Origin of the sequence: Enterobacter sp. TMH.L2 (assembly GCF_050847315.1) — a bacterium.
Lineage (GTDB): Bacteria > Pseudomonadota > Gammaproteobacteria > Enterobacterales > Enterobacteriaceae > Cedecea.
The window spans coordinates 2,167,493-2,627,147 of record NZ_CP193791.1; the positions used below are offsets into that span (position 1 = coordinate 2,167,493).

The 459,655-nt window shown below is 56.0% G+C and carries 414 protein-coding genes and 11 pseudogenes (2 of these 425 cut by a window edge); 213 read left to right on the forward strand and 212 right to left on the reverse strand.

Going from position 1 to position 459,655, the window contains the following annotated elements:
- The 7 genes from fabI to pspF form a co-directional block, all read right to left on the reverse strand.
- Nucleotides 1-533, reverse strand: the 5' portion of a protein-coding gene (fabI, locus tag ACREYP_RS10485; RefSeq protein WP_039294025.1) for an enoyl-ACP reductase FabI. 259 nt of this gene lie to the left of the window's left edge; 533 of the gene's 792 nt are visible here — the first part of the coding sequence; the start codon lies at nt 531-533; its stop codon lies beyond the left edge, outside the window.
- Nucleotides 534-809: 276 nt separating this feature from the next.
- Nucleotides 810-1,616, reverse strand: a complete 807-nt coding sequence (gene sapF, locus ACREYP_RS10490; protein ID WP_008461344.1) for a putrescine export ABC transporter ATP-binding protein SapF — start codon at nt 1,614-1,616, stop codon at nt 810-812.
- The gene (sapD, locus tag ACREYP_RS10495) at nt 1,616-2,608 is read right to left on the reverse strand and encodes a putrescine export ABC transporter ATP-binding protein SapD (protein WP_166873439.1); all 993 of its coding nucleotides are present in this window, start codon (nt 2,606-2,608) and stop codon (nt 1,616-1,618) included. Before sapD ends, sapF begins: the two co-directional genes overlap by 1 nt.
- Entirely contained in the window at nt 2,608-3,498 is an 891-nt protein-coding gene (gene sapC / locus ACREYP_RS10500) for a putrescine export ABC transporter permease SapC (protein WP_008461347.1), read from the reverse strand. The genes sapD and sapC overlap by 1 nt, the downstream gene beginning before the upstream one ends.
- Entirely contained in the window at nt 3,485-4,450 is a 966-nt protein-coding gene (sapB, locus tag ACREYP_RS10505; RefSeq protein WP_166992116.1) for a putrescine export ABC transporter permease SapB, read from the reverse strand. Before sapB ends, sapC begins: the two co-directional genes overlap by 14 nt.
- On the reverse strand, nt 4,450-6,087 hold the full coding sequence (gene sapA, locus ACREYP_RS10510) for an ABC transporter substrate-binding protein SapA (protein WP_336818200.1): 1,638 nt from the start codon (nt 6,085-6,087) through the stop codon (nt 4,450-4,452). Before sapA ends, sapB begins: the two co-directional genes overlap by 1 nt.
- 114 nt (nt 6,088-6,201) lie before the next feature.
- Nucleotides 6,202-7,200, reverse strand: a complete 999-nt coding sequence (gene pspF, locus ACREYP_RS10515) for a phage shock protein operon transcriptional activator (RefSeq protein WP_008461352.1) — start codon at nt 7,198-7,200, stop codon at nt 6,202-6,204.
- Nucleotides 7,201-7,372: 172 nt separating this feature from the next.
- Here pspF and pspA point away from each other — a divergent pair, with 172 nt between their 5' ends.
- The 7 genes from pspA to tyrR all read left to right on the forward strand — a co-directional run bounded on the left by pspA (nt 7,373) and on the right by tyrR (nt 13,370).
- Complete coding sequence (pspA, locus tag ACREYP_RS10520; RefSeq protein ID WP_008461354.1) at nt 7,373-8,041, forward strand: phage shock protein PspA; 669 nt, start codon at nt 7,373-7,375, stop codon at nt 8,039-8,041.
- A gap of 61 nt (nt 8,042-8,102) precedes the next feature.
- Nucleotides 8,103-8,327: an envelope stress response membrane protein PspB gene (gene pspB / locus ACREYP_RS10525; RefSeq protein WP_008461355.1), complete on the forward strand. Its 225-nt coding sequence runs from the start codon at nt 8,103-8,105 to the stop codon at nt 8,325-8,327.
- The gene (gene pspC / locus ACREYP_RS10530; protein WP_039303566.1) at nt 8,327-8,686 is read left to right on the forward strand and encodes an envelope stress response membrane protein PspC; all 360 of its coding nucleotides are present in this window, start codon (nt 8,327-8,329) and stop codon (nt 8,684-8,686) included. Before pspB ends, pspC begins: the two co-directional genes overlap by 1 nt.
- Before the next feature lie 90 nt (nt 8,687-8,776).
- The gene (gene pspD / locus ACREYP_RS10535; protein WP_008461357.1) at nt 8,777-9,007 is read left to right on the forward strand and encodes a phage shock protein PspD; all 231 of its coding nucleotides are present in this window, start codon (nt 8,777-8,779) and stop codon (nt 9,005-9,007) included.
- Between the two features lie 112 nt (nt 9,008-9,119).
- The gene (locus ACREYP_RS10540; RefSeq protein ID WP_008461358.1) at nt 9,120-10,517 is read left to right on the forward strand and encodes a YcjX family GTP-binding protein; all 1,398 of its coding nucleotides are present in this window, start codon (nt 9,120-9,122) and stop codon (nt 10,515-10,517) included.
- Nucleotides 10,514-11,581, forward strand: a complete 1,068-nt coding sequence (locus tag ACREYP_RS10545; protein ID WP_008461359.1) for a YcjF family protein — start codon at nt 10,514-10,516, stop codon at nt 11,579-11,581. Before ACREYP_RS10540 ends, ACREYP_RS10545 begins: the two co-directional genes overlap by 4 nt.
- Before the next feature lie 226 nt (nt 11,582-11,807).
- The gene (tyrR, locus tag ACREYP_RS10550; RefSeq protein WP_008461360.1) at nt 11,808-13,370 is read left to right on the forward strand and encodes a transcriptional regulator TyrR; all 1,563 of its coding nucleotides are present in this window, start codon (nt 11,808-11,810) and stop codon (nt 13,368-13,370) included.
- Between the two features lie 51 nt (nt 13,371-13,421).
- On the opposite strand, the gene tpx is transcribed toward tyrR, so the two are convergent.
- Nucleotides 13,422-13,928, reverse strand: a complete 507-nt coding sequence (tpx, locus tag ACREYP_RS10555; RefSeq protein ID WP_008461361.1) for a thiol peroxidase — start codon at nt 13,926-13,928, stop codon at nt 13,422-13,424.
- Between the two features lie 138 nt (nt 13,929-14,066).
- Here tpx and ycjG point away from each other — a divergent pair, with 138 nt between their 5' ends.
- A complete protein-coding gene (gene ycjG, locus ACREYP_RS10560) occupies nt 14,067-15,032 on the forward strand; it encodes an L-Ala-D/L-Glu epimerase (RefSeq protein ID WP_336818225.1) in 966 nt (321 codons plus the stop codon).
- A gap of 3 nt (nt 15,033-15,035) precedes the next feature.
- Here ycjG and mpaA read toward each other — a convergent pair whose 3' ends face one another.
- Complete coding sequence (gene mpaA / locus ACREYP_RS10565; protein ID WP_336818201.1) at nt 15,036-15,743, reverse strand: murein tripeptide amidase MpaA; 708 nt, start codon at nt 15,741-15,743, stop codon at nt 15,036-15,038.
- A 168-nt stretch (nt 15,744-15,911) separates the two neighbouring features.
- Here mpaA and ACREYP_RS10570 point away from each other — a divergent pair, with 168 nt between their 5' ends.
- The 4 genes and pseudogenes from ACREYP_RS10570 to ynaL form a co-directional block, all read left to right on the forward strand.
- Entirely contained in the window at nt 15,912-17,531 is a 1,620-nt protein-coding gene (locus tag ACREYP_RS10570; RefSeq protein ID WP_166992131.1) for an ABC transporter substrate-binding protein, read from the forward strand.
- A gap of 72 nt (nt 17,532-17,603) precedes the next feature.
- Complete coding sequence (locus ACREYP_RS10575; RefSeq protein ID WP_008461366.1) at nt 17,604-17,870, forward strand: DksA/TraR family C4-type zinc finger protein; 267 nt, start codon at nt 17,604-17,606, stop codon at nt 17,868-17,870.
- 159 nt (nt 17,871-18,029) lie between these two features.
- Nucleotides 18,030-19,013 carry a zinc transporter ZntB gene (gene zntB, locus ACREYP_RS10580; protein WP_008461367.1) on the forward strand — a complete coding sequence of 328 codons (984 nt, stop codon included), beginning with the start codon at nt 18,030-18,032 and terminating at the stop codon, nt 19,011-19,013.
- A gap of 267 nt (nt 19,014-19,280) precedes the next feature.
- Nucleotides 19,281-19,406 (forward strand): annotated as a pseudogene (ynaL, locus tag ACREYP_RS10585) (proline-rich small protein YnaL); the annotation flags it as partial.
- Between the two features lie 67 nt (nt 19,407-19,473).
- On the opposite strand, the gene ttcA reads toward ynaL, so the two are convergent.
- Nucleotides 19,474-20,409: a tRNA 2-thiocytidine(32) synthetase TtcA gene (ttcA, locus tag ACREYP_RS10590; RefSeq protein ID WP_008461368.1), complete on the reverse strand. Its 936-nt coding sequence runs from the start codon at nt 20,407-20,409 to the stop codon at nt 19,474-19,476.
- 48 nt (nt 20,410-20,457) lie between these two features.
- Nucleotides 20,458-20,667 (reverse strand): annotated as a pseudogene (locus ACREYP_RS10595) (tyrosine-type recombinase/integrase); the annotation flags it as partial.
- Between the two features lie 70 nt (nt 20,668-20,737).
- Between ACREYP_RS10595 and ACREYP_RS10600 the strand changes: the two are divergent.
- A complete protein-coding gene (locus tag ACREYP_RS10600) occupies nt 20,738-21,574 on the forward strand; it encodes an alpha/beta fold hydrolase (RefSeq protein ID WP_336818202.1) in 837 nt (278 codons plus the stop codon).
- 56 nt (nt 21,575-21,630) lie between these two features.
- Here ACREYP_RS10600 and ACREYP_RS10605 read toward each other — a convergent pair whose 3' ends face one another.
- The gene (locus ACREYP_RS10605; RefSeq protein ID WP_008461371.1) at nt 21,631-22,023 is read right to left on the reverse strand and encodes an ACT domain-containing protein; all 393 of its coding nucleotides are present in this window, start codon (nt 22,021-22,023) and stop codon (nt 21,631-21,633) included.
- Nucleotides 22,024-22,154: 131 nt separating this feature from the next.
- Nucleotides 22,155-24,191, reverse strand: coding sequence for a prolyl oligopeptidase family serine peptidase (locus ACREYP_RS10610; protein WP_336818203.1), 2,037 nt, complete (start codon nt 24,189-24,191; stop codon nt 22,155-22,157).
- Between the two features lie 211 nt (nt 24,192-24,402).
- Here ACREYP_RS10610 and umuD point away from each other — a divergent pair, with 211 nt between their 5' ends.
- Both umuD and umuC read left to right on the forward strand, forming a co-directional pair.
- Nucleotides 24,403-24,822, forward strand: a complete 420-nt coding sequence (gene umuD / locus ACREYP_RS10615; RefSeq protein WP_336818204.1) for a translesion error-prone DNA polymerase V autoproteolytic subunit — start codon at nt 24,403-24,405, stop codon at nt 24,820-24,822.
- 2 nt (nt 24,823-24,824) lie between these two features.
- Nucleotides 24,825-26,096, forward strand: coding sequence for a translesion error-prone DNA polymerase V subunit UmuC (gene umuC, locus ACREYP_RS10620; protein WP_166992143.1), 1,272 nt, complete (start codon nt 24,825-24,827; stop codon nt 26,094-26,096).
- An 11-nt stretch (nt 26,097-26,107) separates the two neighbouring features.
- Here umuC and ACREYP_RS10625 read toward each other — a convergent pair whose 3' ends face one another.
- Complete coding sequence (locus tag ACREYP_RS10625; RefSeq protein ID WP_336818205.1) at nt 26,108-26,638, reverse strand: RES family NAD+ phosphorylase; 531 nt, start codon at nt 26,636-26,638, stop codon at nt 26,108-26,110.
- Nucleotides 26,639-26,805: 167 nt separating this feature from the next.
- Here ACREYP_RS10625 and ACREYP_RS10630 point away from each other — a divergent pair, with 167 nt between their 5' ends.
- The gene (locus tag ACREYP_RS10630) at nt 26,806-26,949 is read left to right on the forward strand and encodes a hypothetical protein (RefSeq protein WP_156107034.1); all 144 of its coding nucleotides are present in this window, start codon (nt 26,806-26,808) and stop codon (nt 26,947-26,949) included.
- Nucleotides 26,950-26,988: 39 nt separating this feature from the next.
- On the opposite strand, the gene ACREYP_RS10635 is transcribed toward ACREYP_RS10630, so the two are convergent.
- The gene (locus tag ACREYP_RS10635) at nt 26,989-27,408 is read right to left on the reverse strand and encodes a DUF2000 family protein (RefSeq protein ID WP_008461378.1); all 420 of its coding nucleotides are present in this window, start codon (nt 27,406-27,408) and stop codon (nt 26,989-26,991) included.
- 184 nt (nt 27,409-27,592) lie between these two features.
- Here ACREYP_RS10635 and ACREYP_RS10640 point away from each other — a divergent pair, with 184 nt between their 5' ends.
- From ACREYP_RS10640 to ACREYP_RS10650, 3 genes and pseudogenes are all read left to right on the forward strand, one after another.
- Nucleotides 27,593-28,096, forward strand: a complete 504-nt coding sequence (locus ACREYP_RS10640) for a DUF1543 domain-containing protein (RefSeq protein ID WP_008461379.1) — start codon at nt 27,593-27,595, stop codon at nt 28,094-28,096.
- A gap of 152 nt (nt 28,097-28,248) precedes the next feature.
- A complete protein-coding gene (dbpA, locus tag ACREYP_RS10645) occupies nt 28,249-29,622 on the forward strand; it encodes an ATP-dependent RNA helicase DbpA (protein ID WP_336818207.1) in 1,374 nt (457 codons plus the stop codon).
- Between the two features lie 241 nt (nt 29,623-29,863).
- Nucleotides 29,864-31,005, forward strand: a pseudogene (locus ACREYP_RS10650) (IS481 family transposase).
- Between the two features lie 88 nt (nt 31,006-31,093).
- Here the strand turns inward: ACREYP_RS10650 and nifJ are convergent.
- Nucleotides 31,094-34,621 carry a pyruvate:ferredoxin (flavodoxin) oxidoreductase gene (gene nifJ / locus ACREYP_RS10655; RefSeq protein WP_336818635.1) on the reverse strand — a complete coding sequence of 1,176 codons (3,528 nt, stop codon included), beginning with the start codon at nt 34,619-34,621 and terminating at the stop codon, nt 31,094-31,096.
- Nucleotides 34,622-34,956: 335 nt separating this feature from the next.
- On the opposite strand from nifJ, the gene ACREYP_RS10660 reads away from it, so the two are divergent.
- On the forward strand, nt 34,957-35,223 hold the full coding sequence (locus tag ACREYP_RS10660; RefSeq protein WP_008461385.1) for a putative hemolysin: 267 nt from the start codon (nt 34,957-34,959) through the stop codon (nt 35,221-35,223).
- On the opposite strand, the gene hslJ is transcribed toward ACREYP_RS10660, so the two are convergent.
- Nucleotides 35,224-35,661, reverse strand: coding sequence for a heat shock protein HslJ (gene hslJ / locus ACREYP_RS10665; protein ID WP_008461387.1), 438 nt, complete (start codon nt 35,659-35,661; stop codon nt 35,224-35,226).
- A gap of 120 nt (nt 35,662-35,781) precedes the next feature.
- Complete coding sequence (locus ACREYP_RS10670; protein WP_008461388.1) at nt 35,782-36,771, reverse strand: 2-hydroxyacid dehydrogenase; 990 nt, start codon at nt 36,769-36,771, stop codon at nt 35,782-35,784.
- Between the two features lie 212 nt (nt 36,772-36,983).
- On the opposite strand from ACREYP_RS10670, the gene ACREYP_RS10675 reads away from it, so the two are divergent.
- Genes ACREYP_RS10675 through ACREYP_RS10685 form a run of 3 tightly spaced genes read left to right on the forward strand, consistent with a single transcriptional unit; the run spans nt 36,984 to nt 40,155 of the window.
- The gene (locus ACREYP_RS10675) at nt 36,984-39,629 is read left to right on the forward strand and encodes a YdbH family protein (protein WP_336818636.1); all 2,646 of its coding nucleotides are present in this window, start codon (nt 36,984-36,986) and stop codon (nt 39,627-39,629) included.
- Nucleotides 39,626-39,817: a YnbE family lipoprotein gene (locus ACREYP_RS10680; protein ID WP_008461390.1), complete on the forward strand. Its 192-nt coding sequence runs from the start codon at nt 39,626-39,628 to the stop codon at nt 39,815-39,817. Before ACREYP_RS10675 ends, ACREYP_RS10680 begins: the two co-directional genes overlap by 4 nt.
- A 14-nt stretch (nt 39,818-39,831) precedes the next feature.
- Nucleotides 39,832-40,155 carry a YdbL family probable chaperone protein gene (locus ACREYP_RS10685; protein ID WP_008461392.1) on the forward strand — a complete coding sequence of 108 codons (324 nt, stop codon included), beginning with the start codon at nt 39,832-39,834 and terminating at the stop codon, nt 40,153-40,155.
- 71 nt (nt 40,156-40,226) lie between these two features.
- On the opposite strand, the gene feaR is transcribed toward ACREYP_RS10685, so the two are convergent.
- Nucleotides 40,227-41,141, reverse strand: a complete 915-nt coding sequence (feaR, locus tag ACREYP_RS10690) for a transcriptional regulator FeaR (protein WP_008461394.1) — start codon at nt 41,139-41,141, stop codon at nt 40,227-40,229.
- A gap of 190 nt (nt 41,142-41,331) precedes the next feature.
- On the opposite strand from feaR, the gene ACREYP_RS10695 reads away from it, so the two are divergent.
- The 5 genes from ACREYP_RS10695 (at nt 41,332) to ACREYP_RS10715 (ending at nt 64,885) form a co-directional block, all read left to right on the forward strand.
- The gene (locus ACREYP_RS10695; RefSeq protein ID WP_336818637.1) at nt 41,332-42,834 is read left to right on the forward strand and encodes an aldehyde dehydrogenase family protein; all 1,503 of its coding nucleotides are present in this window, start codon (nt 41,332-41,334) and stop codon (nt 42,832-42,834) included.
- A gap of 845 nt (nt 42,835-43,679) precedes the next feature.
- Nucleotides 43,680-45,023 carry a TolC family outer membrane protein gene (locus tag ACREYP_RS10700; RefSeq protein ID WP_442892460.1) on the forward strand — a complete coding sequence of 448 codons (1,344 nt, stop codon included), beginning with the start codon at nt 43,680-43,682 and terminating at the stop codon, nt 45,021-45,023.
- A gap of 136 nt (nt 45,024-45,159) precedes the next feature.
- Nucleotides 45,160-61,392 carry an Ig-like domain-containing protein gene (locus tag ACREYP_RS10705; RefSeq protein WP_498881335.1) on the forward strand — a complete coding sequence of 5,411 codons (16,233 nt, stop codon included), beginning with the start codon at nt 45,160-45,162 and terminating at the stop codon, nt 61,390-61,392.
- A 140-nt stretch (nt 61,393-61,532) separates the two neighbouring features.
- Nucleotides 61,533-63,713 (forward strand): type I secretion system permease/ATPase, encoded by a 2,181-nt coding sequence (locus ACREYP_RS10710; protein WP_008461397.1) that lies wholly within the window; start codon nt 61,533-61,535, stop codon nt 63,711-63,713.
- Entirely contained in the window at nt 63,710-64,885 is a 1,176-nt protein-coding gene (locus tag ACREYP_RS10715) for an HlyD family type I secretion periplasmic adaptor subunit (RefSeq protein ID WP_008461398.1), read from the forward strand. The genes ACREYP_RS10710 and ACREYP_RS10715 overlap by 4 nt, the downstream gene beginning before the upstream one ends.
- Before the next feature lie 34 nt (nt 64,886-64,919).
- On the opposite strand, the gene ACREYP_RS10720 is transcribed toward ACREYP_RS10715, so the two are convergent.
- Nucleotides 64,920-65,771 (reverse strand): hypothetical protein, encoded by an 852-nt coding sequence (locus tag ACREYP_RS10720; protein WP_498881336.1) that lies wholly within the window; start codon nt 65,769-65,771, stop codon nt 64,920-64,922.
- Nucleotides 65,772-66,335: 564 nt separating this feature from the next.
- Between ACREYP_RS10720 and ACREYP_RS10725 the strand changes: the two genes are divergently transcribed.
- Complete coding sequence (locus ACREYP_RS10725) at nt 66,336-66,953, forward strand: hypothetical protein (protein WP_498881337.1); 618 nt, start codon at nt 66,336-66,338, stop codon at nt 66,951-66,953.
- A 257-nt stretch (nt 66,954-67,210) separates the two neighbouring features.
- Nucleotides 67,211-67,915: a class I SAM-dependent methyltransferase gene (locus ACREYP_RS10730; RefSeq protein WP_498881338.1), complete on the forward strand. Its 705-nt coding sequence runs from the start codon at nt 67,211-67,213 to the stop codon at nt 67,913-67,915.
- A gap of 432 nt (nt 67,916-68,347) precedes the next feature.
- Here ACREYP_RS10730 and tynA read toward each other — a convergent pair whose 3' ends face one another.
- Nucleotides 68,348-70,621: a primary-amine oxidase gene (gene tynA / locus ACREYP_RS10735; protein ID WP_498881339.1), complete on the reverse strand. Its 2,274-nt coding sequence runs from the start codon at nt 70,619-70,621 to the stop codon at nt 68,348-68,350.
- Between the two features lie 325 nt (nt 70,622-70,946).
- Nucleotides 70,947-72,992 (reverse strand): aldehyde dehydrogenase family protein, encoded by a 2,046-nt coding sequence (gene paaZ, locus ACREYP_RS10740; RefSeq protein ID WP_498881340.1) that lies wholly within the window; start codon nt 72,990-72,992, stop codon nt 70,947-70,949.
- A 284-nt stretch (nt 72,993-73,276) separates the two neighbouring features.
- Between paaZ and paaA the strand changes: the two genes are divergently transcribed.
- Genes paaA through paaK form a run of 11 tightly spaced genes read left to right on the forward strand, consistent with a single transcriptional unit; the run spans nt 73,277 to nt 82,791 of the window.
- Nucleotides 73,277-74,206 (forward strand): 1,2-phenylacetyl-CoA epoxidase subunit PaaA, encoded by a 930-nt coding sequence (gene paaA / locus ACREYP_RS10745; RefSeq protein ID WP_166992182.1) that lies wholly within the window; start codon nt 73,277-73,279, stop codon nt 74,204-74,206.
- An 11-nt stretch (nt 74,207-74,217) separates the two neighbouring features.
- Complete coding sequence (gene paaB, locus ACREYP_RS10750) at nt 74,218-74,505, forward strand: 1,2-phenylacetyl-CoA epoxidase subunit PaaB (protein WP_008461407.1); 288 nt, start codon at nt 74,218-74,220, stop codon at nt 74,503-74,505.
- An 8-nt stretch (nt 74,506-74,513) separates the two neighbouring features.
- Nucleotides 74,514-75,269 (forward strand): 1,2-phenylacetyl-CoA epoxidase subunit PaaC, encoded by a 756-nt coding sequence (gene paaC / locus ACREYP_RS10755; RefSeq protein ID WP_008461410.1) that lies wholly within the window; start codon nt 74,514-74,516, stop codon nt 75,267-75,269.
- 10 nt (nt 75,270-75,279) lie between these two features.
- Entirely contained in the window at nt 75,280-75,774 is a 495-nt protein-coding gene (gene paaD, locus ACREYP_RS10760; RefSeq protein ID WP_498881341.1) for a PaaD family protein, read from the forward strand.
- Between the two features lie 7 nt (nt 75,775-75,781).
- On the forward strand, nt 75,782-76,849 hold the full coding sequence (gene paaE, locus ACREYP_RS10765; protein ID WP_498881342.1) for a 1,2-phenylacetyl-CoA epoxidase subunit PaaE: 1,068 nt from the start codon (nt 75,782-75,784) through the stop codon (nt 76,847-76,849).
- Nucleotides 76,849-77,616, forward strand: a complete 768-nt coding sequence (gene paaF / locus ACREYP_RS10770) for a 2,3-dehydroadipyl-CoA hydratase PaaF (RefSeq protein WP_008461413.1) — start codon at nt 76,849-76,851, stop codon at nt 77,614-77,616. The genes paaE and paaF overlap by 1 nt, the downstream gene beginning before the upstream one ends.
- On the forward strand, nt 77,616-78,404 hold the full coding sequence (paaG, locus tag ACREYP_RS10775) for a 2-(1,2-epoxy-1,2-dihydrophenyl)acetyl-CoA isomerase PaaG (protein WP_034810118.1): 789 nt from the start codon (nt 77,616-77,618) through the stop codon (nt 78,402-78,404). The genes paaF and paaG overlap by 1 nt, the downstream gene beginning before the upstream one ends.
- Nucleotides 78,405-78,406: 2 nt before the next feature.
- Nucleotides 78,407-79,831 carry a 3-hydroxyacyl-CoA dehydrogenase gene (locus ACREYP_RS10780; protein WP_498881343.1) on the forward strand — a complete coding sequence of 475 codons (1,425 nt, stop codon included), beginning with the start codon at nt 78,407-78,409 and terminating at the stop codon, nt 79,829-79,831.
- Entirely contained in the window at nt 79,821-80,246 is a 426-nt protein-coding gene (gene paaI, locus ACREYP_RS10785) for a hydroxyphenylacetyl-CoA thioesterase PaaI (protein WP_008461417.1), read from the forward strand. Before ACREYP_RS10780 ends, paaI begins: the two co-directional genes overlap by 11 nt.
- Nucleotides 80,243-81,451: a 3-oxoadipyl-CoA thiolase gene (pcaF, locus tag ACREYP_RS10790; RefSeq protein WP_008461418.1), complete on the forward strand. Its 1,209-nt coding sequence runs from the start codon at nt 80,243-80,245 to the stop codon at nt 81,449-81,451. Before paaI ends, pcaF begins: the two co-directional genes overlap by 4 nt.
- Before the next feature lie 23 nt (nt 81,452-81,474).
- Entirely contained in the window at nt 81,475-82,791 is a 1,317-nt protein-coding gene (gene paaK, locus ACREYP_RS10795; protein ID WP_166863696.1) for a phenylacetate--CoA ligase PaaK, read from the forward strand.
- 69 nt (nt 82,792-82,860) lie between these two features.
- Here paaK and ACREYP_RS10800 read toward each other — a convergent pair whose 3' ends face one another.
- The 9 genes from ACREYP_RS10800 to ACREYP_RS10840 all read right to left on the reverse strand — a co-directional run bounded on the left by ACREYP_RS10800 (nt 82,861) and on the right by ACREYP_RS10840 (nt 91,652).
- The gene (locus tag ACREYP_RS10800; protein WP_008461420.1) at nt 82,861-83,952 is read right to left on the reverse strand and encodes an alkylhydroperoxidase domain protein; all 1,092 of its coding nucleotides are present in this window, start codon (nt 83,950-83,952) and stop codon (nt 82,861-82,863) included.
- Nucleotides 83,949-84,995, reverse strand: coding sequence for an LLM class flavin-dependent oxidoreductase (locus ACREYP_RS10805; RefSeq protein ID WP_498881344.1), 1,047 nt, complete (start codon nt 84,993-84,995; stop codon nt 83,949-83,951). Before ACREYP_RS10805 ends, ACREYP_RS10800 begins: the two co-directional genes overlap by 4 nt.
- Entirely contained in the window at nt 84,992-86,611 is a 1,620-nt protein-coding gene (locus ACREYP_RS10810; protein ID WP_498881345.1) for an ABC transporter ATP-binding protein, read from the reverse strand. Before ACREYP_RS10810 ends, ACREYP_RS10805 begins: the two co-directional genes overlap by 4 nt.
- Complete coding sequence (locus ACREYP_RS10815) at nt 86,608-87,468, reverse strand: ABC transporter permease (RefSeq protein ID WP_498881346.1); 861 nt, start codon at nt 87,466-87,468, stop codon at nt 86,608-86,610. The genes ACREYP_RS10810 and ACREYP_RS10815 overlap by 4 nt, the downstream gene beginning before the upstream one ends.
- Nucleotides 87,465-88,409 carry an ABC transporter permease gene (locus ACREYP_RS10820; protein WP_008461425.1) on the reverse strand — a complete coding sequence of 315 codons (945 nt, stop codon included), beginning with the start codon at nt 88,407-88,409 and terminating at the stop codon, nt 87,465-87,467. Before ACREYP_RS10820 ends, ACREYP_RS10815 begins: the two co-directional genes overlap by 4 nt.
- A gap of 9 nt (nt 88,410-88,418) precedes the next feature.
- On the reverse strand, nt 88,419-90,044 hold the full coding sequence (locus ACREYP_RS10825) for a TIGR04028 family ABC transporter substrate-binding protein (RefSeq protein ID WP_008461426.1): 1,626 nt from the start codon (nt 90,042-90,044) through the stop codon (nt 88,419-88,421).
- A gap of 118 nt (nt 90,045-90,162) precedes the next feature.
- A complete protein-coding gene (locus ACREYP_RS10830; protein WP_039302993.1) occupies nt 90,163-90,402 on the reverse strand; it encodes a DUF2554 family protein in 240 nt (79 codons plus the stop codon).
- A gap of 267 nt (nt 90,403-90,669) precedes the next feature.
- On the reverse strand, nt 90,670-90,993 hold the full coding sequence (locus tag ACREYP_RS10835) for an AzlD domain-containing protein (RefSeq protein WP_008461429.1): 324 nt from the start codon (nt 90,991-90,993) through the stop codon (nt 90,670-90,672).
- Nucleotides 90,993-91,652, reverse strand: a complete 660-nt coding sequence (locus tag ACREYP_RS10840; RefSeq protein WP_008461430.1) for an AzlC family ABC transporter permease — start codon at nt 91,650-91,652, stop codon at nt 90,993-90,995. The genes ACREYP_RS10835 and ACREYP_RS10840 overlap by 1 nt, the downstream gene beginning before the upstream one ends.
- A gap of 106 nt (nt 91,653-91,758) precedes the next feature.
- Between ACREYP_RS10840 and ACREYP_RS10845 the strand changes: the two genes are divergently transcribed.
- Nucleotides 91,759-92,307, forward strand: a complete 549-nt coding sequence (locus tag ACREYP_RS10845) for a helix-turn-helix domain-containing protein (protein ID WP_008461431.1) — start codon at nt 91,759-91,761, stop codon at nt 92,305-92,307.
- A 42-nt stretch (nt 92,308-92,349) separates the two neighbouring features.
- On the opposite strand, the gene ACREYP_RS10850 is transcribed toward ACREYP_RS10845, so the two are convergent.
- Nucleotides 92,350-92,679 (reverse strand): DMT family transporter, encoded by a 330-nt coding sequence (locus ACREYP_RS10850; protein WP_498881347.1) that lies wholly within the window; start codon nt 92,677-92,679, stop codon nt 92,350-92,352.
- A 316-nt stretch (nt 92,680-92,995) separates the two neighbouring features.
- Between ACREYP_RS10850 and nfrB the strand changes: the two genes are divergently transcribed.
- The 3 genes from nfrB to ACREYP_RS10865 are packed head-to-tail and all read left to right on the forward strand — an operon-like array spanning nt 92,996 to nt 98,516.
- Entirely contained in the window at nt 92,996-95,221 is a 2,226-nt protein-coding gene (nfrB, locus tag ACREYP_RS10855; protein ID WP_008461435.1) for a cyclic di-3',5'-guanylate-activated glycosyltransferase NfrB, read from the forward strand.
- Nucleotides 95,218-97,602: an NfrA family protein gene (locus ACREYP_RS10860; RefSeq protein WP_498881348.1), complete on the forward strand. Its 2,385-nt coding sequence runs from the start codon at nt 95,218-95,220 to the stop codon at nt 97,600-97,602. Before nfrB ends, ACREYP_RS10860 begins: the two co-directional genes overlap by 4 nt.
- Complete coding sequence (locus ACREYP_RS10865; RefSeq protein ID WP_498881349.1) at nt 97,602-98,516, forward strand: alpha-amylase family protein; 915 nt, start codon at nt 97,602-97,604, stop codon at nt 98,514-98,516. The genes ACREYP_RS10860 and ACREYP_RS10865 overlap by 1 nt, the downstream gene beginning before the upstream one ends.
- Nucleotides 98,517-98,554: 38 nt before the next feature.
- Here the strand turns inward: ACREYP_RS10865 and ACREYP_RS10870 are convergent, their stop codons facing one another.
- The 8 genes and pseudogenes from ACREYP_RS10870 to ACREYP_RS10905 all read right to left on the reverse strand — a co-directional run bounded on the left by ACREYP_RS10870 (nt 98,555) and on the right by ACREYP_RS10905 (nt 105,264).
- Nucleotides 98,555-98,842: a YdgH/BhsA/McbA family protein gene (locus ACREYP_RS10870; RefSeq protein WP_008461440.1), complete on the reverse strand. Its 288-nt coding sequence runs from the start codon at nt 98,840-98,842 to the stop codon at nt 98,555-98,557.
- Nucleotides 98,843-99,010: 168 nt separating this feature from the next.
- On the reverse strand, nt 99,011-99,133 hold the full coding sequence (locus ACREYP_RS10875; protein WP_008461441.1) for a DUF2474 domain-containing protein: 123 nt from the start codon (nt 99,131-99,133) through the stop codon (nt 99,011-99,013).
- A complete protein-coding gene (cydB, locus tag ACREYP_RS10880) occupies nt 99,133-100,146 on the reverse strand; it encodes a cytochrome d ubiquinol oxidase subunit II (RefSeq protein ID WP_008461443.1) in 1,014 nt (337 codons plus the stop codon). The genes ACREYP_RS10875 and cydB overlap by 1 nt, the downstream gene beginning before the upstream one ends.
- Nucleotides 100,146-101,540, reverse strand: a complete 1,395-nt coding sequence (locus ACREYP_RS10885; protein ID WP_336707221.1) for a cytochrome ubiquinol oxidase subunit I — start codon at nt 101,538-101,540, stop codon at nt 100,146-100,148. The genes cydB and ACREYP_RS10885 overlap by 1 nt, the downstream gene beginning before the upstream one ends.
- A 721-nt stretch (nt 101,541-102,261) precedes the next feature.
- Nucleotides 102,262-102,447, reverse strand: a pseudogene (locus ACREYP_RS10890) (tlde1 domain-containing protein); the annotation flags it as partial.
- 250 nt (nt 102,448-102,697) lie between these two features.
- Nucleotides 102,698-103,468 (reverse strand): inositol monophosphatase family protein, encoded by a 771-nt coding sequence (locus ACREYP_RS10895; RefSeq protein ID WP_498881350.1) that lies wholly within the window; start codon nt 103,466-103,468, stop codon nt 102,698-102,700.
- Between the two features lie 9 nt (nt 103,469-103,477).
- Nucleotides 103,478-104,485, reverse strand: coding sequence for a LacI family DNA-binding transcriptional regulator (locus ACREYP_RS10900; protein WP_498881351.1), 1,008 nt, complete (start codon nt 104,483-104,485; stop codon nt 103,478-103,480).
- Nucleotides 104,486-104,493: 8 nt separating this feature from the next.
- Nucleotides 104,494-105,264, reverse strand: coding sequence for an MBL fold metallo-hydrolase (locus tag ACREYP_RS10905; RefSeq protein ID WP_336707212.1), 771 nt, complete (start codon nt 105,262-105,264; stop codon nt 104,494-104,496).
- A gap of 161 nt (nt 105,265-105,425) precedes the next feature.
- Between ACREYP_RS10905 and ACREYP_RS10910 the strand changes: the two genes are divergently transcribed.
- The 12 genes from ACREYP_RS10910 to ACREYP_RS10965 all read left to right on the forward strand — a co-directional run bounded on the left by ACREYP_RS10910 (nt 105,426) and on the right by ACREYP_RS10965 (nt 116,969).
- Nucleotides 105,426-106,451, forward strand: a complete 1,026-nt coding sequence (locus ACREYP_RS10910; protein WP_498881400.1) for an ABC transporter ATP-binding protein — start codon at nt 105,426-105,428, stop codon at nt 106,449-106,451.
- A gap of 27 nt (nt 106,452-106,478) precedes the next feature.
- On the forward strand, nt 106,479-107,618 hold the full coding sequence (locus ACREYP_RS10915) for an ABC transporter substrate-binding protein (protein WP_498881352.1): 1,140 nt from the start codon (nt 106,479-106,481) through the stop codon (nt 107,616-107,618).
- Between the two features lie 56 nt (nt 107,619-107,674).
- Complete coding sequence (locus tag ACREYP_RS10920; protein ID WP_498881353.1) at nt 107,675-108,508, forward strand: ABC transporter permease; 834 nt, start codon at nt 107,675-107,677, stop codon at nt 108,506-108,508.
- A complete protein-coding gene (locus ACREYP_RS10925) occupies nt 108,505-109,320 on the forward strand; it encodes an ABC transporter permease (protein WP_498881354.1) in 816 nt (271 codons plus the stop codon). The genes ACREYP_RS10920 and ACREYP_RS10925 overlap by 4 nt, the downstream gene beginning before the upstream one ends.
- A 105-nt stretch (nt 109,321-109,425) precedes the next feature.
- Nucleotides 109,426-109,728 (forward strand): hypothetical protein, encoded by a 303-nt coding sequence (locus ACREYP_RS10930; RefSeq protein WP_052045593.1) that lies wholly within the window; start codon nt 109,426-109,428, stop codon nt 109,726-109,728.
- A 182-nt stretch (nt 109,729-109,910) separates the two neighbouring features.
- Nucleotides 109,911-110,786, forward strand: coding sequence for a carbohydrate ABC transporter permease (locus tag ACREYP_RS10935; protein WP_442892178.1), 876 nt, complete (start codon nt 109,911-109,913; stop codon nt 110,784-110,786).
- Nucleotides 110,776-111,663 (forward strand): carbohydrate ABC transporter permease, encoded by an 888-nt coding sequence (locus ACREYP_RS10940; RefSeq protein WP_336707208.1) that lies wholly within the window; start codon nt 110,776-110,778, stop codon nt 111,661-111,663. The genes ACREYP_RS10935 and ACREYP_RS10940 overlap by 11 nt, the downstream gene beginning before the upstream one ends.
- An 11-nt stretch (nt 111,664-111,674) precedes the next feature.
- Nucleotides 111,675-112,499: a phosphodiesterase gene (locus ACREYP_RS10945; protein WP_498881401.1), complete on the forward strand. Its 825-nt coding sequence runs from the start codon at nt 111,675-111,677 to the stop codon at nt 112,497-112,499.
- Between the two features lie 5 nt (nt 112,500-112,504).
- On the forward strand, nt 112,505-113,578 hold the full coding sequence (locus ACREYP_RS10950) for an ATP-binding cassette domain-containing protein (RefSeq protein WP_166992273.1): 1,074 nt from the start codon (nt 112,505-112,507) through the stop codon (nt 113,576-113,578).
- 7 nt (nt 113,579-113,585) lie between these two features.
- A complete protein-coding gene (locus ACREYP_RS10955; protein WP_166874469.1) occupies nt 113,586-114,893 on the forward strand; it encodes an ABC transporter substrate-binding protein in 1,308 nt (435 codons plus the stop codon).
- A gap of 131 nt (nt 114,894-115,024) precedes the next feature.
- On the forward strand, nt 115,025-116,452 hold the full coding sequence (locus ACREYP_RS10960) for an aminotransferase-like domain-containing protein (protein WP_498881355.1): 1,428 nt from the start codon (nt 115,025-115,027) through the stop codon (nt 116,450-116,452).
- Nucleotides 116,439-116,969 carry a GNAT family N-acetyltransferase gene (locus ACREYP_RS10965; RefSeq protein ID WP_498881356.1) on the forward strand — a complete coding sequence of 177 codons (531 nt, stop codon included), beginning with the start codon at nt 116,439-116,441 and terminating at the stop codon, nt 116,967-116,969. The genes ACREYP_RS10960 and ACREYP_RS10965 overlap by 14 nt, the downstream gene beginning before the upstream one ends.
- A 27-nt stretch (nt 116,970-116,996) precedes the next feature.
- Here ACREYP_RS10965 and ACREYP_RS10970 read toward each other — a convergent pair whose 3' ends face one another.
- Nucleotides 116,997-117,869, reverse strand: a complete 873-nt coding sequence (locus ACREYP_RS10970) for an MBL fold metallo-hydrolase (protein WP_498881357.1) — start codon at nt 117,867-117,869, stop codon at nt 116,997-116,999.
- Between the two features lie 144 nt (nt 117,870-118,013).
- On the opposite strand from ACREYP_RS10970, the gene ACREYP_RS10975 reads away from it, so the two are divergent.
- The gene (locus ACREYP_RS10975; protein WP_166992285.1) at nt 118,014-118,805 is read left to right on the forward strand and encodes a polysaccharide lyase family 7 protein; all 792 of its coding nucleotides are present in this window, start codon (nt 118,014-118,016) and stop codon (nt 118,803-118,805) included.
- Between the two features lie 45 nt (nt 118,806-118,850).
- Here the strand turns inward: ACREYP_RS10975 and ACREYP_RS10980 are convergent, their stop codons facing one another.
- On the reverse strand, nt 118,851-119,279 hold the full coding sequence (locus ACREYP_RS10980) for a TOBE domain-containing protein (RefSeq protein WP_498881358.1): 429 nt from the start codon (nt 119,277-119,279) through the stop codon (nt 118,851-118,853).
- Between the two features lie 281 nt (nt 119,280-119,560).
- Between ACREYP_RS10980 and patD the strand changes: the two genes are divergently transcribed.
- The 4 genes from patD to ACREYP_RS11000 all read left to right on the forward strand — a co-directional run bounded on the left by patD (nt 119,561) and on the right by ACREYP_RS11000 (nt 122,615).
- On the forward strand, nt 119,561-120,985 hold the full coding sequence (patD, locus tag ACREYP_RS10985; protein WP_008461490.1) for an aminobutyraldehyde dehydrogenase: 1,425 nt from the start codon (nt 119,561-119,563) through the stop codon (nt 120,983-120,985).
- A 67-nt stretch (nt 120,986-121,052) separates the two neighbouring features.
- Nucleotides 121,053-121,499, forward strand: a complete 447-nt coding sequence (gene lysM / locus ACREYP_RS10990; protein WP_008461492.1) for a peptidoglycan-binding protein LysM — start codon at nt 121,053-121,055, stop codon at nt 121,497-121,499.
- A 131-nt stretch (nt 121,500-121,630) separates the two neighbouring features.
- On the forward strand, nt 121,631-122,359 hold the full coding sequence (locus tag ACREYP_RS10995) for a YnfC family lipoprotein (protein WP_008461494.1): 729 nt from the start codon (nt 121,631-121,633) through the stop codon (nt 122,357-122,359).
- 82 nt (nt 122,360-122,441) lie between these two features.
- Nucleotides 122,442-122,615 (forward strand): GhoT/OrtT family toxin, encoded by a 174-nt coding sequence (locus ACREYP_RS11000; RefSeq protein WP_008461495.1) that lies wholly within the window; start codon nt 122,442-122,444, stop codon nt 122,613-122,615.
- An 11-nt stretch (nt 122,616-122,626) separates the two neighbouring features.
- Here ACREYP_RS11000 and ACREYP_RS11005 read toward each other — a convergent pair whose 3' ends face one another.
- Complete coding sequence (locus ACREYP_RS11005) at nt 122,627-123,610, reverse strand: nickel/cobalt transporter (RefSeq protein WP_498881359.1); 984 nt, start codon at nt 123,608-123,610, stop codon at nt 122,627-122,629.
- 151 nt (nt 123,611-123,761) lie between these two features.
- Between ACREYP_RS11005 and ACREYP_RS11010 the strand changes: the two genes are divergently transcribed.
- Nucleotides 123,762-125,390, forward strand: a complete 1,629-nt coding sequence (locus ACREYP_RS11010; protein ID WP_498881360.1) for an ABC transporter ATP-binding protein — start codon at nt 123,762-123,764, stop codon at nt 125,388-125,390.
- Here ACREYP_RS11010 and ACREYP_RS11015 read toward each other — a convergent pair whose 3' ends face one another.
- Genes ACREYP_RS11015 through ACREYP_RS11045 form a run of 7 tightly spaced genes read right to left on the reverse strand, consistent with a single transcriptional unit; the run spans nt 125,391 to nt 132,824 of the window.
- Nucleotides 125,391-126,206: a sulfurtransferase gene (locus ACREYP_RS11015; protein WP_498881361.1), complete on the reverse strand. Its 816-nt coding sequence runs from the start codon at nt 126,204-126,206 to the stop codon at nt 125,391-125,393. It abuts the gene before it with no gap.
- Entirely contained in the window at nt 126,196-127,191 is a 996-nt protein-coding gene (locus ACREYP_RS11020) for an ornithine cyclodeaminase (protein WP_498881362.1), read from the reverse strand. The genes ACREYP_RS11015 and ACREYP_RS11020 overlap by 11 nt, the downstream gene beginning before the upstream one ends.
- Before the next feature lie 2 nt (nt 127,192-127,193).
- A complete protein-coding gene (locus ACREYP_RS11025; RefSeq protein WP_498881363.1) occupies nt 127,194-128,192 on the reverse strand; it encodes a 1-aminocyclopropane-1-carboxylate deaminase/D-cysteine desulfhydrase in 999 nt (332 codons plus the stop codon).
- A 36-nt stretch (nt 128,193-128,228) separates the two neighbouring features.
- Nucleotides 128,229-129,563, reverse strand: a complete 1,335-nt coding sequence (locus tag ACREYP_RS11030) for a M20 family metallopeptidase (protein ID WP_498881364.1) — start codon at nt 129,561-129,563, stop codon at nt 128,229-128,231.
- Complete coding sequence (locus ACREYP_RS11035; protein WP_008461517.1) at nt 129,560-130,474, reverse strand: ABC transporter permease; 915 nt, start codon at nt 130,472-130,474, stop codon at nt 129,560-129,562. The genes ACREYP_RS11030 and ACREYP_RS11035 overlap by 4 nt, the downstream gene beginning before the upstream one ends.
- Nucleotides 130,474-131,334: an ABC transporter permease gene (locus ACREYP_RS11040; protein WP_166873644.1), complete on the reverse strand. Its 861-nt coding sequence runs from the start codon at nt 131,332-131,334 to the stop codon at nt 130,474-130,476. The genes ACREYP_RS11035 and ACREYP_RS11040 overlap by 1 nt, the downstream gene beginning before the upstream one ends.
- Nucleotides 131,331-132,824 carry an ABC transporter substrate-binding protein gene (locus ACREYP_RS11045; RefSeq protein WP_039293428.1) on the reverse strand — a complete coding sequence of 498 codons (1,494 nt, stop codon included), beginning with the start codon at nt 132,822-132,824 and terminating at the stop codon, nt 131,331-131,333. Before ACREYP_RS11045 ends, ACREYP_RS11040 begins: the two co-directional genes overlap by 4 nt.
- A gap of 184 nt (nt 132,825-133,008) precedes the next feature.
- On the opposite strand from ACREYP_RS11045, the gene ACREYP_RS11050 reads away from it, so the two are divergent.
- The gene (locus ACREYP_RS11050; RefSeq protein ID WP_166863791.1) at nt 133,009-133,665 is read left to right on the forward strand and encodes a GntR family transcriptional regulator; all 657 of its coding nucleotides are present in this window, start codon (nt 133,009-133,011) and stop codon (nt 133,663-133,665) included.
- A gap of 123 nt (nt 133,666-133,788) precedes the next feature.
- Here ACREYP_RS11050 and ACREYP_RS11055 read toward each other — a convergent pair whose 3' ends face one another.
- The 3 genes and pseudogenes from ACREYP_RS11055 to ACREYP_RS11065 all read right to left on the reverse strand — a co-directional run bounded on the left by ACREYP_RS11055 (nt 133,789) and on the right by ACREYP_RS11065 (nt 136,685).
- The gene (locus ACREYP_RS11055; RefSeq protein WP_008458797.1) at nt 133,789-134,931 is read right to left on the reverse strand and encodes a trans-sulfuration enzyme family protein; all 1,143 of its coding nucleotides are present in this window, start codon (nt 134,929-134,931) and stop codon (nt 133,789-133,791) included.
- A gap of 22 nt (nt 134,932-134,953) precedes the next feature.
- Nucleotides 134,954-135,913 (reverse strand): annotated as a pseudogene (locus ACREYP_RS11060) (PLP-dependent cysteine synthase family protein); the annotation flags it as partial.
- A gap of 265 nt (nt 135,914-136,178) precedes the next feature.
- On the reverse strand, nt 136,179-136,685 hold the full coding sequence (locus ACREYP_RS11065; RefSeq protein ID WP_008458799.1) for an RrF2 family transcriptional regulator: 507 nt from the start codon (nt 136,683-136,685) through the stop codon (nt 136,179-136,181).
- 172 nt (nt 136,686-136,857) lie between these two features.
- On the opposite strand from ACREYP_RS11065, the gene ACREYP_RS11070 reads away from it, so the two are divergent.
- The 3 genes from ACREYP_RS11070 to ACREYP_RS11080 all read left to right on the forward strand — a co-directional run bounded on the left by ACREYP_RS11070 (nt 136,858) and on the right by ACREYP_RS11080 (nt 139,906).
- On the forward strand, nt 136,858-138,060 hold the full coding sequence (locus ACREYP_RS11070; protein WP_008458800.1) for an NAD(P)/FAD-dependent oxidoreductase: 1,203 nt from the start codon (nt 136,858-136,860) through the stop codon (nt 138,058-138,060).
- A 39-nt stretch (nt 138,061-138,099) separates the two neighbouring features.
- Nucleotides 138,100-138,411 carry a N(4)-acetylcytidine aminohydrolase gene (yqfB, locus tag ACREYP_RS11075; protein ID WP_008458801.1) on the forward strand — a complete coding sequence of 104 codons (312 nt, stop codon included), beginning with the start codon at nt 138,100-138,102 and terminating at the stop codon, nt 138,409-138,411.
- Nucleotides 138,412-138,517: 106 nt separating this feature from the next.
- Nucleotides 138,518-139,906: a hypothetical protein gene (locus ACREYP_RS11080; protein ID WP_336818640.1), complete on the forward strand. Its 1,389-nt coding sequence runs from the start codon at nt 138,518-138,520 to the stop codon at nt 139,904-139,906.
- 50 nt (nt 139,907-139,956) lie between these two features.
- On the opposite strand, the gene ACREYP_RS11085 is transcribed toward ACREYP_RS11080, so the two are convergent.
- Nucleotides 139,957-140,178: an HP1242/YdcH family protein gene (locus tag ACREYP_RS11085; RefSeq protein ID WP_008458803.1), complete on the reverse strand. Its 222-nt coding sequence runs from the start codon at nt 140,176-140,178 to the stop codon at nt 139,957-139,959.
- A gap of 261 nt (nt 140,179-140,439) precedes the next feature.
- Between ACREYP_RS11085 and ACREYP_RS11090 the strand changes: the two genes are divergently transcribed.
- Together ACREYP_RS11090 and ACREYP_RS11095 are read left to right on the forward strand one after the other, a co-directional pair.
- Nucleotides 140,440-141,204: a siderophore-interacting protein gene (locus ACREYP_RS11090; RefSeq protein WP_336818641.1), complete on the forward strand. Its 765-nt coding sequence runs from the start codon at nt 140,440-140,442 to the stop codon at nt 141,202-141,204.
- 11 nt (nt 141,205-141,215) lie between these two features.
- Nucleotides 141,216-141,791, forward strand: a complete 576-nt coding sequence (locus ACREYP_RS11095; protein ID WP_008458805.1) for a PadR family transcriptional regulator — start codon at nt 141,216-141,218, stop codon at nt 141,789-141,791.
- A 74-nt stretch (nt 141,792-141,865) separates the two neighbouring features.
- Here the strand turns inward: ACREYP_RS11095 and yidZ are convergent, their stop codons facing one another.
- The 3 genes from yidZ to ACREYP_RS11110 all read right to left on the reverse strand — a co-directional run bounded on the left by yidZ (nt 141,866) and on the right by ACREYP_RS11110 (nt 144,716).
- Nucleotides 141,866-142,846: an HTH-type transcriptional regulator YidZ gene (yidZ, locus tag ACREYP_RS11100; protein ID WP_008458807.1), complete on the reverse strand. Its 981-nt coding sequence runs from the start codon at nt 142,844-142,846 to the stop codon at nt 141,866-141,868.
- On the reverse strand, nt 142,815-143,999 hold the full coding sequence (locus tag ACREYP_RS11105) for an MFS transporter (protein ID WP_336818642.1): 1,185 nt from the start codon (nt 143,997-143,999) through the stop codon (nt 142,815-142,817). The genes yidZ and ACREYP_RS11105 overlap by 32 nt, the downstream gene beginning before the upstream one ends.
- 204 nt (nt 144,000-144,203) lie before the next feature.
- Entirely contained in the window at nt 144,204-144,716 is a 513-nt protein-coding gene (locus tag ACREYP_RS11110; protein WP_336818643.1) for an SRPBCC family protein, read from the reverse strand.
- 114 nt (nt 144,717-144,830) lie between these two features.
- On the opposite strand from ACREYP_RS11110, the gene ACREYP_RS11115 reads away from it, so the two are divergent.
- Nucleotides 144,831-145,730: a LysR family transcriptional regulator gene (locus tag ACREYP_RS11115; RefSeq protein ID WP_336818644.1), complete on the forward strand. Its 900-nt coding sequence runs from the start codon at nt 144,831-144,833 to the stop codon at nt 145,728-145,730.
- On the opposite strand, the gene ACREYP_RS11120 is transcribed toward ACREYP_RS11115, so the two are convergent.
- Nucleotides 145,707-146,162 carry a GNAT family N-acetyltransferase gene (locus ACREYP_RS11120; RefSeq protein WP_008458817.1) on the reverse strand — a complete coding sequence of 152 codons (456 nt, stop codon included), beginning with the start codon at nt 146,160-146,162 and terminating at the stop codon, nt 145,707-145,709. The two genes, ACREYP_RS11115 and ACREYP_RS11120, sit on opposite strands and share 24 nt — an antisense overlap.
- Before the next feature lie 47 nt (nt 146,163-146,209).
- Nucleotides 146,210-148,357 (reverse strand): TonB-dependent receptor, encoded by a 2,148-nt coding sequence (pqqU, locus tag ACREYP_RS11125; RefSeq protein ID WP_498881365.1) that lies wholly within the window; start codon nt 148,355-148,357, stop codon nt 146,210-146,212.
- Between the two features lie 227 nt (nt 148,358-148,584).
- On the opposite strand from pqqU, the gene ACREYP_RS11130 reads away from it, so the two are divergent.
- Genes ACREYP_RS11130 through ACREYP_RS11140 form a run of 3 tightly spaced genes read left to right on the forward strand, consistent with a single transcriptional unit; the run spans nt 148,585 to nt 150,399 of the window.
- Nucleotides 148,585-149,145: a fasciclin domain-containing protein gene (locus ACREYP_RS11130; protein ID WP_008458820.1), complete on the forward strand. Its 561-nt coding sequence runs from the start codon at nt 148,585-148,587 to the stop codon at nt 149,143-149,145.
- 43 nt (nt 149,146-149,188) lie between these two features.
- Nucleotides 149,189-149,743: an RNA polymerase sigma factor gene (locus ACREYP_RS11135; RefSeq protein WP_008458822.1), complete on the forward strand. Its 555-nt coding sequence runs from the start codon at nt 149,189-149,191 to the stop codon at nt 149,741-149,743.
- Entirely contained in the window at nt 149,740-150,399 is a 660-nt protein-coding gene (locus ACREYP_RS11140; RefSeq protein ID WP_166992357.1) for an anti-sigma factor domain-containing protein, read from the forward strand. Before ACREYP_RS11135 ends, ACREYP_RS11140 begins: the two co-directional genes overlap by 4 nt.
- A gap of 82 nt (nt 150,400-150,481) precedes the next feature.
- Here the strand turns inward: ACREYP_RS11140 and ansP are convergent, their stop codons facing one another.
- The gene (gene ansP / locus ACREYP_RS11145; protein WP_008458826.1) at nt 150,482-151,930 is read right to left on the reverse strand and encodes an L-asparagine permease; all 1,449 of its coding nucleotides are present in this window, start codon (nt 151,928-151,930) and stop codon (nt 150,482-150,484) included.
- A gap of 210 nt (nt 151,931-152,140) precedes the next feature.
- Here ansP and ACREYP_RS11150 point away from each other — a divergent pair, with 210 nt between their 5' ends.
- The 9 genes from ACREYP_RS11150 (at nt 152,141) to ACREYP_RS11190 (ending at nt 164,573) form a co-directional block, all read left to right on the forward strand.
- Complete coding sequence (locus tag ACREYP_RS11150; protein ID WP_166992363.1) at nt 152,141-153,268, forward strand: efflux RND transporter periplasmic adaptor subunit; 1,128 nt, start codon at nt 152,141-152,143, stop codon at nt 153,266-153,268.
- Nucleotides 153,265-156,321: an efflux RND transporter permease subunit gene (locus ACREYP_RS11155; protein WP_498881366.1), complete on the forward strand. Its 3,057-nt coding sequence runs from the start codon at nt 153,265-153,267 to the stop codon at nt 156,319-156,321. The genes ACREYP_RS11150 and ACREYP_RS11155 overlap by 4 nt, the downstream gene beginning before the upstream one ends.
- 2 nt (nt 156,322-156,323) lie before the next feature.
- Nucleotides 156,324-157,010 carry a heavy metal response regulator transcription factor gene (locus ACREYP_RS11160; protein WP_008458831.1) on the forward strand — a complete coding sequence of 229 codons (687 nt, stop codon included), beginning with the start codon at nt 156,324-156,326 and terminating at the stop codon, nt 157,008-157,010.
- Entirely contained in the window at nt 157,007-158,410 is a 1,404-nt protein-coding gene (locus ACREYP_RS11165; RefSeq protein WP_166992369.1) for a heavy metal sensor histidine kinase, read from the forward strand. Before ACREYP_RS11160 ends, ACREYP_RS11165 begins: the two co-directional genes overlap by 4 nt.
- A gap of 191 nt (nt 158,411-158,601) precedes the next feature.
- Nucleotides 158,602-159,789, forward strand: a complete 1,188-nt coding sequence (gene etsA, locus ACREYP_RS11170; RefSeq protein ID WP_008458833.1) for a macrolide efflux RND transporter periplasmic adaptor subunit EtsA — start codon at nt 158,602-158,604, stop codon at nt 159,787-159,789.
- Nucleotides 159,786-161,726 carry a MacB family efflux pump subunit gene (locus ACREYP_RS11175; RefSeq protein WP_008458834.1) on the forward strand — a complete coding sequence of 647 codons (1,941 nt, stop codon included), beginning with the start codon at nt 159,786-159,788 and terminating at the stop codon, nt 161,724-161,726. Before etsA ends, ACREYP_RS11175 begins: the two co-directional genes overlap by 4 nt.
- 3 nt (nt 161,727-161,729) lie before the next feature.
- Nucleotides 161,730-163,100 carry a macrolide efflux RND transporter outer membrane subunit EtsC gene (gene etsC / locus ACREYP_RS11180; protein WP_498881367.1) on the forward strand — a complete coding sequence of 457 codons (1,371 nt, stop codon included), beginning with the start codon at nt 161,730-161,732 and terminating at the stop codon, nt 163,098-163,100.
- 135 nt (nt 163,101-163,235) lie between these two features.
- A complete protein-coding gene (locus ACREYP_RS11185) occupies nt 163,236-164,138 on the forward strand; it encodes a DMT family transporter (RefSeq protein WP_498881368.1) in 903 nt (300 codons plus the stop codon).
- Between the two features lie 84 nt (nt 164,139-164,222).
- Nucleotides 164,223-164,573 (forward strand): MmcQ/YjbR family DNA-binding protein, encoded by a 351-nt coding sequence (locus ACREYP_RS11190; protein WP_008458837.1) that lies wholly within the window; start codon nt 164,223-164,225, stop codon nt 164,571-164,573.
- A 45-nt stretch (nt 164,574-164,618) separates the two neighbouring features.
- Here ACREYP_RS11190 and ACREYP_RS11195 read toward each other — a convergent pair whose 3' ends face one another.
- The gene (locus tag ACREYP_RS11195; protein ID WP_008458839.1) at nt 164,619-165,089 is read right to left on the reverse strand and encodes a NanQ anomerase/TabA/YiaL family protein; all 471 of its coding nucleotides are present in this window, start codon (nt 165,087-165,089) and stop codon (nt 164,619-164,621) included.
- Nucleotides 165,090-165,396: 307 nt separating this feature from the next.
- Here ACREYP_RS11195 and ACREYP_RS11200 point away from each other — a divergent pair, with 307 nt between their 5' ends.
- The 4 genes from ACREYP_RS11200 (at nt 165,397) to kduD (ending at nt 169,038) form a co-directional block, all read left to right on the forward strand.
- A complete protein-coding gene (locus ACREYP_RS11200; RefSeq protein WP_498881369.1) occupies nt 165,397-166,194 on the forward strand; it encodes an IclR family transcriptional regulator in 798 nt (265 codons plus the stop codon).
- A gap of 112 nt (nt 166,195-166,306) precedes the next feature.
- Nucleotides 166,307-167,299 (forward strand): 2-keto-3-deoxygluconate transporter, encoded by a 993-nt coding sequence (kdgT, locus tag ACREYP_RS11205; RefSeq protein ID WP_336818653.1) that lies wholly within the window; start codon nt 166,307-166,309, stop codon nt 167,297-167,299.
- 113 nt (nt 167,300-167,412) lie between these two features.
- On the forward strand, nt 167,413-168,249 hold the full coding sequence (kduI, locus tag ACREYP_RS11210; protein WP_336818654.1) for a 5-dehydro-4-deoxy-D-glucuronate isomerase: 837 nt from the start codon (nt 167,413-167,415) through the stop codon (nt 168,247-168,249).
- Nucleotides 168,250-168,276: 27 nt separating this feature from the next.
- Nucleotides 168,277-169,038: a 2-dehydro-3-deoxy-D-gluconate 5-dehydrogenase KduD gene (kduD, locus tag ACREYP_RS11215; RefSeq protein ID WP_008458846.1), complete on the forward strand. Its 762-nt coding sequence runs from the start codon at nt 168,277-168,279 to the stop codon at nt 169,036-169,038.
- A gap of 93 nt (nt 169,039-169,131) precedes the next feature.
- On the opposite strand, the gene ACREYP_RS11220 is transcribed toward kduD, so the two are convergent.
- On the reverse strand, nt 169,132-172,203 hold the full coding sequence (locus tag ACREYP_RS11220) for a beta-galactosidase (RefSeq protein WP_336818655.1): 3,072 nt from the start codon (nt 172,201-172,203) through the stop codon (nt 169,132-169,134).
- A 110-nt stretch (nt 172,204-172,313) separates the two neighbouring features.
- Complete coding sequence (locus ACREYP_RS11225) at nt 172,314-173,393, reverse strand: LacI family DNA-binding transcriptional regulator (RefSeq protein WP_498881370.1); 1,080 nt, start codon at nt 173,391-173,393, stop codon at nt 172,314-172,316.
- Nucleotides 173,394-173,464: 71 nt separating this feature from the next.
- Between ACREYP_RS11225 and ACREYP_RS11230 the strand changes: the two genes are divergently transcribed.
- On the forward strand, nt 173,465-174,082 hold the full coding sequence (locus ACREYP_RS11230) for a glutathione S-transferase family protein (RefSeq protein WP_008458853.1): 618 nt from the start codon (nt 173,465-173,467) through the stop codon (nt 174,080-174,082).
- A gap of 75 nt (nt 174,083-174,157) precedes the next feature.
- Nucleotides 174,158-174,970 (forward strand): arylamine N-acetyltransferase family protein, encoded by an 813-nt coding sequence (locus ACREYP_RS11235; protein ID WP_498881371.1) that lies wholly within the window; start codon nt 174,158-174,160, stop codon nt 174,968-174,970.
- A gap of 415 nt (nt 174,971-175,385) precedes the next feature.
- Here the strand turns inward: ACREYP_RS11235 and ACREYP_RS11240 are convergent, their stop codons facing one another.
- Nucleotides 175,386-176,027 (reverse strand): HD domain-containing protein, encoded by a 642-nt coding sequence (locus ACREYP_RS11240; protein WP_166992397.1) that lies wholly within the window; start codon nt 176,025-176,027, stop codon nt 175,386-175,388.
- Nucleotides 176,028-176,140: 113 nt separating this feature from the next.
- Between ACREYP_RS11240 and ACREYP_RS11245 the strand changes: the two genes are divergently transcribed.
- The gene (locus ACREYP_RS11245) at nt 176,141-177,094 is read left to right on the forward strand and encodes a GlxA family transcriptional regulator (RefSeq protein ID WP_498881372.1); all 954 of its coding nucleotides are present in this window, start codon (nt 176,141-176,143) and stop codon (nt 177,092-177,094) included.
- 3 nt (nt 177,095-177,097) lie between these two features.
- Here ACREYP_RS11245 and ACREYP_RS11250 read toward each other — a convergent pair whose 3' ends face one another.
- A complete protein-coding gene (locus ACREYP_RS11250) occupies nt 177,098-179,140 on the reverse strand; it encodes a choline transporter (RefSeq protein ID WP_008458860.1) in 2,043 nt (680 codons plus the stop codon).
- 291 nt (nt 179,141-179,431) lie between these two features.
- Here ACREYP_RS11250 and betI point away from each other — a divergent pair, with 291 nt between their 5' ends.
- From betI to pptA, 4 genes are all read left to right on the forward strand, one after another.
- On the forward strand, nt 179,432-180,025 hold the full coding sequence (betI, locus tag ACREYP_RS11255) for a transcriptional regulator BetI (RefSeq protein ID WP_008458862.1): 594 nt from the start codon (nt 179,432-179,434) through the stop codon (nt 180,023-180,025).
- 17 nt (nt 180,026-180,042) lie between these two features.
- Nucleotides 180,043-181,515, forward strand: coding sequence for a betaine-aldehyde dehydrogenase (gene betB, locus ACREYP_RS11260; RefSeq protein WP_498881373.1), 1,473 nt, complete (start codon nt 180,043-180,045; stop codon nt 181,513-181,515).
- Nucleotides 181,516-181,534: 19 nt separating this feature from the next.
- Nucleotides 181,535-183,220 (forward strand): choline dehydrogenase, encoded by a 1,686-nt coding sequence (gene betA / locus ACREYP_RS11265; protein WP_336818658.1) that lies wholly within the window; start codon nt 181,535-181,537, stop codon nt 183,218-183,220.
- 102 nt (nt 183,221-183,322) lie between these two features.
- Nucleotides 183,323-183,553: a tautomerase PptA gene (gene pptA, locus ACREYP_RS11270; RefSeq protein ID WP_336818659.1), complete on the forward strand. Its 231-nt coding sequence runs from the start codon at nt 183,323-183,325 to the stop codon at nt 183,551-183,553.
- A 27-nt stretch (nt 183,554-183,580) separates the two neighbouring features.
- On the opposite strand, the gene ACREYP_RS11275 is transcribed toward pptA, so the two are convergent.
- The 4 genes from ACREYP_RS11275 to tyrP all read right to left on the reverse strand — a co-directional run bounded on the left by ACREYP_RS11275 (nt 183,581) and on the right by tyrP (nt 188,825).
- Nucleotides 183,581-184,078: a P-loop nucleotide/nucleoside kinase family protein gene (locus ACREYP_RS11275; protein ID WP_336818660.1), complete on the reverse strand. Its 498-nt coding sequence runs from the start codon at nt 184,076-184,078 to the stop codon at nt 183,581-183,583.
- 103 nt (nt 184,079-184,181) lie between these two features.
- On the reverse strand, nt 184,182-185,279 hold the full coding sequence (locus ACREYP_RS11280) for an ABC transporter substrate-binding protein (protein ID WP_166992410.1): 1,098 nt from the start codon (nt 185,277-185,279) through the stop codon (nt 184,182-184,184).
- A gap of 1 nt (nt 185,280) precedes the next feature.
- Nucleotides 185,281-187,422, reverse strand: coding sequence for a TonB-dependent siderophore receptor (locus ACREYP_RS11285; RefSeq protein ID WP_498881374.1), 2,142 nt, complete (start codon nt 187,420-187,422; stop codon nt 185,281-185,283).
- Between the two features lie 191 nt (nt 187,423-187,613).
- Entirely contained in the window at nt 187,614-188,825 is a 1,212-nt protein-coding gene (gene tyrP / locus ACREYP_RS11290; protein WP_498881375.1) for a tyrosine transporter TyrP, read from the reverse strand.
- Between the two features lie 246 nt (nt 188,826-189,071).
- On the opposite strand from tyrP, the gene ACREYP_RS11295 reads away from it, so the two are divergent.
- Nucleotides 189,072-190,181 (forward strand): ABC transporter substrate-binding protein, encoded by a 1,110-nt coding sequence (locus ACREYP_RS11295; RefSeq protein ID WP_336818663.1) that lies wholly within the window; start codon nt 189,072-189,074, stop codon nt 190,179-190,181.
- 97 nt (nt 190,182-190,278) lie between these two features.
- Here the strand turns inward: ACREYP_RS11295 and ACREYP_RS11300 are convergent, their stop codons facing one another.
- Together ACREYP_RS11300 and ACREYP_RS11305 are read right to left on the reverse strand one after the other, a co-directional pair.
- Nucleotides 190,279-190,731, reverse strand: a complete 453-nt coding sequence (locus tag ACREYP_RS11300; RefSeq protein ID WP_008458880.1) for an SgcJ/EcaC family oxidoreductase — start codon at nt 190,729-190,731, stop codon at nt 190,279-190,281.
- A 189-nt stretch (nt 190,732-190,920) separates the two neighbouring features.
- Nucleotides 190,921-191,898: a saccharopine dehydrogenase NADP-binding domain-containing protein gene (locus tag ACREYP_RS11305; RefSeq protein WP_336818664.1), complete on the reverse strand. Its 978-nt coding sequence runs from the start codon at nt 191,896-191,898 to the stop codon at nt 190,921-190,923.
- A 109-nt stretch (nt 191,899-192,007) separates the two neighbouring features.
- Between ACREYP_RS11305 and ACREYP_RS11310 the strand changes: the two genes are divergently transcribed.
- Nucleotides 192,008-192,895, forward strand: a complete 888-nt coding sequence (locus tag ACREYP_RS11310; protein WP_336818665.1) for a LysR family transcriptional regulator — start codon at nt 192,008-192,010, stop codon at nt 192,893-192,895.
- 52 nt (nt 192,896-192,947) lie between these two features.
- Here ACREYP_RS11310 and ACREYP_RS11315 read toward each other — a convergent pair whose 3' ends face one another.
- Nucleotides 192,948-194,645, reverse strand: a complete 1,698-nt coding sequence (locus ACREYP_RS11315) for an NAD-dependent malic enzyme (RefSeq protein ID WP_166863902.1) — start codon at nt 194,643-194,645, stop codon at nt 192,948-192,950.
- Nucleotides 194,646-194,866: 221 nt separating this feature from the next.
- On the opposite strand from ACREYP_RS11315, the gene cscK reads away from it, so the two are divergent.
- From cscK to ACREYP_RS11345, 6 genes are all read left to right on the forward strand, one after another.
- The gene (cscK, locus tag ACREYP_RS11320) at nt 194,867-195,790 is read left to right on the forward strand and encodes a fructokinase (RefSeq protein WP_008458886.1); all 924 of its coding nucleotides are present in this window, start codon (nt 194,867-194,869) and stop codon (nt 195,788-195,790) included.
- A gap of 155 nt (nt 195,791-195,945) precedes the next feature.
- Complete coding sequence (locus tag ACREYP_RS11325; RefSeq protein ID WP_008458889.1) at nt 195,946-197,463, forward strand: carbohydrate porin; 1,518 nt, start codon at nt 195,946-195,948, stop codon at nt 197,461-197,463.
- A gap of 63 nt (nt 197,464-197,526) precedes the next feature.
- On the forward strand, nt 197,527-198,900 hold the full coding sequence (locus ACREYP_RS11330; RefSeq protein ID WP_336818666.1) for a sucrose-specific PTS transporter subunit IIBC: 1,374 nt from the start codon (nt 197,527-197,529) through the stop codon (nt 198,898-198,900).
- Nucleotides 198,897-200,306: a sucrose-6-phosphate hydrolase gene (locus tag ACREYP_RS11335; RefSeq protein ID WP_336818667.1), complete on the forward strand. Its 1,410-nt coding sequence runs from the start codon at nt 198,897-198,899 to the stop codon at nt 200,304-200,306. The genes ACREYP_RS11330 and ACREYP_RS11335 overlap by 4 nt, the downstream gene beginning before the upstream one ends.
- A 30-nt stretch (nt 200,307-200,336) precedes the next feature.
- Complete coding sequence (locus tag ACREYP_RS11340) at nt 200,337-201,344, forward strand: LacI family DNA-binding transcriptional regulator (RefSeq protein ID WP_008458894.1); 1,008 nt, start codon at nt 200,337-200,339, stop codon at nt 201,342-201,344.
- Nucleotides 201,345-201,381: 37 nt separating this feature from the next.
- Nucleotides 201,382-201,990 (forward strand): GNAT family N-acetyltransferase, encoded by a 609-nt coding sequence (locus ACREYP_RS11345; protein WP_498881376.1) that lies wholly within the window; start codon nt 201,382-201,384, stop codon nt 201,988-201,990.
- 9 nt (nt 201,991-201,999) lie between these two features.
- On the opposite strand, the gene ACREYP_RS11350 is transcribed toward ACREYP_RS11345, so the two are convergent.
- The 3 genes from ACREYP_RS11350 to ACREYP_RS11360 form a co-directional block, all read right to left on the reverse strand.
- A complete protein-coding gene (locus ACREYP_RS11350; protein WP_336707139.1) occupies nt 202,000-203,391 on the reverse strand; it encodes a heavy metal sensor histidine kinase in 1,392 nt (463 codons plus the stop codon).
- Nucleotides 203,388-204,065 (reverse strand): heavy metal response regulator transcription factor, encoded by a 678-nt coding sequence (locus tag ACREYP_RS11355; protein WP_008458900.1) that lies wholly within the window; start codon nt 204,063-204,065, stop codon nt 203,388-203,390. Before ACREYP_RS11355 ends, ACREYP_RS11350 begins: the two co-directional genes overlap by 4 nt.
- Before the next feature lie 75 nt (nt 204,066-204,140).
- The gene (locus ACREYP_RS11360) at nt 204,141-204,920 is read right to left on the reverse strand and encodes an alpha/beta fold hydrolase (RefSeq protein WP_336818670.1); all 780 of its coding nucleotides are present in this window, start codon (nt 204,918-204,920) and stop codon (nt 204,141-204,143) included.
- Between the two features lie 160 nt (nt 204,921-205,080).
- Here ACREYP_RS11360 and ACREYP_RS11365 point away from each other — a divergent pair, with 160 nt between their 5' ends.
- Nucleotides 205,081-205,449 carry a VOC family protein gene (locus ACREYP_RS11365; RefSeq protein ID WP_336818671.1) on the forward strand — a complete coding sequence of 123 codons (369 nt, stop codon included), beginning with the start codon at nt 205,081-205,083 and terminating at the stop codon, nt 205,447-205,449.
- Nucleotides 205,450-205,457: 8 nt separating this feature from the next.
- On the opposite strand, the gene ACREYP_RS11370 is transcribed toward ACREYP_RS11365, so the two are convergent.
- Nucleotides 205,458-206,672: an MFS transporter gene (locus ACREYP_RS11370; protein ID WP_336818672.1), complete on the reverse strand. Its 1,215-nt coding sequence runs from the start codon at nt 206,670-206,672 to the stop codon at nt 205,458-205,460.
- A gap of 110 nt (nt 206,673-206,782) precedes the next feature.
- Here ACREYP_RS11370 and ACREYP_RS11375 point away from each other — a divergent pair, with 110 nt between their 5' ends.
- Both ACREYP_RS11375 and ACREYP_RS11380 read left to right on the forward strand, forming a co-directional pair.
- Complete coding sequence (locus ACREYP_RS11375; protein WP_336818673.1) at nt 206,783-207,691, forward strand: LysR family transcriptional regulator; 909 nt, start codon at nt 206,783-206,785, stop codon at nt 207,689-207,691.
- A gap of 145 nt (nt 207,692-207,836) precedes the next feature.
- A complete protein-coding gene (locus ACREYP_RS11380) occupies nt 207,837-208,358 on the forward strand; it encodes a phospholipase D family nuclease (RefSeq protein ID WP_336818674.1) in 522 nt (173 codons plus the stop codon).
- A gap of 102 nt (nt 208,359-208,460) precedes the next feature.
- Here ACREYP_RS11380 and ACREYP_RS11385 read toward each other — a convergent pair whose 3' ends face one another.
- The 3 genes from ACREYP_RS11385 to ACREYP_RS11395 are packed head-to-tail and all read right to left on the reverse strand — an operon-like array spanning nt 208,461 to nt 210,441.
- Nucleotides 208,461-208,721: a hypothetical protein gene (locus ACREYP_RS11385; protein WP_008458909.1), complete on the reverse strand. Its 261-nt coding sequence runs from the start codon at nt 208,719-208,721 to the stop codon at nt 208,461-208,463.
- Nucleotides 208,722-208,781: 60 nt separating this feature from the next.
- Nucleotides 208,782-209,678: an SDR family NAD(P)-dependent oxidoreductase gene (locus ACREYP_RS11390; RefSeq protein ID WP_336818675.1), complete on the reverse strand. Its 897-nt coding sequence runs from the start codon at nt 209,676-209,678 to the stop codon at nt 208,782-208,784.
- 25 nt (nt 209,679-209,703) lie between these two features.
- Complete coding sequence (locus ACREYP_RS11395; RefSeq protein WP_498881377.1) at nt 209,704-210,441, reverse strand: SDR family oxidoreductase; 738 nt, start codon at nt 210,439-210,441, stop codon at nt 209,704-209,706.
- 124 nt (nt 210,442-210,565) lie between these two features.
- Here ACREYP_RS11395 and ACREYP_RS11400 point away from each other — a divergent pair, with 124 nt between their 5' ends.
- The 3 genes from ACREYP_RS11400 (at nt 210,566) to ACREYP_RS11410 (ending at nt 212,940) form a co-directional block, all read left to right on the forward strand.
- Nucleotides 210,566-211,480 (forward strand): LysR family transcriptional regulator, encoded by a 915-nt coding sequence (locus ACREYP_RS11400; protein WP_008458916.1) that lies wholly within the window; start codon nt 210,566-210,568, stop codon nt 211,478-211,480.
- Nucleotides 211,481-211,571: 91 nt separating this feature from the next.
- Entirely contained in the window at nt 211,572-212,141 is a 570-nt protein-coding gene (locus ACREYP_RS11405; protein WP_336818676.1) for a YbhB/YbcL family Raf kinase inhibitor-like protein, read from the forward strand.
- Nucleotides 212,119-212,940 (forward strand): helix-turn-helix transcriptional regulator, encoded by an 822-nt coding sequence (locus ACREYP_RS11410; RefSeq protein ID WP_336818677.1) that lies wholly within the window; start codon nt 212,119-212,121, stop codon nt 212,938-212,940. Before ACREYP_RS11405 ends, ACREYP_RS11410 begins: the two co-directional genes overlap by 23 nt.
- Here ACREYP_RS11410 and ACREYP_RS11415 read toward each other — a convergent pair.
- Genes ACREYP_RS11415 through ACREYP_RS11430 form a run of 4 tightly spaced genes read right to left on the reverse strand, consistent with a single transcriptional unit; the run spans nt 212,933 to nt 215,966 of the window.
- Nucleotides 212,933-213,877 carry a dienelactone hydrolase family protein gene (locus ACREYP_RS11415; RefSeq protein ID WP_336818678.1) on the reverse strand — a complete coding sequence of 315 codons (945 nt, stop codon included), beginning with the start codon at nt 213,875-213,877 and terminating at the stop codon, nt 212,933-212,935. The genes ACREYP_RS11410 and ACREYP_RS11415 overlap by 8 nt on opposite strands.
- Before the next feature lie 33 nt (nt 213,878-213,910).
- Nucleotides 213,911-214,558 carry a helix-turn-helix transcriptional regulator gene (locus ACREYP_RS11420; protein ID WP_008458926.1) on the reverse strand — a complete coding sequence of 216 codons (648 nt, stop codon included), beginning with the start codon at nt 214,556-214,558 and terminating at the stop codon, nt 213,911-213,913.
- Between the two features lie 20 nt (nt 214,559-214,578).
- Nucleotides 214,579-215,553: a threo-3-hydroxy-L-aspartate ammonia-lyase gene (locus ACREYP_RS11425; RefSeq protein WP_336818679.1), complete on the reverse strand. Its 975-nt coding sequence runs from the start codon at nt 215,551-215,553 to the stop codon at nt 214,579-214,581.
- A gap of 23 nt (nt 215,554-215,576) precedes the next feature.
- A complete protein-coding gene (locus tag ACREYP_RS11430; RefSeq protein WP_008458929.1) occupies nt 215,577-215,966 on the reverse strand; it encodes a RidA family protein in 390 nt (129 codons plus the stop codon).
- Between the two features lie 208 nt (nt 215,967-216,174).
- Here ACREYP_RS11430 and ACREYP_RS11435 point away from each other — a divergent pair, with 208 nt between their 5' ends.
- Together ACREYP_RS11435 and ACREYP_RS11440 are read left to right on the forward strand one after the other, a co-directional pair.
- Nucleotides 216,175-216,621 carry a DUF3290 domain-containing protein gene (locus tag ACREYP_RS11435; protein WP_008458932.1) on the forward strand — a complete coding sequence of 149 codons (447 nt, stop codon included), beginning with the start codon at nt 216,175-216,177 and terminating at the stop codon, nt 216,619-216,621.
- Between the two features lie 9 nt (nt 216,622-216,630).
- Nucleotides 216,631-217,266: a DUF421 domain-containing protein gene (locus ACREYP_RS11440; protein ID WP_008458933.1), complete on the forward strand. Its 636-nt coding sequence runs from the start codon at nt 216,631-216,633 to the stop codon at nt 217,264-217,266.
- Between the two features lie 109 nt (nt 217,267-217,375).
- On the opposite strand, the gene ACREYP_RS11445 is transcribed toward ACREYP_RS11440, so the two are convergent.
- Nucleotides 217,376-218,182, reverse strand: a complete 807-nt coding sequence (locus ACREYP_RS11445; protein WP_336818680.1) for a 5'-nucleotidase, lipoprotein e(P4) family — start codon at nt 218,180-218,182, stop codon at nt 217,376-217,378.
- Nucleotides 218,183-218,395: 213 nt separating this feature from the next.
- On the opposite strand from ACREYP_RS11445, the gene ACREYP_RS11450 reads away from it, so the two are divergent.
- Nucleotides 218,396-219,379 (forward strand): Ppx/GppA phosphatase family protein, encoded by a 984-nt coding sequence (locus ACREYP_RS11450; protein WP_336818786.1) that lies wholly within the window; start codon nt 218,396-218,398, stop codon nt 219,377-219,379.
- A gap of 48 nt (nt 219,380-219,427) precedes the next feature.
- Here the strand turns inward: ACREYP_RS11450 and ACREYP_RS11455 are convergent, their stop codons facing one another.
- Entirely contained in the window at nt 219,428-220,639 is a 1,212-nt protein-coding gene (locus ACREYP_RS11455) for an MFS transporter (protein WP_008458940.1), read from the reverse strand.
- A 108-nt stretch (nt 220,640-220,747) separates the two neighbouring features.
- Between ACREYP_RS11455 and ACREYP_RS11460 the strand changes: the two genes are divergently transcribed.
- Both ACREYP_RS11460 and ACREYP_RS11465 read left to right on the forward strand, forming a co-directional pair.
- The gene (locus ACREYP_RS11460; RefSeq protein ID WP_336818681.1) at nt 220,748-223,432 is read left to right on the forward strand and encodes an ATP-binding protein; all 2,685 of its coding nucleotides are present in this window, start codon (nt 220,748-220,750) and stop codon (nt 223,430-223,432) included.
- A 122-nt stretch (nt 223,433-223,554) separates the two neighbouring features.
- The gene (locus tag ACREYP_RS11465) at nt 223,555-224,730 is read left to right on the forward strand and encodes a YbfB/YjiJ family MFS transporter (RefSeq protein ID WP_498881378.1); all 1,176 of its coding nucleotides are present in this window, start codon (nt 223,555-223,557) and stop codon (nt 224,728-224,730) included.
- Here ACREYP_RS11465 and ACREYP_RS11470 read toward each other — a convergent pair.
- On the reverse strand, nt 224,713-225,561 hold the full coding sequence (locus ACREYP_RS11470) for a LysR family transcriptional regulator (RefSeq protein ID WP_336818683.1): 849 nt from the start codon (nt 225,559-225,561) through the stop codon (nt 224,713-224,715). The two genes, ACREYP_RS11465 and ACREYP_RS11470, sit on opposite strands and share 18 nt — an antisense overlap.
- A gap of 91 nt (nt 225,562-225,652) precedes the next feature.
- Here ACREYP_RS11470 and ACREYP_RS11475 point away from each other — a divergent pair, with 91 nt between their 5' ends.
- Nucleotides 225,653-226,708: an NAD(P)H-dependent flavin oxidoreductase gene (locus tag ACREYP_RS11475; RefSeq protein WP_336818684.1), complete on the forward strand. Its 1,056-nt coding sequence runs from the start codon at nt 225,653-225,655 to the stop codon at nt 226,706-226,708.
- Between the two features lie 107 nt (nt 226,709-226,815).
- Here ACREYP_RS11475 and ACREYP_RS11480 read toward each other — a convergent pair whose 3' ends face one another.
- Nucleotides 226,816-227,601, reverse strand: coding sequence for a LysR family transcriptional regulator (locus ACREYP_RS11480; protein ID WP_498881379.1), 786 nt, complete (start codon nt 227,599-227,601; stop codon nt 226,816-226,818).
- An 88-nt stretch (nt 227,602-227,689) separates the two neighbouring features.
- Between ACREYP_RS11480 and ACREYP_RS11485 the strand changes: the two genes are divergently transcribed.
- The 3 genes from ACREYP_RS11485 to ACREYP_RS11495 all read left to right on the forward strand — a co-directional run bounded on the left by ACREYP_RS11485 (nt 227,690) and on the right by ACREYP_RS11495 (nt 229,360).
- Nucleotides 227,690-228,244, forward strand: a complete 555-nt coding sequence (locus ACREYP_RS11485; protein WP_008458953.1) for an NAD(P)H-dependent oxidoreductase — start codon at nt 227,690-227,692, stop codon at nt 228,242-228,244.
- Between the two features lie 79 nt (nt 228,245-228,323).
- Nucleotides 228,324-228,794 carry a hypothetical protein gene (locus ACREYP_RS11490; protein ID WP_336818686.1) on the forward strand — a complete coding sequence of 157 codons (471 nt, stop codon included), beginning with the start codon at nt 228,324-228,326 and terminating at the stop codon, nt 228,792-228,794.
- Between the two features lie 5 nt (nt 228,795-228,799).
- Nucleotides 228,800-229,360 carry an RNA polymerase sigma factor gene (locus ACREYP_RS11495; RefSeq protein WP_336818787.1) on the forward strand — a complete coding sequence of 187 codons (561 nt, stop codon included), beginning with the start codon at nt 228,800-228,802 and terminating at the stop codon, nt 229,358-229,360.
- Nucleotides 229,361-229,410: 50 nt separating this feature from the next.
- On the opposite strand, the gene ACREYP_RS11500 is transcribed toward ACREYP_RS11495, so the two are convergent.
- A complete protein-coding gene (locus ACREYP_RS11500) occupies nt 229,411-230,736 on the reverse strand; it encodes a glycoside hydrolase family 10-like protein (RefSeq protein ID WP_442892463.1) in 1,326 nt (441 codons plus the stop codon).
- A gap of 303 nt (nt 230,737-231,039) precedes the next feature.
- Between ACREYP_RS11500 and leuC the strand changes: the two genes are divergently transcribed.
- The 4 genes from leuC to ACREYP_RS11520 are packed head-to-tail and all read left to right on the forward strand — an operon-like array spanning nt 231,040 to nt 234,964.
- Nucleotides 231,040-232,464, forward strand: a complete 1,425-nt coding sequence (gene leuC / locus ACREYP_RS11505; protein ID WP_498881380.1) for a 3-isopropylmalate dehydratase large subunit — start codon at nt 231,040-231,042, stop codon at nt 232,462-232,464.
- Nucleotides 232,465-233,079, forward strand: coding sequence for a 3-isopropylmalate dehydratase small subunit (leuD, locus tag ACREYP_RS11510; RefSeq protein WP_498881381.1), 615 nt, complete (start codon nt 232,465-232,467; stop codon nt 233,077-233,079). It begins immediately after the preceding gene.
- Nucleotides 233,080-233,085: 6 nt separating this feature from the next.
- Nucleotides 233,086-234,009: an alpha/beta fold hydrolase gene (locus tag ACREYP_RS11515; protein WP_498881382.1), complete on the forward strand. Its 924-nt coding sequence runs from the start codon at nt 233,086-233,088 to the stop codon at nt 234,007-234,009.
- A gap of 19 nt (nt 234,010-234,028) precedes the next feature.
- The gene (locus ACREYP_RS11520) at nt 234,029-234,964 is read left to right on the forward strand and encodes a LysR family transcriptional regulator (RefSeq protein ID WP_498881383.1); all 936 of its coding nucleotides are present in this window, start codon (nt 234,029-234,031) and stop codon (nt 234,962-234,964) included.
- Nucleotides 234,965-235,033: 69 nt separating this feature from the next.
- Here the strand turns inward: ACREYP_RS11520 and ACREYP_RS11525 are convergent, their stop codons facing one another.
- On the reverse strand, nt 235,034-235,312 hold the full coding sequence (locus tag ACREYP_RS11525; protein WP_498881384.1) for a cystatin family protein: 279 nt from the start codon (nt 235,310-235,312) through the stop codon (nt 235,034-235,036).
- Between the two features lie 463 nt (nt 235,313-235,775).
- Here ACREYP_RS11525 and ACREYP_RS11530 point away from each other — a divergent pair, with 463 nt between their 5' ends.
- Nucleotides 235,776-236,498: a CDP-diacylglycerol pyrophosphatase gene (locus ACREYP_RS11530; RefSeq protein ID WP_008458971.1), complete on the forward strand. Its 723-nt coding sequence runs from the start codon at nt 235,776-235,778 to the stop codon at nt 236,496-236,498.
- Nucleotides 236,499-236,965: 467 nt separating this feature from the next.
- Here ACREYP_RS11530 and ACREYP_RS11535 read toward each other — a convergent pair whose 3' ends face one another.
- Nucleotides 236,966-237,529 (reverse strand): winged helix-turn-helix domain-containing protein, encoded by a 564-nt coding sequence (locus tag ACREYP_RS11535; protein ID WP_498881385.1) that lies wholly within the window; start codon nt 237,527-237,529, stop codon nt 236,966-236,968.
- 583 nt (nt 237,530-238,112) lie between these two features.
- On the opposite strand from ACREYP_RS11535, the gene ACREYP_RS11540 reads away from it, so the two are divergent.
- The 3 genes from ACREYP_RS11540 to ACREYP_RS11550 all read left to right on the forward strand — a co-directional run bounded on the left by ACREYP_RS11540 (nt 238,113) and on the right by ACREYP_RS11550 (nt 241,457).
- A complete protein-coding gene (locus ACREYP_RS11540; RefSeq protein ID WP_336818691.1) occupies nt 238,113-238,574 on the forward strand; it encodes a LuxR C-terminal-related transcriptional regulator in 462 nt (153 codons plus the stop codon).
- A 1,016-nt stretch (nt 238,575-239,590) separates the two neighbouring features.
- Nucleotides 239,591-240,442, forward strand: a complete 852-nt coding sequence (locus tag ACREYP_RS11545; RefSeq protein ID WP_008458974.1) for an aldo/keto reductase — start codon at nt 239,591-239,593, stop codon at nt 240,440-240,442.
- A gap of 25 nt (nt 240,443-240,467) precedes the next feature.
- Nucleotides 240,468-241,457 (forward strand): aldo/keto reductase, encoded by a 990-nt coding sequence (locus ACREYP_RS11550; RefSeq protein ID WP_008458976.1) that lies wholly within the window; start codon nt 240,468-240,470, stop codon nt 241,455-241,457.
- 34 nt (nt 241,458-241,491) lie between these two features.
- Here ACREYP_RS11550 and ACREYP_RS11555 read toward each other — a convergent pair whose 3' ends face one another.
- The gene (locus ACREYP_RS11555) at nt 241,492-242,385 is read right to left on the reverse strand and encodes a LysR family transcriptional regulator (RefSeq protein ID WP_008458978.1); all 894 of its coding nucleotides are present in this window, start codon (nt 242,383-242,385) and stop codon (nt 241,492-241,494) included.
- Nucleotides 242,386-242,766: 381 nt separating this feature from the next.
- The gene (locus ACREYP_RS11560) at nt 242,767-243,678 is read right to left on the reverse strand and encodes a LysR family transcriptional regulator (protein WP_008458980.1); all 912 of its coding nucleotides are present in this window, start codon (nt 243,676-243,678) and stop codon (nt 242,767-242,769) included.
- 142 nt (nt 243,679-243,820) lie between these two features.
- On the opposite strand from ACREYP_RS11560, the gene ACREYP_RS11565 reads away from it, so the two are divergent.
- From ACREYP_RS11565 to ACREYP_RS11575, 3 genes are all read left to right on the forward strand, one after another.
- On the forward strand, nt 243,821-245,131 hold the full coding sequence (locus ACREYP_RS11565) for a serine hydrolase domain-containing protein (protein WP_336818694.1): 1,311 nt from the start codon (nt 243,821-243,823) through the stop codon (nt 245,129-245,131).
- A 287-nt stretch (nt 245,132-245,418) separates the two neighbouring features.
- A complete protein-coding gene (locus ACREYP_RS11570) occupies nt 245,419-246,078 on the forward strand; it encodes a DUF1345 domain-containing protein (RefSeq protein WP_008458984.1) in 660 nt (219 codons plus the stop codon).
- Nucleotides 246,079-246,364: 286 nt separating this feature from the next.
- Nucleotides 246,365-247,375 carry a glycosyltransferase family 9 protein gene (locus ACREYP_RS11575; RefSeq protein WP_008458986.1) on the forward strand — a complete coding sequence of 337 codons (1,011 nt, stop codon included), beginning with the start codon at nt 246,365-246,367 and terminating at the stop codon, nt 247,373-247,375.
- A gap of 39 nt (nt 247,376-247,414) precedes the next feature.
- Here the strand turns inward: ACREYP_RS11575 and ACREYP_RS11580 are convergent, their stop codons facing one another.
- The 3 genes from ACREYP_RS11580 to ACREYP_RS11590 all read right to left on the reverse strand — a co-directional run bounded on the left by ACREYP_RS11580 (nt 247,415) and on the right by ACREYP_RS11590 (nt 249,810).
- Nucleotides 247,415-247,864 carry a hypothetical protein gene (locus tag ACREYP_RS11580; protein ID WP_166873950.1) on the reverse strand — a complete coding sequence of 150 codons (450 nt, stop codon included), beginning with the start codon at nt 247,862-247,864 and terminating at the stop codon, nt 247,415-247,417.
- A gap of 447 nt (nt 247,865-248,311) precedes the next feature.
- Nucleotides 248,312-248,698, reverse strand: a complete 387-nt coding sequence (locus ACREYP_RS11585) for a VOC family protein (RefSeq protein WP_052154801.1) — start codon at nt 248,696-248,698, stop codon at nt 248,312-248,314.
- A gap of 170 nt (nt 248,699-248,868) precedes the next feature.
- Nucleotides 248,869-249,810 (reverse strand): LysR family transcriptional regulator, encoded by a 942-nt coding sequence (locus tag ACREYP_RS11590; RefSeq protein WP_008458992.1) that lies wholly within the window; start codon nt 249,808-249,810, stop codon nt 248,869-248,871.
- Nucleotides 249,811-249,950: 140 nt separating this feature from the next.
- Here ACREYP_RS11590 and ACREYP_RS11595 point away from each other — a divergent pair, with 140 nt between their 5' ends.
- On the forward strand, nt 249,951-251,354 hold the full coding sequence (locus ACREYP_RS11595; protein WP_336818695.1) for a DHA2 family efflux MFS transporter permease subunit: 1,404 nt from the start codon (nt 249,951-249,953) through the stop codon (nt 251,352-251,354).
- Between the two features lie 56 nt (nt 251,355-251,410).
- Entirely contained in the window at nt 251,411-251,881 is a 471-nt protein-coding gene (locus tag ACREYP_RS11600; RefSeq protein WP_008458996.1) for an SRPBCC family protein, read from the forward strand.
- A 9-nt stretch (nt 251,882-251,890) separates the two neighbouring features.
- Here ACREYP_RS11600 and ACREYP_RS11605 read toward each other — a convergent pair whose 3' ends face one another.
- The 3 genes from ACREYP_RS11605 to ACREYP_RS11615 are packed head-to-tail and all read right to left on the reverse strand — an operon-like array spanning nt 251,891 to nt 253,479.
- A complete protein-coding gene (locus ACREYP_RS11605) occupies nt 251,891-252,283 on the reverse strand; it encodes a VOC family protein (protein ID WP_034809394.1) in 393 nt (130 codons plus the stop codon).
- Nucleotides 252,284-252,343: 60 nt separating this feature from the next.
- A complete protein-coding gene (locus ACREYP_RS11610) occupies nt 252,344-252,985 on the reverse strand; it encodes an ECs1377 family protein (protein ID WP_008458999.1) in 642 nt (213 codons plus the stop codon).
- 11 nt (nt 252,986-252,996) lie between these two features.
- Nucleotides 252,997-253,479 (reverse strand): GNAT family N-acetyltransferase, encoded by a 483-nt coding sequence (locus ACREYP_RS11615; RefSeq protein ID WP_336818697.1) that lies wholly within the window; start codon nt 253,477-253,479, stop codon nt 252,997-252,999.
- Nucleotides 253,480-253,589: 110 nt separating this feature from the next.
- Here ACREYP_RS11615 and dsbG point away from each other — a divergent pair, with 110 nt between their 5' ends.
- Nucleotides 253,590-254,354 (forward strand): thiol:disulfide interchange protein DsbG, encoded by a 765-nt coding sequence (gene dsbG, locus ACREYP_RS11620; RefSeq protein WP_008459005.1) that lies wholly within the window; start codon nt 253,590-253,592, stop codon nt 254,352-254,354.
- Nucleotides 254,355-254,357: 3 nt separating this feature from the next.
- Here the strand turns inward: dsbG and ACREYP_RS11625 are convergent, their stop codons facing one another.
- The 5 genes from ACREYP_RS11625 to ACREYP_RS11645 form a co-directional block, all read right to left on the reverse strand.
- Nucleotides 254,358-255,293: a zinc-dependent alcohol dehydrogenase family protein gene (locus ACREYP_RS11625; RefSeq protein ID WP_498880867.1), complete on the reverse strand. Its 936-nt coding sequence runs from the start codon at nt 255,291-255,293 to the stop codon at nt 254,358-254,360.
- Between the two features lie 91 nt (nt 255,294-255,384).
- Nucleotides 255,385-255,909: a GNAT family N-acetyltransferase gene (locus ACREYP_RS11630; protein WP_008459009.1), complete on the reverse strand. Its 525-nt coding sequence runs from the start codon at nt 255,907-255,909 to the stop codon at nt 255,385-255,387.
- 257 nt (nt 255,910-256,166) lie between these two features.
- Nucleotides 256,167-256,634: a GGDEF domain-containing protein gene (locus tag ACREYP_RS11635; RefSeq protein WP_498880868.1), complete on the reverse strand. Its 468-nt coding sequence runs from the start codon at nt 256,632-256,634 to the stop codon at nt 256,167-256,169.
- 57 nt (nt 256,635-256,691) lie between these two features.
- Nucleotides 256,692-257,744: a diguanylate cyclase gene (locus tag ACREYP_RS11640; RefSeq protein ID WP_498880869.1), complete on the reverse strand. Its 1,053-nt coding sequence runs from the start codon at nt 257,742-257,744 to the stop codon at nt 256,692-256,694.
- 84 nt (nt 257,745-257,828) lie between these two features.
- Entirely contained in the window at nt 257,829-259,310 is a 1,482-nt protein-coding gene (locus ACREYP_RS11645; RefSeq protein ID WP_498880870.1) for a GGDEF domain-containing protein, read from the reverse strand.
- Nucleotides 259,311-259,626: 316 nt separating this feature from the next.
- On the opposite strand from ACREYP_RS11645, the gene ACREYP_RS11650 reads away from it, so the two are divergent.
- Nucleotides 259,627-259,749 (forward strand): hypothetical protein, encoded by a 123-nt coding sequence (locus ACREYP_RS11650; protein ID WP_254902675.1) that lies wholly within the window; start codon nt 259,627-259,629, stop codon nt 259,747-259,749.
- Between the two features lie 9 nt (nt 259,750-259,758).
- On the opposite strand, the gene glsB is transcribed toward ACREYP_RS11650, so the two are convergent.
- The 3 genes from glsB to sad form a co-directional block, all read right to left on the reverse strand.
- Nucleotides 259,759-260,685: a glutaminase B gene (gene glsB, locus ACREYP_RS11655; RefSeq protein ID WP_008459016.1), complete on the reverse strand. Its 927-nt coding sequence runs from the start codon at nt 260,683-260,685 to the stop codon at nt 259,759-259,761.
- 69 nt (nt 260,686-260,754) lie between these two features.
- Nucleotides 260,755-262,356 (reverse strand): methyl-accepting chemotaxis protein, encoded by a 1,602-nt coding sequence (locus ACREYP_RS11660; RefSeq protein ID WP_008459018.1) that lies wholly within the window; start codon nt 262,354-262,356, stop codon nt 260,755-260,757.
- A 202-nt stretch (nt 262,357-262,558) separates the two neighbouring features.
- Nucleotides 262,559-263,950 carry a succinate-semialdehyde dehydrogenase gene (sad, locus tag ACREYP_RS11665; RefSeq protein WP_008459020.1) on the reverse strand — a complete coding sequence of 464 codons (1,392 nt, stop codon included), beginning with the start codon at nt 263,948-263,950 and terminating at the stop codon, nt 262,559-262,561.
- 101 nt (nt 263,951-264,051) lie between these two features.
- Here sad and ptrR point away from each other — a divergent pair, with 101 nt between their 5' ends.
- Entirely contained in the window at nt 264,052-264,921 is an 870-nt protein-coding gene (ptrR, locus tag ACREYP_RS11670) for a putrescine utilization regulator PtrR (RefSeq protein WP_008459022.1), read from the forward strand.
- On the opposite strand, the gene ACREYP_RS11675 is transcribed toward ptrR, so the two are convergent.
- Entirely contained in the window at nt 264,922-265,758 is an 837-nt protein-coding gene (locus ACREYP_RS11675; protein WP_034809311.1) for an SDR family oxidoreductase, read from the reverse strand.
- A 122-nt stretch (nt 265,759-265,880) separates the two neighbouring features.
- Nucleotides 265,881-266,672 (reverse strand): PhzF family phenazine biosynthesis protein, encoded by a 792-nt coding sequence (locus ACREYP_RS11680; protein ID WP_008459025.1) that lies wholly within the window; start codon nt 266,670-266,672, stop codon nt 265,881-265,883.
- Nucleotides 266,673-266,868: 196 nt separating this feature from the next.
- Between ACREYP_RS11680 and ACREYP_RS11685 the strand changes: the two genes are divergently transcribed.
- The gene (locus tag ACREYP_RS11685; RefSeq protein ID WP_166992588.1) at nt 266,869-268,068 is read left to right on the forward strand and encodes a sugar transporter; all 1,200 of its coding nucleotides are present in this window, start codon (nt 266,869-266,871) and stop codon (nt 268,066-268,068) included.
- 46 nt (nt 268,069-268,114) lie between these two features.
- On the opposite strand, the gene ACREYP_RS11690 is transcribed toward ACREYP_RS11685, so the two are convergent.
- Nucleotides 268,115-268,783, reverse strand: coding sequence for a MarC family NAAT transporter (locus ACREYP_RS11690; protein WP_008459029.1), 669 nt, complete (start codon nt 268,781-268,783; stop codon nt 268,115-268,117).
- Between the two features lie 187 nt (nt 268,784-268,970).
- On the opposite strand from ACREYP_RS11690, the gene marR reads away from it, so the two are divergent.
- The 3 genes from marR to marB are packed head-to-tail and all read left to right on the forward strand — an operon-like array spanning nt 268,971 to nt 270,069.
- Nucleotides 268,971-269,405: a multiple antibiotic resistance transcriptional regulator MarR gene (marR, locus tag ACREYP_RS11695; RefSeq protein WP_008459031.1), complete on the forward strand. Its 435-nt coding sequence runs from the start codon at nt 268,971-268,973 to the stop codon at nt 269,403-269,405.
- 20 nt (nt 269,406-269,425) lie between these two features.
- Nucleotides 269,426-269,818 carry an MDR efflux pump AcrAB transcriptional activator MarA gene (marA, locus tag ACREYP_RS11700; protein WP_008459033.1) on the forward strand — a complete coding sequence of 131 codons (393 nt, stop codon included), beginning with the start codon at nt 269,426-269,428 and terminating at the stop codon, nt 269,816-269,818.
- Between the two features lie 38 nt (nt 269,819-269,856).
- Nucleotides 269,857-270,069, forward strand: coding sequence for a multiple antibiotic resistance regulatory protein MarB (gene marB, locus ACREYP_RS11705; RefSeq protein ID WP_008459034.1), 213 nt, complete (start codon nt 269,857-269,859; stop codon nt 270,067-270,069).
- A 43-nt stretch (nt 270,070-270,112) separates the two neighbouring features.
- Here the strand turns inward: marB and eamA are convergent, their stop codons facing one another.
- Nucleotides 270,113-271,015: an O-acetylserine/cysteine exporter gene (eamA, locus tag ACREYP_RS11710; RefSeq protein ID WP_008459035.1), complete on the reverse strand. Its 903-nt coding sequence runs from the start codon at nt 271,013-271,015 to the stop codon at nt 270,113-270,115.
- Nucleotides 271,016-271,213: 198 nt separating this feature from the next.
- Between eamA and ACREYP_RS11715 the strand changes: the two genes are divergently transcribed.
- Nucleotides 271,214-272,425: an MFS transporter gene (locus ACREYP_RS11715; protein ID WP_498881402.1), complete on the forward strand. Its 1,212-nt coding sequence runs from the start codon at nt 271,214-271,216 to the stop codon at nt 272,423-272,425.
- 14 nt (nt 272,426-272,439) lie between these two features.
- Here the strand turns inward: ACREYP_RS11715 and ACREYP_RS11720 are convergent, their stop codons facing one another.
- The 15 genes and pseudogenes from ACREYP_RS11720 to ACREYP_RS11790 all read right to left on the reverse strand — a co-directional run bounded on the left by ACREYP_RS11720 (nt 272,440) and on the right by ACREYP_RS11790 (nt 290,664).
- Nucleotides 272,440-272,880, reverse strand: coding sequence for a GNAT family N-acetyltransferase (locus ACREYP_RS11720; protein ID WP_442892465.1), 441 nt, complete (start codon nt 272,878-272,880; stop codon nt 272,440-272,442).
- A 39-nt stretch (nt 272,881-272,919) separates the two neighbouring features.
- A pseudogene (locus ACREYP_RS11725) lies at nt 272,920-273,618 on the reverse strand (GNAT family N-acetyltransferase); the annotation flags it as partial.
- 94 nt (nt 273,619-273,712) lie between these two features.
- Nucleotides 273,713-274,411 carry an urea ABC transporter ATP-binding subunit UrtE gene (gene urtE / locus ACREYP_RS11730; protein ID WP_336818705.1) on the reverse strand — a complete coding sequence of 233 codons (699 nt, stop codon included), beginning with the start codon at nt 274,409-274,411 and terminating at the stop codon, nt 273,713-273,715.
- A gap of 9 nt (nt 274,412-274,420) precedes the next feature.
- The gene (gene urtD / locus ACREYP_RS11735; RefSeq protein WP_336818790.1) at nt 274,421-275,218 is read right to left on the reverse strand and encodes an urea ABC transporter ATP-binding protein UrtD; all 798 of its coding nucleotides are present in this window, start codon (nt 275,216-275,218) and stop codon (nt 274,421-274,423) included.
- Nucleotides 275,218-276,291 carry an urea ABC transporter permease subunit UrtC gene (gene urtC / locus ACREYP_RS11740; protein WP_008459046.1) on the reverse strand — a complete coding sequence of 358 codons (1,074 nt, stop codon included), beginning with the start codon at nt 276,289-276,291 and terminating at the stop codon, nt 275,218-275,220. Before urtC ends, urtD begins: the two co-directional genes overlap by 1 nt.
- Nucleotides 276,291-277,862 carry an urea ABC transporter permease subunit UrtB gene (gene urtB / locus ACREYP_RS11745; RefSeq protein WP_008459048.1) on the reverse strand — a complete coding sequence of 524 codons (1,572 nt, stop codon included), beginning with the start codon at nt 277,860-277,862 and terminating at the stop codon, nt 276,291-276,293. Before urtB ends, urtC begins: the two co-directional genes overlap by 1 nt.
- Nucleotides 277,863-278,046: 184 nt before the next feature.
- Nucleotides 278,047-279,318 carry an urea ABC transporter substrate-binding protein gene (gene urtA, locus ACREYP_RS11750; protein WP_008459049.1) on the reverse strand — a complete coding sequence of 424 codons (1,272 nt, stop codon included), beginning with the start codon at nt 279,316-279,318 and terminating at the stop codon, nt 278,047-278,049.
- A gap of 32 nt (nt 279,319-279,350) precedes the next feature.
- Nucleotides 279,351-280,031, reverse strand: a complete 681-nt coding sequence (locus ACREYP_RS11755) for a GntR family transcriptional regulator (RefSeq protein ID WP_008459051.1) — start codon at nt 280,029-280,031, stop codon at nt 279,351-279,353.
- A gap of 4 nt (nt 280,032-280,035) precedes the next feature.
- The gene (gene uca, locus ACREYP_RS11760; RefSeq protein WP_336818706.1) at nt 280,036-283,656 is read right to left on the reverse strand and encodes an urea carboxylase; all 3,621 of its coding nucleotides are present in this window, start codon (nt 283,654-283,656) and stop codon (nt 280,036-280,038) included.
- An 11-nt stretch (nt 283,657-283,667) separates the two neighbouring features.
- A complete protein-coding gene (gene atzF, locus ACREYP_RS11765; protein WP_336818707.1) occupies nt 283,668-285,464 on the reverse strand; it encodes an allophanate hydrolase in 1,797 nt (598 codons plus the stop codon).
- Between the two features lie 209 nt (nt 285,465-285,673).
- Complete coding sequence (locus ACREYP_RS11770) at nt 285,674-286,546, reverse strand: NAD(P)-dependent oxidoreductase (RefSeq protein WP_008459058.1); 873 nt, start codon at nt 286,544-286,546, stop codon at nt 285,674-285,676.
- 12 nt (nt 286,547-286,558) lie between these two features.
- Nucleotides 286,559-286,792: a DUF2526 family protein gene (locus ACREYP_RS11775; RefSeq protein WP_336818708.1), complete on the reverse strand. Its 234-nt coding sequence runs from the start codon at nt 286,790-286,792 to the stop codon at nt 286,559-286,561.
- 129 nt (nt 286,793-286,921) lie between these two features.
- Entirely contained in the window at nt 286,922-288,520 is a 1,599-nt protein-coding gene (locus tag ACREYP_RS11780; RefSeq protein WP_336818709.1) for an ABC transporter substrate-binding protein, read from the reverse strand.
- A 135-nt stretch (nt 288,521-288,655) separates the two neighbouring features.
- Nucleotides 288,656-289,375, reverse strand: a complete 720-nt coding sequence (locus ACREYP_RS11785; protein WP_336818710.1) for a glutamine amidotransferase — start codon at nt 289,373-289,375, stop codon at nt 288,656-288,658.
- Nucleotides 289,376-289,464: 89 nt separating this feature from the next.
- The gene (locus ACREYP_RS11790; protein WP_008459065.1) at nt 289,465-290,664 is read right to left on the reverse strand and encodes an MFS transporter; all 1,200 of its coding nucleotides are present in this window, start codon (nt 290,662-290,664) and stop codon (nt 289,465-289,467) included.
- Nucleotides 290,665-290,754: 90 nt separating this feature from the next.
- Here ACREYP_RS11790 and ACREYP_RS11795 point away from each other — a divergent pair, with 90 nt between their 5' ends.
- Entirely contained in the window at nt 290,755-291,273 is a 519-nt protein-coding gene (locus ACREYP_RS11795) for an Lrp/AsnC family transcriptional regulator (RefSeq protein WP_336818711.1), read from the forward strand.
- Between the two features lie 2 nt (nt 291,274-291,275).
- On the opposite strand, the gene ACREYP_RS11800 is transcribed toward ACREYP_RS11795, so the two are convergent.
- The 4 genes from ACREYP_RS11800 to ACREYP_RS11815 form a co-directional block, all read right to left on the reverse strand.
- Nucleotides 291,276-292,337: a DUF2955 domain-containing protein gene (locus ACREYP_RS11800; RefSeq protein WP_166992624.1), complete on the reverse strand. Its 1,062-nt coding sequence runs from the start codon at nt 292,335-292,337 to the stop codon at nt 291,276-291,278.
- Nucleotides 292,327-293,388, reverse strand: coding sequence for an HlyD family secretion protein (locus tag ACREYP_RS11805; protein ID WP_166874051.1), 1,062 nt, complete (start codon nt 293,386-293,388; stop codon nt 292,327-292,329). The genes ACREYP_RS11800 and ACREYP_RS11805 overlap by 11 nt, the downstream gene beginning before the upstream one ends.
- A gap of 48 nt (nt 293,389-293,436) precedes the next feature.
- Nucleotides 293,437-293,895 carry a MarR family winged helix-turn-helix transcriptional regulator gene (locus ACREYP_RS11810; RefSeq protein ID WP_166992629.1) on the reverse strand — a complete coding sequence of 153 codons (459 nt, stop codon included), beginning with the start codon at nt 293,893-293,895 and terminating at the stop codon, nt 293,437-293,439.
- Between the two features lie 147 nt (nt 293,896-294,042).
- Nucleotides 294,043-294,594 carry a flavodoxin family protein gene (locus ACREYP_RS11815; protein ID WP_008459077.1) on the reverse strand — a complete coding sequence of 184 codons (552 nt, stop codon included), beginning with the start codon at nt 294,592-294,594 and terminating at the stop codon, nt 294,043-294,045.
- 279 nt (nt 294,595-294,873) lie between these two features.
- On the opposite strand from ACREYP_RS11815, the gene ACREYP_RS11820 reads away from it, so the two are divergent.
- The 4 genes from ACREYP_RS11820 (at nt 294,874) to ACREYP_RS11835 (ending at nt 303,536) form a co-directional block, all read left to right on the forward strand.
- Nucleotides 294,874-296,256 carry an SrfA family protein gene (locus ACREYP_RS11820; protein WP_498880871.1) on the forward strand — a complete coding sequence of 461 codons (1,383 nt, stop codon included), beginning with the start codon at nt 294,874-294,876 and terminating at the stop codon, nt 296,254-296,256.
- A 2-nt stretch (nt 296,257-296,258) separates the two neighbouring features.
- Complete coding sequence (locus ACREYP_RS11825) at nt 296,259-299,231, forward strand: virulence factor SrfB (protein WP_498880872.1); 2,973 nt, start codon at nt 296,259-296,261, stop codon at nt 299,229-299,231.
- Nucleotides 299,228-301,369 (forward strand): virulence factor SrfC family protein, encoded by a 2,142-nt coding sequence (locus tag ACREYP_RS11830; protein ID WP_498880873.1) that lies wholly within the window; start codon nt 299,228-299,230, stop codon nt 301,367-301,369. The genes ACREYP_RS11825 and ACREYP_RS11830 overlap by 4 nt, the downstream gene beginning before the upstream one ends.
- A 430-nt stretch (nt 301,370-301,799) precedes the next feature.
- A complete protein-coding gene (locus ACREYP_RS11835) occupies nt 301,800-303,536 on the forward strand; it encodes an ABC-F family ATP-binding cassette domain-containing protein (protein WP_336818717.1) in 1,737 nt (578 codons plus the stop codon).
- A gap of 195 nt (nt 303,537-303,731) precedes the next feature.
- Here ACREYP_RS11835 and ACREYP_RS11840 read toward each other — a convergent pair whose 3' ends face one another.
- The gene (locus tag ACREYP_RS11840; protein WP_336818791.1) at nt 303,732-304,490 is read right to left on the reverse strand and encodes an alpha/beta fold hydrolase; all 759 of its coding nucleotides are present in this window, start codon (nt 304,488-304,490) and stop codon (nt 303,732-303,734) included.
- Nucleotides 304,491-304,634: 144 nt separating this feature from the next.
- On the reverse strand, nt 304,635-305,972 hold the full coding sequence (locus ACREYP_RS11845) for an esterase-like activity of phytase family protein (RefSeq protein WP_498880874.1): 1,338 nt from the start codon (nt 305,970-305,972) through the stop codon (nt 304,635-304,637).
- 194 nt (nt 305,973-306,166) lie between these two features.
- Here ACREYP_RS11845 and ACREYP_RS11850 point away from each other — a divergent pair, with 194 nt between their 5' ends.
- A complete protein-coding gene (locus ACREYP_RS11850; RefSeq protein ID WP_336818719.1) occupies nt 306,167-307,705 on the forward strand; it encodes a methyl-accepting chemotaxis protein in 1,539 nt (512 codons plus the stop codon).
- Between the two features lie 124 nt (nt 307,706-307,829).
- Entirely contained in the window at nt 307,830-308,747 is a 918-nt protein-coding gene (locus ACREYP_RS11855; RefSeq protein ID WP_166874079.1) for a bestrophin family protein, read from the forward strand.
- A 104-nt stretch (nt 308,748-308,851) separates the two neighbouring features.
- On the opposite strand, the gene ACREYP_RS11860 is transcribed toward ACREYP_RS11855, so the two are convergent.
- A complete protein-coding gene (locus ACREYP_RS11860; RefSeq protein ID WP_008459096.1) occupies nt 308,852-309,532 on the reverse strand; it encodes an ArsR/SmtB family transcription factor in 681 nt (226 codons plus the stop codon).
- 75 nt (nt 309,533-309,607) lie between these two features.
- Here ACREYP_RS11860 and ACREYP_RS11865 point away from each other — a divergent pair, with 75 nt between their 5' ends.
- Nucleotides 309,608-309,967, forward strand: coding sequence for an antibiotic biosynthesis monooxygenase family protein (locus ACREYP_RS11865; RefSeq protein WP_336818721.1), 360 nt, complete (start codon nt 309,608-309,610; stop codon nt 309,965-309,967).
- A complete protein-coding gene (locus tag ACREYP_RS11870; RefSeq protein WP_008459100.1) occupies nt 309,960-310,703 on the forward strand; it encodes a sulfite exporter TauE/SafE family protein in 744 nt (247 codons plus the stop codon). Before ACREYP_RS11865 ends, ACREYP_RS11870 begins: the two co-directional genes overlap by 8 nt.
- Here ACREYP_RS11870 and ACREYP_RS11875 read toward each other — a convergent pair.
- On the reverse strand, nt 310,700-311,089 hold the full coding sequence (locus tag ACREYP_RS11875; protein ID WP_008459102.1) for a rhodanese-like domain-containing protein: 390 nt from the start codon (nt 311,087-311,089) through the stop codon (nt 310,700-310,702). The genes ACREYP_RS11870 and ACREYP_RS11875 overlap by 4 nt on opposite strands.
- Before the next feature lie 65 nt (nt 311,090-311,154).
- Here ACREYP_RS11875 and ftrA point away from each other — a divergent pair, with 65 nt between their 5' ends.
- The 3 genes from ftrA to ACREYP_RS11890 all read left to right on the forward strand — a co-directional run bounded on the left by ftrA (nt 311,155) and on the right by ACREYP_RS11890 (nt 312,928).
- Nucleotides 311,155-312,159 (forward strand): transcriptional regulator FtrA, encoded by a 1,005-nt coding sequence (gene ftrA, locus ACREYP_RS11880; protein ID WP_008459105.1) that lies wholly within the window; start codon nt 311,155-311,157, stop codon nt 312,157-312,159.
- A gap of 121 nt (nt 312,160-312,280) precedes the next feature.
- Nucleotides 312,281-312,376 carry a protein MgtS gene (gene mgtS / locus ACREYP_RS11885; protein WP_008459108.1) on the forward strand — a complete coding sequence of 32 codons (96 nt, stop codon included), beginning with the start codon at nt 312,281-312,283 and terminating at the stop codon, nt 312,374-312,376.
- A 192-nt stretch (nt 312,377-312,568) separates the two neighbouring features.
- Nucleotides 312,569-312,928 carry an RcnB family protein gene (locus tag ACREYP_RS11890; RefSeq protein WP_336818722.1) on the forward strand — a complete coding sequence of 120 codons (360 nt, stop codon included), beginning with the start codon at nt 312,569-312,571 and terminating at the stop codon, nt 312,926-312,928.
- Nucleotides 312,929-312,973: 45 nt separating this feature from the next.
- Here ACREYP_RS11890 and ACREYP_RS11895 read toward each other — a convergent pair whose 3' ends face one another.
- Complete coding sequence (locus ACREYP_RS11895; protein ID WP_008459113.1) at nt 312,974-313,231, reverse strand: MafI family immunity protein; 258 nt, start codon at nt 313,229-313,231, stop codon at nt 312,974-312,976.
- Nucleotides 313,232-313,379: 148 nt separating this feature from the next.
- On the reverse strand, nt 313,380-314,282 hold the full coding sequence (locus tag ACREYP_RS11900) for an alpha/beta hydrolase (RefSeq protein ID WP_336818723.1): 903 nt from the start codon (nt 314,280-314,282) through the stop codon (nt 313,380-313,382).
- Nucleotides 314,283-314,552: 270 nt separating this feature from the next.
- On the opposite strand from ACREYP_RS11900, the gene ydfZ reads away from it, so the two are divergent.
- Entirely contained in the window at nt 314,553-314,756 is a 204-nt protein-coding gene (gene ydfZ, locus ACREYP_RS11905; protein ID WP_039296773.1) for a putative selenium delivery protein YdfZ, read from the forward strand.
- A gap of 39 nt (nt 314,757-314,795) precedes the next feature.
- On the opposite strand, the gene ACREYP_RS11910 is transcribed toward ydfZ, so the two are convergent.
- Nucleotides 314,796-315,086 (reverse strand): hypothetical protein, encoded by a 291-nt coding sequence (locus tag ACREYP_RS11910; protein ID WP_336818724.1) that lies wholly within the window; start codon nt 315,084-315,086, stop codon nt 314,796-314,798.
- A gap of 66 nt (nt 315,087-315,152) precedes the next feature.
- Here ACREYP_RS11910 and tam point away from each other — a divergent pair, with 66 nt between their 5' ends.
- The gene (gene tam / locus ACREYP_RS11915) at nt 315,153-315,911 is read left to right on the forward strand and encodes a trans-aconitate 2-methyltransferase (RefSeq protein WP_336818725.1); all 759 of its coding nucleotides are present in this window, start codon (nt 315,153-315,155) and stop codon (nt 315,909-315,911) included.
- Here tam and ACREYP_RS11920 read toward each other — a convergent pair.
- The 3 genes from ACREYP_RS11920 to ACREYP_RS11930 all read right to left on the reverse strand — a co-directional run bounded on the left by ACREYP_RS11920 (nt 315,908) and on the right by ACREYP_RS11930 (nt 318,815).
- Nucleotides 315,908-316,837, reverse strand: a complete 930-nt coding sequence (locus ACREYP_RS11920; RefSeq protein ID WP_336818726.1) for an AraC family transcriptional regulator — start codon at nt 316,835-316,837, stop codon at nt 315,908-315,910. The two genes, tam and ACREYP_RS11920, sit on opposite strands and share 4 nt — an antisense overlap.
- A gap of 1 nt (nt 316,838) precedes the next feature.
- Complete coding sequence (locus ACREYP_RS11925; protein WP_336818727.1) at nt 316,839-318,257, reverse strand: aldehyde dehydrogenase family protein; 1,419 nt, start codon at nt 318,255-318,257, stop codon at nt 316,839-316,841.
- A 102-nt stretch (nt 318,258-318,359) separates the two neighbouring features.
- Complete coding sequence (locus tag ACREYP_RS11930; RefSeq protein WP_336818728.1) at nt 318,360-318,815, reverse strand: multidrug/biocide efflux PACE transporter; 456 nt, start codon at nt 318,813-318,815, stop codon at nt 318,360-318,362.
- Nucleotides 318,816-318,903: 88 nt separating this feature from the next.
- On the opposite strand from ACREYP_RS11930, the gene ACREYP_RS11935 reads away from it, so the two are divergent.
- Nucleotides 318,904-319,767, forward strand: a complete 864-nt coding sequence (locus ACREYP_RS11935; RefSeq protein ID WP_166992682.1) for a LysR substrate-binding domain-containing protein — start codon at nt 318,904-318,906, stop codon at nt 319,765-319,767.
- A gap of 79 nt (nt 319,768-319,846) precedes the next feature.
- Complete coding sequence (locus ACREYP_RS11940) at nt 319,847-320,470, forward strand: LysE family translocator (protein WP_008459129.1); 624 nt, start codon at nt 319,847-319,849, stop codon at nt 320,468-320,470.
- Nucleotides 320,471-320,513: 43 nt separating this feature from the next.
- On the opposite strand, the gene ACREYP_RS11945 is transcribed toward ACREYP_RS11940, so the two are convergent.
- Nucleotides 320,514-320,702, reverse strand: a complete 189-nt coding sequence (locus ACREYP_RS11945; RefSeq protein WP_008459131.1) for a YdiH family protein — start codon at nt 320,700-320,702, stop codon at nt 320,514-320,516.
- Nucleotides 320,703-320,819: 117 nt separating this feature from the next.
- Here ACREYP_RS11945 and ACREYP_RS11950 point away from each other — a divergent pair, with 117 nt between their 5' ends.
- Entirely contained in the window at nt 320,820-321,209 is a 390-nt protein-coding gene (locus ACREYP_RS11950; protein WP_008459134.1) for an acyl-CoA thioesterase, read from the forward strand.
- A 32-nt stretch (nt 321,210-321,241) separates the two neighbouring features.
- On the opposite strand, the gene ACREYP_RS11955 is transcribed toward ACREYP_RS11950, so the two are convergent.
- Nucleotides 321,242-321,793 (reverse strand): AAA family ATPase, encoded by a 552-nt coding sequence (locus ACREYP_RS11955; RefSeq protein ID WP_336818729.1) that lies wholly within the window; start codon nt 321,791-321,793, stop codon nt 321,242-321,244.
- Nucleotides 321,794-321,895: 102 nt separating this feature from the next.
- On the opposite strand from ACREYP_RS11955, the gene ACREYP_RS11960 reads away from it, so the two are divergent.
- Nucleotides 321,896-322,564 carry an epoxyqueuosine reductase QueH gene (locus ACREYP_RS11960; RefSeq protein WP_008459139.1) on the forward strand — a complete coding sequence of 223 codons (669 nt, stop codon included), beginning with the start codon at nt 321,896-321,898 and terminating at the stop codon, nt 322,562-322,564.
- 98 nt (nt 322,565-322,662) lie between these two features.
- Entirely contained in the window at nt 322,663-323,319 is a 657-nt protein-coding gene (locus ACREYP_RS11965) for a methyltransferase (RefSeq protein WP_336818730.1), read from the forward strand.
- Between the two features lie 233 nt (nt 323,320-323,552).
- Here the strand turns inward: ACREYP_RS11965 and dcp are convergent, their stop codons facing one another.
- Nucleotides 323,553-325,601: a peptidyl-dipeptidase Dcp gene (gene dcp, locus ACREYP_RS11970; protein WP_336818731.1), complete on the reverse strand. Its 2,049-nt coding sequence runs from the start codon at nt 325,599-325,601 to the stop codon at nt 323,553-323,555.
- 135 nt (nt 325,602-325,736) lie between these two features.
- Between dcp and ydfG the strand changes: the two genes are divergently transcribed.
- A complete protein-coding gene (gene ydfG / locus ACREYP_RS11975) occupies nt 325,737-326,486 on the forward strand; it encodes a bifunctional NADP-dependent 3-hydroxy acid dehydrogenase/3-hydroxypropionate dehydrogenase YdfG (RefSeq protein ID WP_008459146.1) in 750 nt (249 codons plus the stop codon).
- Nucleotides 326,487-326,564: 78 nt separating this feature from the next.
- On the opposite strand, the gene ACREYP_RS11980 is transcribed toward ydfG, so the two are convergent.
- A complete protein-coding gene (locus tag ACREYP_RS11980) occupies nt 326,565-326,891 on the reverse strand; it encodes a YnfA family protein (protein WP_008459149.1) in 327 nt (108 codons plus the stop codon).
- A gap of 103 nt (nt 326,892-326,994) precedes the next feature.
- On the opposite strand from ACREYP_RS11980, the gene ACREYP_RS11985 reads away from it, so the two are divergent.
- The 3 genes from ACREYP_RS11985 to katG all read left to right on the forward strand — a co-directional run bounded on the left by ACREYP_RS11985 (nt 326,995) and on the right by katG (nt 330,453).
- The gene (locus ACREYP_RS11985) at nt 326,995-327,393 is read left to right on the forward strand and encodes a DUF1283 domain-containing protein (RefSeq protein WP_008459153.1); all 399 of its coding nucleotides are present in this window, start codon (nt 326,995-326,997) and stop codon (nt 327,391-327,393) included.
- A 65-nt stretch (nt 327,394-327,458) separates the two neighbouring features.
- Nucleotides 327,459-328,016: a spermidine N1-acetyltransferase gene (speG, locus tag ACREYP_RS11990; protein WP_008459155.1), complete on the forward strand. Its 558-nt coding sequence runs from the start codon at nt 327,459-327,461 to the stop codon at nt 328,014-328,016.
- Between the two features lie 262 nt (nt 328,017-328,278).
- Nucleotides 328,279-330,453 (forward strand): catalase/peroxidase HPI, encoded by a 2,175-nt coding sequence (gene katG / locus ACREYP_RS11995; protein WP_008459157.1) that lies wholly within the window; start codon nt 328,279-328,281, stop codon nt 330,451-330,453.
- 74 nt (nt 330,454-330,527) lie between these two features.
- On the opposite strand, the gene ACREYP_RS12000 is transcribed toward katG, so the two are convergent.
- Nucleotides 330,528-331,646: an S-(hydroxymethyl)glutathione dehydrogenase/class III alcohol dehydrogenase gene (locus ACREYP_RS12000; protein WP_008459158.1), complete on the reverse strand. Its 1,119-nt coding sequence runs from the start codon at nt 331,644-331,646 to the stop codon at nt 330,528-330,530.
- Nucleotides 331,647-331,674: 28 nt separating this feature from the next.
- A complete protein-coding gene (locus tag ACREYP_RS12005; RefSeq protein WP_008459160.1) occupies nt 331,675-331,950 on the reverse strand; it encodes a metal/formaldehyde-sensitive transcriptional repressor in 276 nt (91 codons plus the stop codon).
- A 190-nt stretch (nt 331,951-332,140) separates the two neighbouring features.
- Here ACREYP_RS12005 and ACREYP_RS12010 point away from each other — a divergent pair, with 190 nt between their 5' ends.
- Entirely contained in the window at nt 332,141-332,353 is a 213-nt protein-coding gene (locus ACREYP_RS12010) for a transposase (RefSeq protein WP_008459162.1), read from the forward strand.
- Nucleotides 332,253-332,489 (forward strand): annotated as a pseudogene (locus ACREYP_RS12015) (integrase core domain-containing protein); the annotation flags it as partial. The gene ACREYP_RS12010 and the pseudogene ACREYP_RS12015, both read left to right, overlap by 101 nt.
- A 47-nt stretch (nt 332,490-332,536) precedes the next feature.
- On the opposite strand, the gene ACREYP_RS12020 reads toward ACREYP_RS12015, so the two are convergent.
- The 4 genes and pseudogenes from ACREYP_RS12020 to ACREYP_RS12035 all read right to left on the reverse strand — a co-directional run bounded on the left by ACREYP_RS12020 (nt 332,537) and on the right by ACREYP_RS12035 (nt 334,852).
- On the reverse strand, nt 332,537-332,869 hold the full coding sequence (locus ACREYP_RS12020) for a hypothetical protein (protein WP_336818733.1): 333 nt from the start codon (nt 332,867-332,869) through the stop codon (nt 332,537-332,539).
- A gap of 142 nt (nt 332,870-333,011) precedes the next feature.
- Nucleotides 333,012-333,203, reverse strand: a pseudogene (locus tag ACREYP_RS12025) (antitermination protein Q); the annotation flags it as partial.
- 81 nt (nt 333,204-333,284) lie between these two features.
- Nucleotides 333,285-333,836: a dihydrofolate reductase family protein gene (locus ACREYP_RS12030; RefSeq protein WP_498880875.1), complete on the reverse strand. Its 552-nt coding sequence runs from the start codon at nt 333,834-333,836 to the stop codon at nt 333,285-333,287.
- A 71-nt stretch (nt 333,837-333,907) separates the two neighbouring features.
- Complete coding sequence (locus ACREYP_RS12035; protein ID WP_498880876.1) at nt 333,908-334,852, reverse strand: GlxA family transcriptional regulator; 945 nt, start codon at nt 334,850-334,852, stop codon at nt 333,908-333,910.
- Between the two features lie 117 nt (nt 334,853-334,969).
- Here ACREYP_RS12035 and ACREYP_RS12040 point away from each other — a divergent pair, with 117 nt between their 5' ends.
- From ACREYP_RS12040 to ACREYP_RS12060, 5 genes are all read left to right on the forward strand, one after another.
- Nucleotides 334,970-335,767 (forward strand): SDR family NAD(P)-dependent oxidoreductase, encoded by a 798-nt coding sequence (locus tag ACREYP_RS12040; protein WP_336818737.1) that lies wholly within the window; start codon nt 334,970-334,972, stop codon nt 335,765-335,767.
- 209 nt (nt 335,768-335,976) lie between these two features.
- Nucleotides 335,977-336,849: a ChaN family lipoprotein gene (locus ACREYP_RS12045; protein ID WP_336818739.1), complete on the forward strand. Its 873-nt coding sequence runs from the start codon at nt 335,977-335,979 to the stop codon at nt 336,847-336,849.
- A 6-nt stretch (nt 336,850-336,855) separates the two neighbouring features.
- Nucleotides 336,856-337,644, forward strand: a complete 789-nt coding sequence (gene tolA / locus ACREYP_RS12050; protein ID WP_498880877.1) for a cell envelope integrity protein TolA — start codon at nt 336,856-336,858, stop codon at nt 337,642-337,644.
- Nucleotides 337,645-337,725: 81 nt separating this feature from the next.
- Nucleotides 337,726-339,834 (forward strand): S9 family peptidase, encoded by a 2,109-nt coding sequence (locus tag ACREYP_RS12055; protein WP_498880878.1) that lies wholly within the window; start codon nt 337,726-337,728, stop codon nt 339,832-339,834.
- 90 nt (nt 339,835-339,924) lie between these two features.
- Complete coding sequence (locus ACREYP_RS12060) at nt 339,925-342,192, forward strand: TonB-dependent receptor domain-containing protein (RefSeq protein ID WP_336818743.1); 2,268 nt, start codon at nt 339,925-339,927, stop codon at nt 342,190-342,192.
- A 41-nt stretch (nt 342,193-342,233) separates the two neighbouring features.
- Here the strand turns inward: ACREYP_RS12060 and ACREYP_RS12065 are convergent, their stop codons facing one another.
- Nucleotides 342,234-343,121, reverse strand: a complete 888-nt coding sequence (locus tag ACREYP_RS12065) for an SDR family oxidoreductase (RefSeq protein ID WP_336818792.1) — start codon at nt 343,119-343,121, stop codon at nt 342,234-342,236.
- 124 nt (nt 343,122-343,245) lie between these two features.
- Between ACREYP_RS12065 and ACREYP_RS12070 the strand changes: the two genes are divergently transcribed.
- On the forward strand, nt 343,246-344,142 hold the full coding sequence (locus ACREYP_RS12070) for an AraC family transcriptional regulator (protein ID WP_336818744.1): 897 nt from the start codon (nt 343,246-343,248) through the stop codon (nt 344,140-344,142).
- 10 nt (nt 344,143-344,152) lie between these two features.
- Here the strand turns inward: ACREYP_RS12070 and cybB are convergent, their stop codons facing one another.
- From cybB to ACREYP_RS12115, 9 genes and pseudogenes are all read right to left on the reverse strand, one after another.
- On the reverse strand, nt 344,153-344,689 hold the full coding sequence (cybB, locus tag ACREYP_RS12075; protein WP_166992723.1) for a cytochrome b561: 537 nt from the start codon (nt 344,687-344,689) through the stop codon (nt 344,153-344,155).
- Between the two features lie 144 nt (nt 344,690-344,833).
- The gene (locus tag ACREYP_RS12080) at nt 344,834-345,628 is read right to left on the reverse strand and encodes a YdcF family protein (RefSeq protein WP_336818745.1); all 795 of its coding nucleotides are present in this window, start codon (nt 345,626-345,628) and stop codon (nt 344,834-344,836) included.
- Between the two features lie 86 nt (nt 345,629-345,714).
- Nucleotides 345,715-346,170 (reverse strand): GNAT family N-acetyltransferase, encoded by a 456-nt coding sequence (locus ACREYP_RS12085; protein WP_336818793.1) that lies wholly within the window; start codon nt 346,168-346,170, stop codon nt 345,715-345,717.
- Nucleotides 346,162-346,560 (reverse strand): annotated as a pseudogene (gene fos, locus ACREYP_RS12090) (fosfomycin resistance glutathione transferase); the annotation flags it as partial. The gene ACREYP_RS12085 and the pseudogene fos, both read right to left, overlap by 9 nt.
- 2 nt (nt 346,561-346,562) lie before the next feature.
- On the reverse strand, nt 346,563-346,841 hold the full coding sequence (locus ACREYP_RS12095) for a VF530 family protein (RefSeq protein WP_008459193.1): 279 nt from the start codon (nt 346,839-346,841) through the stop codon (nt 346,563-346,565).
- A gap of 124 nt (nt 346,842-346,965) precedes the next feature.
- A complete protein-coding gene (locus tag ACREYP_RS12100) occupies nt 346,966-348,660 on the reverse strand; it encodes a methyl-accepting chemotaxis protein (protein ID WP_008459195.1) in 1,695 nt (564 codons plus the stop codon).
- 164 nt (nt 348,661-348,824) lie between these two features.
- The gene (locus tag ACREYP_RS12105) at nt 348,825-350,474 is read right to left on the reverse strand and encodes an EAL domain-containing protein (protein ID WP_166992735.1); all 1,650 of its coding nucleotides are present in this window, start codon (nt 350,472-350,474) and stop codon (nt 348,825-348,827) included.
- Between the two features lie 106 nt (nt 350,475-350,580).
- Complete coding sequence (locus ACREYP_RS12110) at nt 350,581-350,832, reverse strand: HTH domain-containing protein (RefSeq protein ID WP_008459199.1); 252 nt, start codon at nt 350,830-350,832, stop codon at nt 350,581-350,583.
- 397 nt (nt 350,833-351,229) lie between these two features.
- The gene (locus tag ACREYP_RS12115; RefSeq protein ID WP_008459201.1) at nt 351,230-351,772 is read right to left on the reverse strand and encodes a GNAT family N-acetyltransferase; all 543 of its coding nucleotides are present in this window, start codon (nt 351,770-351,772) and stop codon (nt 351,230-351,232) included.
- A 186-nt stretch (nt 351,773-351,958) separates the two neighbouring features.
- On the opposite strand from ACREYP_RS12115, the gene ACREYP_RS12120 reads away from it, so the two are divergent.
- Both ACREYP_RS12120 and ACREYP_RS12125 read left to right on the forward strand, forming a co-directional pair.
- Nucleotides 351,959-354,256, forward strand: a complete 2,298-nt coding sequence (locus ACREYP_RS12120; RefSeq protein ID WP_336818746.1) for an FdhF/YdeP family oxidoreductase — start codon at nt 351,959-351,961, stop codon at nt 354,254-354,256.
- A 66-nt stretch (nt 354,257-354,322) separates the two neighbouring features.
- Nucleotides 354,323-354,979 carry an O-methyltransferase gene (locus ACREYP_RS12125; protein ID WP_336818747.1) on the forward strand — a complete coding sequence of 219 codons (657 nt, stop codon included), beginning with the start codon at nt 354,323-354,325 and terminating at the stop codon, nt 354,977-354,979.
- Nucleotides 354,980-355,012: 33 nt separating this feature from the next.
- Here the strand turns inward: ACREYP_RS12125 and hrpA are convergent, their stop codons facing one another.
- On the reverse strand, nt 355,013-358,912 hold the full coding sequence (gene hrpA / locus ACREYP_RS12130; RefSeq protein WP_498880879.1) for an ATP-dependent RNA helicase: 3,900 nt from the start codon (nt 358,910-358,912) through the stop codon (nt 355,013-355,015).
- 213 nt (nt 358,913-359,125) lie between these two features.
- On the opposite strand from hrpA, the gene azoR reads away from it, so the two are divergent.
- A complete protein-coding gene (gene azoR / locus ACREYP_RS12135; RefSeq protein WP_008459208.1) occupies nt 359,126-359,731 on the forward strand; it encodes an FMN-dependent NADH-azoreductase in 606 nt (201 codons plus the stop codon).
- Between the two features lie 123 nt (nt 359,732-359,854).
- On the opposite strand, the gene paaY is transcribed toward azoR, so the two are convergent.
- The 8 genes from paaY to ACREYP_RS12175 form a co-directional block, all read right to left on the reverse strand.
- Nucleotides 359,855-360,451 carry a phenylacetic acid degradation protein PaaY gene (gene paaY / locus ACREYP_RS12140; protein WP_336818748.1) on the reverse strand — a complete coding sequence of 199 codons (597 nt, stop codon included), beginning with the start codon at nt 360,449-360,451 and terminating at the stop codon, nt 359,855-359,857.
- Nucleotides 360,452-360,465: 14 nt separating this feature from the next.
- Nucleotides 360,466-361,392, reverse strand: a complete 927-nt coding sequence (gene paaX, locus ACREYP_RS12145; RefSeq protein WP_008459212.1) for a phenylacetic acid degradation operon negative regulatory protein PaaX — start codon at nt 361,390-361,392, stop codon at nt 360,466-360,468.
- A gap of 126 nt (nt 361,393-361,518) precedes the next feature.
- Nucleotides 361,519-362,706: a glycoside hydrolase family 5 protein gene (locus ACREYP_RS12150; RefSeq protein WP_336818750.1), complete on the reverse strand. Its 1,188-nt coding sequence runs from the start codon at nt 362,704-362,706 to the stop codon at nt 361,519-361,521.
- A gap of 89 nt (nt 362,707-362,795) precedes the next feature.
- Complete coding sequence (locus ACREYP_RS12155; protein WP_336818751.1) at nt 362,796-363,614, reverse strand: DUF2861 family protein; 819 nt, start codon at nt 363,612-363,614, stop codon at nt 362,796-362,798.
- Nucleotides 363,611-364,273, reverse strand: a complete 663-nt coding sequence (locus ACREYP_RS12160; RefSeq protein WP_336818752.1) for a response regulator transcription factor — start codon at nt 364,271-364,273, stop codon at nt 363,611-363,613. Before ACREYP_RS12160 ends, ACREYP_RS12155 begins: the two co-directional genes overlap by 4 nt.
- On the reverse strand, nt 364,260-365,657 hold the full coding sequence (locus ACREYP_RS12165; RefSeq protein WP_336818753.1) for an ATP-binding protein: 1,398 nt from the start codon (nt 365,655-365,657) through the stop codon (nt 364,260-364,262). The genes ACREYP_RS12160 and ACREYP_RS12165 overlap by 14 nt, the downstream gene beginning before the upstream one ends.
- A 74-nt stretch (nt 365,658-365,731) precedes the next feature.
- The gene (locus tag ACREYP_RS12170) at nt 365,732-366,685 is read right to left on the reverse strand and encodes a sugar kinase (protein ID WP_008459223.1); all 954 of its coding nucleotides are present in this window, start codon (nt 366,683-366,685) and stop codon (nt 365,732-365,734) included.
- A 10-nt stretch (nt 366,686-366,695) separates the two neighbouring features.
- Nucleotides 366,696-367,490, reverse strand: a complete 795-nt coding sequence (locus tag ACREYP_RS12175) for a DeoR/GlpR family DNA-binding transcription regulator (protein ID WP_336818794.1) — start codon at nt 367,488-367,490, stop codon at nt 366,696-366,698.
- A 352-nt stretch (nt 367,491-367,842) separates the two neighbouring features.
- Here ACREYP_RS12175 and ACREYP_RS12180 point away from each other — a divergent pair, with 352 nt between their 5' ends.
- The 4 genes and pseudogenes from ACREYP_RS12180 (at nt 367,843) to ACREYP_RS12195 (ending at nt 371,846) form a co-directional block, all read left to right on the forward strand.
- Entirely contained in the window at nt 367,843-368,697 is an 855-nt protein-coding gene (locus ACREYP_RS12180; RefSeq protein ID WP_008459225.1) for a tagatose bisphosphate family class II aldolase, read from the forward strand.
- Between the two features lie 24 nt (nt 368,698-368,721).
- On the forward strand, nt 368,722-369,636 hold the full coding sequence (gene pfkB, locus ACREYP_RS12185; protein ID WP_336818754.1) for a 1-phosphofructokinase: 915 nt from the start codon (nt 368,722-368,724) through the stop codon (nt 369,634-369,636).
- A 10-nt stretch (nt 369,637-369,646) separates the two neighbouring features.
- Nucleotides 369,647-371,071: a PTS fructose transporter subunit IIC gene (locus tag ACREYP_RS12190; RefSeq protein WP_336818755.1), complete on the forward strand. Its 1,425-nt coding sequence runs from the start codon at nt 369,647-369,649 to the stop codon at nt 371,069-371,071.
- Nucleotides 371,058-371,846, forward strand: a pseudogene (locus ACREYP_RS12195) (HPr family phosphocarrier protein). Before ACREYP_RS12190 ends, ACREYP_RS12195 begins: the two are co-directional and overlap by 14 nt.
- Nucleotides 371,847-371,898: 52 nt before the next feature.
- Here the strand turns inward: ACREYP_RS12195 and ACREYP_RS12200 are convergent.
- A complete protein-coding gene (locus ACREYP_RS12200) occupies nt 371,899-372,609 on the reverse strand; it encodes a YnfC family lipoprotein (protein ID WP_336818757.1) in 711 nt (236 codons plus the stop codon).
- A 106-nt stretch (nt 372,610-372,715) separates the two neighbouring features.
- Between ACREYP_RS12200 and ACREYP_RS12205 the strand changes: the two genes are divergently transcribed.
- The 9 genes from ACREYP_RS12205 to clcB all read left to right on the forward strand — a co-directional run bounded on the left by ACREYP_RS12205 (nt 372,716) and on the right by clcB (nt 381,731).
- Complete coding sequence (locus ACREYP_RS12205; RefSeq protein ID WP_008459230.1) at nt 372,716-372,988, forward strand: DUF1161 domain-containing protein; 273 nt, start codon at nt 372,716-372,718, stop codon at nt 372,986-372,988.
- Nucleotides 372,989-373,194: 206 nt separating this feature from the next.
- Nucleotides 373,195-375,636 (forward strand): selenate/tellurate reductase subunit YnfE, encoded by a 2,442-nt coding sequence (ynfE, locus tag ACREYP_RS12210; RefSeq protein ID WP_336818758.1) that lies wholly within the window; start codon nt 373,195-373,197, stop codon nt 375,634-375,636.
- A 90-nt stretch (nt 375,637-375,726) separates the two neighbouring features.
- Nucleotides 375,727-376,353 (forward strand): Tat proofreading chaperone DmsD, encoded by a 627-nt coding sequence (dmsD, locus tag ACREYP_RS12215; protein WP_166874212.1) that lies wholly within the window; start codon nt 375,727-375,729, stop codon nt 376,351-376,353.
- Nucleotides 376,354-376,665: 312 nt separating this feature from the next.
- The gene (gene osmY, locus ACREYP_RS12220; RefSeq protein ID WP_008459233.1) at nt 376,666-377,382 is read left to right on the forward strand and encodes an osmoprotectant ABC transporter permease OsmY; all 717 of its coding nucleotides are present in this window, start codon (nt 376,666-376,668) and stop codon (nt 377,380-377,382) included.
- Between the two features lie 18 nt (nt 377,383-377,400).
- Complete coding sequence (locus tag ACREYP_RS12225; protein ID WP_008459234.1) at nt 377,401-378,306, forward strand: glycine betaine ABC transporter substrate-binding protein; 906 nt, start codon at nt 377,401-377,403, stop codon at nt 378,304-378,306.
- 9 nt (nt 378,307-378,315) lie between these two features.
- A complete protein-coding gene (gene osmW, locus ACREYP_RS12230) occupies nt 378,316-378,954 on the forward strand; it encodes an osmoprotectant ABC transporter permease OsmW (protein WP_008459235.1) in 639 nt (212 codons plus the stop codon).
- Between the two features lie 11 nt (nt 378,955-378,965).
- Entirely contained in the window at nt 378,966-379,163 is a 198-nt protein-coding gene (locus ACREYP_RS12235; RefSeq protein ID WP_008459237.1) for a hypothetical protein, read from the forward strand.
- A 33-nt stretch (nt 379,164-379,196) separates the two neighbouring features.
- Nucleotides 379,197-380,342 carry an osmoprotectant ABC transporter ATP-binding protein OsmV gene (gene osmV / locus ACREYP_RS12240; protein ID WP_008459239.1) on the forward strand — a complete coding sequence of 382 codons (1,146 nt, stop codon included), beginning with the start codon at nt 379,197-379,199 and terminating at the stop codon, nt 380,340-380,342.
- A 96-nt stretch (nt 380,343-380,438) separates the two neighbouring features.
- Entirely contained in the window at nt 380,439-381,731 is a 1,293-nt protein-coding gene (gene clcB, locus ACREYP_RS12245; protein ID WP_034809342.1) for a voltage-gated ClC-type chloride channel ClcB, read from the forward strand.
- Here the strand turns inward: clcB and bioD are convergent.
- From bioD to ynfL, 3 genes are all read right to left on the reverse strand, one after another.
- Nucleotides 381,684-382,379, reverse strand: a complete 696-nt coding sequence (bioD, locus tag ACREYP_RS12250; RefSeq protein ID WP_008459243.1) for a dethiobiotin synthase — start codon at nt 382,377-382,379, stop codon at nt 381,684-381,686. The two genes, clcB and bioD, sit on opposite strands and share 48 nt — an antisense overlap.
- Nucleotides 382,380-382,502: 123 nt before the next feature.
- Complete coding sequence (gene mlc, locus ACREYP_RS12255) at nt 382,503-383,720, reverse strand: sugar metabolism global transcriptional regulator Mlc (RefSeq protein ID WP_008459245.1); 1,218 nt, start codon at nt 383,718-383,720, stop codon at nt 382,503-382,505.
- A 125-nt stretch (nt 383,721-383,845) separates the two neighbouring features.
- Nucleotides 383,846-384,748 (reverse strand): multidrug efflux transcriptional activator YnfL/SxtR(Kp), encoded by a 903-nt coding sequence (gene ynfL / locus ACREYP_RS12260; protein WP_336818759.1) that lies wholly within the window; start codon nt 384,746-384,748, stop codon nt 383,846-383,848.
- Between the two features lie 99 nt (nt 384,749-384,847).
- Here ynfL and ynfM point away from each other — a divergent pair, with 99 nt between their 5' ends.
- The 5 genes from ynfM to ACREYP_RS12285 all read left to right on the forward strand — a co-directional run bounded on the left by ynfM (nt 384,848) and on the right by ACREYP_RS12285 (nt 389,336).
- Nucleotides 384,848-386,098, forward strand: a complete 1,251-nt coding sequence (ynfM, locus tag ACREYP_RS12265) for a multidrug efflux MFS transporter YnfM/SxtP(Kp) (protein WP_008459250.1) — start codon at nt 384,848-384,850, stop codon at nt 386,096-386,098.
- Between the two features lie 74 nt (nt 386,099-386,172).
- Entirely contained in the window at nt 386,173-387,657 is a 1,485-nt protein-coding gene (locus tag ACREYP_RS12270; RefSeq protein WP_336818760.1) for a carboxypeptidase M32, read from the forward strand.
- Between the two features lie 152 nt (nt 387,658-387,809).
- Nucleotides 387,810-388,235, forward strand: a complete 426-nt coding sequence (asr, locus tag ACREYP_RS12275) for an acid resistance repetitive basic protein Asr (RefSeq protein ID WP_008459254.1) — start codon at nt 387,810-387,812, stop codon at nt 388,233-388,235.
- 115 nt (nt 388,236-388,350) lie between these two features.
- Nucleotides 388,351-388,431, forward strand: a complete 81-nt coding sequence (ydgU, locus tag ACREYP_RS12280; protein ID WP_483862443.1) for a small membrane protein YdgU — start codon at nt 388,351-388,353, stop codon at nt 388,429-388,431.
- A gap of 98 nt (nt 388,432-388,529) precedes the next feature.
- Nucleotides 388,530-389,336 carry a trypsin-like serine peptidase gene (locus tag ACREYP_RS12285; RefSeq protein WP_008459256.1) on the forward strand — a complete coding sequence of 269 codons (807 nt, stop codon included), beginning with the start codon at nt 388,530-388,532 and terminating at the stop codon, nt 389,334-389,336.
- Between the two features lie 51 nt (nt 389,337-389,387).
- Here the strand turns inward: ACREYP_RS12285 and mrdB are convergent, their stop codons facing one another.
- The 6 genes from mrdB to ACREYP_RS12315 form a co-directional block, all read right to left on the reverse strand.
- On the reverse strand, nt 389,388-390,500 hold the full coding sequence (mrdB, locus tag ACREYP_RS12290; RefSeq protein WP_498880880.1) for a rod shape-determining protein RodA: 1,113 nt from the start codon (nt 390,498-390,500) through the stop codon (nt 389,388-389,390).
- Nucleotides 390,501-390,634: 134 nt separating this feature from the next.
- Nucleotides 390,635-391,276, reverse strand: coding sequence for an ATP-dependent Clp protease proteolytic subunit (locus tag ACREYP_RS12295; protein ID WP_008459260.1), 642 nt, complete (start codon nt 391,274-391,276; stop codon nt 390,635-390,637).
- 193 nt (nt 391,277-391,469) lie between these two features.
- On the reverse strand, nt 391,470-393,623 hold the full coding sequence (locus ACREYP_RS12300; RefSeq protein WP_498880881.1) for a bifunctional diguanylate cyclase/phosphodiesterase: 2,154 nt from the start codon (nt 393,621-393,623) through the stop codon (nt 391,470-391,472).
- A gap of 134 nt (nt 393,624-393,757) precedes the next feature.
- The gene (gene mdtI / locus ACREYP_RS12305) at nt 393,758-394,087 is read right to left on the reverse strand and encodes a multidrug/spermidine efflux SMR transporter subunit MdtI (RefSeq protein WP_336818762.1); all 330 of its coding nucleotides are present in this window, start codon (nt 394,085-394,087) and stop codon (nt 393,758-393,760) included.
- Entirely contained in the window at nt 394,074-394,451 is a 378-nt protein-coding gene (gene mdtJ / locus ACREYP_RS12310; protein ID WP_336818795.1) for a multidrug/spermidine efflux SMR transporter subunit MdtJ, read from the reverse strand. The genes mdtI and mdtJ overlap by 14 nt, the downstream gene beginning before the upstream one ends.
- A gap of 106 nt (nt 394,452-394,557) precedes the next feature.
- Nucleotides 394,558-394,656 (reverse strand): protein YdgV, encoded by a 99-nt coding sequence (locus ACREYP_RS12315; RefSeq protein WP_442892170.1) that lies wholly within the window; start codon nt 394,654-394,656, stop codon nt 394,558-394,560.
- Between the two features lie 253 nt (nt 394,657-394,909).
- Between ACREYP_RS12315 and ACREYP_RS12320 the strand changes: the two genes are divergently transcribed.
- Nucleotides 394,910-395,944, forward strand: coding sequence for an AI-2E family transporter (locus tag ACREYP_RS12320; RefSeq protein ID WP_273970900.1), 1,035 nt, complete (start codon nt 394,910-394,912; stop codon nt 395,942-395,944).
- Nucleotides 395,945-396,040: 96 nt separating this feature from the next.
- Here ACREYP_RS12320 and ACREYP_RS12325 read toward each other — a convergent pair whose 3' ends face one another.
- A complete protein-coding gene (locus tag ACREYP_RS12325; protein WP_336818763.1) occupies nt 396,041-396,655 on the reverse strand; it encodes an alpha/beta hydrolase in 615 nt (204 codons plus the stop codon).
- 188 nt (nt 396,656-396,843) lie between these two features.
- Between ACREYP_RS12325 and ACREYP_RS12330 the strand changes: the two genes are divergently transcribed.
- A complete protein-coding gene (locus ACREYP_RS12330) occupies nt 396,844-398,349 on the forward strand; it encodes an MFS transporter (RefSeq protein WP_336818764.1) in 1,506 nt (501 codons plus the stop codon).
- A gap of 41 nt (nt 398,350-398,390) precedes the next feature.
- Complete coding sequence (locus ACREYP_RS12335; RefSeq protein ID WP_008459273.1) at nt 398,391-398,972, forward strand: TetR/AcrR family transcriptional regulator; 582 nt, start codon at nt 398,391-398,393, stop codon at nt 398,970-398,972.
- Here the strand turns inward: ACREYP_RS12335 and ACREYP_RS12340 are convergent.
- From ACREYP_RS12340 to budA, 4 genes are all read right to left on the reverse strand, one after another.
- Nucleotides 398,969-400,861, reverse strand: coding sequence for a potassium transporter Kup (locus tag ACREYP_RS12340; RefSeq protein ID WP_336818765.1), 1,893 nt, complete (start codon nt 400,859-400,861; stop codon nt 398,969-398,971). The two genes, ACREYP_RS12335 and ACREYP_RS12340, sit on opposite strands and share 4 nt — an antisense overlap.
- A 143-nt stretch (nt 400,862-401,004) precedes the next feature.
- Entirely contained in the window at nt 401,005-401,775 is a 771-nt protein-coding gene (locus ACREYP_RS12345; protein ID WP_008459277.1) for a (S)-acetoin forming diacetyl reductase, read from the reverse strand.
- A 19-nt stretch (nt 401,776-401,794) separates the two neighbouring features.
- Nucleotides 401,795-403,474 (reverse strand): acetolactate synthase AlsS, encoded by a 1,680-nt coding sequence (gene alsS, locus ACREYP_RS12350; RefSeq protein WP_336818766.1) that lies wholly within the window; start codon nt 403,472-403,474, stop codon nt 401,795-401,797.
- A 23-nt stretch (nt 403,475-403,497) separates the two neighbouring features.
- Nucleotides 403,498-404,277, reverse strand: a complete 780-nt coding sequence (gene budA, locus ACREYP_RS12355; protein WP_336818767.1) for an acetolactate decarboxylase — start codon at nt 404,275-404,277, stop codon at nt 403,498-403,500.
- 107 nt (nt 404,278-404,384) lie between these two features.
- Between budA and ACREYP_RS12360 the strand changes: the two genes are divergently transcribed.
- The 8 genes from ACREYP_RS12360 to ACREYP_RS12395 all read left to right on the forward strand — a co-directional run bounded on the left by ACREYP_RS12360 (nt 404,385) and on the right by ACREYP_RS12395 (nt 414,515).
- Nucleotides 404,385-405,263, forward strand: coding sequence for a LysR family transcriptional regulator (locus ACREYP_RS12360; RefSeq protein WP_008459283.1), 879 nt, complete (start codon nt 404,385-404,387; stop codon nt 405,261-405,263).
- A gap of 82 nt (nt 405,264-405,345) precedes the next feature.
- Nucleotides 405,346-405,963: a TetR/AcrR family transcriptional regulator gene (locus tag ACREYP_RS12365; protein ID WP_008459285.1), complete on the forward strand. Its 618-nt coding sequence runs from the start codon at nt 405,346-405,348 to the stop codon at nt 405,961-405,963.
- A 78-nt stretch (nt 405,964-406,041) separates the two neighbouring features.
- Entirely contained in the window at nt 406,042-407,154 is a 1,113-nt protein-coding gene (locus ACREYP_RS12370; protein WP_336818768.1) for an efflux RND transporter periplasmic adaptor subunit, read from the forward strand.
- Nucleotides 407,154-410,222: an efflux RND transporter permease subunit gene (locus ACREYP_RS12375; RefSeq protein WP_336818769.1), complete on the forward strand. Its 3,069-nt coding sequence runs from the start codon at nt 407,154-407,156 to the stop codon at nt 410,220-410,222. Before ACREYP_RS12370 ends, ACREYP_RS12375 begins: the two co-directional genes overlap by 1 nt.
- A 243-nt stretch (nt 410,223-410,465) precedes the next feature.
- A complete protein-coding gene (locus ACREYP_RS12380; protein WP_008459291.1) occupies nt 410,466-411,443 on the forward strand; it encodes a DUF1852 domain-containing protein in 978 nt (325 codons plus the stop codon).
- 25 nt (nt 411,444-411,468) lie between these two features.
- Entirely contained in the window at nt 411,469-412,500 is a 1,032-nt protein-coding gene (locus tag ACREYP_RS12385; RefSeq protein WP_008459294.1) for a methionine synthase, read from the forward strand.
- Nucleotides 412,501-413,055: 555 nt separating this feature from the next.
- Nucleotides 413,056-414,231: a hypothetical protein gene (locus ACREYP_RS12390; protein WP_008459295.1), complete on the forward strand. Its 1,176-nt coding sequence runs from the start codon at nt 413,056-413,058 to the stop codon at nt 414,229-414,231.
- A complete protein-coding gene (locus tag ACREYP_RS12395; protein ID WP_498880882.1) occupies nt 414,228-414,515 on the forward strand; it encodes a hypothetical protein in 288 nt (95 codons plus the stop codon). Before ACREYP_RS12390 ends, ACREYP_RS12395 begins: the two co-directional genes overlap by 4 nt.
- A gap of 160 nt (nt 414,516-414,675) precedes the next feature.
- On the opposite strand, the gene ACREYP_RS12400 is transcribed toward ACREYP_RS12395, so the two are convergent.
- The gene (locus ACREYP_RS12400) at nt 414,676-415,158 is read right to left on the reverse strand and encodes a glutathione peroxidase (RefSeq protein ID WP_336818770.1); all 483 of its coding nucleotides are present in this window, start codon (nt 415,156-415,158) and stop codon (nt 414,676-414,678) included.
- A 10-nt stretch (nt 415,159-415,168) separates the two neighbouring features.
- Nucleotides 415,169-416,022 (reverse strand): annotated as a pseudogene (locus tag ACREYP_RS12405) (aminoglycoside phosphotransferase family protein).
- A 452-nt stretch (nt 416,023-416,474) separates the two neighbouring features.
- Here ACREYP_RS12405 and ACREYP_RS12410 point away from each other — a divergent pair.
- The gene (locus ACREYP_RS12410) at nt 416,475-417,035 is read left to right on the forward strand and encodes a dCTP deaminase (RefSeq protein WP_336818772.1); all 561 of its coding nucleotides are present in this window, start codon (nt 416,475-416,477) and stop codon (nt 417,033-417,035) included.
- Between the two features lie 566 nt (nt 417,036-417,601).
- Here ACREYP_RS12410 and ACREYP_RS12415 read toward each other — a convergent pair.
- The 3 genes from ACREYP_RS12415 to ACREYP_RS12425 all read right to left on the reverse strand — a co-directional run bounded on the left by ACREYP_RS12415 (nt 417,602) and on the right by ACREYP_RS12425 (nt 419,945).
- A complete protein-coding gene (locus ACREYP_RS12415) occupies nt 417,602-418,345 on the reverse strand; it encodes an LEM-3-like GIY-YIG domain-containing protein (protein ID WP_336818773.1) in 744 nt (247 codons plus the stop codon).
- 186 nt (nt 418,346-418,531) lie between these two features.
- A complete protein-coding gene (locus ACREYP_RS12420) occupies nt 418,532-418,936 on the reverse strand; it encodes an energy transducer TonB (protein ID WP_498880883.1) in 405 nt (134 codons plus the stop codon).
- A 100-nt stretch (nt 418,937-419,036) separates the two neighbouring features.
- Complete coding sequence (locus tag ACREYP_RS12425; protein ID WP_008459311.1) at nt 419,037-419,945, reverse strand: LysR family transcriptional regulator; 909 nt, start codon at nt 419,943-419,945, stop codon at nt 419,037-419,039.
- A gap of 93 nt (nt 419,946-420,038) precedes the next feature.
- On the opposite strand from ACREYP_RS12425, the gene ACREYP_RS12430 reads away from it, so the two are divergent.
- The 3 genes from ACREYP_RS12430 (at nt 420,039) to ACREYP_RS12440 (ending at nt 422,639) form a co-directional block, all read left to right on the forward strand.
- Nucleotides 420,039-421,178 carry a DSD1 family PLP-dependent enzyme gene (locus ACREYP_RS12430; RefSeq protein ID WP_336818775.1) on the forward strand — a complete coding sequence of 380 codons (1,140 nt, stop codon included), beginning with the start codon at nt 420,039-420,041 and terminating at the stop codon, nt 421,176-421,178.
- A gap of 357 nt (nt 421,179-421,535) precedes the next feature.
- On the forward strand, nt 421,536-422,213 hold the full coding sequence (locus ACREYP_RS12435) for a hypothetical protein (RefSeq protein WP_008459313.1): 678 nt from the start codon (nt 421,536-421,538) through the stop codon (nt 422,211-422,213).
- 105 nt (nt 422,214-422,318) lie between these two features.
- Nucleotides 422,319-422,639: a hypothetical protein gene (locus ACREYP_RS12440; protein ID WP_498880884.1), complete on the forward strand. Its 321-nt coding sequence runs from the start codon at nt 422,319-422,321 to the stop codon at nt 422,637-422,639.
- Between the two features lie 57 nt (nt 422,640-422,696).
- On the opposite strand, the gene ACREYP_RS12445 is transcribed toward ACREYP_RS12440, so the two are convergent.
- Nucleotides 422,697-423,329: a TetR/AcrR family transcriptional regulator gene (locus ACREYP_RS12445; RefSeq protein ID WP_336818777.1), complete on the reverse strand. Its 633-nt coding sequence runs from the start codon at nt 423,327-423,329 to the stop codon at nt 422,697-422,699.
- A 139-nt stretch (nt 423,330-423,468) separates the two neighbouring features.
- Here ACREYP_RS12445 and ACREYP_RS12450 point away from each other — a divergent pair, with 139 nt between their 5' ends.
- Nucleotides 423,469-424,608, forward strand: coding sequence for an AbrB family transcriptional regulator (locus tag ACREYP_RS12450; RefSeq protein ID WP_336818778.1), 1,140 nt, complete (start codon nt 423,469-423,471; stop codon nt 424,606-424,608).
- A 3-nt stretch (nt 424,609-424,611) separates the two neighbouring features.
- Here the strand turns inward: ACREYP_RS12450 and ACREYP_RS12455 are convergent, their stop codons facing one another.
- The 5 genes from ACREYP_RS12455 to pgaA form a co-directional block, all read right to left on the reverse strand.
- Nucleotides 424,612-424,998 (reverse strand): hypothetical protein, encoded by a 387-nt coding sequence (locus tag ACREYP_RS12455; protein ID WP_336818779.1) that lies wholly within the window; start codon nt 424,996-424,998, stop codon nt 424,612-424,614.
- A 169-nt stretch (nt 424,999-425,167) separates the two neighbouring features.
- Complete coding sequence (gene pgaD, locus ACREYP_RS12460; protein ID WP_008459322.1) at nt 425,168-425,602, reverse strand: poly-beta-1,6-N-acetyl-D-glucosamine biosynthesis protein PgaD; 435 nt, start codon at nt 425,600-425,602, stop codon at nt 425,168-425,170.
- Complete coding sequence (gene pgaC, locus ACREYP_RS12465) at nt 425,602-426,930, reverse strand: poly-beta-1,6-N-acetyl-D-glucosamine synthase (protein WP_336818780.1); 1,329 nt, start codon at nt 426,928-426,930, stop codon at nt 425,602-425,604. The genes pgaD and pgaC overlap by 1 nt, the downstream gene beginning before the upstream one ends.
- Complete coding sequence (gene pgaB, locus ACREYP_RS12470) at nt 426,923-428,938, reverse strand: poly-beta-1,6-N-acetyl-D-glucosamine N-deacetylase PgaB (protein ID WP_336818781.1); 2,016 nt, start codon at nt 428,936-428,938, stop codon at nt 426,923-426,925. Before pgaB ends, pgaC begins: the two co-directional genes overlap by 8 nt.
- 8 nt (nt 428,939-428,946) lie before the next feature.
- Nucleotides 428,947-431,388: a poly-beta-1,6 N-acetyl-D-glucosamine export porin PgaA gene (gene pgaA / locus ACREYP_RS12475; RefSeq protein ID WP_498880885.1), complete on the reverse strand. Its 2,442-nt coding sequence runs from the start codon at nt 431,386-431,388 to the stop codon at nt 428,947-428,949.
- 713 nt (nt 431,389-432,101) lie between these two features.
- On the opposite strand from pgaA, the gene ACREYP_RS12480 reads away from it, so the two are divergent.
- Nucleotides 432,102-432,650, forward strand: a complete 549-nt coding sequence (locus tag ACREYP_RS12480; RefSeq protein WP_498880886.1) for a helix-turn-helix transcriptional regulator — start codon at nt 432,102-432,104, stop codon at nt 432,648-432,650.
- A gap of 37 nt (nt 432,651-432,687) precedes the next feature.
- On the opposite strand, the gene cueP is transcribed toward ACREYP_RS12480, so the two are convergent.
- The 5 genes from cueP to ACREYP_RS12505 form a co-directional block, all read right to left on the reverse strand.
- Nucleotides 432,688-433,236 (reverse strand): copper-binding periplasmic metallochaperone CueP, encoded by a 549-nt coding sequence (cueP, locus tag ACREYP_RS12485; RefSeq protein ID WP_498880887.1) that lies wholly within the window; start codon nt 433,234-433,236, stop codon nt 432,688-432,690.
- Nucleotides 433,237-433,389: 153 nt separating this feature from the next.
- Entirely contained in the window at nt 433,390-434,649 is a 1,260-nt protein-coding gene (locus tag ACREYP_RS12490) for a hypothetical protein (RefSeq protein WP_498880888.1), read from the reverse strand.
- Nucleotides 434,649-437,042 (reverse strand): CS1-pili formation C-terminal domain-containing protein, encoded by a 2,394-nt coding sequence (locus ACREYP_RS12495; protein WP_498880889.1) that lies wholly within the window; start codon nt 437,040-437,042, stop codon nt 434,649-434,651. The genes ACREYP_RS12490 and ACREYP_RS12495 overlap by 1 nt, the downstream gene beginning before the upstream one ends.
- A 218-nt stretch (nt 437,043-437,260) precedes the next feature.
- Nucleotides 437,261-437,749 (reverse strand): CS1 type fimbrial major subunit, encoded by a 489-nt coding sequence (locus ACREYP_RS12500; RefSeq protein ID WP_498880890.1) that lies wholly within the window; start codon nt 437,747-437,749, stop codon nt 437,261-437,263.
- A gap of 43 nt (nt 437,750-437,792) precedes the next feature.
- On the reverse strand, nt 437,793-438,461 hold the full coding sequence (locus ACREYP_RS12505) for a hypothetical protein (protein ID WP_498880891.1): 669 nt from the start codon (nt 438,459-438,461) through the stop codon (nt 437,793-437,795).
- A gap of 813 nt (nt 438,462-439,274) precedes the next feature.
- On the opposite strand from ACREYP_RS12505, the gene ACREYP_RS12510 reads away from it, so the two are divergent.
- Genes ACREYP_RS12510 through yjiA form a run of 3 tightly spaced genes read left to right on the forward strand, consistent with a single transcriptional unit; the run spans nt 439,275 to nt 442,667 of the window.
- The gene (locus ACREYP_RS12510; RefSeq protein ID WP_498880892.1) at nt 439,275-441,428 is read left to right on the forward strand and encodes a carbon starvation CstA family protein; all 2,154 of its coding nucleotides are present in this window, start codon (nt 439,275-439,277) and stop codon (nt 441,426-441,428) included.
- A gap of 56 nt (nt 441,429-441,484) precedes the next feature.
- Entirely contained in the window at nt 441,485-441,688 is a 204-nt protein-coding gene (locus ACREYP_RS12515; RefSeq protein WP_008460696.1) for a YbdD/YjiX family protein, read from the forward strand.
- A 13-nt stretch (nt 441,689-441,701) separates the two neighbouring features.
- Nucleotides 441,702-442,667 (forward strand): GTPase, encoded by a 966-nt coding sequence (yjiA, locus tag ACREYP_RS12520; protein ID WP_166994231.1) that lies wholly within the window; start codon nt 441,702-441,704, stop codon nt 442,665-442,667.
- Nucleotides 442,668-442,677: 10 nt separating this feature from the next.
- On the opposite strand, the gene btsR is transcribed toward yjiA, so the two are convergent.
- Together btsR and ACREYP_RS12530 are read right to left on the reverse strand one after the other, a co-directional pair.
- On the reverse strand, nt 442,678-443,397 hold the full coding sequence (btsR, locus tag ACREYP_RS12525; protein WP_008460700.1) for a two-component system response regulator BtsR: 720 nt from the start codon (nt 443,395-443,397) through the stop codon (nt 442,678-442,680).
- Complete coding sequence (locus ACREYP_RS12530) at nt 443,391-445,079, reverse strand: LytS/YhcK type 5TM receptor domain-containing protein (protein WP_498880893.1); 1,689 nt, start codon at nt 445,077-445,079, stop codon at nt 443,391-443,393. The genes btsR and ACREYP_RS12530 overlap by 7 nt, the downstream gene beginning before the upstream one ends.
- A 505-nt stretch (nt 445,080-445,584) precedes the next feature.
- Between ACREYP_RS12530 and ACREYP_RS12535 the strand changes: the two genes are divergently transcribed.
- From ACREYP_RS12535 to ACREYP_RS12545, 3 genes are all read left to right on the forward strand, one after another.
- Nucleotides 445,585-446,607: a methionine ABC transporter ATP-binding protein gene (locus ACREYP_RS12535; RefSeq protein WP_008460704.1), complete on the forward strand. Its 1,023-nt coding sequence runs from the start codon at nt 445,585-445,587 to the stop codon at nt 446,605-446,607.
- Nucleotides 446,600-447,268, forward strand: a complete 669-nt coding sequence (locus ACREYP_RS12540; RefSeq protein WP_166994227.1) for an ABC transporter permease subunit — start codon at nt 446,600-446,602, stop codon at nt 447,266-447,268. Before ACREYP_RS12535 ends, ACREYP_RS12540 begins: the two co-directional genes overlap by 8 nt.
- Before the next feature lie 95 nt (nt 447,269-447,363).
- Nucleotides 447,364-448,179 (forward strand): MetQ/NlpA family ABC transporter substrate-binding protein, encoded by an 816-nt coding sequence (locus ACREYP_RS12545; protein WP_498880894.1) that lies wholly within the window; start codon nt 447,364-447,366, stop codon nt 448,177-448,179.
- A gap of 62 nt (nt 448,180-448,241) precedes the next feature.
- Here ACREYP_RS12545 and ACREYP_RS12550 read toward each other — a convergent pair whose 3' ends face one another.
- From ACREYP_RS12550 to ACREYP_RS12600, 11 genes are all read right to left on the reverse strand, one after another.
- Nucleotides 448,242-448,484 carry a DUF2164 domain-containing protein gene (locus ACREYP_RS12550; RefSeq protein ID WP_336819822.1) on the reverse strand — a complete coding sequence of 81 codons (243 nt, stop codon included), beginning with the start codon at nt 448,482-448,484 and terminating at the stop codon, nt 448,242-448,244.
- Nucleotides 448,481-449,068, reverse strand: a complete 588-nt coding sequence (locus tag ACREYP_RS12555) for a flavin reductase family protein (protein WP_498880895.1) — start codon at nt 449,066-449,068, stop codon at nt 448,481-448,483. The genes ACREYP_RS12550 and ACREYP_RS12555 overlap by 4 nt, the downstream gene beginning before the upstream one ends.
- A 55-nt stretch (nt 449,069-449,123) precedes the next feature.
- Nucleotides 449,124-449,519 (reverse strand): 4-amino-4-deoxy-L-arabinose-phosphoundecaprenol flippase subunit ArnF, encoded by a 396-nt coding sequence (gene arnF, locus ACREYP_RS12560; RefSeq protein ID WP_008460713.1) that lies wholly within the window; start codon nt 449,517-449,519, stop codon nt 449,124-449,126.
- Complete coding sequence (gene arnE / locus ACREYP_RS12565) at nt 449,519-449,842, reverse strand: 4-amino-4-deoxy-L-arabinose-phosphoundecaprenol flippase subunit ArnE (RefSeq protein ID WP_008460715.1); 324 nt, start codon at nt 449,840-449,842, stop codon at nt 449,519-449,521. The genes arnF and arnE overlap by 1 nt, the downstream gene beginning before the upstream one ends.
- Nucleotides 449,839-451,500 (reverse strand): lipid IV(A) 4-amino-4-deoxy-L-arabinosyltransferase, encoded by a 1,662-nt coding sequence (arnT, locus tag ACREYP_RS12570; RefSeq protein WP_008460717.1) that lies wholly within the window; start codon nt 451,498-451,500, stop codon nt 449,839-449,841. The genes arnE and arnT overlap by 4 nt, the downstream gene beginning before the upstream one ends.
- Before the next feature lie 4 nt (nt 451,501-451,504).
- Complete coding sequence (arnD, locus tag ACREYP_RS12575) at nt 451,505-452,401, reverse strand: 4-deoxy-4-formamido-L-arabinose-phosphoundecaprenol deformylase (protein WP_008460720.1); 897 nt, start codon at nt 452,399-452,401, stop codon at nt 451,505-451,507.
- On the reverse strand, nt 452,398-454,380 hold the full coding sequence (arnA, locus tag ACREYP_RS12580) for a bifunctional UDP-4-amino-4-deoxy-L-arabinose formyltransferase/UDP-glucuronic acid oxidase ArnA (RefSeq protein ID WP_008460722.1): 1,983 nt from the start codon (nt 454,378-454,380) through the stop codon (nt 452,398-452,400). Before arnA ends, arnD begins: the two co-directional genes overlap by 4 nt.
- Nucleotides 454,380-455,360, reverse strand: a complete 981-nt coding sequence (gene arnC / locus ACREYP_RS12585; RefSeq protein ID WP_008460725.1) for an undecaprenyl-phosphate 4-deoxy-4-formamido-L-arabinose transferase — start codon at nt 455,358-455,360, stop codon at nt 454,380-454,382. The genes arnA and arnC overlap by 1 nt, the downstream gene beginning before the upstream one ends.
- Nucleotide 455,361: 1 nt before the next feature.
- Nucleotides 455,362-456,501, reverse strand: coding sequence for a UDP-4-amino-4-deoxy-L-arabinose aminotransferase (arnB, locus tag ACREYP_RS12590; protein ID WP_008460726.1), 1,140 nt, complete (start codon nt 456,499-456,501; stop codon nt 455,362-455,364).
- 368 nt (nt 456,502-456,869) lie between these two features.
- Complete coding sequence (locus ACREYP_RS12595; protein ID WP_498880896.1) at nt 456,870-458,834, reverse strand: peptidase U32 family protein; 1,965 nt, start codon at nt 458,832-458,834, stop codon at nt 456,870-456,872.
- A gap of 71 nt (nt 458,835-458,905) precedes the next feature.
- Nucleotides 458,906-459,445: a helix-turn-helix domain-containing protein gene (locus ACREYP_RS12600; protein ID WP_008460728.1), complete on the reverse strand. Its 540-nt coding sequence runs from the start codon at nt 459,443-459,445 to the stop codon at nt 458,906-458,908.
- Nucleotides 459,446-459,539: 94 nt separating this feature from the next.
- Here ACREYP_RS12600 and ACREYP_RS12605 point away from each other — a divergent pair, with 94 nt between their 5' ends.
- Nucleotides 459,540-459,655 carry the 5' end (the start) of a benzoate/H(+) symporter BenE family transporter gene (locus tag ACREYP_RS12605; protein ID WP_336819813.1) on the forward strand. It continues 1,051 nt past the right edge of the window, so only the first 116 of its 1,167 coding nucleotides appear in the window; its start codon is at nt 459,540-459,542; its stop codon lies off the right edge, out of view.

Consider the following 459,655-nt stretch of genomic DNA (forward strand, 5'->3'; position numbering starts at 1 on the left):
CCCATGGCATTAGCCATGTAGCGAACGTTAGCTTCCAGAGACGCTTTGGCCAGGCCCATAACGTTGTAGTTAGGGATTGCACGCTCTGCGCCCAGGTAGGACAGGGTCAGCAGGGCGGAACCTGGGTTCAGCATTTCACGGCAAACTTTCGCCATGGCAACGAAGCTGTATGCGCTGATGTCGTGGGCAATTTTAAAGCCTTCACGGGTAACGGCGTTCACGTAGTCGCCATCCAGCTGATCGCCAGGGGCGAAGCCAATGGAGTGAACGAAACCGTCAAATTTCGGCCAGCTTTTCGCCAGTTCGGTAAACAGCGCTTCGATGCTCTCATCTTCAGCCACATCGCAAGGCAGCACGATGCTTGAACCCAGCTCGGCAGCAAAACCTTCCACACGGCCTTTCAGCTTCTCGTTCTGGTAGGTGAATGCCAGCTCGGCGCCTTCGCGGTGCATCGCCTGTGCAATACCGTAGGCAATGGAGAGTTTACTGGCGACGCCAGTGATCAGAATGCGTTTACCGGTAAGAAAACCCATAGCTTTAATCCTTAATAGTCATTGTTGTTGCGGCCAGCAGGTGAAAAAACAGGCAGGCCGACGTTAAGACCGGGCGATTCTAACATGACTCCCGCGTAAGCGTTAATCCGACCACTTTTCCACGTCATAATTTGAGCCGCAGGGATGTTGGTTGCACGCCCATTTCTCAGTCACTTACTTCAGTAAGCTCATGAAAACTGCTCCCTTGCCGCCTACCCGCAACTCAAATTATCTAGTGGAAGTTGGGGTAGAATGATCGTGGCGAAGTAGTCTAAATTAACGATCCCTACGCCAGGCGTCAGCGGTTAAGGCCTCGCCGAAGTGGCTGTTAATCAGCCGTTTAGTCAATTCATGCAGCGGGGAGGCGAGCACGTCGGCCGTGCTGCCGCGCTCCACCACTTCGCCTTCGTGCATCACCATCACCTGGTCGCTGATGTGCTTCATCATGCCAATGTGCTGGGTCACGTAAATATAAGAAATGCCTTGTTTTTCCTGCAGTTCAAGCATCAGGTTAATCAGCTGCGAGCGCATGGACATATCCAGCGAGGCCAGCGCTTCATCGGCGATAATGACCTTGGGCCGGAGGATCAACGCGCGGGCCAGGCCCAGACGCTGTTTTTGCCCCGGCGCCAGCATATGCGGGTAATAGCTGGCGTGGTCCGGCAGCAGACCAACCATGCGTAAGGTGTCCAGAATGCGTTTTTGCCGCAGCTCTGGCTCCAGCTCGGTATTCAACCGCAGCGGGAAGTCCAGAATCTGCGAGATGCGCTGGCGTGGGTTCAGGGAAGTACTGGGATCCTGGAATATCATGCGGATCCGCTGGCTGCGCCAGGAGTAATCGCCGAAGTGGAGAGGGTGATCGTCAATCACTAACTCGCCGGTGGTCGGCTCAATCATTCCCGCCAGCATTTTTGCCAGCGTAGATTTACCCGAGCCATTTTCCCCGATAATCGCCAGCGTCTGCTTCTCGCGCAGCGTAAAGTTGAGCGGCTTCACTGCTTCTACGTGCTGGCGGTGAAACAAACCTGTACGGTAGCGAAACGTCTTACTTAAATTGCGGACTTCCAGCAGCGTTTCGACCATTACTGACTCTCCATATTCAGCGGGAAATGACAGGCGTAGAGGTGATTTTTCGCCCCTTCAAGTCTTGGCGCTTCAATGCATTTGCGCTGGGCATAAGGACAGCGAGGCCCCAGACGGCAGCCCATCGGCAATTGCTCCAGCAGCGGAATCGCGCCCGGCATGGTGTTTAACCGGCTCTTGTGCGGCATCGGGCTACCAAAGTCAGGGATCGCGCGGATCAGCGCCTGAGTATACGGGTGGTGTGGCGTGGCAACCAGCTCTTCGCTCGTCGCGCTTTCCACGGTTTGCCCGCAGTACATCACGTTAATTTTATCCGCCCACTGGCTCAGCATCTGCAGGTCGTGGCTAATCAGCAGAATGGTGGTGTTGTTGTTCTGATTGAGCCGCGTTAACAGACGGAAGATCTGCGACTGCGTGGTCGGCTCCATGGCGTTGGTGGGCTCATCCGCAATCAGCAGGCGAGGCTGGTTTGCCAGCGCGATGGCGATCATCACCTTCTGGCATTCGCCTTCGGTCAGCTCGTACGGATAGCTGCTCATGGCGTCTCTGTGATCTTTAATCCCCACGCGGTGCAGCAGTTCGATGGCGCGGCGCTTACGCCAGCCAAAACGTTGCCACCAGCGGCCTTTATAAGTCCAGCCGGGAATATTTTGGGTCAACTGACGGCCAATTCTTTCCGACGGATCCAGGCAGGATTGTGGCTCCTGGAAAATCATCGACACGTTGTGGCCCACCAGACGGCGGCGCTCACGCGGCGAGAGCCGCAGCAGGTCGATATCGTCAAAGCGCATACGGTCGGCGGTAACCCGCCAGTTATCTTTGGTGACGCCACAGATAGCTTTCGCGATGAGACTTTTCCCTGAGCCGGATTCGCCGACCAGGCCGCGAATTTCCCCTTCGCCCAGCGTCATGCTCACGCGATCGACGGCTTTTACCCAACCTTCGGAGGTCATAAATTCGATGGTCAGATTGCGGATATCAAGTAGCGGCATTATTGCACCCCCGCGTTAATCGCGCGGCGCAGGCCGTCGCCAAGCAGGTTAACCAGCAGGACGCTTATCATGATGGCCGCCCCCGGCAGCATCACCGTCCAGGGCGCAACGTAAATCAGCTCCAGCGCATCACCGAGCATTGCACCCCATTCCGGGGAAGGGAGCTGCGCGCCAAGATCGAGAAAACCGAGTGCGGCAATGTCCAGAATCGCCATAGACAGCGCTCGTGTGATTTCTGTTACCAGCGTGGCGGTGATATTGGGCATGACGGCAAACCAGAGAATATTTAGTGTGGAAGCGCCATCCAGACGGGCGGCGACCACGTACTCTTTCTCCAGTTCATCGTGCACCGCGCTGTAGACCGAACGTACCATTCGCGGCAGCAGCGCCAGCCAGACGGCAAACATCGCATGGCTGAGATGGGGGCCAGCAAAGGCGACCACAATAATCGCCAGCAGCAGGGAAGGAATCGACAGCAGCGTATCGAGAATGTGGTTCAGCACCGCGGAGCGCAGACCGTGGGTCGACCCCGCTATCACGCCGAGCACGATGCCGCAGATTGTTGCCGCAAGCGTGACGACAAACGCGCCGCCCACCGTCGGAGCTGCGCCGCTCAGCAGGCGGCTTAGCACGTCACGGCCAAGATCGTCGGTACCGAGGAAGAACGAAACTTCCCCATAGCGGGACCATGACGGCGGCAAAAGCTGATAGCCCAGAAACTGTTGGTCAATTTGATACGGGGCAAAAAGACCGCCAAACAGGCACAGAATAGCCAGGCCGCCGCAGCCGTAGAGGCCAATCATCGCGGTGGTATCGCCATAGAATTTACGCCACGTCAGACGCAGCGTGCTTGGCGGTCGCTTTTCGCGGTAGACGCTATCGTAAGGCATACCATTCCTTATGCTTCAGTGGGTTGGCCATAGCGCCCAAAATATCGGAAATCACGTTAACAACAATCACCAGCGAGCCAATCACCATCACCCCGGCGGAAATCGCCATGTAATCCTGCTGGCGAATGGCGTTAATCAGCCAGCGGCCCAGGCCTGGCCAGCTAAAGACCACTTCGGTGATCATCGCCAGCGTCAGCATGGTTGAAAACTGCAGGCCCAGGCGAGGGATCACCGGCGGCAGCGCGTTGTGCAGCACGTGGCGATGCAAAATAGTGAAGCGGGAAAGCCCGCGCGTGGCGGCGGCTTTGACGTAGTTCTGATCGAACACCTCGATGGTGCTGATCCGCATCAGGCGAATCACCTCGGTGGTCGGGGCGACGGCCAGGGCGGCGACCGGCAGCACCATGTGGCGCAGGGCGCTGACGATCATTTCGCTGCGATAAGGCGAGTCCGAGAGCCACGCATCCACCAGCGCAAAGCCGGTGACGGACTTAACCTCATAAAGCAGGTCAAAACGCCCTGAAACCGGGAACCAGCCCAGCGTCAGCGAGAAGAACAGCGTCAGCAGCAGCGCCAGCCAGAACACAGGAATAGAAAAACCGACCAGTGCCAGGGCGCTGATCAGCCTGTCCTGCCACTTATTGCGCATGATGCCCGCCAGCATCCCCACAGGAATACCAATCAGCAGCGCCAGGCCGAAGGCCAGAATGCACAGTTCCATGGTGGCCGGGAAAACGTCGCGTAATTGCTCGTTAATCGACTGGCCGTTAATGCTGGAGACGCCAAAATCCCAGTGCAGCAGACTCTCAAACCAGAACACCCAGGCGTTCCACAGCGAAGCCCCCTGCAGCGGCGCGTGGGGCGTAAAATAGTTGAGGCTAAAGCCGACCACCGCCAGAAACAGCAGAGTGATCAGCAGCAGCAATAATCGCCTTAGCGTGAAAATGATCATTATTTTTTCGCCTCTTCATTTTCCCTGGACACGCCTGCAAACGAGGCGTTGCCGAACGGGCTGAGCACCAGGCCTTTCATGTCGTAGCGGTAGGCCTGCAGCCTTAACGAAGAGGCCAGCGGCAGCACCGGCAGCTCTGCGGAAAGAATATCCTGCGCTTCGTTGTAGGCTTCAATACGGGCGGAAAGCTGCTGGGAAGAGAGCGCTTTTTGCAGCACGCTGTCGAAATGCGGGTTACACCAGCGGGCATAGTTAGTTTGCGAGCCGATGGCCGCGCAGCTCAGCATCGGGCGGAAGAAGCTGTCCGGGTCGTTACTGTCCGTTGCCCAGCCGGCAAGCGTCAGATCGTGGTTCATGTCCATCAGTCTGGCTTCCTGGAAGCGGCCCTCCATCGGCACGATAATCACCTTCACGCCAATCTGTGCCATATCCGCCTGAATCAGCTCGGCGGTTTTGAGTGGGCTTGGGTTCCAGGCCTGGGAGCTGGTCGGCACCCACAGGCGGAGTTCCAGTTTATCCACGCCCAGGGCCTGTAACTGCTCACGGGCTTTCGCCGGGTTGTATTCGGTAATTTTTGCGTCGTTATCGTAGGCCCAGGAGGCGCGAGGCAAAATGGATGCGGCCGTTTCTGCCGTGCCGTAATAAATAGACTGCATCAGGCGCTGATTATTAATGGCAAGGGACAGCGCGTGGCGAACGGCCGGGTTATTCAGCGGCGGTTTGTTGGTGTTAAACGCCAGGTACGCGATATTCATGCCCGGGCGCAGCGTCAGGCGCAGACGCGGATCGTCACGCAGAATAGTCAACTGACTTGCCGCAGGCCAGGCCAGCACGTCGCATTCGCCGGTGAGCAGTTTGGAAAGACGGCCGGTGCCGCCGGAACCGAGATCGACCACCACCTGCGGCATCAGCGGTACGCCGCGCCAGAAGTGCTGGTTGCGCGCCAGGCGAATGTACTGCCCGGCGCGGTATTCGCTGAGCAGGAAAGGTCCGGTGCCGACCGGCTGCCTGTCCATCAATTCCTGGTGGTCAGCTTTGGTCAACTGCGCGGCGTATTCGGCGGACATCACCGACGCGTAATGCGTAGCTAAATGCCAGAGGAAGGAGGCGTCCGGCTTATTGAGGCGGAATTCAACGGTATTGTCATCCAGTTTACGAACGCTTTTCACCGTTTCCGGGAACTGCAGACTGTCGAAATAGGGGTAGCTGCCGCCGTTAACATTATGCCACGGATGGTTGCGGTCGAAGATACGCTCAAAGGTAAACACCACATCATCGGCGTTTAGCGCGCGGGTGGGTTTAAACCAGGTGGTAGTCTGGAACTGGACATTGTGGCGCAGGTGGAAACGGTAAGTCGCGCCGTTATCCAGCACTTCCCAGCTTTCCGCCAGTTCAGGCACCAGGCGATAGGTATAGGGGTCAACGTCCAGCAGGCGGTCATAAAGCTGCGCCGCCAGCGTGTCGACGGTCAGGCCGCCGCTGGTCATTTGCGGGTTAAAGGTGTTGACCTGCCCGTTGACGCAATAAACAAAGCCACTGCGGCGAATATCTGCCGGTTTTTCAGCGGGCGCAGCGGCACGCGCCGCGCCGCTCAGGCAGCATAAACCCAGTAACAGGGAGGAGAGCATTCCGCGCATAAGTTTTTGAGTTATCTCAAGTGATGGGCAAAGTGTATCGCACTCTTGCCTTCTCCCCAAAATTACTGGTGACGATCGGCAATTTTCTGCGCAGGACGATGAAAAAAACGCCGCTCAGTCCGGCGTCAGGCTGCTTAATTGGTGTTTTTTCAGCATCGCTCGTAGCTGATGATAACTCACGCCCAGCAGTTCTGCAGCCCGGCGCTGGTTAAAAGTTGCCTGCTTCAGGCTTTGTTCCAGCAGGTTTTTCTCCTGTTCGTTTTGCCAGCTTCGCAGATCGAGCGGCAGGCCGGGCAGGTGCGCCGGAGCCTCTTGTCTGGCCTGATGGAGCGGGGCAGGTTTATGAGTGAAAGGGTTAAGGATAATGTTGTCCAGCGCCTCATCGCTTGAGCCGTGGCGGTACACCGAGCGCTCAACCACGTTTTTCAGCTCGCGGATATTGCCCGGCCAGCCATAGTTAAGCAGCGTCTCGCAGGCCCTTCCGGTAAAACCGGGGAACAGCGGCAAATTAAGTTCCCGGCACATTTGAATCGCAAAGTGATCGGCCAGCAGCAGGATATCCGATCGCCGCTCGCGCAGGGGCGGGAGCATCACCACGTCAAACGCCAGCCTGTCGAGCAAATCGGCGCGGAATTTCCCTTGTTCGGCCAGCTCCGGCAAATCGGCATTGGTGGCGCAGACCAGGCGAGTATTCACCTGTAGCGGCTGGCTGCCGCCCACGCGCTCAAGTTCGCCGTATTCCACCACCCGCAGCAGCTTCTCCTGCACCAGCATTGGGGCCGTGGCCAGCTCATCAAGAAACAGCGTGCCGCCTTCAGCTCGTTCAAAACGACCCTGATGGCGCTTCTGCGCGCCGGTAAACGCGCCGGCTTCGTGGCCAAACAGCTCGCTGTCGAGCAGGTTTTCGTTCAGTGCCGCACAGTTGAGGGAGATAAAAGGCCCTTGCCAGCGCTGGGAGAGGAAATGCAGGCGGTTGGCGATGAGTTCCTTCCCGGTGCCGCGTTCGCCGATGACCAGCACCGGTTTATTCAGCGGGGCCAGGCGGGAAACTTGTTCCATGACCTCCAGAAAGCTATTAGCTTCTCCAATGAGGCTGTCCTTGTTTTCAGGCATGGTTAAATTCCCTAATAGTTAGTTAATTTAACCACTATAGCGGCTTTTATGGGATCGTCAAATTTACATTAATTCTTATTAATCAATGAAGTAAAAAGTTGGCACGGATGCTGCATTATCCTGTCAGAGCAGAGTGCCTGGCACCTGAGATAATGACTAAGAGGATTGAATTATGGGTATTTTTTCTCGTTTTGCCGACATCGTGAATGCGAACATCAACTCCCTGCTGGAGAAAGCGGAAGATCCGCAGAAGCTGGTGCGCCTGATGATTCAGGAAATGGAAGATACGCTGGTAGAAGTGCGTTCCACTTCAGCCCGCGCGCTGGCCGAAAAGAAACAGCTGAGCCGCCGTGTGGAACAAGCTACCGCGCAGCAGGCCGAATGGCAGGAAAAAGCCGAGCTGGCGCTGCGTAAAGAGAAAGAAGATCTGGCGCGTGCCGCGCTGATTGAAAAACAGAAGCTGACCGACCTGATCGTCACGCTGGAAAATGAAGTTGTGCACGTGGATGAAACTCTGGCGCGCATGAAGAAAGAAATCGGCGAGCTGGAAAACAAGCTGAGCGAAACTCGCGCTCGCCAGCAGGCGCTGACCCTGCGTCATCAGGCTGCCTCTTCTTCACGCGATGTTCGCCGCCAGTTGGATAGCGGTAAACTGGATGAAGCGATGGCCCGGTTCGAATCTTTCGAGCGCCGCATCGACCAGATGGAATCCGAGGCGGAAAGCCACGCCTTTGGCAAACAGAAGTCTCTGGACGCGCAGTTTGCCGAGCTAAAAGCCGATGATGAAATCAGCGCCCAGATAGCTGCGCTGAAAGCAAAAATGAACCAGGATCGTCAATAATAATCCAGGCCGCGATGCGCCCGGCGCATCGCGACTCAAGCCTGACCCGTAAGGAGTACACATGACTGCGCTTTTTCTTGCTATCCCGCTGACCATTTTTGTGCTGTTCGTGGCGCCGATTTGGCTGTGGCTTCACTACAGCAATCGTCCTGATGCAGGGCAGCTTTCACAGAGTGAGCAGCAGCGGCTTGCCCAGTTGACCGATGAGGCGCGACAGATGCGGGAGCGCATTCAGTCTCTGGAACAGATCCTTGATGCCGAACACCCGAACTGGAGAAACAACTAATGGTGAATTCATTTTCCGGTCGTAAGCTGTGGCGTATCCCTGAGAAAGGGATGGTAAAAGGAGTTTGCGCGGGTATTGCGCAATACCTTGATGTGCCGGTCAAACTGGTCCGCGCCATTGCAATTTTATCGATATTCTTTGGCCTGTCGTTCTTTGTGCTGGTGGCCTACATCGTGATGACATTTGTGCTGGACCCGATGCCCTACGGCGCAGATGAAAAAGATACGCAACCGACCAACCGCGATCTGCTGAACGCGGTGGATGCGGAACTGGCCGCCGGTGAGCAACGTTTACGCTCGATGGAGCGTTACATTACGTCTGACACTTTCACGCTGCGCAGCCGTTTTCGCCAGCTGTAAAACAACCCTCTCCTGGGGGAGAGGCCCGGGGTGAGGGCGCCCAGGCTCAATGCTAACCACCCACCGCAATTAACCGCTTTTGGAGAGACAATGACTACATTCCATTCCGTCAGCCAGAAAGCTAAACCAGGCCTGAAACTTGCCGGGAAGCTTGCTTTACTTGCCGCGCTGCGGTTCGGCCCGGCGGGTTTTGCGGCGTGGGCGATCAAATCGGTAGCCCGCCGCCCGCTGAAAATGATACTGGCCGTGGTGCTGGAGCCGTTACTGACCCGCATCCTGCGCAACGTCTCTGACCGTTACGATCGCCGCATGGCAAAATAACCCTCATCGCGGCGGCGAAATCTTCCGCTTAACGTTTTGATTCTTGGTAATCAGCCCCATTTGATATTATCAATAAAGGTATTTTCTGCAGCGGAAGGCAATCAGGACGCTTATGAACCGACTCAAAAACGAATTTAACGCCCTGGTAAACCGGGGCGTTGATCGTCATTTACGCCTCGCGGTAACCGGGCTGAGCCGCAGCGGTAAAACCGCATTTATCACCGCGATGGTCAACCAGTTGCTGGGCATTCACACCGGCGCACGGCTGCCAATGCTTAGCGCCGCTCGTGAAGAGCGTTTGCTCGGCGTTAAGCGCGTGCCGCAGCGCGATCTGGGCATTCAGCGTTTCACCTATGATGAAGGCATGGCGCAGCTTTTCGGCACGCCACCGGCCTGGCCGACGCCGACTCGTGGCGTAAGCGAAATGCGCCTTGCGTTACGCTACCGCTCCAACGATTCGCTGCTGCGCCACTTCAAAGACACGTCCACGCTTTACCTGGAGATTGTTGATTATCCGGGGGAGTGGCTGCTTGACCTGCCCATGCTGGCGCAGGATTACCTGAGCTGGTCGCGCCAGATGACAGGCCTGCTGCAGGGCCAGCGTGCCGAGTGGTCGGCGGAATGGCGTCACCTTTGCGAGGGTTTAGATCCTCTCGCTCCCGCCGATGAAAACCGCCTGGCGGCGGTTGCCGAAGCGTGGACTGACTACCTGCTGCGCTGCAAGAAAGAAGGGCTGCATTTTATTCAGCCGGGGCGCTTTGTCCTGCCCGGAGATATGGCGGGCGCGCCCGCGCTGCAGTTTTTCCCATGGCCGGATGTGGATGCTTTTGGTGAGTCGAAGCTGGCCCAGGCGGATAAGGGCAGCAACATCGGCATGCTGCGCGCGCGTTTTGATTACTACTGTGAAAAGGTGGTGAAAGGGTTCTATAAGAATCACTTCCTGCGCTTCGACAGACAGATTGTGCTGGTGGATTGCCTGCAGCCGCTCAACAGCGGGCCCCAGGCGTTCAACGATATGCGCCTGGCGTTAACCCAGCTGATGCAAAGCTTCCACTACGGGCAGCGCACGCTGTTCCGTCGCCTGTTTTCCCCGGTGATCGATAAGCTGCTGTTTGCCGCCACCAAAGCCGACCATGTCACGGTAGACCAGCACGCTAACATGGTTTCTCTCCTGCAACAGCTGGTGCAGGACGCCTGGCAAAACGCGGCCTTCGAAGGCATCAGCATGGACTGCATGGGGCTGGCCTCCGTGCAGGCAACGCAAAGCGGCATCGTAGACGTGCAGGGGGAGCAAATCCCGGCGCTGCGCGGCAATCGCCTGAACGACGGTGCGCCGCTGACGGTGTATCCGGGGGAGGTGCCTTCGCGCCTGCCCGGCAATGCTTTCTGGCAAAATCAGGGCTTTCAGTTCGAACAGTTCCGGCCGCAGGTGATGGACGTTGACCGTCCGCTGCCGCACATCAGGCTGGACGCGGCGCTGGAATTCTTAATTGGAGATAAATTGCGATGAGCGATCCTATTAAACCGCGCATCGATTTTGCGCAGCCGCTGGAGGCGGAAAAAGAGCAGGACTGGAAAGCGGCACACGCGTTTAGTGAACCGGAAGCGCAAAAGTTTACCCCGGTCACCACCAGCGTTGAAATGCTTGCCGACGAAGAAGGGCAGGCCGAGGCTGTTATTGAAGCTGCTTTAAGACCGAAACGCAGCCTGTGGCGCAAAATGGTGACAGCCGGACTGGCGCTGTTTGGCGTCAGCGTTGTGGCCCAGGGCGTACAGTGGACCCACAACGCTTTTGTGGCTCAGGACTGGATCGCGCTTGGCGGCGGCGTTGCCGGGGGGCTTATCGTCGCGGCTGGCGTCGGCTCGATTGCCAGCGAATGGCGGCGGTTATGGCGTTTGCGCCAGCGTGCCGAAGAGCGTGACGAGGCACGAGAACTGCTCGCCAGTCACAGCACGGGCAGAGGGCGGGCGTTCTGCGAAAAACTGGCCAGCCAGGCCGGGCTGGATAAAGGCCATCCGGCGCTGCAGCGCTGGTATGCCTCGATCCATGAAACCCACAACGACCGGGAAGTCGTGGCGCTTTATGCCCAGCTTGTTCAGCCGGTGCTGGACGCTCAGGCCCGGCGTGAAATTAGCCGTTCTGCTGCCGAATCCACGCTGATGATCGCCGTCAGCCCGCTGGCGCTGGTGGATATGGCTTTTATTGCCTGGCGTAACCTGCGCCTGATCAACCGCATCGCCACGCTGTACGGTATCGAACTGGGCTATTTCAGCCGTATTCGCCTGTTCCGCCTGGTGCTGCTGAATATTGCTTTCGCCGGGGCGAGCGAGCTGGTGCGTGAAGTCGGCATGGACTGGATGTCGCAGGACATTGCCGCCAGACTTTCGGCTCGCGCCGCGCAGGGGATTGGGGCCGGGCTGTTAACTGCCCGCCTGGGCATTAAGGCGATGGAGCTCTGCCGTCCGCTGCCGTGGCTGGAGGGTGACAAGCCCCGGCTGGGGGATTTCCGCAAACAGCTTCTGGTTCAGCTGAAAGAGACGCTGGCCTCCGGGAAAAACAAACCTACCAACTGAATTTGTATCATTGACCTGGAGGGCGGCTTCGGCTGCCCTTTGTTGTTTACAGCACACGTATAAATTTCGTGCTTGTTGACCAGTGGTTTGTCTTTTAGTGTCAACATTTCATGACAGGCATCTTCTTGCCAACGGCTAACTGCGTTATTATCCCTGCAACTCTATGAGGTCCTTCAGCCCGGCTGAAGGTCGTATAGGCCGTTTTCCGTAACATAAGGTCACCTGCATGCGTCTGGAAGTCTTTTGTCAGGACCGCCTTGGTCTCACTCGTGAACTGCTCGATCTTTTAGTGCTGCGCGGTATTGATTTGCGCGGTATCGAAATTGACCCGATCGGGCGTATTTACCTTAATTTCTCCTCCCTTGATTTTGAATCTTTCAGCAGCCTGATGGCGGAAATTCGCCGCATCCCAGACGTTACCGACGTGCGTAAAGTACCGTGGATGCCTTCCGAGCGTGAACATCGCGCCCTGAGTGCGCTACTTGAGGCGCTGCCGGAGCCGGTGCTGTCGCTGGATATGCGCAGCAAAGTTGAACTGGCCAACCCGGCAAGCTGCGCGCTGTTCGGGCAGAGCGAAGATCGTCTGCGTAACCATAATGCGGGCACGTTGATCAGCGGGTTTAACTTTACCCGCTGGCTGGAGAGCGAACCACACGACTCCCACACCGAACATGTTGTGATCCACGGGCAAAACTTCCTGCTGGAGATCACCCCGGTTCATCTCGATGGCGAAGATAATCAGCCGCTGCTGGTGGGCGCGGTGGTGATGCTGCGCTCTACCGTGCGCATGGGGCGCCAGCTGCAAAACCTCTCCAGCAGCGATTTCAGCGCCTTTGACCAGATTGTCGCCGTCAGCCAGAAAATGCGTCATGTGGTTGAGCAGGCGCGCAAACTGTCGCTGTTGAATGCCCCGTTGCTGATTGTGGGCGATACCGGTACGGGCAAAGATCTTCTGGCCAATGCCTGCCACCTGAGCAGCCCGCGAGCGCAAAAACCTTATCTGGCGCTGAACTGCGGCTCTATTCCTGACGACGTGATCGAAAGCGAACTGTTTGGTCACGCGGCCGGGGCTTATGCCAACGCCGTCGAAGGGAAAAAAGGCTTCTTTGAGCAGGCCAACGGTGGCTCTGTGCTGCTGGACGAAATCGGTGAAATGTCGCCGCGTATGCAGACCAAACTGCTGCGCTTCCTGAACGACGGCACGTTCCGTCGCGTCGGCGAAGAGCATGAGGTGCATGTTGATGTCCGCGTGATTTGCGCGACACAAAAAAATCTGGTGGAGCTAGTGCAGAAAGGCGAGTTCCGCGAGGATCTCTATTATCGCCTCAACGTCCTGACCCTGAACCTGCCGCCGCTGCGCGATCGCCCGCAGGACATCATGCCGCTGACGGAGCTGTTTGTGGCGCGCTTTGCCGACGAGCAGGGCGTACCGCGGCCTAAGCTGTCTCACGATTTAAGCAGCGTGCTGACCCGCTACGGCTGGCCGGGCAATGTGCGTCAGCTGAAAAATGCCATTTACCGCGCGCTAACTCAGTTGGAAGGCTACGAGCTGCGCCCTCAGGACATCCTGTTGCCGGACTTCGACTCGGCCAGCCTGGCCGTGGGGGAAGAGGCGATGGAAGGCTCGCTGGACGATATTACCAGCCGTTTTGAGCGTTCCGTGTTAACACAGCTGTACCGCAGTTATCCAAGTACGCGTAAGCTGGCAAAACGGCTGGGTGTTTCCCATACCGCGATCGCCAACAAGCTGCGTGAGTACGGACTGAGCCAGAAGAAGGGCGAAGAGTAAAAACAAAAAACCCCGGAAATCCGGGGTTTTCTTTTCATACAGGTCTGAGGCTTAAGCCTTCAGCACGTCCAGTGCCGCAGCGTAATCCGGCTCGGTGGTGATTTCATTCACCAGCTCGCTGAAGATCACTTCATCGTTTTCATTGATAACCACTACCGCACGTGCGGTCAGGCCTTTCAGCGCGCCTTCGGCAATGCTGACGCCGTAAGTCTGCTGGAACTCAGGGTTACGCAGGGTGGAAAGGGTGACAACGTTGTTCAGGCCTTCAGCGCCGCAGAAACGGGACTGAGCGAACGGCAGGTCGGCAGAAATACACAGCACAACGGTGTTATCCAGCTCGGTAGCCAACTGGTTGAATTTGCGCACGGACGCGGCACACACGCCGGTGTCGATGCTTGGGAAAATATTCAGCACTTTACGTTTGCCGGCAAACTGGCTCAGCGCAACGTCAGAAAGATCTTTCGCGACCAGAGAGAAGGCGGCGGCTTTGCTGCCTTTCTGTGGGATCTGACCTGCAACCTTGACCGGGTTGCCCTGGAAATGAACGGTTTGTGACATGTTTAATCTTCCTTTTACATAAAATTAACGCCGGGAACAGTGTATTCCAGGAAATCCGTGATGAACATAAAAAACTGAAAGTACATGCAAAAGCTCGGGCTCGCTATACTCAGGCGATAACCCCAAGGGAGACTGATGATGAGAACAGTGAAAGTTTACCAGGAAGCCTGGCCGCTCCATACGCCATTTGTAATCTCGCGTGGAACCCGCAGCGAGGCGGTTGTTGTGGTGGTGGAAATCGAACAAGGCGGCATAAAAGGCGTCGGCGAATGCACGCCGTATCCACGCTATGGCGAAAGCGATGCTTCGGTGCTGGCCCAGGTCACCACGGTACTTTCACAGCTTGAGCGCGGCATGACGCGCGCTGAATTACAGCAGGCTCTTCTGCCAGGGGCGGCGCGGAACGCCATTGACAGCGCGCTTTGGGACCTGGAAGCCCGCCAGAAACACACCACGATATCGGCCCTGAACGCCGTCGAATTGCCGGAAATGGTGACCACGGCGCAAACCGTTACGATTGCCGCCCCGGAACAAATGGCTGCCTCAGCGGCTTTGCTTTGGCAGAAGGGCGCCCGACTGCTCAAGGTGAAACTCGACGATCGCCTCATCACCGAACGGATGGTGGCTATCAGGGCGGCGGTGCCGGAAGCCATTTTGATTGTGGATGCCAACGAGTCCTGGCGGAGTGATGGCCTGGCCGCCCGCTGCCAGCTGCTGGCCGATCTCAACGTGGCGATGCTGGAACAGCCGCTGCCGGCGGGGGATGATGATGCGCTGGCGAATTTTATTCACCCATTGCCGATTTGCGCCGACGAAAGCTGCCACACCCGTAGTAGCCTGCCAGCGCTTGCCGGGCGCTACGACATGGTGAACGTTAAGCTCGATAAAACCGGGGGCTTAACTGAGGCATTATTGCTGGCTCAGGCCGCGCGAGAACAGGGTTTTGATGTCATGCTCGGCTGTATGCTCTGCACATCCCGCGCCATTGCCGCCGCTTTACCGCTGGCGGCTAAGGTGCGCTTTGCCGATCTCGATGGCCCCACCTGGCTTGCCGTCGACGTGGAGCCCTCGCTGCATTTTGAAACGGGAAAACTTTATCCCTAATGCTTACCTGTGCCAGTGCAAAAGGTCAGTCATCGCCCGCAGGTAGCGCTCGCTGGCCTCATCGGCTGAAATCGGTGGGAATTCAGCCGTAATGCACGGCAGGCCTAAATCGGCACACCAGCTGCCGAACGACCCCGGCGTTTCGTAGCCAACGCTGGTCACCAGCGGGAGCGCAAAGGCTTCAGCCAGCCAGTGCCCCAGCGCCGAGCTGTGCGGATCTTCAATACAGCCCAGCGGATCGTGAAAAGAGACTACCCAGGCGGGCTGCAGCTGATGAATAAGCTGGCACAACGCGGTGGTTTCTGGTTCGGAGCCCGGCGTTTGCCCGGTATACAGCACCACGTCACGCTTGTCCGCGCTACTGTTCCAACGGTAAACGGTATCGCCAGCCTTCCAGTTGGCCGCCGGGAAGTTGCGGTTCAAATCGACGCCGTGCGCGTTGGCGCGCAGGCCAAGCTGGCAGCCGTCCGGGTTAACCGCCAGCACCACGTGGTGCCGCCTGAACTGCGGCTCAAGCGTTCTTAAGGCGCAGGAAAGCGCCACCATCGCGGCGTTTTCATCCCCGTGAGTACCGGCAATGATAAGCCCGCTGCGTTCTTCCGTTTGAGTGGCGGGGAAATAGAGCAACGGCGCACCTAGTACCGATTTGCCGTAGCGTTCACAGCCCGGCGGCAGGTGGCCGCGCTGGGGGCGAGGGCGGGTCGTGGGCATGATATTCCTCTCACTGAATAAAGCGGCTATTAACGTCATTAATAGCAATGTTTTAGGGAAAACTCACCTTAATCCGCAGATGTGAGCTTTTTCCTGGAATCAAAAGAATAAATTACGCTACAGTAACTTACACCAATCTCCTGAATGCAAAAACACGGAAGGAAAGCGATGAAAAAAAGCCTCAGTTTTAGCTGTTGTGCGTTGGCCGTGGCCGCCATGCTGCAAAGCGCCTGGGCGGCGGATGTTCCTGCGGGAACGAAGCTGGCGAGCAGTCAGGAGTTAGTCAGACATATTAAAGATGAACCTGCGAGCCTGGACCCAATCAAAGCGGTTGGTCTGCCGGAAATTCAGGTTATTCGCGATTTATTTGAAGGCCTGGTTAACCAAAACGAAAAGGGTGAACTGGTGCCGGGTGTTGCCACCAAATGGCAAAGCAACGACAACCGCATCTGGACGTTTACGCTTCGCGACAACGCCCGCTGGTCCGATGGAACGCCTGTCACCGCGCAGGATTTTGTTTACAGTTGGCAGCGCTTGGTTGACCCTAAAAATACCTCTTCGTTTGCCTGGTTTGCCGCGCTGGCGGGTATCACCAACGCCCAGGCGATTATCGACGGGAAAATGCCGGCTGATAAGCTCGGCGTTACCGCCGTAGATGCTAAAACGCTTCGCGTACAGCTTGATAAACCCGTACCGTTCTTCCCAAGCCTGGCGGCAAACTTTGCCTTCTATCCCACGCCTAAAGCGGTTGTTGAAAAATTGGGTAATGAATGGACGAAACCCGGCAATCTCGTGGGCAACGGCGCATTTACGCTGCAGGACCGCGTGGTGAACGAGAAGCTGGTTGTGGTGCCGAATAAAAATTACTGGGACAACGGGAAAACGGTGCTGACCAAAGTGACCTTTATTCCTATTAACCAGGAGTCGGCGGCCACCAAGCGTTACCTGGCCGGCGATATTGACATCACCGAATCTTTCCCGAAAAATCTCTATCAGAAACTGCTGAAGGACATTCCGGGGCAGGTTTACACGCCGCCGCAGCTTGGCACTTATTATTATGCGTTTAACACGCAAAAAGGACCGACGGCGGATGCTCGCGTTCGTCTCGCCCTGAGTATGACCATCGACCGCCGCCTGATGGCTGAAAAAGTGTTGGGCACGGGAGAGAAACCGGCCTGGCGCTTTACGCCTGACGTTACCGCGGGCTTTAAGCCAGACCGCTCTCCGTTCGAAGACATGAGCCAGCAGGAGCTGAACGCCCAGGCGAAAATGCTGCTGCGTGCCGCCGGCTATGGCGATGCCAAACCGCTTAAACTGACGCTGCTGTACAACACTTCTGAAAACCACCAGAAGATAGCGATTGCCGTTGCGTCGATGTGGAAGAAAAATCTGGGCGTTGACGTGAAGCTGCAAAATCAGGAGTGGAAAACCTACATCGATAGCCGCAACACCGGCAATTTCGACGTTATTCGTGCGTCATGGGTCGGGGATTACAATGAACCTTCTACTTTCCTGTCGCTGCTAACGTCCACCCACAGCGGGAATATTTCACGCTTCAATTCCCCGGAATACGACAAGCTGCTGTCCCAGGCCGCGCAGGAAACTACCGACAAAGCGCGGAATGCGGATTACAACGCCGCCGAAAAAATCATTCAGGAAAAAGCGCCTATCGCGCCAATCTACCAGTACACCAACGGTCGCCTGATCAAACCGTGGCTGAAGGGCTACCCGATCAACAACCCGGAAGACGTGGCCTACAGCCGCACGATGTATATTATCAAACACTAAGTATGGCTAAAGTTTAGTCAGAAAAAGTGCTATGATCGTCACCTCAGGCATAGCGATTGCGGAGGTGACGAGATGGCATCAGGTTGGGCCAATGACGGCGCCGTTCAGGAGCAAATCGACAGTACCGTGGACGACGCCGTGGCCAGAGCGCGCAGCGAGCTACCGAAGGGCGAAAGCCTCGAATACTGCGAAGAATGCGGCGAATGCATTCCGGAAGCACGGCGCAAAGCGATTCAGGGCGTGCGGTTGTGTATTCGCTGCCAGCAGGCGGAAGATGCGCGCCGGGCCACATTCTCAGGCTATAACCGCCGTGGCTCGAAAGACAGCCAGTTACGCTAGTAAGAACCGGGCCATCGCCCGGTTTTTTTATGTCTCCGGTTAAGCTTTATTTACTCTTTTCTCTGCAAATTCAGCGCGTTTGATAACCTCAGGTGGTTGCCTTCGTTTCAGAGATGGCTAGACTGACAGAAAGAACTGATTCAGCTTGAGGATTGCGCAGTGGATGTAATTAAAGGCAGCGAGCTGCACGTGCCGGACGCGGTGTTTGCCTGGCAACTGGATGGCAGGGGCGGCGTCAGGCCTCTCGACAACAATGAAATTATCGACAGCGAGCATCCCTGCTGGCTACACCTGAATTACACCAACGCCGACAGCGCCGACTGGCTGGCCAACACGCCGCTGTTGCCGAACTATGTCAGGGAGGCGTTAGCCGGTGAAAGCATGCGTCCCCGCGTTTCTCGCGTGGGTGACGGCACGCTAATCACTCTGCGTTGCATCAACGGCAATACCGATGAACGCCCGGACCAGCTGGTAGCCGTGCGGCTCTACATTGACGAACGGCTGATTGTCTCAACCCGCAGGCGGCAGGTTCTTGCGCTGGATGATGTGGTGAACGACCTGAATGAAGGCACCGGCCCAACCGACTGCGGCAGCTGGCTGGTGGATGCCTGCGATGCGCTGACCGACCACGCCAGCGAATTTATCGAGCAAATGCACGATAAAATCATCGACCTTGAAGACAATTTGCTCGACCAGCAGGTGCCGCCTCGTGGGGCGCTGGCGTTGTTGCGTAAACAGCTGATTGTCATGCGGCGCTATATGTCTCCGCAGCGTGACGTCTATGCGCGCCTCGCCAGCGAGCGGCTAAGCTGGATGAACGACGACCAGCGCCGCCGCATGCAGGATATTGCCGACAGGCTGGGCAGGGGGCTGGATGAAATCGACGCCTGCATCGCCCGCACCGGCGTGATGACCGATGAAATCTCCCAGGTTATGCAGGAATCCTTAAACCGCAGAACCTACACCATGTCTCTGATGGCGATGGTATTTTTACCCAGCACGTTTTTAACCGGGCTGTTTGGCGTGAACCTCGGCGGTATTCCCGGCGGAGGCTGGGCCTTCGGCTTTGCGCTGTTCTGCATCATGTTGGTGGTTATGATTGGTGGTGTTGCCTGGTGGTTACATCGCAGTAAATGGCTGTAAAGTTGCGGGATTTGGAACGAGTTTGTGGGCGAAAACGGCGCTGTTATTGAGCAAAATCAAGAAACCGAAAGCCTTGCCGCGGCAAACTCTCTCTTGCAGGTGAATGCAACGTCAAGCGATGGGCGTTGCGCTCCATATTGTCTTACTTCCTTTTTTAGAATTACTGCATAGCACAATTGATTCATACCATGCCGACTTTCAAAGTCGGCTTTTTTTTGCCTGCAATTTGTGGACTATGCTTTAAAGGGCGATTCACCCACCCAGGAGATGACGATGCTGTATCGCAACAGCCTGATGATGAGCGACCCGGCTTTCCCCACCGAACCCGTGCCGGTACCCGACCCGCTTCCGCGGCCACAGCCCATACCCGATCCGCCGACCGACCCGGATCCAAGGCCGATAATCGACCCACCGACACACCATTGAAGTTTTCCCTCTCCGGGCGGAGAGGGAATGGGGATTATTTAATTTCCAGAATATCCAGGCGCTGCAGCGGGGCGTCAGCGCTGTCTTCTTCCGGCTGCCAGCCGACGGGCTGCATAGGGATCTCTTCGCGATCGAACGCCAGGTCGCCCCCGTTCACCACTTCTGCACCGTGGGTAATGCCTGCAAAATCAAACAGCTCGGTATCGCAGAGATGTGATGGCACCACGTTCTGCATCGCGCTGAACATCGTCTCAATGCGGCCCGGATAGCGTTTATCCCAGTCGCGCAGCATGTCGGCAATCACCTGGCGCTGCAGGTTTGGCTGCGAGCCGCACAGGTTGCACGGAATAATTGGGTATTCGCGGGCGATGGCAAAACGCTCAATGTCTTTCTCGCGGCAGTAGGCCAGCGGGCGGATAACAATATGTTTTCCGTCGTCGCTCATCAGCTTCGGTGGCATGCCCTTCATCTTGCCGCCATAGAACATGTTCAGGAACAGCGTTTGCAGAATATCGTCGCGATGGTGGCCCAGGGCGATTTTGGTACAGCCCAGCTCGGTGGCGGTGCGGTAAAGAATGCCGCGACGCAGGCGCGAACACAGAGAACAGGTGGTTTTGCCTTCCGGGATCTTTTCTTTCACGATGCCGTAGGTGTTCTCTTCCACAATCTTGTATTCAACGCCGATGCTTTCCAGGTAGGCAGGCAGCACGTGCTCAGGGAACCCCGGCTGTTTCTGGTCGAGATTTACCGCCACGAGACTAAAGCTGATTGGCGCGCTTTGCTGCAGGTTACGCAGGATTTCCAGCATGGTGTAGCTGTCTTTGCCGCCGGAAAGGCAAACCATGATGCGGTCGCCGTCTTCAATCATGTTGTAATCGGCAATCGCTTCACCCACGTTGCGGCGCAGGCGCTTCTGTAACTTGTTCAGGTTGTACTGTTCTTTTTTTGTAGCTTCTTGATTCAATTGCATTATTTACTGTCTCTGAAACCAAAAGGGGCATATAAGGGGCAAACTTTTTCAAAGCGCCAGCTTACTGTGAAGCCTATTCACCTGGTTGCCGCTCAGTTCTTCAATCCATGCAGCATAGACTTCATAAACCATCTGCGCGTTTTCATGCCCCATCTGACTTGCAATAAAAGAGGGGTTCGCAACGGCTGGTCACAGCCAGGATGCGTAAGTGTGGCGTGTATGGTACGGATTGCAGCGGCGAATGCCAGCAGGATTTACGGTCACGCCACGTCCATCGACTATGCTTTACCAGGTTACCGAACATTCATAGCAACAAGGAGTGAGGTTTATGACATTCGTAAAGACGAAAGATGGCGTCAATATCTTTTATAAAGACTGGGGGCCGAAAACGGCGCAACCGATTGTTTTTCATCACGGCTGGCCGCTCAGCGCCGATGACTGGGATAACCAGATGCTGTTTTTCTTAGGCGAAGGCTTCCGGGTTATCGCGTTCGACAGACGCGGGCATGGCCGTTCTGACCAGGTCAGCGATGGGCACGATATGGATCATTATGCGGCAGATGCCTCGGCGGTGGTGGAACATCTGGATCTTAAAAATGCCGTGCACGTCGGCCACTCAACCGGCGGTGGGCAAGTGGCTCGCTATGTCGCCCAATACGGGCAGCCTCAGGGGCGCGTTGCGAAAGCCGTTTTAGTCAGTGCCGTGCCGCCGCTGATGGTGAAAACGGCGAGTAATCCGGGCGGAACGCCGCTCGAGGTGTTTGACGGCTTCCGTAAGGCGCTGGCGGCAAATCGTTCGCAGTTTTACCTTGATGTTGCCTCAGGCCCGTTCTACGGCTTTAACCGCCAGGGCGCCGATGTTTCTGAGGGGAGTGTTCGGAACTGGTGGCGGCAGGGCATGGCCGGCAGCGCGAAGGCCCACTATGAAGGGATCAAAGCGTTTTCAGAAACCGACCAGACCGACGATCTGAAAGCCATCACCGTGCCGGTTCTGGTTCTGCAGGGCGATGACGACCAGGTTGTGCCGTACAAAAATGCGGCTATTCTGCAGGATAAACTGCTCAGCAACAGCACGCTGCACATCTACCCCGGCTATCCTCACGGGATGCATACCACGCATGCCGATACCATCAATGCGGATATCCTGAAATTTATCCGCAGCTGATAGCGCTGTTATCGGGGGAGGCCGAAAGCTTCCCCTTCTTATTTCCCCGCTTATGCCTAGGATGTCAAAGATGACAAGGCCGCCATCGCCGACTCGGTATCTTTATGGGCCACGAAAATATGGTCGTGATAATACCCAGCCACCACGTTACAGCTGATACCTTTTTTCGCCAGCACGCGTGAAAATGCGGCGGTAAGGCCAACGGCGGCGAGGGATGAGTGAATCTTCAGGGTGATCCAACTGGCGACGTAGTCATAGCTTACGGCATGTTTATCCGCCAGATCCTGAGGCAGGACCAGCGTGACGCCTTCAGCCTCGCGGACGGTCACAATGGCGGCATCTTTTAATTCCGCAGAAGGTGAGGCTAAAGTGCAAAAAACATATTTACCCGGGTTAAGCTCCGGGGCAGCATTACTCAGTAGTATTGCCAGGTTATTCTCGCCAGCCATTTATCCGTCTCCTTTTCATTGAGTGAGGACGAATTAAATAGCGTTTGAGTGATAAATAAAAATTAAAAAATATGCTGTTGCATTAGGTGCGCTAATGATGAGGCGGCGCGCCTTTGACGCACCGCCCGCGCTTATTTCCCGGTCAGCATCTGCCAGAGAAACTCTTCAATCATGGCCTGGTGTGCCGCCGTCTGGCTATTTTCCGGCGCGCTGCCGTGGCCGGCATCCGTTTCCTCATACAGCCAGACGTTCTCGTGCCCTTGTTGCTGCATCCGCGCCACCATCCGACGCGCGTGGGCCGGGCTAACCCTGTCATCCTGGGTGCCGGTGGTGAACAGCGTGGGGGGATAATCCACATCGGCGGACACTTTGTCGAACGGAGAATAACGCTGCAGCCACTCTCGTTCTTCGGCAATGTCCGGGTCGCCATACTCGGCAATCCAGGAGGCTCCCGCGAGCCAGCGGGGATAATTCAGCATATCCAGCAGCGGGACTTCGCACACCAGCGCGCCAAATAATTCTGGGTAGTCGGTGAGCATATTACCGATCAACAGGCCGCCGTTGCTCCCACCCTGAGCGGCAAGCTTCGCGTCACAGGTCACTTTCCGCGCCGCCAGATCGCTTGCGACAGCGGTAAAATCTTCCCAGGCACGATGACGATGCTGTTTGAGCGCAGCCTGGTGCCATGCAGGGCCATATTCACCGCCGCCGCGAATATTCGCGACGACGTAAACCCCGCCTTTTTGCAGCCACGTCACGCCTTTTGAGTCCAGGTAATGAGGTGTTAAAGAAACCTCAAATCCGCCGTAACCGTACAGCAGCGTCGGGTTATCACCGGACAGCGCCAGCGCTTTGGCGGCCACCTGGAAGTAGGGGACGCGGGTGCCATCCAGCGAAAGGGCAAAGTGCTGGGTCACGCTAAATTCTCCCGCGTCAAAGCAGGCTGGATCCTGTTTCACGAGGCTTAGCGTGTCGTCGTCCAGATCGCCATAGCTGAGGCTGTGGGGCTGCAGGAAACCGTGGCTGACCAGCCGGTAGCGGTTACTTTCATCGTCGATGCCGCCGGCGGAAACGTTGGTGAAATCGGGCAGCTCAAGCGTTTTTATGCAGTGCCGCTGGCCGCCGTCGATTTTCACAACTTCGACCTTCTCAACGGCGTCCTGGCTCAGGTTCAGCAGAAGGTAATCGCGGGTTGAGCTGTAGCCTTGCAGCGTCGTGCGCGAATTTGGCGTGAAGAGCGAAATGAAATTGCGCTCACCTCGCTGAAAATCAGCTAAATCAATAGCCAGCAGAGCGCCTGCAGGCCAGGTTGTCTCAGCGATTGTCCAGTCGGAATTAAGCGTCACCAGCAGCCAGTCTTTGAAAAATCCGCAGGAGGCATCTTCCGGAATGGCGATAAGCGTCAGGGTATTCTGGCCGGTCAAAAGCCAGGTTTGCCCGTGGTAAAAGTCTTTGCTGCAGTGCACCACATCCCGCTCAAAACCGGGGGTATCATCATGCCAGGCGGAAACGGCCATATCCGTTGCTTCACCTGCGTAGATCAGCGGTGCATCCTGCGGTGATGTCCCTCGAGTCCAGCGATAGACGCGGCGTGGATAGCCGGAGGTGGTGAGCGTATCATCCCCTGCATCGAGCGCCAGCAGCAGCGTGTTTTCATCCAGCCAACTGACCGAACTTTTGCTTTCCGGCAGGAAAAAGCCCTCGGGGATAAACGTTTTATTTACCAGATCAAATTCACGAATTTCACAGGCATCGCCGCCGCTGGATAAAAAGATCAGCGCCCGGGAATAGTCCGGGTGGAGGAGATCGGCGCCGTGATAGCTCCAGTTCGCGCCTTCCTCTTCGTTCAGGCGATCGACATCCAGCACCGTTTCCCATTCTGGTGCAGCGGTAAAGTAAGAGCTTTCAGTGGTGCGGCGCCAGATGCCGCGTGGGTGTTCGTCATCCTGCCAGAAGTTATACACCTCGTTGCGGTAGTGGCTCCCCCAGGGAATGTTGGTTTTATCGTCCAGCGACTGCAGGATCGCGCCCCGCATCTGCTGGAAGCGCTCTCCCGTGGCAAACCTGTCCGTGGTGCGCTTATTTTGTTTTTCCACCCAGCTTAGCGCCGCGGCATCTTCCGGGGTTTCGAGCTGGCTAAGCAAATCCTGACTCACTGGCTGTGTCATCACGCGTCCTTTTGTTGGGTAACGGGCCTGCAATCGACCATATCATTATGCTTATGCCCATTACACCTGAAGGCTTTTGTGGTTTCTGCCAGCATGCTCGAATTTTTTCGTTTGCAAAACGAAGGGCTTAGCAAAAGTACGTGTTTTCTTACTTGAAGTGTCTTTTTTACCTGATACTGTATATTTAAACAGTATCTGTATTGGCGGTATCATGAATCTTCTCAAACCTGCGGCCTGTTGCCCGGACGCTTCCTTTCCTCTCTTTGCTGACCTGGTGCAATGCGGCTTTCCGTCACCGGCTCAGGACTATGTTGAGCAACGTATCGATCTTAATAAGCTGCTGGTGCGCAATCCCGGCGCGACCTATTTCGTAAAGGCGGCGGGGGATTCGATGGTAGAAGGGGGAATTGGCGAAGGGGATTTGCTGATTGTGGACTGCTCAAGAACCGCGTCACAGGGCGATATTGTGATTGCGGCGATTGACGGGGCGTTCACCGTGAAGCGCCTGCAGCTTCGCCCCACGGTGATGCTACTGCCGATGAACAGCGCCTGGGCACCGATTCCCGTCCCCGATGAGGCCGAACTCGATATTTTTGGCATCGTCACTTTTATCATTAAAGCGGCGGGCTAAGCATGTTTGCGCTGGTGGACGTCAACAGCTTCTACGCCTCCTGCGAAACGGCTTTCCGCCCGGATTTAGCCGGAAAGCCGGTGGTGGTTTTATCCAATAATGACGGCTGCGTCATCGCCCGCTCTGCGGAAGCCCGGCCCTTTGTCAAAATGGGGGCGCCTTTTTTTAAACAGAAAGAGGCGCTCAGGCGGCATGGAGTGCTGACGTTTAGCAGCAACTACGAGCTGTATGCCGACATGAGCGAGCGGGTGATGGGCGTGCTTGAAGAGCTGCTGCCCAGGGTCGAGATTTACTCCATCGACGAGGCATTTTGTGACTTAACGGGCGTGAGCAATTGCTACAACCTGAAGGCCTTTGGTCAGACGATCCGCTCGACCATTCGCCAGCGCACCCGCCTGACGGTGGGCGTGGGCATCGCGCCGACAAAAACGCTGGCTAAACTGGCAAACCTGGCGGCAAAAACGTGGCAAGAACGAACCGGTGGCGTGGTTGATTTATCCCGCCCGAAGCACCAGCGCTGGCTTATGGCACAGCTGCCCGTGGGCGAAGTCTGGGGCGTGGGGCGGCGGCTGTCGAAAAAACTCGACGACATGGGCATCAGAACGGTTTTACAGCTTGCCGACGCGGATATTCGTTTTATTCGACGGCATTTCAGCGTGGTGCTGGAAAGAACCGTGCGCGAATTGCGCGGGGAATCATGCCTTGAAATGGATGAGTTCTCCGCCGCCAAACAGGAGATCATCTGCAGCCGCTCGTTCGGAGAACGCATTACCGAGTATGAGGCTATGCGCCAGGCGATCGGCAGCTACGCCAGCCGGGCGGCGGAAAAGCTGCGGGCTGAGCACCAATATTGCCGGGTGATCTCTGCCTTTGTGAAAAGCAGTCCGTTTGCCGTGAACGAACCCTATTACGGCAACTGCTCGTCCGTCTCGCTGCTCATCCCCACACAGGACAGCCGGGATATTATCCAGGCCGCGTTGCAGAGCCTGGACGCTATCTGGCAGGCGGGGCATCGCTACCAGAAAGCCGGCGTGATGCTGGGGGATTTTTTTAGTCAGGGCGTGGCGCAATTCGATTTATTCGACAACCATGTTCCACGCCCTAACGGCGAAAAACTGATGACCGTGCTGGACTTCCTGAATAAAAAGCAGGGCAAAGGCACGCTCTATTTTGCCGGGCAGGGCATACAGCAGCCGTGGGCGATGAAGCGCGACATGCTGTCGCCGCGCTATACCACTCGCTATGCCGATCTACCGCAGGCGTGGGTGTGCTGAATGTGCTGCCGTTACACATTTACATTTTCGGGAAGCGGAACAGCGATCGGTTCCCCGCACACCGTGACGCGTGGGCCGCCAAGTTCGTTCCAGCGGAATAAATTCAGGTGCCAGCCATCGGGAATACTTCGGGAACGGTCGATAATGCCATCGGCATTGGAGAAGCGAGCCCGGTCAGCATTTTGCCACGAAGGCGGGTCGACATTTTGCTGCAGAGCGCTGAGCCAGCAGTGATTAGACAGATCGCGGTTGATGCTTAAAGCCAGGCATGAATATTCATCTCGCTGGTCCAGCACCCGCGCGTCTTCGACATACAGTGGGACGAGAAGCCGCGGCTTGCCGTCTTTTTGCATATGGGCGGCAACCGCCAGCCTTGCCCACTCAGGTACCGGGCTCATATAAAGAATTGTTTGCCCTGGCCGATGGTAACGCCCTGGGGAATCGGGCCGGGTGCGCGACAGCACGCTACTGAGGAACTCCGCCGGAACGGCGCGAAAAAAGAAACCGCTGACGTTTTTGAAATGAAGGTGGTTATCGGACACAATGGCACCTGGTTTGCTCAGAAAATTAGCAACCCTAGTTTAACCAGAACGTTGTGACAGAATTGCCATCGCAAAGACCGAAGCGTCTGTGATGATCGTGCTATGGCCAGAATAGTTTCGCCGCTGAACTTTTTTTCAACCAGCCTGTCAATATCACAGCAAGCATCATGGGAGAGCGTTTCGAAGTGAAAGGATTGTTGACAGCATTAATACTCATTGCCAGTTTTCTGATTGGCTGTGCGATGTATTACAAAGTGGGCTGCTGGTTTGAAGATGACATCATCAATTTTTACGCCGGAGACGAAGGGTAAGGGGTGGGTAACTGCGCGAGGCATCATTACCCGGAATGTTTAACCTTTAAAGACGGAAAACTTTTTGGTCAGCGGTTTGAGTTTTTCCGTTTCGCCGTACAGCGCGATGCCAACAAAATCGAGCTCAGCGAAAGGCGTGTCGCGCGTATCTTTGATCTGCTGCTCAGAAGAGTGCGACAGCATGGTGGTGGTAAAGAAGTTATACAGCACGCCTTCTTCCCTGCATTTCTCCAGCGTCGTCCCCAACTGGCTGCTGTTTTTAGACTGAAGTACAACCACCGGATAATGGTTCATCCAGGCGCTTAAGCCGCTATCCTGGTTGGGATAGTCATGAAATACAGGTTCCTCGACTTTAAGCATAATACCGCCGCAGAGGTGGCCCACGGCATTCATTTGCACGCTGACGTCGGCAGTGCGGTTCACGATGACATACAGCTTATAGTCATTATCTTCGAACATTCTGGCTCCTTGTCTGTTTAAGCTTCTGCGTTGGCTGCTGATTTAGCTTAGGGCGAAAAGCTCAAGCATAGTAATCGTTTTTTTATCCGTCTTCCTGCTTGCGATCAATCTTCCCGCCACATGAAAGTCATTCAAATATCAATCGTTATATATTATTTTATATAGCGATTAATAAGGAGAACAAATGGAACTTTACGTCTTTTATGTGGGCGGCAATGCCGGAAAATCCAATATCGAAGTGCATGACGTCCAGTTTGTGGCTGCAGAGAAGCCAGAGGACGCGTGGCCCGCGCTGCGGGCGGCCTGGTTTGGTGACAAAGATAAAATCCATATCGACGGGTACGGCAAGCTGCGTTGGGCCGACGGCTACCGCATTAGTCTTTCCGATAAACCCGTAGAGCAAACGCCAAAGCTCTTTTTTGTGAACGTCGGCGGCTACAGCCCGAAAACGCTGGCAGAGCTGCATGACTTTGATTTCTTCGTGGCTGAAAATCCGGCCCAGGCAAAGGAGAAGGCGATTGCGAACCTGCTGGTCGAAAGCTACCAGCAGCACAAAGACAACCTGAAAGATGTCGATGACTGCCTGCTGTTAGAAAGCGTGGGGGATTATTTTATCCATCTGGAAAAAGCGGAGCAGGGCGAACGCTTCAGGCCAGAATGGCAGGGCTATTTGCCGATTAGCGAATAGCGCTATTATTCCCAATGGAAAACGGTGCTTTAGCGAAAGGCACCGTTTTTACTGTATCACTCGCTAACGCAGAAAAATTGATAAACTCACGCCTGAACTACGCGAATCTGCTAGCATACGCGCCTGCCCGTTATTATTAAGAGATGACCATTGTGACCGCTTTTTCCGTACTGAACGCTTTACCTGAAGCACAACTCGCCAACCTTAGCGAACTGGGGTATCACGAAATGACGCCCGTTCAGGAAGCGGCCTTGCCCGCCATTCTGGCCGGAAAAGACGTCCGTGTTCAGGCCAAAACCGGCAGCGGCAAAACCGCAGCTTTTGGCCTTGGCCTGCTGCAGCACATTGATGCCAGCCAGTTTTTAACCCAGTCGCTGGTACTGTGCCCAACCCGCGAACTGGCCGACCAGGTCGCTAAAGAGCTGCGTCGCCTGGCGCGCTACATGCCAAATATTAAAATTTTAACCCTGTGTGGTGGCCAGCCGTTTGGCGTACAGCGCGACTCGTTACAGCATGCACCGCACATTATCGTGGCCACGCCGGGCCGCCTGTTAGATCACCTGAAAAAAGAAACGGTGAAGCTGGAGGCTCTGCAAACGCTGGTGCTGGACGAAGCCGACCGTATGCTGGACATGGGCTTCGCCGACGCCATCGATGAAGTTATTGCCCATGCGCCGGCCAAACGCCAGACGCTGCTTTTCTCCGCCACCTGGCCTACCGCCATTGCCGCTATCAGCGGGCGAATTCAGCGCGACCCGCAGACTATCGAAATTGATACCGTTGATGAGCTGCCGTCCGTTGAACAGCAGTTCTATGAAATCTCCCGCGGGGGCAAAATCGGCCTGCTGCTGGCGCTGCTCAGCAAGCATCAGCCGGCGTCCTGCGTGGTGTTCTGCAACACCAAAAAAGATTGCCAGGCCGTGTGCGATGCGCTGAACGAGCGACATCAAAGTGCGTTAGCGCTGCACGGCGACATGGAACAGCGCGACCGCGACCAGACGCTGGTGCGTTTTGCCAACGGCAGCAGCCGCGTGCTGGTGGCAACAGACGTTGCGGCGCGTGGGCTGGATATCAAAGCGCTGGAAATGGTGATTAACTACGAACTGTCGTGGGACCCGGAAGTGCACGTTCACCGCATTGGCCGTACCGCGCGAGCCGGGCAAAGCGGGCTGGCTATCAGCTTCTGCGCCCCGGAAGAAGCGCAGCGCGCGAGCGTGCTGGCTGAAATGCTGAATCTTTCGCTGAAATGGCAGCAGGTGCCGACCGGCGTTTCCGTGAAGCCGCTGGAAGCGGAAATGGCGACGCTGTGCATTGACGGCGGCAAGAAAGCCAAAATGCGTCCGGGCGATATTTTGGGGGCGTTAACCGGCGATATGGGGCTGGAAGGTGCGGACATCGGCAAAATCGACGTCCACCCAATCCATGTTTACGTTGCGGTGCGCCAGTCCGTGGCGCGTCACGCGTGGAAACAGCTGCAGCAGGGCAAAATCAAAGGTAAATCAGTGAAGGTTCGCCTGCTGAAGTAAACGCGTTTTCTCCTCAGCCTGACCTTCTCCCCCCAGGGGCGAAGGTATCTGAAATGGGGTGGGCGTTTTTTCCCCTCACCCTAACCCTCTCCCCATGGGGGAGAGGGGATAAAAGAACGCCAATTTATGTTTTCCCCCTCTCCCTTCCAGGGTGTACGGTCCGGGGACATCGTGAACACTTGTTCGGGGACATGGTAGACACTTACAACTAAGGCATAAGAACCCGTTTATGGAGCCGCTTATGCCGTGGGATGCGAGAGATACCATGTCATTACGTTCTGAGTTTGTTCTGCTCGCCTCGCAGGACGGGGCGAACATTCGTCTTCTGTGCCGTCGCTATGGCATTTCTCCTGCCACTGGCTACAAGTGGCTTCATCGCTGGTTACAGGACGGCACTGCCGGTCTTGCTGACCGTTCACGTGCACCACACTTTTCCCCCGCAAGAACCGACGACAGCATTACCGACCTGCTGCGGATGGCACATGCCACACATCCACGCTGGGGTGCCCGCAAGATTAAGGGCTGGCTGAAGACCACGGGCATCAGTTGCCCGCCTTCAGTACCGTTCATAAGCTGATGGCCCGTCACGGTCTGCTGCCCGGTGTTCCTCCCGGCATCCCGGCTACCGGCCGCTATGAACACAGTGCGCCTAACCAGCTCTGGCAGATGGATTTTAAGGGCCACTTTTCCTTTGCCGGTGGCCGCAGCCATCCGCTGACGCTGCTGGACGACCATTCCCGCTTTTCACTCTGTCTGGCTCACTGTACCGATGAACGCCGTGTCACCGTGCAGACCCAACTGATTAATGTCTTTGAACGTTATGGCCTGCCGGAGAGGATGACGATGGATAACGGTGCGCCGTGGGGAGATACCACCGGGACCTGGACAGCACTGGAACTGTGGCTGATGCGCCAGAGTATCCGGGTGAGCCATTCCCGGCCTTACCACCCACAGACGCAGGGCAAGCTGGAGCGTTTTCACCGCAGTCTGAAGGCGGAAGTGCTGCAGGGCCAGTGGTTTACGGACAGCCAGCAGTTGCAACGGGCCTTCGACCACTGGCGGACGGTGTATAACCTGGAGCGGCCCCACGAGGCCCTCGCGATGAAGGCACCGGCTTCGCGATATCAGCCATCGTCCCGGCAGTACAGTGCAGACGTTAAGCCACCGGAATACGATGAGGGAGTGGAGGTACGGAAGGTAGATATCAGCGGAAAGCTGAGCTTCAGGGGCAGCAGTCTGAAGGCAGGTAAAGCGTTCAGAGGAGAATATGTGGGACTGAAAGAGACGATGAAAGACGGATGTTATGAAGTGTGGTGGTACAGCACGAAAGTGGGGGTGATCGACCTGAAGAATAAGTCGATCACCATGGGTAAAGGATGTTAAAAAGTGTTCACCATGTCTGCGAACACCTGTCTACCATGTCCCCGGACTGTACACAGGGAGAGGGCCGGGGTGAGGGGCATTCCCCCGATTACTCGCTAACCTTCTCCGCTTTACCCGCCAGCTGCGCCAGGAAGTCGTATCGCTTCTGCAAATCGGCGGCGGCATCTTTCCACAGCTGCTCGGCGACTTCCGGCTGCTGGGCGTTGAGGCGGCGGAAACGCTGCTCCTTCATTAACGTATCGGCCAGCGCATCGGACGGCGGACGGGAATCCAGCGCCAGCGGCACCTTGCCTTCATCAGCCCTACGCGGGTCGAAGCGATAAAGCGGCCAGAAGCCGGTGGCGGTCAGCTGGCGCATCTGATCGTGGCTCAGCGCCAGATCGTAGCCGTGCTCTTCGCAAGGGCTGTAGGCGATGATCAGCGATGGACCAGGATAAGCCTCCGCCTCCTGAATGGCCTTCATCGTCTGGTTCAGCTGTGCCCCCAGCGAAATCTGCGCGACGTACACATGGCCGTACATCATCATGCTGACGCCCAGATCTTTACGTGCTTTACGCTTGCCGTGCTCGCCAAACTTGGTGACGGCGCCCAGCGGCGTGGCTTTAGACGCCTGGCCGCCGGTGTTGGAGTAACACTGCGTATCCAGCACCAGAATGTTGACGTTTTCGGTCAGGCTCAGCACGTGGTCGAGGCCACCGAAACCGATGTCATAGGCCCAGCCGTCACCGCCAATCAGCCAGATAGATTTCTCCACCAGCGCGTCGGCATCGGTGACCAGCTGACGGGCATCAGCATCGTCAATGTTCGCCAGATGTTTACGCAGCTCGGCGACCTGTTCACGGCGGACTTCCGGTGTCGCTTCCGCGTGAAGCTGCTCATTAAGCTCGGCCGGAAGTTTATCGGCAAACTGGCCCAGTAAACGCATGACGCGGGCGCGGTGCTGATCCACCGTCAGGCGGAAGCCCAGCCCAAATTCGGCGTTATCCTCAAACAGCGAGTTAGCCCAGGCTGGCCCGCGGCCGTTTGCGTCGGTGGTGTACGGCGTGGATGGTAGATTGCCGCCGTAAATAGACGAACAGCCGGTGGCGTTAGCGATCAGCATACGGTCGCCGAACAGCTGGGTCAGAATTTTAATGTACGGCGTTTCGCCGCAGCCTGAGCAGGCCCCGGAGTATTCAAACAGCGGCGTTAACAGCTGCGAGGTACGGATATCGATGCGCTCCAGGCTGGTGCGATCGATTTCCGGCAGCGCGAGGAAGAAGTCATAGTTCTCTTTCTCTTCTTCAACGTGTTCAAGGCGAGACAGCATATTAATCGCCTTGATTTCCGGGTTCTGGCGATCTTTGGCCGGGCAAACTTCTACGCAAAGGTTACAGCCGGTGCAATCTTCCGGCGCTACCTGCAGCACGTATTTCTGGCCGCGCATATCCCGGGACTTCACGTCCAGCGACTGCAGTGCTTCCGGGGCGCCTTCCATTGCCTCAGGCTGAACCACTTTGGCACGAATAGCCGAATGCGGGCAGGCGGCGACGCAGTGGTTGCACTGGGTACAAATATCCGGCTTCCAGATAGGAATCTCTTCGGCGATGTTGCGTTTTTCCCAGCGGGTCGTGCCCATCGGCCAGGTCCCGTCCGGCGGCAGGGCGGAAACCGGCAGGGCATCGCCGAGACCGGCGAGCATCGCGGCGGTAACGGTTTTCACAAAATCAGGTGCGGCGTCGGAGACGACCGGCGGACGCATCGCGCTTGCCGGGTTAACGTCCTGCAGAGGCACTTCGGCGAGGGAGTCACGAGCCAGCGCCAGCGCCTGCCAGTTACGCTCGACGATTTCCGTCCCTTTACTGCTGTAGCTTTTGGCAATCGCGCCCTGCAGCTCTGCCAACGCGGTGTCGCCAGGCAGGATCTGCGTCAGGTGGAAGAATGCCATCTGCATTACGGTGTTGATACGGGCACCAAGATGACACTCGCGGGCGATCTTCGCCGCGTTAATGACGTACAGGCGAGCCTGCTTCTGATTGAGCACCGCCTGAACTTCCTGCGGCAGGCGACTCCACACCTCATCGGCGGCGTAAGGTGTGTTCAGCAGGAAAATACCGCCGGGCTTCAGGCGCTCGGCCATCTGGTACTTGTCGATAAACTGCAGCTGGTGGCAGCCAACGAAATCGGCTTTCTCAATCAGGTAGGTGGAGTTGATCGGCTGCTCGCTCACGCGCAGGTGAGAAACCGTCAGCCCCCCGGCCTTTTTGGAGTCATAAACGAAATAACCCTGGGTAAACCACGGCGTGGAGTTACCGATAATTTTGATATTGTTTTTGGTGGCAGACACGCTGCCGTCGCTGCCCAGGCCATAAAACAGCGCTTCGAGTTTAGCGCGGTTCGGCAGGGTATTTTCCGGCAACGGCAGCGACAGGTTGGTCACATCGTCGTAAATGCCCACGGTAAAGCGCGGGCGCGGTTTGGCTTCGCGAAGTTCATTGAAAATAGCCAGGACGCATTCCGGACCGAACTCTTTGGATGACAGCCCGTAGCGGCCCCCAATCACGCGAGGCAGCGTTTCGCGCTCGCCACGGCTTACCGCCTCGGCAAGCGCGGTCATCACGTCGAGATACAGCGGCTCAGCAAGGGCCCCCGGCTCTTTAGTACGGTCAAGCACCGCCACCTGACGCGCGGTTTGCGGCAGAACTTCCAGCAAATGTTCGGCGGAGAAGGGGCGGTACAGGCGCACTTTCAGCACGCCGACTTTTTCGCCCCTGGTCAGCAATTCATCGACAACTTCTTCACAGGTGCCGACGGCGGAGCCCATCACGATAATCACGCGCTCCGCTTCCGGGTGGCCGTAATACTCAAACGGACGATAGCTACGGCCGGTGATGGCGGCAAAGTCGTTCATCGCCTGTTCAACGTGCGCGTAAACCGCGTTGTACCACGGGTTGGTCGCTTCGCGGGACTGGAAGTACGTATCCGGGTTGGCCGACGTCCCTCGAATCACCGGATGCTCCGGGTTCAGGGCGCGGGCGCGATGTTCATCGATCTCTTTTTGCGGCAGCAGGCCGCGAAGGGTATCGTCCGCCAGCGGCACAATTTTGTTGATTTCGTGCGAGGTGCGGAAGCCGTCGAAGAAGTGAATAAACGGCACGCGGCTTTTCAGGGTCGCAATATGGGAAATCAGTGCGAAGTCCTGTGCTTCCTGGACGCTGCTGGCGCACAGCATGGCGCAGCCGGTCTGGCGCACGGCCATCACGTCAGAATGATCGCCAAAAATGGAAAGCGCGTGGGTGGCCACGGTGCGCGCGGCAACGTGGAGAACAAATGGCGTCAGCTGGCCCGCAAGCTTGTACAGCGTCGGGATCATCAGCAGTAAGCCTTGCGATGACGTAAACGAAGTGGAAAGCGCCCCGGTTTGTAGCGCCCCGTGCACCGCGCCAATTGCGCCTGCTTCAGACTGCATCTCGACTACGCGAGGGACATCGCCCCACACGTTCTTCCTGCCGTCACCCGCCCAGGCATCCGCCTGTTCCGCCATTGTCGAGCTGGGAGTAATCGGGTAGATGGCAATTACTTCGCTGGCACGAAACGCCACGGAGGCGACTGCGCCGTTGCCGTCGATAGTGATCATAAGACACCCTTACATTGCGCAAAATAAAGGGACTCGCCTGAAAGCCTGGAGCCCCGTTGTAATTCCTCAATTATAGTGTGTCCACCCTGGCCATTAGAAGTTATGGGCCTGCCGAGTGCACAAATTGATCCACGATTAACAGTGAAATAACCTGGGGACGTACTGCGCTGAATCATAAAAGGAATGAAGGATGCTCAGAAAACTCTGATGTTTTGGCTTGAAAGGTGATCTTTGCCACAAAAATCAACACATTTTATTGCCTTATGCTCTCGACGCAGCGGGAACCATGCGCCATTATGCAAAGGTTTTGCATATTCAGACGGGAGAGAGAAGCCATGCGCGCTGCGTTTTTAGCCGGTTGTGCCGCACTGTTATTATCGGCATGCAGTAATGAACCCCCTCAACAGGCCACTGCGGCCCACGTTCCTCCGGGCCTCAGGGCGGCAATGTCCAGCCAGGGCGAAGCGAACTGTGCGATGATTGGCGGTACGATGAGCGTTGCGCGTCAGCTGGACGGCAGCGCGATTGGCATGTGTGCCATGCCGAACGGCAAGCGCTGTAACGAAAACTCGCTTGCCGCTGGCACCTGTGGAAGCTACTGATTAATTAACGAGATCGGCCAGTTTGTACGTCAGCGTATGCTGGCCGCTCTTCAGCACCAGCTGCTGGTTAGCCAGAGAAACTTTGGCCCCGCTGGTCAGCATGTCATTGATACGGTGATCCAGATCGTTCAACAGCGGGTCGCTGCAAAGCATCATGGTCATGCCCACGCCTTTCGCCTTCAGCGTGTTGTGTTCCAGGGTTGCCTGGCCCATAAAGCGGTTACACATCTGACCATAAATCTGCATGTTTTCACCGAAGCTAAGCTCAGGCGCGCGTTTGCTGTTTTTCACGTCCAGAGGCTTACCGTCTACGCTCTCCAGCACAAAGCGATGGTGCTGCAAATCTTGTGCGGTCACGGCACCTTTATCGGAATCTGACGGCTGGGCGCAACCTGCCAGCACTACGCTTGCCAGCATCAGTGAAGCGAACTTTTTCATTTCTTCTCCCTAAGTTTTATCAGTCATCAATGAAAGCGCGCCACTTTCGCAGGATGTGGCGCATGAATCAGTAAGGATACTCTTAAAATTAACCGCCTCCTGCGAGAGGCGGACGGAAAATCAATTCAACTGGTTCGGGCAAGGCTCGCCTTTTTCCAACTGACGCAGGTTTTCAAGCGTAGTTTCGGAAATGCTGGTCAGCGCCTCCGCCGTCAAAAATGCCTGGTGGCCGGTAAACAACACGTTGTGGCAGGCGGAAAGGCGGCGGAACACGTCGTCCTGAATCACGTCGTTAGACTTATCTTCAAAGAAAAGATCGCGTTCGTTCTCGTACACATCCATACCCAGCGCGCCGATTTTCTGGTGCTTGAGCGCGTCGATGGCGGCCTGGGAATCAATCAGCCCGCCGCGGCTGGTGTTTATCACCATCACGCCGTCTTTCATTTGATCAAAGGCGGAGTGGTTGAGCAGGTGATAGTTTTCCGGCGTCAACGGGCAGTGCAGGGAAATAATGTCGGACTGCGCAAACAGCGTTTCGAGATCGACATATTCCACGCCTAAATCCAGCGCCGCTGCGCTCGGATAAGGATCAAACGCCAGCAGGCGCAGGCCAAACCCTTTCAGGATCCGCAGCGCGGCAACGCCGATTTTCCCGGTGCCGATCACGCCTGCCGTTTTGCCGTGCATGGTAAAACCGGTTAAGCCTTCGAGCGAAAAGTTGGCGTCACGTGTGCGCTGGTAGGCGCGATGAATGCGACGATTAAGGCACATCATCATCCCGATAGCGTGTTCAGCCACGGCTTCCGGCGAGTAGGCAGGGACGCGAACCACGGGCATACCAAGCTCTTTCGCCGCGTCTAAATCGACGTTGTTAAAGCCGGCACAGCGCAGCGCGATAAACTTAACGCCGTGTTTTTTTAGCTCTTCCAGCACCGGGCGACTACCATCATCATTAACGAAAATACACACGCCGTCGCAGCCGTTGGCCGTTTTGGCGGTTTTTTCGCTCAACAGGAAGTCAAAAAATTCAAGATCAAAGCCATATTCCTGGTTAACCTGCTCCAGATACTTTTTGTCGTACTGTTTTGTGCTATAAACCGCAAGTTTCATAAGACTTATCTCCAGAAAGGGTTGGTTCCAAAACTATCATGCTTAAAATAATCATACAATTTATAAACTGAAATTTTAACGGCAGGTGACTATTTCACTTCCCGGGCAGACTATGCTTACTATTGCCGCCGCCTTCACGCCCGGCCTGAATCGTGCCAGAATAATGACATATTTCGGCTTAAATTGTCGCTGAATCAGGATATTAACCACCCATGAAGGGTAAATATAAAGCCGCGCTTGCGCTGATACTTGCATTGATTCTGCTGCCGCTGTCGCTGCTGCTCACGGTGGCGTACTGGCTGCCGACGCTCGCCGGGATCTGGCTGCCACAGGGCACCCGTATTGCGCTGGAGGCCAGCCCACGCCTGCACAACGGGGCGATTATTATCCCCGATCTTCGTTATCTGGCCGGGGAGTGCGAGCTTGCCAGCCTCAAAGATGCAAGCCTCAGCCATCCGAGCCGCTGGCGGCTTCACCTCGCGGAACTGAATCTCAATCCAGACTGCATCAGCAAGATCCCCGCCGATGATGTGGCTCCCGCCGCACCGCGCACCCTTGAAGAATGGCAGAAAATGCTGCCGAACACCTGGCTGACTATCGACCAGCTTAACGTCACGCCGTGGCTGCAGTATGCGGGGGCGCTGCATCTCTCTTTGACCCCGCAGCAGCAACAGCTGGATTATCAGGGGAAATTGCTCACGCTTTCCGCCACTCTTAAAGGGCAAAACCTGAAAATTAGCGATCTAAAAGTCGGGGCATTCGAAGGGCTTCCGCCGCTTGAGCTGGTGGGTGACTTAACGCTCCCGCCGGTGCCGGATGGCCTGCCGACGGATGGGCAAGTGGCCACGCAGGTACAAATTCCGCAGGAGCCGGACAGGCTGCACGTGGCCCTGAACTGGCACACTAACGCCGGCAACCTGACGGTGAAAAAATTATCAGGCGACGAGGCCCCGCTGCTGAGCATTCCCTGGCGCCTGAGCGAAAACGCCCTTGAGATTAACGCCGGGCAGTGGCGCTGGCCTTATGAAGGTTTCCCGCTGGGCGGCGGAGTGTCGCTGAAGGTGGATAACTGGCAGGCCGGGCTGGATAACGCCATTTTCACCGGGCGGCTGAATGTGTTGACTCAGGGCGACGCCGGGAAAGGGAACGCCGTGCTTAACTTCGGCCCAGGGAAACTCAGCCTGACCGACAGCGCCTTGCCGCTGCAGCTCACCGGAGAGGCGAAGCAGGACCAGCTGATTTTCTATGCCGCGTTGCCCGGTGAACTGACGGGCGCATTGACCGACCCGTCGCTGCTGTTCCATCCGGGCGCCTTGCTGCGTTCCCGTGGCCGCCTGATTGAAACGCTGAATATTGACGATGTGCGCTGGCCGCTGGCGGGCGTGCGAGTCTCCAGTAAAGGCATCGACGGCAGGCTACAGGCTATCTTACGCGCCCACGACAATGAAATGGGCGCCGTGGAACTGCATCTGGACGGGAAAGCCAATGACTTCCTGCCGGACGCCGGACTGTGGCAATGGCGCTACTGGGGCAAAGGCAGCTTTACGCCGATGCAGGCAAAATGGGACGTTCGCGGCGTGGGCGAATGGCGTGACAGCGCCATTGAATTGAGTTCGCTGTCCACCGGTTTCGACAAGCTGCAGTACGGCTCAATGCTGATGTCGAAGCCTCGTCTTAGCCTGGACAACCCGCTGCGCTGGGAGCGGAACGAAGAAAAAGAGATCTTCACCGGCGATTTCTCTCTGGACGCGGGGGCGACCACCTTTAGCGGCGGCAGCACCTTGCCGCCATCGACGCTTAAATTCAGCGTGGACGGGCAAAACCCGACTGCTTTCCTGTTCAAAGGCAATTTACACGCCGGGAAAATTGGCCCGGTGCGTGTGGTCGGACGCTGGGACGGGGAGCGCCTGAGAGGCAACGCGTGGTGGCCAAAACAGACGCTCACCGTGTTCCAGCCGCTGCTGCCCGCCGACTGGAAAATGGATTTGAAAGGGGGCGATCTCTACGCCCAGGTGGCCTTCTCCGCGGCGGCCGGGCAGGGCTTTGAAGCCGGGGGCCACGGCGTGGTCAAAAGCGGCAGCGTGTGGATGCCGGATAACCAGATTAACGGCGTCGATTTTGTGCTGCCGTTCCGCTTTAGCGATTCAACCTGGCACTTTGGCAGGCATAGGCCGGTCACGCTGCGCATTGCTGAAATTCGCAACCAGATAGCGGCACAAAACATCACCGCCGATCTGGAAGGCTGGTATCCATGGAGCGAACAGCAGCCGCTGCTGCTGACCAACGTCAATGCGGATGTGCTGGGCGGCAAGATCTCAATGCAGCAATTGCGCATGCCCCAGCGGGACGCGGCGCTTTTACGGCTGCAAGGGCTCTCCTCCAGCCAGCTCGTCACCGCCATCAACCCTAAACAGTTCAGTATGTCCGGGCGCTTCAACGGCGCGCTGCCGCTGTGGCTCAATCACCCGCAGTGGATTATCAAAGACGGCTGGCTGACCAACCCTGGCCCAATGACCTTCCGCATGGACAAAGACATGGCGGATGCCATCGTGGACAACAACATGGCGGCTGGCGCGGCAATCAACTGGCTGCGCTACATGGAGATCTCGCGATCATGGACACAAATCGACCTCGACAACCTCGGCGTGGTCAGGATGCGTTCCAGCGTGACCGGCATCAGCCACGTGGAGGGAAAAACTAACACCGTCAATCTCAACTATACCCATCAGGAAAACCTGTTTACCCTGTGGCGCAGTTTGCGCTTTGGCGATAATTTACAAACCTGGCTGGAAGAGAACGCCGCGCTGCCAACGGCTCGCTGCACCCAGTCCGGTGAAGCCTGTGAGGAACCCAAATGAACTATTTTACCCCTGTGCTGCTGGCATCGGCGGCGCTGATGCTGACAGGCTGCACGCCGCGCATTGAAGTGGCCGCCCCTAAAGAGCCGATCACCATCAATATGAACGTCAAAATCGAACACGAAATCCACATCAAAGTGGATAAAGACGTTGAAAGCCTGCTTAAAAACCGTAGCGATCTGTTCTGAGAAGGGGAACGGCGATGAACTCTATGATTAAAAGCGTGCTGCTGGCTGGCCTGTTGTTCAGCACATCCGTGATGGCGCTGACCCTAAACGAAGCGCGTGAGCAGGGGCGGGTGGGCGAAACGCTAAGCGGCTATATTGCGCCCATCAAGCAGGATCCGGAGACGCTGGCACTGGTACAAAGCATCAATGAAGGTCGCGCCCAGCACTATCAGCAGCTGGCGGACACCAACAATGTCTCGCTCAATGAGGTTGCTCGCCTGGCTGGTCAGAAGCTGGTGGACAGGGCTCCTGCCGGAGAATACGTCCGCGGGCTGAACGGGCAGTGGATGAAGAAGTAGCTTTATGCCTATTCCCCCTCATTTGTCTTCCCTCTCTCCCTTTGGGAGAGAGCCGGGGTGAGGGTTGCCTTTCAGGCTGATTGAAAACGCTTGCGATACTCCCCCGGCGACACGCCAAACCTGCCCTTAAACGCCGTTGAAAAATGGCTGTGATCGGCAAATCCCCAGCTGTAGCCAATCCCCGCCAGTTTTTCACTGTGGCTGGCCGTGCGCAGCGCCTGGGCGCAGAGATCCAGTCGGCGATTCTTAATGTATTGCGCCACAACCAGGCCTTTATCGGCAAACAGTCGGTAAAGGCTGCGCACCGACATCCCCGACTCGGCGGCGATCCACTCCGGGCGCAGCGTTTCGGACTGAATATGGTCATCAATCAGCGACATGACTTTCTGCAGGTGGCGGTCGCGCTTTGAGCCCGGCAGGCTGTGCTGAATCAGCGCCGGCGCGAGCAGGCAGGCAATCGCTTCGAGCGTGGCTTCACTTTCTCCGCCACTGAGCCCCTCGCTACCCATACTTTCACGCAGCAAGCTGTGACTCAGGCGCACAACAGGCATCTCTGCGGAGAGTCTTTGTGCGCAGGGGACTTCGCCCTGGCGAAGGTGCTGTTCCAGCAGATGGCGCGGCAGTAAAAGCGAAACCTGCTTCGCCCCGTCGGTATAGGTAAAACAGCTGGGGCGGCCAGCATCAATCAGCGTAATATCACCCTGAGTAAGCACGGCCTGGCGATCGCCTTGCTCCATGACGGCTTCGCCCTCCAGCTGAAAAACGGTATAAAACCAGGCGTCGTTGCTATGGGTAACTTCCTGCTTTGTACGCAGCAGGCGTGCCTGGTTAATTTCCACCACGCTAAGTTTAATGGCATGGGCAAGGTGTTCGCTCAGGCTGCCGTGAAACCCGCTCTCCAGCGCCGCACCTGAAAAACGACCACATGCGCGATTCACCTGGTCAAGCCATTTTTCGAATCGCTCGTTGCACTGTTTTTCTGCCATATATCCTCACTGATTGCCGCCAGAAGCCAATAACTATAGGTAAACGTGATTCAAAAAAAGAATCATCATCAACATTTGTGTAGCGTGTCACAGCCAGCAAAGCGAATGTCAGCCGGAGAAAACCCTAACCTCAACATAGCGCCTAGAATGAAGGTGGGCTACACGATAATGACCTTGATAAGGAGATGCTATGACCGAGCCAGAAACGGTAAGCGTGCTGGGCTGTGTGCGCCAGTTTCTTCAGCGTTCACATGGGCTGTACATTGACGGCCGCTGGCAGGCGTCAGACAGCGAAGGGCGCCTGCCGGTCTTTAACCCGGCGGACGGGCTGCAAATTTCCAGCAGTGCCGACGCCAGCGCCTCGGATGTCGACCGCGCGGTAACGTCTGCCTGGCGTGCCTTCAGCAGCGGCGTATGGGCCAACATGCTGCCTGCCGGGCGGGAGCGGATCCTGCTGCGGTTTGCCGACCTGCTTGAGCAAAACACGGAAGAACTGGCGCAGCTTGAAACGCTGGAGCAGGGCAAGTCCATTAACATCTCTCGCGCATTTGAAGTGGGCTGCACGCTGAACTGGATGCGCTATACCGCAGGCCTGACAACGAAAATCAGCGGCCAGACGCTGGATGTTTCTATCCCGATGCCGGAAGGGGCGCGCTATCAGGCCTGGACGCGCAAAGAACCCGTGGGGGTCGTGGCCGGGATCGTGCCGTGGAACTTCCCGCTGCTCATTGGCATGTGGAAAGTGATGCCGGCGCTGGCGGCAGGCTGCTCGATTGTCGTCAAACCATCAGAAACTACGCCGCTAACGCTGCTGCGTATGGCCGAACTGGCTACAGAAGCAGGCGTGCCGGACGGCGTATTTAACGTCGTCACCGGCAGCGGCTCCGGCTGCGGTAAAGCCCTGACCGAACATCCGCTGATTGCCAAAGTCAGCTTCACCGGTTCGACGGCGACAGGCAAAGGCATTGCCAAATCAGCAGCGAACAGGCTAACGCGCGTCACGCTGGAGCTGGGGGGGAAAAACCCGGCAATCGTATTGAAAGATGCCGACCCGGCGATGGTGATTGCAGGCTTAATGGCGGGCAGCTTCCTTAACCAGGGGCAGGTGTGCGCCGCCAGTTCGCGGATCTATATCGAAGCCCCGCTGTTCGACACGCTGGTGAGCGGCTTTGAGCAAGCGGTGAAATCGCTGCAGGTGGGGGCGGGCATGAACCCAGCGGCCCACATCAACCCGCTGGTATCGAAAGTGCAACAGGAAAAAGTGGCCGAATATATGGCACAGGCGCAAGAGCAGCGCGCGGAGCTAATCTCCGGGAATTCAGGCCCGCAGGGCAGCGGCTACTATATTGCCCCAACGCTGGTAGTGAATCCTGCCGCCTCTCTGCGCCTTGCCAGAGAAGAGGTCTTTGGCCCGGTGGTTAACCTCGTGCGCGTGGCGGATGCGGAAGAAGCCTTGCGACAGGCCAACGACAGCGACTACGGCCTGACGGCAAGTCTGTGGACCAACAACCTGCAGGCGGCAATGCAGTACACTGGCCGTATACAGGCGGGCACTGTCTGGGTGAACAGCCATACGCTAATAGACGCGAATATGCCGTTTGGCGGCATGAAGCAGTCGGGCTACGGGCGTGATTTTGGCCCGGACTGGCTTGACGCCTATACCGAAACCAAAACCGTATGCGTGCGTTACTGAACGTTGGCACATTTCGGTACTTATCACGTCCCGGAATAAGTTGCCGCTGGTAATCTGCAGGTCCCCTCCCGCGAGGGAAGATCGTTGTCCGATCTTGACCATTAATCTTGATAAGAAATGTTGCTACCTTCAGACCGGGTTTCCCCCCGGTCTTTTTTTTGCATTTTTTTGTCAAGAAGACGTTATTTTAGTCATGAAATGATTTTTTTCCGTGACGATCGCCCCGGGTTAACATCTGCCCAACGCCCTTATTTTGCGTAGAACTTGCGACAATGTAACATTTATGGAAAAACAACCAAAAATGAGCAGCACGGATTTATTGAAGAACTTCGCTGGAATGTAAAATTGATGTAAATCAATGCTTATGCCATAAGCTTATGAATTATAACTATTAGCTATTTATCACGATGTCTCTATTCACGAGATCAATCGATCTGTTTTTTCAGAGCACCTCCTTTTGAGTAACATACTATTAACAATAAATCATTGGTGAGGTTAATTTTTATTTGGTAGGATTTTTCTTAAGGATGATTCGGAAAAAGGATCTAAGTGATTTGCTCCGCAGGACTAAATAAGTCATATTGCGTAACGCCTTTATATAAAGAGGCAGCGTGAAATCATGACCTTCATTTATTAAGAAGACATGAAAGCGGTCGACAGCTTTCTACCTCTTTATAGTCACAACGTCTCGCTCCAGAAATAAACGGGGCGCCATAATGTGGGCGTTTTAATTCAACCATTACAGTCGTTTAAATACATCAGCTACTCATCCGTGCCTGTTTATTCCCAATGCAGGAAGGAGCAACATCATCCTGATTATTTAATGGATAAGGATATTGCCGTTTATGCTTCAGTCTTATTCCCTGCCGGTCGCGATGCTTGCCGTTATTTTTTTCGGCAGCGGCATGCGGGTGAATGCCGCACCAGCGCCGGCCTGGGCCACAGCACCCGGCATCGCGCAAACGGCAACCCTCACGCTGAACGAAAGTATTCTGTTCGCTCTTGACCGCGATCCTGCCGTTTCTCAGCAGGCAGCTCAGTTCGGGATTGGTCAGGCGCAGATTGATCAAGCCCGAAGCGCCTGGATGCCGCAGGTCTCCCTCAGCGGCAGCACCGGGCATTCGCGTACCACGGACTCCAGCGGTTCCCTCAAGAACTCGGCTGCCTACGGGCTTAGCCTGACGCAGCTGGTGTATGACTTTGGGAAAACCAGCAGCAACATTAGTCAGCAGGAGAGCCAGCGTGAGAGCTATCGCTACCAGCTTATGGCGACGTTGACCGGTGTGGCAGAAAAAACGGCGCAGGCCTATGTCGATGTGAAGCGTAACCAGGCGCTGATCGCGGCAACGACAGAGAGTATTGCCGCGCTGCAAAACGTCAACACCATGGCAAAGCTGCGGGCGGATGCCGGGCTGAGCTCGAGTTCGGACGTGCTGCAAACCCAGACTCGCATTGCCGGTATGCGCTCAACGCTTGAACAATATCAGGCGGCACTCCAAAGCGCGAAAGCGAGACTGGCGGTATTAACCGGAATCAACGCCGCGCAATATCAGGCCATGCCGGTACGTCTGGCGCTTGAACAGGAACCGCTCGACAACATTGATTACTCGCTGATCCCGAGCGTGCTGGCGGCGGAGGCCATGCGTGAGTCTTCAGGGTATGCCGTAGAGAAAGCGAAATCGGGCCACTGGCCCACGTTGAGCCTGAAAGGCGGACGCACTCGTTACCAGTCCAACAACAGCGCGTACTGGGACGATCAGATTCAGCTGAGCGTGGACGCGCCTATCTATCAGGGCGGGGCGGTCTCCGCCCAGGTCGAGCAGGCTCAGGGAGCCAGACGTATTGCGGCTTCTCAGGTTGAGCAGGCGAAATTCGACGTGCTGCAAAAAGCGTCCGTGGCAATGGCTGACTGGAACGGGGCCAGAGGCCGTGAAACGGCGGGAAAACTCCAGCTGGAAAATGCCCGACGCGCGCGGGAAGTTTATAAAAATGAATATAAATTAAGCAAACGCAGTCTCAACGACTTATTAAGCGTGGAGCAGGATGTGTTCCAGGCGGCCTATGCACAAATTAATGCGGACTTCGACGGCTGGCAGGCGGCAGTAAATTACGCTGCCGCCGTTGATAATCTATTGCCCCTGACAGGCGTCGAGAAAAATGCCGCCTCGAAATTACCGGATTTGAAATAAATGGTGTGAAAGTAGTGGCTTAGCCCCGCCACATAAAAATAAGTTGATGTGAAATGAGATCCGGAATTCTCAGGGGTTTCCACATCCAAAAATTAATACCGTATGCCTCGTTCCGGCATATATAAGGAGAAGTGCTATGAGTAAGATTCTTGAAGTTATTTCCCGCAAGGACGCAGAGAAAACCCTGGTAACAGGCGATGGGAATCTCTCTGTGTCGCTTTCATCCCCCTCTGTCATTCAGATTCACGGCAGCGCTAAAGATGTGGCGCACTATCTGCGTCAGGGCAACGATCTGCTGGTATACATGAAAGACGGCAGCGTTATTCGCTGCAATGGCTATTTTGTGGAGGAAGAAGGGCGGTCTGGGCACCATTCAGAACTGGTGTTTGATGACGGCAAGGCACTGACGCATATCACTTTCGACGAAGCGGGCGCCGCGGTTGGCACCCAGGGCACGGCTTTAACGGCAACCTCCGTCCCCATTGAATCCATTGCACCATTCATGGACGGCTCTGCGCTCGGCGATGTGCCGTGGGGCTGGGTTGCTGGTGCCGTGGCCGGGGGCGCGGGTATCGGGGCGCTGCTGGCACACGGCGGCGGGAAGTCACACACCACCGTTATCGACAATACCAAAGAGGTCGAAAGCGCCCGGCCAACGTTCACGGTTACCGACAACAAAGGCGACAGCAAAGGGCTGCTGAGCAGCAACGCGGTGACCGATGACGCAACGCCAACCTTCAGCGGCTCCGGACAGCCGGGAGCCACTATTCAGGTCAAAGACAGCAACGGCAACACCATTGCCAGCACCATGGTCGACAGCAACGGCAACTGGAAAGTGCTGCTGAGCGAGCAGCCGGACGGGACGCACACCTACAGCGTGGTGCAAATCGACGGCAATAAAGTCACCTCTGCCGGGGATATTACCCTCAATGTTGTTACCGCTCAGGCTTCACTGACCGTCGCGACGACGGCAGGCGACAATATGATCAACGCGGCGGAGCAGGCAAATGACGTTATCATCAGCGGCAGTTCGCAGGCGCTGGCCAGCGGCACGGCGTTAACCCTCACCCTGAACGGGAAAACTTACAGCACAACCGTAGGTAGCGACGGCAGCTGGAGCGTAACCGTGCCTGCAGCCGACGCCAAAAACCTGGCGGACGGGAGCTGGACGGTAGCCGTGAGCGGGAAAGACGCCGCAGGCAACAATGTCACTGCCAGTGAAACGCTGGTGGTGGACACGAAAGCGCCTGGGCTAACGGTAAATGCCATCGCCGACGACAACATCATTAATGCGGTTGAACACGGCGCGGCGGTGATCATCGGCGGTAAAACTGACGCCGAAGCCGGGCAGGTGGTCACGCTTAAGCTTAACGGCAAAACCTATACCGCAACGGTAAGCGCAGACGGCAGCTGGAGCATGACCGTGCCGGCGGGTGATGTGCAGACTATGGCGGACAATAGCTACACGCTGAACTTCAGCGTCAGCGATAAAGCGGGCAACACCACCACCACTAACGCGTCCCTGCTGGTAGACACCACGCCGCCGGAAGCCAGCGTCAATACCGTGGCCGGGGATGATATTCTCAGCGTCAGCGAACAGGGTCAGGCACAGATCATTTCTGGCACCAGCCGTGGCGCAGCCCCTGGAGACAAGGTCACCGTTTCTATTGGAGGAGAAACCTTCCAAACCAGCGTGCAGCAGGACGGCAGCTGGAGCGTGGGCGTACCCAAAGAAATTATTTCATCGCTGCCGGAAGGCACAAATACCGTTACCGTAACCATCACCGATGCGGCGGGAAACAGTGGCCGAGTAGACCATGACATCACCGTCAGCTCTACGCCGCCAGCGGTTGCCTTCCATCCGATAAGCCAGGACAACGTGCTGAACGCCATTGAGGCGACTCAGCCGTTAACGCTGAGCGGCACCAGCAATTTACCGGACGGCAGCACCGTCACCGTCAGGCTGAATAACGTCAATTATACCGCGGACGTTCAGGGCGGTGTCTGGCAGGTTCAGGTACCCGTTGATGATGTCGTCAAGCTGGGCGATACCACTTACACGCTGAGCGTCAGCGGCACGGACAGTACGGGAAATACGGGGACGGCGAATGCGACGCTGCTGGTTGATACGGCACTGCCTACGGTAGTGGTGTCGACCTTCGCGGGCGACAACCGCATCAACAACAGCGAAATCGCTAACGACCAGACGCTGAGCGGGCGAGTCACCGGCGCGCGTGAAGGCGACACGGTTACCCTTAACGTAGGTGGAAAAAACTACACCACCAAAGTACAAAGCGATTTGACCTGGAGCATCACTGTTTCTGCGGGCGACCTGCAGGCGCTGGGCGATGGCGATGTCTCCGTGGTTGCGTCCGTGACCAACGGTCACGGCAATACAGGCCGGGGCGACAGCAGCTTTAATATCAACGCTCAGCTCCCGGGGCTGCGCATCAATACCGTGTCCGGGGATGACGTGATTAACGCCATCGAGCAGCATCAGGATTTGACGGTGAGCGGCACCAGCTCACACCTCAACGCCGGGACAATTATTACCGTACGCGTGAATGGCGTGGATTACCCGGCGGCTGTAAGCGCCACCGGCATCTGGCAAATAGGGATCCCGGCAAGCGATCTGGCCAGCTGGCCGAACGGTAAGCTGGACATTAGCGCCAGTTCTGCCGATGAATGGGGCAACCCGGTTGCGGCCTCCCGCCCGGTGGACGTTGACCTGAACTCCGTCGCTATCTCCATCAACAGCGTGACCAGCGATGACATGCTGAATGCGGTTGAGAAGGCCGCAGATCTTACCCTGGGCGGGAAAACTCAGGGCGTAGAAACCGGGCAAACTGTAGTCATTAAATTTGCCGGGCACACCTACACCACAACCGTTAACGAAAACGGTGACTGGACGTATACCGTGCCAGCGGCGGATATGCGCGACATGATTGATGGCCGCGCAGAAGTGTCCGTGAGCGTTACCAATGCCAGCGGTAATAGCGCCAGCGGCGCAAGGGAAGTGCTGGTCGATACCCAGCCACCGTCAATCACGCTCCACAGCGTCACGGCTGACAATATTCTTAATCATGCCGAAGCGGCACAAGACCTGGTCATCACCGGTACCAGCACCGCACAGCCGGGGCAAACGGTCACCGTGAACCTCAATAACCAAAGCTACACCGGGCAGGTGCTGGCCGATGGCACCTGGAGCATCACCGTGCCGGTTGCAGACCTGGCTAATCTAACCGACGGTAACTGGTCTATCAGCGCCAGCGTCAGCGACATAGCAGGCAACCCGGCCAGTACCAACCACGGCATGCTGGTCGATACCACCGTGCCGGTGGTCACCATCAATGTTTTCGCTGGCGATAACATCGTTAACCGCACCGAACATTCCCAGGCGCAGATCTTGTCCGGTAAAGCCACCGGCGCGGCCGCGGGCGACAGCGTTAAAGTCACCGTTAACGGCGTCGAGTATTCTACGGTGCTGGACGCCGGTGGAAACTGGAGCATTGGCCTGCCTGCAGAGGTGATAGGCGGTCTGGCAGACGGCAAATATACCGCAACGGTCGCGGTGACGGATAAAGCAGGCAACGTCGGCGGCAGCTCGCTGGCGTTTGATGTTGCTACCGGACTGCCGCAAATCACCATCAATGTCATCGCGCAGGATGACGTGATTAACGCGGCAGAAAAGAGCGCAGAAGTTACCATTAGCGGGACCAGCAACCAGCCGGACGGGACACAAATCACCGTGAATCTGAACGGCGTTGACTATGCTGCCGTCGTCAACGGCAGTGCCTGGAGCGTTAAGATCCCGGCGCTGGACGTCGCAAAATTGGGTGAAGCTAACTATACCGTTAACGCATCGGTCACGGATGCCAGCGGTAACAGCAATTCTGCCAGTCACAGCGTGCTGGTCGACAGCTCGCTGCCTGTCATCACTATTAATACCGTCGCGGGCGACAACATCATCAACCTGGCGGAGGTTAACGCCGGACAGGTGCTCAGCGGCAGCGCGTTCAACGCGGCGGCAGGAGATGAAGTTACCGTCATTCTTGGCGGTAAAAGCTATACGGTTACCGTCCAGAGCGACCTGAGCTGGAGTTTGCCGCTGAGCAAAGAGATGCTCACCGCGCTGGGCGATGGTGAGCTTACCGTTCACGCCTCCGTCACCAACGGGCGCGGTAACACCGGCAGCACGGATCATGACATCACGATCGCAGCCCAGCTGCCGGGCCTGCGTATTAATACTATCGCGGGCGATGACGTGATCAACCTCGCGGAGCATAGCCAGGATCTCATTGTCAGCGGCACCAGCATTGGCCTCAACGCGGGTAGCGTGGTGACCGTGACGCTAAACGGCAAAGACTATCTGGCGACGGTAAACGCCGACGGCACCTGGAGCGCCGCCGTACCGGGAAGCGACGTTAGCCGCTGGCCTGACGGCGTGCTGACGGTAACCGCAAAAGCAGAGGATGGCGCCCAAAATCCGGTCAGCATCGACGGTATCGTGGATGTCGATTTAGCGCCGGTGTCCATCAGCGTGAATAGCGTCACGGCCGATAACGTGCTGAACGCGGCAGAAAAAGGCAGCGATCTGGTGCTCTCCGGCTTGACCACTAACGTTGAGCCGGGCCAGACCGTCAGCATTACCTTCGCCGGGCATCGCTATACCACCGTCGTGAATGACGACGGGAGCTGGCGCTATACCGTACCAGCCGCCGACATGGCAAAACTGAAAGACGGTGATGCCCAGGTGACCGTCAGCGTCAGCAACGTGAACGGTAACCCGGCAAACGCCGCCCAGGAATACAGCGTGGACGCCAGCGCGCCAACGCTACTTATCGATCCGCTGAGCGGGGATAACCTGCTTAACGCCGCAGAAGCGAAGCAGCCGCTGATTGTCAGCGGCAGCAGCAGCGCAGAGCCGGGGCAGGACGTTACGGTGACGCTGAATAACGTCAACTATACCGCGACCGTTGGCGCCGATGGCCGCTGGAGCGTCAGCGTTCCGGCCAATGATTTAGCCGCGCTCAAGGACGGCATCATCACCGTCAGCGCCTCCGTGGCTGACAAAGCAGGTAACCCTGCAAACGCCGATCGCGGCATGCTGGTTGATATTACCGAGCCGAAGCTGACTATCGATACCGTGGCAGGCGATGACATCATTAATGCCAGCGAGCATAACCAGGCCCACACCGTGAGCGGCACCAGCACCGGAGCTGCTGCGGGGGATGTGGTTACCGTCGTGGTGACCAACGGGCAGGGAACGTCGTTCACCTTCACCACAACGCTTGATGCCGGGGGTAACTGGAATGTCGGCATCCCGGCGTCGGTCATTAATGGCCTGGCGGACGGCAGCTACACCATCACCGCCAGCGTCACCGATGCGGCTGGCAACAGCGGCAGCGCCGATCGCGGCCTGAGCGTGAATACCGCGCTGCCGGCGATCTCGATTGCCGCCATTGCGGTGGATGACGTCATTAACGCGACGGAAAAGGGGCAGGACCTTGTGCTTTCCGGGACCAGCAACCAGCCCGCTGGCACCCTCATCACCGTCACCCTGAACGGGATTACTTACCAGGCCGTGGCCGGAACCGACGGCAGCTGGAGCACAACGATTCCGGCTTCTGCCGTCAGCAAGCTGGGTGAGGCTAATTACACGGTGACCGCGGCGGTAACCGATGCCCACGGTAATAGCAATAGCGACAGCCACAGCGTGCAGGTCGATAGCGCCTTGCCAACCGTTACTATCAACAACGTCACCAGCGACAATATTCTCAATATCACGGAAATCGCCAGCGGCCAGACGCTCAGCGGCCTCGTCACCGGGGCGGTAAAAGGTGACGTTGTCACTATTAATCTCGGCGGCAAGCTGTATCAGGCGACCGTCCAGGACGATTTGAGCTGGAGCCTGTTGGTTTCCAAAGAGATCCTCACCGCGCTGGGCAACGGCGAGCTGACCATTACTGCTTCTGTGACCAACGGACACGGCAACACCGGCAGCGGCAGTCGCGATATTGTTATCGACGCGAACCTGCCGGGGCTGCGCGTGGGCACCGTCGCGGGCGATGACGTGATTAACGCCATCGAGCATAACCAGAACCTGATTATCAACGGCACCAGCACCGGCCTCAGCGCGGGCAGCGCGGTAACCGTAACGATTAACGGTAAAGACTACGCGGCAACCGTTCGCGCGGACGGCAGCTGGCAGGCCGCCGTACCGGGAGAAGATGTCGCTCGCTGGGCAGAAGGTGCCGTCACCATTGAGGTGAAGGGCAGCAGCGGCGCGGGAAATGATGTGGCTATCCAGCATCAGGTTACCGTCGATCTCAGCGAAGTGGTGATCGGAATTAACGCCATAACCGGCGATAATGTATTGAACGCCGCCGAAAAGAGCGCCAACCTCGAACTCTCCGGCACGACGCAAAACGTAGAGCCGGGGCAAACCGTCAGCATTACCTTTGCCGGGCACACCTACACCGCCACGGTTCAGGCGGACGGCAGCTGGAAGTACACCGTCCCGGCGGCGGATATGGTGAACCTGAAAGAGGGTGACACCACCGTTCAGGTGAGCGTGACCAACAAAAATGGCAACAGCACAGAAGCGGCGCAAAACGTCAGCGTCGACAGCCTTGCTCCGACCCTGACCGTGGATCCTGTCAGCCAGGATAACCTGCTGAATGCCGCAGAGGCTAAGCAGGATCTGATTATCAGCGGAACCAGTACCGCAGAGGCGGGCCAGACCGTGACCGTGCAGCTGAACGGCGAAAGCTATCAGGCAACGGTAAAGGCAGACGGAAACTGGAGCCTGACCGTACCTGCATCGGACGTCGGCAAACTGGTTGAGGGTAACGTCACCGTCACCGCAAGCGTGGAAGACCGCGCGGGTAACCCGGGCAGCGCCAGCCGCGACGTGCTGGTTGATAAAACCGTGCCTGAAGTGACCATCGGCACCGTCGCTACTGACGACGTGATTAACCAGACCGAACACGGCCAGGCGCAGGTGATCTCCGGTACCAGCACCGGCGCGCAGGCTGGCGATATTGTTACCGTTACGCTAGGCGGTAAAAGCTACACCGGCGTAGTGGACGCGAGCGGGAACTGGAGCGTCGGCATCCCGCGGGCGGATATCAGCGCGCTGGGCGATAACACCTACACCGTGACGGCCTCCATTACCGACAAAGCGGGAAATACCGGCGATGCGATTCATAGCGTCAAGGTCGATACCGCGGCACCAACCCTGACCATCGACATTATTGCGGGGGACAACATCCTCAATGCCGATGAGAAAACCGGGGATGTCATCATCAGCGGTTCCTCTACCGGGCTGGCGAGCGGGAGCGCCGTCACCGTACATCTGAACGGTAAAAACTATGCCGCTACCGTGGGCGACGACGGCAAATGGTCCACCACCGTACCAGCAGGCGACGTGGGCAAACTTGGCGAGGCCTTCTATGAGGTTTCCGTCAGCGCCAGCAACGGCGTGGGCAACGCTGGCAGCCAGAGCAGCACGCTGGAAGTCGCCTCTACGCTGCCGGGCGTTATTATCAATGCCGTGGCGATCGACGACATTATCAATGCCTCCGAGCTGGCCGCTGGCCAGACGATCACCGGGCGCGTGACCGGCGTGCAGGCCGGCGCAGACGTGACCATTAACATCGGCGGCGTCAACTATACCGCGAAGGTGCAAAGCGATCTCACCTGGAGCCTGGCCCTTAGCCAGGATGTGCTGACCGCACTGGGCGACGGCTCGCTTAAAATTAATGCTTCCGTGACGGACGGCGCGGGTAACACCGGTACCGGCTCTCGCGAAGTCACTATCGACGCGGCCCTGCCGGGCATCCGGATTAATACCATTGCGGGCGATGACGTTATCAACGCCATTGAACATGGCCTGAACCTGGTCATCAACGGCACCAGCCGCGGCCTGAGCGAAGGCAGTGCGGTAACCGTGACCATCAACGGTAAAGACTATGCCGCGACGGTACGCGCCGACGGCAGTTGGCAGACTGTGGTGCCAGGAAACGAAGTCAGCCAGTGGCAGGCCGGAGATATTACCGTTTCGGCAGGCGGAACCAGCAGCTCAGGCAACCCGGTGTCCATCGATCACACCGTCAATGTTGATCTCAGCGCGGTGGCGATAACCATCGGCCAGATTGCCGGGGACGACGTGCTGAACGCTGCCGAGAAGGGCGCTGATTTATTGCTGTCCGGAGCAACACAGAATGTGGAGGCCGGGCAGACCATCACCATTACCTTTGCCGGGCACACCTACACTACTCAGGTAGCAAGCGACGGTAGCTGGACATTCACCGTACCGGCTAATGATATGAAAGGGTTGAAAGACGGCGAGACTTCTGTGGAAGTTAGCGTCGCTAACGTGAGCGGTAACGGAGCATCGGCCGGGCGTGAAATCAGCGTGGATACCGCAGCCCCGACCCTGCAAATCAACACTATCGCCGGGGATGACGTGCTCAATGCAGCCGAGGCCGGGCAGCCGCTGGTCATCAACGGTACCAGCAATGCGGAGCCGGGCCAGACCGTGACCGTGAAGCTGAATAATGAAACTTATACCGGTACCGTGCAGGCTGACGGAACGTGGAGCATAACCGTTCCGGCGGAGAAAGCTTCTGCGCTTGGTGACGGCGTCTATTCCGTTGCAGCCAGCGTCAGCGATGCCGCAGGCAACCACACCTCCGCAAACCATAACTTCAGCGTGGACGTCACCGTGCCGACCATCTCCTTTGGTGTGGTTGCGGGCGACGATGTGATTAACCTCGCCGAGCACGGGCAGGCACAAATTATCTCCGGTTCCAGCAGCGGCGCTGCGGCAGGGGACAAAATTACCGTGACCATTGGCTCCAACAGCTGGACCACCACCGTGGACGCTGCGGGCAACTGGAGCATTGGCGTCCCGGCCAGCGTCGTCAGCCAGCTGGCGGACGGCACCGTCACTATTCACGCCAGCCTGACGGATGCAGCAGGTAATACGGGGATCGGTAGCCATGACGTTGTGGTCAATACCGGTTTACCGTCGCTCAGCTTCAATCCGTTAAGCGGTGACAACGTGCTTAACGCCAGTGAAAAAGGGGAAACATTAACCCTGAGCGGGACCAGCGCTAATCTGGCCCCGGGCACTGCGGTTATTGTCACGCTGAACGGTAAAAATTATACCGCCACCACCGACGCCAGCGGTAACTGGAGTGTTGACGTTCAGCCGGGCGATCTGGTCGGGCTGGGCGAAGCCAACTATACGCTGACCGCTACCGCAACAAGCGCTATCGGTAACAGTGCCAGCACTCACGCCAGTTTGTTGGTCGACACCGCCGCGCCGGGCGTCACGATTAATCCAGTGACCGCAGACAACGTCCTTAACGCGTCTGAAATCGCAGCAGGCCAGACTCTGAGCGGAAAAGTCAGCAATGCGGCAGCCGGCGACACAGTCACGATCAATCTGGGGGGGAAAACCTACACCGCGACGGTGCAGAGCGATCTGAGCTGGAGCCTCGACCTGCCTGCTAGCGTGCTTACCGCCCTGGGGAACGGAAAACTCACCGCCACGGCCTCGGTCACTAACGGGCACGGCAACAGCGGCACGGCAGAACGTGAATTTACCATTGATGCCAGCCTGCCGGGTCTTCGGATCCACACCGTGGCGGGGGACGATGTGATCAACGCCATTGAACACAATCAGAACCTGATTGTTAGCGGAAGCGCTAGCGGTATGAGCGCAGGCAGTACCGTGACCGTCACCATCAACGGCAAAGGCTACCTGGCAACGGTGAGCGCCAGCGGAACCTGGTCGGCCGCCGTACCTGCGGAAGATGTCAGCCAGTGGGCGGCAGGCAATGTCACTGTTACCGCCGCGGGCAGCAGTAGCGCGGGGAACCCGATCTCTATCGATCGCATGGTGAATGTCGACCTCAGTCCGGTTGCGGTCAGCGTTGACGCTATCACAGCAGATAACGTGCTTAACGCGGCTGAGAAAGGGGCCGATCTGGTTCTTTCAGGTAAGACCCAGAACGTTGAGGCCGGGCAAAACGTCACCATTCTTTTCGGCGGGCACACCTATACGGCGCAGGTTGCGGCCGACGGGAGCTGGAGTTACACCGTGCCAGCAGGCGATATGGCTGGGCTGAAGGATGGCGATGCGTCAGTAAAAGCTACCGTGACTAACGTGAACGGCAACGGAGCCAGCGCAGAGCGTGAGTTCAGCGTGGATGCCACGCCGCCGGGGCTTGCCATTGACCCCATTGCCACGGACAACGTTATCAATGCCGCAGAAGCAGGCGCGGGCGTCGTCGTCACCGGAACGTCAAACGCGGAAGCCGGACAGACGGTCACGCTGACCCTGGACGGAAAAACCTATACTGGCGTAGTGAAAGCGGACGGCACCTGGAGCGTAACGCTTGATGCTACAGCCCTGGGGAGCCTGGCAGATAACAACTATCAGATTAGTGCGAGCGTCAGCGATGCGGCGGGTAACGGATCAACCAGCAGCAAAACGATAACGCTAGACACCACCGCGCCGACGATCGGCTTTAACGTCGTGGCGGGTGACGACATCATCAACTTTGAAGAGCACGCTCAGGCGCAGATTATCTCTGGCTCCAGCAGCGGCGCAGCGGCAGGGAATAAAATTGTTATTACCCTCAACGGCACTCAGTATGTCACCCAGATAGATGCCAACGGCAACTGGAGCATAGGCGTCCCGGCTTCGGCGATTTCATCGCTGAAAAACGGCACGGCAACGATTACCGCCACGCTCACCGACGGCGCCGGCAACGAGGGCACTAACACCCATACGGTTGAGGTTAACGCCGTCCGTGTCGGGCTAACCATCGGGACTATTAGCGATGACGACGTGATTAACGCCGCAGAATCTCAGCAGGATTTGGTTATCGGCGGAGGTAGCGCTGAACTGGCCGTGGGCACTCAGGTGACCGTTACGCTGAACGGCGTACAGTACCACACCACTGTTCAACAAGGCGGCGGCTGGAGCGTTACCGTGCCGGCGAATCAGGTACAAAACCTGGTGCATGGTAACGGCTACACGGTCGTGGCATCGGCGACGGACGGCGCAAATAACGCCACTTCGGCAAGCCATAACATCACCATAGACACCGCAGCGCCGGTCATCACCCTCGCCGATATCTCCGGTGACAACGTGATCAACGCGGCGGAACAGCAGCTGCCGTTAACCATTCGCGGTACCAGCAGCGCGGAAGCCGGGCAAAAAGTGACCGTTAAGCTGGGAAGCGGGAGCTACGAAGCTACGGTGCAGACGGACGGCTCCTGGAGCGTGACCGTTGCCGCGGACGACCTGGCGAAGCTTACCGACGGTGACTTCAACGTTAGCGCCTCCGTTCAGGATAAGGCAGGAAACCCGGGCAGCGCGGATCGTACTTTGACGGTGGACACTACCCCGCCAACCATCACCTTTAACAAGGTGGCGGGGGACGACATCATCAACAGCGCCGAGCAGCAGGCAGGCCAGGTCATTAGCGGCACCACTGACGCTCATCCTGGGCAGACGGTAACCATCACCTTCAATAATCACTCTTATAAGGCGGTGGTGAGCGACACCGGAACATGGTCTGTGACCGTCCCGGCACAGGACTTCCTGGGCGCGACAGACGGCAGTTACCAGATTTCCGCCAGCGTTAGCGATAAAGCCGGGAACAGCAGCAGTGCGAATAAGCAGGTGACCCTGAACGGCGAGGTGCCGACCATCAGCGTCAATGACTTCGCGCAGGACAACATTGTCAGCGCCGCAGAACACGGCACTCCGCTGGTGATAAGCGGCGTGACCAACGCGCCTGCGGGCCAGACGGTGACTATCACCCTGAATAATCAGAGCTATACCACCACGGTCAACGGCGACGGCACCTGGAGCTACACCCTCGGCAGCGGTGCGGTTTCCGCGCTGGTCGATGGCGGCTCGTATGTGATTCATGCCAGCGTCAGCAACAGCATCGGTAACAGTGCGGGAGCAGATCGCACCGTCACGGTGGACACCACACCGCCGCAGATGACCATTACCATTGACGCTCTGCAAAACGACACCGGGCTGAGCAAGACTGACTTTATTACCGCCGATAACAAGGTGGTGGTGAAAGGTTCCCTGAGCGCGGCACTCGGCAATAACGAAAAGGCGCAGATAAGCCTCGACGGGGGATCCAGCTGGATTGACCTTGTGGTTAACGGCAAATCCTGGAGCTATGCCGACGGGCGCACGCTGCCGGACGGTATCGTGACCTATAACGTACGCGTCATCGACAATGCCGGCAACGTGGGCTCGACGGCAACGCAAAACGTAACTATTGATACTGTTGCGCCGGATGCCAGTAAAACCATTACCGTTGAGGCCATTACCCAGGATACGGGTCTCGATGCGCACGACTTTATTACCAGTGACAATACGCTGACCATTAGCGGCAAGTTAGGGGGAACGCTGGCGGCCGGTGAACATGCCCAGATCAGTATTGATGGCGGAAAAACCTGGGTTGACGTGAGTATCAGCGGCACCACATGGAGCTACATCGATAGCCGCACGCTGGCCGACGGGGATTATCTCTATCAACTGCGCGTGATTGATGATGCGGGCAATATCGGAGCAACCACCAGCCAGTTGGTCACCGTTGATACCGTGGCACCGGATGCGAGCAAATCCGTAACCATTGACCGCATTGCCGACGATACAGGGCTGAGTAATAGCGACTTTGTCACCAGCGACACCTCGCTGACTATCCACGGTTCTCTGGGCGCTTCACTGCTGGACGGCGAATATGTGCAGATAAGCATGGACGGAGGCCTCACCTGGAAAACGGTCACCACGGTAGGCACAACCTGGTACTTTACCGACGGGCGAACGTTAACTGACGGCACGTATCAATACTATGTTCGCGTGGTCGACGCTGCGGGTAATGTCGGGCAGAGCGCTTCTCAGACGGTAACGGTAGACACCACGCCGCCGGATGCGGCTATCACCGTTACCGTGGACAGCATCACCACCGACAGCGGCTTCAGCAACAGCGACTTTATCACCAACGATAACACGCTGACGCTGAACGGCTCACTTGGCGCGGTGCTTGGCAAAAATGAATATGTTCAGGTGAGCTTCGACGGCGGAGCCAACTGGGTTAACGCCACGTCCGTCAACGGGACAAGCTGGAGCTATACCGATGGCCGCCAGCTTGCGGACGGTAACCACACCTGGCAGGTTCGCGTTGTCGACCTTGCTGGAAACGTGGGAGCAACCACCAGCCAGACGGTAACGGTAGATACCGTCGCGCCAACCTACGGCATCACCATCGACAGTATTTCGGATGATACCGGGCAGAGCGCCAGCGACTTTATCACTATGGATACCACGCTCACGCTGAACGGCACCCTGGGCCACGCCCTTGCCAGCGACGAGCGTGTGCAAATCAGCCTGGACGGCGGTCAGAGCTGGGTGGATGCCGTGGTGAACGGCACGGCGTGGCATTACGTGGATGGACGTACATTGCCGGACGGCGACCATCTTTATCAGGTGCGGATTATCGATCAGGCCGGAAACGTGGGTTCAACCGCAGCCCAGGTTGTCACCGTTGATACCGTAGCGCCGGATACCGTCGGCACTATCGTCAGCTATACGGATAATGACGGCGAGCGTACCGGTAATTTCGACAGCAGCTACTCCACCGACGATACCTCGCCGGTGCTGAACGGTACGCTGAACCATGCGCTGGCCGACGGTGAAATTGCCCAGATCTTCCGCGATGGCGTGCTGGTAGGCAAGGTGACCATTACCGGCGGTACAAGCTGGACCTTTGCGGATTCTGGCCTGCTGGACGGAAATTACCACTATGTTCTGCGCGTGACGGACAAAGCGGGGAACTACACCGAGTCGAACGACTTCACGCTGACGGTCGATACCTCGGTGCCGACGACAATTGCCCACGTAGATGCGGTATCGACTTCAGATACCACGCCGATTCTCACCGGGGATGTCAGTGCCCAACTGATGAATGGTGAATTCGTGGTCGTGACCGTGAATGGCAAAACGTACAGCTCCGAGCGCGGAGGTCCGGTGGTGGTCGATCCTTCATCCAACCGCTGGTATCTGCAAATTCCTGACAGCGACCTGCTGGGGCTGAACAGCTACAACGTCACCGCCCAAGTGAAGAGCAGCGCGGGTAACGGCAACAACACAGGGATCCAGACAGGATCGCTGGTCGTGCATGCCGAAACGGCCAATGACACCAGCTGGGCGAACACGGCGGGCAATGCGAACAACAGCGCCAGCACGTTAATGCTCAACAATAACGGCCTGTGGACGCTGGTGACCAATACCTCAGTATACAACGGCACGGATCTGAACAGTTACACCCAGACGTCGCTGCCTAATACGCGTGCGAATACCGTCAGCTACACCGCGCTGGACTTTGACCGTAACGGCACCGTTGATATATACGGCACGGAAACCACTTACGGCAACGCGGTACAGACCATGTGGATCGCCAACGCCAATGGCACTTATACCACCAGTACCCAGGCCAACGGCACCACGATCTGGTACGGCGGCGTTATCGCCTATGACAAAAACGGCGATGGTTATGTCGACCTGGCCTACGGTGACGCCGGGGGCGACTCCAGAACCTACCTGATTAACAACAAGGGTAGCATGGTGGCCGACGGGACCAATGGCAACGGCGGCTTGACCGGCGTCAGCTACCGCGAACTGTCCGGCGTGGACATCAACAATGACGGTAACATCGATATTGTTCAGCATACCAACAGCAACGGGACCAGTGCGCTGAGCGTGATTTCTAACAACGGCAGCAAGCTGACGACCCTGCAGTCTATTGCCAACGTGTTTGTCGATAACGCGGCGAACACGACGACCGCTGCCTCCATGACGTGGGCCGACTTCAACGGCGATGGCTACCTGGATCTCTATATCGCCACCGGTCGGAGCGTGACCTCTGCGACGGTGAATTACAGCGGGAAGATTTTCTACAACGATGGCAATGGTCAGTTGAACAGCAACTACACCAGCGTGGAGTCTACGTCGACCGCGGCTAACGCAGGCTATATGTCCGTGGCCGTGGACTGGGACGGTGATGGCGACATGGATATTGTTAAGTTTTCCACCTACGGCACCAGTCAGACAGCGCGTCTGTTTAGCAACGACGGCACCGGCAAGAACTGGACCGAAAGCCAGCTGGCAAAAGGACTGGTTAACGTCACGGGCGTTGCGGTGGCGGACTACGACTGGAACGGTACTCAGGATCTGCTGGTGTCTCAGCAAAACGGGAAAGTGGTGTTGGTGGCCAACACCAACACCATCGCCCCGGGTACCGCGATGCACCTGCGCATTGTCGACAGTGAAGGGATCAACGTCTTCTACGGCAATACCGTCCGGCTGTATGACTCTGCCGGGAAGCTGGTTTCGACGCAGATTATCAACGCCCAGTCGGGCATTGGGGCGAACGACGCGTCGGCGCTGGTGAGCTTCTACGGCCTCAACCCGAATGAAACCTACCATGCCGAGCTGGTCAGAGCGATTAACGGCGTCACCAGCAATGTGACCTGGAATGGGCTAACCGCCGGAGACGGGAAAGAAAGCTATGCCCTGACGGCGGAGGCCGCCACCGGCGTTCACGGCGGCACGCTGAACGGCACTGGCTATAACGATACCTTTATCGCCGAGCAGGGAACCTACGTCTATAACGGCGGCGGCGGCTGGGAAACTTCATCCGATCACCAGACCTGGAGCGCGACGGGCGGGATGGATGTGGTTGACTTCCGTAACTCCGGGGTAGGCATCACCGTTGATCTGGGCAAAACCGGGGCGCAAAACACCGGCTTTAACACGGCAACCTTCACCAACATCGAAGGGATCGTCGGCTCCAGCCATGACGACGTGATCACCGGCAATAGCGGGAACAACACCTTCGAAGGCGGCGGCGGCAATGACACCTTCAACATCGGCAGCGGCGGCCACGATACGTTGCTCTACAAGCTGTTGAACAGTTCGGATGCCACCGGCGGCAACGGCCATGATGTGGTGAACGGCTTCAGCGTGGGAACCTGGGAAGGTACGGCGGACAGCGACCGTATTGACCTTCGTGAGCTGCTGCAGGGCAGCGGCTACGCCGGGGACGCATCGGCGCATTACATCAATGGCGTTGCGCAGCTGGGGGCCGGGGCGGGCAATATCGGGGACTACATCAAAGTGGTGCAGAACGGCAGCAGCACTGAGATTCAAATTGACCGCGACGGTAAGGGCGGCGTCTTTGACCCGACCACGGTAGTCACGCTCAACGGGGTACAAACCGATCTCGCCACGCTGCTGGCTAACCACCAACTGTTAGTTATCTAGCCCTTATTCCGCCGGGCCTTAAGTCCGGCGGAATATCAGCAGCTTAACTTTTATTACCCGGTATAAAACATGTTTATGAAACAAGCCGCGGAAAGGACGACACAGGCGTTTTTTGGCATTTTCGCAGGATGTGAAACATCATGACTTCAACGAATACAAGCTATGAACCCTGGCTGCAGGCCATGCTGGCCGTCGCGCGCCACTATCGGCTGGATTTCTCGGAAGAGCACGTCCGCGTGGTGGTTAACCAGGAAAACCAAAGCCCGCAGCAGCTGGTGCTGGAAGATATGGCCCGCCAGCTTGGTTTAGCGATGCGTCGCGCCCCGGCGGACGTCTCGCTTATCGATCCGTGGCGCTTGCCGCTGGTGGCCGAGCTTGAGGGGGGCCAAATCGCGGTGGTTACCCATATGGATAATCACGGGCAACTAAGCCTGCAGCTTAGCGGCGATGGCGGTCTGGAGACGGTGATCGCTCGGGATGTGCTGGCCAAAAGGCTAAAGAGCCTGGTTGTGCTGCGCCCGCTGAATTCAATTCCCGATGCACGCGTCGATGATTACGTGAAGCCCTATCAGAAAAACTGGTTCTGGACGCTGGCGCTGAAAGACTGGAAACGCTACGGCGATATCATGCTGGTGGCGATGGCGGCCAACGTGCTGGCGCTGGCCGGGATGATCTTTTCCATGCAGGTGTATGACCGCGTGGTGCCCTCGCAGTCGGTGCCCACTTTGTGGGTGCTGTTTGGCGGCGTCATGCTGGCTATCCTCTTTGAATTCACCATGCGTATGCTGCGCGTGCATATTGCCGATGTGGTCGGCAAACGGGCCGACCTGCGTATCTCCGACAGGGTTTTTGCCAGGGCGTTACGCATCAAAAACAGCGCCCGGCCAAAATCTACTGGCTCCTTTATCTCGCAAATTCGCGAGCTGGAGTCGGTGCGCGAGCTGATTACCTCCACCACCATCAGCACCGTATCGGATATCCCGTTCTTCCTGCTGTTTGTTTTTATTCTCTGGCTAATAGGCGGCCCGCTGGTGTTCGTTGTGCTGCTGGCGATCCCGCTGCTGCTGATCCCCGGTTTACTGGTGCAGCGCCCGCTGGCGCACCTTTCGAATGAGGGGATGCGCGAGTCGGCCATTCGCAATGCCACGCTGGTAGAAGCCGTGCAGTCCATCGAAGACATTAAACTGCTGCGCGCCGAACAGCGGTTCCAGAACCAGTGGAACAACACCAACGACGTTGCCGCGGCGGTCGGGATGAAACAGCGCTGGCTGACCAGCCTGCTCATGACCTGGACGCAGGAAGTGCAGTCCATTGTTTATGCCGTGGTGCTGCTCGTCGGCTGTTACCTGGTGATTAACGGCGACATGACCACCGGCGCCCTGGTGGGGACTTCCATTCTGGCCTCACGCACCATCGCGCCGCTGGCGCAGATTTCCGGCGTGCTTTCGCGCTGGCAGCAGGCGAAGGTGGCGCGCAAAGGGCTGGACGACCTGATGCAGCGCCCGCTGGACGATCCTGAACAGGGCAAGAAAGTGCATAAAGCCCACCTGCAGGGGAACTACCAGCTCAACTACGCGGCGTTTTATTACGACGAAGAAGAGAAGGTCAACGATTTGGACATTGCCAGCCTGACGATCCGCGCCGGGGAAAAAATTGCGGTGCTCGGGCGAAACGGTTCGGGTAAAAGCACGCTACTTCAGCTTTTGGCGGGGATGCAAACGCCTCAGCACGGCCAGATTTTGCTGGACGACACCAGTCTCGGGCAAATCGACACTGCCGATTTGAGACGCGACATGAATCTGCTCAGCCAGCAGGCGCGGCTCTTCTTCGGCTCAATACGTGACAACCTCACCATGGGGCGCCCGTTAGCCACGGACGAAGAAATCCACCGGGCGCTGGCGCTAAGCGGGGCGCTGGAATTTGTGCAAAAACAGAAAAATGGCCTCAACTACACGATCAGCGAAGGCGGTAGTGGGCTATCGGGCGGCCAGCGGCAGGCACTTTTGCTGGCCAGAACGCTGATCCTGCAGCCGCAAATCTTATTACTGGATGAACCTACAGCGTGGCTGGATGAAGTCAGCGAGCAGCAGCTTATCCAGCAGCTTGGCCCGTGGCTCGGCAACCGCACGCTGGTGGTGGCCACGCATCGTATCCCAATTTTGCAGTTGGTTAACCGCATCATCGTGCTGGATAACGGCCGCATCGTAATGGACGGCCCAAGGGACCAAATCTTGCAGCAGCACGGTCTTATGGAAAAAAAAGCTGCCCCTCGCAGAACCGCGACCTTAAAACCGACAGGTGACACGGAGGTTCGGGCATGAACGACATCACGCGTTATAACAGCCGACTGAAAGAGCCGGCGCTTCCACGAGCAAGCCTGGTGGCGTGGGCACTTGGACTGATGCTGCTCGCATTTGTGTTGTGGGCAAACTTTTTCTCTCTGGACGAAGTGACCACCGGGTCTGGCAAAGTCGTGCCGTCCTCTCGCGAGCAGGTTATTCAGTCCCTGGAAGGCGGCATCCTCTACAAACTGGACGTTCGGGAGGGGGATATTGTAGAGAAGGGCCAGGTTCTCGCGCAGCTCGATCGCACCAAAACCGAGTCCGGCGTGCAGGAAAGTGAATCCAGGCTACATGCCGCGATGGCTACCGCCGCACGACTGAAGGCTGAAGTGAGCGGCACGCCGTTGGTTTTTCCCGAGATGCTCCCCGGAGAGAGCGAACTTGTTCGCCAGGAAACCGCGCTTTATAACTCGCGCCGGAGCAGTCTTGAAAAAGGGGTTGCCGGATTGCGGGAAGCCATTTCGCTGGTTCAGCGCGAGCTGGCGATGACGCAGCCGCTGGTTAAACAGGGGGCGGCCAGCAGCGTGGAGGTCCTGCGCCTGCAGAGACAAAAAAACGAGCTGGAAAACAAAATTACCGAAATGCAGAACCAGTATTACGTGCGCGCGCGCGAAGAGCTGGCGAAAACTAACGAAGAAATTGAAACCCAGCGCTCGGTGATGCGCGGGCGGGAGGATTCGTTAACCCGGCTCAAATTTACCGCGCCGGTCAGGGCGATAGTGAAGGGCATCGAGGTCACAACGGTGGGCGGCGTCATCCCGCCAAACGGAAAGCTCATGACGTTGGTTCCGCTCGACGATCAAATGCTGATTGAGGCAAAAATTTCACCTCGTGACGTGGCGTTTATTCATCCCGGCCAAAAGGCACTGGTGAAAATCACCGCCTATGACTACTCGATTTATGGCGGATTAAAGGGCGTGGTGACCACTATTTCACCGGATACGATTCAGGATGAGGTCAAACGTGATGTTTACTACTATCGGGTTTACATCCGCACCGATGTCAGCCAACTGACAAACAGGGACGGCAAAACGTTTCCGATATTTCCGGGGATGATTGCCACCGTGGATATCAAAACCGGTAGCAAATCGGTACTCGATTACCTGCTGAAACCGCTGAACAAAGCAAAGGAAGCGCTCAGAGAACGATAATCAAAAAAGCCGGCGAAAGCCGGCTTGATGTTGTTCAAAATATCGTCGGGTCGATATCCAGACCGTACATGATAAAGGAAAAATAATATCCAAAATAAGACTCAGCCGTCTCCATGAAGGCACGGTGTATTTCGAGCTTGCCCTCACTGTCTTCACTGAATAATCCGGCCATAATGCCGCAATTAACAATGCGTCTCAGATGCATTCTCGAGACAAAAAGATCTTTGGACGTTTTATTATAATTAGGCTTTAGCCACCAGCGGCCATCATCATCCTGTTTTGCCCTCAGGTATATTCTCAACATAATGATATGCCCGGCATCTTTGTCAACAAACATGGCGCTGTTGGGTACCAGTCGACTTAAAATGACTTCGTCAAAAAGAAGGTTGGCGCTGCGCCGGAAAAAATTCGCAAATGTGTTTTCATCCTCCAGAGCGTGAAACGACAGAGCATTTTCCGGTAGCAAAAATTTCAATGAAGGGATGGATATTTGCATATAGCTGCGGGTTTCATTGAGACCCTTTACGCTCGGGGAATACAACAGGACCCGGCGGTCATCCTCACTTTTTTCAAGCGTCATTCTGCCGGTGATGCGCAGGAGCGTGACCAGAGAATTCACTGTGTTCAGGCTGGTCAACCCCATTTTTACGCAAAACTCTTTGATGTCTGCGAGCACCGCCTGGCGGTCACCGTAGTGAAAACAGAGCAGGGCCAGAACCACATGAAAGCGCGAGCTTTGCAGAATGGTTTTATAAAAAAGAGGTTGTTTTTTATAGGTGATTAACAGGTGATCATAATGATGCTGTATGGCTTCTCGAAAAAGAGGATGTTTTTTAACTTGTTGGCTGTATTTATCGATGGTGTCTTGAAGTTTGTGTCGTGTCATATTGTTTTTTCTCGGTATTCAGCTATGGCGCAAATGCTCCATAAAACGACTGCTAAAGGCAGAGATAAAATGCACGTTATACGTGATTTTTATTTAGTGATTGCAAGTTGATATCGATTTTGAGTATATCACTGTTTATTTTAAAGTTAAAAATATGATTCTGTTTTTTCTTATTTTTATTTTTATTAACCAAAAATGCTTATCGTTCTCATTTTTTTGATTTTGAAATTATGTGGAAATAATATCTCCGGGCAGAGGAAAACAGTGTGAGGTCATGTACAAAAAACATGCAGCGAGCGTTACGCCTGGATTGCTGTCTTTTCCGTCAGGTTTGCAGCCGATGTAGCAGTTAAAGTTGCGGCGACTTCGGTAAAATGTTTAAGGATTATGCCAACGAAGTACTCACTTTTGTTTCTGCTTCATCTTTAATTTTCTATTTTTTTTAGGGTTTAAAATGCTCTCCGTTCAGAGCGGGGGATAATACCTTAATTAAGATTTTGTTCATGGTGCTTCTCGCCATTTTATTATAATGTCCTATGCCTTATTTATGATATGGATATTGCTATGACTATTTGTAAAAGCATTAATCAATTTTTATTTGAACGAAAAAAGAGAAATTTAAGCATTGATTTTAATCCTGCTGATGCAAAGCCAATTGCTTATTATAAAGCGATTGAAATAGGTGAGAAAAAGAATGGGAAAGCTACCCGACTCCGTCTGGGATACGTCAGTGATTATTTGGGTACAGGAGAGCCGGGTCTTATGGTGCATGGTTCTCAAAGCGGTAAGTTATACATCATGGGGGATGGACCTGATCCTGTTTATCAGACATTTACACCGGAAGATCTTCACCGTTATCTTATTTTTCGCCATTCACTTGATCTCTCGAGAGATAAAAGACCGCTACATCTTTTAAGCTGTTATTCTGGCGAGGCAAAAGAAAATTCTGAAGAGCTTAGCGTGGCGCAGAGGTTAGCTAATGTATTGCAGAGAAGAATATATGTATATGGTGGATATGAACGTTTATCTTATAAATCGGAATATCAAGGGGTTTTAGGTCTTTTAAATAATCAGGGGGCTATTTTTAAGGAGCGAAATCCTTTTGATAATAATCCGAGATTACCCCTTGTCGGGAAATTGATTACTCCAGCTTCACCCTTTAACTCGTTAAGAAATCGGTGATTTTTAGCCAGCGGCGAACAACATCGAAATAAATGAAGGGCAGGGCTTGCCCTTTACATAGCGTTGTGAAAAGAAAACGGCGATTATTATATTTGCTACAAAAACAGGCTTCGGCAGGCGTCAGAAAAGCAAGATACAAAGTCTTTCTATACCCATCTTTCATGTGATATCGTAAGTTACATGATATTTCAGAGGTCATTTGACCTTTTATCCATGATGGTGATGTTTAGCCGCAGTGCACCGCCGGAGGTGAAGTGATGAACGACACAAATGATATCTTTAACGCGGAATTTTCCCGCCAGTACGATGCCAGCAGCGAACGTCTGAAAGACATCTCTAACAACCTGCACGCCTTGCTGTCATTGCTTCTCAGGGATCTTCCATCTGAGGCTGAAGTGCTTTGCGTGGGCGTAGGGACCGGCACCGAAATCGTCCGGCTGGCAAAACAGCATCCTGACTGGCATTTTACCGGGGTCGATCCTTCCCCCGATATGCTGGCCGTCTGTGCAGAAAAGCTTGAACGGGAGGGGCTGAGCGGCCGCTGTGAGCTGATTGTAGGCCACGTCAAAGACGTCCCGGAACAGGATAAATTTGATGCTGCGCTGTGCTTACGGGTGGCGCATTTTATTCAACATCCGCAGCGGGGCGGGATCTATCAGCACATCGGCGACAGGCTAAAACCCGTGGGACAGCTGATTGCCGCAGAAATAGCGGGAGATATGGCGGATCCCGATTTTGACGGGCAATTAAGAAACTGGGTTGCGCTGCAGCAGGCCTATACCCAACGCCAGCGCGATATTGCTGAGGTAAAAGCTGAGCTCAACCAGCGGTTGCTCTTGTTGCCGCCTCGCCAGACCGAAGCTCTGCTGCGCGAAGCCGGGTTCGCCAGCGTAACACCGTTCTTCCAGTCGCTGCTGATTCACGGCTGGCAGGCGGTAAAATCTTCAGGCGGGCGGGAATAGCACGCCGCACAACTGAGAGTTCATCGTTTTTTTCTTCTTAATGACCAACTATAACGCCTTAATTAAGGTGTTATAGTTGGTTTGTTATTTCATCTATTATCTGGTTGGCCGCTATTCCGGCGCGGCAAAAGAGAACTCAGAGGAGCTAAGCATTGCGCAGCAATTGGCGAATGTTTTACATAGAAAAATAGGGTCATATGGTGGTCATGAGTAAGCCTATTATTATGGTAAATACCAAGAATTAATCGGTGTGGTAAATAATGTGGGGGGTATTTACACCCATAATGAAATAAAATTAAAAAGACTAAATCAATGCTGGCTACGCCACATTTTTATTATTCATGACAAACCAAAATGACTACCTAAGCCAGGTCGAATATTTCGTCCTGGCGTTAAATAAACGGCGCGCTGTAATAGTGCGCCGCAAACTCTTTATTTACTGGTCGTTTCCTCTGATTTCACAAGCGTCGGCGTTTCGTTAAAGAAATTCCACGGCTTCAGCAGGGCATGTACCCACTCGGTCGGCATGATGGGCCACTCTTCGGCGCGGGCGATATGCGTGGTGCCGGTGGTTAGCCAGACCACATTATCCGTGTTCTCAAGTGACTGATTGTCTTTGCTGTAAGCCCCTAAACCGGTGTCGTGCGCAGAGCGGTTCGGGTATTTCCCTTCAGAATAGCGCTCATCCGGGTTGTAGCGGGTCACCCACAGCTGCTTATCCATAAAGCTCAGGCGATGATAAATCCACTCGTCCGGGGCAAACTTCGCGCCGGTGGCGACCGGGTGAGTCCCGCCCGCGTAGGGGATCAGTTGGTAGGACACCGGGTTGCCCATGCGGTTTTCTTTGTTCGGATTGCTCAGCAGGCGGACAGTGCCAGGGTCAAATTTCTGCGCGGCGTCCTGCTCGTTTTTAATCGCATACTCATTGGTTTGCATGGTACTTGTGCGCGGGCCACCGCTGGTGTTTGGCTTCACCACCGGGTCAATCGCGGTCAGGCTGTTGTTTTCGCCGTCCACGTCCAGGTCCAGACGGAAGTTGTAGATGTGCTGATGCGTTGTGCCGACAATATTATGGTCGATCAGCGTCCCGTACCGGGTATCTTCTTTGGCGGTGGCATCATGCATGGTTTTGGCCTTCACGCCTTTGACCGCCTCAATGCCGGTCGCGCCTGCATCAATGCCAATGGTGCCGTTCTGATGGAAGACCCAGTCAAAGATGTAGTCGTAGTTGCCGACGGTGCTTATCCAGCGGATCACCAGTTCACGGCGTTCGCTGCTAACGTTCGGCTGGCCCATTTCCTGATGTTTGTATTCCGGCCCGGCGTAGCGCTCGAAAATGGCAATTGCTCGAGGAATGGTGGTGGGTTTACCGGTGTAATCGGCCAGGGTTTCGTCCAGCAGGACCGCGTTAGCCGGCGCATCTTTGCCGCGCACGATAGGGGACGTGAGCGTGCCCATGCCGTAATCCCCGGCGTCCAGATACGCTTTAAAATACCAGCCGATGTCCGGGTCGCCATACGGCACAATCATCCCGCCGAGCGACCCTTCATACATGATCTTCCGTTTAGTGCCGTTGTCGTTGTAGGTCACGGTGGAAATCATCGGGCCAACGCGGGAATTCAGGCGCAGGTGCAAATCCCAGTTTTGCCAGTGAATCGTGTCGCCGGTAATGGTGTAGTTTTTTCCTTCCGGCTCAATGATATCCAGCGGCTTGAGGTTGGCAGCCTGCCGGTCGCGGCCATCATAAGGGCGGGGCGTCATCGGCACAGGAATGACCGGGCCTTCCTCAATTTTGATGATTTTTTTCTGCTCGAGATCCACCACCGCGACCAGGTTTTCAATCGGATGCGCCCAGTAGTTGCCGTCGCCCACGTCAAGGTAGCTCACCACTTTCAGCAGGCGCTGATCCTGCTTCAGGCCGTCTTTACCGTCGAAATAGCCGACCGTCAACGGCGTTGTGACGACCTTCGACGGATCGCTGATACCGCGTTTTTTCACCGCTTCCGCGAATTCTTTGCTGTTGTTGATGATTGACTGCACGCTGGCAAAATCGTCCAGCAGCACCATGCCCTGTGCGCCTTCGATAGGCTTCCAGCTCTTAACTATCCCGGCGGCCAGATCCACCGTGGCTTCAATAATATGGCGGCCATCCAGCATGATGACGTCCGCCTCGCGTGGTTGGCTGACGCTGGTGCCGTCCATCACAAACTTCCAGACTTGTTCTTTAGGCGGCTCGCGTAGTGAGATTTCGGTAAAGCGAATAGTCGGCTTGTAGTTAGCCGCGTCTTTGATTATCTCCACCGTTTTATTAATTTCGTCGGCGCTCAGAGAGTTCAGCGGGTGCGGCTTTTTCTCGACGGCAAAGGTTTGATCCAGCCCGGACTGGAAGACTTCATTGATAAACCCTTCGGAGATAAACGCCGTTTTGCCTTTAAAGATCACCGGCACTTCAAGCTTCAGCGTTTTGCCGTTAACGATGGCGGAGGTGGCATTAGGCTTAACCTTCACATAGGCACCGTCTTTCACGAGGGTGAACATCTGCGCGTAATCGTCCCACTGGACGTCGGCGCCAAAATCCGTCAGCGTTTTTTGCATCGGCACCATATGTGCCTCGCCGCCGTGGGCAAATGCGGGGGCGTTAATCCCCGCCGAAGTCAGGAGCGCAATAGCCAGCGCCAGCGCTTTTTTTCCAGTTTTCATTGTCATCGCTTTTTCACCTTAAAAGTGCGTTGTGTTGTTATGTGCGTGCTGGATAAAGACTGTCGGATTCAACATAACAACTTCCGCCAGGGCTTCCCTTGCGCTCCCTGCCAAGTGTTTTGCTGTGGTTGCCAGAATGTGGGATTGGGGAGGATTGTGACTCCGGGTCGATGAGCGTCGGGCTAAATCCAGCCCTCACCCCGGCTTCTCCCAGAGGGAGAGGGGGAAGGCAACCTGCGGGGGATTTGTTTCTTCCCTCTCCCTGGCAGGGAGAGGGTTAGGGTGAGGGTAAAAACCAGGCGCGATGCCAGGCCGAACTAACGTTTAAGGCCTAACAGGCAACATCACCGTGCAGGCGGGCAACCAGCGTCAGGATTGAGTAGAGCGCAACAATCTGCTGATGCTGGTTGGTGACATCCACCGCCCATTCCACCACGCCAACCGGCTTATCTTCCGCCGTCTTCTGCGGCTTGGCGGTTTTGCGTTTGCAGGTCAGGCGCACCTGAATGGTATCGTCGATTTTTACCGGCTCGATAAAGCGCAGATTTTCCATGCCGTAGTTGGCAATCACCGGCCCGACGCCTGGGTCAACAAACAGCCCGGCGGCGGCAGACACCACGAAGTAACCGTGCGCCACGCGCTCGCCGAAGAACGACTCCGCCGCGCCAATTTTGTCGGTATGGGCGTAGAACCGGTCGCCGCTCAGGTTGGCGAAGTTGGTGATATCAGCTTCGGTGACGGTGCGGCGGGCAGTCAGAATACTTTCCCCGATGCGCAGCTCCTCAAAATGTTTGCGGAATGGATGCAAGGCGTCCTCGTGAACTTTTGCGCCGTAGTTCCATTGCCCGCTAACGGCGGCCAGCATCGTCGGGCTGCCCTGAATGGCGGTGCGCTGCATATAGTGCTTCACCGCCCGCAGGCCGCCGAGTTCTTCCCCGCCGCCCGCGCGACCTGGGCCGCCGTGCACCAGCATCGGCAGCGGAGAACCGTGCCCGGTGGATTCCACTGCAGACTCCTGGTTCAGCACCTGAATGCGCCCGTGAGCGCGGGCCGCGCCGAGGATAAAGTGACGTGCCGTTTGCTCATCGGCGGTCACCAGCGTCCCCGCCAGGCTGCCCTGACCGGCGCGAGCCAGCGCCATGGCATGTTCGACATCCCGGTATGGCATCACGGTCGCTACCGGGCCGAAGGCCTCAAGCTCATGCACCGCAGGCGTTTCGTCAGGCTGTTGGCAAAGCAGCAGGGTTGGCGGGAAGAACGCGCCCGGCTGTGCAGTATCGGCCTTGCCGCCCAGCAGGACATCACAGCCGGCGCCAACCAGTTGGTCGACTTTCCGCTGCACGTCATCCCGCTGCGCAAGGCTGACCAGCGCCCCCATGCGCACGCCTTCCAGTGCCGGGTCGCCGGGCTGTATTTTTTCCAGTTTCACTTTCAGCGCTTCAATCACCGAACCCAGCCGATTTTGCGGCACGATAATCCGGCGAATGGCGGTGCATTTTTGCCCGGCTTTGGCGGTCATCTCGCGCACGACTTCCCGCACGAACAGCGCAAATTCAGGTTGTTCAGGCGTGACATCTTCCGCCAGTACGCAGCAGTTCAGCGAGTCGGCTTCCATGGTGAAGGGAATTGAACGGGCAACGATATTTGAGTGACAACGTAACTTCTGGCCGGTGCTGGCCGAGCCGGTGAACGTCACCACGTCCTGCTCATCCAGGTGCTCAAACAGATCGCCCACGCCGCCGCAGATCAGGCTTATCGCCCCGTCAGGCACCAGCCCTGATTCCACAATCGCTTTCACCATCACCTGAGTTAGCTGCGCGCTCGCCGTGCCGGGCTTGATAATCGCGGGCATCCCGGCCAGCCAGGTTGGGGCCAGTTTCTCAAGCATTCCCCAGCAGGGGAAGTTGAAGGCGTTGATGTGCAGCGCTACGCCTGACTTCGAAGTGAGTACGTGGCGGGCCGCGAATCCCCCCTGTTTGGACAGCGGCATCAATTCGTCTTCCGGCCACAGCGTGTCGTCCGGCAGCTCGCGGTTGCCCATTCCGGCGTAGGCATACAGCGTACTGATGCCGCCTTCTATGTCTACCCAGCTGTCGGCGCGGGTGGCACCGGTCTGGTAAGAGACCTGGTAAAACGCTTCTTTCTGCGCCAGCAGGTGCTTAGCCACCGCTTTTAACATCGCGGCACGCTGAATAAACGTCATCGCCTGCAGCGCTTTGCCACCTTGCGCAATGGCGAAGCGCTTTGCCGCCGCCATATCCGCCCCTTCGCTGGTCACCTGCCACAGCGGTTCGCCGCTAACGGCATGAAAAATAGTTCTTTCTTTTCCCTGGCCGCTAAACCACGTCCCGGACAGATAGCTGGTTAACTGTTGCATCTCACCCTCCATTACATGCTGCATTTAATCATTACAATGTTTGTTTTATGAATCATAAAAATCAAGCTGTAATTTAATGAATTGTTAACATTGTGATGGCTTGTGTTTTTTGTTATTGATTTATCTCAATGATAAGTCTGGTTTTTAAGATATTTAGCGTGATAGACCTCACAAACGTGCGGTGTAATCTTTGCGATCTCCGTTAACTTATCTGTAACTTTTAATCATGAAGTGATTCGCAATATCGCAGATTGTTGAGTTAAATTGAATCATAAGGTGATGCCGTGACAGAACAAGAACGCTTTGATGAGCGCATCCAGCAGGAAACCGCCATCGAACCACAGGACTGGATGCCGGAGGCTTACCGCAAAACGCTGATCCGCCAGATAGGCCAGCATGCGCACTCGGAAATCGTTGGCATGCTGCCGGAAGGTAACTGGATAACTCGCGCCCCCAGCCTGCGCCGCAAGGCCATTCTGCTGGCCAAAGTGCAGGATGAAGCCGGGCATGGGTTGTACCTCTACAGCGCGGCGGAAACCCTGGGCTGCGCCCGGGAAGATATCTACCAGAAGATGCTCGACGGCAAGATGAAATACTCCTCCATCTTTAACTACCCGACGCTCAACTGGGCCGACATCGGCGTGATTGGCTGGCTGGTGGACGGGGCAGCCATAGTCAACCAGGTCGCGCTGTGCCGGACCTCGTATGGCCCGTACGCCCGGGCGATGGTGAAAATCTGCAAAGAAGAAAGCTTCCACCAGCGGCAGGGATTTGAAGCCTGCACCGTGCTGGCGAACGGCAGCCCCGAACAGCGCCAGATGCTGCAGGACGCCATTAACCGCTTCTGGTGGCCGGCGCTGATGATGTTCGGACCCAACGACGACAACTCGCCGAACAGCGCCCAAAGCCTCGCCTGGAAAATCAAACGCTTCGGCAATGACGAGCTGCGTCAGCGCTTTGTCGACAATACCGTGCCGCAGGTTGAGCTGCTGGGCATGACCGTGCCGGATCCCGATCTGTATCGCGATGAGGTCACGGGCCATTACCGCTTTGGCGACATCGACTGGCAGGAATTCAACGACGTGGTGGCCGGGCGCGGCTTATGCAACGAAGAGCGCCTCGCCGCCAAGCGCAAAGCCTGGGAAGAGGGGGCATGGGTGCGCGAAGCCGCCCTTGCGTATGCCGAAAAACAACAGGCCCGCACCGCCGCCTGAAGGAGTAAGAGATGAGCAAAATTTACTGGCCGCTGTATGAAGTCTTTATTCGCAATAAAAAAGGGCTGTCCCATCGCCACGTTGGCAGCCTGCACGCCGCCGACGACCAGATGGCGCTGGAAAACGCGCGCGACGCCTACACCCGCCGCAGCGAAGGCTGCTCCATCTGGGTCGTGAAAGCGAGCGAAATCGTCGCCTCCCAGCCGGAAGAGCGCCCGGAATTTTTCGACCCGGCAGACAGCAAAGTCTACCGCCACCCAACGTTTTACACGCTGCCTGACGGCATCGAGCACATGTGAGGCCGCCAATGACACTCGATCCTGTAGCGACCTACAGCCTGCACCTCGGCGACACCTGCCTCGTGCTGGCCCAACGCCTGAGCGCGTGGTGCGGCCATGCGCCGGAGCTGGAGATTGATCTGGCGCTAGCCAACATTGGCCTCGACCTGCTCGGCCAGGCGCGCAACTTCCTGACCTACGCCGCCGAGCGCGAAGGCGAGCACCTCGACGAAGACAGGCTGGCCTTTGGCCGCGACGAGCGCGAGTACCGCAATCTGCTGCTGGCGGAACAGCCCAACGGTGATTTCGCCGAAACGCTGGTGCGTCAGTACCTGCTGGACGCGTGGCACGTCTCGCTGTTCAGCCGCCTGGTAGAAAGCAAAGATCCGCAGCTGGCGGCCATCGCAGCCAAAGCCATTAAAGAAGTGCGCTATCACCTGCGCTTCAGCCGTGGCTGGCTGGTTCGCCTGGGCAACGGCACTGAGCTTTCGCAGGCGAAAACGCAAAGTGCTTTAAACAAACTATGGCGCTTCAGCGGCGAAATGTTCGTTGTCGATGAGCTGGAAACCATGCTGGCGGAGCAGGGCATCGCCGTCGACCCGCGTAGCCTCAAGGCCGAATGGCTGCAAGAAGTGACCGCCGGACTGAGCGATGCCTCGCTGCAGGCCCCGGCAGAGCAGCCATACCGCACCGGCGGTAAGCAAGGCTTACACACCGAACACCTCGGCCCGCTGCTGGCTGAAATGCAGTACCTGCAGCGCGCTTACCCGAACCAGCAGTGGTAAGGAGGAGAGGATGCAAACCGCCACGCTTCAGCCCGCTGCCGTCCGCGACGTCTGGCGTCTGCTGAGTGAGATCAGTGACCCGGAAATCCCGGTGCTGACCATCACCGACCTCGGGATGGTGCGCAGCGTCGAGCACCGCCCGGACGGCTGGCATATCGGTTTTACGCCAACCTATTCCGGCTGCCCGGCCACTGAATTTTTGCTGGCCGCCATCCGGGAAGCCCTGGAAGGCGCAAAGCTGAGTCCGGTGCACATCAGGCAGGTTTTGCATCCCGCCTGGACGACGGACTGGATGTCGCCGGAGGCTAAAACCCGGCTGCGCGAATACGGCATCAGCCCGCCGCAGGGACATGCCTGCCACGCGGCGGTCGCCGCCCAGGTGACTTGCCCACGCTGCGGGAGCGAACACACGTCGCTCATCAGTGAATTCGGCTCCACGGCCTGTAAAGCGCTTTACCGCTGCGACAGCTGCCGGGAACCCTTTGATTACTTTAAATGTATTTGAGGATGCCATGACAACGTTTCACTCCCTGAAAGTGGCACGCATCGAACCCGAAACCGCAGAGGCGGTAGCGATTACCTTTGCGGTGCCGGACGCGCTGCGCGGGCAGTACCGCTTTCGTCCAGGGCAGCATTTGACGCTGAAAGCCCGGCTGGGCGGGGAAGAGCTGCGCCGCTGCTACTCTATTTGCCGCTCTGAGGATCCCGGCGAAATCTGCGTGGCGGTAAAAGCCATTGAAGGCGGCCGTTTTTCACAATATGCGGTCAGCGATTTAACCGCCGGGATGTCGCTCGAGGTGATGGTGCCGCAGGGAACGTTTGGCTACCAGCCGGAAGCGGAAACTCGCGGCAACTATCTGGCACTCGCCGTCGGCTCCGGCATCACGCCGATGCTGGCCATTATCGGCGCCACGCTCGCCACCGAGCCAGAAAGCAGCGTGACCCTGGTTTACGGCAACCGCAGCAGCGCCAGCATGATGTTCCGCCAGGCGCTGGCCGACCTGAAAGATCGCTACCCGCAGCGCCTGCAGCTGATTTACCTGTTCAGTCAGGAGAGGTCGGACAGCGACCTGCTCAGCGGCCGGCTGGACGGCGAAAAACTGAAGCAGCTTGGCGACCACCTATTGGACGTCAAAGGCTTTGACCGCACGTTTATCTGCGGCCCGCAAAGCATGATGCAGGCCACCGAAACCGCGCTGAAAGAGATGGGCGTCGCACCTGAGGATATCTATCTCGAACATTTCAACACGCCGGGCATTGCGCCGGGTGCCCGTTCCCGCGCTCAGGCGGCGGGTAAAACCGTCACCCTGCGCCAGGACGGCGTAGATCGCCAGATTACCCTGACCGCCGGGGACGAAAGCATTCTCGACGCGGCCCTGCGCCAGGGCGCGGATCTGCCGTATGCCTGCAAAGGCGGCGTCTGCGCCACCTGCCGCTGCAAGGTGCTGCAGGGCGAAGTGGAAATGGGCGTCAACTACAGCCTGGAGCCGGATCAGCTGGCCGCAGGCTACGTCCTGAGCTGCCAGGCGCTGCCGAAGGGCGACGACGTGGTGCTCGACTTTGACGCGCAGGGGGTGTGATGAGCGAACTTCTTAGCCAGCAAAACGGCCGGGTGTTAACCCTGACGCTGAACCGCCCGCAGGCGCGGAACGCGCTCAACAACGCGCTGCTGACGTTGATTGCCGAAGCGCTCGAAGCTGCGCAGCAGGACGCCGCCATTGGTGCCGTCGTCATTACCGGCAGCGAACGTTTTTTTGCTGCCGGAGCCGATCTCAAAGAGATGGCCAGCCGGGATATGCCCGCCACGCTCAACGACCCCCGGCCACAGCTTTGGGCTCGTCTCGAGCGTTTCCCTAAACCCCTGATCGCTGCCGTGAACGGCTATGCGCTCGGGGCTGGCTGCGAGCTGGCGCTGCTGAGCGACATCATCGTGGCCGGGGATAACGCGCGCTTCGGCCTGCCGGAAATCACTCTGGGGATTATGCCCGGCGCGGGCGGCACGCAGCGGCTTATTCGTAGCGTAGGCAAAGCGCTGGCTTACCGCATGGTGCTGAGCGGCGAAGCTATCGACGCGGACCGGGCTTTACGTGCCGGGCTGGTCGCCGAAGTGCATCCCGCAGCCCTAACGCTGGAATACGCCCAGAAGCTTGCCGCCGGTATTGCCCGTCATGCGCCGCTGGCGCTGCAGGCTGCCAAAAATGCGCTTCAACAGGCACAGAACACGGGCCTGAGCCAGGGGCTGCTGCAGGAACGCCAGCTGTTTACGCTGCTCGCCGCCACCGAAGATCGTCGGGAAGGCCTCGCCGCTTTCCTGGAAAAACGACCTGCTGAATTCAAAGGACGTTAATCATGAGTTTTATTGTCAGCGATGTGCAAAACGGGGTGATGACCCTGACCCTCAACCGCCCGGAGCGGCTGAACAGCTTCAACGACGAAATGCATCGCCAACTGGCGGAAGTTCTCACCCAGGCCGAGCGGGACGAAACCATCCGCTGCCTGCTAATCACTGGCGCAGGGCGCGGCTTCTGTGCCGGGCAGGATCTCAACGACCGCAACGTTGACCCAAGCGGTGACGCCCCGGACCTCGGTTACTCGGTTGAAACGTTTTATAACCCTCTGCTGCGCCGCCTGGCGAAATTGCCAAAGCCGGTGATTGCGGCGGTTAACGGCGTGGCGGCGGGAGCCGGGGCTACGCTGGCGCTGGGCTGCGACATGGTTATCGCCGCGCGTTCAGCAAAATTTATTATGTCTTTCAGCAAGCTGGGGCTGGTGCCCGACTGCGGCGGCACCTGGTTCTTGCCTCGCCTGACCGGGCGGGCGCGTGCCATGGGGCTGGCGTTACTTGGCGACACGCTAACCGCCGAGCAGGCGCACGACTGGGGCATGATTTGGCAGGTCGTGAACGACGAACAGCTCAGCGATACCGCCCGCCAGCTGGCCCAGCACTTTGCCACCCAGCCGACCTTTGGCCTGGGGCTTATCAAGCAGGCGCTTTACGCCTCGGAAACCAACACCCTGGACGCCCAGCTCGACCTGGAGCGTGACTATCAGCGCCTGGCTGGCCGCAGCGAAGATTACCGCGAAGGCGTGTCTGCTTTTCTGGCGAAGCGCCCGGCCACCTTTAAGGGGAAATAAGTATGTTAACTCCTGAGGCCGTGATTGCGGTGATTGGCAGCGGCACCATGGGCGCAGGTATTGCCCAGGTGGCGGCCAGCGCGGGTCATCCGGTGTGGCTGTACGATATTCAGCCCGGCGCAGCAAAGCGTGCGATAGACGGCATTGATACCGTACTCAGCGCCCGCGTAGCCAAAGGCAAACTTGACGAGGCGCTCCGTCAGTCAACGTTTGCCCGGCTGCATCCGGCGGAAACGCTGGCTGATTTGGCTCAGGCCGCGCTGGTGATTGAGGCCGCCGCCGAACAAATTGACGTCAAGCAGGCCATCTTCCGCGATTTAGCGGCGGTCTGCGGGGCTGATACCGTCTTAGCCAGCAATACCTCATCCATTTCTATCACCGCCATCGCCAGCGGCATCAGCCACCCGGCGCGCGTGGTCGGACTGCATTTCTTTAACCCTGCGCCGGTGATGAAACTGGTCGAAGTGGTCAGCGGCCTGGAAACCTCGTCGGAGATTGCCGAGCGGCTTTGCGAGCTGGCTCTGCGCTGGGGTAAACAGCCGGTGCGCTGCCATTCCACGCCGGGCTTTATCGTTAACCGCGTGGCTCGGCCTTTTTATGCTGAAGCCTGGCGCGCGCTGGAGGAGCAGGTTGCCCCGGCGGCGGCTATTGATGCCGCGTTACGCGACGGGGCGGGCTTCCCGATGGGGCCGCTGGCGTTAACGGATCTGATAGGTCAGGACGTCAACTTCGCCGTCACCTGCTCGGTGTTTAACGCCTTTTGGCAGGAGCGTCGTTTCCTGCCTTCTCTCGCCCAGCAGGAACTGGTGCTTGGCAAGCGGCTGGGCAAGAAAACCGGGCAGGGCGTCTACCGCTGGCCGCTTGAGGCGAAACCGGCATATCAGCCTCAAGTGCCTGCCGAACTGGCGGCTAAACAGGTCACGCAGGTCGGCAAAACTCTTGAAATCGACGGCATCGCCGTTGCCATAACCAGCGGTATTACGGCCACTGCCATGTCGGCCGAGCTGAAACGCCCGGTAGTGCTGCGGGACAGACTCGCCGAGTCTTCGCTGGAAGTGTTAGCGCCGTCGGCTTCGGTCACGCCTCAGCAGTTGGCGCAGGTCACCCATTACTTCCAGCAGCAGGGTAAACAGGTGCTGGTGATCGGTGACTACCCCGGCATGCTGGCCTGGCGCACCGTGGCGATGCTCGCCAACGAAGCGCTGGATGCGCTGCAGAAAGGCGTGGCTGCGGAAGCCGACATCGATACCGCCATGCAGCTCGGCGTGAACTATCCGCACGGGCCGCTGGCCTGGGGAGCCCGCCTGGGCTGGCAAAACATTCTGACGCTGCTGGAGAATCTGCAGCGCCATTACGGCGAAGAACGCTACCGCCCGACCTCTTTACTGCGCCAGCGCGCGCTGCTGGAGAACCAACATGAGCACTAACGCCTGGGATAACGCCCGCGTGATGTACGCGCGGGACAACTGCGCCAGACAGATGGGCATTGAAGTGGTTGAGATGGGCGACGGTTTTGCGCTGCTCACCATGACCATCACTGAGGCCATGCTTAACGGGCACCAGACCTGCCACGGCGGGCAATTGTTTACGCTCGCCGACACCGCTTTTGCCTACGCCTGCAACAGCCAGGGGCTGGCGGCGGTGGCCTCCGGCTGCAGCATTGAATTTCTGCGTCCCGGCAAGGCCGGGGACCGGCTTAAAGCGGTGGCTAGGGTGCGCCAGCAGGGGCGGCAGACGGGCGTCTACGACATCGAGATCATTAATCAGGACGAGAAGACGCTGGCGCTGTTTCGCGGCCGCGCACATCGCATCGGGACGACGGTTTCAGGAGAAAAATTATGAGTCAGGCTTTTATTTGCGATGGGGTACGCACCCCGATTGGCCGCTACGGCGGCGCGCTTGCGAGCGTGCGCGCGGATGACCTGGCCGCGCTGCCGCTAAAAGCGCTATTGGCACGCTATCCCACTCTCCACTGGAGCGCCGTAGACGACGTGATTTTTGGCTGCGCGAACCAGGCCGGGGAGGATAACCGCGACGTGGCACGCATGGCGACGCTGCTGGCCGGTTTACCACAGACTGTGCCGGGCACCACGATCAACCGCCTGTGCGGCTCCGGGCTGGATGCCGTGGGCTTTGCGGCTCGCGCCATCAAAGCCGGTGACGCTCAGCTCATGCTGGCAGGTGGGGTGGAATCCATGTCTCGGGCACCGTTTGTGATGGGCAAAGCCAGCTCGCCGTTCCAGCGTCAGGCCGAGATGTTTGACACCACCCTTGGCTGGCGTTTTGTGAACCCGCTCATGGCAGCGCAATTTGGTACTGACAGCATGCCGGAAACGGCAGAGAATGTAGCGGAATTGTTAAAAATAAGCCGTGAAGACCAGGACCGGTTTGCGTTTCGCAGCCAGCAGCGTACCGCTCTCGCGCAGCAGACAGGCATTCTGGCTGAAGAGATTGTGCCGGTCACGCTAAGCGGTCGCAAAGGCGCGGTGACGGAAGTAAGGGAAGACGAGCACCCGCGTGCGGAAACCACGCTTGAACAGCTGGCGGCGCTAAAAACGCCGTTCCGCGCGAACGGCGTCGTGACGGCGGGCAATGCTTCCGGCGTGAACGACGGGGCGGCAGCGCTGCTTATCGCCAGCGAAGCTGCCGCGCTGCAGCACGGCCTGGCGCCTAAGGCGCGCATAGTCGCGATGGCGACGGCGGGCGTGGAGCCTCGCCTGATGGGGCTGGGGCCGGTGCCTGCGGTACGTAAAGTGCTGGAGATGACCGGATTAAGCATCCACGACATGGATCTGATTGAACTCAATGAAGCCTTCGCCGCGCAGGCGCTCGGCGTGCTTCGCCAACTGGGGCTTCCGGATGATGCCCCGCATGTGAATCCTAACGGCGGCGCGATTGCCCTGGGACACCCGCTGGGGATGAGCGGTGCCAGACTGGCGTTAACGGCCAGCCTGGAGCTGCACCGGCGCGGCGGGCGGTATGCCCTTTGCACCATGTGTATCGGTGTGGGTCAGGGCATTGCCCTGGTCCTTGAGCGTGTGAGCTAGTCAAACCTGCGAGTACCCTAATAATGATAACCTCTGAAACTAAGCTGGAATCGATTGAAACCGCATCGCTGGATGAGCTTCAGGCCCTGCAGACGCAGCGCCTGAAATGGACGCTGAATCACGCCTACAGCAACGTCCCGATGTATAAGCGCAAATTTGACGCCGTGGGCGTGCACCCTGACGATTTTAAAGAGCTGAAAGACATTCGCCTGTTCCCGTGCACCACCAAGCAGGATCTGCGCGATAACTATCCTTTTGACACGTTCGCCGTGCCGATGGAGCAGGTCGTTCGCATTCATGCCTCCTCCGGCACCACGGGCAAACCTACCGTTGTGGGCTACACCCAAAACGACATTGATACCTGGGCTAACCTTGTGGCGCGTTCGCTGCGTGCCGCAGGCGGAACGCCAAAAGATAAAATTCACGTCTCCTACGGCTACGGGTTGTTTACCGGCGGGCTGGGGGCGCACTACGGCGCAGAGCGCCTCGGGGCGACAGTGATCCCGATGTCCGGCGGCCAGACGGAAAAACAGGCGCAGCTGATCCGTGATTTTAAACCGGACATGATCATGGTCACGCCGTCCTGGTGCCTGAACCTGATTGAAGAGCTGGAACGGCAGATGGGCGGCGACGCCAGCGGCTGCTCGCTCCGCGTCGGGGTCTTTGGTGCGGAGCCGTGGACCAAAGCGATGCGGGCGGAAATTGAACGTCGCTTGGGCATTACCGCGCTGGATATCTACGGCCTGTCGGAAGTGATGGGGCCGGGCGTGGCAATGGAATGCCTGGAATCCCGGGATGGCCCGACGATTTGGGAAGACCATTTCTACCCGGAAATCGTTGACCCGCAGAGCGGTGTCCCGCTGGACGACGGCGAGCACGGCGAACTGCTGTTCACCACGCTGACCAAAGAGGCGCTGCCGGTGATCCGCTACCGTACCCGCGATTTAACGCGCCTGCTGCCGGGCAGCGCTCGTACCATGCGCCGAATGGATCAGATAACCGGCCGTTCAGACGATATGCTGATTATCCGGGGCGTGAATGTGTTCCCGTCCCAGTTGGAAGAGGAGATCCTGAAATTCCAGCACCTGGCACCGCATTATCAGCTGGAGGTGCATCGTCGCGGGCACCTGGATACCCTGGCGATCAAGGTGGAACTGAAGGAAAGCAGCCTGTATCTCAGCCACGAACAGCGCTGCGCGGTTTGCCATGAGCTGCGCCACCGCATTAAGTCGATGGTGGGGATTTCAACGGATATCACCATTGTGAACTGCGGCAGCCTGCCGCGTTCAGAAGGAAAAGCTATCCGGGTGTGCGATCTTCGTCAGGCGGCGAATCATTAATCATCCGTGACGGTTTCACTTAAGCGTGCCGGTGGATCATAATTCCCCGGCACGTTTGCCTGCCTGCAATCAGTTAAACGGCTCGCCCAGGGTCAGCATCAGACGGTTGGCCCATGCGAAAAAGGCCGTGGACTGCACCAAATCCAACAACTCAAGCTCGCTTAATCCCAGTTCCCTCAGGGCATGTATCTGTTGCGCATTGGCGCTTGCCGGAGTGGCGGATAATGCCGCCGAAAAGTTAATTTCCGCCTGCCAGCGAGGGGATTGCCCGTCGCTCAGCGTCCCGCCAGGTTCGATGGTCAGTAGACGTTCAATCGCTTCGTTATGTTTTGACAGCTGGCTGGCCTTGCGGGCGTGCACGGAGGCGCAGTAAATGCAGCCGTTGATCTTGCTGGCAACCGTGGCGGCAAGTTCGCGCTCGGCGCGGGGCAAACCGCCCGGCGTATAGAAAATGCCTTTATCGGTGAGCGTGCGCTGTTCCAGTACCGGCAGATTGCGGCCCAGCAGGCGGAAATAATCCGAGTCCTGGTGCCCAAAACGTTTCAGGGTTTCCTGCTCTTCCGGGGCGAATTCCGCGTAAGGCAGGGCGGCTATCCAGGGTTCCCAGTTAAGCTCGGCCTGGGTAAACGTCACCGGAGCGGATTTGCCGCTGGCGGTTAACGGCTGGCGGTGCCACTCGCCGGCGGCAGGAATGCGAACCTGTTCGCCGTTTGCCTGTTGGCCGCCAATCAGGCGCAGGCCGCGCAGCAGTCGGCTCTGGAAGGCCACAAAGCCAATAATTTGTGACAGTGTCACCACTTCTTCTTCGCTAAAGCCCGCCTGAATCAGCGTCTGGACGTCCTGCGGGCCTGCCTGCACCGGCTGGAAACTCAGTCTTTCGGCATGATCGAGCCAGGCGCTAAAGCGTTCGCTGGCGGGTTGGCCAGCCAGACGCTGGGCGTAATGGTCCGTGAGCCGGGCATCGTCGTGCCAGTCCGCCACTCGCCTCGCGAGATGCAGCCTTTCTGGCAGGCTCAGGCCACTTGAACTGGCCTCACCGAAAAGCGCCTCATAGCTGCCCTGCGCGTGGGCTGTGGCAGCGTCGCGGATTTCCCGCGCTTCCGCAAGCGCGGTGCCGGGAATAACGCCCGCCAGATGATTGAGCAAATCCGAATGACTCATAATGACTCCTTAGACAATGACGAGGTAGAGGTTGGGCGGGCGCTGCTGCGAACCCAGCCGAGCGCCGGGGCAACCTGCTGCGCTAGCAGTTCAATAGACCGCAAAATGTAGGCATGCGGCGGATCGATGGAGTGCACCTGGAACGAAAGGTCGGTCACGCGCTGGAGCGTGCTGTCGCGTGTCAGCGAGGCAATGACCTGCTGCGGCGTCCCCAGATGAACGTCAAACGAGGCAATATGGCTATCCAGCGTCTCGCCCAATACCGGATGCCCCTGCGCCCGGTGCTGCTCTGCCTGCTGGCGCAGCCCTTTGGCCGCTAGCTGCCTTGCCAGCTCGCCGTCGTCGGTGACAAACCCGGTTCTGGAGCCAAGGATGCGAGGCTCAACGCCCTCGGGCAAGGCGTCCAGATAGGCATCGATGATCGGGTTTTGTATCTCATCCAGCGGGGTATCCAGCGCGTCAGCCGGGCGAGGCTGAGTGCGGGAAAGCATCAGCCCGTCGCCCGCTTTTCCTGCCCGCGCGCCGCCGTCAACGGAAAAAGTCGCCTGCCAGATGCGGTTTTTTAGCTGCGGGGAGGCCGGGTAAAGATGGTTATCCGTGCCCACCAGCGGCTCGTCGTTCAGGGCTGAGCGCAGCAATGAGAGGTTGTCGGCGTAAATTTTGCCCCTTTCCGCGCTTTGTAACCCAAATGCCGGAAAGGAGCCCGGTGTGCCGCCGGAGCCGACGCCAAGTTCAAAGCGCCCGCCGCTCAGCAGATCCAGGACAACCGCGTCTTCGGCCACGCGCAGCGCGGATTCCATCGGCAGGGTAATAATCCCTGTGCCAAGGCGGATGCGCCGGGTATGGGCCGCCACGTGGCTGAGAAACACCAGCGGGGCGGGAAGGCCGCCTTCGGCTTCGTGGAAGTGGTGCTGCGCCACCCAGGCGGCATCAAAACCGTGCCATTCGGCGTGAATAATTTGTTCCGTTGCCAGCCGGTAGCGTTCGGCTGCCGGGGCATGGTCAAGCAGGCGGGTAAAAAAGCCCAGTCGTTTAATGGTCATGCAACGTCCTTATGGCCAAAGCCAATATCGGGAATAGCGTTCAGCAACTGCCAGGTGTAATCGCTGGCCGGGGCGTTAAATACGTCGGCAATCGGGCCGTTATCCACCAGTTCTCCGGCGCGCAGCACCGAAACGCTGTGGGCCAGCTGGCGCACGGTGGCGAGGTCGTGGGAGATAAACAGGTAAGTCAGGCCGAGCTGCTGCTGCAGGTCGTCGAGCAGGCGCAGAATTTGTGCCTGTACCGTGACATCCAGCGCAGAGGTGGCCTCATCCAGCACCAGAATTTGTGGCTCAAGAATCAGCGCGCGGGCTATAGCCACGCGCTGCCGCTGCCCGCCGGAAAGCTCACGAGGTTTGCGGGTCAACGCCTCCAGCGGGAGCGCCACGCGTTCGGTAATCGCCTCTACTTTGGCGCGCCGCTCGGCCTTCGACAGCTTGCCGAAGTTAAGCAGCGGCTCCTCGATGATACGAAAGAGCGTCTGGCTCGGGTCGAGTGAGGCAAAGGGGTTCTGGTACACCAGCTGAATTTTCTGCCGGAGCTGACGGCGCGCTTCCGGGCTGAGATCGGTGGTGTCGATGTCGTCGATCAGCACTTGCCCGCTGTCCGGCTTCTGGAAGCCAAGCAGAATGCGCGCCAGCGTGGATTTACCTGAGCCTGACTCGCCAACCAGCGCGTGGGTGGTGCCTTTGGCTACGGTAAATGACACGTTGTCCAGAGCCCGGAGCGTCTGGTCACTGCCTTTCCCCAGGGAGAAGTGCTGGCTTAGGTTACGGATTTCGATGGCCGCCGTTTGCGGGGCGCGTAAAGGCCAGGCTCGCAGCGTGCGCGACAGCCCTGGCGCATCGGCAAACAGCTGGCGCGTATAGGGGTTTTTAGGCTGTCGAACGACGTCATTCGTGGGGCCCGCCTCCTGGATTCGCCCGTCGCGGAACACCAGAATACGGTCGGAACGCTGGGCGGCCAGCGCCAGGTCGTGGGTGACGAATAGCACCGCCGTACCGGACTCGCGCCGCAGAGTATCCAACAAATCAAGAATGCGTTTCTGCACCGTAACGTCCAGCGCGCTGGTCGGCTCATCAGCGATAATCAGCGCGGGTTTCAGGGCGATAGCCATGGCGATCAGCACCCGCTGCTTCATCCCGCCGGAAAGCTGGTGCGGATATTGCCCCGCGCGCTGCGCCGAGTGACTCAAGCCCACTTTTTCTAGCAGGGCCACAACCTGGCTTTCCCGCTCGGCTTTAGGCAACCGCGTGTGAAGTTTCAGTACCTCTGCCACCTGTTCGCCGATGGTTTTTACCGGATTCAGGGAACTGCCCGGATCCTGCGGGATCAGGCTGATGCTGGCTCCGCGCAGGGCATCGAGCTGGCGTTCAGACCAGCGGCTGATAGCTTCCCCGTTGAGCTGAATTTCACCGGATTCAATTACGCCGTTGTCGCCCAGCAGCCCAATAATCGACTGGGCGAGGGTGGTTTTCCCTGAGCCGGATTCGCCCACAATCGCCAGCACCTCGCCAGCGTTCAGGCTAAAGGAGGCGTTATGCACCACGCGTTTGTTACCGCCGCGCTGGCGCCAGGCGATGCTGAGGTCGGTGATTTTTAGCAGCGGTGTATTCATGACGATCTCCGGGCAAAAGGGTGGCTAAGACGATTGACGGCAAGCACGACGGCCACGACAACCACGCCGGGGAAGGTGGAAAGCCACCAGGCCGTTGCCAGATAGTTCCTACCTTCGGCAATCAACAGGCCCCATTCCGGCGTCGGCGGTGGCGTGCCATAACCCAGAAAACTCAGCGTAGACAGCGCCAGAATAGCGGAGCCGAACTGCAGCGCGGCAAAGGCGAACACGGAGGTCAAAGCATTCGGCAAAATATGGCGCCACAGCACCTGCAGGAAGGTGCCGCCGCTGCCGACCGCAGCCTCGACGTAATCGCTGTGGCGAATACGAATCACTTCCGCGCGGGCGAGGCGGGTAAAGTTCGCAATAGACGTCACGCCCACGGCAATAGCGGCGTTTACGGTGCCGAAACCAAGCAGAATAATCACACTGAGCGACAGCAGCAGACCGGGGATCGCCAGCAGCACATCCACGCCTCGCATGAGCGCGTGTTCCGTTTTGCCGCCGGTTGCCCCGGCCAGGACGCCAAGTGCAGTACCGACCACCAGCCCAAGCGCTACCGCGACCAGCGCGCCGGAGAGCGAATGCGATGCGCCCCAGACGATTCGCGCGTAGAGATCGCGGCCAAGCTGATCGGTGCCCAGCCAGTGTCCGGCCTGAGGTGCAAGACGCTGCGCGCCCGGGACGCCTTCGGTTGGGCTCCACTGGGTGAATAGCGCCGGGAACAGCGCCCAAAGTGTGACAATAATCAGCGTTAACCAGGCTAGCCAAAGACCGGGCTGAATGTTAGCGCGCAGGCCCGAAAAGCGGCTTACCGCACGGCGCGGCAGCGGAGTATTAATATCAACGGTCGTCATGCGGTGACTCCCCGAATAGATTTAAGGCGCGGATCGAGCAGGGGATAAAGCACATCCACCAGCAGATTAATGACCACGAAGCTCAGGGCGGAGATCATCACCACCGCCTGCAGCACGGCGACATCCTGATTATTCACCGCCCGCTGCGTCAGCTGGCCCAGGCCGTTAAGGCCAAAGACGGTTTCGGTGATCAGCGCCCCGGCAATCAGCTCGCCCAGCAGCAAACCGGCCACGGTCAGCACCGGCAACAGGGCGTTGCGGGCCACGTGCCGCCACAGTACCCCGGCGCGGCTGCCGCCTTTTGCCCTGGCAACGGCGACATACGGCTGGGTCAGCACCTGGTCGATATTTCGCATCAGCAGCTGGGCCAGCGGGGCGCTAATGGGCACCGCAAGCGTGGCGACCGGCAAAATCAGCCCCTGCCAGAAACCGGGATTGATCACCGGAATCAGCCGCCACTGGAAGGAAAACAGCTGAATGAGCGCAATGCCGAGCCAAAACGTCGGGACGGCAATGAACAGCGCCGGAAGGTTGGCAAAGAGCGTTCTCAGCCAGCGAAGCGGGGCCAGCGTAGAGGCCGCTGAAATGCCCACGGCAAGAATAATCGCGGCGGCAAAACCCAGCCCGGCTAGCCGCAGCGTCGAAGGAAGGTTGGCGGCAATCAGCTGGCTGACGGACACTCCAGCCTCGATGGAGTAGCCAAACTCACCGCGCAGCATATGGCCGAGCGTCGTCAAATATTGCTGCCAGAGCGGGGTGCTTTCGCCATAGATCACCCGCATCTCCTGAATTTGCTCGGCGCTCAGGCCGAGATCCGGGTTCTGGAATTTGATCAGGACGGCATCGCCCGGCAAGAGCTGCAGAAGAATGAACGACACGCTATAGGCCGCCCACAGTACCAGTAACGCCTGGGCTATGCGCCCGGCCAGATAACGTGTCATGGTTGCCCCTTAGTGCTTTTCAAGCCAGGCGGCGTAGAACGACGGGCGTCCGACCGCTTCAAACGCCACGCCTTTCAGCCACGGTGCACCGGCAAAGACCTGTGGCTCTTCAAAGATCGGGATGACGTAGGCCTGGTCGATAAGGTAGCGCTGGGCATCGCCCGCCAGCGCCAGGCGCTTCTGCGGATCCACTTCGGAAGAGATCCCCACCAGCAGGGCGTTCAGCTTGTCGTCGGTAAACTGGGAGGCGGCGCTGAGGCCGCCTTTTTGCAGCAGGGCATCGCGGTTGGCCGGATGGAACTGGCTTTTGATCACGTCCGGGTCAGCGCGACCTACTTCGATGACGTTAACCCCGGTTTTATGCGGATCGTTGGTATCCAGCACCCGGCTACCGGCATCCCCGGCGCGCACGCTCAGGCCCACGCCGATTTGCTTCCACTGCTGGGCAACCAGCTGTAGCACTTCTTTGTTCTGCGGCTGCGGCAGGGATTCGTAAATGGTCAGCGCCAGCGGCTTGCCGTCTTTCTGGCGAACGCCGTTGCTGCCTTTTTTCCATCCGGCTTCATCAAGCAGTTTGTTTGCCAGCGCCGGGTCATATTTCAGCTTGTCGCGCAGGTCAACATAGCCCGCTGCGGTGCTGGCGATCACCGACGTAGCAACCGGATAGTTGGCGGAAAACAGGGTGTCGACAACCTGCTGAGCGTTGGTGCCGTGCAGCAGCGCCTGGCGAACTTTGACGTCAGCGACCAGCGGGTTATCCGGGCGCAGCGCTATGCCGTCGTTCACGCCTCGAGTCGGGGCGGCGTAAAGGGGGAACTTCTGATCTGTGGCCTGTTTTTCGTCATAGGCCTGCACCTGGCGAATAAAGTCCGCCTGGCCCGCCAGCAGCGCGCCGATGCGCACGCTGTCCTCCGGCGTTACCAGAATCTTAATGCCGTCGAGGTTAGCTGGCCCTTGCTGCGGGCTGTTTTTCGGCCCCCACTGGTAGTCTTTCCGCGCGACCAGATCGACTTCCCGGCCCAGGGTTTCGTTTTGCACCACGAACGGGCCGGAACCGATGATATTGCGGGCATCGCCCAGTTCGTCAAAGGTGCGCGACAGCGTTTTCAGGGAAACCAGGCCGGAGCCGATGGTTGCCGTGCCCTGTAAAAATCCCGGTGACGGCTTTTTGAAGAAAAATTTGACGGTCAGCGGGTCAACAACCTCGCTATGGTCGTAGTTGTTGATCACCTCAGATACCGGCAGGCGCAGGGCTTTGTTGCCGAGGCCGTAGGTATCAAAGTTTTTGGCCACGGCATTGGCATCCAGAGGGCTGCCGTCGGAGAAAGTCACGCCAGGGCGCAGCTTGAAGGTGTATTCGGTTTTGTCGGCATTGCTGGTCCAGGATTCGGCGATCCACGGTTCCACTTCCAGCGTTTTGGGGTTTTGCCAGGTCAGTTTGTCGGTAATTTGGTTCAGGATGCCGCCGTTCGGGTAAAAGCCCCCGGCCGGAGGATAAAGGTTAGTGTGAGCCTGTTGTTCCAGGTAGACCAATTCCCCGCCTTTTACCGGGGCGGCGCTGGGGCTGAAAGCAGCAAAGGCTGCTGCTAATGCCAGACCGCGAGCGATCGTATTCTGGCGAGGCGATGATGGCATGGTGTTATCCTTTATTGTCTGATTGTTAGCGGCGCACGCAGCGCCTTGAAACCCATAACAACTCAGGCAATAAAGGATGAGAACGAAGAAAATTTACTAACGATTGTTGAAAATCGACTTAACGTAAATAGGTGGCTGGCCGTCTGTGGGTGACCGCATGATGGTGTTCGCGAAAATCATCAGCGGAATCTTCTGCCGCCTGGCGCAGTTCGTCGCTGTCTGCCTGGTGGCTAAGCTGAATGTCCATATCTTTCACCACGAAGTATTCATGTCCGTGACGTTCAGCCATGGTCTGGCCGGAGAAGAGTGCGGTAACAATTAATAACAGGATAATGTTGAGCGGTTGTTTTATTGCCATCTTGCCACGCCTCGTGGTTTTTTTTCTTGAGCCATTGTTGTTTGCGCCCCTCACCCTAACCCTCTCCCTTTTGGGGATAAGGCCGGGATGAGGGGCAGCGTTAGCACGCAACCTGGCTACTCTAGCGATAATCCCCGCGCGAAACTATTCGGTGAATCAAAAGTGATTTAAAGGTTTGTCAGCAAGGTAAAAACGGGCAAGGAAGGCGTTTTGTTGCGCTGCGGTTAAGGCGGAATATGCGAAGGGCCGCGCAAAAGCGGCAGCCCATCAGTGAAGACCGGCGAGGCGCAGGAGCGCGGTAACCAGCGCCGCGGCGATAATGACAAAAATCAATGGCACTTTGCGCCAGGCAAGGAATACGGCCACGGCAACGCCTGCAAACCTGGCGTATCCGGCGAAGTGCGCGCCTTCAAAAAAGGTGGTTGCCAGCGCCACCGAAAACAGCAGGGTCGTTGCCCCGTCGTTAAGCAGCTTTTGCGAGCGTTCGGAAAGCGCCAGCTTGCTGCCGAGCTTTGCGCCACTGAAGCGCATCAGCCATGTTCCTGCGGAAAGCACTGCCAGGCCGGCAAGCACGGTGAATGTATTGGTCATTATTTTTTCCTCGCCAGCAGGCCCAGCATTGAAAGCAGTACCGGCAGGCCAACGGGGGCGAAAGGCGTGGCGGCAAGTGAAATGGCGGCCCCGGTCGAGGCGCGAACCAGGGTGGTACGGCTTTTAAACGCCGGGATCACCAGCGCCAGCAGGATAGCCGGGAATACAGCATCCAGCCCGATAACCTCAGGCGAGGGAAGCAGGCTGCCTACGCCTGCGCCAAGCAGCGTTCCTGCGGGCCAGAAGATCGCGACGCCAGCCCCGCAGAGCCAGTAGGCGGCTTTGCGTTTTTCAGGCGTGGCCTGGGACAGCCCGAACACCACGCTTTCGTCGTTCATGATATGGCAGCCCAACAGGCTTAGCAGGCGTGTGCCCACCAGTTCCCGCACGGCGACGCCAAACGGAATATGTCTGGCGTTGACCAACAGACCGGCCATCGCGGCGGCAAAAGGATTCCCGCCGCTGGCAATAATACCGATAAACATAAATTCGGATGCCCCCGCCAGCACAACAAAAGAGGCCAGAACCGGCAGCCAGAGTGGGAACCCGTAGGCCATCGCCAGCGAGCCGTAGGAGACGCCCACGACGCCGACGGCCAGGCAGACCAGAAATATCGCTTTTTTGGTGTCTCCAGGCAGGGTACGGAGATGTTCTCGCATCATCTTATGTTTTCCATATCGAACGAAATCGCCATTATAATGACCGCAATCTGTTACCATATCAAGCGAACGAATCGTTCATTTTAACGAACAGTGGGGGAGTTTTATGACCCAGCCAATAGACACCATCGCAAAAAGTTTGGTGCGTGAACGTGGGCGGACGGGGCTGTCGCTGGCGGAAGTCGCCCGCAGGGCCGGGATTGCGAAATCCACGCTTTCACAGCTGGAAGCCGGGAACGGTAATCCTAGCCTGGAGACGCTCTGGGCGCTGTGCGTGGCGTTAAATATTCCGTTCGCCACGCTGCTGGAGCCGCAAAGCGCCCGGACGCAGATTATTCGCCGGGGTGAGGGCAGCCGCATTGCCGCCGAACAGGCTAATTATGTCGCTATTTTGCTGGCAACCTGTCCGCCAGGCGTGCGTCGGGATATCTATCTGGTCGAAGCGCAGCCCGGCACGCCAAGGCTTTCAGAGCCGCATCCACCGGGTTCGGTGGAGCATATGATTGTGACGCAGGGGCGGGCTCTGGTCGGCCTGACGGAGTCTGCCGCAGAGCTGGGTGTCGGGGACTATATTTGCTACCCGGCAGATCAGCCGCATATTTTCCGGGCGCTGGAGCCGGACACGATGGCCATTATGGTGGCCGAGCAAAATTAACAGACCCGGGCTGCCGTGATAAGACAGCCCGGACGGCGCTCGTTAATGTGCAACGGATTTAGAAAAGAGGTTAATAACCAGCACACCGAGTATAATCAGCGCCATCCCTGCCAGGGCAGGCCAGTCGAGTTTTTGCCCGAGGAAAAGCCAGCCAATCATACCAATGAGCACGATGCCGGCGCCGGACCAGATGGCATAAATGATCCCGGTTGGAATAGTGCGCATGGTAATAGATAGCGCGTAAAATGCGACAGCATAAAAAATAATCGTGACGACGCTTGGCCACAGGCGGCTGAAACCATCGGAAAGTTTTAACGCGGTGGTAGCAATCACTTCGGCAACGATTGCGAGAATAAGCCAGCTGTAGGTCATGTCGGTGTATCCAGTGAGAGACGGCGGTTGCGGAGCGCTATTCTGACCTGGTGCCGTATTTTTCGAAAGACGGCCAGGTAAAAAGGCGAACGCATCCTGATGAATGTTTATGAACTGTTTAATTTGTTAATTAAAGAATCTTGAGCTGGTTATATGGTTAATGAGCAGTGCCTTTAATGTTGAGGAAAGAAAATAGCAAAATATTATCCTTTGTAAGATTTTTCTGATCAACTATGATACCGGTAACATTTGAGGCTGACCGTATGCCTGCGATGTCGTGTAGTGTCGTTAACGATAAATAACCTCGGGGTGAGGCATGGACTGGTTAGTAGACTATTTTTCTACTTATCTGTATGGGTTGAAGGTCATAGCGATCGGGTTGGCGATTCTGATGCTTATCAGCGGAATCGACGATCTGTTTATTGATATTGTGTTCTGGCTCCGCCGCTTTTGGCGCGCCTGTACCGTTTATCGTCGTCATAATCATTTAGGCTATAAGCAGCTGTATGAACCGCAGGAAAAGCCGCTTGCTATCATGGTGCCGGCCTGGAATGAAACCGGCGTTATAGGCAATATGGCGAGCCTAGCGGCAAGCACGCTTGACTACGAGAATTACCATATTTTTGTCGGTACCTACCCCAACGATCCTGACACGCAGCGCGACGTCGATGAGGTGTGTGCCCGTTTCCCTAACGTGCACAAAGTGGTTTGCGCCCGCCCAGGCCCAACCAGTAAAGCCGACTGCCTGAATAATATCCTTGATGCGATTTTGCAGTTTGAGCGTAACGCCCGGTTCTCCTTTTCAGGGTTTATTCTGCACGATGCAGAGGATGTTATCTCCCCGATGGAGCTGCGGCTGTTCAACTACCTCGTTGACCGTAAAGATCTGATTCAGATCCCGGTTTACCCCTTCGAGCGCCGCTGGACCCATTTCACCAGCCTGAGCTATCTCGACGAGTTCTCCGAGCTCCACGGCAAGGATGTCCCGGTGCGTGAGGCGCTGGCAGGCCAGGTGCCAAGCGCTGGCGTCGGCACCTGCTTCAGCCGCCGCGCGGTGCTGGCGCTGCTTGCCGATGGTGACGGTATCGCCTTTGATGTGCAAAGTCTGACCGAAGACTATGACATCGGTTTCCGCCTGCGGCAAAAAGGGATGGAGGAGATATTCTGTCGCTTCCCGGTGGTGGATGACACCGATCGTTCCGCAAGGCCGTTCGGCCAGCGTAAACGCACCGCAAAAGTAATCTGCGTGCGCGAATATTTCCCGGATACGTATACGACTGCGGTGCGCCAAAAGTCCCGCTGGATTATTGGTATCGTTTTTCAGGGATTTAAGACGCATCGCTGGAGCAATAACTGGGTACTTAACTACTTCCTGTGGCGCGACCGGAAAGGCGCCGTGGCTAACTTTCTGAGTTTTGCCGCCATGCTGGTGATGCTGCAGCTGGTGGCGCTGTTAATTTATCAGCGCAGCGTAGAAGGCGCCTGGCAGTTCCTGTCGATCTTTGTCGGTGGCGCATGGCTCAGCACTCTGCTGTGGATAAACTTTTTCCTGATGGCCAACCGAATTTTACAGCGAATTATCTTCGTCACCGGTTACTACGGCTTAGGGCAGGGACTGATGTCCATTCCACGCCTGTTCTGGGGCAACTTAATCAACTTTATGGCCAACTGGCGTGCAATTCGTCAGGTGATCCAGCATGGTGATCCGAGGCGCGTTGCCTGGGATAAAACAACCCATGACTTCCCGACAGTCAATACCCGCAACCGTGCTCTTCGTCCGCTGGGTGAAATTCTGGTCAGCCAGGGCGTTATTAGCGAAGAGCAACTGATGGAAGCGCTGCAAAACAGAGTACCTGGCCTCAAACTTGGGGGGAGCCTCGTTAATCGCGGGGTGATTACGGCCCAACAGCTAGCGAATGCTCTGGCGGAACAGGCAAGCGTGCCGATGGAAATCATCGACAGCCGTCGTTTAGATGAGGCGCTGGTTAAATCGGTGCCGGCAAATGTGGCGCTGCACTACGCGGTGCTTCCGCTACGCGAGGAGCAGGGAACGCTGATTTTTGCCAGCGAAAGTGCCATTGATCCCGTCTCTCTTGCTGCGCTGGGGCGCAAAGTTCAGCGTCCAGTAAGTTACGTTATCGTGCCGCGAGGTGAAGTTGTGGTGGGGCTACGTCGCTGGTATCTCCAGTCTGAAAACGACCCGTCGGAACTGCTCTCCAGAGCGGTCAATGCGGAAATGTTAACTTCGGATCAGGCAGAGGCTATCTGGCAGGAATATGTCTCCGGGCAAATATTGTTTGCCGAAGTGTTGATTACGGAAAGTCACCTGGATGAGGCTGTACTGAAAGCGGTACTGCTGCGCTATGAGCGCAGTGAAATGCAGTTTGGTGATTTCCTGGTGCAGGAACAAGTTGTCGACCAACACGCGGTCGATCGTGCGCTGGAACAGCAAAAAATACTCCAGCCTTCTTTAAATGGGCTGATGCATAAAGCCGGGTTGAGCAGCCTGCAAATCTCCAGCCTTGCAGGAGAAATAGCATGAAGTTCAGCCTTAAACCGTTAGCTATTTTGACATGCGGCCTGATGATCGCCGGGTATTCCCTGGCGGCCACCGAAGGTTCGAAAGAGGATCTGGGGTTAAGCGATTACCGCTACTTCAAGGTGTATCCACACATTGAGCGCGCGCAAAAGGCGCTGAAAGCCAACGATGAGCAGCGTGCCATCAGCAGTTTTCAGCACGCCCGCGAGCTGGCCCCGGATAGCGTCCGACTGACGCTCTGGCTTGCCGAAGCGTATCGCCATTTTCACCATGACGATAAAGCGGCTGCGCTGCTGAATGAGCAACTACGCAAAACGCCCGACAACGCGCAGGTCCGTCGGGCGCGGGACGCTATTCCCCTTCCAGCTAAAAATGTGACAACGCGTGAGCAACTGCTGGCGTTTAACGACGAATGCAACGCTTCTCCTTCCGTGGTATGCCGCGCCGAAGTGGGTAACTTTGCCGTTAAGCTTGGGGCGTTGGATATCGCGCTGCAGCAGTTTAACGACGATGCGTTTCGCACCTCGCCTGCGGGGCACACGTTGATTAACAACCTGACTCAGCGCGCTATTTATCTGCAGGAGTGGCAAACAGCCGATCGCGGCTTTGCCCTGCAGGACAGGCTGGCGACGCTGAGTGAAGAGCAGTATCAGCAGTGGTTTGCCATCCTGCTTCATCTTGGGCGCGATCGCCGTATTCTGGATCTCCAGCAGCAGGGCGTCATGAACACGCCGGGTATGCAGCTGGCCTACGCGCAGTCCCTGGCGGAGCGCAAGAAACATCCCGAACTGGAAAATTACCTGTCCAGCCACAAGCCTGCCTTTGATACGGACAGTGAGAAACATAACTGGCGCTATCTGATGGTGACGTGGGGCGGGCTGAAGCTACCAGAGGCAACGCTGCCGGTTGTGAAGCCAAAACCGCTTTCCGCCGCTGAAATTCGTATGGCTCAGGCGCGCGTGCTTAAAGACCAGTGCGATAAAGTTATCACCATCCTGGGCGACATGTCGCCGCAGTACGATGCTCAGAGCTGGTCGCACCTCGCGGAATGCTACCAGCAAACCTCGCCGGGAATGGCGCTGTATGCCGCCCAGCAGGCTCAATCCCGCGATGCTAATCCTTACTACGCGCGGCAGGTGGCTTATCTGGCGTTTGCCGTAGAAGACTACGCGCTGGCGCAAAGTAGCCTGCGGAGCGTGCCGGTTAAAACGCTTAGCGATGAAGACATCCGAGCCGCAGCGCGTAGCGCCTGGCTGGCGAAAGACAGCGCCGCGCTTGACTACTGGCGACAGGTGGCCTGGCAGCGAGCCATGCCGGAGCTGAACTTTGAGACCCCGCCGGAGCAGGATCACGCCACGCGCGGTTTTGCGCTGTTTAAAGCGGGAGATATGCCCGGCGCGCGCAGCGAGCTGGAGCAAGCGTTGCAAACCATGCCTGACTCGCCGGAAATCCTGCGACAGATGGTTTATATCAACCAGCGGCTGGATGACAAGCCTCAAACCAAACGCTACAGCGAACGCGTTGTGGATGATATCGACAACACGCTGACCCCGTCCAAAGGCTTAACCGACGCGCAGCAAAAAGAGCGCTTCGCCTTCCGCCGCGTGCACGAAGATAGCCAGCGGCGCTGGACGTTCTCCTTTGACAGTTCGCTGGGCCTGACTTCCGCCTCTAAAAATGAAGCGGGCGCAGGCGGCGGCGTCTCACGAGATAAAAGCAACCGTAGTTATGGCCAGGCTGAAGCTGAATACCGCATTGGTCAGAATCAAATTCTGGATGGCGATCAGCTTTCGGTTTATACCCGACTGTTTGGCGGCAGCGCAGGGCACAGCAATATCGCGCCTGTCTATCAGCCGATGGTGGGAATGGGCGTTCGCTGGAAGCCATTGCGTGAGCAGGTTATTTATCTGGCGGTGGAGCAGCAGCTTCCTCTCGATAAGGCGGACGATGCCCGGACGGATATGATGCTGCGAGCCAGCGCTTCGTTCCTGAACGGCGGGGAGTACAGCGATGACTGGCACCCGCTGGGTAAAGGCTGGTTTGCGCAGAACCTCTATCTGGACGCGGCGCATTTCGTGAAATACGACTATCAGCTGTACACGGCCGATTACCGCCAAAGCTGGCACCACAAGGTTTCGGAGCGGCACACGATCGAACCTTACTGGCATGTGCAGTACAACAACCAGACGCGGCATTCACGCAGTACGGATAACAGGCTCGGCGGCGTAGGCGTTCGCTATAACACCTGGTTTGGCGAAACACATTATGATGCTTATCCCCACAAGGCGAGCGTGGGGCTGGAATACCAGCGGGTATTCGACGGCCGTAACCGCGATATAGATTCCAAAAACAGTCTGTTCCTTACCATAGGAGTGCGTTGGTAATGAAATTTACTCCGGCATTAACGCTGGCGGCCGCGCTGTTTTGCCCGGCGACTGCCTTTGCCATTAACGCGGTAATGTATCAGCCCCAGCTGCGTGATATGTCGATGACCGACCAGCAATGGACCACGATGCTGGCGCAGCTGAAGCAACAGGGCATTGATACTCTGCTCTTTCAGTGGAGCCGCTATGGGGACGCCTTCGCCGGCGGGGAACCGCAAAACTGGCTGGAGGGCAAGGCTCGCCTGGTAAAAAACAGCGGGCTGAAGCTGGTGCTGGGCCTGGCCGCGGACGATAAATTCTTCGAACGGCAAAATCAGCCGCTCACTGCGCTGGAAAGTTACTTTAACCTGCTGCGCGCCCGGGACGTGGCGGTTGCCACGCGCTGGACGCAGGTGCTCGGGGCTGAAAACATTGCGGGCTGGTACATCAGCAGCGAGCTGGACGACCGCCGCTGGCGAAGCCCGGATATGCAGCAGGCCGCGCTGGCATGGCTGACAAAAACCCATGAGTCTCTCGCCTTGCTGGCCGATAAACCGGTTGCCGTCAGCAGCTTCTTTGCCGGCAATATGTCGCCGGATGGCTACCAAAAATGGGTGACCACCCTGAGCCACAGCGGGGTGAAAATCTGGGTGCAGGACGGGGCCGGGACGGGAGTGTTAACGCCAGCTGCGCGAGCGCTGTACCGGCAAACGCAAAGCAGCGGTGAGGTGATCGAACTCTTCCGTCAGGATAAAAATACCGCTCACTTTAGCGCCGAGCCTGTTTCTACTGCCGAGCAGAAGCGCTTAATGTCTGTCAAACCCGCAGCGGGGCAGGACAGAGTGTATTTTTCGCTGCGTTATTTAGAGGTTGCCGCTGGAATATTACAATATCGTAATGTGCCGCAGGCCAGCGTGAAAACAGAAGTGAAATAAAAATGAATGACGGCCCTGTTTTAGGGCCGTCTGGTTATTTATTTCTTAAAGACTTCGATATTAATATTTTTATGATTAGACTCGTCGCCGGTGGCAGCGATTATCACATAAAAGCAGTCGGCAGGCTTCACGTTGGACGCTTCACACTTTTGATTTACCTCTTTGGATAAATCCTTGTGTCCGACGGTCGGGGTCCCGTCTTGTTCCAGGGAAAGATCGCCAACTTTTGTATAACCAGATGATTCTTCATGAGTAATTTGTTTTGCCGCAAAAACAGGTGATGAAACTAACAGCGTTAAAGCCAGTGCGGGTAGCATATATTTCATCTTTGTCATCCTCTGAATGTTTCATTGAAATGGTTAACTGTTTTTCCTCATTAACGCATTAAAGAATTAGCACAGTTTTAAAGAAAATCAATTTCTTCACCATAGATTCAGAATGAGTTAGCGGGAAGGACTGAACATATTCCTTCCCACGACGCACGGCTCAGCGAATTAAGATTTAAAGCCTGCGGCGGTCATCAGCAGGCGAAATCCCATCCCCACTGCGGCCAGCGCAAATACGCTGACGCTCCATAGAATAACCATCCACATGACACGTTTAGCGGTCTCTTTCATCAGTGGTAGCCCTCGCCAGGCTGCACCTTCCCGCGGAATACGTAATAGCTCCAGAAGGTGTAAACCAGGATTATCGGAATAATAAACAGCGCGCCAACCAGCATAAAGCCCTGGCTTTGCGGTGGCGCAGCGGCCTGCCACAGCGTGATGTCCGGCGGAATGATGTTTGGCCAGATGCTGATGCCCAGCCCGCTAAAGCCCAGAAAAACCAGCCCCAGCGTCAGCACAAACGGTGTGGCGTGCAGGCTGTCGGTTGCCCGCACGCTGCGCCAGAGCCACAGGCTGAAGAGCACGACAAGCAGCGGGACCGGCAGCAGGAACAGCAGATTTGGCAGGGAGAACCAGCGCTCGGCAATATTCGCGTGGCGAAGCGGCGTCCAGAGGCTGATCGCCGCTATCACGGCCAAAAGCGCCAGCAGCAATGCTGGGGTCAGGCTCCGCATTCTTCTTTGCAGCGGATCTTCGCTTTTCATCACCAGCCAGGTGGCACCCAGTAAAGCGTAGGCTATGACCAGACCCAGGCCGCAGAACAGGTTGAATGGCGTCAACCAGTCAAGCTGACTACCGGCAAAATGCCGCCCGCTGACTGAAAAGCCTGAGATAACGGCGCCGACGGCGATACCCTGGCAAAAAGTCGCCAGAATCGATCCCCCCAGGAACGCTTTGTCCCAGAAGGGGCGATGCGCCGGCGTGGCCTTAAAGCGGAACTCGAAGGCGACGCCGCGAAAAATCAGCCCCACCAGCATCAGCGTGAGCGGAATAGTCAGGGCATCGACGATAACCGCATACGCCAGCGGGAAGGCACCAAACAGGGCAGCCCCGCCCAGCACCAGCCAGGTTTCGTTCCCATCCCAGACCGGTGCCACGCTGTTGACCATCACATCGCGGTCTTCAGCATCGCGAATAAACGGAAACAGAATACCAATCCCCAGATCGAAACCGTCCATCACGATATACATCAGGGTGGAGAAGACGATAATCACAAACCAAATAACAGATAAATCGATGCCCATTAGCGCGTCTCCTCAAGTGATTCAGCGACCGCGGACAGCGGGCGGGATGGGGTGCCTTGTGCCGGATGGTCGTCGAACGGCTGCGGGCCTTTTTTGATGAGCCGAATCATGTAGCCGTAGCCGACGCCAAACACCGACATGTACACCACAAAGAAAGCGGCCAGGCTGAGGCTCATTTGCAGCGTACCGTGGGCAGACACGGCATCTTTGGTGCGCAGCAGGCCATAAACAACCCAGGGCTGGCGGCCAACCTCCGTCGTAATCCACCCGGCGAGAATGGCAATCAGCCCCGAGGGCCCCATCCACAGCGCAAAGTGCAGGAACGGGCGGCTCTCAAACAGCCGGTCGCGGTAGCGAAGCCACAGGCTGGCGACGCCGAGCAGGATCATCAGCATGCCTAAGCCCGCCATCACGCGGAACGACCAAAAGACAATCGGCGAGTTAGGGCGGTCCTCTTTCGGGAACTCTTTCAGGGCAGGCACCTGTTTTTCCAGACTGTGGGTGAGGATCAGGCTGCCGAGCGCCGGGATTTCCAGGCCAAAGCGAGTGCGCTCCTGGTCCATATCCGGCAGTCCGAACAGCAGCAGCGGCGTCGGCTCGCCGGGACGGTTTTCCCAGTGTCCCTCAATGGCGGCGATTTTAGCCGGCTGATGCTGGAGCGTATTCAGGCCGTGCATGTCGCCGATCATTGCCTGAAGGGGGGCGACAATCACCGCCATCCACAGGGCCATTGAAAACATGGTGCGAATGGCTGGCGCGTTATTGCCGCGCAGCAGGTGCCAGGCGGCGGAGGCCCCAACAAAGAAGGCGCTGCTGAGGAACGCCGCCACGGACATATGCAGCAGGCGATAAGGGAATGATGGGTTAAAGACCACCGCCAGCCAGTCCACCGGGACGACTTGTCCGTTGTGGATCTCAAAGCCCTGAGGGGTTTGCATCCAGCTGTTTGAGGCGAGGATCCAGAAAGTGGAAATGATTGTCCCGAGCGCCACCATGCAGGTGGCGAAGAAGTGCAGACCCGGGCCAACGCGGTTCCAGCCGAACAGCATCACGCCCAGAAAACCGGCTTCAAGGAAGAAAGCGGTCAGCACTTCGTAGGTCAGCAGCGGGCCGGTGATGCTGCCGGCAAACTGCGAGAACCCGCTCCAGTTGGTGCCGAACTGGTAGGCCATGACCAGCCCGGAGACCACGCCCATGCCAAAGTTAACGGCAAAAATCTTCGACCAGAAGTGGTACAGCGAGCGGTAAACCGGGTTTTTAGACTTAAGCCAGAGCCCCTCAAGTACCGCGAGGTAGCTGGCAAGCCCGATGGTGATGGCCGGGAAAATAATGTGGAAGGAGACAGTGAAAGCAAACTGGATCCTCGCCAGGTGAAAAGCGTCTAAACCGAACATGCAGAACTCCGCATAGCAAATTATTCGGCTCGATTGTAGGTCGCGCCACGTCTGGGTTGTATGAACAGAGCGACTGCAAAAATGGATAACAGTTTCTAGCCCTCAATAACGCTTCCCCAAAACTCCTCCAAAACCATTCCCCAAATTCCTCCAAAACTATTCCCCAATCCGCCGCGGACTGGAACTATCTCCGGTTGACGCTACATACCGATGGAGACGTTGCCAGCCGCGGAGTAAGCAAGGCTGCTGATAATTTCGAGTCACAACGGCGATTCGTTTTCTGTATTGAAAATCAAAATAGTAATAGCTTAATTGATCTGTTTTTTTCTAAGTAAATGCCGGATAGTCTCCAGCATTATTTTTTATTTATGATTTAGCAGCTTAAACGATAAATAAGTGAGTATGCACGATCCGAGGGTTGATATTGCCAGGCTTAAATCAGCAATAAGATTGTAAACACTCTCATCCCCCGAAACTCCCAGCATCTTTGCAAACTGATATCCACGTTGAATTGTGAAAATTTCAGCCCATAAAATACTGATCACTAAAAAATAAATTGCACACAGAACAATCGCTGCCAGGATTTTAGTGATTACCATACCGTTATTGTGCCGTAGGCTTTAAAGATAGATTCGTTGTGGTTGTGCTTCTCCATGTCCACGTTTTTAACGTTGTACATTACCGGAGTGATACCGACGATTTTCACGTTCATCGATTTTAGCCCCTCTGGGCGGTCAACAATCCTGTATTTACCTGCGGGTATTGGTCCTTTTGTCGGTATCATTGCGCATGCATCCCGGTTGAGATACGCACCATTACCTGAAAAGGCGAAAAATGTACCCACGCCGGGAAAACTAAGAGGGGCGTAATCGGCATCGCTGATAACAAATTTTCCATATAAAGCCACAAATGATTCATGTCCATATTTTGGGAATGGATAGGGTATATGCTGTTTATCACGCTTTCTATTTTTTTTGTTTTTTTTAAGTCAATAAAAAATGATTTGACGCAATTTTGGTTTTCATCGGATGGTTAATTATTGATGGAGTTTATAGATTGAGTATAATAAACATTATTAAATAATAACTGTCGGTATCATTTGAAATAAAACAATCAGGTCGCCACCGGAATTAAAGTGGCGACTATTAAATCCTTAATTAATCGACGGCCCCTTCCAGCAGCGCCATTAACCTTTCCTGCACGCTGGTGCAGCCGGCCAGTACCAGATTACCTTGCAACAGGCCGCCGTTGGCGAGAAATGCAGTGCTGCTGCCGCCCGCCTCGGTGATCAGTAGCAGCCCGGCCAGCGCGTCCCAGCTGTTCATATGCTCCTCGTAGTAGGCGTGGACCTGGCCCGCGGCAACGTGCGCCAGCATCAGCGCGCCTGCGCCAAAACGCCGGTACTCCATGCCGTCGTTCAGCACATCTTCTATAGTGCGCGCATAAAGTGGAACCGGCGCGCGGCTGGAACGGCCCAGGCCGATGACCACGCCATCCGGGGACGGATCGTGAAGCTTGAGCGGTTTACCGTTCAGGAATGCGCCCGCGCCGTGGCGGGCAAAAAAGAACTCATCTCGGTCGGGAGCATAGATAATTCCCAGCTCAATCACGTTCTGCCTGACGTAAGCGAGGGAGACGCACCAATAGTCCATGCCAAGAATAAAGTTAGTGGTGCCATCAACCGGATCGAGCACCCAGACGCCGCGTTCGCCTTCCTCCAGGCCGCTTTCTTCCCCCAGAAAGCCGTCCTGCGGGCAATGCGTCCGCAGCCAGCTTTTAATCTCTTGCTCAACCAGAATGTCCGCCTGTGAGACGAAATCCTGGCGACCTTTTTTTTCCACGCTTAAGCCTGCATCGCGCAGCGCCTGGGCGCGGGCGCCGGCTTCGCGGATTAACGTGCATAACGCCTGTAGCTGTTGTTCGGTCATGTTTTGCTCTTAAGTAAGGGAGATTGACGTGTGTCGGTGAACCAGGTTGACCTTCACCCAACTGGTGCGTGAAGGCTGTGCAGGCGTTCGGGCGCGCTCCAGCAGGTGAGCCAGCGCCAACCGGGAGATTTCCGCCACATCCTGGTTGAGGGTGGTGAGTCGGTAGCTGTACTGCGCCGTTTGTGGCGTGTTGTCGAAGCCGATCAGCTGAAAATCCTGTGGCGCATATTTGCCGCGCTGGCGCATCCCGTCGAGAAAGCCACATGCCAGCTGAGCATTGGCGCAGAAAATACCGTCGGGGATCTGCGTTGCAGCCTCTGCAGCCTGCCAGCCGCCTTCATAGCCTTCCTCTTCACAAAGCAGCGAAGCAAGGTTTTGCTCAACGTTTACACCACGTTCGATCAGCGCCTGGCGGAACGCTTCGCCGCGCATTCTGCCGGCCCAGGTAGAAGAGTGATTGTTGAGCCAGCCAAAATGTTTGCACCCGCTGTTGACCAGCTGTTCGGCGGCCAGCACTGCCCCGGCGGCGTTATCCGAACAGACGTAATCCACGCCGGGAATGTCGGGCTGGCGGTTGATGCCAACCACCGGAATATGCTGCTGCACGCACTCGTTCACCAGCGCTTCGGGAGGCTTGCCGGAGGTGACGATGACGCCGGAGACGCGAAACTGAGTGAAGTGGCGCAGCGTTTCCGCCAGCTCCTGCTCAGAGCGGATCTCTGTCACCAGAGCCTGAAAGCCGTTGCGCTGAATTTCGCCTAGAAGGCCGTCAAGCAGGCTGCTGCGAAACGGATCGTTGATGCGCGACACGATGACGCCAATCAGATGGCTGCGGCGGCGGTTAAGGCCCTGGGCAAGAAAATTGACCTGATAACCAAGCTCTTCGGCTACCTGCAGCACGCGTTCCCGTGTGGCAGGGGAAATACTGCCGTTGTTGCTCAGCGCCCGGGAAACCACGGCGCGCGAAACGCCCGCCCGGCGGGCCACATCTTCGGCGGTCACGCTTTGTTTATGCATCGACGAACTCAAGGCAAATAATCCTCAGTGTAAAACCGCTGCTGATGGAAGTCGTACTGCAGCCCGTCCTGGCTGACGAACAGCCCGGCGTGGGGGCGGCAGGCCAGCTTTAGCGCGGGCAAAATGGCATCGTTACAGTGGTACAACCCCAGCGACGGCAGCCCCAGAGAAGTAAAAAGCTTCAGGCAACCGGGGAAGTCGCCGTGGGAAGCGTCCTCCGCCAGTTCAGACAGCGAGGCGCACTCCTGAAACGCCAGGTCCACGCCGGCCATCAGCCCGATAGAAGCTTCGGTGGGCCGCCCGTCGCCGCTATAGAACAAAGCATATTCCCGGATATCCACGCGCAGCGCCAGATTGGCCATTTCATGGCGGGTTGGGGCGGTGCGAATCCGCCAGTGATGCCAGTGAAAATCAGCTTCGCTGTCGCGCCATTCGATGGGGAAGCAGAGCGAAGGTTCTGGCCAGTTGGCGAGCGAGGCCAGCTGCATCAACACTTCGCGCTGTGCCGGCTGGCTGTAGATCACCAGCGGCTTTTGGCGGGCAAAACTCTTCCAGTGATTGAGCAGCGCCGTTAACCCTGTGCAGTGGTCGGGATGCACGTGGGTGAAAAACAGCACGTCGATGTCGTTGATGCCGCCGCCGCGCTGCCACAGCGCACGAGGAATGGTGGGGCCGCAGTCGATAAGCCATTGCCGGTTTTCGTCATCAACAATCCGCAGCGCGGAAGTATTTTGCCAGCGGGAGAAAGCGCTGCCGCAGCCAAGCACGTCGATTTTCATTGCCCCTCGCTAAAAATTTATCGCGGTTAATTAAAGTGTCACAAAGACACGCCACAGTAGGCTCACATCATCTCTGAGCGGCGTTTCATTTTTTTTACAGCGAAATGAACACGTGTTCATTCAGAGCAAAAAAGACGTAAACAAACATGTCGGATACCGTTATGAGCTACCTGGAAATGGCGCACCTGCAAATTAGTTACGGCGAAAAGGTGGTGCTAAAAGAAATTAATCTTGCCGTGAAGAAAGGTGAGATGATTGCATTGCTGGGCCCGTCCGGCTGCGGGAAAACAACGTTATTGAACGCGTTGTGTGGGTTTATTCCTGTTAAGCAGGGCCACATTGTTGTGGCCGGGAATAATATTACCCAAAGCCCGCCTGAGCAGCGAAATATCACCATGGTATTTCAAAGCTATGCGCTGTGGCCGCATTTAACGGTGGAACAAAATATTGGTTATGGCCTGAAGCTACGCAAGTGGCGGCGGGACGCGATTCAGGCCAGAGTGTTTGAGCTATTACAGATGGTGAATCTGACCGGTCTGGCCGGGGCTAAAATCACCGAACTTTCCGGCGGGCAGCGGCAGCGCGTGGCCCTGGCGCGCGCGCTGGCCATTGAGCCAGACGTACTGGTGCTGGATGAGCCGCTGTCGAATCTGGATGCCAAAGTCCGGCTGAACGTGCGCCACGAAATCAAGCAACTGCAGAAAAAGCTGGGTTTCACTTCGGTGATCGTCACCCACGACCAGCAGGAAGCGCTGGTGATGGCCGACCGCATTGTGGTGCTGAATAATGGCCAAATCGAGCAAACCGGCACCCCGGAAGAGATTTATCAAAAGCCCGCCACGCCCTTTGTGGCTGATTTTATGGGAGCCGATAACCGTATTACGGCGGAAGAAATAAATACCCTGGGCCTGGCCTCGATAAATAATAGCGGTGACCAGGAAATCTATTTCAGAAGTTCGGATGCAGCGCTTTCATCATTAAATAAATCTTTCCCGGAGGGTGGATTAACGCTTGAAGGGGTGGTTGAGCAAAATGCTTTTATTGGCCACAACTATCGTTACGCCATTCGCTATCGGCAGCGTCTTTTCCATGCCGACTCCGTTGATAATTTGCCGTTGAATACAAAAGTCAGGCTGCATGTGCCTGAGTCAGCCCTGCATATTTTTAGTTCGTCCCACACAGCTTGAACCAGTCTATTTTTCTGAGGGGTAATTATGTTTACTAAAACCAGACTTGCCGCCGTCACGGCGCTGTTTTTAAGTTATGGCGTACAGGCGGAAACCGTTTTAAACGTGGCCACCGCCGGTGACCAGAATATGGTGGATTACGTCAAAACCTGGCTGGGGCCAAAGTTTGAGGCCGCGCATCCGGGGGTGAAAGTGCGCGTGGTCGGCACCGGACCGGGGGACGCAGGCTCGAATAAAATCATCGAAAAACTGAGCGCTCAGCAGCAGAGCGGGGCCAAAACCTGGGATATCGACGTGGCGGTGGTTCACCAGAAAGCGGGCGGCGAACTGGTGGAAAAAGGGCTGCTGGAAAAATACCGGCAGCACATCAAAACGGGCGAAATGGTCTCCGCGGATAACGCGAAAAATGCGCTGGGCGTGAACGTGGACGGCTATGTGATGCCGATGTTCCTGAGCCAGACGGCTATCGCCTGGAACAGTGAAACCATGACAGCGCCACCGACCTCTTATGACGAGCTGGTTGAGTGGGCGGCGAAACACCCGCAGGCGTTCGGCTACAACGGCATTAAAAACGGCATGTCCGGCGTCAGTTTTGTCGTTGGCTGGATCTACGCCTACGGCACCGACGCCCAGCGTTTATCCGCCTTGCCTTACGATAAGAGCGTAGAGAAAAACTGGTCGCAGGCTTTTGAGAAGCTGAAAGCGTTTAATAAGAACGTGACCTTTACGCCGGGCAACGCCGGTACGCTGGATATGCTGACCCGTGGGGAAATCGCCATGGGACCGGTCTGGGTGGATATGTTCTACACCTGGAAAGATCAGGGCAAGCTGCCGCCGTCCATCAAGCTCGCTTTGCTTTCACCGGGCATGCCGGGGCAGCCGATGTACTACGTCACGCCGGCCAAAGCGGCACAGCCTGAACTGGCGCGCGAGTTCATTGCGCTGGCAACCAGCCCGGAAGTGCAGGCCGACGGGATCGTGAAGCAGTTCAACTGGTATCCGGGCATTGACGCTAAGTACGTTAAACCGAAGCTGGATGACGCAACCTGGAGCAAACTGTTTGCCGAGATTTCCCCGAAAGCGCTCGCCGATTACGGCAAAAGCTTCCCGATAGCGCCTTACTTTGACGACATCAAAGAAGGGTACGAAAGCCAGGTGTCTAACTAATCCTTTCCCGGCGCCCGGTTCAGGTCGGGCGCCACGCTCAAGTTCAAAGGTTTGCTATGCGCGTTTCGTTAAACTATCTGCTGCTGGTGAGCCCCGCCGCGCTGATGATTGTGGTGCTGTTTCTGTACCCGCTGGGATTTTCTCTGGTGGCTGCCTTTACTTCGGACGCCGGGGCGCTGACGTTACAGCACTTTGCCAAAGTCCTGGCGCTGTACTCCAACGATATCCTGTTCACGGTGTTTATCGTGCTGGTGTCGGTTGCGCTGCTGGCCGCGTTATCGATAACGATCTCGGCGGTGATCACGCTTTCTGCCTGCCGCCCTGTTGTTCGGCTACTGGGCATGCTTTACCGCCTGCCGCTGTTTATTCCGTTCATCGTTGCCGCGCAGATGATGCGCACGTTTCTCGCCAAAAACGGCCTGATGAATAACATGCTGGTCGCCAGCGATCTGGTACAGCCGCTGGACACGATTTCCTGGCTCGGCTGGAAAGGGATCATCATTACCTTTGTCTGGAAGCAGCTGGCGTTTGCCACCTTGCTGATTTGTGGGGCGATGGCGGCACTGGAGCCTGCGCAGGTGCTGGCTGCCAGAAACCTGGGGGCTTCGCGAGTTCGCATTCTGTTCGACATTATTTTACCGCAGGTGTTACCGGCTATTGGCGTCGCGCTGGTGCTTTCCACGGTGACCATGATGTCCGTGCTGTCCGTGCCGCTGATGATTGGCACCGGAACGCCAACGATGCTGACCGTCGACATGGCATTCCGCGTTAACTCCTACAGCGATTATGCGGTGGCTAACGCGCTGGGCGTGATCTCCCTGCTGATTTGCGGGGCGCTGTCCTGGTTTTATCTGCGCTACAGCCTGCGCCAGAAAGGAGGGGAAGCATGAGCCTGATGAAGGGACGATTCGGCCTGCCGCTGCAGGTACTGCTGCTGGCCTTTATGCTGTTTGCGATGTTCGGCCCATTGCTGAACCTGCTGATCTGGACGGTGGCGGAAAGCTGGTTTTATCCGCATACCTTGCCGAGCCAGTGGGGATTAAAGTACTGGTATCAGGTGTTTAGCCCGTACAGCGATGTGTCCGGTTCGCTGCTGACCAGCGTGTTTATTGCCGTGCTATCGGTGCTGGTTTGCCTGCTGATTTCCGTTCCCGCCGGCTACGCGCTTTCCCGGCGCGCGATGCCGTTCCGGGTGGTGTTTATGCTGCTGTTTTTGATCCCTCAGGCGTTTCCAAACCTGACGGTGTATATGAACATCGCGCGGCTTTTCTATCAGTGGGGGCTGAACGGCACGGTAGCTGGCGTGGTGCTGGTGCACAGCGTACATGGCCTGATGTATTCAGTCTGGATTTGCGTAGCCGCGTTTTCGGCTGTTGACCCGCTGCAGGCGCGGGCGTCCCGTAATTTAGGGGCAGGGCCGCTGTTTACCTTCTGGCACATTGTGCTGCCTCAAGCTTTACCGGGGATCATGGCCGCCGGGATTTTCGTGTTCCTGGAATCGCTGGATGAGTTTACCGGCACCTTTTTCGTCGGCGCGCCGGATATCACCACGCTGCCGCTGCTGCTTTACAACGCCAGCATGTCCGGGAATTACCAGGTATCGTCGATTACCGCGCTGATTTTGCTGGTACCGTCGCTGCTGTTTATGCTGGTCATCCATAAGTTTATGCGGCCTGAGATGCTGTCGAAGCTGGGCAAGTGATACAGGCATTGGCTATACAATACAGATAATTCCGGGCGGATAATGTTTTAGATTATCCGCCTGAGGGGAGTGAAAGCCCGTTATCCGTTTGTTTTCGAGGTGTCCATGAAGAAGCGATATGCTCTCGCCGCAATTCCGGTTTTATTGACGACCTTTAGCAGCCTGGCTTCCTCGGAAGCGGCCTGGCAGCAGTTGGACAAAGACGTGCAAAAAAGCTGTCTCGCCATCAGCGCCCTGCAGGAGAAAAAGATAGAAGGGAAGCGCACTGATTTCAGCGACGAGGTCGGTTACTCGGCGGTGGTGATTTCAGGCAACTACAAATTTAAGAACAGCCAGCCGGTGCCTGGCAAAGAACTGTGTCTTTATAACCGCAAAACGAAAAAGGCCAGTCTGGAACAGATGCAGTAGCATTTTTGCACGGTTAAAGAATATATCCCTGCAAAGACAATCTCTTTGAACGACAGGCAGTTATCCCTCAGCCGGGACGCTGCCTGTTTTATCTGGCGCAAAACTGCCATTTCCCCGTCACGTTTCTGCCATAAACCCCTCCCATACTGACTGACTTCTGACCCCTGACAGGTTTGCAGACAATGGCAAAACGTCCCTGGCTTCCGTGGCTGATCCTCACGCCATCTTTGATCTTTTTACTGCTCTTTACCTGGTTCCCGCTGATCCGCTCGGTGTACGACAGCCTGTTTGATACGCGTCTGGCGGGCGAGGCCGGCGCGTATGTGGGCGCAGGTAACTATGTTCGCCTTTTTGCCGACGCGGTTTTCTGGAAATCGCTGATGAATAATCTGTTCTATATCGTGCTGACCGTGATCCCCGGCGTGGCGCTCGCGCTGCTGCTGGCGGTTGCGCTGTGGGAAAATCATCGCGTTAACCGCTGGCTGCGGACGGCGTTTTTCTTCCCGATGATCATTCCCATGGTCAGCGCTGCGGCGCTGTGGTTGTTCATTTTTATGCCGGGCATGGGGATGCTGGATTACTACCTGGCGAAGCTGTTCGGGCCGATGAATAACAACTGGCTCGGCCGCAGCAACAGCGCGCTGTACGCCCTGGCGCTGATTGGTGTCTGGAAGTTCGCGGGCTATTACATGCTGTTCTTCCTCGCCGGCTTACAAAGCCTGCCAGCCTCGGCGCGTGAAGCGGCGATCATGGAAGGGGCAACCTCCACGCAGGTATTCTTCAAAGTCACTTTACCGCTGCTTCGCCCGACGCTGAGCTTTGTGGTAACCACGGCGCTTATCTACTCGATTACGCAGATTGACCACGTGGCGGTGATGACGCGCGGCGGGCCGGATAACGCCACCACCGTGCTGCTGTACTACATCCAGAGTCTCGCCTGGGACACCCATGATTTAGGCAAAGCTTCTGCCGCCACCTTCCTGACGCTGGCCGGGCTGTTTGTCTTCTCGTTCGTTAACCTCAAACTGCTGGAAAGGGGCGCCCACCATGAGCGTTGAGTTTTCTGGATCCGTTGTCAACGCGCGTAGCGTACCGCAGCCGCTGTGGTTGCGCCTGCGAAAATCAAAGGGCGTGACGCTCACCGTGCTGATGTGCTGCCTGGCGCTGCTGTGGGTTAGTCCGTTTATCTGGATGCTTTCATCGGCTTTTAGCGCCAGCACCTTCGGGGAAGGCATGGCCTCAATATTGCCGCGTTTTCCGCTCACGCTGGATAACTTCCGTGATGCGTGGCAGAGCGCCGACTGGCTCAGCTTGTACGCCAATACCCTGATTTTCAGCTTCGGTACTTTCTTCGTGCAGCTCATCACCATCACCACCGCCGGGTACGTTTTTGCCTGCCATGAGTTTCGCGGCAAGCAAATGCTGTTCCTGCTGTTTCTGGTGCAGCTGATGATCATGCCCGTCGTGATGATGGTGCCGAACATGATGACGCTCAAAGCGCTGGGCCTGCTCAATACGCTGACCGGCGTGATGATGCCGTATTTCACCTCCGCGTTCGGCGTGTTCCTGATGCGTCAGGCCTTTCTCGCCATCCCGAAAGAGCTGGAGGAGGCCGCGCTGATGGAGGGCTGCCGCTGGTGGCAGGTACTTTACCGCGTGCTGCTGCCGATGTGCTGGCCGTCGGTGCTGGCTTTCGCCACCGTGAGTATTACCTACCACTGGAACGAGTACCTGTGGCCGCTAATGATGCTCAACGATCCGGACAAGCAGGTGCTGACGGTCGGGCTCGTTTCGTTTGCTATGGGCGCCGAATCCGGTGGCCAGTGGGGCACCATCAGCGCCGGGACCATTATGGTTTGCCTGCCGCTGATGCTCGCCTTTATCGCCTTCCAGAAGCAGTTTCTGCGAAGTTTTGGTTTTTCAGGTATCAAGTAAGGAGTTGAGTGATGTTATTGGCCCATATTTCCGACACCCATTTCCGCAGTCAGAACCAGAAACTGTACGGCTTTATCGACATCAACGCGGGCAATGCCGACGTGGCCTCGCAGCTGAACGCGCTGCGTGAGCGCCCGGATGCGGTCATCGTCAGCGGGGATATCGTCAACTGCGGGCGCCCTTCAGAGTACGAGGTCGCGCGCCAGGTGCTCGGCACCATCAAGTCGCCGCTTTATTTGATCCCCGGCAACCACGACGATAAATCGCATTTTCTGGAATACCTGCGCCCGATTTGCCCGCCGTTGGGGGACGACCCGGAAAACATCCGCTATGCGGTGGACGACTTCGCTACCCGGCTGCTGTTTATCGACTCCAGCCTCGCCGGGCACTCTAAGGGCTGGTTGACCGACAATACCGTGTCCTGGCTTGAAGCGCAGTTAACCACGAGCGGCGACAAGCCCACGGCGGTCTTTATGCACCATCCGCCGCTGCCGCTGGGCAACGCGCAAATGGACAAAATCGCCTGCGAAAACGGGCACCTGCTGCTTGATTTGGTCGCCCGTTTCCCGGCGCTGGTGCGTATTTTCTGCGGCCACAACCACAGCCTGACAATGACCCAATACCGCCAGGCAACGATAGCGACGATTCCCGGCACGGTTCACCAGGTTCCGTATCACTTTGAGGACAGCCGCCCGTATTACGATCTGTCGCCGCCGTCTTGCCTGATGCACCGCCAGGTGGGCGACCAGTGGGTCAGCTATCAGCATTCTCTGGCGCATTATGCTGGCCCGTGGCTGTATGACGCGGCGATCAGTTGCCCGACGGATGAGTATTAATCGCTATGTTAAGACTGAATCAGGTAAGCAAGCAGTTTGAAGGCAAAGCGGCGCTGAACGCGCTGTCGCTCAGCATCGACGAAGGCGAGTTTGTGGTTCTGGTCGGGCCGTCCGGCTGCGGCAAAAGTACGCTGTTGCGGATGCTGGCGGGGCTGGAAGAGGTTAGCGGCGGCGAGATTTGGCTCGGCGGCGAGAACATTACTGCGATGTCGCCGCGTGAGCGCAACTTCGCGATGATCTTCCAGAACTATGCGCTGTTTCCGCACCTGACGGTACGGGACAACATCACCTTTGGCATGAAGATCCGTAAAGAAGATAAAGCCAGCTGGCAGCCGCGCCTCGAGCAGGTGGCCACGATGCTGCAGCTGGGTGAAATGCTCGACCGTAAACCGGCCAAACTGTCCGGCGGGCAGCGCCAGCGTGTGGCAATGGCGAGAGCCATTGTGCGCAATCCGCGTCTGTTCCTGATGGATGAACCGCTCTCTAACCTGGATGCCCGCCTGCGCACCGAGGTGCGCGACAGCATCATGGCGCTGCATCATCAGCTTAAAACCACCACCATCTACGTCACCCACGATCAGACGGAAGCCATGTCGATGGCGGATCGCATAGTGGTGATGAACGGCGGCGTGGTGCAGCAGGTGGGCGAGCCGGAGCACCTTTATGCCCATCCAGCCAACCTGTTTGTTGCCGGTTTTATTGGCTCCCCGGCCATGAATTTGGTTTCTCTGCCTTGTGAAAAGGGCCGCGTTTTGCCTGCCACGCTGAATTTGCCTCTGCCGCCTGCTGCGGAAAAAGCGCAAAGCGTCTGGTTCGGGATCCGCCCCGAGCACCTCACCGACAGGCCAGAAAACGGGCACCTGACGCTAACGGCGACGGTGCTGCAACGAGAACTGATGGGCGCAGATTATCTGCTCCATGTCAGTACCCCCCTGGGAACGTTACGCTACACCCGTCGCCACCGCGGCGAGGTACCAGAAAAAGGCGATACGCTTACCCTCGGTTTTTCTTCATCGGATATACACCTTTTCCACACAGACCTTCACCACAACTTACACCAGGAGATTGACCATGTTTAACCCCCTGATGCATAAATGGCGGGCGCTTGCCGTTTGCTGTTCGCTGGCCGTGAGCGGCGCAGCGCTGGCAAAAGAGAAAATTGATTTTATGTTCCCGGCGCCGGTCGACGGCAAGCTGACAATGGAGATGACCCGCGTCATCAAGGCGTTTAACGATTCGCAGCAGGACGTCGAAGTCCGCGGTATTTTTACCGGCAGCTACGACACCACCAAAATTAAAGCGGAATCCGCCCAGAAAGCCGGGCAGCCGCCAGCGCTGGTCATTATGTCGGCCAACTTCACCACCGACCTTGCGCTAAAAGACGAAATCCTGCCGATGGACGAGCTGTTTAAATACGGCAACCGCAAGGCGGGCGATTTCCTGATGAACGATTTCTGGCCAGCAATGCACAAGAATGCCCAGGTAATGGGCGTGACGTACGCGATTCCGTTCCATAACTCCACGCCAATCCTGTACTACAACAAAACCATGTTCGATCAGGCAGGCATCAAGCAGCCGCCGCAGACCTGGGCCGAAATGCTGGCCGATGCGAAGAAGCTGACCGACGCCAGCAAAGGGCAGTGGGGCATCATGCTGCCGTCCACCAACGACGATTACGGCGGCTGGATCTTCTCCTCGCTGGTTCGAGCCAATGGCGGTAACTACTTCAACGAAAACTATCCGGGCGAAGTGTATTACGACTCGCCGACCACCATTGGCGCGCTGCGCTTCTGGCAGAACATGGTTTACCGCGACAAAGTGATGCCGTCCGGCGTGCTTAACTCCAAGCAGATCAGCGCTGCGTTCTTCAGCGGTAAACTGGGCATGGCGATGCTGAGCACCGGCGCGCTGGGCTTTATGCGCGAAAACAGCAAAGATTTTGATATGGAAGTGGCGATGATGCCCGCCAAAGAACAGCGGGCGGTGCCTATCGGCGGCGCGAGCCTGGTCAGCTTCAAGGGCATTTCCGACGCGCAGAAAAAGGCGGCTTATCAGTTCCTGACGTATCTGGTTAGCCCGCAGGTTAACGGCGCGTGGAGCCGTTTCACCGGGTATTTCTCCCCGCTGAAGGCCTCCTACGACACGCCGGAAATGAAAGAATACCTGCAGAAAGATCCGCGGGCGCAAATCGCGCTGGATCAGCTGAAATATGCCCATCCCTGGTATTCGACTTATGAAACGGTTGCCGTTCGTCAGGCGATGGAAAACCAGCTGGCGGCGGTGGTGAACGATCAAAAGGTGACCCCGGAAGCGGCAGCGAAATCTGCCCAGCAAACGGCAGACAGCCTGATGAAACCGTATGTTGAGAAAACCGCGCTGGCCGATGTGAAGTAAAATCCCCACGTTTACCTTTTCACGGGCGGTTTTACCGCCCGCTATCTTCGTGTTAAAAACTCACTTTCTGACTATAACAGTTGTACAAAACAGCGTATTTTTAGCGCTGTGATATAGACAGGGAGCAGCGCATGAAAAAGTACCAGCAGCTGGCACAGCAGATCCTCGACCAGATTGCCCTCGGCGTCTGGCAGCCAGGGGATCGTTTGCCGTCGCTGCGCGAGCAGGTCGGCCACAGCGGCATGAGCTTTATGACCGTCGGCCACGCCTATCAGATGCTGGAAAGCCAGGGGGCGATTGTGGCCAGGCCGCAGTCCGGCTACTACGTTGCGCCCCGACCGGTGGCACGCACCGCGCCGCCTGCGGTGCAGGTCACTCGCGCGGAAACCGTCGATATCAATACCTATATTTTTGATGTGCTGCAGGCAAGCACGGATGCTTCCGTGGTGCCGTTTGGCTCTGCGTTCCCGGATCCTCGCCTGTTTCCGCTCCAGGCGCTCCACCGTTCAATGGCGGCGGTCAGCAAAACGGCGACCGCCATCAGCGTGATTGAAAGCCTGCCGCCGGGCAACGAAGCGCTGCGCCACGCCATCGCCCAGCGCTACGCCCAGCAGGGGATGCATGTTTCACCGGACGAAATTGTTATCACCGCCGGCGCGCTTGAGGCGCTCAACCTCAGTCTGCAGGCGGTGACCGAGCCGGGTGACTGGGTAATTGTCGAAAACCCTTGCTTCTACGGCGCGCTGCAGGCGCTGGAGCGTCTGAGGCTGAAAGCGCTCTCGGTCGCCACTGACCCGGTAAGCGGGATCGATCTCGATGCCCTGGCGCAGGCTCTGGCCGAATACCCGGTCAAAGCCTGTTGGCTAATGACCAACAGCCAGAACCCGCTAGGCGTGACGCTGCCGCCGGAGAAAAAAGCGCGGCTGGTGCAACTGTTGCGGGCACATAACGTCACGCTGATTGAGGATGACGTGTACAGCGAGCTTTATTACGGGCGGGAAAGGCCGCTGCCTGCCCGGGCGTATGATGCCCACGATATGACTCTGCATTGCTCCTCGTTTTCAAAATGCCTGGTGGCCGGATTTCGCATCGGCTGGGTCGCCGCCGGGAAGCACGCCCGCCGCATTCAGCAGTTGCAGCTGATGAGCACCTTGTCCACCAGTTCGCCGATGCAGCTGGCGCTGGTCGATTTTCTGGCTACCCGCCGCTATGACACACACCTGCGCCGCCTCCGGCGGCAGCTGGCAGAACGCAAGCAGCAGGCCTGGCAAACGCTAAGTGAGCTTTTCCCTCCTGAAGTCAAAATCCACCGCAGCGAAAGCGGCTATTTCCTGTGGATTGAACTGCCGGAGGGGCTGGATACCAGCCTGCTTAACGAGCGGGCGCTGGCGCATAAGATAAGCATCGCCCCGGGGAAAATGTTCACCACCGGCAGGGCATGGGATAACTATTTCCGCTTCAACGCCTCGTGGAACTGGGGCGAAAGAGAACGCCAGGCCGTGGTGACGTTGTCACGTTTAATCAAGGAATTGATTGAGGAACACCATGTACAGGACTGAAAGATTGCTGCTGAGAGCGTGGCGAGACGAGGACTTGGTTCCGTTTGCCGAAATGAACGCTGACCCGGAGGTGATGCGCTATTTCTTGCAGCCCCTGACGTCGGAAGAGAGCCAGCGTTACCTCGAGACATTCCGTCAGCGTATGGCTGAATACGGCTTTGGCTTCTGGGCGGTGGAAGAGCAACGCAGCAGTGAGCTGGTCGGGTTTGTGGGCCTGAATCGCCCCGGCTACTCGCTGCCGTTTGGCCCCTGTGTCGAGGTCGGCTGGCGGCTTCGAAAAGCGTTTTGGGGCAAAGGGTACGCGCCTGAGGCCGCGAGGGAAGCGCTGCGCATTGGTTTCGACGAATACGATCTGGACAGCATTGTGGCTTTTACCGCGCTGCCAAATTTGCCGTCTCAGCGGGTGATGGAGAAGCTGGGCATGCGCCGAAGCGGAGAGTTTGACCATCCCATGGTGCCGGAGCAGCATCCGCTGCTCCGGCATGTCTGGTATCAGATTCACCGGCAGGAGGTTTAAAAGCCGGCGAACCGGCTTGTGTCACCGCTATTCTGTCGGTTGAAAAACGTAATGGTCGCCTTTAGCCACAATATGCCCGACGCCCGGGAACGGGAAGTGCGGGGCAAAAATCAGTTCACGATCGGCGGCCAGTCTGGCCAGCAGCGCTTTGCGGTTGGCTATGCCTTCCTGGCGATCGTTGTCATAGGCAATCGCCCATTCGGGCTTCGTCAGCGACACAATCGAGCTGTGCGCCGAGTCGCCAATGTCTAAAAGTCGCTGCTTGCCGGAGACAATCTGGTAGCCAACGTGCCCCGGCGTGTGGCCCGGCAGCGGCACAGAGGTAATCCCCGGCAGCACCTGGTCGCCTGGCTTAAAGGTTTTCACCTGCGGCTGGATGGCCTCAGCCAGCGCCTTCATCTTCGGCAGCGTTTGCAGCCATGCCCAGTCCGGGGCGGAGATTTGCACCGTGGCGTGGGGGAATGCCTGCTTGCCGTCCGCCGTCAGCAGCCCGCCAACATGGTCGCCGTGAACGTGGGTGATCAGCACATCGGTTACCTGCTCTGGCTTATAACCCGCCTTTGCGAGGCTCTCAACCAGCTGGCCCTGAGCGTTGGAGCCAAGCCCGGTATCCAGCAGAATGACTTTACTGCCGTCTTTCACCAGCAGGGCATCGACGCTGAGCTTAATCTTGTCCGTCGGCGCGCCCGCCGCAGACAGCACTTCGGCCACCGATTTTTCTCCCACGTCGACGCCAATCACTTTGCCATCGTTGGGCAGGGTGTTGTTTTTATCGTGCAGCGCGGTTAGCTCAAGCTTGCCGAGCGGAAAAGTTTTAAACGCTGCGCCTGCGTTATCCGCCAGCGCGAAGGCGGAGTAGCTGGCCGCAAACAGAACTGAAACGAGCAGTTTTTTGATCATGACTGTTCCCTATATGCATCAGGTTAATTACCGGAAACCCATTGTTACTACTGACATGTTACCGCAACAGATTTTAAGTAAAGCATCTACGCTGATTAGTGGTTAGCTGCTTGGGCGGGTTTACATTTTGCATTGGGGTTAAAGATGAAGCGTAAAACACTAAGTTACGGGCTGCCTGTCAGCCTTTTTTTGGCGGCGCTGAGCGGTAGCGCATGGGCCGAGAGCGGCCAGACTGCTCCGGGTGAAAACTACCCGGTGCTGACAAAGGACTATCTGCTGCAATCCTTTGATGGCAGTGAAAAACCGAATGAAGTGAAGATCACGTCGGGGCTGCATAACCGCTATTTCTACAGCAACTGCGGCGGGGACAAAAGCTGTGATTCTGCCATTCCGGCGGGGGCGATGGTGTTTAAAGCCCCGTCCGGGTTTGGATCTACGCCGCACAGTGAATTTCCTCGCGTCGAGCTGAGAGCCACGCACAATTTTGTTAACGGCAGCGAGTTTGACAATGAGCAGCGCGGGTCGGTGTATATCGTCAAAAATCCGTCCACGCGCTCAATTATTTTTGCTCAAATTCACGGCGACAAACCCGGCGGCTCAGAGATGCTGAAACTGCGCTGGGAAGACGGCGCGATAGTGGCGGGCGTGAAAGAAAACTACGGCGACCCGGAAAAACGCACCACGCTGCTTTCGGGCGTCGGGCTGAAAGACAAAATTGATTACAGCATCAAAGCCAAAGGCACGGCGAGCGGCATGAAGGTGACGGTGGAGGCCAGCGCCGGAGGCAAAAAGGCCAGCCAAACCTTTGACTATCCGAAGCAGGGCTGGGAAGGGATCCAGCTATACTTCAAGGCGGGCAACTATAACCAGGACAAAAACAAGGATGGTTCTGAATCGGTGGTGGCCTACAGCAAGCTTGACGTACGCTACAAGTAAGCGAGTTAAAACCGGCAGCCGGAGTGGCTGCCGGACGTTATGGCGTTATTTTTTTACCGCAATCAGCACGGATGAGGCTTTCACCAGTGCCAGCAGGCGAGACCCTACCTTCAGCGCCATTTCATCAGCGGCTTCGTTAGTCACCACGGCGGTTAATGCAAAACCCGCGTCCGTTTGAATATGCACGGTGGTGTTCACCGCGCCTTCCGCGATGGCTTTCACCGCGCCTGGGAACTGGTTCCGGGCGGAGAAGTGATAGCCGCAGTCTTCGCTGGCCAGCACCACCCACGGGGCTTTGATCAGGGCCAACGCTTCTTTGCCGTTAACCAGGCCTAAGGCTTCCTTGCTGCTGCGGGTCACCACAGCGACCAGCTTGCCGCCGCCGTTCAGGGTGAATTCTATTTCGTCGTTAACGGCGCCGGCCGTGACGTTGCTGATGGTGCCGGTTAACTGATTGCGGGCGGAAATACTCATGGTGCCTCCTGGCGGTGAACTAAGAAAAAGACTGCCTAAAGCATAGGGGGATCCCGCCTTCTTTTCATATTAATTTTCAATAGATACCTCATTTGCGCCGCGGCCTGTTATACCAAAGGGGAGCGCCGGGACAGGCTTACTGCGCAGTGCATCACAACCTGGTGAAAATCACCGCCCGGCACCGCTGCCGCCGTCAAGCCGACGCTATGCTTTTTACTTCAGTCCTTTTAAGCCAGAACGCCGCTGGGGCCATGATTATCAGAACGGGAAAGGAGATAGGGATGCAAAGTCAGTTATTGATTAACGGCCTGCTTGTGGCTGGCCTTGGAGATAAGCTGCCTGTCTACAACCCGGCCACGGGGCAGGTGCTGCTGGAGGTGGCGGAAGCCACGGCTCAGCAAGTTAACGATGCGGTCCTGGCGGCGGATAAAGCTTTTGCCGCATGGGGGCAGACGACGCCGAAAGAACGTGGCGAACATCTTCTGGCGCTAGCGGACGCCATCGAGCAACACGCGGAAGCCTTCGCCAGGCTGGAGTCGCAGAACTGCGGCAAACCTTTCCACTGCGTGCTTAACGATGAGATCCCGGCGGTGGTGGATGTCTTTCGCTTTTTTGCCGGGGCGAGTCGCTGCCTGGGCGGTCTGGCCGCCGGAGAATATCTGAGTGGGCACACCTCGATGATCCGCCGCGATCCGGTCGGCGTGGTGGCGTCTATTGCTCCCTGGAACTATCCGCTGATGATGGCGGCCTGGAAACTGGCTCCGGCGCTGGCCGCCGGGAACTGCGTGGTGATCAAACCGTCCGAAATTACGCCGCTGACCGCGTTTAAGCTAGCCGAACTGGCGAAGGATATCTTCCCGGCGGGCGTGATTAACGTGCTGTTTGGGCGCGGGCAAACCGTCGGCGATGCGCTGACCGGGCATGAAAAAGTGCGCATGGTGTCGCTCACCGGGTCTATCGCCACCGGGGAACACATTATTAGCCACACCGCCCCGTCAATTAAGCGCACGCACATGGAGCTGGGCGGCAAAGCGCCGGTTATCGTGTTCGACGATGCGGATTTACAGGCGGTGGTCGAAGGCGTGCGCACCTTTGGCTATTACAACGCCGGGCAGGACTGCACCGCCGCCTGCCGGATTTACGCTCAAAGCGGGATTTACGACCGGCTGGTTGAGCAGCTTGGGGAAGCCGTGGCCAGTCTCAAATATGGGCCTCCTGAGGACGAAAGCACCGAGCTGGGGCCGCTGAGTTCAGAGGCACATCTTGAGCGAGTCAGCCAGGCCGTGGAAGACGCCAAAGCGCTGCCGCATATCCAGGTGATTACCGGCGGCAGTAAAGTCGCAGGCGACGGCTATTACTACCAGCCTACGCTGCTGGCCGGGGCTAAGCAGGGCGATGCCATTGTGCAAAAAGAGGTGTTTGGCCCGGTCGTCAGCGTCACAAAATTTGACGATGAGCAGCAGGTGCTGGCGTGGGCCAACGACTCCAGCTACGGCCTGGCCTCTTCGGTATGGACGCAGGACGTGGGCCGGGCGCATCGCCTGAGTGCCCGATTGCAGTATGGCTGCACCTGGGTGAACACGCACTTTATGCTGGTGAGCGAGATGCCACACGGCGGGCAAAAACTGTCCGGCTACGGCAAAGATATGTCGCTTTACGGGCTGGAGGATTACACCGTTATTCGGCATGTGATGATTAAGCACTGAGCTTGCGACTGGCGGTTTTGGCTTCTTTTGCCAGGCTTACAGGGACCAGTAAACAGGAGAAAAGACCATGGGATTATTTGATTTTGTCAAAGACGCGGGCGCCAAACTGTGGGACTCGCTGAAGGGGAACGAAGGCGAGCAGGGCAGCAAGCTTGAGGAGCATTTGAAAAACAGCGGCATTCCGGGCGCTGACAAAGTGAATGTTACCGTAGAAAACGGCAAAGCGGTGATCTCCGGGGGAGACGGGCTGACTCAGGCGCTGAAAGAAAAAATTCAGGTGGCGGTAGGTAACGTGGCCGGTATCAGCAGCGTTGAAAATAATATTCAGGCGACGGATGCTGCGCAGGAAGCCACTTACTATACGGTGAAATCAGGCGACACGCTGAGCGCCATTTCTAAACATGTCTATGGCGATGCCAACAAGTACAACACCATCTTTGAAGCGAATAAACCGATGCTAAGCCACCCGGATAAAATTTACCCCGGACAGGTACTGATTATTCCTAAGCTGTAAGTGCCCTAAAAACCCACTTCGGTGGGTTTTGTTTGGTGGATCGCGTAAAGTGTCACGTTAAACCTCAGAATTAATCTGTTTATTTTCTGCTATTTGCCGACGAGGTGTTGGCCTGCTTTCAAGGATGATGTATGACGTTGAAAAGAGCCATTCTGCTGGCAATCCCACTTGTTTTCTGTTCTTTCGCTTATGCCCAAACGGCAAGAAACCCGGTTATCGCCAACCTGGCGACAATGTTTGATTTCAATGCCCCGGCAGGCAACGTGCGCGAAATGCATACCGTCATGAAGCATCCGTCAGGGGAAGTCAACTATGAGAACCGACTAAAGGTAGACCGTACCGGGTGTGTTACCAGCCTTGATATCAGAGACTCGGCGCAAAAAATGGTGCTACAGCTTCACCGCGAAGGCAGCGCGCTAACGGGGACCCAAAACGGCAAACCGTTAACCCTCAAGCTTGATGAACAGTGTCTGGTGAAAAAGAGAAAAGATGAGCTGGGCGAAGTGAAATATGCCTACTGGCCTGGCGGGCTGCTGAAGGATATTTTTTTCATGCCGGGCGGGCAGCGCATCGCTCACCATGAATACGATGTTAACGGCCTCCCTCGTCAGATCGATTTTTACCTCAATGACAAAGTGGCTTCGCAAACCAAAGTCAGCTACGAGAATGCGGAGCGCCGTCCGTTTGACTACAAACTGGTGACTGAAACGATGAGAACGCCGTTCCTGACGATGGAAAGCCACTGCCGCTACGACGAGCACTTGTCACCCATCGCCTGCGATATCACGCTGGTGACCGGCATCGGGAAAACGCAGCAGACCCAGCGGCAGCAGGTGACGACGGAAGTCAGCTATTACTGAGTAAATAAAGTTTCTAAACTTGATCTGCGTCATAAAAAAGAGCATATTCTGCAAAAAATTTTAACAAGTAGTAATGTCTTGTATGACGCTTTATCAACACATGCTGGTTTTTTACGCCGTAATGGCGTTAATCTGCGCCGGGATCACCTGGCTGCTCGCCAAAGACTCTAAACGCATTAAGCTGCTTTGTTCAGTGCTGATTGGCGCCACCTGGCCGATGAGTTTCCCGGTCGCGCTGCTGTTCTCTCTGTTCTAACCCGTTCTGAACTAACAGCCTGCCGCGATAAAGTCGCCGTTGGCGCTAACGGGAATCGTGGTGATAAATAGCACCGCGGCAAAAAGCACGATCAGCAAGCCGCCAAGCACTTTCAGCCCGGTGGTGATAATGCGAACCTGAGTAGGAGTGCGCGAAAGCCAGAGTTTGCTCACCGAGTCGCGGGTGCGGGTGACCAACACGGACAGCCCTAAAATCGACAGGGCTGTACCGAAAGCCATAGTCATCACCGCGGCAATGCCCCAGCTAATAAATCCCAACGCATTCGAAAACACCAAAATCATGATGGCCCCGCTGCAAGGCCGAGCGCCAATCGCCAGAATGACGCCCAGGTGCGTGAGCCAGTTGCCGCCCCGGGCATCGTAGCCAACGCCGTGGTTGTGCCCGCAGCCGCACCGATCATCGTGTGAATGATGATTCAGCGTTGGTGCATCACTGCTTATCGGCGTGAAGGATTTCATCCTGAGCGGCGCTTGCTGTCGCAGCGCTTTCAGCACAATATAAATCCCGAAACAGCCAATCATCACCGCGCTTATTTTTTCCACATACCAGCGACTTTCGCTGAGATCGCCGCTGGACAAATTAAGCGCAATCGCCAGCACAAAGACAAATACGATGGCGCTCACGCCCTGCATCAGGCTGCCGAGAAACGGCACCACTCGTCCGGCGAGAGGCGTTTCCTGGTTGGTACTGAGGTAGGTTGTGACGATAAATTTACCGTGCCCAGGGCCGATGGCGTGGAGTACGCCGTAAAAGAAGCTGCCGACCAGCAGCCAGACGCCGCCGATGTACTGGTGGTTGTTGATTTGCAGTAAATAGAAGACCAGGTAGCGGTGCAGGCTGATCTGCATACTCAGGCACCATTGAATAAAAGCGCTCCAGTGATGGCTGATAAACACCAGCGCCAGGGTAGTTATCAGCAAGGCCAATAAGCCCGCAGGCAGCGCCCAACGGCGGGGAAAAGTTTGAGTTGTCATGGCGGCAATCACATCAGGTCAGCATGACTAAAGTATAAATAATGCCGGAGAGTAAGACCAAATGAATAAGCTATCAGCAAATCATCTTGTCGCACTGGGGCAGATATTATAGTCTCAAAAATCACGCTGTTAGCACCCGTCTGGAACCCGTATGACCGATCAAACCCCGCTGTTAACCGTTAATTCGCTTTGTATCAGTACGCTGGAAGGTAAACCTCTGGTGAAGGACGCTTCATTCAGCGTTGCACGCCGGGAGATTGTTGCTCTGGTAGGCGAATCAGGCTCAGGGAAAACCTTAACCTCGCTGGCGGTTATGGGTTTGCTTCCGGGGGGCGTGCGGCAAACGGGCGGTGACGTAACGTTTAACGGACAGGTTGTATCGGCTGTGGGGAAAACCTATCCGCGCGAGCTTCGCGGGCAGCAAATCGCCACGATTTTTCAGGAGCCGATGAGCAGCATGAACCCGGTGCTGAAAGTGGGGGAGCAAATTGCGGAAGTGCTGGTGCGCCACCAAAAGCTCAGCTGGAAGCAGGCGCACCGTGAGGCGGTCGCATTGTTGGACAGGGTCGGGATTGTGAACCCTGAGCAGCGGGCAAAACAGTATATTCATCAGCTTTCCGGCGGCATGCGCCAGCGCGTGATGATTGCCAGCGCCATTAGCTGCAAACCTGCGCTTCTGATTGCCGACGAACCCACCACCGCGCTGGACGTCACCATTCAGGCGCAAATCCTGACTTTGTTACAGGAACTGCAGCAGGAAATGGCGATGGGCATTCTGTTCATCACCCACGATTTAAGCGTGGTGGCTCGCTATGCAGACCGTGCCTGCGTGCTGTATCAGGGCAATATTGTTGAGCAGGGCGATGTGCCAACGCTGCTGACCGCGCCGCAGGCCGACTACACCCGTCGGCTGATTGCCGCTTCTCAGCCGGAGCCTCAGCCCGCCAGGCGCAAAAACGTTACCCGTTCGCCGCTGGTGCAGCTGTCGCAGCTCACCAAAAGCTACCCGCAGGCGCATACGCTGCCGTTTTTCCCGGACAGCCGCCAGACCGTGCTCAAGCCAACCAGTCTCGAAATCGAACGAGGCGAGATCGTCGGGCTGATCGGCGAGTCCGGTTCGGGTAAAACGACGCTCGGCAGGGCGGCTATAGGTTTAATTCCGGCCGACAGCGGCACCATTATTTTTGATGGTCTGGACGTTCGTCGCGCCAGCCGTGAGCAGCAGCGGGGGATGCGCCGCCGGGCGCAGATTATTTTCCAGGATCCCTACGCCAGCCTCGATCCCAAAATGCCGGTGGGTGAGCAAATTGCCGAACCGCTGCGCGTGCATAAATTGAGACCCGCGGGGGAAGTTCAAAGCCGCGTTCGCGAATTACTGGAGCTGGTCGGGCTGGATGCTGCGGCGGCGAATCGTCTGCCGTCGGCTTTCTCCGGCGGGCAGCGGCAGCGCATTGCCATTGCGCGCGCGCTGGCGCTTGAACCCGAACTGTTGGTGGCCGATGAAGCCGTTTCGGCGTTGGATCTTTCGGTGCGAGGGCAGATCCTCGCCTTGCTCGCCGATCTGCGTGACCGCCTGAGTCTGACCGTGCTGTTTATCAGCCACGACCTTGGCGCCGTACGTCAGGCGTGTGACAGAGTGGTGGTGCTGTATCGCGGTGAAATTGTGGAGACGGGGGCCACAAAGCAGGTGCTGGACAAGCCACAGCATGAATACACGCGGCAGCTGATTGCCGCCGCGCCGGATATTCAGCAGGCGCTGAAGCTGCGGAAGGTGGGGTGATTATTCCCCACTAAGCAGCGGTAATTCCTGGTGACTCGCCCATTCATGCCAGGAGCCGACGTAAACGGCCACGTCCTGGTAACCTGCAAGTTTGAGAGCCACCAGAACCGTGGCGGCGCGAGCGCCACGGTGGCACCAGGCAATCACTCTTTTTGACGGCGTAAATCCGGCTTCGGCGGCAAGGCTTGCCAGCGCTGCAGCGGATTTGAACCGGCCATGCTCGACTGCATCTTCCCAGAAAAGCAGTTTTGAGCCAGGAATACGTCCCGCTCGCGCGCAGCATTCATGCACAAAGCTGCCGTTATATTCCGTTGGCCTGCGGGCGTCCAGCAGTAAGGTTGATGCCGGATCGGCGTCGATCGTTTCGGCGCGGGTGGCGGCCAGCTGAGGCATGGCCGGTTGACATTCAGGGGCTCCGGCGCCAGAAACAATCGCAGCTGAACCTTTCCCCGGCGTTAATTTCCCCCCGGCGTCTCCCCAGGCTTCTACACCGCCGTCCAGAATCAGTCCTTCTGCACCCAGAGCAAACCACAAAAACCATAATCCACGCGGAGATCGCATGCCCACGGTTTGCTCGAAGAATACCGGCGTAGCCCCGCTCGCGATACCGAGCTGTTGCCAGGCATGAACAAATGCCCCGGCCATCGCGGCGTAACCTTCCGGGGTCGAGTCAGACACAAAATAGTCGTAGACGTTAAGATTCAGCGCGCCCGGTAGGGAGGCCGTTTGCCAGGCTTCTCGTTCACGGACATCGATCAGCGCGAATATCTCGCCGTTCTCGATTCGTTTTACCAGATCCGGCGCGTTAATCAGCATCGGTGGTCTCCCAGCCAAAAGGCAGATTGCTGCCCTTGCCCTGTTCGGCAGCAGTGCTTAGAACGCGGGCGGCGAGGGCGATATCAAACACGTTGAGGCCGAAAGAAGAGAAATAAACCTTGTCCGTTTCCGCAGGCCGCCAGCCATCGACCAGTAAATTTGTTAAATCTGCAGAGACGTTTTGCTCATCAAAAAGCCCGGCCCGGTACATTTGAAACAGGCTTTTGGCGCTGGTCAGCTTGAAGTCTCCCCAAAGGTCGACCACTACCTTGTCGGCGGCGGCAATCGTCTCAAAGGCCACTTCGTGATAGCCGATTTGCAGCACCAGGGTGCCGGCCCGCCAGATGCCAGGGCGTAAAAACGGCTCGCTGGCGCTGGTGCAGGTAATCAGCGCGTCCCAGTGCTGGCGCAGCGCATCGTTTAGTGTTTCAAACTGGGTGACAGGCCAGGGGAGTTTGTCGGCATGGCTGAGCATGTCGGCGAGAGGCTCCGGCGTTTTGTTCCAGCAATAGACCATGTCCAGATCGGGAAAATGTGCAGCCAGCATCTCGAGATGAGCGCGGGCCTGCACGCCAGCGCCGAGCAATAAAACACGTGAAGGGCGGCGGGGAGCCGCCAGCTTCAAGGCGAGGGCCGACACGGCGGCGGTTCGGGTCGCGGTCAGGCTGCCACTTTCGACCATGCCTATCGGCAAACCGTTGTCTGCGCGATTAACCAGCGTGGTGGCCATCGCCTGTGGATAGCCGTCGTTGGCGCGAGGTCGATGCGCCGTCCATTTTACGCCCGTCGCATTGAACCGCCCGCCGACCCTGGCCGGGAGGGCATAAACCTTCCCCAGCGGCGTATCGAGGTTGACGTGGGTTTCGGCGGGCATCGCTGCCTCGCCGCGCCTCATCAACCGCACGGTGTCCTCGATGTCCTGCAGAGCCTGTACCGGATCATTCCCCCCAAGGTCGGCCACCTGCTGACGGTTCACTATCTGCATGATCAGTGCTCCAGAAGTTTTTGAGCGAACGGGTAAAGCGCCGGAGAGCCCCCGCAGTGCATAAACACTACGCTGCTGCCGGCGGCAATACGGCCTTCTTTCGCGAGGGTGATTAAACCGTGCATCGCTTTACCAGTGTAAACCGGATCCAGCAGCACGCCTTCCTGCTGCGCGACCTGATAAATCGCTTCAATGCCGCCGTCAGAAGGCACGCCGTAGGCACTGCCAACAAATCCGTCTTCGATCAGGATATCCTGCGGCTGCCAGGTTTGATCCCAGTCGAGCAGGCGAGCGCAGTCCTCGGCCATGGCGGAGATTCGGGTCTGGAACCAGTCGGCTTTGGCGCTGACGCTGACGCCGATAATCTTCGTTTTCGGCCAGTAACGGCGAGCGCCGACATACAGCCCGGCCAGCGTGCCGCCGGAGCCGGTGGGGGCGATAATCACGTCCGGGGCAGATTCGCCTGCGGCGCGAAGCTGGGCATCCATCTCTTCAACGGCGCTAACATAGCCCAGCGCACCTAGCGCCGTGGCCCCCCCCAGCGGAATGATCATCGGCTTTTCGCCGCGAGCCGTGGCCGCATCGGCATGGGCCTGCATCGCGCCTTCAATCTGGGTGAAATAACCTTCCGGGTCGAGGAACTGCAGCTCTGCCCCAAACAGTTTGTCCAGCAGGAGATTACCCTGATAAGTCTGTGGCTCATCGCCGCGTAAAACCAGTACCGGCTTCATGCCAAATTTACGGGCGGCCGCCGCGACCATGCGCGCGTGGTTAGACTGGTGACCGCCGGTGGTTATCACCACTTTCACCCCTTTGCGGCAGGCTTCGGCCATCAGGTACTCCAGCTTGCGGACTTTGTTGCCGCCGCCGCCAAAACCGCTGTAGTCGTCGCGCTTAATTTTTATGTTAACGCCTAGCGTTTCGCTCAGACGAGGTAAAGATTCCAGCGGCGTGGGGAAGAATCCGAGCGTAACACGTTCAAAATCATTGACGTTTTTCATGCATTATCCTGTCTGGTTCCCGGGTGCTGGCCGTATTTAAAAGGCAAGTAGCCAGTCATTAAGCGATTGTTGGTAGCGTTGTAAGCCCTTGAGCGTGACGAATTCGTTCACGCCGTGGGCGTTGCCGCCGTAGCCCAGGCCGCCGATCAGGAAGGCTGGTGCCACAGGGGCGAAGGCGTAGGCCGGGGCGCAGCCTGGCGCCCAGGGCCAGATTTGCGGTTTTGCCTGCTGCTGGTGATAGCTCGCCATCAGCTCAAGCACGCCGACGTCATCAATGCTGAAGCGGTAGCCGGGGTAGCTGTCCCCCGGCTCGAGCACCGCTCCGGCAAGTGCCGGGCTGGCAAGCTGTTCTTTTATGCGCCGCATCAGGCGTTCGCCATCGACGACGGGCGGTGTTCTTAACACCACATCGGCGAAGGCTTCCGGAGGGATCACGCCCTGAGCACCGCGCGGCAGGCTGGCTATCTCCGACACGCTTAGCACCGCGCTGCCCAGCAGGTATGCCAGGTTGCTGAAACTATCGCCAGTGATGGCGTATTTTTCGCTGCGGCGGAAGGTCAGTTCGTCCGCCAAATTAAATTCCCGCGCGAGGTCGTCCAGAATGGAGCTGGCTTCTTCGTCCAGCTCGCCCGTTTCGAGCACGCCGTTGGCGTGAGGCGGGGCAAGAGTGCTTAACGCCTGCACCAGCCGCCAGACCGGGCTATCGATCCATGCGGCGTTACTGGCGTGAATCGCCGCTTTCGGGCCGCCCCAGCTGCCGCCTTTGACTACCAGACGGCCACCGCTGCGGCCGGTGAAGCCGAGGTAAATGCGCGGTGCGCCGCCACCGTATTCGCACAGGGAAGGGAAAAGCACTGCTTCTGCCGGGGCAACCGGGCAAGGCTGCCGGGCGAGGTAGCGGCGCAGGTTGCCGCTGCCAATCTCTTCTTCGCCTTCCAGCAGGATTTCAACGTTGGTATGCAGGCGGCCCGAGTGATAGAGATCGCGCACCACCCTCAGCATGCCTGCCAGCGGGCCTTTGTTGTTCTCCGCCCCGCGAGAAATAAACACATCGCCTTTATCCGACCAGTGTTTGAGGCCGCCCACGAACGGGTCGACCTCCCAGCCGTCTTCTTCGGCGGGCATCACGTCGTACATGTTGTACAGCACGAGGGTTCGTGGCGAGCCGATATTAATTCGCACGTGTACCAGCGGCGGTGCGTCGTCCTGAAGCTGCTGGCTGACCGGGTACAGCACTTCAGCGTCAGTTTCTTCAATTAACCAACGCTCAAGCCACTGCGCCAGGTCGCGCTGCTGGTCGATATTGCCCGCCACGCTTCGGAAAGGCGTCAGCTGGTGCAGGAGATCCAGCGTTGCATCGAGTGACTTCATAGCCGGATCCTCGGGTTCAGTACCACGTACAGCAAATCAATGATTAGGTTCACCACCACAAACACCAGCGCGGCCAGCAGGACAATAGCCTGCACCAGCGGGAAGTCACGGTTTTGAATGGCCTGCACCGCAAGGCGGCCAATGCCGGGCCAGGCAAAAATAATTTCGGTGACCAGCGCGCCGCCCAGCAGGGAAGCGAAATACATTCCCTGCACGGTGACGACCGGGATCAGCGCATTGCGCAGGCCGTGGCGAATCAGGATCCGCCACGAACTTAGCCCCTTGGCCTGCGCCGTGCGGATGTAGTCCTGAGCCAGCACGTCGATCAGGCTGGCACGTACCAGGCGCGCAATGGCGCTCATGTAATAGGCCCCAAGACTGATGGCGGGCATGATCAGATGGCTGAAGGTGCCGTAGCCGCTGGAGGGCAGCCAGCGTAGATGCAGGCTGAACCAGATGATCATCAACAGACCCAGCCAGAATACCGGCACGGCCTGGCCGCTGAAGGCAAACAGGCGGGCGAGTAAGTCCCAAACGCTGTTGCGCCAGACCGCGCTCACCAGGCCAAGCAGCAGGCCAACCAGGGTGCTCCACGCCAGGGCAGAAACGGCCAGCAGCAGCGTGGCAGGCACGCGCTGGGCGATAAGTTCGGTCACCGGCTGATCATAGCGGAGCGACAGGCCAAGGTCGCCGTGCAGCAGGCCGGTCAGGTAATGGCCGTATTGCCAGAGCAGCGGACGGTCAAAACCCATTGCGTGGCGGAAGTTGTCTATTTCTTGCTGGGAAGAACCGGGCGGCATCATCACCGCGGCAGGATCGCCGGTCAGGTGCAGGCTGTAAAAGATCAGCAGTGAGACGCCAAACATCACCAGCACGGCCTGCGCGAAGCGGGAAAGAATGTAGCGCAGCATCAGTCGAGCCTCGTGTGGGTTTTACGCAGCAGGCTGTCGCCGAGCAGGTTACAGCCGACCACCAGCGCTGCGATAATCAGCCCCGGCCACAGCACCAGCCATTCCGCCAGCAGCATGTAGGAACGCCCCTCACCAATCAGGTTGCCGAGCGTAGGCGTTGGCGGCTGGATCCCCATCCCGAGAAAGCCAATGGAGGCTTCGAGGACAATCAGCCTTGGAATATCCAGCGTCAGCAGAACAACCAGCGGCGTGGCGAGGTTAGGCAGAATATGTCGCAGCAGAATACGCGGCGTGGAAAAGCCCATGGCGCGAACGGCTTCGATGTATTCCAGTTCGCGTAACTCGAGCGTTTTGGCGCGCGCCACGCGGGCGTAAATCGCCCAACTGGTCACGCCCATGATCAGAATAATGTTTTCCAGTGAAGTGCCGAACAGCGCCATCACCAGCAAAATTAGCAGAATAAACGGCACCGCCAGCTGGATGTCCATCAGGCGCATGATAACGGCATCCAGCCAGCCGCCAACATAGCCTGCCAGCATGCCCAGCAGGGTACCGATAACGGCGGCAATAGCCGCCGCCAGTAACACCACCGTCAGGGATAGGCGGGTACCCGCCAGGATCCTTGCCAGCAAATCGCGCCCGAGCTGATCGGTGCCGAGCCAGTGCATCCCGCTTGCCGTTTCGCTGCCCGGCGGCAGGAAGGTATCCGCCAGGTTGTTGGTTAACGGGTCGGGCAAGGGCAGCCACGGGGCCACCAGTGCCAGCAGGATCACGATGCCAAGCAATAAGCCCCCCAGCGCCCCGTCACCTGAGATCAGGCGGCGAGGGCGACGGGTCAGGGCGCGTCCGGGAAAAATCATTTCAGCCTCAAATCATACAGCGGGATGCGGGCGTCGGCGCGACCGGTAAAGTTCAGGCTGTCGCTGTTGGCATACAGAGAATCCTCGCGGTACAGCGGGATCAGCGGCTGCTCTTTGGCGACAACTTTCTGGATATCCTGCAGGATAACTTCACGCTTCTTAGCATCTACCGTTGAGCGGCTGGCGTTCAGCAGTTTATCCAGTTCAGGGTTGCTGACCGTGGAGTAAGGCTCGCCGGAGTGCAGGATAGGGTACAGCGCGGCATCGGCATCCAGGGTTTGGGTTGAGCCCCACGCCAGCATGTACATTTCCGCCTGTTTACCGGAAGCCACCTGCTGGGTATAGACGGACCACTCAGGCACCTCAAGCTGCGCCTTCACGCCGATGGCGGCCAAGTCCTGCACAATCGCCTGAGCCACTTCGGCGCTGGCGATATAGCGACGTGGCGCCTGGAACTTCAGCGTGAAGCCGTCCGGGTAACCCGCTTCCTTAAGCAAGGCTTTAGCTTTGGCGATGTCCTGCTCAGGGGCCGGAACATTGAGGTAACCAAAGTCCTTGGCGCCAGCCATGGTACCGGTTGGCGTACCAAAACCGTGCAGCAGCTGGGTGGTATAGGCTTGACGATTCAGCGCCAGCGATAGCGCCTGGCGAACGCGGGCATCACTTAAAGGTTTCTCACCATTCTTCAGGCCGAGGTAAATAGTCAATCCGCCGCCTTTCACCTGCTCAAGATGAATGCCCGGTTTATTTTTCAGCGTAGAAACGAGGTCAGCAGGGACGCTGTCAACCAGCTGTACTTCTCCTGTTAACAGGGCGGTAATGCGGGCAGTCGCTTCCGGGATTGGGCGCCATGTCACCTGGTCAATTGTAGGTTTTCCACGCCAATAATGTGGATTAGCCTGCATAACGACACGTTCATCTGGTATAAATTCTTTTAATGTATATGCTCCACTACCAATAGGTTTTCGTGCAAATTCCGCAGCACCGACTTTACTTACATAGGCAGGCGGCACGATGTAGGTCGGATAACGGCTCATACGGGTTGGCAGCAGCGGGTCAGGGCCGTCAGTGTGAATGCGAACCTGATAGTCGCCAGTGACTTCTACCGACTTGATGGTGCGGATGTAAGAGATGGTTGGCGCGTGGTTGGCCGGGTCCAGAATGCGGTCAATAGAGAATTTCACTGCCGCCGCGTTAACGGGTTCACCGTTGGTGAAAGTAACGCCGGGGCGCAGGTCGAATTGCCAGGTCGTGTCATCCAGCGCTTTCCAGGAGGTGGCAAGACCGGGCTGGAGCTGCATGTTTTTATCGCGCAGGACCAGCGTATCGAAAATATTGTCCACCAGGGTGGCGGCTTCTTTAAGAAAACCGGGATCCATCGCGGTGGCGGAAGCCGGTTGGGCTATAACTAATTCACTTGCGTAGCTAAAGGGGGTTACCAGGCTAATTAATACAGCCAGAGTTGCGAGCTTACGGCCAGATGCTTTCATTGTAGTCAATCCCTATACGTTACCGTCTAAATTATTGACGGATATCGAATGTTTCGTCAGGTTAATTCGCATGGTGGTATAAATTTGTGGTAAGAGTACATGATATATCCTATATACTCCATTGATGACAAGCCAGTTATTAAACTGCAAATACAAAGTAGTTATTTTGCTATAGGAAATAAACATGCTTGACTTAGAAAAAGCGCAAAGAATGAGTTTAACCATGCAAGTCGAGGGCAGGTTAAAGAGTGCGTTGATCGTGGGAACCTTAAAACCCGGCGCAAGATTAGTGACCAAAGAGATTGCAGAGCAGCTTGGCACCAGCATTACGCCGGTGCGTGAAGCGCTGTTGCGTCTTGTTTCTTCTGGCGCACTGGACGCGACGCCGGCGCAGGCTTTTTTGGTGCCTGAAATTTCTCTGGGGCGCTACCACGAAATTACAACCATCCGTAAAAATCTGGAGGGTATGGCGGTAGAGCAGGCGGCGCGTTACATGGATAAAACCAAACTCGCCCGTTTGCAGCAGCTTTGCGATGCGTTTCTTGAAGCGAAACATATCAGCGTTGAGGCGGCGCTGCAGGCCAATCGGGAGTTTCGTTTCCAGCTGTTTGAGTACGCCGAGATGCCAACGCTTACCGTATTAATTGAGCAGCTTTGGGTGCGCATTGGACCATGTTTTAATTATCTGTACCCGCAGTCGGAAGAAATGACTCAGGGGCATCATAATTACGACGATCTGCTGGAAGCCCTGGCCGAAAAAGATGAAAAGCGCAGCGTGAAAGCAATTCATAAAGCGATAGACGACGGGGCAGATATTTTACGCCGACAGTACTTTGGTTAAAGACTAAACGTCTTTAATTTATTAACGCACAGCAAATAAATGGCCTTTTGTATTACTCTGGATGTGCTCAGTGCCAGCAAAAGGCCATCATTTATATTTATGGCAGCATTAATTGGCGTTCGGCTAACTCAGCGCCTGTGCGAGATCGGCCTGCAAATCTCCGGCATCTTCAATCCCCACTGACAATCTAATTAGCTGCGGCACAATGCCGTTACTTAAACGCTGTTCGAGCGGGATAGAAGCATGGGTCATGCTGAAGGGCTGGCTGACCAGGCTTTCCACGCCGCCCAGGCTTTCGGCGAGCGTAAACAGCTTCAGCCTGCGGATCACTTCCTCGGCCCGCTTTTCATTCCCGCGAACCACAATAGAAATCATGCCGCCAGGCTGCGACATTTGCTGGCGTGCAAGCTGATGCTGCGGGTGAGTCTCCAGCCATGGGAAATAGACTTTTTCTACCTCAGGATGCGTCTGGAGCCACTCTGCCAGCTGGAGCGCGTTGCTGCTGTGGCGTTCCATGCGCAGCGCCAGAGTCCGAATGCCCCGCAGCGTCAGGAAACTGCTGAACGGGTCGAGCACGCCGCCGACCGCATTTTGCAAATAACCAAGCTGCTGCGCCAGGTCGTCATTAGCGCCGACCACCGCCAGCCCGGCGACTACATCAGAATGGCCGTTCAGGTATTTGGTGGCCGAGTGCACCACGATATCGAACCCGGACTCCAGCGGGCGCTGAAGCGCAGGCGAAGCGAAGGTGTTGTCGGCCACGCTTATCAGGCGATGGCGTTTGGCGATATCCGCAATCGCCGCCAGGTCTGCCAGCTTAAGCAGCGGGTTGGTGGGGGTTTCCACCCAAATCATGCGCGTTTCAGGCCGAATGGCCGCCTGCAGCCCGTCGAGATCGTCAGGCTTTACCCAGCTTACCTGGAGCGCGGCGCTGCGTTTGCGCACGTTTTCAATCAGTCGCCAGGTGCCGCCGTACACGTCGTCAACGGCGATAATATGGCTGCCGCTGTCCAGCAGCTCGAGCACGGTTGAGATAGCCGCGAGGCCAGAAGCAAACGCGTAACCCCGCTGGCCGCCTTCGAGTTCGGCAATCGCCGTTTCCAGCGCCTGGCGGGTGGGGTTGCCGCTGCGCGAGTATTCAAAACCGGTATGCTGGCCAGGTGCCGGTTGGGCAAAAGTCGATGTGGCATAAATCGGTGGCATCACCGCGCCGTGTGCATCCTCGAAAGTACCGCTGTGCACGCTCTGGGTAGCAAATTTATTCATGAATTTTCCTTAATAGTTACGCCAGGTTTTGCTGGCTGAGCCATTGATCGTTAAACATTTTTGATAAATATTTGTTACCGCTATCGCAGGCGAAGGTGACCACGCGTTTCGGCGTGTTCTGTGCCTGGCAATAGCGCAAGGCGGCGGCGAGCAGGGTGCCAGTTGAAGAACCCGCCAGGATGCCTTCGTGGGTTAGCAATTCACGGGCCGTGGAAAACGCTTCGCGGTCGCTGATCCGGTATGCGTGCTGGACGCGCTCAAAGTCGGCAAGCGATGGCACAAAGTCTTCACCGATGCCTTCCACCAGCCAGCTGCCCACTTCGCCATATCTACCGTGCTCAACCACATCGGCAAGAATGGAGCCGCAGGGATCGGCCAGCACAAACTCGGTTTGCGGGGAATGCTGGTGGAAAAACTGCTGCAGGCCGCCCAGCGTGCCGCCGGAGCCGACGCCTACGACGATGGCGTCAATGTGGCCCCCGGTTTGCTCCCAAAGCTCAACGGCCGTGCCGCTGGTGTGGGCCAGCGGGTTTGCGGCGTTAGAGAATTGATCGATGTAATAACTGCCCGGGATATCTGCCGCCAGCCGCAGGGCGTAATCCTGGTAATATTCCGGGTGGCCTTTAGTGACGTCCGAGCGGGTCAGGCGCACGTCCACGCCCAGTGCTCGCAGGTGGAAAATCTTTTCCTGGCTCATTTTGTCCGGCACCACCAGAATCAGCGGGTAGCCTTTTTGCGTGGCAATCAGCGCCAGCCCCAGCCCGGTGTTGCCCGCTGTGGCTTCAATAATCGTGCCCCCCGGCTGCAGCTTACCGCTTCGCTCGGCATGTTCGATCATCGACAGGGCAACGCGGTCTTTAATTGAACCGCCGGGGTTTTGGTTTTCCAGCTTAAGCAGCAGCTCGCAGCGGCCGGTATCAAGGTGATTGAGCCGCAGCAGCGGGGTGTGGCCTATCAGGTCCAGGACGGAATCGGCAATCATCGTTCTCTCAACATGAAAAGTGTTCATGTATGGAATGATAGGGCGGCGAATTGACGCTTCTAAAGAACATAAACCCGTGGTTTAGATCGGAAAGTAATATAATGTGCTGCTCTGGCGGTAGGGAAGGAAAGCCGTTCGGATGTCCGGAATGGGGGATGGCTAAACGAGCCGTCTTTTGCCGGTTTAAGCCTGTTTTTTACACAAAAAAGCCAGCGGCTTATGCGCTGGCTGGCTTTGAATTTGCGAAATTGTACTAAGCGAAAGGCTAATTGCTCCGCCGGTCGCGGATCCAGTCCTGGACTTCGATAACAAATTCATCCGGTGCCTTACGGTACATGCGGCGGGCCAGATCCAGTACGGTATGCTGGGCTAGCGCTTCTTCCATACGCTGCTGGGCAATGTTCATTACCGCGCGCACGCCGCAAATCCCTTCGCAGGCCCATTCGGGCGGCGTTGCTTCAAAGACGGCCAGCCGCTGGCGAATCTCTTTGCAGTCGAAAATACTTTTCTCACCGTCGATGGCTGCCACAATGTCCAGCACGCTGATTTGGTCCGGCGGGCGAGAAAGGATAAACCCCCCGCCTTTACCTTCGCTGCTGATGACGAGCCCCGCCCTGGAAAGTTTGGTGAAAATTTTACCGAGGTAGTCATAGGGCACGCCCTGCAGTTCGGCGATTTCGCGCACGTTCATTTCGCGGCCTTCGCCTTTGCCATCCACCATGCATATCAGGCTATGAATGCCGTACTCCACGCCCGAACTGTAAAACGCCATGCTGCCTCCGACTCATTTAATCCAGGTAATGTAGGGATTTTACTCACGCGATGCAATCTGTAACCCCGAAAACAGAGGATTAAAAATAAACTCCGAAAGATCTTGTCGTAGTTAACTACGACAAGTATAGTCGCAGTCGTTGGCCACTGAGGGCCTTTACCGGAGTAGAACCATGCAACAGAAGATCCTGATCCTTGGCGCCGGCTTTGCCGGTATGTGGGCGGCCCTGAGCGCGGCCAGACTGGTGGCAATGCATAACCGTGACGACATTGAGATCGCCGTGCTGGCTCCCCAGCCTGAGCTGCGCGTTCGCCCACGTTTTTACGAAACCGAGGTGGCTTCGCTGGTCGCTCCTCTTCAGCCGCTGTTCGACGTCACCGGCGTGACTTTTGTGAAAGGCGAGGCGCAGCGTATCGACAGCGTCAATCAGTGCGTCTGGTACCGTGACCAGCAGGGCAACAGCACACCGCGACAGTACGATCGGCTTGTTCTGGCTACCGGCAGCAACCTCAAACGCGATCTGATCGACGGCGCGGCAGAGCATGCTTTCGACCTCGACCAGCTCGAGAGCGCCCTGCGCCTGGAGCAGCACATTTCAGACTTAGCGCAGCAGCCGGAAAGCGAAGCCCGCAACACGGTCATTGTCTGTGGCGGCGGCTTTACAGGCATTGAAATGGCGACCGAACTGCCGGGCAGATTGCGCGCGGTACTGGGCAAAGAAACAAATGCTCGCGTTATTGTGGTGGAACGGGGCGATAAAATCGGCGGTCGCTACAGCCGCGAACTGCGGGATGTGATTGCTACCGCCAGCGAAGAGCTGGGCGTGGAGTGGCGACTGAATACCGACGTCCGCGAAATTGATGCGAACGGCATTGTACTGGCCGACGGCGAACGCATCGCCTCCAGCACGGTAATTCTGACCGCAGGCGTGCAGGCCAGCCCGCTAACCGCGCAGATTAATGCCCCGCGTGATAAGCAAGGCCGTCTGCACGTGGATGCTTTTTTACGGGTGGAAGGGCAGCCAGCTATTTTTGCGACGGGGGATGTGGCGCGTGCCGAGACGGATGAACAGGGCAACCTCGCGCTAATGACCTGCCAGCACGCCATCATGCTAGGCCGCTTTGTGGGCTATAACGTGGCGGCAAGTCTGCTGGACGTCACGCCACTGCCATACCGCCAGATTAACTATGTCACCTGTCTCGATCTCGGCGGCTGGGGCGCGGTGTTTACCGAAGGCTGGGAGCAAAAAGTGACGCACGTGCGCGAGGAAGCGAAGAAAATTAAGTTGTCGATTACTCAGGAACTCATTTACCCGCCGGTGGCAGACAGAAAAATCGCCTTTGAAACGGCGGATCCGTTAGCGCCGTTCGTCTAAGGGATTTATCATGCTGCCGAATGTTTATCAGGAGGTAGCATGGCTAACGATATCACTTTTTTCCGCCGCTTTGAGCACGACATTATCGCCGGGCTAAAAACGATTACGCTGCGCGACAGCAGCGAATCTCATTTTCAGCCCGGCCAGCGTTTGCGCGTGGGCCGCTACGAAGATGACGTCTATTTCTGTACGATCGACGTGATCGGCGTGACGCCGGTGCTGCTTGATGATTTGGACGAGGAGCACGCCCGCCAGGAGAACATGACGCTGGCAGAGCTTAAACAGGTGATTGGTGAAATCTATCCGGGATTGAATGCGTTGTACGAGATTTCGTTCCGGCTGGTGAAGTGATCCTTCGCCCGAGATTAGCATGATGGAAGGGGGGTAATCGTGCGTTTGCTTGTATTGGTGACTGGTAGTATCAGCGATACTTCTTGCGCGAATACAACAAGACATTATGCAAAATGACTTTTTAAAACAGCTCCAGCATTTTCTGAGGGACATAGAAAAAGCTGAGCAGGCGGCTCAGGTTCCTCAGAGGCTCGCCGATTATCTTTTCTCAAACCAGGCGTGCCTGGATGAAAGCAATATTACGCTCGATTTGATTAATGCCCTGAGTGACTGGCTGGAAGGTAAACAGCAAAACCTGAATCAACTCTACCTGTCACTCTATCTTTTCTGGCTGAGCGCGCTGGCGCGCAACGGTATCGATATTTTTTATTTTGGCGAGCTGAACAAGCTGCAAATGCTCGGATCGCGCTTCAGAGATTCGGCCATCAATAACCTCTATTACCTCAGTTATGAAGAGACAAATCAGCAGGAAATCACCGCTTTTCATAACAAAATTGCCGCCAGCACGGCCCCTTTTATTCTCTACGATCCGCAGGGACTAAAGCTGGCCTTTGCGGTTGAACATCCTCAGGCCATAGGCTGTATTTCGTTGTACGATTTGCTGATTGATAATTTCATTCCCTTAAGCACAACAGCTACTCAGTACACGCATTTGCTGGCGCAGCAATATGCCGCGCTGGCTAATCCAAACGTCAGAACAGTCATTATAGGTAACTCCTACAGTTTTTATGGCTTCCCTGACGCGCTGTTTGAACACAGCATAAATCTTTCTACCCACAGCCTGGGGCTGAAGCAGGCCCAGCAATTAACGGCGCATATTATTGAGCGTTATCCGCACGTGCAAAACTTTGTGTATTGCCTGGGCTTCTTTGATCTGTACAGCGACCTGTTAAAAACAAAAGATGACTTTAACCAGCAAATCATCCACGCCTGGAGCCAGCTCAATAGCCATTACAGGATAAAGCCGGAAGAAGGGATAACCGCCGACGGCATGCAGGCGTTTAGCCGGCTGGTGATGCCGACGCCGGTGCAAGGGCAAGCGATAAATGGACTCGAGGATAATAATGCCAGGGCGCAAATTTGTGAGTCCGCACGCCTTGTTTTTGCCCGCAGCGACTCACTCCCTGCCATGCAGCAGAAAGAGGAAGCCCAGAAGCGGGGGAGCTCTCACTCGAAATCAGTGAAGCACCAGACAACGCTTGCAGAGAATAAACCCCGCGTGGCTGAGATGAGCGTTCAGTTGGCGACAAAAGGCAAAAAGGTTATCTGGCTAACGCCGTCTTTCCCGTCAGACTACGTGGACAATCTTGATGCTGAGATGAAACAGACGCATCGCCAATATTTTGCAGACCTTGAAGGGGCGCATTCGCGTTTTATCGATCTCTCAGAACATCCCGCTTTTGCACGCGAAGATTTCCGCGACGGTGATCACCTGAACTATTTGGGGGCTGGGAAAATGATTGGCATACTGCGGGCGCTGGGTGTGGCGCTGTAACCTCTGGAGACAACAAGGGAAGGGCAAACCCTTCCCCGGTTTCAATGCTATCAGGCCGGTTGGCTGGCCTGTTTCAACATCTGATAAAGCTCTTGTTTTACCCTCAGTTTTTCTTTCTTCATCTGCACAACTTCATCGTTGTATCCCGTCCCTTGCGGCCCCTCCTTGCGCAAAATCTCGCTATCAAGACGGTTGTGTTTGTTAAACAGGCTGAGAAAGCGGGGGTTTTCGGACTTCAGGTGGGTAATCAAATCACGGTACTCAGGAAACATGTCAGGCCTCCCTGGTCAGTAGGTTGGTGAGTGGATTAACAACTGGCTGATGCCAACTTCAGTTTAGAACCGAATTTGCGATAAGGGAAAGTACAAAAAAGCATCGTTTTGTCAATTTGCGATCCCGGCAGCACCTTGCCGGAATGGATGTCATTCTCATTGTTTAAACCTGGTGATAACGCCGCAAAATGATAAAGACAGCCGCTGTGTCGTGCTCTAAGATATGTCTATGATATATCTTACACACCTAAAAGGTACGCTATGACAACGCAAAATAACGCTAAAAAAGTGCCGGTTCGGGTTCGTAACGAACTGAAGTTTCGTGAATTAACGGTTAAAGCGAAAACGCTGATTGCCAATACGTTTTACCGTCTGGTCTTCACCAGCCCGCAGCTGGCGGATTTCTCTTCCCAGGGATTTGACGACCACATCAAAGTCTTCTTCCCGGCTGAAAATGGCGAATTCACTCCGCCGCAGGTCAACAGCGAGGGCATTGTCTGGGGAGCGGGGGCTCGCCCACAGTCGCGTGACTATACGCCGCTGGATTTCAATGCCGAACGCGGTGAATTAACCCTGGATTTCTATTTGCACGACGGCGGCGTAGCCAGCAGCTGGGCGAAATATGCGCAGCCGGGTGACAAGCTGTTCATCGGTGGCCCACGGGGCTCTCTGGTCACCCCAACGGATTATCACTGGCAGCTGTACGTGACCGATGAAAGCGGGCTGCCTGCGGTGCGCCGCCGTCTGCAGTCGCTGAGTCAGGATGTTCAGGTCGAAGTCCTGGTTAACTGCCACCATTCCGACAGCCTGGGCTATCTGAACGAATTCCCTGCGGTAAATGTGCGGGCGTTAACTCACGCGGAGATCGCCGGGTACCTGAAGCAGATTGAGATCCCTGCCGACGACTATTACATCTGGATTGTTGGCGAAGGCAAAGAGGCTAAAGCGCTGGGAGATTACCTGCTGGAAGTCCGCGCCCTGGACGCCGACCTGGTACGCGCCGTCGCCTACTGGCATGACAAATAAGGTCCCAAACTATGCGTATTCATCATCTGAGACAGCACAAATGCGAGCGCCACGAACAGCATCGCGGCAGGGGCGGTCATGGCCGCCATGAGCAAAGCCACCCGGAGGGGCGCGCTCGCCATCGCCGCGAACGTCTGTTTGACGCCAACGATATCCGCCTGCTGATCCTGCATCTGCTGGCAAATGGCCCGGCCCACGGCTACGAACTGATCAAATCCATCGAAGGGATGGCGAAAGGGGAATATGTGCCGAGCCCCGGTATTATTTACCCGAACCTGACGCTGATGGAGGAGATGGGCTTTATTACGGTGGGCGAAGGGCAAAGTGGGAAAAAATCCTTCACGCTGACGGCGGAAGGACAAACCTCGCTTGAAGAGCAGCAGCTCGAACTGGAAGCGGTGACCACTCGACTCGCTACCCTTGGCGTTCTCGGCGACAACCGCCGTTTGCCCGAAGTGCAGCGGGCTATTCATAATTTTAAAACGGCGCTGCACGCCAAACTGGGCAGCGCCGAGCTGTCGAAAGAGACGCTGTATAAGATTATCGACACGCTGGATCAGGCGGCAAAAGACATCGAACGCAGCTAGAGCCTGCCCTGGCGCGGGGGAAGAAACATTCACTCGCGCCGGGATTCTATCGGCCTTGCTTAGCTGGAAAACGTTTAGACGTTGGCTGTTTTACCGGCGATAACGAGATCGGCATAAAGCGCCTTAATCGCCTGCCTGAGCCAGATAATTTTCGGGTTATGGCGGTTACGTTTGTGCCAGATCATCATATAGGGTGCCCGGAATTTTTGCAGAAGCCCGGCATCAAACGGCAGCGGGCGGGAGACCAGCGGCAGGTGGTGAAGCTGGCCGTAATGCCGGCAGTAGCCCGGAGCGGTCGTCAGCAGAGAGTGCCCGGGCTGAGCGGCCATAAACAGAGACTGCTCGAATCCCGGCAGGCTCAACGCAATATCCCGCTTGCGCCCCATTTCTCTCAGGATATCATCCAGCGCCCAGGTATCGCTTTGTTCCCAGTAAATGCTGATATGGGGATAGCGCAAAAAAGTGTCCAGGTTCCACTCTTCCTGGAGAGCCGGATGATCTTCCCTCAGCCAGACACAGGGAGAGTCATAAAAGAGCACTTCACAGTCGATAGACAACGGCAGATTCAGCTGCCCTTGAGAACGCGGATAGCTCTCACGACCGGTGAAACCAACATCCACACTTCCACTCGTAATGGCGTCCAGCGCGTCGTAATCCCAGTGATGCAGCCTGATAGTCGCCTGAGGATAGCGCTGATAAATCTGCTGCGACAGGGCATTGAACATGATCATCATCAGCGGTAATTCAACCACAAGCTCAAACTTCAGTCCGCTCGGCGTCTCATGGTGAGCGTTATCCAGCAGTTGATGGCTCATTTGCATCCAGTCCGCCAGTTCCTGCGCCATGCTTACCATCAGTGGCGTAGGGACGAGTCCCTGAGGAGTATTTACAAATAATGAATCATCAAACCACGCCCGCAGTTTTGCCAGCGATTTGCTGATCGCCGAAGGCGTGACGCTCAGCCGTTTTGCCGTGCGGGTGACGCTGCGCTCCTGCATCAGCAACTGCAGGCAGAGCAGCAAATTAAGATCGAGGCTGTTGATTGTTTTCTTCATACTCAACTACGGCTCTGGGAGAGGCGACAAGGAAAATCAGTAAAAGGCTGACAATGCTACAGCCAATCAGAATTCCGATCAGCATATTCAGCGCATCGATACGCAAAATGGCGGCCAGCCATATCCACAATGATGAACCACACACCTGTGCCACTCCGAGCGTTGAGCTGGCTACCCCTGCCCGAAGTGAAAATGGCCCCAGCGCCTGGCTCATGGCCACGCCAAATCCGACGGAGAAACCTGCGCACACAAGCGTGAGTCCGACCAGCGTGAGCAAGTTTGAATCGGCCATGCTCAGGAGCAGACCCGCCGCCAGAAACAGCGTCTGAGACGTTATCATCATTGTGCGGGGCTGAAATATGCTCAGGGCAAACGGAGTAGAGAATGAAACGCTCATGCTGACGACGGCCGTTAACGCCATTGTGGTGGCGTATTCCCCGCGAGCTAAGCCCAGCCCCTCCATCAATAACACGGGGGAGGTGTTAACGAAGGTGAGGATGTCCGTTACGCTAAGGGTTGTTATGGCCAGCCGACTGAGGAAGAAACGGTTAATCAACGACTCGGCTTTCGGCAAAGAAACCAATGAGCTGGCACCGTTGGCTGCTGGCCTCGTCTCTTTCAGTACCAGCAGGGAAAGCAGCAATACCGCGAGCCCCATTCCGGTCAGGGTATAGAACAAACTTTGCCACGGGAAAATAAGCATAATCAGATGCCCCAGCACCGGCGCCATCACCGGCACGATGCAGGTGATTCCGTTCATTAACGAGAGCACTTTGGTTCTGCGTCGCTCATCCAGGGCATCCCGCAGAATTGCAAAAGCGACCACGTAGCAGGCTCCCGCCCCGATCCCCTGACCCAGCCGGCCCGCCAGAAACAGCGTGCTGTGCTGCGCCGAGGCGCATATCAGGGAGGCGGCAATAAAAATTACCGAACCGAATATTGCCACCGGCTTACGCCCCGAGCGGTCCGCCACGCGGCCGGCAAAAAGCATGGAACAGGCCATTCCGGCAAGATAAACGGAGAAGGCAATATGAAGCTGCGCCTCGCTGGCGTTAAGATCGGCCGCAATACGCGGTAAACCGACCAGATACATATCAATGCCCGCAGGGTAGAGCAAAATCAGGGCAAAACTGCAGATTAGAAAGCGTGTCATGGCGTCCTCAGTGTAATAGCGACGCTCAGCATAAGGGGAGAATCCTGCAGATACGAATTGCCATCTGGACAACACTCTTTTCCTGTGAGGAAATCAACACGCGATACGGTCGGGGAGAGCGCTGGCCGATGAGGAACAGCGCTACATGGTGGGTATTTTATAACGCTGGCAGACGGCACAGACGGCGGGGCAAAAACCTTAACGCTATTTCTTCTGGCTCAGCGCATAATTTGCCAGGCCGCAAATCCACTCCTGATGTGCGTTTAGCATAGGGTTAGGCAACGTCCTCGCCAGGTCACGCGCGGGCTGCCCGTTTTGCGTTTCCTGAGTCAAGATGCGTACCCGGCCAGACGATAGATTCTCAATCAGCCAGGCGTGATGCACGTCCAGCTCTGGGGACGCTTCGCTGCCAACCCAGCCGTGCCAGGCGAGACGGCCTGGGATTTCCCCCTGCGGGGCGACAAACTCCACCACTTCGGCTTCAACCGGGAAACTAAAGGTCGTAAAGCGGAAGCGCGACCCTGCCGTTAACGTCGGCCCGCTGGCATCATGAAACACAATATCGGACACGTTGCTGTAATAGCGTTCCCAGGCCGAGGTTTGCGTCAGCCAGCGCCAGACTTCGCTGGCGTCCAGCCCGATCATAATGATTTCGTTAGAAGCGAAGTTGTCGCTAAAACCGGGGATAAAGCCCTGCGGCCAATGAATTGAATGCATGTTGGATTCCTCACGTTTCGTTGCTGTGAGGCGAGAATATCGACACGCTGGATATAAAACCAATCGTCAAATTTAATCTCAGATATAATGTAATTTTATATCTGGAGGCAAGCGATGCGCGATTTACGCAGTCTGGATCTTAACTTACTGAAAACCTTCGATGCGTTGCTGCAGGAGCGCAGCGTAACTCGCGCCGCCTCGCGCCTGTCTCTGACGCAGCCTGCCGTCAGCGGGATGTTGACGCGGCTGCGCGAAAGCTTCGACGATCCGCTGTTTATCCGCAGCCAGCGGGGCATCGTGCCAACGGAGCGAGCGTTACAGCTCGAGCAGCAAGTGAAACGCATCCTGCACGAAGTTGAACTGCTGCTGCGCCCGGCTGAGTTCGACCCTAAAACGTCTACGCTGACGTTTACCCTCGCGGCCACGGACTATGCGCTGCAGGCCATCGTGCTGCCTTTTATTAATGCACTCCGGCGTGAAGCGCCGAATATGCGCGTCTCGGTGCGCCCGCCGGTTGACGGCCAGCTTCAGCCGATGCTGGAAAGCGGCGAGCTGGACCTTTCCATCATGACGACTTTTTCGCTGTCGGCTGACCTCCACGTTCACACGCTGTATGAGGAGCATTACGTTTGTGCGATGGGGCAGCAGCATAGCCTGGCCCGGCAGCGGACGATCACCCTGGATCAGTTTTGTGCCTGCGATCATGCGCTGGTGTCGTGGAGCGGTGGGGAGTTTAGCGGCGTGACCGACAGCGCTTTGCAAAAAATAAAGCGTTCGAGGCGGGTTAGCCTGTCGGTGCAGAGCTTCTTATTTTTAACCGAGATTTTAAAAACCAGCGATCTGATGGCCGTGGTACCCGCGAGGCTTATTGCCGGACAAGCGAGTATCGTCAGCCATCAGCCGCCGCTGGCGATCCCTGGTTTTACCAAAGTCGCCGCATGGCATGAGCGCACGCATCACGACAGCGCGCACCGATGGGTAAGGGAGTTGTTATTTCGCAGCTGCGGGGCGTGATTTTTCGAAGCGAATATCTTCCCCACCTTGCTCACCCACGGCCAGCCAGCCGTGGCGCTGATAAAACGCAGCGGCGCGGCTGGCTGCCGCCGTTTCAAGCCAGATAGTGGGCTGCTGAGCAAAGAGAAACGCCTCGGCTTTTTCCAGCAGCAGTCTGCCGACGCCCTGGCCTTCAAACTGAGGCAGAACGAACATGGCAAACAGGCAGGCTTCTTCGGCAATCGCCATCGAGAAACCGGCCGGCTCACCCTCCACGTCTGCCAGCCAGATACACGGCGATTCGGCAATAATATCGGCAATAGTCTGTGGTGTGATGCCCATTTCGGCCATTTCTTCGCGCGACAGATGATTCTCTTTGACGCTGGTGCGGATGGTGAAAATAGTCTCGATGTCCGCCAGGGTGGCATCCCGAAGGGTGAGATTAGGTGACATAAAATTCCTTTTTAATCTCCCCCGACAAAAGCCGGAGGGGAAAAAGCTTACTGGAAGCTGTAGCTGACGTTGACGCCCACGCCATAGTTACGCCCTGGCGCTGGCTCGAAATAGCGGCCATTGCCTTCATTGACAATCACCGACCCGACGTAATCGCGGTCGAACAGATTATCAACTCGTCCCCAGATGTCCAGCAGCCAGTTTTGCCGCACGTGAAGCTTGTAGCCGGTATTCAATCCCACGGTGGTCCAGGTCGGGGCTTTGGCGCTATTCTGGTCATTCGCCTGGATATCGCTCATGTAGTGAACATCCGCGCCCGCATACCAGCCATCTTCAGGCGCGTAGCCAAACGACGCGTAACCCATGTTGCGGGCGATGCCCGGCATTCGGTTACCGCGGCAGTCATTTGCCCCGCATACGTTGGTGCGGTAGGTCGCCTCCAGGTACGTCCAGGCCATTTTCAGTCGCCAGTCGGCGGCAAACTGCTGATCGAGAGAAAGTTCCAGCCCACGGCGGCGAGTTTCGCCGGCATTTTTATAGGTGGTACGCCCGCCACTGCTTTGATCAACCACGATCTCATTATCGGTGTCGGTCTGGAACAGGGCGGCGGTAAACAGGCCATTGCCAACGCGGTTTTTGCTGCCTACTTCTACCGTTGTGCTGGTGGACGGCTGCAGAGCAAAGTTAAGCCCGGCCGCGCCGTTGTCGCGGTAAGAAAGCTCGTTAATGGTCGGCGTTTCAAACCCACGGCCAGCGGAAGTGTAAATATTCCAGCCGTCGGTGACGGCATATTTCAGCGACGCCGCAGGCAGCCACTTGTGATAGCTGGCGCTGCCGCTGTCGTCGCCGTTTGTCCCGACGATGTAATAATCGTTGGAATCAAAATAGACCGAGCTGTAGCGCATGCCCGCATCCAGGCTGAGTTTGTCGGTAAGCTGCCACGTGGTTTGCAGGTACGGGTCGAGGTTCCACATCAGGTTGCGTTCGTTGCGGCGCAGATTGCCCTGTTCGCCGAGCACCGTGGCGCCGTTCACCGTCACGAAATTCTCGTAGCCTTTGCGCTTCTCGGTCATCGTCTCGTAGTCCAGCCCGGTGGTGAAGCTGACCGGCACGCTGCCGAGTTCGCCGTTGTGCGTCCAGCGGGTATCAATGCCCTGGTAATGCCTTGCCAGTTGGATCACGCCGCCTGGATGGTTTGCGTTTTTTTGCGCTGACACAGGAATGGACTGATACTGCGTTGTTTCGCGCACGCCCGCGTACATCATCACGCTCAGGTCATCGTGTTCGCTGAGCTGACGGTCGTAGCGCAGGCCGCCCTGGGTTTGCTTCGTTGTTTTCCTCGTATTGTACTGATCGGCGCGGGGTGCCTGCGTTGGGTTATCGCGCCACTCTTGCTCGGTCAGGCCGCCGGGATCGTTGGCGTCAATATCCACGCTGTTGAACAGCAATGTCAGCTTGCTGACATCGTTCAGGCGGACGCCGAGTTTCGCATTCCCAAGATTCTTCTGCGCGCTGCTGTGGTCACGGTAGCCGTGCGTGGTAAAGCGCGAGGCAGAAATTGCATAGTCCACATCCCCGGCCTGCGTGCCGTCGCCGGTTGAGCCGGTGGCCTTCACGCTGTTGCGCCAGCTGCCAAAGCTGCCGTAGTAACTACTGGCCTCAACGGTTGGCGGCTGTCGGCCTGTTTCCGTTTTGACATTAACCACGCCGCCGGAAGAGTTACCGTAGAGCGCGGAGAACGGGCCGCGAAGCACTTCCACGCTGTCCACGCTGTTCAAATCAATATTGGACGTTTGCCCCTGGCCATCGGGCATCGTGGCAGGAATGCCATCCACATACATGCGCACGCCGCGCACGCCGTACGTCGAGCGTGAACCAAAACCACGCACGGAAAGCTGCAAATCCTGAGCATAGTTTTGGCGGTTTTGAATTTGCAGGCCCGGTACGCTGCCGAGGTTTTCCGACAGGTTTATCCGGGGAGCAGCCTGGCGCAAATCATCGCCATACACCACGCTGACCGCGGCTGGCGTATCGAGCTCAGAAACGGTTGTCGGTTTAGCGGTGACCAGCAGCGTAGATTCGTCTTTGGGCTGTGTGTCAGCGGCTTGCGTAAAACCGGGAGTGAAAGCCGGGATCAGGAGAAGGGAAAGGGCGGTTTTATGCGTGTGGAGCGTTTTTTTCTGGGGTTTCTTCATCGGGGAGTGTTTTACGGTATGCGCAATTGTCAGAATTGTGAACTGTATATGTTAGTTCCTGTGTGTAAGTTTTGAAAATTATTAGCGCACGTAACGTTAACAATAAGTTATGACTGATGAAATTAACGGCGAAATATTTTTAATTTTTTCTGCATCCAGCGGCGCACCCTCAATCGTATATCAGACTGTGAGCAACTCTCTTGCTCCCTACAATTGAGGAATTCAACATGAACAAGTATTTTACCTCCGCCGTGTGCGCCTCTGCTTTCTTCAGTACGCTGAGCATTGCCTCAATGACGAACGATTCCGTAATGGTCGGCGGGGCTGCGATGTACCCGTCAAAAAATATTGTTGAGAACGCCGTGAATTCTAAAGATCACACCACGCTGGTTGCGGCGGTGAAGGCCGCAGGTTTAGTGGATACGCTGGAGAGCAAAGGGCCGTTTACCGTCTTTGCCCCAACTGATGCCGCGTTTGCCAAACTGCCGGCGGGCACGGTCAGCAACCTGGTGAAACCAGAAAATAAAGCCACGTTGACCAGCATCCTGACGTACCACGTGGTGGCAGGGAAATACGACATGAAAGCGCTGGAGAAAAAAATCCAGCAGGGTGGCGGCAGCGCAGAATTAAAAACGGTGAACGGCCAGCCGCTGTGGATCATGAACAATGGCCCGCACAATATTCAGATTAAAGACGGGAAAGGCAACATCGCCAATATCAGCACCTATGACGTGAACCAGAAAAATGGCGTGATAGACGTGATTGATACCGTACTGATGCCGAAGTGAGTGTCTATACTCGATCCAGGCCCGTCGCCTGGTCGAGAAAATTATGGATAAAACTCTGGTAGAACAGCAGGTAAAACTGATGCGGGCGGTTGCTGAAGGCGACCGCCGCGCATTTGAACAACTCTATCGCCTGACGTCCCCCCATTTGTTTGCCGTGGCGCTGCGTACCGTGCAGCGCCGGGCGTTGGCCGAAGAGATTCTGCACGATGCTTTTCTCACGGTATGGAATAAAGCCTCAGGCTACGATCCGGCCATCAGCGCCCCCGTGACCTGGCTGACCCACATCGTTCGCAACCGTTGTATCGACTGGCTGCGCAGCGGCCAGTCCCGCGCGGCAAATCAGGAAGACGAACTCAGCGACAATGCTGCGGAAATAGAAAGTGAAGGGGACAACGGCTGGGGCGATGAACAGCAGGCAGGCCGCCTGCGCGGTTGCCTGGACAATTTGACCAGCGAGCAGCGGCAGAGCGTGGTGCTGGCCTACTACCAGGGGATGTCCCACGGCGATATCGCCGACTGGCTACAGCAGCCCCTAGGCACGGTGAAAAGTTGGATTCGGCGGGCGCTGGATCACCTTAAGGATTGCGTCGGACTATGAACAGCAGCCAAGAAATAGATAACGCCCTGGCCTCTGAATACGCGCTGGGCACGCTGCGCGGGAGTGCCCGGTTGCGCTTCGAAAAACGTCTCCATGCCGAGCCGGATCTCGCCGCGCTCGTGGGCCGCTGGCAAACCCTGCTTGGTGGCCTGGACAGCCAGACCCAGCCGCAGCTTCCGCCGGAAACGGTGTGGAAGAAAATTCAGCTTAGCCTGCCGCCCGAGCGGAATGCCGTCGTGCGCTCGCGTTGGAACTGGAACTATCTTGGCTGGGCGCTCGCCGCCGGGCTTGCTGCAGTTGCGCTGGTGCCATACTTCAGTAGCAAAGCACCGGAGCTGGCACCGCTTATGGTGCTTAACGGTGCCAGCCAGCAGGGGCAGTGGCTGGTGAGCGCCGACAGCGACCGTAAAACGCTGCGCCTGACGCCGCTGCAGCTGGCCTCCGTCTCCGCCAGCAATAGCCTGCAGCTGTGGGCTATCCCGGTTGGCGCGAAGCCCGTCTCGCTTGGGCTTTTGGACAGTAAATCGGTGACCCAGGTGAGTAACGGAAACGTGACATTGTCACGAGGTGTGACGATCGCCATCAGCCTGGAGCCGCAGGGCGGTTCGCCAACCGGGCAGCCGACGGGGCCGGTAGTGTATAGCGGGGTGTTGTGAATAAGTTTACTGCGAATGTGATGGCGATGGAGGGGATACGTGTCCCCTCTCCCCGGTGGGGAGAGGGTTAGGGTGAGGGGCACTACTCGTGGTGATCGTGGACCTGCTGAGCCACTTCATGCACGCGCTTGCGAGCGCCAAACCAGCCCAGCGTCAGCAGAATCGCCAGCACCGGAATAGAAGCAATCGTGAACGTCCCGTTCGGGTAATCCATCGCCATCAAGACCAGCACGCCAAGCAGGAACAGCAGCGTCAGCCAGGAAGTAAACGGCGCGCCCGGCAGCTTGAAGCTCACGTCGTCCGCTTTCCCTTCTTTAATCGCCTTGCGCAGGCGAATCTGGCACAGCACGATAAACGCCCAGGAGGTGATGATGCCCAGAGACGCCATATTCAGCACGATCTCAAACACCTGCGAAGGCACCAGATAGTTGAGGAACACGCCAAGCACGTACACGCCGCTGGTGACCAGAATCCCGGCATACGGCACCTGATTCTTGCTCATTTTCGACATGAACTGTGGCGCGGAACCGCCCATCGACATCGAACGCAGAATACGCCCGGTGCAGTACAGGCCGGAGTTCAGGCTGGAGAGCGCGGCGGTTAACACCACGATATTCATCACGTCGCCGATGTAAGGCACGCCGAGCTTCGAGAAGAAGGTCACGAACGGGCTTTGTCCCGCCTGATAGGCGTTCCACGGCAGCAGCAGAACCAGCAGCACCACGGAGCCAACATAGAACAGGCCGATACGCCAGATAACGCTGTTAATGGCCTTCGGCACCATGGTTTTCGGGTCTTTACATTCCCCAGCGGCGGTACCCACTAATTCGATAGAGGCGAAGGCGAACACTACGCCCTGAATCAGTACCAGCGCAGGCAGCAGACCGTGGGGGAAGAGACCGCCGTTATCGGTTATCAGATGGAACCCGGTGCTGTTACCGTCAATCGGTTTCCCGGTGCCGAGGAAAATGGTGCCGACGATCAGGAAGGCGACGATAGCCAACACTTTGACCAGCGCAAACCAGAACTCCATCTCGGCGAACCATTTCACGCCAATCATGTTCATCGCCGCAACCACGGCGAGCGCGCCGAGGGCGAAGACCCACTGCGGCACATCGCCGAACGCGCCCCAGTAATGCATGTAGAGCGCCACGGCGGTGATGTCCACGATACCGGTCATCGCCCAGTTGACGAAATACATCCAGCCGCAAACGTAGGCGGCTTTTTCACCGAGGAATTCACGGGTGTAGGAGACGAAACTGCCGCTGGACGGGCGATGGATAACCAGCTCGCCCAAAGCGCGGAGGATGAAGAAAGAGAAAATGCCGCAAACCAGATAAATTAACGCCAGCGCGGGCCCTGCTGCCTGCAGGCGCGCACCAGCGCCGAGGAACAGGCCGGTACCGATGGCACCGCCGATAGCAATCATCTGCACGTGGCGATTGCCCATCGCCTGGTGATACCCCGAATCCTGAGAATTCAACCAGCGCCGTTTGGCGGCGCGGTGTTCCGCTTCAGTCTTTGTTTTCATTGAGATTCCTGTCTGCCTTTGAGTTAAAAAGCGCCGTCCTTTTCCGCCCGTTAATTCTGGCTGCGGAGGCCGTGAAAAAGAGGGCGAGGAATCCTGGCAGAAAATTGAATGAGAAGCAAAATTACAAACTTGTCATTTTAGTGGCGGCGTTCTGTTGGTGTGACGGGCGTAACATTCCTGCTATACCGGGACTCAGAGAAGCGCTGCATCATGAACATAAAATGGTCAAAAAAAGGGCTGGCGATGGCCTGCGTGCTGGCAGGGGTGGCAGGACTTTGGCTGTACTCCCAGGCTTCATCGCCGGCAACGCAAAAGAAAACGGCGCTGCCGAAAGTTAGCCTGATAGCCGCGGCCAGCCAAACGCTGCCGCTAACGTTCTCCACCCAGGGGCATCTCGTGTCGCTCAATGAGGTGGATATTCGCGCGCAAATCACCAGCCCGGTAAGCCAGGTTGCCTTCCACGAAGGGGATTTTGTTAAGCAAGGGCAGCTGTTGTTTGTGCTGGATGATGCCGAAGAGCAGGCCGCGCTGGGTCACGCCCAGGCCCAGTTGGGGGTCATTAAAGCCGAGCTGGATAAAGCCGCTCGCGACCTCAGCCGTGGCCAGCCGCTGCTGAAAACTCACTACATTTCGTCTTCAGACTGGGATGCGCTGGTCAGCGCGCAACAGCAGGCGGCGGCGCAGTACAAGTCCGCCCAGGATGATATACACACCGCCCAGGCGCAGCTCGCCTATACCCGCATTTACGCGCCTGTTAGCGGCAAAACAGGCGCATTGAACGTGCATATCGGCAGCCTTGCGCAGCCGGGCAGCACGCTACCGATGGTCAGTATTAATCAGTTTGACCCGATTGGCGCAGAATTTACCCTGCCGGAGCAGGATCTCAACGCGGTGGTCGCCGCGCAGCATCAGGGGCCGGTGGAGGTGCAAGTGACCGACGCCAGCGGAAAACCGGTGACCGGCACGCTCAGTTTCATTGATAACACCGTCAGCCAGGACAGCGGCACGGTGAACTTTAAAGCCCGCTTTGCGAACGGTGAAAACCAGCTCTGGCCGGGGGCCTATCAGAACATTACGGTCAGCGCGGGCAGCACGCCGAATGTCGTTGTTTTACCGCCTCAGGCCGTGCAGGACGGCCCCGACGGGCATTTTGTCTACGTTATCGACGCCCAAATGCACGCCACAACGCAACCGGTCACATTGTTGCGCATCCAGCAGCAAATGGCGGTGGTGAGCGGCATTCAGCCCGGCATGAAAGTGGTGCTGGAAGGGGCCAACGCCCTGCGTCCGGGAATGGCCGTGAAGGTGGTTAACGCGCCAGCGGGGTCTGCATCATGACATTTGCCGAACAATGCCTGAAACGGCCAATTGCCGTGATGCTGCTTTGGCTGGCGGTGATGGTCGCCGGCGCGGTGTGCTGGTTTAAACTGCCCATTGCCGCGCTGCCCAACTACGACACGCCGACGATTCAGGTCAGCGCTTCGCTTTCCGGAGCCAGCCCTGAAACCATGGCTTCGTCGGTGGCGACGCCGCTGGAGAAAAAGCTGTCGACCATTCCCGGCGTGGTGAACATGACCTCCAACAGCCTCGAGGGCGCCACGACTATCGTCATTGAGTTCGATCCGTCCCGGGATATTGATTCGGCGGCGGTGGACGTGCAGTCCGCGCTGTACCAGGCGTTAAAGCAGCTGCCGTCGCAGATGACCACGCCGCCGTCATTCCGCAAAATTAACCCGGCGGATGCGCCGATCATTCAAATTGGCATCGATTCCCCTTCGATGGCGCTGTCTGACCTGAACCGCTTCTCGGATGACCTGATCTCACCGGCGCTTTCCACCCTGAACGGCGTGGCGCAGGTGACGGTGCTGGGGCAGAAACGCTATGCCGTGCGCGTGGAGGTCAACCCGGACAAGCTGGCGGCGACAAATCTGACGCTGGAAGATGTACATACCGCGCTCGCGGCCGCCAACGACAACTCACCGATAGGCGAACTGGACGGTAAACGCCAGATGGTGATGCTGCAAACCAGCGGCGATTTGCGCAACGCTGCAGACTTCGCCAAAGTCATTGTCGCCACGCGAAACGGCCAGCCGGTCAGGCTATCAGATGTGGCCACCGTGCAGGACAGCATTGAAAATACGCTGAGCTACAGCGCTGTGAACGGTAACCGCGCGATTGTACTCAGCGTGCAGCGTCAGCCCGGCGCGAACATTGTTTCCACCATCGATGCCATTCGCCAACTGATGCCTAAACTGCAGGCGCAGATGCCGTCGTCGGTGAGCGTGAAGTTTCTGAACGACCGTTCGCTGTCGATCCGTGCGGCGATTCATGACGTGACGTTAACTCTGCTGTTGACTATCGCCCTTGTGGTGATGGTGATCCTGATGTTCCTGCGCCATATTCGGGCGACGATCATTCCTGCGCTCAGCCTGCCCATTTCTCTGCTCGGCGCCTTCGGCCTGATGTACGCCTTTGGCCTGAGCCTGGACAATATCTCGCTGATGGGGTTGACCATTGCCGTAGGCCTGGTGGTGGACGACGCGATTGTGGTGCTGGAGAACATCATGCGCTACATGGAAGAAGGGGAAACGCCGTATCGCGCCGCGCTGAAAGGGGTGAAAGAGGTAGCGTTCACTGTTATCTCCATTTCGCTTTCCCTGGTCGCGGTGTTTATTCCGATCTTCTTTATGCCGGGGACGATTGGCTTGCTGTTCCACGAGTTTGCCTATGTGGTGTCGCTGACGATTCTGGTTTCGGCTGCGGCATCGTTGACCATTATTCCTTTGCTGGTCCCTAAACTTATCCGCGAGCACACGCCGGAAGACAAACCTGAACCGCGCTGGAGCCAGGTCTTTGAGCGTGGGTTCGAAGCGCTGCGCCGCCAGTACGGGAACGGGCTGGAATGGGCCGTGTCTCATCGCGTGATTATGATCGGCGTCGCGCTCAGCACGATTGCGCTGACCATCGGCCTGTACTGGTTTTCACCGAAAGGCTTCTTCCCGCAGGAAGATATCGGGCAGATCACCGCCAGCATTGATGCGCCGCAGGATATGTCCTATCTCGGTCGGCTGGGCGTGGCGCAGCAGCTGGGTAAAACGCTGATGAAAGATCCGAGCGTCAGCGACGTACTGACCCGCGTTGACCACGACACCACGCAGCTAAGCCTGACGCTAAAAGATCAAGGCCAGCGCCCGCCGTTGGACGCGGTACTGAAACAATTGCGTTCGGAAACCGGCTATTTGCCGGGCATTAAAGTTTACTTTAGCCCGGTGCAAAACCTGCGCGTGGGCGGCCGCAGTGCGAAAAGCAGCTACCAGTACACTCTGCAGGCGGTCAGCAGCGGCGATACCAGCCTCAACGACTGGGCCAACCGGCTGATGGCAGAAATGCAAAAAAGCGGGGTGTTTGTCGGCCTGAATACCGACGCCCAGCTCAACGGGCTACAGGCGCAGTTGGTCATCGACAGAAACAAAGCTTCGCTGATGGGCGTGGATATTCAGCAGATTCGCGACACGCTGTATGACGCCTTCGGGACTTACCAGGTGTCGACAATTTATGCCCCGGAAGACAGCTATGAAGTGATCATGGAAGTGCAGGAGCCGTTCCGACAGGACGAAAGTGATTTGTCGAAAATCTATGTCCGGTCATCAAGTGGGGCGCTACTGCCCATCACCACCTTTACAACGATTTCGCGCACCCAGGGCGTGACGGCGGTCAACCACCAGGGGCAGTTGCCGGCGATTACGCTTTCGTTCGACCTTGCGCCGGGGAAATCGCTGTCGGATGCGACGGCGGCCATTGCCCAGGCCCAGCAGGCGATTCATCTGCCGTCTTCGGTGTTTGGCACCTACGCCGGGCAGGCGGCGCTGTTTCAGCAGTCCCAGAGCAGCCAGATCTGGCTGATTGTGCTGGCGCTGGCGGTGATTTACGTGATTCTCGGCGTGCTGTATGAAAGCTGGATCCACCCGCTGACCATTCTGCTTGGTCTGCCGTCGGCGGCAGTGGGCGCGCTGCTCGCGCTCAGGCTGTTTAATCTCGATCTTACGTTTATCGCGATGATTGGTATTCTGCTGCTGATAGGTATTGTCAAAAAGAACGCTATCATGATGATAGATTTCGCGTTAGTGGCGCAGCGTGAACACGGCATGACGCCGCATGATGCGATTATGCAGGCCTGCTTGCAGCGGTTCCGCCCGATTATGATGACCACGCTTTGCGCCATCATGGGGGCGATCCCCATTGCGCTTGGCCTGGGGGCCGGGGCCGAGCTGCGCCAGCCGATGGGCGTGGCGATTGTCGGGGGGCTGCTGTTCTCGCAGCTGATCACCTTGTTTATTACGCCGGTTCTGTTCCTGCTGTTTGACGGCAACCCACAAGGAACGAAGGAGTGACGATGAAAATTCTGCTGGTGGAAGATCAGAAAATGGCCTCGGAGTACATTGCCAAAGGGCTGCGCGAGAACGACTTCGTGGTCGACGTCGCCGGGAACGGTATCGACGGCCTGCATTATCTCCTGACCACTGACTATGACCTGGCGATCCTCGACGTGATGCTGCCCGGTATTGACGGCTGGAAGATCATTGAAATGGCGCGGCAGGCCGGAAAACAGACGCCCATCATGTTTCTGACCGCGCGGGATGATGTGGAGGACAGAGTCCATGGCCTCGAACTCGGCGCGGAAGATTATCTGATCAAGCCCTTTTCCTTTAGCGAGCTGTTGGCGCGTGCGCGGGTGATTCTGCGCCGCTCCGCGCCACCCACCGCCATTCTTGAAGAAAATCTGCTGCAGGTGGGCGATCTGAAGCTCGATTTTCTGCGGCACAAAGTGTCCCGCGCCGGGGTGCGAATAGAGCTGACGCAAAAAGAATTTTTGCTGCTAAGCCTGCTGATGCGCCGCTCGGGTGAAGTGCTCTCCCGCACGGTGATTGCCGAGCAGGTGTGGGACATGAATTTTGATCCGGAAACGAACGTCATAGACGTCGCCATCCGCCGTTTGCGCAACAAAATTGATGACGGTTTTGAGGATAAATTACTCCACACCCTGCGCGGCGCGGGGTACGTGCTGGAATTACGCGGATGATAAAACTGTCGCATTTGTCGATCACGGCGCGCCTGACGCTCTACTTCTCCGTCACGATGGCCATCGTGCTTTACAGCGTGTCCGGCGTGCTTTATTCGACCATGCGCCAGCAGCTCAACCATAAAGATGAGCTGGAGCTGCAAAGTTCTATCCAGTTCCAGCAGGAAATTGCCACGGCGATTGGCGAGCGCCAGGACAACGGAGAAGAGTGGCAAACCGAGCTGCTGGAGTCCGTGGTGCGGCAGGAGCGCCTGTCGCTGCGCATCTTCAGCCCGGAAGGTAAGGTGTACGCGCAATCCAACAATATGGTTATCCCGGAGCAGGACTTTCCGCTGCCGGGCCCCGGGTTTAGCTACCGGGAATGGCATTATCGCGCAGAGAATATCCGGCAAAAATACTTAATTACCTCCACGCTGTTCACCCTCAAAAATAACCAGAAATGGCTGGTGCAGGCGGCGCTCAACGTCTCCGGCAACAACGAAATTATCAACACCTATTACAAGCGAATGCAGTTTTTCGCCGCGTTGGCGATTCTGCTGTTTGCCGCCTTTGGCTGGTGGCTTGCCCGAAGGGGATTAGCGCCGCTGCGCACGATCACCACTGAAATTGAGAAAATTCACGCCAACGATCTGCATACCCGGATCCTGGATCAGCGCTGGCCGCCGGAGCTGAACGCGCTGGCGGCGTCGTTTGACCGCATGATGATGCGCCTTGAAGCCTCGTTCCATCAGCTAAATCGCTTTTCCTCGGACATTGCCCACGAGCTGCGCGGGCCGATAAATAACCTGATCTCGGCCGCCAGCGTCATTCAGACCAAAGATCGCAGCGCCGAAGAGTATCAGGACACGCTGGCGGCAATCATTGAAGAGGGCGAACGTCTGTCGCGCATGATCTCCTCTATGCTGTTCCTTGCCAGGGCGGACAACAGCCGCGAAGTGCTGAATGCCGAATGGCTCAGCAGCGCCCATGAATTCGAAAAACTGATTGGTTTCTACGACATTCTGGCAGAAGAAAAAGAGATCACCCTCGAAAGCCGGGGAGACGTTTCATTCTATGCTGACCCGCAGCTTATCCAGCGCGCGCTTTCCAATCTGCTCTCTAATGCGCTGCGCCACACGCCAGAAAAGGGACATATCACGCTCAGCGCAAAAATTGCCGATGAACGGGTGGTATTGAGCGTGAGTGATAATGGCGAAGGCATCAAACCCGAACATCTGCCGCTGATTTTTGATCGCTTTTTCCGGGGAGAAGCCTCCCGCAGCGCCACGGAAAACACCGGACTGGGGCTGGCGATTGTGAAAACCATTGCGGAACTGCATGGCGGCAAAATCAGCGTGGTCAGTGAGCCTGGGCGCGGCAGCACGTTTACGCTGTCATTGCCGCTGCACGACAAAGCCTGAGTACCGCAGAATAATCTCTTCTGGCAGGAACAATATTACGCGGCATGAGTCTCAGTGACTTAACAGGTAGCCTTTTGTGCCGACCTGACTAAAATCCAAACAGATGAAACGTGTTTAGCTCCAGTAGAGACTGGGGCGTTCACTATGAGTTTCTGGGATCATCGCTTTTATTGTTATGGAAAACCTGCCCAATGCTATTGAAACACTTTTCTCGCCGTGCCATTGCCGTGGCCGTGGCGCTGATAATTGCCCTCACCATCGCTCTGTTCTTCTTCCTCAGAAGCCCCGATACGCCTGATTATGTCACGGCTCCCGTACGCAAAGGCGATATCGAAAACTCTGTCCTGGCAACCGGGCGAATCGATGCTATCGAACGCGTTAACGTCGGGGCACAGGTTTCAGGCCAGGTCAAGTCGCTCAAAGTGAAGCTGGGCGACCATGTCACCAAAGGGCAGTCCATTGCCGACATTGATGATGTGCCCCAGCGTAACGACCTGCGTAACGCCGAAGCCGCACTCAATGTGGTCAAAGCCGAACTGCAGGCTAAGCAAGCGCTCCTGAAACAGTCTGAATTGCGGTTCAAACGCCAGCGGCAAATGCTGAGCGAGGACGCCAGTTCGCGCGAGGATTTTGAGTCTGCGGAGGCTACGCTCGCCACTACACGGGCGGAATTACTCTCACTGAATGCCAGGCTTGTCCAGGCGCAAATCGAAGTAGATAAGAAAACCGTCGATCTGGGTTATACCCGAGTCGTTGCGCCAATGGACGGCGTAGTTATTGCCGTGGTCACGCAGCAGGGGCAGACGGTGAACTCCAGCCAGAGTGCGCCGACGATTATCAAGCTGGCTCGTCTCGATGTGATGACCATCAAAGCACAGATCTCTGAGGCCGATATCACCCGTATTTCTCCGGGACAAAAGGCCCGTTTCACGATTTTCTCTGAGCCGGACAAGCACTATGACGCGACGCTGCGCACCGTTGAACTGGCGCCAGAGTCGGTAATGAAAGATGACTCTCTTGCCGGGAGCAGTTCGGCATCAGGGTCTGGCACCTCAAATGCTTCCGTTTACTATAACGCGCTGCTCGACGTGCCTAACCCAGACAATCGCCTGCGTATCGCGATGACGGCACAGGTCACGCTGCTGGCCGGTGAAGCCAAAGATGCGCTGCTGGTCCCGATTCAGGCCGTGCGTAAAGCTGAAGGGAATAAGCAGGAGGTGCAGGTGCTGCTGGCTGACGGCAGGCTGGAAGCCCGAGAAGTGAAAACCGGGATCACCAACAGCGTCGATATTCAGATCCTCGAAGGGCTAAAAGTCGGGGAAAATGTCGTGCTGTCACAGCCGGGTGAGAAAGCGCCTGGGGAAGGGTTTGTGCTGTGAGTAACATCATCGAGCTGAAGGGCATTAGCCGGACCTACGGTAACGGCGGTCAGGCGCTGACCGTGCTGAAAAATATCAATTTGACCATTGCCGCCGGGGAAATGGTGGCGATCATCGGTGCATCAGGATCGGGTAAGTCGACCCTGATGAATATCATGGGCTGTCTCGACGTGCCCGACAGCGGCGATTATTACATTGGCGGGCAAAATGCCGCCCAGCTTTCGCCGGATGAACTGGCCCGGGTTCGGCGGGAGCATATCGGCTTTATCTTCCAGCGCTACCATCTGATGCCCGACCTTAGCGCGCTGGGCAACGTCGAGATCCCCGCTATTTATGCCAACACCGAGCGTGACAAGCGCCGACTGCGTGCCGCCGCACTGCTGGGCAGACTGGGCCTGGAAGGCCGTGAGCATCATAAACCCGGCGAGCTTTCTGGCGGCCAGCAGCAGCGCGTCAGTATTGCCCGCTCGTTGATCAATGGCGGGGAAATTATTCTGGCCGATGAGCCAACCGGCGCGCTGGATTCTCAGTCAGGCCAGGAGGTCTTAGCCATCCTGAGCGAACTTAACCAGCGCGGTCATACGGTCGTGATGGTGACCCACGACATGAAGGTGGCCCAGCACGCTCAGCGCATTATCGAACTGCGAGACGGTGAAATTATCGCCGATAGCGGCAGCAAGGTCACCGCCACGCAAACTTTGCCGCCGCCTAACCGTACCCGCCAAAGCCGCTGGCAAAGTATGCTCGACCGCACGCGTGAATCGCTGCAAATGGCGCTCAAAGCGATGAACGCGCATCGTTTACGCACCACGCTCACCATGACCGGGATCATTTTTGGTATTGCCGCCGTTGTGACCGTCGTGGCACTGGGCGAGGGCGCGAAGCAAAAGACGCTGGAGAATATTAAAGATCTGGGCACCAACGTGGTGAGTATCTATCCCGGGCGAGATTTCTTTGATGACAGTATTGAGGGCATCCGTACTCTGGTGCCGGCTGACGCCGAGGCGCTGGCAAAACAGGGATTTGTCGATAGCGTAAGCCCGGAGGTAAGTGCCTCAGACAACATTCGTTTTCTGGGTAAGTCTGCAACCGCGTCTATCAACGGCGTAGGGCGAGATCACTTCCGCGTTAATGGCATTCAGCTTCTGGAAGGAACCACCTTCAGGGACGACCGTACCGCCCTGCAGGAGGTCATTATTGATGAAAATGCCCGCAAAGCGCTGTTCGACGCCGCCGGATTACAGGCGCTGGGGCAAATTGTTTTTCTTGGTTCTGTGCCGGCACGGGTGGTAGGCATTGCCCAAAGCAATAACCGGAGCTACGCGCCAAACCGCATTACCGTGTGGATGCCCTACAGCACGGTGATGTACCGCATGGTAGGCAAGCCAGTGCTGACCAGCATCAGCGTTCGGCTGAAAGACAATGTGGCAAACGAAGCGGCGGTGAGCGCTATCTCCCAGCTACTTACTCAGCGCCACGGCGTAAAAGATTTCCAGCTCTATAACTTCGAACAGATCAGAAAATCTATCGAGCGTACCTCGATGACCTTCAGCATTTTAATTCTGATGGTTGCCTGCATCTCGCTGATGATCGGCAGTATCGGCGTGATGAACATCATGCTGGTGTCGGTCACCGAACGAACCCATGAAATCGGCGTACGAATGGCGGTAGGCGCCAGGCGGAGCGACATCATGCAGCAGTTTATGATTGAGGCCGTATTGGTCTGCCTGATTGGCGGCGCGTTAGGTATTGCGCTGTCGTATGCCGCCGGAGCGCTATTTACCGCCCTGGCCGGCGGGATGTTCACGGCTATTTATTCGTGGCAGGCCGCCGCCGCCGCGTTTTTCTGTTCAACATTAATCGGCATGATCTTCGGTTATCTCCCCGCCCGCAAGGCGGCAAGGATGGACCCGGTCGTTTCACTGGCCAGCGAGTAACCTATGAAATTTTTATCACCTTTGGCTTTGTGCCTGGCTGCCGCGCTGAGCGCAGGCTGCGTAAATACGCTTAAAAGCGACTATCACGCTCCGGAAGTACGCTATCCCGCCAGCTGGGACAAGAGCGATGCTACCCGCGACCTGGCCCCGTTTGACTGGCAGGCGTTTAACGATCCCCACCTGGATAACTGGCTGCGCCAGGTTATGGCCAGCAATAACGATGTCGCGATTGCCGTACTGCGGGTGTATCGGGCGAGACTCGACGCGGAAAGAGTCGGTATCACCAACGATCCCGGGCTCAGAGGTTCACTGGGCGTAGACGGGAAAAATCAGCTCAATAACTCGTCAGGCTGGACAAAAAGCAGCGCCGCGAGTCTCAGTACCAGCTATGAGCTTGATCTCTGGGGCAAAATAGCCCGCCAGCGCGATGCGGCGGAGTGGGCAACTCATGCCAGCGAAGAAGATTTACGCGCCGCACGCCTGACGCTGCTTTCAGAGGCCAGCAATAATTACTGGCGCATTGGCTTTGTGAACCAACAAATCAATGTCCTCCTGCAGAGCATCGGCTATGCAAAAGAAACGCTTCGCCTTGCCGGGGCTCGTTATCGTGCAGGAGGTGCTTCCGCGCTGGATGTTGTGGACGCGCAGCAAAGTTTACTCGCGCAGGAAAATCGGCTCACTGGATTGCAGCGAGAGCGCCTGCAGGTTCTGAATCAGCAGGCCGTTTTGCTGGGTACCGCTCCGGGCAGCTCAGTGGTTGAGCCTACAAAACTGCCCGACGGCCCTCTGCCGCAGGTTAACGCGAACATTCCTGCCAGCGTACTGATGCATCGGCCCGATATCAGCGCGCAAGAGTGGCGGGTGCGTGAAGCCCTGGCCAATGTTGATATACGGCGCACCGAATACTATCCCGCATTCACCCTGACGGGATCGCTTGGTACCGGCAGTAGCTCGCTGCTAAACGTGCTGCATAATCCCCTCGCTTCCGTTGGCGCAAGTCTGACGCTGCCGTTCCTGGAATGGCGGCAGCGGGGCGTGGAGGTGAAAATTGCCCTTAACGATTACGAGCAGCGGGTGCTGGCGTTTAAACAGTCGCTTTATAAAGCGATGAGCAGCCTTGAAGACGAACTCTCCCTGCGCGATCAGCTTCTGGCTCAGGAGATAAGACTCCGGGAGGGGCTGGATCTTGCGCGTAAGTCTGAGCGCTTGAATGAGGTACGTTACCGCCAGGGCGCCGCGCGTATCTCATTCTGGCTAGATGCCCAAGAGAAACGCCGCCAGGCAGAGCTATTGCTGGATGAAAATCGCTTCAACCAGTTCCAGAATCTGGCAAAAATTTATCTCGAGTTTGGCGGGTCGTCTGCTTTCCCCTAAATCTTGCTAACTAATTCTCCCCAAACAGAAAACGGTTTTTCTTTCGCGGATGCTCGTTTAAAGTTTTGCTGGCTGAACGGGGTTCAGCCAGCAAAATAATAAACAACCGTTTATTTTATGGGGAAGGGTGAAGGCATGCGTGTGTCAGATTATTTCCGGCTATTATTTCTTGCCGCGGTGTGGGGAGCCAGCTTCCTTTTTATGAAAATAGCGGCACCAGAGTTCGGGGCGGTAAATACGGCCTTTTTAAGGGTGTTTTTTGGCTTTACAGGGCTGGCGGTGATTCTTTTCACCCTGAGATCATCCTTCCGCTTTGAGGGGAAATTCCGTTCGGCGCTTATTCTGGGCGCAATTAACTCCGGGCTGCCCTTTTTTATGTATTGTCTCGCCGCAAAATGGTTACCTGCCGGATACTCCGCCATTTTAAACGCTACCACGCCGCTTATGGGCGCCATTATTGGCTTCTCCTTCTTTAGTGAGAAATTAACGGCGCGAAAATGGCTGGGCGTAGTGCTGGGCCTGGCAGGGATAATGGTGATTACTTCGGTCGGGGATGCGCACTCCAGCGGGGAGAAGATCGCCGGAATTATCGCCTGCCTGGTGGCCACGAGTTGCTACGGTGTGGCAGGCTTTTTAACCCGCCGCTGGATCTCCAATAAAGGCGGGCTTGACCCTAAAATCGTCGCCTTCGGCAGCCAAATCGGGGCCACGCTTTTCCTGTTACCGTTCTTTGCCTGGAGCGTGGCGACCGGTCCGGCAATAAACTGGCTGCAGGGCGATGTCTGGCTCAGCGTGCTGGGTCTGGGGATCCTCTGTACCGCCGTGGCCTATATTTTTTACTTCCGCTTAATTGCCGATATCGGGCCGTTACGCAGCCTCACGGTGACTTTTCTCATTCCCCCGTTCGGCGTGTTGTGGGGCTACCTCATTTTGCATGAAACCATTAGCGAAGCGTTTATCATCGGGGCTGTCATTGTTTGTTTCTCCGTCTGGCTGGTGATAAGCCCGGACAAGAAAACGCTCACCGCAAAAAGTTAACCCTGGCACCGGTTGCGAATAATTGTGGTTATACTAGCCGCGAGCCCGGATAAGGTTTCCGGGCTACGCCGTGAAGGAAAAACAATGCAACGAGAAGCGCTGTTCACTGTGGTATTTGACCGGTATCAGGTTGAGCCCGACTACCCGTGGGACAAGTTTAAGGACTACGCCGTGCTGCGCCATCGCTACAAGCGGAAATGGTTTGGCGTGGTGCTGAGTATTTCCGCCGCAAAGCTGGGGCTGGAAAGCGATGAAGTCGTCGATATTCTCAACGTCAAAGTGATGCCTGGCGCCGTGGGCTCGCTGAGAATGCAGCCGGGAATTTTACCGGCATATCACATGAACAAAGAGCATTGGGTCACGGTATTAATTGACAAGGTACCAGATGAATTAATCCTGGCCCTTATTGACGAAAGCTTTAGCCTGACGCGTTAATTTCATTCCCCCGGACATTGCATGGAACAGAATGTCCGGGGCATATTACAAATAATTTTTCGCTATTTTAATGACCGCTTTTTTGACTGCAGCGGCATTGCCATTAAGCATGCAGAGTGGCTTGTGTACTTCGCCGGGATAGAAAATAATAAAGTCCCCGGCATTCATAGTAATCATAGTTTCATCATCCGGCGTTCTAATAAAAGCAATATCACTCCCCGCCAGTTTATCTTCCATGACTTCCGTATGCGGCGGTTTGAGGCTAAACGCCATACCTTCCTGTCCGGCCAAAACAATTTGCACGTCAAGGTATTTCTCATGATATTCCGGGAGGGCTTCAGCGGCTAACCGGGTATTCCCTTCCATGACCATCACCCACACGTTCTCTCCCGCAACATTGTATTTCCCTGCATGAGACTCAGCGTTGATGTTCTGCAAAACATAATCCAATGCCTCGGTTATTTTCGGCGGCAGCCACGGATTCAAACCTAATTCATTAATATTTCCAACAATCATATAACATCCTTTATTCAATGCGGGAGGAAACGTCTTTTTTATTAAATAGCCACCCTCGGGAGACAAAGACATCAGTAAAATAACGAACTGTGATCCGCTTCACGCATTTAAGTTATAAATAACAGGCAAGAATAATAAGTTGCATCACATAACGTTTTTTAGGCTAATTTTTGTATATCGTTTCACATATGAATCTCTAGGTTCTATATATGAAACAAAAGCAGCGTAAAACACGTTATGAAATAGGTTCGATATATAAAACAAAAAGCGTTCTATATATAAAACGAATCGCTGAATGGAAATAAATATGCATATTCCCGAGAATTTAAAAGAGAGTAAAGCGCCGGCAGCCGTCAGACTGGTGGCTATTCTTGATTTTATTGCGGAAAAAGGCAGCGCCAGTTTTAGCGAAATCAGTACCCAACTGGCTATCCCGAAAAGCAGCACCCACCATTTGCTGGAGGTGCTGTCCGCCACGCACCTGCTCCGTCTGCGCGTCGACGGGCGTTACGCTCTCGGGCTGCATCTGTTTGAGCTGGGGGGCCTGGCGGCAAGCGGGCTGGATATTCGTCTCGAGGCCATTCCTTACCTGCACGAGCTGGTCGAACTCACCGGGCTGACCTGCCACCAGGGCATTATGGAAGGTGATGAAGCCTTTTTCCTCAGCAAAATTCAGTCGCCGCAGGCGATTATTTTAACCTCCTGGGAAGGAAAGCGCATTCGGCTGCACAGTACCTCATTGGGGAAAATCCTGCTGGCCTGGCGGCCCATCGAGCAGGTTGAACAGATTCTGGCGAAGGCCACTTTCGTGAAGAAAACAGAGTCTACCATCACCGATAAGTCGCTTTTTATCGAGCATCTCGCCTTGGTGAAACAGCAGGGCTGGGCCTACGACGATGGCGAAAATATCAATGAAATTCGCTGTATTTCCGCCCCGGTATTTGACGTCAAAGGCAATGTACTTTGCGCCATCGGGTTAACGGGCATGGTTTCACAATTCACCAATGGTAAAAAAGAAGAGTATTTAAGTCATTTACTGGCCACCACTGAGAGAATATCAAATGCATTAAACTTTGGCCTGAAGTCCAGCCCCATAACTAAATAGTAAACCTGTATTAACCAGGTCGTAAATTATCCGAGGATTATTCTCGGAGGTTTACGTCTGGGGTTTTGCAATAAAAAATCCATTGATTAACTCTTTCATCGAGGAAACAGATATGCAAATTAAGAAGGCAATAGATAAAATCCCCGGGGGATTAATGCTGGTGCCGCTATTTTTAGGTGCCCTGTGTAACACCTTTGCTCCCGGCACCGGCAAATACCTTGGCTCATTTACCAACGGGTTGATTACCGGCACGGTGCCGATCCTTGCCGTTTGGTTCTTTTGTATGGGGGCGTCGATTGAGCTCAAAGCCACGGGGACGATGCTGAAAAAATCCGGCGTACTGGTGGTGACCAAGATTGCTACCGCCTGGGTTGTCGCCATGGCCGTCGGGTCGTTTCTGCCGCTGAGCGGCGTTGAAGCCGGCCTCTTTGCAGGTATCTCCACCTTGGCGCTGGTGGCCGCGATGGACATGACCAACGGCGGGCTATATGCCGCGCTGATGAATCAGTACGGCTCCAAAGAAGAGGCCGGAGCCTTTGTCCTGATGTCTCTGGAGTCCGGGCCGCTGATGACAATGGTGATACTGGGCACCGCCGGGATTGCGTCCTTCGAGCCGCAGCTGTTTGTCGGGGCCGTGCTGCCTTTCCTGGTAGGATTTGTGCTGGGTAACCTTGATCCCGCTCTGCGTAAAATGTTCGGTGGCGCGGTACAAACGCTGATTCCGTTCTTCGCCTTTGCGCTCGGCAATACCATTAAGCTACAGGTCATTTTTGAAACCGGCCTTGCCGGGATCCTGCTGGGTCTCGTGGTTATTGTGGTCACCGGGATCCCACTGATTCTTGCGGATAAATTCATCGGCGGCGGCGATGGCACGGCGGGCATAGCGGCCTCAAGCACGGCGGGTGCCGCCGTGGCTACGCCGGTATTAATTGCTCAGATGGTGCCAGAATTTGCGCCAGCGGCACCGGCAGCTACCGCCCTGGTGGCCACCAGCGTGATTGTCACTTCTCTCCTGGTCCCGATTCTGACCGCGCTTTGGGCAAAGCAGGCTAAAAAAGGCAAGACCAGCCAGGAGGTTGTTGTCGCCAGACAACCCGCACCTTAATTGTTTAGCTAAATATATACCTGAGATTCAGATTAAATAACTTATTCCCTTTATGGCATATACCCGCCAGGGACTTACTCGCGTTAAATTCAATATAGACTAAGGAGTCATGTATGGATATCAGACAAAGTATTCACAGCGATCACGCTAAAACGCTGGACACCGCCGGGATTAGAAAAGAGTTTTTAGTTGAAAAGATTTTCGAAGCCGATAAATACACGATGGTCTACAGCCATATTGATCGCATCGTGATTGGCGGCATTATGCCGGTAAATAAAAGCGTTTCAATTGGCGAAGAAGTTGGTAAGCAGTTTGGCGTGAACTATTTTCTCGAACGCCGTGAGCTGGGGCTGATTAATGTAGGCGGGGCCGCCGTGATTACCGTCGATGGCACCGAATACCGCGTAGAAAAAGAAGAAGCGATGTATATCGGGAAAGGCGCCAGGCATGTGGCGTTCGCAAGCGTCGACAGCGCAACGCCCGCCAAACTCTACTACAACAGCGCGCCAGCCCACCACGCGTATCCAACAAGAACCATTACCGCCGCAGATACGGTGGCCGCGCCGTTAGGCAGCCTGGAAAGCTGCAATAAGCGCACCATTCGCAAGTATCTGGTGCCGGAGATACTCGACACCTGCCAGCTCAGCATGGGCATGACCCGGCTTGAAGAGGGCAGTAACTGGAATTCAATGCCCAGCCACACCCATGAACGCCGCATGGAAGTCTACTTCTACTTCGACATGGACGAAGACACCATCATCTTCCACATGATGGGCAAACCCCAGGAAACTCGACACGTCGTCCTGCACAACGAGCAGGCGGTGATCTCGCCGAGCTGGTCCATTCACTCGGGCGTCGGAACCAAACGCTACACCTTTATTTGGGGCATGATCGGCGAAAATTTAACCTTCGACGACATGGACCACATTGCCATGAAAGATATCCGCTGAATCGCTAGCGCTCACAAGGAGAACACAATGGTTTTAGAACAGTTTGCATTAACAGGAAAAGTGGCGCTGGTGACCGGCTGTAATACCGGGCTGGGGCAGGGCATGGCGGTTGGCCTGGCGCAGGCGGGCTGCGATATTATTGGCGTTAACATTGCAGAACCGGCGGAAACCCGCCAGCAAATTGAAGCGCTGGGGCGGCGTTTTGTGAATATCTCCGCCGACCTGAGTCGCTATGAGAATCTGCAAAACGTGGCCGATGACGCCGCCGCCGTTTTTGGGCGGATAGATATTCTGGTGAACAATGCCGGGATTATTCGCCGCCAGGATGCCCTTGCGTTTTCGGAGCAGGACTGGGACGACGTGATGAACGTGAACCTCAAAACGGTTTTCTTCCTTTCTCAGGCGGTGGCGAAGCAGTTTATTAAGCAGAAAAGCGGGGGGAAAATCATCAATATTGCGTCGATGCTCTCTTTCCAGGGTGGGATCCGCGTGCCTTCTTATACCGCGTCCAAAAGCGGCGTCATGGGCGTCACCCGCCTGATGGCGAACGAATGGGCGAAACACAATATCAACGTCAATGCGATTGCGCCGGGCTATATGTCCACCAACAACACCGCGCAGTTAAGAGCGGATGCGGATCGCAGTAGTGAGATTCTGGATCGCATCCCGGCCGGGCGCTGGGGGCTCCCATCGGATCTGATGGGGCCGGTTGTGTTCCTGGCGTCACCGGCGTCAGACTACGTGAACGGCTACACCGTTGCCGTCGACGGCGGCTGGCTGGCACGTTAACGTTGCTGACGAAGAGGGGAAAAGCGTGGTTTTTCCCTCTTCGTGGTTATGTGAACGTGTAAAGACCGCCTGTACAACAGGCGGCCTTTTCGACTACTTTTTTTGCCAGCTAACCGCGTAGTGATAATGCGACCCGGAGAGCAGAAACTCCAGCGAGACGCTCGGGCTCCAGGAATCGTCCCCGCCCACGCCCATATGATAGCCGTCTATATTCAGCCAACTGCCTTCTTCTTCTTTCAATAAATGCCGGTGCGTGGCTTCCTGCAGCTGTTTCTGGCCGTAGCGGCTGAGATTGAAGTGAAACGCCCCACGCCAGCGGTGGCTGCCGTATTCAAGCGACGAGGTATCGCAGCGCAGGCCATTTTCACTCGGGAAAACGTAGGGCGTGTACATGTCCGCCAGCGGCAGCGTCCAACGGTCCATCAGCGCTGAGCTTTTGCGGTCGGGATAGTTCTCGTGCGGGCCGCGGCCAAACCAGTTCACCTCAGATTCAATATCCGCGAGCTGACAGCAAAGGCCAATGCGCGCCGGGGCTGGCGTGCCGAAGGCAATGTCCACATCCACCGTAATATGCAGCACGCCCTCGCTGTCGATGAGATAGCTTTTGCGGCTGATAAACAGCGTTTTACCGTTGCCCTGCCAGCTGTGGACGGTGCGAACCAGCACCGCGTTGCCCAGCCTGTCAACGTCGAAACTCAGCAGTTCCGGCGTCAGGTCGTACATGCCTGCGGCCTTCCAGCGCTCCACCCAGGCATTAGGGTCGATATGCGCGGCCTCGCTGATGCCGATGTCATTATCCAGCGGTGCCCGTGTGAAATTATCCTGTAGCGGCCGGAGGAGCGTAGGCTGCTGATGGCTAAACCACTGGCAAAGCAGGCCGCTTCTACGCTCAAAGCGCCAGTGCTGATCGCCGTGGAATACATCGGCGTGCCTGTCGTCCATTTGCAGCAACGGCGCTGAACCGCCGGGGAGAGTTGTGGGCCGGACTAACGTGGACGGCAACTGCCACTGCGCCCGAGCGCAACAATGCCCGGCCTCACTCCATGAGGTGGCTTGTACCTGCCGTACGTCGACATTGAGCCAGACAGCACCGGGGCGCGTAATCTCCGGCAGCGGAAGCTGAAGCACGCGGGTTTGTTCTGGGGCCAGGTCCAGCGCCAGTTCACCGCTGGCGAGCACTTCACCCTCGAGTTTCAGCGTCCAGACCAGCCGTTCGTTATCACTATGGCGGAACAGGTACTCGCTGGTAACTTCCAGTCCGTTGTCCGCCAACAGGCGGAACTGGAAGAACTGCTGCGCATGTTTCGCTTCATGTAATGCCGGATGCGGGGTGCGATCGGCAAAAATCAGGCCGTTCATGCAGAACTGCCGATCGTTTGGCGTGTCGCCAAAATCACCGCCGTAGGCGGCCCAGGGCTGGCCGCTTTCATCATGTTTCATCAGCGACTGATCGACCCAGTCCCAGACAAAACCGCCCTGCAGCCTGGGGTGCTGGCGAAATGCCTCCCAGTACTTACTGAACCCGCCCAGGCTGTTGCCCATCGCGTGGGCGTATTCGCACAGAATCAGCGGGCGGCTTTCTTCAGGCAGCCCCAGCCATTTCTTTATTGACCACTTTGGCACCTGCGGGAAGGGCTGATCCTGATCCACCCGGGCATACATCGGGCAGATAATGTCGGTGGCCGCCGTGTCCGCGCCGCCGCCTTCATACTGCACTGGCCGCGTGGGATCGTTGGATTTTATCCAGCGGTAGAGGGCATCGTGATTGCTGCCGTGCCCGGACTCGTTGCCGAGCGACCAAATGATAATGGACGGATGATTGCGATCGCGCTGCACCATGCGCGTCACGCGCTCGACCATTGCTGGCAGCCACGTCGGATCGTCGCTCAGGCGGTTCATCGGCACCATGCCGTGGGTTTCAATATTGGCTTCATCCACAACATAAAGGCCGTAAAAGTCGCACAACCTGTACCACAGCGGGTGATTGGGATAATGCGAGCAGCGCACGGCGTTGAAGTTATTCTGCTTCATCAGCAGGATATCGCGCCGCATTGTTTCTTCCTCCATCACCTGGCCGTTGACCGGGTGATGCTCGTGCCGGTTAGTGCCGCGCAAAAGCAGCGGTTTGCCGTTGAGCTTCAGCAGCCCGCCGGTAATCTCCACTTTACGGAAGCCAACGTCATAGCTTTCGGCTTCGATAAGCGCATTGCCTTGCTGCAGGACAACCACGGCGCGATAGAGATTCGGCACTTCCGCACTCCACAACAGCGGCTGTTCAACCGGCAGATGCAGGGTAGTGCGGTCGTGATAAGCCCCGCGTTCGTCAATAATCTCACTGCCGATAGCCTGCTGTTTCGCCGCCAGCAATGTCTCGCCGCGCCAGAGCTGTACCAGCACTTCGCAGGCGCTGATGTTCTGACCTTCAAGTTTGACTAACGCCCGCAGCTCGCCGCGTGAAAAATCTTCGTTAATATCGGTCTGCAACTGCACGTCGGCAAGGCGAGTTTCCGGCTTATGCAGCAGCGAAACATCGCGGAAAATACCGCTCATGCGCCACATATCCTGATCTTCCAGATACGTGCCGTCGCTCCAGCGAAGCACCATCACCGCAATACGGTTGCAGCCGGGTTTTAGCCCGGCGCTGAGATCAAATTCGGAGGGCAGACGGCTGTCCTGGGCGTAGCCGATCCAGATGCCGTTGCACCACAGATGAAAGGCGGAGTTTACGCCATCAAAAATAATCCTCGTTTGCCCGCTCGTCAGCCAGGTTTCATCGACTTCAAATGTGAGCGAGTAACAACCGGTGGGGTTCTCTTGCGGTACAAAAGGCGGGTTGACCGGAATCGGGTAGGTGATATTGGTATAAACAGGCGCATCGTAGCCCAGCATTTGCCAGTTCGACGGGACGAGAATAGCGTCGGCTTCAGGAAGGTCTTCGCTGAGCCAGCTCTCCGGCACCGCTTCGGGGCGAGGGAAATAGCTAAACGCCCATTCACCGTTAAGGGATCGCCGCGACGGTGAGCACTTATCATCCCTGGCATCTTCCAGCGAACGCCAACTGGAAAACGGGGGATGAGCCGCCAGCGAGTTAAGCTGGGTCACGCCGGGGGATTCCCAGTCGCGGCGGGCCAGCGTGGCATGGAGCGAAGGTGAAATATTAGTCATAGTAATGCACCTGCGAGGTGATTGTTATTCGCTCACAATTTAGCGTGAGTTGTTCAGGAGTAAAGCCATCACGCCGTATTCGGTGATGGGCCTCACAAAGAACCCCGGTTTTATTTCAGGCGCGAAATCTGCTGCGCGAGGCGGGAAAGCTCGTCGGCCAGCTGTGCCGCCGTGGGCTGCATCAGGCTACCCGGTGCGGCTGTCGTTTTGCGTTCTACGAGGCTGACAGGCTGCAGCGCCGCTAATTCACCTCCCTGATGAATAAGCGCCACCATGCCGTTCACGCTGGCTTCGCCTAGCAGCCGGAAGTCCTGCCGGATGGTCGTCAGCGGGGGAAGAAAACAGGCGCTATCTTCGGTGTCATCAAAACCAATAACGGAAATGTCCTGCGGCACCACGAACCCGGCTTCGTGAATGGCACGCAGGGTGCCCAGCGCCATTTGATCGTTAGCCACAAGAATTGCCGTCGGCTTCTGCCCGTCGCGTAAAAGCTGGCTAACCTGCTGGTAGCCTGACAGAGAACTCCAGTCCCCACGCAGAAAGGCCGCAGGCGCAAGCTGATGCTCCGCTAGCGTTCGCTGCCAGCCTTCAAGCCGCAGCCGGGCTGAGACCGAGTTTTCAGGGCCAGCAAGCAAGGCAATATGGCGATGCCCCAGTGTGACCAGATGTTCCACAGCAAGATCGGCGCCTGAATCGGCGTCGGTAACAATATGATTAGCCGAAACCTCCGGCGAAACATCAAGGAACAACACGGGAACATCGCCGCAGGCCGCCTGCACGGCTGCCACCTCCGCCGCTTCCAGCGGAATGTTCACAATCAGCCCGTCAACGCGCTGGGCAAGCAGGCTATTCACGGCGGCGCAGGCCGCGTCCACACCGGGCTGTTCAACCATCGAAATCATTACGTTGAACTGCAGCTCACCGGCTTTGGATTTTATCGCCGCCGCAATCTGCGAAGGGGCATGCAGGGAAAGGGTGGTGGTCGCCAGGCCAAGCGTCTGGCTGAGTTTCCCCGCCAGCTGCTGCGCCACGCGATTAGGCACATAGTTCAGTGCTTTCATCGCGGCTTCAACTTTTTGCCGCGTTTTCGCCGAAACGTGCGAAGCCTGATTGATCACTCGCGAAACGGTTTGATACGACACGCCTGCCAGCTCGGCAACATCGTACAGTGTCACAGATTTCGCTTTCATTGCAGGCTTCCTTCTCACAGACGCTGGTAGGGCGGCTATTCTACACATAACGCGAAAGCCGGGAGAAACTTATGTACAAACTGTATGGCGTGTCGAGTTTTGGGTCGGCCATTACTGAATTGATGCTAACGCTGGTTGAGGAACCTTACAAATTCATCGACGTTGATGGGTTTGATACAGCGGGGCCAATGCGGGATCGGCTGCTGGAGATTAATCCGCTGGCGCAGGTGCCAACCCTTGTGCTGGAAAACGGAGAGGTGCTGACCGAAAGCGCGGCCATCGCGCTCTGGATCCTCGATCGTCACCCGCAGTATGCCCCGCCCATTGGCACGCCTGAGCGGCAGCAGTTTTACCGCCTGCTTATCTGGATTGTGGCCAACGTTTATCCCACCTTCACCTACGGCGATTACGGTGAACGCTGGGTAGAAGAAGAGGCCACGGTCCTCACCGAAAACCTTTACCGCTACCGCGAGTCGCTGTGGCTGTGGTTTGAAACGCAGCTCGGTGCTGGCCCCTATATTTTTGGCGAACGGCTGACGCTGCTGGATTTGTATCTGCCGGCGATGACCCGCTGGCGGCCCCGGCAGGCCTGGTTTGACCAACACACGCCTAAGCTTGCCGCCGTGGCGAATCAGGTTCGTGCGCTGCCGCAGCTCAATAAAGTGTTGGGCAGAAACGGCATGCTTTAAAGCACGAACGATCATCTGCCTGCCGGCCTCCGCATTTATAGTGAGGCCATTCATTCGCAGCAGGGAATCAGCAAAATGGCATTAGATTTGGGGCTTTATTTCGACCGTATTAACTATCACGGGCCGCGCAGCGCCACCGTAGAAACGTTACGTGCGCTGCATCTGGCGCACGCCTGCACTATTCCGTTTGAGAATCTGGACGTTTTGCTCGGCAGAACGCTCCATATCGACAACGAAAGCGTCTTTGAAAAGCTGGTCGTGGCCGGGCGCGGCGGCTGGTGTTTTGAGCAAAATGGCCTGTTTCGCAATGTTCTCGCCGAGCTTGGCTTTGAGGTGGAGAACTTAGCGGCCCGCGTGCTGCTGGCCAACCCGCCGCAGATGCCCGCGAGGACGCATCGCCTCACGAAAGTGACCGTCGACGGCCAGGACTGGATCGCTGACGTCGGCTTCGGCGGTAAAACGCTGCCTGAACCGGTTCGTCTGGTGGCCGGTGAAATGCAGCAGACGACGCATGGCGTGTACAGTTTCGAACGTGTTGACCATGACTGGCTGCTGAAATTCCATGGTGCCGACAAGGTGATTAACCTGTATCGTTTTAGCCTCGAACCGCAGTACGACTCTGATTACGAAGCCGGGAACCACTACGTGGCAACGTGGCCGCAGTCGCACTTCCGTCACTGCCTGACGCTGAGTTTGTACAAGGCCAATGGCGAAAAAAATACGCTCTACAGCGCCGGGGAAAACGCACCGGTCTTTACCCGTGCACAAGACGTTTATGACCTGCTGCAGAAAAACTTCAATTTGCGCTTCGACCATCCGCGCCATGGCATCAGTCTCGAAGAGTTTTCGGCGATGCTGGTACGGATTGGCGTGATAAAACCAGCCTGACCTTTCCACTTTGACGCCGCAGTTCGTGCCAGCGCGCTGCGGCGATCCGCCTGGATCGTAAAGTTACACCCCAAAACTCAAAATAAAATAGCAACGGTACGCGCGTAGATAGCGGATATATCTTGTTTCAAAACCAAGGCAAGGGTAAAAGGCCGAATAATATGAGGAATATTCAAAAATTGACGTTACTTTGAAAATTTCCTTTATCAATTTGAGCCTTTTTCTTTTAGCATATCGGCGGTTCTCATCAGGCGGCTCAGCGGTTAATACAGGTTATGAAAAACATCTTTCTGGCAATTATCCTTTCTCTTATGGTTATTGGCGCTTTTGCTCACGATCCGCAGCCTGGCACCGGGCTTGATTCGCTTGCCGCCGTGCAGGGTAGGTGACCGCTAAGCCACCCGCCTGACGTTGCTTAACCCGCCCAGCGGGAAGCGCGAATAATACTGCAGAAGTTCAGCGGCTCGAACGCAGGCTCTTTATCCCGAATGACATCGGCCTTCACGTTACCAAACGTGGTGGCTGGTTTGTTTTTAATCCCGTCGTAAAATGCCTGAATAATTTCTTCCTTGAATGCCGCAGGGCGAGGATGTAGTTTCACCACCTGCTCGCGATGTTCCGCGCTGAATTTGTCGTAATCAATCCCAAGCACATCCATTTCCACGCCAGCCGTGACCAGCGCAATTTCCGGCGCCATAAACTCAGGAATACCCGGTGTCGTGTGCAGAGCAATCGCCGTCCACACTTTGTCGATATCCGCCTGGCTAACGCCGTACTGACGCATAAAATCCTGCGCGGCAAACGCGCCGTCCACTTCAAAACGCCTGTCGCAGCTGCAGTGTTCGTGGGTCAGCCCCATATCGTGGAACATACAGCCGATGTACAGCAGCTCATGATCAACCTTAAGTTCACGTCGCTGCCCGGCCAGCGCCGCCCAGTAGTAAACCCGGCTGGAGTGGTGGAAAAGTAAATCTGATTCGGTGTCGCGGACCAGTTGGGTAGCTTCACGCGCCATTTTGGTGTCAGGCATGGCGATGCCGTTAATTTTTAAGCTCATCTCTTTCTCCTCATGTTGGTGTTGGAGTAGCATAGGCCTCCGTTGAAATGTCTTGAATAGTCGCATAACGACGATTTAAGACTTATGCCGCAGTTCGCGACGTGGAGAAGACAATGGCGCATCAAATCCTGATCCTGGCGGTGCCGGGCGTTCAACTGTTGGATGTTTCCGGGCCGCTGGACGTGTTTGCCGAAGCAAACCGCGTGCTGTGCCGCGAGGTTTATCACTCACGAATTGTTGCGCTGGAAGCCCCGACAATTGTCGCTTCATCCGGGGTTAAACTGCTGGCTGACGATGTGCTGGAAAGCGCGGCGGGCGGGCGGGAAACCACATTTCTGGTCGCCGGTGCGCCGGATGCGGCAGACAGAACGCTTAGCGCCGAACAGGGCAAAAAAATCATCGCGCTTTGTACCCAGAGCCGCCGCTTTGGCTCCGTCTGTACCGGCGCACTTTTATTGGCACAAACGGGCTTATTAAAAGGCAGGAAAGTCACTACCCACTGGTCAGCTGCATCGCTTTTAGCCGCCCGTTACCCCGAAACGGAAGTCAGCGCCGACGCGCTGTACATCATGGATGGGGCGTTACGCACGGCGGCAGGCGTGACATCCGGGCTGGATCTCGCGTTAAGGCTGGTGGAAGAGGATCTGGGCCGGGAAGTCGCGCAGGACGTAGCGGCTAATCTGGTGATGTTCTTCAAGCGGCCAGTAAACCAGAACCACTTCATCCGCGAGCAAAAGACCTCGCTCAGCGGCCGCAGCGCGCTGCAGGATCTCCAGCGCTGGACCCTCGCCAACATAGCGGAGGTGACCACGGTCCAGCAGATGGCGGCACATATTCACCTCAGCGTGCGGCATTTAACGCGCCTGTTTCATCAGGAAATACAGATCACGCCGGGCGAGTGGCTGGAGGCCGAAAAAGTGGCAAAGGCGAGGCAGCTGCTGGAGTCCGGCGAGCTGCCGGTAAAAGCGATACCCGCCGCCAGCGGGTTTTCCGGAGTGGATACGCTGCGGCGGGCCTTCGTGCGTCGAATGGGCATTACGCCCGCCGCGTATAAGAAGATGTGCTAACCGCTACACGTTCGGGAACGTAATGCTGTTCCCCGGCGCCTCGCGGTGCAGGTGGATAAAGTTCAGGTGGCGTTCGTACTGATCGAGAATGTCGATGATCACCTGTTCTTTGCTGTAGTCCATCAGGTCATTGCCCTGGCTGCCTTCCAGCAGGAAAGTTTCCAGCCTGTAATAGGTCGACTTCCCGCTGCGGGCGCGGTAGGTAAAGCCCGGCACCGAATACTTCTGCGGCCAAATCTGGTAGACAAAGTTTTGTTCGTCGCCCATATGCACCCGCAGTTCAAGGTGCCCCAGCTTCTCATCCGGTAGAGGTGGCTCAACGGAAAGTTCGACCTTCGCGCCGCGCAGTTCCAGTTCCTGAGAAACCTCTTCCATCGCCGGGTAGCAAACGGTATCCATCATCTTCTGCGTATAACGCGTGCCGGGGTAGTTCATCAGCCGGGAGAGGCGTTTTTTCCAGCCAAGACGATCCTGCGCGGTCATCATATACGGCGCGGTGTCGCGACTGGCGCTAACGCGGCGGTAATCTTCAATTTTTAGCGATTTATACAGCCCAGCCATCACGAAGAAGATCACGAAGCTGAAGGGCAGGCCCATAATCACCGTCATGTTCTGCAGCGCGGAAATGCCGTTGGTCATCAGCATCCCCATTGTCAGCAGGCCAATCGCAATGGACCAGAAGATACGCAGCCAGTTGGGCGCATCGCTGTTAATGTCCTTCAGCTTAGAGGTGAAGTTCCCCAGCACCAGCGCGCCGGAATCCGCCGACGTGACGTAGAACAACAGGCCGGTGATCGTCGCCACCGAAGCGCTAAAGGTGAAGCCGGGATACTGCGCCAGCAGGCTGTAGAAGCCGCGCTCTGGGTGCGCCATCGCTTCCTGGGCAAAGGTGCCGTCGCCGTGAATGATTTCGTACAGCGCGCTGTTGCCGAACACCGAAAGCCACAGCAGCGTAAAGGTAAACGGAATAATCAGCGTGCCTAACACGAACTCACGAATGGTACGGCCACGTGAAATACGCGCCAGGAACAGGCCGACAAACGGCGACCACGCCACCCACCAGGCCCAGAAGAACAGGGTCCAGTTGTTCATCCATTCCACCGGGCGGTCGAACGCAAAGCTGTTTAGCGTCATGCCCATAAAGCGATTGATGTAATCGCCCACGTTCAGCACCAGCGCGTTGAGCAGAAATTCGGTATTGCCCATAAACAGCACGAACAGGATTAGGCCCAGCGCCAGCGCCACGTTCAGTTCGGAAAGCACGCGAATACCTTTATCCACGCCGGAGGTGACCGAAATAGTGGCGATAATCACCGACAGAACGATCAATGCCGCTTTAGCCCCCAGGCTGTCCGGGATGTCAAACAGCACGCTCAGCCCGTAGTTCAGCTGCACAACGCCGATCCCCAGCGTGGTGGCAATACCGAAAATCGTGCCGATCACCGCCGCGATATCCACCGTGTGCCCAATCGGGCCGTTAATTTTCTTGCCGAAGATCGGGTACAGCGCCGAGCGAATCGTCAGCGGCAGATTATAGCGGTAGCTGAAATAGCCCAGCGCGATGCCCATCAGCGCATACATCGACCAGCCGGTCAGGCCGTAGTGGAACAGCGTCCAGACCATCGCCTGGCGCGCCGCCTCAATGGTTTGTCCGGCACCTTCCGGCGGCTGCATATATTGCGTCACCGGCTCGGCAACGGAGAAGAACATCAGGTCGATGCCTATGCCGGCGGCAAACAGCATCGCCGCCCAGCTCAGCACGCTGAATTCGGGCTTGGACTGTTCCGGCCCGAGCTTTATAGAACCGAAGCGCGAGCAGGCGATAAACACCACAAACACGATGTAGAGCGTGGCGGCAAGCAGGTAGTACCAGCCGAAGCGGGAGGAGACCCAGCTTAGCGTGTGGCTAATCAGATTCGCAGAGAAATCGCTATAAAAAATGGTCATCAGGGAAAAGCACAAAATCAGCCCGGCGGACGTGTAGAACACCACCGGGTTGATTTTGTCTTTTTCACTGGTAGCAGGAGCAGTAACGGGACTCGTCATCGATTACCTCAGGTTAAGTAACGGTGACTACTCAGATGAGCAGTTAAGTTTTTCTTGTGAATGCAGGTGAGATTGCTTTTTAACAATTCCATAATCAATTTATGGTCTTACATTGATGATTAAATTTAATTCATTGAATTTATTCAAATAAAATCCTCGTTTTTATTGTCTGGAACGCGAGTGCTTCTCTGTTTTCACGCCATTGCGTAACAATTAATACACATTTTATATTGAACGTTCAATCAATAAACGCTTAAATAGATAACAATTATTGATGAATGGAGCGGGGCGATGCCAAAAAAAGGTATGCAGCCGATAAGGCGAAGACAGCTGATCGACGCCACATTAAACGCCATAAATGAGGTCGGCATGCATGATGCCACGGTGGCGCAAATTGCCCGCCGGGCCGGGGTCTCGACCGGCATCATCAGCCACTACTTCCAGGATAAAAACGGCCTGCTGGAGGCCACCATGCGGGACGTCACCGCCCAGCTCCGCGATGCGGTGGTGGGGCGACTGAAAGCTTTACCTGGCGCTTCTGCCGAACGGCGGCTGTGCGCCATCGTGGACGGAAATTTTGACGAGACACAAACGCACAGCGCGGCGATGAAAGCCTGGCTGGCATTTTGGGCCAGCAGCATGCACCAGCCGATGCTCTACCGGTTACAGCAGGTGAGCAGCCGCCGCCTGTTATCCACGCTCACCGCCGAGTTCAGGCGCGAGCTGCCGCAGGAGGAAGCCCGGCTGGCGGGCTATGGCCTCGCGGCGCTGATAGACGGCCTTTGGCTGCGGGCGGCCCTAAGCGGCAAACCGTTTGACCGCAAAGCGGCGAGCGTACTGACCACGCAATTCATCAACCAGCATCTTATTGCGGTGAAAAGCTAATTTAGCGAGGAAAAATCATGTCCCGATTGGGTGAACAAAAGCTCTATATCGACGGCGCTTACGTGAATGCGCTCAGCGGTAAAACGTTCGAAACCATCAACCCGGCTAACGGCGAAGTGCTGGCGGTCGTTCAGGCTGCTGGCCGGGAAGACGTTGACCGCGCCGTGGCTGCGGCGAAGAAAGGGCAGAAAATATGGGCAGCAAAAACGCCCGTTGAGCGTGCACGCATTTTGCGCCGCGCGGTCGACATTCTGCGCGAGCGTAACGATGAGTTGGCCGAACTGGAAACGCTAGACACTGGCAAAGCCTTCAGCGAAACCTCCGCCGTCGATATCGTCACTGGTGCAGACGTGCTGGAATATTATGCCGGGCTGACAACCACCCTGGAAGGCCAGCAGATCCCGCTGCGGGATACCTCATTCGTCTACACCCGCCGGGAGCCGTTGGGCGTTGTGGCCGGGATCGGCGCATGGAATTACCCGATTCAGATTGCGCTTTGGAAGTCTGCCCCTGCGCTGGCGGCTGGCAACGCGATGATCTTCAAACCAAGCGAAGTGACGCCGCTTACCGCACTTAAGCTGGCAGAAATTTATACCGAAGCCGGGCTGCCGGACGGCGTCTTTTGCGTGCTACCAGGCGTTGGCGCAGAAACGGGCCAACTGCTGACGGAACACCCTGGCATTGCCAAAGTTTCCTTCACCGGCGGCGTAGCCAGCGGCAAAAAGGTGATGGCGAATGCCGCCGGTACCACGCTGAAACAGGTCACGATGGAGCTGGGCGGTAAATCTCCGCTGGTTATCTTTGATGACGCCGATCTCAACCTGGCGGCGGACATCGCGATGATGGCCAACTTCTACAGCTCCGGCCAGGTCTGTACCAACGGTACTCGCGTTTTCATCCCTGCGGCGCTGAAAGCCGAGTTTGAGCAGAAAATTGTGGCGCGCGTGGGCCGCATTCGTGCCGGTGACGTAATGGACCCGCACACCAACTTTGGGCCGCTGGTCAGCTTCCCGCACCGCGAAAACGTCCTGCGCTACATCGAATCCGGCCGTGAAGAAGGCGCGACGCTGCTGTGCGGTGGCGACAAGCTGCGCGGAGAAAGGTTTGATAACGGTGCCTGGGTTGCGCCCACGGTATTCACCGACTGCCGGGATGAGATGACTATCGTCCGCGAAGAAATCTTCGGGCCGGTAATGTCGATCCTTAGCTACGAATCAGAAGAGGAAGTGATTCGCCGCGCTAACGACACGGATTATGGCCTGGCGGCGGGCGTAGTCACGAACGACCTCACTCGTGCGCACCGCGTAATTCACCAGCTTGAGGCCGGGATTTGCTGGATTAATACCTGGGGAGAGTCGGCGGCGGAAATGCCGGTGGGCGGCTACAAGCATTCCGGCATTGGTCGCGAAAATGGCCTGATGACGCTGCAAAGCTATACGCAAGTTAAGTCAATCCAACTGGAGATGGGCACCTATCACTCAATCTTTTAACCCCACCTGAGGAGGATGAATGGAATTTGATTACATCATTATTGGAGCGGGTTCCGCAGGTAATGTTTTAGCTGCACGTTTAACGGAAGATCCCGATACCACCGTCCTGCTGCTTGAGGCAGGCGGCCCGGACTACCGCTTTGATTTCCGCACCCAAATGCCCGCGGCACTGGCGTTCCCGCTGCAGGGCAAGCGCTACAACTGGGCCTATGAAACCGACCCCGAGCCGTATATGAACAACCGCCGTATGGAGTGCGGGCGAGGCAAAGGGCTCGGCGGCTCATCCCTGATCAACGGCATGTGTTACATCCGTGGAAACGCGATGGATCTCGACAACTGGGCATCGATGCCGGGCCTGGAGAACTGGAGCTATCTGGACTGCCTGCCGTACTACCGCAAAGCGGAAACCCGCGATATCGGCCCCAACGATTATCACGGCGGCGAAGGCCCAGTGTCCGTTACGACGCCGAAGCAGGGCAACAACCCGCTGTTTCACGCGATGATCGAAGCGGGCGTTGAGGCGGGCTATCCGCGAACGGACGATCTGAACGGCTATCAGCAGGAAGGCTTTGGCCCGATGGACCGTACCGTAACGCCGAAAGGCCGCCGCGCCAGTACTGCCCGTGGTTATCTAGATGAAGCAAAGCGCCGGGAAAACCTGACCATCGTGACCCATGCAACCACTGACCGCATTATCTTTGATAATTTGCGTGCGGTAGGCGTGGAATACCTGGTGAACGATAGCCCGGTGCATTCCGTGGCCAAAGCGCGCAAAGAAGTTTTGTTGAGCGCCGGCGCGATTGCTTCGCCACAAATTCTGCAGCGCTCTGGGGTGGGCGATGCAGAATTCCTGGCAAGCCTTGAGATCCCTGTTGTTCATGACCTGCCTGGCGTGGGCGAAAACCTGCAGGATCATCTGGAAATGTACCTGCAATACGAATGCAAAGAACCGGTGTCGCTTTACCCGGCGCTGCAATGGTACAACCAGCCAAAAATCGGTGCAGAGTGGCTGTTCAACGGCACCGGCGTAGGCGCGAGCAACCAGTTTGAAGCGGGGGGCTTTATCCGCAGCCGCGAAGAATTTAGCTGGCCTAATATTCAGTATCACTTCCTGCCGGTGGCGATTAACTACAACGGCTCAAACGCGGTGAAAGAGCACGGTTTCCAGTGCCACGTCGGCTCTATGCGTTCTCCAAGCCGGGGCCGCGTGAAGCTGAAATCGCGCGACCCTCACGAGCACCCGAGTATTCTGTTCAACTATATGTCTCACGAACAGGACTGGCAGGAGTTCCGCGACGCGATTCGTATTACTCGTGAGATCATGCAGCAGCCCGCCCTGGATAAATACCGTGGCCGCGAAATCAGCCCCGGCGTTGACTGCCAGACGGACGAACAGCTGGATGAGTTTGTGCGTAACCATGCGGAAACCGCTTTTCACCCGTGCGGCAGCTGTAAAATGGGGCACGATGAAATGTCCGTGGTGGACGAGCAGGGCCGGGTTCACGGCCTGCAGGGGCTGCGCGTGGTGGATGCTTCCATCATGCCGCAGATCATTACCGGCAACCTGAACGCCACCACCATTATGATCGGTGAAAAAATTGCCGATGCGATTCGCGGCAAAGCGCCGCTGCCGCGCAGCACCGCCAGCTATTACAAAGCGGAACAGTCGCCGGTCAGAAAAGCGCCGGCGCGAAAAATCCAGTAACCCTTCAAGGCCAGTGAAACTGGCCTTTCTTTTACCCGCCGCTTGCCCGATCCCCCTGTGAAGCAGTAAAACTAGTGTTCAACAACAAAAAGGAGAATCACCGTGCCGCATATCGAAATCAAATGTTTCCCTCGTGAGCTGACCGAAGAGCAAAAACAGGCCGTGGCCAGCGAAATGTGTGATGTGCTGAAAAAGTACTTCGGCTCGAAGGACGAGTCGCTGTCCGTGGCGCTGAAAATGATCGATCAGGCGAACTGGAAAGCCGAAGTGTGGGATACGCAGATTGCGCCGGAGATGGATTCGCTGCTGAAAAAACCGGGTTACAGCCTTTAGTCAATTTTAAAAGGTGACAATGTCACCTTATGGGTAGCGGATTATCGTCAACCCTTCGCGTTCATCGGGCGCAACGAAGTAGCGGGTAATCAAATCAAACTGCGCGTCCGTAGCGGCAAAATCATGAGTTCCGCTGCTGTTGCGGGCGCGTAATCTCTCCCGGCAAACGTCATCGGGCACGTCCAGATAGTGCAGGCGATTATCTGCCCCGGCTTCATCCGCAATCGACTTCATCCACTGGCGGTTCGCCAGCGTATTCGCCGGGAAATCGAGCACCACCGAAAGCCCGTTCCTCAGCAGGGAAACAAGATGCGGCGTTAGCGCTTTTTTCAGTTTGCCTGAGCAGGCGACATAATCCGCCACGCTTTGCATTTGCTCGCCGTAAAGCGCCGCGAGCCAGCTGTCTTCGCTGACCAGAATAGTATCGGGCGTTTCCATCAGCTTTGCGCTCAGGGTGGATTTACCGGCAGCAATTTTGCCGCAGAGAAGATGAAGCGTGGGCTTAGCGGGGGACGAGTCTGACATTGACACCTCATGGAAAGAAACAGATTTTCACTACTGTCTACCAGAGGAATGAAAGATACAACTAGTAAAATTGGCGGGTCAGAGCGCCTGACCCGCACACAGATTACTTCAGTTTCGTCCAGTAAGTGCCTGTTTCTTTCACCACCAGGAACTGCTGGTTCATCTCATCCAGCGTTTGCTGCGGATCCATATCCGCAAACAGCTGCGGGTGGAAGGTTTTGGCAAAGAACTCAACGTCCAGTAAATGCCACGGCGAGAGGTAGAAGTTATGCCAGACCGCCCAGGCTTTGTCGTTCTGGATAGCGTTCAGGTTAGAAATCACTTTCTGCTGGCTAAGCACCTGCGTAAAGCTTTGCTGCGCCTGAACGGCTGTGACTTCCGACCCCAATTTCAACCGGTCTGTTTGATCCGGCCCGGCGCTGCCGGTGGCGATGTAAATATCCGGGTTCACCGTCAGCAGCGCTTCCGGGGAAATCTTGCCATACACGCCGGGAAAGCGGCTCACGGCAATGTTATCCCCACCGGCAAAGGCCAGCAGATCCGCCAGGTTGCCGCGCCCGACGGTGGTGCAGCAGTCGCTTTTATCCCCTAAATGCAGCTGCAACATTACCGTCGGCTTCACGGGTTTAGCCTCAGCCAGGCGTTGGGCAATTTTCGCCATGTGCTGCTGATAGAAGGCGATAAACTTTTCCGTTTTCGGCTGGTCGTTTAGCGCTTCGCCCAGAATACGCAGGCTGGGAACGGTGTTATTCAGCTGATCGACGCGGAAATCAACGTAAATGACCGGAATATGCGCCTGCGTCAGCTGGGTAAGAAAGCTGTCGTGATTGCTCTCTTTTTTGGCGTAGATCGGCAGAATCACCAGGTCTGGATGCAGGGCGATAACCTTCTCCACGCTTATCTGCGAGAAGTTATTGTTGCCGATAGTCGGGATGTCTTTGATAGCCGGGAACGCTTCGGTGTAGCGGTTCCAGGTCTGCGGATCCAGACGCTGCAGATCCGCAGGCCAGCCGACGACGCGCTTCGCCGGGTTACCGTCCTCCACCAAAGCGAGGGTGTAAATCATCCGGCTTTCGCCGACGACCAGGCGCTGCGGGTTATCCGGCACCTCAACTTTACGCTGCAGAATATCGGTTATCGTTTTGGCCTGACTGCCGGCGCTAAGCGCCAGCAGGGCCGCGAGCAACAGCGACTTTTTCATCTCAGAAGTCCACGCTGGCGGAGAGATAAGCGGTGCGCGGTTCACCTTCGATAACGCGCAGGTTACCGGCGCTGGATTCATAGTACTCGCGGTTGAACAGGTTTTTGACGTTCAGCTTCAGCTCGGTATTTTTGCCCAGCAGCTTGCTGTCCCAGGCCACAAACGCATCAGCCACGGTGTAAGCCGGCATGGTGAAGCTGTTTTCCGGGTCACCCGCGCGGCTGCCGACGTAACGCCCGCCGCCGCCCAGGCGTAATTCACCCGGCAGCCAGGAGAAACGCAGGGTGTGGCTGAGGTAAAGTCCGCCCATGGTCGTCGGGGCATTTACCAGGCGGTTGCCGACGTTCACCGGATTGACGTTATCTTCCACGATCTCAGTTTTGTCATAGCTGTAGTTCGCCGTCAGGTTCCAGTCCTGTGCAATTTCGCCGTTAAGCTCCAGTTCCGCGCCTGTAGAACGCGCTTTCGGGATGTTGCGGGTCACGCCGTTGATAAAGACCGACATGTCTTTTTCATCAATGCGGTAGAGCGCCAGGCTGCTGGTCAGGCGAGGTGCCATCTGCCATTTCGCGCCCACTTCCCATGTCGTCCCTTTTTCGGTGGACGCTACGTTGCCGTTGTCGTCCGTTTGCGTGGAAGGGGTGAACGACTTGCTGTAGCTGCCGTACAGCGACACGTCAGGCACGATTTTGTACACCAGGCCCAGCTGCGGCAGGAAGGCATTGCCCCGGTCCTCCAGCGTGGTTTGCGGGTTTACCCAACCGGCGCTGGAGGTCTGGGTATAGCGCTGCAGGCGGCCACCCAATACGGCAATCCACTGGTCAGTCAGATGAATGCTGTCTTTCGCAAACAGGGAGCGGCTGTAGAGATTAGTGCGCAGGTTGCTGTTGGAATCGCTGTAGGTGCTGCCGTTGGTGACCGGCGAGACGCCGTACACCGGGTTATACATATTGAAGGTTTTCGTCACCTTCCCACGGTACGAATACTTCTTGTAGGTTTCGTTTTGCTCGTAATCCGCGCCCAGCGTGATGTCGTGGGTCATGCCCAGTAGTTCAGGGCTGCCGCTGATGTCCCAGGACGCGTAATCCGTCTGGTGGTTAAAGCCACGGTTAGCATCCGCGCGACGGGAAACCAGGCCGCTGTTAGGATCGACCGCCGTGGCACGCACTTCGTTACTGTCGTAGCGGCGCTGCATCCAGGCGTAGTTCAGGTTCGTTTCCCAGGTGTCATCCAGCTTGTACGAGTAGTTGGTCGTCAGGCGTTTGTTTTTGCCCCAGGCATGGTTGGCGTAATCGTCAATGCGGCGGTCGTAAGGAATGTTGAGCGGTTTGCCGTTGATAAACGCCGTGCCGCGGTCATACGGAATATCAAACTTATATTCTACGTAGCTGATATTGAAAGAGGCTTTGTCACCGTACCAGCTGAGCGACGGGGCAATCAGCGTGTGTTCGTCGGTGCCGAAATTCCGCCAGTAATCCTCATGCTGGCGTTCGGCGACCAGGCGGAAGGCGAAGCCGTTGCCGAGCGGGCCGGTGACGTCAACCATGCCGGACCCGCCGCCGTTGCTGCTGCTGGTGCCGCTGACGTGGGTGTTCCAGCTGTACTGCGGTTCCTTGCTGACGAGGTTAATCACGCCGCCAGGGTTCAGGATGCCATAGAGCAGGGAGGCCGAGCCTTTCAGCACCTCAACATGGTCGATGCTGGAATCCATCGCCAGGCCCTGGTTGCTGCGCACCCCGTCAATAAACACGGAGCCGTCGCTGTTCGAGCCGAACCCGCGTTTGACAAAACCGTCCTCGATGCCGCCGAGAGTATTACTCTGGGTGACGCCGCTGACGAACTTCATCGCGTCATTGACCGAGGTCACAGCGTAGTCGTCAATCACCTGCGGCGTGACCACGCTAACGGACTGCGGGATTTCGCTGCGCGGCGTTTTGCTGCGGGAGGCGATGGAGGAGTCATCCTGGGTATAGCTGGTTGGTGAGCCGTCCGGGTTAGCGGTAGCGACCACGGTTAAGGTGTCTTCCTTCGGTTTGTCGGCGGCGAAAGCCGGAGCCCCAACAATGAAGGTTGAAATGATTAATAATTTTGAATTAACAAGTGCCTGGCGAACGAAAGTAGAACCAAAAGGAATGCGATTCATGATGTTGTTTATCTGAACTGAAGCGATTTTATAATGGGAATTGAGATGATAATAACAATAATTAGCATTTACAATATTAACTCTGCTTACATAATTACTGGTTTTATGTCCAAAATCCTGATGATTTAGCGGGGAATTAGCAGAAAAAATGAAGAACGCGGGACGAATGCCCCGCGTGAATATCGAGAGCGTTAACCGACTTCCGGCAGCAGGCCGACGGTAATCAGGAACTGAATAACAATCACCGCGATCCCGCAGGCAAAGACCAGCCCCAGAAGCGGCTTACCGCCCGCCACGCGCCACGTCGCCTCCGCATGCTGTTTGCGGCTTTGCCACACCAGCATCGACGGCACCAGCAGGGCAAGCACCGCCAGCGCAACGCCCGCATAGCCCAGCGCCATCACAAACCCCTGCGGGTAGAACAGGGCAAACACCAGCGGCGGCAGGAACGTCATCAGGCCGGTTTGCAGGCGGCCAGAGGCTTTCCGGCTGCGGGCAAAAAGATCGCCGAGGTAGTCGAACAGGCCCAGGGAAACGCCGAGGAACGAGGTGGCCAGCGCGAAGTCGGCGAACAGATGAATCGCCAGCTCAACGTGAGGGGTGGCCACCACCTGACGAACAACCTGCAGGAAGCCGTTCAGCCCGGAATGCTCCGCCATCAGCCCGGTAAAGGTTGGCGAGTCAATGGCGCCGAGGGTGGCGAGCTGCCAGAAGATATAGGCCACCAGTGGAATGGCGCTGCCGACGATAAACACCCAGCGCAGCTTGCGAATATTGCCGTTCATGTAGCTGACAATGCTCGGCACGCTGCCGTGGAAGCCAAACGAGGTAAAGATGACCGGGATGGCGGAAAGCGCGAGGCCTTTCTCAATCGGCAGCGTGAGCAGGTTGGTGTGGTGGATATGCGGCATCATCAGGGCGAGCATTACCACCAGCAGAATGATTTTGGCGCTGAACAGCACGCGGTTAAACATATCGACCATGTGAGTGCCGATGCAGACAATCCCGCCCGCCACAACGGTAAACAACAGCACGCCAGAAGTGGCGGAGATAGAAGTGGACAGCCACTGGCTAAGGCTTGCCGCCAGCAGTTCCCCGGCGCCGCTAATGTAAGCCGCCGTCAGGGCATACATCAGGAACAGCATACTGAACCCCGTTAACCACTGCCCGGGGCGGCCAAGGTAGCGCCGGGCGAGGGTGCCCAGACCGGTGTCCGCCGGAACGTGCTGATAAACCTCTACCAGCATGAGTGCGGTGTAGCACATTAATCCCCAAAGGCCGACGAGCATCAGCAGCGTGACGCTAAACCCTACGCCAGCAGACGCCAGCGGCATCGCCAGCATGCCTGCGCCAATGGTGGTTCCCGCCACGATAAAAACACTGCCAAGAGTCCTGTTCTTCACGCTTTCCTCTGCATTTACGAAGAGCTGTATACATTTATGCCGCGCAGGGTAAGGGAAAAGCGTAGATGCGTCAAATGAGGGTTACGGGAGGTGTATTTATATGTTTACGATTTTAATTAAGTTTTTGTGACATTGTCACGTAATAAAATTAAACCAATCAGTGCTTGCCATACCGTGGGAAATTAAGGCTTTATTAATATAAATAGTAATAATAACTAATCTCTTTCTCATGGAGAGCATCAATCAATGAAAGCAAATTTGGTCCTGACAGGGTTACTGCTCGCTTCGGCGGGGTGCGGCGCCACCACTTACCCGATCACGGTTACCGACATGGATAACCAGCGTATTACTATCGAAAAAGAACCGCAGCATGTGATCCTGCAGGATGGGCGAGACATTTTGTCGCTTGCGCTGCTCGACCGTGAAGATCCGTTCAAACGCGTTGTAGCCTGGAATAACCTGCCGAAAAAACAGGACACCCAAACCTGGGATGTGCTGAAGGGCAAATGGCCTGAAGCCACCAAAATTATTGATATGGGCTTTAGCGATCAGGGCGAAGTCAACCTTGAGAGCGTGCTCGCGCAGCAGCCGGACATCATGATTGCGCAACTGCGGGCCAAGCCTGCGCTGGAGCAAACTGGTGTTATTAAGTCCCTTAAAAAACTCAATATCCCGGTGGTGTTCGTTGACTATGAGCTGCACCCGGTAGAGAACACCGCCAACAGCGTGAAGCTGCTGGGCACCGTGCTTAATCAGGAGAAACGCGCCAAAGAGTACACTGACTATTACCAGCAGCACCTGGCCCGCATTCAGCAGGTGGCGGCCGATGTTAAAAACAAACCTACGGTGTTTATTGAGCCGATCGCCGGTAACACCGAGAACTGCTGCTTCACCCACGGGCACAACGGCTGGGGCGCGCTGGTGGAAGCGGTAGGCGGGAAGAATATTGGTTCTAAGCTGCTGCCTGGCAGCGCCGGGTTTGTCTCTATGGAGCAGATCATCGCCATGAAGCCTGACGTCTATATTATGTCCGGCTCTAAACGCCCGAATCCGAGCGTATTGCCGTTTGGCTACGGCGGTACGCCGCAGGAAGTGAACGCCACCTTCAGTAAACTGCTGGCCCGTAACACGTTCCAGAACATCGAGCCGGTGAAAGAAGGCAAGGTCTACGGCGTGTATCACCACTTCTATAATCACCCGTACAACATTATCGGGATGGAAATCTTAGCCAAAGACCTGTACCCGCAGAAACTGCAGGATCTTGACCCAACGGCGGACTACCACCAGATAATCACGCAGTTCACGCAGATCCCTGACGATCCTATTCTGCTGAGTTACGCCTACAAAAAGCCATAATCGCTTTTTAAGAAACGAAACGCGCACGATTAAAGTAGCCCTGTTGGTATTCAGACAAGCCAATAAAGGCGGTGACAAACGTCACCGCCTTTATTAATTAAACTTCAGGCATCGCGGAAGAGTGGTGTGAAGAGATTTTCCAGTCGCTGCCATCCCAGGCGTAGGTGAAAGTGTATCGTGCAGAAACCGTCGTTTTATCCTCAAAGGTAAAGGTATAGGTCCCTACATCAATCGCTTTATTGCAGCCAATTCTAACCGTTCTGCTGTCAATTTTACCCACCGGCTTTTTCGCCAGAAAATGTTCAAAATAATCCACACGTTCGGCGTCCGTCAGACGTACCTGGTTTGACACAGTAGGCAATAACACCGCATCGGTAAGATACGTATCAGCGACTTTTTTAGCATCTCCAGTCTTTAGCGAGTCATTCCAGCGGTCGAACAAGCCTTCAATCGCGGCTTTGTCCACTTTCACACAATCCTTAGCGGGCGCGGCCCATGTGGAACCAGAAACCAGCAGTAATGAACCGATAAAAGCTGACACTTTCCTCATAATATTTCCCTTTTTTGAGTGTGGTTAAACTGCCGGGAAAGTATCAATAATTCCAATTCGCAACAATGATCATTGTATATAGTTACATATATTTACTTATATTGATGCCTACGGCCTGAATCGTTTTATAGGTGAGTCTTTCTTCATTAACGTGATGAATATAATGCAGGACCCTGCATTGATATTTTCTTATTCGCGGGAAATGGCGATCCCGGTGTCTTTCATTTGCTGCAGCGCCGCAGCCATATCCAGCAGCATTTCAGCGGCAACCAGGCCTCCTTTTTCACTGTCTAGCATCGCCTTAATCACCGTCAGTACGCCAAAAGCGGTCATATGCGCCTGCCCGTGTGGGTCAGAGGCAATCACGCGCTTTCTGACGTGCTCGCCAGCATAATCCGTGCCGGCAATATCAACGTACAGGTCAATAGACGGCTTGCCATGCTGATGCATACCCATTGACGTACCCGCCGCGATATCCAGCCTGACCGAATTCGCGCTGGTTATAGCGGCCACCGCGGTGGTATCGAGTATGCTGAACGGCACGCCCTGAACCACTTCACCATTCTGGAGAGCGATATCCCGGGGAGTGGATGAATGCGTCCAGCTTCCTGACTCCCGAATCAGAGCCGAAGCAAGTTCATTGCCTAATTCGCTGCTGGAAAGTTCTCCCAACGGATCCGCCGGGTCATGAAGCGCGGAAAGCTGCACATGATCAACAACGCTAAAATCAGCGGCAAGCAGGCTAACCAACGGTAAAAACAGGCCCGCTTCGTAATAGCCCAGCGGCACGACGGGCTGAGTCAGCTGATAGCGCTGAGTTAAATTCAGCAGCGGCAAAATGGCGTCACCCGTTGCCTGGGTAATATTTATGAAGGCGATGTTATTTTTGATAGCAAACTCCGCCAGCAGGTTCTTAGGGTCCGGCGCGGCGGCAATAATAAGCTGCGCGTTAGCGGCATGCTCAGGCACTTCCGCTCCGGTGAGGTCGATAAACGCCGGGTGCGCGAACCCCAGTTGCTCGATTAACTTCGCGCCTTTTGCCGGACTGCGACCAGCAATCACCAGTTCAACCGCAGGAAAATGCTCACGAATCTGGCGGGCAATAGCTGACCCAATCATGCCGTAGCCACCGGCGATGAAGACTTTTTCTAATTTAATGTTTTTCATCTTAAAACCTCGTTATCAGGGATATCTATTGCGATAGCGAGACTTTATCCCCCGTCTGGTGTGTAATAAAGATCATGAATTTTCTTGGGGAAGTGAGGAATATTCACTAATGAGCATCAAGCTGGTGGATTTCAGCTATTTCGTGATCGTGGCGAAGTACCGCAGTTTTCGTCAGGCGGCGGAAGAGGTTGGGCTAACGCCCTCGGCCGTAAGCCATTCCATTCGCCAACTGGAGGAGCGGCTTAAAGTCAGGCTGTTCAACCGGACGACGCGCAGCGTGTCGCTCACCGAGGCGGGAAGAAAACTGTATGAGAAGGTTGCCCCGGCTTTTGATGACATCAGCCTCACGCTCGACGAACTCAACCTTTATCGCGATACGCCGATGGGCATTATTCGGCTCAATGTTGTGCGCCAGGGTGGCAGGCTTCAGCTTGCGCCGCTGATTGCCGACTTTACCCGGCAGTACCCTGATATTCAGGTTGAAGTGCAGATGGATGACCGGCTGGTCGATATCGTGAAGGCGCAGCTTGATGCAGGCGTGAGGCTGAACCGGGTCATAGAGAAGGATATGAAAGCTATTCCTGTCGGTCCGCCGGTACGCTACGCGGTTGTCGCCACGCCGGCATATTTTGCTCAGCATGGGATCCCGGCAGAGCCACAGCGGTTAACTGAACACAAATGCATTCAATTCCGTTACCCCAGCGGGAAAGCTTTTGGCTGGTATTTTGAACAAGCTGAAAGCCGTGAGGAGGTCGTTGTGAGTGGGCCCGTGGTTGTGGACGACCTGGATATTGCTCTCGACATGGCGCTTAACGGCGTGGGCCTGGCCTATGTGCTGCGGGAGATGGCCGAACCACACCTTCAGAGCGGGAAACTGATTTCCGTCCTGGATGACTGGCTGCCGGAGCTGCCGGGTTTTCACCTCTATTTCCCGAATCGCAAGCATCCGTCCGCCGCTTTCCGCGCTTTTCTGGACTTTCTTAAGGCGCGAAACTGAAAATAAAAAACCCGCCGAAAGGCGGGTTTGAACATGTACCACAATAGCTTCGTTAGATGGAAGTCCGGCGATAGTCGCGGTATTCCGGCAGCCAGAAGTTGTCGTCGATGGCCTGCTTCAGGGCTTCAGCGGAGGTCACTACCGCTACGCCTTGCTGCTGGGCAATCTTCGCCACGGCAAAGGCGATAGCGCGGGACACTTTCTGAATGTCCTTCAGCTCTGGCAGCACCATGCCTTCTCCATTGTTCAGCAGCGGAGAATGCTGAGCCAGCGACTCGCTCGCCGCCATCAGCATTTCGTCGGTAATGCGCGACGCGCCGGAGGCAATCACCCCGAGGCCAATGCCAGGGAAAATATAGGCGTTGTTGCACTGGGCGATAGGGTACGTTTTATCTTTCCAGGTCACCGGATCAAACGGACTGCCGGTGGCCACCAGCGCGGCGCCATCGGTCCAGGTGATGATGTCCTGCGGCGTGGCTTCCACGCGGGAAGTCGGGTTAGACAGCGGCATCACAATTGGGCGAGCGCAGTGCTTGTGCATTTCGCGAATGATCTCTTCGGTGAACAGGCCGGTCTGGCCGGAAACGCCGATAAGAATGTTTGGCTTCGCGTTACGCACCACGTCCAGCAGGGAAATCGCTTCGTTTTCCAGATCCCACTCCGCCAGGCTTTCGCGGCTCTGCACCAGTTTGGTCTGGAAGGAGAGCAGGTTAGGCATGTTGTCGGTGAGCAGGCCAAAACGGTCAACCATGAACACGTTGCCACGGGCGGCTTCTTCGCTCAGCCCTTCGCGCTGCATCTGGGCAATGATCTGCTCGGCGATGCCGCAGCCCGCGGAGCCTGCGCCCAGGAAGACGATTTTCTGCTGGTTGAGCTGGCTGCCTGCCGCGCGGCTGGCGGCGATCAGCGTCCCGACGGTCACAGCGGCGGTGCCCTGAATGTCATCGTTAAACGAGCAGATCTCGTCGCGGTAACGGGTCAGCAGCGGCATGGCGTTTTTCTGCGCGAAGTCTTCGAACTGCAGCAGCACGTCCGGCCAGCGGTGGCGCACGGCCTGGATAAACTCGTCCACAAACTCGTAGTAGTCGTCGCCGGTAATGCGCGGATGACGAGAACCCATATACAGCGGGTCGTTCAGCAGCTGCTGGTTGTTGGTGCCGACGTCCAGCACTACCGGCAGGGTGTAAGCCGGGCTGATGCCGCCACAGGCGGTGTACAGCGACAGCTTCCCGATAGGAATGCCCATCCCGCCGATGCCCTGGTCGCCCAGGCCGAGAATACGTTCGCCGTCGGTCACCACGATCACTTTGATATTGTGGTTCGGCACGTTCTGCAGAATATCGTCCATGTGGTGACGATTTTCGTAGTTGATGAACACCCCGCGAGAGCGGCGGTAGATTTCTGAGAAGCGCTCACAGGCGGCCCCCACGGTGGGGGTGTAAATCACCGGCATCATCTCTTCCAGATGATTTTCAACCAGGCGGTAGAACAGCGTTTCGTTGGTGTCCTGGATGTTGCGCAGGTAGATGTGCTTGTCGATTTCGGTTTTGAAGCCCTGGTACTGAATCCAGGCGCGTTCCGCCTGCTCTTCGATGGTTTCAACCACTTCCGGCAGCAGGCCGAGCAGGTTGAAATTGCGGCGCTCTTCGATGCTGAAAGCGCTGCCTTTATTTAACAGGGGGAATTCAAGTAAAACGGGTCCGGCGTAAGGGATGTAAAGCGAGCGATGTTTTTTTGGTTTGATGTCCATGTGCATACTCTTTTTTCGACGTAACGTCTTGCCAGTAAGGCTCATTCGGTAAGTTTTCGCGCAATATTATGGCACAGCGATTTTGCATCCGACACCGCCAGGCCAAGAACTTTGGTTACACAAGTCCTCAAATCGGCAGGAATTTTGTTTCAGCGCGTTCCGTGAGTGTGTTTAAATAGCTAAACCAGTTTAGCAAAATTTAGCTTACGAATGGAGACACCATGAGCGTACAAGTTTGGGTTCTGGGCGATGCCGTCGTCGATCTGCTTCCGGACGGCAATGGCCGGTTACTGCAATGCCCCGGCGGGGCACCGGCCAATGTTGCCGTCGGGATTGCGCGCCTCGGCGGCAGCAGCGGATTTATTGGCCGCGTGGGGGACGATCCCTTTGGTCGCTTTATGCGACGCACGCTGCAGGAAGAAAGAGTAAACACCGAATTTATGCGGCTGGATGCCAACCAGAGAACCTCCACGGTGGTGGTAGATCTGGATGAACACGGCGAACGCACGTTCACCTTTATGGTTCGCCCCAGTGCGGATTTATTCCTTGAATACGATGATATTCCGTCCTTCAGCCACGGTCAGTGGCTGCATGTCTGCTCGATAGCCTTAAGCGCGGAACCCAGCCGGAGCACGACGTTCTCCGCCATGGAGCAGATAAAAAAAGCCGGGGGCCAGGTCAGCTTTGACCCTAATATCCGTCCCGATCTTTGGCATGACGTCGCAGAGCTGCAGGCTTGCCTGACGAGGGCGCTGCTGCTGGCCGATGTGGTGAAACTCTCCGTCGAAGAGCTGATTTTTATCAGCGGGAAAACCCATCTCCATGAGGGCATTAAAAAGCTGGTCAGCCGCTTTGCTCTGCGACTTCTGCTGGTCACTCAGGGCAAGGAAGGCGTGCTGGTGTATTACCACGGTCAGATCTACCACTTTGATGCCCGGCCCGTGGTCTGTGTGGATACCACCGGGGCAGGCGATGCTTTTGTTGCCGGGCTGCTCAGCGGCCTGGCGACCCGGGGCTTACCCGACAGCGAAGAAGCCCTGGCCGGGATTATCGCTCAGGCGCAGCTTTGCGGGGCGCTGGCGACAACGGCGAAAGGCGCGATGACCGCGCTGCCTCACCGGGAAGAGGTCGAGCAATCGCTGTAATACGGTAAAAATATATTCTGATTGTCGTGCCTGTCACATTTACTAAATCGGTTTAGCAAAATTCGTTGCCTTCGGTATTTCGCCCTGGTTACCCTTTTTCAACTAAACCGGTTTAGCTAAACAAATGACATTAGCCTCTCAGGGATACGACGAACATGTATAAGAAAAAGAAACTGGCAGTGATGATAGCCTTGCTGATTGGCACGGCGTCCGCGCAGGCCGCCACGGATTTAAACAGCATAGAATCACGCCTTGCCGCGATGGAGCAGCGCTTACAGGATGCAGAAAGCAGGGCGAAGGCCGCAGAACAACGCGCCAGCGCCGCCGAAAGCAAAGCGCAACTGCTCGCCACTCAACAACAGCAAACTCAGGCAACCACTCAGGCGGTGGCCGACCGTACCGCCCGACTGGAATCAAAAGCAGATAAGCAAACTGGTTTTGAATTCCACGGCTACGCGCGTTCCGGCCTGTTAATGAATGATTCTGCATCCAGCAGTAAAAGCGGCCCTTACTTAACGCCCGCCGGGGAAACCGGGGGGGCAGTAGGGCGACTGGGTAACGAGGCCGATACCTACGTTGAGCTGAATCTGGAGCACCGCCAGACGCTGGACAATGGCACCACTACCCGCTTTAAAGCTATGCTCGCGGACGGGCAAAAGACCTACAACGACTGGTCGGCGGACAGCAGCGACCTGAATATTCGCCAGGCCTTCGCCGAACTGGGGAATCTCCCCGGCTTTGAGGGCCCGCTGAAAGGCAGTACCTGGTGGGCAGGCAAGCGCTTCGATCGTGACAATTTCGACATTCACTGGCTGGACTCCGACGTGGTGTTTCTCGCCGGCACCGGCGGCGGCGTGTATGACGTGAAATGGAACGACGGGCTGCGCAGCAACTTTGCGGTCTATGGCCGCAATTTTGGCAACCTCGAAGACACCGGCAACACCGTCCAGAACTATATGCTGACCATGAATCACTTTGCCGGGCCGTTCCAGCTGATGGTCACCGGGCTTCGGGCAAAGGATAACGACGACCGAAAAGATGCCAATGGCGATTTGATTCAAAAAGAAGCCGCCAATACCGGCGTGCATACTCTGGTAGGGCTGCATAACGACAGCTTCTACGGCCTGCGCGAAGGCAGCGCTAAAACCGCGCTGCTCTACGGCCACGGTCTTGGCGCTGAAGTAAAAGGGATCGGGTCGGACGGTGCGCTGCTGTCGGAGGCGAATACCTGGCGCTTTGCCAGCTTTGGCGTGACGCCGATTGGCGGCGGCTGGCATATTGCTCCGGCGCTGCTGGCGCAAAGCAGTAAAGATCGCTACGTGAAGGGAGACAGCTATGAATGGGCCACGGTCAACGCGCGGCTTATCAAAGAAGTCACCCAGAACTTTGCTCTGGCGTTCGAGGGCAGCTATCAGTACATGGATCTGCGGCCAGAAGGTTACAAAGACCGTAATGCGGTCAACGGCAGCTTCTACAAGCTGACCTTTGCCCCAACGCTGAAGGCCGGCAGCATCGGCGACTTCTTTAGCCGCCCGGAACTGCGCCTGTTTGCTACCTGGATGGACTGGAGCAGCAAACTGGACAAATACGCGAGCAATGACGCCTTCGGCAGCAGCGGCTTTAACGCCGGTGGGGAATGGAACTTTGGCGTTCAGATGGAAACCTGGTTTTAACGAACTGGCCTCCCGCTGCGGCGGGAGTGCCACGACATAACAAGAAAGCGTTTAGAGGTGACTATGGATTTCAATCACATTGCCAGAGAGCTGATTCCTCTGCTGGGCGGCAAAGACAATATCGCCAGCGCGGCCCACTGCGCAACGAGGCTGCGGTTGGTTCTGGTGGATGATGCGCTGGCAGACCAACAGGCGATTGGCAAAGTCGACGGAGTGAAAGGGTGTTTTCGCAACGCAGGGCAGATGCAAATCATCTTTGGCACCGGCGTAGTGAATAAAGTGTATGCTGCCTTTATTCAGGCCGCAGGCATTGCAGAGTCAAGCAAGTCCGAAGCCGCAGATCTTGCGGCGAAAAAGCTGAATCCGTTCCAGCGCATTGCCCGTCTGCTGTCGAACATCTTTGTGCCAATCATTCCTGCCATTGTGGCCTCAGGTTTGCTGATGGGGCTGCTCGGGATGGTGAAAACCTACGGCTGGGTCAGCCCGGATAACGCACTCTATATCATGCTGGATATGTGCAGCTCGGCGGCGTTTATTATTCTGCCTATCCTGATTGGTTTCACCGCCGCCCGTGAGTTCGGCGGCAACCCCTACCTGGGCGCGACGTTGGGCGGAATTTTAACCCATCCGGCGTTAACCAACGCCTGGGGCGTGGCGGCCGGGTTCCACACCATGAACTTCTTTGGGCTGGAAGTGGCGATGATTGGCTACCAGGGGACGGTTTTCCCGGTGCTGCTGGCGGTGTGGTTTATGAGTCTGGTGGAGAAACAGCTGCGCCGGGTGATCCCGGATGCGCTGGATCTTATCCTGACGCCGTTCCTGACGGTCATCATTTCCGGCTTTATCGCGCTGCTGATTATCGGCCCGGCGGGGCGCGCGCTGGGAGACGGCATCTCATTCGTGCTCAGCACGCTTATTGCCCACGCGGGCTGGCTCGCCGGGCTGCTTTTTGGCGGGCTGTATTCCGTCATTGTGATCACGGGTATTCACCACAGCTTCCACGCTATTGAGGCCGGGCTGCTTGGCAATCCGGCCATCGGCGTTAATTTCCTGCTGCCTATCTGGGCAATGGCAAACGTCGCGCAGGGCGGAGCCTGCCTGGCGGTATGGTTTAAAACCCGGGATGCGAAAATCAAAGCCATTACGCTGCCTTCGGCGTTTTCTGCCATGCTGGGCATTACCGAAGCGGCGATTTTCGGGATCAACCTCAGGTTTGTTAAACCCTTTATTGCGGCGCTAGTGGGCGGCGCAGCGGGTGGGGCCTGGGTGGTTTCCGTGCATGTGTACATGACGGCGGTCGGCTTAACCGCGCTGCCGGGCATGGCTATTGTGCAGGCCAGTTCGCTGATGAACTACATCATCGGGATGGTTATCGCTTTTGGCGTGGCGTTCATCCTCTCCCTGTTACTGAAATACAAAGCGGAGTCTGAAGCATGACGCTTGCTTCCCGTTTACCGGCCATTTTGCAGGCCGTGATGACAGGCCAGCCCAAGGCCCTGCAGGATAAACACTATCCGCAGTGGCATCACGCCCCGGTGACCGGGTTGATGAACGATCCGAACGGATTTACCTGGTTTGCCGGGCGCTGGCACCTGTTTTATCAGTGGAACCCGCTGGCGGCGGACCATAAATACAAGTGCTGGGGCCACTGGAGTTCGGCTGATTTAGTGCAGTGGCGACACGAGCCGCTGGCGCTGATGCCGGATGAAGAATACGACCGCAGCGGCTGCTACTCCGGCAGCGCCGTTGACCTCGAAGGCAGACTGACGCTGTGCTACACCGGCAACGTTAAGTCTGACGACGGCAGCCGCACGGCCTGGCAATGCCTTGCGGTGGAAAACAGCGTCGGTGGCTTTGACAAAATGGGGCCAGTTTTACCGCTGCCTGCGGGCTACACCGGGCATGTGCGGGACCCGAAGGTCTGGCAGCACGAGGGCGTCTGGTACATGGTGCTGGGCGCGCAGGATCTTCACAAGCGGGGCAAGGTATTGCTGTTTTCTTCGCCAAATATGCGCGACTGGGAAAACAGAGGCGAAATTGCCGGGAACGGCGTCCACGGGCTGGCTGACGCAGGCTATATGTGGGAATGCCCCGATCTTTTCCCTCTTGACGGTAAACATGTGCTGCTCTGCTGCCCGCAGGGGCAGGCCCGTCAAAATGAACGCTTTCTGAACGTTTACCCTGCGGCGTATCTGGTTGGCGACTTTGATTACGCCACGGCGACATTCAGCCACGGCGACTTGAACGAACTGGATGCAGGCTTTGAATTCTATGCCCCGCAAACGGCGCTGGCACCGGACGGGCGGCGTTTGCTCGTCGGCTGGATGGGCGTGCCGGACGGCGAGGAGATGCTGCAGCCAACCCGTGAACAGGGCTGGATCCACCAGATGACCTGCCTGCGGGAGCTTACGCTTAGCAACGGCAAGCTTTATCAAAACCCGATAGCGGAACTGGCTCTGCTGCGTGAAGAAGAACAGCGCTGGCAAGGGCCAGCCAGCCTGGCTCCGGCGCTGGATGCAACGCGCCTGGAACTCCAGATAGAGGCCACGGGTCGCTTCAGTCTCCGCTTTGGCGGCGGCCTGACGCTGGACGTTACCGGGCAGGGCATTACGCTTCAGCGTCCGAGCCTGGCGACGGGCGAGCCGCTTCACCGTTACTGGCATGGCGCGGTTGCCTCGCTGCAGATCCTCTGCGACAGCTCAAGCGTTGAGATCTTCATCAATCAGGGGGAAGGCGTGATGAGCAGCCGCTATTTCCCGCATCCTTCGGAGCGGCTCTCTTTCAACGGCGAGTCGGCGGTCACGTTGCGCTACTGGCCGCTGCGTTCCTGCATGATACAATGAGGGTTTTCGACTCATTGCCACGGTTGCTCTGTGAAAAAAACCAAACGCGTCACGATTAAAGATATTGCCGAACTGGCGGGCGTCTCAAAGGCGACCGCCAGCCTGGTCCTCAATGGCCGGGGCAAAGAGCTGAGGGTAGCCCAGTCCACCCGCGAACGCATCATGACGATTGCGCAACAGCAGCACTACCAGCCGAGCATTCACGCTCGCTCGCTGCGGGATGACCGCAGCCATACCATTGGGCTTGTTGTCCCGGAAATCACCAACTACGGGTTCGCCGTTTTCTCCCACGAACTGGAAATGCTCTGCCGTGAAGCGGGCGTTCAGCTACTTATCTCCTGCACCGACGAAAATCCGGGCCAGGAAAACATGGTGGTCAGCAACATGATTGCGCGCCAGGTTGACGGCCTGATTGTCGCCTCCAGCATGCTGACAGCTGTGGATTACCACAAACTGAGTGAGCAACTGCCGGTGGTGCTGTTTGACCGGCACATGAACGACACCGCGCTGCCGCTGGTTGCCACCGACTCCGTGCAGCCTACCGCCGAACTGATCGCCCCGATTGCCCGCCAGCATGCGGATGAATTCTACTTTTTGGGCGGCCAGCCGAGGCTTTCCCCCACGCGGGATCGGCTGGAAGGGTTTACCCAGGGCCTGGCTCAGGCGGGCGTCACGCTGCGCCCGGAGTGGATCATTCACGGCAACTATCATCCGAGCTCGGGCTATGAGTCCTTTGCTGCACTGTGCGCGCAGCTTGGACGTCCGCCCAAAGCGCTGTTTACCGCCGCCTGCGGCCTGCTTGAGGGCGTGCTGCGCTACATGAGCCAGCACAACCTGCTGGAGAGCGACATTCACCTGGCCAGCTTTGACGACCACTACCTGTATGACTCGCTGTCGGTGCGCATCGACACCATTCAGCAGGATAACCGCCAGCTAGCTTTTCATTGCTATGACCTGATCAGCAAGCTGATTGACGGGCAGTCGCCCACGCCGATGCAGCGCTATCTTCCGGCCAAAATATTACGTCGGCATTCATAAAAACAGCCTGCCACCATCGCTATAGGGAAATAACGTTATGCAAACTTTTTGCTACCCGGCCGGAACGCTTCTTGCTGATAAAGAGCAGGCTGAACACGCCTCGCCGTTCAAGGTAATGATTGAAACTCCGCGCCTGATACTTTCGCCACCCTCACCGGAAGATGCCCCGGCACTGCTCGGCATTTTTTCCGATCCACAGGTGATGAAATACTGGAACACCGCGCCCTGGTGCTCCCTTGACGATGCTCTGCGTTTTATCGACCGCAGAACGGCAGAGATGCAGGACCGTTCTGCGCTGACGCTGTGCATCCGGGATAAACAGTCGGGCCAGCTGGCGGGAAAATGTATGCTTTTCAGCTTTGACTTTCATTCCCGCCGCGCCGAGATTGGGTTTGGTCTGGGGCGCGAGCACTGGGGGAAGGGACTGGTTAACGAAGCCGCCGAGGCGCTGATTAGCTATGCCTTTAAGGTGCTTCATCTGCGTCGCATCGAAGCTGAAATTGATCCTGGCAACCAGGCTTCTGCAGCCGCCCTGCAAAAGCTGGGCTTTGCTCAGGAAGGGCTGCTGCGGCAGCGTTGGGAAATCAACGGCGTGATTTCTGACTCAGCGCTTTTTGGACTGTTGGCCGCAGACAAAAAAGCCTGAGGCGTTTGGCTAGTTTCGGTCAGGGAACCATAAACCAAAGCGGGTCACCCCGGCCTGGCTTTCCACCCAACAGCGCCCCTTATGCAACTGCATGATGGAATGCACGATGGATAAGCCAAGTCCGCTGGAGTGCGCCGAGTCGTTGCGGGAAGGGTCGGCCCGGTAGAACCGGTCGAAAAGCCTTTCCTGGTGCGCCGGAGAAATGGTCTCCCCACGGTTCATCACCACGATGGACATACCTTCCGCTTCAGGCCTGGCAGCAATCTCAATCTCACTGCCGGGCTCGGCATAGCGCACCGCGTTAGACAGCAGGTTCGCCAGCGCCCGGCGCAGCAACAGGGCATCCGCATTGACCGTGCCGCTGGCGTGCGTTTGAATCGTCACCTCACGCTCGGCGGCCAGATCCTCAAAATACTCACCGAGGCGGTGAGTCTCTTCAACAATGTCAATATCACGCCGCTGGATCTCCTGGTCAGGCTGTTCCGCCTGGGCCAGAAACAGCATGTTGTCTATCATCCGCGACATACGCTGCAGCTCTTCAAAGTTTGAGCCCAACAGTCGCTGGTAATAGGCGTTGTCCCTCGCCGCGCCGAGGCCAACTTCTGTCTGGCCGAGCAGGGTGGTTATCGGCGTGCGCAGGTCATGGGCCATATCGGCACTGACCTGTTTTAACTGCTGGAACCCGCGTTCCAGCCGCTCGAGCATCGCGTTGATTTGGTCAATCAGCGCATCAAGCTCCATCGGCACATCCTGCTTATCCAGCCTCGACGAGAGCGTTTGGGTGCCAATAGTCGCCGTGCGATCGGCCAGACGACGCAAAGGCGAAATGCCACGTCGGGCAAAGATCACCGCCAGCACGACCGAGATGGCCGCCATCATCGAGGCAAAGAGAATAATCTTGTTGCGATACTCTTCGAGAATATGGGTTCTGTCGCTCAGCACCCGCGCCGACACAATCTCCAGCGGCGGTAAATTATTGGCCGAGGGGCTAATTGCCGCCATGTAAACCATCGGCGTGCCGTCCGCATTATTGGCGTGATGTACGGCCTCAAGCGTCAGCCGCTGATTGGCGGCAACCGGCGTCACGGTGGGAAGCGCGCGCTGCATGGGGTTAACTTCCAGCAATGTGGCACCGCCCACATAGCGGATCACCAGCAGGGATTCCGTATTGCCCAGCATATTGGCAAACAAATGGGGCTTTTCGCGGATCAACTGCCGCGCATCCAGATCCCGCAGCAGCGTACTGATCTGGTCCACGCGGGAAACCAGCGCCGCGTCATCACGGATAGAAAGCTGCTGGCGCAGGGCGTAATAGAGCGCGCTGCCCATGACGGTAAACGCTACAAAGGAAAAGGCGGCCAGCAACACGGCAAGGCGGAAGGTTAGCGAAGTACGCTTCATGACTCTGGCTCGCAGCGGTAGCCCACGCCATGCACGGTATGGATTAACCGCACCGGGAAGGGGTCGTCCACTTTTTGCCGCAGCCTGCGCACCGCGACGTCCACCACGTTAGTGTCGCTGTCGAAATTCATGTCCCACACGCGGGAAGCCAGAAACGTTCGCGACAGAACTTGCCCCGGATGCTGGAGAAAGCACACCAGCAGCTTGAACTCTTTATTGGTCAGCGTGATGCGCTTGCCTTCGCGCTCGCAGCGAAACTTGGCGACATCCACCAGCAGATCGGCCATCGTCAGCACTTCTTCGGCTTCGGCCTGCGGCTGGCCACGGCGTAAAATAATGCGGATCCTTGCCAACAATTCGGCAAAGGAGAAAGGCTTGACGAGGTATTCATCGGCCCCCAGGCCAAGCCCGCGTAAACGGTCCTCCAGCGTGCCGCGCGCGCTCAGAAACAGCACCGGCGTCTGGCTATGAGCGCGTAAACGCTCCATTACCGTCCAGCCGTTCATTTCCGGCAGCATGACGTCCAGCAGAATCAGGTCATAATTTTCTTCCCGGGCCAGATGCAGGCCGTCAATGCCGTTAGCCGCCCAGTCTGCGGTATAGCCCGCTTCGTTCAGTCCGCTCACCAGGTAGGCGGCGGTTTTCGCTTCGTCTTCAATAATGAGGATTTTCAAGCAGCGGATCCCGTCGAAAAGAGAGAAAAGGGCGTGGAGACCGCCCCAGTCTCGTCATTATAAGAGGCGTGAACCTCAGTAGCCAGGCACGTGCGCCGCTTTCATGATCAGATTAGCCACCGCTTCAGGCTGGGAAATCAGCGAAACGTGGCTGGATTTTAGCTCGATGGTTTGCGCGTGCATGCGCTTCGCCATAAACCGCTCCAGATCCGGGTTGATCGTGCGATCTTCGGTCGATACCGCGTACCAGGTCGGCTTGTCATGCCAGGCGGCAACCGTGGTTTTCGCCATGGTGATGGCTTTGCCCATTGGCTGCTGCACCGCGTAATAGGCTTTGGCCTCGCTTTCCGGCAGGTCGCCGGCGAAATCGTGGATAAATGCCGACTCGCTCAGCGCGCCGTAGCCGTCGTCGTTCCATTTAAGGCCAGCGGAAGCCGGTGCCGCCGGGTATTTTTTGGTGAGCGCCGGGTAATCTTCACCCGCTTCCGGGGCGCGGGCGGCGATATACACCAGGCCTTTGACTTCTGGCTCATCGCCCGCCTGGCTAATCACCATCCCGCCGTAGGAGTGTGCCACCAGAATCACCGGGCCGTTTTGCTGCGCCAGCGCGCGTTTTACCGCGGCAACATCGTTATCTAAAGAGGTCGTCGGGTTCTGTACCGCCGTGACGTGCAGACCTTTGGCCTGCAGCAGGGGAATAACTTTGCCCCAGCTCGATCCATCGGCAAACAGGCCGTGCACCAGCACGATATTTTTCACTTCCTGTGTAGCAGGTGCGGTGTCGGCATAGGCCGCCGTGGTACCAAGAGACGCCAGCACAAGGGTGGCGAGAGTAGAGAGATGGCGTAATTTCATGATCTATCCTCAGGATTCAACAAGGGGGTCAGGACCAATGTAGTTCCCGGGCGCCAACAAAGTGCTGACGTACAAATGACAAAAAAATGACAAACGGGGCATTCTTGCGGTTCATGATGAAGGGCTCTACACTGAATTTTTCAGCCTGAAGAGATTGTAAATGACTAATAATATTACGCCTTTTGCCTTTGTGCTGGCGGTAAACAACCTTGATGACACTGCAGGTTATTTCCGCGATACGTTAGGCTTTACCCTTGAATGGCCTGGCACGAACGGCTGGCAATTAGCGGTGCGAGGGACAGTGAAGGTGATGCTGGGCCATTGCCCGCAGGCGCTGGCCCCAGCTTCCCTTGGGGATCACAGTTATTTCGGCTATCTGCATGTTAATGACGTGGATGCACTCTACGCCGAGTTTACCCGGCGTGGTGCCATCATTTTACAACCACCGGCCAGCCGTCCACACGGGATGCGCGAATTTCTCGTCGCGACGCCAGAAGGCCATAAAATCATGATTGGCCAGGTGTTGTAAAAAGGCCATCAGCCACCACGGGATTTGCTTTCACGGGTCACTATCACCGCCAGCAGACCGGCCAGCGCAAAAGCGGCGGCCACGTAGGGAATAGGGCGAGGCCCGGTCAGGTTTATCAGCACGCCGCCGACCAGTGAGCCGAAGCCAATTGCCGCGTTAAACACCGACACGTTGACCGAGGTTGCCGCATCCGGGCCGCCTTCAAGCGTGGATGCCTCTTTGAACACCAGGGTTTGCAGCAACACCGGCAGAGCCCCATAAGCTGCGCCCCACAGGGCGATAGCGATAAAAATTGTGGTATGGCTGACGGTCGCCGCATTAAGAAAAGCGAGGCTGGCGGTAAACAGCGCGGCCACCACGCCCAGACTGGTTCGCGGCGCCCGGGCGGCAAAAGGCCCCACCGCAAAGTTGGTGACAACGCCTGCCGCACCGTAAACCAGCAACAACATACTGATTTGCGAGCTGCTCTGGCGGGCCATTTGCTCAAGGAATGGCGTAATGTAGGTATAGGCCAGGAAGTTGCCGGTCACCACCAGCGCGGTGATGCCAAGAATAGCCAGCAATGCTCTGTTTTTAAACACCGCGGAAATAGCGCCGCGTCTGGCGGATTTAGCGATTCGTACCGCGGGAACGGACCAGGCGATAAGCGTGAAAACCACCAGGCACAAGAGGCACAGAGCGGCAAATACCGCCCGCCAGCCGTAAAAATCGCCCAGCATCGTGCCCGCCGGGACCCCGAGCACCGTTGCCAGCGAAACGCCCCCAAAAACAATGGACGTTGCCCGCACGGCGTTGCGTGCTGCCACCAGATGCACGGCGGTCACCACCGCCGTCGACCAAAATACGCCGATAGCCGCGGCCACCAGAATACGCCCCACAAAGACAACAAAATAATCAGACGCCAGCCAGGTAATCAGGTTGCCGGCAAAGCAGGCCGCCAGCAGCCCAGCCATCAGCGTTTTGCGGTTAATATGCCCCAGTAACCCGGTTAGCGGCGCGGCGGTGAGGGCCACCATGAAGGCAAAGATTGTGACCAGATAACCTGCCACGCCGAGGGAAACGTTTAGCCCGGCAGCCATGCCCGGCAGCACTCCCACCGGCATCAGTTCGGTACTGACAAAAGTGAAACAGCCCAGGCTCAGCGCCAGCACCGCCGCGATGCTGCGGGCCCGGGAAACGTGTGCGCCCTGCGGCGCAGCGATATTTGTACTGCTTGAATGCATAAAACCATCCTGAAAATGTGAACAGGTCGAGATGACGAGCAAATTGTGGCGTCGTACAGGTCAGAATGCGATAGCATGAAAGGCATATCACCTATGACTGAGAATCAATAATGAGAGCATTTAGTTCGCAACTGTTGGAAGGCGTGGACGTGATGGCGGCGGTAGTGGATACGCTAAGCTTTGGCGCTGCCGCCGAAATGCTCGATATGTCGCAGTCGGGTGTCAGCCGGGCGATTGCACGCCTGGAAAAGCGGCTCGGTATTCGCGTGTTTGACCGCACCACGCGTTCAGTGCGGCTGACCGATGAGGGGCGGGAGTTCTACGAGCAGGTTATGCCGCTGATTGGCGCCCTGGCCGAAGTCACCGGCGGCGCGGCAGGGGACGGGCAGAGCATTCGTGGCAGACTGAGGGTGAATGTTGATCCGCTGTTTGCCAGCCAGGTTTTAGGGCCACGCCTCGGCGCGTTTATGGATAAACACCCTGAGCTTGAAATCGAGCTGCGCAGCCGGGACGAACTGGGGGACCTTATTTCTGACGGCTTCGATCTGGCGCTGCGCTTTGGTCACCCTCAGTCCTCATCGCTGATAGCCAGAAAGCTGTTCGACACGCGAGTATTTGCCATGGCCTCGCCTGAATACGTGCAGCGTTTTGGGCGGCCTGAAACACCGCAGGAACTGGAGCAGGAGCCGCACCGCTGCGTATTGTTCCGCGAGCCGCTGACGGGGAAGCCTTTCAGCTGGGAATTTCATCAGGGGAAAAAGAAACTGATGATCCAGCCGCGCGGCCTGTTAACGGTGAATGATGCGGAAACCGCATTCAGTACCTGTCTTGCGGGGCTGGGCGTTGTGCAAATATTCGAGCTGGGCAGTGAGGAATACATCGCTTCTGGGCGGCTGGTGCCGCTGTTTCCCGAATGGTCAGATCATCGATTCCCGCTCTATGCGTATTACCCCTCCCGGCATCATGTGCCGGCGAAAACCCGGGCATTTCTGGACTTTGTTAGCGGGCTGGTGGGTTGACGTTCTCAGGCAAAACCGAGCAAGGCTGTCCGCTCCGTGCCAAATGCGGACGTCAGGAGTATTATCGATGTCCTCATTCCTGCAGCAGTAGACCCGGTAATGAGGACTCCTGAACGTTATCGAAGACTCATTGGGAACAGCCGCTATGAAACAATTGGCCCTTTTACTGCTCATTATTACTGGTTCAGCTTCTGCAGCCCCTTCAATAGAGGTGGGATTTTCTCCGGAAGGTAGCGCACAACAGCTCGTGCTAAATACCATCAATTCAGCGCACTCCTCTATCGAAATGGTTGCATATGCATTTCAGGCCCACGATATTGCTGCTGCACTAGATGCAGCCCAACAGCGAGGCGTTAGAGTACAAGTCGTTATCGATAAACGTCGAAATAGAGGCAGTACATCACTGGCGGCAATGCGCGACATTACTCGCCATGGAGTGGAGCTGCGCATTGATGGGCATTACCATATTCAGCACGATAAGATGATGATTGTTGATGGTTCAACTGTAGAAACAGGTTCATTTAATTATGCAAAATCAGCAGAGTACGATAACAGCGAGAATGTCATCGTTATTAAAAATATGCCTCACACCGTGTCTCAGTATCAGGAACATTTTGCTTCCCGGTGGGCAATATCTGAACCCTTCGAACTTAAAACACAGGGTTAGCCACTCTTCACTTTAGCGGCCTTTAACGTCAGCATCTCGCTCAAAGCAGCCGGGCAATTTTTGCCTAAACAATAGGCTTAACGAGGGATGGAACGCCCCCTATTAGTGCTCAACAATCCACAAAAGCGCCACCACCGGCAGGGTGAAGATCGCCGCAAAAATGGCCAGCTCTTCGCCCCAGCCGTAGCCTGCTTTAATTACGCCGATTAGCATATTTGCCGCTGCAATCAGGCACCACAGTACCGCAAAGCCTCGGGCGATAATTGCCTGAGCCGGCGGGTAGTCCGGGCTAAACAGGCGGATAAGCAGGTAACAGCCGCTGGCGAGCAAAAACCCGCTCAGCAGAAATAACAACGTTCGCATAAAACACTCCAGGAAATGGCCTGCGGCTTAACTTTGCGAGATAAGCCGCAGGCCGGGGATTTACTGCCGGGGAGTCAGCAGGTCGCCTAAACCAATACGCTGCAAAAACTCCTTGCGGATACGGTCGGCCACGGCGTTGACCACTTCGGCCCCGTCATCAGAGGGATCAACGTGCACGCGGAACGGGCGTTTGCCATACGGCGCATTCACAATATCCACCATCGCCGCCGCGACATCGGCAACATCGGCATCCTCTGGCTCACAGGCCGCCAGGCCTTTCAGCGCTTCATCTTCCAGTCCAGCGGTTGGGCCAGTTTGGGTCCAGGCCAGCTCACGTTCGCTGTCCGCAGGCTTGCCGGAATGCAGGAAGTGATTGGTGCCTTTGGTAAAAGCCCCCGGCACCAGAATCGAGCTTTCAATGCCCCAGCGGCTCAGTTCGGCGGCATAGCTGACGGCCACGGCGTCCATTGCGGCTTTGGCGGCAAAATAGGGCGCCAGATAAGGCGGAGTGCCGCCCCGAGTGCTGCTGCTGCCGACCCACAGCACCAGGCCTTTTCTCTGCTGACGCAGATAAGGCAGCGCCGCCCGGTTAACCCGCTGGGTGCCCAGCACGTTAATGTCGAATAGCTGGCTGAACTGCTCCGGCAGAAATGCCTCGGCAGGGCCGAAGGACATATGCCCGGCATTGTGTACTACGACGTCCAGCCGGCCTTGCTCCGCGATGATATGCGCGACTGCCGCCTCCGCAGAAGCCTCGGACTGCACGTCCAGCTCGATGGCGCGAAGATCCACGCCGTGTTGCCGCGAATACTCTCGCAGGCTTTCAGCCTGGGGAGCATTGCGAGCTGAAATATCGCGCATACTGGCGTAAACGGTGTGCCCGGCATGGGCGAGGGCGCGGGCGGATAAGGCACCAAAGCCGCTGGATGCGCCGGTTATCAGTATAATTTGCTGCATGTTTGTCTCCTGTTGGTCGCCAGTCTTATGCAAAGCCGCCGTTAACGCGGATCACCTGAGAATTCACCCAGCTGCCGTCCGGGCCAGCCAATGTCGCCACAATACTGGCGATTTCCTCTGGCGTGCCGATGCGCCCCAGCGGGGCGAGGCTGGCGATGGCCTGAATTTGCTCTTCGGTTTTACCGTTCAGGAACAGATCGGTGCCGGTTGGCCCCGGTGCCACGGCGTTGACGGTGATATTACGGCCACGCAGTTCGTTGGCGAGGACGTGCACCAGGCCTTCAACCCCGGCTTTGGAGGCGATGTAGGGGCCATAGGCCGGGAATGATTTGGCAATAACGCTGGTTGAAAGGGCGATAATGCGGCCGCCATCCTGCATAGACTCTGCGGCGTTGGCCAGCACCATAAACGCGCCCCGCAGATTTGTATTGATGATTTTGTCGAACTCGGCCAGGCCTGCCGGAGTAATTTTCACCATCGGCATAATGCCCGCGCTGTGCACCACCACATCCAGCTGGTTGTGGAGAGCTTTCGCTTCAGCAAACAGACGGGTGACATCGCTTTCAGATGAGACATCGGCCTGAATCGCCACGGCGTTCCCGCCGTTGTTTTTAATCGCCTGGACCGTTTCATCGGCGCTGGCTTTATTTCCGGCGTAGTTCACGACGACGGTGAAGCCGTCGCGGGCCAGTCTTTCGGCAATTGCCCGGCCAATTCCACGGGAGGCGCCGGTCACCAGGGCAGTTTTCTTTGCAGTCGTCATGTTGTTCTCCAGATGCGGTGAGTGAATCGCCCCGAGTGGGCGTGGGTGTATTGTTAATGTTTTTGATTTCGGGATAAATGGTGCTAATTTGATTAGATAATTCCGTTTTGGTTAACAATAGCAGATGGATAAATTTGACACTTTGCAGCTGTTCACCCGCATTGTTGAGCTGGGCAGTTTCAGCCAGGCCGCCGACCAGCTTGGTATCCCGAGGGCCACGGCAAGCAATGCGATTAAAGAGCTGGAGAGCCAACTGGGCTGCCGCTTGCTGGAGCGCACCACCCGGCATGTGCGAGCCTCTCAGGATGGGAAAGCGTACTACCAGCGCTGTGTGTACATTCTTGCGGAGCTGAATGATGCCGAAGCCGCGCTGCGCCCGGTTGTGGCCCGGCCTCGCGGTATCCTGCGTATTGACCTGCAGGGAACGCATGCCTCGCACATCGTTCTGCCGCGCCTGGACGAGTTTCATCGCCGTTATCCGGATATCGAACTGATTATAAGCAGCGGCGACAGGCTGGTGGATTTAATCCGCGAGGGGATAGATTGCGTGGTGCGCGCCGGTAAGTTACAGGACTCTTCGCTGGTCGCCCGTCATCTGGCGGATCTCCCGCAGGTGGTATGCGCCAGCCCGGATTATCTGGCGGCGTTTGGCGTGCCTGCGCACCCGGACGATCTTGACCAGCACCAGTGCGTGAACTTTTTCTCGACGACAGGCGGCCTGAATTACCCATTTGAATTCATTATCGATAACGAGCGCCGGGCTTATTCGCCGAAAGGGTGGGTGACGGTCAACGAAGCTGAGAATTACGTGATCTGTGCGCTACGAGGCTGCGGGCTGGTTCAGCTCCCGCGCTACCACGTTGAACAGGCACTGAGCGAAGGTCGGCTGGTAGAAGTGATGCCTGACTGGCAAAGCCCGGCCATCGCGGTATCCGCGGTGTACACGCAAAACCGGCAACTTTCGCCGCGGGTGAGGGTGTTTATCGACTGGCTGAAGGAGATTTACAGCTCGCGTTTCCCGCCGGAGAACAGAGCATGACATTTTCTGCACAAACATTGAATTTTGCCGCACATCGTTGCCGCGCTGCCGGGGCTATGCTTCATCTCCTCAACACATCAGGAGAACGGTTATGTTCAAATGTCTTAGCACTTCACTTATCGTTAGCACGCTCTTATTTACCGCCCAGTCACAGGCCAGCGACTTTCGTCTGCTGAGCCATACCATTGCTGACGGCGAGATGCTGAAACCGGCGCAGGTTTTTAACGCATTTGGCTGCCACGGGAACAACGTTTCCCCCGATCTTTCCTGGCAAGGCGCACCTAAAGGTACCCGCAGCTTCGCCATTACGGTTTACGATCCCTCTGCGCCGTCAGTCAGCGGCTGGTGGCACTGGACGCTGGTCAACATTCCAGCCAACGTTCACGAGCTGAAAACAGATGCCGGGAATGTGTCGGGCCAGAATCTGCCTGCCGGGGCCGTACAGGGACGCAACGACTACGGTTCAGCCAGTTTCGGCGGGGCTTGCCCACCGCCAGGCTTTAAGTCACACCCGTATTTGTTTACTCTCTGGGCTCTGGATACTCCGACGTTACCCGTGACTGCCGAAAGCAGTGGGGCTCTGGTCGGCTATCAGCTTAATGCCCATGTATTAGCCAAAACGGAGCTACGTCCGGTGTATGGTACTCCCGGTAAAAAATAAGCCACAAGACAAGGGCATAGAGCTGACTCGCTACCATGCCCATCAACGTCACGCGCTGCGAAATATGACTTTCTTGCGCCCCGGTTTTTGCCTGGTGCTCCGGGGCACAAAGATCATGGATCTGCCCGGCGGGAAATGCAGTGCGGGCAGCAACAGCCTGATCTTTTATGCCCCGCATGAGCACATTCCCATGCAGCACATTCCGGATGATTCAGGTTACGAGGCGCTTGTTATCTCGTTTTCCGCTTCGGCACTGGCTGAGTTTAACGCCCGCTACAGGGATGTCACTGCGGCCTGTAGACTAATAACCACCACTGCTCCAGTGCCGCTTAGTCCAGACATCCACGAAGCATGGCAGCGGCTGATCCGCGCCGCGTCCGCCGGAGAGCCCGCCCCGCTGTTGAATTATCATTTAGAAGGGGTACTGCTGCGCCTGGCGTTAGCCGGCTATAGCGTTGCAGCCAAAGCGCCGTTATCCACACTCAGCCAGCAGATAACGGCCCACATCGCCGAAGATCCCGCCGTGCCCCATACTCTGGAACACTTTGCCCAGCGGCTTGGCCTGAGTCTTTCAACGCTAAACCGGCGAATCAAAGCGGAGGGGCAGAGCTTTCGTCAGCTCCAGGAGGACGTCCGGCTTTCCCTTGCTATGGAATATGTGCAAACCACCGATACGCCCCTGGGGAGAATAGCGGAACAGGTCGGCTACGCCTCGCTGTCCCGTTTTATCAGTCGGTTTCGTCTTCGCTATAGCTTAACGCCCGGCGCGCTAAGAAAAGCGATTCACGGCCCTAAATAGAGACAGGCTGGAACGGTAGCCCCAGAGACTCGACAAAGGCTTTAACCTGCGGATACCAGAGCTTGACGCCCGCTTTGCTGTCGGCAAAGTCGTGGGAGTTTTTGCCGAAGGTGCCGATATCGATCATTCGGGCATGCCCGGCGTCGCCCTCCGCGTTGCGGGTGTAGGCATTAAACATTTGCTCCGGCATCGGCTGCGGCCAGAGCTGGTCATTATCGCCATAGAACCAAACCGACGGGTAGCGAGCCTGTTTGCCTATCGCGCCATAGGTGCGTACCAGATTTTGCTGCCAGCCTTCACATTTTGGCTGGCGCAGACCGCCCGAGAAATTAATCACACCCAGCACGCCGGGGAGTGGATGCGTACTCAGCGCCATAGTCACCAGCCCGCCGTCAGACTGGCCGGCAATCACAATGCGTGAACGGTCAACGTAGGGCAGTTTGACCAGTTCCTTGAGGGCGGCAGCCACGCCATCTGCTTCATCAAACGCGTGACGACGCACATCGCATCCGTCTTTCGGGTAGTCGCCGCCGGAGGCCGCAAAACCTTCCCGCATCGGAATCGCGACCGCAAATCCCCGATGAACAAATACTGAGGCAATCTCCAGGTGACGGGAACGCGGCTGCGTGCGCGCATTGCCCGGATTTTTACCGTGGTTCATCAACAGCAGGGGAAAAGGCCCATTACCCGGAGGCTTATACAGCGTGGTTTCCAGCTCAACGGTTTTACCCTCTATTTGCACGGGCAACATCACAATCTGATCATTGAGCTGGCGATCCAGCTTCAGGGAAGATGAAGTGTTATTACTGGCGGAACTGCAGCCGCTGACGCTGAGAAGAAGTGCCGCAACCGGCAGCCCGGTGAAGAGATGAAACAAAGAACCGGAGCGCTGTGGCTCCTGAAATAGAGGTGCTATCAGCCACTTCAAAGAACCCATCTGTTTACCCTGACAAAAAATACTGCGGTTAAATTATGCCGTGTCGTCAACGGACGGCTGTTGTTTTGCATACAAATAAACCGATGCCCGGGAAACGCCCAGATGCTGCGCCACGGTCTCCATCGACTTACGGATATCCAGTAATCCTTCTTTTTTCAGCGTCTGCAACAGCTCAATTCTTTCTGAAGTTTTCAGCGCGCGCGGCGTGGTGGCTATGCCAGCCGCATAACGATCGATTCTCAGCCGGATGGCTTCGGAACCTGCGGGTTCAATATGTTCTTCCACCGGGCCGGGACTGGTGTCGGTGAAGCGAGCGAGTGCGCTTTGCATCCCTCTGAACAAGGTCATATCCAGGTTGAGGCAAAGGGCGGCGACATAGTTCCCGGCATCATCTTTCAGCCCAATCGAGGTGCTTTTCACCGGGCGTCCGTCGGCAAACTGGTTGGCATAATTGGCGATCACCGCCGGGAAATCAGGGGAGGCGATGCGCGCCAGCCCCATTTCCGTGGCGCCCTGGCCAACCTCGCGGCCAGACAGGTTGTTGTGGATGGAGAGAATAGAGTGCTCGGGCTGCGTCAGGTCGTGCACCACCACTTCGCAAAAAGGCGCGAAGGTTTCACTCAACCCCTGGGCGATGTTTTCGAGCTGGTCGAGCAGGGCACTGTTTTCTGATTTTGACACTCTATTTCTCCTGTTAATAATTAACGCGGGCCGATGAGGTACTCGGCGTAGCGGCTGATATCGACGTTGCCGCCGCTGATGATAATCCCGATTCGCTTCCCGCGCAGGCTCTCTTTCATTCCGCGCGCGGCGGCAAAGCCAAGGCAGCCCGTCGGCTCGACCACCATTTTCATCCGCTCGGCGAAAAACTTCATCGAATCGATCAGCTCTTCATCAGTGGCGGTGAAAATGTCGTCCACGTTCTGGCAAATCATCTGGAAGGTATAGTCCCCGAGGAAGGTGGTTTGTGCGCCGTCGGCGATAGTTTTGGGCGTATCAATCCGCACAATTTGTCGATGCCGGAGTGACTGCTGGGCATCGTTCCCGGCTTCCGGCTCCACGCCGTAGACTTTGCAGTTGGGGGAAAGGTGGCGCGCCGCCAGCGAACAGCCGGAAATCAACCCGCCGCCGCCCAGGCAGACAAACAGTGCGTCCAGCTCGCCAACTTCGTCGAACAGCTCTTTCGCCGCGGTGCCCTGGCCGGCAATGACGTGCGGGTGATCGTAAGGCGGGATCAGCGTCAGGCCATATTTGTCAGCCAGATCTTTGCCGATTTGCTGGCGGTCTTCGGTGTAGCGGTTATAGAGAATGACTTTGCCGCCGTATTCGCGCGTGGCGGCAATTTTAGCCGCCGGGGCATCTTCCGGCATCACGATGGTGGCCGGGATCCCCAGCAGCCTTGCGGAGAGCGCAATCGCCTGGGCGTGGTTCCCGGAGGAGAAGGCCACCACGCCAGCTTTTTTTTGCTCCGGCGTAAACTGAGCGAGAGCGTTCATGGCCCCACGGAACTTAAACGCCCCCATTCGCTGGTAGTTTTCGCACTTGAAAAAGACTTCGGCACCAAACTCTTCATTCACGGTACGGGACGTCATGACCGGGGTGCGGTTGGCATGGCCTGCAATGCGCTGAGCCGCCGCGACCACATCTTCATAAACAGGGAGAACTAATTCACTCATTTTGCCACCTTTAAACGGTTGTCTTATTCAGAGAGCGCCACGGCTTCAATTTCGAGCGCCGCGCCGTAATGGAGTTGTGCCACGCCGGCCACCGCGCGAGAAGGGCGATGCTGACCGATCCACGCCGCATAAATGCTGTTAAACAGCGGCCAGAGGTTGATATCAGTGATGTACACCCGTACGGAGACAAGATGTTGTTTTGTCACGCCCGCGCAGGCCAGGCAAGATTCAATATTCTGCAGCACCAGTTGAGCCTGTTCTTCGAAGGGCGCTTCGCAGCGAGGCGTGCCGTCCGCCGCCACGGGAAGCTGACCGGAAATAAACACCAAACCGCCTGCAGTGGCGGTATGGGAATAGTGCCCCACGGGGGCAGGAACCTGTTCGATATTGCGCAGCGTAATGTTCGGGGCCATGTATCCTCTCAAGCGCGGTCAGATTTAGACAAACAATCTATATCTGGACTAAATGTCGATCAAGAGGTTTTCAACATGGAAAGCAGCAAGGGGGATAGGGGTGAACTGGCAGGGAGGAGAAAGCCCGGATCGCGGCCGTTAGGGCGGGAAATGCCAATGTGTTACTATAATAAAAAACGGGGTCTTAAGGGTTAGGGATTATAACTATATGAGATTTTATGGCATTGAATATCTACAAACGCAGTCTAATATTAATGATTATTTAAAATACATCATTATATTTAGTACTTTATTTATCCTGATCGTTTTTTTTAGCCTGTACATGCGTCATCGCTTACAAACTAAATATCGAGATCTAACAATTATAGTATTTTTATTTTTACTCTTCATTTCGGGTGTTCAGTATGCAGATTATACTGACAGTCAAAATATACACTCTCAATCATCACAAATGGTGAGTTTTGTTAAATTGCTATCAAAAGAAAAAGAAGTGGGTATGGATTCTATATTTTCAAACTCAGTTCAGCTCTCGGATGGCATCATCATTAAAATTAATGATCTTTACTATCGCGTCAATTTAAGCCCGGATCAAAAAACATATAGTTTAGTTGAGGTGTCGTTAGTAAACCCAGGCATAGAAATCATAAAAAACTGAGGAACAGAAATGATAATTTATACGCCGATCATGATAAAATTGGGCTTGGGAATACTGTGTCTGATTATTCAAATAAATCTCATGGGGAAGGGCAATCTGGCGCCTTCATCCGCAATGGATCAGGTTCAAAACTATGTGCTCGGGGGGATTATCGGTGGCGTAATTTATAATGAATCGATAACAGTACTGCAGTTTGTTTTGGTGTTAATTATATGGACCTTCCTCGTCTTTGTCCTTAAGTTTTTAAAAGAGAATAATCGACTAGTTAAAAGAATTATTGATGGCAAACCAATCACCCTGGTACATAATGGCAGTGTCAATGTTAGGGAGTGTTTACGCAATGGTGTTTCTGCGAATGATTTGATGTTCAAGTTAAGGGCGAATGGTATTTATGAAATAGAACAATTGAAGCGAGTAGTTCTCGAGCAGAATGGGCAATTAACCATTATACAAAGTGGTGATGAGAATATACGCTACCCAATTATAGTTGATGGTTTAGCTAACCATGATTTGCTCGAAATCCTTAACAAGGACAACGCCTGGTTAGAAAATGAAGTTATCAAGCAAGGCTTTAATAAAATTAGCGAAGTCTATTTGGGCGAGTATCTCTCGGGCAGGATTAATTTATACGGATATGAAAAGTAGTCGCCAAAATCAAGCTCTTTACCTACTGGATTATAGATAAAGTAAATGTGTTTCATCCTTTAACTATCACTCTAAAAACCCCACCGCATGGGTGGGGTTGCCAGAAAACTTATTTCCCGGACCAGGTACGCAGTGCGTTTTCGCGCGCTTCGGCCTGCTGGGCAGTATTCAGCTTGTAGTAATTTGGCGCTAAAGCACCTTCCCAGTCGCCGTACATTGGGTTCGGCAGCACAATGAACTGGGTGCCAAACTTGCCGCGGTTATCGCTGGCAAACTGCTGACGCTGGGACTGATCCTTGTGGTAAGTCGCTTTGCCAAAGTCATTCAGGTTGTCGCCGATGTACATCACTACGTCATAGCCTTCGGCTTTGATCGCATCGAAACGGGCCTGCTTGTTGGAGCTGTCGGTTTTCAGGCGCACGGTTTTGTCGCTCACGCCGGTAAAGCCCAGAGCTTTCATGTTGGCGACGGTGGCGTCAAAGTCTTTGCTGTCGCGGTTGGACACATAGAACATCGTGCCGCCGTGGCTGTTCACGTAGTTAGCAAAATCCACCGCGCCCGGGACGGCCAGCGCCTGGCGAGCCTGAGTCCACTGGGACCAGGTTTTGTCGTCAAACGCTTTGTTGTTTTTGGCCTGCCACGCGCTGTAGGCGCTATTGTCGAGCATGGTTTCATCCAGATCGACGATAACGGCCCGCTTAGCGTTACCCTGTTTAGCGGATTGATCCCACGCGGCGCGAGCGCTGTTAAACGACTGGTACGCCAGCGCGCGGTATTCGCCGGATTGCTGGAACCAGTCCACCGCCATCACTGTCTGGCTCGCCAGTTTTTGATCCGCCGCCTGCTGCTGATTTGCACAACCAGTCAGGCTGACCAGCACCAGCGCTACCGCGCCACCCAATAAACTTTTCTTCATTTTTATGTCCTTAGCCTTGCTTTTATCATTAACGCCATTGATACCTGCCGGCCTCTGCACTGAACAATGCAGTGACTTTTTCTAACAAAATCAGCAGGTATTGTTAAAAAGTGTTTTACCGAATATTAAAGCTACGTTATCAATAGCTTTTTAATGGATCGACAGTGGATACTCAATATGACAAAAATATTTCGACGCAATTTTTTTTCCCTGATGGTGGTAGCGGCATTACCGGGCGTGAGCGTTGCTGCCCACGCAGCTGGCTGTGAAGAGACCAGGGCGGGCATCGACATGGGCTCCGGCACCACCAAGCTGGTGGTCGCCAAAGTGGATACCTGCCAGCAGCGCATCAACAAAGTGTTGTTCGAGGATCAGCGTCCAATCGGTTTTAACGAAGATTTATCCAAATCTGCAGATAACACTCTCAGCCCAGCGATTCAACAGCAGGGGCAGACGGCGCTGCGCGAGCTAGCTGCAGAGGCCGCCCGCTATCATCCTGCTCGTTTTAACGGCGTGGCTACCGCTGTTTTTCGCAGCGCGTCTAACGCCCAGCAGACGATCGATGCCTTCAACCGTGCTGCTCCGGTGAATCTAAAAATTATTACTCAGGAACAAGAGGCCGAGCTGGGCTTCCTGTCCGCCAAAGCCTCGATGCCCGTGCCGCTGCCAGACGATCAGATGGTGGTCTGGGACATTGGCGGCGGGTCGATGCAAATGACGACCTGGCTGCAAAAACACGACAAATGGCAGCCGGAGATTTACCAGGGCAAGCTGGCCTCCGTCACGCTGAAGAACTACATCATCGACGTGGTGAAAAACAAAGATTTGCATGATGCCAGCTCGCCAAATCCGATTGGTTCCCTGCGTGACGGCGTGCTGCGTTTTGTTCGCTTCTATGCCACCACCCACGTCAGCCCGGAGATGAAACAGGCGCTGGCTAAGCGTACCGTCGTGGGTATCGGTGGGGTGCATGACTTCTCCGTCAGCAAGCAGCTCAATGAAAAGGTTTACACCCTCGCCGATCTACAAAAATCTTCCGCCAGCCAGGTCTGGAAAGGGGATTCAGAGCTGCGCGGGGATTACCGGGCCACGGACGTCAGCAACCTGCTACTGGTTCAGGGCTATATGGAAGCCCTGAAAATCCCTCAGGTAACCGTGGTGAAGGCCAACCTCGTTCAGGGCGTGCTGATTCAGTAACGTCTCATGCTTCAGGCGACGGCGATTTTCGTGCCGCCGCCTGGGGCACTAACCGCGTTTTTGCTGCCCGATCAGATGAATGATTAGCCCGATAAGGCTAAGCCCACCGCCCAGCATCGAAGCCAGTTCCCAGCCGCCGAGTCGCCACATCAGGCTCGCGCCCCAGGATCCCAGCGCGCCGCCGATAAACATGCCGCTCATAAAGACCGTATTGATACGGCTGCGGGCTTCCGGCCTCAGGGCATAGATCACGTGCTGGTTAGAGATCAGCGCCGACTGCTCGCCCAGATCCATCAGGATGATGCCAATCACCAGCCCGGTGAGCGAAGTCCACAGCCCCAGCACCGCAAACGAGATAACCATCACCAGCGCCCCAAGCCCGATGACGGTATACGGTCCCCGGCGGTCGGCAATTCGCCCGGCAAGCGGCGCAACCAGGATGCCTACGGCACCCACAATGCCCATCAGACCGGCGACGTCTGCGCCAAGATGAAACGCGGCATGGAGCTGCAAGGCCAGAATGGTCCACAGGCCGATGAACGAGCCAAACAGCGCGGCCTGAATCCAGGTCGCCCGACGCAGCAGCGGTTCTTCCCGCCACAGAGAAACCAGCGAGCGCATCAGGGTCATGTAGCTCTGTTTATTACCGGACGTGTGGTGCGGCAGGGTAAAGAACAGCATCAGCCAGCCGAAAGCAGTTGCCACAGCACCGAGCCAGAAGGTCGCTCGCCAGCCCCAGTGATCGCCGCTAAAACCGCCCACGGCCCGGCCAAGCAGTATGCCGCACAACACGCCGCTCATTACCGTGCCGACCACCTGTCCACGGCGTTCCGGTTTAGCCAGCTCGGCGGCGAACGGCACTATTTGCTGGGCCACGGAGCCGGTTACGCCCACCGCAGCGGAGGCAATAATAATTGTGACAACATTGGGCGCTAAGGCCAGGCACGCCAGCGCTACCGCCAGCCCCGCAGACTGGCAAAGGATCAGCGTGCGGCGGTTAATCTTGTCGCCCAGCGGTACAAGCAAGAACAAACCAAAGGCAAACCCAAGCTGCGTTGCCGTCGGCGCAAGGCTGACCAGCGCAAGCTGCCCCGGAAACGCCTGCTGAAGCAGTTCCAGCAGCGGCTGGTTGTAGTAGACATTGGCAACGAAAACCCCGCAGGCCAGCGCCATGATCAGCAGCAGACTGGAGGTTAAAGGCGAATTCTTTTCCGCCTCGGGCGGACGATTCAGGGTGATGCTCAGGGGATTCTCCGACATGATTTTTCTCTCTGGGAATGACGAGTCCTGATGCTGAATGATTGTCCGCCCGCAATCTTTGCCCTAGAATTTCAGACTTCTGAAATCACCTGAAAAGCGACCGTTCTTATGCCTGCCGACGAGCCCCAACTCCGCTCAGAAAGAGATGACGACATGGTGGTCTTTGGCCGCTATCAGCTGTTTCCCGATTTGGGATTGCTGCTCAGGGACGGCGTTCGGCTGGAGCCGGGCGAGCGGGCAATGGCCGTGCTCCGGCTGCTGGTCAGCGAAGCGGGGCAGGTGGTGACCAAAGAGACGCTGCTGGCCACCGTCTGGCCAAAAGAGATCGTCGAAGAGAATAATCTGCAGGCGCAAATCTCCGCTTTGCGCAAAATTTTTGGTCCCGACCGCAATTTGATTACCACGGTGTTTGGCCGGGGCTACTGCTTTACCGCCACGGTGAATAAACTGCAGGCGGCCACGTCGGCTCTGCCTGTCATCACCTCTTCAACGGCATTACCTCGTCCCCGTTCGCCGCTGATAGGGCGTGAAAGGGAGCTGGGTGAAATCAGAAAACGGCTGATCGAGCATACTATTTGCACGCTGGCGGGCCCGGCGGGCATCGGCAAAACCCGGCTATTGCTGGAAGTTGCTCGCGAATCCGCCAGTCTTTATCCCGATGGCGTCTTTTTTGCCGACCTGTCCAGCCTGAACGCCGGATCAGATCCAGCCCCAGTTTTGCGGGCGGCACTGGCCGGTATTCGTGGCGCGGGGCCGTCGCAGCCACGCCCCGCGCTGCTGGTGATTGATAACTGTGAGCATCTGTCGGACGCCTGCGCCAGGGAAATTGAGCATCTACTACAGCGAAACGAATTACTGAGCATTTTGCTCACCAGCCAGTCTCCGCTGGGGATTGAAGGGGAGCAGGTTTACCGCGTTGGGCCGCTGACTTTGCCGCCAGCGCAACTGGCCGCCAGCGAGGCGCAAAGTTTTAGCGCGGTTGAGTTTCTGGTACAGCGCATTCAAGCGGTGGATTACGCGTTCCGCCTGAGCGAAGAGAATATCGGGCCGATCCTGGCGCTCTGCCGGTTGCTGGATGCCGTACCGCTGGCGCTGGAAATTGTGGCTGCTCGCGTTGCCAACCTGGGACCGGATGCCGTGCTGGCCGACCTGAGCGGGCGGGAGACGTTACCGGAAACGCCGGGAGTGACGGCTTCCCGGCACAGAACGCTGGCCGAGGCGCTGGACTGGAGTTATCGATTACTTACGGCTGAAGAACAGCGAGTGTTTCATGCCCTGGCGGTGTTTCCCGGTGAATTTGACCTTGCCGCCGCGAAAGGATTGTTAGATCAGCAAGAGGTCAGCGACGTGGTGGCCAGCATGGTGGCGAAATCCCTGCTGGTTTTGCAGGCGGGCACGCGCCCGGCCAGGTATCGCTATCTCAACATTGTGCGCACCTACGCTCGCCGGACGCTGGCCCCAAATAGCACCCCGTATTTTCTTCGCCATGCACAACTTGTGGCCGACAGCATGGTGCGGGCAAAAGTTGCCTGGGCCGAAGAGTCCAGTCCGCAGTGGCGCCGTCAGTATGGCTATTTAATTGACGATCTCCGTGCGGCGGCAGACTGGTGTTTTGGTGTGGGTCAAAACGCTCCGCTGGGACGCAGTATTCTCGCTAACGCCACGCCGTTCTGGATCCAGCTTTCGCTCCACGGCGAGTGCCGCCAGCGGATTACCGCCGCAATTAACGATTCGCACAATGGTCAGGCCACGCCGCGCGAAGAGATGCTAATGCAGGCCGCGCTGGGCTCGGCGCTGGGCTGGGCGCAGGGGCCCATTGAAGAAAACGGCCAGGCCTGGCGGCGAACCGGGGAGATTGCCAGCACGCTTGGCGATGTGGAAATGCAATTACAGTCCGAGTACGGGCTGTGGCTGTATCACCTGCGCAGTGGCCGTTACGCCGATGCCGCAGAGAACGGCAAAAAAATGGCTGAACTGGCGACACAAACCGGTGATTACGGCGCGCTATTAACCGCCCGTCGCCTGGCAGGCACCGCGCTGCATTTTTCCGGCGAGCAACAGGCCGCGCTCAGCGAAATTCAGGCTTTGCTGGATCGCACCGTGGATGATGACAGCCAGAGAGCGCCTTTCCGCTTTGGGCTGGATCAGCGCGTGGCGGGCTGGGCTTTCCTGGTGCGGGCCCTGTGGGTGACTGGCGATGTGGCGAAAGCCAGAAGAGCGGCGCAGCTGGCGGTGGAAGAAGCCCGGGCGCTGGATCATGCCTGTTCGCTGTGTGCGGCCCTCGCGGAAGGCACCTGCACGCTGGCGGCCTTCACCGGAGATACCGCTGGCGTGCTACAGGTAGCCTCGCAGGTTGAGGCCATCGCCCTGGAACACGGCCTGGGCTTCTGGCGGCTTTATGCGGCCGCTTTTACCTTTTGGGGCAGGCTTCGCCAGCAGCCTGAAACGGTACTTCCCCAGCAGATCCTCGCCATGCTTACCCGGCTGCGGGATAACGGTTTTGATCCCGCTTATTCACTTTTTCTGTCTGATTTCGCCGCCGCGCTGGCGCAAAAAGGCCAGCCAGAGGTAGCCGAAGCGATGATCGCCGAGCGGCTGTCCGCGCTTGACGTCAACCAGTCACTCTGGAACCTGCCCGAGCTGATGCGGGTTCAGGCGCACATTCGTTACGGCGGCCAACCAGAATATGGCCTGGAACTCAGCATGGCGCTGCAATCTGCGCTGCTGCTGGCACAAACCCAGACGGCCAAAGGCTGGATCCAGCGCATAGAAACCGATCTGCGTCAGCTGTGATCTTTCGATGAAATGCAAAGCGGCAGAAAAGCCGCTTGCTTGTTGCTCTTACCGACATTAATCTCAAAATAAGATTTAAATAAAAATAACATTCATATTTAGAGATTTAAAAGGTGAGGGTTATGACAATGCATTTCAGGCCGGAAATTCGTGCGCTACAGCTGGCGCTTGCGGGTGCAGTGGTGCTGGCGATAGGTATGGGCTACGGGCGTTTTTCCTATACCGGCATTCTGCCAGTGATGCTGAAAGAAGGGCTGCTGTCGCTGCATCAGGGCAACCTCGCCGCATCGGCTAACTACGCAGGTTATCTTATTGGTGCCTTACTGCTGGCGAAAGCTAAGCCTGCCGACGCGCGGCGGTTAAACATGGCCTCCGTCGGGTTAACCATTGGCTGCCTGCTTCTGCTGGCATGGACGAAATCGCCGTGGGCGGTGGTAGCGGTTCGGGGGATTGCCGGCCTACTGAGCGCCGTGTCGCTGATTGCGGCTTCACTGTGGCTTCTGCAGCACATGAAACACCATACCGGCGCGCCGGTGCTGTATGCCGGGGTTGGGCTGGGGATCTTCTTATCTGCGGAATTTATCGCGCTTGGTAAAGCTTATGGCTACACCAGTCAGCAAATCTGGCTGCTGTGCGGGATCGCTGCGCTGCTATTGTTTATGCTGGTTTATAAACTGCTGCTTAGCCCACCGGATTATCTGATCGACTACCAAAGGCAGGCTTCCAGTCAGCTTCAGGCGGCGGCAGAGAATGCTAAAGCGGCGTGGAAACTGCTGGCTATCTACGGCCTGGCGGGCTTCGGGTATATCATTACGGCCACCTATTTACCGCTTTTTCTTTCCGGGTCACTTAGTACGCTGGATCCGGTGCAGCTTTGGGCTATCTTTGGCCTGGCCGCGATACCGTCCTGTTTTGTCTGGCATCAAATCGTCTTGAAGTATGGTTATCGCCGCGCTTTTGCCGCCAATCTTCTGGTTCAGGCCGCGGGCGTAGTGCTTCCGGCCTTTAGCCACTCGCTGCTTTTTTGCCTGTTAAGCGCCGTGCTGGTGGGCTTTACGTTCACCGGCACGGTGACGATAGCCTTACCGGAAGCCAGGAGGCTGGCGCATCTGGTACGCTTCAATATGATCGCGGCGATGACCGCTATTTACGGCATCGGGCAGATTGTTGGGCCGTTGGTTGCCGGGGAGCTGTACGGCTTAACGGGCAGTTTTAACGGATCGTTAGCCGCCGCCACCGGCGCATTGCTGCTGGCCGGCGGGCTGGTGCTAGCGGGGCGTTCAAAGGTTGCTGGCTGAGGCGAGAATCTGCTTCATCGCCTCAAGCGCGGTGGAGCCGTAGCCCTTACGCCAGACTAGCTGAGTGAGGGCTTCGGCCACAAACTGTTGTCGCGTTCCTTCCGGCAAAGCCAGCGTCGCCGCGACGCTTTCCGGGAGCACGCCGCTGCAGCGTCCTGCGGCAACGGAAGCGATCATCGAGTGATAAGAGCTGACGTCCTGCACTTCCACCAGAGTTTGTGCGTTGAGCAAAGCCTCACCGCGCGCCCGATAGGAACATCCGCGCGGAAAAGCGGCAAGGCGAGGATGATTGCCGCTGGCGGTTTCAGGCACGAGCAACACCAGGCGTTCGGTGAACACGTCCATGGACTCAAGATCTACGGGGCAGTGAACCTGTCCCCCGGCTTCCGGTAACAGGCTCACCAGCGCGCAGTCCAGTGAAGCGTGGCGAACCTGGTCCAGCAGCTGCTGCGTCGGCTGGGTGGTTAAGGTGAGGGCGACATCAGGATACCGGTGGTGAAACTGCTGGAACACCGGCATCAGGCGGCTGACTGCGGTGGCTTCCATCGAGCCCATATTCAGTGCCCCTGCAGGCTTACCCGGATGCAGCGCCTGTCGGGCCTCTTCCGCCAGGCTAAGTATTTTTTTGGTGTAGGACAGAAAACTTTCGCCTTCCGGCGACAGGATCATTTTCTTGCTGTCGCGCACGAACAACGCGACGCCAAGATCTTCTTCCAGTTGCTGAATGCGGGTGGTGATGTTCGACTGCACGCGGCCGAGCCTTTGGGCTGCTTTCGTCACGCTTTGTTCTTCGGCAACGATTTTGAACATCTGCAGTGTGGTGTGGTTCATGTTTTTCATTCTCAATATGATAATGATCTTGATCCTAACATCTTCAAATAAGATGTTAAGCCCTCAATCTCTCATTTCCTGAGGTAGCGCCATGTTTCGTAGCCTTTCCCAACTGCTCGCGATAGACCATCCCATCATACAGGCCCCTATGGCGGGCGTCTCCACCCCGGAACTGGCGGCGGCGGTCAGCAATGCCGGTGGCCTTGGTTCGCTGGGTATTGGCGCGAGCGACGTCGTGCAGGCCAGGACAGCCATCCTGAAAACGCAGGCCTTAACCTCGCGCCCGTTCAGCGTGAATCTGTTTTGCCATCAGCCTGCCAAACGGGATGAGGCGCTGGAACGCGCATGGATTGAAAGCCTGCGCCCGCTGTTCGCTGAGTTTGGCGGCAGGCCGCCGGAAGTGCTCAGCGAAATTTATCAAAGCTTTATTGGCCACGAAGCGATGCTGGAGATGCTGCTGGAGACGGCTCCGGCCGCGGTCAGCTTCCATTTTGGCGTGCCCGATCGCGACGTTGTTCAGGCCTTCCGTGACAAAGGAATTGTGACGCTTGCCACCGCCACCCGGCCCGAAGAGGCTTTGCTGATCCAGGCGAACGGCGTGGATGTCATTGTGGCGCAGGGCTTTGAAGCGGGCGGGCATCGCGGGATGTTCGACGATAAAGCTCACGATACGCAGCTCAGCACCTTTGCGCTTGTGCAACTGCTGAAAAAACAGGTGGATTTGCCGGTTGTTGCCGCCGGCGGAATTATGGACGGAGCCGGTATTCACGCCATGCTAAGCGTGGGGGCGGACGCGGTACAGCTGGGGACCGCGTTTCTGCTTTGCCCAGAGTCCGCCGCCGATGATGGCTACCGGCAGCGGCTGAAATCCAGCCGATTACACCAGACGGAAATGACCCACGCTATCTCAGGCAGGGCAGCCAGAAGCCTGGAGAACGATTACTGCCACCACGGGCGAATCGTCGGCCAGCATGCCGTCCCGGCTTATCCGGTGGCCTACGATATTGGTAAAGCGCTTGCCGGCCTTGCAAAAAGCCACGGTCACCAGGGCTACAGCGCGCACTGGGCCGGACAGGGCGTGAACCTGATCCGCGAAATGCCCGCCGCTGAATTACTGCAAACGCTGGTGCGCGAAGCCGGGTTGTGAAACAGGTTACTTCAACAACGCCATTAAAATCGCGGCCACGTGCTGCAGGGCCACATCCTGGCTTCGGCGTTTGTGCCAGGCCAGGTGCAGTGAAAATCCCGGCAGTTCTACGGGGCAGAGAAGGCGACGAGCCCTTCAGTAAAAGGTATGACCCGGGAAGGCAGCAGGGCCAGCATATCCGAGGCCGCCAGCAACTGCGGCACCATCTGGAAATTCGGCAATACCAGCCCGACGCGGCGGCGTAATCCCAACCTTGAGAGTTCCACATCCACCGGTGTGACGCTTTCCCCTTTCCCGGAGGTGATAATGTGCGGCCAGGCGAGCCAGCGCTCAAGGCTAACCCCGGATGCGGCAGGATGTCCCTCACGCATCGCCACGACATAGTGCTCGTCCATCAACAGTTCGCTGTGAATGTCCGCGGCAGGCTGAGGAAAGACCGAAATAGCGATATCCGTGGTGCCGTTAAGCAACTCTGTTTCAGCCTGTTCCGCGCCAGCCCAGCCCTGAACGATGGGGTCAATCCCCGGGGCCGACTGCTGAAGTTTTTGCATCAACGGCACCAGCACGAACAGCGCCGGGAAATCCGCCATGGTTATCCGCAGTTGCTGCTTAATTTGATGCAGGGGAATCACCGGCGGGTCGATAAGTTCAGTAATGCCGCCCAGCACGGATTTCAGCGGGGCACGAAGAGACTGAGCAAGGGGCGTCAGCCGCATGGTGCCTCTACCACGCTCCAGCAGTTCGTCGTGAAAAAGATCGCGACAGCGGGCGAGGGCTGCAGAGGTGGCAGATTGCGACAGGCAAAGTCTGTCGGCGGCACGGGTGACGTGCGCCTCGTCGAGCAGGGCGTCCAGCACCACCAGAAGGTTGAGATCAAGCGTTCTTAAATTCATACAACAGATAATAGATTATCTTGATTATCTGTTGGAGTAATTTTCTGGGCCTCGCCATTATCGTCTCATCAACCCAAGGAGACGCCCCGTGAACAAAACCCTGATTTTACTTTTCCATCCGGATTTGTCCCGTTCCAGCGCCAACGCCGCGCTGGCGCAAGAAGTTGCAAAACTTGAACACGTTGAAGTGGTCGATGTCCAGGCGCTTTATCCTGACGGGATCGACATTTACCGCGACGGCGAGCGCGAAGCGGCCCGGCTACTTGCCGCCGACCGCATTGTGCTGCAGTTCCCGATCCACTGGTACTCCATGCCAGCCATTATGCGCCAGTGGCAGGACGCGGTGCTGACCCGGATGTTCTACCTGCATTACGAGGAGGAGGGGCGAAAGCTGGAAGGAACGCCGCTGTATGTGGCGGTCACCGCCGGTAACGTGGAGGAAGCTTATCGTCCCGGAGGCCGTAATCTTTTTACCCTCGAATCTCTGTTAGCCCCCCTTCGGGCCACGGCAAATCGCTGCGGCCTGACCTGGCATACCCCGTTTGTGGTCTACACTGCCGATAAGCTCGATGCTGCGGGGCTGAAAACGAAGGCAGAAGCGTATGCGCAGGCGCTTACCCGGTGGCGTGAAAATAAATTTTGAATTTTTTAGCAATATTTCTCGCGCTGATTCGTCTACCTCATCACAAGTGATTAGCCGTGACTTTACTGAGGTAAACATAATGAGAGATTTTGATATGCACCGACATGAACACCGCCGCCGTGGATTCTGTGGCCACCGCATGGGTAAGCCGATTTTGCTCTGCGTGGCATTGTTTGTCGCACTCGGCCTGATCGTGATGACGCTGTGGAATGCGGTGCTGCCTGGCCTGCTGGGCGTGAAAGAGATTGGCTTCTGGCAATCTTTAGGCCTGCTGGTGTTGTGCCGCATTCTGTTCGGCGGCCTGGGCTTCCGCCCGGGCATGTTTGGCAAAGCCCGTCGCCGCATGCACGAACGCTGGATGCAAATGACGCCGGAGCAGCGCGAAGAGTTTATGCAGCATCGCCGCGAGAAATTTGGCTTTGGTCACCGCGACCGCTGCGGCTGGCATTCCCGCTGGGATGAGAAAATGGATCCACATCCTCAGCCTCAGCCGCCGGTGCAGCCAGTCCAGCCAGATGAAAACAGCGCTAAAAAACCGGACGCTGAGTGACGACGATGAAAGCCGGAATAGTGGGGGAATCTCTGCTGATGGCAGCGCTGGCCGGCTGCCGCACCCGACTGAAAGCGTTTATTCGCGGGAGAACCGCCGGGCGTGAAGACGCCGACGATATTCTGCAGGAAGTCAGCTACCAGCTTATGAAGGTTGAACAGCCGGTGGAGAACGTCGCCGCCTGGCTGTTCCGCGCCGCCCGAAATGAAATGACCGACCGGGCAAGGAAAAAACGCGAGCTGCCTTTGGCGAGCTGGTTTGGCGGAGATGAAGAGGAAGATTACCCGGAAGATGAGCTGGCCGAAACGCTGTTCGGGATCCCGCAAACGCCGGAGGACGAGTACCTGAAGCAACTGCTGTGGGAGGAGCTGGAGACGGCCCTGTCGGAGCTGCCAGCGTCGCAGCGTGAGGTGTTTATCAAAACCGAGCTGCAAGACTATAGCGTGAAGGAACTGGCGGCAGAGAGCGGCGACACCGTGCAGGCGCTACTCTCCCGCAAACACAAAGCCGTTCTGTATCTGCGCACCCGGCTGCGCAATGTGTATGACGACCTGGCTGGTCAGTAAGACAGCCCCCGGATCTGCCCAGGGAAGGGCGATCCGGTTTTTTTAGCCTATCATTCCCCCCAACGCTCCTTGATGTAATTCACCGCCTGCTGGGTTTGGGGCTGGTTAAGATAATTTTCCCGGAACAAAATGGTGCCGTTAATTTGCGGCACGGCGTCGTTCAAATCGAGCTGCTTTTTCAGCTCCGGCACGCCGCCGCTCACCGTCCAGTCTGGCTCATTCTTCGAAGGTTCCCCGACTTTATACAGCGCAATCCCAATATAAAGACGCGTGTGAGTGGGCTTCACTACGTTAGCCCACCAGTTTGCCAGCACGTCGTAGCGGGCGGCACTGCGGGAGAAAGGCCAATAAATCTGCGGGGCAATATAGTCCAGCAGGCCTTTTTGTACCCAGAGACGCGTGTCGGCATAGGACTCGTCATAGGCTGCTGCGCCGCGCGTTTCAGACCCGGCCGGATCGTGGGAGATGTTGCGCCAGACGCCCGCCGGACTCACGCCAAACTCAACGCCGGGCTTAAGCTGTTTGATGGTGCGTGCGACTTGCTCGATAAGTTGCTCAGTATTGTGCCGCCGCCAGTCGGCTTTGGACGCGTAGCCCTGGCCGTAGGTTCTGTAAGTCTGGCTGTCGTTGAGCGTAGAGCCCGGTGATTCGGTATAGAAGTAATCATCAAACTGCACGCCGTCGATGGCGTAGTTTGAAACAACTTCGGCGACGATGCTGGTTATCCAGTCGCGCACTTCCGGGATGCCGGGATCAAGCACGAAGCGGTCGCCGGACGTTTTTATCCAGTCGCGATGTAACACATAAACGCTGGCGGGCTGCAGAGAAAGCGTGCGGTTCAGGGCGGCAACTGTGCCTGGCGTGATGTTGGTAGAAACCCGGTAGGGGTTAAACCAGGCGTGTACCTTCATGCCGCGTTTATGCGCCTCATCGAGCATAAACTGCAGCGGATCGTAGCCAGGATCTTCGCCAATTGTTCCCGTCAGCATATCTGACCACGGCAAAATCTTCGAAGGCCACAGGGCGGTGGCGTCGGGTTTCACCTGGAAAAATACCGTGTTGATGCCCAATGACTTCAGCTTATCCAGCTTGTCTTTTAACGCCTGCTGCTGCTGGCTGATGCGCACGGCGGCGCTGCTGCCGTTAACGGATGAAACCGGCGGCCAGTCCAGACGGGAAACCGTTGCCAGCCAGACGCCACGCATCGGCTCATGATCTTGTGAAGGGGTCGTCACATTCGGCTTAGTGCCCGGCAAGGGCGTGACGAGAGAAACCGGCGGTTTAGAGGCGCAGCTCGCCAGAAGCAGCGCGGCGGCAAGTATCGCGCCAGGTTTTTTGCCCCTGGCGGCAGAGAAGAAGCGGCTTGAAGTGGCGATGATGTGCTCCAGATTTTGCCAGTCGGTGAACAACAAGCATTTTCATACTATTCGACATCAAGTCAATCTCTAACGCCGTGAAGTAAAGCAGATGCGGACTAACCTTGCTTACGATCAAAATCCTTATTTATCATCACAATAAATAAAACACATTTCGTGTTTTATCCTATTACGCTTGTGCATCATGCCTTTACTGACAGCCTAATCACCCGGTTGCTACTATCCCTGTAGAAATTGTTCATTTTTTATCTGCGTGCCAGCACGCCGTTATTTTATGCTGTGAGAGCAACAAGGTGACCCGTCATGAAGCCTAAAACGCTGTACGATAAAATCATCGATAGCCACGTCATCCGCCCTCTGGACGACCAGGGCAATGTCCTGCTGTATATCGACCGTTCCATCCTCAACGAATACACCAGCCCGCAGGCATTTAGCGGCCTGCGTGACGCCAACCGCAAGGTCTGGCAGCCAAACAGTATCCTGCTCAACGTGGACCACGTTAACCCGACCCGGCCAGAGCGTACGCCAGAAATGACCGATCCGGGCGGCGAGCTGCAGGTTCGCTACTTTGAGTCCAACAGCCGTGATTTTGGCCTTGAGCTGTTCGACGTAATGGATCCACGCCAGGGCATTGAACACGTCGTCGCCCATGAACAGGGGATCGTGCTGCCGGGCATGGTGATTGCCGCAGGGGATAGCCATACCACCACTTACGGCGCGTTTGGCGCGTTTGGATTCGGCATCGGTACCTCTGAAATTGAGCATATGCTGGCGACGCAGACGTTAGCTTATAAAAAGCTAAAAACGCTGCGCGTGACGGTTAACGGTGAGCTGCCGTTTGCCGCGACGGCAAAAGATATTGTCATGCTGCTGATCGCTGAAATTGGTGCCGACGGTGCGACCGGTTTTGCTATCGAGTTCTGCGGCAGCGCCATTGATGCGCTTAGCGTGGAAGGGCGGATGACCATCTGTAATATGGCGGTCGAAGCCGGAGCACGGGGTGCTTTTATGGCACCTGATGAAAAAGTTTATGCCTACATCAAACCGGCACCGCGTGTACCTAAAGGCGAGATGTGGGAACAGGCGCTGAAATACTGGCGAACGCTCTACAGCGATGCTGACGCGGTGTTTGATAAAGAAGTTGTGCTCGACTGCGCCAACTTAACGCCTCGTGTGACGTGGGGTACCAGCCCGGACCAGGGCGGCGGCATCACTGAATATGTGCCCGATCCTGCCAGTGAATCTAATGCGGCCAAACGTCGTGACATTGAAAATGCGCTGAGATACATGGGACTCACGCCAGGCACGCCGCTGAGCCAGATTCCGATTACCCATGCATTTATTGGCTCCTGCACCAACGGGCGAATTGAAGATCTCAGGGCGGTTGCCGAGGTGCTGCGAGACAGAAAAATTGCGCCGGGCGTGAGGGGAATTATTGTGCCGGGCTCAACGCAGGTTCGCGCCCGTGCCGAGCAAGAAGGTTTAGCTCAAATCTTTATCGCCGCCGGGTTTGAATGGCGGCAGTCAGGCTGCTCCATGTGCCTGGCGATGAACGAAGATGTGCTGCAGCCGGGTGACCGCTGCGCCTCCAGCACCAACCGTAATTTCGCTGGCCGCCAGGGGGCCGGGGCCAGAACGCATTTAATGAGTCCAGCCATGGTCGCGGCGGCGGCAGTAGCTGGCCACCTCACCGATGTCCGTCCGTATTTACAGCAGGGGGAGGCGTAAATGGAACCCTTTAACCGCGTCACCGGCGTGGCTGCAACGATGATGGCAGCCAACATTGATACCGATGTGATCATGCCGAAGCAGTTTTTGAAAGGTATCGATCGTAACAATCTGGACCGAGGCGTTTTCTTCGATCAGCGTTTTCTGACCGACGGCTCACCGAATCCTGAGTTTATCCTCAACAAGCCCGCATGGCGGGACGCGCAGTTTCTTATCGTTGGCCCTAACTTTGGCTGCGGCTCCAGCCGTGAACACGCGGTTTGGGGGTTACGTCAACTTGGCATACGGGCGCTGATCGGTACCAGCTTCGCCGGGATATTCAACGACAACTGCCAGCGTAACGGCGTGCTGACCCTGACGCTGCCAGCGGAGGATATCGAGCGGCTGGCGCAGGCGGCAAACAATCCTGAAGCTAACCGCATTACTGTCGATCTCGCCCGGCAGCAGATCGGCGTGGAGGGCAAAGATATTGCCTTTACGGTCGATGAGCTGAAAAAGCATATGCTGCTTGAGGGCCACGATGCCATCAGCTACACGCTGCAGTTTCAGCAGGAGATTCGCGAGTTTGAACAGCGCCATTTTGCTGCGCATCCGTGGCTACTGACTCAGGATTAATTTTCAATGATGAAAGAGAACGCTGACTTTATTTGCGACAGGGGCGAATCACCCTTTATCCCGGGTTTCCAGCTCATGGACGTGGCGCTGGAAAACGGGATTACCCTGCACGCCGCCGTGGGAGGACAGGGTGAACCGTTAGTTTTACTGCATGGCCACCCGCAAAACCACGTGACCTGGCGTAAAATCGCGCCGGTTCTGGCACAGCATTTCACCGTCATCATGCCGGACATCCGCGGCTATGGCGACAGCGCTAAGCCCGCCAGCGACGAAGTTCACCGCCGCTATTCCAAACGAGAGATGGCGAAAGATATTGTCCTGCTGGTGGCGCGGCTCGGTTTCCAGGACGGTTTTGCTTTTATGGGGCACGATCGCGGGGCGCGTGTCGGGCATCGCCTGGCGCTGGATTACCCGGCGCAGGTTAAGCGCAGCATTTTTATTGATATCGCCCCGACGGCAACCATGTATGCGCTGACGGACAAAACTTTTGCTACCCGCTATTTCTGGTGGTTTTTCCTGATCCAGCCTTCGCCTGTGCCGGAAAAAATGATCGCCGCAGATCCGGCGTTTTTCCTGCGTAAACATATTGATGGCCAGCTTAAAACTCCAGGCGCAACGGAACCTGCAGTGTTTGCCGAGTACCTGCGCTGTTACCAGAATCCCGATACGCTGCGGGCCATCTGCGAAGATTATCGCGCCTCGGCTACTATCGACCTTGAGGATGACGAAGCCGACAAGCATCTGCGCATTACCAGCCCTTTGCTGGTGTTATGGGGGGAGAAAGGCACCGTGGGCCAGCTGTATGATGTCCCCACGACCTGGCAGGACAAAGCGCTGGACGTTCGTGGGCGGGCCATGCCCTGCGGGCACAGTCCGCAAGAGGAGTGTCCTGATATGCTGCTGAGCGCTATTATGCCTTTCTTAACCTGACGCAGAAGAAGGCATACCGATGAGCCCCAACGAAACCCCACGCGCCGCCTGGCCGCTTGTTGAAGATTTGAATGTCTTTGTCACCGTGGTGCGCAAAGAAAGCTTTGCCAACGCGGCGGCGGAGCTGGGGCTGTCTCCGTCTTATGTCAGCAAACGCATCGCGCTGCTGGAGAAAAGCCTGGGGATGCGGCTGTTCCACCGCAGTGCCCGCGCGATTCATTTAACGGCCGACGGTCATAAGGCGCTGAGCGGTGCGCTTTCGGTGCTGGAGAGCATGGGCGATTTTGTCTCAGGGCTTGCCGCCTGGCGGGACACGCTGGAAGGCAATATTCAGATGAGCTGCTCGTTTGGTTTTGGCTCAACGTATATGCCGGATGCGCTTTCGGCGCTGGCGGATCGCTATTCGGCGCTAAATATCAAGCTAACGCTGACGGACAGAGTCGTTGATTTGATAGAAGAGGGCGTCGATATAGAAATTCGCGTGGGTGACGATATCAAAGACCTGTATATCACCCGGCAGCTCTCCACCAACAACCGCATACTCTGCGCCGCCCCGGATTACCTGGTAAAACACGGGATGCCAGAAAACATAGCCGATCTTAAAGCCCATAAATGCCTTGTCATTCAGGAGCGTAGCGCGCAGTTCGGTGTGTGGCCGTTAACCAACGGCGAGGAAAGCGTGCAGGCTCACGTCAGCAGCCAGCTTTCCTCCAACAACGGCAGCGTGGTATTAAGCTGGGCGCTGAAGGGTCACGGCATTATTTTGCGTTCCCAATGGGAAGTGCAGGGCTATATTGCCCGCGGTGAGCTGGTGCAGATTTTGCCCGACTGGCACCAGCCCGCCAATATTTGGGCGGTTTATTCCAACCGCACCAGCGGCTCTGCGAAGTTAAAGGTCTGCATTGATTTTCTGGTGGATTATTTCCAGCGCTTTCCACCGGTGAAACTAGCGTGAAATTATTCAACATCAACCTGCCAGTAAACAGGTTGATGTTGTCAGGCTGAGTGTAGAGAAAGCGAGAAACTAAATTCTGATAATTTGAGTAATATGCGGGACGCCCTGTCCCGGTAATGGCGCATAAATTTCCACTATCGCTTCCCAGACGGCCGTAGACGGCGGGACCGAAGCCTCACAAAGGAAGCGGTAGTTTGTTCCGGCCACGACCTGGGTTTTTACCTTTTGTGGCTCGTAATCCACGCCCAGATGCCCGTTGAGCGCCTCTTCGAACACTTTTCGGTCCTGAGCAGTCAGCGGATGATAAGCCGTCCAGCCGCCAGGCAGCAGCGTTTGTTGTTCCGACATAGTGATACCTCAACAGTGAAATATTTCCTACTCGTTTGGCTTTTCGGATGTCGCCCCATATATTTTATATTGGTTTCTGGAATCCATTTGATCCTGTTAATCTATGGCTGCCTGATGCCTTTCCTGCAAGTTATATTGCCATTATGCAATTTAATATCTTCCTCCCTTAAATTGACGAAGTAGTTAACTAAAAATAAAAAACACTCAGCATTAAAGTTTTTTAATATTTTCACTGGCGGCCTGGCTAATAAATATATGCAGGCATTATTTAATACATAATATAAAAAATATAATAGCTGTTTATTTTCATATTGAGCTGTTTTCATTGCAATAAAACGTTATGATTCCCCGCCGGCGGCGAGTTGTGGCCGTGCATAGCGGGGCAGAGATGATGCAAATGAATGGAATAGCCGCGAAGGTTAATGTCGGTTTCCTCCGGGGGGCAATCCTGACAGGGATCTTTATGCTGGTGGGCTGCGCGCGTTCGGACGCGCTGTGGGGCGTGGTCGATAAGGTTTGCATGACTAACTATCAGCATACTAGCAACCCGGCGCCGTGCCAGCAGATCTATATGCCTGAAGGGAAGGCCCAGGGTTTTAGCGTTATCCAGAACCCGCGCTACCTCTACCATTTTATTCTTGTCCCCACAGCAAAGATGACCGGCATTGAAAGCCCGGCGCTGGCAGCAGCGGGGCGCACGGACTATTTCGGCTATGCCTGGCTTATGCGTCGTCTTTTAGACTGGCAGTATGGCGGCCCAATTCCCGACGATAAACTTGGCCTGGCGCTTAACTCGGCTTATGGCCGCAGCCAAAACCAGCTTCATATTCATCTGACCTGTCTGCGGGAAGACGTCAGGCGTCAGATGCTGGCAGAACGTCCCTTTATCACGGAAGAATGGCGCCCCTTGCCCGATAAACTCCTGCGCTACACCTGGTATGCGAGACGGGTGATGCAGCCGACGGTGATGGGAATTGACCCTGTTCACAGCGTCGCCAGCTATTTTCATTTATCGCCGGAACAGCTGGCAGAGTGGGGCGTGGCCGTCATTCCAACCGCTTACGGCGATCAAAAAGGGTTTATTTTGCTCACCACGAAGCGAGGCTGGGATCGCAATAACCGGGCCTCGGTGGAAGCGCTACTGGATAAAGAGTGTGCCATTTTACCGCCCATATCTTCCCGCTGATGTGCCATATGAGTAATGTCGGGATCGGACAACCTGAATGTTGTAAGGCATAAGCATTAATGGGATCATGATAATTAGATCCCATTAGAAAGAGCACGTCTGCGCCGCGATGTCTATCGAGTAAACAGGTGGGTGCCAACGGACAAGCATCCGGTAAGTGCAAAAATAGATGAATATACCATCAGGGTAATTAACGATTTCATAGTCTCTCTGGCACTTAAAAAAGGGATACGCAGCCGCTTAGCGCAGCTATAGAACATAATACTAATACCCAAAACATCAATTTTCGATACATCAGCACGTCTCCCACCTCATATGAATTTTTCTTAGCATGTCAGAGATACATCAAGAAAATGTCAATGAATAATGGAGCAATAGTCAAGGCCCCATGCACGAGGGGAGAACATCGCATGTCATCCTGGGCAGGCAATATAACGCCGTTATAAGTTGGAAAGCCGACAAGAAGCTTATGGCCAGTAAATAAAGGCAAGCATACACAATGCAATAATCAGTACAACACTCAAATACACCCATAAATATAAACTGTTATTAGCTTGCATATTGCTATTTACGTTACTTATATTCACAGGTTTTTTCGGTGCTTTCTCTGCCGGTACATCGCTCCTCTTCAGTGGAGACTCAAGCGTTTTTTCTTTAATATCTTCAATGCCCGCAATGGGTTTTCGTTTTTTTTCAATACTAACGTCAACGGTTTCAGGCACACACCACCCACGCCGTGTCAGAGTTTCAATAATATTTTTATCACCGCCCACACCGATCAATGCCTTTCTTATAATAGAAATATTCTGATAGATCGTATTATTGGAAACAATTGTTTTGTTCTTTCCCCAAACTAACGTGTGAAGCTGTTTAATGGTGATAACCTGGCCATGTTGTGACAGCAATAGGTGTAGACAACGTGCTGTTGATGCCGGCAGAGTAACAAATTTTTTTGGGGCGCTTAACGATGAAAGCGTGTGGTTGCCAGGATCAAATTTCACCTGATGATTGACTAAAATAACCTCAGACATTCCATATCCTCCAGAAAATTCAATCGCTTTAAGTTTTACTTTTTTTAAGATCTCGTTATCAACATGTAACCAAGAGGCAACCTCGTAGTTAATAATGCATGATTATCATTACGTTATATATTAATTGATGTCATTATAAACACACAGAATCTTAACAAAATTTAATAAATATAAAGTGTGCCACGCTAAGATAGAAAATTCCACCGCTCTCTCGTAAGATAATTCCCAGGCAAAAAAAACCATAAAGAGAAAATGAATGAAGATACAAGTTAAAGTAAGTGGATTAACTTAGGCGTTGCCATAACCATTCCATCTACATGTAATAAAAATACCAACCATCGACATTCAAGTCACAAGCAAAATTAATTTACAGATTAATAAGAGCATTACAATGCATAGAGTTTGTGTAATATCAGATGATTTTTACTATCTCGTGGGACTAGAGGAAATCACATTCAATGACGTTGACACCATATTCTTTACAGATATTAAAACATGCTTGAAAGAAATTCTGGGTAGAGCGTACACGCTTTACATAATATCCATTCGCTCTTTAGCTATGAGCAGAGAACTTGTATGTTGGATGTCAGAAAAAAAACCAGCTATAACGCTCGTATATGATATTCCAGTGGAAAAGCTTTACTCTCACTCTCGTTGTCTGTCCAAACGAGATAGCATAGAAAGCATTAATCGTTTTTTGTCTGATAGCGCGCAGGGGAGAAAAAAAGAAAAGAACAACATCACACCGAGGCAAATGGTAATTGTCAAGCGGTTAGCATCCGGTGATACAGTAAAATCAATTGCACGAGAAGACAATCGATCCATAAAAACCGTGTCCGCCATAAAGAATAGTATTTTGGTAAAAATAGGTCTAAAGCCGATGAATGATTTGTCGCTATTGATTGTTGATATGATTATTTGCTCTGCAGGCTTTAAAAAAAATCATATGATCAAAACAATCCAACAAAATGAGAATGTTACCAGCGATTTTGATGGGGTGCCTTCGATTTACATCGCGCAGCTGCCGGAGAGCTACAAACAGTAACGTTCACAGGATGCTCCCGTTATTATGCAGTCGGGATGGCTGCACCTGAGATCATACTGCGATTAGCAAAAAACGCGCACTGATTTTTTCAGCGGCTGAATGTGGACTCAAAGTCGCAGCATCTCCGAATTCTGACCAGGACGTAGGCTGTGATCGATGACAAGAAGGATTTCCAGGTAGGTATGATTTCCCTTAGTGAATTTCTGTCGCTTACTGTGGTTTCCCACGGTTTGCTCTAATCTTACTCACTGGATTTGGTTGTGTGAATTAGATGATTAACAATATCAGTCCAGGTGATCGCACGGCCAGCGCTATGGCTGGCATCAATCGCCAGCCGTTCGAGTTTAAGCGCATTGCATAACCGCAGAGCTTATCCGTCCTATAGCATTTGTAACTGGTGAGGAAACAGTACGACGATCCGTTTTACATAATTGCTCACGACTGAATAAGGATAATAGGACAGAAGTTATTGTGGCTGCGAACACTTTGGCATTCATGTTTTTAACGGTAACGTCGGGCAGTGACAAAACTTGTTATGGTGCTGACCGGGGTTGGCCAAGCCGCGCAGTCATGATGACAGGTTTGGAGCTAATCCGGCGAGGCAGCTTCACCAGAGTCGTTCTGGTGGGCCGAGATCTGATGGCCGGGTTTTCCTGTGCCAGAATGCTGGATTTTCTCTAACGGCTTAATGATGCGCATAATGTATATTATGTTAAATTCAATTCATTACTCATTGAGTTCATAACCGGCCACAGACCACGACTAATCATACACTTACCTATCCCCCATCTTCTACTTACCGGACGTTATGCTTCCCGCTTCTGATCTGTCGTCAGTACTTTCGGCCCAAAGCCACCTGTAGCGCCTCTTTACCAGCATGGCTTCGGCGAGTAGCTTCTTGAGGCGATCGTTCTCTTTAATGAACACATCTAATAAACCCTAGCTGATTATCCCATCTAATCGAATAAATCAGTTTGCGTTATGCTTTTCCAACACAACAGCTGAAGGATTACGTCATGCAAACGGTAAAACTGAACAACGGGATTGAAATGCCCCTGGTTGGCTTTGGTGTGTTTCAGATGTCTGATGCCGCTGAATGCGAAAGAGCCGTTATTGATGCTATCGATACGGGATACCGCCTGATCGATACCGCCGCGTCATACCAGAATGAAACCCAGGTCGGGAACGCTCTGAAGCAAACTGGAATCTCCCGTAGCGAACTGTTTGTCACAACCAAACTCTGGCTACATGATACGAATTACGAAGGCGCTAAAGCCCAATTCGAACGCTCCCTGAATCGACTGCAGCTGGATTACGTTGACCTGTACCTGATTCACCAGCCTTACGGCGATGTCCATGGAGCCTGGCGTGCTATGGAAGAACTGCAGCAGGCAGGCAAAATTCGCGCTATCGGTGTCAGCAACTTCCATCCTGACCGACTGGCCGATCTTATCGCCTTCAACAAAGTTATCCCTGCGGTGAACCAGATTGAAGTTAACCCCTTCAACCAGCAGCTGCATGCCGTTCCATGGAATCAAAGCCGTGGCATTCAGCCGGAAGCCTGGGCCCCGTTTGCTGAGGGTAAAAATGGTCTGTTCCAGCATCCCGTTCTAACGGCAATTGGGCAGAAGTACGGCAAAAGCGTGGGCCAGGTTGTGCTGCGTTGGATCTTCCAGAGAAGCATCATTTCACTGGCGAAGTCTGTGCGCAAAGAACGTATGGAAGAGAACATCAACATTCTCGATTTTGAACTCAGCGCTGAAGATATGCTGCAAATTTCCGCCCTCGACACCGCAACCAGCGCCTTCTTCTCTCACCGTGACCCGGCAATGGTGGAATGGCTGACTGGCCGCCAACTTGATGTTTAAGCCGCGATAAAGAGGTATTCATTCAATGCAAAAACGTTATCTGGGTCAATCCCGACTCGAAGTCTCCGCACTTGGGCTTGGTTGCATGGGCTTAAGCCACGGCTACGGCCCGGCGACCGATACCCGACAGGCTATCGAGCTCATTCGCGCTGCGGTTGAACGTGGCGTCACCTTCTTCGATACCGCTGAAGTGTATGGCCCTTTCCTTAATGAAGAGGTTGTCGGTGAAGCCTTAAAACCGTTTCGTAACCGCGTGGTTATCGCCACCAAGTTTGGTTTTAGTTTTGGCGAAGACAACAAGCAACAGATTTTAAACAGCCGACCGGAGCATATCCGTGAAGCTGTGGAAGGATCGTTACGCCGTCTCAAGACTGATGTTATTGATCTGCTATATCAGCATCGTGTCGATCCGGATGTCCCAATTGAAGATGTTGCAGGTACCGTAAAAGACCTGATCGCTGAAGGCAAAGTTAAACATTTCGGCCTGTCCGAAGCCGGTGCGCAAACCATTCGTCGTGCATATGCCGTACAACCTGTCACTGCCCTACAAAGCGAATACTCAATGTGGTGGCGCGAGCCTGAGCAGGAGATCCTGCCATTACTGGAAGAACTGGGCATTGGTTTCGTTCCCTTCAGCCCATTAGGCAAAGGCTTCCTGACGGGATCAATTAAGCCAGGAATCACTTTTGCTAAGGATGATTACCGCAGCACCGTGCCGCGTTTCGCCGGGCAGGCGATTGAAGCCAATGAAAAGCTGGTCTTATTGCTGGGTGAGCTGGCGGCAGAGAAAGGCGTGACGTCCGCGCAAATCGCGCTGGCATGGCTGCTGGCACAAAAGTCGTGGATTGTTCCTATCCCTGGTACCACCAAACTGCACCGGCTGGAGGAAAACCTGGGGGCTGCCGACATCATTCTTTCGCAGGATGACTCACGTCAGATAACGCAGGCGCTTGAAACCATTAAAATCGTCGGCGAACGATACTCCCCTGAACATCAGGCTCGAGTGGGCCGTTAATACCCGGACGGGGCCGCTGAAATTGGCGGCCCCGTTATTCCTGGTAGCGAAGTGCATCAATCATCAGCGCAAAAGCGGGCGGATGCTGCTTACGGCTCGGGTAGTAGAGGTAATATCCGGGGAAAGATGGACACCAGTCCTGCAGAACCTGAATAAGCTCTCCTGCCTTTATATACTCCTGCACTCTGTCTTCAGGTATACAGGCGATACCAAAACCGGATAACGCCGCATCAATTCGTTCCGCCTGCAGATTAAAGGTTACCTGCCCTTCTACTCTGACCCGTAACGGTTTCCCTTCCTTCTCAAACTCCCAGTGGTAAAGCCCACCGGCTGTCGGCAGACGCATATTGATGCACCGATGATTTTGTAGCTCGTGCGGCGTTTCAGGTGCAGGATTTTCAGCGAAATAAGACGGCGCCCCTACCACAGCCATTCTCATATCCGGCCCAATTCTTACCGCAATCATGTCCTTATCCACGCTTTCACCCAGGCGTATCCCGGCATCAAAACGCCCCTCAACAATATTGACAAAGCCGTTATCAACCACCAGTTCGAGATTAATTTCTGGATATTCCCTGAGGAAGGGTTTTAGCTTCGGCCATACCACACTTCGCGCGGCATGCTCCCCGGCAGATAAACGGATATTGCCGGAGGCGGTGCCGTTCAACTGAACCAGTGATTCCAGTTCCTGCTCCAGATCGGCAATGCGGGGTTCAAGGCAGGCAATAATTCTCTCCCCGGCTTCTGTGGGAGCAACGCTTCGGGTCGTGCGGGTCAGAAGGCGGATATTCAGCCTTTCCTCCAGGACCTTTATCGCGTGGCTGAGTGCAGACTGAGAAACCCCCAGTTTACCCGCTGCTTTGGTAAAACTTCGCTCCCTTGCCACCACAAGAAAGATTTGCAGTTCGTTGAAGTTTTCTTTTAGCATCGACGATTTCCTTATGGAGGCATTCCCTTCATCGCACCCTCATGAAGGGTGTTCATAGACACAATTATTTTAGCCCTTATTGCCACAACTACTAGTTTTCGGAGGGTCTCTTCCGTCGATACCTGAGCTGAAGGTCCGCTGCGAGCGATAAGCAGACCTAAAGAAAAGCGTGACATTTATCATGAAATTAGAAAGTCAAGTTCATGAACCGACAGTCGCAAAATAGTTAAATTCAATCCATGGGTCTATTACTTGGTGGTTCTGTGGAGCCGGCACGACAATCAGCATATTGTGATTTTTGAGATACCTCCCTTTTCTTACGTTAGGTACTGCTTTACCGTTAAGCGCTGAGCCTGGCTCAGATGCCGGAACTATTCAAAGTTACACGTCGCACTCCTTGTGCGTGCTCACCTCTCGCCACAGCGCAGATAACCAGGTCAGCGAATCATCGATCAGCATCCGCTTTTCGCTCCCAGGCCGCCAAATCGTCACCATAGTCTGGCTAATACCTTCATTGCCCACCACCGTGGGAATAGCCATAACATTTTTCCAACGCACCGCCTCAAAATGAGTCGGTAAAAATCCCCATCCACACCCGGCTTCCATCAGGCTACGCAGCATTTCAAGCTCATTGGCCACAATGATATTCCCGGAGATTTGCAGCCGCCGCGCCATTGGTACGTCGCTTGTGGAGTGCATCACCACCTGTGGCGTCAAAGAAAGGTCAAGCAGTGAACACGGACGTTTGGCCTCTTCAAACAGCGGCTCTGCGGCGTAAAAATCCATGTCGATGGCCCCGAGCGCACGCCACTCCATGTCGCTGCCGACGCTGTGATTGTTGGCCTGAAAGAAGCCCAGATCGACCTCCCCGCTCGCCAGCGCTTTTTCGCCTTCCGCGCGCGAGGTGCATCTCAGACTCAGACGGATCCCCCGCGTCGCCATCCGCGTAATTAATGCCTTCAAAAAACGGCGGGGTGTAAAGGGGTCGTAGGCGACGCCCAGCTCCTGAACCTCCGTTGACGGCACCTGACGGGCAAACTGATCGAATGCTCTTGCCTGACGCAACAGCAGGTGCGCCTGGCGATGAAGCTGTTCGCCTTCTGCTGTCAGCTGCAGCGATCGCCCCTGGCGGGCAAACAGCGGGTAGCCAAAGCTATCTTCCAGCAGATCGATAAGATCGCGCAGCGTGGTGCGATCTTTCTCCAGCTTCATCGCAGCTTTCATCAGACTGCCGTGTTCCGCAACGGCAGTGAAGGCTTCAAGTTGAGAAAAAGAGTAAGACAATGACGGCACGTTGGGCTCCTTTTGCCGTGTTTATGGGGGATTATCCCCCATTACGCGTTTTTTATTATAGTGCCGTCATTTTTATACTGCATCCATCCCGTCATCCCGCCGGGACAACATGTCTATGGGTTTAACTTAAATAGAGAACGCTATGATTAATAAACATAAATCCTTGCCTGCAAAGTACTGCCTTCTGGCAGGTCTGGTGGCTGGTGCATTCCTCTCCTCTCCCGTAATGGCGGCTTGTGAAGGCACCGAACTCACCGCCTGCCCGGCCCCTTTTGATGCAAAACTTCCCGATACCAAAACGATGCTGAGCTGGGATCAAGCCGAGCGTGTTATCGGTTTTCGTAACGATTACCGTAATTATCAGGGCGATGTTTTCCACCACGGCAAATCCGTGCCGTTAGCGATGGCTGAAAAACCACTGACGCAGGCTCGCTATCAGGTCAACGGCAAACTGTGGACGCTACAGGATTATATTAAACGCCAGAACGTCAGCGGTATGCTGGTACTGAAGGACGGTAAAGTTGCCTGGAAATATCTTGGTGAAGGTAATACCGACACCACACTCTGGACCTCTCGTTCTGTAGGGAAATCGGTGGTGTCTACACTCGTGGGTGTGGCCTTAAAAGAGGGAAAAATCCACTCAATGGACGATCTGGTCACGCAGTATGAACCTGATTTGAAAGGCACCGCCTGGAACGGCGTGACGCTGAAACAGTTGATTCAACACACCTCTGGCGTGGCGTGGAATGAAGATTACGCCAATCCGCAGTCTGACTTCGCCAAACTCACGCAGTGTGAAGCGCACGCGGGTACCTATGACTGCGTCCGCTCGCTGGTTTCTGGTCTGAAACGCGCCCACCCAGCGGGTGAAGTGTGGTCTTACTCCTCCGGCGGTGCATGGCTGCTGGGCGATGTGCTGGAGCGCGCAACGGGTATGACGCTTGCTACCTACCTTGAGAACAATATCTGGCGGCCGTACGGTATGGCGAACGATGGTGTATGGCATGCCTATACCAAAAACCAGCATGATGTTGGCGCACACGGCTTTAACGCCACGCTGGAAGATTGGGGACGTTTCGGCGAATTCGTACTGAACAATGGCCGCCTGCCGAACGGTAAGCAGGTTCTGCCGGAGAACTGGGTTGCCCAGTCGGCCGACTGGAACAGAGCGAAAAACTCCGTCTCTGCGGCGCATCCACAGGGGCTGTATGGCTATCAGTGGTGGAATAACGAAGTGCCTGCCAACGCTAAAAACGTGGAACCAACACCGCAGGATTCGCTGAAAGGCTCCATGTGGGCGCTGGGGATTTATGGGCAGATGATCATGGTCAACCGTGCGGAAAATCTGGTGATCGTCCAGTGGTCAACCTGGCCGCAGGCGGAACCGTCGTTCAGCGCCCAGCCGCTGGAAGCTTCGCTGATGTTCAGCGCTATTGCGAAGGCATTGCATTAATCATCGGAGATAACCACGCCAGAAATGCACCTTAAGCTCTGGCGTTTTCAGTGAGGGATAAGGGTATCCTCTGGAGGGAAAGGATACCGCCCAACATCTTTTCAGTTGGCGAAGTGAAGATTGTCTAAGCCGTATTCCTTTTTTGACAGCATCCCAGTGCATCTGAATTCACGCAGGTAATGCAAATGGATGGTCAAGAAATCGCTACTTATCAGCCCTTGCAGACCATCATGGCTTTAGCCTCGTCTACAGTTAACTTATCTAATTCTCATCGAATAAATCACCCCATGAGCTTTTCGTTAAGGACTCACCTGTTCGCCCGCCTTCGGTTATTGATTTCAGTGGCTGCCGGCGTCGTTTGTTACTTCGCCCTTCCCGCTCAGCTTGGCACGCTGCAGCGGCTGTTGATCGGCTGGAATGTTTTGGCCTGGCTTTACCTGATTTTTATCTGGTTCCGCATGCTGCGAACGGAAGTCTGCGACATCCCGAGAATAGCCAGGGTACAGGATCAAAGCGCCGCGCTTGTGTTGAGCCTGCTTATCTTTGCCTGCATGGCCAGCCTCGTGGCGATTATGAGCGAACTTCCGTCGCTGCGTTCTTTGTCCGGAACCCCGCTTGTGCTGCATATTTTACTGACGGCAATGACGCTGGTCGTCTCCTGGACGTTGCTGCCCAGCGTTTTCGCGATGCACTATGCGCATCAACATTATTTGCATCGCAGCAAAGAGATAACCCCGATGATCTTTCCTGATAAACCGAAAGATCCGGATTACTGGGATTTCCTTTATTACTCTTTCACCATCGCCGTGGCCGCACAAACAGCTGATGTGGCAACCGGCACAACCGGCATGCGTAAAATAACCCTGCTGCAGTCAGTTATCTCTTTTATCTTCAACCTGGCGATTCTGGGACTTTCCGTCAACGTGGGCGCCGGGTTGCTGAGTTAATACCTGGGACTGGCTGTCATCTCGTGAATAGCACACAAAACAGGCTATAATTTAACCAGTGACGCTCTGTGTAAAGGTGAAACACAATGCCTAATCCCTTTGATGCCTGCATGTCTATCGCGCTGATTCTGGGTGCATTACATGAAATGGGACTGATTCCCTGGTAATGCGCTTTATATGCCGGTGGTTTGCTGCAAAAAACGATGGCAGGAAATTGACAGCTGGTTGAATCTCATTAAGGTGAGAGGGATATTTTACGCCGTGCTGGCCAGATCCCAGGAACCCCATGAACCCTTCGCTTCAAACTTTTGTCGGAAGTTTGCTCCAGGATGATAAAACGCTAGTTGCCTCTTACGATCTTGAGTCTTTGCCTTTTGAGCTGAAGCGCAGTCTTCATCTTCAGGCTTTACGGCAGCCCGGCATTTTTAACTATGCTTTACGTCCCTTTTCTCTCGACTATAGCCAGATCCAGCGACTCTGTATTATCAACGGCATGGGCGTCACGCTCGGCGATTCGCTGATCGGGATTGCGGCGCTGCACGCTATTAAAGCCATAAATCCCAAACTTCATCTGACGGTGCTGCGCCCTCACACCTGCCAGTCTTATGTGGAAGAGATTTATCGGCTTGCGGGGAACATGATCGATGAGCTGCATTTCATGCCTCAGGAACTGGCTTCCCTGGAGGGATATGATGCGCTGATTGACGCGGGGAACCAGCTTTTCCGGGAGGATTTCGCCACTCAGGAAATGCACGATTTCTTCTTACGCCACCTGGGGATTGCCCCTGAGACTGTACCCGAAGAGATAAAAGCTAACCGCTGGCTACGCGACGGAATGCCAAAGCAAACTTCCCCCCTGCAAGGTCGTTACGTCCTGTTCAATCACCGCGCCAGCACGCCGCTTCGCGATATCCCGGCTGACGTGCTGGTTGATTTAGTCGAGCATATCTATCGGCAGCACGGTCTGCCCGTGGCAGGCTTTGGAAAAATAGATCACCCGCAGTGCATCGATCTTTCTTCTCATTCCCGGACAACGTCTGACTACATCGCCATTATTCGTCACGCCAGTAAAGTCTATACCTGTGATTCGTCGGCCCTGCATATTGCCGCCGCCTTTGAGGTGCCTACGACGGCTTATTTTAACGCCATCAAACCGTCGCTGCGGGCCGCGTATTACCCGCAGTGTGAAAGCGTTGATCTGGGTACTGAGCGCTCGGCGCTCCTCCACCAGAGCGAAGATAGCGAGTTGCTAAAAGCGATAGAGGATAACTACCGGCGTTATCTGGCTGCCTTGTAATGTCTGATAAGCTGGCCGTGAATGACGGCCTGCCCCACGCTATTTATTGATGCCAATAACCAGCACGGTTGATTTCTTACATTGATTATCCTGGCAAATACCGGAGAACCAAATCTGCCCTTTGCCGATCGCCAGCCCCTGATAATTCGCAAAAAGATCCTGATATTTCTGCGCGTTAACCACCGCCACCAGATCCGGCGTAAAAATGGCGTCATAGTTTTTAATGAACTGCTGCGGCGTTTTGATCTGCACTTTTTTACCCGCCAGCGCGATCTTTATCGGATAGGAAATTAGCTTTGCCACTTCCGCTTTATTCTGCGCGGCAATCTGCGTTTTAAAATTATCAAAAAACGCATGATAGTTTTCATGCGAGCTGAATAACTTATCTAAATTCGCGTCCATTGCCTGCTCGGTGGCGGCCCACAGAGTGCCAGACCAGATCAGGGAGGAAGCCAGACACAGCCTGGCGAGTAGCGACGTAAACCTCATATAAACCACCTCTTGCCTTAAATATCATTGAATTATCGTATTTATAGAATTTTAACTTTTCAGTCTGAAACACGCTTTAAGTGTTAATAAAGCGGCAGGCGTTCCCTCGACGGCATCATATATGATATAATTTTGACCAATCCATTGATTTTAATTAAAAGTAAACAAATTGTATTAATATGAAACAACTTCTCCTGGCGCTGTGCCTTTTCACTCCCTTCAAAATGTCTCTGGCGTCCGTCAGCGGAAATTTCGACGTGAGAATGACTATACTTCCTAATCCGATGCCACCTAAAGTAACTAAAGTAAAACTTTCAGCAGATACGGTGATGATCGTTAATGAATGGTAGGATTTCATTCATCAAGTCGTGTCCGGGATGCACATCCGCTCCCATAAAAAAGCCGCTCACGGTCTCCCGCAGCGGCTTTTTTTATGACTGATTCAGGCTATTCTCCCGGACCTGGCTTATCGACTCTCTGCCCGACGTCTATCCGGTTCCCGTCCGGGTCGGCAAACACAAACGTCCGCAGGCCGTACTCTTTATCCTGAAGCCCCTTCACGATCCTGGCCCCTGCCTGCTGACAGAGAGCAAACAGCGCCCCGATGTCATCAACCAGAAGATGGGCCACCGGAAAATGTGCGGCCTTATGCTGAGGCTGGAGCGTCAGATGCAGCTCACTTGCCCCCTGCTGGAGGATAACAAACCCAACGGGTTCGCCGTTCTCGAAACGCTTCGTGAAACCTAAAACGCCCACGTAAAACGCCAGTGCGGCAGGCATATTTTTGACTGGCAACGTCGCTGCAATGCGGCCAAATCCAACTGCTGAAGGCATAATCATCCTTATATTTAAGAAACGAGCCCATCGCGCAGACGGTGCCGCAGCCATGCGTTTCTTTGTTGATGCCGGACGGTGCCAGAGTGGCCCTTATCATAAACGCCAGCCTCACCCTGCACCAGCGTTCGCTAATGAGAATAATGTCGCAGACAAACGCGGCGTTCCCCCTATGAAGACAGATCGCCTGCCCTTTGTCGGCAGATGTTTAGTACCAGCTGCCGAAGCCAGCGGTGCGCGAGGTCTGCCTCTGAACGCGGGTGCCACATTTGGGACACAGTAATGGCTCTCGTCTTCACCGGCAGCTCAAACATTGCCAGCCTCGCGTTCTCTCCCTCAACCGCCAAAACCGGCTGATTCAGCAGGAAAGAAGCAGGCACCAGCGCAATGAGATCGGACGCCTGCGCGACCTTTAGCGACGCAGGAAATGACGGCACTATGGCGGCAATTTTGCGCGTCAGCCCTCTTTCATCGAGGGCATCGTCTACTGGCCCGCGAGTTGAACGGAGACGCCGGGAGGCTACCACGTGCCCGTACGAAAGATACTGCTCGACGGTAACCTCAGGCAGAGCGGCCAGAGGATGACCGACGCGCACCACGCCAACAAACCGATCGCGGAATAGCGCCTGGAGCCGTATCTCTGGCCCCATTTCACCCACGACGCCGATTTCGAGATCGACCAGGCCCTCACGCAGATGCCGGGGACCTTTTTCAGGTTTGGAGATGAAGCACAGCTGCACCCGAGGCGCTACAGCCGCCGCCGCAGTGATAAGCGCAGGCGCAAAGGCTTCGATAAAACCATCGTTGGCCCGGAGGATAAACGTGCATTCCAGGGTTGAAAGCGTTAGCTCTGCCGTGGACGGGCTCAGCAAAGCCCGAGCCTCCAGCGCCGCGTTTCTCGCCCGCTCGCGAATCGCTTCGGCATAGGGCGTCAGCACCATATTTCTGCCCGCTCTGACCAGGAGCGGATCGCCGATTGCAGCCCGCAGGCGGCTCAGCGTGCGGCTCATCGCCGACGCGCTGAGTCCGAGGCGTCGCGCGGCGCCGGCCACGCTGCCTTCCGCCAGAAACGTATCCAGCGCCAACAGCAAATTCAGATCGGGGTCATTCATTCAGGCATCCTGTAAAGAGATATGGCGTCTGGTACAACTATTATCTGCATATGATGCGTCTTCCGCCTCTCTTTAAGTATCACTATATTTGCAGCACTGACAACCTGAGACTGATGACCGCGCAGCGGGAAGGAACAACGATGGAATTATTTTCAAACCAACCGGGGGATGAGGGCCTGCCGGGCCGCCCGCGTATGATGGCGATGCTTGCCGTGATGACGACGGTCACGATGGCGGTGTTCGATGGCTCAATGGTGAACATCGCGCTGCCAAATATCGCTCGCGCGCTCGACGTTTCCGCCAGCGACGCGGTTTGGGTCGCCAATGGCTATCTGTTGGCCGCCGCCATGACGCTGGCGATTTTTGCCGCGCTGGCGACCCGGCTGGGATTCAGGCAAATTTTCGTCTTTGGGCTGAGCCTGTTTACGCTGGCATCCGCGGGCTGTGCGCTTTCCACCTCGCTCGAGATGTTGGTTTTGATGCGGATATTGCAGGGCATCGGCGGCGCGGCGGTACTGAGCATTTCCCCGGCAATCCTGCGTTCGGTTTTCCCCACCCGCCTGCTGGGCAGGATCCTCGGTCTGAACGCCTTCTTAATCGCTACCAGTACGGCCATAGCGCCGCTCCTTGGGGGAACGCTTCTTTCGACCTTAGGCTGGGAATGGCTTTTTGCGGTTAATTTACCGTTAGGCATTGTGGCGCTTTGGCTCAGCCTCCGCGTCCTGCCGGGGGAAAAGGCCACCCATCCCAAGCCCTTTGACTACGCCGGTGCGTTTCTGTCTGCTCTGCTGCTGGGCGCGCTGATCGTGGCCGCCGACAGCTTTACTAAAAGCGGAGGGATTGCCCAGGCGGTGGCTTATAGCCTGACGGCATTGTTGGCGGGCGCGGCATTTATCTGGCGAGAACGCCGCGCCGCTCAGCCCCTGCTGCCGCTGACGCTGTTCGCCTCCGCGCGATTTTCGCTGGCGGCCCTGACGTCTCTGATTTCGTTTATCGGGCAAGGGATCACATTTGTCGCCCTGCCGTTTTTATTCCAGAACGTTTATGGCTACAGCGCCTTTGCATCGGCCCTGCTCTTTACGCCCTGGCCTGTGGGAATAATGCTCGCAGCCCCCCGGGCCGGACGACTGGCCGACAAATATTCGCCGGCGCTTATCGCCACCACAGGTTTAGGCGTGTTTGCGGCTGGCCTGATACTTTTAGCCCTGTTGCCCGCCCACGCTCAGGCATGGGACATCGGTTTACGGAGCCTGGTATGCGGCATTGGCTTCGGTATTTTCCAGAGCCCCAACAACCGGGAAATGATGGCTAACGCCTCACGAGAAAATAGCGGCTACGCCTCAGGCATACTGGCCATTATGCGAACTTTCGGCCAGTGTCTCGGGGCGGCCATCGTCGGTATTGTGCTGGCGATTTACGGAAATGCCGCCTCGTTTGAGTCGCAGGCCATTACCCTCAATCTTTGGCTGGCCGCCGGAACGACATTACTGGCTGTAGGCTTAAGCGGCCTGCGTACCCGGCAGCTACAACAGCAAAATAGTTAGCCGTAGAAAGGATCCTCAGCCAGGCTATACGGGTACCCACTCGCCGAGGAAATACTATGAATCTGGATGCTGAAACCGATTTAAAACTAGAGCGCATTATTGACGTTCCCAGGCGGCTTGTCTGGGAGTGCTGGACCCAGCCGCAGCATATCAGGCAGTTCTTTGTGCCCCGGCCTCATAGCGTAACGGCCTGTGACATAGATCTTCGGGTTGGCGGACGTTTCAATACGGTGTTTAACGTCGACGGGAATGAAATGCGTAATAACGGTGTCTGGCTGGATATTGTGGACGGTAAAAAGCTGGTGTTTACCGATGCCTACGGCGAAGACTGGAAGCCTGCTGAAAATCCGTTCATGACGGCGATCCTGCTTCTGGAAGATGCGGACAACGACAAAACGCGCTACACGGCTATCGCCCGCCACCGTACACCAGAAGCCCGACAGGAACATGAGAAAATGGGTTTCTTCATCGGCTGGAATATCGTTGTCGATCAGCTTGTCGAGTACGCCAAAGGCCTGAGGCGTTGATACCGCTGACTAAAGTGACCAGTCGCTCTTCTGCAAAACCACCCGATAACCATCGGGATCGATAAAAGTAGCCCCCTTCACGTCCCAATAAGGGTTGAATGCATCCAGCCGGGTAAAACCGGCTGCGACCATTCTGGCGCAGAAGGCCTCCCATTCGACACGATCGGGCACATAAAGCACCAGTAAGTCATCTTCGGTAGGTCGTGGGGTAATGAGATGATGCTGGCAGACCGTAAATTCCAGATGCCAGCCCAGCGACGGACCTCCCAGCATCACGCCGCTGAAACCGTCGTGATCGCTAAATTGCGCTATTTGCTGAAGACCAAGTCCCTCGCAGTACAGCTCCCGGCTTCTTTCAAGACTGCTCACCGGACGGGCAATACGCATATGGCTGAAGTTCATCATTTTTTCCTGTTCTGATGTTCGCTCAACCTTAAAGCTATTCCTTTGCCATCATTTTCCTCACCGTGCGATTTCAGGCGATAAACTGTAGGCAGGAATTGGGCGGGTTGTTCCCGTCAGGCTGTCGAAGACCGTGCGTTCTGTCGTGATAATCGGCATCCCGGACTGCCTCAGCACTGAGATATCGGCGGCAATGCGCTGCAGCCCAAACCAAAACAAACCATCGAGGGCGTTGACCTGAAGCCCGCCTTCCAGGGCGATTTTCAGCCGCTCTCTCGGGTTTCTGACCTGCAGCGCAATCTGCTGATAGCCCGTCGCGGGCGTACCGCCCGGTTCGATTCTACGTATGCGATTCGAAAAACGATAGCGGAAGGCATCCGGCACGGCGCTGAGATCGTCTTTGATGCTGTAGACTTCCCCGCGCTTATTGTCATTGATCGTCACGCTCTTCTGGTTAAGCTGCAGCTCAGCGCGCAGTTTATCGATCAGCTGCGGCGCCCGCAGAAGCAGCAGCCGAAAAGGCAGTTCGAAGCTGGTCACGTAGTCCACGTTCAGCAACGCCAGGCGCAGGCGCTGCTCCGCATCCTGAGGCTCTCTCTGGAACTCCTCCTGGACTTCCTCCCACTGGCGGCTGAGGCGCGGCGACGCTTCTGTTTCGGTGAAACTGTACTTTTCAATCTGGTAATCGATGCGATCGTTCATTCAGGCACCTTTCACATGTCAGGATCCAGCTCGCAAACCATCTCGTAGCAGCGCAGCAGTGTGCCGCTGCGCGACATAGGATAAAGCCCCTCTTTCACCACGCGAAATCCCTGCGTCAGGTAAAAGTCGCGGGCGTTGGGCGTGGAAGAAAGCGTCAGTCGGCTCATTCCCCTCGATCTGGCTTCTTGCTTGATGGCCTGAAGAATCTGTTTGGCCAGCCCCCGGCCAGTCCATGCCGGTAGGGTAAAAATGGCTTCAACCGAGCCGTTTTTCAGATCCAAAAATCCCGTAGCCACCGGCTCGCCGTTTTCATTATCCGCGACAAAAAAGGGATTATTGATAATTTCATTTCGGTAACCCTCGGGCATCTCATCTGGCGTCCATGCGGCCAGCACATCTTCTGGATAAGTTTCCCGACAGCCAAAGCGAATGGCCTCGTTTCTTATTGTCCACAGCGCCTGAGCTTCATTGAGCGTGGCTCGTCTGACCGTCATTCTCTGACCTCCGAAATGCTCCGTTACGTAAAGGAAAATGAGTCTGATGACTTAACGCAAAAAGGAATGTTACCCTTTGAAGAAAATAGCATTTAATTAAGGACCGCTCGATGAAAAAAATATCTGCCCTGTCCGTTTCGCTGGCCCTGCTTTTTAACGCTTCGGCCTTTGCCGCTGATGCTAAACTGCCTGCGCCAATAGCCGCCCTGGAAAAACAAGGCTTCGAACTGAAAGGGGAATTTAAAGCACCGGGCGACCTGCAGGGGTACGCGATGCAGTATCAGGGGCAAGGCACAATCGTATACCTGACGCCGGATAAACAGCACGCCATTATGGGCAACATGGTCGATGCCGAAGGGAAAAACCTGAGCGACGCGGAAGTGGAGAAATTTGTCTATGCGCCAATGGCCAAAGCCATGTGGCAAAACCTGGAGAAACACCGCTGGATCGCCGCCGGGAGTGAAAAAGCCCTGCGTATTGTCTACGTATTTGCCGATCCGTACTGCCCGTACTGCACCCAGTTCTGGGAGCAGGCTCAGCCCTGGATAAAATCGGGTAAAGTTCAGCTCCGCGTGCTGCTCGTCGGGATGCTGCGCCCGGACAGCAGTCAAAAAGCGGCGGCAATTCTGATGTCGAAAGATCCGGCCAAAACGCTCGCCGACTATGAGAACAGCAAAGGTAAGCTGGCGCTGCAAAAACCGGAGAAAATAGATCCGGTTATCGGGGAAGCCCTAAAAGATAACCTGACGCTGATGGACGATCTCGGCGGCAATGCCACGCCCTCAATATACTACCTGAATGCCGAAGGCCGCCTGCAACAGCATCAGGGCATGCCGGATGCCGAAACGCTGAATACCATCCTCGGCGATAAATAACGCTTATAGCTTCAGCAGCGGTTTGCGCTGGCGGCCAGGTTCACGGAACAGCGCCAGCGCCTGCCGCCACTCCTCCAGCGCATACACCGCCGCATCGGGCTGCTGCGTTTGTAGCAACAGTTCCCAGAGTGAGATAAACCAGCCCTGCCATTCTGCAACCAGCGTGACCGCCAGCGTATCGCGCAGATGAAATCGCTGCGCGGTAATGTTCTTCCCGCGCGGAGAGAACGCCTTCCCGCTCAGTAAACCGTAAGAAACCAACTCGGCATTCGGATTAAGGTGATCGAGCATCAATGTGGCTAACTCACCGCCCACGGCGTCAAACACAACGTCAACTTTACCAGCAGCTTCGGCAATGTGATGCTCGTCATCCCCGCTCAGCGGGATAATGCCGGATTCAAGCAACGCCGGAAGACGCTGTGCCGAGCGGTAAACACCATAGACTTCCGTTGCACCCTGCCTTTTGGCCCACTGCGCCAGTAAACCAGCACACGTTGACCCTGCCGCCGTGACCAGCACATTTTTTCCCGTCACGGGCCACTTTTTCAGCATTAACCAGGCCGCCAGAGGATTGATATACCCGCGCGCCGCAAGCTCATCCGGCACGCTGTCAGGCACGGGCACGGCCCACTGAATCGGGCAGTCAACCCATCGCTGCCAGGTGCCTTCCCCGCGCAGAGGCAGCACACGCCTGCCAATCCACTCCGGAGAATCCGCCTGCGCAACAATGCCGACGCCTTCGTACCCGGCAATACGCGGCGGAAATACCCGGTGGCGATAAGCCCCGGTAACGGGAATAAGATCTGAGGGATTAACAGGCGCATAGTGCATGCGCACCCGGAGCGTGCCGGAGATAAACGGCGCCAGCGGCGTTTGTTCGAGGGTTAAGACCTGTTCAGGTTCGCCAAACTGCCGGAACCAGAGGGCTGCGTTTTCCATACTGAATGCCTGCAACTGCCATATTGCAGGCACTATATCACGGCTGAGTCAGCATAAACGCATCGAATAAGTGACATTGTCACCTATTGCCTCATAAATTACGGTAGTAAAACGTCGTGGAGCACGGGCTGCCGTCCGGCATTAACGCATAATGCGGGAGATCCCCCACGCGCTGCCAGCCCATACCCTGGTAGAATATCTCCGCATCGCTGCCGGTGGCGGTGTCCAGTACCAGCACTGATTTTCCCTGCGTGGTGGCAACGGCTTCCAGATAAGCCATCAGGCGCTGGGCAATGCCTTTCCGCCGCGCCACGCGATGAACCAGAAGTTTGGCCACATCGGCCCGGTGCGGCTGATTTTCCGGCTGGCTGGTGATCAGCTGCACGGTGCCCACAATGCGCCCCTGCCCATCTTCCGCCACGATCAGCGTACGCTCTCCCCGCGCCACGCTCTGGCCAACCTCCCCCCAAAACGCCGCGGCCTTTTCCGGCGCCAAAGGATGTAAAAAGCTGACCGAAGCCCCACCAGCCACACAATCAATCAGTACATCCGTTAATGATGCGGTTGCGGCAGAAAATTCACAGGCCTTCAGGGAACGAATACGATACTCGGGCACAGCGACTCCTGAACAGTGGTTAAGAGTTATGTCGGAATATTACCGGACATAAGAATAGTCCAGCTTACCCGGTAACTCAGGAACCCACTATTCAGAAAAGATATGGATGGGCGGTTTGGGGGGATGCGGTTTTCGTTCCAGAATAAAATCTCCCCCTTGCTGCAGCCAATAAAAGCGCATCAGGAGAGATATCCACTCAGGGTGTTAATTCCCTTCCACCATAAGGAATTATGATTGCACCGATCGTCTGTAGCTTTTCATAATTTTATCCGAGCCTGGCTGGCTTCAGCTATCACATCCTCAAGGCTGAGATGTCGCCGGGGGTCGTACTCCGCGCTTCCCCAGCGAAAGAAGAGCATCCAGCGATTATCTGCTCGCTGATTAAAATCGGTCACTTTGCCCTGCAGGTGCTGCATGGCGATAAATGCCCCTTCTTCATTCGTCCCGTTAAAAAGCAGAACAAACTCATCGCCGCCCGGCCTGGCGATCAGATCCGTTTCACGGAAAGAAGAACGCATAAGTTCTGAGAAAGCGACCAGCGCACGATCGCCCTGCTCATGGCCCAAACTGTCGTTAATCTGCGCCATCCCGTCAAGGTGGATAAATACCAGAGAAAGCGGCTCAGCCCGGCGGTTAGCGCTCCCCGTGGCGTATTGCCCCAAAAACATAAGGCCTTGACGGTTCAGCAGGCCCGTCAGCTCGTCGGTCAGGGTGGTATCGAGCATCTCATCCTCCGGTGCAGACTCATCATGGGGTCTGCTTACAGTTTAGATGATCATTACTCAGGCGGCGTAAATGCGGTTTTTCCCGGCACGTTTAGCGTTGTAGAGTGCATCATCTGCCGCTTTTAACCATTCGGCGGCATCCGGCATCTGTTTTGTCGCACAGGCAATCCCGATACTCAGGGTACAGAACGCATTTTTTTCAGGCAGGACTCGAACATTAATGGACTCCAGCAGGATCCGCTGGGCAATACCTTCGGCTTCCTCCAGGGATGTATTCGGCATCAGGACCACAAACTCGTCCCCGCCAAGGCGCGCCGGCGTGTCGCTGGAGCGGGTGACAATCCGCAGCACGTCGGACACCGCCATCAGAATGGCGTCCCCCACTTTATGCCCGAAACGGTCATTCACTTCTTTGAAATTGTCTATGTCGATAAACATCAGCGCTGAACTGCCGCAGGCAATGCGCAACCGCGCCAGCTCATTACTGATTTTTCGTTCAAGCAGGCGGCGATTGGCAATCCCCAGCAGGGGATCCATCATGGCAATGTTTTCCAGCTCGCGGCTCTTTTCCCGCAGCTGCAGCGCTATCGAAGCCGTCAGCATACTGAGCGCGATAGTGTAAACGGCAATCAGCGGCAGCGTGGCGTACATTGTCCGGGCAGAAACCGCCGGACTAAACGGCATCCCGTGGCTTATCCAGGTCAGCAAAAACGCAAGCAAGATTGCCAACATCGCCCGCTTCATCAGCGGTTTTCCCCCGGCGGCCAGCCGGTCGGAAACCAGAATGGTGATAATCACTACCGACGGCAGCGCGCTGAGCGATATCATCGCAATCCAGAAGCCCCCGGCTGCCGCGTCGATCACCAGGTTTTGTTTTTCACTCTTGACCGGAGAAGCAGAAAAGCGCGCTTTTAACAGCGCCACGTGCGGCCAGACAAAAGCGTTAACGACCAACAGCGCCATAACCGGCACAGAGGACTGCTGCTCATTCAGTACCGAAAAGAGGGGCAAGAAGCACAGAAACGTCCCCAGCATACGCATGATATACATGCGATTAACGAAGCGAGAGCCGTGAGTTCTGGCATTTTTGTGAGGATCGGGTGTACGCATAACTATCTCAGGCAAACGAACCAGCCACGACAAACTGCACGGGCATACTACGCGATAATAAAGGATCCGAAGTGAACATGGCTATTAAGAATCACGCATGTGCGAGGCCGGAAACACTTCAGCGTGGACGTTACTCGCGCTGGTTTTATTGCGCCCATGCCGCTTCGATAAATACAAATACTTATCCGCTTCGGGAATAAGCTGATTAAAGGTTGCTTCCAGCGTGTTATTACCCAACGCCGCCTCAGCCAGGCCAATACTGACGGTGATAAACAGCGATTGTTCTTCGTAGTGAAAAGTACTGACTTCAATCGTTTTGCGGATCTGCTCGGCAATCTCAAAACCCTGCTGGTTATCCCGAACCCGGCACACCACCACAAACTCTTCCCCGCCGATGCGCGCCACCATTCCTCGCTCACCTACGGTGTCCAGCACTCTGCTGGCGAAAGAGGCCAGCACGGTATCCCCGCATTCGTGGCCCCAGCTGTCATTGATTCGTTTGAAAAAATCAATATCCAGCAGCATCACGCACAGCAGCGGCTCTTGCGGGATTGGTTGATGCCGCCCGCTGCGCTTGAGTGCTTCAAACAGCCCGGAGCGGGAATAAACGCCCGTCAGGTAATCATAGTCGGCACGCCGCGAAGTCTGCTTAATCAGCTGATTAATGGCATCCACGCTGATGGAAACAATCAGGGGGCAAATCGCGATAGTGGCAATGCCCAGGCGCGCCGAGAACATCTGATCGACCAGCAGCAGCGGCTGTTCGGAATGGAGATTAATTGCCGCGTGGGCCACCAGCACAATTTCCACCCCGCCGGTAATCAGCGTCAGCAGCGCAGTAACCGGGAGGGGGTAGCGAATGGCGCACCAGATAAGCGCAGGGAGCGGAAACGCCAGGCTGCCCGCCCCGCCGATAATCATCGCCGTGCAGACTGCAATCACCACGGAAAAAAACGGATACATGTCTGACGGCACGATACCGGTCAGTTTCCGCCAGGAAGGCCAGCTGGCGGTCAGCAAACAGGGCAGCATCAGGACGCCGGTTGAAAACTGCTCGCTCACCCAGTCAGCATAGAGCGGCATAAACTTTTCATGGTAATCGCCGCTTATCCCCAGCGATCCTACCGCGCCAAATAATGAAGATAATATGGCGGCAATCAGCGAAAAGTTAAAAATATTAAACGCATTTAGCGCCCAGTTACTCTCATCCATATTGCGCGAATAGCGCAGCAATAAACGGGCGGCGGTGACAATAAACACCATATTTGAAAAGTTGATGATCGTCGACTGCCAGCCCCACTGGGTGGTAAAGGCGTCATAAACCAGCATTGCCGCATAGCAAATAAAATAATAAATGGCTTTGTTCAGCCACGGATTACGCACAAAGATGGCGGCCAGCACCGCATTCAGCGGCCAGAATAGCGAAAGATCGTTAACCAGCCGAAGCGAAGCGCCAAAGAAGTAAAATAGCGTGGTAAGCGCAAAAACACTGATCGCATTTAACAGCATTTTATCGGGGGAAAAGAATGAAAACTTAGGTCGATTAACCATGCTATCCTGGTTCATATCTATTCATCACCGCTGAAAATAAATAGCGCCATCAGGTGATTGCGAAAATAAGCATTAGCTTAGCATGTTTATCCCGCTAACAATCCAGGGCATTGAGAGAAAGAAGAAAATTCACTCAACTCGCCAGCGTTCCGCATGAACTATTAGCCATAAGTTAAATTTTTGCCACCTTCTCCCCCGCCTTTTGTCAACGGCAGGCTTTGTGGCTAAAAATTCAGACTTATTGCCGGGGAATAATTAGCAGCCTCAGGTTTAACCGATGTTTAACGTCGCTGCCTTATAGTCCATAAACGTAGGATTTCCCGGAGCTGAAATGCGTAAAACACCCTGGGCGGAACGACTCATCATTACCGCCATAATGCTGGCCGTGCTGGCCACCGTTAGCCTGGTTGGCGTGCTATGGTTGCGCATACCGGGATTATTATTACTGCAATAACTGCGTCGGTTAAAAAATAGAGCGCCCGATGCGCTGAGAGAGAATTTCCAGCGCGGCCGTCCCGGCCAGTGAGTTACCGGAAGCATCCAGCTCCGGGCACCACACGGCAATAGACATTTCATTCGGTACGTTGGCGATAATCCCGCCACCCACGCCCGATTTCCCCGGTAACCCCACGCGATAGGCAAATTCTCCCGCGCCGTCATACATGCCGCTGGTGATCATCAGCGCATTAATCTGCCGAGCGTGTTGAGCAGAGATCACCGGTTCAGCAATGTGCAGAGCCCGCCCCTGATTGGCCAGAAATAAAAACGTTTTGGCTAACTCCAGACAACTCATTTCCAGCGCACAGTAATGGAAATAGGTTTGCAGCACCGTAATGACATCATTCTCAAAATTACCAAATGACTTCATCAGCCAGGCAATCGCGGCATTGCGTGCCGAATGCTCAAATTCAGACCGCGCGACGCGTGTGTTATAGACTAAATCGTCAGCACCGGAGAGCGCCCGCACGACTTCCAGCATCCGCTGTTTGGGCGCGCTGAGGCGGGTTTGCAGCATGTCACATACCACCAGCGCACCGGCATTAATAAACGGATTGCGGGGTTTGCCCTGCTCAAGCTCAAGCTGTAACAGAGAGTTAAACGGCTGGCCGGACGGCTCTTTGCCTACGCGCTGCCAGATTTCAGCTTCATCGTAGCGACCCATCGCCAGCGTCAGGCTCAGCACTTTAGAAATCGACTGGATAGAAAAACGCTCTGACGCATCCCCGGCGCTGAAGAACTCTCCGTCCACGGTACAAATAGCAATCCCGAGCTTATTGCCGGAAACCTCTTCCAGCGCCGGAATATAATTCGCGACCTTTCCTTGACCCAGCAAAGGGCGAACCTGGTCGAGGATCTCTTCCAGTAACTGATTGTTTAATTGAACCGGCACCGTGCGCTCCTGAGGCATATGTTAAGCGGCGAAAGTATACCAGAGCCACGGGCCGATAATAAGACGAACTCAGGCGGTCATTTGAAAGCGAGCGACAGCTTTTTCAAGGCGTTGGGACTCATCCAGCAAACGTTTTGAGGTATTAGCCGAGGCCTTAATCAGCAGCCCGGTCTGGCTCACCGCCTGATTAAGCGTGGTGATCCGCGCCGTGACGTGATGCACGCTGGCGCCCTGGTCAACGGAGGCGCTGGAAATTTCATTCAGCAGCCCGCTCAGGCGGGTCACCTGGGCAATCACATTTTTCAACTGCGCCTCCAGCTCTGAGACGGCTTCGCTGCCTTGCTCAATACCTTGCAGCGAGTTATTGATCAACGACTGAATATTTCTGGTCGACTGACTACTCTGTTTCGCCAGCAGGCCAACTTCACGTGCCACCACCGCAAAACCTCGCCCCTGGTTGCCCGCATGAGCCGCCTCAATGGCGGCGTTTAGCGCCAGGATATTGGTCTGGAAAGCAACGTTATCAATCATCGCCACAATGCCGCGCATCTCAGAGGAACGGGTCACAATATCCTGCATTGACGTATTCACCGTGTGCATCATCTGGTCGCCACCGGCCACCATCTCACGCGCTTCGTCCGCGCGCTGGTTCGCCTGAATAGCGTACTGGCTGTTTTCCTGTACGCGGGATTCCAGCTCGGTGATATGCAGAGTGACTTTCTCCAGCTCCTGCTCCTGCTGTGAAGAGTGGGTAGACAGCTCGTTATTCCCTTCCGCAAGCTGGCCAATATTGCTTAACAGAATGGCCGAGGATTCCCGCACCTCTTGCACCAGTTGCTGAATGCCCTGCTGCATTTCCAGTACGCTGCCGTGCAGCTGCTTCACCTCGCGGTTAACCAGTCTTCGCTCAGCGGGGAGCCGCGACAGATCGCCGGCGGCCAGAATATGTAAATGTTCGATAAGGCTGCGCAGCGGGCGAATCACCCAGCGAGCCACGCCCAGCCAGACGGCAATCGCCACGACCAGTAATATACCCAGCGCGATAATAAACAGCGTTTGCGCCTGACTCAGGCTGTCCAGCAATGTGTGGCTGGCCGCAGCTGTTTGCTTCTCGCCTTCGGTCTGATAGCGCGCGTACTGCTCGTTGAAATCGGACTGGAAAGCCTGAATCGGCACTTCAAAGAACGCATCGATGGAGGCCTTCTTTTGCATCCCTTCCAGCTGTTCTTTCAATCCGCCGAAGAACAGCTGATAGCTGTTGGCCAGGCTCTCGCTGCCCGCCGGGTGAAGTTGCTGCCAGGCGGCAAAATTCTGCTGCGAAACTTTCAGGGCGGCGTCGGCCTCATCCACCAGGCTGTTCCAGCTGCCGACCGACCCGGTCTCTTTGTCCTGCATAAAGTAAACGCCCGCCCGGTTCAGCAGGTCACTGGTCATCAGCAGCGAGGTTCTCGCCTTCTCCATGACCACCTGCTGCTGATGAAGCTGGTTATTTTCGAGGACGCTCTGGCGGGTTTCGTGCAGGATGTTGGACAGGGACACGGTGGAGAGAACTTGTAGCACGGAAAAGAGTGCGATAACGCCAACCACCCCGCTCAGCAGCCCGAATTCACGAGGGCGACGGGCAAGCAGCCTGAAGGGATTTAAACGGCGAAAAATTTGACTTATGTTCATGATTTTCTTCAGTAACACAACGATGCCGCGAGTGTACTGAGCGAAAATGACAGAATTATTTCATTCTCATGACAAACAAGACCACCTTCAAGGCGGCCTTACTTTTTACTGATTGCGCGGGCATAAACCAGCATAACGTCTGCCCTTACCGGAGAAAACAAGCATTATTCCTCCCCGGCAAACCGACGCCAGGCGGGCTAAGCTAGCGCCTGTCTTTCCACACGGTCTGAATATTACAGAACTCATGCAGCCCGAAATGGGAAAGCTCGCGGCCAAACCCGCTCTTTTTCACCCCGCCAAACGCCACGCGCGGATCGCTGGCGCTATAGCCATTGATAAACACCCCGCCGCATTCGAGGCGTGCCGCCATCTCCAGCGCCAGCTGTTCATTCGCGGTATAAACCGTTGCGGACAGGCCATAATCGCTGTCGTTTGCCAGCTCAAGGGCATGTTCGCTGTCGCGGGCGACGGTAATCGCGGCCACCGGGCCAAACAGCTCCTGGCGGAACGCGGTCATCTCTGGCGTGACATTAGTGAGCACGGTCGGCGCATAGTAGTTGCCCTCGCCAGGCAGTTTATCCCCGCCGATCAGCAGTTTTGCGCCCTGCTTAAGTGACATTGTCACTTGCTCATGCAGTTCATCACGCAGATCGTAGCGTGCCATCGGCCCAATGCGATTAGCTTCTTCCTGCGGCGTACCAACCTCATAGTTTTTCAGCTCGGCAATAAAGCGGTCGGTAAAGGCGGCGGCAATTCCCTCTTCAACGATAAAGCGTTTCGCGGCGGCACAAACCTGCCCGGTGTTCTGGAAGCGCCCTGCCACGGCGGCCTTCACGGCTTCGTCGAGATCGGCATCATTCAGCACGATAAACGGATCGGACCCGCCCAGCTCCAGCACGCATTTTTTCAGCGCGGCACCTGCCTGGGCACCAATCGCGGCACCTGCTCTACCGCTACCGGTCACGGTGACGGCGGCCACACGCGGGTCGTTAATCGCCTGGCTGACCCCTTCCGGCGTCACGTTAAGCAGTTCGAACAGCGAAGGCACAAAGCCCGCGTCAACAAACATCTGGCGAATGAGTTCGGCGCAGCCCATCACGTTTGGCGCATGTTTCAGAATATAGCTGTTACCGGCCAGCAGAATCGGCACCGCCCCACGCAGCACCTGCCACAGCGGGAAGTTCCACGGCATTACCGCCAGGATCGGCCCCAGCGGACGGTATTCAATCACCGCCTTATTGTGTTCAACCTGAGTCGCTTCCGCCCCCAGCATGGCCGGGCCGTGCTCGGCATACCAGTCGCAAAGGTTAGCGGACTTCGCCACTTCAGCGCGCGCCTGCAAAATAGGCTTGCCCATCTCGGCGGTAATCATTTGTGCCATTGCTTCGCCGTGTTTACGCACCGCCGCGCCCAAATCACGCAGCTTTTGCGCACGTTCGTTAAGCGGGGTAACGCGCCAGGCGTTAAAAGCCTGCTGGTTACGGGCCAGCGCGGCATCAATCCGGGCGGCGTTCTCAAAAGGATAAACCGCAATCCGCTCACCGGTAGCGGGATTGCGTGAAATGGCGTGGGTTTGCCCGGTTACTGATTGCATGGTGGTGCCTCGACAGGTGAATGAGATGTTAACAGTAGCCTTGAGGCACAAAGTTTAAAAATGAATAATACTAAGCAAACCCTTCACGATTTGAGAAAGCCATGGACCTCACTCAACTGGAAATGTTTAACGCCGTCGCTGAAACCGGCAGCATCAGCGCCGCCGCGCAGCAGGTACACCGCGTCCCGTCGAACCTCACGACCCGCATCAAGCAGCTGGAGGCTGATTTAGGCGTGGCGCTGTTTATTCGCGAGAACCAGCGCCTGAAGCTCTCCCCGTCCGGCCACAGCTTCCTGGCCTACAGCAAGCGCATTCTGGCGCTGGTGGATGAAGCACGCATGGTGGTGTCCGGCGATGAACCTCAGGGCCCGCTGGCGCTGGGTTCGTTAGAAAGTACGGCGGCGGTGCGCATTCCTGGCGTACTGGCAAACTTTAACCAGCGTTACCCGAAAATCCACCTTTCTCTCACCACCGGGCCTTCCGGCGACCAGATTGACGGCGTGCTCGAAGGCCGCCTCGCCGCCGCCTTTGTTGACGGCCCGGTGCTGCATCCGTCCCTTGAGGGCCTGGCGGTGTATCGCGAAGAGATGACCGTCGTCGCGCCCGCCGATCATGCCCCTATTCTCAGCGGGGCCGACGTGAACGGCGAGAGTATTTACGCTTTCCGGGCCAACTGCTCCTATCGCCGTCACTTTGAGAGCTGGTTTCACGACAGCCAGGCTATGCCGGGCAAGATCCACGAAATGGAGTCTTATCACGGGATGCTGGCCTGCGTGATTGCCGGCGCGGGGCTGGCGCTGATGCCACGGAGTATGCTGGAGAGTATGCCGGGCAGCCATCAGGTGAGCACCTGGCCGCTGCCGGAGGATAAGCGCTATCTTGATACCTGGCTGCTGTGGCGCAGAGACGCCAAAACCCGCCAGCTGGATGCTTTTATTTCGCTGCTGGAATTGCCTTCGCAGGTGCCTTAACTAAGCCTTGAGATCCCCATACTTATAAGCGGCGGTCACCCCGCCGTCGATCAGGATATCGCTCCCGCTGATATAGGAGCCGTTCGGGCCAAAGAGAAACTCAGCCAGGGCGCCAATTTCGTCCGGCGTGCCGCCTCTTCCCGCCGGGGATTTCGCCAGCATGTTTCGGTAGAACTCCCCGCGTTCGACACTGTTCAGCTCGTCATAGGCCAATGGGGTATACACGATCCCGGCACTGATGCAGTTGATTCTCGCGCCTCGCCGCCCCCATTTTACCGCCTCGGCCATCACCCGCAGCGCATTGCCCCGTTTTGACACCTGGTAGGCATACAGGCTGTCGTCAATGGCTTTGACTCGCGGTAATTCCAGCAGCTTTTCCGGCGGCAGCGTTGCCAGCTCGTCGGCCTCGGCCTGCGTCAGCGCGTCCACATCCAGCCGGTGGCTGGACTGCGAGCCAATCACCACCCCGGAACCTCCCGCGCCAATAACCTTCCCAAACGCCTCAAACACCACTGCCGTCCCGTAAAGATCGACCCGGAGAATATCCTGAGCGGCAGCCTGGGAAGGTGAAAGCCCGGCGGTGTGGATCACGCCCTTCACTTCTCCGTGGCCACAAGCCAGACTCACGAGATTTTGAATCGATTCCCGCGAGCGAACATCAACCACGGTGGTGCTGACCCGGAAACCCGCCTGCTGCAACGTTTGCTGCGCGGTCTGGCTATTTTCCGGCGTGATATCGGCCAGCAAAATATGTTTGCCGGTGCCGACGCGGCGGGCAATCGCCTGAGCAATCGATCCGCTGCCGATAACAACGATAACGTCCTGGGAAGAAAGCATGTTTTTCTCCTGAATAGTGGAATGCAATAAGGCTAGCACGGCCGGATTCATCAATAATCGCCTCCGACGTGCTAGCCTTTATGAACTGCATTCATTAATCCCGGGGAATTTTGCCCGGCAAGTTAACGCAGCAGCACTTTCCCCACCAGATAGGTCACGGCCTTGCCGCCAATCAACACCCGGTCGCCCTTGTACTGGCAGCGCAGATCCCCGCCGCGGTAAGAGACCTGCCGTGCCAGCAGATGGGTTTTATTCAGCTTATCCGCCCAGTAAGGGATCAGCATGCTGTGAGCGGAGCCGGTGACGGGATCTTCCGGCACCGATTCTCCCGGGCAAAAGAAGCGGCTGACAAAGTCATACTCGCTTTCGCCTGCGGCGGTAATACAGACCATTTTCTCCAGCGGGATCATGGCGCTGATATCGGGCTGAATCGCCTCAACCTGCGCCTGACTTTCCAGCACCACCATATAATCACGCCCGACGCGCATCTCTTTACACTCGCTAATACCCAGCGTGGCCAGCAGCTCGGGCAGCGGCGTAATCGGCTGCGTTTCCCAGGCCGGGAAATCCAGCGTCAGCCACTCACCGCTACGCGTCACGGTCAGCGGGCCAACAAAACGCGTGCTGAAACGGATCGTCGCCTCCGGGTAATCCAGATGCTCGAAAATAACGTGGGAGGCCGCCAGCGTAGCGTGCCCGCAAAGGTTGATCTCCCCCTGGGTGGTGAACCAACGCAGCTCAAAGCCCTCATCCGTGGTCACAAAAAAAGCCGTTTCCGACTGATTATGCTGCTGCGACATTTTCAGCAGCGTTTCATCCGGCAGCCATTCGCTGAGCGGGCAAACCGCCGCCGCGTTGCCGCCAAACGTTGCGTCTGCGAAGGCGTCTACCATATAAAAGTCAATTGCTTGCATTGGCGTTACTCCTGCTTTTCATTGTTATTTTCTTCACCTCTACCATGACATACTCGCCCGAACTGTGCTGTTTTTTTTCTACCGTACCCAGGCGCTAGCCCCAAATGAGACATAAATCACAAAATGGGTTGTGTCGCCGATCTGATGGTTTTATGATCGCCCCATTCCTACCCCTTATTTACCTGCATATTCCCTTATGACAATTGCTACCGTTTCGCGCAAAACGGCGTGGCTGCGGGTCGTCACTCTCGCCGTCGCCGCCTTTATTTTTAACACCACCGAATTTGTGCCCGTCGGCCTGCTGTCCGACATTGCGCAAAGCTTTGGCATGGAAACCGCGCAGGTCGGGATCATGCTGACTATCTACGCCTGGGTGGTGGCCCTGATGTCGCTGCCCTTTATGCTGATGACCAGCCAGGTTGAACGTCGCCGCCTGCTGATTAGCATTTTCCTGCTGTTTATTGCCAGCCACGTGCTGTCGTTCCTCGCCTGGAACTTTACCGTGCTGGTCATCAGCCGCATTGGGATTGCTTTCGCCCACGCCATTTTCTGGTCGATTACCGCTTCCCTGGCCATTCGTATGGCTCCGGCGGGCAAAAAAGCGCAGGCGTTAAGCCTGCTCGCCACCGGCACGGCGCTGGCAATGGTGCTGGGCTTGCCGATCGGGCGTATCGTCGGGCAATATTTCGGCTGGCGTACCACCTTCTTCGTCATTGGCGTCGTGGCGGCCATCACGCTGTTTTGCCTGATGAAACTGCTGCCCAAACTGCCGAGCGAGCATTCTGGCTCGCTGTCGAGCGTGCCCAAACTGTTCCGCCGCCCGGCGCTGGTCAATATCTATGCCTTAATCGCGGTGGTGGTCACCGCGCATTACACCGCCTACAGCTATATCGAACCTTTCGTCCAGCAAATTGCCGGGCTTAGCGCTAACTTTGCCACCCTGCTTTTACTGCTGTTTGGCGGCGCGGGCATCATCGGCAGCGTGCTGTTTGGCAAATGGGGGAATAAATACGCTTCGGGGCTGGTGTCCGGCGCGATTGCGCTGATGGCCGCTTGCCTGGTCCTTCTGTTGCCCGCCGCGCAAAGCGAACTCACCCTTGCCGGGCTCAGCCTGTTCTGGGGCATTTCAATTATGATCGTGGCCCTGGGGATGCAGGTTAAAGTCCTGGCCCTGGCGCCGGATGCCACCGACGTGGCGATGTCGCTGTTCTCCGGGATCTTTAATATCGGCATTGGCGCGGGCGCGCTGGTGGGGAACCAGGTCAGCCTGCATATTTCCATGTCAGATATCGGCTTTATCGGCGCGATTCCGGCGCTTATCGCGCTGGTCTGGTCCATTCTGGTGTTCCGCCGCTGGCCGGTGGCGCTGGAAGAGCGGCCCCAGCCTACGCAGTAACAAAAATGCCCTCATCACGAGGGCATTTTTTTCCATCACGCTCAAATCAGGCGGGATAAGTTTTAATAATTTCCAGCACGCCGTTAATAATAAACTGCACGCCCATACATACCAGCAGGAAGCCCATCAGGCGGGAAATCGCTTCAATGCCGCTTTTACCCACCAGACGCATAATCGCACCGGAGCTTCGCAGGCTGGCCCAAAGAATCACGCCCACGGCCAGGAAAATCAGCGGTGGCGCAACGGTAATGACCCAGCTCGGGAAGTCAGAGCCCGCCCGCACCGTAGACGCGGAGCTGATAATCATCGCGATGGTGCCCGGCCCTGCCGTGCTCGGCATCGCCAGCGGCACAAAAGCGATATTGGCTTCCGGCTCTTCGCTTAACTCTTCCGACTTGCTTCTCGCCTCCGGGGATTCATGTGCTTTCTGCTGCGGGAACAGCATACGGAAGCCGATAAAGGCGACGATCAAGCCCCCGGCAATACGCAGCCCGGGAATCGAAATCCCGAAGGTGTTCATCACCACCTGCCCGGCGTAATACGCCACCATCATGATGGCGAACACATTCACCGAAGCTATGAGCGCCGTGCGATTGCGCTGCCGGCTGTTCATGTCCCCGGAAAGCCCAAGGAACAGTGCCACGGTGGTGAGCGGGTTCGCCAGCGGCAGCAGTACCACAAGGCCAAGGCCGATAGCCCTGAGTAAATCCATCATATTTTTATCCTTTTTTTGTCCTTTATTGAACAGCTATAGCGCAGGTTAGACTATAGCAGCCCGCAGTTTACTGACCGCTGTTGAAGCGTTTTAGCTTTTCGTGGCATCGGCTGAATCATCACGTTGACTTATACTTGCCTCGGCAATAGTATCTGCCGTGACTAATCTACTTGCCTGGGCAAACATAGTGAAAAGCACCTGTGATCTGTTTAACGAAATGATCCCCCTCGGGCGATTGATCCACATGGTGAATCAGCATAAAGATCGCCTGTTAAACGATTCGCTCTCCCCGCTGGATATCACCGCGACCCAGTTTAAGGTGCTGTGCTCCATTCACTATGAAGTGTGTATTACCCCAGTCGAGCTGAAAAAAGTGCTTTCCGTTGACCTCGGTGCGTTAACCCGAATGCTGGACCGCCTGCTGTGCAAAGGCTGGGTCGAGCGTTTGCCGAACCCCAACGATAAGCGCGGCGTTCTGATCAGGCTGACGCCGGAAGGCGTGGCGCTGTGTGAAGAATGCCGAAACCTGGTGGGGCTTAGCCTCCATAAAGAACTCACTAAAAACCTTACGGACGACGAAGTCGATACGCTTTATCGCCTGTTGAAAAAGGTATTGCCGTAAACCTGCAAAGAGGTGAAACGATGTCCAGACGCAACAATGATGCGGTCACAATTCAAAGCATTTTGGGGTGGATTGAAGAGAACCTGGAAACCCCGCTCTCGCTGGAGAAGGTTTCTCAGCGCTCAGGCTACTCCAAGTGGCATCTGCAGCGGATGTTTAAAAAAGAAACCGGCCACTCAATGGGCCAGTACATCCGCAACCGTAAGCTGACCGAAATCGCCCTGAAGCTTAAAGAGAGCAACGAACCGATCCTTTATCTGGCCGAGCGCTACGGTTTTGAATCGCAGCAGACGTTAACCCGCACCTTCAAGAACTACTTCTCGGTGCCGCCGCACAAGTACCGCGTAACCCGTCTCGCTGGCGAAGGCAAGTATCTGCACCCGTACAACCAGTATTGCAGTTTGTGTAACTAACGCATCACCGTCCGATTTACAGACGTAACCGAGGAAATATGAAAGTCATCTCCGCAGCCGCGCTCCTTCTGGCGCTGGCATCAACCAACGCTCTTGCGGAGCAGTCCGGCAGCTTCAACGCCACCCAGGCCAACTACGGCAACATGATCACCTGCTCCGGCAGTCAACTGTCTAAAGGCCCGCAGCAAACGGCAGCTGAACGTTCAGAAGAGCTGGGCTCCCCGTACTACCACGGTCATTCACGTTCGTAAGATAAAGGCTGACCCGCCCGATGCTGGGCGGGTGCCGCGAATATCAGGATGAGGCCCGCTTCACCGACCGGCCAAAACGCAGACCAAAAACGTTGATATACAGCCCGCCCATAATCAGCATCGCGCCCAGCAACTGCATTACCGTCAGCTTTTCACCGAGCAGCAACGCCGCGCTGGCCATACCCACCACAGGCACCAGCAGCGACAGTGGAGCTACGCGCCAGGTTTCATAGCGCCCCAGCAGCGTGCCCCAGATCCCGTAGCCCACAATGGTAGAGATAAACGCCAGGTAGATCAGCGACAGAATGGTCGTTGTATCGATGTTCACCAGGCTTTGCCGCATCGTTGCCGGGCCATCCAGCAGCCAGCTTGCCGCAAAAAACGGCAGCACCGGGATCAGCGCACTCCAGACAATCAGCGACATGATCGCCGGGCGCTGTTCATGCTGCATGATCATCTTGTTAAAGATATTGCCGAACGCCCAGCTCATGCCCGCCGCCAGCGTCAGCATAAAGCCGAGCAGCGCGACGTGCTGGCCTTCGAAACTGCCCTTAATCAGCACCAGCACGCCGAAGACCGCCAGGGTGATCCCGGCCAGCTGCTTAGCCTGCAGCCGCTCGCCAAAGAAAAACGTTCCCAGAATAATGGTGAAAAACGCCTGAGACTGCAGCACCAGTGAAGCCAGCCCGGCGGGCATGCCAAACTTGATCGCGGTAAACAGGAAGGCAAACTGCCCGAAGCTGATGGTCAGCGCATAGCCCGCCAGCAGCCGGAACGGCAGCTTTGGCCGGGCCACAAACAGCAGCGCCGGAAACGCCACCAGCAAAAAGCGCAGCCCCGCCAGCATCAGCGGCGGCATATTGTGCAGCCCCAGCTTAATCACCACAAAATTCACGCCCCAAATCACCACCACCAGCAATGCCAGCAATCCATCTTTACGCGTCATTGTCCCGCCCTGTATTTATTATCGATTTGTAAAAAAATAAACCTTATCCCCCTGAGTAAATAGATACAGATCCCACTTTTTGTCAGGAGTACAGATGTGATGTATCGTGCTTATGTCAGACTTGGTTGCTATACCAGGCTGATTTTTCGTGATAAATCTTTCTTGTTCTCTTACCTCACGATGACTAAACAGGCCGCCATGACCGCCCTCAGAAATCTGTTTGCAGGCAAACAACTTGCAACAACTGCGTTACTTATTTCTTCGCTGCTGCTGACTATCGGGCGAGGTCTGACGCTGCCATTTATGACCATTTATCTTTCGCGCGAATACCAGATGGCGCTGACGGATATCGGCCTGGCGATTACCGTCGCACTGGTGGCCGGGGTGATCTTCAGCCTGTGGTTTGGCATCCTTGCGGATAAATTTGATAAGAAAAAAGCGATGCTGCTGGCTATCGTCATCTTCCTCGGCGGTTTTGCGGTTATCCCGCTGGTGCACAACGCCGGGCTGGTGGTGCTGTTTTACTCGATTATCAACTGCTCTTACACCGTGTTCTCCGTGGTGGTGAAAGCCTGGTTTTCCGAAACGCTGGACATCAGCCTGAAGCCCAAAATCTTCTCCCTCAACTACACCTTCGTCAACGTTGGCTGGACGGTTGGCCCGCCGATAGGCACCTTCGTGGTGATGTACAGCACCAATCTGCCGTTCTGGCTCTCCGCCATGACCGCTTTGCTGCCGATTCTGATGATTGCCCGTTACGTACAAAGCCAGCCGGTGAGCAGCCGCGCTACGGAAGTGGAAGACAAGGTGCTGCCGTCGCCGCGTATGATGCTGCGCGACAAACAGCTGATGTGGTTCACGACCTCGGCATTTTTAGGCTCGATGGTTTACGGCGCGTTCGCCGGCTGCCTGTCGCAATATGCGATTGTTATCGGCGATACCGGGCTGGCGGAAAAGGTGGTCAGCGTCGTGCTGTCGGTCAACGCCATTGTGGTTGTCGCTTTCCAGTACTTCCTGGGTAAAAACATTCGTCCCGATAACATCAAAAAGATGATGTTCTACGGCACATTGTTTTTCGTCTGCGGCCTCGGCGGCTTTATGATTTCTGGCACTAATCTGTGGCTGTGGGGCTTGTCTTCGCTGGTGTTTACCATTGGGGAGCTGATCTACGCGCCCGGGGAATACATGCTTGTCGACAACATCGCGCCGTCGGGGCTGAAATCAAGCTACTTTGCCGCCCAGCAGCTCGGCTGGCTTGGTGGAGCCTGCAACCCGCTGGTCACCGGGCTGTTATTGAGCTGGCTGCCGCCTTACATGCTGTTCGTGGTACTGATGGCGACAATTGTACTGGCTTACTACGCCATCGTGATCGGCATGAATACGCCGCCTCGCCAGCCCATAACGGCCTGACGAGGCGCTCGTGATTACACGTCTTTTTCGTATTTGATAAAGCCGGATTTCTTCGCCACTTTGTCATACAGCGTCTGCGCAGTGGCGTTGGTTTCATGGGTATGCCAGTACAGGCGCGAACTGTTGTTGGCTCCAGCATGCTGACGTACCGCTTCAATCAGCGCCCGACCAACGCCTTTGCCCCTCGCCTGCGGCGTCGCAAACAGATCTTCCAGGTAGCAGTAGTTGGTTGCTGACCATGTACTGCGGTGATAGAGAAAGTGAGTGAAACCAAGCATAGTTCCCTGGTCATCAAAAGCCCCGAATCCCCACAGCGGCTCCTGCGCATCCAGCATACGTTCCCAGGTCAAATCGGTGACACTGTCACTGATTTGGGCATCATAAAAGGTCAGATAGCCCTGCCAGAGCGCCTGCCACTGCGCCCGGTCGCCCGCCGTTAGCAGGCGGACATTCACCTGCCGAGCGGGTTCACTTTTCTGGCGGCTAAGTGCGTCGCGAATAGCCGCCAACCCAACACGCTGTACGCCGTGAGGCATATTGTCCGCGGCAAGCCAGCGTTCAAACGCGCTTTTCACCAGCGGCCACTCGCCATCGGTGATAGAGAACCACGCCGTATCGCGGGTACGCCCTTTGTAGATGCCCATCTGGCGGAACACGCCTTCAAAACGGAAGCCCAGACGCAGCGCCGCGCGGCGAGATGGCCCGTTCAGGCTGTCGCACTTCCACTCATAGCGGCGGTAGCCCAGCGTTTCAAACGCATACTTCATCAGCAAAAAGTGGGCTTCCGTGGCCAGAGCGGTACGCTGCAGCAACGGCGAAAACACCACAAAGCCGACTTCAATACTGCCGTTCGCCGGGTCAAGGCGCATCAGCGACAGCGTGCCCAGCGCCTGGCCGCTGGCGGTATCCACCACGGCAAAATGAAAAGGATCGGCGCTTGTTTCTGCCCCGGCAATGTACTGCATAAAGTCGGCTTCGGTATCGAACGGTCCAACGCTGAGATAAGTCCAGCCTCGCGCATCTTCAGCCTGCCCCCAGGCCTGCCAAAGCTGCGCCCCGTGCCGAGCCGCACTTAATGGCTCGAGGCGGCAAAACTGTCCGTTTAACGTGACGCGCTCCGGCAGCGGGCGGCGCTGCCAGTCAGGAAGAGATAAGCCAATCGGCTGCTGGAAACTGTTGACGGTAAAAGACATGCTAACCTCTGGAATTCGATGGTGAATGTCGAAAACTATAGGCGCACAGAGGTTCAGCTAAAAGTACCACAATCGGTATTTTTTGGCAGACCACTTATATCGCCACCAGCCCCCGGACGCCTTCCTGTTCCATGGCGCTGCCGTGCCCGCGCTGGACTATCTCCCCGCGAGACATCACCAGATACTGGTCCGCAAGCTCTGCGGCAAAATCGTAAAACTGTTCCACCAGCAGAATTGCCATATCCCCGCGCCCGGCGAGGTGGCGAATCACCTGGCCGATCTCTTTGATGATCGACGGCTGGATCCCTTCCGTCGGCTCATCCAGAATCAGCAGCTGTGGCTTACAGGCCAGGGCGCGGCCAATCGCCAGCTGTTGCTGCTGCCCGCCGGAGAGATCGCCGCCCCGCCTGAGCTTCATCTCTTTTAGTACCGGAAAGAGCTGGTAAATCTCGTCCGGGACGGCCTTTGCCTCGCGCCCGGAAAAGCGCGACAGCCCCATCAGCAGGTTTTCTTCCACCGTCAGCCGCGGAAAGATTTCCCGCCCCTGCGGCACGTAGGCAATACCGGCCTGAACACGCTGGTGTGGTTTGCGCTGGGTGATGGTTTTCCCCTGCCAGCTAACGCTGCCGCTTTTCACCGGCACCAGCCCCATCAGGCTTTTCAGCAGCGTGGTTTTCCCCACGCCGTTACGCCCGAGCAGGCAGGCCACTTCCCCCACGCGTACCTCAAAACTGACGCCGCGCAGAATATGGCTGCCGCCGTAATACTGGTTAAGCTCATTCACCTGCAGCATATTTGCTCCTTAACGGCCAAGGTAGACCTCAATAACCTGCTCATTCGCCTGCACTTCGCGCAGGGAACCTTCCGCCAGCACCTGCCCCTGATGCAGCACGGTAACGTGGTCGGCAATGGTTTCCACAAAACCCATATCGTGCTCAACCACCATCAGCGAATGTTTCCCCGCCAGGCTGCGAAACAGCTCCGCCGTGTATTCGGTTTCGGCATCGGTCATGCCCGCCGCAGGCTCGTCCAGCAGCAGCAAATGCGGATCCTGGACCAGTAACATGCCGATTTCGAGGAACTGCTTTTGCCCGTGGGACAACAGCCCGGCCCGGCGATGGCGCTCCCCGGTCAGCCGCAGCGTCACCAGCATGTCATCAATGCGGTCGCGCTGTTCGCCGCTGAGTTTTGCCCGCAGGCTTGCCCATACCGACTTCTCGTTTTTCTGGGCGATCTCCAGGTTCTCGAAGACCGTCAGCGCCTCGAATACCGTGGGCTTTTGAAATTTACGGCCAATGCCCCGCCGGGCGATTTCAATGGGTTCCAACCGCATCAGGTCGATGGACTGATCGTAAAAGGCCTTGCCGCTTTGGGGTTTGGTCTTGCCGGTGATCACGTCCATCAGCGTGGTTTTCCCCGCACCGTTCGGCCCAATCACGCAGCGCAGCTCCCCCACGCCGATGTTCAGCGACAGGTTGGTTAACGCCTGAAACCCATCGAAGTTAACGTTGATATTTTCCAGCGCCAGCACCGGGTCGGTCTGTTCGCGAAAGCGATCCGTGGCGTACTGGCGGGTAAACAGAGATTCGGCAGGCTGCATCATTTCTCTCCTTTGCGCAGCAGGCCAATCACCCCGCGCGGTAAAAACAGCGTCACCAGAATAAAAATCAGGCCAAGGAACAGCTGCCAGTACTCCGGCACCGCCATGGTGAAGTAGCTTTTCGCCCCGTTCACCAGCCCCGCGCCCAGCACCGGGCCAATCAGCGTGCCGCGCCCGCCCAGCGCCACCCAGATAGCGGCCTCAATAGAGTTGGTCGGCGACATTTCGCCCGGGTTAATGATGCCCACCTGCGGCACGTACAGCGCCCCGGCCAGGCCGCACAGCACCGCAGAAAGCGTCCACACCAGCAGCTTGAAGCCCCGGGGATCATACCCGCAGTACGTCAGGCGGTTTTCCGCATCGCGCACCGCCGTCAGAATGCGACCAAACTTGCTGCGCGCCAGCCAGAAGCCGAGGCCAATGCTCGCCACTAAAAGCAGCACGGTAGCGATAAACAGCCCGATACGCGTCCCGACCGCTGTAACGGGCATCCCCAGCAGAGTGGTGAAGCCGGTAAACCCGTTATTGCCGCCAAAGCCGGTTTCATTGCGGAAAAACAGCAGCATCCCCGCATAGGTCAACGCCTGCGTCATGATCGAGAAGTACACGCCCTTAATCTTTGAGCGAAAGGCGAAATAGCCGAACACAAACGCCAGCAGCCCCGGGGCCGCCATCGCCAGCAGCAGCGCCCAGGCGAAGTACTGTGTGCCGGACCAGTACCACGGCAGCTCGTTCCAGGAGAGAAACGACATAAAGCCGGGCAGCCCGTCACCGGCGGCCTGGCGCATCAGGTACATGCCCATGGCGTAGCCGCCGAGAGCGAAAAACAGACCGTGCCCGAGGGAAAGCAACCCGGCATAGCCCCAGACCAGATCCAGTGCCACCGCGACGATGGCATAACAAAGGATTTTGCCGATCAGCGTCAGGGTGTAGGTCGACAGGCTGAACGGATTACTGGCAGGCAACAGCGCCAGAAACGGCAGCGTCAGCAGCAAAACCACCAGCAGCATCCCCAACACCAAAGTCAGGCGCGGGGCTTTACGTCCGAGCGTTAAAGTCAGCGGCATACTCATCAGTCAATGACCCTCCCTTTGAGCGCAAACAGCCCCTGTGGCCGCTTCTGAATGAACAGTACAATCAGCACCAGAATCAAAATTTTGCCCAGCACCGCGCCGATTTGCGGTTCGAGGATCTTGTTGAAGATGCCCAACCCGAACGCCGCCGCCACGCTCCCGGCAAGCTGCCCGACGCCGCCCAGCACCACCACCAGGAAGGAGTCGATGATATAGCCCTGGCCGAGCTCGGGGCCGACGTTACCCAGCTGAGAAAGCGCCACGCCCCCCAACCCGGCAATGCCGGAGCCAAGCCCGAACGCGAGCATATCCACGCGCCCGGTCGAAACGCCGCAGCAGGCCGCCATCGCGCGGTTTTGCGTCACGGCTCGCACGTTCATGCCCAGCCGCGTTTTATTCAGCAGCAGCCAGGTAAACAGCAGCACCAGTAGCACAAAGCCCAGCACCACCAGGCGGTTCCACGGTAGGATCAGGTTCGGCAGCACCTGCAGCCCACCGGACAGCCAGGCCGGGTTAGCCACTTCCACGTTCTGCGCCCCAAACAGCATGCGCACGATCTGAATCAGCATCAGGCTGATACCCCATGTCGCCAGCAGCGTTTCCAGCGGGCGGCCATACAAATGGCGGATAATCGTGCGTTCAAGCGCCATGCCAATCCCGGCGGTGATCGCAAAAGCCACCGGCAGCGCAACCAGGGGATAAAGCGCCAGCCATGCCGGGGCAAACTGCTGGAAAGCAGCCTGAACGCCCCACGCCGAGTACGCGCCCAGCATCAGCATTTCGCCGTGCGCCATATTGATCACGCCCAGCAGGCCATAGGTGATCGCCAGCCCCAGCGCGGCCAGCAGCAAAATCGACCCCAGAGAAAGCCCCATAAACGCCTGGCCGAGAATATCCCCCAGCATCTGCCGGCGTTCGATTTGATGCAGCCCGTCAGCGGCGGCCTGGCGCACGCTGGCATCCGTCTCTGCGCCAGCATCGGTTAAAGGTTTGAGTAACGCTTCGGTATCCGGGTCGCTGGACTTGCCGAGCAGCTTAACCGCCTCCAGGCGCACGGCGGCCTGCGGGCTGGCTAGCTCAAGGCGGGCGGCGGCCAGCGTCAGCGCATCACGTACGCTTTGCTCTTTTTCTGCGCTCATCCGCTTCTGTAAAACGGGCAGCAGCTCCGGCGGCGCCTCTTTCTGCAAAGCTTTCGCGGCGTTTAAACGAGCGGTGACGTTGTCACTTATCAATTGATGGCTGGCCAGCGCTCCGGCGACCAAAACGCGCAGCCGGTTGGTCAGTCGGAGTTTTTTGGTTTCGCCCTGCGGTTGGGCTTCGTCGCCCAACGGCGTCAGCACGGCTCCGGTCTGGTTGAAAGCCGAATGCCCGTCGGTGACCAGCGTTTCCTGCTGCAGCGCATTGAGCAGCGGTAAACGAGCGGGATCGGGCGCCAGCGTCCAGCTTTGCAGCAGGTCAGCCTGCGCCGTGCGGTTTGCCGCCGCAAACGTTTCTGCATCCCCGGCGGCGGCTAGTCCCGGCAATATTGCGGCCACAACCAGCAGCAGCCGGGCCAGTGTTGCTAATGTCATGGCGTTCTCCTGAATGGTTTTACCCTGATGCCCCTCGGCCAGCCCCTCACCCTAACCCTTTCCCCAAAGGGGAGAGGGAATAAAAGATTTCCCCAGCTCCTTTTCAGAGAGGGCTTTCCCTCTTTCTCCCTCTCCCTTCCAGGGAGAGGGCCGGGGTGAGGGTTAATGCGCCGAAGGTCGAACATCAGTTGCTGGCAGTCTTCACCGGCAGATCCGATTTCTTATCATTCCCGGGAATAAACGGGCTCCACGGCTGGGCGCGCACCGGCTTATCCGTCTGCCACACCACGTTGAACTGGCCGTTGCTTTCGATCTCGCCGATCATCACCGGCTTGTGCAGATGGTGGTTGGTGGCGTCCATCGTCAGGGTAAAACCGGACGGCGCTTTAAAGGTCTGTCCGGCCATCGCCGCGCGGACTTTATCCACGTCAGTCGTCCCCGCTTTCTCTACGGCCTGCGCCCACATATGAATGCCGACGTAAGTCGCTTCCATCGGATCGTTAGTGACCACGGTATTGGCGTTCGGCAGGTTGTGGGCTTTGGCGTAGGCCTTCCACTCGCTGACAAACTGTTTGTTGGTCGGGTTATCGACGGACTCGAAGTAGTTCCAGGCCGCGAGGTTACCCACCAGCGGTTTAGTGTCGATGCCGCGCAGCTCTTCCTCACCCACGGAGAAAGCCACCACCGGCACGTCGGTCGCCTTCAGGCCCTGGTTCGCCAGCTCTTTGTAGAACGGTACGTTGGAGTCGCCGTTGATGGTGGAGATCACCGCCGTTTTACCGCCAGCGGAGAATTTTTTGATATTGGCCACGATGGTCTGGTAGTCGCTATGGCCAAACGGCGTGTAGACCTCTTCGATATCTTTGTCCTGGATGCCCTTAGAGTGCAGGAAGGCGCGCAGGATCTTGTTGGTAGTGCGCGGATAAACGTAGTCCGTGCCCAGCAGGAAGAAGCGTTTAGCCGCCCCGCCGTCTTCGCTCATCAGGTATTCCACCGCCGGGATCGCCTGCTGGTTAGGTGCCGCCCCTGTATAAAACACGTTCGGCGACATCTCTTCCCCTTCGTACTGCACAGGGTAGAACAGCAGGCCGTTCAACTCCTCAAAGACCGGCAGCACGGATTTACGCGACACGGACGTCCAGCAGCCAAAAACCACGGCCACTTTGTCCTGGCTCAGCAACTGGCGGGCTTTTTCAGCGAACAGCGGCCAGTTAGACGCCGGATCAACCACCACCGGCTCAAGTTTTTTCCCCAGCACGCCGCCCTTCGCATTAATGTCGTCGATGGTCATTAACGCCACGTCTTTCAGCGGCGTTTCTGAGATAGCCATGGTGCCCGACAGCGAGTGCATGATCCCGACTTTGATGGTGTCCGCCGCCTGGGCGGCGAAGGCCCACCCGAAGCTGACAAACGAAGCGGAAAGCGCGAAAGCTTTAACAAAGGTACGACGTTGCATAAGTCTGACTCCCCTGAAGAAACAATAAGTGATTAGCTCAGCTTGAATTGCCGGGCCTGGTGCAGCATATGAAGCGTTATCTGACGAACCTCTTTCTGACTGGCGGCGATATGGTCGTGTAGTCGGGTTTGGGCCTCCTCAAGGTTACGGTCCCGGACGGCGAGCAGGATCTGCCCATGCTCGGCATACGTCGCGCTGACGCGCGGCTGGCGAGTAAAGTCCAACCTGCGCACAATGCGAATTTTTTCGGTGATCTCCCGGTGAACCCTCGCCATTTCAGGATTGCCCGCCGCAGAGACCAGCGTCATATGAAAAGCCTCGTCGTGCGGCGCGACGTTCATTCCCTCAGCCAGCGGTGGTTCATCCAGCCAGAACTGTTTCAGCGCCTGCAGCGACAGCGGGAAAACGGAGTCTGCCCGCAGGCAAAGGCGCTTCACCGCCTCTAGCTCCAGAACGATACGCAGATCGTAAAGCGCTTCGAGATGATCGAAATCCACGGCGCGGATCTGCCAGCCGCTGCGGGGCTGTACATCGACATAGCCTTCCTGCTGCAGGGCATAAAGCGCCTGGCGAACCGGCGTGCGGCTGGCGCTCATGCGCTCCGCAATTTCGTTTTCGCTAAAGCGGTCCCCCGGCAGCAGCAGGAAGTCGAAAATTTCCTTTTTAAGCTGCTGGTAGATGCGCTCGGCTACGGCTTCTGGTCGCTTTGGCATAGTGCTACACCGCCTCCAGCCACAGCAGCGCATCCCCAGGCCCCACCGGTCGGCCCTGCTGGCACTGGATCCGCACCACCTTGCCGTCGCACGGGGCGCTAACCAGCAGCTCCATCTTCATCGCCTCAACGACGAGCAGCGGCTCGCCCTGCTTCACGCTTTGCCCCGGCTCAACCAGGATCTTCCAGATATTGCCGTTCAGGTCGGCGCTGACGAGCTGCCCGGCCTGCTCCTCCTCCGGCAGATCCGCCGCCATCAGCGCGCTCTCCACCGCCGCGCTTTCCTGCTCTTTCCAGTGCGCCACTTCGCTCAGGAAAGCCGCCTGCTGGCGGCTGCGGAAATTGGCAATATCGTCGGCGTTGTCCGCAAGAAAACGGCTATATTCTGCAAAATCGAACTCAACTTCTTCGATCTCAACCTGCGCACGCCCTTCCCGGAACGCCGTGCGGAACGCAGTTAACGCTTCCTCGCTTACCGGGTAGAAACGCACCTGATCGAAGAACTTGAGCAGCCACGGCTCGTCGCCAAACTGGTCGTTTTTGAGAAATTTGTTCCAGATCGGCAGCGTGCGGCCCACCAGTTGATAGCCCCCCGGCGAATCCATGCCGTAGATGCACATATACATCCCGCCGATCCCTACCGTGCCTTCTGCCGTCCACGTCCGCGCCGGGTTGTACTTCGAACTCAACAGCCGGTGACGCGGGTCGAGCGGCACGGCGCAAGGTGCGCCGAGATACACGTCTCCCAGGCCGAGCACCAGATAGCTGGCGTCAAACAGGATCTGCTTCACCTCGTCGCGGCTTTGCAGCCCGTTGGTGCGCTGAATAAAGTCCACGTTGTTCGGCAGCCACGGCGCGTCTTCCCGCACCGTTTGCTGATAACGCTCCACCGCCGCCAGCGTGGCGCTGTCTTCGAAGGCCAGCGGTAAATGCACGATGCGTGAAGGAATTTTCAGCTGGGTCACATCGCCCAGCTGTTGTTCAATGCCCAGTAGCAGCGTGAGCAGCTGGCTCTGGGAAATACGCTGGCTGTCATAGCGGATCTGCAGCGAACGCACGCCGGGGGAAAGCTCCTCAATGCCAGCCTGCGCCGCCTGGGTAATCGCCTTCATCAGCAGATAAATGCGCAGCCGCAGCGCCAGGTCGAGCACGTTATCGCCGTATTCAATCAGCACATAGTTGTCGCCTGCCTGACGGTAAACCACAGCCGGAAGCTCAGCCTGAGCGGGGATTTCCGCCAGAATCGCCGCACTTGTCGTCGCGCCTGGCGTAATAGAAGGATGCAGATCCGGCAGGCTTGTGCCGGCACACAGATTGGTCACCGCCACCTGCTGGGCAATCTCCAGCGACTGCGCGTGCTCAAAGCTGATGGCGTGAAAGCGAATCCGGTCGCCCGGCTTCACCTGCCCGACTTTCCACAGTTCGGCTTTGGCAATCGTCACCGGGCAGACAAATCCCCCGAGGCTTGGGCCATCGCGCGTCAGGATCACCGGGAAGTCACCGGTAAAGTTCACCGCACCGATAGCATATTCGCAGTCGTGCACGTTGGAAGGATGCAGCCCCGCTTCGCCGCCGTCGGCCCTGGTCCACTCCGGCTTCGGCCCGACAAGGCGCACGCCGAGGCGGTTAGAGTTGTAGTGAACCTGCCACTCGGCGTTGAAAAAGGTGTCCATCGACTCCGGCGTGAAGAAGTCTGGTGCGCCGTGCGGCCCGTACAGCACGCCTATCTCCCACAGCTCGCCATAGTGCGGGATCAGCGCCGGTTCCGGGGCCTGCGGCAGGCTAATCGGCGCCGGCGTCGTGCAGGCCGGCAGGCAAGGCTGAGAAATAGCCAGCACATCGGCCACCCGCAGCGTGCGCCCGGCGTGGCCGCCAAACTGACCAAGGGCAAAAGTGGAACGACTGCCGAGATACACCGGCACGTCAAAACCGTTACGCACCGCCAGATAGGTACGACACCCGCTGGTCGCCCTGCCCAGCGTCAGGATCTGCCCGGCTTTCACTACTGTGGGCTGCCAGAAAGTCACCGGCTGATCATCCAGCGTGGCCGGACAAGGAGCCCCGGTCAGCGCGATGGTGGCCTCGCTGTGGAAGCGCAGCGTCGGCCCCTGCAGGGTAAATTCCAGCCCGGCGGCCGACGGATGGTTGCCGACAATACGGTTCGCCAGACGGAAGGCAAAATCATCCATCGGCCCGGACGGCGGCACGCCGATATCCCAATATCCAAGGCGGCCAGGGCTGTCCTGAATGCTGCTCCAGGTGCCCGGCTCCAGCACTTCCACGGCCTGCGCCCGATAGCTCACGCTATCCAGCAGCCGCGTCCACATTACGCCAGCTTTGAACTCCGGCAGGCGGACGATCTGGCGCAGATAATCCAGATTGGTGGCGATCCCGTGCAGGCGGGTAGCGGCCAGCGCCTCGTTCAGTTTACTTAACGCCTGCAGGCGGTCATCGCCGTGAACGATGATCTTGGCGATCATCGGATCGTAGAACGCGCTGACTTCGCTGCCGGTGCTGACCCAGCCGTCAACCCGCACGCCCTCAGGAAAATAAACATCGGTTAATACGCCCGGCGAAGGCTGGAAGTTTTTCAGCGCGTCCTCGGCATAAATGCGGACTTCAATCGCCGCCCCCTGAGGCGCTTCGGCCATTTTTTGCCAGTCCGGCGACGCGCCTGCCGCAACCCGCACCATGCATTCGATCAGATCCAACCCCGTGACGCATTCGGTTACCGGGTGTTCAACCTGCAGGCGCGTGTTCACCTCCAGGAAGTAAAATGCATCCCGCGCTGCGTCGTAGATAAACTCCACGGTTCCCGCACTGCGGTAATCAACGGATTCACCCAGCGCCACGGCGGCACGGTGCAGCGCTTCACGCGTGCTCTGCGGCAGATTTGGAGCGGGCGTTTCCTCGACCACTTTTTGGTTGCGGCGCTGCAGAGAGCAATCACGCTCCCCCAAGGCAACCACCTTGCCTCTGCCATCGCCAAAGATCTGCACTTCCAGGTGCCGGGCTTTGTCGACAAAACGTTCGATAAACACGCCGTCGTCGCTGAAAAACTGCGCGCCCATACGCTTCACGCTTTCCCAGGCCTCAAGCAGCGCCGGTTCGCTGTCGCAGCGGGTCAGGCCGATCCCGCCCCCGCCCGCCGTGGTTTTGAGCATCACCGGATAGCCGATTTTCGCTGCCGCCAGCTGCGCCTCAGCAAGGGATGTCAGCAGCCCGGTGCCCGGCGTCATCGGCACATCTACGCCGGAGGCCAGCTCGCGGGCGCGGTGTTTCAGGCCAAAATCGCTGATTTGCTGCGCCGTTGGCCCGATAAAAACAACGCCTGCCGCTTCACAAGCCTCGGCAAATTCCGCGCGTTCGGAAAGGAATCCGTAACCGGGGAAAATCGCCTCCGCGCCGCTCTCTTTTGCCGCCGCCAGTATTTTTTCGATATTCAGATAAGTGTCGCTGGCTTTATCTCCGCCGAGCGCTATCGCCTCATCGGCATCAATCACGTGCTGCGCGCTGGCATCCGCATCGGAATAAACGGCCACGCTGGTGATGTGCATTTTCTTCAGCGTGCGAATGGCGCGGCAGGCAATTTCACCGCGGTTGGCAATCAAAACCTTGCTAAACATAATCCTTCTCCTCAAGCGCCAGGTTGACGAGCAAGCCAGGCTTTCCAGCCGCCCCATGGGGTAATGTCCGTGGCGCCTTCTGTCGCGCACGGTTCACAAATGAAGCCCTTCACGCTGCGCCCGTCCTGCAGGGTCAACGTGCCGATCCCCAACGGGGCGGGAATTTCGGCAACAAACTCGCCAAAGCGCGCGAGCGGGATATCCCACAGCTCAACGGCGATTGGCTGCCCTTCGGCGGCGCGCACCAGGCCCGGCTTCGGCGGCTTAGTATTCGCCAGGGCGTAAAGGCGATAGGTTTCTGCCGTGTGGGTTGCTTCTACGAAAACGGCGTTACGGCCGGTTAGCTGGTGGTTAAGCGGCATCCCGCGCAGATGAGCCCCCACAACAGCGACGCGCACGAAGCTGCTGGCAGGTGCCATGGTCTGTTGGTCGGGCACTTTCTGGGACGTTGCTCCGGCGGGCAGGTCAAGTCGCGCCTGCCACTGAGCACCAAAATGGCTGAGCGCGGCATCATGCCAGGCGGGTGCGATCAGCGTTATTCCTGCTGGCAGACCATCGGCCCGGAAATCCGCCGGAAGCGCCAGCGCGCTCAGGTCAGCCAGGTTGGTGAAGTTGGTGTAGGTGCCAAACTGCGAGTTATAGGCCACCGGCTCGTCGCGCATTTCAGCCAGCGTGTGAATCGTCGGCGACGTCGGCACCACAAGGGCATCAAATGCGGCAAGCTGCCGCTGAATACGGCGGGCAAGCTCGGCGCGGGTATATTCCGCCTGCCAGGCATCGCAGGCCATGAAGCTCAGCCCGCTGGCGACGATCCCACGTACGGTAAGATCCATGGCGTCAGGATGTTTTTCGAGGGTCTCTCTCACCGCAACGGTGCGCTCGGCCACCCACGCGCCGTTATACAGCTGCTCGGCCAGCCGGGTGAAATCACTGAAATCTATCGCCACCAGATCCGCACCCATCGCCATTAACCTGTCCAGCGCCAGCTGAAAGGCCTCTTCGCTGAGTTTGTCGCCGAAGAAGGTCAGGCGGTCTGGAATGGCAAAGCGCAAGCGCGGGCTAAAGCGAGCCGGGGCGGTGTGAGGGTTGCTTCGGGAGTAGGGATCGAGCGGATCGTACCCACCTGCTACGTTGGCGACGAGGGCCGCATCCGCCGCCGAGTGGGCGAAGACAGAAACGCAGTCGTTGAGGCGGCAGGCCGGAACTACGCCCGTCGTCGATAGCCAGCCTTTGGTCGGTTTTAAGCCAACGATGTTATTGAACCCGGCGGGTACGCGCCCGGAGCCTGCGGTGTCCGTTCCCAGTGAGAAGCCAACCAAACCGCGCGCCACCACCGATGCGGAGCCTGAACTCGAGCCCCCGCTCACGTAGTCCGGGTTGAAGCTATTCACCACCGCGCCATACGGCGAGCGGGTGCCAACCAGGCCGGTCGCAAACTGATCGAGGTTAGTTTTGCCCACCACAATGGCTCCGGCGGCGCGAAGGCGTGCAATCACCGTGGCATCATCAGCGGGATGATAAGTAAACACCGGGCAGGCGGCGCTGGTTGGCATCCCGGCCACGTCTATATTGTCTTTGACCGCAAACGGCACGCCAAATAAGGGGAAATCCGCCGGCGTTTTGTCTCCGGCCTTAATGACCTGCAATAAAGCCTTTATTTGCTCATTAATTTGCTGTTCGCTGGCGATATAAATCCACGCATTATCCTGGCGTGAAATATTGGCCATTAATTGCTGATAAGCGTCTGACAACCTTTCCGGCTGAGGCTGGTAATCGGCTACCCACTGCGACAATAAAGCGACTGACATAAGCTGGCATCCCACCTGGTATACAAGATGGAATAGATAAAGCAATTACGATGCCAGATTATATTACTTGTTTATTATCAATGGCTTTATATTAAGAGATAAGATTTTATTATATTTAAAGCACCGCGACGGGGCGTTATTTTAGTGCGGGTGAATATTTAGAGGGATATATCTGGCGACGAAAGTAATATCCTCGCCGCCAGATAAGGTTATTTCCCGCTGCGGCGCGCGGAAACGGTGGCTAATGCCGCCCAGTCAAGATGTTCATCGCCGTGGGCCAGCGCATCGAGGTAGTTATCCCGCAACACGCCCGCAAAGCCCATTGGCACATTTTTATTTTCCGCCGCCTGCTGCGCCAGGCGCACGTCTTTCAGCCCCAGCTTCATGGTAAACCCGGCCGGGCTGTAGCGTGATTCGGCGATCATCGCGCCATAGTTTTTATACGCTGGCGCGGCAAACAGCGTGCTGGTCAGCATACCGAGGAAATCCCCGGCGGCCACATCATAGGCCCCCACCAACGCAGAAGATTCCCCCATCGCTTCGATGGCGCTGGCGAGCATAAAGTTAGCCGCCAGCTTCACCGCCGCAGCCTGCTCTGGCCTGTCGCCAAAGCGCCAGGTTTTTTGCCCCAGCACATCGAAGATCGGCTGCACGCCGTCCAGCAGCTCCGCTGGCCCGGCGGTAAGAATGTTGAGATTGCCTGCGGCGGCAACATCCACACGCCCCAGTACCGGCGCGGCAATATACCGATGCCCGGTTGCGCTGGCTTTTTCCGCCATCTCATTGGTAAAAGCGACGGAAACCGTGGCCATGTTGATCCAGATTGAGCCCTGCGGCAGTGCTTCCAGCGCGCCCTGCTCAATTACCACGCGGCGGCTGGTGTCGTCGTCGGCCAGCATAGTGATCAACACTTCGCTGTCGGTGAAAGCGGCTGGCGTGGCGTGTATCGTCGCCCCTTTCGCTTTTATGGCTTCAGCCGGTGCCGGAGAGCGGTTCCAGACGGCAACCTGATGCCCGGCTTTCAGTAGGTTTTCGGCCATTGGCTGGCCCATACCGCCCAGCCCGATAAATCCAATACGCATAATAACTCCCGGCTAGAGAATGGTGCCGCTGCGGGTCAACTGCTCGCGGCGTTCTTCGGCTTCTTCTGTGTGGTGATTGCCTTTGTGGGCAATGGCGATACGCAGCCGCTGCTGCTGGGCGTAGCGGTCTTCCCGCGTGAGCGCTGCGTCGTCGCTGAGTTCAATCAGTAGTTCGTTCATCGGAATGATGATGTCTTTGGCAATGGCGTCGTCTACGCGGCCGATAACGTCTGCGAGATGGGTCATGGCATGTTCCTTATCATGTGTTGCCCCTCACCCTAACCCTCTCCCCAGCGGGGAGAGGGGATAAAAACACTGACGTCCGCATTCCCCCCTCCCTTCCAGGGAGAGGGCCGGGGTGAGGGTTAATAAAATTTAATCCAGCTTCGCTTTGGAGAAATCACTCCCGGCGAGGCTAACGGTATAACCGCTCACGTTGCTACGGGTCGCGTAGAATGTTTTACCGTTCGCCAGCGCAATCCACGGCGCCTGCTGATAGTAAATTTCCTGCGCCTGGACGTAGAGCTTCGCGCGGGCGGCCGGGTCGCTGGTCAGCTTCGCTTTCTGTACCAGTGAATCGTAGCTTTTGTCACACCAGCGGGCGACGTTCGAGCCGCTGGCAACGCTGCCGCAGCCCAGCAGGGTATCGGCAAAGTTATCCGGGTCGCCGTTGTCGGACATCCAGCCAAACAGCGCCGAGGAGTGTTCCCCTTTCCGCATCCCGGACAGGTATTCGCCCCATTCGAAGGTGACTATTTTGGCTTTCACGCCCACTTTCGCCCAGTCACTCTGGATCATCTCCGCAATGCGCCGCGAGTTCGGGTTGTACGGCCGCTGCACCGGCATAGACCACAGATCGGTATCAAAGCCCTTCTCCAGCCCGGCCTGCTTCAGCAAGGCTTTGGCTTTTTCTGGGTCGTACCCGTAGTCTTTCAGATCCTTGTCGTAGCCCAGCATGGTTGGCGGGATCGGCGATTTAGCTACCGAGCCGGATCCCATAAAGATGGCGTTGACGATGGCTTTTTTGTCCACCGCATAGTTCAGCGCCTGGCGCACCAGCGCGTTATCGAACGGCTTCTTGCTGGTGTTGAACGCCAGGTAACCGACGTTCAGGCCATCAATGCTGTGCAGCGCCAGGTTTTTGTCCGCTTTAATGGCGTCGAACTGTACCGGGCTTGGTGCAGGGATAATCTGGCATTCATTTTTCTGCAGCTTCGCCAGCCGGGTTTGTACGTTCGGGGTGATGGAGAAGATCAGGTGTTTGGTCGGGACTTCGCCTTTCCAGTAATTCGGGTTGGCGACGTAGCGAATCACGGAATCCACTTTGTAGTCCTGCAGCGCGTAAGGCCCGGTGCCGATCGGGTTGTTGTCCACCCGCTCCGGCGTACCGGCTTTCAGCATCGCATCCGCATACTCCGCAGACAAAATAGAGGCAAAGTCCATGCCCCAGTCGGCGAGAAACGCCGCATTCGGCTCGCTCAGGGTGAACTGGACGTGATAGTCATCCAGCTTTTTAACGTCCACGATGAGCTTGTCGAGGCCGACGTCGTTGAAGTATTCGTAGTTCGCCTGCGACACCTTGTGATACGGGTTATTGGCGTCTTTCTGGCGCATGACCGAGAACACCACGTCGTCGGCGTTGAAGTCGCGCGTTGGCTTAAAGAATTTGTTGCTGTTGAACTTCACGCCCTTGCGCAGGGTGAAGGTATAGGTTTTACCGTCGGGACTGATTTTCCATTCCGTCGCCAGCGACGGCACCGGCGTGTTGTCGGTCAGGCTGAAATCAATCAGGCGGTTGTAGAGGGTTTGCGAGCTGGCAACAAAGCTTGGGCCAGAGCTGGCAATTTGTGGGTTAAAGGATTCAGGAGAGGCTTCGGAGCAGTAAACCAGCGTGCTGTTGGCTGCCGCCATCGCGCTTCCTGCCGGGAGGAGCGCACTCAGCAGCAGGCCGAGCAGTGTTTTCCCTTTAGACATAGTGTTTGCCTTTTATTTGCTTGCCAAATGGTTGAGCTACTTATTATTTCTCACAGTAATAACAGCACAGCCCTTAGCGACAAGCAAATGACAAACCCTTCCTTTCTATACAATTGTGGCGGTTAAGGCGGGCGTTCAGACCGAAGGCAAAACAAAACGCTGCAAAATTGCTCTGGCCCCGGGCGTAGCGCTGACATCGTTCGACAATGTCTGTTTATTTTCTTGCCGTAACGATGCCTGCTCGCTGCGGCTGGCGAGAATTTTGTTCATCACCGTGGCGGTGAATTCCGGGTGAAACTGCACCGACAGCGCATTGGGCGTGTAGCGGATGATTTGGTGAGGATCGTGGGCCGACGACGCAAGACAAACGGCCCCGGGCGGCAGCGCCAGGACGCTCTGCGCATGGCTTAAAAAGACCGGGAACGACTCAGGCAGATGACTCAGCGCCGGATCGTCTCGCCCTGCCTCTGTCAGTGCCACCGGCAGTTGCCCGACCTCACTGCCCTGCGGGTGATAATCCACTTTCCCGCCGAGCGCGTAAGCCATCAATTGATGCCCGTAGCACACGCCAAATAGCGGCGTACCGGCGGCAACAACGGTTTTAACCCATTCCGCCGTGCGCTCGCTCCACGCTTCATGCTCCGTCACCATCGACCATGAACCCGAAATCACCGCCGCCTGAAAGCTTTTTGGCGCGGGCAAAGGCTCGCCCAGAAACGGCCTGACGATGTTAAGTTCGACATCCGGATGCTTTAGCGCCTGCGCAAACCAGGCCGGCTGATCCCCTACGGCTTGCTGAATTTCCTCGGGGGGCCGCCCCATTTGCACCACCAAAACCAGCAATCTTTGACTCATATTTCGGACCTCTGCAGCCATATAATGGCTTCAGAATTAGCACAGGCAACCCGGCTTGTCTCAGATAAAAAAGCGATAACGTAGAAGCTTTAGCCCACAGCCTTCACGCCCTGCCCGGCAAAATCACGCCACAGGCAGGTCAGCACCGCAATGACCATCAGCGCCAGGGAAAGCAGGGAAATCGTAGTAAAGCCGTGCTCGGTATAAAGCGGCCCGTAGCTACTGCTGCCGGCAAACACAGCCAGGTAAGTCACGGCGCTGTTCAATCCCATCAATGTGCCGCGCCTGGCCGGGTCGATGGCCGTCAGTCGCTGAATCAGTAAGTTCACCCCCAGGTGGTTCACCAGGCCAAGCACAAACAGCAGGCAGATAACCCCCACCAGCGAACCACCGAGCATCGCCAGGCCCAGGTAAACAAAGGCTGCCACCAAAAGCACCATCGGCATCAGGCGTTTAGGGCCAAACCGATCCACCATCCCGCTGAGCAAAGCGGCACAGCCGAATCCCGCCCCATAGGCAATCGCCACCCCGCCGTTGGCCGTCACCGGCAGGCCGAGATCCTGATGAAGATGGTCGCCCAAATAAGCATAAATCCCGTAAAACGCCGTCATAAACGCCCCGCACACCACCAGCAACGACTTGATGCCTGGCAGCCCCAGGGCAGACAGCGGTGAAGGCGCAATCCCCGCCGCCGGGCGATCCTGCATGTTCAACCTGACGAGCGCGATCAGCGCCAGGGCCGCCAGACAGCTCACGGACACATACACCGCGCGCCAGCTGAACAACTCGGTCAGCACCACGGAAAACGACACGCCGGCGATCATGCTCAGCGTCCAGCCGGTCAGCACCTTGCCGATGGTCCGGCTTTCACGCCCCGGCTCCGCAATGGCGGCCGCGCTGGCGTAAATCGCGGGCAGCGCGATACCGGAAGCCATCCCGGCAATCAGCTGAGCAGCAATAAATACCGCCACGGAAGGCGAAGCCGCGCAAAGCAGCAGCGCCGCGCCCAGCAGCAGCATGGTGAATTTGAGCATCCGCGCCGAGCCGACTAAGTCGATCAAACGAGCCAGAAAAAGTGCGCTCGCCGCCGTGCCCAGGCCAAAAGCCGCCGCGGCCATCATCACCGTCGGCACTCCCGCGCCTATAGACGATGCCACTGCCGGCGCAATAGGCCCCAGCACCATTGAGTTGGCACCGATAACGCCGACGCAGCCGGTCAGCACATACACGGCTTTGGCGGGAGACAGAGACGGCTCTGGATGAAGTTCCAGACACTGGCTGTTTTTCATTTTTCTTCCTGACAAGGATTAAACTTGACTTACATTCGATAAAAACCAATTTTATCCGAATGAAATTCAGCGTCATTACTCAGGGGCAATATGAAAAAAGAAACAGACAGTATTAAGCAGAACGGTGCGGCAGAGCGAACTCTCGATGCCGCCGACCGAAGAATATTAGGCGCGCTGGTGGAGGATGCGACCATCAGCTACGCCGAACTCGGCGAAAAGGTCGCGCTTTCCGCCCCGGCGGTACACGAAAGAGTCAAACGCCTGAAGCGCTCCGGGGTGATCCAGCATACGGCGGCCTTGCTCGACCCAAAGGCCATCAGCAAATCCCTGCTGGCCTTCGTGCACATTGATACCAAAGGCTGGGGAAAAACGCCGGATCTGCTGCGAATTTCCGCCTACCCGGAAGTGGAAGAGATCCATTCCGTCGCCGGGGACACGTCTATGCTGTTGAAGGTCCGCACCGAGGATTCAAGGGCGCTTGAGGCCCTGCTGGCGCATCTGTATGAGATCAACGGCGTGGTGGCGACCAGGACGTATATCGTGTTGTCCACCTATCTTGAGCGCCCTGTCCAGCCGGGTATTACCCGCGACTGGCCGGAACAGGACTAACGTCATTTCACGATATAGCGCGTTGAGGCAAAGTTATTCAGTATCTTATGGATAATAAAGGTCACGGCCAGGGTGCCGACAATCGCCACCGACACCGATGAAATACGGTACAGCGCGCTAAAAACGATATCCTGATTAGGGTGCATGTATTGCCCGAACATCAGCGCCAGCGTGGTCAGAATAGAAAAGCCCACGCCCGGCCCGACCTTCTCAAACACGTGAATTCGCGCGGCCAGCAGCAGACCGAGGCTAATCAGCGGCATCAGCAGGATCAGGTGACGACTGAAATCATAGATCACCAGCTGCACCAGAATCGCGTAAAGACATCCGGCAATCACCCCGACAATGCGCCACCAGGACGAAAGGATCGCCCCGCGAAAATGCATGGGGAACAGGGCAAAAATGCCCGCCATCAGCGCGGCCAGGGAGTCATTCAGCGTATAGACCTGGAACACGGTGAATAAGAGAGTCGCCGTTAAAGAGGCGAGCAGTGTTTCATGCATCACCCGTGGCCCGTCCTTTTGAATCGCAGGCGGCGGCTTGCGCGGCTCTACGTCCGGCAGCAAATAACAGCTAAGCGCCGACAGCCCCACCGCCAAAAGGCTGCCAATGATGTTAGAAAACATCAGATCGCTCATGTCGGTGGTCGGGTAGCTCAGGAAATTAGCCATCACGCTTAAACAGACCACGCCCATCGAGCCAAACAGAAAGAGCGGCCCCCGGCTCATCAGGTAGAAGCGCGTCATGTACATCAGGAACACAATCAGCGTCATTGGCAGCGGGTAATTCGCCAGCACCGCAAACAGCAGCGTCATTTCCACACAGTTCAGCAGCGCGTTAGCGATCATCTGCCGGGCAATATGGCCGTTAAAAATGGGCACCAGCCCGGTGAGCATGATGGGGTAAACCACGTAGAACACCCCGTACTGCGTGTTAACCCAGCTGTAGACAAACATCCCCACGCAACCCGCCATGACGATGCGCAGCATATGGCGGAAATCATTGCCGCTGAACGGCGTCGGTGCATTGCGCTTCAGCGGGCCAAGAATAAATTTAATAAACATAATGCAGGTAGCTCACCAGCCTGATTTGCATCCCGCCAATAAACGACGCGAAAGCGGAAGGCGAATTGTAGAGCTGCACCGTGGCCCGTGCGCCAGCCGGCAGATCTGGCGTTTTCCCGTCTTCAAGCAGCAAATGAATACGCATGCGCTGCGCGTCCCTCACCCAGCGGTTTGAGGTTTCCGGCGCGGAAAGCTGCCCGTTGATAGCCTGCTGCCCCGGCAAAACGCCCGCATCTTTGCTGGTGACTCTGGCTTTAAAAACCTGCCCTGGCAGCCCGTCGAATACTATATCCGCCGTTGTTTCTGGGCGGGTTTTACTCAGGCTTTTCTCACGGAAGTCGGCCACGATATCGAGCTTGTCGTTAACCAGCGCCAGCGCGGGGGAGCCCGCCCCGGCATACCAGCCCTCTTTCAGCTGTAAATTGCTGATAATGCCGTCGCTGCTGGCAACCACGCGGGTGTAATCCAGATTGAGCCGGGCGTCGTTCAGCAGGTTACGGTATTTTTGCAGCGTGACGTTTTGATCCCCGCGTTCCCCGCGCGAAATCACCAGCTGTGCCAGCGCGGCCTGGAGGTTGTTGACGTTTTGCACCGCGCTTTGCCAGCGCGTAAAAGCCCCGTCCAGATCCTGTTTAGAAATCAGGTTACCGCTGCTAAGTCCGTTAAACCGGTGATAGCTGCGCCCGGCGTTGTCGGCATCCAGCTGGGCGGCTTTAATTTTTGCCCGCGCGGCACTGATTTGGGCGTCAATTTGCTGGTTGTCGAGAATCGCCTGCTGATAAGCAATTTCCGCGCGTTCGAGCTGATTCTGGTAAGGCTTATTGTCGATGTCGAACAGCACATCCCCTTTCTTCACCACGCTGTTGTTGCTGACGTAGATATGCGTCACGTAGCCCGATACGCGTGATGAAACCGGGGTCACCACGCGCATCACGGTGGAGTCCGGGGTTTGCGGCACCCAGATGTCGGCGGCCAGAAAATAGCAAAACATCGCGGCAAACAGCGCCAGCGTGACTTTTACCCAGCGGGTAAATCGTTGTTCAGGGGTCATAACTACTCGCTAAATGAGAAACACGCCGGGAGACCAGGCGTGAAAGAACTATCGAATTTTGATCATGTTGGCGGCCAGCAGGTTTACCGTCTGGCTGAACTGTTCTATTTGCTGCGCCGGAATGCCCTGTGCAACCTGGGCCTGGCACCGCTCCACCGTTTCACTTACCGCTTTAATCGCTTTCTGGCCCGCAGGCGTTAGGGAGATAAATTTCACCCGTCTGTCTTTTTCGTCCGGCGTGCGGGTGACATAGCCCTCTTTTTCCAGCTGTGCCAGCGTGCGCGTCAGGGGCGGCAGATCGATGCCCTGCGCCCGGGCCAGATCCGTGACGGTGATTTTTTCCCCCGCCACGCTGAGCTGCATCAGCGTCGTCCAGCTGCTTTGGGTCAGGCCGGTAAACGCTACGGCGTCATCCACGATGCCACGCCACAGGCGCACCAGCATCGCCAGGCGCATCCCCAGCGGGCGATCGGGAAAATCGACAATGTCGTATTTATCGTCATGCATCGGGTAATCCCCATGTAAATAGTCACTATGATAATTATCATGATAAGTATTTATTTGGTGAATACAACTGACAATAACCAGGGGTAATTACTGAGGAAGTGGCAAAGACAAAAGCGCCCGCAGGCGCTTTAGAAAAGAAAGGATTTTTTAGCTCAGGCGGGCAGCAATATCCGCCACGCGTGCGCCGTATTTGACGGCGGTGTCCAGGTCGCCCTGGGCAATTTGTTCGGCGCCTGCGTCAGACGGAGACTGCACCAGCAGCCCGACCGAGCCGCCCAGGTTGTTCGCGTCTTCGCGGGTTGCCGCCAGGGTATTCGAAGGCAACTGGCCCAGGCTCACCCAAATGCCGCCGTGCTGAGAGGCCAGCGTTTGCATCCACTGCAGGCTCACCTGCTTGTCGCCGTTCAGGCTGGCGCTATTGGTGAAACCGCCGAACACTTTGTCCTGCCAGCCACGGGTGAACCACACTTTGGAGGAAGCATCGGCAAACTTTTTGAACTGCCACGGCACGTTGCCCATGTAGGTCGGCGCCCCAAAGATGATCCCTTTGGCGTCGTTCAGTTTTTGCCAGTCTGCTTCCTGAATATCGCCATTGCTGTCCACGGCGACGAGGTCGGCGTTTGCCCCTTGTGCAACATGCTCTGCCACACGTTTGGTGTGACCGTATCCGGAAAAGTAAATAACAACGATTTTAGCCATAATTTTTCTCGACATGGTTAGAGGGAAAGCCCCGGCCAGAAGGCCGCAAAATCGGGGTTCATCGTGTCTGTCTTTTTCTTTCTGGTCAAGAAGTTACCTGCCAGTAAGTGACTTACTTCCGGGTAAGTATCACCGGCTTCACACCGCCCCATTTTGTCTAATAGCCAGATAATTTACCCATTTTGCCGTCTCTTCTGCCGTTTGACTTAGGGCCGCTTCGTTAAACTGTAAAGCGTGAAGATGGCTCTCGGGTGAGCCGTTAACAGCAGGATTGATGACGTGGCAAAAACATTATTGCGCAGCGGATGCCTGGATGACTTTCTCGCGCTGGGCGAAAACGGTCAGGCAGTGTTTGATTCCGCGTTTCAAATACGCGAAACATTACGCCTTCGTAAACAGCAGGCCGTCGCCGACGCGCTGGCCATTCCCCAGCCCAACGACGAAGGCGACCGCGTCGACTGGTATGCGCCTCAGGAAGGCAGCGTCACCAGCTGGGCCGCCGCCAGCGACGAAGAACGCCGCACCGCCCTTCGCTATCTGGATAATTGCTTATCCAACGTAGCCTCGCTCAGCGCGCGCTGCCAGCAGGCGGAGAAAACCTCGATTCGCCTCTTTGGCGCACTGCTGGAAAAAGCTCTTCAGTTCCCCGGAAGCCAGCACGTCTACCTGGTGAACGGCAAGCCGGTGATCACCTTCTGGGGGTTCGTGAATCTTAACCAGGGCGCACGGGACGATGTGCTGGAGTGCCTGCGGGTGGTGGAATCGCGCGAGCCTGAAATTGCGTATATCCCTGAAGAAACGATGCCGGAGCCAGAGCCACTGCCGGTAGAAATTAGCGAGCCAGAAAAGCCACTGCTTGAAGCCCCGATGGCGGTTCAGGTGGATGATGATTCTCCGGTTTATAGCCTCACCGCAGTGAAAAAAGCCGCAGCCGAAGAAGAAAAACCGGCCCCGAGCCCTGAACCTGTCGCCGTAGCCGTAGCCGTGAAACAGCGTCGCCGCTGGCTGCTGCCGGTCGCCGCCGTGATTGCCGTCGCCATTGCGGCCCCGGTGGGTTATCTGCTGCTTAGCGGGAGCCAGACCGCGCCGGTGGCAACCGCCCAGGCCGAAGTCCCGCCTAAACCTATTGCGCCAGCGCCAATACAGGCCGTCGATGTGGCCAAAACTACCCTGCCGCTGACGCCAGCCGAAGTTGTGGTGCCGCCTAAGCCTGAGCCAGCGCCGGTTGCCGCGCCGGAAGAAAATCCTGAGCCAATTACCGTTGCCGCAGACGTGCCGAAAAATGCGTTAATTCTACCGGCAGAAGCCGTGAGAATTGGCTCCACTAAATTCCTCAACGGCACCTGGCGAGCACAGATCGATTTCAGTGACCCGATCACCGGTAAAGCGCCAAGCCTGCGCTACCAGATAGCCAACAACAAAGGCACGGTGCGCCTGGTGCACGGCGATAACATTGTCTGTAAAGCCGAGGTGTTTTCCGGCCTGCATCAAAATGGCGCGCTGATGATTAAAACCCGCGGCAGCGCGCGCTGCGGTGACGGCAGCCGCTACCCGATGCCGGAAGTGACCTGTAAAACCGGCAGCAACGGCGCCGCCGTTTGCACCGGCCGCTATGAAGGCGACAAAGTCATACCGATCACCTTCCGAAAAGTGAGTAACTGATCATGCTGGCGACCCTTTTTCACTACAAGCCGAGCGTCACGCTCATCAAAGACAGCGGCATTCAGTTCCTGGACTTTGGCCTTGCGCCGCAGACTAACGCCGCCCACGCCGGGCGCTTTGTGCGCCAGACGGCCAACGGCCCGCTGTTACGCCTTGATTACGATGTTGTGCCCGGGAAATTTACCCTACCGGGCGAAAACGGCACCGCGCCAGAAGTGGTGAAACCCGAAAGCACCATTACGCTTGGCCACTCCCTGCGGGTGATGGACAAAACCTGGCTGCCGCTGCCGTTCCTGCGCTTTAACCCGCCGCGCACCTTTGTGGGTGGACCGGATAACTGGGCCCGCGTGCAGGTGCGTGTTCTGGAGACGCCCGATTCCGCCGGGAATACGGTGCGTATCAGCCTCGCGCTGGACAGCAAAATTTACGCGGACGATCACCCCGCCGCGCATCTGGCACCGACGGAAAACGACGTCCGCAACGGTGCCCGTTTTGCGCTGGCCTGGCACAACCACGAGATCAAAGATTTTCTCGACCAGACCTGGGTGGACGGCTGGCTGCGCGAAACCTTCACCCAGTTTGCCACCCGCGTGGAAGAGCGCACCGAGCGTGAGCTCGCCGCCGCTATGAAAGCCTTTGAATATCAGGCTCACTATCTGAATATTCTGGAGCTTATCGGCAACCAGCTCGCCGTGCCGGAAGTGAAGATCGTCACCGCCACGCTGCAATCCCCGCCGATTGACGTAGATTTGGTGCTGGATGTGGGGAACACCCACACCTGCGGCGTCCTGATCGAAGATCACGGCGAAGAAAACGACGGTCTGCGCCAGACTGCCGAGCTGCAGATCCGCTCCCTGAGCGAACCACAGTTGATCAACGACGCAATGTTTACCAGCCGCCTGGAGTTCAGCGAGGCAAAATTTGGCAAGCAGCATTTCTCCGTTGAAAGCGGGCGCGACGACGCCTTTGTCTGGCCTTCTATTGCCCGCGTGGGCGACGAAGCTCGCCGTATGGCCTGCGCTCGCCTGGGTACCGAAGGCGCCAGCGGGATCTCCAGCCCGCGCCGCTACCTGTGGGACGTCACGCCAGCCAGCCAGGACTGGCGCTTCAGCCAGATGGGCGTGAAAACCCAGCGTGAGCCGCTGGCGACCGCTTTCCCGCTGATGAACCTGATGAACGACGACGGCCAGCCGCTGTACGCCCTGCCGATGGACGAACGCCTGCCGGTGTTTTCACCGCAGTACAGCCGCAGCTCGCTGATGACTCTGATGCTGTGCGAGCTGCTCTCCCAGGCGCTGATGCAAATCAACAGTATTGGCTCCCGCCAGAGCATGGGGCACCCGACCTCGCCTCGCCAGCTGCGCAACCTGATTCTGACTTTACCTTCCGCTATGCCAAAACCGGAACGCGAGCTGTTCCGCCAGCGTATGCAGGAGGCGGTCGGCCTGGTGTGGAAAGCGATGGACTGGCACCCGACCGACGAAGGTTTCACCCTCGAGCGCGACAAAAAGAAAAGTATCGTGCCGGTGCCGGAAGTGCAGATGGAGTGGGACGAAGCCACCTGCGGCCAGCTGGTCTGGCTGTATAACGAGGCGCTGGTGAACTACGCCGGGCAAACCGGGCGCTTCTTTGAAAGCCTCGCCCGCCCTGACCGCGCCCTGACGCCGGACGAACCCGTTGGCAAAACCCTGCGCGTGGCGTCGATTGACATCGGCGGCGGCACAACCGATATGGCGATCACCCAGTATCAACTGGACGACGGCGTGGGCAGCAACGTGAAAATCGCGCCGCGCCTGCTGTTCCGTGAAGGTTTTAAAGTCGCCGGGGACGATATTTTGCTGGACGTGATTCAGCGCTGCGTCCTGCCTGCGTTGCAGGCCCACATCCACAAAGCGGGCGTAGCTGACGCGCCAGGCCTGATGACCACGCTGTTTGGGGAATCCGGCCGCATGGACACCCGCGCCACGCTACGCCAGCAAACTGCGCTCCAGCTGTTTATTCCGCTCGGCCATGCGGTGCTTTCTTTCTGGGAAGAGAGCGACCCGGAAGAGCCGGACTCGGTGCTGGAAGCAACCTTCGGCGAGCTACTGACCCAGCAGCCAACCCGCAACGTGATCAACTACGTTCAGCAGGCCGTGCAGCACGAGCTGCCAGCCGACGCGCCGCAGTTTGACATCATGAGCGTGCCGCTGCAGGCGGAAATTGCCGCGCTGCAGGATGCGCTGCTGGCGGGCCAGTTTACCCTCACCGCGCCGCTGCAGGCGCTGTGCGAAGTGATCAACCATTATTGCTGCGACGTGCTGTTAGTCACCGGTCGCCCTGGCTGTCTGCCTGGCGTGCAGGCGCTTCTGCGTCACCTGCAGCCGGTACCGGTTAACCGCATTGTCTGGCTCGATAACTACCAGACCCACGAGTGGTATCCGTTCAGCCAGCAAGGGCGCATCGGTAACCCGAAATCTACCGCCGCGGTGGGCGCAATGCTGTGCAGCCTGGCGATGGATCTGCGTCTGCCGAGCTTTAACTTTAAAGCCGCCGATATTCAGGCCTATTCCACCGTGCGCTACCTGGGCATGCTGGACGGCAACGACCGGCTGCTGGAAGACAACGTCTGGTACCGGGATATCGATCTCGACAGCCCGCAGGCGAACCTGGACACCCGAGTCCACTTCCCGCTGCGCGGCAACGCCTGCCTGGGCTTCCGTCAGTTGGATAACGCTCGCTGGCCAGCCACGCCGCTCTACACGCTGGCAATCAACTCGCCGCAGCTGGCGAAATCAATTGCCGGAGACGGCGTGCTGAACGTGCGCCTGAAGCAGACCCGCGAGGCCGAGTCATTCAGCCTTGCCGAAGCCTGGCTGTCAGACGGCAGCAAAGTCCCCCTCGAACAACTGAGTTTTAAACTGAATACCCTCGCCGGCAGCTACAGCGGGGCGACGCATTACTGGATAGACAGCGGGAGCGTATACCAAAAATGAAGCAGCTAACTACCACGCTCAGCCATCTGGTGAACTGGGTTCAGATGACCCGCACTTTCTCCCCGCTGCTCGACAATGAAGCGGACAGTCTTTTGGCGCGCCTCCAACAGCTAAGCGAACGCCACCGTCGCATCAGCGCGCTGGAGGACGCTCCGCTGACGCTAGGCATTTATGGCCACGCCCTGGACGGCAAAAATCATCTGCTGAATACCCTGCAGGGCAGCCCGAATAGCCGCATTGATATTCAGCTCGGTGATAAACGGCTGGACTACCTGACGCACATCAACCCAGGCCATACGCCAGCGGCGATGGCGGTGCGCTTCAGCGCCCAACGGCCCCCTGAAGTAGAGAATTACCCGCTGCTGCTGACGCTGTTTAGCGAAGCCGAACTGGCGCAGCAGTTTATCAACAGGTATCACGCCTCTGACGCGCCCCGTCTGGCAACGTCCAGCGCGGTTGCCCTGCGGCTGACCGAACTGGAGTCCCGCCGTCTGTCTGCCGCTGCACCAGGATTAACCCGTGAGCAAACGGCCGATCTGCTGTACGGCTACCACCGCCTCCAGCGCCGTCAGCATCACCTGGATGAGCGCCTGGTTTACCGCATGGCCGAGCTTGCACCTTACCTTTCGACAGAAGATCGCGCCTTGCTGTTCGCCCTGCTGTGGGGCGAAGATAGCGCCCTGACGGAAACCTGGCTGCGGCTGGCGCAGGCCTTGCAGCATTTGGGCTGCGTGGAACAGGTTCTGGCTCCGGCAAGCCTCGTGGTGGACAGTTTCCTGCTGCCTGCCGAAGGTTTTCTCATTCCTTCCGGCCCGGAAGACGCACCGGAACAGGCGGATGTGATGGTTTGCCCACTGCTGGGAAATCAGCCTGGTTCTCACCTCAGCCTGCCGCAGAACGACCTGGCGCTGCTGTGCGCCGAGGTTATTTTCACCCTCAGCCAGCCGACTGCGCTGAGCAACGTGGATTTACTGGATATCCCGGCGAATCAGCTTAGCTGGTACACCACCCGGCTTCAGCCGGACACGCTGCTGGTGTGTAACGCCGTCAGCGAACGCAGTGAAGTTCAGGCGACGGGGAAAGCGCTGGCATGGTGGGTAGACAGCACCCAAAGCCCGGGGCACAGCTCGCTGCCGGGCCTGGTCTGGGCCATCACGCCGTTTGACGCCCGGTTTACGCTCGGTGCCAGCCTTGACGACGGCGTTCAGCGTCTGATTGGTAACCCGGGCAAGCGCTGGGGCACGCTGCAGGCGCTGGACAGCAGAAACATGTATCGCCTGCTGGAATGGCTGACCGATGCGCTAAATCCCACCCGCCGTGAACAGCGCCTCGCTGCCCTGCGCGGTGAGCTGGAAACGCAAACCGTCGAACTGTTCCAGCGCTTTATTGACGCGCAGCAGGCCACCCCACAGCAGGCTCGCCAGCAGGCAGAAGATCTGGTGCGTGCTCTGCAGGCCCGGGCGACCCAGCACGGTGACTTGCTGGCAAGCCTGGTGCCATCCCGGGATGCTCTGCAGCAGATCTGGCTGCAGCACCAACAGCAGCATCAGCCTAAACCGGAAGGCTTTGCGCTGGAGATAGACTTGTTTGCCGACGCGGCCGAGCATGTTGCCCCTCAGACTAAAGGCATCAGCTACGCCCGCGCCGTGCATCAGCTTTGGGTTAACCACCTGCGCCTGCTGGGCCAGCGTCGGGAAGCCGCACACCAGTTTGGCCTGGACAGCGTTCAGCTTCAGGCGCTGTGCAACACGCTGATCGTCGCCAGCTACCGGCTGGATGTGCCGATGAGGCTGGAACGCAGCATGCAAAACGGCGACTCCGGGCTTGAGCTGGATATTTCCCGTGCCAGCACGGTGCTGGGTGATTTTATTGCCTGGCTGGGCTACGCCAGCATGCCGGTTGCCGATCGCCCGGCAAGCCGCGTCAATAAAGGCCAGGCCGTGTTTGCCCCCCCTGCCCAGGCGGATATCAGCCGTCGACTGACAAAACTGGGCGAGCAGCCAACGCGCGGCAACGCCAGCTACGTGTACGACTGGCTGGTCGCGCTATATACCCGGGCCACGGAGAATATCGGCTATCAAAACCCGCTGGATATTAATGAGAAGCAGCGGCAGACGCTGGTGAAGCTGCTGGGATGAATTTGGGGGCGTCAGCCCCTCACCCCGGCCCTCTCCCCAAGGGGCGTGGGAGAAACAGCAGGTCAAAACAGTAGGTCATCTATTCCCTCTCCCTTCCAGGGAGAGGGTTAGGGTGAGGGTAAGCAGCGACGTCGCCGTCGAATGCATTCGTAACAAATTCTGGCAGGTGGCAACCCATTAACTTTCCCGCTACAATCCGCCCACCTATTCACTCAATATATATAAGGAGGATCCCCATGATGTCTTGTGAGCGCTTTAACCGTTCGCATACTTTTGGCGATCGTCTCTGCTCAAGCGTTATCGGTTCCGTGCTGCGATAACTTCGGCTTGAGCGAAGAAACTTACTGAATCCCTTCTCTCGGGCTTACCGGGTTATCGTCAGCGTTATACGACGAGGCGTTTGCACGCCATAACTCTTGAGTAAGCACATATGAGCACTTTATTAACCGCCCAATCTCTGCACCTCGACACCGCTTTCGGTTCGCTGCTGGAGTCCATCACTTTTACCCTGAAAAAAGGCGACCGTATTGGCCTGATCGGTCATAACGGCTGTGGCAAAAGCACCCTGCTGAAACTGCTGGACGGCACTCTTTCGCCCACCAGCGGCTCGGTGACTCAGGCGGCTAGCTGCCTGATGGCAAGGGTTGAACAGCATCTGCCGGAAAGCCTCAATACGATGACCATGCTCGATGCTGTGCTGGAGAAAATTGAGGAAAACCAGCGAGATAGCGAATGCTGGCGGGCAGAAGCTTTGCTGGCAAGTATGGGCTTTAGCGAAACGGACTGGCGGCTGACTTCCGGCACGCTGAGCGGCGGGCAGCATACTCGCCTGCTGCTGGCGCGAGCGCTAATTAGTGAGCCAGATTTGCTGCTGCTGGATGAACCCAGTAACCACCTGGACTTGCCCACGCTGCTATGGCTGGAACAGTTCCTGCGCGGCTGGAGCGGCAGCTTCGTGCTGGTTTCGCACGACCGCAGCCTGCTGGATAACGTCACCAACGGCAGTTGGATTTTGCGCGATCGTTCGCTGCATTTCTTTGCGCTACCGTGTTCTCAGGCGCGCAGTGCGCTGGAGGAACGGGACAGAACCGATGCCCACCGCCATCAGGCGGAGCAAAAGGAAATCGACCGCATTACCGCCAGCGCCAAACGGCTGGCAATTTGGGGCCGGGTCTACGACAACGAAGACCTTTCCCGAAAAGCCAAGCAGATGGAAAAGCGCATTGATCGGCTGAAGGACGAGCAAACTGAGCTCACGGCGGGCAGCCAGTGGCAGCTTAAGCTGAAAGGTGAAGCGCTGATTGCCGACAGGCTGCTGGAGCTGGAAGCGCTTCACGTTCGGCCTGCGCCGGAGTGTGAACCTCTATTCACTCTGCCGTTGCAGCGAGTGAAAAGCGGCGACCGCGTGGCGGTGATAGGCCGGAACGGCTGCGGCAAGTCGTCTCTGCTGCGCCTGCTTTGGCAGCAGTACCAGCAGTCAGAGCGTGAGGACGCTATTCGCCTGCATCCTCGGGTGCATCTGGGGTATTACGACCAGACGCTGCACCAGCTTAACGACGGAGATTCGCTGCTGGAGGCGCTGGAGCCGTTTGCCCCGCTCAGCGAACAGGACAGGAAAATGGCGTTAATCAGCGCCGGATTTCCGTGGCTGCGACACCAGCAAGCCGTCAGTACGCTGAGCGGTGGAGAGCGTTCGCGTCTGCTGTTCGTTGGCCTGACGCTGGCCCGCTACTCCCTGCTGATGCTGGATGAACCGACCAACCACCTGGACATGGAAGGCAAAGAGGCGCTGGCGGAAACGCTGCAAACCTTTGAAGGTGGCGTGCTGTTAGTGACCCACGACCGCGAGCTGATAGCCAAAGGCTGCAACCGCTTCTGGCTGGTGAACAACGGCGTGCTGAGCGAATGGCACGACCTGGACGCGCTGTACGCCCTGCTGACAGCAGAGGAAAGCGGGCTGCCGCTGACCGAAGTGAAATCCCAGCCAGAGCAAGTCATCCAGCAAGCACCGCACTATAGAGAAAGCGATGCGCTGCTGGAACGGCTTATCGAGCTGGAGGAAAAGCTGGCGGAGGACGTGACGCGCAAGGAAAAGCACCAGAAACCGGCGCTGCAAAAACAGTGGCGGGAAGAAATTGAGGCGTTAAATAAAAAGTTAGCGATTTAAAGCCAAAGCCATCCTTCGGGATGGCTTTCAGGCCGCTGACAAACCTCTATCAATAGAAGAAATACCAGACGATCCGTCAAAAGAAACAGGAAAATCAATTCATTGATTTTCGGCTGATAACCACGAAGAGGAAAAAACCACGCTTTTTTCCTCTTCGTCTGTCACCAAAAGCCATCCTTCGGGATGGCTTTTTTATTACGCCCTGCACTGCTCGGCGAGCACCCTGGCTAGCCCGGCGGGGTTTTCCCAGGACATAGCGTGCCCGGCGCTCGGTACGATGGTGGTCGTCACCCCGGCCTGCTGGAATGCGGTAAAATCTTCATCCGGCAGCGAAAGCTCACCGAAAATAAGCGTTTTGGGGATTTTTAGCTGAGCAAAAAGCTGATACCAGTCCGGTTCGATGCCGCTTACCAGACTAACGGCGGCGCGCCATACAGCACTGGGATCGCTATTTTGCAAGCTGCCGGACCACGGATTTTCCGCGTTAGCCGCGATTGCTTTTTGGTAACCATGAGCCACGAATTCGTCTTCGGTCTGCGCGGCAATCATGCGGCTATACATCCCGCCGCCGGCGCGGAAATTGGGCTCCGACACCATCAACCCTGCGATTTTCCCCGGCATCGACGCCGCCACTTCAATGGCGATGCTGCCGCCCATGCTGTGCCCGTAAAGAAAAAAGCGATTTAACCCTAAATGTTCCACCAGTTCGCCCACGACACTTGCCTGTTCACGGGTGCTGTAGCCGTAAGACTGCGGCCTGTCGCTGTACCCGCTGCCGGGGAGATCGATGAGAATGCTACGCCGGGAACTCCATGCCGGATCGCTGACCACGCGGGGATAGTCATAAGAGGAAGCGCAGCCAAGACCATGAATGAACAGGAGCGGCACACCCCCGCCGGGTAAATCCAGATAGCGCACCCGACATTGCGCCGTGGCGGAGAAGAAGTTTTGCATCAGCATTCCCTTTTCTTACAATAACTGTGTTTATATACAGTATACCGTATTTTCCTGCCACTCCTTTCTCTAAAATGCGCCTGGCCCGCCTGGCATCATTGGCTTGCTCCTCTGCCGCAGGCGACAAAGGAGCAAGGGCAAAAATTACTTCAGGGGTTCGGGCAGCTTAATCACCCAGAAATCGTTTTGTGATTCTGGTTTTTCCAGCGGCTTCAGCTCAATTTTGGTCGCCACTTCCGCGCCGTCTTTCAGCAGGTGACCTTTGCCGTCCACCTGGTAGTCATCGGCGTTCGCCAGCACGGCCTGCAGGCCAAAATCGTTGTCGTTGATCACGGCAATCGTCTGATTATCAATCAGCGCCATGCCTTCGGCTTTTTCCTGCTGCCAGCCCAGCTTGCGCAGGTCGACAACCTCTTTTTTGCTCGCCAGCTTGATGCCGCGCGCCTTCAGTTGCTCAGCATCATCAAACTCCGGGGCTTTTTCTTTATCGAACCCGGCCAGATCGGACGCGCCGTTCAGGTCAACCACGTAGACCAGGTTGCGCATCTGTTTGTTTTTGTCACCGCCTTGCTCAATCAGCAGCAGGCGGTGGTTGTCCAGCGCCACGATATCGCCAATTTTGGCATCTTTGGCTTTTTTATAGACGTCCACGTCGATCGGGTAGCCGTACATTTCGGTTTTACCGGTCGCCGGGTCGAGGCTGACCAGACGCGTGAACTGCGCGCTGTTTTTGGTTTTGCCGTCAATATCCAACGTGCTCTGCACCGCCGCAATAATCCGGCCATCCGGCATGCGGGTGATGCCTTCGAACCCACGGTTAGGCTGGCGCCATTTGACAATATTCGGCAATCCGCCCGCCACGCCCTGTTCACCGTGCTCAGCCTGCGGGCCATATTTTTTCAGGATTTTGCCGTCAGCATCCACATGGATAACGAACGGGCCGTACTCGTCGCACAGCCAGTAACCGCCCTTGCCGTCCGGCGTGATGCCTTCTGTGTCCAGCCCGCGCTGGTCACTCTTCAACTTCTGGAGCGTATCGCTCAGGGCAATTTCATTGGTTGCGCCAATCAGCCCTTCCGGCAGCGGCAGCCCGCTAATCGGCCCCTGCGCATCATGCAGCGGCTTCGCGTCGATAGCTTCGGCTTTACCGTTGCTCACGCGGATGGTCATCAGCAGCGGCGTGAAGTCAGGATTTGCAAAAATCTTGGATTCTTTTTTCCCGGCTTTCGGCGAGTCAGCATTGGGCCCGCGATCCGTCACGGTAGTAAAGATCAGGTCGTCGCCCTGCTTGCCCATAAAGGTCAGGCCCGAGCCAACGCCTACCGGCAGTCCGTGCGGGAAGTTAGCGGCGTATTCACCTGTGTAGGCCACGCTGTCCCCTTGCGGGAACGTGACAACGTAACGGTCAACCTGCGCATCCGCAGCGTGACCAGCCAGAGGGAATACGGTACTGCAAAGTAAGGCAAGTTTTTTTAATTTCATGGTTTTTATATATATCGGTGGTTGAGGTACCGGAGTTATAAAATAGCCAGATGACAGTAAGATTACACTTTGTGCTCTAAATTTCCCGCCCGGTAAATATCCCCTTTCAGCTGCCGATAACCCTACAGCCAGCAGTGTTGAATGCTCTTCAGCGCGGCTGGGATAAGAATATTTCACCGACTTAAGGATTTAGTATGTCAGTCAGGCGTTTTTCGATTTTGGTTTTCAGCACGCTGTTGCTTATTTTTCTCGCCAGCACGGCGTCCAATATTTGGTCCCTTACCCGCAGCAACCATGCCCTCAATGACGTCAACAGCGAAATACGCGTAGTGTTATCCGTCATTGACCCCATTAACCACAGCCGCACGATGCGCGTTCGCGCCATGCAGGCCATTCAGGAGATGGAATCCGGCAACGCCGAGCAGGCTAGCCAGAGCCTGGCTGGGGCAAAAGAAGCGCTGGGTAAAGCAGATACCAGCTTTAAGGCTTACCTTGAAGCGACGAAGCAGTCCGGGGAACAAGCGCTCGCCGATGACTATAAAGCCGCCTGGCTCGCCTATCGTGACGGAGGGCTGCTGCCTCTGTTAGAGGCCGCCCAGGCCAATGACAAAGCCCGCAGCGCGGAACTGGTCACGGGCACCATCCCGGCGCTCGATCGGGGGTTCGAAATTACGCTGGATAAGCTGCTGGCATTCCGGGAGCAACACGCACACCAGCTCAACGCCGACGCACAGGCAGGTTTTCAGTCGAGTTTTGTCGCCATCGGCCTGTTTGCCGCGCTGTTTATCGCGATTCTTGCCGCCGTGTTTGTTTTGCTGAAAGTTCGCGTCCTCAAAGAGCTGGACACCGCGAAGGCACACTGCGCTGAAATTGCCAACGGCCTGCTGCACCGTTCCATTGATATCAAATCCAATGATGAAATCGGCCAGATGATGCACAGCCTCGAGCAAATGCGCCTGTCGCTCACCGAAATCATCAGCCAGGTACGCGAGTCCAGCACCACCGTCGGCTATGCATCAGAAGAGATTGCGGCGGGCAATACCGACCTGTCCGCTCGCACCGAAGAGCAGGCGGCGTCGCTGGGTGAAACGGCGGCCAGCATGGAACAGTTGACCGTCACGGTTAAACGGACGTCAGAAAGCTCGCATCAGGCCAATACGCTGGCTAACGGTATGCGCGCGGCGGCCAGCGAAGGTCAGCAAATCGTCGACCAGGTCATCGGATCTATGCGCAATATCGAAACCAGTTCCGGCAAAATCGACAGCATTATTTCCATCATCGAAGACATCGCCTTCCAGACCAATATTCTTGCCCTTAACGCGGCGGTTGAAGCCGCACGAGCCGGGGAACAAGGTCGCGGTTTCGCGGTGGTCGCAGCGGAGGTACGCAATCTCGCCCAACGTTCTTCCGTGGCGGCAAAAGAAATTAAAGAGCTGATAGAGCTGTCCGGCCAGCAGGTCACCAACGGCAGCGAGCTGGTCAACCGGGCCGGGGAAAGCATGAAACGTATCTCTACGTCGATTACCCAGGTCACCACGCTGATGGCTGAGATTGCCGTTTCTACCGATGAGCAGAGCCGCGGTATTGAGCAGATTAATCAGGCCGTGCTGCAAATGGACGTGGTCACCCAGCAAAATGCCGCGCTGGTTGAGCAGGCCTCTGCCGCCGCGCATTCCCTAAAAGATCAGTCGCAGCGGCTCAATGAGTCGGTTTCAGTGTTTAAACTCGCCTGATAACCCTGGGGCTACCTCAACGCGCTTTGAGGTAGCCTTTGTTAAGTTTCTGTAGCGATAAAGATTGATCTGCGTCACAGTCTGCCGTTAAATACAGTCTCTTGTTACTAGTCTGTTACTCATCATGATCGTTCGCCCGCATCAACACTGGTTGGCTCGCCTCTTCGTCTGGCACGGCTCAGTGCTGGAAAAGATTTATTCCCGCCTGCTGCTGAATCTGCTGCTTTCTATTAGCGTTATTTTTTTCCTGCCGTGGTACGAAACCCTCGGAATCAAGCTCACCATCGCGCCATTCAGCATTCTCGGCGTGGCTATCGCCATTTTTCTCGGGTTCCGCAACAGCGCCTGCTACGCACGCTTCAACGAAGCGCGTCTGCTGTGGGGCCAGTTGGCCATCACGTCGCGCTCTTTGTTACGCGAGGTGAAAACGCTGGCGGGGGATCAGCCCGAAACGGTGCAGCGGTTTGTGAATTTACAGGTCGCCTTTTGCAACAGCCTGCGCATGACGTTGCGCAAAAAGCCGCAGCAGGAAACGCTTAGTCGTTACCTTAGCCCGCAGGATCTGGCCTGGGTCAGCGCAAGTCATGCGCCGTGTAACCGTATTTTGATGCTGATGGGCAGTTGGCTGAACCAGCAGCGCGAGCAAGGCGTGATTTCAGACGTGCTATGGCGCAGCCTGGACAATCATCTGAACGAACTGTCGGCGGTGTCCGGCGGCTGCGAACGCATTATTACTACGCCGATGCCCTTCGCCTATAGCCTGATTCAGCACCGCACGGTGTATATCTTCTGCATCATGCTGCCGTTTGCTCTGGTGACCGACCTCCACTACATGACGCCGTTTGTTTCCGTGTTTGTGTCGTATACCTTTATTTCCCTCGACTCGCTGGCCGAAGAGCTGGAAGATCCGTTTGGTACCGAGGACAACGACCTGCCGCTGGATGCTATTTGCGTGGCGATTGAGCGTGATTTACGGGATATGAACGATGAGGCGGAGAAGCCAGAGGCGCTGCAGCCGAACAGGCATTATCGGCTGAGCTGATTTTACCCTCAGCCTAACCCTCTCCCTCAAAGGGAGAGGGGATCACTCATGCTCCCCGTCGGCTATTTTCTCCCTTTTCCCATTGGAGAGAGGTGAAAACTCTGTCAAAACGCCACCCCAAACAATCCTGCCAGCTTACGCTTCCCGCTCTCGGACACGTGCAGCTCACGACTGACCAGATCCCGCCGCATCCACCCTTTTTGTTCGCAGGTGTGCAGCAACGCTTTGCCTAGCTGTCCTCCCAGATGTTCGCGTCTTTCACTCCAGTCCAGACAGCCGCAGGCGTAGCGCCGGCGCGAGGCCCCGCTTTCCACGTTTACGCCCAGAAGCAGCAATTGTTCTTCCCCCCTGGCGGTGACCACATACTCTTCCCCCTCCAGCCAGCGAAGGCGAAATAATGCGTCATGGAGTGCCACGGCGATCTCTCCCGCCATATGGTCATAGCAGGTTCTGGCGTAGCGAAGATTGCCGGGGGTTTTGGTGCGCATAGTCGCGTCATCGCGGCCAACCAGCCCCATTAATCCTTCCAGCGCTCCGGCAATTTGGCTGCTGTGAAGCCGGTAGTAACGATGTCGCCCCTGCTGCACGCAGGCAATCAGCGATTGCTCCATTAACTTTGCCAGATGGCTGCTGGCCGTGGACGGTGCCACATTAGCCATGATGCTCAGTTCAGTTGCCGTCCAGGCCCGGCCATCCATTAACGCGCACAGCATGCTGGCCCGTGTTTTGTCCGCAATGGCGGCGGCAACGGCGGCAAGCCGGGTTTCGAGAAAATCTGTTTCCATATTTCGATGCTCAGCGAAGCGTCCTGTCTGACGATGGATTAGGGTTAGCAGGAGATAACAATAAGGAGCAACCTGATGATCGCCGTAATCTTTGAAGTCCTGCCTGCAGGAGGACACTATAGCCGCTATCTTGAACTGGCGGCAGAGCTAAAACCCCTGCTTGCCGATATTGATGGGTTTATTTCCATTGAACGTTTTCAAAGCCTTAGCGAACCTGGAAAAATCCTGTCGCTTTCGTTCTGGCGCGATGAGGCCGCCGTGCTGCAATGGCGCAATCAGGAATTACACCGCAGCGTTCAGCGCCAGGGCCGCCACTCGGTCTTTAGCGATTACCGGCTCAGGGTGGCGGACGTGATCCGCGATTACGGCATGTTTGAACGCGAACAGGCTCCGCAGGATAGCCGCAACGCACATAAGGAAAACACGAATGAATGATCTCAGCCTGAGCCTTGCCATTGCTGCTACTTTTGTTCTCGCTGGCACCGTCAAAGGCGTCACGGGGATGGGGTTACCTACCGTCGCCATGGGGATTCTGGGGTCATTGATTTCCCCGGTGGCGGCGGCGGGCATGCTGCTTTTACCCTCTTTCCTGACCAATATTTTCCAGCTTTATGAAGGGGGCAACCTGGCGGCATTGCTCCAACGCCTGTGGCCGATGATGCTAACCATTGTGCTGGGTACCCTTGGCAGCAGCAGTTTATTGGCCTCGGGCAGTAGTCATGCAACCACCGTGGCGCTGGGCATTGCCCTGATCGTCTATGCCTTATGGACGTTGTTTGCCAGGCCGCTGCACCTTCCCGCCCGCCACGAGCGCTGGCTCTCGCCGCTGATCGGCCTCCTCACCGGTTTATTGACCGGTGGCACGGGCGTGTTTGTGATCCCCGCCGTGCCCTATATTCAGTCGCTTGGGCTTGAGCGCGATGAACTGGTGCAGGCGCTCGGGCTGTCCTTTACCTTTTCAACCCTTGCACTGGCCGCCGGGCTTTGGTGGCACGGCGCGCTGCAGGAAATAGCCATTAGCACGTCCGTCATGGCGGTTGTCGCCGCGCTTATCGGCCTGTTTGCAGGCCAGCGTATCCGCAGGCGCATCAGCCCATTAGCCTTCAAGCGCGGCTTCCTGATCTGCCTCGTTCTGCTTGGCGGTGATATGGTGCTCCGCGCGCTGATTTAGGCGAAAGGCAAACCTTCATCTTCCCAGCCGGTGATGCCGCCGGGCATCACCTTCACTAGCCTGCCGAGCTGTGCCAGTTTCAGGGCCGCCCGGTCGGCACCGTTGCAGTGCGGCCCGGCGCAGTACACCACAAACAGCGTGTCCTCGGGCCATTCGGCCATGCGGGATTCGGTGATCAGCCGATGGGGTAAATGAATAGCCCCCGGCAGGTACCGTCGGGCAAATGTTTCATCAGAACCCACCACGTGCAGCAGCACAAAATCTGGATCGCCGCTCTGGATCGCCGCGTTGACGTCGGCACAGTCGGTTTCAAGCGACAGTTTGTGCAGGTAATGCGCGGCGACGGTTTCTGAGGCTGCCGCAGGGTGGTCAGTCACGTAGCTCATGTTTATCTCCTTTTGGTTTGAGCTTTGATTCTGACGCCGCGACGGAGGCTTGACAGCTGGCACGAATGACGATTAGCGTAAATATCATGACAAAATTAGCCCCCTTGCCTAAAAACCCTCTTGTCGTCACGCTGGCTTACGACGGCCTTTGCACGTTCGAATTCGGCGTTGCCGTAGAAATTTTTGGCCTGCCGCGCCCCGAGCTGGGTGAGAATTGGTATCGCTTTGCCGTCGCCGGCATTGAGCCCGGCGAACTGCGGGCGATGGGCGGTATTCGCCTGGCGGTTGATGGCGGGCTGGATTTGCTGGCTGAAGCCAGTTTGATCGTGGTTCCTGGCTGGCGCGGGATCGATCAATCCGTGCCAGAGTCACTTATTGCGGCATTGCGGGCGGCACATGCGCGCGGTGCACGCCTGATGTCCATTTGCTCCGGCGTGTTTGTGCTGGCGGCAACTGGTCTGCTTGATGGCCAGCGGGCAACCACCCACTGGCGCTACACGGAAGCGCTGCAGGCGCGTTACCCGGCGATCGAAGTGATCCCGGACGTGCTTTATCTGGATAACGGGGATGTTTTGACCTCGGCGGGCAGCGCGGCGGGCATCGATCTTGCCCTGCATCTGGTGCGCCGGGATTTTGGTGCCGCAGCGGCCAACAGCGTTGCCCGGCGCTTAGTCGTGCAGCCTCATCGCGAGGGCGGCCAGGCGCAGTTTATCGAACAAGCAGTCCCCGTAGAGTACGAAGGTGAGCGGTTTGCGCCGCTGTTTGATCACCTGCAGCGCCATTTAAGCGAGCGGCACTCCGTGGCAAGCCTGGCCGCCTATGTCGGCATGAGCACGAGAACTTTTTTACGCCGCTTCGAAGCCGCGACGGGCCTCACGCCCGCCGCCTGGCTGCTGCAAACCCGCCTTAAACGCTGCCGGGAGCTGCTGGAAAACAGCACGCTGCCGATAGAGCATATTGCCGAACAGACGGGATTTGGCTCAGCGGCGACGCTGCGTCATCATTTCCGGAAACATCTTCGAACGTCTCCCGCCACATACAGAAACGCATTTACTTCACAAAACGAATAATTTACCTGCGGTTAGGGATTGTTTAAGTTGTGTACGGTATGATAGCTCCACTCATCTGAGTAAACCCTTTTTTATCACGCGAGGTATTTCTATAGAAATGCAGTAATCTGGAGGATTAACTATGTTAGGGAACATGAACGTATTTATGGCAGTACTGGGATTCATCTTATTTTCCGGTTTTCTTGCTGCCTGGTTTAGCCACAAATGGGATGACTAATGAACGGTGACCTTCCCCCACCTACGACGCCTCTCGCGAAATAAACTTTCCGGGAGGCGTTTTCATTTCTGCTCCATTGCGGTGGAGGATTTGCTAACAAAAAAATACAGCGCGTAATGAGTAAATCGGCACAATTTGTTGTCTTCCTATACGGAATCAACAAAAGCAGACTGGATTCACTCTGGAGAATTTATGCGCAAGTCAACAAAAGTAGCGGTATTAACAGCGGTATGGCTCGCGGGCGCGCTGCCCTCTCTGGCCTTTGCCTATTCAGGTGATAAGCAGCTAAAGGCGACGGCACCGGGCACGTCGGCACAGTCCTATGAACTGAAAGAATTCTCCTCAGATTTCAAAATGTACAAGATCGGCGACATTGCGCCCGACATCTACCGGACCGAACCCTATAACATCAAAAGCTGGCAGCTTCGCCATCTCCCTGCGCCACAGGTCGGTAGCCACTGGACCTACATGGGCGGCAATTATGTCTTAATTACCGACGCCGAAGGAAAGATCCTTCAGGCAATGGCTGGCGATATATTTTATCAGCACTAAGGATAATCCAACCCTGAGGCTGGATATCCTTAACAGCGAAAGGGTTTAATTTAATAAATTTCTCAGGGGATCGATTTCAGTATATTGATTGTCGATCTCCAGTAACCCCGCAATATCCAGTACCTGCCTGTACTCATCAGGGCTAATACGCACCTGATAATTTGCGATATGTCCACACAGCGTTTCAAAAGCCAGTACATTTTCTGAGAAGTCGATATATTCCAGCGCGAAGTCAATGAGTGACGAATCGAGCCGGTTTTTAAGAGCCTCACCAAAGGTTTTGATTTTTTCGTTGATATCCATATTGACCACGTAAAGTTAATTGTTATTTGCGTGCCATCATTGGGAATGGGAAACGGCATCCTGCCGAAATACATCCCTATGGATATCGGATTGCGGGGAAATTTCTTGAGGGGCGTGCGTAATACTTATTTCAGATAACGATCCGACACTAACTTTTCGCCAACCATTTCGCGTAATGATCGGGCCATTTCACGGTCGGTGTGCCAGGTTTGCCCATGCCGAAACCGTGGCCGCCGCTGCTGTAGCGGTGCATTTCTACCGGCACATGCTGCTGCTCACAGGCCGCGGCCATAATTAACGTATTCTGCGGGTCGGAAATTGGGTCGTCTTCGGCCTGGACCAGGAAAAACGGCGGCGAATGCGGGGTGACATAATTCTGCACGGACCAGGCGGCGTTCTCGGCTGATGAAGCATCTTTGCCGACCAGAATTTTATGCGTAGAGGTGTGCTCATAAGGTTTTTCCAGCGTAATGACCGGATAAATTAACGCCGCACGGTCGGCAAAGGCAGGTTTCTCGTCTAAACGATCCTGCTTTGGATACGAGCGGTAATCGGGTCGCGTGGCGGCCAGGCCAAGCAGATGCCCACCGGCGGAAAAGCCCAGCACGCTGACGTTATGTTCACGATCGCGCACGATTCTTAACGCGCGCTGCGCGTCCTGCAAGGCAACCAGATTGCCATCAGTCCATCCTTCCGACGGCAAACGGTAGCTCAGCACATACGCGGTATATCCCCGCGCCACCAGCCATTCCGCCGCGGGCCAGGCTTCTGACCCCATTTCAATGCGCTTATAGCCCCCGCCCGCCGCCACCAGCACGGCCTGGCCATTAGGTGATTCGGGTTCAATCACGGTCAGAATCGGGAGCGCAATATTGCTCTGCGCCCCGCGCGCCGACGTCTGAATACTCCCTGTCGGCCCACCACCGCCCGGTGGCGTGCCTTTCCACAGCGGAATAGCCGAACGCTTCACGCCTGATGCAGCAAACGAGACGCCCGCTTTAGCCGCGAGCAATCCGGCGGTAACACAGGTAATAAAATGGCGACGATCCATAGTAAACTCCTGACAATACAGGTTAATCACTATGCCAAAAGAGTGTGTCTAAAGTCATATTCTAAACCAGCAATACGTAACCAGCCGTTTCGCTTGAGTTAATTATGGAGAAAAACCGCCTGGTGGAAATCATTCTGTCCACTTTACGCATCGCAAAATAACAATCAATTCATCATACAATTTGATTTTGATTAATGAATCCTGCCGCGTATCGGCCTTAAATAGGCTCCGGTCAAACTGTTTCATTCGTTAAGAGGAGTGCTCAACATGATGATGACCTGGGACCGCAACAGGAATGCCATTACCACCGGCAGCCGCGTTTTGATTAACGGCACAGGCAAAACCGGGCTAATTAAAGCCATTCACGGTGAAGGTAAAAATGCCGAGCAAATTCGCCGCAGCAAATGCGTGGAAGTGGAAGGTTGTGAAGGGCAATTTGAACCGACGGAATTATTCCGCCTGGGCCTACACTGATGGCTAAAAGTTACCCGGCCTGCCGCCGGGTAACGGATGCTATTTACGCAGTGCCCTGACCTGCGAAAAACCGTGCTCAAACACGCTGTCAGCGGCACAGATGATCACGATAACGTCGCCACCGGATGCGTCCTCCAGCAAACGCGCCAGCTCGGCGTCCAGCTCCCGGTTCATTTTCGGCATCGCCAGGTGCATTTCCCCCGGATAATCCTCATCCTCGTCAGGCGGCATGTCTTCGATGCGGCTGCCCTTCACCACATAAATCAGCAGATCATTGTCGTTATGGGTGAGCTCTAGTCTCAAATATTTGCCAACCGGATGTTTAGCCATGCGTTACCTTCAATAGCGTATAAAATAATTTGTCGGCAATGTTAGCAAAGCAACGAGGATAAAACGATGCAGGACTGGAACCCCGCGCTCTATTTGCAGTTTGAAGCTGAACGTACCCGCCCGGCCGCTGAGTTGGTTGCCCGAATTAACCACCCTGGCGCAAACACCTTTACCGATTTGGGCTGCGGCCCCGGCAACTCCACGGCGCTGCTGCGTAATCTGGCGCCAGAAGCTTCGATTACCGGGCTGGATAACTCTCCCGCGATGCTCGCCAAAGCCGGTGCCGCACTGCCAGACTGCCGCTTTGAAGAGGCGGATATCTCCACCTGGCAGCCCGCCGTGAAACAGGATGTGATTTTCGCCAACGCTTCGCTGCAGTGGATAGCCAACCATAAGCAGGTCTTCCCACACCTGGCGGCACAGCTGGCAGACGGCGGCGTGCTGGCGGTGCAAATGCCCGATAACTGGCAGGAGCCCACGCATACATTAATGCGCCAGGTTGCCGACGAACTGGGGATCTCGCGCTCGAGCCGCGAAGCCTTGCTAACGGCTCAGGAATATTACGATCTGCTGGCCGAAAGCGGCTGCACGGTGGATATCTGGCGCACGACGTATTTCCACGTTATGCCTTCTGCCCGCGCCATCATTGAATGGTTAAGCTCGACGGGCCTGCGCCCTTACCTGCACGGGCTGGACGCCATGCAGCAGGAAGCGTTTCTTGAGCGCTATCACCAGTTGCTGCAGCGCGCCTACCGCAAGCAGCATGACGGCAACGTGCTGATGCCGTTCCCCCGCCTGTTTATTGTGGCGCGGAAAACGGCCTAGAATGAAGTGCCCTGTTGACGCAGGGCATCAATGTCCTGCAGCGGCGACGCGCCAAATGCCCGGCGATACTCACGGTTAAACTGGGAGGGGGAATCATAGCCCACCTTCCAGGCGACGCTTGCTACATCGCCTTCGCAGCTCAATAAACGCCGGCGGGCCTCCAGCAGGCGAAGCTGTTTTTGGTACTGCAGTGGGCTCATGATCGTCAGAGCTTTGAAGCGGTGATGCAGGCTGGAAGCGCTCATGCCGACGCGCTTCGCCAGCTCATCAATGACCAGCGGCTCGGCATAATTCTGTTTGATCCAGTTAATGGCTTCCCCCACGCCTTTGCCCTGCGCCCAGCCCAGCGCCTGTTTCCAGAATGAAGCCCCGGCGGGAGCGATGACCAGCCGGTAGAGAATTTCTTGCTTGATGAGCGGCGCGAGGGCATGCAGATGCTGCGGGCTGTCCAGCAGTGTGACCAGGCGCAGAAAAGCGCCCTGGAGCTCTTCTTCCGCGGCGGCGACCCAGGCCCCGGTTTTCTCCCCGTTGCCGTCCGGCAGCACCACGTTCATGTTCATGATCAGGTCGGCAATTTCTTTCCCGTCAAGGTCGATGCGCACGCCGTAGTAAGGCTCGGCTTCGCTGGCGCGAGTCACCTGCCCGGACACCGGCATATCCACGGCTGCCAGCGAATAGCTGCCGGGACCGTACTCCGTGACGTTGTCACCGATAAGCATTTTTTTGCTGCCCTGCAGCACCATGCACATGGACGGAGAAAGCATCCCGCGATTGAGCAGCGTCGGCTGTTCGATGCGAATAAAGCTGAGCCACGGCAGCGCGCAGCTCAGCTCCTTCACCCCGCCGCCGCCCGCCGGGTAACGACGGGCGACACGCTGGTGCAGTTCGTCAATAATGCGGCCCGAAGGCTGCTCGGTTGGTTGCATATTACTGCCCCATGATGGCTTTGGGTTCAAGATACGCTTCCAGCCCGTAAGTGCCAAATTCGCGGCCAAGACCGGACTGTTTAAAACCGCCGAACGGCGCGAGCGGTTCGTCATAAACGCCGTTGACGAACACGCGCCCCGCGATAAGCTGCCGGGCAACGGCCGCCGTGCGCACAGTATCTTTCCCGCTAACGTAGGCCTGCAGGCCATAAACCGTATCATTGGCGATCTGCACAGCTTCGGCGTCATCGCGGTAGGTAATCACCGACAGCACCGGGCCAAAAATTTCCTGTTGGGCGATGGTCATGTCGTTGCGAACGTTCACAAACACCGTCGGTTTCACAAAGTAACCGCTGGCCAGCCCCTCGGGACGCCCTTCTCCGCCGCAAAGCAGCTCCGCCCCTTCGGCAATCCCGCTACGAATATACTCCTGCACGCGCTGGTACTGCCGGGCGGTCACGGCGGCCCCGATGTTGGTTTTCGGATCCCGCGGGTTGCCTGGTACCAGAATAGCCAGATGTTTGAGAATTTGCGCTTTGACCTCGGCCAGCCTGCTTTCTGGCACCAGCAGGCGAGTCCCTGCGATACAGGCCTGGCCGCTGTTCCAGCTCATGACCTGCAGCGCCAGCGGAATAGCGGTATCGAGATCGGCATCGTCCAGCAGCACGTTGGCAGACTTGCCGCCCAGTTCAAGGGTGACGCGCTTCATGGTTGCCGCCCCGTCACGGGCAATCGTTTTGCCCACCGCCGTTGAGCCAGTGAACGAGATTTTAGCCACGTCCGGGTGGCGCGTGATTTCCGCCCCAACCACATTGCCCAGGCCGGTGACGATATTAATCACGCCGTCGGGCAGCCCGGCGGCATGCAGGCATTCCGTGATGATCTCCGTTTGACGGGCGCTGAGCTCGCTGGGCTTGATAACCGCTGTGCTGCCGGAGGCAATCACCATCGACAGTTTGCCCGCGATAAAGCCGTAGTTAGCGTTCCAGGGGGTAATGAGCCCCACCACGCCCAGCGGCTCCATGACCACTTTCGCCATCCCCGCCAGAGATTCAAAAGAGTAGTCTTTCAGCAGATCGATTGCCTGGAGGAAGCTGTTGTACGAGCGAGCCACGGTGCTTTGGGCAAAAGCTATCGGGCAGCCGTATTCATCCACCATAGTTTCCACCAGCTCGTCTTCACGCGCTTTCACGGCGTCGTGCAGCAGCTGCAGCCAAATCATTCTTTGTTCGCGGCTGGAAAGGCGCATTTGCGGAAATGCGGCTTTTGCCGCAGCAATGGCGAGGCGGGTGTCTTCTTCGTCTGCCAGGCGAACCTGAGCGACAGGTTGTTCGCTGACGGGATGAATTAAGGTCAGCACCTCAGCGCCGTGGGGCGTGACGTGCTGACCGTTAATATAGAGGGTGTCGATGGTTTTCATTTATTGCGCTCCAGGGGGTTGTGTCTGACGACTTAAAGTGTCGTCGAACGCGGCCGTTTTCCTGTAGCGCAATCCTGTTTGATGCTTGCACAATCCTGCAAATCAGGACTGCTTTTTCATCTCTCTGCTGGCCACGCTCTGAAAGCGTCTGGCGCGCAGCCAGTCGTAGCACCAGTTATAAGCCACGGTGTACGGCAGGAAGAACAGGAAGAAACCAATCTCTACCATCAGCGCCTGCAGCAGCGTGACATTCAGCATCCAGGCGGCAAGCGGCAGGCCAATCAGAATAAAGCCCCCTTCGAAGCCCAGCGCGTGCGCAACGCGCAAGCCCATACCACGCTTGAGTGACGGCGGGTAAAATTTATCAAACCCGGCGTTGTAAATAATGTTCCAGACCATCGCGACGGTGGACAGCATGATAGCCAGCGCACCCATCTGGAAAAGCGGTTTGTTCATTAGCCAGGCGGCGGTTGGCGCACAGATACCGATGGCGATAGCCTCGAAGCCGACGGCATGCACAATGCGCTCAGACAGGCTTCTGTTGTTTTGCGATTTCATTTTGATGACTCCTTTTTCACAAGGTCGCCATTATCATCGCAATTATTGATATAATATAGCTAACAGCCATCGATAAAAGCGATAGTTTATGCGTTACTCCCCGGAATCACTGGAAGCCTTTTTACAGGCCGTTGAAACGGGTTCTTTTTCCGCCGCCGCACGCAAGCTGAAAAAGAGCCAGTCCACCATCAGCAGCGCTATTGCCAACCTGGAAGCTGACCTTGGCGTGACGCTGTTCGATCGCCACGCCAGGCAGCCCACGCTTACCCCGCACGGGCAGCGCGTTTTGCCCTATGTACAGGCTATTTTTGCCGCCAGCGAGCGGCTGGATGAAGTTTCCGTCAGGCTGGCGGACAACGTCGAGCCGCGCCTGACGTTTGTGCTTTCCGACATGTGGCAAACCGCCCACCACGAATCCATCCTGCAGCAGTTTTCCGAGCGTTACCCGGACATCGAATTTGAATGCATTATTGCTGAGGATGAAGACGTGATTGATAGTCTGCAGATTGGCCGCGCCCACGTCGGCGTCCTGCGGGTTCAGGAGAGTTACCCGCCGGATATCACCGTTGCCCGCCTTCAAGTTGGTGCAGAAATGACCATTTTTATTCATCGCGATCACCCGCTGGCGAAGCAGACAGAGGTGCGGATGGATGAGCTACATACCGTGCGGCAACTGGTGCTTAAAACCTTTGTGCGCCCCGGTAAGGTCGCCGCACGCGGCCCTATCTGGTCGTCCCCATCTTTACTGCTGCTGCTTGAGATGGCGGAACAGGGTTTTGGCTGGGGAATTTTGCCGAGCTGGCTGGTTAACCAGTTTGGGCACGGCGTGCTTAAGCCGCTGAAGGTGGAAGGCTGGCCGCAAAATCTTGAGGTGGATGTCGCCTGGTCGAACAAAACGCCGCCCGGCCCGGCTGGCCGCTGGTTGATCGACCGACTACGCGAGCGGCGGTAATAACTCGGCACACACTTGCGGTTGTCACCCGCACGGCTTTCAGGTTAAAAAACGTTATTCCACCAACAGGATCCCGTAAATGAGCGTTATCACTCCCCTTTTTGCTATTACCGCCACCATCGCGCTGGGCGCCATGAGCCCCGGCCCAAGCTTTGTTTATGTCGCTCAAAATGCCGTAGCGCGTTCACGCGCGCATGGGCTGGTGACCGCGCTGGGAACCGGCGTCGGGGCGGCGGCATTTTCGCTGATGGCGCTGCTGGGTTTACAGGCTTTTCTGCTGGCGGTGCCGGTGGCCTATACCGGGATCAAGATAGCCGGCGGGCTTTATCTGCTGTGGCTGGCTTATAAGATAATCAAACACTCTCGCGAGCCGCTGCACGTGGGCGCCGTGGGAAAAAGCGATAAAAGCATGATAGCTACCTTCCGTGACGGGCTGTTCACCCAGTTGAGCAACCCGAAAACCGCCGTCGTGTTTGCCAGTATTTTTACCGCGCTGCTGCCGCGCGAGATCCCGGCATTCTACTACGTCGTGCTGCCGGTGCTGTGCTTTGTGATTGATGCGGGATGGTATTCAATTGTCACGCTGGTGCTCTCTTCCGAGAAACCGCGCAATGCCTACCTGCGTTTTAAAACTGTGATTGACCGCTTAGCGGGCGGCGTGATGGGGATTTTGGGGCTGAAGCTGATTTTCTTCTCACGCTAAAAAACAGAAAGCCACCGCAAGCGGTGGCTCAGACAGAGTGGGATCAGTGAATCCCCAACCGGTGCGCATGGAAAATCTCTTCACGCAGTTCGAGGTGGGTTAAACCCAGCAGATCGGCAAACTCCAGCTTGAGCTGCTGCAGGCGGATCAGGAATTGCGCGGGGGTTAACTGCTCTTGTTCACGACGAAGGAATTCAAACGCTAAGGTGGTTGGGGTTATCTCGGTGTCCATGGTAATCCTCTGTTGGGTTGTGAAATCGACAGTATTGTACCACCAACGCGCTGTTCAAAAAACAGCCAGAGCAGGATTTCTGGCGCTTAACTTTTATAACAACATCAGGACTGAAACATGTTTTCTAAGCATTATGAAGTGGATGAAAGCCATATTGATTTTCAGGGCGTAGTCGACGGCCTGTACTATCCGTTTTACATGGAGTGGACGCGCCACGCCTACATGCGCGAGGCGCTCGGTATTGATATCGAGGAAGAGTTCCGCCAGGGCAAGCTCTACATGGTGCTGGAGTACTCCCTGCGCTTTCGTAAGAGCCTGCAGAAAGGCGACAACGTTGAGGTCACCTGCCAGCTTGAGCGCAACGAAAAACGCAACCGCGTGAACTTCGCGCAGCAGATCAAAGTTGATGGCGTGGTTTATGCCGAAGCGACGTTTGTCGCCACCTGCCTGGCCAATGGCCGCCCTTCCATGCCGGAAGCCGTACTGAACGCACTGGAACAGCTTTAACATCGATTAGCGAAGGGCAACCGTGCTCTTCGCTAGCCTTCCTTCAGCGCCTGGAGGATGTAATCTGTTCTCCACTCCACGCTCTCCTCCGGCAACACGATTATCCGATACCCCAGCTTGCCGTATGTGTCAGCCATGATTGCAGCCGTCTGCACCGCCTCTTCCCAGCTCTGCTTTCTTTCTGCATCCCCGGCATAAATAGCCTTCCAGGGCGGTGCCAGGAAAATATCAGAATGGTAGGGAAACCGTCTAACGGCTTCCAACAGATGATCGGGAATGGGCAACTGCATCAGGGTGAGATAACCCAGGATGTCCGGCACGCCGCGATCGTAAAAACAATAAGTCTGTTTTTCGTCTGCGCCATACCAGGAGCGCATTTCCCACCCAAGCATCTGCTCAGCAAATGCCGCAGGATCCTGCCAGGGTAAGGCGTGCCCGCCAATTTGCTGCTGGTGCTGAATAATGCTCCTCCCGGCCTCCGGCTGACAATCAAAACCCCGGCGTTTGAGCTCATTAATGAGGGTACTTTTCCCGGAACCTGGCCCGCCGGTAAGCACCACACGTTTCACCTGAATATTGTTCATAAACCTCCCAAACATTATTTTCTTTACTGATTTATGGTGATTCCACGCCCTCGTTCCTGCTACCCTCTGGCAAAAAAGTGAATAAGACTTAGGATCACCCGCATGCAAGAATTTATCCGGCCGGTTTTGAATCTGCCTAACAACGAGAAGAAACTGCTGCTGCACTCCTGCTGCGCCCCCTGCTCGGGTGAAGTCATGGAGGCCATACACGCGTCCGGTATCGAATACACCGTGTTCTTCTACAACCCAAACATTCACCCGCAGAAAGAGTATTTACTGCGCAAGGATGAAAACATTCGCTTTGCGGAACAGCACGGCGTGCCGTTTGTGGATGCGGATTACGATACCGATAATTGGTTTGAGCGTGCGAAAGGGATGGAGTGGGAGCCGGAGCGTGGAGTGAGATGCACCATGTGCTTTGATATGCGTTTCGAGCGTACCGCACTTTACGCCCATGAGCACGGATTTAATGTCATCAGCAGTTCGCTGGGGATTTCCCGCTGGAAAAACATGCAGCAGATTAACGACTGCGGGCACCGCGCCGCCGCGCCTTATGAAGGCATGAGCTATTGGGATTACAACTGGCGCAAACAGGGTGGCTCCGCTCGCATGATTGAAATCAGCAAGCGCGAACAGTTCTACCAGCAGGAATACTGCGGCTGCGTCTATTCCCTGCGCGACACCAACCTGCACCGGAAAGCCAATAACCGGCCGATGATTAAAATCGGCAAGCTGTTCTACGGCAAGGACGACGAGTCATCTCAGGCTTAACCCACTGAATGGTTGACACATTTTTGCATTAATTAACGGTTGCCCGTAGTAAGGGCAGCTGTTTTAATTTCCTCTTTAAATTATTACCAGAGGGAACTATGCAAAATAATACTCACGCTGGCGTCAGGGCTTACAACCCTATCACTCTAAAACTTTACGACTGGTGGGTGTTAAAGATCTCAAATCAGTACGCCTGGCGTTGCCCGACAGACACCGTTTTGCTCCCCCATTTCAAGGCCCACACCGGCGAAAATCATCTGGATATCGGCGTGGGAACGGGCTATTACCTGCCTCACCTGCCTGCCACCGTTGAACTTTCCCTGATGGATTTGAACACCAGCAGCCTGCAGGCGGCCTCGGCGAAAGCGGGCCACAGTATCAAAGACCATCTGCAGCATGACGTTTTTAACCCCCTGCCGCAGAGCTGGCACGATCGTTTTGACTCCATCTCACTTTTCTATTTACTGCATTGCCTGCCCGGCTCGCTAAACGACAAAGCGCTGGCGATAGATAACATTGCCCGTGCACTTAAAACAGAAGGCACGCTCTTTGGCGCGACGATTCTGGGTGAAGGCGTGGCGCACAATGCTTTTGGCCGCAAGCTAATGAACGTTTATAACAAGAAAGGGATCTTTTCTAATCGGCAGGATTCAGCAGGACTGCTCAGGGATGTTTTGACCGCGAGATTCGAACGGGTCGACGTAAAAATTGAAGGTACAGTCGCGTTATTTACCGCCAGCGGACGCCGCGATTAAGAGGGAAAATCCGGGAGCCTGCCGACATCGATCAGGCCCCGTAATCGTTCAAAGTAACCCAGAAGTACCCTGCATTTTCCCGAGCAGGTTTGAAATTTATAGCCAGCAACCCTGGACATTGCACGGATATATTCTGTTTGATTTTTAAGGCACTTAACGCAAATCAGGGCTTTGCAGTTTGCGTTAAGTGCGATTTCACTGCGGCTACACTAGTGAGAGCGCTTTCTTTGCCATTATTGCTCCGCCAGCCCGCGGTTTTTCAGCATCGGTTCGCTGTGCGGATCGTGCCCTCGCCAGTCGCGGTACAACGCTTCCAGATCGCTGCTGTTACCTCTTGAGAGAATCGCTTCCCGGAAGCGCTGGCCGTTTGCGGCGCTGAGCCCGCCCTGCTCCACAAACCACTGATAGCCGTCGTCCGCTAACATTTGCGTCCAGATATAGGCGTAGTAACCCGCCGCGTAGCCGCCGCCAAAAATATGGGCAAAATAGCTACTGCGGTAGCGAGGCGGCACCTCGGCCAGCTTGATGTGCTCTTTTTCCAGCGCTTCAGCTTCGAAGCGCGCCACATCATCAATAGCCGTGTCTGGCGCCAGGCTGTGCCAGTTCATGTCCAGCAGCGCCGCCGCCAGCAGCTCGGTCATGTCATAGCCTTTGTTAAACTGCGCGGCGCGGAACAGTTTGCTGCGGAGCGACTCCGGCATTGGCTCACCGGTCTGGTAATGCCGGGCATAATTGGCAAAGACCTCGGGATGGCTCGCCCAGTGCTCGTTAATTTGCGAAGGGAACTCCACAAAATCTCGCGGCGTGTTGGTCCCCGAAAGGCTCGCATAGCGCTGGGTAGCAAACAGGCCGTGCAGCGTATGGCCGAACTCGTGAAACAGCGTTATGACATCGTCCCATGAAATCAGGGCAGCCTCGCCGCTGGCCGGTTTGGTGTAGTTGCATACGTTGTAGATCACCGGCATGGCGTCAAACAGCGTGGATTGCTCGACAAAGTTCCCCATCCACGCCCCGCCGCCTTTGCTGTCTCGGGCGAAGAAATCACCGTAGAACAGCGCCATGCCGCGCCCATCGTTATCAAAAATCTCCCAGGTGCGCACATCCGGGTGGTAAGTCGGGATATCAAAACGTTCCACGAAACGCAGCCCGAAGAGCTGGCTGGCGGCCCAGAATACGCCGTTAGTCAGCACACCGTTGAGTTCAAAATACGGTTTAATCTGCCCTTCATCGAGATCGTACTTCGCACTACGCACCTGCTCGGCGTAAAACTGCCAGTCCCATGCCGTGGCCTGGAATCCCCCGTTCTGGGCATCAATAACGTCCTGAATGTCTTTCAGTTCGCGGCGCGCCCGCCCGGTGGCCGCAGGGACGATGTTCCGCATAAAGCGCAGCGCCGCATCGGGGATTTTGGCCATCTGGTCGGCCATTTTCCAGGCCGCGTAGTTTTCAAAGCCCAAAAGCTGAGCTTGTGCAGCCCGCAGCGTAGCCAGGCGAGCGACGATGGCGCGAGTATCGTTCGCATCGTTGCGCTGGGCACGCGTCCAGCCAGCCTCAAAGAGCGCTTCTCGCGTGGCGCGGTCGCTCAGGCTTTGTAAAGCCGGCTGCTGGGTAAAATTCAGCAGCGGAAGCAGCCATTTACCCGGCAGGCCTTTGTCAGCCGCAGCCTGCGCCGCAGCCGCAATTTCCGCACTGGTCAGGCCGTTAAGCGCCTCAGCGTGGTCAACCACCAGACCACCGGCTTTATCCGCCGCATGAAGACGATTATTGAACTGGCTTGTGAGCTGGGCGCTCTCTTTGTTCAGCGCTTTCAGCTGCGTTTTATCCTGCTGGCTTAACGTGGCGCCCGCCAGCTTGAACGACTGCCAGGTCACCTCCACCAGCCGCAGGGATTCCGCATCCAGATTGAGGTCGTGGCGCTGCTGATAAACGCGATTCAGCCGGGCGAATAAGGTATCGTTCAGGCGAATTTCATCGGCAAGCTCAGCCAGTTCGGTGGAGAACTCTTCATCAAGCTGCTGCAGGAAATCGCTGGTGTGCGCCGACGTCATGGCGTAGAACACGGTAGTCACGCGGCCCAGCATCGCACCGGTTTTCTCCAGCGCCAGGTAAGTATTTTCAAACGTAGGCTCAGCCGGATCACCGGCAATGGCGGCGACTTCTGCACGCTTGATGCGCTTACCTTCATCGAAAGCCGGTCGGTAATGGTCGTTAGTTATCTCGTCGAAATGCGGGGCCTGATAAGGCAATAAACTCGGCTGGAAAAACGGGTTGCTCTGCAACATCCTCTACTCCCGGTGACCTGAAATGTGGGTTAGTTATAGCGCATTTAGCTTCGTTTCTTAAAAGAAAAACTAAGATTACCGTGGCCCGTTAGCGTGCTAAGGTAGTGCCGGACAAAAGCGTTGAGGAACAGAGAGATGATTGTACTGGTTACGGGTGCTACCGCGGGCTTTGGTGAAAGCATTACCCGCCGTTTCGTTAAGAATGGCCATAAGGTTATTGCCACCGGCCGCCGTCAGGAACGCCTGCTCGAGCTTAAAGAAGAGCTGGGTGACAACCTGTTTACGCTGCAGCTGGATGTGCGCAATCGCGCGGCAATAGAAGAAGCGCTGGCTTCCCTGCCGGCCGACTGGCAACAGATTGATATCCTTGTCAACAACGCCGGGCTGGCGCTGGGCATGGAGCCTGCGCATAAAGCCAACGTCGATGACTGGGAAAACATGATCGACACCAACAACAAAGGCCTGGTTTATATGACCCGCGCCGTGCTGCCGGGCATGGTCGAGCGCAATCGCGGCCACATTATTAACATCGGTTCCACCGCGGGCAGCTGGCCTTACGCCGGGGGCAACGTCTACGGGGCGACCAAAGCCTTCGTGCGCCAGTTCAGCCTGAACCTGCGCACCGACCTGCATAAAACGGCCGTTCGCGTGACCGACATCGAACCGGGCATGGTGGGCGGCACCGAGTTTTCCAACGTGCGCTTTAAGGGCGACGATGACAAAGCCGGCAAAACCTACGAAAACGCCAACGCGCTGACGCCGGAAGACGTTACCGAAGCCGTCTGGTGGGTGGCGACGTTACCGAAACACGTCAACATCAACACCCTGGAAATGATGCCGGTCAGCCAGACGTTTGCCGGTCTGAGTGTCCATCGCGAAGGGTAACTCTGGCGAAAGTCATAGTGAAACGGGGCCTTTGCAGCCCCGTTTTTTCATCTTACGGCACGCTAAAATGCGGAGCGATCAGGCCCGGCCCCAGCCAGCAACGATGATCAGCATCCCACAGAAAGCAATGGCCGCTCCGGTCCAGTCGTAAACGCTGAGCTTCACGCCGTCGACCACGCGCAGCCAGAGCAACGCCGTCACCACATAAACCCCGCCGTAGGCCGCATAGACGCGCCCGCTGGCCGCCGGATGCAGCGTCAAAAGCCAGACAAAAATCGCCAGCGACAGCGCCGCTGGCAGCAATAACAACGGAGAGCCGTTGCGTTTAAGCCATAGCCAGGGCAGAAAACAACCAATAATCTCCGCCAAAGCGGTGGCAAAAAATAGCAACGTTGTTTTGATCATATTGTCTTTTCTTCAGTAATAATGATGCCCACTAACTCTGACATTAGGCGCGAATCAGCCTCAATGATATGATTAGTTTTATTAAACTAAAAAGGAAATCGCAATGAACTCAATCCTTCGTAAGTCTTTGTCATGGATGCCGTTAGCCTTGCTGGGAGCTGCATTCATGGTTTCTATGCCAACCCAGGCCGATACTAACGTAATCGTTGTTCCGGGCGGAACGAACGGCGTCGGTGGTCAGGAGAACTCCCTGACCCGCCAGCGCGCAGCGGAAGAAAAAGAGCAGTGGAATGACACCCGTACCCTGCGCCAGAAGATCAACCGCCATAACGAAAAAGTGTTCGACCGTGAGTCGGCGCGCGGGGACAAAGACTGGGCCAAACAAGATGCCGCCCAGGATACCTTCGACAAATGCCAGCAGAGCGCCAACGTGAACGCCTACTGGGAGCCGAACACCCTGCGCTGCCTGGATCGCCGCACCGGCCGCGCGATCAATCCATAATAGTCCCCCTCTCAAACGAGGCTTCTGCTTAAGAAGCCTCACCATCATCAGCGCAAGGATTTGCTATGAGTAACGAACTGCCTATTCGTCTTCGCCCGCTTGAGCGCGAAGATCTCCGCTTCGTCCACCAGCTGGACAATAACGCCAGCGTCATGCGCTACTGGTTTGAAGAGCCTTACGAAGCCTTCGTGGAGCTGTCTGACCTGTATGACAAACATATTCACGATCAGAGCGAGCGCCGCTTTGTCATCGACTGCAACGGCGTGAATGCCGGGCTGGTTGAGCTGGTCGAAATCGACCACATCCACCGCCGGGCGGAGTTTCAGATAATTATCACGCCGGAGTTCCAGGGCAAAGGGCTCGCCTCGCGCGCGGCCAAACTCGCCATGGAGTACGGTTTTACCGTGCTCAATCTCTATAAGCTCTACCTGATTGTCGATAAAGAGAATGAAAAAGCGGTACATATTTATAAAAAACTGGGCTTTATCGTGGAAGGCGAGCTGATCCACGAGTTCTTCATTAACGGCCAGTACCGCGATGCCATTCGGATGTGCATCTTCCAGCAGCAGTTCCTGGCGCAGAAAACCCCGGAAAAAACCCTGCTGAAGCCGACGGCTCAGTAACCGCTTTTCACAGATGAATGCCGCCCTGCGTGAGCATTCATCTGTCCTTCCCTGTTTCTCCCGCCAGCCTTCTTGCGCTTCGTCTATTTTCCAGACAATCAGACGGGTTTTTCCTGCAAACCACTCAATCAGAACTAAAATAATAGGGCTGTAAAATTTTGCGTTTAAAAGGCAACGGCTATCAAATTCGTAGGCCCATCCAGATATTAATTATTGATCGTACAGATTATCGTTATCGGGCATACATATAACGGAGAGCAAAATGAGCAATTCTACTGACTTACACAATGCTTCCTCAGCGAGCGCAGGAAAGTGCCCATTTAACCACGGCCAGAGCACGGACATTGCCGGCGAGGGAACCAGCAACCAGGACTGGTGGCCGCACCAGTTGCGCGTCGACCTGTTGAATCAACACTCCAATCGCTCCAACCCGCTGGATGAAAACTTCAGCTACCGCAAAGAATTTAGCAAACTCGATTATTACGCCCTGAAAGGCGACATCAAAGCGCTGTTAACGGATTCTCAATCCTGGTGGCCTGCCGACTGGGGCAGCTATATCGGTCTCTTTATCCGTATGGCGTGGCACAGTGCAGGAACCTATCGCTCCCGCGACGGTCGCGGTGGCTCCGGACGCGGTCAACAGCGTTTTGCGCCTCTTAACTCCTGGCCGGATAACGTCAGCCTCGATAAATCCCGTCGCCTGCTTTGGCCCATTAAACAAAAATATGGTCAGCAAATTTCCTGGGCAGACCTGATTATTCTCGCCGGTAACGTGGCGCTGGAAAATGCGGGCTTCCGCACCTTCGGCTTTGGTGCCGGGCGCGAAGATGTCTGGGAACCAGATCTCGACGTTAACTGGGGGGCAGAGAAAGAGTGGCTTGAGCACCGCCACCCGGAATCTCTGGCACAGGCTCCGCTCGGTGCGACCGAAATGGGTCTGATTTACGTCAACCCGGAAGGCCCTGAGCACAGCGGCGACCCGCTTTCCGCAGCGCCTGCTATTCGCGCCACCTTCGGCAACATGGGGATGGACGACGAAGAGATTGTCGCCCTGATTGCCGGGGGCCATACGCTCGGTAAAACCCACGGCTCTGCAGCCGCCACCCACGTTGGCGCAGACCCGGAAGATGCTCCGCTTGAGGCGCAGGGGCTTGGCTGGGCAAACAGCTACAATAGCGGCGTCGGCGCGGATGCCATAACCTCCGGCCTCGAAGTGGTCTGGACGCAAACACCAACCCAGTGGAGCAACTACTTCTTCGAAAACCTGTTCGGCTACGACTGGGTACAAACCCGCAGCCCGGCAGGCGCCATTCAGTTTGAGGCGACCAACGGCCCGGATATCATCCCCGATCCGTTTGATCCGTCCAAAAAACGCAAACCAACGATGCTGGTAACTGACCTGACACTGCGCTTCGATCCAGAGTTCGAGAAAATTTCTCGCCGCTTCCTGAACGATCCGCAGGCCTTCAACGAAGCCTTCGCCCGCGCCTGGTATAAACTGACGCACCGCGATATGGGGCCAAAAGCGCGCTACATCGGCCCGGAAGTGCCAAAAGAAGATCTGATTTGGCAGGATCCGTTGCCGAAAGCTACCCACGCGCCGTCCAGCGCCGATATCGACGCGCTGAAAAAAGCGATTGCGGATTCCGGTCTGTCCGTCAGCGAACTGGTTTCGGTGGCCTGGGCATCTGCCTCAACCTTCCGCGGCGGGGACAAACGCGGCGGTGCCAACGGGGCGCGGCTGGCACTTGCTCCGCAGCGCGGCTGGGAAGTGAACGCCGTGGCGGCCCGTGCTTTACCTGTGCTTGAAGCAATTCAAAAGGCATCCGGCAAAGCGTCGCTGGCGGACATCATCGTGCTGGCCGGTGTGGTAGGCATTGAGAAGGCCAGCCACAGCAAAGTACCGTTCACGCCGGGGCGCGTGGACGCCACTCAGGAGCAGACCGACATCGAGTCCTTCGAGCTGCTGAAACCGGCCGCTGACGGCTTCCGAAACTATCGCCGCATTGCGAATGCCACCTCAACCGAAGCGCTGCTGATCGACAAGGCGCAGCAGCTGACGCTGACGGCTCCTGAGCTGACAGTCTTAATCGGCGGTTTGCGCGCGCTGGGCGTTAACTACGATGAAAGCCAGCACGGCGTGCTGACTTCTCGCCCGGGTGAGCTGACGAATGATTTCTTCGTCAATCTGCTGGATATGCGTACCGAGTGGAAAGCCGCCGATGCGGACTCCGAAGTGTTTGAGGGCCGCGATCGCCTTAGCAGAGAAGTAAAATACACCGGCACCCGCGCCGATCTGGTCTTTGGCTCTAACGCCGTGCTGCGCTCCCTGGCGGAAGTGTATGCCAGCCAGGATGCCAAAGAGAAGTTCGTCAAAGACTTTATCGCCGCATGGACAAAGGTAATGAATCTCGACCGTTTCGACCTGCAGCAGTAAAACGAAAGGGAGGCTTTTGGCCTCCCCAGGTTTCACGCTATATGGGAAGGCATTTCGCCTTCCCTTTTTACTGCTTACTCTTCGCCGAAGTGGATCACGGTGCGAATCGATTTGCCTTCATGCATCAGGTCAAACGCTTCGTTGATCTTGTTCAGCGGCATGCGGTGAGTAATGAACGGATCCAAATTGATTTTGCCCGCCATTGCATCTTCTACCATGCCCGGAAGTTGAGTGCGGCCTTTAACGCCCCCGAACGCTGAGCCACGCCAGACGCGGCCAGTCACCAGCTGGAATGGGCGGGTTTTAATTTCCTGCCCCGCCCCGGCTACGCCGATAATCACGCTCTCGCCCCAGCCTTTGTGGCAGCATTCCAGCGCGGAACGCATCACGTTCACGTTGCCGATACATTCGAAGCTGTAATCCACGCCGCCGTCGGTCAGCTCAACGATCACATCCTGAATCGGCTTCTCGTGATCTTTCGGGTTAATGCAGTCGGTGGCGCCCATTTCACGCGCGAGGGTGAATTTCTCCGGATTGGTATCAACGGCAATGATTCGCCCGGCCTTAGCCTGCACCGCGCCCTGAATCACCGCCAGGCCGATCCCGCCGAGGCCAAATACCGCCACGGTATCGCCCTCTTTCACTTTTGCCGTGTTGTGCACCGCGCCGATGCCGGTGGTCACGCCGCAGCCAAGCAGACACACTTTATCCAGCGGCGCCTGAGGATTAACCTTAGCCAGAGAGATCTCAGCCACTACGGTGTATTCGCTGAAAGTGCTGGTACCCATGTAGTGATAAATTGGCTCGCCGTTGTAGGAGAAGCGGGTGGTGCCATCCGGCATCAGGCCTTTGCCCTGCGTGGCGCGAACGGCCTGGCAGAGGTTAGTTTTGCCGGATTTACAGAACTTACACTCGCGGCATTCTGCGGTATAGAGCGGAATAACGTGGTCGCCCGGCTTCAGGCTGGTCACGCCCTCGCCCACTTCCACCACGATGCCGCCGCCTTCGTGGCCCAGCACCGCTGGGAATACGCCTTCCGGATCGTCGCCGGACAGCGTGAAAGCATCGGTATGGCAAACGCCAGTGTGGGTGATTTTCACCAGCACCTCACCTTTTTGCGGGGGCGCAACGTCGATTTCCACAATTTCCAAAGGTTTACCCGGCCCAAAGGCCACCGCAGCACGTGATTTCATTGTTTTGTTCCTTTTGGTGGGGGTGTTTTTATTTTAGATAAGAGCGCAGCAAATTCCCGACTTCCGCCATCCGCAGCGCGCGCTGCTCTTCGGAGGTGTCGCCGGTGACCAGCTCGTCTTTAAGGTGAATTTCCATCATTTCGCCCATCAGGCCGTTGGCTGCCCCGCGAACGGCCGCGATCTGCTGCAAAATGGCGAGGCACGGATCGCCGTTTTCCAGCGCGCGCTCAAGCGCCTCGGCCTGGCCGCGAATGCGCCTGACGCGGGTCAAAATACGTTTTTTGTCTTCCGGAGAGTGTGGCATAACCGCCTCTTTTATACTGTAGGGGGGTATAGTAACGTAATTTTTAACTTATTGACAATTTTAAATATTATTTAAATTTCAATGAATTAAGGACTCACATTAAAAGACATATGGAGGCATCCCGGCAAACCGGACCATTCACATTTAGAGATCTTCCGGGATACCGATTATGTCCCCGGAGGAGATCGCCATGCGCAAAGCCCGATTCACCGAACACCAGATCATCGCCGTTCTGAAGTCCATCGAAGCCGGGCGCACCGTTAAGGATATCTGCCGCGAGGCCGGGATCTCTGAAGCCTCGGATTACAACTGGCAAGCCCACGCAGAATGCCTTTATCGAACGGTTCAACCGCACGTACAGGACAGAAATACTGGATTTTTATCTGTTCAGAACGCTGAATGAAGGACGGGAAATTACAGAACGCTGGCTGGCTGAATATAACAGTGAGCGCCCTCATTAATCCCTGAATAACCTGACGCCGGAAGAAAACCGGCTGATAACTGAAAACCCGGAAATCTCAAAAAGTGCGAGGAACTAAAACGGGCCTATTTACAATGGAGTTGCACTCAAATCAATTGCGGATAGCTATAAATCTAACTGATTTATAATTTTATTATAATTTAAAAAAATCTTCGCCCCTACCTTAAAAGGGGCGAAAATCTCAAGAACAAAAAATGAAAAGACACCAACAAAAATAATCCCATAGAACGAATCGACACCATCATTGATGTAACTAACAACACAGAAGGCTAAAATTAAAAGCCTCAAGAAAACGCCCCCCAAAAATGCTCTTCTTAACTGCCTCAATATAACAATATAAGATACGCCCTCCTTTTCTATCCAATGCGCTATAAATGCACTTTCCTTTTTGGTAAAGCCACGCGAGAATAAAACAGTTCGAATTTCTTCTTTGTCCATGACAGCTATATCCCTTTATAAAATAACACTATATAGTAACGTGTTATTATAATGAAATGTAGCGTTTTTGACTGCAACTTAATCAGCAAAAAACCTCCGTAATGCGGCAGGGTTCCATTCTTCGCAGCATCAGAAAGCAAATTCAGAATTCTGATCGCGCCACAACCCTAAAAGCGGTCTCGGCCTTTTCCTTTTCTACACAACAGACATTCACCAGCCCCTCATAAAACCGCTTCCAGTTACGCGACCATGAAGACTGGTGAAGATCCGGCAGGCGTTTCAGTATTGCCCGGTGAACGGTAGCTGACGATACGACGCTGACCCCGTTTCCCGCACCTAAAGGCGTATCATCTCCGACGGCGTATTCTGTCCCGCCAACCTAATGGCCGGCTCTATCGAAAAAAAAGCCCTTCGACTAGATGGCTTCCGATACTATTTTCACGTCAGCAATAAACTCGATGGCCCCGCTCTTTAGCACGCGCTGATTCACTGTAGAAAAACTCAACGCCTGGCTCACCGGCAGCAGTGGGATCCCCGCCCCGATAACGACCGGGATCTGGGTGACAAACAGGCGCTGCAGCTCTCCGGCTTCGGCGAACCAGGCGGCAGTTTTACCTCCGCCTACCAGCCAGACATCTTTGCCTTTGGCGGCTTCGCGGGCTTGCGCGGCAATGTCGACGGCTTCGCCCTGTACCCGCGAGATATTTTGCCCTTCAGGCACCGATAGCGAACGATGCGTGACGATAAATGCCGGGACATCGGCATAGGGCCAGGCCTCTGGCGAGTTTTCCAGAATCCAGCTGTAGGTTTCCGCCCCCATGATCACCGCCCCAACGGTCTGATAGAACTCATCGTATGGCGTGGCGTCATCCCCCAGCGGGAAGTTCATTAGCCAGTCCAGCTGATGCTGCTGGTCGGCAATGTAACCATCCAGCGTCGCGGCGACGTAATAGACTAAATTGGCCATACTTTTCTCTCTCTGTCAGACAATTATCCGCCTGATAATACAGAGATAAACACACATCGCCACTGCCAAATTTAGGCTTGCGATTCTTCATCTCCTCGCGCCTGGCGGCGTATTACCTGTGGCGGCTGGCCGTAGGCGCGAAGAAACGCCCGGCGCATTCTGTCCCGCTCGCCAAACCCGGTTTGCCGGGCCACTTCGTCGATGGAGCGGGCGCTGGTTTCAAGCAGCATACGGGCGGACTCCAGGCGCAAATGTTCGATCGCGCGAGCGGGCGACTGGCCGGTTTCAGCCTGAAAGCTGCGGCTAAACTGGCGGGGAGATAAATTCGCCACCGCCGCCAGCTCTTCCACGCTCAACGCATTTTCCAGGTGCGCGCGGGCGTATGTCATCACTTTCTGGATGCGGTCCGATTTAGGCTCCAGCTCGAGCAGGGAGGAAAACTGCGACTGGCCACCGGAACGGCGGTGATAGAGCACCAGCTTCCGGGCGATGGTGCGCGCGATATCTGCCCCAAGATCGTCTTCAATCAGCGCCAGCGCAAGATCGATGGCCGCCGTCATCCCCGCAGAGGTCCAGTAAGGCCCGTCGCAAATAAAAATCTTATCTTCTTCCACGCTGATGCCCGGAAAACGCTGCTGCAGATCTCGCGCATACATCCAGTGCGTGGTGGCCCGCCGGCCCTCCAGCAACCCGGCTTCGGCCAATAAAAAGGTCCCGAGGCAGGCGGCGGCCAGGCGGCGCGCATAGACCGCCGCCTGGCGAACAAAATCAATCGTCGCGGGGGAAGCCTGTTCCATCGTGGCGCCGAACAGCAGGAGATCGTACTGCGTATCCGCCATTGACTCAGTCATCACCTCAAACCCTGCCGACGTAGGCACCCCGCCGCCCTGCTCAGACAGCAAATGCAGCTCATACACCGGCTCGCTCGCCATCAGGTTAGCCACTTCAAATGCCGTAATGACGGCGAATCCCATGGTGGAATACCCGGGGGTAACAACAAAACCGACCTTTTGCATGTGGCAGACCGCCGTGATTGATGGTGTCATAAAAAGACGGTTATATGACATTTGAGACACAAAAAGCCAGTGTTAATGTTGCTTTCGTCAATTAACCCCCTTTTCAGGAGCTACACAATGAGCAACACATCTACAGGCACAGCCCTCGTCACCGGGGCATCCGGCGGGATCGGCGCCGTCTACGCGGCCCGCCTGGCTAAACGCGGTTATAACCTGATTCTGGTGGCTCGCAACACGGACCGTCTGAACCAGGTCGCCCGGCGCATTCGTGAAGAAAGCGGGCAATCGGTGGAGGTTGTTCCCGCCGATCTGGGTAACGCGACAGAGCTGCTGCAGATCGAAACGCGGCTAAAAAACGACGAGTCTATTACGCTGCTGGTGAATAACGCGGGCTTTGGCTCAAAAGAAAGCGTGCTGGAAGCCAGAGTGGATGAAATGACTGCGATGATAGACCTCAACGTGACTGCGTTAACTCGCCTTACCTATGCGGCGGCCCCGGCAATGGCTGCCCGCCGGCACGGCACCATTATTAACATTGCTTCGGTCGTCGCTATTGCCCCTGAATTGCTGAACGGTGTTTACGGGGCCAGTAAAGCGTTCGTGCTGGCATTGAGTCACTCTTTGCAGCAGGAGCTGGCGGAGTCCGGCGTGCGCATTCAGGCCGTGCTGCCTGGCGCCACGGCCACGGATTTCTGGAATATTGCCGGCGTGGGCGGGCACGAAAATCTGCCGCAAAGCTGGGTGATGAGTACCGAAGATATGGTGGATGCCGCGCTGGTCGGCCTTGATGCCGGTGAAAAGGTGACCATTCCTTCGTTGCAGGATGGCCGCGAATGGGATAACTGGGAGGCTGAACGCCGGGTGATTAGCTCGCATCTGAGCGCTTCTCAACCAGCGCCGCGTTACACTCGCTAAGCAATCACGCTATTTTGCTCTACAGATGCCGCCCTCAGGCGGCATTTTTGCTGTTATCAACGCCAACTGTCGCTCAAATCACCTGCCTGTAATAATATTTAAATGATAATGAGTATCATTTAAATATTTTATTTGTTAACATCCTGCCCGCGGTAAATTGATCGACATCAAGACTAACAGCCAGTGAAGGCTACCTCCGGGCAAAAGATATGCATAAAAAATTGATCCTTACGTCTTTGATAGCGTTAGCCAGCCTGGGCCTCAGCGCCTGCAGCCAAACCTCTCCCTCGCCTCAAGCGGCAAGCCATGTCGCCGTCACGCATGGGCAAATCATTGATTTACAAAGTGGCAAAACGCTGACAGAACGACAGCTGCTGGCCAAACTCGCCAGCGCTCAGCGGCTTATCGTCGGCGAAAAGCACGATAACGCCGAACATCACCAGATTGAGCTTTGGCTGCTGCAGAATCTGCCAAAAGAGCGTCCTCAGGGCAGCGTCTTGCTGGAGATGCTAACCGCCAGCCAACAGCCGCGCGTCACCCAGGTGAAGGCCTGGCTCAAAGAGGAGCCGCAGGTGCGGGACAGCCGCATTCAGGAGCTGCTTCACTGGCAGAAAGGCTGGCCGTGGGAGATGTATGGCGGCGTCGTGACCGAAGCCCTGCGCGCGCCCTCACCTTTACTCAACGCCAATATCAACCGCGATGAGATAATGCGTCTTTATAAAGACCCGCGCTTCCCGGAAGGGAAAAAATCAACCGCGCCCGCCGTACAGGCCGCGCTGAAAGAAACGATTATTGCCATGCACGGGGGCAGCATCGAAGGCCAACAGCTGACGTCAATGCTGGCGATTCAGCAGCAGCGCGATCGCTATATGGCCCAACAGTTGCTGAGCGCCCCAACGCCCGCTTTACTGATTGCGGGCGGATATCATGCGTCCAGGAGCATCGGCGTGCCGCTGCATATGGAGGACTTGTCTCCCGCCTCGAAGCCGGTAGTGCTGATGCTGGCGGAAAAAGGCATGAATATCACGGCAGATCAGGCTGATTATGTATGGTTTGTTGCGCCTGCTCCGGCAAAACGGTAACCGTCGATGACAGACACGTTGACTCCTTCTCTGGCGGGCAGAAGCGGCACGGGTTTTACGCTGTCTCTGCTCCTCCACGGAGGCCTTTTTTTAGCGCTAATCTGGCAGGTGTCTGACACGCCCTCTGCCCTGGAGCCTGCGCCCGCCGTGATGCTGCAATGGGCCGACGATATCGAAGCCCCGCCGACGCCAGTCCCGCTTCCGGTGGGCATTGCCCAGCAGGAGTCAGCGGCAGCAGAAGAAAAGCAGCAGGCTGAAGACAAGCAACAGCAGCCTTTGCCGATAGCCAAAGATGCGGTGATTGAAGTCACTCGTCGGAAAAAAGCTGCCGAAGGTGAAATGAAAAAACCTCGCCCACCGCGCAACGTCAGGGAGCAAACCAGCGACAGCAGCCAGGCGGCCATCTCGACCAATGCCGCTCCTCAGCCCAGCGTGGTGTCCTCGCGTATTGCCGCGCCTTACCACAGTGATGCGGAGAAACAAAACAGCCAGCAGGATAGCTGGGAGAGCCGGGTCAAAGGCCATCTCAACCGCTTCAAACGCTACCCTGGCGACGCCCGTCAGCGTGCCAGAACGGGCATCGCAGTGGTGACGTTTACCGTGGATGCTGCGGGCAAAGTTGTTGCCAGTTCTCTAACCGGTTCATCGGGAACGCGCTCGCTTGATCGGGAAGCCGTGGCCGTTTTAGACCGTGCCCAGCCGCTGCCGAAACCGCCCGTCGAGCGCTTAAAGGGAGGCGTGTATAACGTCACAATGCCAATCAATTTCGACCTGACGGAACTTAGCCGAAGCTAGCGCTAAGCCCCACAACCTGAACGTTAACTTTATGCTGAATATTCGGCAGGGTGCCCCATCGCCCGACATTAAGGACGCCTCATGGAAAAACTATGGAAAGCCACCCCGCTACTCCTCGTCTGTTCGCTATCTGCCCGTTGGGCAATCGCCGACGCGCCGCAGCCCCCGGCTACGCCCAAAATTCCCCACCAGCTTATTGAGCATGGTGATGTTCGCGTGGATAACTATTTTTGGCTCAGGGATGACAGCCGCAGCGACGCGAAAGTGCTGCGTCATCTTGAGGAGGAGAATAATTACGCCCGCGAGGTACTGAAGCCGTCCGCAGCGTTAACGGACACGCTGTATCGGGAAATGGTGGCGCGAATGAGCCAGGAAAACCGCTCTGTGCCCTTCCAGCGCAACGGTTATCGCTATCAGGATGTTTATCTGGCCGGGCAAGAATACGCCGTCAGCCAGCGGCAGCTCGTCGGGGGCGAAGGTGACTGGCAAACGCTGGTGGACGGCAACCTGCGTGCCAAAGGCCAGGCCTATTACCAGCTAAATGGCCTGGTCGTCAGTCAGGACAATCAGATGATGGCGATTGCCGAGGACACGACGGGCCGCCGCCAGTATCGCCTCTCGCTGCGCGATTTGAACAGCGGAAAATGGCTCCCGGATGCGATCGAAAACACCTCCGGGAATATGGTCTGGTCTAATGACGGGCGCTACCTGTTTTATATCCGCAATAATCCACAAACCCTGGTGCCCTCGCAGGTCTGGCGGCATCGTCCCGGCACGCCTGTTGCCGAGGACGTGCTGGTCTATCAAGAGGCTGACGGCGGCTATTATCTTGGGCTTTCCCGTTCGGCTTCGGACCGCTATTTAATCATCAAGCTCAGTGCCAGCACCTCATCAGAAGCCCGCCTGATCGATGCGGATAAACCCGAAACACCCCCGGTACTTTTCGTCACCCGCAGGCCGGGGATTGAATATTATCTCGACCATTTTGAGGGGGAGTTCTACCTGCGTGCAAACCAGGAAAGCGCCAATTTTGGGCTGTATAAAAGCCACGCACCCGGCGACAAATGGCAGGCAGTGGTTGCGCCCCAACCCAATAAAATGGTGGAAGGATTCACCCTGTTTAAAGACTGGCTGGTGGTGGCTGAACGCCGGGACGGGCTGAGCCAGATACGCAAGATTAACTGGCTGAACCACAGTGAGCAGACGCTACAGTTTGATGACGCCAGCTATATGGCCTGGCTCGGCTATAACCCGGAGCCACAGGCCGGCAAGCTGCGCTATGGCTACTCTTCGATGACCACGCCCACCAGCGCTTATGAATGGGATCTGGCCAGCGGCGAACGTACCCTGCTAAAACGCCAGGAGGTCAATAACACCTCGCCGGAGAATTACCACAGCGAGCGGATCTGGATCGCCGCCCGCGACGACGTGAAGGTGCCCGTCTCGCTGGTGTATAACAAAAAAATGTTCAAACCGGCCCACAGCCCGCTGCTGGTTTACGGCTATGGTGCCTACGGAATGAGCATGGATCCGGCCTTCAGCGCCAACAGACTCAGCCTTCTGGACCGCGGTTTTGTGTTCGCTATTGTGCACGTTCGCGGCGGGGGTGAGCTTGGCCAGCATTGGTATCAGCAAGGGAAGCTGGAAAACAAGCCCAACAGCTTTAATGATTTTCTCGATGCGACCCACGGCCTGGTTAAGTTGGGCTTCGGGCAGGCTGGCAGACTTTACGCCATGGGCGGAAGCGCTGGCGGCTTGCTGATGGGCAACGTGATTAATCAGCAGCCCACACTCTTCAATGCCGTGGTGGCGCAGGTGCCGTTTGTGGACGTGGTGACAACCATGCTGGACGAATCCCTGCCGCTCACGGTGGGAGAATATGACGAATGGGGCAACCCACACCGTAAGACGGACTATCTGCGGCTCAAATCCTGGAGTCCTTACGACAACGTTAAGCCTTCGCACTACCCAAATCTGCTGGTGACCAGCGGCCTCAACGACTCGCAGGTGCAATACTGGGAGCCAGCAAAGTGGGTCGCGAAGCTGCGTGAAAACCAGCGGGGCTCCGGCAAAATCCTTCTGATGACCGAGATGCAGGCCGGGCACGGCGGTAAATCAGGCCGAATAAAACGCCTGGAGAATACCGCCCTCGAATACAGTTTTATTCTGGAGGCAGATAAACAGCACTAACCTGGAAGCCTTCCCTTAATGGGAAGGCCTACTCAGGCAACATAATAATAAAAATAACTTTTATTTTATTACAATACTTCAAGGACACGTATGAACGTTAATAAACTGGCCGTAACTCTCGGCTCGGGCATGTTATTGCTCAGCGCCAGCGGATTGGCAAAAAATAGTGATGAAATAACTAACGGGGACAAAAAAGGCTCGGCGGTATTTAGCCCACTTAATGTTTCCGCCGGAAATATTACCCGCGAACAAGAGGCGCTGGAAAAACCTGGCGCAACCAGCTCCCGCGCCACGGATAAAAACCTGCAATCTCTGGATGCCACGCTCCGCAGTATGCCTGGCACCTATACCCAAATCGATCCTGGCCAGGGGACGGTGAGCGTGAACATTCGCGGGATGAGCGGTTTTGGCCGGGTTAACACGATGGTGGACGGCATTACCCAAAGCTTTTACGGCACCACAACGTCCGGCACTACCGTTCACGGCTCCACTAACAACCAGGCCGGGGTGCTTATCGACCCGAATTTCCTGGTCGGCGTGGACGTTACGCGTGGGGACAGCAGTGGTTCCGCGGGAATCAACGCCCTTGCCGGCAGCGCAAACATGCGCACCCTCGGCGTCGATGACGTGATTTTTAAGGGGAATGATTACGGGTTGCGGTCGCGCTTCTCGGTGGGCAGCAACGGGATCGGGCGCAGCGGGATGATTGCGACGGCCGGAAGAACAGACGCCTTTAGCGATACCGGGAGCTTTGGCGCAATGGCCGCCATCAGCGGCAGTTCTATTTATTCTAATTTCTCGAACGGCTCAGGCATTAATAGTGAAGAGTTTGGTTACGATAAATTTATGAAGCAGAACCCGAAATCCCAGCTTTATAAAATGGATATTAAGCCCAACGAATTTAATAGTGTCGAACTGTCGGCGAGAACCTATGAAAATAGATTCTCCCGCCGGGACATCACCAGCGACGATTATTATATTAAATATCACTATGCCCCGTTCTCTGAGCTAATTGATTTTAACGTCACGGCCAGCACCAGCCGCGGCGATCAGAAATACCGGGATGATTCGTTGTTTACTTTTTACAGCACCTCCGCGCAAAACCGTTCCGATGCGCTGGATATAAACAATACCAGCCGTTTTAGCCTGGGCGATAACGATCTGGCGTTTACGCTGGGCAGCAAGCTAATGCGCACCCGTTACACCAGGCTTATTAATGCCGCCGCAGGGGATGAGAAAACCAACCAGGAGGCTATAGAAAACAATCCATTCGCACCTTCCGGGCGGCAGGATATTTCGGCGTTATACACCGGACTGCAGGTGACGCGCGGTATCTGGCAGGCAGATCTTAACCTCAACTACACGCGCAACCGAATTACCGGGCATAAGCCGCCCTGTGACGAACGCGTTGTCTGCGTCCCCCAGGGAAGTTACGACGTTGACCAACGAGAAAGCGGTTTTAACCCATCGGTCCAGCTGTCGGCCCAGGCTACGCCGTGGCTTCAGCCATTTGTCGGCTACAGTAAATCGATGCGTGCGCCAAATATTCAGGAGATGTTTTTCTCCAACTCCGGCGGCGCATCCATGAACCCGTTCTTAAAACCTGAACGCGCGGAAACCTGGCAGGCCGGATTTAATATCGACACCAAAGATCTGCTCGTTCAGCAGGACTCGCTGCGCTTTAAGGCGCTGGCCTACCGCAGCAGGATCCAGAACTATATCTTCAGCGAATCTTATCAGGTTTGCACCGGCGGTAGAAAATGCAATATGACCGAGGTGCTGGGCAATGACTGGGCGGACATCAGCGACGAGTACAGCGACAATATGTACATTTACGTGAACTCGGCCACCGGCGTCACCGCTCACGGCGTGGAACTGGAGATGGACTACGACGCAGGCTTCGCCTTTAGTCGCCTCTCCTTCAGCCAGCAGCAGACCGACCAGCCCACGTCTATCGCCAGCACCTACTTTGGCGCGGGGGATATTACCGAGCTGCCACGGAAATACATGACGCTGGATGCCGGCGTGCGCTTCTTCGATAAGGCTCTGACCCTCGGGACGATAGTGAAGTACACCGGTAAAGCACGGCGGCTGTCGCCTGATTTCGAAACCGATGAGCGTACCGGGGCCATCGTTAAAGAGGATTTACCGCAGATCCCGACGATTATCGACCTCTACGGCACTTATGAGGTGAACCGCAATCTGATGCTGAAACTCACGGTACAAAACCTGATGAACCGGGATTACTCCGAGGCGCTGAACAAGCTCAATATGATGCCCGGGCCTGGAGATGACGCCAGCCGGGCGAATACCGCCCGCGGCAGAACCTGGATTTTTGGTGGCGAAGTTCGCTTCTGATTGTCAGCCCATCGCCCGGTTTTAGGCCGGGCGATGGGTAATTAGCGGTATTTCATCTTCTGCAAGTCTTCAATCAGACCGGGTCCCGATGGCCGCCAGCCTGTTTTCTGCTGCGTGATGGCGCTGGAGGCCGACATGTCGTGGGCGGCAAAATTTCCCAGCCAGCCAAAATGATCGCTGGCTTTGTCGGCGGCAATGCTGCGTACCGGCACACCAAGCCCCTGCCCGATCGTTTCGGCGATCGTTTTAGTCGCGATCCCTTCTTCCCCCACGGCGTTGTAGCGCTCCCCGGCCACGCCTCTCTCCACCGCCTGAACATACAGCCGGGCAGCATCGCTCAGATGCACCGCCGACCAGCGGTTTTTGCCTTCGTCAACATATGCCGCCACGCCTTTGTCGCGAGCCAGCTCAATAAGCGGCGTAATTAGCCCCTGCCTGAAGGTGTCATGCACCTGTGGCAGCCGCACAAACGAGGCGTTAACGCCCCGCTCAAGCAGGCTGGCACCGGCAATTTCCGTGGCCTTGCGTGGGTTTGGCGTCTGAAGGTTATACCCCGCTTCCGTCGCCGGTTGGCCCGGTTCAGTGGCGCCCATTGCCACAAAGGAGGTGATCACCATCGGGCGAACCGAGCCCACCAGCGCGTCCCCCATGGCAGTAATCACTTTCCCGTCCGCCTCGCAGTTGGCGACAAAGTTAGAAAAATCATGATTAAACGCAGTGTGAATCACGGCGTCAGCAAGATCTGCCCCGTGCTGCAGGCTGGCGAGATCATCCAGATCGCCATAATGTGCTTTTGCGCCCCAGGCTGATAAAGCCTCGGCTCCGCGCTGAGAACGCGTTAACCCCAGTACCTGATGCCCGGCGGCGAGCAGCCGTTGCACGATGGCCGAGCCAAGAAAACCGGTCGCACCGGTGACAAAAATACGCATAGTCATTACCCCAAACCGTCACTGAGGACTGAGTTGCCGTCCGACGGGATTTACTGTAAACAGGGGGAGAAAGACGAACAATGTTCAAAAGTCGCCATTTTTGGTCTCATCGTCCGGAGTTGCTATGGATCCGCTGTCTGAACTGCTTTCTCTGCTGAAACCCCAAAGCTATGCCTCCGGCGGCGTGGCGCTGCATGAAGATATGGCCATTCAGTGGCCTGAGCATGCCGGCATCAAGTGTTACGCCGTGGTGTCAGGCCGCTGCTGGCTTTCGGTTGAGGGTATGAACGAGCCGCTGCTGCTGCAGGCGGGGGACTGTTATCTCCTGCCGCCGGGGCCGCCTTTTTGCCTCGCGACCGGACTTGATGCCGCACCTGTAGATTTCTACACGCTGCGCCAGGCGGGCAAGCTGGGGCCTGACGTTATCCCCGGCCAGCAGGAAAGCTGTTTCCTGGTCGGCGGCCATTTTGTGCTGAGCGGGGAAGCGGCCGATCTGCTGCTGAGTTCTTTGCCGCCGGTGGTCTGCATTCAGAAACCTGAAAGTAAGGCCGCCATGCGCTGGGCGCTGGATCAAATGTCCGATGAAATCCGCCAGCCTCGCCCCGGTAGCGCGCTTATTATTCAGCAGCTTGCGTGGATGCTGTTGATTCAGGCTTTGAGGCTGCACTTAGCTCAGCAACCCGCCGTGGGCTGGCTGTATGCGCTGGCGGATAAACAGCTTAGTCTGGCCCTGACCTGCATGCATAAAGAGCCCGCTTTCAACTGGACGCTGGAAAAACTGGCTGAGCGCGTGGGAATGTCGCGGTCGGCGTTTGCCGCCCGGTTCAAAGCGGTGACGGGCGCATCCGCTATCGATTACCTGACGCGCTGGCGCATGATGCTGGCCTGCGACAGACTGCGCCAGTCTGGTAATTCCCTGGCGCGTATTGCGGTGGCATTGGGGTATGAATCTGAAAGCGCGTTCGGTAAAGCTTTTAAGCGGGTGATGGGCTGCTCACCCCGGCAGTATTCAAAAGGCTAGCGGCTGGCGCTCAGGGCCGCTGGCGCTTGCCGGGCATCATCCGCAGCAGCGTATTGTCTTTCCAGACGTAATGGTGAAACAGCGCGCCGAAGGCGTGGATGCCAATCACGAAATAGCCGGTGTTGGCGAGGAGTTCATGCCAGGACTTGAGACTAAACTCCATGTCTTCGTCCGGCACCGCCGCCACCGGCATGTTTAACCCAAAGGCCACCCAGTCACTGCCGCGATAGTACATTGCCAGGAAGCCCAGCACCGGCAGCGCAATAAACATCAGATAGACAATCGTGTGGACCAGATGAGAGATGCCGATCACCGCCGGATGCGGCTTTGGCACAATGGCCGGGGCGCGGTATTTGATGCGCACCAGCAGACGGGCAACCATCAACCCCAGCACGGAAATGCCGCAGGTGAAATGAATGGCGTTGATCAGTGGCCGGTAGCTGCGCGGGGCAAAGCCACGCAGCTCCATGGCGCAATAAGCCCCCACGACCAGCAGAAAAACCAGCCAGTGGATCGAAATCTGTACCGAGGTATATTTAGTCCGCATGAGAGACCCTGCCCTGAAATTACGTTGAATGCCAGGATAACGAAGAAACATTAAAAGAGTATTAACATCAACATATTATGGGCGTTAATTTGTTTCAGCGTGTGATTTTTTAGCCATAACGTTTATCAGGGCAAGATCGAGGGATTACAGCCCCCGCTGGCGAATCAATGCGCTTAGCGCCATGTCCTGCTGGAGCGCATGCCAGGCGGCCATCACCTGCGGGGGAATATCGACGTGAACGATAAAGTCCCGCCCCTGCGGGCCATAGCCGGTTGCATCGTCACGTAAGCGAGGGATTTCACCCAGCGCCAGCGAAACGTAGCGCTCAATCGGCCATAAACCTTCAGCTTCTCCGGCAAAAACAGTGCCCTGTTCTCCCTCGACTAATTCAGGAGCCACACCGGGCCAGCTTAGCCATTCCGGCGCCTGCGCGTCGCCTTGCCAAACCCGAGCAAAAGTCGCCACGGTGCGGCGCTGCATGGTCGGATCCTGAATAATCAGCACACGCTCGGGGCTCAGGCCATGTTCGGCCATTTTCTCCACGCTAAACCGCGCGTTTTCCCCACAGTTGGTCGATTTCTCTTCGGTGATAATTTTCTCGTTCGGGACTTTCCAGAACTGGTGGGCAATGTCCTGGATGATCGCCGCTTCGGCACGACCGGTGGTTGGAATCGTGTTGTAGCGCGGGTGGCGAGCAATTTCCGCGTAGAGGTATGTTGTGGAATGGCCTATACCGCCGGCAATGAGCAGCGGTTTTTCACTGTTGGCGGCAAACTCACACGCGGCCTCGAGGGTTGGGATCACGGCGTTACCGGCCAGGATAATCAGATCGGCATCCTGTGCCTGCGGCGCGACTGTAAAATCGCTTTGTGCCAGCCACTGGCCGAGCGTATTAACGGCCTGAATTGTCGGCTGACTCAAGGTTGGAGATGTCATCATGAGCGGGATCCTCCTGGTTAAAAACCAGCGTGTAGCCTAGCCCGGTCAAGGCTATACGCCAATCAGATGCGACTGAAAGGGCTGTTTCAGGCTGCCAGCGACTTGCGCAGCAGCAGGCGGTAATCGTCCGGGTCGCCCTTCGGCTCAATCTCAATAAGCTGATAGCCGTTTTTAAGCAGCATCATTAGCATGCCGCGAAATTTGTTGCGAGTTTTCACGGTCAGCGTGCGGAAGCCCTGTTCCATCGCCCATTTTTCCTGCTCGACCAGTAAAGCCTGAGCGACGCCGTCCCGCCTGAACTCAGGTAAAACACCGCCGAGCCAGCTGTAAAATGCCGTCTCACCGAGCGCGTAACCGAGCTTAAACCCGGCGGGAACGCCGTTGACACAGGCGATAAGCTGGCTGGTTTGGTTCGTTGCGAGACGAGTCTGAAGATCCGCCACGCTTCTACAATCATCAAATTCGGGCAGGCGGTGGTAAAGCGCGAGGATCTCCTCCAGCGAGGCATGCCGCACCGTCAGGCCAACGCCCTGAAAAGTCATACCCTGATAAGGTTTTGCCCGGCAGGCCGCAAGCCGACTGGCTAAATCCCCGACGTGCAGCTCAAGCTGGTGGTTGTCCGGGTCAAGAAAGTAGAAGGAATGCCCTTCGCTGCGGTTGTCTTTCCAGACCCGCGCGCCTTGCTGTTCCAGCGCCTTAACCGTTCGGGGAAAGGCCTCTGCGCTCACGCTGAACGCGTAGTGGGTATAATGCGCGGGCCGCTCACCGGCCTTTGCGTCCAGAGCAAGACACAGCCATAAGTCACCGCAGGAAAGATAAGCCCCGGCCTCCCAGCGCACATGCAGCCTGATGCCCGGCAGGCTTTGATAAAACGCCAGACTCCGCGCCAGGTCTCGCACCGCAAGCGTCAAGTGATTCAGGCCAGTTAGCATGGCTATTCCTTATTTTTGGCCTGCCAGTTGGCCCAGGGGCTGTCCGCCGGTGCGTCATTTCTGGTCTCTGGCTCATCCAGAGAAGCGATGTACATCTCTTCCACTTCTTTGCGCGCCCAGGGCGTACGGCGCAGGAACTTCAGGCTGGACTTAATGGTGGGATCGCTTTTAAAGCAGTTGATATTTACCTGCCGCGCCATTTCGGCCCAGCCGTAACGTTCGACCAGAGCGTTAAGCAACGCTTCAAGCGTCACGCCGTGCAGCGGATCTTTTGAACTCATGTTTTTTCCGGCTATTTCGTCAATTTGCGCACACCTTACTGATTCTAAAGGCATGGCGCAACAGCGTGCGGAGCGAAACTAAAAGAAGTGAGAGGCGGCCCATTGCTGAGCCGCGAGAGGTAAATCAGAAGGTTTCCCAGTTATCGGCAGACGCCGTCGCCGGGCGCGGCGGGGCAGATGTTGGGGAAGAAATAACGGGATGTTTTTGCGGCGCAGCGGCGTAGCTTGTCGTCAGCCGGAAGGTACCGACCGCCTCAGTCAGGCGAGCGGCCTGCTCTTCCAGAGAAACGGCGGCGGCTGACGCCTCCTCCACCAGTGAGGCATTTTGCTGCGTGACGTTATCCATTTCGTGTATCGCCTGCCCAACCTGCTGAATGCCTCGGCTTTGCTCATCCGAAGCGGCGGCAATTTCCAGCATAATATCGGTCACGCGGCGGACGGCCTCCACAATTCCGGTCACCGTGGTGCCAGCCTGCGCCACCTGGCGGGAGCCGCTGTCAATCAGCGACACGGATTCGCTGATAAGCCCCTCGATCTCTTTTGCCGCCTGGGCGCTACGCTGTGCCAGCGTTCTCACCTCGCTTGCCACCACGGCGAAACCTCGCCCCTGCTCCCCCGCCCTTGCCGCTTCCACAGCGGCGTTCAGCGCCAGAATGTTGGTCTGGAAAGCGATGCTGTTAATCACCGCGGTGATCTCAGAGATTTTCTTCGAACTGGCTGAAATGTTGTCCATGGTGCTGACCACGCCCGACACAATACGCCCGCCGTCGCTGGCTTTCTGGGAGGCATCTTCCGCAAGCTTTGTCGCGTGGTGGGCGTTGTCGGCGTTTTGTTTCACCGTGGCGGTCAACTGCTCCATGCTGGCGGCAGTCTGTTCAATGGCCGCCGCCTGCTGCTCGGTGCGGGAAGAGAGATCGGTATTGCCGGCGGAAATTTCACTCGAGCCCTGATAGATAGCCTCGGCACCTTCGCGCACCGTGCTGACTGTGCTGACCAGTTGCTGCTGCATATGCTGCAGGTGCTGGCTGAGTTTGCCAATTTCGCTGTTGCCGGTCGCCTCTGCTGGCAGGGTCAAATCACCCCCGGAGATGTGCTCGATGCGCTTCGCGGCGCGCTGCAGCGGGCCAATCACCACGCGACGTAGCATGATGAAGGTGAACACGGTCATAAACAGCGCAATCGCAAAGGCCCCGGCCATCAACGCCACGCTGGTGCGGGTGCGGCTGTCGGCCTGTTCTCTCAGGGCGTTTGCGCGGTCGGTGCGAATATTGACGGCCTGCTGCAGTTTGGCATCGTAATCGCCGTCCAGCTTGCGCACCACTTCGCTTTCATGGGTGATGATCGCCTCAAACATGCCGTTTTTGGCGAACTTCAGCATTGGCTTCATCCCTTTTTCAAGGTAGGCGGCAAAGTCATCCTGCAGCACTTTGTCCAGTGCCTGGTCTGCCTGCGTTTTTACCTTGCGGGCCATATAGGCGCTGAAGCCAGCCTGCGCCTGTTTGATAAGCCCTTCGGCATTGGCCACGTTCTGCTTAACCTGATCCATATCCGCCACGCGGCTTGCGGCTCCGGCGTTGATCAGATTGATACGTGCCGTACGCAGGTGGTTGGCGCTGTCCGCCAGCCCCATTCGCACCTGGATTTCTTCGGTGACGTCCTGAAGCGCACGGTCACTCTGAATGAGAAAATAGCTGGCGAAACCGATGCATAGCGCAAACAGCAGCAGAATGCCGCCGAGGATAGAGGAAAACAGCGGCACCAGCCGGATGTGATGCCAGAAGCGCACGCCGTTTTGTGGGGTCAGAGTTTTTATCGACATGTCCGTGACTCTCTTTGTATGGGGAATTCCCTTCAAAGGTCATCGGCCCCGGCGCAGAAAAACATTACGCGCCACGTCACAGATTTGCGTTAATGAAGCTCACAGAAGTCCCGGAGAGTTAAGTGGATCACAGGTTTGTGCCAGCCGCTATTCTGCCCGCCCTTTCAGCGATGAATATTTTTGATATCAACCGGCTGTCCAAACAGGAAGCCCTGAATTTCGGTACACCCTTCTTCCTCCAGAATACGTAGCTGCTCGTTGGTTTCCACTCCTTCGGCGATTAGCGGCGTATTGATGGAGTTGCCGAGCGAAATGATCGCCCGAACGAAGGAACGCGCCTGGAAGTTACTTTCAACGTTCGTCAGGAAGCTACGATCCAGTTTAATAACGTCAAAATGGAACTCCCGCAGCGTGCTCAAAGAAGAATATCCGGTACCAAAATCATCCAGCGCAATGCTGATCCCCATTTTCTGGAACTGATGCAGGATATTAAACGTCAGCTTTTTATTAATGATGAACGCCGTCTCCGTCACCTCAAACTCAAGCAGCGTTATTGGCCACGCCGTTCGCATGAGAATGTCACGGACATTGTCGATAAAGCTGAGATTACGCAGCTGCACTGGAGAAATATTGATCGAGATTTTTTTGTCCAGCTTGTTGGCAAGCGACTCTTTACATACCGTTTCAATCACCCAATAGCCCAGCGGAACAATGGCCCCGCTTTCCTCGGCAATAGGGATAAATTCATCAGGTGGAATCAGTCCTTGCTCCGGGTGATTCCAGCGCAGCAGCGCTTCATAGCCGGTAATCGCCTTATCTTTCAGCGAGCGTTTCTCCTGGTAATGAATGAAGAACTGCCCTTCTTTGATCCCACGGCGAATATCCGCGGCCATCAGGTTACGCAGCCGCGTTTTTTCGTCCATGTCTTTTTCATACCAGCAGATCTTGTTATCCAGATTAGCTTTGGCACGGTACATCGCCAGATCTGAATTGCTGATAAGCGTATTGATGTCCGTGGCGTCATCCGGGTAAACCGCCACGCCGATACTGGCGCTAACGGTAATTTCGCTGTGGGCAAAAATCTGTTTGCCGACAAAACAGCTGTGCAAGCGCTCGGTGAAATTACGCAGTTCGTCGTCGTGGTTGTAAGGCTTCGCGGCGACAAATTCGTCGCCACCAAAGCGGGCAACTATCTCATCTTTTTCCATCGCTTTAAGCACTGAGGACGAAACCCGCTGCAAAAGCTGGTCACCCACCAGATGCCCTTCGGTATCGTTGATCTCTTTGAATTTATCGAGATCAACAGTGCAAATAGCAATGTGGTTATAGTCAGACTCAGCGAACAGTTTCTCCACAAAACTGAAGAATTCGACTCGGTTAGGGAGCCCGGTCAGCGCATCGTAGCGAGCAAGCCACGAGATTTTGTCGATCACGACCTTCTGCTCGCTAATATCCCGCGTAATTTTGGCATAGCCCAACAACGTGTGATGCTCATCATAGATGGCATCAATCACCACATGAGCCCAAAACCGGCTGCCATCCTTGCGATAGCGCCAGCCTTCCCCTTCAAATTTTCCATTTTTAAGTGCGATATTCAGATTACGCTCGGGCAGCCCGTTTTTTTGCTCCGCATCGCTGTAGAAAACGCCAAAAAACTGCCCCACAATCTCCTCGCGCAGATATCCCTTCGCTCGCAGCGCCCCCTCGTTCCAGGTGGCTACGGTGCCATCAACGTTCAGCATGTAGATAGCGTAGTCTTTTACGCTCTCCACAAAGTGACGATAGGCGATATCAGTTAAGCTTTCAGTACGCATCTTACCCTTGAGTTAATTGTGGTTATTTTGTTAATAAAAAGAATAATTTATCGCATTATCGGCGGCGGAGCCATGAAGCTTTAAGCCCGTTATCGCCTGTAGCCGATCATTTTTCCCGCTTCACTCGTTGCAGATAGTTTTCCAGTTGCTGGGTGACTTCCAGGCTGAGGGCATACTGATCGTCCCCCACATGATAAACATAGTTGCTTAGCCGCCGGAGATCCCGGTATATCGTCCGTTCGCTTACGCCAAATTTACTGGCCAGTTGATGACGGGACACGCGCTCACAGCTCAGCATTTCACAAAAAATACCGGCAATTCTGTTGGCAAGCTGCGTGCTTTTTTCGGGGGGGGTCATGAGTGTTTCTCCTGCAAGTCGGTGTCAGGAATGTTAGCGCGAACAAATGACAGGTCGTGTCAGCCATTGACAGAATATATCGCGCGTCTGCTGGGTAATTATTACGCAACATTATGACAAGACTAGATTTTTTTGAACGAAAATTAACACCCGTGGAGATCGGACAACATATTGACGGCTTTGCAGGGTATAATCGCGCCTCACAATAAGTAGGCAGACTATGACCGTGAGTAAACATCGGGTAACAAGGCCAGATGAAATTGAGATGAAACAACGGGCCTGGCGTCAGGCACGACGGGCCATCCTGAGCGGCAGACCCGATGTCGCGCCGCTGACGCCTCCCTCGACGCTGTACGAAGAATTGGCCATCGGCTACCACATCCGCCAGCTCACGCGGCTACAAAAATGGTTTACCGACCGGGGGCTTCCCCTCCCCGAGTAAATACCGCATTGCGCAACGGGGTAAAATCATCAGGCCTTCTTCGCGCTGGTGCGCAAGGCAGCAAGCAAGCGCCGGCGTTAACTCCGCATCATTTATAACGACAAAACCGTGGCGTACATACCAGGGGCCATTCCAGCTCACATCTCTGTAAGTTGTCAGCGTGATTTGGCTTACGCCAAGCGCCTGCCCCATGCGTTTGACCTCAGCCAGCAGCATAGCCCCTACGCCCTGACGCTGAAAATCCGGGTGGGTAGATATCTCCGCCAGATAAAGCGAATCCTCGTGCCGCTCGCAGTAGCAAAAACCCTGGATCCTGCCGTCGCTCCCGACGACCTTCCAGGCGAGCTTATTTTCGATGGCAGAGGCGTGAGTCTGCTTGCTCGTTACCCCAGCGGAGGCTAAAAAAGCCAGTTCAGGCACGGCAAGAAAGCGGTGCGCAGCGGCTGTCTCAACGCGCTGCAGCTCTTCAATATCCCTAATATCACTGGCATACAACATCAGTATTCCCTTCATTGATTGGCATTAATGCCAGGTATTTTAACAGCCTGCTGCCGTGAATCCTGGCCGTTTCGTTGATGGCCGATTGACGTTAGCGCTTCCACAAATGTTAATCAGGAGTAAACTAAAGGTAAGCAACTCATCTGTGTTATTGCGCAATCAACCATAACAAGTGACACCTGCCATATGAAATTCAAATCGGCGATTAAGCCTTACCAGGCCGCAGCGGGCGGCTGGGGTTCTCTCGAAGCGACCACCCGCTTCGTCATCGACAGCAAACATGCCCTGAAAAACCTGCGCAACCTGATGCGCATGAACAAAGCCAAAGGCTTTGATTGCCCGGGCTGCGCCTGGGGGGATGATAACAAAAGCACCTTTAGCTTCTGCGAAAATGGCGCCAAAGCCGTCACCTGGGAAGCGACTCGCCGCTTTATCGACAGCGACTTTTTTGCCCAGCACAGCGTCAGCAAACTCTATCAGCAAAGCGACTACTTCCTTGAATATCAGGGCCGCCTGACTGAACCGCTCAGCTACAATCCACAAACCGATCGCTACGAGCCTATCAGTTGGGCCAGCGCGCTGAGCCTGATTGCGCAACATATTCAGGCGATGAATAACCCCAACCAGATTGAACTTTACACCTCCGGCCGCGCCAGCAATGAGGCCTCTTATCTTTATCAACTTTTTGGCCGCATGCTGGGTACAAACAATTTCCCGGATTGCTCAAACATGTGCCATGAAGCCAGCGGCAGCGGGCTAAAACGCAGTATCGGCGTCGGGAAAGGCACTATTCGGCTGGATGATTTCGACAAAGCCGATGCCATTTTTGTGTTTGGTCAGAATCCCGGCACCAACCACCCGCGAATGCTGCACAGCCTGCGCCATGCGGCAGAAAACGGGGCGCAAATAGTCACCTTCAATACGCTGCGCGAGCGCGGCCTGGAACGCTTCGCCGATCCGCAAAAACCGCTGGAAGTGATCACCCCGCTGGCGGGCACCATCAGCACCAACTACTACCAGCCAAATCTGGGCGGCGACATGGCGGCGGTACGCGGCATGGCAAAAGCCCTGCTGGAAACCCATCGTCGCCTCATCACCGAAGGTGAAGACGGCGTGTTTGACCTGGCGTTTATCGATGCCCATACCCACGGCGTTGAAGCCTGGTTTACCGCCATCGATGAAACCAGCTGGGAGAAAATTACCCGGCAGTCCGGCCTGAGCGAACTCCAGCTTCGCGACGCCGCGGCTATCTGGCAGCATTCAAAGCGGGTGATTTTCACCTGGGCTATGGGCATCACCCAGCACAAACACTCGCTGAATACCGTGCGGGAAATCGTTAACCTGCAGCTGCTGGGCGGCCATTTAGGCCGTCCGGGTGCGGGCCTTTGCCCCGTGCGCGGCCACAGTAACGTGCAGGGTAACCGCACGATGGGGATCGATGAAAAGCCGCCGGTAAGCCTGCTCGATAACCTGGCCAAACACTTTGATTTTACGCCTCCGCGCGAACATGGCCACAATACCGTTGAAGCCCTGGCTGCGATGCTGCGCGACGAAATCAAAGTGCTGATTGCGCTTGGCGGCAACCTCGCCGCTGCGGCGCCAGACAGCCCGCGCACGGAAGAAGCCATCAGCCGCTGCGGCCTGACCGTGTTCATCAGCACCAAGCTGAACCGCAGCCATCTGGTGCCGGGTCAAGCCTCGCTGATCCTGCCGACGCTTGGCCGTACCGAAGAAGACATGCAGGTTTCTGGCCGCCAGTTTGTCACCGTCGAAGACTCCTTTAGCATGGTTCACGCCTCCGAAGGCATCGGCAAGCCGATTGCGGACACCCAGCGCTCTGAAACCGCGATTGTGGCCAGCATCGCTGATGCCGTTCTGGGCAGAAGCAAACTGGACTGGCTGGCGCTGGCCGACGACTACAACCTGATTCGCGATCACATCGCCGCCACATTACCTGGCTTTAAAGATTTCAATCAGCGCTGCGAAGAACCTGGGGGATTCTACCTGGGCAACGCGGCGGCAGAACTGCGCTTTAATACGCCAAGCGGCAAGGCTGAGTTCAGCAATGCCCCGCTGCCGGATTCGCTGTGGCAAGGTGTGGAAGCCCCGTTCACGCTGCAAACGATGCGCTCTCACGACCAGTACAACACCACGATTTACGGCCTCGACGATCGTTATCGCGGCGTGTACGGCCAGCGTGAAATCCTGTTTATTCACCCTGATGATATGGGTGAACTCGGTCTGAACGATGGCGATAAGGTCGATATAGAAACCATCTGGCATGACGGTATCACCCGTAAAGTTAGCGGCTTTAAGCTGGTGGCCTATGATATCCCGCGCGGTAATCTCGCGGCCTATTACCCGGAAACCAACCCGCTGGTGCCGCTCGGCAGCGTCGGGGACGGGACGGGCACGCCGACGTCAAAATCCGTGCCGGTGAAAATCACCCGCAGCGAAGCGGAGCATACGCAGCGTATTGCCTGATCGGATATCCCATTCCCTCTCCCGCAAAGCGAGAGGGAAACGTTATCTCTAAACATGGAGTAAGCGATGCAGAAAAAATGGTCCGATGTTGATGAGTACCTCGTTCATTCCCTGATCCCTTCCGATGCTGTTTTCCAGCAAATTCTGGCCAATAATCATGCCGCCGGGCTGCCTGCCCACGATGTGGCCCCGAACCAGGGGAAATTCCTGCAATTGCTGGTGGAGATGGCCGGCGCGAGAAAGATTCTGGAAATTGGGACGCTGGGCGCGTACAGCTCCGTCTGGATGGCAAGAGCATTGCCCGCTGACGGGAAGCTAATCACCCTTGAAGCCGACCCTCATCATGCCGAAGTTGCGCAAAGGAACATTCAGCTTGCCGGGCTGGAAAAACAGATTGACCTGCATGTTGGCCCAGCGGCAGAAACGCTGGCCGGTTTAGGCCACGACGCACCGTTCGATGTGATTTTTATTGATGCCGATAAGCCGAACAACCCGGTTTATCTGGAGTGGGCATTGAAATATTCGCGTCCCGGGACGTTAATCATCGGTGATAACGTGGTCCGCGACGGCGAGGTTGCCAACCCCGAAAGCACTGATGACCGCGTCCAGGGTGTACGCACCTTTATTGAACTGATGGGCAACAACCCGCGCCTTTCTGCCACCGCACTCCAAACGGTCGGCAGTAAAGGCTGGGATGGTTTTACGCTGGCAAGAGTGAAATAGCGGCAGGCCCTTTCCTGAGGAAAGGGCCTGGGTTCAAAGTGCGACCTGCTCCATGGCCTGCAAAATACGCTTATCGGAAATCGGGTACGGGGTCCCAAGTTGCTGAGCAAAATAACTGACGCGCAGCTCCTCGATCATCCAGCGGACCTCCTGCACCTCTTCGTTTTCGCGGCTGGCCGGCGGCAGCTTGTTCAGCCACTGCTGCCAGGCCTGCTGCACGCTTTCCACCTTGAGCATCTGCGCGCGATCGCGGTGCGGATCGATAGCCATTTTTTCCAGCCGTTTTTCGATTGCCTGCAGATAGCGCAGCGTATCGCCGAGGCGTTTATAGCCGTTGCCGGTGACAAAACCACGATAAACTAGGCCGCTCATCTGCGCCTTAACATCCGACAGGCCAAGCGCCATGGTCATGTCCACGCGCCCTTTCAGCCGTTTGTTGATGTTAAACACCGCCGTGAGGATCTGCTCCACCTGCTTAGCAATCTCAACCACCGTGTCGTTCAGCTCGGCGCGCACTTTCTCGTGTAGTGCGGCAAAGCCTTCTTCACTCCAGACCGGCCCGCCGTTTTGCGCAATCAGCTTATCAATACCGCAGGAAATGCAGTCGTCGATAAGCTCAAGTACCTTGCCGTACGGGTTAAAATAAAGACCCAGCTTGGCTTTGTTCGGCAGCTTTTCGTGCAGATATTTCACCGGCGACGGGATATTCAGCAACAGCAGACGGCGCAGCCCGCGCCACATCGCCTGCTGCTGCTCGAGCGGGTTATCAAACAGCTTAATCGCCACGCTCTCTTTTTCATCCACCAGCGCCGGGAAGGCTTTCATCCGGTAATTGCCGCGTTTCTGCTCATAGCTTTCAGGCAGCGAGCCGAAGCTCCAGATGTGCAGCCCGCTCTGCTCGATGCCGTCATCCGCCACGGCGGACAGCGTCTGCTGCACTTTATCCTTCAGGCCGCCTTTCAGCTCGCTGAGGTTTTTGCCCTCTTTGAGCTTCTTATTGTGCTCGTCCACCACGCGGAAGGTCATTTTTAGGTGATCGGGTACCTGATCCCAGTGCCAGTCTTCCCGGTCTATGGTGACGCCCGCCATGCGGCGGAATTCGCGCTCCAGGCTGTCCAGCAGCGGCAGTTCCAGCGGCGTAGCCCGGCCTAAAAACGCCTCCGCATAGTTCGGGGCCGGCACAAAATTGCGGCGCACCGGCTTCGGCAGCGATTTGATCAGGGCAATAATCAGCTCCCGGCGCACGCCAGGGATTTGCCACTCAAAACCTGACTCTTCAACCTGGTTCAGCAGCGGCAGCGGGATATGCACCGTCACGCCGTCGGCGTCCGCACCTGGCTCAAACTGGTAAGTCAGCCGCAGCTTGAGGTTGCCCTGATGCCAGAAGTTCGGATAGTCCAGCTTGCTGACCTGCTCCGCGCCTTCCCTGATCAGCATATTTTTTTCAAAGTTCAGCAGATCCGGCGTTTCGCGGCTGGTCTTTTTCCACCAGCTGTCGAAGTGGCGTGCGGAAATTACATCATGGGCGATGCGCTGGTCATAAAACTCAAACAGCGTTTCGTCATCCACCAGGATGTCGCGGCGGCGGGATTTATGCTCCAGATCTTCGATTTCTGCCCGCAGCTTGAGGTTATCGCGGAAGAACGCGTGACGGGTTTGCCAGTCGCCTTCAACCAGCGCATGACGTATAAACAGCTCACGGCACAGCGCCGGATCGATATCGCTGTAATTCACTTTCCGCGCCGCCACAATCGGCAGGCCATACAGAGTCACTTTTTCCTGCGCCATTACCGCGCCCTGGGCTTTCTCCCAGTGCGGTTCGCTGTAGGAGCGCTTAATCAGATGCTGTGCCAGCGGCTCAATCCACTCCGGGTCTATCCGGGCGGCAATGCGCCCCCACAGGCGGCTGGTTTCCACCAGCTCGGCTACCATCGTCCACTTCGGCGGCTTTTTAAATAAGCCCGAGCCAGGGAAGATGGAAAATCTGGCGTTGCGCGCCCCTGTGTATTCCTGCTTTTCCGTGTCCTTTTGCCCGATGTGGGACAATAGCCCCGTCAGCAGCGCCGAGTGCACCGAGCGGAAGTCCCCCGGCTCGCTGTTCACCGGCAGGCCAAGCTCTTTCACCACCTGGCGCAGCTGGGTGTAAATATCCTGCCATTCGCGGACGCGCAGGTAGTTGAGGAAGTCCAGCTTGCACTGGCGGCGGAACTGGTTCGAAGAGAGTGCTTTTTGCTGCTCGCCGAGGTAATTCCACAGATTCACGTAGGCCAGGAAATCAGACTCTTTGTCGTGGAAGCGGCGATGTTTCTCGTCAGATGCCTGCTGTTTATCCATCGGCCGCTCGCGCGGATCCTGAATCGACAGCGCGGAAGTAATGATCATCACCTCACGCACGCAGCCAAATTTCTGCGCTTCCAGCACCATTTTAGCGAGGCGCGGATCGACAGGCAGCTGCGAAAGCTGGCGGCCAGAGGCCGTCAGTTTGTAAACGCTATGGTCTTCATCGCTGGTAATGGCGCCCAGCTCTTCAAGCAGGCGCACGCCGTCCTGAATGTTGCGCTTGTCCGGCGCCTCTACGAACGGAAACGCCTGAATATCCCCCAGGCCCAGCGCCGTCATTTGCAGAATGACCGACGCCAGGTTGGTGCGCAGAATTTCCGGGTCGGTAAATTCCGGGCGCGACAGGAAATCATCTTCGGAATAAAGACGAATACAGATCCCTTCCGATACGCGGCCACAGCGGCCTTTACGCTGGTTGGCCGAAGCCTGAGACACCGGCTCAATCGGCAGGCGCTGAACCTTAGTGCGGTAGCTGTAGCGGCTAATACGTGCCGTACCTGGGTCGATAACGTATTTAATCCCCGGCACCGTCAGCGAGGTTTCCGCGACGTTGGTCGCCAGCACAATGCGCCGCCCGACGTGCGCCTGGAAAACGCGGTTCTGCTCGCTGTTGGACAGACGTGCATAGAGCGGCAGAATTTCCGTATGCGGCAGGTTGAGCTTAGTTAGCGCATCAGCGGTGTCGCGAATTTCACGCTCGCCGCTCATAAAGATCAGGATATCGCCCGAACTTTCGTGGCCCAGCTCATCCACCGCGTCGAAAATCGCCTGCAGCTGATCGCGATCGACATCGTCATTGTCTTCCACCATCGGGCGGTAGCGCACTTCTACCGGGTAAGTACGGCCTGACACTTCGATAATTGGCGCGTTATTGAAGTGGCGCGAGAAACGCTCCGGATCGATAGTCGCCGAGGTAATAATGATTTTAAGATCGGGCCGCTTCGGCAGCAGTTCACGCAGGTAACCCAGCAGGAAGTCGATATTCAGGCTGCGTTCGTGCGCTTCATCGATGATGATGGTGTCGTACTGCATCAACAGCCTGTCCTGCTGAATTTCCGCCAGCAGGATCCCGTCCGTCATCAGTTTGACCATCGTGTTGTCGCCGACGTGGTCGGAGAAACGCACTTTATAACCTACGCAGCCGCCGGGTTCGGTTTGCAGCTCTTCCGCAATACGGTTAGCCACGGTACGCGCCGCCAGACGGCGAGGCTGAGTGTGGCCGATCAGCCCTTTAACACCGCGCCCCAGCTCCATACAAATTTTTGGCAGCTGAGTGGTTTTGCCGGAGCCAGTTTCACCCGCCACGATCACCACCTGGTGGTCGCGCACGGCGTTCAGAATGTCCTGTTTCTTCTGGCTGACCGGAAGATTTTCAGGGTAGGTAATCGCCGGGCGCGCGGCTTCACGCAGCTGTACTTTGCCCGCTGCGGCGTCAATTTCTGCGGCCAGAGTGTCGAATAAGGCCTGCTGAGCGTCAGCATTTTTAATTTTCTTCGCGCCGTGCAGGCGGCGAGAAAAGCGTTGTCTGTCGCGGAGCATCAGCCCGTCAAGACGGGCGAACAAAGAGGACAGCGAGGGTTTTGTCATTTCCATTTTATCTATCGTTATTTCGCTACCGGGCACAACCGGATAAGTCACGGCGTCAATTTCCGCTATTTTACCACACCCCGATTTCGAGCGCCTTGTTCAATAAATTCGAATATAGGGTTCGATATATTGCGCTATCTCTGTCATCGGATTGTGAATACAGTAAGTCCTAACGAACGGGCACACTGTCCGACTGACCAAACACTAAGGAATCACCCCATGAGCAAAGTATTAGTTCTGAAATCCAGCATCCTGGCAGGTTACTCTCAGTCCAACCAACTGTCCGACTATTTTGTTGAACAATGGCGTGAAAAACACAGCGCTGACGAAATCACCGTTCGTGACCTGGCAGCAAACCCAATTCCAGTGCTGGATGGTGAACTGGTCGGTGCTCTGCGCCCTTCCGATGCCGCGCTGACCCCACGTCAGCAGGAAGCTCTGGCGCTGTCTGATGAACTGATTGCCGAACTGAAAGCGCACGACGTGATTGTCTTCAACGCGCCAATGTATAACTTCAACATCCCTACCCAGCTGAAAAACTATTTCGACCTGGTGGCTCGCGCTGGCGTGACCTTCCGCTACACCGAGAAAGGCCCTGAAGGCCTGGTAACCGGTAAACGTGCTCTGGTTGTGACCAGCCGCGGCGGGATCCACAAAGACACCCCAACCGATCTGCTGGTGCCTTACCTGAACGTGTTCCTGGGTTTCATCGGGATCACCGACGTGAATTACGTGTTTGCTGAAGGCTTTGGCTATGGCCCGGAAGTAGCGGCTAAAGCACAGACTGACGCGAAAGCGGCTATCGACAGCATCGTTGCTGCGTAAGATTTGCTCTGGGTGACTGACCCTCACCCTTCCCCTCTCCCTAAAAGGGAGAGGGGAAAAACACTATTCTCCAGGTCCGCTTTCTCCCTCGCCCCTTTGGGGAGAGGGCCGGGGTGAGGGGAATTAACAGCTTTTCTTAGGCTGATGCAAATCCTCAAACACCAGACGCTTCCGCCCCGCCTCAACCTCCCGCAGCGGCTCCACCTGATGCATCGTTTGCTGGCAGCGAATCACTAAATCCTGGTACTCCTTCGTGCCCTGTTTCTTCCAGGCCAGCTCTTCAGGCCGTAATTCACGTATCGCTTTCGCCGGGCTGCCGATAATCATCGTATTCGCCGGAAATTCCGCCTTGCCTTTAACAAAAGCCGCGGCGCCGACAATCGAATTCTCACCAATTTGTGCCCCATCCAGAATCACCGCGTTCATGCCCACCAGCGCATTTTTGCCAATGCGGCAGCCGTGTAGGATGGCGCCGTGCCCGATGTGGCCGTCCTGTTCAACAATGGTGTCCTGTTCAGGAAAACCGTGCATCACGCAGTTGTCCTGCACATTCGCTCCGTCTTCGACGATAATCCGCCCAAAATCACCGCGCAGGCTAGCATTGGGGCCAATGTAAACGCGGTGCCCGAGAATAACGTCGCCGATCAGCACCGCCGTCGGGTGAACATAGCTGTCTTCCGGGACGACAGGCGTCAGACCATCAATCTGATAAATGGACATACGGGCTCCTTATTTTAGGGGTTGAGTCCACCGAATCGCTTCTGGTAACCGCCCACCGGGGCGGGCAAGTCGCCCACCGAGGTTTCGCCCAGCTCGCTGACGTAGGTAAGCGCGCCGGCGGCGACCCGCTGATAGATATTGATGCACAGCTGGCGGGCATTCTGCCCCAGCCAGTGCGGCGGCAGCAGTTCATCCGGCAACAGCGGATCTTTCAGCACGACACGGCGGTAGAAGTGGATCAGCAGCAGCTGAATGTGAAAACAGCGCTGCGGCGTTAGCTCATCGTTTCCCGCCTCACGCAGCAGCGGTAAAAGCGGGCGAAAAGAGTTGATAAATTCAGCGTAACGTTCGTTTTTGTCGGTCAGCAACCAGCACTCTTCCACGCGGGATCTCAGCGCTGCGCGGGACGTTTGCAGCGGGGATTCAGCCTCAAAACAGATGACCTGCTCAGCCACGCCCGCCTCATGGAGCAGGCTTTGGATATCCGCGAGGTTTTGCGAGGGCGAAGCCATCAGGTTCGGCGCGAGCGCCCCAAAACCCTGCCAGATGAGCTGTTTTTTCACCTGTTGCAGCGTGGTTTTTTCCAACCCTTCGGAAAGCAGCAGCAGCCACTTTCCATCCCAGGCAGGCTGTCCGGCGCGATAAATTTTCGACTCAGCGCGGCGGGTCATTCTTTGGCCCATATCGGTCAGGCGATAAAAACTGCGGCGCCCCACTCGCTCCACGTCCAGCCAGCCCTCTTTATTGAGGCGAAAAAGCGACGTGCGAACAAAACGCTCACCGAATCCCAAAGGCTCCAGCATCGCCGCGAGGCTACCCAGCCAGATTTCGCCGCCTCGATGAGCCAGCGCATCGCCGTACAAAGAGACAATCAGCGACGTGCCGCTGATGGGCACGGCGCTGACGGCCTGCTGAATAAAAGTGTCGAGTTTGCTGCTCATCCTGCCTCATTGCCGCTATGGGAATTTCAGAGAAAAAACATAGCATAATAAAGCGGACGACCCACATTGAATTAGGTGTTATGATTCAAAAAATCTCAAATCACTCATCTTAACGTAACGCATAACTTAACGCGTCGACGGCCCCAGTCGGCGGCTAATCGGCTCAAACTCAGGCGTGGCATGGCGCGGTAAAGTGTCCGGCTTATGTTCATCCATTGCCTGCCAGTAAGACCAAGGCACTTTCCTTTTTCCCAGCTCATAATCCATGCCGTCCCAGGCATCTTCGCGAAAGCTGTAGAATGCCCAGTGCGCCTGTGTTTTATCCAGCGCGCTGAGGACATCCTCAAGATACTGGCGACACCCGGCCAACTGGCGCATACAGCCAAACTCCCCCGCCACCATACGATTCTGCGCCACCCCTCGCTGCTTAGCCCACCAGAATGGCTGCTGCAGATACCCGGCCACGCGCTCTCCGTTCCATTTTTCCTGTTTACCGCCAAAAGGAACAACGCCCGGATAGACATACGGCTTCAGGCGTTTGAGGTTTGGCGCGCTGGTCGCGTCGTAGGGTTCGTACATATGAAAACTGTAAAGCACGCGATCGTCACTCAGGGCGGAAGGCCAGTAGCTAAAGCTGTCGGCGGCGGCGTACCAGCCGCTATCCACCATGATGGGCGTCGTCTTATCCACTTCGCGAATCGCGTTGATCACGGTTTGATAGAACTCTGGCAAGTCTCTGGCCGTGCCCTGGTGCGCTTTGTACCAGGCCTTCATTTCCTCCAGCGAGGCGTGTTCGGGGAGACCAGCCCGCTTCTCCGGCGCAGGCTCATTGATCAGGTTGTAGGCGGCAATCGCCGGGTTATCTTTTAGCTGCCCGGCAAGGTCACGCCAGAACTGCGCGCTTTGCTGCCAGTAACGTTTATCCTGCCACAGCCGGTCGTCAAAACGGCCATCATTGTTTTGCGCCCAGCGCATACCGGGCAGCGACAGCGGCGTAATCACCACTTTAAGTCCGGCGGCGTGAGCACGCGCCAGCGTCTCTTTGAGGATGCGGAGATCCTGCGTCATCAGCCCCCGATAGTTGTCGGCATTACCCAGCAAAAAATCACGTTGTTCCGGTCGCCATTTGTCCCACGAAAGCCGTACCCAACTGGCACCGTAGCCTTTGAGAGCGGTGAAATAGGCTTGATCGGGCGGCAGACGGTTAAAGCTGTTGCCGCCGTGCTGCGGCGAGTTCCAGAAGGCGATGCTGTCCATGGCAAAGGCGGAACCAGAGAGCAGCGCCAGCCCTGCCCAAAGTGCTTTGAGTTTCATGACAAATACCTCAGTAACGAAAGAGGCTGCAGTATTGCCGGTTAGCGGGCGTCGATTGTCAGAGGAATGTCAGGATAGCGGTATAGGCCTTAGTTTTTCATCGTTGCCAGCGGACCGGCGAGGCGGTGTTCGGTTCTTACCGCCACGCTGCCCCGATTTTCCGCACTGACCACGGCCACCGTGGCCCATACGCTTTCGGCAGGCTTCGCAGGCCAGGGCATCAGCGTCAGCTGGTCGCTTTTTGCCCACCAAATCTGGCTATAGTCGCTGCGATTAAGCAACGTTTGCTCAAGCCAGGGTTTGGGGCAGGCAGGAGACACCTGCGGCGTAGTGAGCGTAATGGCGCGATCGTGAAGCTGGATCTGCGTTAACCCGTCAAGGCCTTGTAACGCCAGAGGCTGCTGCCATTGCTGCCCGCCGCTCGATACGGTCAGCAGATAAACCCCTTCGCTCAGCGGCTGAGTAAACTCTTCGCTTTCGACCCGAAACTCACCTGCCGCTTCATACTGCACCGGCATTGCGGCGAGCGCTTTTTTGCCATCGGGCAGCATCAGGGCAACGTTAATATCCTGGCGGGGGCTCTTTCCACTCAAAGTTATGCGATAAATTCGGTTAAGCGGCATATCACGCTGCATCAACGTGAGCGTTAAGACGTCCAGCCACTCAGGAACCGCCGGAGTAAGATCTTTGCCGCATTGCCGACTGACCACGGCATTAAGCGCCTCTTTCCAGGCCAGCCGCTGTGCCGCGCTATTCAGCCGCGGCCAGACATCAATCAACTGGCTGTTAGCAAGGTCGCCTCGCTGGTTAAACAGCTGATGATATACGGGCTCCAGCGGCGTTTGGGGCAACGTTGCACCGACGCTGAACGAGAAGACGATCAGCAGAGCTGACAGGAGAAGTTTCATTCCGCTAGCTCCAGCCGATAGCCAATCCCGCGCACGCTCGCAATCGGCAGGCCCGGCAGTTTTTGCCGTAACTGTAAAACATGCGTATCCACCGTTCTGGTTGACGGAAAGCTTTGATAGCCCCAAACCTGATTGAGCAATTCATCCCGGGTAAACACGCGTCCCGCCATCTGCATCAGCATCGCCAGCAGCGCAAACTCGGTTGCCGTCAGCGCGGCCTCTTTACCCTGCCAGGTAGCAATTTGCCGCGCCGGAAGTAAGCTGAGTTCACCGCAGACCAGCAACCCGTCGCCTAAAGGGCGAAGCTGAGCCCGGATGCGAGCCAGCAGTTCAACGTGGGCAAACGGCTTGCTCAGATAGTCACGCGCGCCCGCCTCCAGCCCCGCCACCCGCTCTTCAATGCTCACTTTTGCCGTCAGCACGATCACCGGCAGGGCTTTTTTTGCCAGCCACTGAGGCAAAAGCCGAAGACTGTCGCCTTCGGGAAGCTGGCGGTCGAGAATCGCCAAATCCGTCTGATACCAATGGTCGAGAACATGTTCACTGCTGCGCAGCCAGCGGCAGCTGAACCCCTCCTGCTGCAAAAATGTCGCCAGCCCTTCGCCCAGCGCGATATCATCCTCAATTAACAATAAAGTAAGCGCTTTAGTCGGGATCATACGGCAACTCCAGGGTAAACGTGGTTGGCGCGGGGCTGAACGTCAACTTTCCGTTGAGGCGACGAGCAACCCGCTGAACAATGGTCAATCCAAGACCCAGACTGCTGCTTGACCAGCGTAAACGGCGGCTGTTCAGCAGCGGGTTTTGAGTGATGTTTCCGCTATCGCTAACCTGAAAAATAAGGTGCGTTCTACTTTTATGCACCGTCAGGTGCACGGGAGGCTTTCCGTGACGGAACGCATTATCCAGTAAATTCGTCAGACACAGGCTGCCCCAGTAGAGCGACACGCCCACGATCATGTTTTCTTCCAGGCAGTACGTCAGCCCGTCCCGATCCGCACAAAGATGATCGAGCCAGTCGCTGAGCCGGACCTGAGTGGGCGTTTCCAGCGCCTCCCGCTGATGCTCCGCTATCAGGTAGTGTTTGCTGGTATCGGCCATCTGCCGCATCCGTTGCAGCGTGTCGGCCAGAGCCACAAAATTAAGCTGGGCACCTTCCGGCAACTGGTCGAAGTCACGGCGAAAATGTTCGACCACGTTGCTCAGTTGGGCAATGGGCGTACGCAGCTCATGGGTCAGCATTTGCGTAATAAAGCGCTGACGCTCACGCAGTTGCCTCCGCTGCCAGGCCATCCATATCAACCCCGACGCGGTAAACAGCGCCAGCAGGCCAAAAAGCCAGCGCCAGACATCGCGATAACCTTCCCGAGCATTGACGCACAGCGCCCCTGCCCACATATCGCAGCGCCCCCCGGCATTAACCAGTTCGATATCGGACTGTCGGGCTAGAGGCTGCCAGACCGTTGCCTCATAACGCTGCCATTGCTGCTGGCTGAATCGCCAGAGTTGGCCGTTTTGCAGCAGCCAGCGCTGGCCCCCAAGCAATGCCTCAAGATTGTCATCGGACAGTCTGCCAATGCCCGCCAGGTCGTCAGGTCTTTCCCGCACATGCAGCGAGTTTCTTAGCACCGCTGCCGCGCCCGGATGACGCAAGATGTACTGCCAGGCACTGCTTCCCCCAAGCGGATAGAGCGGATTCGCGGCGAACCAGGATGCAGGCGGAATGTCCGGCTGGCATAAGGCGGCAAGAAATGATTTCACCGAGGGTGATAGCTCGTCCCCGCTGGCACAGCGCTTGTCCAGGTGGTAAAACGCCGTGAGGTCCGGCAGCGACCAGGCCTGAAACTGAGGATACATGGATTCGGGCTTGAGCAACGTAGCATCAAGCTGCTGAAGGGTTTGCAGCGAGACTTGCGCCGCCGGAGTTGCCTGGCTTAACGCCGCGCTAAAGCGGGCCAGATCCTCGTCAAGTTCCGCCGCACGAGTCGAACCAGCATGCAGCCAAAGGGCAGCACACAGCCAGAGTATCGCGTAACGAAACAACGGGACAAATCTCCGGGTCACGAGAAAGGCCTTAATTTATCAGGGGGTGGAAAGCTGCCTGGCTGGCAGCATGTTTATCTCGCCGATTGCGCCGCAAGAAAGGCTTCAATTTGCGAGCGGGTGGAGGTGCCTTCCATCGGACCACGCTGCGAAATTGCCAGCGAGCCGCTGGCATTGGCCCAGGTCAACGCTTCCTGTGGCTGAACGCCGGACAAAAACAGGCTGACAAACGTGGCACCAAAGCAGTCACCTGCCCCGGTAGGGTCAACCACCGACACGTTAAAGCCGGGTATATGCCAGGTCTGCCGATCGCTGAAGTAGCTCGCCCCTCGCGGCCCTCGTTTGATCACCACGTGTTTCACTCCGCGCTTGAGCAGATTGTCCACCAGCCGTTGCTCATCCTCCCCCTGATGCCGCCCGAAGTAATCTAACTCCCCGTCGCTCGGCAGGAAAATATCGGTGTAATCAAGGATATATTCAAACGCCTGTGACATTTCCGGGATGTTAAGCATCTCTTTCCGGATGTTAGGATCGAAGGAGACGGTGCCGCCGCGTGACTTCACGTTTTCAATCGCCTTTCGCATGGCATCGATAATGCGAAACGAAAACAGCGACGAGCCCATAATATGAAAATGATTGCACTGGTTAAGCAAGGTGTCGTCGATATGGTCGGCAGTAAGCGAGCCGCAGGCGCTGTTCGGCAGATTAAAAATAAAATCACGCTGCGACTGGGTGCGGTAACTGACAAAGGCGCTGCCAGTTGTGGCTTTTGGCAGGACGGTAATGCCGTTCACGTCGACCCCATCTTTTTCCAGCCGGGCAATATTCATCTCCCCAAAGGCATCGCTGCCGACGCAGCTGAACAGCACCGAACCGAATCCTAATTTAGCCACCTGATCGGCAAAAATGGCTGGCGCACCGCTGGGATAAGGCCCCCAGAATTCGCCCGGCTGCGAAAAGCCCTGACTTTCTTTCTTGGCCAAAAACTCCACCAACAGCTCGCCGATGGTACATATCGTCACGTTCATCACCGCTCCTTCATTTTGCTTTTTGCAGCGCTGGGTTGAGCCACGTCAGGCACTCATTGTTGGTGTAGCTATTGCTCAGCCCCACAGCGAGAAAGCGGGAATGGTATTCCGCTGCCACAACCTGGGGCGTAATGAGGCCGCTTGCCTGCGCGAGCTGGCCAACGGCATAGTGTTTTTCGCCGTAAACGGGCCGGTTGGCGACGATGGCAATCAGGTGTTTGCTCTGCCCAACGGCCTCACCCAACAGACGTGCGCTTGGTGCATCTCTGACGCTCAGCGTGCCATCTTCTGCAATATGGTCGACGGCAATCAACGTGCGGCTCGGGCGGTAATGGCGAAGCGCATTTAATGCCACCTCACCCTCGACCCTGTTTCCATCTCCGCTCAATACGCCGCCAAGCAGGATCTTTTCACCGGGAAGAAACTCTTGCGCAAAACAGACGTGCGCCAGGTCATTCATCAACAGTCGCAGATCGTCATAGCCCGTAAGGAAAGGAATCACTTTACGTAAAATAGAGCCAGGGCCTAAAAATACGGTTTCATCCTCGCTGATTAAGGCCGCAGCCTGGCGCGCCATTTCGGCTTCCAGCTCTTTATGCACAACGGCGGCAGGTTCCCGGGGCTGAGCCACCGGTGCCCCCTGCTGGGCGGTATAAATTGCGCCACCAAACGAGCGCTTCAGGTAGCCTTGTTGCTCCAGATAATTGAGATCGTTTCGAATGGTGACGCCAGACACAGCAAGCATCTCCGCCAAATCATCTACTTTAATTTCGCCGTTTTTACGGACGATCTCTGCAATATCCAGGCGTCTTTTCAGCAGGCTGGTTGACGGTTTTGCCACAGTAGAGTGCCTTTTAAGTCATTCGAGTAATAACTTTCATTTTTAAATTTATCTTTTCTCTTGTCAAACTCCCGTCTATCACCCAACAAATAAAAACAAACAAATAGCATTTATTTCAATGCATTAACAGAAAACACCTCTCAACAATATGTTTAAAAATGAATATTATCAATACCGAATAACTTTCATTTAGTAAATAAAATCGCCGTTGTGTGGCTTCGATCACAGCGACACAGGCATAGGATCGCTAAATTACTTTCAAAACGTAAGTTATCACTCAAATAACGATTTCATTTTTAAACAAAAAGGAGCAAATATGTATATTATTTCCAGCAAAAACATGTTGTTAAAAGCTCAGCGTCTGGGGTACGCCGTACCGGCATTTAACATTCACAATCTGGAAACGATGCAGGTGGTGGTGGAAACGGCTGCTGAAATGCGTTCCCCGCTGATCCTTGCCGGGACGCCGGGCACTTATAGCTACGCCGGGACCGGCAACGTTGTCGCCATCGCCAGCGATCTGGCCAGACTTTGGGATCAGCCACTCGCGCTGCACCTTGATCACCACGAAGACCTCGTGGACATCACCCGTAAAGTGCAGGCCGGGATCCGCTCAGTAATGATTGACGGGTCGCATCATGCTTTTGAAGAGAATGTTGCGCTGGTGAAAAACGTTGTAGAGCTGAGTCACCGCTACGATGCCAGCGTAGAAGCGGAGCTTGGGCGGCTGGGCGGCGTAGAGGACGATCTGGTCGTTGACGCCAAAGATGCGCTGTATACCAACCCGGAGCAGGCTCGTGAGTTTGTCTCCCGTACCGGAATTGATTCCCTGGCAGTAGCTATCGGGACGGCTCACGGGCTTTATGCCGCCGAACCAAAGCTCGATTTCGATCGTCTGGCGGCGATCCGTGAATGCGTGGATGTTCCCCTGGTATTACACGGTGCTTCTGGTCTGCCAGAGGGCGATATTCGCCGGGCTATTTCGCTCGGTGTCTGTAAGGTCAACGTCGCTACCGAACTGAAAATCGCGTTTTCAGACGCGCTAAAGCAGTACTTCATCGAGCAGCCTGGGGCTAACGATCCCCGGCATTACATGCAGCCTGCCAAACAGGCGATGAAAGAAGTCGTCCGTAAAGTCATTCATGTCTGTGGTTGTGAAGGACAGCGCTAACCCACGGACGCAAGGAGCAATGTCGTGATCCATACCCTGACTTTAAACACCGCGATTGATATGAATATTTTTTGCGGCTCTCTGCAGCCTTCTAGCGTGAACCGCACCCAGCGCACGGAATATTGTCCTAACGGCAAAGGCGTTAACGTTTCTTTGGTCCTGAAGCACTTTCAGCAGCCGACCCACGTCATGGGCATATTCGGCGGATTTACCGGGCGCTATATTGTGGAGGAACTTAAAAAACAAAAAATTAACGTTACCCCATCCTGGGTGCAGGCCCCTACGCGAATTAATGTGTTTATAAATGACGGCAACAATGAATATAAGTTGGTCAATGCCGGGGCGCATATTGATGATGAATGTAAACAACAGATTATTCGGCATCTGGACTGCATCCGCCCGGGCGATTATTTAGTGATTAGCGGCAGTTTGCCGCCGGGTATTGAAAGCCAGTTTTATGTGGAGGTTATGTCACTCTGCAAACAGCGCGGGGGAAAAGTCATTCTGGACATCAGCCACCCTGCGCTGCGGCAGTTACTTGAGCTTAATCCCCTGCTGATCAAACCCAATGACGATGAATTAAAAGAAATATTCAATCTTCAGGTGGAAAGCATCCAACAGGTGCGCGAGGCGATGCAGACATTACATCAGTTGGGCGCACGTAATGTGTTATTAACCCTCGGCGCAAAAGGGCTCTATTTTTCCGACGGTTGTCAGCTGTGGTTCGCCTCCGCGCCCGAAATAGAGCTGGTCAGTTCAGCCTGTGCTGGGGACGCCGCGCTAGCGGCATTTCTCAGCCATTGGCTGAATGGTGAAGACATTCCCGAGGCACTAGCCCTCGCCAGCGCCACGGGTGCGGACGTCGCCGCGTCTGCCGGCCTCGGGAAACTCAATCGTCTGGAAGCATTATTACAACAGGTTCAAATCGTCCAATTATAAAGGTCTGATTATGAAAAAAATCATTGCCGTTACCGGCTGCCCTACGGGTATTGCCCACACGTTTATGGCTGAAGAAGCCTTGAAGACCGCAGCAAAAAAATTAAATGTCGAAATAAAAATAGAAACTAATGGCGCATCCGGCGTTGAAAATGAAATAACGCCGGAAGACTTAAAAAATATTTACGGCATCATCATTGCCGCAGATAAAGATGTCAACGCCGAACGCTTTAATGGCTTACCCGTGATTGAAGTGCCGGTTAAAGAAGCGATTCACCACCCGGCAGATCTTATTAATAAAGTCATCAGCGGGCAACTCTCCCGCCGCCAGGGAATATCTTCTGCTTCGGTAACAGCGGAAAAACATGAACAAGAATCGTTCGGCAGGCAGATTTATAAACACCTGATGAGCGGCGTCTCCAACATGCTGCCTTTCGTGGTGGCAGGCGGTATTCTGATTGCCATCTCCTTCCTGTGGGGCATTTACTCCGCCGATCCCAATTCACCTCAGTACAGCGCCATTGCCGCAACCTTAATGCAGGTCGGCCAGCAGGCATTTTCCATTATGGTGCCCGTTTTTACGGCCTATATTGCCTGGTCGATTTCCGGCCGCGCCGGGATGGTTGCCGGGTTCGTTGGCGGCCTGCTGGCTAACGCCACGGGGGCGGGCTTTCTCGGCGGGATCATTGCCGGGTTCGCCGCAGGTTACTTCATGCTGCTTGTCCGACGCCTGCTCGACGGGCTGCCGCGTCAGTATGAAGGCTTAAAATCGATCTTCATTATGCCGCTGATTGGCGTGCTGGTGATTGGCGTACTGATGGTGCTGCTCGGCAAGCCCGTCGCGGCCATCAACAACGGCATGATGGACTGGCTGAGTTCGCTGCAACAAGCCAACCCGATCTTGCTGGGTATTGTTGTCGGGGCGATGTGTTCCTTCGATTTTGGCGGCCCGGTCAACAAAGCAGCGTACGTCACGGGAACATTGCTGCTCGGCCAGGGGAACTTCTTCTTTATGGCCGGCGTGTCCGCCGCCTGTATTACGCCTCCGCTGGTCATCGCTCTGGCAACCACTTTCTTCCCCAAAGGTTTTAGCGAAGAGGAGCGCGCGGCCGGGATGGTGAACTATATTCTCGGCTGCACGCATATCACCGAAGGTGCTATCCCCTTTGCAGCGAAAGATCCGCTGCGCGTGATCCCGATGATGATGATCGCCTCTTCCATCTCGGCCGTACTCAGCTACAGCATGCATATAGAAGTCCCGGCACCGCACGGCGGGTTCCTGATCCTGCCGCTGGTCAGTAAACCGTTAATGTGGGTGCTCTGCATCCTGGCCGGCTCCGCCTGCGGTGCGGTGATGCTAGGTACGTGGCGACTCTGGAATAACCGCAAACAGACTACAGCCGGGCTGCAGACAGGAGGTCAGAATGCAACTTTGTGAACAGGATATTTTCATCAGCCATGAGCAGGTCGATAAAGTCACTGCGCTCGAGCAAGTCAGCGACAGGCTGGTATCAGCGGGCAATACCACGCCGGAATATCTGCAAGGCATGTTGGCCAGAGAAGCGCAGATTTCCACTTACCTGGGCCACGGCATTGCCATTCCCCACGGCACACCGGATACCCGTCATGCGGTGCTGAGCACTGGCGTAAAAGTGATTGTATTCCCGCAGGGCGTGGACTGGGGAGAAGATAATGTGGCGTATATGGTGGCCGGGATTGCTGCAAGGTCGAACGAACATCTCGATATTTTGCGTCAGCTCACCCGGGCGTTGAGCGATGAAGGCGTGCCGCACGCGCTGGCGAAGGCCACAACGCCGGCTGAGGTTTTAGCGATTCTGACAGGTAATAACGCCGAAAGTGAGCCACAAACATCCCACACGGAAGGAGAACAGGCCACGTTTGTGATCCGTAATCCTCACGGGCTACATGCCAGACCGAGCGCCGTGCTGGTGAAACTGATTAAGCAGTTTCAGAGCAGTGTCACCGTTGAGAATATGGACAGTCCGGCCGCGCCCGTCGATGGCAAGAACCTGATGAAGATGGTTTCGTTGGGGGTAAAAACGGGCCACCGTATACGGTTCACGGCGAATGGCACCGATGCCCGCACGGCGCTTGCAGCCATTGGGCAAAGTATTGATTAGGGGCTGGGAGAGATGCCTGTCGCCCCGCCAGAACAACCGAAGCGCGGCTGGTTATCCCGCTTGTTTGGTTAACTTCATTTGCCGGATGTCATTGTGGCATCCGGTATTTGTAACACCGATACGATCAATAATACTCCACCGTATTTTTAATGGTGTAACGGTCCACCTTTGGCGGCGTGACGGAATCATCCGTCATTTCCAGATCGCAGGACAGCGAGTTGAAATGGCGGTCATAGTCACAGCTTTGCTTTGCGACCCCGATGATTTTGCCGTTCAGGCTGGTTGTCGCGCTGTAATCCAGCTTTTTCTTTTTATCGACACCCGCTTTCGCCACGATGGCAAGCTCGCTGTCTTTCGATTTGGTGATTTTCCCCAGCGGATAGCCTTCGCTGTCGTACTTATAGGTCACCAGCACATCTTTGCCTTTGGCGGCGGTCACAAAGTCGTTGTCGTCGGTGTCGTAGCTGATGCCCGCGGCAGGCAGTTCAGCAAGCTGGCATTTCCCCTGCAGCCGAACGCGTTTTTCAAGGCTGACCGCATCAACATAGTAGTTTGCATCGAGCGTCAGCGATGCCCCGCTGTTGTTCTCCAGATCGTGAAATTCCAGCGTGTCGAAGCAGCCTTCTTCCGACAGCGTACCGCTGACCCTTTTCAAAACCTGACCTTTGTCGTTCATCAGCGTCTGGCTAAAATCCTTTACCGGGCCGCGCATCGGATCGAAATCAAATTCGTTAGAAAAACTGGCCATTTCCGGCGTGTACGCCTGCGGCGACGTCGAGTTATCGCAGCCTACAAGGCTCAAAACCAGCGCACCGAGGGTAATGATTTTCTTCACGTTTTGCCGCTCTCCTGTTTTTATGTCATAACATGATATAAGCAAATACAACACTTTACACTAAAAGCGCTATTCTTAACGTTCAACTCAACATAAGGAAGAGATGATGAAACGTACCGTTTGGTTAAGCACGATACTGCTGATCGCTGCCGCACCGGCGTTGGCCGCACAGGGCAGTTGCGAAAAAGTGAAAGCGGATATTCAGCAGAAAATTGTCAATAACGGCGTGCCTGAGTCAGGTTTCTCGCTCACTATCGTACCTAACGATCAGGCAGACAAAGCCGGCGGCCAGGTCGTCGGCCACTGTGCGAACGACACGCAAAAAATCGTTTATACCCGTATCGCGGGCGGTGCTGCGCCGGAAAATGAACCGCAATAATCCCCTGCAGGGTGCCGGGCACCCTGCTTTCCTTCATCTATTTCCCCTCATCCACCTCAACTTTGACTGGCGTTAATAACGTCTACTCCTAATTAAGTAACACTCTTCCCCCGAGCGCCCCCTGACGGGCAGCCTCAGCAATCACCGAACCACAAAAAATACAAATAATAACGTCTTCCACACGACAAAAAGTCATGGAGAGAGCGATGTCGAACCTCAATCATCCAGGCGGGATTAGCCGCCGCAGCCTGGTAAAATCATCAGCCATTGGCGGCCTGGCCCTCGCCGCAGGCGGCATTTCGCTGCCTTTTGGTATGCGCAGCGCCGCGGCCGCGGTTGCCGACGCCCTGTCGCCGGAAAATAAAGACAAAGTTGTCTGGGGAGCCTGCTCGGTTAACTGCGGCAGCCGCTGCGCCCTGCGGCTGCACGTTCGCGACGAAGAGGTTTACTGGGTTGAAACTGACAATACCGGGCTGGACACCTATGGCGACCACCAGGTTCGCGCCTGCCTGCGCGGGCGCTCCATCCGCCGCAGGATCAACCACCCGGAACGCCTGAATTATCCGATGAAGCGCGTGGGCAAACGGGGCGAAGGTAAATTTGAACGCATCAGCTGGGACGAAGCGCTGGAGATTGTCAGCCACAGCCTGAAGCAGACCGTTGAAAAATATGGCAACGAAGCGGTCTACATTAATTACTCATCCGGCGTGGTTGGCGGGAATATCACCCGCTCTTCCCCTTACGCCTCGCTGGTCGCCAGGCTGATGAACTGCTACGGCGGTTTTCTGAGCCACTACGGTACCTACAGCACCGCCCAAATTGCCTGCGCCATGCCGTACACCTACGGCAGCAATGACGGCAACAGCACTTCGGATATCGAAAACAGTAAACTGGTCGTCCTGTTCGGCAATAATCCAGCAGAAACGAGGATGAGCGGCGGCGGTATCACTTATTACCTTGAACAGGCTCGCGAACGTTCCAACGCCCGCATGATCGTTATCGACCCGCGTTACACCGATACTGCGGCAGGCCGGGAAGATGAATGGATCCCTATTCGCCCCGGAACGGATGCCGCGCTCGTGGCCGGGCTTGCCCACGTCATGATTAGCGAAAATCTGGTCGACCAGACCTTCCTGGATAAATACTGCGTCGGCTATGACGAGACAACCCTGCCCGCCGATGCCCCACGCAACGGTCACTACAAAGCCTATATTTTAGGTGAAGGCGATGACGGGACAGAGAAAACGCCGCACTGGGCCTCCCGGATAACCGGTATTCCGGTGGACAGAATCATCAAGCTGGCGCGAGAGATTGCGGGTGCAAAACCCGCTTATATTGCCCAAGGCTGGGGGCCGCAGCGCCAGGCCAACGGCGAGTTGACCTCACGGGCCATCGCCATGCTGCCGATCCTCACCGGCAACGTGGGGATTAACGGTGGCAACAGCGGCGCGCGTGAATCCACCTATACCATCACCATTGAACGTATGCCGGTGCTGGAAAACCCGGTCAAAACGCAGATTTCCTGCTTCAGCTGGACGGACGCCATCACTCGCGGCCCCGAAATGACGGCCAAACGAGACGGCGTGCGCGGGAAAGAGAAGTTGGACGTGCCGATCAAGTTCATCTGGAACTATGCCGGCAACACGATTATTAACCAGCATTCCGACATCAATAAAACCCACGCCATTTTGCAGGATGATAAGCAGTGCGAAATGATTGTGGTGATCGAGAACTTTATGACTTCGTCGGCGAAATACGCCGATATCCTGCTGCCGGACCTGATGACCGTCGAGCAGGAGGACATTATTCCTAACGATTACGCCGGTAATATGGGCTACCTGATTTTCATCCAGCCCGCCACCGCGCCTAAGTTTGAGCGCAAGTCTATCTACTGGATGATGAGCGAAGTGGCTAAACGCTTGGGCGACGAGGTGCATCAGGCCTTCACGGAAGGACGAACCCAGCGCGAGTGGCTGCAATATCTGTACGCGAAAATGCTGGAGAAAGACCCGGCGCTGCCTGCTTATGAAGATCTGCGGGCGATGGGTATTTACAAGCGTAAAGATCCGGCTGGCCATTTTGTGGCTTACAAAAAATTCCGCGAAGATCCTCAGGCCAACCCACTCAAAACGCCGTCCGGGAAAATTGAAATCTACTCCAGCAAGCTTGCCGGAATTGCCGCCAGCTGGGAGCTGGAAAAAGATGAAACCATCAGTCCACTGCCGGTGTATGCCTCGACGTTTGAAGGCTGGGACTCTCCGCAGCGCAGCGAGTTTCCCCTCCAGCTGTTTGGTTTCCACTACAAATCCAGGACCCACTCAACCTACGGCAACATTGACGTCCTGCAGGCCGCCGCGCGTCAGGAAGTCTGGATTAATCCACTCGACGCAAAACGTCGCGGCATTGCCAACGGCGACAAAGTCAGCGTGTTTAACGGGCGCGGTGAAGTGCATATTGAGGCGAAGGTCACCCCGCGCATCATGCCTGGCGTTGCCGCTATGGGCCAGGGCGCCTGGCATGACGCCAACATGAACGGCGACCGCATTGACCACGGCGCCTGCATTAATACGCTAACCACGCACCGCCCTTCACCGCTGGCAAAAGGCAACCCCCAGCATACCAATCTGGTTGAAATTAAGAAGATTTAAGCGTGATGGCAAAGGCTTATCGCTTTGCCTGTATTCACCCGGCTCCAGCGACGTGTAGCGGAGCCGGGTGCCCGACGAAAAGGAATGAAAATGCTCTCTGAACAACAACGCCTGTCGGCGATAGCCCTTAGCGGCCGGGTGCTCGGAGCCCTGTTTTATCATGCCCCCAACCACCCGGACAGCGCCGCGCTGATGGCGATGCTTGCCGCACCGGACTGGGTGAGCGAATGGCCGTTCCAGACCCCAACGCTGGCGGCAGTTGCGCCTCTCATGACTGCAGGCCTGGCGGATCAGGCCACGCCGATAAACGAAGAGTTCCAGCGCCTGTTCATCGGCCCTTATGCGCTGCCGGCCCCGCCGTGGGGCTCGGTCTATCTCGACAAAGAAAATGTGCTGTTTGGCGACTCGCTGCTTGAGCTTCGCCAGTGGATGCGGACCCAAGGCTTTGCCCCACAGACGGAACAAAACGAGCCTGAAGATCATTTTGGCTTAATGCTGATGCTGGCGGCCTGGCTGGCCGACCAGGGGCAGCGGCAGCCGTTGGATGAGCTGCTGGCCTGGCATCTGCTGCCCTGGGCCGAACGTTATCTGAGCCTGTTTACCGAAAACACAGCGAATGATTTCTATCGTGGCCTGGGCGAGCTGGCAAAACTGACCCTCTCAGGCTGGCAAAACGGCATGTTGATGCCCGTCGCCAGCAAAGAACTGCATTTCTAAGAATCCTGGGCTTTCAGGAAGCCGGACGCATCCGGTTTCCTGAAAAAACGAGGATTTCTGCACTCCGTGAATGTGACAACGTCACCTTGCGTTAACATTTTTAAGACAAATCTTTACTTTTCATCCACAGGCCAGATGCCATAAGGCCTGAGCATCAGTTTATCGACTGAATCATTAGCCTCTTAATTGTCCCTTAAACTGGAATCCTTCCCGCTGCGTTGCTATAGCTCCAGACACCCTGCCGACACATGGCATAACAACAGGCCGCCTCCCCGGCGGCGATAACGCGTGCACACAGGGAGACACACTGCAATGCAAAACGCATCCTTCGCAACACGGTTCTTACTTGGGCTAGTGGCGCTGATTTTAGTGCTTGCTCTGGTGGTTTGGGGCATCGGCCTCGACACACTGAAAGCCCGGCAGGTCGATTTACTCTATCTCGGGCAGCAGCACCTGATTCTGGTGTTCAGCTCAATGGCGCTCGCCCTGCTGGTCGGTATCCCCAGCGGAATATTGCTCAGCCGCCCTGCGGCTCGCCGCTGGGCCGAGTACGTCATGCAGATTTTTAATATCGGCAACACGCTGCCGCCGCTGGCGGTGTTAGCTCTGGCGATGGTGATTATCGGCATTGGCGACAAACCGGCGATCGTCGCCCTGTTTCTTGCCTCACTGCTTCCGATTGTCCGTAATACCTATGCCGGGCTTTGCAGCGTTCCTCCGTCACTGATAGAAGCCGCCAATGGGATTGGCATGACCAAATTCCAGCGGCTGCGTCAGGTGGAGATCCCCAACGCCTGGCCGGTGATCCTGTCCGGCGTGCGGATTGCCACCGCCATCAACGTCGGCACCGCCCCGCTGGCCTTTCTTATCGGCGCGAGCAGCTACGGAGAGCTTATTTTCCCGGGGATTTACCTGAACGATTTCCCAACGCTGATACTCGGCGCCGTGGCGACGGCACTGTTTGCGCTCATCCTCGACTTAGCGCTTGCCAGCCTCGGGCGAGTGCTCAGCCCCCACACCGCCCAATAACAACAATAAGGAGCGTGTATGAAACTGCTTTCACGGATGCTAACTACGGCGTTTGCCGCAGCCTCCCTTATCGCCACCCAGGCTCAGGCCGCACCGCTGATTCTGGCGACCAAAAGCTTTACCGAGCAGCATATTCTGTCGGCCATGACCACGCAGTATCTGGCTAAAAAGGGCTTTCAGGTGACGCCGCAGACCAACATTGCCACCGTAATTTCCCGCAATGCGATGATCAACAAGCAGATTGATATGACCTGGGAGTACACCGGCACCTCGCTGATTATCTTTAACCACATTAATCAGCGAATGACGCCGGAAGAGTCGTACAACACGGTCAAAAAACTGGACGCAAAGCTGGGCCTCGTCTGGCTTAAACCCGCGGAGATGAACAACACTTACGCCTTTGCCATGAAGCGCGAACGGGCAGAAAAAGAAGGCATTACCACGATGTCGCAGCTGGTGGAGCGCATCGAACATGTGCGCCAGACCGACCCAAAACATAACTGGATGCTGGGCCTGGATCTGGAGTTTGCCGGGCGCAGCGACGGCCTGAAACCGCTGCAGCAGGTGTACAACATGCCGCTGGACCGCCCGCAAATTCGCCAGATGGACCCCGGCCTTGTCTATAACGCCATCCGCGACGGGTTTGTTGATGCCGGTCTGATCTACACCACCGACGGGCGTATGAAGGGCTTTGACCTGAAAGCGCTGGTGGACGATAAGGGCTTCTTCCCAAGTTACGCTGTCACGCCCGTGGTGCGTAAAGACGTGCTGGACTCGCACCCGGGCCTTGAGGCGGCGCTGAACACCCTATCGTCCGAGCTGAACAATGAGGTGATAACAACCCTGAACGCTAAAGTTGATATCGACCATGAAACCCCGCAGCAGGTGGCCCGTGAATTCCTGCAGCAGAAAGGCTTGCTCTGAGGAGGTATCGTGGAAACGTTACATTATATGATTGATAACGCAGGGTATATTGGCTCTCTCACCCTGCATCACCTGTGGCTGGTGCTGATCGCCGTCGGCCTGGCAATCCTGATTGGCGTGCCGCTGGGCATTCTTATCGTGCGCCATAAATGGCTTGCCACGCCAATACTCGGTTTTGCCACTATTTTGCTCACCATTCCGTCCGTGGCGCTGTTTGGCCTGATGATTCCCCTGTTTTCGCTGATCGGTCAGGGTATTGGCGTAGTCCCTGCGGTGACGGCGGTGTTCCTGTATTCGCTGCTGCCGATTGTCCGCAATACCCACACCGCGCTGGACAGCCTGCCGCCGGGGTTACGTGAGGCCGGGCGAGGCATCGGGATGACGTTTTGGCAGCGCCTGCGCTGGGTGGAAATTCCTATGGCGCTGCCGGTGATTTTTGGCGGAATTCGAACCGCGGTGGTGATGAACATTGGCGTCATGGCCATTGCCGCCGTCATTGGCGCGGGCGGTCTGGGCTTGCTGCTGCTTAATGGCATCGGCGGGAGTGATATCCGCATGCTGATTGCCGGGGCGGTGATGATCTGCCTGTTAGCCATCGTGCTCGACTGGCTGCTGCATCGTCTGCAGCTGCATTTCACTAAATGGTAAAAGAGGCCGCTATGCGTTTTATCCCACTCTGCATACTTTCAACGCTGGCGCTGCTGACAGCCTGCTCTTCCCGTCCAGCGCCGGAACCGCCTCAGGACACCCCAGAGTGCATGAACTATCGCCATATGATGACCGCACCTATGCTGCCGGACGCGGTACAGCGTCTGAAACAAAAGTGTGAAGACTCCCGCCGCAAGCTCATGAATTAAGGCGCTGAGACCAGCGCCAAAGAGGACCCGATAATGATAAAACTTGAAAACCTCACGCGACAATTTGTACAGAAAAACGGGCAGACTTTTAACGCTGTCGACAACGTCAGCCTGAACGTGCCAGAAGGTGAAATGTGCGTGCTGCTCGGCCCTTCCGGCTGCGGTAAAACCACCACCCTGAAAATGATCAACCGCCTGATAAAACCCACCGGCGGCAAGATTTTAATCAACGGCCAGGACACCAACGATCTGGATTCCGTCACACTGCGCCGCAATATCGGCTACGTTATCCAGCAAATCGGCCTGTTCCCGAACATGACGATTGAAGAGAATATCACTGTTGTGCCACGTATGCTGGGCTGGGATAAATCCCGCTGTAAAGCACGCGCCCAGGAGTTGATGAGCATGGTCGCCCTCGACCCTAACCGCTTCCTCAACCGCTATCCGCGCGAAATGTCCGGCGGCCAGCAACAGCGTATCGGAGTGATCCGAGCCCTGGCGGCGGATCCTCCGGTGCTGCTGATGGATGAACCTTTTGGCGCTGTTGACCCGATTAACCGCGAAACCATTCAGAACGAGTTTCTGGAGATGCAGCGCCAGTTGAAGAAAACGGTAATGCTGGTCAGCCACGATATCGACGAGGCGCTGAAGCTTGGCGACCGGATTGCCGTCTTCCGCCAGGGTAAAATTGTGCAGTGCGCCAGCCCTGACGAGCTGCTGGCGAAACCGGCCAATGACTTCGTCGGCTCGTTTGTTGGCCAGGACCGCACGCTGAAGCGCCTCCTGTTGGTGCAGGCCGGAGACGTAACCGACCAGCAGCCGACCATTACGGCTCGTGAATCCACGCCGCTGGCGGAAGCTTTCGCCACCATGGATGACAACGACATGCGTTCCATCACCGTCGTTGACGCCGGAGGTAAACCGCTGGGCTTCGTTAAGCGGCGTGAAGCGCGAGGCGCGACGGGCACTTGCACCGACCTCCTTCACCCGTTCCGCGTCACCGGCCGCGCGGAGGAAAACTTGCGCATCGTGCTTTCTAAGCTCTATGAGCACAACATGGTCTGGATGCCGATAACCGATGAAGATGGCCGCTACAGTGGCGAAATTTCGCAGGATTATATTGCCGATTATCTCAGCTCGGGCCGCACCCGTCGGGCGCTGAATATCCAACAAAGTTAATCAATCCTATGCGCTGCTTTGTGGCGGCGCATTTTCCTTTGAGCTTAGCGACGTTCTCCCCCACAATAGCGCCATTCTTTCGCCATCTTATGCGCTATGCACCGAATACAAGCCTTGCCTGACATCAGAGTGATGCTTCGCCGACTGGTGATTGCGGTCTTCATTGGCCTGGCTTCCGCTCTGGTGGTCTGGCTATTTCGGCAGGCCATGTACCTGCTTGAAAACGTCTTCCTCGGCGATCACGGCGGCAGCCTGGTTGCAGCCGCTGCGGCACTCGAACCCTGGCGACGCGTCCTGACGCCTGCCGCAGGTGGCCTGCTGGCCGGGCTTTTGCTGTGGAGCTGGCAACGAGCCACTCGCCAGCGCCCTTCTGCCCCCACCGACTATATGGAAGCCATCGAAACCGGCGATGGTCGTCTGGACGTGCCGTCCAGCCTGGTGAAGTCCGCCGCTTCGCTGATAGTCGTCGCCAGCGGGAGCGCAATAGGACGCGAAGGGGCGATGATTCTGCTGGCAACGGTTTTTGCTTCGCTGTTTGCCCAGCGCTTTACCCCGGACAAAGAGTGGAAGCTGTGGGTCGCCTGCGGCGCGGCTGCGGGGATGGCGAGCGCCTATCATGCACCGCTGGCGGGCAGCCTGTTTATTGCGGAAATTCTGTTTGGCTCACTGATGCTTGCCTCGCTGGGGCCGGTGGTGATTGCCGCCGTCAGCGCCCTGTTGATGACGCATTTGCTGAACGGCGGGCAGGCTCCGCTGTATATCGTCACGCTTCTTGATCCCCCTCAGCCTTCGCATTATGGGCTAATGGCGCTGCTCGGCTTAACCGCGGGCGTGCTCGGGCCGCTAATTCTCTGGCTGCTGGCGCGAAGCAGCGCGCTGTTTCGTTCACTTAAGCTGTCGCCGCCGCTGCAGCTGGCGCTCGGCGGGCTGATTGTCGGCCTGCTTTCGCTGGTCACCCCGACGGCATGGGGCAACGGCTACAGCGTGGTGCAGTCGTTTCTTTCCAGCCCGCCTGCGCTGCTGTTTGTCGGTGGCGTGCTGCTGTGCAAACTGCTGGCGGTGATGGCAAGTAGCGGCTCCGGCGCACCGGGCGGCGTATTTACGCCCACGCTGTTTATGGGGGCGGCACTGGGCATGCTGTTTGGCCAGGTTTGTGGCCTGTGGGGCGGCGGTGAACCGCTGATGATCCTGCTGGGGCTGACGGGAATGGCGTCTTTGCTGGCGGCCACGACGCACGCGCCGATCATGGCGACGCTGATGATTTGTGAAATGACCGGGGAGTTTACGCTGCTCCCCGGTCTGCTGCTGACCTGCGTGATAGCCTCAACGCTTTCGCGCTGGCTACGCCCGCAGTCGGTCTACCGTCAGAGCGCTACGCAGCCGGGTTAGGTCGATATAGGCTCCCAGCTCACGCTGTTCGGCCCGGGGCAGGTACGGCAGTTCACCGACCAGCGGCCCCGGCAGTTTTTTGCTCAACACCTCGATAATTTCCGCGTAGTGCGCAAGGCCTGGGTTGATACGGTTCGCGACCCAACCAATAAACGGCAGCCCGTCGTTGGCAATCGCCTGCGCCGTCAGCAGCGCATGGTTGATGCACCCTTCCTGAATCCCCACCACCAGCAGCACCGGCAGCTGCTCTTGTACCACCCAGTCCGACAGCGGGCGAAGATCGTTCATCAGGCTGCGCCAGCCGCCCGTGCCTTCGACGACGACGTGATCCATTTGGTCGGCCAGCCTTTGCAGGCCGCTCGACAGCAGCGAGTAGTTAATCGGCCCGTGATGGCTGATGCTGCTCTCTTCCTCGCTGAGCGCGATAGGATTGATCGCTTCATAGGGCAGTTTGATCGTGGAGACGCTTTGCAGTACCAGCGCATCTTTATTGCGCAGCCCGTCTGGCGTCTCTTTACTGCCCTTCGCGACCGGCTTGTAGCCAACGACGCTTTTCCCGCTGGCCGACAACGCCTGCAGTAAGGCTCGTGACACCACCGTCTTCCCGACGGCAGTATCCGTACCTGTTATAAAGAAACGCTTAAGCATGGCTGTCTCCCGAGGTAATGCTAGCCAGATAATTAAAGAGAAAAACTAACGCGGGAAAGTCTAAAAGAATGGCGCTGTAGCCAGATTGAGATAGCGCAATTTTTGGTGAATCAGGGCCGAAGATTAGCCCTGCAGCAGACGAATTAATAAAGAGCCGTTATACATTGCATCTTTTACCAGCGCCGCGCCGGCCATGGTGCCTCGGTTATCAAACTGCGTCCCTTCGACCACCGTATGACTGCTATAGGCGGGTAATGCCTGCTGGCGAATACAGTCCGTAATCGCGGGGTGAAGGATGGCGGCGGCGCGGTTAAGCGGTGAACCGATAAGAATTTTTTGCGGATTAAACAGGTTAACCATGATGGCCAGAATACGCCCCACGTTTTGCCCGACGCCGATAATAATATCTTTTGCCAGCAGATCTCCGCTTAACGCGGCGTCGCACAGGGATTCCACGCTCAGCGGCTGGCCGTGTAACATTGAGCCCATTGACTGGCTCATACGCTGCTGCGCCAGCTCCAGCACGCTTTCGACGCTGGCAATGGTTTCAAGGCAGCCGTGGTTGCCGCAGTAGCAGCGTTTTCCGTAAGGATCGACCTGCGTGTGGCCAATTTCCACCAGGCTGCTGCTGCCCGCGTGAAGCAAACGCCCATCGGTGATAACGCCTGCGCCAACGTTGTGATCAATCACCACCTGAATCACATCTCTTGCGCCCTGAGAAGCACCAAACAGCCCTTCTGCCATGGTCCAGGCGCTGATATCGTGCTGGATAAAGACCGGGACGCCGGTGTGATTGCCCAGCGCCTCGCCCAGCGGCATATCGCAGACATCGTAGAACGGCATGCGATGAATAACACCATGAACGGTATCAATGATGCCCGGTAGCGTAATGGCGATGGCGGTCAGGCGTTCAAGCTTTTGCTGATGGCGAATAAAGAACTGATCGACCTGAAAGATGATGCGTTCCAGTAAAGGCTGCGGATCGTCCGTCGGCAAGTCTACCGTGTCTTCCACCACCAGTTTGCTGCTAAGGTCGCGCAGTCCCAGTGAAATTTCACCGCGGCTCAGGCGAATTGAGAGGTAATGCCAGGCTTCTGTTTCAAGCATTAAGCCCACCGCGGGGCGACCACGGCTGCCGGGGTCCTGAATCTCCGTTTCCTGTACCAGATGCGCCTCAAGCATTTCCCGCACAATCTTAGTGATACTGGCCGGAGCCAGCTGCGCCAGGCGGGAAAGATCGATTCGCGACACCGGACCGTGGGTATCAATCAAACGATAAACAACGCCGGCATTGGTTTGTTTAATCTGATCGATATGGCCCGGTTGACTATCAGCAACCACGTGGTACTCCCTTTATTTTCGCGCTTCGAAATAAACTTTTAGGCTATGGTGAAACACTTCAAGTGGGGTCGTCAAATATTTACGTAGGGTTGTGATTTACCGCACATATTCCCGCCATATTTGGCCTATTTTAACGCCCACGAGGCCTCGGTCAGCAGCGCCGAGATTCGCTTCGCTGCTTCCGATAATTCCCGATGCTTTGGCCAGACGAGCCACAGCTCAGACTGTGCCTCTGGCTCGTCAATGGGAAGCCAAACCACATCACTCAGGCGAATGCGCTGGAACGAAGCTGGCAGAATGGAAACCCCCAGCCCGGTAGACACCAACCCAATGATCGTCATCGCCTCGCCAACTTCCTGGGTGATGTACGGCACGATGTTATAGCGGCGGAGCAGCCCAATAATGTCGTCGTAAAGCCCGGTGCCTACGTGCGGGTCAAAGAAAACAAACGGCTCCTGAGCAAGCTGTGTCAGCGATATCGAACGGCTGCCTGCCAGCGGATGATCGCGATGCACCATCGCCAGCAGCGGTTCACGCAGGATGAGCGTCCAGTTCAGGGTATCCGGCAGACGCGTATTGCGCATCAATCCCAGCTCAAGCTCGCCCTCATTCAGGGGAGCAATTTGTTCCCGGGTGTTCACTTCCCGCATCTGAAGATGCACGTCAGGATAGCGCTTGCGAAAGCGAGACAGGCTGTCAGAAACGGCCTTAATAAACGGTGCTGATGAGGTAAAGCCAATGCGCAGCTCGCCGGTTTCGCCCTGATGCAGCCGGGCAGCACGCGCGGCTGCGGCATCCACCTGGCCGAGAATTTGCCTGGCATCAGAGAGAAACTGCTGGCCGGCTGCGGTGAGGTTAACGCTGCGGTTGGTGCGCGCCAGCAGGCGAGCGCCGACTTGCTCTTCAAGGATCTGAATTTGCTGGCTAAGAGGCGGCTGGGAGATCCGCAGCCGTGCCGCCGCCCGGCCAAAATGCAGCTCTTCGGCAACGGCGATGAAATAGCGCAGGTGGCGCAGCTCTATATTCATATGTTTAAAGTATCATTTGAGATTATTAATATATTAGACATAACATTTACACTTTTCTACTCTGTAAAGAATAAGTTAACACCTGCGTAAGGATCTCCCTTGAGTCGTACAACTACCGTCAGCACAGCCCCGACAGAGGATGTTGACGAAAGCCGGTCTGCCCCTTCTGTCAGCTATATCAAACGCGGTACCCCTCAGTTTATGCGCGTCACGCTGGCGCTGTTTTCCGCCGGGCTGGCTACCTTTGCCCTGCTCTATTGCGTCCAGCCTATTTTACCGGTGCTCTCTCATGAATTTGGCGTCAGCCCGGCAAGCAGCAGTATTTCACTATCGGTTTCTACCGCCATGCTGGCTATCGGGCTGCTGTTTACCGGCCCGCTGTCGGACGCCATTGGCCGTAAACAGGTCATGGTTACGGCTCTGCTGCTGGCTTCCTGCTGTACTTTGTTGTCAACGCTGATGACCAGCTGGCACGGCATTTTGATCATGCGCGCGCTCATCGGCCTTTCCCTTAGCGGCGTTGCTGCCGTGGGCATGACCTACCTCAGCGAGGAGATGCACCCGAGCGTGGTGGCGTTTTCGATGGGCCTGTACATCAGCGGGAACTCAATCGGCGGAATGAGCGGCCGCCTGATCACCGGGGTACTCACCGACTTCTTTACCTGGCGCGTGGCCGTCGCGGCTATCGGCTGTTTTGCCCTTGCCTCAGCGCTGATGTTCTGGAAGATTCTGCCGCAGTCGCAGCATTTTCGCGCCTCCAGCCTTCGCCCTAAAACGCTGTTTATTAACTTCCGCCTGCACTGGCGGGACCAGGGGTTACCGCTGCTGTTTGCGGAAGGCTTCCTGCTGATGGGGGCGTTTGTCACCCTCTTTAACTACATTGGCTACCGCATGATGGAAGCCCCGTGGTTTCTGAGCCAGGCGGTGGTGGGCCTGCTGTCCGTCGCCTATCTGACCGGGACATGGAGCTCACCTAAAGCAGGCGCCATGACCGCGAAATATGGCCGCGGCCCCGTGCTGATTGGCTTCACGGCCATTATGTTCCTTGGTTTGACGCTGACCGTTTTCTCCTCGCTTATCGTTATTTTTGCCGGGATGCTGCTGTTCTCCGCCGGTTTCTTTGCCGCCCATTCGGTTGCCAGCAGCTGGATTGGGCCACGCGCACGTCGGGCCAAAGGCCAGGCTTCGTCGCTGTATTTGTTCAGCTATTACCTGGGCTCCAGCCTGGCGGGTACCCTTGGCGGCGTGTTCTGGCACCAGTTTGGCTGGAACGGCGTGGCGGCGTTTATCGGCTCGCTGCTGCTGGTCGCCCTGCTGGTTGCCACCCGTTTGCACCATAAGGCGCACTAACCTGCTGCCGCTCTCGTGTTCAGGCAAGCTTAATGCTATTTTCTTTGGCGTTAACAACCTGTTCACGAGGCCATATGGAAAAGCAAAACTATAATCACCTGACCCGTACCTTCCAGCGTCTGTCCCGGTTTGATCATCTGTCAGCCATTGCCGGCTGGGACATGTCCACCATGATGCCCGCTAACGGTAGCCAGGCGCGCGGCGAGGCTCTCGCTGAACTCAGCGTGCTTAAGCACCAGATCCTGACCGACAAGAAAATTGCCACCCTGCTCCAGGCCGCAGCTCAGGAAGATCTGAACGATGTGGAGCGTGCCAACCTGCGTGAAATGACTCGCCACTACCAGGAAGCGGTGCTGCTCCCGGATGCGTTAGTAGAAGAGAAATCACTGGTAGGTACGCGCTGCGAGCACGGCTGGCGTACCCAGCGCCCGGCGAACGACTGGCAGGGTTTTTCCGCGAACCTGAAGGAAGTCGTTCGCGTCAGCCGCGAAGAGGCACGTCTGCGCGCAGAGGCAAAAGGTATTTCCCGCTATGATGCGCTGCTGGACATCTATGAACCCGGCATGACCAGCGCCAAGCTCGACGTATTGTTTGGCGATCTGCGCGGCTGGCTGCCGGATCTGCTCCAGAAGGTGGTTGATAAGCAATCCAAAGAAAAAATGCTGACACCACAGGGCCCTTTCGCCACCGAAACCCAGCGTCAGCTCGGGCTGGATACCATGGCGCTGCTCGGCTTTGACTTTAACGGCGGCCGCCTTGACGTCAGCGCGCATCCCTTCTGCGGCGGCGTGCCTGAAGATGTGCGAATCACGACTCGCTATAACGAAGAAGAGATGTTCAGCTCGCTGTTTGGCGTGATTCATGAAACCGGCCACGCCCGCTATGAGCAAAACCTGCCCCGGGAATGGCTCGGCCAGCCCGTTGCGCTGGCGCGTTCTACCGCCATTCATGAATCCCAAAGCCTGTTCTTTGAAATGCAGCTTGGGCGCAGCGCGCCGTTTCTGAAACTGCTGTTACCCAAAGTGATTGAGCATTTTGGTCCGCAGCCTGCGTTCGAGCTGAACAATTTTATCAACGTCAACCAGCAGGTTGAACGCGGCTATATTCGCGTCGATGCCGATGAAGTGAGCTACCCGGCGCACGTCGTGCTGCGGTATGAAATTGAACGGGCGCTGATCGACGGTGATATCGAGGTGGATGACATTCCGGCGCTGTGGAATGAGAAGATGCAGTCCTGGCTGGGCCTGTCCACCGAAGGCAATTACCGCCACGGTTGCATGCAGGATATTCACTGGACTGACGGCGCTTTCGGCTACTTCCCGTCCTACACTCTGGGCGCGATGTACGCGGCGCAACTCTTTAGCGCGGCATCACGCGCGCTGCCGGACCTGGAGCAGGCGATCGCCAGCGGGAATTTCACCCCCTTATTTGACTGGTTGAAGCAAAATATCTGGCAGCACGGCAGCCGTTTCACCACCTCACAGCTGATAACCAACGCCACCGGAGAAGATCTTAACCCGTTGTATTTCCGCAAACATTTAGAATCACGTTACCTGTAATCCCCTCACGCCGGGTCGTCTGTACCCGGCGTTGTACATTACGTTACATGCCGATACCAATCACTCACTGAACACTTTGATTCCCCAGCCTATAGTTCATTTCAACGGCCCCGCAGTGGGGTTGACACACAAACAAATTCGAGGATGTCGAAATGAAAAAAGTATTAGCTCTGGTTGTTGCCGCTGCTATGGGTCTGTCTTCTGCCGCTTTCGCTGCTGACACCACCGCTACCGCTCCAGCTGCTGCTCCAGCAACCACCGCTGCTGCTCCTGCTGCTAAAGCGCCAGCTGCAAAAGTAACGCATCACAAGAAACACAAAAAAGCTGCCGCTCAGAAAGCTCAGGCTGCTAAAAAGAAACACAAAAAAGCCGCTAAACCAGCCACCGAGCAGAAAGCTCAGGCTGCTAAAAAGCACCACAAAAAAGCAACCAAACCAGCTGCTCAGAAAGCCCAGGCTGCTAAAAAACACCACAAAAAAGCAGTAAAACCAGCTGCACAGAAAGCTCAGGCTGCTAAAAAACACGTGAAAAAACATCACAAAGCCGCTGCTAAACCAGCTGCACAGCCAGCAGCATAAGTTAAACGGGGCGACCCGTTAGCTTGAAGCGTTTACATAAACACCCGGCTTGCCGGGTGTTTTATTAGGAATAAGGCACAGCCTTTAGCACGTACTTATTTCTGGAGTGCGGATAATGTTGCGACGCTACAGTTTCGAGTTAATCCTCGCCCTGCTGATCATCTGCGGTATTATTACGCTGAGCTTCTGGCTCTGATAGCGTAGTCTGCTGTTTTCACTCCCACTTTCGGTCCGTTCCGACTATAGTTACTGCATCTATAAAAACCATAATTATTAGCCCCTTCAGAGAGAGCTATGCGCAAAAGTGTTGTGTTGTTTTTAGGAGCATTGATCCTTTTACCTCAACTCGTTCACGCGGACGAAGACGACAGCCCGGCGAACGTTAAAACACTGTTCTTCGGCAAAGATGACCGTATTCGCGTGACCAACCCTGAGGACGCCCCCTGGGATGCCATTGGCCAGTTGGAAACCGCCAGCGGCAACTTATGTACCGCCACCCTGATTTCACCGCATCTGGCCTTAACTGCCGGGCACTGCCTGCTGCAGCCGCCGCGTGGTAAGGCAGACAAAGCCATCGCCCTGCGCTTTATTTCCCACAAAGGGCAATGGCGCTATGAGATCCATGATATCGAAGGCCGCGTGGACAAGTCCCTCGGTCGCCGCCTTAAGCCGGACGGTGACGGGTGGCTGGTTCCGTCTAACGCAGCGCCTTACGATTTTGGCCTGATTATTATCCGTAATCCGCCTTCGGGTATCACGCCACTGCCGCTGTTTACCGGCGACAAAGACGCGCTAACCGAAGCATTAAAGGCGCAGGATCGTAAAGTGACGCAGTCCGGCTATCCGCTGGATCATCTCGACGACCTGTATACCCACAGCAACTGTCTGGTGACGGGCTGGGCGCAAGCGTCCGTGCTGTCGCACCAGTGTGATACGCTCCCCGGCGATAGCGGTTCACCGCTGTTGCTGAAAACCGATCAGGGCTGGCAGCTGATTGCGGTGCAAAGTTCTGCCCCGGCAGCCAAAGACAGATACAGAGCTGACAACCGCGCCATCTCAGTCACCGGCTTCCGCGACAGACTGGAAGCGCTGGCACAATAAGCGCTCAACCCGATACCGTCGGGCACCGTAGCAATAACGGTTGCCCGGCAGCTAAACATTTTTTGACATCATCTTGCGGTGCGTATGTATTGACATAATGATGCCAAACCCGGCCATTAGCACGATCAGCGCCGAGCCTCCGTAGCTTATTAACGGCAGCGGAACACCTACTACCGGCAAGATTCCGCTCACCATACCGATGTTCACAAACACATAAACGAACAAAATCAGTATCAGGCTGCCGACAACCATGCGGCCAAAAAGCGTCTGAGCCTGAGCGGCGATGATCAACCCGCGCATAATCACCAGCAGATACAGCGCCAGCAGCACTAAAATGCCGATAAAGCCCAGTTCTTCCGCCAGAACGGCAAACACAAAGTCGGTGTGCCGCTCCGGTAAAAACTCCAGCTGCGACTGTGTGCCGTGCAGCCAGCCTTTCCCTACCATACCGCCAGAACCAATAGCAATTTTTGACTGAATAATGTGATAGCCCGCCCCACGCGGATCGCGGGTCGGATCCAGCAGCATCATGATGCGTTCACGCTGATAGTCATGCATAAGAAAGAACCACAGCACCGGAATGAACACCGCAATCAGCGCGGCAGCGGCGGCGATAATCCGCCAGCTAATGCCGGACAGGAACAACACGAAAAGACCGGATGTGGCCACCAGAACGGCGGTCCCGAGGTCGGGCTGCATCGCAATAAGCAAGGTGGGAACAAAAATCAGCGCTAGGGCGATGGCGGTATGTTTCAGCGATGGAGGACAGGGATTGCGATTGATAAACCGCGCCACCATCAGCGGGACGGCAATCTTTGCGATTTCAGAAGGCTGGAAGCGGATAACGCCGAGATCCAGCCAACGCTGAGCCCCTTTACTGATTTGCCCGATGCTATCCACCATTAGCAGTAAAATCACGCACAGGGCAAAGAGCCAGGGGGCGGATCTTTCATAAAAGCGAGGAGGGATTTGCGCCATGGCGATCATCACGATGAGCCCCATCGCTATCTGCCCGGCTTTGCGCTCCATCATCCCAGGATCCTGGCCGCTGGCGCTCCACATCACAAACGCGCTGTAGGCAAGCAGCAGCATAATCAACAGCAGCAGCGAAGCATCAAGATGAATCTTTAGCCAAAACATTCTTTTCTGATGAATATTTTCCATGTAATACCTCTGCCACCACAAGGTAATTCAGGCATGGTTCCTGATATATTCACGGGACAAACTAGCGGATTGCCCTCAGCGTTATTTCCATATCCACGTCATGACCCGATAGTTTACCCGGTAATATTTGACTATTAATTTGAGCTGCTGGTGATAGCGTAGCTGTAGGTGGCCGGAATTATTTTTTTATCCACGGAGGATATTAACCCTATGGCCATTGCTTCACTGGGAGAATAGTTTGTAAGGTTATACTCGCTATGCAGTATCTCGGCTATTTTGGCATCATCAAGTTTTGTACATGCCCGATACGTTTTTTTAAACATCTCATTGAAACGACGTGTTTCTTTTTCAAGGTAAGCCACATCTGCTGGCCTGACATCTCCCTGATGTGAGATAGAGGCCGGGTGCAGGAACAGGCTGCCTTCAGGCAATGAGCGCCTGTCGTCTGCGGCGCAAAACATGATCGTTGCTGAAGAGCCGACGGTGGACATAGCCACTGTTGTTACGGGGATAGCAGAGCTTCTGACGGCAGCGGCGGCCATCAAGCCCGCATCCATATCACCGCCATAGCTATTGATGTAGAGATAAATTCTTTCTACATCATTATTTTTATTAACTTCATCAAAAGCGCTGACCAGCCTCGATACGGCGGAAGGTTGCATTTCTCCGGTATAATAAATTTTGGCTATTTTATTTTTATCTTCCACTGGCTGCGCTGCAGCAAATGAAGAATACGAAATTAACACTGTAATGATCAGGTGTATTGCGGCTTTCACATGTCTCTCCTTGATAAACTCAACTTAACATTCCATTTCTTCATAGCTTATAACATGGGATTGCAAAAGCAAGGTGATTTATAACCAGTAATTAAACAAAGAGTTAATATTGAAAAGAAAAAACCCAATAACATAAAAAATAAAATAACCCTCTGTAATAGCAGGCAATATTAACCCATAATTTAATAGGCCACTACGCCGGACGTAGCCCCAAAATCACCTCCAGCGGCTTAGGCGGGCTGAAATAATAGCCCTGCAGCCGGTCGCAGCCTGCCCGGCCAAGCAGCTTGAGCTGCTCTTCGTTTTCCACGCCCTCCGCCGTCACTGCCATCCCCAGCGCGGTGGCAATACGTACCGTTCCATTCACCAGCGCCAGCGCTTGTTCATCGCTGTCCACCAGTCCGGCCAGGGACTTGTCTATTTTGATGGTGTCAAAGTTAAAACGTCGCAAATAGCCGATGCTCGAATAGCCGTTGCCGAAGTCGTCCAGCGCCACCGCCGTGCCCTGAGACTTAAGATTGCGAATTGCCGTCAGGGCGCGCTCCGGGTTTTCCAGCACATAGCTTTCCGTCACTTCCAGTTCAAGCCTTTGCGCCGGGAACGCCGTTTCCTGTAGCACCCGGGCAACCTTATCTTCAAATTCCGGGTCGCGGAACTGCGCCGGAGAAATGTTTACCGACAGCCGCAGATCCTCATGGGGAGCTAAATCACAGCACGCCTGGCGGAGCACAAACAATCCGAGCGAATAGATAAGACCGCTCGTTTCAGCCACGGGAATAAACTCATCTGGCAACAGTTCTCCTCCTGGGCGACGCGGCCAGCGTACCAGCGCTTCCACACCGGCCATCGCCTGGCTACGTGCATCCATAATCGGCTGGTACCAAACCTCAAACTCATTCCGTAGAAGGCCCGCGCGAATGTCATTTTCGATGGTTAAACGGCGCTCGCGAACATTATTCAACGCAGCATCATAATAAGTCGTGCGACCTTTTCCGGTAATTTTAGAGTGATACATAGCGATATCGGCCCGGCGGAACAGCTCCGAGCTGCTGCAATCCACCAGCGAGCCCGAAGCTATTCCGATACTGGCGCTAATATGAAGGGTACTTTCTCCCACGGGGACAGGCTGGCTAAGAAAATCCAGGACTGAACCCGCGAAGGCGGCTGAGTGTTCCCCGGCCCTCTCCCCGCCGATCATCATGGCAAATTCATCCCCTCCCATGCGCACCAGCATGCCGTTTGGTGGCACGCGATCGCGAAGAGCATGAGCAATGGTCACGATTAACTGGTCGCCTTTATCGTGCCCGTAAATATCATTCACGTCCTTAAAACCATCGAGATCGATAAATACCACGCTTTTTTCGTCGCTATCTCCCCGTTTGCTGATGGTTTCCAGCCGCTCGATGAGCGCTCGTCGGTTAGGTAAATGGCTGAGCCAGTCGGTTAACGCGATATTTCTCGCCTGCTTTTCACCTCGAGCCAGCTTGTACAGCCCCAGGCTGCTGATGACGATAAAGACCAGGATTAGCACCGCCGCAAGCATCGTAATGCGCATAATATCTGCCGAAGCGGCGCGGGCCGCCTCTGCTCCAGGCAGCCGCGGCTGCCAGCTAAGGTATCCCAGCGTTTCACCGGAGGCGCTGTTCAGCGGGACACTTGAAGAATCAGATGGCGTGGGCGTCAGGCGTAGGTTTTCAATCTGAAACGTGTTTCCCAGCTCTTTTAGCATCGAGTTATTAATCTGACGACCAATCACCAGGTAACGGCGCGTGGCGTCGTGAACCTGAAGCCGCCCCAACATGGGCCGAATCAGCCCAATGCCAATAAACGAAACGCCGCTCTCGGTTTGCGTGATCCCGGCAAAAATTTTTTTGTCGTCTTTAAGCGTTTGCGCGTTCTGGTGGACGAGGGACGCAAACCCCTTCCCAAGTTGAGAAATGTTTTGCCCCGTTACGCGTTGCCCACGAAACGAGCCCCAAAGCACATTGAACCCTTCATCCAGCACGTACACGCCATCATAGAGGTTATTGATTTTGTAACCCGCGCCCCAGGTGTTATACAGCCAGTTAACGTCCAGCTCAGGGCGATAAACTTGATTTACGGCATCGTCCCAGACCGCATTATCAATAACCAACGCCCACACGCGGTTGACCGAAGTCTGTATGGCCCCCTGTACCGACAGGGCGCTTCGGTGTTCATCTATCTCATTGGTTTTACTGCTAATAAGGTGAAATGAAAGGTAGAGGAGCGCGATAATAGACACGATCAGCCCGATACCTGCCATAAACACCATGGCAAACAGGGCTCCAGCAACGGGCGTGCTTTTCCAGCTAAGAGGATTACGCAATTTCAGCTCTCTTCTAAGTGAAATAACGTGAAGGTTTTTAGGCTTTTGATTTAGAGAAGTGCTTTTACCGTAAAATAAGCGTAATACACCCTGAGGAAAGCGCTGCCCGAATCATTAACGGGCAGCGTGATGGATCAGGCAATTTTGATAATAACCATCCCTACCAGCAACAAACTTAGTCCAACCCAACCTTTGCGGTTAAGGCGCTGGCCGAAGAGGATCCAGCCCGCGGCCACGGTGGCGGCGATACCAAACCCGCCCCAGAGCGCATAGGCGACGGATAACTCAATGCCTTTAACGGCCTGAGCCAGGGCGCTGAACGCGGCCAGCACGGCCAGCAGAGACAGCACACCGTAAATCGGGCGTTTGAAACCATCAGATTGTTTTAAAAAGATATTGGCGACGATTTCCAGAATAATGGCTAACGCTAGCCACAGGGCGTGTACCCACTCAAACGACTGCATGATGCTCCCCTTTCTCTGATATCACCGGGCGTGATTTTTTCTCTCGCGTACCCGATTTAATCAGCGCAATACCAATAACCAGCGTAGTTAAGCCAAGTATTTTTAGCGGTGAAATGGACTCATCAAACAGCATGACGCTGAAGATGGTAATAAACAGAATACCGATGCCTTCCCACATGGCATATGCCACGCCAAGGGCGATTTTTTTCACCGAAAACGCCAGAAAAATATAGGAGATCGCGATCATGACCAGCATGAAAATATACCCCATATTACTTTCGTTTACGCTTGACCATTTCATTGACAAGGTGCCGGTAATTTCGGCAACGATGGCTAATCCCAATAAAACCCAATAAATCATGATTTCTCTCCTGACAGAGAAAATAAAGATACAAAAAACCGACAAGCCACGTCACACGACGAGCAAGCGAAAATTTGAAAACCAGAAAAAAAATGTCAGAAGAAAGGGACTATAGCGCGTTGCGCCAGTGCTGCTCACCAGAGAGTGAAGATGTAGATGTGATAAAAACAGAATGCTGATTGAATGAAGTGCTGAACGTATTGTCCATAATATTTCCAACTTACCCGCGGTGTTGCTTCTCATCAGTTGCGGATAGAAAATTGTCCTCAGTAGTTAAACACGGTGATTTTATACCATAATTCGGTATGTTAGCGGCTGACCTTTACACTCCTTTACGCAAAACGACAGCAAAAACACAATGTATCAAACTGTTTTTAACGTTTAAAATAACGTAATAAAGGGACACCTGTTTTAACGGTGGTGTATTATTCCCCCGCCCGCACACTGGAGAACCCGCCACGATGGCAAAACCAATTATTACACTCAAAGCACTGAAGGCCGTGATCATGCTGGGCATGCTGGTCATTATTTTGGTGGGTATTAAAGCGGCTGCCGACATCATCGTGCCATTTATTCTGGCGCTATTTATTGCCGTTATTCTAAACCCGCTAATTCGTCGTCTTGAACGGCTTCGGGTGCCGCGCGTGCTGGCCATCAGCCTGGTGATTGTCGTCATTATCCTGAGCATGGTGCTGCTGCTGGCCTATCTCGGCACTTCGCTAAACGAACTTGCGCGGACCCTGCCGCAGTACCGCTCTTCATTGGTGGTGCCGTTAAAAACCCTTGAACCCTGGCTGCAGCGCGCGGGAATTTCTGTTTCTGTCGATGAGTTAATGAAGTATGTCGATCCTAATGCCCTGATGACGCTGGTTACCGGTCTGCTGACGCAGCTTTCCAACGCGATGACATCTATCTTTTTACTGCTGCTGACCGTGGTGTTTATGCTGATTGAGGTCCCTCAACTGCCGCGCAAGCTGCAGCAGCTGATGGCTCGCCCGGAAGAAGGTATGGGTGCCATTCAGCGTGCGCTGGACAGCGTCAGCCATTATTTGGTGCTAAAAACGGCCATCAGCATCGTCACCGGCCTTGTCGTATGGAGCATGCTTGCCGCCCTTGACGTCCGCTTTGCCTTTATCTGGGGGCTGCTGGCCTTCGCACTCAACTATATTCCAAACATCGGCTCCGTGCTGGCGGCCATCCCGCCGGTGGTGCAGGTTCTGGTATTTAACGGGTTGTACGAGGCCCTGATTGTCGTCGCGGGTTATCTTCTGATTAACCTGGTGTTTGGCAATATCCTGGAGCCGCGCATGATGGGCCGAGGGCTTGGGCTCTCTACGCTGGTGGTATTCTTGTCACTCATCTTCTGGGGTTGGCTGCTCGGCCCGGTCGGTATGCTGCTGTCCGTGCCGCTGACGATTGCGGTGAAGATTGCGCTGGAACAAACGGAAGGCGGGAAAAGTATTGCGGTGCTGCTGAGTGATATGAGCAAGTCCTGATGATTTTGCCCCTCTCCCCGGAGGGGGAGAGGTAAGATCACATGCAATATGTTTTATCCCCTCTCCCTTTGGGAGAGGGTTAGGGTGAGGGAAAAATCACTCCGGATCTAACTCAAAACGCTCCGCAATATACCCCAGCGCCTGCGACACGCCATCCGCGCTAATGGTATGCACCACGCCGGGTTCAAACAGCGTTTCAACTTCCGCGCCAGCTTCAATTAACGCCGCGGCAGCCGCTTCACTTTCAGCCCACGGAATCACCTGATCCGCCATACCATGAATCAACAGCGCCGACGCATCTGCCGCCACGTGATACGGTTTGGGTGAAGCAAGACGCCCGGAAAATGCCACTACGCCCGCCAGTGGAAAACGGGAAGTAGCCAGAACATCCAGGGCCATGATAGATCCCTGAGAGAAGCCCAGCAGAATGACCTGATCTTTACCCGGCGTCACGTCATGCTGCTTAAAAATAGCTTCCAGCTTCGCATCAAACGCGGCCCGGGCCTCTATCACTCGCTGCGGGCGGTTTTGTGCTGTCACGCCCTCCAGGCTGAACCACTGCCAGGCATCGCCGCCGCCGTCAAAAGGCTCGCTGCCGTTCGGGGAGGCAAATAGCACTTCCGGCATAACCTGCTGGACAAAAAGCCCCAGCCCTTCGAGATCCGCCCCGGAACTCCCTACCCCATGCAACATCACGATCAGTTTTTTCATTTCCCTGCCCTGTGCTCAAACCTGAATGAATATCCTCGCAGGCGGCTACCTTATCGCGATCCCCCCTTCACAACAAGTCAACCGCCGCTAAATACGCGGCAATACCGAGCTTGTTTTTGAGCAACCGCTCAAGTATATTTCGCGCTTGAGCAACCGCTCAAATTTGGATTATTTTAGAGGCATTCAACATGCGCTTCACTAACCGCTGGCTGACTCTGGCGATCCTGACCAGCACCCTTTTCCTGATCATTATAGATATGACGGTGCTTTACACGGCACTGCCCAGGCTCACCCAGGCCTTAAACGCTACGGCGTCTGAAAAACTGTGGATCATTAACGCCTACCCGCTGGTGGCGGCGGGCCTGCTACCCGGCGCGGGCATGCTGAGTGACCGCCTGGGCCACAAGCTGCTCTTTATGTCCGGATTACCTGTTTTCGGCCTCGCTTCGCTCTGCGCGGCCTACTCGCCCACGGCTGAACTGCTGATCGCTTCTCGCGTGTTTCTGGCTATAGGTGCCACGATGATGATGCCAGCCACGCTTGCCATCGTGCGTCAGGTCTTTACCAACGAGCGCGAACGGGCGCTGGCCATCGGCATTTGGTCTGCCGTGGCTTCTGCCGCCGCGGCGCTTGGCCCGGTTATTGGCGGCGTGCTGCTGGAGTACTTCTGGTGGGGATCGGTCTTCCTGATTAACGTGCCGGTCGTCTTGCTGGTTATCGTTTTTGCCTGGTTCTTGATCCCACGGGATGCGGGGAACGCCAACCGTCCCTGTGATTTCACCGCTTCACTGCTGATTATGCTTGGCCTTGTAGGCGTGATTTACGCGCTCAAGGAACTCAGCAAGATGGATGCCTCGTGGCTAACCATCGCCGGCTCTTTGCTGGCTGGCGTCGTCTTTTTAACGCTGTTTGTTCGTCGCCAACAGCGTTCGGCCCAGCCGATGATCGATTTCTCGCTGTTCCGTAACCGCATGTTTGCCAGCGGCATTAGCGTGGCGATTATCACCATGATCGCGCTAACCGGCATTGAGCTGGTGTTGACCCAGCGCCTGCAGCTTGTCCTGGGCCTGACGCCGCTGTTAGCCGGGCTGTCGATTCTGCCTATTCCGATTGGCTCGGCCCTGGCTTCACCGCTGGCCGGCGTCGTGCTGCCACGCTGGGGCGGCGCAAAACTTATGGTCTTCGGCCTGCTGGTGACAGCGATGGGTATGACGGGTATGGCTTTGCTGGCCGATTACAGTCTGACGCCACAGCTCGCCGCGCTGTTTGTCATCGGGCTTGGGCTCGGCGTGGCGTTTACCGCCGCATCAACATCCATCATGCTCAATGCCCCGGAAGAAAAAGCCGGCATGGTCGCCGCGATTGAGGATGTCTCATGGGAAATGGGCGGCGTACTTGGCGTGACGCTGCTGGGCGGCCTGATGACCGCGGTCTACAGCGCAAGCCTGGTGTTGCCTGAAGGCCTGGTGGCAGGAAACAGCGCGTACGACAGTCTGGATGAGGCTCTGCACCTTGCAGGCTCGATGAGCACGGCAAGCGCCGCCCTGCTGAAAGAGCTGGCGCGAAACGCCTTCAGCCATGCCTATCTGACGGTGATTATCTGCGCCGCCGTGCTGGTCGCCGTCAGCACCGCGATCTTGAAATATGTGCTGCGCCAGCCGGAAAAGCTGTCCAGCCAGCGTGTTAAAAACTGATAAGATGCTCCATCAGCGATTCAGATAACCGTGGAAACGTCATGAAAGAAGCACCGGACACGCTAAGAAGCAAAATCCTGAGCGGGGCCATTGAGCTGTTCATTGAGAAAGGCATTGAAAAGGTGACCACCCGCGAACTCACCGAGCGGGTGGGTATTTCACGGAGCCACATTTACCACTACTTCAGCGACTGGCAAACGCTTTGCATTGAAGCGATGACCGCGTTTTTGATGGCCGATCTGCACAAGTTTACCGCTGAAACCAACACGTTTTCCCCGGAAGATAAGCTGCAACGCTTGATCCACACGTATCTCCCTCACGCGCCGGACGCTGTCTGGCAGCTTTACGGCGCGCTGTGGCACCAGGCAGCGCACAGCAGCGTATGGGCCGAGCTTGCGCTGGTGATGACGCAAAAATGGGAAAAAGTGCTGGCCGATATCGTCGATGACGGCATTGCGGCCGGCGTGTTTAAAGCGGTGGATGCCGCCAGAGCTACGCGCCAGTTTAGCGCCCTGCTCAACGGTTATGCCGACAAACTGCTGGTCGCCTCAGCCCCTGCCGACAGGCAGCTGGCGCTGGACGACATCGACAGTTTTATTCGCCTGGTCCTGCGGGCGGGTTAAATTGCTATCCGCCGGCTGATCTCTACCACGCTGTCGCTCGGCAGGCGGTAATAGTGCGTCACGTGCGTGGCGTTTCTCACCATGAACGCGAAGCACTTACGCTGCCAGGCTGGCATCCCCTGCCCGTCCTCACGGGCCACGATGGTTTCATGGCCCAGATAGTAGGTCACGTCCTCCACGCGGAAGGCACACGCCATCTCTCCCAGTCTCGCCATAAGCTCAGGAATATGCGGTCTTTCCATAAAGCCGTACTGGGCGATACCGCGCCAGTAATTCGGTGCCTGCTCCACAATTACCAGCCGTTCTCCAGCCGGTACGCGCGGGACGTTCATGATAGAAATGGTCAGCGAAAGTACCTGCTCCTGCAGCGCGTGGTTGCGCGCCACATGCCACCGCATCACCGGCGGGATACCGTTGCGCGTTTTGGTCAGAAACACCGCTGAACCCTGCACGCGCGGCACGCCACGCTCTTTCAGCGCGGCGAAGAAGGTGTTCACATCGATCACCTTTTCGTTCACCGCCCTGGACGCCGCCGCCGCGCCACGGTGCCAGACCAGCATCGTCGTGCAGACAATCGCCGCTAGCAGCAGTGGAATATAACCGCCCTCCAGTACCTTGATCATATTAGCGATCAGGAAGCAGGTATCGACGATCAAAAAGCCCCCCGCCACCAGCGCGCTGGTCAGCCGCCGCCACTGCCAGATGTGACGCATCGCCACGTACAGCAGCCCGGAGGTCATCAGCATGGTGAGAGATACCGCAATCCCGTAAGCCGCCGCCAGGTTCTCAGACGACCTGAAGAACACCGTCAGGAACAGCGTGACGCCCATCAGCAGCCAGTTGATCACGCCGATATAAATTTGCCCGTAGCTCTCCGCCGCCGTCTGGCGAATGCGCAGGCGCGGTAGCCAGCCCAATTGAATCGCCTGCCGGGTCATCGAAAATGCCCCGGTGATAATCGCCTGACTGGCAATAATGGTGGCCAGCGTGGCAAGGATCACCAGCGGGATCAGCAGTGCCGGCGGGCAAAGGCGGAAGAAGATATTCTGGGTGATATCGGCCCCGGAAAGGATCAGCGCCGACTGCCCCGCATAGTTCAGCAGCAGGCTCGGGAAGACCACGCCGTACCACGCCATCCAGATAGGCTTTTTACCGAAATGCCCCATGTCGGCATACAGCGCTTCCGCCCCGGTGACGCACAGAAACACGCCGCCCAGCACCATAAAACTGACAAAACCGTTAGAGACGAGAAACTGCAGGCCGTACAAGGGATTGATAGCCAGCAGCACGGCCGGATGCTGCGCGATACCCCAAATCCCAAGCCCGGCGATAGCAATAAACCACAGCGCCATAATCGGCCCGAAAACTTTACCTATCTTAGCCGTGCCGAAAGGCTGCACGGCAAACAGCAGTACCAGAATCGTCACCGCAATTGGCAGCACCCAGGTTTCGGCCTCCGGCAGGATAATATTCAGCCCTTCAATGGCGGAGAGCACTGAAATTGCGGGCGTAATCGCTCCGTCACCGTAGATCAGCGCCGCGCCCAATAAAGCCGCCAGCACCACCCAACGCGAGCCTTTGTCTCTCGCCACCAGCAGCGACATCAGCGCCATAATGCCGCCTTCCCCGTGGTTGTCGATGCGCATCGCAAACATCGCATACTTCACCGAGGTGATGAGGATCAGCGTCCAGATAATCAGCGACAGCAGACCCAGGATAACCGACGGGGTCGGATCGTTGCCGGATAACAGCAGCACCGTTTTCAGGGTATAAAGCGGGCTGGTGCCGATATCGCCAAACACCACGCCGAGGGCGCTTCCCGCGAGGATAAATTTATGCGGCGTTGTCCCGGAGGCTTCCGCGCCGTCCGTCTGCGACAGGTTTGTCATGTCCAGTCCTTTCTGTGATTTTTCTGGCTGTTGCCATCACAAAGTATAGAGGTGGATAAAAAACTTAAGATAAACAGTGGCAAATAAAAAAGGCCCAACGGTTCCCCGCCAGGCCAAAAGGTACTCCACATTAAAACCTTTTTTTAATTAAAGACCATCCCGCCGTCGATGAGCAGCGACTGCCCGGTCATATAGTCAGAGTCCGCGCTGGCCAGGTAAGACACACAGGCAGCCACATCTTCCGGCTCGGACAAACGTCCCAGAGTGATGCGTTTGGCGAATTCTGCGGTGCCATAACCCAGCGGTTTACCCGCTGCTTCAGACACCTGACGGTCGATTTCGGCCCACATTGGGGTTTTGACGATCCCTGGGCAGTAGCCATTCACTGTGATGCCCAGCGGGGCCAGGTCGCGCGCCGCGGTCTGGGTCAGGCCGCGCACGGCAAATTTGCTGGAGCTGTAAACCGCCAGCTCGGGGTTACCCACGTGCCCAGCCTGGGAACAGGCGTTAATGATTTTCCCGCCGTGCCCTTCGGCTTTAAAGGCTTTAACCGCGGCCTGAATACCCCAAATTACGCCCTTCACGTTGATGTTATAGACCTTATCGACGATTTCCGGGGTGATGTCCTCGATAGGCGTGGAAGGGGCTACGCCAGCGTTGTTGACGATGACATCAAACCCGCCCAGCCCTTTGCGGGCAGCCTCAACGGCGGCGAAGACCTGATCGCGGTCGGACACGTCCGCAGTCACTTCCAGCGCGCGGCCGCCGTTGCGGTTAATTTCGTCCGCCACTTCTTTTGCGGTTTTGGCGTTGTAGTCCGCCACGGCGACGGCAAAGCCGTCTTTAGCCAGGCGCAGCGCGATTGCTTTCCCGATCCCCTGACCGGCGCCGGTAACCAATGCTACTTTTTTCATCACAATATCCTTCTGTAGTTTAAAGAATTTGGCTGAGGTGCAGTTGACTCATCAACAGATGGTTGTCGCTGTAATCAACCGGAATGGCGACCACCGCCGGACCATTCACATCCATAGCGGCGCGTAAAGTCGGCTCCAGCGCCTCCGCGCTTTCTACCGCGAAGCCCCGTGCACCGAAGGCATCCGCGTAAGCTTTGAAGTCCACCGGCCCGAAGTTCACGCCGGACAGACGCTGGTATTTTTTCTCTTCCTGAATCGCCACCATGTTGTAGGCGTTATCCACCCAAATGATGTGCAGCACGTTAGCGCCCAGGCGCACCGCCGTTTCCAGCTCCATGCTGGACTGCAGGAACCCGCCGTCGCCGGACACCGAAACCACCTTGCGGCCCGGATTCACCAGCCACGCGCCAATGGCCCACGGCAGCGCTACGCCCATGGTTTGCTGGCCGTTGGAGATCATCAGCTGACGGGCGCGGAAGCTATAAAGATAGCGGGCGATCCAGATGTGGAAACTGCCCATATCGACGGTCAGGGTCACGTCGTCGTTCACGATGTCCTGCATCGCCCGGACGATGCGCAACGGGTGGAGTGCAAACTGATTCAGCTGTGCGCCCCTGCGGCTCAGCAGTTCACGCTGGTGCTGCCTGTCCACAAGGATTTCTGACGCACGTGGGCTAAGGACCAGCGGTGTTTCTATACGGGCGGTGAGTTTGTCCAGCGTGCTGGCGATATCACCCACCAGCTCGACGTCTGGCACGTAGTTGCGTTCTTCATAGGCGGGCAGAACGTCAATATGCACCAGCGTGGCATCACCGGTATTCCACATCGCCGGCTCATACTCCACCGGGCTGTAGCCAATACAGATAACCAGGTCGGCAAGCTGCAGCAGGCGGTCACCGGCCTGGTTATTAAACAGCCCCACGCGCCCGGCAAAACGAGCAAAGTGTTGCTGATTCACCGCGCCTGCGGCCTGATAGGTGCTGGTGACCGGGATATGGCTTTTTTCCAGCAGATGGAACAGCGCCGCGCTGTTTTCCTGCTGGCTTGCCATCAGCCCAAGCAGGAATACAGGATTTTTGGCCTGCGAGATAAGTTTCGCCACATCGCTAATAGCGGCGTCAGGCGCTGCACCGGCTTTCACCGCCCCGTTGGCTGGCAAAATATTCCCGGTTGCCGGGCCGTCGCTGATGTCCTGCGGCAGGCTGACAAAGGCACTACCGGGGCGACCATGCTCGGCGGCGCGGAAAGCGTTTGAAACCACCTCAGCAATGGCGTCCGAAGAAGGGACTTCCACCGAGTATTTCGTCACCGGGCTGAACATCGCCACGGTGTCCATGCTTTGATGTACCAGTTTGGCTTTATCGGAACGTTTTACCGCCCCGCCCAGCGCCACAACCGGGTCACCTTCGCTGTTGGCTGTTGCCATGCCGGTGATCAGGTTTGAGCAGCCAGGGCCGGAGGTCACCAGCGCCACGCCCGCTTTCCCGGTGATGCGCCCCACCGCCGCCGCCATAAAGGCCGCATTGGCTTCGTGGCGGACCGGAATAAGTTCAATCGGCGAGTCGTTCAGCGAATCAAAGACCTTATCGATCTTCGCCCCTGGGATCCCAAAGACGTGCTTCACGCCCTGAGCTTCAAGCTGGCTGACCACCATGTCAGCGCCGTGCGCCCACTGGCGCAAAGGTTTTTTATTATTCATGGCTCACATCTCCTCAGGGAACGCTAGTTTTCAACCGCGCGGATAGCCGCGTCGAGATTTTCGGGGTGCAGGTTGGCGTTAAGAAATGCACTGTCTGCCGGAAGATCGATCATCAGCTTGTGGATCTCACCGAAGGTCAGCTCGCCTTGCTCCAGCTGATAATCGAGCAGATGCCCGCCGCCCTGGCGGTCATCGGTAATAAAGTGTTCGTGATAGCCCGCCACGTTAATGCCCTGCATATGCTGTGGGGTGCGGAACCCCACCAGCACGCCTTTACGGCCGTTAAAGCGGAACACCGGCTGGTCGTCCAGCACGTCTGTCATCGCGCGATATGGCGGCTTCTGGCGCGGTACCGTGCGGGTATGTGCGTGGTGGAAATGACCGTCGATGCGCAGCGCACAAAACAGGTTATCGGAGGGAATTTTTGCGTCGATAATCTCGTGCAGTTTCTGACGGCTGGTCAGGCTATTGATGCGCAAGCGGTACTGAGGTTTAAACCAGGTCATCACCGCAAACGGCGTTTTCTGCTGCGGGCTGGCCGCTCTGGCGCTGCCGTCTGACCGTAATTGATACACGTTGCTGTTGAAGGCAATCATCTCGCCGTCCAGCTCGTTAAAGGTCCCCAGGCCAAAGTCACCGTGCTTAAGCAGGTCGGCCATGGTGGTTTCCCCTTCATAGACGCCGCTCAATAATGCGCTCATCAATGAAGTCTGATATATCATGTTTTCTTTATTGGCTGCGGCGAAGGTCTCGACCATCTCTAAAAGACTTTCTTTGCAGGAACATAGAGTTAGATCGCTCATGGCGTCTGTCACCTCGGGCTGAAGGTTAAGAAACATTAATTAAATGTTGACGTGATCCAGCTCACAGTTCCAATATAAAAGCCCTTCTGGTTTGAGACGTTTTCGATATGGAACTTCGCTATCTCCGCTATTTTGTCGCCGTTGCCCAGACGCATAATTTCACCCGGGCAGCCGAGCTGTTGGGTATTTCGCAGCCTCCTCTTAGCCAACAGATCCAGCGGCTGGAGCGTGAAGTGGGCACGCCCCTGCTGCACCGCTTGACCAGAGGTGTAGAGCTGACGGATGCGGGAGAAGCGTTTTATCAGGATGCCTGCCAGATTCTGGCCCACAGCGATGCCGCGCTGGAGAAAGCCCGCGGCATTGCCCGCGGTATTAACGGCAAGCTGTCGCTCGGGATAACCAGTTCAAACGCGTTCAATCCAAAGATTTTTTCCCTGCTGCGCCAGTTTCAGGCGCACTATCCGGCCATCGAACTGCGCCAGCGAGAAACCAATATGGCGGGCCTGATGCAGGAGCTGGATGATGGCTTGCTGGACGTGGCGTTTGTGCGCCTGCCCTGTGAAAGCAGCAAGCGGTTTACGCTCAAGCTAATTGACGAAGAGCCGATGATGATTGCCCTGCACAAGGACCATCCTCTATCCGGGGAGAAAGAACTGGCCCTGCAGGCGCTGGCCGATGTGCCGCCAGTGCTGTTCCCGGAAGAAGTGGCCCCCGGATTATATGAACTGATGTATAACGCCTGCCTGCGGGCGGGCATCGATCTGAAAAGTGCCTGCCAGGCTTCGCAAATTTCTTCCTCGTTAAGCATGGTCTCGGCAGGCTTCGGGTTCGCCTTAGTTCCCCAATCGATGACCTGCATCGCCTGCCCGAACGTCACCTTCCACGCGATTCGCGGTGACCAGGTGAAAACGGACATTGCGCTGGCCTGGCGGCAGTTTGAACGCTCTCCGACGGTGAAACGCTTTATCCAGCTGTTCGCCCACTGAGCCTGGCCGCAACGACATCGCTCCCTGAGTGACCCAATGCTACAATAGTCACCATTCACAAATCCGAACACAGGGAGAAAATATGTCTGAAACACACGTTCAGGGCGGGGAAACCAGAGGGCCTGCGGAACACAGCGTCAGGGAACAGATCATCGAGGCAGCGACCGAATTCTTTGGCCACTACGGGTTTGAAAAAACGACGGTATCCGATCTCGCCAAAGCCATCGGCTATTCCAAGGCTTATATCTACAAGTTCTTCAAATCCAAGCAGGAAATCGGCGAAGTGATCTGCGACAACCGCCTGACAAAGATGATGGCAATCGTCAGTCAGTCGGTGGATGACGCCCCCGGTGCGTCGGCTAAGCTGCGGGCGATGTTCAGCGCGCTCATTGCCGCAGGCAGCGATCTGTTTTTCTACGACCGTAAGCTCCACGACATCGCCATTGTTTCCTGCCTGGAAAACTGGCCCTCGGCCGAACGCTACAAGCTGCAGCTGCGGGAAGTGCTTACCGCCATTATTCATGCAGGCCGCCAGTCCGGTGAATTTGAACGCCGCAGCCCGATGGATGAAACCGTTAACGCCGTTTTTCTCGTCATGCTGCCGTATATCAGCCCGATACAGCTGCAATACAACCTCGAACTGGCTAAGCAAGCCGAACAGCTTTTGCCCGCGCTGATCCTAAAAAGTTTAATGCCCTGATCGCATCTTGTGACCATTGACTAAATTGGTCACTTGAATAATTATCTGCGTTCCTGCTCCGCGTTTATAAGGGAACGTATGTTTCGTCTTCAGCCTTTTCCAGCCGCCGTGGCGCTGCTGTGCTCGGCGCTCACCGCCTGCGGTGACTCATCTCAGCCAGAGGATCCGCGTACCGAGCCTCCGCTAGTTCGCGTTGTCGCGGTTCAGTCCGCCAATGATGACGCCCGGGCTTTTACCGGCATTGTCGCCTCCCGAATCCAAAGCGACCTCGGTTTTCGCGTTCCGGGAAAAATTCTTGAGCGCCTGGTGGACAAAGGCCAGACGGTAAAAAACGGCCAGCCCCTGCTCCGACTCGATCCTCAGGATTTAAGCCTGCAGGCTAAAGCGCAGGATCAGGCCGTCGCCGCTGCCAAAGCCCGCGCTAAACAGGCCGCCGCCGATGAGGCCCGCTACAGAAGCATTGTCGGCAGCGGCGCGATTTCAGCCTCGCAGTACGATCAAATCAAAGCCCAGGCCGACAGCGCCAGAGCGGATCTGCAGGCGGCCATTGCCCAGGCCAATGTGGCTAAAAACGCCATGAATTATGCGGTGCTGACGGCTGATTCTGACGGCGTGATCGTGGATACGCTGGCCGAGCCAGGCCAGGTTGTCGCCGCCGGGCAAGGGGTGATTCGTCTCGCCCGGGCGGGCCAGCGTGAAGCGGTCGTCGATTTGCCGGAAACGCTGCGCCCGGCGCTGGGCACCATAGCTCAGGCTCATCTTTACGGTTCAGATAGCGCTCCCGTGGCCGCTACCTTACGTCAGCTTTCCGACGCCGCCGACCCACAAACCCGCACATTTGAAGCGAAGTTTGTGCTCGCTGGCGCACTTGCCCAGGCGCCGCTCGGCAGCACGGTGACCGTCACCATTCCTGACGCAGGCACTCCCTCACAAAACGTGATTGTGCCTTTGGCCTCGCTCTATGACGCCGGGAAAGAGAAAGGCACCGGCATTTGGGTGGTAAGCGCTAAACCGGCCAAAGTGAGCTGGCACCCGGTGAGCATCCGCCGCATCACCGATGAATCCGCCATTGTTGCCACCCAAATCGACAGCCACGCCAGCATCGTTGCCCTCGGCGCACATCTGCTGCATGACGGCGAAGAAGTCAGACTGCTTGCACAGGGCGCCACCGATCTGGCGGGAGCACCGTAATGAGCGACTCTCGCTTTAACCTTTCCGCCCTCGCGGTACGTGAAAAATCAGTCACTCTGTTCCTGATCCTGCTCATTACGCTGGCCGGGATCATCGCGTTCTTTAAACTGGGCCGAGCCGAGGATCCGCCTTTTACGGTGAAACAGCTGACCGTGATCACCGCCTGGCCGGGAGCCACCGCGCAGCAAATGCAGGATCTGGTGGCCGAGCCGCTGGAAAAGAGAATGCAGGAGCTGGACGACTACGACCGCACGGAAACCTATACCCGTCCGGGTCTTGCCTACAGCGTTGTCTCCCTAAAAGACAGCACGCTGCCCGCCAACGTGCCGGAGGCGTTTTACCAGGCGCGGAAAAAAATCAGCGATGAGGCCAAAAATCTGCCGGATGGCGTTATCGGCCCGCTTGTAAATGACGAATTTTCAGATGTGACATTCGCGCTGTTTGCCCTGAAAGCAAAAGGCGAGCCGCAGCGCCTGCTGGTGCGCGATGCCGAGAACCTGCGCCAGCAATTGCTGCACGTCCCCGGCGTGAAAAAGGTGAATATTATCGGTGAACAGGCGGAACGCATTTTTGTTTCGTTCTCTCATGACAGGCTTGCCACGCTTGGTGTTTCGCCGCTGGACATCTTTCAGGCGCTGAGTAACCAGAACCTGCTCACCCCCGCAGGCTCAATAGAAACTGCCGGCCCGCAGGTGTTTATCCGCGTGGATGGCGCTCTGGATCAGCTCTCAAAAATCCGCGATACCCCCATTGTGGCCCAGGGGAAAACGCTGAAACTGTCCGACGTAGCTGACGTCGAGCGCGGGTATGAAGTCCCGGCTACGTTCCTCGTCAGAAACAACGGCGAGCCGGCCCTGCTGCTCGGCGTGGTCATGCGCGACGGCTGGAACGGGCTTGATTTGGGCAAAGCCCTGGATCAGGAAACCCGTAAAATCAACGACACGATGCCGCTCGGCATGAGCTTCAGTAAAGTCAGCGATCAGTCAGTGAACATTAGCTCCGCCGTGGATGAGTTTATGGTGAAGTTTTTTGTCGCCCTGCTGGTGGTGATGGTGGTCTGCTTTGTCAGCATGGGCTGGCGGGTAGGCATCGTGGTTGCCGCCGCCGTGCCGCTAACGCTGGCAGTGGTATTTATCGTCATGGCCGCCACCGATAAAAACTTCGACAGGATAACCTTAGGCTCACTCATTCTGGCGCTGGGCCTGCTGGTGGACGACGCTATCATCGCCATTGAAATGATGGTGGTGAAAATGGAGGAAGGCTACAGCCGTGTGAAAGCCTCCGCCTACGCCTGGAGCCACACCGCCGCGCCCATGCTGGCGGGCACGCTGGTAACCGCCATCGGCTTTATGCCGAACGGCTTTGCCCACTCCACCGCCGGGGAGTACACCAGCAACATGTTCTGGATCGTCGGTATCGCGCTGATAGCATCCTGGCTGGTGGCCGTGGTATTCACGCCCTATCTCGGCGTGAAATTGCTACCCGATATGCACAAAGCCGCGCTGGCGGAACACGCGCTGTACACCAGCAAAAATTACAATCGCTTCCGGGCATTGCTGAAAAAAGTCATCGCCCGCAAGTGGCTGACCGCCGGTTCGGTCGTCGGCCTGTTTGTGCTGGCGATAGCCGGAATGGCCGTGGTGAAAAAGCAGTTCTTCCCCATCTCAGACCGCCCGGAAGTGCTGGTAGAAGTTCAGCTGCCTTACGGGACGTCTATCGAGCAAACGACGAAGACTACCGAGCGCATTGAGCAATGGCTCAGCGCGCAGAAAGAGTCAAAAATCGTCACCTCCTACATTGGCCAGGGCGCGCCGCGTTTCTACCTGGCCATGGCTCCGGAGCTGCCCGACCCTTCGTTCGCAAAAATCGTGATCCTCACGCCCGATCCTGATGCGCGAGAAGCGTTGAAAATGCGGCTGCGGCAGGCCATCAGCAACGGTCTGGCACCGGAGGCGCAGGTGCGCGTCACCCAACTTGTCTTCGGGCCTTATACGCCCTACCCGGTAGCGTTTCGCGTGATGGGGCCAGACCCGGACGTGCTCAGAACGATTTCGTTACGGGTTGAAAAAGTGATGAATCAAAGCGGACTGATGCGCACCGTGAACATCGACTGGGGCTCCCGGGTTCCTACCCTGCATTTCACCCTGAACCAGGACCGGCTTTACGCCGTGGGCTTAACCACCGCCTCCGTCTCGCAGCAATTACAGTTTCTGCTATCCGGCGCGCCGTTGACCGAAGTGCGGGAAGATATTCGCTCCGTGCAGGTCACGGGCCGGGCGCGCGGCAGCGTGCGGGACGACCCGGCACAGCTCGCCGCGCTAACGCTCATTGGCGCGAACGGGCAAAAAGTGCCGCTCTCGCAAATCGGTAAGGTTGAAGTTGTGATGGAAGATCCGGTGCTCCGACGTCGCGACAGAACGCCAACCATTACCGTGCGGGGCGATGTCGCCGATGGCCTTCAGCCGCCGGATGTGTCGACGGCGATCGTGAAAAAAATTCAACCTATTGTGGCAGAGCTTCCGGCGGGGTACCGCATCGAAGAAGCGGGCGCCATTGAAGAATCCGGCAAGGCCACGGCGGCAATGGCTCCGCTGTTCCCGATCATGATCGCGCTAACGCTGCTGGTGATTATTCTTCAGGTTAGGTCGATCTCAGCCATGCTGATGGTGTTCGCCACCAGCCCACTGGGGCTTATCGGCGTGGTACCGACGCTGCTGATTTTCAACCAGCCGTTCGGCATCAACGCCCTGGTGGGGCTGATTGCGCTTTCAGGGATTTTGATGCGCAATACGCTGATCCTCATCGGCCAGATTAAGCATAACGAGCAGGCCGGGCTGACGCCTTTTGATGCCGTGGTTGAAGCGACGATCCAACGTTCGCGCCCGGTGCTGTTGACCGCCCTGGCGGCGATTCTGGCATTTATTCCCCTGACCCATTCCGTGTTCTGGGGAGCGCTGGCCTACACGCTTATCGGCGGGACGTTTGGCGGCACCTTTATGACGCTGCTGTTCCTCCCCGCCATGTATGCGATCTGGTTCAAAATTCGCCCGCCAAAGGTTGATAACTGACCGATTCATCAGGCCCGGAGGACTCCTCTCCGGGCCATATTCCAAATCATGAACACCGCTCATGTTCTAATGAAATTAAATCACTTTTACTAAAACTGTGACTCAGGCATAAAAGATGCAATATTGTTAACGACATGCAATGTGAAGATTACTGACAGGTAAAACCACAACTAACCAAAGGTTATCTGTGAGAAATCAAGCAGTAGATACAGGCAAAAAACAGAACTAAGGTGCCGGATTACCATGACTAAAGCGTTTACTTTTACTCTTAAGAGCATTGTTTTTGATGAGAATTACAACCCGTCAGGGAATACGCGCATCACAACCAATTTTGCTAACCTCGCCCGCGGCGAGAAGCGTCAGGAGAACCTGCGTAACGCGTTGATCATGATTGATAACCGCTTCAACTCCCTGGCGAACTGGGACAACCCCACCTCCGACCGCTACGGCGTTGAACTTGAAATTATTTCCGTTGAGCTGGATGTTGAAGGCAACGGCAAGACCTTCCCGGCGATTGAGATTTTAAAAACTCACGTGCTGGATAAGAAAACCGGCCAGCGCATCGAAGGCATTGTCGGGAACAACTTCTCTTCCTACGTTCGCGACTATGATTTCAGCGTTCTGCTGCCAGCGTACAACCAGGATCGCGCAGAATTCACCATCCCGGAAGATTACGGCGTGCTGCACGGGAACTTGTTCAGACACTTCGTTGGGTCAGACACCTACAAAGAAAATTTCAATAAAGCGCCGGTGATTTGCCTGAGCGTTTCCAGCAAAAACGTTTACCGCCAGACCGGAAACCGCCACCCGGTGCTCGGCATTGAATATGAGCAGGATTCATCTTCCCTGACCGATCTCTACTTCAACAAAATGGGGCTGAAGGCTCGCTATTTCATGCCGCCCAACAGCGTGGCGCCGTTTGCCTTCTACCACACGGGCGACCTGGTGAATGACTACTCGAATCTCGAGCTTATCAGCACCATCAGCACCATGGAGACGTTCCAGAAGATCTACCGCCCTGAGATTTACAACGCGAATTCTCCGGCCGGGCTGTGCTTCCAGCCAAGCCTGAACCACCAGGATCATTCATTTACTCAAATTGTTTACGATCGTGAAGAACGCAGCCGTTTGGCCATCGAACAAGGGAAGTTTACTGAAGAGCACTTCATCAAACCGTACCAAACAATTTTAGAGCAGTGGTCTGCTAACTACCCTCTTTGAGACACCAAATACAAGGTTATTCGACATGAAAAGATTATTGCCTACGTCCACTGCCGGCAGCCTGCCAAAACCGTCCTGGCTGGCACAGCCTGAAACGCTGTGGTCGCCGTGGAAGCTGCAGGATCAGGAACTTATTGAGGGTAAACAGGACGCCCTGCGCCTGGCGCTGCACGAACAACAGCTGGCCGATATCGACATCGTCAGCGACGGCGAGCAGACTCGCCAGCACTTCGTGACCACCTTTATCGAACACCTGGACGGCGTGGATTTCGAGAAACGCGAAACCGTGCGCATTCGTAACCGCTACGATGCCAGCGTCCCGACCGTGGTAGGCGCCGTGGCTCGTCAAAAACCGGTGTTTGTGGAAGATGCAAAGTTCCTTCGCAAACAAACCGACCGGCCAATCAAATGGGCGCTGCCTGGCCCGATGACCATGATCGACACGCTGTATGACAACCACTACAAAAGCCGTGAAAAACTGGCCTGGGAATTCGCCAAAATCCTGAACCAGGAAGCGAAAGAGCTGGAAGCCGCCGGCGTGGACATCATTCAGTTCGATGAGCCAGCCTTCAACGTGTTCTTCGACGAAGTTAACGAATGGGGCATCGCCACGCTGGAACGCGCCATCGAAGGCCTGAAGTGCGAAACCGCCGTGCATATTTGCTACGGCTACGGCATCAAAGCCAACACCGACTGGAAGAAAACGCTGGGCTCGGAGTGGCGCCAGTACGAAGAGGCGTTTCCAAAGCTGCAGACCTCAAACATCGACATCATCTCGCTGGAGTGCCACAACTCCCACGTGCCGATGGACCTGCTCGAGCTGATTCGTGGCAAGAAAGTGATGGTGGGCGCCATCGACGTGGCCAACCACGCCATTGAAACCCCGGAAGAAGTGGCCAACACCCTGCGCAAAGCGCTGCAGTTCGTTGATGCCGAAAATCTCTACCCTTCCACAAACTGCGGTATGGCTCCGCTGCCGCGCCATGTGGCCAGAGGCAAACTGCACGCGTTGAGCGCTGGGGCAGAGATCGTGCGCAGAGAGATTCTGGGTAAATAACCTAAAGTCTTTGCAACCCGCCTGGCGATTGAGAGATCGCCAGGTTTTATTCCCTGTGCCGATAGCTAATCCCTCCTTTAATGGCAGTCATTTCCTGGTCACTCAACGCACTAATACTGGGCCCATCGAATTAATCATAAATTTATTATTAACCTGCTAATATATAGCCTTGCCTTCATGAATATATTGCGAGCTAAGCAAGCAGATATTCAAAATATGATGCACTCTATATTTCGAATATTTTTCGCATTATTAAACAATAAACACCACCACCCCAAAATAAGACAAATATTATTTTTGTTTTATTAATGTCAGCATAAAAAATCAGCCAAAAATAATTTATCCCTACAAGCCGATTGCCCTGCCCACTAACGCTGTATGTCAGCATAAACTGCCCCTTGTGTTTTATAAGGAATATATTCCCACATCAAAAATGGTGGCTTTGACAAAAAAACAGCGCCACTCTAATTTTTCAACTCACACAGCAATTTTCTCACTTTTGTTATTTGCTCTGCTCGCTATTCAGTTAGCTGGCTTTTAATGAGGAGTTTAAATATGGCCTGGACTTTTTATCTGACGATAACGAATGCCACGGACAGGGTGCTTGAGGTAGACAGCAGTTCAATTGAATGGGGAACCTGGTATCGGAACTCCGTTGACGATCGTGGCCCCATCAGCATTGAACCTAATGCAACCGTTCAGGCTTTGGGCATCCGTGCTGCAAGGGGAACCTGGACCGGCTATGAATGCCACGCGCAATGGAAAGACAAAGTGCCCCCGGGCCAAAAAGGCTACGGTGCCGTCTCTCTGATGATCGATGTCCCTTTCAGCGGATCTAACGACTCAAGTCTGTCTGCCGGCGGCGCCTTGACCGCAAGCGGATGGACAAACTTGCCGAGCGGCGGGCATGACTTTAGCCGTTCCATCACGATCCGGGCCGGGCGAGATAAAAAGCTGCTGGTTCTGGATGAGGGGATAATCCCGGTGAAAGTTAAAGAGAATGATGCGGTCGAAGAGGAGTACCGGGCCTGGCTACTCGAAGTGGCCGCCAAAAACCCGGACGTGCGCAACTGGAGCGACGTCGAAAAAGATTTACAGGCCATTGATGACTTCAACCCATTGCAGTACATCCCTGACGGGCCTTACCTGACGAAGCGCCTGCTCGCTCGCTCAGAACCCCTGGTAGTGGAACCTGCGCTTTGGGAAGGTATTGGCGATGTGGATTATCCCACGCCGTACGCGCAGGATTTGTTCATTGATGAATATTTTGCTGTGGCAATTTACAGCGTAGGTAATAACCCTCGTACCTTTATTAACGTCCCTGCTGGGTCAACGCGCAGCACCAGCGAGAAAGTCACCGTCACTTCGGCCATTAAAAACGTCCTGACGGTCAACTGGTCACTCAAAACCTCGCTGTCCGAAAAAGCCGCCGACCCAATCACCGGTTCAGAAGTGGCTTCCAGTATGGATATGGAGTTTGGCGTCACCAATGTGCTGGAAGTCAGCCGTGAGTCCGTGACTGAAAAAATTGTTGAAGAGTCCTTCACAGCGCCGCAGGACAGCGATGTGCTGATTGTTCCCTGGGTATTTAGTACGGCGGTAGTCATTTATCGCCGGACCAAAAAAGGTAACGTCAGCCTGGTCGCCGTTTCCGAATGGGCGCAAATGCAGTTCTTTAAAAGTTACAGAGTACAAACCCTGTTCAAACTTGAATCTGGAGATGCGTCATGAAAACACTCGTTATCGCAATTCTTATCGCTGTTCTGTGCCAGGGCATGGCGATGGCCGAAACGCAGCAACCGGCATCCGGGGCTTTACCTGCCAATGAAAAGCCGCCCCTGGTGCTGACGGCCGACGAAAAAAAAGCGAGTGAGGCTAATGCCGACAGGAATGAATGCTGGTCGGCCAGAAATTGTAGCGGGAAAATCCTTAATAATAAGGATGCGCATAACTGCAAAAACTCCGGGGGTAAATCCTGGCGGGGTAAAAACTCCAGCCAGTGCACCAATCTTTAAACTTTAGATGCCAAAGCAACTATCCTGCCCGTGGTATAACGGGTGGATAGTTTCTTACTGGCGCCAGGGAAGCATCGCCAACTGAATATTCGATGAATGCCGGTAATTCCCGCGGCTTTACCTCTGACCAGGTATCGTTATAGGTAACTTCCGGGCGCAATCAGATTTTAAGTGCAGCCACAATTGTGGCTTCCATTTTCTCCGGGGTAGTGAACGGTGCAAAACGCTTCAGCGGTTTTCCGTCCCGGCCAATCAGGAACTTTGTGAAGTTCCACTGGATCCGCCCGCCCAGCACGCCAGGCAATTCTTTCTTCAGATAACGAAACACCGGATGCGCGGAGGTACCGTTGACCTCGACCTTTGCAAACATCGGAAAACTCACGCCGTAGTTAATATGGCACGTCCGGGCAATTTCGTCGGCGTCACCGGGCTCCTGCTTACCAAACTGATTGCAGGGGAAACCAAGCACCACCAACCCCTGCGCGGCGTACTTCTTATAGAGCGCCTCGAGGCCTGCGTACTGCGGCGTGAAGCCACACTGGCTGGCGGTATTGACCACCAGCACCAGCTTATCGGCGTAATCGGACAGAGCGATCTGCTGGCCAGTCAGGCTCGTGGCCGTCAGTTGATGAAATGGATTCATGTTGGGGTCCTCAGTGCACGTCAAAATGGCCACGCAGCGCGGGCCGTAATTCTTCTATCGCTAGCTTAGCAACGCGTAATGCGGTGGGGTTAGTGCTTTCACTTTCCAATGACCACGCTGCGGACAGTCCGCCCCAGGCAATGATCCATTTGAGAAGCCGCTCTCTGTCCAGATTTGCTATCTCACTCACGGCACGCAGCCTGCGCTTAAAAATCTCCGGCACGGTAGCGACCGGCGGAGCTGGGTTATCCAGATCCGGGTTGGTGAAAATATTAGCAAAATCGAATCCCCGCTCCCCTATGACGCCTTTAGGATCGATCGCCCGCCAGCCCGATGATGCAAAATCAAGCACATTGTCGTGGTGTAAATCACCATGTAAGGCCACAACATCCTGCGGAGTGGTAAGCAGTTCTTGGGAGATATCTGAACAAAATGCCAGCAAGCCGCCCCGCTGCTGCGCCACTATTTTTAGCGAAGCAAACCAATCATCCAGCGAAGGCAACTGGGGCAAAGGCTTTTGCCGAACGCGATGCAGCCTGTTTGCCGTAGCACATAAGATACGGCAGGCTTCGAGATCCTGACCTTCTCTGGACATTGTGGCTAATGACGCGGAGCCGGTGGCCCGGGCGAGAAGAATGGCTTCATCTTCATGGGCAATAACCTGCGCCGCGCCCCTGCCTGCCCACCAGACCAGCAGCGAGTTCCCGTTTGTTCATCCCTGTCGGCAGTCACTTTCAGCATAGCCTCAGCGCCATCAGCTGCGGTTTTCACCGGCAGCAGCTGCGACGTATGGGTATGAAAGGGAGTGCCGTCCGGAATCAGATTCCAGCGTTTCAGCCAGCAGCTTAGTTTGTCTTTATCCATAGGGCGGTTTTTATCTCCCATTGAGTCAAGTTACCAGTGCGGGGCTGGTTGTCAGCCCCGCCTGATAAACAGCCAAACGAATATTAGGCTGCTTTGAGCGAGAGATGAAATTTATGCTGCCAGATAAAATTGGCGACACTGTTCATGACGCTTAATGGTTTGCAGGTTAAGCGAGGTACTGGCACATGGTGGACACCTTACCTGAGCTGACGGTCCGCTAGGATGTAGGTTTTGATACACCCACCAAAGTGACTGAGTGGAGTATAGAGAGCATTAGGTTGAAAGCTGTAGAGGTGGTTGGGAATTATTTACTGGACTCTGAAGCTTTAGATATATTAGAAATATGTAAAACCAAAAGCACTAATCATTCCTCCTGAGATATTTTCTAACTTTTCTTTTAAGAAAGAATTTTATGGGTTTGGTAGTAAAGATTACTACACGGAGATTAAGTCATGATTTATTCCAATATAGACATCATTTCAAAAGTTGAGGCAGGATCGATAACGATTGCTAACTACTCTGATGAATATATGAGGCCATCAAGTTATTTTCTCAGGATGGACAAAAAATTATTCCGGATGAAAAAAATCGAGTCATTCATAGATGCTAAACATACAGATACTTCAGTATTTTTTAATGATATTGACTTGGACGATAATGGGATAATAATTCATCCCGGGGAGTTTTCATTAGCATCATCAGTCGAAATGATTTCATTGGATCATACAGTTTGCGCCGAACCTTACCAACTATCTTGCTATGCTCGTATAGGTCTTGGAGTTAATTTTAGCTCATGTCATGTTGCGGCATCTTTTGGTGAAAATAAACCACCATCAATTACTTTTGAAATAATAAATAACTCTTGCAACTCAATTAAAATATATCCAGGTGTAAAATTTTGTCATTTAAGACTTCATGATCATGTCACGCCAGCTACTAAGACTTATAATGGGATATATTCAGAGAAGAAGGAAGCAATGCCTGCTAATTTCGCCTTGAAGCCTGTCAGATAGTTTTTAGAGTCATAAGTTGGGCTATTTAGAATATTCAATAACCAGCCTTACTTATTTTTAGTTCCAAAAATTATATTATTGCTCCAAGCCGAATTCCTAAACCCCATCTCCCGACTCATAATTACTTAACTCAAACTAGACGTTTCCCGCGTAATACGTAGATACTCATTACACCAGACACCAAACATTAAATTTCTGAAGTAAATTATATCGGCGACTTAACTTCCAGCGCAGCGGAACGCCGTTGCACGCATTCTCTTACTTTGTTGAGGAATACTTTGTGTTCAAATTAAATCCATTGTTACTAAGCCTTGTGGCAGTGCAAGGTTTGATGTTCCCTATCTTACTGTCGAGGGCGTCGGAGTTAAAGCCTTATTCGCCAGAGATTAATGACAATAAAGTCGGGGCTTATTGCTTATGCAATGGCTTGACTCATACGCTGCGCGGTTTACCGCAAAGAGATCGACGGCAACGGCGCGAAAGGCTGGCGTTACAGCGCGGGTGTGCGCTGGTCGTTTTAATTGAACCGGTCGCCGTTATGGCGACCGGAAATATCGTAGGTTAGTTTATTGCGCCAGCCCGACTTTTACGAAAGGGCTACCATGACTGCGCGACTTTTTGATGAGCTTACCTACGTATAATTCTCTGACTTCTGGTGATGCGATTCTTCCAACAAACTCAGAACGGTCGGTTTCGGGAGGGGTGATCACTTTTCGTGTGAAGTACTGCTGAGAGCCTGCTTTTATCCAGCACTGTATCTCGTAAACTTCCATCACCAAACCGCCATAAGTAGCGTATGCAAAGCGTAGATTTTTATCTTTTGGTACTTTTGCCCAGACGCCACGCGTAGCTTCATATAATGCAAGTGCACTCATGCCAGACTTGTAGGTACTGTTTAGCAAAAAAGCGAGCCCTGCATGTTCAGGTGCGATTTCCGTCTCTTGCTTAAGAAGGAGATGGTTGAGCTCATCAAGCGTGATTCTCCCCATAAGGGAGCTGCTTCCTCGTACTTTGTTGGTCAGTTCTCCGACACCTAAGAGATCAATACATGTTGCTTCAACAAGCTTCGCTGTTGCCTCATCCATGCCATGGCGTAGTATGTCGATACCTAGGTTTCCTGTTTTTAACAGATGATTAATTCGTTCTGATTTCGGAGAGTCATCATTATACTTTATATGATCAAGACAGCGTTCTGACTTGCCTTTGCCTATATAAAACGGTTTCTTGGTTGCATCTTCAGTGTCATAAAACGCATAAACATAGGATTTAGCCATCCCTAAAGCTTTCGAGTATTTTGAAATATCCTTCATAACCATGCTTCCTTAGGGAGACAAGTACTTAAATTCACTATCGGCATTAAAGTTCAGAACATAAGCTCGAAACAATTAGCGAATTAATTGACCTGCTCCAATTGATGAATATTGGCCAAAGTTAGTAACGTACGCTTCTGGCACAAAGCGGAAAAATATAAACAGACTACATCGACAATCAAAAACTCAGGGCTGCCCTTCCATATTCCAACGTGCCGATCCCATAACGTCGTAAATGTGTTGTTCGGTAAAGGCCGGGAATTTTGCGTGCCTGGAGGCTGCCAGCAACGCATTACAGTAGCTCTGGTCTCCACCTTTCACGATGAAATTTTGCAAGGTTCCATCTATTTTAAAATCAAGGTGCACATTGCACCTTTTTCCATTCCAGGCATGAGGCTCAGCAAGCGCGGCATCAAGTGCTTTCTTTATCCCCGAGGCCTGTTGACCATAAATATCCGTATCGGAAACTTTTCCCGCGCGATCGTAGGTGCAACTATCAAGCGCACTCTTTTTTATACACTCTTTCGGGGTTAATGGAGCACATCCTGAAAGCATTATTGCGAGCATGACCAGCATCGATAATTTAGTCATCCATAAATCCTTTTATGAAGCATTGCATTACGTGGCTTTTACCACCGCTGAATTATGCCACTTCACCCGGCTCAACGATTCACTTTTTGACCTACCAATATTAATACTCAGCCCACGGCCTCCCCGCCAGCCGCGCCTTAAGCAGCTCGATAAACTTTTGCGCCCTCGGGCTTCGTTCTGCCTGCGGAGTGCCGCTCAGCGCCACGATATCGGCATCCGGCAGCGTGTATTCCGGTAGAAGTCTCACCAGCTCGCCGCTGTGAATTTGCGGCAGCACATCCCATTCGGACCGCATAATGATCCCCCTGCCCGCCAGCGCCCACTCTTTTACCACTCGCCCTTCGTTGCTCGACAATTTGGGCGAGATCCGCTGCGGGCAGTCCCCTTTGGGGCCGGAGAAGCGCCACAGCGTCACGTCTTCGCTGTTTTCCCGCAGCGCAATGCAGTCGTGATCCACCAGCTGTTCCGGCGTCAGCGGGGTGCCTTTTCGGTTCAGGTAGTCCGGGGAAGCGCAGATAAAGCGTTGGTTAGGCGCAAGCTTGATGCAGTGCATACTGGAATCGCGTAGCTCGCCGATGAAAATCACCAGATCCCATTTGTGTAGCCTGGCCCAATGTGGGTCGTCGGAAAGTGTCAACTCCACTTCAAGGTTTTCATGCTGCGCGGCGTATTCCCCCAGCAGCGGCGCAATATAGTCGTTACCAAATCCCAGCGGGGCCAGCACGCGCAGCTTGCCTCTGACCTGCTGCCGCCTGTCGTCCAGAGCAGACTGCAGGCCAGCCAGCTCGGTGAGGATCTTCTCCGCCCGGCTCAGCAGCAGCGAGCCTTCATCGGTGAGTGAAACCTGCCGCGAGGGCCGCAGAATAAGGTCGACGCCAAGCTTTTGTTCCAGCCCGCGCAGCCGCTGCGTAACGGAGGGCGGCGTGACATTCATCGCCCTTGCGCCGGCGGCCAGCGTATCGTGAGTAGCGATAGTACGGAAGAAAGCCAGATCGTCGCTGTTTATCATTAAGCCTGAACCTAATCATTAATTGATTTTATATTAATTTATACCTAATAAGCCGGATGACAAGATACAGCCTCACCCCAAAGGAGACCCGCTATGTCCGCCGAATGGATCACCACCCGTGATACCCCCTTTTTGCTGATCGAGAAAAGCAAATATTTGCGCAACATTGAGCGCCTGTACTCGCGCGTTCACGCTCTGGGCAGCGAGGTCCGGCCACACCTGAAAACCCTGCGCTCCATTGAGGCCGCCCGCTACCTGCTTGAACAAAGTGATTCCCCGGCCACGGTTTCCACGCTCGCCGAAGCGGAAACCTTTGCCGCTGCGGGTTACACCAACCTGCTTTACGCCGTCGGCATCGCGCCCCATAAACTTCCCCGCGTGGCGGCGCTGATCGCTAAAGACGTGAACCTGCACATTCTGCTCGACAGCGAACCACAGGCTAGCGCCGTGGCCGAATACAGCCGGGCGCACGGCCTCAAGTTTTCGGTATTTATTGAGGTGGATTGCGACGGCCACCGGGGCGGATTGCCGCCGCACAGTGACGCTCTTTTGACCCTGGCCCGCATCATTGAGGCAAGCGGCTCGACGCTGACCGGGCTGCTTGCTCACGCCGGAGAATCCTATAGCTGCCGCACGGACGAAGCTATTCTCGCGGCCGCCAGAGCCGAATGTGCCGCTATTAAAACCGCCGGAAGCCGCCTGCGCGCGCAGGGCTATGCCTGTCCCGTATTAAGCGTAGGGGCCACGCCGACAGCCCATTTTGCGGACGATCTCACGGACATCAGTGAAGTCAGAGCCGGGGTGTTTACCACCTTCGACCTGGTGATGAAAAACGTCGGCGTCTGCCGCCTGGAGGATATTGCGCTTAGCGTTGTCGCCACGGTGATTGGCCACAACAGGGAGAAAGGCTGGATATTTATTGATGCCGGGTGGATGGCGCTTTCCCGCGACAGGGGCACGGCGGCGCAAAGCCAGGACTACGCTTATGGCCAGGTGTGCAGCCTGAGCGGGGATCCCTACGAAAACCTGCTGGTCACCACGACCAACCAGGAGCACGGCATCGTTGCCCTGCCGGACAGTTCAACTTTGACCGTCGATGATTTCCCCGTCGGCAGCCGGGTGCGCATTCTGCCCAACCACGCCTGCGCCACCGCCGCCATGCATCAGCACTATCAGGTTCTGAGCGAAGATGGCGAGGGGCACGAGGTCTGGTCGCGGATCGTGGGCTGGTAAGCGTCAGTCAGGCTAATCAACGGCGGGGGATACCGAAAGGTTCCCTTTTTTGCCATGCCTTTGTGCTCCCACGCCCGAAGGTTTGAACATATATTTCACAACTAAATCTTATATGTTGTTGAAAACGACCTCTGATTTATGGTGTCAATTGTAACGATCTATAAATTAGTTTGTTTTATGTTTTGCCAGTGATATTAATTTGAATACGACAGAAATTATTTTTATTTATTTCTCTGACCTCAATCACCCCCTAATATATCGGGAGGACTACCTATGGCATAACAACAACACAAATATATTATGCATTACTTAATTCAGGTTGTAATTATTACATTCACTCAGCAAAAGGTATATATCATGAGCACAATGATTAAATTTAATCTGACTAATCAGAGCAGCACTCAGCAGGACTTTTTCTTCTTTCAAAAACCCGCTATATACAGTGGTGGAAGTAATGTCTACTCAAATAGTATCCAGAGTATTGTACTGGCACCTTATTCGACCAGCAGCAGCACTTATACTTTTCTGATTAATATGCAATTTTATGCCGGAGTTCAACAGGCAAATACGCCTCCTGTGGTAGGAAAACAATCAGGATTTTTATCCGCTATCCGCCCTATCGACCTGACGCCGGCCACCGGCACCCCGTCGAAAGGAAACTCCACCAGCCTGTCGCTGAATCCCTTTGGGTTAAGCTCGCCAGTGACAGACGCGGAGGCGGAACCGGGATCGTTTCGCATAGTCTCGCCGGTCTTTAGCCCTAATCTAAACCACGTCAACGGCGGCTCTGCCGTTATGCTGGGCGATGGCAGCGTCGTACTGTCAAACTTCACCACGGTGTTACCAAACCAAAACCTGGACTGCCAGCCAATTCTGAAATACTACATCCAGACAGGGTCATACCAGTCCGGCACGGTAATGAACTTCACCAGCTCATCCAACAGCGCTGCGCTTTGTGACGCCACCGAAGGAGAGTCAATTTTTGACGTTACTTATAATGCCGACGGTACCTGGACCGTGGTATCGAGCTGTTAAACATAAATATTGAGCTTCTGCACGGATTTATTACCCCTGCAGAAGCTCTTTATTTTTATGGCCTGTTACTTATCATCAAACAATAGCATTTAAATGAGGTGTTTAATGTTAAAAGAAAATGATCTGGTCAATGTCGATGACCTTACATCCTGGGCTAAGAAACATGATTGTAAAGTAATGGAAAATAATGGCGATACTTATATAGGCAACCCACCAACCGCCACCAAATATCCTCACTTTCATATTTTTTCTAATGGAAAAACTAATCTGAGTGTCGGATCATCTAAAAATGAAACCGTGGGTACCAACCAGACAATCGACCCGGAAAAGCTGAGGCAGGCCTGCGAGCGATTTAGCCAGTGGCCTATTGTCGCCCCACTCAAACTGGCCATTGAGTGGGTATTAAACCCTGAAAGGAATAATTAATCTTGTTTGAAAATAACCTTATAAGGATGGCGGTTTATTCCGCCATTTTTTAACGACTCAGCGCATCGGCTTCGACGCGGCGCCCTTTGTTTTTTCCGTCGTCAGGTACAGCTCCAGCAGCGTCTGTGCTTCGTTGAGCACCGCTTTACGCTCTGCGTCATTCTGCAGATTGGCCGCCGCCGCACCTTTGAGCATTTGCAGGATAACAATGGTCATCAGGCCGGCACGGTCGGCGGATAAACTGGGGATCACAACCTGCAGCGCGGTGGAGAACCCGCCGCGCATGGCATCCCTGAACTGAAGGCGGGCCGCTTCATGCTCGCCACGCTCTTCCACCAGCCTCAGGGCAAAGGTTCGCTGTGACTGCAGCGAAAGCACAAAGCGGGTGAACAGATCTGCCGCGGTGGGGATGTCCACCCCGGTAACGCTGGCCTCCAGCACTTCCAGTCGGTCGATCACTTCGCGGGTGTACTCCAGCAGCAGCGCGTCGGCCAGCGACTCTTTGTTGGGGAAAAACCGGTACAGCGAGCCAATGGCCGTGCCGGAGCTGGCCGCGATCTCGGTCATGGTTACGGCGTCAAAGCCCTTCTCGCCGAAGAGTCGTGTGGCCGCTTCAGTTATCGCCGCCACACGAAGATGGCCACGCAGGCGTTTAGGCTGGTTTGCCGCTAAGGGCGCTGGTTTCGTCATAAAATATTTCGTATCAATCCGCTAACATTTATTCGCATAACGCCCATTGAGATATGCGAGGGCATCCTCTAGAATCTGAGTTATGCGAGAACATCCTCGCATAACTTAACTCTCCCTGAGTGTAAGCCACGACTCCGGCGTGAGCCAGCTTAAACGAATATTCTTCCGCGCTGCGGGCGGCTATACAACGATGAAGAAACAAGATCCTGCCACACCTAACGGTTATCGCCTGCTGTCACCACAGCGTATGCAGTGGAGCACGCTGATTATTGCCACCGCACTTTTCGGCGGGCTGCTTACCTGGCTGAATATTCCTGCCGCCCTGCTGCTCGGGCCGATGGCCGCCGGGATTGTGGTCTCGCTGAACGGCGCAAAAATTCAGCCCAACGGCACGCTGTTTCTCATCGCCCAGGGCATCATCGGCTGCATGATTGCCAGCAAAATGCCCCGCAGCCTCGCCGACACCTTCGGCTCTCACTGGCTGCTGTTTATTGTCTGCGTCTTTTCGGTGATTTTTATCTGCATGCTGCTCGGCTGGATAATGACCCGCATGCGCATCCTGCCCGGAACCACCGCGCTCTGGGGATTAAGCCCCGGCGCAGCCACGGCCATGACGCTGATGGCCGAAGCCAACGGCGCAGACACACAGCTTGTCGCCGCCATGCAATATCTGCGGGTGATTATGGTAGCAAGCGTCGCTTCCGTGCTGATGAAAGTCTCAGGTGAGCACGTCCCTGCCACATCTGCGACGATCGATCTTTTTGCACACGGCTCTTACGTTGCGATGGCTGAAACTTTTGGACTTATTGCCTTCGGCTGTATTGCGGCCAAACTTCTGCGTTTGCCTGCCGGAGCGCTGTTGATCACGCTGGTCGCTGGCGTGGTGCTCTCGCAAAATAACTGGATTGAGATCGCGCTTCCGCAGTGGGTGCTGGTGCTGGCATACACCATCGTCGGCTGGCGCATTGGGCTGAAATTTACGCGTCCGCTGTTAAAACATGCCGCCCAGGTACTGCCGCGCATCGCGGTCAGCATTGTGATTTTGATTGCCCTTTGCGGCCTGATGGCGGCGGGATTGGTGGTCGTGGCCGATATCGACCCGCTCACCGCTTATTTAGCCATGAGCCCCGGCGGGGCCGATTCCGTGGCAATTATCGCCGCCTCCAGCAAGCACATCGACATTGCCTTTGTAATGTCGATGCAGATGACCCGTTTTATTATTCTGGTCGCCTTCGGGCCGATCATCGGTAATATCATGCAGCGGCAGGCGAAGAGGTGAAACTCAGTTTCTGGCTGAACGCCGTTTCATCGTCTCTTCAATATAACTTTCGATATGAATGTTGTGCTCCCTGTTCACTCGCGCAATAAATACCGGGAGGAAGTCGGACGAAGTGTGAAGCGTATTCGCGACAAGGCAGTCAAAATCACGCTGAGTGAAACGAAGATTTCCCCTCAATGTCGAATGCTGCAGCAAAGTGTGTGCAATCACCTCAAGGGCTGCGCGCCTGTAATCATCCGTACGCAGAACATCCAGATCCGCAGGGAGAATCTCAAAGTCGAAAGAGTGGCTTATAAACCCTGATTCAACGGGTTGCGAGTAAATCAGTCGCTCCCCTTCCTGATTCACATGAGGTTCCCACCCGTCCCCCAATAATCGAACTGATTGCACGACTCCCCCTCTTTTTTGATTCTTTTTCACCCGCACAAGCGATGCTAAAACCTCTCCAGCCACCCACAATGTTTATCTGACTCAACGAACAATTAAGATTATCGGCCACCCGAACCCATTATTGAGTCCGGGTATTGCCGCTGTTCAGAATACTGACGGGAAACCGGGGTTAATCCGCTTCGCTCTCTGCACGATTATTTTTAAGATCGATTATCTGCCCAATCTGGTCGTGATAAACCGTTAACTGGTTATAGCGGCTCATCTCGGACACCAGCTGTGTCGGCAGGTTAAAGCTGCGGGCGAGGTCGCCAGGCTGAAACGGTTTGTGTTCATCGAGGTATCGGTCGCTGTACCTGCGCAGGCTGTACTGATACCAGAGGATCAGCAACCAACCGTTGATGACCGCAATCAGCAGGTACAGCAGCACGGAATTGAGCGACTGCGCGATGATTTCCCCGCGCTGGTCGGGCAATAACATCAGCTGCAGCAGCAAGTTTTTCCATACAAAGTACAAAAAACCGGCCCAGGCAATAGCGGTTATCAGGCCATCGAACAGGCGCGGTCCCAGTCGATCTTCGGTCAAAATCAGCGTGTTGGTCTGCATCATATTCTTCCTTTTCCACGGTCAGGACTTACCCAGCGCGCGCGGGCACGGCGGCGTTTAAGCATCACTTTCGGGAACGACACCAGAGTGGTAAACAGGCCTATCATCCAGTACATCAGCGGGAACCAGACGATCCAGAACAGCGACCCGGCGATCCGCTTTTCATAGCGCCGCTCAATGAACAGGCTGATCAGGAACTGCATCAGGCACATTACGCCCAGCAGCAGCCCGGTAAACGCCGGCGGAAAGAGCGTTTCAACCACCAGGTTTGCCGGCAGCGTGGTCAGGTGGCTGGCAATAAACAGCAGGATGGTGATCGCGTAGGCGAAGGCCCACACCGTCGACAACACGTACTCCATAAACAGCGGCCACATCCGGCGGTGTTCCCAGCGGAACAGGCGACGCAGGTTGACCAGAAACACTTCCGCCCCGCCCTGCGCCCAGCGCAGTCGCTGTTTCCAAAGCCCTTTGAGCGTTTCCGGCATTAGGATCCAACACAGCGCGCGCGGCTCAAAATAGAGCGTCCAGTGATGCAGCTGCAGTTTCCAGCTGATATCAATGTCTTCGGTGATCATGTCCGGGCTCCAGTAGCCGACATCCGCCAGCGCCTGGCGGCGAAAAGCGGCTATCACGCCGGAAACGGTAAAGACACGGCCATAAATGCGTTGAGTGCGTTTAATCAGCCCGATTATCGAAGAAAACTCACCGACCTGGATCCGGCCAATCAGGTTCGAGCGGGTGCGGATCCGTGGGTTTCCGGTTACGGCGCCCACGTTAGAGTGCCTAATCAGCGGCATCACAAGATAAGCTGCCGTGTCCCGCTCCAGCAAGGCATCCCCGTCGATGCACACCAGCAGATCCCCGCGTGCGGCGGCGGCCCCGGCCTTTAGCGCTACAGCTTTACCCTGATTCGCCGCCAGATGAATCACTCGTAGTTTTGGGTATTCCACCGCGAGCTGATTCAGGATCTCGGCGGTGTTATCCCGAGAGCCGTCGTTGATGGCGATAACCTCGATGTTGGTGTAGCGCTGGGCCAGCGCGGCCTCTATCGTTTCCCGGGCGTTTTTGCCTTCGTTAAAGCACGGGATCAGAATAGAAATCAGCGGATTACCTTCCAGCTGCGGCGGCGGCACATCTTTGCCCCACGGCCAGTGGCGCTCCAGCCGGTACCAGAAATAGAGCCCGCCGGTCATCCACAGTACCGACATAAACAGTGGCCAGAAGAACACAAAATCTAACAGGATTTTCCCGGTAAATACCGCCGCCATACCGAGCGGCAGCCCAAAGACCAGGCCCAGAATCAGCAAGGAAAGAAGACGATCAGTCATTGTTTGGGTACCAGTAAGAGGACATTTCAGGTCTGATATGTGAAATATCAGGCTGGTTATTGATGAAGTCGTCCGGGTAATAGCCGTAGTGTTTCACCCCATTCAGCTGCAGCAGCTGCATCCATTCCACCAGCTGTTTATCCGCGATGCCTTTCTGCGTCTTGTGGTTCCAGTCGCGCGCCTGAAGCTCAAAAATGGTTTTATTCATTCCCGAAGGCTTCGCCGCGACGGCTTTAATTAGCCGTTCCAGCCAGCTATTGCTCTCTTCCGGCGGCACGGACTCCATCAGCGGCATCGCCATCGGCACCGTCCAGTTGTAAGCGGCCAGGAAATCGTCAATGTTCTGGGCGAACCACGTCTCGCTCTCTGGCTCCAGAATCGGCAGTGCAAAGATATTTCGGGCGGTCTTTATCTGCGGGCCACGAATATTCCGCACCGCGTCGGTCAGCGTGCGCGTGAATTCGATCAGCGTCTGGCTTTTAAAGCGCGCCCAGCTTCGCAGTTCGGCAGGGTTTTGATGAATGTCGCCGATGCTGCCCTGGAACCCTGCCTGCCGGTAGGCGGCCATGGCGTCCGGCCCGGCATCTTCAAAGTCCGTGAGGAGCGCGTCGTCGTGAAAAAGAATGCCGTCAAATACCGCATGTCGGGCGAGATCTTCGTAGATGTCGATTATCTGATGGCGAACCTGTCGGTTCCATGGGGAAAGCCGTAGATAAGGGCTGGTGGCCCGCTGCGTCTTCCCGCTGGCGGCGTCCCAGCGTTGCACCCTGGGCAGCGCGGCATTCAGATCAAAAGAGAGCACCGGCAGCCAGGCGAAGACTTTGGCATCGCCCCTGGTGCGTAACTGCCAGGCGACAAAGTTAAACAGGTCAGCGCGTACGGGCAGCCAACGGTTGGGGAAATAGAGCGACTTGATATTGCCGTCGCCAAGCGGGTCTGAGAACGCCTGCAAAAAGACATGGCTGATTTTCATGTCATACACTCGCTGCACCAGCGCATCGATATTCTTCGCCTGCTGCACCGGGTTCGGGTCGTAGACGTAGTCGAGATCCACATGCATAACGCGCACCGGATCGGGCTCCCGGACGCGGCTCACCATGCTGGCGAACGCTTTGAGCGTCGGGTTGCCCGAGATCAGCACTCGCGGGATATTGTCCAGGTCGCGGGCGTCAGCGAGACCATCATTGAGCGTGAACGCCAGCTGGTAGCCCTGCTTTTTGAGCACGCTAAGTGAGGTGCCGTTGGCCGCGCCATAGGGCCAGACCCAGGCGCGAGGGGCCTTCCCGCTGAGCTGTTGAATTTTGCGACTGATTTGGCGCACGTCGTCGTCAATACGGCGGGTGAATTGCTCGTCACTTTCATACTGGCCAGTGACTTTATTCCACGCCCGGTTGGCCACCGCAGGCTCACGGCTTCCCTGGGGATTCGCCTGAATACCGTAATGTGAAGCCCATGTGTGCGCCCCTATCTCAACCAGCGGGGACTGGCTAAGCTCGCGCACCATATCCCAGGTGGCAAACTTATCGCGGGCGGTCATCAGCCCGCCAAAATCCACCTTCATCCCCGGCGGGGTGTCTACCCAACTGCCCACGGGCGCCCAGAGTGCGGGCACATTGTATGCTTTAAGCAACGGCCACACGCGGGTGTAGAAGCTGCTGTAACCGTCATCGAAGGTGAGCAAAAATGCCTTTGGCGGCAGCGGCGTGCCGCCCCGGTGAGCGTCCAGAATCGACTGCACGCTTACCGCGCGGTAGCCGTTTTGCAGCAGCCAGCTGATTTGCTCGTTAAGGGCGCTGGTGCGCACCGCCAGATAACGCTGATCGGGGTCGCGGTCTTCAACGTCATGGTAAGCCAGCACCAGAAAATGGTTCTTCGGCCAGGGCTGGTTGGCTTCAGGCAGCGGCCGCGCTTTTGGCGGCAGAAAATGAATCTCCTGCGCGCCCAGGCCAGAAAAGGTCAATAACCAGCCAAAAACGATCAGGCCGAGGCGAAAACTGTTGGTCAGCATGTTTGTCCTTAAAATCGTAAATTTGCATCAAAAGCAATGGCGAGATGCGTTTCCCGCTTGCCGTCCCAGGGGCGCTTTTCCCAGTTCAGCATGGCCCCGGTGTCGAGGACGTTGTTCCACTGGATACGCTGGCCATATCCCAGGGTTGTCATCGCCCCCGCCCCATAATTTTTTTGCCGGTAAATACCCGCTCCGGCGCTAATCTGCTGGCTCCAGATGGTGTCATAGCGCTGGTACAGCACGTGATTAGCGGCGAGCGTCGGCGCGGCGGATAAGTCCCATTTCGGGCTGTAATAGGCGGTGTCGGTCTTGCTGTTGGTGCCGTATGCCACACCGGGCTGCAGGTCGAGCGTGATCCGCGCCGTCTGCCATAGCCGTTCTTTGCCCTGGAAGGTGTATTCCTGGCGGTGGTTATGGTCCGAGAACCAGCTGGTCGCGGTCGCGAGCTGATATTCACGCCGTTCATTTTGATGCCAGCGCACCCACAGGTTGGCCTGATTCGCACTTACCCCGTTGCGTAAAGCCCGCAGCGGCGTTGCCCGGGCCAGGCGTTCCACTTCGCCTCCTACTCGCCAGCTGTCGTTGAAGCTGTGCCAGGCCGAAACTCGCCCGCCAGGCTTATTGCCACCGTTGAAGTTATTGTTCGCCAGTTCAAGCTCGACCCAACTATTGCGCGCCCGCCACTCTATCCCCCCAAACACGCTGCGGCTTAAGCCCTTACCTTCTTCAAAACGACCGCGCTCAAAACGGTGACCGCCAAACAGCCTCCAGCTGTCGGCTACGGGTGGGCCGTAAATCGCCATATCCCAGCTAAAGTCGTGTGCCCCGCTGACGGGCGTATCAGAGTGGATCTCCTGCTGGCCGTTAAGGCGCAGTTCGGACATTCGGTGGATTTCGCGCGTTCGGTTCAGCCGCTGAGAAGCGATATCCAGCGGAGCGCGCAGCATCACATCGTCGGTCAGCAAATCCATTTGCCGCCACTCGTGCAGATCCTGCGCGACATAAGCCTGCTGCCGCTCCAGCTCAAGGTTGGATGGCTCAAGCACCTCCGCCTTTTTTAACTCTCGTTCAGCGGCCAGCGGCAGCCCGCGCGCCTGCAACACCCTGGCATAATCAATACGTAACCCCTGGTTGCCCGGCGCGGTACTGGCCAGGCGCTGGGACAACGTTTCTGCTGCTGGCAGTGCATTGGTTGACAGGAGGTATTGCAGCGAGAGCGTTTTAGCTTCCAGCCAGCGATCGTTTGGTTTGGGATTCGGGGAACCCGGCACGTAGCGACGATAAGGCGTTGTCTGAGTCAGGTTTTGCAGATAACGAGCGGCAGCGTCGTACTGTCCGCTGTCCAGCAAGGCATAAAACATCGCCTGCTCATTCTCATTCGTCGCGCCGCTGAACAGCTGCGGCGTTAGCGCCTGCGCCCTTTCTACCTGCTTTACCGCGAGGTAAGACGCAATAACCCAGCGTAAAGCCCAGGGTGGAACGCGCACGCCTTCTGAGGCCAGGGCTTCATATTCCTGAATGACCTTTGGGTAATGATTGTGGGCATAAAGTGCACCAAGCCGGTCTATTCGCGCTCTGGTAACGTCCTGCTGAGCCTGCGGATTACCACGCCATTCGGCGAGCAAAACGTCGTAACGATCCAACGCCCGCTGCGCGACGGTAAAACGAGCTTTTTCCTCTCCTGGAGGGATCTCAGCCATGCGCACCCTTTCGGCCAACGCGTTAAGTTCCAGACTTCTGCGCTCATTTGCCGGAAGGTTCGCTTGCCTGGCAAACGCCAGCGCTGGCGTATTCACCCTGTTCACGGTCAGGCTGGATATCAGGTTTTGCAGCACCGTTTTATCCCCTGGAGCAAGCGCGATGGCCTGCGTGTCGCTTAGCAACTGGTCCCAGGTTTTTCCCTGCCGAAGATAGACATAAGAGAGCGTCTGCCAATGCGCCAGCGTCGGCTTTTCCTCGATCAAACGCAGAGCTTCATCTCTGGCCTGCCAGGCTTTTTGCCCGTCGGCCAGCGTTTTAATTTGCCCTATGCGATAGTCATCGTTTCCAGGCGAGAGCTGAAGCACCCGCTCCCAGAGGGAAAGTGATTCCGTCCAGCGATGAAGGTTACGCAGAGATTGCGCCGTGGCGGCGACTCCACGAGCCGGGATAGCAGTACGCTCCTGATAACGCTGCCACACGCTGACCACTTCATCATCACGCCCGGCCCAGGAGGCGACCTGCAACCAGTCGGCCACCTGTTCCGGGTGCAATGCTCTTTGCTGTGCCTTATGCTTTAAGGCGTCAAGCAGGGGTTGATAATCCCCATTTCGTGCCTGTAATACCTGACTGTCATAGCGCGATGTTGCCCCCACCCCTTGCGCTGAAAGCAGCCCTGGCATGATTAAAAATAACGACAGCTTCACGCCATGATAAAAGAATAACTTATTGATACTCAGCCGCTGTTCCATAAATATCTATTATTCCATTATGAATGAGCATAGTTTATCCGCCGCGTTAAATGCCGGATATCGGCACTAGCGGATGTAATTCACACGGTAAAACACTCTTTTGATATGCAGAGTATTTATTTAAACGGGCACACCTCACTTAACGTCTTTTTCTGCATCTGGCTTTAGGAACAAACTCAAAATAGCGGAGATTACACATTAGGTCAGACAGCAAGAATGATAAGTCACCATGAATAATTTTGTGAACACTTCCTGACGGCCGAAAACATGCTTTTAAGAATACTCTGTACCGACTTTTCAATGAATAACTTTCAATACAAAACAAAAACACAAGCAACTGATTTGAAATGAAAAAAAACCACATCAAAAATATAAAAATGATATGGAAGATGTTTTTATCAATATGTTTAAGTGAAAATCAACGTATTAATCAGGACATTTCCTGGCAAAGATTCCTAATTTCCAAGCCACGGACTTCTCTCTTATTTCATTTTATTTATAATTTCCCACATCAGGAAAAAAGAAGGATATCTCTTTGCCACTAACGCTTTACCAACTATTAATATCAACCCCAACACTTACCTAAAGGTTAGTTAGCTCATTTTTAAAGAAATAATAGTGACACGCTGTGAATACGCATACCCCTGGCTTCAATGGCCAGGCATTTGGATTGTATGATATTAAAGGAATACACTGCGGTGAATGCGACAATTTTGATCACACAAGATCGCTATCTTTACCAGGGAATAAAAAACTATTTTCCTGATGTTATTCGACTGTACTCCGTCGACAGAAGAAGCTTCAGCTATGGCTACAAAGAGTACGCTGTCCTGGTCGATAGCCGGTTACCACTGGAACAGTGGGAAAACATCATCACCAGCGCAGAGAAAGCGGAGGCACCGGTACGTTGCATCATGCTGGATATGCGCCACAGTGAACTCTCCCCACTGAGACTTAAGTGGAGCCTCGATATGTCGATGCCGTACCGGGACATTGAAGGACTGTTCTGGCTGCTGCAAAAAGTGAAGCTAGATCGCCAGGCCGGGGAATGGTTTTATGCCATGCGCCTGAGTCAGGAGGAGCGGAAGATGATGATGTGGCTAAGAAAGGGTTTACCTATGGAAGCCGTGGCGGAAAAGCTCTGCACGTCACTGAAAAGTCTTTATCGCCGACGGAATGAACTTTACGAGAGATTGGGACTGGCCAACTTTAATGAGGCCTGCCTGCTCATTTATACCGACGAAGAGCAACAGTACCCCTAGTTTGGGCAGTGTGCCATGAGGCCGCCGCCCGTCGGGCTTATGATTGCTGCAATGGCAAGGTGGTCATACAAGTTTGACTGTCGTCGAAGGTGGCAAACGCGGATTGCGCGGTGCGGCCCTGATAGCTGACGCTGACCGTCCCTTCGGTATTGCGCGGCAGCCACACGCCGATGAAGCCATTTTGCTGGCTGGTCAGCGTTTTATTCAGGATAACGTTGCCCGATTTATCGGTAATTTTGACCTCAAAGGGCGTATTGACCATCTCACCCTGGCAGCCGGAAAGGCTGTGATTGAAGCAGGGATGCGTTTGCTGCAGGTATGGCGCAAACGACAGATAGAACTTATCCCCCAGCGGGTAGCTAAACTTCTGCTGCCCGTCCGAAAGCACCAGCGCACGGCTGGTCACACCGGCGCTAAAACCCAGCGGGCGGGCCTGCGGGGACTGGTCGATAGCCTCAACCATTTGCTCGATAGTTTTTCCCGCCAGCCCGTGTTTCGCCAGAAAGGCATTTGCCTCAGGTGTGGCCGCCAGGGCAGACCCGCTAAGGGCCAGCGCCAGCCACGCCGTCATGATACGTATTTTCATCCTGTTTCCTTTTCCAGAGTAAGGTTTAACAACCACTGACGCGGACGTTACACCTTCCCTCTGGGGGAAGGTCAAAGGCATGGCAGTAAAGAACGGTAAGATTCTGTATTTATAAAGTTTTAATTGATCTCAATCAGCTATTTTCCGACATTTCTAGTCCGCCTGAGCATCAAACAATAGCGTCACGACTCCCTTCCAGGTTGAACCTGGGGATTTCACCATCGTTTCAACGCCGGGTTTCCGGACTTTAAAATCAACCTGTGAGCGACGATGAACAACAAACTCGCCGGGAGGTAAAATAACATGGCCAGCCGGTAACGAATTCAACAGCAGATTTCTGGCTTCTCTTCCGTTTTCCGTTTTATAACCCGGTAAGGTGAGAGAAACCTCCAGCGGTATTTTTTCTCCGGTGGGGGATGTTGTTTCGCGTAACGCACAGGCCCCCTCCAAATCATACTCACAGCGCATATTGACAGTGAAGCCGGACGTGGACGACAGGGTGAAGGGGACCTCCTGACTCAGGGAATCAGGGACACGCCCACCGTTTGCCCACTGGCTCCAGCCGCCTTTCGGGGCCAGGCTGACCTTGATAAATTCCGCGTCGGAGGGAAACTTCACCTGGAAGGCATGGCGTACGGTCGCCTTTATTTTTATTCTAATTTCAGTGTCAGAGGTCGTTTCGGCATTAAAGTCAATATCTTCGCCTTCACCAACGGTATAAGCCACTTCACCCTCGTACTCACCGCTATAAACACCTAATGGATTGGGTGTTTCTAACGTATAGCCAAAGCTAAAATCGGAAATACGAACATCACCTTGAAAAGAGTTACTAAGCTTCCGCCAGCAGGTCAGCTTTTTTTCTGGCACTCCCCATCCATGTCTGAACACATTATAAGAAGTACCAACGCCAATCCGCCCTGAGCACCCGCCCTGAGGATAACGACCCGCGCCGTTCATTGCATTAAACATGTTATATCCATCTAACGACGTGTGTTGCATACCAAAAAAAGCCAGACGAAATACCCCTGTAATTTGATTCCCTGTTTTATCATCTCTTAAAACAATATTCCTTGCCGTGCCATCAAGTGATATTGATGTATAATTGCGTGGGTTATCACTCGTATAGTCAAAATATTTTTCCGCCGATACCCCAGGAATCAAAATACTGAACTCCCCCACGTTACAAAGCGTAGAGTGCTGAGAGCAAAATCCTGAGACCGGGGTAGTATTCACAAACGCATTCTTCTGCGGCTGCTGCAGGTCGGCGATAAACTCCGTAGTGACGTCCACCGTTGCAGCGTTGACTGTGGATATCATCGCCAATAAAAGCAGCGCGGACAGTGCTGCCGTATTTCTTCTGCGAAACAGGGCGTTATTAATGAAGTCGATAATATACATCTGTCGGGTAAACATTATATGTCCTTATTCCTGGCTGCTTTGCTGGCCGCATAGCCTGCGTTCCCCGCCAGCGGTAATTCGTCACAGGTCAGATTGCCGAGGAAAATAATCTCATCGGCCGTTTTCTGCGTGGTGGGATTCAGGCGTATTTCACACTGGTTCATTGCGCGGTATTCCACCGCCAGCACCGGGTTGTTTTCATGCACTTCGAGGGTGAACAGCCCGTCGGATTCGGTGACCGTCCTGCCGGCATGATTCACCACCTGAGCACCGCCCAGGGCGTGGCCATTGCCGTCCACCAGGCGCCCCATCACCGTCACCGTTTTCATCACTTTCACGGAATACGCACTGACGCCCCCGCGAATATGCTGGTAGCTCAGGTATTCAGGCTCGACTTTCAGCGCCGGGGCTTCCGTGCCGGGGAAGTCAATCTGCACCGTGCCGGGTTGCCAGGCATCGACCGGAATGAAGTTCCTGCCCGGCTTGAGCGGCACGGCACCGCCCGGATAAAGCGCCACCAGTTCGGCATTTTTATCGTCGGAGGAGACATCCACTATCATGCCGCCGCCCTGATAATGTGCCGCCTGTTTCGACATTGTGACCCGCCCGCCACCCAACGCCAGCAGGCTGCCGGTATTGAGGCCGCCGGACAGCCTGCCGTCCAGCGTTGAGCTCTGCCCCCAGAAAGTGCCCGCCATCATCGGCGTATCAAACTGGTTGTAAGTGCTGAACCCTGCGCCGTGGCGGTCCGCCGTCAGCGTCGCCGTCGTCATCTTCACGGGGCCTTTGTCCCAGGTCTGATTGACCGAGGCGGAGGTATAGAGATCCCGGCTGCCGCTGGTGTCCGTGCGGCTGCCGACGCTGATATTGCCGCTGCGTTTCTGCCCGCCGAGCGCGAAGCTGGCGGAGAGACTCACGCCGCGGTTGCGTAACGTGCTGCCATTGCCGTAGGGGCGATCAAACGCGGCCAGCCGCCAGTTAATGGCGTTCCCGGCAAGTACGGTACGGGTATTAAAGCCCACGTCGGCACCGATACCGCTGTGACGGCTTCTGTGCGTCAGACGGGCGGTGAGGCTGTTCTCGCTGTTCAGGCGCCAGGTGGTGGACAGCACGCTGCTGTGTTCCAGCGAAGGGCGAGCCGTATACCGGTAGGGTTCATCTTCCTGGCGATACCAGCTCCGGCTGTGGCTGAGGGCGACGTTACCCTTTGCGTGCGACCATATTCCCTGGGTATCAAACCCGTGACCGGTGAGATTGCTCCGCCAGATATTACCGTACAGCTGCACCGGCTTTGCCGCCTGCCAGTCGAGTGAAACCCCGGCCTGACGCTCTTCCCCCGTCTTCTGCACGGCCACGCCGACCGTCGCCAGCGGATGCAGCAGGTAATTGACGCTGGCCCCGGCCGCAAATTCACCGTTATCTTCACTTTTGTCACTGTTCCACAGCGTCTGCTGCTGCCCGGCGAACACGTTATAGCGCAGGCGCTGGCCCGGCGTTCGCCAGCGGGTGGGTTTATTAATCGTTTCAGTGACCCTGCTGCTCTCACGGCCGTCTTCAATGAGGCGAATTTCAACTTCATAGATACCGGCCGGCAGCGGCACGGTGTCTAACATTTGCAGGCCGGGTTCAACAGGCTGAGAATTTATCAGGGTACCGTCGCGGTAAATTTCAGCCACACCTTCACGGTTGGCGGAGACGTAGACGGGATAAAGCGCCGGAATATCCCCGCCCTTCAGTAGTGCATCGCCGCTGCCCGCCATCATGCCCGCCAGCGTGCTGATACCGCCTCCCGGCGTATAAGGCTGGCGCAGCAGACCCTGGCTGTCCGGCGTAAATAGCCCGGTACGGAGAAAGTGTTGCTGAAATTCACGCTGAACGTAGAGAGAGGTTATGGCATGGCGGGAAGTGCTGCCGAGGCTGTTGCTGCGGGTCTGGTCATGCTGAAACTGGCTCATTAATGTCCAGCTCCCCAGCGCCGCCTCCAGGCCCCCGTTCCAGCTCATGCTTGACTGCTGCTCGCTGCCGCTGAGGTTAAGCTGGTTATTCAGCAGCAGGCCTGAATCCCCATCTTCGGGTAAGGTATACCAGTATTTATTCGCGTCGTTTCCCGGTTGCTGCGTGAGTAAAACGAGGCGGGCATCGCTCAGGCTGTAATCCGCCGCCAGCAGCCCCGGCGGGCAGGCATGGTCACTGCACTTCCCAAGCGGAACAAAGTCAGTGAACGCCTTTAACCAGCGCTGGCGTTCGGCCTCGCTAAACTCACTGTCGCCGTTATCAGTAAAATGGATAATCCTGGCCCGGTTATCCTCCGTCACGATGATCATGGCATCGCCCAGGACCCGGTTATCTACCATGATGCGGGCTGAAAGCGGGGCATTGAAGAAATACGCCTGAAAATCATCCGGCATAGCCGCTGCCTGGCTGGCAAGCGTCGCAGGCTGAGCCCAAACATTTACACTGCTGAAAAGCAGAAATAACGACCCTGTTAATGGACGCAAGAATCCCATAATATCAAACGCCTGAAATTTTCTTTCCGAAGAAAGAAAAGAGAAATCCCTCTCTCTTTTCTCCTCAATGCACGATTGTTCGGTAACCGAACAATCCATGAATACTGCTGCCGCTAAAATTAAGGCGTATCGGTATCAAACATCATGGTCACGGCCCCGATGTAGGTCCCGGCCGTTGGTTTAGAGCCAGCCGCTTTCTGGCTTACCGTCAGGGTGGCCGTTTTCTCTGCTGCGGCTTCGGTCGTGTTGTACAGCGTGACCGCTGACACGGCGTCAACCGGCAACGTCTGGCCGGCAATGGCCACCTGGAGATCGATAGTATCCGTACCGCTGGCCGAGCTGAGCACAGGCTGCCCGGACAGATAGGCTTTGATGCTCCCGCCGGAATTTTTCATTTGCAGCTGCTGAGAAAACCCATCCAGAGAGCCCGTCGCCGCATTCCATGCCATTTTTTGCGTCTGGGCATTCCAGCCGTTAACTGGCGTGACGAAGAAATCAGTAGCAGGGACCGCCGCCTCTACGTTGAAATCAACCTGCAGAGGGGCAGCGTGAACCGCCGATGCCGTCGCCAGAAGGGCACCGAGTAAAGTGATTTTTTTTGCGTACATATATCATTCCTTTTGATAAGAGAGAGAACAGGGTTACTTCAAATTACGAACCTGATTTCAGCGCCTTTTTTTGACTACCTTCATTCAGCGTGTAGTGCCAGATTTTTTGCGGCACAATGTCCCGCTCCAGGCTCCGGCCGGGCCTTAATTGAATATTGACGGGGGGGCTACAGTCTTTAAGTGTTGCATCGCAGGATTTCAGGTCGCTGATAACCACGGAGGCATTCCCCCTGTTGCTGATACGCAGTTTTTTACCTTTATCCGTAATTTGCGTATCGAAGCGAACACTATCGGGATGAACGGTCACAATGGTGCCAAACCCGGTGAGTACGCTGACGCTGGCGTTGATGGCATCCTGATACTTTTCAACTTCGTCCTTGCTGAGCGTAAATTCATCCCTGTTTTTCGGCACGACGGGAATATAACGCACGCGATAATAAGACTCTTTATTCCGGGCGCCGGTATAGACCAGTCTGTTGGTTTGCATTCCGCCCGCAGGGATAATTAGCCGCGGCGGGGACGAAATAACCCCGGCGCCCTGCCCGTTAACAATGGCCGCATTATCAAGCGGAATTTCCTTTGCCGGGCTATGCTCGTTATAAACTATTTCACTAACCTCAACGCGTACAAATGCCGTGGCATCCCCGGAGTTATAAATGCGTTTGGCGAGGGTATTTTTACCGGAATAGATATACTCATTTAACGGACCCACATTGATCACCGGGCCAGCGACTGCCGGCATAGCCAGAGTAATTAACATTGTCAAAGGCAAGGCTGTGGATATCGCATTTCTTTTTGTTTTAGTCGGTTTATTTTCAGATAAAGACATAAAAGCATCGCCATAAATTAATTTCATTGCTGCGTATTATGTCTGCCAGCACGATTTGCACAACGCTAAACAGCTTAATTAAGAAACAAATAATAAATCTCATCAATTAATATGTAACAACAAAGAGTTATGCAACCTTATGTTTTTAAACGCTAATAACAAAAACATTCATTAATAATACATTGACATACATTCAGTTTAAGGCAGGCAGCACGCTTACTTCCGCCATCCTGAGATACCACAACCTGTCTTTGCAAAAAATGAACAAACAATAAATACCAAACAATTAACACCACCTCATGTATTAATAAGTTCATGAAATGGAATTTCAATTCAGTCGTAATAACACGTTACGATCATTAATTTCTGTAAATACCATCCTGTTATTTATTTCAACGCCCATAGCGAAGTTTACGCTCAGCTCAATGGAAACCAACCCGGCTATATCATTAAATCCTCTCTGCTTATCATGGGATCTAAATCACACTTTTCAGTGAGTTAGCGGCTGGTTAAAACCGCTTAGCCTGTCCCACAACCGCTTATTCCTGAATACGACCACTCGGCTACTCTTTTTCCTCTCTTGCAGCAAAAATCGTCACGCTATGGCTGGGCTATTTTTATGCCCTTCTTTTACAACAACCAGGTTCAGCGAGACGGCGAACAGGCATGACGCCAGGGCTGACAAACGGATGAATTATGAATAAAAATAAATTTCTCAAACATATACCCTGGGTGATTCTGGGTATCATCGGGGCCTGCTGTCTGGCCGTCGTCGCCCTGCGACGGGGGGAACACATCAGCGCCCTGTGGATCGTCGTCGCCTCGGTGTCGGTCTATCTGGTGGCTTACCGCTACTACAGCCTTTATATCGCCCAGAAGGTGATGAAGCTGGATCCTACCCGCGCCACACCGGCGGTGATCAATAACGATGGACTGAACTATGTCCCGACCAACCGTAACGTGCTGTTTGGCCACCACTTCGCGGCGATAGCCGGAGCCGGGCCTCTGGTCGGCCCGGTGCTGGCGGCGCAGATGGGCTATCTGCCCGGTGTGCTCTGGCTACTGGCAGGCGTTGTACTGGCCGGGGCGGTGCAGGACTTTATGGTGCTGTTTATCTCCTCGCGCCGAAACGGGGCTTCCCTTGGCGAGATGATCAAAGAAGAGATGGGGCCCGTGCCGGGGACAATTGCCCTGTTTGGCTGCTTCCTGATCATGATAATTATCCTGGCCGTGCTGGCTCTTATCGTGGTGAAAGCGCTGGCTGAAAGCCCGTGGGGCGTATTTACCGTTTGCTCGACGGTGCCGATTGCCCTGTTTATGGGCATTTATATGCGCTTTATTCGTCCAGGCAGGGTCGGTGAAGTGTCCGTTATCGGGATTGTGCTGCTGGTCGCCTCGATTTACTTCGGGGGCGTGATTGCCCACGACCCTTACTGGGGCCCGGCGCTGACCTTTAAAGACACCACCATTACCTTTACGCTCATCGGCTATGCCTTTGTCTCCGCCCTGCTGCCGGTCTGGCTGATCCTCGCCCCGCGCGACTACCTGGCGACCTTCCTGAAAATCGGCGTTATCGTCGGCCTGGCGATTGGTATCGTTATCCTCAATCCAGAGCTGAAAATGCCGGCCATTACTCAGTACGTGGATGGTACCGGTCCGCTGTGGAAAGGCGCATTGTTCCCGTTCCTGTTTATCACCATTGCCTGCGGGGCAGTGTCCGGCTTCCACGCGCTTATCGCGTCCGGCACCACGCCAAAACTGCTGGCTTGTGAAACCGACGCTCGCTTTATCGGCTACGGTGCGATGCTGATGGAGTCATTTGTGGCCGTTATGGCCCTGGTAGCGGCTTCCATCATTGAGCCGGGTCTGTACTTTGCCATGAATACGCCACCGGCGGGTCTGGGCTTTACCATGCCAAACCTGCACGAGCTGGGCGGGGAAAACGCGCCAATGATTATGGCGCAGCTGAAGGAAGTGACCGCGCACGCGGCCGCCACCGTCAGTTCCTGGGGCTTCGTGATTTCTCCTGAGCAGATCCTGCAGACGGCGAAAGATATCGGTGAGCCTTCCGTACTCAACCGCGCAGGCGGTGCCCCTACCCTTGCCGTCGGTATTGCGCACGTATTCCACAAAATTGTTCCGGTCGCCGACATGGGCTTCTGGTACCACTTCGGGATCCTGTTTGAAGCGCTGTTTATTCTTACTGCGCTGGATGCCGGCACCCGTTCTGGCCGCTTTATGCTGCAGGATCTGCTGGGTAACTTTATCCCGTTCCTGAAGAAAACCGACTCGCTAGTGGCCGGTATCATCGGCACCGCTGGCTGCGTAGGCCTGTGGGGCTACCTGCTGTATCAGGGCGTGGTCGATCCGCTGGGCGGCGTGAAAAGCCTGTGGCCGCTGTTCGGCATCTCCAATCAGATGCTGGCGGCAGTTGCATTAGTGCTGGCCACTGTAGTCCTGGTGAAGATGAAACGTACCCGGTACATTTGGGTCACCGTGGTGCCTGCGGTCTGGCTGCTTATCTGCACCACCTGGGCGCTGGGCCTGAAGCTGTTTAGCAGCAACCCGCAGATGGAAGGCTTCTTCTTCATGGCCAACCAGTATAAGGCGCGTATCGCCGCCGGTGGGGCGGATCTGACGGCTCAAGACCTCGCCAACATGAACCACATTGTCGTCAATAACTACACCAACGCGGGCCTGAGCATTCTGTTCCTGGTGGTGGTTTACAGCATTATTTTCTACGGCATTAAGGCCTGGAAAGAGGCGCGTAAATCCGACCAGCCGACGGACAAAGAAACGCCTTACCAGCCGGTGCCGAAAGAAGGCATTAAGATTTCTTCCGGACACTGATCGCTTCATCTGACAGCCCCGCATTAGCGGGGCTTAAATCACTAAAGGAGCGACGAATGTTTGATAACTTAGGTGCTGCAAAAAAGTACCTCGGCCAGGCGGCAAGAATGCTCGTTGGCATTCCGGACTATGATACCTACGTGCTGCATATGCAGACGAACCACCCGGATCAGCCGCCCATGACCTACAAAGAATTCTTCCGTGAACGCCAGCAGGCGCGCTACGGCGGAGACGGTAAAGGCGGCATGCGCTGCTGTTAACAGGAAGGACGCGATGACACCGATTGCAGTAACCGTATTAACCGGCTTTTTGGGTGCAGGGAAAACCACCCTGTTACGTCATATCCTGCATACCCAGCAGGACGAGAAGATTGCCGTTATTGAAAATGAATTTGGCGAAACGCCTATCGACAGTCAGCTGATTGGCGACCGCGCCACACGTATAACGACCCTGAGCAACGGCTGTATTTGCTGCACGCGCTCAAGCGAGCTGGAAGATGCCCTGCTGGATCTGCTTGATAGCCGGGACAAAGGTGAAATCCACTTCGACAGGCTCATCGTCGAATGCACCGGCATGGCCGACCCTGGCCCTATCCTGCAGGCCTTTTTCGCCCATGAAATCATCTGCGAACGCTACCTGCTTGACGGCGTGATCGCCCTGGTCGACGCGGTACATGCCGATTCACAGCTGGATCAGTTCCCGCTCGCCCAGTCGCAAATCGGCTACGCCGACCGTATTTTACTGACCAAAACCGATGTGGCCGGTGAATCCGCTGCATTGACTGAACGCCTGCAGCGCATTAACGCACGCGCGCCTGTGTACCCTATCCTGCACGGCAATATCGATCTTCCGCTGCTGTTTAACACCCGCGGCTTTATGCTGGAAGAAAACGTCGTGGCGACAAAACCTCGCTTCCACCGCATTGCCCCGCAGCAAAATGAAGTCTCATCCATTGTGGTGACGCTGGACTACCCGGTTGCGCTGTCCGCAGTCTCTTCCGTGATGGAAAACCTGCTGTCCGGCTTCGCCAACAACCTGCTCCGCTACAAAGGAATGCTGTGGATTGAAGACCAGCCCTGTCGCCTGCTGTTCCAGGGCGTGCAGCGCCTTTACAGCGCCGACTGGGACCGCGAATGGCAGCCGGACGAAACGCCGGAGAGCACGCTGGTGTTCATCGGCGTCTCGCTCCCGGAAGCCGAAATCCGCGACGCTTTTGCCGGATTAAAACCTGCCGCGTAAAGCAATAACCTTAAAGCCCCACCGCCTCTTTTAACGACTTCAAATAGCGGCGGCTCACCGGCACGGTGCGGCCATCCCGCAGCAACAGCTCCGCCTGACTGTTATCCTCCAGGCGGATCTCCTGCAAATAATTCATGTTCACCAGATATTGCCGGTGGCAGCGCAGCAGCGGCGTGCGGCTTTCCAGCGTGCGCAGTGTTAATTCGGTAAAGCCTTCTTTGCCATCCCGGCTGGTGACATACACCCCGCTTAGCCGGCTGCTGACGTAGGCCACCTCCTCCATCTGCAGCAGCCAGATGCGGCTGTGGCCGCTGCACGGGATAAATTTTAGCGGCTGCTGGCTGTCCGGCAGGCGGGAAACATCCTGCGCTTCGCTCTCCTGATGCAGGCGAGCCAGCGTTTTTTGCAGCCGCTGCGCTTCGATAGGTTTGAGCAGATAGTCAAATGCGCACTCCTCAAACGCCTGTACCGCGTATTCATCAAAAGCGGTGAGAAACACAATGCGTGGCCGATGGCGTTCGTCGAGCATACCCACCATTTCCAGCCCGCTAATACGCGGCATCTGGATATCGAGAAACAGCACGTCCGGGCGCAGTTTGTTCACCGCGCTAATCGCCTCTATCGCGTTGGCGCATTCCCCGACTATCTCAATCTCGCCATCGTTCTCAAGCAGGACGCGCAGGTTCTCACGCGCCAGCGGTTCATCATCCACAATCAATACTCTTAACATACCAACTCCTCGGTGGGCAGGCGCACGGTGATGCAGGTAACACGGTCGGGGTCGCAGCTCACGGCCAGACCATAATCTTCCCCAAACTTCGCCCGCAACCGCTTGTCCACCAGATTCATTCCCAGTCCGTTACCGTTCTCTTTTGGCCGGTACAACCCGGCATTATCCTCGACATCCACCAGCACGTCTTTTCCCTCTGTACGGGCACGAATAGTAATCATGCCGTGGCCTAATTGCTGAGAGGTGCCGTGTTTAATGGCGTTTTCCACAATCGGCTGTAGCGTGAAAGCTGGCAAACGCTGATTCGCCAGCTCGTCGGGCACCTGCCAGTCCACCGCCAACTGAGTCTGGAAACGCGCCAGCTCAATTTGCAGATAGGCATTCACGTGCTCAATTTCATCGGAAAGCGTGACAATTTCAGACGGGCGCTTGAGATTTTTGCGGAAAAATGTCGAGAGGTACTGCACAAGCTGCCCGGCTTTGTCGCCATCGTGGCGAATAACCGCTTTCAGCGTGTTCAACGCATTAAATAAGAAGTGCGGGTTCACCTGGGCATGCAGCAGCTTAATCTCGGACTGCGCCAGCAGCGCTTTTTGTTGTTCATATTTCCCGGCGAGGATTTGCGCCGACAGCAGTTGCGCAATCCCTTCGCCAAGCGTGCGGTTGATCGAGCTAAACAGCCGGTTACGCGCCTCATAGAGTTTTATCGTGCCGATCACCCGCTGATTTTCACCCCGCAGCGGGATAACCAGCGTCGACCCCAGCTTGCAGTTAGGATGCAGCGAGCAGCGATAAGGCACCTCATTGCCGTCGGCGTAAACCACTTCGTTATTCTCGATGGCCTGCCAGGTGTAACCCGACGAAATAGGCTTGCCCGCCAGGTGGTGATCGGCCCCGGTGCCAATAAACGCCAACAGCCTTTCCCGGTCGGTGATCGCCACGGCGCTGATGTCCAGCTCCCGGTGCAGCACCTTCGCCACCTTCAGGCTATTTTGTTCGTTGAATCCCTGCCGGAGGATCCCCTCGGTTGCGGCCGCGACCTTTAGCGCGGTGGCGGAGAACGCGGAAGTGTATTTCTCAAACATCGCGCGTTTATCCAGCAGAATGCGCATAAACATGGCGGCACCCAGCGTGTTGGTGACCATCATCGGCGCAGCGATGCTTTCCACCAGGTGGAGCGCATCCTCAAAGGGCCGTGCGATAAGCAAGATAATGATCATCTGCACCAGTTCGGCGACAAAGCTCGTCGCTCCGGCGACCAGCGGGCTAAACAGTTTGTCCGTCCTGCCCCGGCGGATTAAAACGCTGTGGATTAACCCGCCAATCAGTCCTTCCGCTATGGTGGAGATCATGCAGCTCAGCGCCGTCATTCCACCGAGATAATAGCGATGCAGCCCGCCGGTTAGCCCCACCAGCCCGCCCACCACCGGCCCGCCTAACAGGCCGCCCATCACGGCGCCAATGGCGCGCGTGTTGGCAATGGAGCCTTCAATGTGAAGACCAAAATAGGTGCCCATAATGCAGAAAACCGAGAAGGTGATGTAGCACAGCAGCTTGTGGGGTAAGCGCACGGTCACCTGCATCAGGGGGATAAACAGCCGGGTTTTACTCATTAACCAGGCAATGACCAGGAACACGCACATCTGCTGCAGAAGCAGCAGGACTAAATTGGATTCGTACATCTTCAGGCAATCTCCGCTCTCGAGGCGGGAAAGATACCTTGATGAGACTAGAATTTCCGGGGCATGGCGCAGATTTGTTAAAGTTGGTACGAAAATAACAGCGAAAACGGCACCAGGGAGCACCAATATAAAACTAAAAAAACCAGGCAGAACAATCATCGACCAATAACATATCGTTAATAAAATCGATTAACAGCCCGTTCATTATTTATCCCCCCCACACTCTGCTGATTATTATTTAAACAAACGCAGTTAATCAATTTAACGATAAGCAATGCCATTTTTTTGCTAAAGCGTATTAATCCCGGTCAGGAAAGAACCATCATGTATTTATATTTCTTATGGCTATAAGTCATATCTTTATATTCTTCTGAGCAACGGTATTAGCAGGTAGTATCAGCCAAATAACAATGATTCAACGCCCATAACACGGCATTCGTGCGCCAGTTGTCAGCATATCATGCTGTTGCGTTGCGGAAAATTTCAGCAGGTAAGGACCAGGATAATGATCGTTCTCTCGGGCGTATCAAAAATATTTGCCAGCAGACATGGCGCCATTACCGCCGTAGATAATATTAATATCAACGTCAATAAAGGCCAGATTTACGGCATTATTGGCTACAGCGGCGCGGGTAAAAGCACATTAATAAGATTATTAAATGGGCTGGAGAAACCCACGTCAGGATCGATCATTGTCGCCGGGCAGGATATTGCCCAGGCCAGAGGCGAACAGCTCCGTCAGGCTCGTCTAAAAGTCAGCATGGTCTTTCAACACTTTAATCTGCTGTGGTCCCGGACCGTTGCCGAGAATATTGCCTTTCCCCTGCAAATTGCCGGTGTTAATAAAAGCCAGATTCAGCAGCGTGTTAACGAGCTGATTAAGCTTGTGGGGCTGGAGGGGCGCGAAAACGCCTGGCCCGCTCAGCTAAGCGGTGGCCAAAAGCAGCGAGTCGGCATTGCTCGCGCGCTGGCCAATAACCCGGATGTTTTACTGTGCGACGAAGCCACTTCGGCGCTGGATCCGCAAACGACCGACGCGATTCTCGATCTGCTGCTCGACATTAACCGCCAGCTCAACTTAACCATCGTGCTCATCACCCATGAAATGCATGTGGTGCGCAAAGTTTGTCAGCGCGTAGCGGTGATGGAAAACGGCAGAATCGTTGAAGAAGGCCCGGTACTGGATATTTTCACCCACCCTAAGCAGCCCATCACGCAAACTTTTGTGCGTCAGATTGCGGGGCAAAATACGCCCAGAGAACCCTTCAATCCGCTCTGGGTTCAGGGCATTGGCGGCAGCATTCTGAAGCTGATTTTCCCTGGCGGAGAAGCCCGACAGCCGGTGATTGCCGATGTCATTCAGCATTTTAACGTCGCGCTGAATATCCTGCACGGCAACATTACCCAGACGGTAGACGGCGCGTTTGGCGAGCTGTACGTCCATATGGATGACGCCAGCCAGCTAGAAAATATTGTGCAATACCTGAATCAAAAGCGGGTAGAGACTGAGGTTATTCGACATGCTTGAGCAATACTTCCCGCATTTAAAACTGGACAAACTGTGGGCCGCCACAGGCGAAACGCTCTACATGACGGCCTGGTCGGGAGTGGCAACGTTCGTGTTTGGCATCGCCCTCGGCGTGCTGCTGTTTCTCACTTCTCGCGGTCAGCTGCTGCAGAATCGGCTGGTTTACTCGGTGGTGACCGTACTGGTCAACGTCTTCCGCTCGATCCCGTTCATCATTCTGATCGTCCTGCTGATCCCCTTCACGAAAACGCTGGTTGGCACCATTCTCGGCACCAACGCCGCGCTGCCGGCGCTGATCGTCGGGGCGGCCCCCTTCTACGCCCGCCTGGTGGAAATTGCACTGCGCGAAGTCGATAAAGGCGTTATTGAAGCCACGCGTTCAATGGGGGCCAAAACCCACACGCTGATCTTCCGCGTGCTGCTACCTGAATCCTCTCCGGCGCTGGTGTCCGGGATGACTGTCACTCTGATTGCGCTGGTGAGCTACAGCGCCATGGCTGGGGTTATCGGTGCTGGCGGCTTAGGCAACCTCGCCTATCTGGAAGGGTTCCAGCGTAACCATAATGACGTCACGCTGGTGGCCACGGCCACTATTCTGGCGATCGTTTTTATTATTCAGTTTATCGGCGACCGCACCACACACCTGCTCGATAAACGCTAACGGCTTTCACACCTTTCGGGCGACAGAAGCACACACTGCCGCCTGGAATTCCACGGCAATGCACTTTTAATCACTAATCACGACTGGACGAAATAATGAAAAAACAGTTTATGATGTTAGCTCTGGCTTCTTTAACCGCGTTAAGTCTTCACGCCAACGCCGCTGAAAAACTGATTGTGGGCGCCTCCAACGTCCCGCATGCGGAAATTCTCGAGCAGGCGAAGCCGATTCTGGCGAAAGAAGGCATCGATCTTGAGATCAAAACCTTTCAGGACTATATCCTGCCGAATACCGCGCTGGCCGAGCATGAGATTGACGCCAACTACTTCCAGCATCAGCCCTATCTGGATTCGGTGCTACGGGATCATAAAGGCGATAAAAACTACGATTTCGTCAGCGCCGGGGCAATCCACGTGGAGCCGATCGGCATCTATTCGAAGAAGTATAAAAGCCTGAAGGATCTGCCTCAGAACGGCAAAATCATTCTGCGTGACTCGGTGGCCGAAGAAGGTCGTATTCTGGCTATCTTCCAGCGCGAAGGCGTGATCACCCTGAAACCTGGCGTGAAGCCGGTTAACGCGCGCATCAGCGACATTGCCAGCAACCCAAAAAACCTGCAGTTCAAAGCGGATATTGAAGCCGCCCTGCTGCCGCAGATGTACGCCAACAATGAAGGCGATGCGGTGGTGATCAACGCCAACTACGCGCTGGATGCGGGCCTGAACCCGATTAAAGATCCGATTGCCGTCGAAAGCGCCGAAGGCAACCCGTATGCCAACATCATTACCGTGCACCGCGCCGACGTGAAGAAACATGACATCGTCGAGCTGGTGAAAGTCCTGCACTCTAAGCAGATTCAGGACTGGATCAACGAGAAGTACCACGGCGCAGTTGTGCCGGTTAACCAGTAATACGAAAAAGGGGCGCAATGCGCCCCTTTAGTCATTCAATAATGGCAAGATCGCAGGCAAAACTAATCGACGATTTTTTCCAGATCCAGCAACTCTTCCAGCGTCAGCATGTTGCTTTGGGCTACCGCCAGCGCATCGTCCAGTCCTTTATTGTAGAGCGCGGGTGCCATTTTTTTCACCAGCTCGTCAAGGAAGAATTCGGCTTCAAACTGCCCTATTTGCAGGTCGTGCTTGTCGTCCAGCCAGTCGCTGATAAAGTCGCTCAGCTTGCGGTAGTCTTCGGCGGGTAATGCAATCTTCTTCATGACGCCTCCACGCCCGGTACCATCAGCGATTCGCCGATGGCGTAGAACTGGCCGCCGGCAATATAGTGCAGGCTGCGGTATTCCGGCGGGGAGGTTTCAAACGACCAGTGACCGTTCCGGAACACGCGGTCGTCGGCCCAGGCACCGATAACTTCACCGATAAACAGGTCGTGGGCCTGATGGTTATGCGGTTCGGGGATAAGCCTGCAGACCATCCAGGCCGTGCAGCCCGCGACCAGCGGTACGCTCTGGCCAGGGGCGCGAAACAGCTCCACGCCGGATTGTTCGAGCTTGTCGGGCATCTCTTTCAGGCTGTGGGTACCCAGAAAATGGGTCATTTTGAGCTGGGCTGCACAGGGCACCTGAATCACAAAGGTGCCGCTGTTTTCGATAAGCGTGCGGGTGGCGGTGATTTTATCCAGCACCACCATCAGCTTGGATGGGGTAAAATCCAGCGCACAGGCCCAGGCGGCGGTCATCACGTCGTCCACGCCATTGTGGTGGGCAGACACCAGCACGGTTGGGCCGTGGTTGATCAGGCGATAAGACTTTTCTAACGGCACTTCAATGATATGTGGGTTCATACTTCGCATCCAGTTTTCATCAGGTTGCCGTCAGTTTGCCTGAACAACTAGCGCATTACTTTTCCTTTTTGTGGCGTAGCTGATGAGGCAGACAAATCAGCACCAGGCCGACGAAAATCGCCGCCACGCCGAGAAGTTTGCCCGGACTGAACGCTTCGTTAAGCCACGGCAGATTAATAGCCGCGAACCACACCAGCACATAGCTCAGGCTTAAAAGCGGATACGCTTTACTGAGCGGAATGCGTTTCAACGCCATATACCAGCAGCCCATGGAAAACGCGTAGGCCGCGAGCCCGCCGATCAGCGCCAGCAGCCCGTAACCGCCAAACAACACGGCCTGAATAAACTCAAGGCTCGCTGCAGCGGGAGGAAACTGAACCATCGCCCATTTCATGCTGAGCTGCGCCCCGCTGACCAGCAGCACGCTCATTAACGCCCAGATATAGCCCATCAGGCGTGCCCTCCCAGCGCGATAATCCCCAGAATGATCAGCATCACGCCCAGCCAGTGGTGCGCCGAAATTTTCTCTTTCCAGATCCAGCGCGCGGCAAGGGTGACAAAAATAAAGTTCAGGCTCAGCATGGGGTAAGCGATGCTCACCTCGACGTGCTGGAGCACCAGCAGCCAGACGAGCATCCCCAACCCTAATAACAGAACGCTCAGCCCAAGCCACAGCATCAAGTGGCGGCGCCCCGCCCCCTGAGCCGCCTGCTTCTGGCACAGCTGCCCGCCGCAGCTAAGCAAACTGGCCAGAATAATCAGCGCGATATTCATGGCTGCGCGTCGTACTCAAACAGCACAAAGCGCCCGCTGTTGGCCCGGTGATCCGGCTCCGGCAGCTTCAGGTCATTGAGATCGGTGTTATTCGACACCAGCAGCATCAGCGACACTTTGCCCAGCTTGCGGTGTTCCGCCAGCCAGGATGCGAACTCATCACCGTAAACAAAGCGGTTAGATACATCCGGATAATCAAGGCCGTAGCGCAGCTCGCCCGCCTGATTATAAAGATTGATATCGCTCCGCTTCAGCTCCCATGCCACTCCGGCGGCAATGCCGACATTGTTGGTGAAGATGTAGCGACTGTCTTCCAGCTGCGGACGCATTTCATGAATGAACGCCTGCGGCTGCTTGGAGTTTTCCACTTTCGATGGGATCACCACACCCACCAGCAGCGCCAGACCCAGCGGGCACAGCGCCGCCCAGTACCAGCGTTTCGCGGTCTGACTCAGGGTCAAAAGACCGAACAGCCCCCAGACGGCAAAGGCCACGCACGCCAGCACCACTTTCAGCGTTTCATTGGCGGCATACACCGGATGTCTGGCCAGACCCCACGGTGCCAGGAAGAATGCCACCGTGATCACGCAGGCCGCCCCAAACAGCAAGTTAATCCAGCCGTTGACGCGTAAAATAGCGGAGCCGCTTTTCGCCAGCTCAACGGCATGACGCGCCATCAGGATCGCCAGCGGTGCAAAGCACGGCAGAATGTAGGTCGGCAGTTTGCCTTTGGCGATGCTAAAGAACAGCAACGGCATCACAACCCAGCCCAGCAGGTAGAACGCGCCGCCCTGCTCGCCTCGGCTTTTCCAGCCGCTTTTCAGCGCGCCCGGCAGCAGAGCAAGCCATGGCAGAGAGCCTGCAATCAGGAACGGAATGTAGTACCAGAACGGGGCTTTATGCTGCGCGTCTTTCTCAGCGAAGCGCTGAATGTGCTCCACCCAGAAGAAGTAGTGCCAGAAGTCAGGCTCGGCTTTGGCGATCGCAATCGCCCACGGCAGCGTAATTAGCACGGCGCTCAGCACCGCCAGCGGCCCGAACAACAACACCTCTTTCCAGCGTTTCTGTGCAATCACCCACGGCAGAACGCCAATCACCGGCACCGCAAGCGCCAAGAACCCTTTGGTCATCACGCCCATGCCGCAGGCCAGGCCCAGCAGCACGTAGCCACCCATCTTGCCGCCGGTGGTTTGTGCGGTACTGGCCAGCCAGAAGCTGCACATCGCCGCCGTCAGCCACAGGGTGATCATCGGGTCGAGCACGGAATAAGTGCCGATGCCGTAGACCAGCAGGCAGGTGAGGAAAATAACCCCGGCCAGCACCGCGATCGTTTTATCGCGCCACAGGCGGAACGCCAGCCAGTAGGTCAGCAGCGCGCTCAGGGTCACCGAAAACACGGAACCAAAACGCACGGCAAAATTGTTATGACCGAAGATGAATTGGCTGATGTTGTTGATCCAGTACCCCGCCACCGGCTTTTCGAAATAGCGCAGATCAAGGAAATGAGGAACGATCCAGTTGCCAGACAGCAGCATTTCACGGCTGATTTCCGCATAGCGCGTCTCATCCGGCTGCCACAGGTGACGAAACTCCAGAGGGACAAGGTAAAGCAAGGCAAAACAGACCAGAAGGGTCATTCCATATTTTGCAGATTTCATCGGTTCACGACTCTATAAGTTGTTGGCAACCCAGCCAGCCTTCGCGGCCTGGAATTGTCCCGCGCACAATTTTGCCTCTCGGCAGCGTGGATAAATCGTCCGGCAGAAGCTCGCTAAGCGGGCAGAACTGAACCCCCTCGGCGGCAGCCATCGCCAGCAATTCACTAAAGGAATCTCGCATCACCATCCCTTCGACTTCGGCATGAATGGTGTAAACCGGTGTGCCGCTGTCCTGGTGAATTTTATCCAGGATAAAGCGGTTAAAGTTCTCTTTACTGACTTCGGTACCAATCACCTCGTCCCACGTTGGCAGCGTCACGGGAATTTGCACCGCAGCCTCGCTACCGTTAGACAGAACGGGGATAAACGGCGTAGTACCACGGCAGTCGCTGTTGTACTGGAACGGGAAAGCGGCTTTCGCTTTCACCACGCGCTGGTCAGCACGCCAGCCCGCCACGGCCGAGCAGTTTACAGGCTGCCCGACAATTTTCTGCAGCGCATCCAGCCCACGGCGAATTTGCTGTTCGAGCTTGTCCTGTTCCCAGACGCCCGCCCAGGCCTGCCAGGCATGGTGATCCCAGGCATGGAGGCCCACCTCATGGTGGTCCGCCGCCGCCGCGATAACCTCTGCGTTGCCTGCGCCAATCATGCGCCCCGGCCACGCGGTACCCGCCAGCAGAATGTCCCAGCCATACAGCGATGCTGCGTTGGAGCGCAGCATCTTCCACAGGAATTTAGGCTTGATCAGGCGCCACAAGTGGCGCCCCATGTTGTCTGGCCCAACGCTGAAGAAAAAGGTTGCCTGAGTCGAGTGTAAACTTAGCGTCTCCAGAAGGTTTGGCACCCCTTCACGGGTGCCTCGCCAGGTGTCGACATCAATACGCAGGCCGACTTTTCTCATGAAGCAGGGTCCGTCAGCTCAACGGTTTTCAGGAAGAAGTCCAGCGTCTCGTCGATGGTTTTCTCCATGTGCACTTCAGGCGTCCACTCCAGCAGGCGCTGGGCGTTGCGGATGCTTGGCTTACGGTGCTCAACGTCCTGATAACCTTTGCCGTAGTAGGCGCTGCTTTCCACTTCGCGGAAACCGGCGAACGGTGGGAACTGGCTACGCAGCGGATGACGTTCGAAGCTTTCCAGCAGCATTTCTGCCAGCTGTTTGATGCTCGCTTCGTTGTCCGGGTTACCGATGTTGATGATCTGGCCGTCGCAGTTATTGTTTTTGTTTTCAATAATGCGGAACAGCGCTTCGATGCCGTCGCCGATGTCGGTGAAGCAGCGCTTCTGCTTGCCGCCGTCGATAAGCTTGATCGGGGAACCTTCGACCAGGTTCAGGATCAGCTGGGTAATGGCACGGGAGCTACCGATACGCGCGGCGTTCAGGTTGTCCAGACGCGGGCCCATCCAGTTAAACGGACGGAACAGCGTGAAGCGCAGCCCTTCTTTTTCGCCGTATGCCCAGATAACACGGTCAAGCAGCTGTTTGGACACGGAGTAGATCCAGCGCTGTTTGTTGATTGGCCCAACGATCAGCGGGGAGTTATCTTCGTCAAACGACTTGTCGGTACACATGCCGTACACTTCGGAGGTGGACGGGAAGATAATGCGTTTTTTGTATTTCACACAGTCGCGGATGATCTTCAGGTTCTCTTCGAAGTCGAGTTCGAACACTCGCAGCGGGTTACGGGTGTATTCGATTGGCGTCGCGATGGCTACCAGCGGCAGAACAACATCACACTTCTTAATGTGGTATTCGATCCACTCGGAGTGAATGCTGATGTCACCTTCCACAAAGTGGAAACGCTCGTTGCCGATGAAGCGAGAAATCGCGTCGGAACCGATGTCCAGGCCGAAGATTTCGAAGTTGTCATCACGCAGCAGACGTTCGGTCAGGTGGTTACCGATAAAGCCGTTCACGCCCAGAATCAGTACGCGGGTACGACGTTTGATAGCGGAAACGGGTTTGCTGCTCAGAATCGCGCCGCTAACCAGGCCCAGAGACTGTGCCAGCTGGGAACCCTGCATGTACACGCCGTTTTCAGCCTGGCCGGTCACGACTTCCAGAGCACCGGTGCCGCAGGCAATCACCAGCGGGTTAACGGAGATAACTGTCCCGGCTTTCGCGCCATTGTTGCTTTCCAGCACGCGACTTTTCCAGATGATGAATTTGCCGCCGCCCACGTAGCTGAACGCGCCTGGCCACGGTTCGGTCACCGCACGCACCAGGTTGTTAGCTTCTGCTGCAGAGCCTTCCCAGCTGATCGCGCCATCTTTTGGCGAACGGCCGCCGAAATAGGTCGCTTTGGATTCGTCCTGAGCGGTCTGCGGGAAGTGACCGGTTTTGATCACCGGCAGGCTTTTCGCCAGCAGGGATTTCGCGGTTTCGCACAGTTTGTGGTGCAGGGTCAGGGCAGTATCTTCTGCGGCAATCGCCACGCGTTCCTGAGCAACGATGTCGCCCGCGTCCGCGCGTTTCACCATGCGATGCAGGGTAACGCCCGTTTCGGTTTCACCTTTCACCAGCACCCAGTTCAGCGGCGCGCGGCCACGGAATTTAGGCAGCAGGGAGCCGTGGAGGTTAAATGCCCCGACGGAAGCGCAGTCCAGAATCTCTTCGCTCAGCAGGTTGCGGTAGTAGAAGGAGAAAATCACTTCAGGCTGTGCGTCTTTAATGCGGTCGACCCACAGCGGGTGGTTCACATCTTCAGGAGCAAAAACCGGGATGCCGAATTCTGCCGCCGTGCGGGCCACAGAACCGAAGAAGTTATTCTCAGCGGCGTTATCCGGGTGAGTATAAATTGCTGCAATGTCATAGCCTGCTTCAACCAGGGCACGAACACCCACACAGCCCATATCGTGATAGGCGAAAACAACTGCTTTCATTATTGATTTTCCTCTGAAGATAAAGCGGTTTCACTGCTAACTACGCGTTGAATAAAGTAACGAGGGCGAGCACGCACGTCGTTATAGATACGGCCAATGTACTCACCCAGCAGCCCCATTCCGATGAACTGGGCGCCAATAAAGGTGAACAGAACGGCGAAGAGCATAAACACCCCGTCCGCCGCCCACTGCGGGCCAAGAGCAAGACGTAACACCACCAGCAGTACCGCGAGGGCAAAACCGGACAGTGCGATAATGCTGCCGACGACGCTAAGTAAACGCAGCGGCGTTGTGGTCAGGCAGGTGATCAGGTCATACATCAGGTTGATCAGGCGCATGAAGCTGTACTTCGAGTCGCCAAACTGACGCTCGTCGTGGTGCACCGGGATTTCGATGGCGCGACGGGCAAAGGTGTTGGCCAGAATCGGGATAAAGGTACTGCGTTCGTGGCAGTGCAGCATCGCGTCGATGATATGGCGGCGGTAGGCGCGCAGCATACAGCCGTAGTCGCCCATCGCTTTACCGGTGGTGCGCTGGATCAGGTGGTTGATCATTTTTGACGCACGCTTGCGGAACCAGCTGTCCTGACGGTTCTGGCGCACGGTGCCCACAACGTCATAGCCTTCGTCGGCTTTCTCAACCAGGCGCGGGATCTCTTCCGGCGGGTTCTGCAGGTCAGCATCCAGGGTGACGATAAGATCGCCGGTGACGTGGCTAAAGCCCGCCATAATGGCCGAGTGCTGGCCATAGTTACGGTTCAGCAGCACCGCGACGATGTGGCTGTCCGGGGCTTCTGCCGCGCGGGTCAGCATGGCGGCAGAGTCATCGCTGCTGCCATCATCAATAAGGAGAATTTCGTAATCACGGTTCAGCTTTTGACAAGCTTCAGTGGTACGACGCAGCAGTTCAGGCAGGCTGTCCTGTTCGTTGTACACCGGGATCACAACGGAAACTTTCTTGATCGGTTCCGGGGTCGTCATCTTAGAGTCCTGCTATTTCACGTAAAGCGGTAATGACGCGGGAAGTGTCATCGTCGGTCATGGTTGGGAACAGTGGAATGGAGCAAATGCGCTCGCTGTTCCAGTCGCTGTTCGGCAGTTGAAGCTGCGGATAGCGCTCGCGGTAATACTTCTGGGTGTGCGCCGCGCGGAAGTGCAGGCCGGTGCCGATGCCGCGCTCTTTCAGCGCTTCCATCAGGCCGCTGCGGGAAATACCGCAGGTGGCTTCATCCACGCGGATGATAAACAGATGCCAGGCATGACGGTGCTGCCAGGTCGGGGTAGCAAGCGGCAGGAATGGCGTGTCGGCCAGCTCTTTGAGGTAGCGTTCGGCGATTTCCTGACGACGGACGTTGATTTGCTCCAGCTTGCCCAGCTGCACCAGCGCGATAGCCGCGTTAATGTCCGCAAGGTTGTATTTGAACCCCGGGGAGATAACTTCAGCCTGCGGCGCGCGGCCATGCGTCTGACGGTCAAAGGCATCTACGCCCAGACCGTGGAATTTCAGGCTACGAATGCGGTTAGCAAACTGGTCGTCGTCGGTGACGATCAGGCCGCCTTCGGCGCAGGTCATGTTTTTGATGGCGTGGAAAGAGAAGATAGCCGTGCCCTTGCCGCCAACGTGCTTGCCTTTGTACTCGGTGCCCGCGGCGTGCGCAGCATCTTCAATCACCGGAATGCCGTGACGTTCCCCGATGGCGCGAATAGCGTCGATGTCGGCAGGCGCGCCCGCGTAGTGCACGGGAATGATCGCTTTAGTGCGTGGAGTAATGGCCGCTTCAATGGCTTCTGGCGTAACCATCAGCGTGTCGCGATCGACGTCGATCATCACCGGTTCGGCGCCCAGCAGCACAATCATGTTGAGCGTGGAGACCCAGGTCAGCGAGGGAGTAATCACCTCGTCACCCGCCTGCAGCCCAAGTGCCATCAGGGTAACGTGCATCCCGCCGGTGGCCGAGCTTACCGCAATGGCATGTTTATTGCCGGTTAAGTCGCAAAATGCTTTCTCAAGCGCCTGGTTTTTCGGCCCGGTTGTGATCCAGCCGGATTGCATGACTTCCGTTACCGCTGCAATTTCTTCCGCACCTAACGCCGGGCGTGAAAAAGGCAGAAAATCACTCATTACGTGGATTCCTTATTAAATCGCTAAACGCCAAAAGCTGACGGGATAATGAATCAGGCTAATTAAATAAAAGCACAACACTAGGGAAGTACGGCCTGTTTAGCTAAACATCTTATCAATGAAAAGAATTTAACAAAGAAATCTTAGAACAGTATTAAGAAAATGAGATATAACGAAAAATCGTGACGTTAAGCGTCTGCTGGCGAGCATATGCCCTTCACAACCCCTGCTTGTCATCTGAATATCATGATTAAGGCATGTTTGTTGAATAGCGGAATAATTCCGTAAGTGACAAATAATAATGCATCCTCCCTGCGTGGTTAAAAAAACCGCCTGAAGCAGGCGGTTTTAAATAATAAGCAATGAAATTAACGCTTCGCTTTCCCCGGCAGCGTTTTCATCAAATCGTCCGGGCTAATGGATGCCACCACGCTCCCCGGCAGCGGCATCTTCAGGATGTGGTTCTTCATCTTGCCGATGACGTGCATTTCGCACGGGCGGCAGTCAAATTTCAGCGTCAGCACCTCATCGCCGTGCACCAGCTGCATTGGGGTCGCTTTCCAGCTCTTGATGTTCCCTTTTGCCTGTTTCGGGCAAAGGTTAAACGCAAAGCGCAGGCAGTGCTTGGTGATCATCACCGGCACTTCGCCCTTCTCTTCATGTGCTTCATAGGCAGCGTCAATCAGCTGCACGCCATAGCGGTGATAAAACTCACGCGCTTTATGGTTATACACGTTCGCCAGGAAGCTTAAATGGCTGTCCGGGTAGACCGGCGGCGGCACGCTCACCGCTTTACGGGTGCCGCGCTGGTAGTTGTGCAGCCGCGCTTCGGTCAGCGCTTCAATGGCATCACGGCGCAGCTGGTTAAGCTGGGCGTTTGGCACAAATAAAGCTTCTTCCAGCAAGATGTTCACTTTCCGCGCGGAGTACATGGTCTGGCCCAGCTTGGTCAGGCCGTCACGCAGGCTGTCGAACGCTTTCTGCGGGTTATTGGCGACGTCAAACTGGCCGACGAGCGTTTGATTGACGCTGACGCTCTCTTCGCTGGTGGCTTTCATCACCAGCTGCTGCTGGCTGCCGCTCAGTTCGATATCCACCGCCACGCGGCGCTCGCTGGAGGTTTTCAGCAGCGCCTGCTGCCAGTTGTGGTCCAGGTTACGGTTCAGCGGGTGGTTCGGGCGCACTTTTTTCAGCGTTTCCGGCATTTCGTTTGGCCAGATGCGATACTGATTTTTTCCGGTTTTTTCCACCGTATTAGCGCGGAAGCCGACGATTTCACGCTTGATCAGCACGTTCAGGCCATCGCCGTTAGTCAACGTATCGGTAGTGGTCACGTCGAGGTGGTCTTTGCTCACTTTCAGCACTTCGCCCACCGGCAGGCCAATAAATTTTGGCGAGTCGAACGCACCGATGTCGATTTTGCGCTCGTTAACGAAGTAGTCAGTGCTGCCGCGGTGGAACGTTTTGTCCGGGGACGGAATAAAGTAGTGCGATGTCACGCCGGAAGACGCACGGGTCAGGTCGCTGCGCCCTTCCATCAGCTCGTCCAGCAGTTGGCGGTAGTACGCGGTGATGTTTTTCACGTAGCTCATGTCTTTGTAACGCCCTTCAATTTTGAAGGAGCGCACGCCCGCCTCGACCAGCGCCGCCAGGTTGGCGCTCTGATCGTTGTCTTTCATCGACAGCAGGTGTTTTTCGTAGGCTACGACGCGGCCCTGATCGTCTTTCAGGGTGTACGGCAGGCGGCAGGCCTGCGAGCAGTCGCCGCGGTTGGCGCTGCGCCCGGTCTGGGCGTGGGAAATATTACACTGCCCGGAATACGCCACGCACAGCGCGCCGTGAATGAAGAATTCAATCGTCGCGTCAACATTCTGGTGAATGGCGGCAATTTGCTGCAGGTTCAGCTCGCGCGCCAGCACGATTTGCGAGAAACCTACATCGGACAGAAACTTCGCTTTTTCCACGCTACGAATGTCGCACTGGGTACTGGCGTGCAGCTCGATCGGCGGCAGATCCATTTCCAGCACGCCCATATCCTGCACGATCAGCGCATCAACCCCGGCTTCGTACAGGTCGACGATCATCGAGCGCGCAGGCTCCAGTTCGTCATCATGCAGAATGGTGTTCAGGGTAACAAAAATTTTCGCCCCGTAGCGGTGGGCAAACGGCACCAGTTCGGCCAGGTCTTGCAAGCTGTTACCGGCGTTGTGGCGAGCGCCAAAGCCAGGCCCACCGATGTAAACCGCATCCGCGCCATGGAGAATGGCTTCGCGGGCGATGGCGGTATCACGGGCAGGGCTGAGTAATTCAAGTTGATTTGCGTGCAGGCGCATAAAATTTGTCGTGTTCTGTAATGGCGAAAGGCGGCTATTGTAGTCACTTCCCCCGCGCAAAAACAGAGGGATTATGCCGTCGTCACCGGATAGTGAATCAGCGAGTGAAAATGCGTCTCATCGGCACCTGAATTACGGTACGCGTGAGGGCTATCGCCGTAGAATTTTAAGCCATCTCCGGCCTGCAACGTCTGCCATTCTCCGTCAACATTCATATCCAACACGCCGCTTATCACCACCACATGCTCGATAACGCCGCTGTCGTGCGCCGACGACTCGCTGAGCGCGCCGGGGGCGAGGCGAATAGAAAAGTGGTCAAAACGCAGGTGCGGATCGTAAGGAAAAATCGGCACCACCACCATTTCCCGGTGCTGCGGGTCAAAGACCGGGCGCACGGGCGCGGAACCGGCTTCGAGGAAAACCGAAAACGGCACGTTAAAGCCGGTGGCAATCTTCCATAATGTGGCGACGGTCGGGCTGGATTCGTTGCGCTCGATCTGCCCGAGCATCGCTTTCGACACGCCGGTTTGTTCCGCCGCGAAGGTCAGGCTCCAGCCTCTGGCCTGACGCAGGCCTTTCAGGGTGTTTGCCAGATGTTGCGCTATATCCATTCTCTCCTCCCGTTAAGGGCGCAGTATAGCGCCTTGTGCGCTATAACGCACGATGCTATATTCCCCGGACGTTATAACGCACAGCGAGCCAACCATGCGCCTTTCTCTGCCCCCGTTTCCCACCGTTCTGGCCGGTTTTGTTGCCGTCCTGGTCGGCTATGCCAGTTCCGCCGCCATTATCTGGCAGGCGGCAGATGCCGCAGGTGCCAG

Bases quoted from the DNA above. Each gene is read 5' to 3' on its own strand.
- ACREYP_RS12040 (WP_336818737.1), top strand. From the start codon at position 334,970: ATGAGCAACACATCTACAGGCACAGCCCTCGTCACCGGGGCATCCGGC.
- pspD (WP_008461357.1), top strand. From the start codon at position 8,777: ATGACTACATTCCATTCCGTCAGCCAGAAAGCTAAACCAGGCCTGAAA.
- ACREYP_RS10915 (WP_498881352.1), top strand. From the start codon at position 106,479: ATGTTTACTAAAACCAGACTTGCCGCCGTCACGGCGCTGTTTTTAAGT.
- cueP (WP_498880887.1), bottom strand. From the start codon at position 433,236: ATGAAAATACGTATCATGACGGCGTGGCTGGCGCTGGCCCTTAGCGGG.
- ACREYP_RS12375 (WP_336818769.1), top strand. From the start codon at position 407,154: ATGAGCGACTCTCGCTTTAACCTTTCCGCCCTCGCGGTACGTGAAAAA.
- paaC (WP_008461410.1), top strand. From the start codon at position 74,514: ATGACACTCGATCCTGTAGCGACCTACAGCCTGCACCTCGGCGACACC.
- pspA (WP_008461354.1), top strand. From the start codon at position 7,373: ATGGGTATTTTTTCTCGTTTTGCCGACATCGTGAATGCGAACATCAAC.
- sapD (WP_166873439.1), bottom strand. From the start codon at position 2,608: ATGCCGCTACTTGATATCCGCAATCTGACCATCGAATTTATGACCTCC.
- ACREYP_RS11935 (WP_166992682.1), top strand. From the start codon at position 318,904: ATGCGTTACTCCCCGGAATCACTGGAAGCCTTTTTACAGGCCGTTGAA.
- ACREYP_RS11930 (WP_336818728.1), bottom strand. From the start codon at position 318,815: ATGAAATCGCAAAACAACAGAAGCCTGTCTGAGCGCATTGTGCATGCC.
- ACREYP_RS11370 (WP_336818672.1), bottom strand. From the start codon at position 206,672: ATGCATTCAAGCAGTACAAATATCGCTGCGCCGCAGGGCGCACACGTT.
- ACREYP_RS11455 (WP_008458940.1), bottom strand. From the start codon at position 220,639: ATGTCGGAGAATCCCCTGAGCATCACCCTGAATCGTCCGCCCGAGGCG.
- ACREYP_RS10910 (WP_498881400.1), top strand. From the start codon at position 105,426: ATGAGCTACCTGGAAATGGCGCACCTGCAAATTAGTTACGGCGAAAAG.
- ACREYP_RS10835 (WP_008461429.1), bottom strand. From the start codon at position 90,993: ATGACCAATACATTCACCGTGCTTGCCGGCCTGGCAGTGCTTTCCGCA.
- tolA (WP_498880877.1), top strand. From the start codon at position 336,856: ATGACAGACACGTTGACTCCTTCTCTGGCGGGCAGAAGCGGCACGGGT.
- ACREYP_RS12325 (WP_336818763.1), bottom strand. From the start codon at position 396,655: ATGAAAAAACTGATCGTGATGTTGCATGGGGTAGGGAGTTCCGGGGCG.
- ACREYP_RS11835 (WP_336818717.1), top strand. From the start codon at position 301,800: ATGAGCACTTTATTAACCGCCCAATCTCTGCACCTCGACACCGCTTTC.
- ACREYP_RS12515 (WP_008460696.1), top strand. From the start codon at position 441,485: ATGTTTGATAACTTAGGTGCTGCAAAAAAGTACCTCGGCCAGGCGGCA.
- ACREYP_RS12085 (WP_336818793.1), bottom strand. From the start codon at position 346,170: ATGACTTTTCAGGGCGTTGGCCTGACGGTGCGGCATGCCTCGCTGGAG.
- hrpA (WP_498880879.1), bottom strand. From the start codon at position 358,912: ATGGAAATGACAAAACCCTCGCTGTCCTCTTTGTTCGCCCGTCTTGAC.
- ACREYP_RS12115 (WP_008459201.1), bottom strand. From the start codon at position 351,772: ATGTTGTATGCCAGTGATATTAGGGATATTGAAGAGCTGCAGCGCGTT.
- eamA (WP_008459035.1), bottom strand. From the start codon at position 271,015: ATGACGCGTAAAGATGGATTGCTGGCATTGCTGGTGGTGGTGATTTGG.
- ACREYP_RS11515 (WP_498881382.1), top strand. From the start codon at position 233,086: ATGATGAAAGAGAACGCTGACTTTATTTGCGACAGGGGCGAATCACCC.
- ACREYP_RS10860 (WP_498881348.1), top strand. From the start codon at position 95,218: ATGAAGTTCAGCCTTAAACCGTTAGCTATTTTGACATGCGGCCTGATG.
- ACREYP_RS11140 (WP_166992357.1), top strand. From the start codon at position 149,740: ATGAACAGCAGCCAAGAAATAGATAACGCCCTGGCCTCTGAATACGCG.
- yidZ (WP_008458807.1), bottom strand. From the start codon at position 142,846: ATGAAGAAAACAATCAACAGCCTCGATCTTAATTTGCTGCTCTGCCTG.
- ACREYP_RS10680 (WP_008461390.1), top strand. From the start codon at position 39,626: ATGAACTATTTTACCCCTGTGCTGCTGGCATCGGCGGCGCTGATGCTG.
- cybB (WP_166992723.1), bottom strand. From the start codon at position 344,689: ATGCGGACTAAATATACCTCGGTACAGATTTCGATCCACTGGCTGGTT.
- ACREYP_RS11015 (WP_498881361.1), bottom strand. From the start codon at position 126,206: ATGCTGATTAACGCGCCGGATCTGGTAAAACGAATCGAGAACGGCGAG.
- ACREYP_RS11465 (WP_498881378.1), top strand. From the start codon at position 223,555: ATGACAATGCATTTCAGGCCGGAAATTCGTGCGCTACAGCTGGCGCTT.
- ydgU (WP_483862443.1), top strand. From the start codon at position 388,351: ATGTTGCGACGCTACAGTTTCGAGTTAATCCTCGCCCTGCTGATCATC.
- ACREYP_RS12070 (WP_336818744.1), top strand. From the start codon at position 343,246: ATGGATCCGCTGTCTGAACTGCTTTCTCTGCTGAAACCCCAAAGCTAT.
- ACREYP_RS11400 (WP_008458916.1), top strand. From the start codon at position 210,566: ATGGATAAATTTGACACTTTGCAGCTGTTCACCCGCATTGTTGAGCTG.
- ACREYP_RS10935 (WP_442892178.1), top strand. From the start codon at position 109,911: ATGGCAAAACGTCCCTGGCTTCCGTGGCTGATCCTCACGCCATCTTTG.
- ACREYP_RS12340 (WP_336818765.1), bottom strand. From the start codon at position 400,861: ATGACAAACCTGTCGCAGACGGACGGCGCGGAAGCCTCCGGGACAACG.
- ACREYP_RS11185 (WP_498881368.1), top strand. From the start codon at position 163,236: ATGCGTGTGTCAGATTATTTCCGGCTATTATTTCTTGCCGCGGTGTGG.
- arnA (WP_008460722.1), bottom strand. From the start codon at position 454,380: ATGAAAGCAGTTGTTTTCGCCTATCACGATATGGGCTGTGTGGGTGTT.
- ACREYP_RS10805 (WP_498881344.1), bottom strand. From the start codon at position 84,995: ATGACCATTAAACGACTGGGCTTTTTTACCCGCCTGCTTGACCATGCC.
- ACREYP_RS11410 (WP_336818677.1), top strand. From the start codon at position 212,119: ATGGTACTCCCGGTAAAAAATAAGCCACAAGACAAGGGCATAGAGCTG.
- ACREYP_RS11780 (WP_336818709.1), bottom strand. From the start codon at position 288,520: ATGTCTAAAGGGAAAACACTGCTCGGCCTGCTGCTGAGTGCGCTCCTC.
- ACREYP_RS11625 (WP_498880867.1), bottom strand. From the start codon at position 255,293: ATGGAAAACGCAGCCCTCTGGTTCCGGCAGTTTGGCGAACCTGAACAG.
- alsS (WP_336818766.1), bottom strand. From the start codon at position 403,474: ATGAATAATAAAAAACCTTTGCGCCAGTGGGCGCACGGCGCTGACATG.
- ACREYP_RS10640 (WP_008461379.1), top strand. From the start codon at position 27,593: ATGGAACTTTACGTCTTTTATGTGGGCGGCAATGCCGGAAAATCCAAT.
- ACREYP_RS12510 (WP_498880892.1), top strand. From the start codon at position 439,275: ATGAATAAAAATAAATTTCTCAAACATATACCCTGGGTGATTCTGGGT.
- paaZ (WP_498881340.1), bottom strand. From the start codon at position 72,992: ATGCAACAGTTAACCAGCTATCTGTCCGGGACGTGGTTTAGCGGCCAG.
- paaY (WP_336818748.1), bottom strand. From the start codon at position 360,451: ATGTCCATTTATCAGATTGATGGTCTGACGCCTGTCGTCCCGGAAGAC.
- ACREYP_RS11155 (WP_498881366.1), top strand. From the start codon at position 153,265: ATGACATTTGCCGAACAATGCCTGAAACGGCCAATTGCCGTGATGCTG.
- arnC (WP_008460725.1), bottom strand. From the start codon at position 455,360: ATGACGACCCCGGAACCGATCAAGAAAGTTTCCGTTGTGATCCCGGTG.
- urtA (WP_008459049.1), bottom strand. From the start codon at position 279,318: ATGCAACGTCGTACCTTTGTTAAAGCTTTCGCGCTTTCCGCTTCGTTT.
- ACREYP_RS11845 (WP_498880874.1), bottom strand. From the start codon at position 305,972: ATGAAATTAAAAAAACTTGCCTTACTTTGCAGTACCGTATTCCCTCTG.
- ACREYP_RS11225 (WP_498881370.1), bottom strand. From the start codon at position 173,393: ATGAAAGCGAAATCTGTGACACTGTACGATGTTGCCGAGCTGGCAGGC.
- ynfL (WP_336818759.1), bottom strand. From the start codon at position 384,748: ATGAATATAGAGCTGCGCCACCTGCGCTATTTCATCGCCGTTGCCGAA.
- ycjG (WP_336818225.1), top strand. From the start codon at position 14,067: ATGAGAACAGTGAAAGTTTACCAGGAAGCCTGGCCGCTCCATACGCCA.
- ACREYP_RS11940 (WP_008459129.1), top strand. From the start codon at position 319,847: ATGAGCGTTATCACTCCCCTTTTTGCTATTACCGCCACCATCGCGCTG.
- urtD (WP_336818790.1), bottom strand. From the start codon at position 275,218: ATGCAGCCTGCCGAATCTCTGTTTACCCGCCAGTACGCCACGGATCGC.
- ACREYP_RS12190 (WP_336818755.1), top strand. From the start codon at position 369,647: ATGAAAAAAATCATTGCCGTTACCGGCTGCCCTACGGGTATTGCCCAC.
- ACREYP_RS10635 (WP_008461378.1), bottom strand. From the start codon at position 27,408: ATGTTCGAAGATAATGACTATAAGCTGTATGTCATCGTGAACCGCACT.
- cscK (WP_008458886.1), top strand. From the start codon at position 194,867: ATGAGCGTACAAGTTTGGGTTCTGGGCGATGCCGTCGTCGATCTGCTT.
- urtE (WP_336818705.1), bottom strand. From the start codon at position 274,411: ATGCTGCAGGTGAATGAGCTTAACCAGTATTACGGCGGCAGCCATATT.
- osmY (WP_008459233.1), top strand. From the start codon at position 376,666: ATGCAAAACGCATCCTTCGCAACACGGTTCTTACTTGGGCTAGTGGCG.
- ACREYP_RS11645 (WP_498880870.1), bottom strand. From the start codon at position 259,310: ATGAACCAGGATAGCATGGTTAATCGACCTAAGTTTTCATTCTTTTCC.
- ACREYP_RS10685 (WP_008461392.1), top strand. From the start codon at position 39,832: ATGAACTCTATGATTAAAAGCGTGCTGCTGGCTGGCCTGTTGTTCAGC.
- ACREYP_RS10850 (WP_498881347.1), bottom strand. From the start codon at position 92,679: ATGACCTACAGCTGGCTTATTCTCGCAATCGTTGCCGAAGTGATTGCT.
- ftrA (WP_008459105.1), top strand. From the start codon at position 311,155: ATGACGATTAGCGTAAATATCATGACAAAATTAGCCCCCTTGCCTAAA.
- umuC (WP_166992143.1), top strand. From the start codon at position 24,825: ATGTTTGCGCTGGTGGACGTCAACAGCTTCTACGCCTCCTGCGAAACG.
- dmsD (WP_166874212.1), top strand. From the start codon at position 375,727: ATGCTCTCTGAACAACAACGCCTGTCGGCGATAGCCCTTAGCGGCCGG.
- uca (WP_336818706.1), bottom strand. From the start codon at position 283,656: ATGTTTAGCAAGGTTTTGATTGCCAACCGCGGTGAAATTGCCTGCCGC.
- kduI (WP_336818654.1), top strand. From the start codon at position 167,413: ATGGATATCAGACAAAGTATTCACAGCGATCACGCTAAAACGCTGGAC.
- ACREYP_RS11080 (WP_336818640.1), top strand. From the start codon at position 138,518: ATGCAAAATGACTTTTTAAAACAGCTCCAGCATTTTCTGAGGGACATA.
- mdtI (WP_336818762.1), bottom strand. From the start codon at position 394,087: ATGCAGTCGTTTGAGTGGGTACACGCCCTGTGGCTAGCGTTAGCCATT.
- ACREYP_RS11785 (WP_336818710.1), bottom strand. From the start codon at position 289,375: ATGAGTCAAAGATTGCTGGTTTTGGTGGTGCAAATGGGGCGGCCCCCC.
- ACREYP_RS11445 (WP_336818680.1), bottom strand. From the start codon at position 218,182: ATGAAGAAAAGTTTATTGGGTGGCGCGGTAGCGCTGGTGCTGGTCAGC.
- ACREYP_RS11115 (WP_336818644.1), top strand. From the start codon at position 144,831: ATGCGCGATTTACGCAGTCTGGATCTTAACTTACTGAAAACCTTCGAT.
- etsC (WP_498881367.1), top strand. From the start codon at position 161,730: ATGAAATTTTTATCACCTTTGGCTTTGTGCCTGGCTGCCGCGCTGAGC.
- speG (WP_008459155.1), top strand. From the start codon at position 327,459: ATGAGTAACGAACTGCCTATTCGTCTTCGCCCGCTTGAGCGCGAAGAT.
- ACREYP_RS11120 (WP_008458817.1), bottom strand. From the start codon at position 146,162: ATGTCACCTAATCTCACCCTTCGGGATGCCACCCTGGCGGACATCGAG.
- ACREYP_RS11595 (WP_336818695.1), top strand. From the start codon at position 249,951: ATGGAATTATTTTCAAACCAACCGGGGGATGAGGGCCTGCCGGGCCGC.
- ACREYP_RS12105 (WP_166992735.1), bottom strand. From the start codon at position 350,474: ATGCGTACTGAAAGCTTAACTGATATCGCCTATCGTCACTTTGTGGAG.
- ACREYP_RS10700 (WP_442892460.1), top strand. From the start codon at position 43,680: ATGCTTCAGTCTTATTCCCTGCCGGTCGCGATGCTTGCCGTTATTTTT.
- ACREYP_RS11335 (WP_336818667.1), top strand. From the start codon at position 198,897: ATGACGCTTGCTTCCCGTTTACCGGCCATTTTGCAGGCCGTGATGACA.
- pspC (WP_039303566.1), top strand. From the start codon at position 8,327: ATGGTGAATTCATTTTCCGGTCGTAAGCTGTGGCGTATCCCTGAGAAA.
- paaE (WP_498881342.1), top strand. From the start codon at position 75,782: ATGACAACGTTTCACTCCCTGAAAGTGGCACGCATCGAACCCGAAACC.
- ACREYP_RS12535 (WP_008460704.1), top strand. From the start codon at position 445,585: ATGATCGTTCTCTCGGGCGTATCAAAAATATTTGCCAGCAGACATGGC.
- urtB (WP_008459048.1), bottom strand. From the start codon at position 277,862: ATGACATTAGCAACACTGGCCCGGCTGCTGCTGGTTGTGGCCGCAATA.
- ACREYP_RS11035 (WP_008461517.1), bottom strand. From the start codon at position 130,474: ATGCTGCGCTACATTCTTTCCCGCTTCGCGCAGGCCGTGCTGGTGATG.
- ACREYP_RS11440 (WP_008458933.1), top strand. From the start codon at position 216,631: ATGATAATTTATACGCCGATCATGATAAAATTGGGCTTGGGAATACTG.
- paaX (WP_008459212.1), bottom strand. From the start codon at position 361,392: ATGAGCAGCAAACTCGACACTTTTATTCAGCAGGCCGTCAGCGCCGTG.
- ACREYP_RS11415 (WP_336818678.1), bottom strand. From the start codon at position 213,877: ATGGGTTCTTTGAAGTGGCTGATAGCACCTCTATTTCAGGAGCCACAG.
- arnB (WP_008460726.1), bottom strand. From the start codon at position 456,501: ATGAGTGATTTTCTGCCTTTTTCACGCCCGGCGTTAGGTGCGGAAGAA.
- ACREYP_RS11690 (WP_008459029.1), bottom strand. From the start codon at position 268,783: ATGATGGATTTACTCAGGGCTATCGGCCTTGGCCTTGTGGTACTGCTG.
- ACREYP_RS12320 (WP_273970900.1), top strand. From the start codon at position 394,910: ATGGCAAAACCAATTATTACACTCAAAGCACTGAAGGCCGTGATCATG.
- ACREYP_RS11450 (WP_336818786.1), top strand. From the start codon at position 218,396: ATGGTGGTAGCGGCATTACCGGGCGTGAGCGTTGCTGCCCACGCAGCT.
- ACREYP_RS11160 (WP_008458831.1), top strand. From the start codon at position 156,324: ATGAAAATTCTGCTGGTGGAAGATCAGAAAATGGCCTCGGAGTACATT.
- pgaA (WP_498880885.1), bottom strand. From the start codon at position 431,388: ATGGAACAGCGGCTGAGTATCAATAAGTTATTCTTTTATCATGGCGTG.
- mpaA (WP_336818201.1), bottom strand. From the start codon at position 15,743: ATGCCCACGACCCGCCCTCGCCCCCAGCGCGGCCACCTGCCGCCGGGC.
- leuC (WP_498881380.1), top strand. From the start codon at position 231,040: ATGAAGCCTAAAACGCTGTACGATAAAATCATCGATAGCCACGTCATC.
- ACREYP_RS12020 (WP_336818733.1), bottom strand. From the start codon at position 332,869: ATGGACAAAGAAGAAATTCGAACTGTTTTATTCTCGCGTGGCTTTACC.
- ACREYP_RS12270 (WP_336818760.1), top strand. From the start codon at position 386,173: ATGGAAAAGCAAAACTATAATCACCTGACCCGTACCTTCCAGCGTCTG.
- ACREYP_RS11390 (WP_336818675.1), bottom strand. From the start codon at position 209,678: ATGCAGCAAATTATACTGATAACCGGCGCATCCAGCGGCTTTGGTGCC.
- marB (WP_008459034.1), top strand. From the start codon at position 269,857: ATGAAAGTCATCTCCGCAGCCGCGCTCCTTCTGGCGCTGGCATCAACC.
- ACREYP_RS10840 (WP_008461430.1), bottom strand. From the start codon at position 91,652: ATGCGAGAACATCTCCGTACCCTGCCTGGAGACACCAAAAAAGCGATA.
- ACREYP_RS11055 (WP_008458797.1), bottom strand. From the start codon at position 134,931: ATGAATAAATTTGCTACCCAGAGCGTGCACAGCGGTACTTTCGAGGAT.
- ACREYP_RS12600 (WP_008460728.1), bottom strand. From the start codon at position 459,445: ATGGATATAGCGCAACATCTGGCAAACACCCTGAAAGGCCTGCGTCAG.
- ACREYP_RS11925 (WP_336818727.1), bottom strand. From the start codon at position 318,257: ATGAAAACCATCGACACCCTCTATATTAACGGTCAGCACGTCACGCCC.
- ACREYP_RS11380 (WP_336818674.1), top strand. From the start codon at position 207,837: ATGAAACAATTGGCCCTTTTACTGCTCATTATTACTGGTTCAGCTTCT.
- pgaB (WP_336818781.1), bottom strand. From the start codon at position 428,938: ATGCTGACCAACAGTTTTCGCCTCGGCCTGATCGTTTTTGGCTGGTTA.
- ACREYP_RS11385 (WP_008458909.1), bottom strand. From the start codon at position 208,721: ATGCGAACGTTGTTATTTCTGCTGAGCGGGTTTTTGCTCGCCAGCGGC.
- ACREYP_RS11395 (WP_498881377.1), bottom strand. From the start codon at position 210,441: ATGACGACTGCAAAGAAAACTGCCCTGGTGACCGGCGCCTCCCGTGGA.
- ACREYP_RS11000 (WP_008461495.1), top strand. From the start codon at position 122,442: ATGACGCTTTATCAACACATGCTGGTTTTTTACGCCGTAATGGCGTTA.
- ACREYP_RS10875 (WP_008461441.1), bottom strand. From the start codon at position 99,133: ATGAAAGAGACCGCTAAACGTGTCATGTGGATGGTTATTCTATGGAGC.
- betI (WP_008458862.1), top strand. From the start codon at position 179,432: ATGCCAAAAAAAGGTATGCAGCCGATAAGGCGAAGACAGCTGATCGAC.
- ACREYP_RS11920 (WP_336818726.1), bottom strand. From the start codon at position 316,837: ATGCAACCAACCGAGCAGCCTTCGGGCCGCATTATTGACGAACTGCAC.
- ACREYP_RS10725 (WP_498881337.1), top strand. From the start codon at position 66,336: ATGACTATTTGTAAAAGCATTAATCAATTTTTATTTGAACGAAAAAAG.
- ACREYP_RS10715 (WP_008461398.1), top strand. From the start codon at position 63,710: ATGAACGACATCACGCGTTATAACAGCCGACTGAAAGAGCCGGCGCTT.
- ACREYP_RS12540 (WP_166994227.1), top strand. From the start codon at position 446,600: ATGCTTGAGCAATACTTCCCGCATTTAAAACTGGACAAACTGTGGGCC.
- paaK (WP_166863696.1), top strand. From the start codon at position 81,475: ATGATAACCTCTGAAACTAAGCTGGAATCGATTGAAACCGCATCGCTG.
- ACREYP_RS11590 (WP_008458992.1), bottom strand. From the start codon at position 249,810: ATGAATGACCCCGATCTGAATTTGCTGTTGGCGCTGGATACGTTTCTG.
- ACREYP_RS11110 (WP_336818643.1), bottom strand. From the start codon at position 144,716: ATGCATTCAATTCATTGGCCGCAGGGCTTTATCCCCGGTTTTAGCGAC.
- ynfE (WP_336818758.1), top strand. From the start codon at position 373,195: ATGTCGAACCTCAATCATCCAGGCGGGATTAGCCGCCGCAGCCTGGTA.
- ACREYP_RS10710 (WP_008461397.1), top strand. From the start codon at position 61,533: ATGACTTCAACGAATACAAGCTATGAACCCTGGCTGCAGGCCATGCTG.
- ACREYP_RS11460 (WP_336818681.1), top strand. From the start codon at position 220,748: ATGCCTGCCGACGAGCCCCAACTCCGCTCAGAAAGAGATGACGACATG.
- ACREYP_RS12125 (WP_336818747.1), top strand. From the start codon at position 354,323: ATGCAGAAAAAATGGTCCGATGTTGATGAGTACCTCGTTCATTCCCTG.
- ACREYP_RS11315 (WP_166863902.1), bottom strand. From the start codon at position 194,645: ATGGACATCAAACCAAAAAAACATCGCTCGCTTTACATCCCTTACGCC.
- ACREYP_RS12035 (WP_498880876.1), bottom strand. From the start codon at position 334,852: ATGCAAAAGGTCGGTTTTGTTGTTACCCCCGGGTATTCCACCATGGGA.
- ACREYP_RS10995 (WP_008461494.1), top strand. From the start codon at position 121,631: ATGACGTTGAAAAGAGCCATTCTGCTGGCAATCCCACTTGTTTTCTGT.
- ACREYP_RS11555 (WP_008458978.1), bottom strand. From the start codon at position 242,385: ATGCTAAAAGAAAACTTCAACGAACTGCAAATCTTTCTTGTGGTGGCA.
- ACREYP_RS10820 (WP_008461425.1), bottom strand. From the start codon at position 88,409: ATGACACGTTATCTGGCCGGGCGCATAGCCCAGGCGTTACTGGTACTG.
- ACREYP_RS11065 (WP_008458799.1), bottom strand. From the start codon at position 136,685: ATGGCGTTTTACAGTTCGGGCGTGGAGTACGGCATTCATAGCCTGATA.
- ACREYP_RS11685 (WP_166992588.1), top strand. From the start codon at position 266,869: ATGACAATTGCTACCGTTTCGCGCAAAACGGCGTGGCTGCGGGTCGTC.
- ACREYP_RS11350 (WP_336707139.1), bottom strand. From the start codon at position 203,391: ATGAAGCGTACTTCGCTAACCTTCCGCCTTGCCGTGTTGCTGGCCGCC.
- ACREYP_RS11635 (WP_498880868.1), bottom strand. From the start codon at position 256,634: ATGCTCGATACCACCCTGACCGACGAGCTGACGGGCCTGCTGAACCGT.
- paaI (WP_008461417.1), top strand. From the start codon at position 79,821: ATGAGCACTAACGCCTGGGATAACGCCCGCGTGATGTACGCGCGGGAC.
- ACREYP_RS12390 (WP_008459295.1), top strand. From the start codon at position 413,056: ATGGCCTGGACTTTTTATCTGACGATAACGAATGCCACGGACAGGGTG.
- ACREYP_RS11050 (WP_166863791.1), top strand. From the start codon at position 133,009: ATGCTTGACTTAGAAAAAGCGCAAAGAATGAGTTTAACCATGCAAGTC.
- ACREYP_RS11850 (WP_336818719.1), top strand. From the start codon at position 306,167: ATGTCAGTCAGGCGTTTTTCGATTTTGGTTTTCAGCACGCTGTTGCTT.
- ACREYP_RS11570 (WP_008458984.1), top strand. From the start codon at position 245,419: ATGAGCTTTTCGTTAAGGACTCACCTGTTCGCCCGCCTTCGGTTATTG.
- ACREYP_RS11165 (WP_166992369.1), top strand. From the start codon at position 157,007: ATGATAAAACTGTCGCATTTGTCGATCACGGCGCGCCTGACGCTCTAC.
- ACREYP_RS11470 (WP_336818683.1), bottom strand. From the start codon at position 225,561: ATGAACCACACCACACTGCAGATGTTCAAAATCGTTGCCGAAGAACAA.
- azoR (WP_008459208.1), top strand. From the start codon at position 359,126: ATGAGCAAAGTATTAGTTCTGAAATCCAGCATCCTGGCAGGTTACTCT.
- ACREYP_RS11285 (WP_498881374.1), bottom strand. From the start codon at position 187,422: ATGAATCGCATTCCTTTTGGTTCTACTTTCGTTCGCCAGGCACTTGTT.
- ACREYP_RS11825 (WP_498880872.1), top strand. From the start codon at position 296,259: ATGCTGGCGACCCTTTTTCACTACAAGCCGAGCGTCACGCTCATCAAA.
- ACREYP_RS10920 (WP_498881353.1), top strand. From the start codon at position 107,675: ATGCGCGTTTCGTTAAACTATCTGCTGCTGGTGAGCCCCGCCGCGCTG.
- pgaD (WP_008459322.1), bottom strand. From the start codon at position 425,602: ATGCAGACCAACACGCTGATTTTGACCGAAGATCGACTGGGACCGCGC.
- ACREYP_RS11090 (WP_336818641.1), top strand. From the start codon at position 140,440: ATGACAACGCAAAATAACGCTAAAAAAGTGCCGGTTCGGGTTCGTAAC.
- ACREYP_RS12045 (WP_336818739.1), top strand. From the start codon at position 335,977: ATGCATAAAAAATTGATCCTTACGTCTTTGATAGCGTTAGCCAGCCTG.
- ydfG (WP_008459146.1), top strand. From the start codon at position 325,737: ATGATTGTACTGGTTACGGGTGCTACCGCGGGCTTTGGTGAAAGCATT.
- ACREYP_RS11045 (WP_039293428.1), bottom strand. From the start codon at position 132,824: ATGAAAGCATCTGGCCGTAAGCTCGCAACTCTGGCTGTATTAATTAGC.
- ACREYP_RS11325 (WP_008458889.1), top strand. From the start codon at position 195,946: ATGTATAAGAAAAAGAAACTGGCAGTGATGATAGCCTTGCTGATTGGC.
- ACREYP_RS12430 (WP_336818775.1), top strand. From the start codon at position 420,039: ATGTCCGCCGAATGGATCACCACCCGTGATACCCCCTTTTTGCTGATC.
- ACREYP_RS10670 (WP_008461388.1), bottom strand. From the start codon at position 36,771: ATGAAACTTGCGGTTTATAGCACAAAACAGTACGACAAAAAGTATCTG.
- betB (WP_498881373.1), top strand. From the start codon at position 180,043: ATGTCCCGATTGGGTGAACAAAAGCTCTATATCGACGGCGCTTACGTG.
- ACREYP_RS11870 (WP_008459100.1), top strand. From the start codon at position 309,960: ATGAATGATCTCAGCCTGAGCCTTGCCATTGCTGCTACTTTTGTTCTC.
- ACREYP_RS11985 (WP_008459153.1), top strand. From the start codon at position 326,995: ATGAACTCAATCCTTCGTAAGTCTTTGTCATGGATGCCGTTAGCCTTG.
- ACREYP_RS10545 (WP_008461359.1), top strand. From the start codon at position 10,514: ATGAGCGATCCTATTAAACCGCGCATCGATTTTGCGCAGCCGCTGGAG.
- ACREYP_RS12235 (WP_008459237.1), top strand. From the start codon at position 378,966: ATGCGTTTTATCCCACTCTGCATACTTTCAACGCTGGCGCTGCTGACA.
- ACREYP_RS11005 (WP_498881359.1), bottom strand. From the start codon at position 123,610: ATGACAACTCAAACTTTTCCCCGCCGTTGGGCGCTGCCTGCGGGCTTA.
- umuD (WP_336818204.1), top strand. From the start codon at position 24,403: ATGAATCTTCTCAAACCTGCGGCCTGTTGCCCGGACGCTTCCTTTCCT.
- budA (WP_336818767.1), bottom strand. From the start codon at position 404,277: ATGAGCGATCTAACTCTATGTTCCTGCAAAGAAAGTCTTTTAGAGATG.
- ACREYP_RS11865 (WP_336818721.1), top strand. From the start codon at position 309,608: ATGATCGCCGTAATCTTTGAAGTCCTGCCTGCAGGAGGACACTATAGC.
- ACREYP_RS10955 (WP_166874469.1), top strand. From the start codon at position 113,586: ATGCATAAATGGCGGGCGCTTGCCGTTTGCTGTTCGCTGGCCGTGAGC.
- ACREYP_RS11310 (WP_336818665.1), top strand. From the start codon at position 192,008: ATGAGCATCAAGCTGGTGGATTTCAGCTATTTCGTGATCGTGGCGAAG.
- clcB (WP_034809342.1), top strand. From the start codon at position 380,439: ATGCACCGAATACAAGCCTTGCCTGACATCAGAGTGATGCTTCGCCGA.
- ACREYP_RS10950 (WP_166992273.1), top strand. From the start codon at position 112,505: ATGTTAAGACTGAATCAGGTAAGCAAGCAGTTTGAAGGCAAAGCGGCG.
- ACREYP_RS10905 (WP_336707212.1), bottom strand. From the start codon at position 105,264: ATGAAAATCGACGTGCTTGGCTGCGGCAGCGCTTTCTCCCGCTGGCAA.
- ACREYP_RS11025 (WP_498881363.1), bottom strand. From the start codon at position 128,192: ATGAAAAACGTCAATGATTTTGAACGTGTTACGCTCGGATTCTTCCCC.
- ACREYP_RS11680 (WP_008459025.1), bottom strand. From the start codon at position 266,672: ATGCAAGCAATTGACTTTTATATGGTAGACGCCTTCGCAGACGCAACG.
- ACREYP_RS12365 (WP_008459285.1), top strand. From the start codon at position 405,346: ATGTCTGAAACACACGTTCAGGGCGGGGAAACCAGAGGGCCTGCGGAA.
- ACREYP_RS11565 (WP_336818694.1), top strand. From the start codon at position 243,821: ATGATTAATAAACATAAATCCTTGCCTGCAAAGTACTGCCTTCTGGCA.
- ACREYP_RS12420 (WP_498880883.1), bottom strand. From the start codon at position 418,936: ATGACTAAATTATCGATGCTGGTCATGCTCGCAATAATGCTTTCAGGA.
- paaB (WP_008461407.1), top strand. From the start codon at position 74,218: ATGAGCAAAATTTACTGGCCGCTGTATGAAGTCTTTATTCGCAATAAA.
- ACREYP_RS11305 (WP_336818664.1), bottom strand. From the start codon at position 191,898: ATGAAAAACATTAAATTAGAAAAAGTCTTCATCGCCGGTGGCTACGGC.
- arnT (WP_008460717.1), bottom strand. From the start codon at position 451,500: ATGAAATCTGCAAAATATGGAATGACCCTTCTGGTCTGTTTTGCCTTG.
- ACREYP_RS12410 (WP_336818772.1), top strand. From the start codon at position 416,475: ATGATTTATTCCAATATAGACATCATTTCAAAAGTTGAGGCAGGATCG.
- ACREYP_RS10660 (WP_008461385.1), top strand. From the start codon at position 34,957: ATGCGCGCTGCGTTTTTAGCCGGTTGTGCCGCACTGTTATTATCGGCA.
- ACREYP_RS10605 (WP_008461371.1), bottom strand. From the start codon at position 22,023: ATGGCTGGCGAGAATAACCTGGCAATACTACTGAGTAATGCTGCCCCG.
- ACREYP_RS12055 (WP_498880878.1), top strand. From the start codon at position 337,726: ATGGAAAAACTATGGAAAGCCACCCCGCTACTCCTCGTCTGTTCGCTA.
- pspF (WP_008461352.1), bottom strand. From the start codon at position 7,200: ATGCCTGAAAACAAGGACAGCCTCATTGGAGAAGCTAATAGCTTTCTG.
- arnE (WP_008460715.1), bottom strand. From the start codon at position 449,842: ATGAATATCGCGCTGATTATTCTGGCCAGTTTGCTTAGCTGCGGCGGG.
- ACREYP_RS10930 (WP_052045593.1), top strand. From the start codon at position 109,426: ATGAAGAAGCGATATGCTCTCGCCGCAATTCCGGTTTTATTGACGACC.
- asr (WP_008459254.1), top strand. From the start codon at position 387,810: ATGAAAAAAGTATTAGCTCTGGTTGTTGCCGCTGCTATGGGTCTGTCT.
- ACREYP_RS11540 (WP_336818691.1), top strand. From the start codon at position 238,113: ATGTCAGAAAAAAAACCAGCTATAACGCTCGTATATGATATTCCAGTG.
- ACREYP_RS11480 (WP_498881379.1), bottom strand. From the start codon at position 227,601: ATGAATTTAAGAACGCTTGATCTCAACCTTCTGGTGGTGCTGGACGCC.
- ACREYP_RS11030 (WP_498881364.1), bottom strand. From the start codon at position 129,563: ATGAAGTCACTCGATGCAACGCTGGATCTCCTGCACCAGCTGACGCCT.
- ydfZ (WP_039296773.1), top strand. From the start codon at position 314,553: ATGATGACCTGGGACCGCAACAGGAATGCCATTACCACCGGCAGCCGC.
- tam (WP_336818725.1), top strand. From the start codon at position 315,153: ATGCAGGACTGGAACCCCGCGCTCTATTTGCAGTTTGAAGCTGAACGT.
- ACREYP_RS10695 (WP_336818637.1), top strand. From the start codon at position 41,332: ATGACCGAGCCAGAAACGGTAAGCGTGCTGGGCTGTGTGCGCCAGTTT.
- ACREYP_RS12500 (WP_498880890.1), bottom strand. From the start codon at position 437,749: ATGTACGCAAAAAAAATCACTTTACTCGGTGCCCTTCTGGCGACGGCA.
- ACREYP_RS10810 (WP_498881345.1), bottom strand. From the start codon at position 86,611: ATGAATACACCGCTGCTAAAAATCACCGACCTCAGCATCGCCTGGCGC.
- ansP (WP_008458826.1), bottom strand. From the start codon at position 151,930: ATGAAAACAAAGACTGAAGCGGAACACCGCGCCGCCAAACGGCGCTGG.
- ACREYP_RS12225 (WP_008459234.1), top strand. From the start codon at position 377,401: ATGAAACTGCTTTCACGGATGCTAACTACGGCGTTTGCCGCAGCCTCC.
- arnD (WP_008460720.1), bottom strand. From the start codon at position 452,401: ATGAGAAAAGTCGGCCTGCGTATTGATGTCGACACCTGGCGAGGCACC.
- ACREYP_RS10800 (WP_008461420.1), bottom strand. From the start codon at position 83,952: ATGAGTCATTCGGATTTGCTCAATCATCTGGCGGGCGTTATTCCCGGC.
- ACREYP_RS12000 (WP_008459158.1), bottom strand. From the start codon at position 331,646: ATGAAATCACGTGCTGCGGTGGCCTTTGGGCCGGGTAAACCTTTGGAA.
- ACREYP_RS11980 (WP_008459149.1), bottom strand. From the start codon at position 326,891: ATGATCAAAACAACGTTGCTATTTTTTGCCACCGCTTTGGCGGAGATT.
- ACREYP_RS11095 (WP_008458805.1), top strand. From the start codon at position 141,216: ATGCGTATTCATCATCTGAGACAGCACAAATGCGAGCGCCACGAACAG.
- ACREYP_RS10960 (WP_498881355.1), top strand. From the start codon at position 115,025: ATGAAAAAGTACCAGCAGCTGGCACAGCAGATCCTCGACCAGATTGCC.
- ACREYP_RS12380 (WP_008459291.1), top strand. From the start codon at position 410,466: ATGACTAAAGCGTTTACTTTTACTCTTAAGAGCATTGTTTTTGATGAG.
- ACREYP_RS12550 (WP_336819822.1), bottom strand. From the start codon at position 448,484: ATGAAGAAGATTGCATTACCCGCCGAAGACTACCGCAAGCTGAGCGAC.
- ACREYP_RS12120 (WP_336818746.1), top strand. From the start codon at position 351,959: ATGAAATTCAAATCGGCGATTAAGCCTTACCAGGCCGCAGCGGGCGGC.
- tyrR (WP_008461360.1), top strand. From the start codon at position 11,808: ATGCGTCTGGAAGTCTTTTGTCAGGACCGCCTTGGTCTCACTCGTGAA.
- ACREYP_RS11945 (WP_008459131.1), bottom strand. From the start codon at position 320,702: ATGGACACCGAGATAACCCCAACCACCTTAGCGTTTGAATTCCTTCGT.
- urtC (WP_008459046.1), bottom strand. From the start codon at position 276,291: ATGAGTATGCCGCTGACTTTAACGCTCGGACGTAAAGCCCCGCGCCTG.
- ACREYP_RS11245 (WP_498881372.1), top strand. From the start codon at position 176,141: ATGGCGCATCAAATCCTGATCCTGGCGGTGCCGGGCGTTCAACTGTTG.
- ACREYP_RS11575 (WP_008458986.1), top strand. From the start codon at position 246,365: ATGAACCCTTCGCTTCAAACTTTTGTCGGAAGTTTGCTCCAGGATGAT.
- ACREYP_RS11610 (WP_008458999.1), bottom strand. From the start codon at position 252,985: ATGAACGATCGCATCGATTACCAGATTGAAAAGTACAGTTTCACCGAA.
- ACREYP_RS10845 (WP_008461431.1), top strand. From the start codon at position 91,759: ATGACCCAGCCAATAGACACCATCGCAAAAAGTTTGGTGCGTGAACGT.
- mgtS (WP_008459108.1), top strand. From the start codon at position 312,281: ATGTTAGGGAACATGAACGTATTTATGGCAGTACTGGGATTCATCTTA.
- ACREYP_RS11675 (WP_034809311.1), bottom strand. From the start codon at position 265,758: ATGCTTTCTTCCCAGGACGTTATCGTTGTTATCGGCAGCGGATCGATT.
- ACREYP_RS11895 (WP_008459113.1), bottom strand. From the start codon at position 313,231: ATGGATATCAACGAAAAAATCAAAACCTTTGGTGAGGCTCTTAAAAAC.
- bioD (WP_008459243.1), bottom strand. From the start codon at position 382,379: ATGCTTAAGCGTTTCTTTATAACAGGTACGGATACTGCCGTCGGGAAG.
- ACREYP_RS11105 (WP_336818642.1), bottom strand. From the start codon at position 143,999: ATGACACGCTTTCTAATCTGCAGTTTTGCCCTGATTTTGCTCTACCCT.
- cydB (WP_008461443.1), bottom strand. From the start codon at position 100,146: ATGGGCATCGATTTATCTGTTATTTGGTTTGTGATTATCGTCTTCTCC.
- ACREYP_RS11715 (WP_498881402.1), top strand. From the start codon at position 271,214: ATGACCGCCCTCAGAAATCTGTTTGCAGGCAAACAACTTGCAACAACT.
- ptrR (WP_008459022.1), top strand. From the start codon at position 264,052: ATGGACCTCACTCAACTGGAAATGTTTAACGCCGTCGCTGAAACCGGC.
- sapB (WP_166992116.1), bottom strand. From the start codon at position 4,450: ATGATCATTTTCACGCTAAGGCGATTATTGCTGCTGCTGATCACTCTG.
- ACREYP_RS12100 (WP_008459195.1), bottom strand. From the start codon at position 348,660: ATGTCGATAAAAACTCTGACCCCACAAAACGGCGTGCGCTTCTGGCAT.
- ACREYP_RS12060 (WP_336818743.1), top strand. From the start codon at position 339,925: ATGAACGTTAATAAACTGGCCGTAACTCTCGGCTCGGGCATGTTATTG.
- ACREYP_RS11425 (WP_336818679.1), bottom strand. From the start codon at position 215,553: ATGAGTGAATTAGTTCTCCCTGTTTATGAAGATGTGGTCGCGGCGGCT.
- katG (WP_008459157.1), top strand. From the start codon at position 328,279: ATGAGCAATTCTACTGACTTACACAATGCTTCCTCAGCGAGCGCAGGA.
- ACREYP_RS10705 (WP_498881335.1), top strand. From the start codon at position 45,160: ATGAGTAAGATTCTTGAAGTTATTTCCCGCAAGGACGCAGAGAAAACC.
- ACREYP_RS11130 (WP_008458820.1), top strand. From the start codon at position 148,585: ATGAACAAGTATTTTACCTCCGCCGTGTGCGCCTCTGCTTTCTTCAGT.
- ACREYP_RS11550 (WP_008458976.1), top strand. From the start codon at position 240,468: ATGCAAAAACGTTATCTGGGTCAATCCCGACTCGAAGTCTCCGCACTT.
- ACREYP_RS11805 (WP_166874051.1), bottom strand. From the start codon at position 293,388: ATGACCCCTGAACAACGATTTACCCGCTGGGTAAAAGTCACGCTGGCG.
- ACREYP_RS11040 (WP_166873644.1), bottom strand. From the start codon at position 131,334: ATGATTTTTCCCGGACGCGCCCTGACCCGTCGCCCTCGCCGCCTGATC.
- ACREYP_RS12400 (WP_336818770.1), bottom strand. From the start codon at position 415,158: ATGAATCCATTTCATCAACTGACGGCCACGAGCCTGACTGGCCAGCAG.
- ACREYP_RS11800 (WP_166992624.1), bottom strand. From the start codon at position 292,337: ATGTTTATTAAATTTATTCTTGGCCCGCTGAAGCGCAATGCACCGACG.
- ACREYP_RS11790 (WP_008459065.1), bottom strand. From the start codon at position 290,664: ATGAAAAACAGCCAGTGTCTGGAACTTCATCCAGAGCCGTCTCTGTCT.
- ACREYP_RS12030 (WP_498880875.1), bottom strand. From the start codon at position 333,836: ATGGCCAATTTAGTCTATTACGTCGCCGCGACGCTGGATGGTTACATT.
- arnF (WP_008460713.1), bottom strand. From the start codon at position 449,519: ATGGGCTATATCTGGGCGTTAATGAGCGTGCTGCTGGTCAGCGGGGCG.
- ACREYP_RS10975 (WP_166992285.1), top strand. From the start codon at position 118,014: ATGAAGCGTAAAACACTAAGTTACGGGCTGCCTGTCAGCCTTTTTTTG.
- ACREYP_RS11010 (WP_498881360.1), top strand. From the start codon at position 123,762: ATGACCGATCAAACCCCGCTGTTAACCGTTAATTCGCTTTGTATCAGT.
- ACREYP_RS11860 (WP_008459096.1), bottom strand. From the start codon at position 309,532: ATGGAAACAGATTTTCTCGAAACCCGGCTTGCCGCCGTTGCCGCCGCC.
- ACREYP_RS10610 (WP_336818203.1), bottom strand. From the start codon at position 24,191: ATGACACAGCCAGTGAGTCAGGATTTGCTTAGCCAGCTCGAAACCCCG.
- ACREYP_RS11815 (WP_008459077.1), bottom strand. From the start codon at position 294,594: ATGGCTAAAATCGTTGTTATTTACTTTTCCGGATACGGTCACACCAAA.
- ACREYP_RS11475 (WP_336818684.1), top strand. From the start codon at position 225,653: ATGTTTCGTAGCCTTTCCCAACTGCTCGCGATAGACCATCCCATCATA.
- ACREYP_RS11195 (WP_008458839.1), bottom strand. From the start codon at position 165,089: ATGATTGTTGGAAATATTAATGAATTAGGTTTGAATCCGTGGCTGCCG.
- ACREYP_RS11605 (WP_034809394.1), bottom strand. From the start codon at position 252,283: ATGAACTTCAGCCATATGCGTATTGCCCGTCCGGTGAGCAGTCTTGAA.
- ACREYP_RS10675 (WP_336818636.1), top strand. From the start codon at position 36,984: ATGAAGGGTAAATATAAAGCCGCGCTTGCGCTGATACTTGCATTGATT.
- ACREYP_RS12080 (WP_336818745.1), bottom strand. From the start codon at position 345,628: ATGATGACATCTCCAACCTTGAGTCAGCCGACAATTCAGGCCGTTAAT.
- ACREYP_RS11220 (WP_336818655.1), bottom strand. From the start codon at position 172,203: ATGACTAATATTTCACCTTCGCTCCATGCCACGCTGGCCCGCCGCGAC.
- ACREYP_RS10570 (WP_166992131.1), top strand. From the start codon at position 15,912: ATGAAAAAAAGCCTCAGTTTTAGCTGTTGTGCGTTGGCCGTGGCCGCC.
- ACREYP_RS11490 (WP_336818686.1), top strand. From the start codon at position 228,324: ATGAGAGATTTTGATATGCACCGACATGAACACCGCCGCCGTGGATTC.
- ACREYP_RS11235 (WP_498881371.1), top strand. From the start codon at position 174,158: ATGGCATTAGATTTGGGGCTTTATTTCGACCGTATTAACTATCACGGG.
- ACREYP_RS12160 (WP_336818752.1), bottom strand. From the start codon at position 364,273: ATGATCCCGACTAAAGCGCTTACTTTATTGTTAATTGAGGATGATATC.
- ACREYP_RS11640 (WP_498880869.1), bottom strand. From the start codon at position 257,744: ATGCGTACACCCGATCCTCACAAAAATGCCAGAACTCACGGCTCTCGC.
- ACREYP_RS11545 (WP_008458974.1), top strand. From the start codon at position 239,591: ATGCAAACGGTAAAACTGAACAACGGGATTGAAATGCCCCTGGTTGGC.
- ACREYP_RS11365 (WP_336818671.1), top strand. From the start codon at position 205,081: ATGACTAATAATATTACGCCTTTTGCCTTTGTGCTGGCGGTAAACAAC.
- ACREYP_RS11875 (WP_008459102.1), bottom strand. From the start codon at position 311,089: ATGAGCTACGTGACTGACCACCCTGCGGCAGCCTCAGAAACCGTCGCC.
- ttcA (WP_008461368.1), bottom strand. From the start codon at position 20,409: ATGCAATTGAATCAAGAAGCTACAAAAAAAGAACAGTACAACCTGAAC.
- ACREYP_RS10900 (WP_498881351.1), bottom strand. From the start codon at position 104,485: ATGCATAAACAAAGCGTGACCGCCGAAGATGTGGCCCGCCGGGCGGGC.
- tpx (WP_008461361.1), bottom strand. From the start codon at position 13,928: ATGTCACAAACCGTTCATTTCCAGGGCAACCCGGTCAAGGTTGCAGGT.
- ACREYP_RS11135 (WP_008458822.1), top strand. From the start codon at position 149,189: ATGGATAAAACTCTGGTAGAACAGCAGGTAAAACTGATGCGGGCGGTT.
- ACREYP_RS12345 (WP_008459277.1), bottom strand. From the start codon at position 401,775: ATGAAAAAAGTAGCATTGGTTACCGGCGCCGGTCAGGGGATCGGGAAA.
- yjiA (WP_166994231.1), top strand. From the start codon at position 441,702: ATGACACCGATTGCAGTAACCGTATTAACCGGCTTTTTGGGTGCAGGG.
- ACREYP_RS10575 (WP_008461366.1), top strand. From the start codon at position 17,604: ATGGCATCAGGTTGGGCCAATGACGGCGCCGTTCAGGAGCAAATCGAC.
- ACREYP_RS12315 (WP_442892170.1), bottom strand. From the start codon at position 394,656: ATGGACAATACGTTCAGCACTTCATTCAATCAGCATTCTGTTTTTATC.
- ACREYP_RS10895 (WP_498881350.1), bottom strand. From the start codon at position 103,468: ATGACCGAACAACAGCTACAGGCGTTATGCACGTTAATCCGCGAAGCC.
- dcp (WP_336818731.1), bottom strand. From the start codon at position 325,601: ATGTTGCAGAGCAACCCGTTTTTCCAGCCGAGTTTATTGCCTTATCAG.
- ACREYP_RS12370 (WP_336818768.1), top strand. From the start codon at position 406,042: ATGTTTCGTCTTCAGCCTTTTCCAGCCGCCGTGGCGCTGCTGTGCTCG.
- ACREYP_RS11345 (WP_498881376.1), top strand. From the start codon at position 201,382: ATGCAAACTTTTTGCTACCCGGCCGGAACGCTTCTTGCTGATAAAGAG.
- ACREYP_RS11295 (WP_336818663.1), top strand. From the start codon at position 189,072: ATGAAAGCAAATTTGGTCCTGACAGGGTTACTGCTCGCTTCGGCGGGG.
- ACREYP_RS11190 (WP_008458837.1), top strand. From the start codon at position 164,223: ATGCAACGAGAAGCGCTGTTCACTGTGGTATTTGACCGGTATCAGGTT.
- ACREYP_RS11535 (WP_498881385.1), bottom strand. From the start codon at position 237,529: ATGTCTGAGGTTATTTTAGTCAATCATCAGGTGAAATTTGATCCTGGC.
- ACREYP_RS12445 (WP_336818777.1), bottom strand. From the start codon at position 423,329: ATGACGAAACCAGCGCCCTTAGCGGCAAACCAGCCTAAACGCCTGCGT.
- ACREYP_RS11330 (WP_336818666.1), top strand. From the start codon at position 197,527: ATGGATTTCAATCACATTGCCAGAGAGCTGATTCCTCTGCTGGGCGGC.
- ACREYP_RS11840 (WP_336818791.1), bottom strand. From the start codon at position 304,490: ATGCAAAACTTCTTCTCCGCCACGGCGCAATGTCGGGTGCGCTATCTG.
- sapF (WP_008461344.1), bottom strand. From the start codon at position 1,616: ATGGTCGAAACGCTGCTGGAAGTCCGCAATTTAAGTAAGACGTTTCGC.
- ACREYP_RS10980 (WP_498881358.1), bottom strand. From the start codon at position 119,279: ATGAGTATTTCCGCCCGCAATCAGTTAACCGGCACCATCAGCAACGTC.
- ACREYP_RS10865 (WP_498881349.1), top strand. From the start codon at position 97,602: ATGAAATTTACTCCGGCATTAACGCTGGCGGCCGCGCTGTTTTGCCCG.
- ACREYP_RS12010 (WP_008459162.1), top strand. From the start codon at position 332,141: ATGCGCAAAGCCCGATTCACCGAACACCAGATCATCGCCGTTCTGAAG.
- ACREYP_RS11955 (WP_336818729.1), bottom strand. From the start codon at position 321,793: ATGAACAATATTCAGGTGAAACGTGTGGTGCTTACCGGCGGGCCAGGT.
- ACREYP_RS10730 (WP_498881338.1), top strand. From the start codon at position 67,211: ATGAACGACACAAATGATATCTTTAACGCGGAATTTTCCCGCCAGTAC.
- ACREYP_RS12170 (WP_008459223.1), bottom strand. From the start codon at position 366,685: ATGAACGTGACGATATGTACCATCGGCGAGCTGTTGGTGGAGTTTTTG.
- pqqU (WP_498881365.1), bottom strand. From the start codon at position 148,357: ATGAAGAAACCCCAGAAAAAAACGCTCCACACGCATAAAACCGCCCTT.
- ACREYP_RS10970 (WP_498881357.1), bottom strand. From the start codon at position 117,869: ATGATCAAAAAACTGCTCGTTTCAGTTCTGTTTGCGGCCAGCTACTCC.
- sad (WP_008459020.1), bottom strand. From the start codon at position 263,950: ATGCAATCAGTAACCGGGCAAACCCACGCCATTTCACGCAATCCCGCT.
- ACREYP_RS12495 (WP_498880889.1), bottom strand. From the start codon at position 437,042: ATGCCGGATGATTTTCAGGCGTATTTCTTCAATGCCCCGCTTTCAGCC.
- ACREYP_RS12180 (WP_008459225.1), top strand. From the start codon at position 367,843: ATGTATATTATTTCCAGCAAAAACATGTTGTTAAAAGCTCAGCGTCTG.
- ACREYP_RS11250 (WP_008458860.1), bottom strand. From the start codon at position 179,140: ATGACGAGTCCCGTTACTGCTCCTGCTACCAGTGAAAAAGACAAAATC.
- ACREYP_RS11650 (WP_254902675.1), top strand. From the start codon at position 259,627: ATGCGTAAAACACCCTGGGCGGAACGACTCATCATTACCGCCATAATG.
- nifJ (WP_336818635.1), bottom strand. From the start codon at position 34,621: ATGATCACTATCGACGGCAACGGCGCAGTCGCCTCCGTGGCGTTTCGT.
- ACREYP_RS12385 (WP_008459294.1), top strand. From the start codon at position 411,469: ATGAAAAGATTATTGCCTACGTCCACTGCCGGCAGCCTGCCAAAACCG.
- ACREYP_RS12595 (WP_498880896.1), bottom strand. From the start codon at position 458,834: ATGCGCCTGCACGCAAATCAACTTGAATTACTCAGCCCTGCCCGTGAT.
- ACREYP_RS12435 (WP_008459313.1), top strand. From the start codon at position 421,536: ATGAGCACAATGATTAAATTTAATCTGACTAATCAGAGCAGCACTCAG.
- ACREYP_RS11300 (WP_008458880.1), bottom strand. From the start codon at position 190,731: ATGAGGAAAGTGTCAGCTTTTATCGGTTCATTACTGCTGGTTTCTGGT.
- ACREYP_RS11520 (WP_498881383.1), top strand. From the start codon at position 234,029: ATGAGCCCCAACGAAACCCCACGCGCCGCCTGGCCGCTTGTTGAAGAT.
- ACREYP_RS11755 (WP_008459051.1), bottom strand. From the start codon at position 280,031: ATGCCAAAGCGACCAGAAGCCGTAGCCGAGCGCATCTACCAGCAGCTT.
- ACREYP_RS11585 (WP_052154801.1), bottom strand. From the start codon at position 248,698: ATGCCTTCAGCAGTTGGATTTGGCCGCATTGCAGCGACGTTGCCAGTC.
- ACREYP_RS11275 (WP_336818660.1), bottom strand. From the start codon at position 184,078: ATGTCAGACTCGTCCCCCGCTAAGCCCACGCTTCATCTTCTCTGCGGC.
- paaF (WP_008461413.1), top strand. From the start codon at position 76,849: ATGAGCGAACTTCTTAGCCAGCAAAACGGCCGGGTGTTAACCCTGACG.
- ACREYP_RS11660 (WP_008459018.1), bottom strand. From the start codon at position 262,356: ATGAACATAAGTCAAATTTTTCGCCGTTTAAATCCCTTCAGGCTGCTT.
- pcaF (WP_008461418.1), top strand. From the start codon at position 80,243: ATGAGTCAGGCTTTTATTTGCGATGGGGTACGCACCCCGATTGGCCGC.
- patD (WP_008461490.1), top strand. From the start codon at position 119,561: ATGCAAAGTCAGTTATTGATTAACGGCCTGCTTGTGGCTGGCCTTGGA.
- ACREYP_RS10830 (WP_039302993.1), bottom strand. From the start codon at position 90,402: ATGGCAATAAAACAACCGCTCAACATTATCCTGTTATTAATTGTTACC.
- kduD (WP_008458846.1), top strand. From the start codon at position 168,277: ATGGTTTTAGAACAGTTTGCATTAACAGGAAAAGTGGCGCTGGTGACC.
- ACREYP_RS11795 (WP_336818711.1), top strand. From the start codon at position 290,755: ATGAAAAAAGAAACAGACAGTATTAAGCAGAACGGTGCGGCAGAGCGA.
- sapA (WP_336818200.1), bottom strand. From the start codon at position 6,087: ATGCGCGGAATGCTCTCCTCCCTGTTACTGGGTTTATGCTGCCTGAGC.
- ACREYP_RS12440 (WP_498880884.1), top strand. From the start codon at position 422,319: ATGTTAAAAGAAAATGATCTGGTCAATGTCGATGACCTTACATCCTGG.
- btsR (WP_008460700.1), bottom strand. From the start codon at position 443,397: ATGTTAAGAGTATTGATTGTGGATGATGAACCGCTGGCGCGTGAGAAC.
- ACREYP_RS11435 (WP_008458932.1), top strand. From the start codon at position 216,175: ATGAGATTTTATGGCATTGAATATCTACAAACGCAGTCTAATATTAAT.
- ACREYP_RS11240 (WP_166992397.1), bottom strand. From the start codon at position 176,027: ATGAGCTTAAAAATTAACGGCATCGCCATGCCTGACACCAAAATGGCG.
- atzF (WP_336818707.1), bottom strand. From the start codon at position 285,464: ATGTCAGTCGCTTTATTGTCGCAGTGGGTAGCCGATTACCAGCCTCAG.
- ACREYP_RS10940 (WP_336707208.1), top strand. From the start codon at position 110,776: ATGAGCGTTGAGTTTTCTGGATCCGTTGTCAACGCGCGTAGCGTACCG.
- sapC (WP_008461347.1), bottom strand. From the start codon at position 3,498: ATGCCTTACGATAGCGTCTACCGCGAAAAGCGACCGCCAAGCACGCTG.
- ACREYP_RS11375 (WP_336818673.1), top strand. From the start codon at position 206,783: ATGAGAGCATTTAGTTCGCAACTGTTGGAAGGCGTGGACGTGATGGCG.
- ACREYP_RS12360 (WP_008459283.1), top strand. From the start codon at position 404,385: ATGGAACTTCGCTATCTCCGCTATTTTGTCGCCGTTGCCCAGACGCAT.
- marA (WP_008459033.1), top strand. From the start codon at position 269,426: ATGTCCAGACGCAACAATGATGCGGTCACAATTCAAAGCATTTTGGGG.
- ACREYP_RS12330 (WP_336818764.1), top strand. From the start codon at position 396,844: ATGCGCTTCACTAACCGCTGGCTGACTCTGGCGATCCTGACCAGCACC.
- ACREYP_RS11770 (WP_008459058.1), bottom strand. From the start codon at position 286,546: ATGCGTATTGGATTTATCGGGCTGGGCGGTATGGGCCAGCCAATGGCC.
- ACREYP_RS12155 (WP_336818751.1), bottom strand. From the start codon at position 363,614: ATGAAACTTCTCCTGTCAGCTCTGCTGATCGTCTTCTCGTTCAGCGTC.
- ACREYP_RS11890 (WP_336818722.1), top strand. From the start codon at position 312,569: ATGCGCAAGTCAACAAAAGTAGCGGTATTAACAGCGGTATGGCTCGCG.
- ACREYP_RS11405 (WP_336818676.1), top strand. From the start codon at position 211,572: ATGTTCAAATGTCTTAGCACTTCACTTATCGTTAGCACGCTCTTATTT.
- ACREYP_RS11580 (WP_166873950.1), bottom strand. From the start codon at position 247,864: ATGAGGTTTACGTCGCTACTCGCCAGGCTGTGTCTGGCTTCCTCCCTG.
- ACREYP_RS11230 (WP_008458853.1), top strand. From the start codon at position 173,465: ATGTACAAACTGTATGGCGTGTCGAGTTTTGGGTCGGCCATTACTGAA.
- ACREYP_RS11775 (WP_336818708.1), bottom strand. From the start codon at position 286,792: ATGACCCATCTCGCAGACGTTATCGGCCGCGTAGACGACGCCATTGCC.
- ACREYP_RS11960 (WP_008459139.1), top strand. From the start codon at position 321,896: ATGCAAGAATTTATCCGGCCGGTTTTGAATCTGCCTAACAACGAGAAG.
- kdgT (WP_336818653.1), top strand. From the start codon at position 166,307: ATGCAAATTAAGAAGGCAATAGATAAAATCCCCGGGGGATTAATGCTG.
- ACREYP_RS12150 (WP_336818750.1), bottom strand. From the start codon at position 362,706: ATGAAACTCAAAGCACTTTGGGCAGGGCTGGCGCTGCTCTCTGGTTCC.
- ACREYP_RS12545 (WP_498880894.1), top strand. From the start codon at position 447,364: ATGAAAAAACAGTTTATGATGTTAGCTCTGGCTTCTTTAACCGCGTTA.
- ACREYP_RS10720 (WP_498881336.1), bottom strand. From the start codon at position 65,771: ATGACACGACACAAACTTCAAGACACCATCGATAAATACAGCCAACAA.
- pspB (WP_008461355.1), top strand. From the start codon at position 8,103: ATGACTGCGCTTTTTCTTGCTATCCCGCTGACCATTTTTGTGCTGTTC.
- ACREYP_RS12490 (WP_498880888.1), bottom strand. From the start codon at position 434,649: ATGTTTACCCGACAGATGTATATTATCGACTTCATTAATAACGCCCTG.
- ACREYP_RS10925 (WP_498881354.1), top strand. From the start codon at position 108,505: ATGAGCCTGATGAAGGGACGATTCGGCCTGCCGCTGCAGGTACTGCTG.
- ACREYP_RS11430 (WP_008458929.1), bottom strand. From the start codon at position 215,966: ATGGCCCCGAACATTACGCTGCGCAATATCGAACAGGTTCCTGCCCCC.
- betA (WP_336818658.1), top strand. From the start codon at position 181,535: ATGGAATTTGATTACATCATTATTGGAGCGGGTTCCGCAGGTAATGTT.
- mrdB (WP_498880880.1), bottom strand. From the start codon at position 390,500: ATGGAAAATATTCATCAGAAAAGAATGTTTTGGCTAAAGATTCATCTT.
- ACREYP_RS12005 (WP_008459160.1), bottom strand. From the start codon at position 331,950: ATGCCACACTCTCCGGAAGACAAAAAACGTATTTTGACCCGCGTCAGG.
- paaD (WP_498881341.1), top strand. From the start codon at position 75,280: ATGCAAACCGCCACGCTTCAGCCCGCTGCCGTCCGCGACGTCTGGCGT.
- ACREYP_RS11200 (WP_498881369.1), top strand. From the start codon at position 165,397: ATGCATATTCCCGAGAATTTAAAAGAGAGTAAAGCGCCGGCAGCCGTC.
- ACREYP_RS10825 (WP_008461426.1), bottom strand. From the start codon at position 90,044: ATGCCATCATCGCCTCGCCAGAATACGATCGCTCGCGGTCTGGCATTA.
- yqfB (WP_008458801.1), top strand. From the start codon at position 138,100: ATGGCTAACGATATCACTTTTTTCCGCCGCTTTGAGCACGACATTATC.
- ACREYP_RS12110 (WP_008459199.1), bottom strand. From the start codon at position 350,832: ATGACCCCCCCCGAAAAAAGCACGCAGCTTGCCAACAGAATTGCCGGT.
- pgaC (WP_336818780.1), bottom strand. From the start codon at position 426,930: ATGACTGATCGTCTTCTTTCCTTGCTGATTCTGGGCCTGGTCTTTGGG.
- ACREYP_RS11085 (WP_008458803.1), bottom strand. From the start codon at position 140,178: ATGTTTCCTGAGTACCGTGATTTGATTACCCACCTGAAGTCCGAAAAC.
- ACREYP_RS10870 (WP_008461440.1), bottom strand. From the start codon at position 98,842: ATGAAATATATGCTACCCGCACTGGCTTTAACGCTGTTAGTTTCATCA.
- ACREYP_RS10815 (WP_498881346.1), bottom strand. From the start codon at position 87,468: ATGACGACCGTTGATATTAATACTCCGCTGCCGCGCCGTGCGGTAAGC.
- etsA (WP_008458833.1), top strand. From the start codon at position 158,602: ATGCTATTGAAACACTTTTCTCGCCGTGCCATTGCCGTGGCCGTGGCG.
- ACREYP_RS10780 (WP_498881343.1), top strand. From the start codon at position 78,407: ATGTTAACTCCTGAGGCCGTGATTGCGGTGATTGGCAGCGGCACCATG.
- ACREYP_RS12395 (WP_498880882.1), top strand. From the start codon at position 414,228: ATGAAAACACTCGTTATCGCAATTCTTATCGCTGTTCTGTGCCAGGGC.
- dsbG (WP_008459005.1), top strand. From the start codon at position 253,590: ATGAAAAAAATATCTGCCCTGTCCGTTTCGCTGGCCCTGCTTTTTAAC.
- nfrB (WP_008461435.1), top strand. From the start codon at position 92,996: ATGGACTGGTTAGTAGACTATTTTTCTACTTATCTGTATGGGTTGAAG.
- ACREYP_RS11950 (WP_008459134.1), top strand. From the start codon at position 320,820: ATGTTTTCTAAGCATTATGAAGTGGATGAAAGCCATATTGATTTTCAG.
- lysM (WP_008461492.1), top strand. From the start codon at position 121,053: ATGGGATTATTTGATTTTGTCAAAGACGCGGGCGCCAAACTGTGGGAC.
- ACREYP_RS11965 (WP_336818730.1), top strand. From the start codon at position 322,663: ATGCAAAATAATACTCACGCTGGCGTCAGGGCTTACAACCCTATCACT.
- ACREYP_RS10600 (WP_336818202.1), top strand. From the start codon at position 20,738: ATGACATTCGTAAAGACGAAAGATGGCGTCAATATCTTTTATAAAGAC.
- ACREYP_RS11810 (WP_166992629.1), bottom strand. From the start codon at position 293,895: ATGCATGACGATAAATACGACATTGTCGATTTTCCCGATCGCCCGCTG.
- ACREYP_RS10540 (WP_008461358.1), top strand. From the start codon at position 9,120: ATGAACCGACTCAAAAACGAATTTAACGCCCTGGTAAACCGGGGCGTT.
- ACREYP_RS12415 (WP_336818773.1), bottom strand. From the start codon at position 418,345: ATGAAGGATATTTCAAAATACTCGAAAGCTTTAGGGATGGCTAAATCC.
- ACREYP_RS12425 (WP_008459311.1), bottom strand. From the start codon at position 419,945: ATGATAAACAGCGACGATCTGGCTTTCTTCCGTACTATCGCTACTCAC.
- ACREYP_RS11360 (WP_336818670.1), bottom strand. From the start codon at position 204,920: ATGAAATTACGCCATCTCTCTACTCTCGCCACCCTTGTGCTGGCGTCT.
- ACREYP_RS11830 (WP_498880873.1), top strand. From the start codon at position 299,228: ATGAAGCAGCTAACTACCACGCTCAGCCATCTGGTGAACTGGGTTCAG.
- ACREYP_RS11615 (WP_336818697.1), bottom strand. From the start codon at position 253,479: ATGACGGTCAGACGAGCCACGCTCAATGAAGCTCAGGCGCTGTGGACA.
- ACREYP_RS12530 (WP_498880893.1), bottom strand. From the start codon at position 445,079: ATGTACGAATCCAATTTAGTCCTGCTGCTTCTGCAGCAGATGTGCGTG.
- ACREYP_RS10630 (WP_156107034.1), top strand. From the start codon at position 26,806: ATGGGAGAGCGTTTCGAAGTGAAAGGATTGTTGACAGCATTAATACTC.
- hslJ (WP_008461387.1), bottom strand. From the start codon at position 35,661: ATGAAAAAGTTCGCTTCACTGATGCTGGCAAGCGTAGTGCTGGCAGGT.
- ACREYP_RS11900 (WP_336818723.1), bottom strand. From the start codon at position 314,282: ATGGATCGTCGCCATTTTATTACCTGTGTTACCGCCGGATTGCTCGCG.
- osmV (WP_008459239.1), top strand. From the start codon at position 379,197: ATGATAAAACTTGAAAACCTCACGCGACAATTTGTACAGAAAAACGGG.
- ACREYP_RS11855 (WP_166874079.1), top strand. From the start codon at position 307,830: ATGATCGTTCGCCCGCATCAACACTGGTTGGCTCGCCTCTTCGTCTGG.
- ACREYP_RS10885 (WP_336707221.1), bottom strand. From the start codon at position 101,540: ATGTTCGGTTTAGACGCTTTTCACCTGGCGAGGATCCAGTTTGCTTTC.
- leuD (WP_498881381.1), top strand. From the start codon at position 232,465: ATGGAACCCTTTAACCGCGTCACCGGCGTGGCTGCAACGATGATGGCA.
- ACREYP_RS11020 (WP_498881362.1), bottom strand. From the start codon at position 127,191: ATGCAGATAGTGAACCGTCAGCAGGTGGCCGACCTTGGGGGGAATGAT.
- ACREYP_RS12285 (WP_008459256.1), top strand. From the start codon at position 388,530: ATGCGCAAAAGTGTTGTGTTGTTTTTAGGAGCATTGATCCTTTTACCT.
- ACREYP_RS12335 (WP_008459273.1), top strand. From the start codon at position 398,391: ATGAAAGAAGCACCGGACACGCTAAGAAGCAAAATCCTGAGCGGGGCC.
- ACREYP_RS11530 (WP_008458971.1), top strand. From the start codon at position 235,776: ATGCTGGTGGGCTGCGCGCGTTCGGACGCGCTGTGGGGCGTGGTCGAT.
- ACREYP_RS10945 (WP_498881401.1), top strand. From the start codon at position 111,675: ATGTTATTGGCCCATATTTCCGACACCCATTTCCGCAGTCAGAACCAG.
- ACREYP_RS11280 (WP_166992410.1), bottom strand. From the start codon at position 185,279: ATGAAAAAGTCGCTGTTGCTCGCGGCCCTGCTGGCGCTTAGCGCCGGC.
- ACREYP_RS11150 (WP_166992363.1), top strand. From the start codon at position 152,141: ATGAACATAAAATGGTCAAAAAAAGGGCTGGCGATGGCCTGCGTGCTG.
- feaR (WP_008461394.1), bottom strand. From the start codon at position 41,141: ATGGCAGAAAAACAGTGCAACGAGCGATTCGAAAAATGGCTTGACCAG.
- ACREYP_RS12065 (WP_336818792.1), bottom strand. From the start codon at position 343,121: ATGCGTATTTTTGTCACCGGTGCGACCGGTTTTCTTGGCTCGGCCATC.
- ACREYP_RS12555 (WP_498880895.1), bottom strand. From the start codon at position 449,068: ATGAACCCACATATCATTGAAGTGCCGTTAGAAAAGTCTTATCGCCTG.
- ACREYP_RS11070 (WP_008458800.1), top strand. From the start codon at position 136,858: ATGCAACAGAAGATCCTGATCCTTGGCGCCGGCTTTGCCGGTATGTGG.
- ACREYP_RS11600 (WP_008458996.1), top strand. From the start codon at position 251,411: ATGAATCTGGATGCTGAAACCGATTTAAAACTAGAGCGCATTATTGAC.
- ACREYP_RS11525 (WP_498881384.1), bottom strand. From the start codon at position 235,312: ATGTCGGAACAACAAACGCTGCTGCCTGGCGGCTGGACGGCTTATCAT.
- ACREYP_RS11495 (WP_336818787.1), top strand. From the start codon at position 228,800: ATGAAAGCCGGAATAGTGGGGGAATCTCTGCTGATGGCAGCGCTGGCC.
- ACREYP_RS12205 (WP_008459230.1), top strand. From the start codon at position 372,716: ATGAAACGTACCGTTTGGTTAAGCACGATACTGCTGATCGCTGCCGCA.
- tynA (WP_498881339.1), bottom strand. From the start codon at position 70,621: ATGACAATGAAAACTGGAAAAAAAGCGCTGGCGCTGGCTATTGCGCTC.
- ACREYP_RS10965 (WP_498881356.1), top strand. From the start codon at position 116,439: ATGTACAGGACTGAAAGATTGCTGCTGAGAGCGTGGCGAGACGAGGAC.
- ACREYP_RS12095 (WP_008459193.1), bottom strand. From the start codon at position 346,841: ATGAGTTCAAAAGATCCGCTGCACGGCGTGACGCTTGAAGCGTTGCTT.
- ACREYP_RS11910 (WP_336818724.1), bottom strand. From the start codon at position 315,086: ATGGCTAAACATCCGGTTGGCAAATATTTGAGACTAGAGCTCACCCAT.